At 64.4% G+C, this 444,527-nt stretch carries 435 protein-coding genes and 4 tRNA genes (2 of these 439 only partly in view); 194 read left to right on the top strand and 245 right to left on the bottom strand.

The features are described 5' to 3' along the window. Together X566_RS08675 and hslV are read right to left on the bottom strand one after the other, a co-directional pair. Nucleotides 1-284 carry the 5' portion of a GNAT family N-acetyltransferase gene (locus tag X566_RS08675; protein ID WP_034465272.1) on the bottom strand. 214 nt of this gene lie to the left of the window's left edge, so the window shows 284 of its 498 coding nt (coding positions 1-284); it begins with the start codon at nucleotides 282-284; its stop codon lies off the left edge, out of view. A gap of 3 nt (nucleotides 285-287) precedes the next feature. Next, nucleotides 288-848 (bottom strand): ATP-dependent protease subunit HslV, encoded by a 561-nt coding sequence (hslV, locus tag X566_RS08670; RefSeq protein ID WP_034465271.1) that lies wholly within the window; start codon nucleotides 846-848, stop codon nucleotides 288-290. Nucleotides 849-1,079: 231 nt separating this feature from the next. Between hslV and hisB the strand changes: the two genes are divergently transcribed. From hisB to coaA, 8 genes are all read left to right on the top strand, one after another. Continuing rightward, complete coding sequence (gene hisB / locus X566_RS08665) at nucleotides 1,080-1,673, top strand: imidazoleglycerol-phosphate dehydratase HisB (RefSeq protein ID WP_034465269.1); 594 nt, start codon at nucleotides 1,080-1,082, stop codon at nucleotides 1,671-1,673. Nucleotides 1,674-1,818: 145 nt separating this feature from the next. Continuing rightward, a complete protein-coding gene (locus X566_RS08660; protein WP_034465267.1) occupies nucleotides 1,819-2,316 on the top strand; it encodes a DUF2628 domain-containing protein in 498 nt (165 codons plus the stop codon). After that, on the top strand, nucleotides 2,313-2,963 hold the full coding sequence (gene hisH / locus X566_RS08655; RefSeq protein WP_034465264.1) for an imidazole glycerol phosphate synthase subunit HisH: 651 nt from the start codon (nucleotides 2,313-2,315) through the stop codon (nucleotides 2,961-2,963). Before X566_RS08660 ends, hisH begins: the two co-directional genes overlap by 4 nt. Further along, a complete protein-coding gene (gene hisA / locus X566_RS08650) occupies nucleotides 2,951-3,709 on the top strand; it encodes a 1-(5-phosphoribosyl)-5-[(5-phosphoribosylamino)methylideneamino]imidazole-4-carboxamide isomerase (RefSeq protein WP_173402567.1) in 759 nt (252 codons plus the stop codon). The genes hisH and hisA overlap by 13 nt, the downstream gene beginning before the upstream one ends. Continuing rightward, nucleotides 3,706-3,945: a hypothetical protein gene (locus tag X566_RS08645; protein ID WP_051443963.1), complete on the top strand. Its 240-nt coding sequence runs from the start codon at nucleotides 3,706-3,708 to the stop codon at nucleotides 3,943-3,945. Before hisA ends, X566_RS08645 begins: the two co-directional genes overlap by 4 nt. A gap of 12 nt (nucleotides 3,946-3,957) precedes the next feature. Then, nucleotides 3,958-4,734, top strand: coding sequence for an imidazole glycerol phosphate synthase subunit HisF (gene hisF / locus X566_RS08640; protein ID WP_034465260.1), 777 nt, complete (start codon nucleotides 3,958-3,960; stop codon nucleotides 4,732-4,734). Between the two features lie 64 nt (nucleotides 4,735-4,798). Then, complete coding sequence (locus X566_RS08635; protein WP_034465258.1) at nucleotides 4,799-5,119, top strand: phosphoribosyl-ATP diphosphatase; 321 nt, start codon at nucleotides 4,799-4,801, stop codon at nucleotides 5,117-5,119. Between the two features lie 17 nt (nucleotides 5,120-5,136). Further along, complete coding sequence (gene coaA, locus X566_RS08630) at nucleotides 5,137-6,090, top strand: type I pantothenate kinase (RefSeq protein ID WP_034465257.1); 954 nt, start codon at nucleotides 5,137-5,139, stop codon at nucleotides 6,088-6,090. 10 nt (nucleotides 6,091-6,100) lie between these two features. On the opposite strand, the gene X566_RS08625 is transcribed toward coaA, so the two are convergent. The 10 genes from X566_RS08625 to X566_RS08580 form a co-directional block, all read right to left on the bottom strand. Further along, the gene (locus tag X566_RS08625; protein WP_034465255.1) at nucleotides 6,101-7,063 is read right to left on the bottom strand and encodes a GNAT family N-acetyltransferase; all 963 of its coding nucleotides are present in this window, start codon (nucleotides 7,061-7,063) and stop codon (nucleotides 6,101-6,103) included. 120 nt (nucleotides 7,064-7,183) lie between these two features. After that, entirely contained in the window at nucleotides 7,184-9,406 is a 2,223-nt protein-coding gene (locus X566_RS08620) for a response regulator (RefSeq protein WP_034465253.1), read from the bottom strand. A gap of 142 nt (nucleotides 9,407-9,548) precedes the next feature. Beyond that, the gene (locus X566_RS08615) at nucleotides 9,549-10,016 is read right to left on the bottom strand and encodes a hypothetical protein (RefSeq protein WP_034465252.1); all 468 of its coding nucleotides are present in this window, start codon (nucleotides 10,014-10,016) and stop codon (nucleotides 9,549-9,551) included. Between the two features lie 119 nt (nucleotides 10,017-10,135). Then, nucleotides 10,136-11,674: a YifB family Mg chelatase-like AAA ATPase gene (locus X566_RS08610; protein ID WP_034465251.1), complete on the bottom strand. Its 1,539-nt coding sequence runs from the start codon at nucleotides 11,672-11,674 to the stop codon at nucleotides 10,136-10,138. A gap of 262 nt (nucleotides 11,675-11,936) precedes the next feature. Continuing rightward, a complete protein-coding gene (locus X566_RS08605) occupies nucleotides 11,937-12,239 on the bottom strand; it encodes a hypothetical protein (RefSeq protein ID WP_034465250.1) in 303 nt (100 codons plus the stop codon). Between the two features lie 327 nt (nucleotides 12,240-12,566). Next, the gene (locus tag X566_RS23885) at nucleotides 12,567-13,217 is read right to left on the bottom strand and encodes an NrsF family protein (RefSeq protein WP_051443962.1); all 651 of its coding nucleotides are present in this window, start codon (nucleotides 13,215-13,217) and stop codon (nucleotides 12,567-12,569) included. Then, nucleotides 13,204-13,770 (bottom strand): sigma-70 family RNA polymerase sigma factor, encoded by a 567-nt coding sequence (locus tag X566_RS08595; RefSeq protein ID WP_034468212.1) that lies wholly within the window; start codon nucleotides 13,768-13,770, stop codon nucleotides 13,204-13,206. The genes X566_RS23885 and X566_RS08595 overlap by 14 nt, the downstream gene beginning before the upstream one ends. Nucleotides 13,771-14,030: 260 nt before the next feature. After that, on the bottom strand, nucleotides 14,031-14,297 hold the full coding sequence (locus tag X566_RS08590) for a hypothetical protein (RefSeq protein WP_051443961.1): 267 nt from the start codon (nucleotides 14,295-14,297) through the stop codon (nucleotides 14,031-14,033). Nucleotides 14,298-14,372: 75 nt separating this feature from the next. Further along, nucleotides 14,373-14,846, bottom strand: coding sequence for a hypothetical protein (locus X566_RS08585; protein ID WP_034465249.1), 474 nt, complete (start codon nucleotides 14,844-14,846; stop codon nucleotides 14,373-14,375). Nucleotides 14,847-14,962: 116 nt separating this feature from the next. After that, nucleotides 14,963-15,376 carry a hypothetical protein gene (locus tag X566_RS08580; protein ID WP_051443960.1) on the bottom strand — a complete coding sequence of 138 codons (414 nt, stop codon included), beginning with the start codon at nucleotides 15,374-15,376 and terminating at the stop codon, nucleotides 14,963-14,965. Nucleotides 15,377-15,673: 297 nt separating this feature from the next. Here X566_RS08580 and X566_RS25435 point away from each other — a divergent pair, with 297 nt between their 5' ends. From X566_RS25435 to X566_RS08535, 11 genes are all read left to right on the top strand, one after another. Further along, nucleotides 15,674-15,805: a hypothetical protein gene (locus tag X566_RS25435; protein ID WP_275451016.1), complete on the top strand. Its 132-nt coding sequence runs from the start codon at nucleotides 15,674-15,676 to the stop codon at nucleotides 15,803-15,805. 20 nt (nucleotides 15,806-15,825) lie between these two features. Continuing rightward, nucleotides 15,826-15,915 (top strand): K(+)-transporting ATPase subunit F, encoded by a 90-nt coding sequence (locus X566_RS24635; RefSeq protein ID WP_152539824.1) that lies wholly within the window; start codon nucleotides 15,826-15,828, stop codon nucleotides 15,913-15,915. Nucleotides 15,916-15,926: 11 nt separating this feature from the next. Next, complete coding sequence (kdpA, locus tag X566_RS08575) at nucleotides 15,927-17,639, top strand: potassium-transporting ATPase subunit KdpA (protein WP_034465247.1); 1,713 nt, start codon at nucleotides 15,927-15,929, stop codon at nucleotides 17,637-17,639. 28 nt (nucleotides 17,640-17,667) lie between these two features. After that, nucleotides 17,668-19,776, top strand: a complete 2,109-nt coding sequence (gene kdpB, locus X566_RS08570; RefSeq protein WP_034465245.1) for a potassium-transporting ATPase subunit KdpB — start codon at nucleotides 17,668-17,670, stop codon at nucleotides 19,774-19,776. A gap of 12 nt (nucleotides 19,777-19,788) precedes the next feature. Continuing rightward, nucleotides 19,789-20,391, top strand: a complete 603-nt coding sequence (locus X566_RS08565) for a K(+)-transporting ATPase subunit C (RefSeq protein WP_034465243.1) — start codon at nucleotides 19,789-19,791, stop codon at nucleotides 20,389-20,391. Between the two features lie 25 nt (nucleotides 20,392-20,416). After that, entirely contained in the window at nucleotides 20,417-23,140 is a 2,724-nt protein-coding gene (locus X566_RS08560; protein ID WP_034465242.1) for a sensor histidine kinase KdpD, read from the top strand. Next, on the top strand, nucleotides 23,137-23,823 hold the full coding sequence (locus X566_RS08555; RefSeq protein WP_034465240.1) for a response regulator transcription factor: 687 nt from the start codon (nucleotides 23,137-23,139) through the stop codon (nucleotides 23,821-23,823). Before X566_RS08560 ends, X566_RS08555 begins: the two co-directional genes overlap by 4 nt. A 19-nt stretch (nucleotides 23,824-23,842) precedes the next feature. Next, nucleotides 23,843-24,286, top strand: coding sequence for a PTS sugar transporter subunit IIA (locus X566_RS08550; RefSeq protein WP_034465237.1), 444 nt, complete (start codon nucleotides 23,843-23,845; stop codon nucleotides 24,284-24,286). A 353-nt stretch (nucleotides 24,287-24,639) separates the two neighbouring features. Next, nucleotides 24,640-25,404 carry a LuxR C-terminal-related transcriptional regulator gene (locus tag X566_RS08545; RefSeq protein ID WP_034465236.1) on the top strand — a complete coding sequence of 255 codons (765 nt, stop codon included), beginning with the start codon at nucleotides 24,640-24,642 and terminating at the stop codon, nucleotides 25,402-25,404. Between the two features lie 177 nt (nucleotides 25,405-25,581). After that, nucleotides 25,582-26,745: a thiolase family protein gene (locus tag X566_RS08540; protein ID WP_034465235.1), complete on the top strand. Its 1,164-nt coding sequence runs from the start codon at nucleotides 25,582-25,584 to the stop codon at nucleotides 26,743-26,745. A gap of 11 nt (nucleotides 26,746-26,756) precedes the next feature. Continuing rightward, entirely contained in the window at nucleotides 26,757-27,164 is a 408-nt protein-coding gene (locus X566_RS08535) for a Zn-ribbon domain-containing OB-fold protein (protein ID WP_034465234.1), read from the top strand. 25 nt (nucleotides 27,165-27,189) lie between these two features. Here the strand turns inward: X566_RS08535 and X566_RS08530 are convergent, their stop codons facing one another. Continuing rightward, entirely contained in the window at nucleotides 27,190-28,584 is a 1,395-nt protein-coding gene (locus X566_RS08530; protein WP_244434707.1) for a HAMP domain-containing sensor histidine kinase, read from the bottom strand. Further along, a complete protein-coding gene (locus X566_RS08525) occupies nucleotides 28,581-29,255 on the bottom strand; it encodes a response regulator transcription factor (protein ID WP_034465232.1) in 675 nt (224 codons plus the stop codon). The genes X566_RS08530 and X566_RS08525 overlap by 4 nt, the downstream gene beginning before the upstream one ends. 324 nt (nucleotides 29,256-29,579) lie before the next feature. Here X566_RS08525 and X566_RS08520 point away from each other — a divergent pair, with 324 nt between their 5' ends. Both X566_RS08520 and X566_RS08515 read left to right on the top strand, forming a co-directional pair. After that, nucleotides 29,580-30,161 carry a class I SAM-dependent methyltransferase gene (locus tag X566_RS08520; protein ID WP_034465230.1) on the top strand — a complete coding sequence of 194 codons (582 nt, stop codon included), beginning with the start codon at nucleotides 29,580-29,582 and terminating at the stop codon, nucleotides 30,159-30,161. A gap of 7 nt (nucleotides 30,162-30,168) precedes the next feature. Then, on the top strand, nucleotides 30,169-30,810 hold the full coding sequence (locus X566_RS08515; RefSeq protein WP_034465229.1) for a DedA family protein: 642 nt from the start codon (nucleotides 30,169-30,171) through the stop codon (nucleotides 30,808-30,810). 60 nt (nucleotides 30,811-30,870) lie between these two features. Here X566_RS08515 and X566_RS08510 read toward each other — a convergent pair whose 3' ends face one another. Genes X566_RS08510 through X566_RS08500 form a run of 3 tightly spaced genes read right to left on the bottom strand, consistent with a single transcriptional unit; the run spans nucleotide 30,871 to nucleotide 33,153 of the window. Beyond that, nucleotides 30,871-31,524, bottom strand: coding sequence for a hydrolase (locus X566_RS08510; protein ID WP_034465227.1), 654 nt, complete (start codon nucleotides 31,522-31,524; stop codon nucleotides 30,871-30,873). A gap of 49 nt (nucleotides 31,525-31,573) precedes the next feature. Beyond that, a complete protein-coding gene (locus X566_RS08505; RefSeq protein ID WP_034465225.1) occupies nucleotides 31,574-32,212 on the bottom strand; it encodes an alpha/beta hydrolase in 639 nt (212 codons plus the stop codon). Beyond that, the gene (locus X566_RS08500) at nucleotides 32,212-33,153 is read right to left on the bottom strand and encodes a ring-cleaving dioxygenase (protein WP_034465223.1); all 942 of its coding nucleotides are present in this window, start codon (nucleotides 33,151-33,153) and stop codon (nucleotides 32,212-32,214) included. Before X566_RS08500 ends, X566_RS08505 begins: the two co-directional genes overlap by 1 nt. Nucleotides 33,154-33,325: 172 nt before the next feature. Between X566_RS08500 and X566_RS08495 the strand changes: the two genes are divergently transcribed. Next, the gene (locus X566_RS08495) at nucleotides 33,326-34,222 is read left to right on the top strand and encodes a LysR family transcriptional regulator (protein ID WP_034465221.1); all 897 of its coding nucleotides are present in this window, start codon (nucleotides 33,326-33,328) and stop codon (nucleotides 34,220-34,222) included. Between the two features lie 69 nt (nucleotides 34,223-34,291). Here X566_RS08495 and X566_RS08490 read toward each other — a convergent pair whose 3' ends face one another. The 4 genes from X566_RS08490 to rsmI form a co-directional block, all read right to left on the bottom strand. Continuing rightward, a complete protein-coding gene (locus tag X566_RS08490) occupies nucleotides 34,292-35,128 on the bottom strand; it encodes a hypothetical protein (RefSeq protein WP_034465219.1) in 837 nt (278 codons plus the stop codon). 117 nt (nucleotides 35,129-35,245) lie between these two features. Then, the gene (gshB, locus tag X566_RS08485; RefSeq protein WP_034465218.1) at nucleotides 35,246-36,187 is read right to left on the bottom strand and encodes a glutathione synthase; all 942 of its coding nucleotides are present in this window, start codon (nucleotides 36,185-36,187) and stop codon (nucleotides 35,246-35,248) included. 134 nt (nucleotides 36,188-36,321) lie between these two features. Beyond that, the gene (locus tag X566_RS08480; protein WP_051443959.1) at nucleotides 36,322-36,738 is read right to left on the bottom strand and encodes a YraN family protein; all 417 of its coding nucleotides are present in this window, start codon (nucleotides 36,736-36,738) and stop codon (nucleotides 36,322-36,324) included. Next, a complete protein-coding gene (rsmI, locus tag X566_RS08475; RefSeq protein ID WP_034465217.1) occupies nucleotides 36,728-37,687 on the bottom strand; it encodes a 16S rRNA (cytidine(1402)-2'-O)-methyltransferase in 960 nt (319 codons plus the stop codon). Before rsmI ends, X566_RS08480 begins: the two co-directional genes overlap by 11 nt. Before the next feature lie 238 nt (nucleotides 37,688-37,925). Between rsmI and X566_RS08470 the strand changes: the two genes are divergently transcribed. Beyond that, nucleotides 37,926-39,152 carry a penicillin-binding protein activator gene (locus tag X566_RS08470; protein ID WP_034465215.1) on the top strand — a complete coding sequence of 409 codons (1,227 nt, stop codon included), beginning with the start codon at nucleotides 37,926-37,928 and terminating at the stop codon, nucleotides 39,150-39,152. A 71-nt stretch (nucleotides 39,153-39,223) separates the two neighbouring features. On the opposite strand, the gene hemW is transcribed toward X566_RS08470, so the two are convergent. Genes hemW through rph form a run of 3 tightly spaced genes read right to left on the bottom strand, consistent with a single transcriptional unit; the run spans nucleotide 39,224 to nucleotide 41,748 of the window. Continuing rightward, on the bottom strand, nucleotides 39,224-40,375 hold the full coding sequence (gene hemW / locus X566_RS08465; protein WP_034465214.1) for a radical SAM family heme chaperone HemW: 1,152 nt from the start codon (nucleotides 40,373-40,375) through the stop codon (nucleotides 39,224-39,226). Next, nucleotides 40,368-41,009 carry an RdgB/HAM1 family non-canonical purine NTP pyrophosphatase gene (gene rdgB / locus X566_RS08460; protein ID WP_034465213.1) on the bottom strand — a complete coding sequence of 214 codons (642 nt, stop codon included), beginning with the start codon at nucleotides 41,007-41,009 and terminating at the stop codon, nucleotides 40,368-40,370. The genes hemW and rdgB overlap by 8 nt, the downstream gene beginning before the upstream one ends. 25 nt (nucleotides 41,010-41,034) lie before the next feature. Continuing rightward, nucleotides 41,035-41,748: a ribonuclease PH gene (gene rph / locus X566_RS08455; RefSeq protein ID WP_034468207.1), complete on the bottom strand. Its 714-nt coding sequence runs from the start codon at nucleotides 41,746-41,748 to the stop codon at nucleotides 41,035-41,037. 257 nt (nucleotides 41,749-42,005) lie between these two features. On the opposite strand from rph, the gene hrcA reads away from it, so the two are divergent. Further along, on the top strand, nucleotides 42,006-43,064 hold the full coding sequence (gene hrcA, locus X566_RS08450; RefSeq protein WP_034465211.1) for a heat-inducible transcriptional repressor HrcA: 1,059 nt from the start codon (nucleotides 42,006-42,008) through the stop codon (nucleotides 43,062-43,064). Nucleotides 43,065-43,247: 183 nt separating this feature from the next. After that, complete coding sequence (gene grpE / locus X566_RS08445; RefSeq protein WP_034465209.1) at nucleotides 43,248-43,856, top strand: nucleotide exchange factor GrpE; 609 nt, start codon at nucleotides 43,248-43,250, stop codon at nucleotides 43,854-43,856. 59 nt (nucleotides 43,857-43,915) lie between these two features. Here the strand turns inward: grpE and X566_RS08440 are convergent, their stop codons facing one another. After that, nucleotides 43,916-44,899, bottom strand: coding sequence for a hypothetical protein (locus tag X566_RS08440; RefSeq protein WP_051443958.1), 984 nt, complete (start codon nucleotides 44,897-44,899; stop codon nucleotides 43,916-43,918). 304 nt (nucleotides 44,900-45,203) lie between these two features. Here X566_RS08440 and dnaK point away from each other — a divergent pair, with 304 nt between their 5' ends. The 6 genes from dnaK to X566_RS08410 all read left to right on the top strand — a co-directional run bounded on the left by dnaK (nucleotide 45,204) and on the right by X566_RS08410 (nucleotide 50,814). Then, on the top strand, nucleotides 45,204-47,114 hold the full coding sequence (gene dnaK, locus X566_RS08435; RefSeq protein WP_034465207.1) for a molecular chaperone DnaK: 1,911 nt from the start codon (nucleotides 45,204-45,206) through the stop codon (nucleotides 47,112-47,114). Nucleotides 47,115-47,240: 126 nt separating this feature from the next. Next, the gene (gene dnaJ / locus X566_RS08430; protein WP_034465206.1) at nucleotides 47,241-48,380 is read left to right on the top strand and encodes a molecular chaperone DnaJ; all 1,140 of its coding nucleotides are present in this window, start codon (nucleotides 47,241-47,243) and stop codon (nucleotides 48,378-48,380) included. 72 nt (nucleotides 48,381-48,452) lie between these two features. Beyond that, a complete protein-coding gene (locus tag X566_RS08425) occupies nucleotides 48,453-49,055 on the top strand; it encodes a class I SAM-dependent methyltransferase (protein ID WP_034465203.1) in 603 nt (200 codons plus the stop codon). A gap of 56 nt (nucleotides 49,056-49,111) precedes the next feature. Continuing rightward, on the top strand, nucleotides 49,112-49,699 hold the full coding sequence (locus tag X566_RS08420) for an NADPH-dependent FMN reductase (RefSeq protein WP_034465201.1): 588 nt from the start codon (nucleotides 49,112-49,114) through the stop codon (nucleotides 49,697-49,699). Nucleotides 49,700-49,722: 23 nt separating this feature from the next. Further along, nucleotides 49,723-50,454 (top strand): orotidine-5'-phosphate decarboxylase, encoded by a 732-nt coding sequence (pyrF, locus tag X566_RS08415; protein WP_034468205.1) that lies wholly within the window; start codon nucleotides 49,723-49,725, stop codon nucleotides 50,452-50,454. Nucleotides 50,455-50,511: 57 nt separating this feature from the next. After that, complete coding sequence (locus X566_RS08410; RefSeq protein ID WP_034465199.1) at nucleotides 50,512-50,814, top strand: DUF1330 domain-containing protein; 303 nt, start codon at nucleotides 50,512-50,514, stop codon at nucleotides 50,812-50,814. Nucleotides 50,815-50,969: 155 nt separating this feature from the next. Here X566_RS08410 and X566_RS08405 read toward each other — a convergent pair whose 3' ends face one another. After that, nucleotides 50,970-51,974: a hypothetical protein gene (locus X566_RS08405; protein ID WP_244434705.1), complete on the bottom strand. Its 1,005-nt coding sequence runs from the start codon at nucleotides 51,972-51,974 to the stop codon at nucleotides 50,970-50,972. A 138-nt stretch (nucleotides 51,975-52,112) separates the two neighbouring features. Here X566_RS08405 and dapB point away from each other — a divergent pair, with 138 nt between their 5' ends. Both dapB and X566_RS08395 read left to right on the top strand, forming a co-directional pair. Continuing rightward, nucleotides 52,113-52,928, top strand: coding sequence for a 4-hydroxy-tetrahydrodipicolinate reductase (gene dapB / locus X566_RS08400; protein ID WP_034465195.1), 816 nt, complete (start codon nucleotides 52,113-52,115; stop codon nucleotides 52,926-52,928). 125 nt (nucleotides 52,929-53,053) lie between these two features. Then, on the top strand, nucleotides 53,054-53,677 hold the full coding sequence (locus tag X566_RS08395) for a 2,3-bisphosphoglycerate-dependent phosphoglycerate mutase (RefSeq protein WP_034465188.1): 624 nt from the start codon (nucleotides 53,054-53,056) through the stop codon (nucleotides 53,675-53,677). A 46-nt stretch (nucleotides 53,678-53,723) separates the two neighbouring features. Here the strand turns inward: X566_RS08395 and X566_RS08390 are convergent, their stop codons facing one another. The 3 genes from X566_RS08390 to X566_RS08380 form a co-directional block, all read right to left on the bottom strand. Then, complete coding sequence (locus X566_RS08390; RefSeq protein ID WP_160170457.1) at nucleotides 53,724-54,266, bottom strand: DUF1772 domain-containing protein; 543 nt, start codon at nucleotides 54,264-54,266, stop codon at nucleotides 53,724-53,726. Nucleotides 54,267-54,338: 72 nt separating this feature from the next. Next, nucleotides 54,339-55,262: a bifunctional helix-turn-helix domain-containing protein/methylated-DNA--[protein]-cysteine S-methyltransferase gene (locus X566_RS08385; RefSeq protein WP_034468203.1), complete on the bottom strand. Its 924-nt coding sequence runs from the start codon at nucleotides 55,260-55,262 to the stop codon at nucleotides 54,339-54,341. A gap of 148 nt (nucleotides 55,263-55,410) precedes the next feature. Then, complete coding sequence (locus X566_RS08380) at nucleotides 55,411-55,923, bottom strand: DUF2244 domain-containing protein (RefSeq protein ID WP_034465186.1); 513 nt, start codon at nucleotides 55,921-55,923, stop codon at nucleotides 55,411-55,413. 21 nt (nucleotides 55,924-55,944) lie between these two features. On the opposite strand from X566_RS08380, the gene nth reads away from it, so the two are divergent. Next, nucleotides 55,945-56,778 (top strand): endonuclease III, encoded by an 834-nt coding sequence (nth, locus tag X566_RS08375; RefSeq protein WP_051443956.1) that lies wholly within the window; start codon nucleotides 55,945-55,947, stop codon nucleotides 56,776-56,778. A 51-nt stretch (nucleotides 56,779-56,829) separates the two neighbouring features. Here nth and X566_RS08370 read toward each other — a convergent pair whose 3' ends face one another. Together X566_RS08370 and X566_RS08365 are read right to left on the bottom strand one after the other, a co-directional pair. Then, nucleotides 56,830-57,579: a sulfate transporter family protein gene (locus X566_RS08370; RefSeq protein ID WP_034465182.1), complete on the bottom strand. Its 750-nt coding sequence runs from the start codon at nucleotides 57,577-57,579 to the stop codon at nucleotides 56,830-56,832. Nucleotides 57,580-57,684: 105 nt separating this feature from the next. Beyond that, nucleotides 57,685-58,665: a YiiX/YebB-like N1pC/P60 family cysteine hydrolase gene (locus X566_RS08365; protein ID WP_034465180.1), complete on the bottom strand. Its 981-nt coding sequence runs from the start codon at nucleotides 58,663-58,665 to the stop codon at nucleotides 57,685-57,687. Between the two features lie 230 nt (nucleotides 58,666-58,895). On the opposite strand from X566_RS08365, the gene X566_RS08360 reads away from it, so the two are divergent. Then, nucleotides 58,896-60,305, top strand: a complete 1,410-nt coding sequence (locus X566_RS08360) for an NAD(P)/FAD-dependent oxidoreductase (RefSeq protein ID WP_034465178.1) — start codon at nucleotides 58,896-58,898, stop codon at nucleotides 60,303-60,305. On the opposite strand, the gene X566_RS08355 is transcribed toward X566_RS08360, so the two are convergent. From X566_RS08355 to pheS, 3 genes are read right to left on the bottom strand one after another with little or no spacing between them, the layout of a single operon-like run. Beyond that, nucleotides 60,306-61,076, bottom strand: a complete 771-nt coding sequence (locus X566_RS08355) for a sulfite exporter TauE/SafE family protein (protein ID WP_034465177.1) — start codon at nucleotides 61,074-61,076, stop codon at nucleotides 60,306-60,308. Next, nucleotides 61,073-63,478 (bottom strand): phenylalanine--tRNA ligase subunit beta, encoded by a 2,406-nt coding sequence (gene pheT, locus X566_RS08350; RefSeq protein WP_034465176.1) that lies wholly within the window; start codon nucleotides 63,476-63,478, stop codon nucleotides 61,073-61,075. Before pheT ends, X566_RS08355 begins: the two co-directional genes overlap by 4 nt. 46 nt (nucleotides 63,479-63,524) lie before the next feature. Beyond that, on the bottom strand, nucleotides 63,525-64,607 hold the full coding sequence (gene pheS, locus X566_RS08345; RefSeq protein WP_034465175.1) for a phenylalanine--tRNA ligase subunit alpha: 1,083 nt from the start codon (nucleotides 64,605-64,607) through the stop codon (nucleotides 63,525-63,527). A gap of 151 nt (nucleotides 64,608-64,758) precedes the next feature. Here pheS and X566_RS08340 point away from each other — a divergent pair, with 151 nt between their 5' ends. Next, nucleotides 64,759-65,187 carry a hypothetical protein gene (locus X566_RS08340; RefSeq protein WP_034465173.1) on the top strand — a complete coding sequence of 143 codons (429 nt, stop codon included), beginning with the start codon at nucleotides 64,759-64,761 and terminating at the stop codon, nucleotides 65,185-65,187. 107 nt (nucleotides 65,188-65,294) lie between these two features. Here the strand turns inward: X566_RS08340 and rplT are convergent, their stop codons facing one another. The 3 genes from rplT to infC all read right to left on the bottom strand — a co-directional run bounded on the left by rplT (nucleotide 65,295) and on the right by infC (nucleotide 66,834). Continuing rightward, entirely contained in the window at nucleotides 65,295-65,660 is a 366-nt protein-coding gene (rplT, locus tag X566_RS08335; protein ID WP_034465171.1) for a 50S ribosomal protein L20, read from the bottom strand. Between the two features lie 69 nt (nucleotides 65,661-65,729). Then, nucleotides 65,730-65,930, bottom strand: coding sequence for a 50S ribosomal protein L35 (gene rpmI / locus X566_RS08330; RefSeq protein WP_034465169.1), 201 nt, complete (start codon nucleotides 65,928-65,930; stop codon nucleotides 65,730-65,732). 364 nt (nucleotides 65,931-66,294) lie between these two features. Next, nucleotides 66,295-66,834 (bottom strand): translation initiation factor IF-3, encoded by a 540-nt coding sequence (gene infC, locus X566_RS08325; RefSeq protein ID WP_081740103.1) that lies wholly within the window; start codon nucleotides 66,832-66,834, stop codon nucleotides 66,295-66,297. A gap of 201 nt (nucleotides 66,835-67,035) precedes the next feature. Here infC and X566_RS08320 point away from each other — a divergent pair, with 201 nt between their 5' ends. Beyond that, nucleotides 67,036-67,815 carry a carboxylesterase gene (locus X566_RS08320; protein ID WP_034465165.1) on the top strand — a complete coding sequence of 260 codons (780 nt, stop codon included), beginning with the start codon at nucleotides 67,036-67,038 and terminating at the stop codon, nucleotides 67,813-67,815. 241 nt (nucleotides 67,816-68,056) lie between these two features. Then, nucleotides 68,057-68,281, top strand: a complete 225-nt coding sequence (locus X566_RS24630; protein WP_152539822.1) for a hypothetical protein — start codon at nucleotides 68,057-68,059, stop codon at nucleotides 68,279-68,281. 107 nt (nucleotides 68,282-68,388) lie between these two features. Here the strand turns inward: X566_RS24630 and X566_RS08310 are convergent, their stop codons facing one another. The 3 genes from X566_RS08310 to X566_RS08300 all read right to left on the bottom strand — a co-directional run bounded on the left by X566_RS08310 (nucleotide 68,389) and on the right by X566_RS08300 (nucleotide 71,172). Continuing rightward, nucleotides 68,389-69,207 (bottom strand): acyl-CoA thioesterase domain-containing protein, encoded by an 819-nt coding sequence (locus tag X566_RS08310; RefSeq protein ID WP_051443955.1) that lies wholly within the window; start codon nucleotides 69,205-69,207, stop codon nucleotides 68,389-68,391. An 88-nt stretch (nucleotides 69,208-69,295) separates the two neighbouring features. Continuing rightward, the gene (gene queG / locus X566_RS08305; protein WP_034465160.1) at nucleotides 69,296-70,531 is read right to left on the bottom strand and encodes a tRNA epoxyqueuosine(34) reductase QueG; all 1,236 of its coding nucleotides are present in this window, start codon (nucleotides 70,529-70,531) and stop codon (nucleotides 69,296-69,298) included. Next, on the bottom strand, nucleotides 70,480-71,172 hold the full coding sequence (locus X566_RS08300; protein ID WP_034465158.1) for a glutathione S-transferase family protein: 693 nt from the start codon (nucleotides 71,170-71,172) through the stop codon (nucleotides 70,480-70,482). The genes queG and X566_RS08300 overlap by 52 nt, the downstream gene beginning before the upstream one ends. A 329-nt stretch (nucleotides 71,173-71,501) precedes the next feature. On the opposite strand from X566_RS08300, the gene X566_RS08295 reads away from it, so the two are divergent. Then, entirely contained in the window at nucleotides 71,502-72,308 is an 807-nt protein-coding gene (locus X566_RS08295; protein WP_034465156.1) for an undecaprenyl-diphosphate phosphatase, read from the top strand. A gap of 47 nt (nucleotides 72,309-72,355) precedes the next feature. Here X566_RS08295 and X566_RS08290 read toward each other — a convergent pair whose 3' ends face one another. After that, entirely contained in the window at nucleotides 72,356-73,321 is a 966-nt protein-coding gene (locus X566_RS08290) for a complex I NDUFA9 subunit family protein (protein ID WP_034465154.1), read from the bottom strand. 179 nt (nucleotides 73,322-73,500) lie between these two features. Between X566_RS08290 and X566_RS08285 the strand changes: the two genes are divergently transcribed. The 8 genes from X566_RS08285 to ptsN all read left to right on the top strand — a co-directional run bounded on the left by X566_RS08285 (nucleotide 73,501) and on the right by ptsN (nucleotide 80,546). Beyond that, nucleotides 73,501-73,585 (top strand) — tRNA-Leu (locus X566_RS08285). 247 nt (nucleotides 73,586-73,832) lie between these two features. After that, the gene (locus X566_RS08280) at nucleotides 73,833-74,447 is read left to right on the top strand and encodes a ribonuclease D (protein WP_034465152.1); all 615 of its coding nucleotides are present in this window, start codon (nucleotides 73,833-73,835) and stop codon (nucleotides 74,445-74,447) included. Nucleotides 74,448-74,643: 196 nt separating this feature from the next. After that, nucleotides 74,644-75,318 carry an LPS export ABC transporter periplasmic protein LptC gene (gene lptC, locus X566_RS08275; RefSeq protein WP_034465151.1) on the top strand — a complete coding sequence of 225 codons (675 nt, stop codon included), beginning with the start codon at nucleotides 74,644-74,646 and terminating at the stop codon, nucleotides 75,316-75,318. A gap of 66 nt (nucleotides 75,319-75,384) precedes the next feature. Continuing rightward, nucleotides 75,385-76,101, top strand: a complete 717-nt coding sequence (locus X566_RS08270) for an LptA/OstA family protein (RefSeq protein WP_081740224.1) — start codon at nucleotides 75,385-75,387, stop codon at nucleotides 76,099-76,101. A 219-nt stretch (nucleotides 76,102-76,320) separates the two neighbouring features. Continuing rightward, nucleotides 76,321-77,349: an LPS export ABC transporter ATP-binding protein gene (lptB, locus tag X566_RS08265; RefSeq protein ID WP_034465150.1), complete on the top strand. Its 1,029-nt coding sequence runs from the start codon at nucleotides 76,321-76,323 to the stop codon at nucleotides 77,347-77,349. Between the two features lie 107 nt (nucleotides 77,350-77,456). Next, nucleotides 77,457-79,061 carry an RNA polymerase factor sigma-54 gene (rpoN, locus tag X566_RS08260; protein ID WP_034465148.1) on the top strand — a complete coding sequence of 535 codons (1,605 nt, stop codon included), beginning with the start codon at nucleotides 77,457-77,459 and terminating at the stop codon, nucleotides 79,059-79,061. A 138-nt stretch (nucleotides 79,062-79,199) separates the two neighbouring features. After that, nucleotides 79,200-79,790, top strand: a complete 591-nt coding sequence (hpf, locus tag X566_RS08255) for a ribosome hibernation-promoting factor, HPF/YfiA family (protein WP_034465146.1) — start codon at nucleotides 79,200-79,202, stop codon at nucleotides 79,788-79,790. A gap of 294 nt (nucleotides 79,791-80,084) precedes the next feature. Then, nucleotides 80,085-80,546, top strand: a complete 462-nt coding sequence (ptsN, locus tag X566_RS08250) for a PTS IIA-like nitrogen regulatory protein PtsN (protein WP_034465144.1) — start codon at nucleotides 80,085-80,087, stop codon at nucleotides 80,544-80,546. Nucleotides 80,547-80,571: 25 nt separating this feature from the next. On the opposite strand, the gene X566_RS08245 is transcribed toward ptsN, so the two are convergent. The 9 genes from X566_RS08245 to X566_RS08205 all read right to left on the bottom strand — a co-directional run bounded on the left by X566_RS08245 (nucleotide 80,572) and on the right by X566_RS08205 (nucleotide 88,228). Beyond that, nucleotides 80,572-80,841 (bottom strand): DUF1150 domain-containing protein, encoded by a 270-nt coding sequence (locus tag X566_RS08245; protein WP_034465143.1) that lies wholly within the window; start codon nucleotides 80,839-80,841, stop codon nucleotides 80,572-80,574. Between the two features lie 47 nt (nucleotides 80,842-80,888). After that, nucleotides 80,889-81,314: an Hsp20 family protein gene (locus tag X566_RS08240; protein ID WP_034465140.1), complete on the bottom strand. Its 426-nt coding sequence runs from the start codon at nucleotides 81,312-81,314 to the stop codon at nucleotides 80,889-80,891. A 231-nt stretch (nucleotides 81,315-81,545) separates the two neighbouring features. Continuing rightward, nucleotides 81,546-82,592: a sn-glycerol-3-phosphate import ATP-binding protein UgpC gene (locus X566_RS08235; protein ID WP_034465138.1), complete on the bottom strand. Its 1,047-nt coding sequence runs from the start codon at nucleotides 82,590-82,592 to the stop codon at nucleotides 81,546-81,548. A gap of 12 nt (nucleotides 82,593-82,604) precedes the next feature. After that, a complete protein-coding gene (gene ugpE, locus X566_RS08230; RefSeq protein ID WP_034465136.1) occupies nucleotides 82,605-83,453 on the bottom strand; it encodes a sn-glycerol-3-phosphate ABC transporter permease UgpE in 849 nt (282 codons plus the stop codon). Beyond that, a complete protein-coding gene (ugpA, locus tag X566_RS08225) occupies nucleotides 83,453-84,334 on the bottom strand; it encodes a sn-glycerol-3-phosphate ABC transporter permease UgpA (RefSeq protein WP_034465134.1) in 882 nt (293 codons plus the stop codon). The genes ugpE and ugpA overlap by 1 nt, the downstream gene beginning before the upstream one ends. Before the next feature lie 257 nt (nucleotides 84,335-84,591). After that, the gene (gene ugpB / locus X566_RS08220; RefSeq protein WP_051444180.1) at nucleotides 84,592-85,884 is read right to left on the bottom strand and encodes a sn-glycerol-3-phosphate ABC transporter substrate-binding protein UgpB; all 1,293 of its coding nucleotides are present in this window, start codon (nucleotides 85,882-85,884) and stop codon (nucleotides 84,592-84,594) included. 359 nt (nucleotides 85,885-86,243) lie between these two features. Next, nucleotides 86,244-87,452, bottom strand: coding sequence for a CaiB/BaiF CoA-transferase family protein (locus tag X566_RS08215; RefSeq protein WP_173402583.1), 1,209 nt, complete (start codon nucleotides 87,450-87,452; stop codon nucleotides 86,244-86,246). A 237-nt stretch (nucleotides 87,453-87,689) separates the two neighbouring features. After that, nucleotides 87,690-87,765 (bottom strand) — tRNA-Ala (locus X566_RS08210). A gap of 70 nt (nucleotides 87,766-87,835) precedes the next feature. Then, on the bottom strand, nucleotides 87,836-88,228 hold the full coding sequence (locus X566_RS08205) for a TIGR02300 family protein (RefSeq protein ID WP_034465128.1): 393 nt from the start codon (nucleotides 88,226-88,228) through the stop codon (nucleotides 87,836-87,838). Between the two features lie 351 nt (nucleotides 88,229-88,579). Here X566_RS08205 and aroA point away from each other — a divergent pair, with 351 nt between their 5' ends. From aroA to X566_RS08150, 11 genes are all read left to right on the top strand, one after another. Further along, nucleotides 88,580-89,917: a 3-phosphoshikimate 1-carboxyvinyltransferase gene (gene aroA, locus X566_RS08200; RefSeq protein WP_034465126.1), complete on the top strand. Its 1,338-nt coding sequence runs from the start codon at nucleotides 88,580-88,582 to the stop codon at nucleotides 89,915-89,917. Continuing rightward, nucleotides 89,914-90,543 (top strand): (d)CMP kinase, encoded by a 630-nt coding sequence (cmk, locus tag X566_RS08195; RefSeq protein WP_034465123.1) that lies wholly within the window; start codon nucleotides 89,914-89,916, stop codon nucleotides 90,541-90,543. The genes aroA and cmk overlap by 4 nt, the downstream gene beginning before the upstream one ends. A gap of 248 nt (nucleotides 90,544-90,791) precedes the next feature. Then, a complete protein-coding gene (rpsA, locus tag X566_RS08190; RefSeq protein WP_034465121.1) occupies nucleotides 90,792-92,501 on the top strand; it encodes a 30S ribosomal protein S1 in 1,710 nt (569 codons plus the stop codon). A 251-nt stretch (nucleotides 92,502-92,752) separates the two neighbouring features. Further along, the gene (gene sppA, locus X566_RS08185; RefSeq protein WP_034468200.1) at nucleotides 92,753-93,733 is read left to right on the top strand and encodes a signal peptide peptidase SppA; all 981 of its coding nucleotides are present in this window, start codon (nucleotides 92,753-92,755) and stop codon (nucleotides 93,731-93,733) included. Between the two features lie 170 nt (nucleotides 93,734-93,903). Further along, entirely contained in the window at nucleotides 93,904-94,209 is a 306-nt protein-coding gene (locus tag X566_RS08180) for an integration host factor subunit beta (protein ID WP_034465118.1), read from the top strand. Nucleotides 94,210-94,284: 75 nt separating this feature from the next. Continuing rightward, nucleotides 94,285-94,629, top strand: coding sequence for a lipopolysaccharide assembly protein LapA domain-containing protein (locus tag X566_RS08175; protein WP_081740102.1), 345 nt, complete (start codon nucleotides 94,285-94,287; stop codon nucleotides 94,627-94,629). 86 nt (nucleotides 94,630-94,715) lie between these two features. Next, the gene (locus tag X566_RS08170) at nucleotides 94,716-95,378 is read left to right on the top strand and encodes a phosphoribosylanthranilate isomerase (RefSeq protein WP_034465117.1); all 663 of its coding nucleotides are present in this window, start codon (nucleotides 94,716-94,718) and stop codon (nucleotides 95,376-95,378) included. Next, a complete protein-coding gene (trpB, locus tag X566_RS08165) occupies nucleotides 95,378-96,592 on the top strand; it encodes a tryptophan synthase subunit beta (RefSeq protein ID WP_034465115.1) in 1,215 nt (404 codons plus the stop codon). The genes X566_RS08170 and trpB overlap by 1 nt, the downstream gene beginning before the upstream one ends. After that, on the top strand, nucleotides 96,589-97,425 hold the full coding sequence (trpA, locus tag X566_RS08160; protein ID WP_034465114.1) for a tryptophan synthase subunit alpha: 837 nt from the start codon (nucleotides 96,589-96,591) through the stop codon (nucleotides 97,423-97,425). The genes trpB and trpA overlap by 4 nt, the downstream gene beginning before the upstream one ends. A gap of 189 nt (nucleotides 97,426-97,614) precedes the next feature. Next, nucleotides 97,615-98,544, top strand: coding sequence for an acetyl-CoA carboxylase, carboxyltransferase subunit beta (accD, locus tag X566_RS08155; protein ID WP_034465112.1), 930 nt, complete (start codon nucleotides 97,615-97,617; stop codon nucleotides 98,542-98,544). Nucleotides 98,545-98,597: 53 nt separating this feature from the next. Beyond that, nucleotides 98,598-99,884 carry a folylpolyglutamate synthase/dihydrofolate synthase family protein gene (locus tag X566_RS08150; RefSeq protein WP_051444178.1) on the top strand — a complete coding sequence of 429 codons (1,287 nt, stop codon included), beginning with the start codon at nucleotides 98,598-98,600 and terminating at the stop codon, nucleotides 99,882-99,884. A gap of 96 nt (nucleotides 99,885-99,980) precedes the next feature. Here X566_RS08150 and trxA read toward each other — a convergent pair whose 3' ends face one another. The 12 genes from trxA to ubiE form a co-directional block, all read right to left on the bottom strand. Continuing rightward, nucleotides 99,981-100,301, bottom strand: a complete 321-nt coding sequence (gene trxA / locus X566_RS08145; protein ID WP_034465110.1) for a thioredoxin — start codon at nucleotides 100,299-100,301, stop codon at nucleotides 99,981-99,983. Nucleotides 100,302-100,391: 90 nt separating this feature from the next. Beyond that, nucleotides 100,392-103,871 carry a double-strand break repair helicase AddA gene (addA, locus tag X566_RS08140; protein WP_034465109.1) on the bottom strand — a complete coding sequence of 1,160 codons (3,480 nt, stop codon included), beginning with the start codon at nucleotides 103,869-103,871 and terminating at the stop codon, nucleotides 100,392-100,394. Further along, nucleotides 103,868-107,020, bottom strand: a complete 3,153-nt coding sequence (addB, locus tag X566_RS08135) for a double-strand break repair protein AddB (RefSeq protein ID WP_034465108.1) — start codon at nucleotides 107,018-107,020, stop codon at nucleotides 103,868-103,870. The genes addA and addB overlap by 4 nt, the downstream gene beginning before the upstream one ends. A 281-nt stretch (nucleotides 107,021-107,301) precedes the next feature. Next, a complete protein-coding gene (locus tag X566_RS08130; RefSeq protein WP_034468198.1) occupies nucleotides 107,302-108,024 on the bottom strand; it encodes a nucleotidyltransferase family protein in 723 nt (240 codons plus the stop codon). A gap of 166 nt (nucleotides 108,025-108,190) precedes the next feature. Beyond that, the gene (locus X566_RS08125; protein ID WP_034465107.1) at nucleotides 108,191-108,508 is read right to left on the bottom strand and encodes a hypothetical protein; all 318 of its coding nucleotides are present in this window, start codon (nucleotides 108,506-108,508) and stop codon (nucleotides 108,191-108,193) included. A 140-nt stretch (nucleotides 108,509-108,648) separates the two neighbouring features. Continuing rightward, nucleotides 108,649-110,163 (bottom strand): tRNA (adenosine(37)-N6)-threonylcarbamoyltransferase complex ATPase subunit type 1 TsaE, encoded by a 1,515-nt coding sequence (tsaE, locus tag X566_RS08120; protein WP_034465105.1) that lies wholly within the window; start codon nucleotides 110,161-110,163, stop codon nucleotides 108,649-108,651. Then, the gene (locus X566_RS08115; protein WP_034465103.1) at nucleotides 110,160-112,682 is read right to left on the bottom strand and encodes a PAS-domain containing protein; all 2,523 of its coding nucleotides are present in this window, start codon (nucleotides 112,680-112,682) and stop codon (nucleotides 110,160-110,162) included. The genes tsaE and X566_RS08115 overlap by 4 nt, the downstream gene beginning before the upstream one ends. 283 nt (nucleotides 112,683-112,965) lie before the next feature. Then, a complete protein-coding gene (locus tag X566_RS08110; protein ID WP_034465101.1) occupies nucleotides 112,966-113,388 on the bottom strand; it encodes an Rrf2 family transcriptional regulator in 423 nt (140 codons plus the stop codon). A gap of 96 nt (nucleotides 113,389-113,484) precedes the next feature. Then, nucleotides 113,485-113,943 carry a dUTP diphosphatase gene (dut, locus tag X566_RS08105; RefSeq protein ID WP_034465099.1) on the bottom strand — a complete coding sequence of 153 codons (459 nt, stop codon included), beginning with the start codon at nucleotides 113,941-113,943 and terminating at the stop codon, nucleotides 113,485-113,487. Then, the gene (gene coaBC / locus X566_RS08100) at nucleotides 113,940-115,349 is read right to left on the bottom strand and encodes a bifunctional phosphopantothenoylcysteine decarboxylase/phosphopantothenate--cysteine ligase CoaBC (protein WP_034465097.1); all 1,410 of its coding nucleotides are present in this window, start codon (nucleotides 115,347-115,349) and stop codon (nucleotides 113,940-113,942) included. The genes dut and coaBC overlap by 4 nt, the downstream gene beginning before the upstream one ends. Nucleotides 115,350-115,446: 97 nt before the next feature. Beyond that, nucleotides 115,447-117,018, bottom strand: a complete 1,572-nt coding sequence (gene ubiB, locus X566_RS08095; protein ID WP_034465095.1) for a 2-polyprenylphenol 6-hydroxylase — start codon at nucleotides 117,016-117,018, stop codon at nucleotides 115,447-115,449. Next, nucleotides 117,015-117,779: a bifunctional demethylmenaquinone methyltransferase/2-methoxy-6-polyprenyl-1,4-benzoquinol methylase UbiE gene (ubiE, locus tag X566_RS08090; protein WP_034465093.1), complete on the bottom strand. Its 765-nt coding sequence runs from the start codon at nucleotides 117,777-117,779 to the stop codon at nucleotides 117,015-117,017. The genes ubiB and ubiE overlap by 4 nt, the downstream gene beginning before the upstream one ends. A 134-nt stretch (nucleotides 117,780-117,913) precedes the next feature. Here ubiE and X566_RS08085 point away from each other — a divergent pair, with 134 nt between their 5' ends. Next, nucleotides 117,914-118,294, top strand: coding sequence for a glyoxalase superfamily protein (locus tag X566_RS08085; protein ID WP_034465091.1), 381 nt, complete (start codon nucleotides 117,914-117,916; stop codon nucleotides 118,292-118,294). A gap of 84 nt (nucleotides 118,295-118,378) precedes the next feature. Continuing rightward, entirely contained in the window at nucleotides 118,379-119,260 is an 882-nt protein-coding gene (gene mutM / locus X566_RS08080; protein WP_034465089.1) for a bifunctional DNA-formamidopyrimidine glycosylase/DNA-(apurinic or apyrimidinic site) lyase, read from the top strand. A gap of 9 nt (nucleotides 119,261-119,269) precedes the next feature. Here mutM and X566_RS08075 read toward each other — a convergent pair whose 3' ends face one another. From X566_RS08075 to leuC, 5 genes are all read right to left on the bottom strand, one after another. Then, the gene (locus X566_RS08075) at nucleotides 119,270-120,652 is read right to left on the bottom strand and encodes a serine protease (protein ID WP_034465088.1); all 1,383 of its coding nucleotides are present in this window, start codon (nucleotides 120,650-120,652) and stop codon (nucleotides 119,270-119,272) included. Nucleotides 120,653-120,760: 108 nt separating this feature from the next. After that, nucleotides 120,761-121,069: an ATP-dependent Clp protease adapter ClpS gene (clpS, locus tag X566_RS08070; RefSeq protein WP_034465086.1), complete on the bottom strand. Its 309-nt coding sequence runs from the start codon at nucleotides 121,067-121,069 to the stop codon at nucleotides 120,761-120,763. Nucleotides 121,070-121,157: 88 nt separating this feature from the next. After that, entirely contained in the window at nucleotides 121,158-121,886 is a 729-nt protein-coding gene (locus X566_RS08065; protein ID WP_034465085.1) for a bifunctional 2-polyprenyl-6-hydroxyphenol methylase/3-demethylubiquinol 3-O-methyltransferase UbiG, read from the bottom strand. A gap of 104 nt (nucleotides 121,887-121,990) precedes the next feature. After that, nucleotides 121,991-122,194, bottom strand: coding sequence for a hypothetical protein (locus X566_RS08060; RefSeq protein WP_051444177.1), 204 nt, complete (start codon nucleotides 122,192-122,194; stop codon nucleotides 121,991-121,993). Between the two features lie 176 nt (nucleotides 122,195-122,370). Next, on the bottom strand, nucleotides 122,371-123,777 hold the full coding sequence (gene leuC / locus X566_RS08055) for a 3-isopropylmalate dehydratase large subunit (RefSeq protein ID WP_034465082.1): 1,407 nt from the start codon (nucleotides 123,775-123,777) through the stop codon (nucleotides 122,371-122,373). Here leuC and X566_RS08050 point away from each other — a divergent pair. Further along, a complete protein-coding gene (locus X566_RS08050) occupies nucleotides 123,776-124,018 on the top strand; it encodes a hypothetical protein (protein ID WP_034465080.1) in 243 nt (80 codons plus the stop codon). The two genes, leuC and X566_RS08050, sit on opposite strands and share 2 nt — an antisense overlap. 36 nt (nucleotides 124,019-124,054) lie before the next feature. Here X566_RS08050 and X566_RS24995 read toward each other — a convergent pair whose 3' ends face one another. The 8 genes from X566_RS24995 to ffh form a co-directional block, all read right to left on the bottom strand. Continuing rightward, nucleotides 124,055-124,195, bottom strand: coding sequence for a hypothetical protein (locus tag X566_RS24995; protein WP_160170456.1), 141 nt, complete (start codon nucleotides 124,193-124,195; stop codon nucleotides 124,055-124,057). A gap of 87 nt (nucleotides 124,196-124,282) precedes the next feature. Beyond that, nucleotides 124,283-124,549: a hypothetical protein gene (locus X566_RS08045; RefSeq protein WP_152539821.1), complete on the bottom strand. Its 267-nt coding sequence runs from the start codon at nucleotides 124,547-124,549 to the stop codon at nucleotides 124,283-124,285. A 3-nt stretch (nucleotides 124,550-124,552) separates the two neighbouring features. Further along, on the bottom strand, nucleotides 124,553-124,939 hold the full coding sequence (rplS, locus tag X566_RS08040) for a 50S ribosomal protein L19 (RefSeq protein ID WP_034468197.1): 387 nt from the start codon (nucleotides 124,937-124,939) through the stop codon (nucleotides 124,553-124,555). Nucleotides 124,940-125,152: 213 nt separating this feature from the next. After that, nucleotides 125,153-125,881 carry a tRNA (guanosine(37)-N1)-methyltransferase TrmD gene (gene trmD / locus X566_RS08035; RefSeq protein WP_034465076.1) on the bottom strand — a complete coding sequence of 243 codons (729 nt, stop codon included), beginning with the start codon at nucleotides 125,879-125,881 and terminating at the stop codon, nucleotides 125,153-125,155. Between the two features lie 77 nt (nucleotides 125,882-125,958). Further along, complete coding sequence (rimM, locus tag X566_RS08030; protein ID WP_051443953.1) at nucleotides 125,959-126,525, bottom strand: ribosome maturation factor RimM; 567 nt, start codon at nucleotides 126,523-126,525, stop codon at nucleotides 125,959-125,961. A 6-nt stretch (nucleotides 126,526-126,531) separates the two neighbouring features. Continuing rightward, nucleotides 126,532-126,858, bottom strand: coding sequence for a 30S ribosomal protein S16 (gene rpsP, locus X566_RS08025; protein ID WP_034465074.1), 327 nt, complete (start codon nucleotides 126,856-126,858; stop codon nucleotides 126,532-126,534). A gap of 21 nt (nucleotides 126,859-126,879) precedes the next feature. Then, entirely contained in the window at nucleotides 126,880-127,179 is a 300-nt protein-coding gene (locus tag X566_RS08020; protein WP_034465072.1) for a chorismate mutase, read from the bottom strand. Beyond that, complete coding sequence (gene ffh, locus X566_RS08015) at nucleotides 127,176-128,735, bottom strand: signal recognition particle protein (protein WP_034465070.1); 1,560 nt, start codon at nucleotides 128,733-128,735, stop codon at nucleotides 127,176-127,178. Before ffh ends, X566_RS08020 begins: the two co-directional genes overlap by 4 nt. Before the next feature lie 359 nt (nucleotides 128,736-129,094). Here ffh and X566_RS08010 point away from each other — a divergent pair, with 359 nt between their 5' ends. Continuing rightward, the gene (locus tag X566_RS08010; RefSeq protein ID WP_034465067.1) at nucleotides 129,095-130,150 is read left to right on the top strand and encodes an MBL fold metallo-hydrolase; all 1,056 of its coding nucleotides are present in this window, start codon (nucleotides 129,095-129,097) and stop codon (nucleotides 130,148-130,150) included. Nucleotides 130,151-130,324: 174 nt separating this feature from the next. On the opposite strand, the gene X566_RS08005 is transcribed toward X566_RS08010, so the two are convergent. Next, nucleotides 130,325-131,035 carry an SIMPL domain-containing protein gene (locus X566_RS08005; RefSeq protein ID WP_034465066.1) on the bottom strand — a complete coding sequence of 237 codons (711 nt, stop codon included), beginning with the start codon at nucleotides 131,033-131,035 and terminating at the stop codon, nucleotides 130,325-130,327. An 11-nt stretch (nucleotides 131,036-131,046) separates the two neighbouring features. Further along, complete coding sequence (locus X566_RS24280) at nucleotides 131,047-131,802, bottom strand: GyrI-like domain-containing protein (protein ID WP_244434778.1); 756 nt, start codon at nucleotides 131,800-131,802, stop codon at nucleotides 131,047-131,049. A 354-nt stretch (nucleotides 131,803-132,156) separates the two neighbouring features. On the opposite strand from X566_RS24280, the gene dapF reads away from it, so the two are divergent. Next, complete coding sequence (gene dapF, locus X566_RS07995; protein ID WP_034465061.1) at nucleotides 132,157-133,023, top strand: diaminopimelate epimerase; 867 nt, start codon at nucleotides 132,157-132,159, stop codon at nucleotides 133,021-133,023. Between the two features lie 11 nt (nucleotides 133,024-133,034). Beyond that, a complete protein-coding gene (mtaB, locus tag X566_RS07990; protein WP_034465059.1) occupies nucleotides 133,035-134,303 on the top strand; it encodes a tRNA (N(6)-L-threonylcarbamoyladenosine(37)-C(2))-methylthiotransferase MtaB in 1,269 nt (422 codons plus the stop codon). Here the strand turns inward: mtaB and X566_RS07985 are convergent. Further along, entirely contained in the window at nucleotides 134,295-134,798 is a 504-nt protein-coding gene (locus X566_RS07985; protein WP_034465056.1) for an AAA family ATPase, read from the bottom strand. The two genes, mtaB and X566_RS07985, sit on opposite strands and share 9 nt — an antisense overlap. Beyond that, complete coding sequence (locus X566_RS25225; RefSeq protein WP_034465055.1) at nucleotides 134,798-135,550, bottom strand: RluA family pseudouridine synthase; 753 nt, start codon at nucleotides 135,548-135,550, stop codon at nucleotides 134,798-134,800. The genes X566_RS07985 and X566_RS25225 overlap by 1 nt, the downstream gene beginning before the upstream one ends. A gap of 27 nt (nucleotides 135,551-135,577) precedes the next feature. Between X566_RS25225 and ftsY the strand changes: the two genes are divergently transcribed. Both ftsY and X566_RS07970 read left to right on the top strand, forming a co-directional pair. Next, nucleotides 135,578-136,519, top strand: coding sequence for a signal recognition particle-docking protein FtsY (ftsY, locus tag X566_RS07975; RefSeq protein WP_034465053.1), 942 nt, complete (start codon nucleotides 135,578-135,580; stop codon nucleotides 136,517-136,519). 2 nt (nucleotides 136,520-136,521) lie between these two features. Then, entirely contained in the window at nucleotides 136,522-137,115 is a 594-nt protein-coding gene (locus X566_RS07970; RefSeq protein WP_034465052.1) for a septation protein A, read from the top strand. A gap of 126 nt (nucleotides 137,116-137,241) precedes the next feature. Here the strand turns inward: X566_RS07970 and X566_RS07965 are convergent, their stop codons facing one another. The 6 genes from X566_RS07965 to ccmA form a co-directional block, all read right to left on the bottom strand. Next, the gene (locus tag X566_RS07965) at nucleotides 137,242-137,640 is read right to left on the bottom strand and encodes a helix-hairpin-helix domain-containing protein (protein WP_034468195.1); all 399 of its coding nucleotides are present in this window, start codon (nucleotides 137,638-137,640) and stop codon (nucleotides 137,242-137,244) included. 144 nt (nucleotides 137,641-137,784) lie between these two features. Beyond that, nucleotides 137,785-138,387 (bottom strand): DsbE family thiol:disulfide interchange protein, encoded by a 603-nt coding sequence (locus X566_RS07960; RefSeq protein ID WP_034465049.1) that lies wholly within the window; start codon nucleotides 138,385-138,387, stop codon nucleotides 137,785-137,787. Beyond that, the gene (gene ccmD / locus X566_RS07955; RefSeq protein WP_034465046.1) at nucleotides 138,384-138,563 is read right to left on the bottom strand and encodes a heme exporter protein CcmD; all 180 of its coding nucleotides are present in this window, start codon (nucleotides 138,561-138,563) and stop codon (nucleotides 138,384-138,386) included. Before ccmD ends, X566_RS07960 begins: the two co-directional genes overlap by 4 nt. A gap of 10 nt (nucleotides 138,564-138,573) precedes the next feature. Then, entirely contained in the window at nucleotides 138,574-139,305 is a 732-nt protein-coding gene (locus X566_RS07950; RefSeq protein WP_034468194.1) for a heme ABC transporter permease, read from the bottom strand. Nucleotides 139,306-139,399: 94 nt separating this feature from the next. Further along, on the bottom strand, nucleotides 139,400-140,068 hold the full coding sequence (ccmB, locus tag X566_RS07945; protein ID WP_034465044.1) for a heme exporter protein CcmB: 669 nt from the start codon (nucleotides 140,066-140,068) through the stop codon (nucleotides 139,400-139,402). Next, a complete protein-coding gene (gene ccmA / locus X566_RS07940) occupies nucleotides 140,065-140,682 on the bottom strand; it encodes a heme ABC exporter ATP-binding protein CcmA (protein WP_034465041.1) in 618 nt (205 codons plus the stop codon). Before ccmA ends, ccmB begins: the two co-directional genes overlap by 4 nt. Nucleotides 140,683-141,133: 451 nt before the next feature. Here ccmA and acnA point away from each other — a divergent pair, with 451 nt between their 5' ends. The 3 genes from acnA to X566_RS07925 all read left to right on the top strand — a co-directional run bounded on the left by acnA (nucleotide 141,134) and on the right by X566_RS07925 (nucleotide 145,764). Then, nucleotides 141,134-143,854: an aconitate hydratase AcnA gene (acnA, locus tag X566_RS07935; RefSeq protein WP_034465039.1), complete on the top strand. Its 2,721-nt coding sequence runs from the start codon at nucleotides 141,134-141,136 to the stop codon at nucleotides 143,852-143,854. A gap of 124 nt (nucleotides 143,855-143,978) precedes the next feature. After that, nucleotides 143,979-144,737: a thioredoxin family protein gene (locus tag X566_RS07930; protein ID WP_051443951.1), complete on the top strand. Its 759-nt coding sequence runs from the start codon at nucleotides 143,979-143,981 to the stop codon at nucleotides 144,735-144,737. 658 nt (nucleotides 144,738-145,395) lie between these two features. Then, nucleotides 145,396-145,764 carry a DUF2794 domain-containing protein gene (locus tag X566_RS07925; RefSeq protein ID WP_034468192.1) on the top strand — a complete coding sequence of 123 codons (369 nt, stop codon included), beginning with the start codon at nucleotides 145,396-145,398 and terminating at the stop codon, nucleotides 145,762-145,764. Nucleotides 145,765-145,970: 206 nt separating this feature from the next. Here X566_RS07925 and X566_RS07920 read toward each other — a convergent pair whose 3' ends face one another. The 3 genes from X566_RS07920 to X566_RS07910 all read right to left on the bottom strand — a co-directional run bounded on the left by X566_RS07920 (nucleotide 145,971) and on the right by X566_RS07910 (nucleotide 150,290). Continuing rightward, nucleotides 145,971-146,783, bottom strand: a complete 813-nt coding sequence (locus X566_RS07920; RefSeq protein WP_034468191.1) for a Bax inhibitor-1/YccA family protein — start codon at nucleotides 146,781-146,783, stop codon at nucleotides 145,971-145,973. Between the two features lie 210 nt (nucleotides 146,784-146,993). Further along, nucleotides 146,994-149,582 carry an ABC transporter permease gene (locus tag X566_RS07915; protein ID WP_034465037.1) on the bottom strand — a complete coding sequence of 863 codons (2,589 nt, stop codon included), beginning with the start codon at nucleotides 149,580-149,582 and terminating at the stop codon, nucleotides 146,994-146,996. 3 nt (nucleotides 149,583-149,585) lie between these two features. After that, nucleotides 149,586-150,290 carry an ABC transporter ATP-binding protein gene (locus X566_RS07910; RefSeq protein WP_051443950.1) on the bottom strand — a complete coding sequence of 235 codons (705 nt, stop codon included), beginning with the start codon at nucleotides 150,288-150,290 and terminating at the stop codon, nucleotides 149,586-149,588. Between the two features lie 250 nt (nucleotides 150,291-150,540). On the opposite strand from X566_RS07910, the gene X566_RS07905 reads away from it, so the two are divergent. The 10 genes from X566_RS07905 (at nucleotide 150,541) to X566_RS07860 (ending at nucleotide 163,903) form a co-directional block, all read left to right on the top strand. Next, nucleotides 150,541-151,164: an arylesterase gene (locus X566_RS07905; RefSeq protein ID WP_409337828.1), complete on the top strand. Its 624-nt coding sequence runs from the start codon at nucleotides 150,541-150,543 to the stop codon at nucleotides 151,162-151,164. 106 nt (nucleotides 151,165-151,270) lie between these two features. Beyond that, nucleotides 151,271-151,807 carry an RNA 2',3'-cyclic phosphodiesterase gene (gene thpR, locus X566_RS07900; protein WP_034465032.1) on the top strand — a complete coding sequence of 179 codons (537 nt, stop codon included), beginning with the start codon at nucleotides 151,271-151,273 and terminating at the stop codon, nucleotides 151,805-151,807. Between the two features lie 160 nt (nucleotides 151,808-151,967). Beyond that, nucleotides 151,968-153,161, top strand: coding sequence for a cell division protein ZapE (gene zapE / locus X566_RS07895; protein ID WP_034465030.1), 1,194 nt, complete (start codon nucleotides 151,968-151,970; stop codon nucleotides 153,159-153,161). Between the two features lie 120 nt (nucleotides 153,162-153,281). Further along, on the top strand, nucleotides 153,282-154,250 hold the full coding sequence (mdh, locus tag X566_RS07890; RefSeq protein ID WP_034465022.1) for a malate dehydrogenase: 969 nt from the start codon (nucleotides 153,282-153,284) through the stop codon (nucleotides 154,248-154,250). Nucleotides 154,251-154,337: 87 nt separating this feature from the next. Continuing rightward, nucleotides 154,338-155,537 (top strand): ADP-forming succinate--CoA ligase subunit beta, encoded by a 1,200-nt coding sequence (sucC, locus tag X566_RS07885; RefSeq protein WP_034465021.1) that lies wholly within the window; start codon nucleotides 154,338-154,340, stop codon nucleotides 155,535-155,537. After that, the gene (gene sucD / locus X566_RS07880) at nucleotides 155,537-156,421 is read left to right on the top strand and encodes a succinate--CoA ligase subunit alpha (protein WP_034465019.1); all 885 of its coding nucleotides are present in this window, start codon (nucleotides 155,537-155,539) and stop codon (nucleotides 156,419-156,421) included. The genes sucC and sucD overlap by 1 nt, the downstream gene beginning before the upstream one ends. Nucleotides 156,422-156,553: 132 nt before the next feature. Further along, nucleotides 156,554-159,511: a 2-oxoglutarate dehydrogenase E1 component gene (locus tag X566_RS07875; protein WP_034465017.1), complete on the top strand. Its 2,958-nt coding sequence runs from the start codon at nucleotides 156,554-156,556 to the stop codon at nucleotides 159,509-159,511. 139 nt (nucleotides 159,512-159,650) lie between these two features. After that, nucleotides 159,651-160,898, top strand: coding sequence for a 2-oxoglutarate dehydrogenase complex dihydrolipoyllysine-residue succinyltransferase (odhB, locus tag X566_RS07870; protein WP_034465016.1), 1,248 nt, complete (start codon nucleotides 159,651-159,653; stop codon nucleotides 160,896-160,898). Nucleotides 160,899-161,031: 133 nt separating this feature from the next. Continuing rightward, the gene (gene lpdA / locus X566_RS07865) at nucleotides 161,032-162,432 is read left to right on the top strand and encodes a dihydrolipoyl dehydrogenase (protein WP_034465014.1); all 1,401 of its coding nucleotides are present in this window, start codon (nucleotides 161,032-161,034) and stop codon (nucleotides 162,430-162,432) included. A gap of 82 nt (nucleotides 162,433-162,514) precedes the next feature. Then, nucleotides 162,515-163,903, top strand: a complete 1,389-nt coding sequence (locus tag X566_RS07860) for an FAD-binding oxidoreductase (protein WP_034465013.1) — start codon at nucleotides 162,515-162,517, stop codon at nucleotides 163,901-163,903. A gap of 15 nt (nucleotides 163,904-163,918) precedes the next feature. Here the strand turns inward: X566_RS07860 and X566_RS07855 are convergent, their stop codons facing one another. From X566_RS07855 to X566_RS07845, 3 genes are all read right to left on the bottom strand, one after another. After that, entirely contained in the window at nucleotides 163,919-164,212 is a 294-nt protein-coding gene (locus X566_RS07855) for a hypothetical protein (RefSeq protein ID WP_034465012.1), read from the bottom strand. A gap of 67 nt (nucleotides 164,213-164,279) precedes the next feature. Beyond that, entirely contained in the window at nucleotides 164,280-164,870 is a 591-nt protein-coding gene (locus tag X566_RS07850; protein ID WP_034465011.1) for a DUF4337 domain-containing protein, read from the bottom strand. A 143-nt stretch (nucleotides 164,871-165,013) separates the two neighbouring features. Further along, nucleotides 165,014-166,012 (bottom strand): tyrosine recombinase XerC, encoded by a 999-nt coding sequence (locus X566_RS07845; protein WP_081740098.1) that lies wholly within the window; start codon nucleotides 166,010-166,012, stop codon nucleotides 165,014-165,016. Nucleotides 166,013-166,076: 64 nt separating this feature from the next. Between X566_RS07845 and X566_RS07840 the strand changes: the two genes are divergently transcribed. After that, nucleotides 166,077-168,251, top strand: coding sequence for a primosomal protein N' (locus X566_RS07840; protein ID WP_034465009.1), 2,175 nt, complete (start codon nucleotides 166,077-166,079; stop codon nucleotides 168,249-168,251). A gap of 157 nt (nucleotides 168,252-168,408) precedes the next feature. On the opposite strand, the gene X566_RS07835 is transcribed toward X566_RS07840, so the two are convergent. Further along, nucleotides 168,409-168,783 carry a septal ring lytic transglycosylase RlpA family protein gene (locus X566_RS07835; RefSeq protein ID WP_244434777.1) on the bottom strand — a complete coding sequence of 125 codons (375 nt, stop codon included), beginning with the start codon at nucleotides 168,781-168,783 and terminating at the stop codon, nucleotides 168,409-168,411. A 797-nt stretch (nucleotides 168,784-169,580) separates the two neighbouring features. Between X566_RS07835 and X566_RS07830 the strand changes: the two genes are divergently transcribed. The 6 genes from X566_RS07830 (at nucleotide 169,581) to X566_RS07805 (ending at nucleotide 174,976) form a co-directional block, all read left to right on the top strand. Next, a complete protein-coding gene (locus X566_RS07830) occupies nucleotides 169,581-170,141 on the top strand; it encodes a F0F1 ATP synthase subunit delta (protein WP_034465006.1) in 561 nt (186 codons plus the stop codon). Further along, nucleotides 170,141-171,673: a F0F1 ATP synthase subunit alpha gene (atpA, locus tag X566_RS07825; protein ID WP_034465004.1), complete on the top strand. Its 1,533-nt coding sequence runs from the start codon at nucleotides 170,141-170,143 to the stop codon at nucleotides 171,671-171,673. The genes X566_RS07830 and atpA overlap by 1 nt, the downstream gene beginning before the upstream one ends. 22 nt (nucleotides 171,674-171,695) lie before the next feature. Then, nucleotides 171,696-172,577, top strand: coding sequence for a F0F1 ATP synthase subunit gamma (locus X566_RS07820; protein ID WP_034465002.1), 882 nt, complete (start codon nucleotides 171,696-171,698; stop codon nucleotides 172,575-172,577). A 24-nt stretch (nucleotides 172,578-172,601) separates the two neighbouring features. Next, nucleotides 172,602-173,003 (top strand): organic hydroperoxide resistance protein, encoded by a 402-nt coding sequence (locus X566_RS07815; RefSeq protein WP_034465000.1) that lies wholly within the window; start codon nucleotides 172,602-172,604, stop codon nucleotides 173,001-173,003. Nucleotides 173,004-173,028: 25 nt separating this feature from the next. Beyond that, the gene (gene atpD, locus X566_RS07810; protein ID WP_034464998.1) at nucleotides 173,029-174,459 is read left to right on the top strand and encodes a F0F1 ATP synthase subunit beta; all 1,431 of its coding nucleotides are present in this window, start codon (nucleotides 173,029-173,031) and stop codon (nucleotides 174,457-174,459) included. A 106-nt stretch (nucleotides 174,460-174,565) separates the two neighbouring features. Further along, complete coding sequence (locus X566_RS07805; protein ID WP_034464995.1) at nucleotides 174,566-174,976, top strand: F0F1 ATP synthase subunit epsilon; 411 nt, start codon at nucleotides 174,566-174,568, stop codon at nucleotides 174,974-174,976. 123 nt (nucleotides 174,977-175,099) lie between these two features. On the opposite strand, the gene X566_RS07800 is transcribed toward X566_RS07805, so the two are convergent. The 3 genes from X566_RS07800 to X566_RS07790 all read right to left on the bottom strand — a co-directional run bounded on the left by X566_RS07800 (nucleotide 175,100) and on the right by X566_RS07790 (nucleotide 177,498). Next, on the bottom strand, nucleotides 175,100-175,870 hold the full coding sequence (locus X566_RS07800; protein WP_034464993.1) for a tellurite resistance TerB family protein: 771 nt from the start codon (nucleotides 175,868-175,870) through the stop codon (nucleotides 175,100-175,102). A 151-nt stretch (nucleotides 175,871-176,021) separates the two neighbouring features. Continuing rightward, a complete protein-coding gene (locus X566_RS07795; protein ID WP_034464991.1) occupies nucleotides 176,022-176,522 on the bottom strand; it encodes an RNA pyrophosphohydrolase in 501 nt (166 codons plus the stop codon). 28 nt (nucleotides 176,523-176,550) lie between these two features. Next, a complete protein-coding gene (locus X566_RS07790; RefSeq protein WP_034464989.1) occupies nucleotides 176,551-177,498 on the bottom strand; it encodes a UDP-glucuronic acid decarboxylase family protein in 948 nt (315 codons plus the stop codon). Nucleotides 177,499-177,692: 194 nt separating this feature from the next. Between X566_RS07790 and X566_RS07785 the strand changes: the two genes are divergently transcribed. Then, complete coding sequence (locus tag X566_RS07785; protein WP_034464988.1) at nucleotides 177,693-178,763, top strand: glycosyltransferase; 1,071 nt, start codon at nucleotides 177,693-177,695, stop codon at nucleotides 178,761-178,763. Between the two features lie 66 nt (nucleotides 178,764-178,829). Here X566_RS07785 and X566_RS07780 read toward each other — a convergent pair whose 3' ends face one another. The 9 genes from X566_RS07780 to proB form a co-directional block, all read right to left on the bottom strand. Continuing rightward, nucleotides 178,830-179,324, bottom strand: a complete 495-nt coding sequence (locus X566_RS07780) for an RNA pyrophosphohydrolase (protein WP_034464986.1) — start codon at nucleotides 179,322-179,324, stop codon at nucleotides 178,830-178,832. A gap of 128 nt (nucleotides 179,325-179,452) precedes the next feature. Continuing rightward, entirely contained in the window at nucleotides 179,453-180,688 is a 1,236-nt protein-coding gene (locus tag X566_RS07775) for a divergent polysaccharide deacetylase family protein (protein ID WP_034464983.1), read from the bottom strand. Nucleotides 180,689-181,024: 336 nt separating this feature from the next. Continuing rightward, a complete protein-coding gene (locus tag X566_RS07770; RefSeq protein ID WP_034464981.1) occupies nucleotides 181,025-182,353 on the bottom strand; it encodes a S41 family peptidase in 1,329 nt (442 codons plus the stop codon). After that, nucleotides 182,350-183,819 (bottom strand): murein hydrolase activator EnvC, encoded by a 1,470-nt coding sequence (locus tag X566_RS07765; RefSeq protein WP_244434704.1) that lies wholly within the window; start codon nucleotides 183,817-183,819, stop codon nucleotides 182,350-182,352. Before X566_RS07765 ends, X566_RS07770 begins: the two co-directional genes overlap by 4 nt. A 63-nt stretch (nucleotides 183,820-183,882) precedes the next feature. Further along, nucleotides 183,883-184,365, bottom strand: a complete 483-nt coding sequence (rlmH, locus tag X566_RS07760; RefSeq protein WP_034464979.1) for a 23S rRNA (pseudouridine(1915)-N(3))-methyltransferase RlmH — start codon at nucleotides 184,363-184,365, stop codon at nucleotides 183,883-183,885. A 203-nt stretch (nucleotides 184,366-184,568) separates the two neighbouring features. Next, the gene (rsfS, locus tag X566_RS07755; protein WP_081740097.1) at nucleotides 184,569-184,889 is read right to left on the bottom strand and encodes a ribosome silencing factor; all 321 of its coding nucleotides are present in this window, start codon (nucleotides 184,887-184,889) and stop codon (nucleotides 184,569-184,571) included. 321 nt (nucleotides 184,890-185,210) lie between these two features. Next, nucleotides 185,211-185,828, bottom strand: coding sequence for a nicotinate-nucleotide adenylyltransferase (locus tag X566_RS07750; RefSeq protein WP_034464977.1), 618 nt, complete (start codon nucleotides 185,826-185,828; stop codon nucleotides 185,211-185,213). After that, the gene (locus X566_RS07745) at nucleotides 185,825-187,117 is read right to left on the bottom strand and encodes a glutamate-5-semialdehyde dehydrogenase (protein ID WP_034468186.1); all 1,293 of its coding nucleotides are present in this window, start codon (nucleotides 187,115-187,117) and stop codon (nucleotides 185,825-185,827) included. The genes X566_RS07750 and X566_RS07745 overlap by 4 nt, the downstream gene beginning before the upstream one ends. A 375-nt stretch (nucleotides 187,118-187,492) precedes the next feature. Then, on the bottom strand, nucleotides 187,493-188,626 hold the full coding sequence (gene proB, locus X566_RS07740) for a glutamate 5-kinase (protein WP_034464974.1): 1,134 nt from the start codon (nucleotides 188,624-188,626) through the stop codon (nucleotides 187,493-187,495). Between the two features lie 129 nt (nucleotides 188,627-188,755). Here proB and X566_RS07735 point away from each other — a divergent pair, with 129 nt between their 5' ends. Continuing rightward, nucleotides 188,756-190,147: an adenylate/guanylate cyclase domain-containing protein gene (locus tag X566_RS07735; protein WP_034464971.1), complete on the top strand. Its 1,392-nt coding sequence runs from the start codon at nucleotides 188,756-188,758 to the stop codon at nucleotides 190,145-190,147. Nucleotides 190,148-190,329: 182 nt separating this feature from the next. On the opposite strand, the gene X566_RS07730 is transcribed toward X566_RS07735, so the two are convergent. Beyond that, nucleotides 190,330-191,319: a hydroxyacid dehydrogenase gene (locus tag X566_RS07730; protein WP_034464969.1), complete on the bottom strand. Its 990-nt coding sequence runs from the start codon at nucleotides 191,317-191,319 to the stop codon at nucleotides 190,330-190,332. Nucleotides 191,320-191,521: 202 nt separating this feature from the next. Here X566_RS07730 and X566_RS07725 point away from each other — a divergent pair, with 202 nt between their 5' ends. Further along, nucleotides 191,522-192,241, top strand: coding sequence for an RraA family protein (locus X566_RS07725; RefSeq protein WP_034468185.1), 720 nt, complete (start codon nucleotides 191,522-191,524; stop codon nucleotides 192,239-192,241). A gap of 2,224 nt (nucleotides 192,242-194,465) precedes the next feature. Here the strand turns inward: X566_RS07725 and obgE are convergent. Beyond that, entirely contained in the window at nucleotides 194,466-195,506 is a 1,041-nt protein-coding gene (obgE, locus tag X566_RS07720) for a GTPase ObgE (RefSeq protein ID WP_034464967.1), read from the bottom strand. After that, entirely contained in the window at nucleotides 195,503-196,078 is a 576-nt protein-coding gene (locus X566_RS23880) for a GNAT family N-acetyltransferase (RefSeq protein ID WP_051443948.1), read from the bottom strand. Before X566_RS23880 ends, obgE begins: the two co-directional genes overlap by 4 nt. Before the next feature lie 133 nt (nucleotides 196,079-196,211). On the opposite strand from X566_RS23880, the gene X566_RS07710 reads away from it, so the two are divergent. Further along, complete coding sequence (locus X566_RS07710; RefSeq protein WP_034464965.1) at nucleotides 196,212-197,153, top strand: DMT family transporter; 942 nt, start codon at nucleotides 196,212-196,214, stop codon at nucleotides 197,151-197,153. Here the strand turns inward: X566_RS07710 and X566_RS07705 are convergent. From X566_RS07705 to rplU, 3 genes are all read right to left on the bottom strand, one after another. Continuing rightward, nucleotides 197,150-197,770, bottom strand: a complete 621-nt coding sequence (locus tag X566_RS07705) for a GNAT family N-acetyltransferase (RefSeq protein ID WP_034464962.1) — start codon at nucleotides 197,768-197,770, stop codon at nucleotides 197,150-197,152. The genes X566_RS07710 and X566_RS07705 overlap by 4 nt on opposite strands. Before the next feature lie 178 nt (nucleotides 197,771-197,948). Further along, nucleotides 197,949-198,218 carry a 50S ribosomal protein L27 gene (gene rpmA / locus X566_RS07700; RefSeq protein WP_034464960.1) on the bottom strand — a complete coding sequence of 90 codons (270 nt, stop codon included), beginning with the start codon at nucleotides 198,216-198,218 and terminating at the stop codon, nucleotides 197,949-197,951. 64 nt (nucleotides 198,219-198,282) lie between these two features. After that, nucleotides 198,283-198,774 carry a 50S ribosomal protein L21 gene (rplU, locus tag X566_RS07695; protein WP_034464958.1) on the bottom strand — a complete coding sequence of 164 codons (492 nt, stop codon included), beginning with the start codon at nucleotides 198,772-198,774 and terminating at the stop codon, nucleotides 198,283-198,285. Between the two features lie 337 nt (nucleotides 198,775-199,111). Between rplU and X566_RS07690 the strand changes: the two genes are divergently transcribed. From X566_RS07690 to X566_RS07680, 3 genes are all read left to right on the top strand, one after another. After that, on the top strand, nucleotides 199,112-200,212 hold the full coding sequence (locus X566_RS07690; RefSeq protein WP_034464955.1) for an ROK family protein: 1,101 nt from the start codon (nucleotides 199,112-199,114) through the stop codon (nucleotides 200,210-200,212). Between the two features lie 22 nt (nucleotides 200,213-200,234). Beyond that, nucleotides 200,235-200,576 carry an antibiotic biosynthesis monooxygenase gene (locus X566_RS07685; RefSeq protein ID WP_034464954.1) on the top strand — a complete coding sequence of 114 codons (342 nt, stop codon included), beginning with the start codon at nucleotides 200,235-200,237 and terminating at the stop codon, nucleotides 200,574-200,576. A gap of 209 nt (nucleotides 200,577-200,785) precedes the next feature. Then, nucleotides 200,786-200,875: transfer RNA gene (locus tag X566_RS07680), tRNA-Ser, on the top strand. A 179-nt stretch (nucleotides 200,876-201,054) separates the two neighbouring features. Here X566_RS07680 and X566_RS07675 read toward each other — a convergent pair. The 3 genes from X566_RS07675 to X566_RS07665 all read right to left on the bottom strand — a co-directional run bounded on the left by X566_RS07675 (nucleotide 201,055) and on the right by X566_RS07665 (nucleotide 203,292). Further along, nucleotides 201,055-201,639, bottom strand: coding sequence for a YdeI family protein (locus X566_RS07675; protein ID WP_034464952.1), 585 nt, complete (start codon nucleotides 201,637-201,639; stop codon nucleotides 201,055-201,057). Nucleotides 201,640-201,933: 294 nt separating this feature from the next. Next, nucleotides 201,934-202,467 carry a nuclear transport factor 2 family protein gene (locus X566_RS07670; protein WP_051443947.1) on the bottom strand — a complete coding sequence of 178 codons (534 nt, stop codon included), beginning with the start codon at nucleotides 202,465-202,467 and terminating at the stop codon, nucleotides 201,934-201,936. Between the two features lie 102 nt (nucleotides 202,468-202,569). Continuing rightward, nucleotides 202,570-203,292, bottom strand: coding sequence for an SDR family oxidoreductase (locus tag X566_RS07665; protein WP_034464949.1), 723 nt, complete (start codon nucleotides 203,290-203,292; stop codon nucleotides 202,570-202,572). 97 nt (nucleotides 203,293-203,389) lie between these two features. On the opposite strand from X566_RS07665, the gene X566_RS07660 reads away from it, so the two are divergent. From X566_RS07660 to mnhG, 7 genes are all read left to right on the top strand, one after another. Next, nucleotides 203,390-204,277 (top strand): LysR family transcriptional regulator, encoded by an 888-nt coding sequence (locus X566_RS07660; protein WP_034464947.1) that lies wholly within the window; start codon nucleotides 203,390-203,392, stop codon nucleotides 204,275-204,277. A 512-nt stretch (nucleotides 204,278-204,789) separates the two neighbouring features. Then, nucleotides 204,790-207,705: a monovalent cation/H+ antiporter subunit A gene (locus X566_RS07655; RefSeq protein ID WP_034464946.1), complete on the top strand. Its 2,916-nt coding sequence runs from the start codon at nucleotides 204,790-204,792 to the stop codon at nucleotides 207,703-207,705. Beyond that, entirely contained in the window at nucleotides 207,705-208,040 is a 336-nt protein-coding gene (locus tag X566_RS07650) for a Na+/H+ antiporter subunit C (protein WP_034464944.1), read from the top strand. The genes X566_RS07655 and X566_RS07650 overlap by 1 nt, the downstream gene beginning before the upstream one ends. Then, the gene (locus X566_RS07645; protein ID WP_034464942.1) at nucleotides 208,040-209,662 is read left to right on the top strand and encodes a monovalent cation/H+ antiporter subunit D; all 1,623 of its coding nucleotides are present in this window, start codon (nucleotides 208,040-208,042) and stop codon (nucleotides 209,660-209,662) included. The genes X566_RS07650 and X566_RS07645 overlap by 1 nt, the downstream gene beginning before the upstream one ends. After that, on the top strand, nucleotides 209,659-210,144 hold the full coding sequence (locus X566_RS07640) for a Na+/H+ antiporter subunit E (RefSeq protein WP_034464939.1): 486 nt from the start codon (nucleotides 209,659-209,661) through the stop codon (nucleotides 210,142-210,144). Before X566_RS07645 ends, X566_RS07640 begins: the two co-directional genes overlap by 4 nt. Beyond that, nucleotides 210,141-210,422 (top strand): K+/H+ antiporter subunit F, encoded by a 282-nt coding sequence (locus X566_RS07635; RefSeq protein ID WP_034464935.1) that lies wholly within the window; start codon nucleotides 210,141-210,143, stop codon nucleotides 210,420-210,422. The genes X566_RS07640 and X566_RS07635 overlap by 4 nt, the downstream gene beginning before the upstream one ends. Then, nucleotides 210,419-210,790 carry a monovalent cation/H(+) antiporter subunit G gene (gene mnhG / locus X566_RS07630; RefSeq protein WP_034464933.1) on the top strand — a complete coding sequence of 124 codons (372 nt, stop codon included), beginning with the start codon at nucleotides 210,419-210,421 and terminating at the stop codon, nucleotides 210,788-210,790. Before X566_RS07635 ends, mnhG begins: the two co-directional genes overlap by 4 nt. A 27-nt stretch (nucleotides 210,791-210,817) precedes the next feature. Here mnhG and X566_RS07625 read toward each other — a convergent pair whose 3' ends face one another. Further along, nucleotides 210,818-211,510, bottom strand: coding sequence for a DUF4336 domain-containing protein (locus X566_RS07625; RefSeq protein ID WP_034468182.1), 693 nt, complete (start codon nucleotides 211,508-211,510; stop codon nucleotides 210,818-210,820). Between the two features lie 104 nt (nucleotides 211,511-211,614). After that, entirely contained in the window at nucleotides 211,615-213,231 is a 1,617-nt protein-coding gene (locus X566_RS07620) for an ABC-F family ATP-binding cassette domain-containing protein (RefSeq protein WP_034468181.1), read from the bottom strand. A 189-nt stretch (nucleotides 213,232-213,420) separates the two neighbouring features. On the opposite strand from X566_RS07620, the gene X566_RS07615 reads away from it, so the two are divergent. After that, on the top strand, nucleotides 213,421-215,115 hold the full coding sequence (locus tag X566_RS07615; RefSeq protein ID WP_051443946.1) for an isovaleryl-CoA dehydrogenase: 1,695 nt from the start codon (nucleotides 213,421-213,423) through the stop codon (nucleotides 215,113-215,115). Nucleotides 215,116-215,171: 56 nt separating this feature from the next. Here the strand turns inward: X566_RS07615 and gyrB are convergent, their stop codons facing one another. From gyrB to rpsT, 5 genes are all read right to left on the bottom strand, one after another. Then, entirely contained in the window at nucleotides 215,172-217,616 is a 2,445-nt protein-coding gene (gene gyrB, locus X566_RS07610; protein WP_034464931.1) for a DNA topoisomerase (ATP-hydrolyzing) subunit B, read from the bottom strand. Nucleotides 217,617-217,845: 229 nt separating this feature from the next. Next, entirely contained in the window at nucleotides 217,846-218,985 is a 1,140-nt protein-coding gene (recF, locus tag X566_RS07605) for a DNA replication/repair protein RecF (RefSeq protein ID WP_034464929.1), read from the bottom strand. A 132-nt stretch (nucleotides 218,986-219,117) separates the two neighbouring features. Beyond that, nucleotides 219,118-220,236, bottom strand: a complete 1,119-nt coding sequence (dnaN, locus tag X566_RS07600; protein ID WP_034464926.1) for a DNA polymerase III subunit beta — start codon at nucleotides 220,234-220,236, stop codon at nucleotides 219,118-219,120. A gap of 215 nt (nucleotides 220,237-220,451) precedes the next feature. Then, nucleotides 220,452-221,885 carry a chromosomal replication initiator protein DnaA gene (dnaA, locus tag X566_RS07595; protein WP_034464924.1) on the bottom strand — a complete coding sequence of 478 codons (1,434 nt, stop codon included), beginning with the start codon at nucleotides 221,883-221,885 and terminating at the stop codon, nucleotides 220,452-220,454. A gap of 1,221 nt (nucleotides 221,886-223,106) precedes the next feature. Next, on the bottom strand, nucleotides 223,107-223,373 hold the full coding sequence (gene rpsT, locus X566_RS07590; RefSeq protein WP_034464921.1) for a 30S ribosomal protein S20: 267 nt from the start codon (nucleotides 223,371-223,373) through the stop codon (nucleotides 223,107-223,109). A 307-nt stretch (nucleotides 223,374-223,680) separates the two neighbouring features. Here rpsT and X566_RS07585 point away from each other — a divergent pair, with 307 nt between their 5' ends. From X566_RS07585 to X566_RS07570, 4 genes are all read left to right on the top strand, one after another. Further along, nucleotides 223,681-223,998, top strand: a complete 318-nt coding sequence (locus X566_RS07585) for a hypothetical protein (protein WP_034464919.1) — start codon at nucleotides 223,681-223,683, stop codon at nucleotides 223,996-223,998. Between the two features lie 147 nt (nucleotides 223,999-224,145). Further along, on the top strand, nucleotides 224,146-224,805 hold the full coding sequence (gene msrA / locus X566_RS07580; protein ID WP_034464917.1) for a peptide-methionine (S)-S-oxide reductase MsrA: 660 nt from the start codon (nucleotides 224,146-224,148) through the stop codon (nucleotides 224,803-224,805). 87 nt (nucleotides 224,806-224,892) lie between these two features. Continuing rightward, on the top strand, nucleotides 224,893-225,708 hold the full coding sequence (locus tag X566_RS07575) for a polysaccharide biosynthesis/export family protein (protein WP_034464914.1): 816 nt from the start codon (nucleotides 224,893-224,895) through the stop codon (nucleotides 225,706-225,708). A gap of 345 nt (nucleotides 225,709-226,053) precedes the next feature. Next, entirely contained in the window at nucleotides 226,054-227,052 is a 999-nt protein-coding gene (locus X566_RS07570; protein ID WP_051443945.1) for a tripartite tricarboxylate transporter substrate binding protein, read from the top strand. 59 nt (nucleotides 227,053-227,111) lie between these two features. Here X566_RS07570 and X566_RS07565 read toward each other — a convergent pair whose 3' ends face one another. Next, nucleotides 227,112-227,786 carry a dienelactone hydrolase family protein gene (locus tag X566_RS07565; protein ID WP_034464912.1) on the bottom strand — a complete coding sequence of 225 codons (675 nt, stop codon included), beginning with the start codon at nucleotides 227,784-227,786 and terminating at the stop codon, nucleotides 227,112-227,114. A gap of 210 nt (nucleotides 227,787-227,996) precedes the next feature. On the opposite strand from X566_RS07565, the gene X566_RS07560 reads away from it, so the two are divergent. Continuing rightward, nucleotides 227,997-228,740 (top strand): enoyl-CoA hydratase/isomerase family protein, encoded by a 744-nt coding sequence (locus tag X566_RS07560; RefSeq protein ID WP_034464909.1) that lies wholly within the window; start codon nucleotides 227,997-227,999, stop codon nucleotides 228,738-228,740. 95 nt (nucleotides 228,741-228,835) lie between these two features. Here X566_RS07560 and X566_RS07555 read toward each other — a convergent pair whose 3' ends face one another. The 5 genes from X566_RS07555 to X566_RS07535 form a co-directional block, all read right to left on the bottom strand. Next, nucleotides 228,836-229,168 carry a hypothetical protein gene (locus X566_RS07555; protein WP_034464906.1) on the bottom strand — a complete coding sequence of 111 codons (333 nt, stop codon included), beginning with the start codon at nucleotides 229,166-229,168 and terminating at the stop codon, nucleotides 228,836-228,838. Between the two features lie 197 nt (nucleotides 229,169-229,365). Continuing rightward, a complete protein-coding gene (locus X566_RS07550) occupies nucleotides 229,366-229,935 on the bottom strand; it encodes a methylated-DNA--[protein]-cysteine S-methyltransferase (protein ID WP_051443944.1) in 570 nt (189 codons plus the stop codon). 10 nt (nucleotides 229,936-229,945) lie between these two features. Beyond that, nucleotides 229,946-231,148 carry a bifunctional transcriptional activator/DNA repair enzyme AdaA gene (locus X566_RS25495; RefSeq protein WP_051443943.1) on the bottom strand — a complete coding sequence of 401 codons (1,203 nt, stop codon included), beginning with the start codon at nucleotides 231,146-231,148 and terminating at the stop codon, nucleotides 229,946-229,948. A 105-nt stretch (nucleotides 231,149-231,253) separates the two neighbouring features. Further along, nucleotides 231,254-232,021 carry an alpha/beta fold hydrolase gene (locus X566_RS07540; RefSeq protein ID WP_034468176.1) on the bottom strand — a complete coding sequence of 256 codons (768 nt, stop codon included), beginning with the start codon at nucleotides 232,019-232,021 and terminating at the stop codon, nucleotides 231,254-231,256. A 157-nt stretch (nucleotides 232,022-232,178) separates the two neighbouring features. After that, nucleotides 232,179-233,036 (bottom strand): alpha/beta hydrolase, encoded by an 858-nt coding sequence (locus X566_RS07535; RefSeq protein ID WP_034464903.1) that lies wholly within the window; start codon nucleotides 233,034-233,036, stop codon nucleotides 232,179-232,181. A 234-nt stretch (nucleotides 233,037-233,270) separates the two neighbouring features. Here X566_RS07535 and htpX point away from each other — a divergent pair, with 234 nt between their 5' ends. Beyond that, entirely contained in the window at nucleotides 233,271-234,200 is a 930-nt protein-coding gene (htpX, locus tag X566_RS07530) for a zinc metalloprotease HtpX (protein WP_034464902.1), read from the top strand. A 127-nt stretch (nucleotides 234,201-234,327) separates the two neighbouring features. Here the strand turns inward: htpX and X566_RS07525 are convergent, their stop codons facing one another. Both X566_RS07525 and X566_RS07520 read right to left on the bottom strand, forming a co-directional pair. Then, the gene (locus X566_RS07525; RefSeq protein ID WP_051443942.1) at nucleotides 234,328-235,311 is read right to left on the bottom strand and encodes a tripartite tricarboxylate transporter substrate binding protein; all 984 of its coding nucleotides are present in this window, start codon (nucleotides 235,309-235,311) and stop codon (nucleotides 234,328-234,330) included. A 187-nt stretch (nucleotides 235,312-235,498) separates the two neighbouring features. Continuing rightward, nucleotides 235,499-235,777, bottom strand: a complete 279-nt coding sequence (locus X566_RS07520) for a porin (RefSeq protein WP_034464900.1) — start codon at nucleotides 235,775-235,777, stop codon at nucleotides 235,499-235,501. Nucleotides 235,778-235,974: 197 nt separating this feature from the next. On the opposite strand from X566_RS07520, the gene X566_RS07515 reads away from it, so the two are divergent. After that, nucleotides 235,975-236,988 (top strand): methyltransferase, encoded by a 1,014-nt coding sequence (locus tag X566_RS07515; protein WP_051443940.1) that lies wholly within the window; start codon nucleotides 235,975-235,977, stop codon nucleotides 236,986-236,988. On the opposite strand, the gene X566_RS07510 is transcribed toward X566_RS07515, so the two are convergent. Beyond that, on the bottom strand, nucleotides 236,985-237,572 hold the full coding sequence (locus X566_RS07510; RefSeq protein ID WP_034464899.1) for an HdeD family acid-resistance protein: 588 nt from the start codon (nucleotides 237,570-237,572) through the stop codon (nucleotides 236,985-236,987). The genes X566_RS07515 and X566_RS07510 overlap by 4 nt on opposite strands. Nucleotides 237,573-237,877: 305 nt before the next feature. Here X566_RS07510 and X566_RS07505 point away from each other — a divergent pair, with 305 nt between their 5' ends. Next, nucleotides 237,878-238,273: a VOC family protein gene (locus tag X566_RS07505; RefSeq protein WP_034468173.1), complete on the top strand. Its 396-nt coding sequence runs from the start codon at nucleotides 237,878-237,880 to the stop codon at nucleotides 238,271-238,273. A gap of 106 nt (nucleotides 238,274-238,379) precedes the next feature. Continuing rightward, the gene (locus X566_RS07500; protein ID WP_034464898.1) at nucleotides 238,380-239,153 is read left to right on the top strand and encodes an SDR family NAD(P)-dependent oxidoreductase; all 774 of its coding nucleotides are present in this window, start codon (nucleotides 238,380-238,382) and stop codon (nucleotides 239,151-239,153) included. A 150-nt stretch (nucleotides 239,154-239,303) separates the two neighbouring features. Here X566_RS07500 and X566_RS07495 read toward each other — a convergent pair whose 3' ends face one another. The 4 genes from X566_RS07495 to X566_RS07480 all read right to left on the bottom strand — a co-directional run bounded on the left by X566_RS07495 (nucleotide 239,304) and on the right by X566_RS07480 (nucleotide 243,031). Further along, nucleotides 239,304-240,002, bottom strand: a complete 699-nt coding sequence (locus X566_RS07495) for a DUF2865 domain-containing protein (RefSeq protein ID WP_051443938.1) — start codon at nucleotides 240,000-240,002, stop codon at nucleotides 239,304-239,306. Between the two features lie 230 nt (nucleotides 240,003-240,232). Then, nucleotides 240,233-240,841 (bottom strand): flavin reductase family protein, encoded by a 609-nt coding sequence (locus X566_RS07490; RefSeq protein ID WP_034464896.1) that lies wholly within the window; start codon nucleotides 240,839-240,841, stop codon nucleotides 240,233-240,235. Nucleotides 240,842-240,871: 30 nt separating this feature from the next. After that, complete coding sequence (locus X566_RS07485) at nucleotides 240,872-242,080, bottom strand: CaiB/BaiF CoA-transferase family protein (RefSeq protein ID WP_034464894.1); 1,209 nt, start codon at nucleotides 242,078-242,080, stop codon at nucleotides 240,872-240,874. A 66-nt stretch (nucleotides 242,081-242,146) separates the two neighbouring features. Next, nucleotides 242,147-243,031 (bottom strand): tripartite tricarboxylate transporter substrate binding protein, encoded by an 885-nt coding sequence (locus X566_RS07480; protein WP_160170455.1) that lies wholly within the window; start codon nucleotides 243,029-243,031, stop codon nucleotides 242,147-242,149. A 278-nt stretch (nucleotides 243,032-243,309) separates the two neighbouring features. Between X566_RS07480 and X566_RS07475 the strand changes: the two genes are divergently transcribed. From X566_RS07475 to X566_RS07470, 3 genes are all read left to right on the top strand, one after another. Then, nucleotides 243,310-243,702, top strand: a complete 393-nt coding sequence (locus X566_RS07475; protein ID WP_051443936.1) for a LysR family transcriptional regulator — start codon at nucleotides 243,310-243,312, stop codon at nucleotides 243,700-243,702. Then, nucleotides 243,689-243,865 (top strand): hypothetical protein, encoded by a 177-nt coding sequence (locus X566_RS24990; protein ID WP_160170454.1) that lies wholly within the window; start codon nucleotides 243,689-243,691, stop codon nucleotides 243,863-243,865. The genes X566_RS07475 and X566_RS24990 overlap by 14 nt, the downstream gene beginning before the upstream one ends. Before the next feature lie 652 nt (nucleotides 243,866-244,517). Then, a tRNA-Arg gene (locus X566_RS07470) sits at nucleotides 244,518-244,594 on the top strand. Nucleotides 244,595-244,702: 108 nt separating this feature from the next. Here the strand turns inward: X566_RS07470 and X566_RS07465 are convergent. The 8 genes from X566_RS07465 to X566_RS07435 all read right to left on the bottom strand — a co-directional run bounded on the left by X566_RS07465 (nucleotide 244,703) and on the right by X566_RS07435 (nucleotide 254,603). Next, nucleotides 244,703-245,803 (bottom strand): hypothetical protein, encoded by a 1,101-nt coding sequence (locus tag X566_RS07465; RefSeq protein WP_244434702.1) that lies wholly within the window; start codon nucleotides 245,801-245,803, stop codon nucleotides 244,703-244,705. 245 nt (nucleotides 245,804-246,048) lie between these two features. Next, a complete protein-coding gene (locus tag X566_RS25280; RefSeq protein WP_244434701.1) occupies nucleotides 246,049-246,234 on the bottom strand; it encodes a hypothetical protein in 186 nt (61 codons plus the stop codon). An 8-nt stretch (nucleotides 246,235-246,242) separates the two neighbouring features. Next, nucleotides 246,243-249,341, bottom strand: coding sequence for a DEAD/DEAH box helicase (locus X566_RS07460; protein ID WP_244434700.1), 3,099 nt, complete (start codon nucleotides 249,339-249,341; stop codon nucleotides 246,243-246,245). Nucleotides 249,342-249,480: 139 nt separating this feature from the next. Further along, nucleotides 249,481-250,524 carry a hypothetical protein gene (locus X566_RS07455; RefSeq protein ID WP_051443935.1) on the bottom strand — a complete coding sequence of 348 codons (1,044 nt, stop codon included), beginning with the start codon at nucleotides 250,522-250,524 and terminating at the stop codon, nucleotides 249,481-249,483. 66 nt (nucleotides 250,525-250,590) lie between these two features. Further along, complete coding sequence (locus X566_RS07450; RefSeq protein WP_051444173.1) at nucleotides 250,591-252,156, bottom strand: SAVED domain-containing protein; 1,566 nt, start codon at nucleotides 252,154-252,156, stop codon at nucleotides 250,591-250,593. A gap of 10 nt (nucleotides 252,157-252,166) precedes the next feature. Next, nucleotides 252,167-253,111: an ATP-binding protein gene (locus X566_RS07445; RefSeq protein WP_034464887.1), complete on the bottom strand. Its 945-nt coding sequence runs from the start codon at nucleotides 253,109-253,111 to the stop codon at nucleotides 252,167-252,169. Continuing rightward, entirely contained in the window at nucleotides 253,111-253,626 is a 516-nt protein-coding gene (locus X566_RS07440; RefSeq protein WP_034464884.1) for a hypothetical protein, read from the bottom strand. The genes X566_RS07445 and X566_RS07440 overlap by 1 nt, the downstream gene beginning before the upstream one ends. Nucleotides 253,627-253,634: 8 nt before the next feature. Next, complete coding sequence (locus X566_RS07435) at nucleotides 253,635-254,603, bottom strand: CBASS oligonucleotide cyclase (protein ID WP_244434699.1); 969 nt, start codon at nucleotides 254,601-254,603, stop codon at nucleotides 253,635-253,637. Between the two features lie 154 nt (nucleotides 254,604-254,757). On the opposite strand from X566_RS07435, the gene X566_RS07430 reads away from it, so the two are divergent. The 4 genes from X566_RS07430 to X566_RS07415 all read left to right on the top strand — a co-directional run bounded on the left by X566_RS07430 (nucleotide 254,758) and on the right by X566_RS07415 (nucleotide 257,009). Further along, on the top strand, nucleotides 254,758-254,970 hold the full coding sequence (locus X566_RS07430; RefSeq protein ID WP_034464881.1) for a transcriptional regulator: 213 nt from the start codon (nucleotides 254,758-254,760) through the stop codon (nucleotides 254,968-254,970). Then, nucleotides 254,967-255,587 carry a hypothetical protein gene (locus X566_RS07425; protein WP_034464879.1) on the top strand — a complete coding sequence of 207 codons (621 nt, stop codon included), beginning with the start codon at nucleotides 254,967-254,969 and terminating at the stop codon, nucleotides 255,585-255,587. The genes X566_RS07430 and X566_RS07425 overlap by 4 nt, the downstream gene beginning before the upstream one ends. Next, complete coding sequence (locus X566_RS07420) at nucleotides 255,559-256,092, top strand: helix-turn-helix transcriptional regulator (RefSeq protein WP_244434698.1); 534 nt, start codon at nucleotides 255,559-255,561, stop codon at nucleotides 256,090-256,092. Before X566_RS07425 ends, X566_RS07420 begins: the two co-directional genes overlap by 29 nt. Before the next feature lie 101 nt (nucleotides 256,093-256,193). Next, a complete protein-coding gene (locus X566_RS07415) occupies nucleotides 256,194-257,009 on the top strand; it encodes an ImmA/IrrE family metallo-endopeptidase (RefSeq protein WP_343213046.1) in 816 nt (271 codons plus the stop codon). Nucleotides 257,010-257,040: 31 nt separating this feature from the next. On the opposite strand, the gene X566_RS07410 is transcribed toward X566_RS07415, so the two are convergent. The 4 genes from X566_RS07410 to X566_RS07390 all read right to left on the bottom strand — a co-directional run bounded on the left by X566_RS07410 (nucleotide 257,041) and on the right by X566_RS07390 (nucleotide 261,052). Continuing rightward, nucleotides 257,041-258,300 (bottom strand): DUF2235 domain-containing protein, encoded by a 1,260-nt coding sequence (locus tag X566_RS07410; RefSeq protein ID WP_034464871.1) that lies wholly within the window; start codon nucleotides 258,298-258,300, stop codon nucleotides 257,041-257,043. Nucleotides 258,301-258,460: 160 nt separating this feature from the next. After that, nucleotides 258,461-258,664, bottom strand: a complete 204-nt coding sequence (locus X566_RS24625) for a hypothetical protein (RefSeq protein WP_034464869.1) — start codon at nucleotides 258,662-258,664, stop codon at nucleotides 258,461-258,463. A 102-nt stretch (nucleotides 258,665-258,766) separates the two neighbouring features. Further along, entirely contained in the window at nucleotides 258,767-260,125 is a 1,359-nt protein-coding gene (locus X566_RS07400; RefSeq protein ID WP_034464867.1) for a site-specific integrase, read from the bottom strand. A 285-nt stretch (nucleotides 260,126-260,410) separates the two neighbouring features. Continuing rightward, entirely contained in the window at nucleotides 260,411-261,052 is a 642-nt protein-coding gene (locus X566_RS07390; protein WP_034464865.1) for a TetR/AcrR family transcriptional regulator, read from the bottom strand. A gap of 125 nt (nucleotides 261,053-261,177) precedes the next feature. On the opposite strand from X566_RS07390, the gene X566_RS07385 reads away from it, so the two are divergent. Both X566_RS07385 and X566_RS07380 read left to right on the top strand, forming a co-directional pair. Beyond that, nucleotides 261,178-262,698, top strand: coding sequence for an MFS transporter (locus tag X566_RS07385; RefSeq protein ID WP_034464863.1), 1,521 nt, complete (start codon nucleotides 261,178-261,180; stop codon nucleotides 262,696-262,698). A gap of 24 nt (nucleotides 262,699-262,722) precedes the next feature. Beyond that, nucleotides 262,723-263,091, top strand: a complete 369-nt coding sequence (locus X566_RS07380) for a hypothetical protein (protein ID WP_034464860.1) — start codon at nucleotides 262,723-262,725, stop codon at nucleotides 263,089-263,091. On the opposite strand, the gene X566_RS07375 is transcribed toward X566_RS07380, so the two are convergent. Next, nucleotides 263,088-264,260: an epoxide hydrolase family protein gene (locus X566_RS07375; RefSeq protein WP_160170453.1), complete on the bottom strand. Its 1,173-nt coding sequence runs from the start codon at nucleotides 264,258-264,260 to the stop codon at nucleotides 263,088-263,090. The genes X566_RS07380 and X566_RS07375 overlap by 4 nt on opposite strands. A gap of 64 nt (nucleotides 264,261-264,324) precedes the next feature. Beyond that, a complete protein-coding gene (locus X566_RS07370; protein ID WP_244434697.1) occupies nucleotides 264,325-265,503 on the bottom strand; it encodes an LLM class flavin-dependent oxidoreductase in 1,179 nt (392 codons plus the stop codon). Here X566_RS07370 and X566_RS07365 point away from each other — a divergent pair. Then, nucleotides 265,420-266,433 (top strand): VOC family protein, encoded by a 1,014-nt coding sequence (locus tag X566_RS07365; RefSeq protein ID WP_244434696.1) that lies wholly within the window; start codon nucleotides 265,420-265,422, stop codon nucleotides 266,431-266,433. The genes X566_RS07370 and X566_RS07365 overlap by 84 nt on opposite strands. Nucleotides 266,434-266,495: 62 nt before the next feature. Here X566_RS07365 and X566_RS07360 read toward each other — a convergent pair whose 3' ends face one another. The 4 genes from X566_RS07360 to X566_RS07345 form a co-directional block, all read right to left on the bottom strand. Then, nucleotides 266,496-267,026 carry a hypothetical protein gene (locus tag X566_RS07360; RefSeq protein ID WP_152539817.1) on the bottom strand — a complete coding sequence of 177 codons (531 nt, stop codon included), beginning with the start codon at nucleotides 267,024-267,026 and terminating at the stop codon, nucleotides 266,496-266,498. A 119-nt stretch (nucleotides 267,027-267,145) separates the two neighbouring features. Further along, entirely contained in the window at nucleotides 267,146-268,006 is an 861-nt protein-coding gene (locus X566_RS07355) for an NADPH-dependent oxidoreductase (RefSeq protein WP_051443934.1), read from the bottom strand. 68 nt (nucleotides 268,007-268,074) lie between these two features. Next, on the bottom strand, nucleotides 268,075-268,743 hold the full coding sequence (locus X566_RS07350; RefSeq protein WP_034464850.1) for an MBL fold metallo-hydrolase: 669 nt from the start codon (nucleotides 268,741-268,743) through the stop codon (nucleotides 268,075-268,077). A gap of 160 nt (nucleotides 268,744-268,903) precedes the next feature. Continuing rightward, complete coding sequence (locus X566_RS07345; protein WP_034464848.1) at nucleotides 268,904-270,022, bottom strand: VWA domain-containing protein; 1,119 nt, start codon at nucleotides 270,020-270,022, stop codon at nucleotides 268,904-268,906. Nucleotides 270,023-270,209: 187 nt separating this feature from the next. Here X566_RS07345 and X566_RS07340 point away from each other — a divergent pair, with 187 nt between their 5' ends. Further along, nucleotides 270,210-270,695, top strand: a complete 486-nt coding sequence (locus X566_RS07340; RefSeq protein WP_034464846.1) for an MmcB family DNA repair protein — start codon at nucleotides 270,210-270,212, stop codon at nucleotides 270,693-270,695. 4 nt (nucleotides 270,696-270,699) lie between these two features. Here X566_RS07340 and X566_RS07335 read toward each other — a convergent pair whose 3' ends face one another. Together X566_RS07335 and X566_RS07330 are read right to left on the bottom strand one after the other, a co-directional pair. Then, entirely contained in the window at nucleotides 270,700-271,227 is a 528-nt protein-coding gene (locus X566_RS07335; protein WP_034468166.1) for an ActR/PrrA/RegA family redox response regulator transcription factor, read from the bottom strand. Between the two features lie 226 nt (nucleotides 271,228-271,453). Next, entirely contained in the window at nucleotides 271,454-272,764 is a 1,311-nt protein-coding gene (locus tag X566_RS07330; RefSeq protein WP_034464844.1) for an ActS/PrrB/RegB family redox-sensitive histidine kinase, read from the bottom strand. Nucleotides 272,765-272,865: 101 nt separating this feature from the next. Here X566_RS07330 and X566_RS07325 point away from each other — a divergent pair, with 101 nt between their 5' ends. The 4 genes from X566_RS07325 (at nucleotide 272,866) to X566_RS07310 (ending at nucleotide 276,852) form a co-directional block, all read left to right on the top strand. Further along, nucleotides 272,866-273,630, top strand: coding sequence for an ABC transporter ATP-binding protein (locus X566_RS07325; RefSeq protein WP_034464841.1), 765 nt, complete (start codon nucleotides 272,866-272,868; stop codon nucleotides 273,628-273,630). Then, nucleotides 273,627-274,460, top strand: coding sequence for an ABC transporter permease (locus X566_RS07320; protein ID WP_051443933.1), 834 nt, complete (start codon nucleotides 273,627-273,629; stop codon nucleotides 274,458-274,460). The genes X566_RS07325 and X566_RS07320 overlap by 4 nt, the downstream gene beginning before the upstream one ends. Before the next feature lie 147 nt (nucleotides 274,461-274,607). Continuing rightward, nucleotides 274,608-275,960, top strand: coding sequence for a polyhydroxyalkanoate depolymerase (locus X566_RS07315; protein WP_034464838.1), 1,353 nt, complete (start codon nucleotides 274,608-274,610; stop codon nucleotides 275,958-275,960). A gap of 73 nt (nucleotides 275,961-276,033) precedes the next feature. Then, nucleotides 276,034-276,852, top strand: a complete 819-nt coding sequence (locus X566_RS07310) for a M48 family metallopeptidase (RefSeq protein ID WP_081740093.1) — start codon at nucleotides 276,034-276,036, stop codon at nucleotides 276,850-276,852. Nucleotides 276,853-276,976: 124 nt separating this feature from the next. Here the strand turns inward: X566_RS07310 and X566_RS07305 are convergent, their stop codons facing one another. After that, on the bottom strand, nucleotides 276,977-279,190 hold the full coding sequence (locus tag X566_RS07305) for a transglycosylase domain-containing protein (RefSeq protein WP_034464836.1): 2,214 nt from the start codon (nucleotides 279,188-279,190) through the stop codon (nucleotides 276,977-276,979). A gap of 202 nt (nucleotides 279,191-279,392) precedes the next feature. Between X566_RS07305 and X566_RS07300 the strand changes: the two genes are divergently transcribed. Further along, entirely contained in the window at nucleotides 279,393-279,821 is a 429-nt protein-coding gene (locus X566_RS07300) for a DUF1330 domain-containing protein (RefSeq protein WP_034468163.1), read from the top strand. A 96-nt stretch (nucleotides 279,822-279,917) separates the two neighbouring features. Here X566_RS07300 and X566_RS07295 read toward each other — a convergent pair whose 3' ends face one another. The 5 genes from X566_RS07295 to X566_RS07275 form a co-directional block, all read right to left on the bottom strand. Continuing rightward, nucleotides 279,918-281,138 (bottom strand): ABC transporter substrate-binding protein, encoded by a 1,221-nt coding sequence (locus X566_RS07295; protein WP_034464835.1) that lies wholly within the window; start codon nucleotides 281,136-281,138, stop codon nucleotides 279,918-279,920. A gap of 174 nt (nucleotides 281,139-281,312) precedes the next feature. Beyond that, on the bottom strand, nucleotides 281,313-281,678 hold the full coding sequence (locus tag X566_RS07290) for a DUF1304 domain-containing protein (protein WP_034464832.1): 366 nt from the start codon (nucleotides 281,676-281,678) through the stop codon (nucleotides 281,313-281,315). A 51-nt stretch (nucleotides 281,679-281,729) separates the two neighbouring features. Continuing rightward, entirely contained in the window at nucleotides 281,730-284,522 is a 2,793-nt protein-coding gene (locus tag X566_RS07285) for a [protein-PII] uridylyltransferase (RefSeq protein ID WP_034464831.1), read from the bottom strand. 302 nt (nucleotides 284,523-284,824) lie between these two features. Continuing rightward, nucleotides 284,825-287,629 carry a DNA mismatch repair protein MutS gene (mutS, locus tag X566_RS07280; protein WP_051443932.1) on the bottom strand — a complete coding sequence of 935 codons (2,805 nt, stop codon included), beginning with the start codon at nucleotides 287,627-287,629 and terminating at the stop codon, nucleotides 284,825-284,827. Between the two features lie 292 nt (nucleotides 287,630-287,921). Further along, nucleotides 287,922-288,212, bottom strand: coding sequence for a hypothetical protein (locus X566_RS07275; protein ID WP_051443931.1), 291 nt, complete (start codon nucleotides 288,210-288,212; stop codon nucleotides 287,922-287,924). Between the two features lie 257 nt (nucleotides 288,213-288,469). Here X566_RS07275 and pcaF point away from each other — a divergent pair, with 257 nt between their 5' ends. The 3 genes from pcaF (at nucleotide 288,470) to pcaG (ending at nucleotide 291,094) form a co-directional block, all read left to right on the top strand. Further along, a complete protein-coding gene (gene pcaF, locus X566_RS07270; protein WP_034464830.1) occupies nucleotides 288,470-289,678 on the top strand; it encodes a 3-oxoadipyl-CoA thiolase in 1,209 nt (402 codons plus the stop codon). A gap of 118 nt (nucleotides 289,679-289,796) precedes the next feature. After that, nucleotides 289,797-290,495 carry a protocatechuate 3,4-dioxygenase subunit beta gene (pcaH, locus tag X566_RS07265; protein WP_034464827.1) on the top strand — a complete coding sequence of 233 codons (699 nt, stop codon included), beginning with the start codon at nucleotides 289,797-289,799 and terminating at the stop codon, nucleotides 290,493-290,495. After that, on the top strand, nucleotides 290,495-291,094 hold the full coding sequence (pcaG, locus tag X566_RS07260; protein WP_034464825.1) for a protocatechuate 3,4-dioxygenase subunit alpha: 600 nt from the start codon (nucleotides 290,495-290,497) through the stop codon (nucleotides 291,092-291,094). Before pcaH ends, pcaG begins: the two co-directional genes overlap by 1 nt. Nucleotides 291,095-291,116: 22 nt before the next feature. Here the strand turns inward: pcaG and X566_RS07255 are convergent, their stop codons facing one another. The 4 genes from X566_RS07255 to X566_RS07240 all read right to left on the bottom strand — a co-directional run bounded on the left by X566_RS07255 (nucleotide 291,117) and on the right by X566_RS07240 (nucleotide 295,799). Further along, entirely contained in the window at nucleotides 291,117-292,703 is a 1,587-nt protein-coding gene (locus X566_RS07255) for a DHA2 family efflux MFS transporter permease subunit (RefSeq protein WP_051443930.1), read from the bottom strand. Nucleotides 292,704-292,788: 85 nt separating this feature from the next. Continuing rightward, on the bottom strand, nucleotides 292,789-293,952 hold the full coding sequence (locus X566_RS07250; RefSeq protein WP_034464823.1) for an HlyD family secretion protein: 1,164 nt from the start codon (nucleotides 293,950-293,952) through the stop codon (nucleotides 292,789-292,791). Then, nucleotides 293,945-294,427 (bottom strand): MarR family winged helix-turn-helix transcriptional regulator, encoded by a 483-nt coding sequence (locus X566_RS07245; RefSeq protein ID WP_034468159.1) that lies wholly within the window; start codon nucleotides 294,425-294,427, stop codon nucleotides 293,945-293,947. Before X566_RS07245 ends, X566_RS07250 begins: the two co-directional genes overlap by 8 nt. Before the next feature lie 271 nt (nucleotides 294,428-294,698). Next, the gene (locus X566_RS07240) at nucleotides 294,699-295,799 is read right to left on the bottom strand and encodes a patatin-like phospholipase family protein (RefSeq protein ID WP_034464820.1); all 1,101 of its coding nucleotides are present in this window, start codon (nucleotides 295,797-295,799) and stop codon (nucleotides 294,699-294,701) included. 314 nt (nucleotides 295,800-296,113) lie between these two features. Here X566_RS07240 and X566_RS07235 point away from each other — a divergent pair, with 314 nt between their 5' ends. The 3 genes from X566_RS07235 to ispG all read left to right on the top strand — a co-directional run bounded on the left by X566_RS07235 (nucleotide 296,114) and on the right by ispG (nucleotide 299,172). Continuing rightward, a complete protein-coding gene (locus tag X566_RS07235; RefSeq protein WP_034464818.1) occupies nucleotides 296,114-296,605 on the top strand; it encodes a Fur family transcriptional regulator in 492 nt (163 codons plus the stop codon). A 76-nt stretch (nucleotides 296,606-296,681) separates the two neighbouring features. Beyond that, a complete protein-coding gene (locus tag X566_RS07230; protein ID WP_034464816.1) occupies nucleotides 296,682-297,599 on the top strand; it encodes a DMT family transporter in 918 nt (305 codons plus the stop codon). 295 nt (nucleotides 297,600-297,894) lie between these two features. Then, entirely contained in the window at nucleotides 297,895-299,172 is a 1,278-nt protein-coding gene (gene ispG / locus X566_RS07225) for a flavodoxin-dependent (E)-4-hydroxy-3-methylbut-2-enyl-diphosphate synthase (RefSeq protein ID WP_034464813.1), read from the top strand. 135 nt (nucleotides 299,173-299,307) lie between these two features. Here ispG and X566_RS07220 read toward each other — a convergent pair whose 3' ends face one another. From X566_RS07220 to X566_RS07205, 3 genes are all read right to left on the bottom strand, one after another. Then, nucleotides 299,308-300,912: a Na+/H+ antiporter gene (locus X566_RS07220; RefSeq protein WP_034468157.1), complete on the bottom strand. Its 1,605-nt coding sequence runs from the start codon at nucleotides 300,910-300,912 to the stop codon at nucleotides 299,308-299,310. A gap of 92 nt (nucleotides 300,913-301,004) precedes the next feature. Beyond that, nucleotides 301,005-301,688 carry a DUF1345 domain-containing protein gene (locus tag X566_RS07215; protein ID WP_034464810.1) on the bottom strand — a complete coding sequence of 228 codons (684 nt, stop codon included), beginning with the start codon at nucleotides 301,686-301,688 and terminating at the stop codon, nucleotides 301,005-301,007. Nucleotides 301,689-301,871: 183 nt separating this feature from the next. After that, nucleotides 301,872-302,795 (bottom strand): polyprenyl synthetase family protein, encoded by a 924-nt coding sequence (locus X566_RS07205; RefSeq protein ID WP_034464806.1) that lies wholly within the window; start codon nucleotides 302,793-302,795, stop codon nucleotides 301,872-301,874. Nucleotides 302,796-302,949: 154 nt separating this feature from the next. Between X566_RS07205 and mtgA the strand changes: the two genes are divergently transcribed. From mtgA to X566_RS23875, 3 genes are all read left to right on the top strand, one after another. Further along, nucleotides 302,950-303,678 (top strand): monofunctional biosynthetic peptidoglycan transglycosylase, encoded by a 729-nt coding sequence (gene mtgA, locus X566_RS07200; RefSeq protein ID WP_051443929.1) that lies wholly within the window; start codon nucleotides 302,950-302,952, stop codon nucleotides 303,676-303,678. Nucleotides 303,679-303,875: 197 nt separating this feature from the next. Beyond that, nucleotides 303,876-304,058, top strand: coding sequence for a 50S ribosomal protein L32 (gene rpmF / locus X566_RS07195; protein WP_024509484.1), 183 nt, complete (start codon nucleotides 303,876-303,878; stop codon nucleotides 304,056-304,058). Between the two features lie 207 nt (nucleotides 304,059-304,265). Continuing rightward, a complete protein-coding gene (locus tag X566_RS23875) occupies nucleotides 304,266-304,895 on the top strand; it encodes a hypothetical protein (protein ID WP_051443928.1) in 630 nt (209 codons plus the stop codon). 25 nt (nucleotides 304,896-304,920) lie between these two features. Here the strand turns inward: X566_RS23875 and X566_RS07185 are convergent, their stop codons facing one another. Next, the gene (locus X566_RS07185; RefSeq protein ID WP_152539816.1) at nucleotides 304,921-305,229 is read right to left on the bottom strand and encodes a hypothetical protein; all 309 of its coding nucleotides are present in this window, start codon (nucleotides 305,227-305,229) and stop codon (nucleotides 304,921-304,923) included. A gap of 223 nt (nucleotides 305,230-305,452) precedes the next feature. Here X566_RS07185 and X566_RS07180 point away from each other — a divergent pair, with 223 nt between their 5' ends. Further along, nucleotides 305,453-307,162, top strand: a complete 1,710-nt coding sequence (locus X566_RS07180) for a bifunctional diguanylate cyclase/phosphodiesterase (protein ID WP_051443927.1) — start codon at nucleotides 305,453-305,455, stop codon at nucleotides 307,160-307,162. Nucleotides 307,163-307,262: 100 nt separating this feature from the next. On the opposite strand, the gene phaR is transcribed toward X566_RS07180, so the two are convergent. Next, on the bottom strand, nucleotides 307,263-307,859 hold the full coding sequence (gene phaR / locus X566_RS07175; RefSeq protein ID WP_034464799.1) for a polyhydroxyalkanoate synthesis repressor PhaR: 597 nt from the start codon (nucleotides 307,857-307,859) through the stop codon (nucleotides 307,263-307,265). Nucleotides 307,860-308,240: 381 nt separating this feature from the next. On the opposite strand from phaR, the gene X566_RS07170 reads away from it, so the two are divergent. The 3 genes from X566_RS07170 to X566_RS07155 all read left to right on the top strand — a co-directional run bounded on the left by X566_RS07170 (nucleotide 308,241) and on the right by X566_RS07155 (nucleotide 311,597). Beyond that, nucleotides 308,241-309,416: an acetyl-CoA C-acetyltransferase gene (locus X566_RS07170; protein WP_034464795.1), complete on the top strand. Its 1,176-nt coding sequence runs from the start codon at nucleotides 308,241-308,243 to the stop codon at nucleotides 309,414-309,416. 471 nt (nucleotides 309,417-309,887) lie between these two features. Next, nucleotides 309,888-310,613: an acetoacetyl-CoA reductase gene (gene phbB, locus X566_RS07160; protein ID WP_034464792.1), complete on the top strand. Its 726-nt coding sequence runs from the start codon at nucleotides 309,888-309,890 to the stop codon at nucleotides 310,611-310,613. A 117-nt stretch (nucleotides 310,614-310,730) separates the two neighbouring features. Further along, nucleotides 310,731-311,597 (top strand): DMT family transporter, encoded by an 867-nt coding sequence (locus X566_RS07155; protein ID WP_034464791.1) that lies wholly within the window; start codon nucleotides 310,731-310,733, stop codon nucleotides 311,595-311,597. Between the two features lie 186 nt (nucleotides 311,598-311,783). Here X566_RS07155 and X566_RS07150 read toward each other — a convergent pair whose 3' ends face one another. Continuing rightward, on the bottom strand, nucleotides 311,784-312,221 hold the full coding sequence (locus X566_RS07150) for a cupin domain-containing protein (protein WP_034464790.1): 438 nt from the start codon (nucleotides 312,219-312,221) through the stop codon (nucleotides 311,784-311,786). 2 nt (nucleotides 312,222-312,223) lie between these two features. Next, nucleotides 312,224-312,991 (bottom strand): hydroxyacylglutathione hydrolase, encoded by a 768-nt coding sequence (gloB, locus tag X566_RS07145; RefSeq protein WP_034468149.1) that lies wholly within the window; start codon nucleotides 312,989-312,991, stop codon nucleotides 312,224-312,226. 278 nt (nucleotides 312,992-313,269) lie between these two features. On the opposite strand from gloB, the gene X566_RS07140 reads away from it, so the two are divergent. Then, entirely contained in the window at nucleotides 313,270-314,007 is a 738-nt protein-coding gene (locus tag X566_RS07140) for a class I SAM-dependent methyltransferase (RefSeq protein ID WP_173402582.1), read from the top strand. A 181-nt stretch (nucleotides 314,008-314,188) separates the two neighbouring features. On the opposite strand, the gene X566_RS07135 is transcribed toward X566_RS07140, so the two are convergent. The 5 genes from X566_RS07135 to X566_RS07115 form a co-directional block, all read right to left on the bottom strand. Further along, nucleotides 314,189-314,878, bottom strand: coding sequence for a DUF4167 domain-containing protein (locus X566_RS07135; RefSeq protein ID WP_034464787.1), 690 nt, complete (start codon nucleotides 314,876-314,878; stop codon nucleotides 314,189-314,191). A gap of 463 nt (nucleotides 314,879-315,341) precedes the next feature. Further along, the gene (gene prmC / locus X566_RS07130; RefSeq protein ID WP_034464785.1) at nucleotides 315,342-316,226 is read right to left on the bottom strand and encodes a peptide chain release factor N(5)-glutamine methyltransferase; all 885 of its coding nucleotides are present in this window, start codon (nucleotides 316,224-316,226) and stop codon (nucleotides 315,342-315,344) included. Continuing rightward, nucleotides 316,223-317,302, bottom strand: coding sequence for a peptide chain release factor 1 (gene prfA / locus X566_RS07125; RefSeq protein ID WP_081740092.1), 1,080 nt, complete (start codon nucleotides 317,300-317,302; stop codon nucleotides 316,223-316,225). The genes prmC and prfA overlap by 4 nt, the downstream gene beginning before the upstream one ends. Before the next feature lie 89 nt (nucleotides 317,303-317,391). Continuing rightward, on the bottom strand, nucleotides 317,392-319,659 hold the full coding sequence (gene ptsP, locus X566_RS07120; RefSeq protein ID WP_034464782.1) for a phosphoenolpyruvate--protein phosphotransferase: 2,268 nt from the start codon (nucleotides 319,657-319,659) through the stop codon (nucleotides 317,392-317,394). Nucleotides 319,660-319,981: 322 nt separating this feature from the next. Beyond that, a complete protein-coding gene (locus X566_RS07115; RefSeq protein ID WP_034464781.1) occupies nucleotides 319,982-321,238 on the bottom strand; it encodes an aspartate kinase in 1,257 nt (418 codons plus the stop codon). Nucleotides 321,239-321,516: 278 nt separating this feature from the next. On the opposite strand from X566_RS07115, the gene X566_RS07110 reads away from it, so the two are divergent. From X566_RS07110 to X566_RS07100, 3 genes are all read left to right on the top strand, one after another. Then, nucleotides 321,517-321,984: a PH domain-containing protein gene (locus X566_RS07110; protein WP_034464779.1), complete on the top strand. Its 468-nt coding sequence runs from the start codon at nucleotides 321,517-321,519 to the stop codon at nucleotides 321,982-321,984. Between the two features lie 8 nt (nucleotides 321,985-321,992). Then, nucleotides 321,993-322,745 (top strand): bifunctional 2-polyprenyl-6-hydroxyphenol methylase/3-demethylubiquinol 3-O-methyltransferase UbiG, encoded by a 753-nt coding sequence (ubiG, locus tag X566_RS07105; protein ID WP_034464777.1) that lies wholly within the window; start codon nucleotides 321,993-321,995, stop codon nucleotides 322,743-322,745. A 147-nt stretch (nucleotides 322,746-322,892) separates the two neighbouring features. Continuing rightward, nucleotides 322,893-323,795: an EamA family transporter gene (locus tag X566_RS07100; protein WP_034464775.1), complete on the top strand. Its 903-nt coding sequence runs from the start codon at nucleotides 322,893-322,895 to the stop codon at nucleotides 323,793-323,795. Nucleotides 323,796-323,805: 10 nt separating this feature from the next. On the opposite strand, the gene X566_RS07095 is transcribed toward X566_RS07100, so the two are convergent. The 5 genes from X566_RS07095 to X566_RS07075 are packed head-to-tail and all read right to left on the bottom strand — an operon-like array spanning nucleotide 323,806 to nucleotide 326,984. Continuing rightward, complete coding sequence (locus X566_RS07095) at nucleotides 323,806-324,456, bottom strand: TVP38/TMEM64 family protein (RefSeq protein ID WP_034464773.1); 651 nt, start codon at nucleotides 324,454-324,456, stop codon at nucleotides 323,806-323,808. A 16-nt stretch (nucleotides 324,457-324,472) separates the two neighbouring features. Continuing rightward, nucleotides 324,473-324,991 carry a DUF1178 family protein gene (locus tag X566_RS07090; RefSeq protein ID WP_034464770.1) on the bottom strand — a complete coding sequence of 173 codons (519 nt, stop codon included), beginning with the start codon at nucleotides 324,989-324,991 and terminating at the stop codon, nucleotides 324,473-324,475. Continuing rightward, nucleotides 324,988-325,836 (bottom strand): carbon-nitrogen hydrolase family protein, encoded by an 849-nt coding sequence (locus tag X566_RS07085; RefSeq protein ID WP_034468147.1) that lies wholly within the window; start codon nucleotides 325,834-325,836, stop codon nucleotides 324,988-324,990. The genes X566_RS07090 and X566_RS07085 overlap by 4 nt, the downstream gene beginning before the upstream one ends. 20 nt (nucleotides 325,837-325,856) lie before the next feature. After that, on the bottom strand, nucleotides 325,857-326,132 hold the full coding sequence (gene grxC, locus X566_RS07080; protein WP_034464768.1) for a glutaredoxin 3: 276 nt from the start codon (nucleotides 326,130-326,132) through the stop codon (nucleotides 325,857-325,859). A 48-nt stretch (nucleotides 326,133-326,180) separates the two neighbouring features. Further along, nucleotides 326,181-326,984: a ComF family protein gene (locus X566_RS07075; protein ID WP_034468141.1), complete on the bottom strand. Its 804-nt coding sequence runs from the start codon at nucleotides 326,982-326,984 to the stop codon at nucleotides 326,181-326,183. A gap of 211 nt (nucleotides 326,985-327,195) precedes the next feature. On the opposite strand from X566_RS07075, the gene X566_RS07070 reads away from it, so the two are divergent. Continuing rightward, complete coding sequence (locus X566_RS07070) at nucleotides 327,196-328,035, top strand: methyltransferase domain-containing protein (protein ID WP_051444172.1); 840 nt, start codon at nucleotides 327,196-327,198, stop codon at nucleotides 328,033-328,035. A gap of 162 nt (nucleotides 328,036-328,197) precedes the next feature. Here X566_RS07070 and mutT read toward each other — a convergent pair whose 3' ends face one another. The 3 genes from mutT to X566_RS07055 form a co-directional block, all read right to left on the bottom strand. Next, on the bottom strand, nucleotides 328,198-328,596 hold the full coding sequence (gene mutT, locus X566_RS07065) for an 8-oxo-dGTP diphosphatase MutT (RefSeq protein WP_034464765.1): 399 nt from the start codon (nucleotides 328,594-328,596) through the stop codon (nucleotides 328,198-328,200). Further along, nucleotides 328,593-329,834 carry a bifunctional glutamate N-acetyltransferase/amino-acid acetyltransferase ArgJ gene (argJ, locus tag X566_RS07060; RefSeq protein WP_034468136.1) on the bottom strand — a complete coding sequence of 414 codons (1,242 nt, stop codon included), beginning with the start codon at nucleotides 329,832-329,834 and terminating at the stop codon, nucleotides 328,593-328,595. Before argJ ends, mutT begins: the two co-directional genes overlap by 4 nt. A gap of 205 nt (nucleotides 329,835-330,039) precedes the next feature. After that, nucleotides 330,040-330,972: a peptidylprolyl isomerase gene (locus X566_RS07055; protein WP_034464763.1), complete on the bottom strand. Its 933-nt coding sequence runs from the start codon at nucleotides 330,970-330,972 to the stop codon at nucleotides 330,040-330,042. 306 nt (nucleotides 330,973-331,278) lie between these two features. Here X566_RS07055 and secA point away from each other — a divergent pair, with 306 nt between their 5' ends. Both secA and X566_RS07045 read left to right on the top strand, forming a co-directional pair. Then, nucleotides 331,279-334,116 (top strand): preprotein translocase subunit SecA, encoded by a 2,838-nt coding sequence (secA, locus tag X566_RS07050; protein ID WP_034464761.1) that lies wholly within the window; start codon nucleotides 331,279-331,281, stop codon nucleotides 334,114-334,116. Between the two features lie 222 nt (nucleotides 334,117-334,338). Then, nucleotides 334,339-334,992, top strand: coding sequence for a glutathione S-transferase family protein (locus tag X566_RS07045; RefSeq protein ID WP_034464758.1), 654 nt, complete (start codon nucleotides 334,339-334,341; stop codon nucleotides 334,990-334,992). A gap of 77 nt (nucleotides 334,993-335,069) precedes the next feature. Here the strand turns inward: X566_RS07045 and X566_RS07040 are convergent, their stop codons facing one another. Continuing rightward, complete coding sequence (locus X566_RS07040; RefSeq protein ID WP_034468135.1) at nucleotides 335,070-336,251, bottom strand: MFS transporter; 1,182 nt, start codon at nucleotides 336,249-336,251, stop codon at nucleotides 335,070-335,072. 101 nt (nucleotides 336,252-336,352) lie between these two features. Between X566_RS07040 and X566_RS07035 the strand changes: the two genes are divergently transcribed. Continuing rightward, complete coding sequence (locus X566_RS07035; protein ID WP_034464756.1) at nucleotides 336,353-337,264, top strand: LysR family transcriptional regulator; 912 nt, start codon at nucleotides 336,353-336,355, stop codon at nucleotides 337,262-337,264. 204 nt (nucleotides 337,265-337,468) lie between these two features. Here X566_RS07035 and X566_RS25140 read toward each other — a convergent pair whose 3' ends face one another. Then, nucleotides 337,469-337,810 (bottom strand): hypothetical protein, encoded by a 342-nt coding sequence (locus X566_RS25140; RefSeq protein ID WP_173402559.1) that lies wholly within the window; start codon nucleotides 337,808-337,810, stop codon nucleotides 337,469-337,471. 72 nt (nucleotides 337,811-337,882) lie between these two features. Between X566_RS25140 and X566_RS07030 the strand changes: the two genes are divergently transcribed. Next, nucleotides 337,883-338,686: a class I SAM-dependent methyltransferase gene (locus tag X566_RS07030; RefSeq protein ID WP_244434695.1), complete on the top strand. Its 804-nt coding sequence runs from the start codon at nucleotides 337,883-337,885 to the stop codon at nucleotides 338,684-338,686. A gap of 139 nt (nucleotides 338,687-338,825) precedes the next feature. Here the strand turns inward: X566_RS07030 and X566_RS07025 are convergent, their stop codons facing one another. The 3 genes from X566_RS07025 to X566_RS07010 form a co-directional block, all read right to left on the bottom strand. After that, nucleotides 338,826-340,328, bottom strand: a complete 1,503-nt coding sequence (locus tag X566_RS07025) for a murein L,D-transpeptidase family protein (protein WP_034464754.1) — start codon at nucleotides 340,326-340,328, stop codon at nucleotides 338,826-338,828. A gap of 337 nt (nucleotides 340,329-340,665) precedes the next feature. Further along, entirely contained in the window at nucleotides 340,666-341,616 is a 951-nt protein-coding gene (locus X566_RS07015; RefSeq protein ID WP_034464748.1) for an acetyl-CoA carboxylase carboxyltransferase subunit alpha, read from the bottom strand. A gap of 183 nt (nucleotides 341,617-341,799) precedes the next feature. Then, a complete protein-coding gene (locus tag X566_RS07010) occupies nucleotides 341,800-342,708 on the bottom strand; it encodes a LysR family transcriptional regulator (protein WP_034464745.1) in 909 nt (302 codons plus the stop codon). A gap of 107 nt (nucleotides 342,709-342,815) precedes the next feature. Here X566_RS07010 and X566_RS07005 point away from each other — a divergent pair, with 107 nt between their 5' ends. Further along, on the top strand, nucleotides 342,816-344,048 hold the full coding sequence (locus X566_RS07005; protein WP_034464743.1) for an MFS transporter: 1,233 nt from the start codon (nucleotides 342,816-342,818) through the stop codon (nucleotides 344,046-344,048). Between the two features lie 6 nt (nucleotides 344,049-344,054). On the opposite strand, the gene X566_RS07000 is transcribed toward X566_RS07005, so the two are convergent. Next, nucleotides 344,055-344,999, bottom strand: coding sequence for a site-specific tyrosine recombinase (locus tag X566_RS07000; RefSeq protein ID WP_051444171.1), 945 nt, complete (start codon nucleotides 344,997-344,999; stop codon nucleotides 344,055-344,057). Between the two features lie 102 nt (nucleotides 345,000-345,101). Beyond that, entirely contained in the window at nucleotides 345,102-345,251 is a 150-nt protein-coding gene (locus X566_RS06995) for a hypothetical protein (protein ID WP_034464740.1), read from the bottom strand. Nucleotides 345,252-345,765: 514 nt separating this feature from the next. Here X566_RS06995 and X566_RS06990 point away from each other — a divergent pair. From X566_RS06990 to X566_RS06980, 3 genes are read left to right on the top strand one after another with little or no spacing between them, the layout of a single operon-like run. Beyond that, the gene (locus tag X566_RS06990) at nucleotides 345,766-346,329 is read left to right on the top strand and encodes a shikimate kinase (RefSeq protein WP_051444170.1); all 564 of its coding nucleotides are present in this window, start codon (nucleotides 345,766-345,768) and stop codon (nucleotides 346,327-346,329) included. Continuing rightward, nucleotides 346,326-347,486, top strand: coding sequence for a 3-dehydroquinate synthase (gene aroB / locus X566_RS06985; RefSeq protein WP_051443926.1), 1,161 nt, complete (start codon nucleotides 346,326-346,328; stop codon nucleotides 347,484-347,486). The genes X566_RS06990 and aroB overlap by 4 nt, the downstream gene beginning before the upstream one ends. 42 nt (nucleotides 347,487-347,528) lie before the next feature. Further along, nucleotides 347,529-348,848 (top strand): HlyC/CorC family transporter, encoded by a 1,320-nt coding sequence (locus tag X566_RS06980; protein ID WP_034464738.1) that lies wholly within the window; start codon nucleotides 347,529-347,531, stop codon nucleotides 348,846-348,848. A gap of 161 nt (nucleotides 348,849-349,009) precedes the next feature. Here the strand turns inward: X566_RS06980 and X566_RS06975 are convergent, their stop codons facing one another. Further along, nucleotides 349,010-349,276, bottom strand: coding sequence for a BolA family transcriptional regulator (locus X566_RS06975; RefSeq protein ID WP_034464736.1), 267 nt, complete (start codon nucleotides 349,274-349,276; stop codon nucleotides 349,010-349,012). Nucleotides 349,277-349,527: 251 nt separating this feature from the next. Between X566_RS06975 and X566_RS06970 the strand changes: the two genes are divergently transcribed. Then, a complete protein-coding gene (locus X566_RS06970; protein WP_034464735.1) occupies nucleotides 349,528-350,160 on the top strand; it encodes a J domain-containing protein in 633 nt (210 codons plus the stop codon). A 67-nt stretch (nucleotides 350,161-350,227) separates the two neighbouring features. Here the strand turns inward: X566_RS06970 and X566_RS06965 are convergent, their stop codons facing one another. After that, complete coding sequence (locus tag X566_RS06965; protein WP_034464732.1) at nucleotides 350,228-351,334, bottom strand: citrate synthase/methylcitrate synthase; 1,107 nt, start codon at nucleotides 351,332-351,334, stop codon at nucleotides 350,228-350,230. A gap of 81 nt (nucleotides 351,335-351,415) precedes the next feature. Between X566_RS06965 and X566_RS06960 the strand changes: the two genes are divergently transcribed. Next, the gene (locus tag X566_RS06960) at nucleotides 351,416-352,645 is read left to right on the top strand and encodes a citrate synthase family protein (protein ID WP_034464729.1); all 1,230 of its coding nucleotides are present in this window, start codon (nucleotides 351,416-351,418) and stop codon (nucleotides 352,643-352,645) included. Nucleotides 352,646-352,657: 12 nt separating this feature from the next. Here X566_RS06960 and X566_RS06955 read toward each other — a convergent pair whose 3' ends face one another. Next, nucleotides 352,658-353,278, bottom strand: coding sequence for a DedA family protein (locus tag X566_RS06955; protein WP_034468127.1), 621 nt, complete (start codon nucleotides 353,276-353,278; stop codon nucleotides 352,658-352,660). A gap of 442 nt (nucleotides 353,279-353,720) precedes the next feature. Here X566_RS06955 and cobS point away from each other — a divergent pair, with 442 nt between their 5' ends. From cobS to X566_RS06940, 3 genes are all read left to right on the top strand, one after another. Further along, the gene (gene cobS / locus X566_RS06950; protein ID WP_152539815.1) at nucleotides 353,721-354,713 is read left to right on the top strand and encodes a cobaltochelatase subunit CobS; all 993 of its coding nucleotides are present in this window, start codon (nucleotides 353,721-353,723) and stop codon (nucleotides 354,711-354,713) included. Between the two features lie 175 nt (nucleotides 354,714-354,888). Continuing rightward, the gene (gene cobT / locus X566_RS06945; protein ID WP_034464727.1) at nucleotides 354,889-356,772 is read left to right on the top strand and encodes a cobaltochelatase subunit CobT; all 1,884 of its coding nucleotides are present in this window, start codon (nucleotides 354,889-354,891) and stop codon (nucleotides 356,770-356,772) included. A gap of 195 nt (nucleotides 356,773-356,967) precedes the next feature. After that, a complete protein-coding gene (locus X566_RS06940; RefSeq protein WP_051443925.1) occupies nucleotides 356,968-357,951 on the top strand; it encodes an esterase-like activity of phytase family protein in 984 nt (327 codons plus the stop codon). Nucleotides 357,952-358,012: 61 nt separating this feature from the next. Here X566_RS06940 and X566_RS06935 read toward each other — a convergent pair whose 3' ends face one another. The 4 genes from X566_RS06935 to pobA all read right to left on the bottom strand — a co-directional run bounded on the left by X566_RS06935 (nucleotide 358,013) and on the right by pobA (nucleotide 361,525). Next, entirely contained in the window at nucleotides 358,013-358,735 is a 723-nt protein-coding gene (locus tag X566_RS06935; RefSeq protein ID WP_343213045.1) for an energy transducer TonB, read from the bottom strand. A 71-nt stretch (nucleotides 358,736-358,806) separates the two neighbouring features. Beyond that, nucleotides 358,807-359,241 carry a TonB system transport protein ExbD gene (exbD, locus tag X566_RS06930; protein WP_034464722.1) on the bottom strand — a complete coding sequence of 145 codons (435 nt, stop codon included), beginning with the start codon at nucleotides 359,239-359,241 and terminating at the stop codon, nucleotides 358,807-358,809. 2 nt (nucleotides 359,242-359,243) lie between these two features. Then, complete coding sequence (gene exbB / locus X566_RS06925; RefSeq protein ID WP_409337814.1) at nucleotides 359,244-359,954, bottom strand: tonB-system energizer ExbB; 711 nt, start codon at nucleotides 359,952-359,954, stop codon at nucleotides 359,244-359,246. Nucleotides 359,955-360,352: 398 nt separating this feature from the next. Beyond that, on the bottom strand, nucleotides 360,353-361,525 hold the full coding sequence (gene pobA, locus X566_RS06920; protein WP_034464720.1) for a 4-hydroxybenzoate 3-monooxygenase: 1,173 nt from the start codon (nucleotides 361,523-361,525) through the stop codon (nucleotides 360,353-360,355). A gap of 116 nt (nucleotides 361,526-361,641) precedes the next feature. Between pobA and X566_RS06915 the strand changes: the two genes are divergently transcribed. Beyond that, the gene (locus tag X566_RS06915) at nucleotides 361,642-362,193 is read left to right on the top strand and encodes a DUF3237 domain-containing protein (protein WP_081740089.1); all 552 of its coding nucleotides are present in this window, start codon (nucleotides 361,642-361,644) and stop codon (nucleotides 362,191-362,193) included. Between the two features lie 77 nt (nucleotides 362,194-362,270). Here X566_RS06915 and X566_RS06910 read toward each other — a convergent pair whose 3' ends face one another. The 7 genes from X566_RS06910 to X566_RS06880 all read right to left on the bottom strand — a co-directional run bounded on the left by X566_RS06910 (nucleotide 362,271) and on the right by X566_RS06880 (nucleotide 369,272). Next, a complete protein-coding gene (locus X566_RS06910) occupies nucleotides 362,271-363,554 on the bottom strand; it encodes a glycerate kinase (RefSeq protein ID WP_034464715.1) in 1,284 nt (427 codons plus the stop codon). A 94-nt stretch (nucleotides 363,555-363,648) separates the two neighbouring features. Next, on the bottom strand, nucleotides 363,649-364,878 hold the full coding sequence (locus tag X566_RS06905; protein ID WP_034464714.1) for an ABC transporter substrate-binding protein: 1,230 nt from the start codon (nucleotides 364,876-364,878) through the stop codon (nucleotides 363,649-363,651). 29 nt (nucleotides 364,879-364,907) lie between these two features. Beyond that, nucleotides 364,908-365,921, bottom strand: coding sequence for a branched-chain amino acid ABC transporter permease (locus X566_RS06900; protein WP_034464713.1), 1,014 nt, complete (start codon nucleotides 365,919-365,921; stop codon nucleotides 364,908-364,910). 2 nt (nucleotides 365,922-365,923) lie between these two features. Next, nucleotides 365,924-366,799 carry a branched-chain amino acid ABC transporter permease gene (locus X566_RS06895; protein WP_034464710.1) on the bottom strand — a complete coding sequence of 292 codons (876 nt, stop codon included), beginning with the start codon at nucleotides 366,797-366,799 and terminating at the stop codon, nucleotides 365,924-365,926. An 11-nt stretch (nucleotides 366,800-366,810) separates the two neighbouring features. Next, nucleotides 366,811-367,524, bottom strand: coding sequence for an ABC transporter ATP-binding protein (locus X566_RS06890; protein ID WP_034464707.1), 714 nt, complete (start codon nucleotides 367,522-367,524; stop codon nucleotides 366,811-366,813). Further along, the gene (locus X566_RS06885; protein WP_034464705.1) at nucleotides 367,521-368,312 is read right to left on the bottom strand and encodes an ABC transporter ATP-binding protein; all 792 of its coding nucleotides are present in this window, start codon (nucleotides 368,310-368,312) and stop codon (nucleotides 367,521-367,523) included. The genes X566_RS06890 and X566_RS06885 overlap by 4 nt, the downstream gene beginning before the upstream one ends. 81 nt (nucleotides 368,313-368,393) lie before the next feature. Beyond that, nucleotides 368,394-369,272 carry an IclR family transcriptional regulator gene (locus tag X566_RS06880; protein ID WP_034464702.1) on the bottom strand — a complete coding sequence of 293 codons (879 nt, stop codon included), beginning with the start codon at nucleotides 369,270-369,272 and terminating at the stop codon, nucleotides 368,394-368,396. 106 nt (nucleotides 369,273-369,378) lie between these two features. Here X566_RS06880 and X566_RS06875 point away from each other — a divergent pair, with 106 nt between their 5' ends. The 10 genes from X566_RS06875 (at nucleotide 369,379) to X566_RS06830 (ending at nucleotide 381,922) form a co-directional block, all read left to right on the top strand. Further along, nucleotides 369,379-371,478, top strand: coding sequence for a 3-hydroxyacyl-CoA dehydrogenase NAD-binding domain-containing protein (locus tag X566_RS06875; RefSeq protein WP_034468120.1), 2,100 nt, complete (start codon nucleotides 369,379-369,381; stop codon nucleotides 371,476-371,478). Nucleotides 371,479-371,484: 6 nt separating this feature from the next. Continuing rightward, nucleotides 371,485-373,143 (top strand): dicarboxylate--CoA ligase PimA, encoded by a 1,659-nt coding sequence (gene pimA / locus X566_RS06870; protein WP_034464700.1) that lies wholly within the window; start codon nucleotides 371,485-371,487, stop codon nucleotides 373,141-373,143. Nucleotides 373,144-373,261: 118 nt separating this feature from the next. Next, nucleotides 373,262-374,455, top strand: coding sequence for a pimeloyl-CoA dehydrogenase large subunit (pimC, locus tag X566_RS06865; RefSeq protein ID WP_034464697.1), 1,194 nt, complete (start codon nucleotides 373,262-373,264; stop codon nucleotides 374,453-374,455). Nucleotides 374,456-374,598: 143 nt separating this feature from the next. Further along, on the top strand, nucleotides 374,599-375,747 hold the full coding sequence (gene pimD, locus X566_RS06860; RefSeq protein WP_034464694.1) for a pimeloyl-CoA dehydrogenase small subunit: 1,149 nt from the start codon (nucleotides 374,599-374,601) through the stop codon (nucleotides 375,745-375,747). A gap of 156 nt (nucleotides 375,748-375,903) precedes the next feature. After that, the gene (locus X566_RS06855; protein ID WP_034464692.1) at nucleotides 375,904-376,677 is read left to right on the top strand and encodes an SDR family NAD(P)-dependent oxidoreductase; all 774 of its coding nucleotides are present in this window, start codon (nucleotides 375,904-375,906) and stop codon (nucleotides 376,675-376,677) included. A 36-nt stretch (nucleotides 376,678-376,713) separates the two neighbouring features. Further along, the gene (locus X566_RS06850) at nucleotides 376,714-377,265 is read left to right on the top strand and encodes a DUF924 family protein (RefSeq protein WP_034464688.1); all 552 of its coding nucleotides are present in this window, start codon (nucleotides 376,714-376,716) and stop codon (nucleotides 377,263-377,265) included. 150 nt (nucleotides 377,266-377,415) lie between these two features. Continuing rightward, complete coding sequence (locus X566_RS06845) at nucleotides 377,416-378,402, top strand: tripartite tricarboxylate transporter substrate binding protein (protein WP_034464686.1); 987 nt, start codon at nucleotides 377,416-377,418, stop codon at nucleotides 378,400-378,402. Then, a complete protein-coding gene (locus tag X566_RS06840) occupies nucleotides 378,399-378,896 on the top strand; it encodes a tripartite tricarboxylate transporter TctB family protein (RefSeq protein ID WP_034464684.1) in 498 nt (165 codons plus the stop codon). Before X566_RS06845 ends, X566_RS06840 begins: the two co-directional genes overlap by 4 nt. A gap of 51 nt (nucleotides 378,897-378,947) precedes the next feature. Continuing rightward, on the top strand, nucleotides 378,948-380,447 hold the full coding sequence (locus X566_RS06835; RefSeq protein ID WP_034464682.1) for a tripartite tricarboxylate transporter permease: 1,500 nt from the start codon (nucleotides 378,948-378,950) through the stop codon (nucleotides 380,445-380,447). A 104-nt stretch (nucleotides 380,448-380,551) separates the two neighbouring features. After that, nucleotides 380,552-381,922: a lipopolysaccharide biosynthesis protein gene (locus X566_RS06830; protein WP_034464679.1), complete on the top strand. Its 1,371-nt coding sequence runs from the start codon at nucleotides 380,552-380,554 to the stop codon at nucleotides 381,920-381,922. Nucleotides 381,923-382,018: 96 nt separating this feature from the next. On the opposite strand, the gene X566_RS06825 is transcribed toward X566_RS06830, so the two are convergent. The 3 genes from X566_RS06825 to X566_RS06815 all read right to left on the bottom strand — a co-directional run bounded on the left by X566_RS06825 (nucleotide 382,019) and on the right by X566_RS06815 (nucleotide 384,616). Continuing rightward, on the bottom strand, nucleotides 382,019-382,807 hold the full coding sequence (locus X566_RS06825) for a 3-hydroxybutyrate dehydrogenase (protein WP_034464677.1): 789 nt from the start codon (nucleotides 382,805-382,807) through the stop codon (nucleotides 382,019-382,021). Continuing rightward, a complete protein-coding gene (locus tag X566_RS06820; RefSeq protein ID WP_051444169.1) occupies nucleotides 382,800-383,987 on the bottom strand; it encodes a patatin-like phospholipase family protein in 1,188 nt (395 codons plus the stop codon). The genes X566_RS06825 and X566_RS06820 overlap by 8 nt, the downstream gene beginning before the upstream one ends. Before the next feature lie 116 nt (nucleotides 383,988-384,103). Continuing rightward, entirely contained in the window at nucleotides 384,104-384,616 is a 513-nt protein-coding gene (locus tag X566_RS06815; RefSeq protein ID WP_034464676.1) for a CAP domain-containing protein, read from the bottom strand. 208 nt (nucleotides 384,617-384,824) lie between these two features. Here X566_RS06815 and X566_RS06810 point away from each other — a divergent pair, with 208 nt between their 5' ends. After that, nucleotides 384,825-385,874 (top strand): esterase, encoded by a 1,050-nt coding sequence (locus X566_RS06810; RefSeq protein WP_034464674.1) that lies wholly within the window; start codon nucleotides 384,825-384,827, stop codon nucleotides 385,872-385,874. 89 nt (nucleotides 385,875-385,963) lie between these two features. Here the strand turns inward: X566_RS06810 and X566_RS06805 are convergent, their stop codons facing one another. The 9 genes from X566_RS06805 to cysG all read right to left on the bottom strand — a co-directional run bounded on the left by X566_RS06805 (nucleotide 385,964) and on the right by cysG (nucleotide 394,758). Further along, nucleotides 385,964-387,013 (bottom strand): sulfate/molybdate ABC transporter ATP-binding protein, encoded by a 1,050-nt coding sequence (locus X566_RS06805; RefSeq protein WP_034464671.1) that lies wholly within the window; start codon nucleotides 387,011-387,013, stop codon nucleotides 385,964-385,966. After that, a complete protein-coding gene (cysW, locus tag X566_RS06800) occupies nucleotides 387,003-387,890 on the bottom strand; it encodes a sulfate ABC transporter permease subunit CysW (protein WP_034464669.1) in 888 nt (295 codons plus the stop codon). The genes X566_RS06805 and cysW (X566_RS06800) overlap by 11 nt, the downstream gene beginning before the upstream one ends. Continuing rightward, nucleotides 387,887-388,711 (bottom strand): sulfate ABC transporter permease subunit CysT, encoded by an 825-nt coding sequence (cysT, locus tag X566_RS06795; RefSeq protein WP_152539814.1) that lies wholly within the window; start codon nucleotides 388,709-388,711, stop codon nucleotides 387,887-387,889. The genes cysW (X566_RS06800) and cysT (X566_RS06795) overlap by 4 nt, the downstream gene beginning before the upstream one ends. A gap of 270 nt (nucleotides 388,712-388,981) precedes the next feature. After that, nucleotides 388,982-389,986 carry a sulfate ABC transporter substrate-binding protein gene (locus X566_RS06790; protein ID WP_152539813.1) on the bottom strand — a complete coding sequence of 335 codons (1,005 nt, stop codon included), beginning with the start codon at nucleotides 389,984-389,986 and terminating at the stop codon, nucleotides 388,982-388,984. Nucleotides 389,987-390,090: 104 nt separating this feature from the next. Continuing rightward, nucleotides 390,091-390,828: a phosphoadenylyl-sulfate reductase gene (locus X566_RS06785; RefSeq protein ID WP_081740088.1), complete on the bottom strand. Its 738-nt coding sequence runs from the start codon at nucleotides 390,826-390,828 to the stop codon at nucleotides 390,091-390,093. 5 nt (nucleotides 390,829-390,833) lie between these two features. Continuing rightward, entirely contained in the window at nucleotides 390,834-391,352 is a 519-nt protein-coding gene (locus tag X566_RS06780) for a DUF934 domain-containing protein (RefSeq protein WP_034464662.1), read from the bottom strand. Continuing rightward, nucleotides 391,339-392,994 carry a nitrite/sulfite reductase gene (locus X566_RS06775; protein ID WP_034464659.1) on the bottom strand — a complete coding sequence of 552 codons (1,656 nt, stop codon included), beginning with the start codon at nucleotides 392,992-392,994 and terminating at the stop codon, nucleotides 391,339-391,341. The genes X566_RS06780 and X566_RS06775 overlap by 14 nt, the downstream gene beginning before the upstream one ends. 19 nt (nucleotides 392,995-393,013) lie before the next feature. Further along, nucleotides 393,014-393,328, bottom strand: a complete 315-nt coding sequence (locus tag X566_RS06770) for a DUF2849 domain-containing protein (RefSeq protein WP_034464656.1) — start codon at nucleotides 393,326-393,328, stop codon at nucleotides 393,014-393,016. Then, nucleotides 393,325-394,758 carry a siroheme synthase CysG gene (cysG, locus tag X566_RS06765; protein WP_034464655.1) on the bottom strand — a complete coding sequence of 478 codons (1,434 nt, stop codon included), beginning with the start codon at nucleotides 394,756-394,758 and terminating at the stop codon, nucleotides 393,325-393,327. The genes X566_RS06770 and cysG overlap by 4 nt, the downstream gene beginning before the upstream one ends. A gap of 315 nt (nucleotides 394,759-395,073) precedes the next feature. Between cysG and cysD the strand changes: the two genes are divergently transcribed. The 7 genes from cysD (at nucleotide 395,074) to X566_RS06730 (ending at nucleotide 403,512) form a co-directional block, all read left to right on the top strand. After that, complete coding sequence (cysD, locus tag X566_RS06760; protein ID WP_034464653.1) at nucleotides 395,074-395,868, top strand: sulfate adenylyltransferase subunit CysD; 795 nt, start codon at nucleotides 395,074-395,076, stop codon at nucleotides 395,866-395,868. Nucleotides 395,869-395,882: 14 nt separating this feature from the next. After that, the gene (cysC, locus tag X566_RS06755; RefSeq protein WP_034464650.1) at nucleotides 395,883-397,817 is read left to right on the top strand and encodes an adenylyl-sulfate kinase; all 1,935 of its coding nucleotides are present in this window, start codon (nucleotides 395,883-395,885) and stop codon (nucleotides 397,815-397,817) included. Nucleotides 397,818-397,860: 43 nt separating this feature from the next. Then, nucleotides 397,861-398,877 (top strand): thiosulfate ABC transporter substrate-binding protein CysP, encoded by a 1,017-nt coding sequence (cysP, locus tag X566_RS06750; protein ID WP_034468116.1) that lies wholly within the window; start codon nucleotides 397,861-397,863, stop codon nucleotides 398,875-398,877. Nucleotides 398,878-399,085: 208 nt separating this feature from the next. After that, nucleotides 399,086-399,919 (top strand): sulfate ABC transporter permease subunit CysT, encoded by an 834-nt coding sequence (cysT, locus tag X566_RS06745; RefSeq protein WP_034468115.1) that lies wholly within the window; start codon nucleotides 399,086-399,088, stop codon nucleotides 399,917-399,919. Next, nucleotides 399,919-400,791 carry a sulfate ABC transporter permease subunit CysW gene (gene cysW, locus X566_RS06740; RefSeq protein WP_034464647.1) on the top strand — a complete coding sequence of 291 codons (873 nt, stop codon included), beginning with the start codon at nucleotides 399,919-399,921 and terminating at the stop codon, nucleotides 400,789-400,791. Before cysT (X566_RS06745) ends, cysW (X566_RS06740) begins: the two co-directional genes overlap by 1 nt. Nucleotides 400,792-401,030: 239 nt before the next feature. Then, a complete protein-coding gene (locus X566_RS06735; protein WP_034464645.1) occupies nucleotides 401,031-403,190 on the top strand; it encodes a malate synthase G in 2,160 nt (719 codons plus the stop codon). Between the two features lie 121 nt (nucleotides 403,191-403,311). After that, nucleotides 403,312-403,512 carry a CsbD family protein gene (locus tag X566_RS06730; protein WP_034468114.1) on the top strand — a complete coding sequence of 67 codons (201 nt, stop codon included), beginning with the start codon at nucleotides 403,312-403,314 and terminating at the stop codon, nucleotides 403,510-403,512. A 59-nt stretch (nucleotides 403,513-403,571) separates the two neighbouring features. Here X566_RS06730 and X566_RS24620 read toward each other — a convergent pair whose 3' ends face one another. Beyond that, nucleotides 403,572-403,733: a Thivi_2564 family membrane protein gene (locus X566_RS24620; RefSeq protein WP_152539812.1), complete on the bottom strand. Its 162-nt coding sequence runs from the start codon at nucleotides 403,731-403,733 to the stop codon at nucleotides 403,572-403,574. Nucleotides 403,734-403,882: 149 nt separating this feature from the next. Beyond that, on the bottom strand, nucleotides 403,883-404,542 hold the full coding sequence (locus X566_RS06725; protein ID WP_034468113.1) for a DUF2865 domain-containing protein: 660 nt from the start codon (nucleotides 404,540-404,542) through the stop codon (nucleotides 403,883-403,885). A 174-nt stretch (nucleotides 404,543-404,716) separates the two neighbouring features. Here X566_RS06725 and X566_RS24270 point away from each other — a divergent pair, with 174 nt between their 5' ends. The 3 genes from X566_RS24270 to X566_RS06710 all read left to right on the top strand — a co-directional run bounded on the left by X566_RS24270 (nucleotide 404,717) and on the right by X566_RS06710 (nucleotide 406,064). Next, complete coding sequence (locus X566_RS24270; protein ID WP_034468111.1) at nucleotides 404,717-404,875, top strand: DUF3309 family protein; 159 nt, start codon at nucleotides 404,717-404,719, stop codon at nucleotides 404,873-404,875. 267 nt (nucleotides 404,876-405,142) lie between these two features. Continuing rightward, complete coding sequence (locus X566_RS06715) at nucleotides 405,143-405,511, top strand: YqjD family protein (RefSeq protein WP_034464642.1); 369 nt, start codon at nucleotides 405,143-405,145, stop codon at nucleotides 405,509-405,511. Nucleotides 405,512-405,611: 100 nt separating this feature from the next. Further along, nucleotides 405,612-406,064: a hypothetical protein gene (locus X566_RS06710; protein ID WP_034464639.1), complete on the top strand. Its 453-nt coding sequence runs from the start codon at nucleotides 405,612-405,614 to the stop codon at nucleotides 406,062-406,064. Nucleotides 406,065-406,346: 282 nt separating this feature from the next. Here X566_RS06710 and X566_RS23865 read toward each other — a convergent pair whose 3' ends face one another. After that, nucleotides 406,347-406,793: a hypothetical protein gene (locus tag X566_RS23865; protein WP_051443921.1), complete on the bottom strand. Its 447-nt coding sequence runs from the start codon at nucleotides 406,791-406,793 to the stop codon at nucleotides 406,347-406,349. Nucleotides 406,794-407,175: 382 nt separating this feature from the next. Continuing rightward, nucleotides 407,176-407,982 carry a response regulator gene (locus X566_RS06700; RefSeq protein ID WP_034464637.1) on the bottom strand — a complete coding sequence of 269 codons (807 nt, stop codon included), beginning with the start codon at nucleotides 407,980-407,982 and terminating at the stop codon, nucleotides 407,176-407,178. A 219-nt stretch (nucleotides 407,983-408,201) separates the two neighbouring features. On the opposite strand from X566_RS06700, the gene X566_RS06695 reads away from it, so the two are divergent. Continuing rightward, the gene (locus X566_RS06695; RefSeq protein ID WP_034464634.1) at nucleotides 408,202-408,435 is read left to right on the top strand and encodes a NepR family anti-sigma factor; all 234 of its coding nucleotides are present in this window, start codon (nucleotides 408,202-408,204) and stop codon (nucleotides 408,433-408,435) included. Continuing rightward, nucleotides 408,435-408,983 (top strand): sigma-70 family RNA polymerase sigma factor, encoded by a 549-nt coding sequence (locus tag X566_RS06690; RefSeq protein ID WP_081740087.1) that lies wholly within the window; start codon nucleotides 408,435-408,437, stop codon nucleotides 408,981-408,983. Before X566_RS06695 ends, X566_RS06690 begins: the two co-directional genes overlap by 1 nt. A 397-nt stretch (nucleotides 408,984-409,380) precedes the next feature. Here X566_RS06690 and X566_RS06685 read toward each other — a convergent pair whose 3' ends face one another. From X566_RS06685 to X566_RS06595, 19 genes are all read right to left on the bottom strand, one after another. Next, the gene (locus X566_RS06685; RefSeq protein ID WP_034464631.1) at nucleotides 409,381-411,033 is read right to left on the bottom strand and encodes an HWE histidine kinase domain-containing protein; all 1,653 of its coding nucleotides are present in this window, start codon (nucleotides 411,031-411,033) and stop codon (nucleotides 409,381-409,383) included. 275 nt (nucleotides 411,034-411,308) lie between these two features. Next, nucleotides 411,309-411,518 carry a hypothetical protein gene (locus X566_RS06680; protein WP_034464628.1) on the bottom strand — a complete coding sequence of 70 codons (210 nt, stop codon included), beginning with the start codon at nucleotides 411,516-411,518 and terminating at the stop codon, nucleotides 411,309-411,311. 84 nt (nucleotides 411,519-411,602) lie between these two features. Beyond that, entirely contained in the window at nucleotides 411,603-412,256 is a 654-nt protein-coding gene (ureG, locus tag X566_RS06675) for an urease accessory protein UreG (RefSeq protein ID WP_051443920.1), read from the bottom strand. A gap of 13 nt (nucleotides 412,257-412,269) precedes the next feature. Then, nucleotides 412,270-413,019 carry an urease accessory protein UreF gene (locus X566_RS06670; RefSeq protein WP_034464624.1) on the bottom strand — a complete coding sequence of 250 codons (750 nt, stop codon included), beginning with the start codon at nucleotides 413,017-413,019 and terminating at the stop codon, nucleotides 412,270-412,272. A gap of 6 nt (nucleotides 413,020-413,025) precedes the next feature. Beyond that, complete coding sequence (locus tag X566_RS24265) at nucleotides 413,026-413,733, bottom strand: urease accessory protein UreE (protein WP_081740086.1); 708 nt, start codon at nucleotides 413,731-413,733, stop codon at nucleotides 413,026-413,028. A gap of 11 nt (nucleotides 413,734-413,744) precedes the next feature. Next, entirely contained in the window at nucleotides 413,745-414,044 is a 300-nt protein-coding gene (locus tag X566_RS06660; RefSeq protein ID WP_034464619.1) for a putative quinol monooxygenase, read from the bottom strand. Between the two features lie 170 nt (nucleotides 414,045-414,214). Then, complete coding sequence (locus X566_RS06655) at nucleotides 414,215-415,411, bottom strand: glycosyltransferase family 4 protein (protein ID WP_051443919.1); 1,197 nt, start codon at nucleotides 415,409-415,411, stop codon at nucleotides 414,215-414,217. Next, on the bottom strand, nucleotides 415,408-416,340 hold the full coding sequence (locus X566_RS06650; protein ID WP_034464617.1) for an NAD(P)-dependent oxidoreductase: 933 nt from the start codon (nucleotides 416,338-416,340) through the stop codon (nucleotides 415,408-415,410). Before X566_RS06650 ends, X566_RS06655 begins: the two co-directional genes overlap by 4 nt. Nucleotides 416,341-416,405: 65 nt before the next feature. Continuing rightward, nucleotides 416,406-418,118, bottom strand: coding sequence for an urease subunit alpha (ureC, locus tag X566_RS06645; RefSeq protein WP_034464615.1), 1,713 nt, complete (start codon nucleotides 418,116-418,118; stop codon nucleotides 416,406-416,408). A 43-nt stretch (nucleotides 418,119-418,161) separates the two neighbouring features. Continuing rightward, a complete protein-coding gene (locus tag X566_RS06640) occupies nucleotides 418,162-418,467 on the bottom strand; it encodes an urease subunit beta (RefSeq protein ID WP_034464613.1) in 306 nt (101 codons plus the stop codon). A 7-nt stretch (nucleotides 418,468-418,474) separates the two neighbouring features. Then, nucleotides 418,475-419,044: a HupE/UreJ family protein gene (locus tag X566_RS06635; protein ID WP_034464610.1), complete on the bottom strand. Its 570-nt coding sequence runs from the start codon at nucleotides 419,042-419,044 to the stop codon at nucleotides 418,475-418,477. Nucleotides 419,045-419,092: 48 nt separating this feature from the next. Then, nucleotides 419,093-419,395 (bottom strand): urease subunit gamma, encoded by a 303-nt coding sequence (locus X566_RS06630; protein WP_034464607.1) that lies wholly within the window; start codon nucleotides 419,393-419,395, stop codon nucleotides 419,093-419,095. 40 nt (nucleotides 419,396-419,435) lie between these two features. Beyond that, the gene (locus X566_RS06625; RefSeq protein WP_034464605.1) at nucleotides 419,436-420,278 is read right to left on the bottom strand and encodes an urease accessory protein UreD; all 843 of its coding nucleotides are present in this window, start codon (nucleotides 420,276-420,278) and stop codon (nucleotides 419,436-419,438) included. A gap of 96 nt (nucleotides 420,279-420,374) precedes the next feature. Then, on the bottom strand, nucleotides 420,375-421,070 hold the full coding sequence (urtE, locus tag X566_RS06620) for an urea ABC transporter ATP-binding subunit UrtE (RefSeq protein WP_034464602.1): 696 nt from the start codon (nucleotides 421,068-421,070) through the stop codon (nucleotides 420,375-420,377). 143 nt (nucleotides 421,071-421,213) lie between these two features. Beyond that, nucleotides 421,214-421,966, bottom strand: a complete 753-nt coding sequence (urtD, locus tag X566_RS06615) for an urea ABC transporter ATP-binding protein UrtD (RefSeq protein WP_034464600.1) — start codon at nucleotides 421,964-421,966, stop codon at nucleotides 421,214-421,216. Between the two features lie 5 nt (nucleotides 421,967-421,971). Then, on the bottom strand, nucleotides 421,972-423,129 hold the full coding sequence (urtC, locus tag X566_RS06610; protein WP_051443918.1) for an urea ABC transporter permease subunit UrtC: 1,158 nt from the start codon (nucleotides 423,127-423,129) through the stop codon (nucleotides 421,972-421,974). Nucleotides 423,130-423,295: 166 nt separating this feature from the next. Then, the gene (urtB, locus tag X566_RS06605; protein WP_034468104.1) at nucleotides 423,296-424,867 is read right to left on the bottom strand and encodes an urea ABC transporter permease subunit UrtB; all 1,572 of its coding nucleotides are present in this window, start codon (nucleotides 424,865-424,867) and stop codon (nucleotides 423,296-423,298) included. Between the two features lie 149 nt (nucleotides 424,868-425,016). Beyond that, a complete protein-coding gene (urtA, locus tag X566_RS06600; protein ID WP_034464598.1) occupies nucleotides 425,017-426,336 on the bottom strand; it encodes an urea ABC transporter substrate-binding protein in 1,320 nt (439 codons plus the stop codon). A 258-nt stretch (nucleotides 426,337-426,594) separates the two neighbouring features. Further along, a complete protein-coding gene (locus X566_RS06595; RefSeq protein WP_034464594.1) occupies nucleotides 426,595-426,834 on the bottom strand; it encodes a hypothetical protein in 240 nt (79 codons plus the stop codon). A gap of 315 nt (nucleotides 426,835-427,149) precedes the next feature. Here X566_RS06595 and X566_RS06590 point away from each other — a divergent pair, with 315 nt between their 5' ends. Both X566_RS06590 and infA read left to right on the top strand, forming a co-directional pair. Beyond that, on the top strand, nucleotides 427,150-428,676 hold the full coding sequence (locus X566_RS06590) for a DEAD/DEAH box helicase (RefSeq protein WP_051443917.1): 1,527 nt from the start codon (nucleotides 427,150-427,152) through the stop codon (nucleotides 428,674-428,676). Between the two features lie 25 nt (nucleotides 428,677-428,701). Further along, complete coding sequence (gene infA / locus X566_RS06585; RefSeq protein WP_034464591.1) at nucleotides 428,702-428,986, top strand: translation initiation factor IF-1; 285 nt, start codon at nucleotides 428,702-428,704, stop codon at nucleotides 428,984-428,986. Nucleotides 428,987-429,090: 104 nt separating this feature from the next. Here the strand turns inward: infA and X566_RS06580 are convergent, their stop codons facing one another. From X566_RS06580 to X566_RS06565, 4 genes are all read right to left on the bottom strand, one after another. Further along, a complete protein-coding gene (locus X566_RS06580) occupies nucleotides 429,091-429,603 on the bottom strand; it encodes a TadE/TadG family type IV pilus assembly protein (RefSeq protein ID WP_051443916.1) in 513 nt (170 codons plus the stop codon). Nucleotides 429,604-429,655: 52 nt separating this feature from the next. Further along, nucleotides 429,656-430,180 (bottom strand): TadE/TadG family type IV pilus assembly protein, encoded by a 525-nt coding sequence (locus X566_RS06575; RefSeq protein WP_152539811.1) that lies wholly within the window; start codon nucleotides 430,178-430,180, stop codon nucleotides 429,656-429,658. Between the two features lie 158 nt (nucleotides 430,181-430,338). Further along, nucleotides 430,339-430,839: a pilus assembly protein N-terminal domain-containing protein gene (locus tag X566_RS06570; RefSeq protein WP_081740084.1), complete on the bottom strand. Its 501-nt coding sequence runs from the start codon at nucleotides 430,837-430,839 to the stop codon at nucleotides 430,339-430,341. 102 nt (nucleotides 430,840-430,941) lie between these two features. Then, on the bottom strand, nucleotides 430,942-431,790 hold the full coding sequence (locus X566_RS06565; RefSeq protein ID WP_034468099.1) for a sterol desaturase family protein: 849 nt from the start codon (nucleotides 431,788-431,790) through the stop codon (nucleotides 430,942-430,944). Nucleotides 431,791-432,092: 302 nt separating this feature from the next. On the opposite strand from X566_RS06565, the gene X566_RS24260 reads away from it, so the two are divergent. The 9 genes from X566_RS24260 (at nucleotide 432,093) to X566_RS06525 (ending at nucleotide 440,878) form a co-directional block, all read left to right on the top strand. Then, on the top strand, nucleotides 432,093-432,257 hold the full coding sequence (locus X566_RS24260; protein WP_081740083.1) for a Flp family type IVb pilin: 165 nt from the start codon (nucleotides 432,093-432,095) through the stop codon (nucleotides 432,255-432,257). 201 nt (nucleotides 432,258-432,458) lie between these two features. After that, the gene (locus X566_RS06560) at nucleotides 432,459-432,980 is read left to right on the top strand and encodes a prepilin peptidase (RefSeq protein ID WP_034464583.1); all 522 of its coding nucleotides are present in this window, start codon (nucleotides 432,459-432,461) and stop codon (nucleotides 432,978-432,980) included. A gap of 164 nt (nucleotides 432,981-433,144) precedes the next feature. Beyond that, nucleotides 433,145-433,942 carry a Flp pilus assembly protein CpaB gene (gene cpaB / locus X566_RS06555; RefSeq protein WP_034468097.1) on the top strand — a complete coding sequence of 266 codons (798 nt, stop codon included), beginning with the start codon at nucleotides 433,145-433,147 and terminating at the stop codon, nucleotides 433,940-433,942. Nucleotides 433,943-433,959: 17 nt separating this feature from the next. Beyond that, nucleotides 433,960-435,420, top strand: coding sequence for a type II and III secretion system protein family protein (locus X566_RS06550; protein ID WP_034464580.1), 1,461 nt, complete (start codon nucleotides 433,960-433,962; stop codon nucleotides 435,418-435,420). Nucleotides 435,421-435,437: 17 nt separating this feature from the next. Then, nucleotides 435,438-436,181, top strand: a complete 744-nt coding sequence (locus X566_RS06545) for a CpaD family pilus assembly protein (RefSeq protein ID WP_051443915.1) — start codon at nucleotides 435,438-435,440, stop codon at nucleotides 436,179-436,181. After that, a complete protein-coding gene (locus tag X566_RS06540) occupies nucleotides 436,178-437,446 on the top strand; it encodes an AAA family ATPase (protein ID WP_034464579.1) in 1,269 nt (422 codons plus the stop codon). Before X566_RS06545 ends, X566_RS06540 begins: the two co-directional genes overlap by 4 nt. Nucleotides 437,447-437,467: 21 nt before the next feature. Then, nucleotides 437,468-438,925, top strand: coding sequence for a CpaF family protein (locus X566_RS06535; RefSeq protein WP_034464577.1), 1,458 nt, complete (start codon nucleotides 437,468-437,470; stop codon nucleotides 438,923-438,925). Next, nucleotides 438,922-439,896, top strand: coding sequence for a type II secretion system F family protein (locus X566_RS06530; RefSeq protein WP_034464576.1), 975 nt, complete (start codon nucleotides 438,922-438,924; stop codon nucleotides 439,894-439,896). The genes X566_RS06535 and X566_RS06530 overlap by 4 nt, the downstream gene beginning before the upstream one ends. Nucleotides 439,897-439,903: 7 nt before the next feature. Further along, nucleotides 439,904-440,878: a type II secretion system F family protein gene (locus tag X566_RS06525; protein ID WP_034464574.1), complete on the top strand. Its 975-nt coding sequence runs from the start codon at nucleotides 439,904-439,906 to the stop codon at nucleotides 440,876-440,878. A gap of 30 nt (nucleotides 440,879-440,908) precedes the next feature. Here X566_RS06525 and X566_RS06520 read toward each other — a convergent pair whose 3' ends face one another. Continuing rightward, nucleotides 440,909-441,721, bottom strand: coding sequence for a tetratricopeptide repeat protein (locus X566_RS06520; protein WP_034464572.1), 813 nt, complete (start codon nucleotides 441,719-441,721; stop codon nucleotides 440,909-440,911). A gap of 153 nt (nucleotides 441,722-441,874) precedes the next feature. Here X566_RS06520 and X566_RS06515 point away from each other — a divergent pair, with 153 nt between their 5' ends. Both X566_RS06515 and X566_RS06510 read left to right on the top strand, forming a co-directional pair. Then, the gene (locus X566_RS06515) at nucleotides 441,875-443,257 is read left to right on the top strand and encodes a M17 family metallopeptidase (protein ID WP_034464571.1); all 1,383 of its coding nucleotides are present in this window, start codon (nucleotides 441,875-441,877) and stop codon (nucleotides 443,255-443,257) included. After that, a complete protein-coding gene (locus tag X566_RS06510) occupies nucleotides 443,250-444,155 on the top strand; it encodes an NlpC/P60 family protein (protein WP_034464570.1) in 906 nt (301 codons plus the stop codon). Before X566_RS06515 ends, X566_RS06510 begins: the two co-directional genes overlap by 8 nt. A gap of 2 nt (nucleotides 444,156-444,157) precedes the next feature. On the opposite strand, the gene X566_RS06505 is transcribed toward X566_RS06510, so the two are convergent. Next, a protein-coding gene (locus X566_RS06505; protein WP_034464568.1) for an ABC transporter ATP-binding protein crosses the window boundary here: on the bottom strand, nucleotides 444,158-444,527 show its 3' end. 1,268 nt of this gene lie beyond the right edge of the window; 370 of the gene's 1,638 nt are visible here — the last part of the coding sequence; its start codon lies beyond the right edge, outside the window — the gene reads right to left on this strand; its stop codon occupies nucleotides 444,158-444,160.

The following is a 444,527-nucleotide window of genomic DNA, read 5'->3' as shown; positions in this document are numbered from 1 at the left end:
GGCTCGCCGATGAACTGATCGATGCCGAGCGTGCCTTGCGGTTGGTCGCGGTAGGGATGATCGTCTTCGGCGAAGGGGTCATAGACCTGCTGATAGCCGATCGGCCGCGCGCCGTGCAAAACGATGAAGGGCCACGTGCCGGGCTCGGCCATCGCCTGTGCGATCTCGTCGAGGGCGCCTTCCGCAGGCCACCATGCGTTGACGTGCGGTTGGGTGAACCAGCGCGCGAGCAGGGGAAAGTCATCGCGGCTGACGGGGCGAAAGCTATAGAGCGTCGCCGCCATCGGTCATGCCGCCGTCAGGGTCTCGATGGTCAGGTTGCGATTGGTGTAGACGCAGATGTCGGCGGCGATATCGAGCGCCCGGCGCACGATCGTCTCGGCATCCTTGTCGCTGTCGGCGAGCGCGCGGGCTGCCGCCAGCGCATAGTTGCCGCCGGAGCCGATCGCCATCACTCCGCCTTCCGGCTCGAGCACGTCGCCGGTTCCGGTCAGCACCAGCGATACGTCCTTGTCGGCCACGATCATCATCGCCTCCAGCCGCCGCAGGTAGCGGTCGGTGCGCCAGTCCTTGGCAAGCTCCACGGCGGCGCGGGTGAGCTGACCGGGATACTGTTCCAGCTTGCTTTCCAGCCGTTCGAACAAGGTAAACGCGTCGGCCGTGGCGCCGGCAAAGCCGCCGATCACGTCGCCCTTGCCGAGTTTGCGGACCTTCCTGGCGTTCGACTTGATGACGGTCTGGCCGATCGAGACCTGGCCGTCGCCGCCGATGACGACCTTGCCGCCTTTGCGGACCGTGAGAATGGTGGTGCCGTGCCAGACCGGCGCGGCCGAGTTCGATGCCTGCATGACGAATCCTTATGCGTCCGGGCAATTTAGGGATTACCGCCGCGGTTTCAATCTGGCCGGCGGCCCGCCTCGCCAAACCCGGTCACCATAGCGTCAGAACGGTCGCGAATCGGTCCGTCCGGTGGTGGCGAATTAAGGTTTCGCCTGTTAAAAGACCCCCGTTTTATGAAGGACATGGCGGAAGAAGCGGGCTTCGGCCGGCACCGTGTCCGAAGACGGAGAGCGGTTTTCATGCGCAAGGCGACGATCAAGCGCAAGACGAAAGAGACGGATATCGAGGTCAGCGTGAACCTCGATGGGACCGGCGTGGCCAAGGTCGCGACCGGAATCGGCTTCTTCGACCATATGCTGGATCTGCTCGCCCGCCATTCGCGCATCGACATCACGGTGAAGGCCGACGGCGACCTGCATGTCGATCACCACCACACCACCGAGGACACCGGCATCGCGCTCGGCCAGGCGGTGAAGCAGGCGCTCGGCGACATGCGCGGCATCAACCGCTACGCCACCATGTATATGCCGATGGACGAGACGCTGAGCCGCGTCGTGATCGACATTTCGGGCCGGCCGGTGCTGGTGTTTAAGACCGCATTCACCCGCGACAAGATCGGCGAGTTCGACACCGACCTGGTGCGGGAGTGGTTTCAGGCATTTGCGATGAATGCCGGCATCACCCTGCATGTGGAGACTTTGTACGGCGAGAACGGCCATCACATCGCCGAATCCTGCTTCAAGGGTCTGGCGCGGGCGCTGCGCATGGCGGTCGCGATCGATCCCCAGGCGGCCGGTGAAATCCCATCCACCAAGGGCTCGCTCGGCAATTGATCCCGCAGCCCTCCGCGGGCCGGAGCCTGCGGCGTCGGGGCTTTGGCCGGCCCTGCGCGGCAAGGATGGTTTGACGGACCCCGGCGCGAGGGACTAAAGCGCCGCCAGGCTGCGGCCTGCGACAGCCTCTTCGGAGACCAGAACGATGTCGGTCTACACAGTGCATGCTCCCGCAGCGGCGGGCGAGGAACCGGACAGGTTTACGTTCGTGCGGGACGGATTCCACATCTGGGCCCTGGTGTTCGGGCCGCTTTGGCTGATCTGGCACCGGCTTTGGCTGGTCCTGATCGGCTATCTGGCGGTCAGCTTCGGCCTCGGCGTGATGCTGTCGGTGCTGAATGCCGGCGCCACGGCCCGCTCGTTGGTCTTTTTCCTGCTGGCGCTGCTGATGGGATTGGAGGCGGCGAGCCTTCGGCGCTGGAGCTATTCGCGGGGCGCATGGCGGCAAATCGATTTCGTGGTCGCCGACGACGAGGAGACCGCCGAGCGGCGTTTCTTCGATCGCTGGACGGCTGATCGTGCCGAGACCTCGTCGCCGCACGATGGGTTGCCGCCGTACCCGCAGCATCGGCCAGCATCCGCAGGACCTGCGGCGCCGCAAGGAATCATCGGGCTGTTTCCGGAGCCGGGAGGATCGCGATGACGGTGGCGATCATCGATTACGGCTCGGGCAACCTGCACTCGGCGGCGAAGGCGTTCGAACGCGCCGCGCGCACGCTGGAGCAGCCGGAGCAGGTCGTGGTCACCCGCGATCCGGATCGGGTCTGGCGCGCCGATCGCGTCGTGCTGCCCGGCGTCGGCGCGTTTGCTGATTGCCGCAACGGGCTCGATGCACTGGATGGCATGGTGCAGGCGTTGAACGAAGTGGTGCGCGACAAGGCGCGGCCGTTCTTCGGCATCTGCGTCGGCATGCAGCTGATGGCGGAACGCGGCCGCGAATATGTCGTCACCGACGGGCTCGGCTGGATCGCCGGCGACGTCGAGAAGATCGTGCCGAATGACGAGAGCCTGAAGATCCCGCACATGGGCTGGAATACGCTGGAGCCGGTGCGCGAGCATCCGCTGCTGGAGCGGCTTCCACTCGGCGACAAGGGACGCCACGCCTATTTCGTGCACTCCTATCACCTGAAGGCGGCGAACGAGGCCGATGTCGTCGCCCGCGCCAGCTATGGCGGCCCGGTCACGGCCATCGTTGCCAAGGACACCGCGGTCGGCACCCAGTTTCACCCCGAGAAGAGCCAGCGTTTCGGCCTGGCGCTGATCTCCAATTTCTTGAAGTGGAAGCCGTGATCCTCTTTCCGGCCATCGATCTGAAGAACGGCGAATGCGTCCGCCTCGAACAGGGCGACATGGCGCGCGCGACCGTGTTCAACACCAACCCGGCCGCCCAGGCGCGGACGTTTCAGGACCAGGGCTTCGAGTACCTGCATGTTGTCGATCTCGACGGCGCGTTCGCCGGCAAGCCGGTCAACGCGCAGGCGGTCGAGGCGATGCTGAAGACCGTGACGATGCCGGTGCAACTTGGCGGCGGCATCCGCGACATGAAAACGGTCGAGGGCTGGCTCGAGAAGGGCATTACCCGCGTGATCATCGGCACTGCGGCGGTGCGCGATCCCGCGTTCGTCAAACAGGCGGCGGCGAAATTTCCGGGCAAGGTTGCGGTCGGCCTCGATGCGCGTGACGGCAAGGTCGCCGTCGAGGGCTGGGCGGAAACGTCGGAGGTCACCGCGCTGGAGATCGCCAAGCGGTTCGAGGATGCGGGCGTCGCCGCCATCATCTTTACCGACATCGCCCGTGATGGTCTCTTGAAGGGCCTCAACCTGGACGCGACGATCGCGCTGGCCGATGGCGTCTCCATTCCGGTGATCGCCTCGGGCGGCCTTGCTTCGCTGGACGACGTCAAGGCCATGCTCAGTCCGCGTGCGAGCAAGCTTGCCGGCGCGATCTCGGGCCGGGCGCTTTACGACGGCCGGCTGGATCCGGCGCAGGCGATCGCGCTGATCGCCGCGGCGCGGGCGTCCGGCAACCCATCATGAGATCCAAGCCACCGAAAAGTGTGCTTGGCAAGGTTACGCTGACATTCGAGAAGGCGCTGACGCCGATCTTCGTCTTCGCCCTTCTCAATGCGGTGGTGTGTTGGATCGCGGCATGGGTTTTCCGCGAGACGTTCGAATTCAAGGCGCTGCTACTGGCCCTGGGCTGTATGCCGATCGTGGTCGCGGTGTGTGCCTATATCCTGGTACTGGTCCATAAGGTCGAGCGCGACAGCTAAGAGCGGCAAGCGATGTTCAAGGTTCGTGTCATTCCCTGCCTCGACGTGAAGGACGGCCGCGTCGTCAAAGGCGTCAATTTCGTCGATCTGCGCGACGCCGGCGATCCGGTCGAAGCGGCAATCGCCTACGATGCGGCGGGGGCCGACGAGCTCTGCTTTCTCGATATCAATGCCAGCCACGAGAACCGCGGCACCATGCTCGACGTCGTGCGGCGCACGGCGGAAGCCTGTTTCATGCCGCTGACGGTGGGTGGTGGCGTGCGGACCACCGATGATTTCCGGGCGCTGCTGCGTTCGGGAGCGGACAAGGTGTCGGTCAACACCGCGGCCGTCACCCGCCGCGAGCTGGTGAAGGAGGCGGCCGAAACGTTCGGGGACCAGTGCGTGGTGGTGGCGATCGACGCCAAGCGGATCAAACGGCCCGGCGGTTCCGACCGCTGGGAGATCTTCACCCATGGCGGCCGCAACTCCACCGGCATCGATGCGATCGAATATGCCCAGGAGGTGGTTGCGCTGGGGGCGGGCGAAATCCTGCTCACCTCGATGGATCGCGACGGTACACGCCAGGGTTTTGATATCGCGCTGACGCGCGCCATCGCCGATAGCGTCCCGGTACCGGTGATCGCCTCGGGCGGGGTCGGCAATCTCGACCATCTGGTCGAGGGTATTCGTGACGGCCGTGCCACCGCCGTCCTGGCCGCCTCCATTTTCCATTTCGGCGAGTACACCATTCGCCAGGCCAAGGAACACATGCTGCGTGCCGGGTTGCCGCTGCGGCTCGATCCTTGATTTCTTGATCCTGCCGGGACTTTGCGCTCCCCCCGCCCTCTGCGGAGTGATAGAAGACGATTTCATGACACGCTTTACGATCCACGATCTTGCCGCGACCATCGACGCACGCGCCAGCGCGAGCGGCGACATGTCGTATACGCGCAAGCTGCTCGACAAGGGCCCGGCGCATTGCGCCCGCAAGCTCGGCGAGGAAGCGGTCGAGACCGTCATCGCCGCTGTCGAGGGCGACAAGGATGCGCTCGTCGCTGAAAGCGCGGATCTGCTTTATCACCTGCTCGTCCTGCTGAAGTCACGGGGACTGGCGTTGGCCGATGTCGAAGCGGCATTGGCCCAGCGCACCGGCATGTCGGGCCTTGAAGAGAAAGCCGCGCGCAAGCGCTAACGAGAAGCGACGGACTCATGGATGTGAGAGCCGAACAGGATTTTACGCCCTATCGCCTTTTTTCGCGTGAGGAATGGGCGGCCAAGCGCGACGACACGCCGATGACGCTGGCGGCCAGCGAGGTCGCGGCGCTGCGCTCGCTGCACGATCGGCTCGATATCAAGGAAGTCGAGGAAATCTACCTTCCGGTTTCGCGCCTGCTGTCGCTCTACGTCGAAGCGACGCAGGAGCTGTTCGTCGCGCAGAAGAAGTTTCTGCATTCGGACGAGCCGAAGATGCCCTACATCATCGGCGTGGCGGGCTCGCCCGCGGTCGGCAAGTCGACCACGGCGCGCGTGCTGCAGGCGCTGTTGAAGCGCTGGCCGCCGAAGCCGAAGGTCGATCTCGTCACCACCGACGGCTTCCTGTATCCGACCGCGGTGCTCGAGCGCGAAGGCCTGATGCAGAAGAAGGGCTTTCCGGAAAGCTACGATCTGCCGTCGCTGCTCTCGTTCCTGAGCGACATCAAGGCAGGGCGCCGTCCGGTGCGCGCGCCGATCTACTCGCACATCACCTATGACATCGTGCCGAACGAATGGGTGGAGGTCGATCGGCCCGACATCCTGATCGTCGAGGGCCTGAACGTGCTGCAGGCCGGACACCTGCCGCGCGGCGGCAAGGCGATCCCCTATGTCTCGGACTTCTTCGATTTCTCGGTCTATATCGACGCCGATGAACCTGTGCTGCGCAAGTGGTATGTGGAGCGTTTCCTTTCGCTGCGCGACACCGCGTTCCACGATCCGCGCTCGTATTTCCGCCGCTATGCCAACCTGTCGGACCAGGAGGCGACGGAAGTCGCGCTGTCGATCTGGACGTCGATCAACCTCGTCAACCTGCGCGAGAACATCCTGCCGACCCGGCCGCGCGCAACGCTGATCCTGAAGAAGGGACCGGACCACGTCATCGAGAGCGTTTCGCTGCGGCGGCTCTGAGCCTGATCGGTCAGGCCGCGTGGCGCGTCGCATCGACGCCGAAGTGTTCGATATAGCGCGTGCTGATCGCCGACACCGGCATGATCATCAAGACGTCGGTGGTGCCGAACTGGCGATCGATCACGGCGCCGTCGCCGACGAAGGCGCCGAGCCGCAGGTAGCCCTTGATCAGCGGCGGCAGCTCGCGCAGCGCGGCCTTCGGGTTGATCCGGTCCTTCGGCAAGCGGTTCATCTCGACATGGCGCTGCGGTAGCGCGCTGGCGCGCCAGTCCTCCGGAGCGCGGGCGAAATGGTGCAGGAACGACAGCGGCACCGCCAGCCGGTCGGGATCGGTACCCTCCAGGCTGGCGCAGCCGATCATCACGTCGACGTTGTTCTGCCGGACGTAGCTCCAGATGCCATGCCACAGAAGTTCGACTGTGCGCTTGGTCCGGTATGGCGGCAGCACGCAGGAGCGGCCGAGTTCGAGAAAGCGCAATGCCGGATGTTTCTGCAGCAGGCTGGCGATGTCGAACTCGCTGTCGGTGTAGAAACCGCCGTGCTTGGCGGCGACCTCCTGGGCGAGCAGACGATAGGTGCCGACCACCGGCGGCTTGCGCCGCAGCTTGGCCTGCATTGGATGGATCGCCGCATGATCGATCACCAGCAGGTGCTCGCAGATCTTATCGAACGCATCCTTGTCGCGCCGTGCCATCAGCGTGGCGGCATCGGCGATGGCGTTGCCGTCGCGGTAGAACACATTGTAGCGCAGCCGCTGCGCGCGCTTGATCTCCTTGCGGGTCTCAGCAAGGCGGACTTCCAATGAGCCGATCCGTCCGAGAGGCGCTGCGGCAGCCGGTCGCGGCTGTGGCAGCAAAATGTTGCTCGCCACGTCCCAGGTCGGCTTGAGCCAAAGTGGTGGTTCGGCAAGCGCGAGCGGACGGAAGCGCTCCATCAGACGGAGCGGTGAGCGAACAGGGTCGTGATGCTGCATTGATAACCCCCGCGGCGGCTCATCGCCTAGCGAATCGACGCTGTCCCCGCAAGGGCGCCAATAAGCACGCTCTCCCAACGAAATTGTGACAAGGGAAATCGGCTGCGAGATCAGGGCCGATCAGGCTGCGACATGCGGTGTGCGCATGATCCCGGTCAACGCTTCCTCAAGCCGCTCGCGATCGAGCGGTTTGATCAGATATCCGTTCATGCCGGCCTCGAAACAGGCGTAGCGATCCTCGACCAGTGTGTTGGCGGTGAGCGCCAGGATCGGCGTCCGTCGTCCGCCGCGCCCGGCTTCCTGCGCCCGGATGCGGCGGGTCGCTTCGATGCCGTCGAGATCCGGCATCTGCACGTCCATCAGGATCGCGTCGTAAGGCGTGCCGGCGGTTTCGGCCGCTAGCCAGGATTCGAGCGCCAACGTGCCGGTGGCGGCAATCACCGGACGGTGCCCGAGCCGCGTCAGCAGCGAGCGGATCAACAGCGCGTTGATCTCGTTGTCTTCAGCGACGAGAATCGACAGCACCCGCTCGGGCTTGCGTTGCGGCAGGACCTGCGCGGACGTGTCGTCCGGCACGATCGACAGTCCGTTGTTGTCCGAGGTCAATCGCGCGACCAGCGACGCGGTCCGCAGCGGCTTCACCAGATAATCGCCGAAGCCCGCGACCTTCAGCGCCGCAAGCTCGTTGCGGCGCTCGGGCGCGATCATGACGATGCGCCGGGTGGCATGGTGACGTGCGGCATCCGCCAGCCGCCGGGCGCCGTCGTCCGGCAGATCCTGGTCGGCGATGACGGCCTGCCAGGTGCGTTCGGGCAGCAACGCCAGGGCGGCGTTGGTGTCGGAGATGACGCAGGTCTTCGCGCCCCATTCGCCGAGCCGGCGGGCGATCAACGAGGCTGCGATCGCCTGCGGCGCAACCAGCATGACCGCCTGGCCGCTCAGGTCGGGAGGCGTGAAGGCCGGCGTGCCGGTGGCTGCCGGCAACGGAAGGGTTACGGTGAAGGTCGAGCCGGTGCCGAGCGCGCTGTCGAGCGTGATCTTGCCGCCCATGCGGCGGACGATCCGTTCGCTGATGCTGAGGCCAAGGCCGGTGCCACCGTAACGGCGCGCCGTACGGTCGTCGGCCTGTTCGAACTCGCCGAAGATGCGCTGCTGCGCATCCGGTGCGATGCCGATGCCGGTGTCGCGCACGACGAAGGCGATCTCGTCGGGCCAGATGCCGGGCTCGGCAATCAACGCGACCCCGCCGGTATCTGTGAATTTGATCGCGTTGCCCGCCAGATTGAGCAGCACCTGCCGCAGCCGCGCGGCGTCGCCATTGACCATGGAAGGCAGCCGTTCGTCGATATAGGCGGCGACCTCGAGCTGCTTCTTGTGCGCGCGCGGCGCGAGCAATTCGGTGATCTCCTCGATCAACCCGCTCAAGGCGAACGGACGACTCTCGACATCGATCTTGCCGGCTTCGATCTTCGAGAAGTCGAGGATCTCCTCGATCAATCCAAGCAGCGCGTCACCGGAGGTCTTGATGGCGCGCGCATAGTTGGCTTGCTCGGGCGTGAGATGGGTGTCGAGAAGCAGGCCGCTCATGCCGATGATGCCGTTCAGCGGCGTGCGGATCTCGTGCGAGGCCATAGCCAGGAAGCGCGATTTCGCGAGGTTGGCCGCGTTGGCCTGGTCGCGGGCATCGGCCAGCGCGTGTTCGGCCTCGGTGCGGTCCGTGACGTCGCGGCCGACGCATTGCAGCTCGGCGGGCGTGTTGGCGTCGGTGCGGATGCGCGTTTCGCGCCAGGCAAGCCAGCGCGGGCCGAATTCGCTGGCGATTCGCTGGTCGTGAACGCGGGTTCCGTCCACCTCGCGCGCGAAGGCCCCTTGCTCGATGATCTCGAACTGGAATTGGCTTCCGACGAGCTGCGTCCGGGAGAGGCCCGCCAGCCGGCAGAACGCATCGTTGGCGAAGGTGATGCGGCCGTCGTCATCGCGGCGGACGATCACATCGCCCTGCGCCTCGAACAGTTGCCGGGCGCGATCCTCCGCATCCTTCAGTTCCCAGTTGCGGTCCGACAAGGCCTCGTTGGCGGCGGCCATCTTTCGCACCTGCCGGCGCAGCCAGCGGAAGCGCATGTTCTGAATCGCCAGCGCGGCACATGCGACCGCGAACAGCGCGCTCACGCCGACCGCAAAGACGTGCGGGTTGTAATCCTGCGAGCGGACACCGGATACGAAGCCGAACGCCGTGCTGAACGCCACCATGAAGAAGAACAGGGCGCGGATCGTGCCGGTGATGCGCGGGTGCCTGCGTGTAAAGCGGCGCAGCAGCAGTCTTGCGCGAAGCACCGGGTTCATTGCGTTTCCTTCTCCGGATGGCGTGTTCGCCGTCGCGATCCGCACCGAGGGTGATCCACGCCTGCTGCCGAAATCTGCGACGGCGGGAGATCGATCCGATGCAACGCGAACAGAATTGAGAGAGTCTTAAACCGGTGCGAGCTCACAGCGCCGCGGCCGCAAGCCGCCCATGGCCGCCGCGCGCGCCGACGATCAAGGCCGCCGCATGCTGCAACGATACGGTCTTCGAGACGACGTAGACACGATAGTCGGCGCCGGTCTCGCGTGACAGGTACACGACCGGCTCGCCGGGGACCGGCTGGGCGCTGATCGTCACCAGGCGCGTGATGTTGTCGATGCCGCATGTCTGCGCATCGGCGGTCTTGGCATCATCGACGATGACGAGATCGGCGAGGTCCGGGCTGTCGACGATTTGAACTTTGATGGTCGCGAGCTTCGGGTCGCTGGTGAAGGCAACCGGCCGCGCGGAGGGCGTCGGGGTCGGCGCATAGCGGACGGTCGTCATTCCTGCGGCGATGCAGGGATGGGCGGACGACGCGGTCCAGTCGTGAGGAACGGCGCCCGCAAGGACGAGCGGGATGGCCGACAGGAACACTCCGAAACGCAACATGATACGCCACGACGCTACACACGGGCCCACAACGGCCCGCACTTATGGTTCGCAAAGAGTAAATGAAACTCGTTACCGGATGCTTAGCGTTGGCGCTTGCCGGTTTACCATGAGCGCGATCAGGCGGCCTGCCGCACGCCGTCGGCCAGCGCACGGTAGGACAGAGCCTCGGCGAGATGAGGCCGCTCCACGAGCTCCGCATGGTCGAGATCGGCGAGGGTGCGAGCGACCCGCAGCACCCGGTGATAGCCGCGCGCCGACAGCCGCATGCTTTCGGCCGCGTCGCGCAGCAGCGCGAGTCCGGCGTTGTCGGGTTTAGCCACCTCTTCGAGAATCGCGGCGGGCGCTTCCGCGTTGGTGCGCACCTGTGGCAGGCCGAGCGCGGTGTAACGCTTGGCCTGCAGGTTGCGCGCCGCGGCGACGCGGGCTGCAACCTCCATCGAACCTTCCGCGGGCGGCGGCAGAATGAGATCGGATGCGGTGACGGCTGCGACCTCGATGCGCAGGTCGATCCGGTCGAGCAGTGGACCGGAGATGCGCGCCTGATATTCGGCGGTGCAGCGCTCGTTGCGGCCGCGCTTGCAGGCATAGCCGGGATCATAGGCATGGCCGCAGCGGCACGGATTCATCGCCGCGACCAGCATGAAGCGCGCGGGGTAGGTGACGCGATGGTTTGCCCGTGAAACCGAGACCTCGCCGTTCTCGAGCGGCTGGCGCAACGCATCGATGACGCGAGGATCGAACTCCGGCAGTTCATCGAGGAACAGCACGCCGTTATGCGCGAGCGAGATTTCGCCGGGCTTGGCGCGGATGCCGCCGCCGGTCAGTGCCGCCATGCTGGCAGAATGATGCGGCGCGCGAAACGGGCGGCGGTTGGTCAAGGCGCCGCCATCGAGCTCGCCGGCGACAGAGGCGATCATCGAGATTTCCAGCAGTTCGGCGGGTGCCAGCGGTGGCAGAATCGAGGGCAGCCGGGCCGCGAGCATCGACTTGCCCGCGCCTGGTGCGCCGATCATCAGCAAGTGATGCCCGCCGGCGGCGGCGATCTCGAGTGCGCGCTTGGCGCTTTCCTGCCCCTTGATGTCGCGCAGGTCGAGGGTGGTCGGTGCCAGTTCGCGGACCTGCGGGTTGGGGCGCGAGAGAACCTGCGTGCCCTTGAAATGATTGGCGAGCTGGATCAGCGACGAGGCGGCGATGATTTCGCTGTCGGGGCTGGCCCAGGCCGCCTCCGACCCGCACGCCGCCGGACAGATCAATCCCTCGTCGCGGGCGTTGGCGCCGATGGCCGCAGGCAGCACGCCTGCCACCGGTGCGATTGAGCCGTCGAGTCCGAGTTCGCCCAGAACCGTCATGCCGGCCAGCGCATCCGGCGGAATCGCACCGATCGCCGCCATCAGGCCGAGGGCAATCGGCAGATCGTAGTGGCTGCCTTCCTTCGGCAGATCCGCCGGCGCGAGATTGACCGTGATTCGGCGGGCCGGCAGCGCCAGCCCCGAGGCGATCAGTGCGGCACGCACCCGCTCACGGGCTTCGGACACCGCCTTGTCGGGAAGACCGACGATGGTGAAGGCCGGCAGCCCCGGTGCGACCTGCACCTGGACATCCACCGCCCTGGCTTCGATGCCTTCGAACGCCACTGTCGAGAGGTGCTGGACCATTTCGCCCCCAATGCCGCCAAAGAGGCTAGCGAAGGATTGGGTCCCTGGCAAGAACATTTAGGGAACATGGCGGACGGCGCATGCCGACCGCCGGCGCGAGAACGGTGCGCACCAAGCCGGTGGCTGCTTGGAGCAGCCGCCGGCCTGGTGTGGTCTGGATCAGGTGCGGTCTGGATCAAGTATCGCTTGGATCAGCTGTCGTGCGGACGAAGCTGTGCGATGCGCCCAGACATCATCGCGACATCGAGACGCGGCCGCGTTATCAGCACGGCCTGCTGACGTCGGTGGAGCAGCCGCCATACTGCTCGCCCGACGATTGCTTGAACCAGTTGCGTTCTCCGTCGCTGATGAAGCTCCGCTGCGCGCGGATCATGCGCGGCGCGTCGGGGGCCATCATCGTGCCGAAGGCGCGCTCGGGATGATACTGGTTGATCATCGTGTGATGGGTTTCGTACGCAGCCCGCTCCTCCAGCGAGGCCGTGGATGGCAGGCGATAGGAGGCTGCGGCGGTGCCTGCGGTGGCGAAAGCGGCAACGAAACCGAGCGCGACTGCAGTGAGCTTCATGATGTCCGTGTCCTTGATTGGGTTTCAGGGAAAGCCGTGCTGGCTTCCTGTCTGATAGTTCGCAGAACACGGTCACAGCGTTGCAGTCTGCCGGTCACGATCACGTCACGACCGGCTGATCAGCGCGTGAACGCGGCAGACTGCGCGAACGTGCGACATGCGAGCGAGTGGAGCGGATTTGACATTCGCATCCCACGTAGCCGCGGGTGCGCCATGCGAATGTCAAATCCAAAGCTCCACCAAGCTCTATGTCTGCTAGTGGTTCTTTGATTCCAACATTTGCAAACATCGTTGCAGCAGCGGGATGCAAATGTTGGAATCGAACCACTAGCGCCAGCGCAGCAGCCGTGGTCCGATCCATCCGCCGACCATTGCCATGCCGAGGATGCCGCCCGTGTAGACGGTTGCGCCGAAGGCAACGGTGCCGGCCGGAGCATGCAGGCAAAAGCCCATCGATCCGATCGCACCGGCGAGCAGGCCGACGTAAAATCCCGCGCGCCGCAGATCCGTCGGCGCCAGGCGGCGGATGCCGAACGCCAGGATCGCGAACGGCGGAAGCGCGAGCATCGATGTCTGCCAAAGACAGGTGAGCCACGATGCGCCGTCAGCGTGCGGAACGTCGTGATGCAGGGTTGCTGTGCCCGCTTCATGTGCAGCCACGGCGGCGATCAGCACGAAGGGAACGACAACGGCGCGTGCCGGCAGGCGCGTCGCCTTGCCCGGAATGGCGAGATCGCGGACGATGGCCATCGCCACACTGCCGACGCTGACGACAAAGGCGAGATTGATCAGAAACTCATGCCGTCTGAGCGCGAGGATGTTCTCGATATCACGACCCAGTCCAAGCCAGGCAAAAGCGATGGTCGCGACCGCGAGACAAGAGAGCAGCACTGCGCCAAGCACCGTCCACGTCGGATCGATGAGCCGAAGCGGCGGCGGAGCGGCACCGAGATCGGCAATCAGATCATCGGTCCTCATCGCGGCTCCTGTTCTGCACGCCGCAGACCTTTCCGAGTTCCTTGAGGCCACGATGCACATTGACGCGTACCGTCACCTCGGACGTGCCGGTGCGGCGAGCCGCCTCCGATGCGGACAGCCCCTGAAGCTTCATCAGCTCGATCGGCGCGCGCAGCCGCTCCGGCAACAGTGACAGAATCTTGCGGACCACCAGCCTCGCTTCGGTCTTGTCGCTGTCATCGACGGCGCCAGCCATGGGGTCGGAGGTTTTCAAATCACCGTTGCAGCCCGACGTGCGCAGACTGTCGATCAGCTTGTAGCGGGCGATGGCATAAGCCCAGGCGGTGACGGGTGTCTCGCCGTCGTAGGTGTGACGGCGGTTGTGGATCGCCAGCAGCGTTTCCTGCACGATGTCTTCGACGTCGTGGTCGGTGCGGCGCAGGCGGAACAGGCGGCGGCTGACGAATTGCCGCAGCAACCCGCTTAGCTTCTGAAGGAACAGGCGATAGGCGTCCGGATCGCCGGCAAGGTGATCCATCAGCAATTGTTTCAACTGGGCTTCGGTCGCCTGCATTGTCGTGTTCGATGCGCTGCGCGGGACGGCAGCCACTCCTTTCCGGTTTATAATTCGTCCTGGCGGTCCACATCGTTTCAACACCATCCAAACTTTTCGTGATGAACACGATCACACCGCATCGTCCGAATGCGCATCGCTCGCAAGTGCATGAGGTGCATGAAAGCGTTCGGGGACGGCCCGATGCAGAGGCTCAGTCTGCAAATGGACGCAGCGTCTGCTCGTGTCGCGGAGACGTCGTTCCCTTGGTACGGTGGCGTCTATGCCGCGCGCTGGCGATGGTTGATCATCCGAGGAATGCATGAGACCGCAGGGCCGAAGTCGAGTTCGATCGTGTCTGCGACAATGAAGACGGCTTCGGATCGATGGCCGCTTTCCGATAAAGCGAACTTGAGCGCTGCGGCGCGGCTGACGAACAGACCGCCGCACAAATGATTGGAATCCTGGACAACCCAGCGGCCGCGCCGGTCGCGTCCGATCTGGAAGGTTCGGTCGTTCGCTGCGGGGAGAGGGTCTTCCTTGCGCATGATGATCTCCAGTGTCGAGAACTGAGTCGGGCTTATGAGGAGCGGTTCGCGCAGCCGGCGGTGTGGCGCGGACGATCATCGCGCGAAGTTGTCGCAGCAGATGGAATGTCCATGCGCAGCGCGGACTGCCGGAACGGATCCTGGGCGGTTGCTTGCCGTGACCACGCTCATGCGTTTTGCTTCCAGCAGGGCCGCGATCATCGCCAGCGGCAGCGCTGCGTGGCTCGTCTCGGCGATGTCATCCAGTTCGATCGGCAGGGTCGGCGTGCGGGAGAGCGCGCATAGCCACACGCCATCGTCCCACATCATCCGGCGCATGATCCAGCCCGGCAGTTCGAGGGTGATCAGTGCCAGCGCAACATCGGTCCACGCGCCGGCGGCAAGCGCGCTCTCGAGCGCATCGGCTTGTTTTCGGCGGCGGAGGCTCGTGGCGCGCGGACAGGCGTCGGCGAGGATGCGGGCGACAAGGCTGTGGTTCGGCATACCGGCAGCGCGAATGCGTTGCAACAGCTGCGTGGGTGTATCGCTCTGTTCGGGGATCGGCAGCATGGCGTGCCTCCTTGAAAGCAGGTGCGGCCGGTTCGCGGCAGCGCTTTCAAGGTGGTGCAATCCACATAGGGAAACGAGACGATCCAGCGGGCCATGTTATAGCCGTTGCATAGAGGTCAGGTCAGGCGGTGGCCCGGTCGTTTCGGCAGCCCGCGCCAGAGGTCGTCGCGGTCACGCCAGAGTGCCCGGCGTCGAGGGGGCGTTTGTACGGCGGGATCGTTCAGGCCGACGCTGGCGAGAAAGGCAGCTCGCAGCCGTGGCTCGTCGATGCCGGCGGCGTGGCCGCGGAGAAGCTGTTGGGCCGGGATGTCGTGATTCTGCAGGATTGCATCGCAGAGCCGGCCGCTGGTCCGGACGAAGAAGCTGAACGACGACGGAGTACGCCGAGTCGCCCTATCGAGCGCGGTGGCCGTATCCATCACGGCGGCGCGGTCTCCCGGATCGCGTGTGATTGCAAAGCGCAGCAGCAGAAACAGCCAGTCTCTGACGCGGCGATCGGCATCCTCGAGCGATGGGACCTGCACACTCATCCTGTCCGTCTCTCTGCAATGCAGAGCCGTAGGAAAGCGAGAGCGAACCGGTGGCCACCGTATAGGAATGTTATAGGGGCGGACGCGCTGCGCGGGCGAAACGCTTGAGGTGAGCCTCGGAACGTCGCGCCAGCGCAGGATTTTCAGGCATTGGCTAGCAGATCCGCCGTCGATCTTTATGAGATTCCTATAACGTTGGCTTCGCCCTCATCTCGAAAACCTATGCGCTGAATGGCACCTGATCGCCGATGCGAGGCGGGCCGTCTGTCTCGCGCGATCATTTTGTCGAGCCCGACCATGCGTGGCGCAAAACCGGCACCGGCGGATGCTCAGGAGGGTCATGCCATGCAGGACATCATCATGCTCGCCATCGTCGCCGGCTTCTTCGCGCTGACGGTCGGCTACGCCTTCGCGTGCGAATGGCTCTGATAGCGGCGGGGAGCTTCATCATGGACCTTGATTATGTGCTCGCGGCAATCGTGACGGCAGGCCTGCTTGTCTATCTCACCTATGCTCTGCTGCGCGCCGAGCGCTTCTAGGAGGCGTTGCCATGACACTTGTAGGCTGGGTCCAGATCGCCTTGTTCTGCGCCGTGGTCGTCGCGCTCGTCAAACCGCTCGGGTGGTTCATGACGAAGGTGTTCAACGGCGAACGGACGTTTCTGTCGCCGGTGCTGCGACCGGTCGAGACTGCGTTGTATCGCGTTGGCGGCGTTGACGAGACGCGGGAGCAGCACTGGTTGACCTATACGGCCGCGATGTTGTTGTTCAATATCGGTGGCTTCCTGATCCTTTATGCGCTGCTGCGCTTCCAGCCCTCTCTGCCGTTCAATCCGCAAGGGATGACGGCGGTCGCGCCGGATCTGTCGCTGAATACGGCGGTCAGTTTCGTCACCAACACCAACTGGCAGAACTACGGCGGCGAGAGCACGGTGTCATATCTCGTGCAGATGCTGGGTCTGACGCACCAGAACTTTCTCTCGGCCGCGACCGGCATTGCGCTTGCCATGGCGCTGGTGCGCGGCTTCGCCCGCGCATCCGCAAGGACAGTCGGCAATTTCTGGGTCGATGTCACCCGCGGTACGCTCTACGTGCTGCTGCCGATCTGCGTCGTCTATGCGCTGTTTCTGGTGTGGCAGGGCATGCCGCAAACCTTGGGCCCCTCGATCGAGGCTACCACGCTCGAAGGCGCGAAGCAGACCATCGCGATCGGCCCGGTCGCCTCGCAGGTGGCGATCAAGATGCTCGGCACCAACGGCGGCGGCTTCTTCAACGCCAACGCCGCGCATCCGTTCGAGAACCCGACCGCGCTGTCGAATTTCGTGCAGATGGTGTCGATCTTCGCGATCGGTGCCGCGCTGACCAACGTGTTCGGCCGTATGGTTGGTAACCAGCGCCAGGGTTGGGCGATCCTTGCCATCATGGGTGTGCTGTTCGTTGCCGGCGTCGCTGTCACCTACTGGGCCGAGGCGCGCGGCAATGACGCGTTCACCGCGCTCGGGCTGGCCGGCGGCAACATGGAGGGCAAGGAGCTGCGTTTTGGCATCGTCGCGTCGGCGCTGTTTGCGGTGGTCACGACCGCGGCGTCCTGCGGCGCGGTCAACGCGATGCATGACTCGCTCACTGCGCTGGGCGGGATGATCCCGATGATCAACATGCAGCTCGGCGAGATCATCGTCGGCGGCGTCGGTGCCGGGCTCTACGGCATGTTGCTATTCGTCGTGCTGGCGATGTTCATCGCAGGCCTGATGGTGGGCCGGACGCCGGAATATCTCGGCAAGAAGATCGAGGCGCGCGAGGTGAAGCTGGCGATGCTGGCGATCCTGGTGCTGCCGCTGATGATCCTCGGCTGGACCGCGGTGGCGGTGGTCTATCCGCCGGCGGTGGCGTCGATGGCCAATGCCGGACCACATGGCTTCTCGGAGGTGCTCTACGCCTTCACCTCGCAGACCGCGAACAACGGCTCCGCGTTCGGCGGCCTCACCGGCAACACCATGTTCTACAATCTCGCCGGCGCGATCGCGATGCTGGTCGGCCGCTTCGGCATGATCGTGCCGACGATGGCGATCGCTGGCTCGCTGGCGGCGAAGAAATCGGTGCCGGTCTCGGCCGGCACGTTTCCGACCGATAGCGCGCTGTTCGTCGGTCTCGTGGTCGGCGTGATCGTGATCGTCGGCGGTCTCACATATTTTCCGGCGCTCGCGCTCGGTCCCATCGTCGAGCACTTGGCGATGGCGTCCGGCACATTGTTTTCCGCGAATTGACGGGAGCTGTTCCATGGACATCTCAAGAATGGACACCTCGAAAGCCCGCAACCGCTCGTCGGCCTCGACGTTGCTTGATCCGAAGATCGTGCTCCCCGCGATCGGCGCATCGTTCGCCAAGCTGGATCCGCGCGGCCTGATGAAGAATCCGGTGATGTTCGTGCTGGAGATCGTCACGCTGCTGACGACGGTGATCCTGATCCGCGATATCGCTGCCGGTGGTCCGATCCTGTTCGAGATCCAGATCGTGCTGTGGCTCTGGTTCACCATCCTGTTCGCGAACTTTGCCGAAGCGGTCGCCGAGGGGCGCGGCAAGGCGCAGGCGGAAACGCTGCGCAAGACCCGCACCGACACCAAGGCGAAGCTGCTCGGGGCGGCACGGGACAGCTACGCGCTGGTTCCGAGCACGGACCTGAAAGTCGGCGATGTCGTTCTGGTCGAGGCCGGTGACACGATCCCCTCGGACGGCGAGGTGATCGAAGGCGTCGCCTCGGTGAACGAGGCGGCGATCACCGGCGAGTCGGCGCCGGTGATCCGCGAATCCGGCGGCGACCGCTCCGCCGTCACCGGTGGAACGCAGGTGCTGTCGGACTGGATTCGCGTGCGCATCACCGCCGCGCCGGGCTCGACCTTCCTCGATCGGATGATCGGCCTGGTCGAAGGCGCCGAGCGGCAGAAGACGCCGAATGAGATCGCCCTCAACATTCTGCTGGCGGGGCTGACGATCATCTTCGTGTTCGCGACCGCGACCATTCCGAGCTACGTGGCATATGCCGGCGGCTCGGTTTCGGTGGTGATCCTGGTGGCGCTGTTCGTGACGCTGATCCCCACCACCATCGGCGCGCTGTTGTCGGCGATTGGCATCGCCGGCATGGACCGGCTGATCCGCTTCAACGTGCTGGCGATGTCGGGTCGCGCGGTGGAAGCGGCCGGCGACGTCGATACGCTGCTGTTGGACAAGACCGGCACCATCACCCTGGGCAATCGCCAGGCGACGGCGTTCCGCCCGCTGCGTGGCGTTTCCGAACTGGAGCTGGCCGATGCGGCGCAGCTCGCCTCGCTCGCGGACGAGACGCCGGAGGGCCGCTCCATCGTCGTGCTGGCAAAGGAGAAATACGGTATCCGCGGTCGCGATCTGGCCGACATGCAGGCGACATTCGTTCCGTTCACGGCGCAGAGCCGCATGAGCGGCGTCGAAATCGGTTCGTCCTGGGTTCGCAAGGGTGCGGTCGATTCCGTCGTTGCGTTCCTGACCCCCGCGCCCGCGGCGATCGCGCAGACAGGGGGAGCGCGTATGGTTCAGCCCGGCCTCGGCAGCGAGACGGTACGGGAGGTGAACGCGATCGCGGACGAGATTGCCAGGCAGGGCGGGACGCCGCTGGCGGTGGCGAAGGACGGTCGCCTGCTCGGCGTCGTTCAGCTCAAGGACATCGTCAAGGGCGGCATCCGCGAACGCTTTGCAGAGCTGCGGCGCATGGGCATCCGCACCATCATGATCACCGGCGACAACCCGATGACGGCAGCGGCGATCGCCGCCGAGGCCGGCGTCGACGACTTCCTCGCGCAGGCGACGCCGGAGGACAAGCTGAAGCTGATCCGAAACGAGCAGGCCAAGGGCAAGCTGGTGGCGATGTGCGGCGACGGGACCAACGACGCGCCCGCGCTCGCGCAAGCCGATGTCGGCGTTGCCATGAACACCGGCACGCAGGCGGCGCGTGAAGCCGGCAACATGGTCGACCTGGATTCCAATCCGACCAAGTTGATCGAGATCGTCGAGATCGGCAAGCAGCTCTTGATGACGCGCGGCTCGCTGACGACGTTTTCCATCGCCAACGATGTCGCCAAGTATTTCGCCATCATCCCGGCGATGTTCGTCGCGTTCTATCCGCAGCTTCAGACGCTGAACATCATGAACCTGGCGACGCCGCAGAGCGCGATCCTGTCGGCGATCATCTTCAACGCGCTGATCATCATCGCGCTGATTCCGCTGGCGCTGAAGGGCGTCCGCTACCGGGCGATCGGCGCGGCCGCGCTGCTCCGCCGCAATATCCTGGTTTACGGCATCGGCGGCATCATCATTCCGTTCGCCGGCATCAAGGCGATCGACATGGTGATCACCGCATTGCATCTGGCCTGAAGGAGGTCGGTCATGTTGAAACAACTCCGCCCTGCGCTTGTTCTCGTCGTCGCGCTGACGGTGGTTACCGGCCTCATCTATCCGCTGGCGGTGACTGGGCTTGCCACCACGCTGTTTCCGCAGCAAGCGCAGGGCAGCCTGATCGAGCAGGACGGCAAGGTGATCGGTTCCGCGCTGATCGGCCAGGCGTTCACCGCGGACAAGTATTTCCACGGCCGCCCGTCGGCGACTACGGCGCCGGACCCGTCCGATGCGACCAAGACCGTCGAGGCTCCCTATAATGCGTCCAGCTCGATGGGTTCGAACCTCGGCCCGACCAGCAAGGCGCTGATCGCGCGGGTGTCAGGCGATGTCGAGAAGGCAAGAGCCGAGAATCCCGCCGCGGCGGTGCCGATCGATCTTGTCACCACCTCAGCCAGCGGGCTCGATCCGGACATTTCACCGGAGACGGCCCTCTTCCAGGTGCCGCGGGTGGCAAAGGCCCGTAACTTACCGGAGGATCAGCTCCGCCAGCTCGTGCAGCAGCATGTGGAAGGCCGGCTGTTCGGGGTTCTGGGCGAGCCGCGGGTCAACGTCCTGGCGTTGAACATGGCGCTCGACCGGATAGCGCGGTAGTTTTGGGCGAGGATCGTGATGAGGCATGGCCGACCCGCGACGTGACCCTGATGCCCGACCGTCGCCCGACGCGCTGCTCGATGCGGCGCGGCGTGAGGACAGCCGTGTCGGCAGGCTGAAGATTTTTGTCGGGGCAGCGCCCGGTGTCGGCAAGACCTACGAGATGCTGCAGCAGGCGCATGCCCGCCGGAAGGACGGCTATGATGTTGTCGTCGGCGTCGTGGAGACACATGGCCGCGGAGAAACCGAGGCGCTGCTCGATGGGCTCGAGCTGGTGCCGCGCGTGCGGCTGACCTATCGTGGGCAGGTTCTGGAGGAGCTGGACCTGGATGCAGTCCTCGCTCGGCGGCCGCAGATCGTGCTGGTGGACGAGCTTGCGCATACCAATGCGCCGGGCACCCGCCATCCGAAGCGATACCTCGATGTCGAGGAACTGCTCGCACGCGGGATCGATGTCTACACGACAGTCAACATTCAGCACATCGAGAGCCTGAACGATGTGGTCGCTCAGATCACCCATGTCCGTGTGCGCGAGACCATTCCTGACACGGTGTTCAACCGGGCCGACGCGGTCGAGCTGGTCGATCTCACGCCGGATGACCTGATCCAGCGGCTGAAGGACGGCAAGGTCTATGTGCCAAGGCAGGCCGAGCGGGCGCTGGAACACTTCTTCTCGCCGGCGAACTTGACCGCGCTGCGCGAGCTGGCGCTGCGTCGCACGGCGGACCGCGTTGATGAGCAGCTGCTGATGCAGATGCAGGCCGGCGCCATCCAGGGACCGTGGGCCGCGGGCGAGCGCATCGTCGTCTGTGTAAACGAGGATCCTCGCGCCGCAGGACTGGTGCGCCATGCCAAGCGGCTGTCGGAGCGGCTGCATGCGCCGTTCGTCGCGCTTTGCATCGAGACGCGGCGAACATTGCAGCTTTCGGAGGACGAGAGGAATCGCATCGCCGATACCTTGCGGCTCGCCGAAGCCTTGGGTGGCGAGACGGCGACGATCCCCAGTGCCGGGCGAACGATCGCCGATGATATCGTCAGCTACGCGCAGGCGAACAATGTCACGCAGATCGTCGTCGGCAAATCGGACCGGCCGCGCTGGTTCGAGATGCTGTATGGCTCGGTGGTGCATGATCTCGTTCGCAATGCGGGCAACATCAGCGTCCATGTCATCGCCGGCGATATCCTGCCGAGCCATTCGGCGCCCGGCGCACCCGCGCAGACCGCCATACGGCGCCAGCCGTTTGCGCCCGGACCGTACGTTTTCGCGCTGCTGGCGACGGCGGTGGCTTTGGGATTGGGCCTGCTGATCCGCCCGCTCCTCGGCATCGAGAACGTCGATCTGATGTTCATGATCGCGGTGCTCGCGGTCGCCGTGCGTTACGGGTTGGCGCCGTCGCTGGTGGCGAGCGTAGCGTCGTCGCTCTGCTATAACTTCTTCTTCCTGCCGCCGATCTACACGTTCACGATCGCCGATCCGACCAACGTAGCGGCGTTCGTCTTCTTCGCGGTCATGGCTGTGGTCGTGTCGAATGTCGCCGCGCGGGTCCGCACCCAGGCGATGACTGCGGTGCTGCGGGCGAGAACCACCGAGTCGCTCTATTCGTTCAGCCGCAAGCTGGCAGGTGTCGGCACGTTGGACGATGTGCTGTGGGCCATTGCCTATCAGACCGCGCTGATGCTCAAGGTGCGGGTCGTGCTGCTGCTGCCGGAGGGCGATACCATCGCGGTTCGCGGCGCGTATCCGCCAGAGGATGCGCTGGACGATGCCGATATCGCCGCGGCGAAATGGGCATGGCAGAACGACCGCCCCGCCGGTCGCGGTTCCGACACGCTGCCCGGCGCGAAGCGCCTGTTCCTGCCGATGCGCACCGGGCGCGGCGCCATCGGCGTGGTCGGCATCGACCGCGACAAGCCGGGCCCGCTGCTCACCCCGGACGATCGGCGTCTGCTCGATGCGCTGATCGACCAGAGCGCGTTGGCGATCGAGCGCGTGTTCCTGGTCGAGGACATGGATCGCGTCAAGCGTACGGTCGAGACCGATCGGCTGCGATCCGCATTGCTGACGTCGATCTCGCACGACCTGAAGACGCCGCTTGCCGCGGTGCTGGGATCGGCAAGCACCCTGCGCGACCTGTCGGGCAAATTGCGCGAGCCCGAAAAGGCCGAACTGCTGGCGACCATCATCGATGAATCCGAGCGGCTGAACCGGTTCATCGCCAACCTCTTGGATATGACCAAGCTGGAGTCCGGCGCCATCATGCCCAATGCCGCCTTGCACGACCTGCAGGAGATCGTCGATACCGCGTTGCGCCGGGCCAGCAAGATTCTTTCCGCGCACAAGGTTGCGCTCAGTTTCGCTGCCGATCTGCCGATGGTGCGGGTGGACGCCGTGCTGTTCGAACAGGCGTTGTTCAATGTCCTGGACAACGCCGCCAAATATGCCCCGCCCGGTACCGTCGTCTCGCTGCAGAGCTGGCGGGCGGGTGATCGGGTGGTGCTGCAGATTCTGGATGAAGGCGGAGGTATTCCGCCGGCCGAACTCGAGCATATCTTCGACAAGTTCTATCGCGCGCAGAAGGGCGATCAGGTACGGCCGGGCACCGGGCTCGGACTTGCCATCGCCCGCGGATTCGTCGAAGCCATGCAGGGAACGATGACGGCGGCCAATCGCTCCGACCGGTCGGGCGCTGCTTTCACCATCAGCTTCCCCGTCTCCGCCGACGCACAACCGCTGGAAACCGCCGCATGACCGGTCAGCTCAAGGTTCTGGTGATCGATGACGAGCCGCCGATCCGCAAGCTGCTGCGGATGGGGCTTGCGACGGCAAACTATCACGTCATCGAGGCACCGAACGGCAAGGCAGGACTTTCGTCCTTGTCGGAGCAGCCGGACCTCGTGATTCTCGATCTCGGCCTGCCGGACATTGACGGGCACGAGCTTCTGCGGACGATCCGGGCACGCAACGACAGCGTGCCGATCGTGGTGCTGTCGAGCCGCGGCGATGAGGCAGGCAAGGTGCGCGCGCTGGATTACGGCGCCGACGATTACGTGACGAAGCCGTTCGGCATGGACGAGCTGCTCGCGCGCCTGCGCGCCGCGCTCCGGCATCAGTTGCAGGTGCAGGGCGAGCGTCCGGTGTTCCGGGTCGGCGATCTGTCGGTCGATCTGGTTCGCCGCATCGTCAAGGTCGGAGACAAGGATGTGAAGCTGTCGCCGAAGGAATACGATCTCTTGCGTGTGCTGGTGCAGCATGCGGGCAAGGTGCTGACGCACAGGTTCCTGCTGGCCGAGCTGTGGGACGACCTGACCGATGCGCAGTATCTGCGCGTCTACGTGCGCCAGCTCCGCCAGAAGATCGAAGCCGATCCCGAACGGCCGCATTACATTCAGACCGAAACCGGAATCGGCTATCGGCTGCGCGCGCCTGAGTGAGACGGGTTGAATCGCCATCATGATCATTTCCGAATTCCTCGCCGAGCGCGACGTGCTGCTCGATCTCGCCGTGGCCGATAAGGCCGCGCTGCTGCAGAGGCTCGCCGCCCAGGCGGCTGCGACGCTGGAGGCCCCGTCGGCGGAGATCGCGGCAGCGCTGTTTGCCCGCGAGGCGCTCGGGTCCACTGGCACCGGCAGTGGCGTTGCCGTCCCACACGCGCGCTTGCGCCGGGTCACGCGGCCGCTCGGGGCGTTCGCCCGCATGCGTCAGGCGATCGCCTTCGACGCGATCGATGACGCGCCGGTCGATCTCGTGTTCCTGCTGTTACTGCCGAAGGGAAATGAGGGGCGCCACCTCAGCGCGCTGGCCGCGGTCGCGCGAAAGCTCCGCAATCCGGATATGCAGGCGTCGCTGCGCCGGGCGCGCAGCCAAGCGGAGCTGTACGCGGCGATCTGTCTCTAGCGGCGCAGGCATGCAATCGGCGCAGTGCGTCCCGGCGTCGCCGGCGGCGGTTCTGCAGCGGCATTCGAGGCTGCCGCTAGCATCGTTTCGCTGCAGAGAACGATCGGCTTCCGTTGAAAGCATTATGTTTTTTGTAATGCTGGCCAGAACGGACAAGTCTGCCCCTCCCGTTTTTGGGAGGGGCAGGAGAGGAGTCGCTTTCGGATCGACCATTGAGTAACGTGCCGCCGGTCATGGGCGGCCGGTTGGGCGCTTCGGTGGTCCCGATGACACGGGGGAAAGCGGATAAGGCGTCGGAGCGGCGGCCGGGGGTCGGCGGGCTCCCGCTCGCCGGGCAGACAAGGGAAACACGGATGCGCGGGCAATCAGAGGTTCTGGAACTTTCCGCAAGCCTGGGAAAGATTTCGGATCTCGACGAGGCGATGGATCAGCTCCGGCTGATTGGCCGGGCTATCGGTATTCCCGTCGTTTCCTTCCTTGACGATCTTTCCTCCCAGTCGAGCGAGCCGGTATTTGCGGGCCGTGCCCGCCATGCCCCTTCCCAGACTTTCATCGACTTCCAGCGCATCTGGAATGAGCGGCAGTACCGGTTCAAATCGCCGGTCTATCTCGCTTGCCGGACGGAATACTTGCCATTCATTTGGCAAGTGAATGGGCGCGGGCCGGCGACGATGGGGGTCGAAGCCGCGCAGAAGAACATCGAGTTCGTCCGCGGTTACGGGGTGCTTGGCGGTATTTGCGTGCCGATCCATGCGCCGCGCGGGCGCGTCGGCTGCCTGCATTTCATCGACCACAAGGGCGTCGATCTCGACCAGTGTCTGGAGGCTCACCGCTCCGCGTTGATCATGGCGGGCATCTACCTGATGAACCTGTGCCTGAACCGGCCGGCCAGCCAGGGAGCGGCACAGCCGATCAACTATCTGACCCGCCGCGAGATCGACTGCGTGACATTGGCCGGCCATGGTCTGACCGACGAGGAAATCGCCAAGGAGCTCGGCTTCTGCCCTGGCACCGCGCGCTTCCATATCGACAACGCCATCAGGAAGCTGAATGCGCAGACTCGGGTGCAGGCGGTGGCGAAGGCCGCGCAGCTCGGGTTGATCGGTTCGATCGCCTGAACGCCGCGTGCGTTCCACGATCTGGAATAGGCAGGCCCTGACACGGTGCTGCGCTGTGTGGAGCAGCCGCGCGCGCAGATGGCCTGCGCATGCCGCGAGGTAGCTTTTCCGGACTCCGCTCAATAGTCTTGCGGCATTCGGGCCCAGCCCCAACGTTTCAAGAACAAGGAGTTCAGCGTGACTCTCAAGAACGCCGCCGCCATCACCGGCTACGCGGAGTTTCCACCCACCAAAAATCCGCAAGGGCTTTCGTCGCTGGCGATCATCGGCCGGCTCGCGCGCGAAACGGCGCAGGATGCCGGTTTCGACAAGAGCGAAATCGACGGCTTGCTGACGACGACACCGGTGGATTCCTTCAGCCTGTTCTGGCCGACCGTGGTCGGCGAAAATCTTGGCATGAACCTGCGCTATTTCGATACGGTCGAGCTTGGCGGCGCGTCGGCCGCCGGCATGATCTGGCGCGCGGCTGCGGCGATCGAGGCGGGTCTTTGCCGCAACGTGCTGTGTGTCATCGCGGGCGTCACCTCGGGCGGCGGCTCGCTGCAGGTCGGCGATCTTGCGCCTGCGCATCGCCAGGAGTTCGATGCTCCGTTCGGCATCTCGCAGCCGAATGCGGGTTACGCATTGATCGCCCGCCGCCACATGCACGAGTATGGCACGACCGCGGAGCAGATGGCGAAGATCGCCGTCGATCAGCGCACCAATGCGCTGCGCAATCCGATCGCGCTGTTCGGCAAGGAGCCGCTGACCATCGATAAGGTGCTGAGCTCGCCGATGGTGTTCGATCCGCTGCACCTTCTGGAAATCGTCTCGCGCTGCTCGGGCGGTGCAGCAGTGCTGGTGTCGAGCCGCGATCTCGCGCGCAAGGCGAAGAATTCGCCGGCTTATCTGATCGGTGCGGGGGAGGCGGGCACGCACCTGTCCATCGCCGCGCGCAAGACGATCACCGATTCCTGGGTCAAGGATTCCGCCAGCACCGCATTCGCGATGGCCGGCGTGACGCCGCAGCAGATGGATTTCGTGCAGGTCTACGACTGTTACACCATCACCGTGCTGGTCAGCCTGGAAGACATGGGTTTCTGCAAAAAGGGGCACAGCGGTGCCTTTGCCATGGAGCGCGATTTGACGTTTGCGGGGGACCTGCCGCTCAACACCAACGGCGGCCAGCTCTCGGTCGGCCAGCCCGGTACGGCGGGCGGTATGATCCACATCGTCGAGGCGGCCCGTCAATTGATGGGGCGCGGCGAGGGACGCCAGATCAAGAACGCCAACATCGGTATTGCGCATGGCAATGGCGGAGTGATGGGCGATCAGGTCACTCTGGTCCTGACCAATCAGTGAGAGAGGCGAGCATGAACGCATATACCAAGCCATTGCCGCGTCCGTCGGCGCTCTCGCAGCCCTTCTGGGATGGCGCCAGGCAATCCGAAGTCAGGGTGCAGACGTGCCGCGCCTGTGGCCATGCCGAGCACCCGCCGCGCGTGCAGTGCACCGCGTGCTGGAGCGATGATCTCGAATGGGTCAGTTGGGCGCAGGAGGGCGAAGTCTACTCCTACACGGTCTGTCACTGGCCGACGATGAAGGAGTTCAAGGCCGATGCACCTTACATCATCGCCATCGTCGAGTTGCCCGGCGGCGTTCGGCTGTCGAGCAACGTCGTTGACTGTCCGCTCGACAGGATCGCCGTGGGGCTGAAGGTGAAAGCTGTATTTGAACGCGCCACTGACGATGTGACGTTGATCAAATTCAAGCCGGCATAGCGCCACGCGTTGTCATTACGCATTGTCACGCGGAGGCCGTCGCGGCCTTCGGGAAGACCATGCGCAGGCATGCGCCGCGGGAGGGACCATCGGCGACCTCGGCGTAACCGCCGTGCAGATGCATGATCCGCTGCACCAGATCGAGGCCGAGGCCTGCGCCGCGGCCGCCCTGCTTCAGGCGGTGAAACGGCTCGAACACCTGCTCGCGCTCGTTCGGCGGGATGCCGTCGCCATCATCGCAGACCTCGATCCAGCCCGCGCGTGCCACCCGTACGGTGATGGTGCCGCGCCGGCCGCCATGGTCGATCGCATTCTGCACCAGGTTGGTCAGCGCCCGCTCCAGCGAGGTCTGGTCGCCGCGTGCCATAACGCCGGCGTCCTGCTCGGGCTCGAACGCCATCTCGTAGCCGGCAGCGAACGCCAGCGGCGCGAGATCGAGCACGACACGCCGAGCGACGCCGACGAGATCGATCGGCGCGAGCTGCTCGGGATGTTGGTCGAGCCGCTGCAGGTCGAGCAGCTGACCGGTCAGCACGGTCAGGCGGGTCGCATCTTCCAGCAGCTGAGTCTTCTCCGCGCTGGCGGGAAGCGAGGACAGCCGCGTGGTGAGAATCGCGATCGGCGTGCGCAGTTCGTGCGCAGCGTCGGCGAGGAAGCGTTTGTGGCGCTCGTAACCCTTGTCGAGGCGCTCGAGCGCATCGTTGATGGCCTTGACCAGCGGCGCGATCTCGAGCGGCACATCCTGGGTGGAGAGCTGGACGCCGCGCCGATCGATGTCGATCTGCTCGGCTTGTGCTGCGGCATCGCCGAGCCCCGTCATCGCCCGGCGTATGACAAACGGCGTCGCGGCGAGCGTCGCCAGCGCCATGATTCCGGTGACCGGCAGGATGACGTTCAAAATGACGTTCAGCGCCAGCGGCGGCGCGGCCGCCACCAGCCTGCGGATCGAGATGTTGCCTTGCGTGCCGGTCATGATCTGCACGCGGCCTGCGACGGTGTCGTGCCAGCGGACGAGCCCGGCCGGCAAGGGTGCCTCGCCAAGGCTCCATTCCAGCCGCGCGGAGCTGACGTGGTCGAGCGCGTCGGCGATCGGTTTCAGCTGCGGCGGGACCTCGCCCTGCGACAACCGATGACCGCTCTCGTCGCGGATGACGAACCAGAGGTTGGCGACCTCGGCGCGTAGAGCCGCCAGTTCGGCCGTGTCGTTCAGCACCAGATTGCCCGAGGCGTCACGCGCGACCGAATCGCGCAACGCATCCATTGTGCTGGCCTCGTATTCGGTTCCGAGGACGCCGGTGCGCCAGAGGACGGCGACGCTCAGGACCGTCAGCAGGATCAATCCCGTCAGCACGATGCCCTGCAGCAGCACCAGCCGCCCGACGAGACGCCATCTCAGTGAGCGCGGGCGCAGCAGGCTCACGGTGTCTCACGCAGCAGGTAGCCGACGCCGCGGACGCCGTTGATCGTGACCCCTGCATCCGCGTCAGCGAGCTTGCGGCGGAGACGGGAAATGTGGGTGTCGAGCGCGTTGGGCTGCACCGCATCGTCGAATCCGAAGACCGCCTCCATCAGCGATGCGCGCTGCACCATACGGCCCATCCGCCGCACCAGCGCTTCCAGCACCAGCAGCTCCCGGCGGGGCATCTCCAAAACGGTCCCGCCGATGCTGGCCTCGCGATGGACGAAGTCGAACGCAATCCGACCGACGCGCACCGTGTCGGATTGCACGTTGGCTGGACGGCGCAACAGGGCGCGCAGGCGTGCCAGCAGCTCCTCGAACGCGAACGGCTTTGCCAGGTAGTCGTCGGCCCCCTTGTCGAGGCCGGCGACGCGGTCGCTCAACTCGCCGCGGGCGGTGAGCACCAGCACCGGCACGCGGTTGCCGTTGGCGCGCAGTTTCGGAATCAGCGACAGGCCGTCGCCGTCGGGCAACTGGCGGTCGAGCACGATGGCATCATAGCCGGCGTCGGCGAGGATTGCTTCCGCTTCGCCGAGATTGAGCGCCTGATCCACGACCATGTCGTGTCGCGTCAGCGCTGCGCGCAGCGCGGCCACCATGTCGGGCTGGTCTTCCACCAACAGAATGCGCATGTGCCGCTTTCTCTTGCCTCCGATTCGCGCCCAACCGATCTCTTCTATGAGCGCTGCCTTGCGGCAACCTTGCAAGACATTCCGGCGCCTCCGGGGCGGAGGCGCTGATTTTTTTTAAACGCCGCCTGCCGACGACAGGCTCTCGCAAGCTCCGCATGCGATTGGATAGACGCCGGCCGACGGGTCGATCGATCCGTCACCGGCGAACGTTCCTCATCTCCCGGCGCCGCGCGCGTCGGCGACGTATCCGGATGACCCGCAAAATGACCCTCGAAGCGAATCGATGCGCCACAGCCGGCGCCCGTGTGTGTGCGGAGGCCTCCCATGGCCAGCGCTGATATTCTTCCCTTCTTCGTTGCGTGGCTGCGCAATCCGCTGCGCGTAGCCTCGATCACGCCGTCCAGCGCGACGCTTGCGTCGCTCGTGACGAAGGACATCTCGGCGGATACAGGGCCGGTGATGGAGCTTGGTCCTGGGACCGGGCCCTTTACCTATGCGCTGCTCGAGCGCGGCGTGCGCGAGCAGGATCTCACGCTGGTCGAATACGGCTCAGACTTCGTGCGCCTGCTGCAGGAGCGTTTTCCGCAAGCGCGCGTGCTGTGGATGGATGCGGCGACGCTCGATAAATATCCCTTGTATGAGGGTGCGCCGGTTGGTGCCATCGTCAGCGGTCTTGGCATTCTCGCCATGCCGCCGCAGAAGGTCGCGGCGATCATGAAGGGTGCATTCCGCTATCTGCGGCCCGGCGGCGCATTCTATCAGATCACCTACGGTCCGCGCTGCCCGGTGCCCGACGCCATCCTCGATCAACTCGATCTGCAGGCGCGCTGTATCGGCCAGACCTATCGCAACGTGCCACCCGCATCGGTGTATCGCATCGCCCGACGCGGACAGGTCACCGGGTGAGGCTCGCATGGAGTCGTCTGATATCATCGCGCTCTTGATGAGCTTCGGTATCCTGGGGGCGGGCCTGCTCGCGCTGGCCGAGAAGTTCGTGCCGATTTTCCCCTCCTACGTCATGCTGATGATGCTTGGCATGACGGCGCGCGACGGCGCGGGCCTCGTGACGCTGGTGGCCGTCACCAGCGTCGGTTCGCTGGTGGGCGCGGTCGGTTGGTATGGCCTTGGCCGCAGTCTCGGCGCGCAACGCATCGAAGCCTTCGTGGCGCGGTTCGGACGTTACGTGCTGCTGAAACCCGCGTTGTATGCCCGGCTCGCCGGCGCCTATCGCAGCAATCACTTCTGGGTCACGCTGCTCGGTCAGACTTTGCCGACCGTCCGGATTTACCTGGCGTTGCCCGCGGGCGTGCTTGCACTCGAGCCGAAGGCGTTCGTGCTGGCGACGGCGATCGGCACGTTGATCTGGAACATGCCGTTCTTGACCCTGGGATACGTGCTGCGGGGCAGCGGCCATGATGCCGTTCAGGTCGGCTTTTGGGTGGCCGCAGCGCTCATCGCATCGGAGATTCTGATCGTGCTGGCGCTGCGGATGTGGAAGCGGCGTTCCCCCACCGGTGCTCGCGTGGTTGCGGCTGCACCGGATCGCATCGGATAACGACCGAGGTCCGGCAGCGATCGTCTTCCGGCACTGACCGGAAGACGATCGTGCGCGGCGTTAGCCTTCGTGCGCGTTGAACATCGCCTTGGCATAGCTGATGCCGATGCCATAGGCGCCACCGAACGTCTTGGCGATGCCGGTCGTCAGGTCGTAGGTTTCGCCGCGTGCCCAGTCGCGCTGCAACTCGAGGATGTACTGCAACGCTGTGATCGGCTTGGCGCCGGCCTGGATCATACGCTGCATGGCGCGCTCGTGCGCTTCGGTCGAAACGTCGCCGCAGGCATCCGCGATCACGAACACCTCGAAGCCTTGATCGATCGCGGAGAGCGCGGGTTCGACGATGCAGACGCTGGTCCACAGCCCCGACAGCACGATCCGCGGCTTGCCGATTGCGTTGACCTGCTTGATCACCGCCTCGTCCTCCCAAGTGTTCATCGAGGTGCGGTCGAGCAACGTCTGGCCGGGAAATGCGGCGGTGATTTCATCGAACATCGGTCCCGAAAAGCTCTTCTCGGCGACGGTGGTGAGGATGGTCGGAACCTTGAAGCCGGCGGCAGCGTTCGCCACCAGGGCCGCGTTGTTGCGCAGCGTCACGGCGTCGATCGAGTGGGTCGCAAAGGCCATCTGCGACTGGAAGTCGATCATGATCAGGGTGTGATCGTTCGGCGTCAGCAGCTGCTTTCCGGGTGCCGCCTTGGCGATGATGGGCATGGGTGGTCTCCTTTGTTGGTCGAAGGGTGAAGGATGATTGAGGGTTCGGTCAGGACGCATGCGCGAGCGGCTTGTGGCCGAGCGTGTCGAGCCACTGCCGGGTGACGGTCAGATCGGTTTGCGTGAGCTGATGGCCGAGCGGCAGCGCGTGGAATGCAACCTCCGCCCGGCGCTCCGACAGCAGCGCTTGCAGACGCACTGCATTCTCGCGCGGTACGATGGGATCGCTCTGACCGGACAGCAGCAGCACCGGTTTTCCGGTCAGGTCGGCGTTCGGCGCTTGCGACAGCGGCACCATCGCCCGCAGCAGCGCAGCGCCGGCGAGCACATCGGGCCGCAGCAGCAGCATCGCCGCGGCGATGTTGGCCCCATTCGAGAAACCGACGGCGATCGGCCGCGCGATGCCATAAGCCTTGCGTGCCTCCCCGACGAAATCGGCGAGTTCGTTCGCGCGGTCGCGCAGGTCATCCTCGTCGAACACGCCTTCGGCGTGACGGCGGAAGAAGCGTGGCATGCCGTGCTCCAGCACCTTGCCGCGCGGTGCCAGCAGCGCCGAGCCCGGTGCGATCATCCGGCCGAGCGGCAGGAGATCGTTTTCGTCACCGCCGGTGCCGTGCAACAGCAGCAGCGGAGGGGCTTCGAGCCGGGTGGCCGGCTCGAAGCGATGGATGAAGGACAGGTTGGTCATCAGGCAGCCCTTTCATTCTCAAGCGAGGGCAGAACGCGCTCGATCTCGCTGCGGTGCGCTTCCAGGAATGCCGGCAGCTTGAGCGCCTGCCCGAGGGTTTCGGCCGGTTCGTCGACGGTGAAGCCGGGACTATCGGTGGCGATTTCGAACAGGATGCCGCCCGGTTCACGGAAGTAGACCGAACGGAAGTAGTTGCGATCGCGCTGCTCGGTCGGACGCATGCCGTGGGCTGTGATCAGCTTCTCCACCATCGCCGCCTGCTCGGCGTCATCCGCCGCGCGGAAGGCGATGTGGTGGACGGAGCCGCGGCCCTGCCGTCCGGGCAGGAAGCCCTTCGCCTCGTAGATGTCGACGACAGCGCCCTGGGTCAGGCCGGGCACGCGATAGCGAGTGATCGAGCCTTCCTGGCCTGTGCGGGTGTAGCCGAACACGTCGGTCAGGATCGCGCCGGTTCGTGCCGCATCCTCGATCAGCAGCGTCACGCCATGGAAGCCGCGGATCGCGTGCTCGGTCGGGATCTCGCCGTTGCTCCAGCTGCTCTCGGCGTCGGCTCCCGCCGTGCCGACCAAGGTAAGGCTGGTCCCGTCGGGATCGACGAACGAGAGCACCCACTCGCCAAACCGCTTCTCCGGCGCGTCGTGGGCGACACCCCTCTCGATCAGACGCTGCGTCCAGTAGCCGAGCGAGCCGACCGGCACGCGAAAGGCGGTCTGCTGGGTCTGACCGACGCCGCCGCGCCCTGGCGCCGCTCCCTCCCACGGGAAGAAGGTCAGGATGCTGCCCGGGGTACCGGTCTCATCGCCGTAATAGAAGTGATAGGTGCCGGGATCGTCGAAATTGACCGTCTTCTTGACGAAGCGAAGACCCAGCGTCCGGGTGTAAAACTCGTAGTTGCGGGGACCGTTTCCGGCAATTGCGGTGACGTGGTGAATCCCAGCCATGGTCGCTCTCCGTTGCTCGTTGCGCGTCCATCGCGCTCTGTTGAACGGAATGTGGCTTCGGGATTGTTTGGAGACAATTGGCCGTATAGTGGCATCACTGTCTCTGATTTGATGACAATCTGGCTGTGATCGCCTAGGGTCGAGGGACTGGAAGCACCTCCCGGAGCCTGACATGGACAAGCTCACGAGCCTGCGGGCCTTCGTCAAAGTGGTCGAGACGGCAAGCTTCTCAGAGGCCGGCCGGCGGCTGCGCATGTCGCGCTCGGCGATCAGCAAGCATGTCGCCGAACTGGAGCAGGAGCTCGGTGTCCAGTTGCTCAGCCGGACCACCCGCCGCGTCACGCCAACGGAGAACGGCCAGTCCTATTATGAGCGCGCGGTCACCATCCTCGCCGACCTCGATGCCGCCGATCGGGCGGTGAGCGAACTGCAGGTGAAGCCGCGCGGGCTGTTGCGCGTCAACGCGCCGATGTCGTTCGGGACGATACAGCTTGGCCCTGCCATCGCCGGGTTCATGCAGCTTTACCCCGACCTGCAGATCCAGCTCGTGCTTAGCGACGAACATGTCGATCCAGTGCAGGACGGGCTCGACGTCACGCTACGCATCGCCGAGCTCGAATCCTCGAGTCTGATCGCGCGCAAGCTGATGCCGATCGATCGCGTGATTTGTGCCTCGCCAGGCTATCTGCAGGAACACGGCACACCGGAGCACCCCGCCGATCTGCGCAACCATGTCTGCTTGACCTATGGCTATCTGTCGACCGGAAACCAATGGAAGCTGACCGGTGAGGATGGTGACCACTGGATCAATCCGCGCTGGACGCTGTGCGCGAACAACGCCGAAGTGTTGCGCGATGCGGCCGTTGCCGGACGCGGCATCGCCGTGCTGCCGGTGTTCATCGCCGAGGCGGCGCTCAAGCGCGGTGACCTGCGCAGCATCCTCGTCGCATATAAGACGCCACCACTGACGCTCTATGCGATCTATCCGCCGACGCGGCACCTGGCGGTCAAGGTGCGGCTGTTCATCGATTATCTGGTGCAGCGGTTCGGACAGGCGGCGTTGGCCTGACGGCAGCGCATGCCGATCGGGTAAAGGTCACGCGCAAACAGGCTTCAAGCGCTGCCGTTGTTGACGGGATCAGAACGGGATGCTCTCGACCGGCGCGAGCGCTGGCGCCAGGACGGATTCGCGGGCGCCGGCCCTGTCCTGCCGGTGCAGCCGCAGCACGAACGCGTTGGCGAAGCGGATCACCTCGGCGCCTAGGCCGTGCGCAGGTTTCAGCGTACTTCGCGTGCCGTCGGGCACGGGCGGATGCAGCTTGAAGCCGAACTCGAATCCGGCAAGCATTGCCAGCTGCCTCAACCTGAGATTGCCGATGCCGTCGTGAAAATCCAGAAGCGTTCGGGCCGCGTCATTCATCATGATGACCCAGCCGTCGCGCACATCGCCGACATCGTTGACGATCGGCGATGCGATCAGCATCGGTTCGGGCGCACTCTGGAACAGATGCGCACACACGTCGGAATGCAGGTTGATCTGCTCTGAATACGCGACCAGGAAAACCGTCTCCGGCGCGAGGCGGATCGGCAGGACGAGACCCTGCCAGATCTGTCCGCGTCCCGCCGAGCCGGCGAAGCGTACGAACGACGGCACGCCCGACTGCGCGGTGTGACGGTAGACCTCGAGCAGATCGCGGCCGACTGGAGTTTTCGACGCGGACAAGCGACGGCCGGTGGTGTCGAAGCCGGTGCCTTCCTGCACCGCTTTGCCGACATACATGTAGACAAAGTCGTCGCCGGTCTGCACCAGGCAGGTCAGATTCGCACGCACGGGAAGATCGGATTCTTCCATCAGCCGCTGGAAGGACAGGCTGTTGGTGGCGTTGAGCGTCTTCCACTTGGCCCAGAGGAACTCCATCGTTCCGCTGGACAGTTCGCGGGGGATCGATCCGCCCTGAAAAACTTCGATCGCCATCGTGCGGTCTGGCCGATCTTTCTACGCGGCCGAAACCCGGGACATCCGGACACCGCCTCTGCATCGTAGAGATACTAGGGCTGCACCGTAACCAAGGCGTTAACTAAAACGCAGCAATCAGGCGCGTTTCGCTTCGATGCAGTCCAAGACCTTGGCGGCGATGTCCGGGCCGCCGAGCCGGGCGATCGCGCGGATGCCGGTCGGCGAGGTGACGTTGATCTCGGTCAGGTTGCCGTCGATGACGTCGATGCCGACCAGGATCAGGCCGCGCGCGCGCAGCGTGGGGCCGATGCGCTCGCAGATTTCGCGTTCGCGCGGCGTCAGGTCAGTGGCTTGCGCCGCGCCGCCGCGCACCATGTTGGAGCGCAAGTCGTCGGCAGCGGGTACGCGGTTGACGGCGCCGGCGAACTCGCCGTTCACCAGCATGATGCGCTTGTCGCCGTGCTTCACTTCGGGGAGAAAACGCTGGATCACCCACGGCTCCCGGAACGTGGTCGAGAACATGTCGTAGAGCGAACCGAAGTTGAGATCTTCGCGGGTGATGCGGAATACGGCGCCGCCGCCGTGGCCGTACAGCGGCTTCATCACCACGTCGCCATGCTCGGCGCGGAACGCCTTGATCTCGTCGAGGTCGCGGGAAATCAGCGTCGGCGGCATCAAGTCGGAGAACTCCATCACCAGCACCTTCTCCGGCGCGTTGCGCACTTGGGTCGGGTCGTTGACGACCAGCGTGTTCGGATGGATGCGTTCCAGCATGTGCGTGGTGGTGATGTAGGCCATGTCGAACGGCGGATCCTGCCGCAGCAGGATCACGTCGAACGCGGCGAGGTTCTCGCGCTTGGCTTCGCCGAGCGTGAAGTGATCGCCCTCCGTGTCGCGCACGCTCAAGGGCTGCACGGCGGCGAACACGTCGCGGCCGCGCTGCGCCAGCCGGTCTGGCGTGTAGTAGCTGATCGCGTGTCCGCGCTTCTGCGCCTCCAGCAGCATAGCGAAGGTGGAATCGCCACGGATGTTGATCCGGGCGATAGGGTCCATCTGGACTGCGATCTTCAGGCTCATCGGAAAATTCCACGCTGGGAGAAGGTGATGCGGCAGGGAGGCAATCTGTGCGATCCGGGGCAATCTTTCCAGTCTCTTTTCAGGATGGCTCCGATCCGGAACGGTTGTCCTGCGGGGCTGGAATGACAGCGGAATCAGCGGGGTGTCGCGTCGAAGGCTGCAATCAGATGACGAGGCAGATGGCCTGGCGCGATCAGCATCGCATCGAACCGCAGCTCGTCATTGGCGAATTGCGGATGGGCCGCGAGCCAGACCTCGGCGGCTGCGATAATCCGCAGCTGTTGCTGTGGCGTGATGGCATAGGCGGCATCGTCGAGTTTTGCCCGCGCCTTCACCTCGATGAACGCGGTCACGCCGCGGCGCCGCGCGATGATGTCGATCTCGCCCGCGCGCGACCGAAACCGTCGCGCAAGGATGCGATAGCCCTTGGCGATCAGCCAGGCAGCGCAGCGGCTTTCTGCCGACAAGCCATGTTCGAACGCGGCGATGCGTTCCGGCGCCGGGGCGCGTGCGGCAATCGGCGTGTGTCCTTTCGGCCGGTCAGTCGTCATCGTCGTTCGGCTCCGCAGCCCGTTTCGCCAGTTCGAGCGCGCGCGAATAGACAGCTCGTTTCGGATGCCCCGAGACCTCGACAGCATGCGCGACGGCGTCTTTCATGCTGTGGGTTTCCATCGCCGTCGTCAGGATGCGATCGAGGTCGTCGGAACTGAGCTGCCGGGCATCGGCGGCCGGCGGTGCGATCACCAGCACGAACTCGCCGCGGGTTTCAAGGGTTACGCTGTCGCTCGCAAGCTGCGCCAGCGGCGCACGCACGATCTCTTCGTGCAGCTTGGTCATTTCACGGCAGATCGCTGCTTCGCGGTCAGCCATTGCGGCGGCGAGGTCATGCAGCGTGTCGCCGATGCGCGAGCCGCCCTCGAACAGCACCAGCGTTGCATCGATGCGCGCGAGCTCGGCGATGCGGGTGCGCCGCGCGGCGGATTTCGGCGGCAGGAATCCCTCGAAGTAGAAACGGTCGGTCGGCAACCCGGCGACGCTCAACGCGGCCAGCACAGCGGACGGACCGGGAATCGCCGTCACGCGATGGCCTGCTGCTGCGGCCTCGCGCACCAGCTTGAAACCGGGGTCGGAGATCAGCGGCGTTCCGGCATCGGAAACGAGTGCGATCGCGCCTCCTTGCGCCAGCCGCTCGAGCAGCTTCGGCCGCGCGACTTGCGCGTTGTGCTCATGATAAGGCGTGAGCGGCGTCGCGATCAGAAACCGGTCCAGCAGTTTGCGCGTCACGCGCGAGTCCTCGCAGGCGATTGCGTCGGCACCCGCCAGCGTCTCCAGCGCGCGCAAGGTGATGTCGCCGAGGTTGCCGATTGGCGTCGCCACCAGATAGAGCCCCGCCGGCAGCTGCGGTGCGCTTAAGGGCGTGCCTGCGATGGTATATGTGTGCGACCGTGCCGCGTCTGCGGCGGGGGCTGCTGTCCTGGTGGATGTGGGTTTGTCGCGCATGACGTCAATCTAGAGCATGATCGGTCCGAACGGGACCTAAAAGATCAGGTCGAACAAGGAGATGGTTGGCCGACAGCGGAAGCCCGCGGGATCCGGCAACGCTCGCCTGAGGCTCGCCATAATTTTTCTGGGTTGGTTAACCAATGGACGACACTATGCCGGAATTGATATCCAGATGGTCTTGCTCAAGCATGACCGGGGGATGGGTCGCGAAGCCCGGTCCAGCGAAAGAGCCACGATGGATGGTCCGATAGAGTTGCTTCCCTCGCGTCCGGGCGTCACGCGCCGGTCCGCGCTGAGCTTGATCGTTGCCGCTCCCGCGCTTGCGGGCTGCGCCAATGTGCAGTCAGCCATCTCGAATTTCTCGACCTACCTGCCGGGCCAGGATCCTACCGCGCCTGCGCCGGCCGGGCCGCCTCAGGCATCGACGTCGCTCGGTACGGGATCGATCAAGGCCGGACTGATCCTGCCGCTGTCGGGCGCGGGCAATGCGCCGGCGATCGCGCAGTCGATGCGCAATGCCGCTGAGCTTGCATTGGCCGAATTCCAGAACCCGAACATCCAGCTCCTGGTGAAGGATGACGGCGGCAGCGCCCAGGGTGCGCAACAGGCCGCGCAGCAGGCGATTGACGAAGGTGCGGAGATCATCCTTGGGCCATTGTACGGCGTCGCGGTTCCCGGCGCGGCGCAAGTCGCACGCGGCCGCAACATCTCGGTGATCGCGTTCTCGACCGATTCGAGCGTCGCCGGCCGCGGCGTTTATCTGCTCAGTTTCCTGCCGGAGTCGGACGTCAGCCGGATCGTCGACTATGCCGTGAGCATCGGCAAACGATCATTCGCGGCGATGATCCGCGACAATGCCTACGGCAATGTCGTGGAGGCTGCTTTCAAGCAGGTGGCGGCGCGGCGTGGGGCGCGCATCGTCGTGTCCGAGCGCTATGGTTCCGATCGCAGCCAGTTGCAGAATGCCGCGCGCAACGTGGCGCAGGCGCTGCCGCAGGCGGACGCGCTGTTTCTGCCCGAGGACGGCGAGGCGATCGGCGGCGTGATCGAGGCGCTGACCACCGCCGGCGCCAATCTGCGCGGCGTGCAGTTGTTCGGCACCGGTCTCTGGGATCATCCGCGCGTGTATGCCAACGCAGCCCTGCAGGGTGGGCTCTATGCCGCGCCCGATCCGGCGGGCTATCGCTCGTTTGCGGGCCGCTACCGAACCAAATACGGACAGGAGCCGGTTCGCGCATCGACCCATGCCTACGATGCGGTCGCGCTGGTGGCGGCGCTGGCGAAGACGCAAGGCGGTCAGCGCTTCTCGCCGGACGTGCTGCAGAACGCCTCGGGTTTCGCAGGCATCGATGGTCTGTTCCGCTTCCGCCCCGACGGCACCAATGAACGCGGGCTTGCGGTGATGCGGGTCGGTTCCGGCGGCGGACAGGTTGCGTCTGCTGCGCCGCGCAGCTTCGTCTGATTGGCTGGCGGGACCGTCTCGGCTTCTCAAGCGGCGCGCGTGCGTTCGGTTCGGCGCCCGCGCGACAGCGATCAAGCCGCGAGATCGGCGACCACCGCATCGAGCACGGGAAAGCCATCCTGCGTCACGCGCAGCCGCCCGTCGGTATCGACGCTGATCACGCCCTCGTCGCGCAGTCCGTCGATACGATCCTGTGCCAGGGAACGACCGGCAAGCGCCCGGTAGCGCTGCGGATCGATGCCTTCGCGCAAGCGCAGCCCCATCAGCAGATATTCGTCGGCGCGTTCTTCGCTGGTCAGTTCGTCATCGGTGATGACGCCATGGCCGAGCGTTTCGACCCGCATCATCCAGCTTTCGGGACGCTTCTCGGTCGCGGTCGCGCGGCGTACGCCATCCACGTCGAGCCGGCCGTGCGCGCCGGGGCCGATGCCCGCATACTCGTCGCCGCGCCAGTAGATCAGGTTGTGACGGCATTCGGCGCCGGAGCGGGCGTGGTTGGAGATCTCGTAGGCAGGCAGGCCAAGCGCTGCGCAAACCTCCTGCGTCGTGTCGTACAGGGCCCGCGCATTCGCCTCGTCCGGAATCACCAGCTTGCCCGCAGCATGCAGGCCGGCGAACGGCGTGTCGGGTTCGATGGTGAGCTGATAGAGCGACAGGTGTTCGGCGGCTTCGGAGATCGCGAACCTCAACTCCTCGGTCCAGGCCTGCGTCGTCTGCGCCGGTCGCGCGTAGATCAGGTCGAACGAGTAGCGACCGAACGCCTTGCGGGCGATCGCCACCGCATCGAGCGCTTCGCGGGCCGAATGCAGGCGGCCGAGCGCCTTCAGCGAGGCGTCGTCCAAGGCTTGCACGCCGAGCGAGACGCGGTTGACGCCGGCGGCGCGATAGCCCTGGAAGCGGGTGGCTTCGACGCTGGTCGGATTCGCCTCCAGCGACACCTCGACGTCGCTCGCGACGGACCAGTGCTTGCCGATGGCATCGAGGATGGCGCCGACGGTTTCCGGCTTCATCAGGGATGGCGTGCCGCCGCCGAGGAAGATCGATGATACGGTGCGGCCCGGCGCGCGGGCGGCGGTGGTCGCGATCTCGCGCGCGAAGGCGCGGGCGAAGCGTTCCTCGTCGATGGCCGCGTGACGCACATGGCTGTTGAAATCGCAGTACGGGCACTTCGACAGGCAGAAGGGCCAGTGCACATAGACGCCGAAGGCTGGGCTGTCAGGCACGGGCAAGGCATCTCTCCGCCAGCTTCACGAATGCGCGCGCGCGGTGCGACAGTCCCATGCCGCGCGGAGGCAGTCCATGCTTTTCGTCCGAGGTCATTTCGCCGAACGTGCGAGCGTGACCGTCGGGCAGGAACATCGGATCGTAGCCGAAGCCTGCCGTTCCGCGCGGTGGCCAGACCAGCGTACCATCGACGCGTGCTTCCACCTCTTCGACATGACCGTCCGGCCAGGCGACGCACAGCGCGGAGACGAAGTGCGCGCCGCGATCGGCGGGCTCCCTTGCGCCGCGCTCCTGCAGCAACCGCTCGATCTGCGCCATCGCCGCATTGAAGTCCTTCGCAGGCCCGGCCCAGCGTGCCGAATAGATGCCGGGCTGCCCGCCGAGCGCATCGACCGCAAGGCCAGAGTCGTCCGCGAAGGCGGGAAGCTGCGCGGCCTTTGCTGCGGCCTCCGCCTTGATGCGGGCGTTGGCCTGGAAGCTGTCGCCGGTCTCCTCCGGTTCGCCCAAGCCCAGCTCGCCCGCGGATACTGCGGCGATTCCGTACGGCGCCAGCAGCTCGCGCATCTCGGCGAGCTTGCCGGGATTGTGGGTCGCGATCACGAGCTTGCCTTCGATGCGGCGGGGTGCGGTCATGGTCGGTTACGGCTCTGCGAATCGATCAGGCGACAGCCATCTTCTGCAGGTCGCAGAGTCTGGCAATGCCTTTCTTCGCGAGCGCCATCAGCGCCAGGAACTCGTCCTGGGAAAACGGCGTCTTCTCGGCGGTGCCCTGCACCTCGATGATACGGCCATCGCCGGTCATGACGAAGTTGGCGTCGGTTTCGGCTTCCGAGTCCTCGGCATAGTCGAGATCGAGCACCGGCGTACCGTTATAGATGCCGCAGGAAACCGCGGCGACGTGGTCGCGCAGCACGTCGCCTTTCACCATGTTGCGGGTTTTCATCCAGGCCAGGCAGTCGGCGAGCGCCACCCAGGCGCCGGTGATCGATGCGGTGCGGGTGCCGCCGTCCGCCTGCAGCACGTCGCAATCGACGGTGATCTGCCGCTCGCCAAGCGCGACGAGATCGACGGTGGTGCGCAAAGCGCGGCCGATCAGGCGCTGGATTTCGACCGTGCGGCCGTTCTGTTTGCCGGCACTGGCTTCGCGCCGCGTCCGTTCCAGCGTCGCGCGCGGCAGCATGCCGTATTCCGCGGTCACCCAGCCCCGGCCTTGCCCCTTCAGCCACGGCGGCAGACGATCCTCCAGCGTCGCTGTCACCAGCACATGAGTATCGCCGAACCTCACCAGGCAAGAGCCTTCGGCATATTTGACGACGCCACGTTCGAGGGTGACGGCGCGCAGTTCATCGGGCGCACGACGGCTTGGCCGCATGGAGGTCTCCAAGGGATTCGCGAAGAGATTCGCGAGGAAATTCACGGTTCGCCGGTGCTTTTAGGCGGCGCGCCCTGAGGCGGCAAGGGCGGGGGGCCGAAAAGTGGGGACTGGCTTTCCCGCGTCGTTTCATGCCCGCTGGGCAGACGAGCTCTGCCGCCGACATCGCAACTTGAAACCAGGCCGCAAAGTGGACAATTCTGACGGCGGACGTGGAGGTTACCGTGGTTGGAAGCGATCCGAGGGCACATCTGATCATGCCGCATGCCGGGCTCGCTCAGCTCAATGAGCGTTCGCGCGATATTTTCCGGCAAATTGTCGAGAGTTATCTCGCGACCGGCGAGCCAGTGGGCTCGCGCAACATCTCGCGGCTGATCACCGTGCCGCTGTCGCCGGCCTCGGTTCGCAACGTGATGTCCGATCTCGAGCAGCTCGGGCTGATCTATGCCCCGCATACCTCCGCCGGGCGGTTGCCGACCGAACTCGGCCTCCGTTTCTTCGTCGATGCGCTGATGCAGGTCGGCGACCTGACGGAGGCGGAGCGGCAATCGATCCAGAGCCAGCTGGCCTCGATCGGCCATGCCCAGACGGTCGAGGCGGCGTTGAGCGAAGCGATGTCGCGGCTGTCGGGCTTGACGCGCGCCGCCGCCGTGGTGCTGACGGCGAAGGCCAATGTCCGGCTGAAGCACATCGAATTCGTTCGCCTGGAACCGGAGCGTGCGCTGGTCGTGCTGGTGGCGGAAGACGGACAGGTCGAGAACCGCGTGTTGCCGCTGCCGCCGGGGGTGCCGACCTCGGTGTTGAACGAGGCCTCGAATTTCCTCAATGCGCGGATTCGCGGTCGCACCTTGGAAGAGGCCCGTGCGGAACTCGAGCAGGCGATGGCTGCGAGCCGTTCCGAACTCGATCAGCTCACGCAGAAGGTGATCGCAGCCGGCCTTGCGAGCTGGTCCGGTGGCGACGGCAACGAGCGGCAGCTGATCGTGCGCGGCCACGCCAACCTGCTCGACGACCTGCATGCGATGGAGGACCTCGAGCGCGTGCGGCTGCTGTTCGATGATCTCGAGGCGAAGCGCGGGGTGATCGATCTCCTGGGCCGCGCCGAGCAGGCCGAGGGCGTGCGCATCTTCATCGGCTCGGAGAACAAGCTGTTCTCGCTGTCGGGCTCCTCCACCATCGTCGCGCCCTATCGCGACAATGCCGGCCACATCGTCGGCGTGCTCGGCGTCATCGGCCCGACGCGGTTGAACTACGCCCGGGTGATCCCGACCGTCGATTACGCAGCCCGCATCGTCAGCCAGTTGCTTGGCAGCTGAGCGCGTTCCAGCGCGCCAACGGCCCGCGGCTCTCGCTATAGCCTTGATTTTCCGCGCCAAAGCCATGATATGCGGTATGCGCCGTGCGAGCAGTTTGCGGCAAAAGTTTCAGGCATGATCGCGGTGCAGCCGGCAGCAGCCGGTCCCGATCATGCCGGCCAACAGGGTACAAGGTTGAGTGGAATGACCGATAGCGACACCCAGAAGGATGGATTGGACGTGGCGCAGGACAACGAGCCTAAAGTTTCCAAGCCCTACATCATGCCGGACGATCCGGAGCCGGGTTCCGTCGAAGCGCTGGGCAAGGAGCTCGACGAGGCGCGCGACAAGGTTCTGCGCACGCTGGCCGAGATGGAGAACCTTCGCCGCCGGACGGCGCGGGAAGTGGCCGATGCACGGGCTTACGGCATCACCGGGTTTGCGCGCGACGTGCTCGACATTGCCGACAATCTGCAGCGTGCGCTGGACGCCGTTCCGGCAGAAGCCAAGGCTGCCGCGGATCCCGGCTTGAAGGCGTTGATCGAGGGCGTCGAGCTGACGGAGCGTGCGCTGCTCAATGCGCTGGAGAAGAACGGTGTGAAGAAGTTCGATCCCAACGGCGAGCGCTTCGATCCCAACTTCCAGCAGGCGATGTACGAGGTGCCGGACCCGTCGGTCCCGGCGGGGACTGTGGTTCAGGTGGTGCAGGCCGGCTACATGATCGGTGAGCGCGTGCTGCGGCCCGCGCTGGTCGGCGTCTCGAAGGGTGGAGCAAAGCCCGCGCCGGCGCCTGAAACCAACGACGGCAACTGAACGCCCGTCAATCGAAGCACGTCCCGGATCGGTCCGGGACGGCATTCGCCTGAACCGTATTAGCGAGGATTGATGCCGTCGCGGACGGCGCGGAAGCGGGTGAAGGCCTCCGGCCATGACTCGCGTGCCGAGGCGGCGACGATGCGCAAGGTGGCGCCGCCACCGAACCGCAGCCATTGCACCACCGTCACGGGCTTGTCGTCCTTGACGCTGGTCGCCTCGATCCGGGTCTCGTAGCCGGCGGTGCCGCCGATCCGCATCGGCTCCGAACTCGTGATTCGTCCTTCGCGCAGACCGGGAATCGTATTGGCAAGCTGTCGGGCGATGCGGTCGCGCTCGTTCGGCTGGTCAGCGGAAATCCGGGCGATCGAAATCAGCATATACGGCGAGCCGGCGAGCGCGGCTTCCTCGTCGTCGCTGTCCAGCAGGATCACGGCCTGTCCCGGCACCAGCGTTTTCACGGTCTTGAAGCCGGACAGATCGGACACCTTGAAGGGCAGCAGCGAGAGCTGCTCGGCGGCGGGGATTTCGGTGCGGATCGTGGTGGAGGCCAGCATCTGGCGGATCGCCTGATCCGGATAGGCCTTGGCCGCAGCCTCCGGAATGTCGACGGCGACGTAGCCCGCGATCTTGCCGTCGGAGACCAGGATCGCCACCCGGTTGTTCTTCGGGCCGCTGTTCGGGCCGCCGGCGCGGCTGAGATAGGCCCGTCCTGCTGCGGTCTGGAAGCTCTCGGCGTTTTCCATCGCCGTCGGCACGGATTTGCGCTCCTTGATGGCTGTGTCCACGGCATCGAACGCCGAGGCCGGCAGCTCTCGCAATGTCACCGTCAGGTTGTTGTCCGGATTCTCGAACCCCATGCCGTCCTTCACTGCCACCACCCCCTGCAGGGGAATAAGACCGATCCGCGATCCCGTGGGATAGACGAGCTCGTTGGCGCGGACCGCGCCGGCAAGCAGCGTCAGGGCCAGGAAAGCGAGGGCCAGCGACGCGGCCAGGCGGGAGGACGGGATGGAAGGAACGGCTGTCGGACCAATGCGCATCAGGCTTTCTCGGACAGATTTTGGGCCGTTTGATGTTGCCGCCCCGCGCTGCGGCTGGGCGGTCGGGGCGCGAATCCAGCCTTAACCGGCCTGGTAAAATGATGAAAGTGCGGTCGCGGAATCGTGACCAAATCTCTTGCGGCTGCGGGTGGCTCTCTTATATCTCCCGCGGGCGCTTCAAAAGATTGAGGCGCGATGGTTTTGGGGGCCGGAACGGGGTTCGGCGGGCTGACCGCTCGTTCGATCTCATCGGGTGCCTAATCGAGGGCCCGGCTGGCTCGCCGCAGAGAAAGGGTAAGAGACCATGGGAAAGGTCATTGGTATCGATCTGGGCACCACGAATTCGTGCGTTGCCGTGATGGATGGCAAATCGCCAAAAGTTATTGAGAATGCCGAAGGCATGCGGACCACACCGTCCATCGTCGCGTTCACCGACGACGGCGAGCGGCTTGTCGGCCAGCCGGCCAAGCGCCAGGCAGTCACGAATCCTGAGAAGACGTTCTTCGCGGTGAAGCGCCTGATCGGCCGCCGCTATGACGACCCGATGGTCGAGAAGGACAAGGGCCTCGTCCCTTACAAGATCGTCAAGGCCGGCAACGGCGACGCCTGGGTCGAGGCCGACGGCAAGACCTATTCGCCCTCGCAAGTGTCTGCCTTCATCCTGCAGAAGATGAAGGAGACCGCGGAAGCCCATCTTGGCCAAAAGGTCGATCAGGCCGTCATCACTGTTCCCGCATACTTCAACGACGCGCAGCGCCAGGCGACCAAGGACGCCGGCAAGATCGCGGGTCTTGAGGTGCTGCGCATCATCAACGAGCCGACGGCGGCGGCGCTCGCCTACGGCCTCGACAAGGCGAAGGCCGGCACGATCGCGGTGTACGACCTCGGCGGCGGCACGTTCGACGTGTCGATCCTCGAGATCGGCGACGGCGTGTTCGAAGTGAAGTCCACCAACGGTGACACGTTCCTCGGCGGTGAAGATTTCGACATGCGCCTGGTCGGCTATCTCGCCGATGAATTCCAGAAGGAGCAGGGCATCAACCTGCGCAACGACAAGCTCGCGCTGCAGCGGCTGAAGGAAGCCGCCGAGAAGGCGAAGATCGAGCTGTCGTCGACCACGCAGACCGAGATCAACCTGCCGTTCATCACCGCGGACCAGACCGGTCCGAAGCATCTGACGATGAAGCTCACCCGCGCCAAGTTCGAGGCGCTGGTGCAGGATCTCGTCGACAAGACCATCGAGCCGTGCCGCAAGGCGCTGAAGGATGCCGGCCTGTCGGCTGGTGAGATCACCGAAGTCGTTCTGGTCGGCGGCATGACCCGCATGCCGAAGATCCAGGAGGTGGTGAAGCAATTCTTCGGCAAGGAGCCGCACAAGGGCGTCAACCCGGACGAGGTGGTCGCGATCGGTGCTGCGATCCAGGCGGGCGTGCTGCAGGGCGACGTCAAGGACGTGCTGCTGCTCGACGTGACGCCGCTGTCGCTCGGCATCGAGACGCTGGGCGGCGTGTTCACGCGCATCATCGAGCGCAACACGACGATCCCGACCAAGAAGAGCCAGGTGTTCTCGACTGCCGAGGACAATCAGAATGCCGTCACCATCCGCGTCTTCCAGGGTGAGCGCGAAATGGCTGCCGACAACAAGATCCTCGGCCAGTTCGATCTGATGGGCATTCCGCCGGCACCGCGCGGCATGCCGCAGATCGAGGTGACGTTCGACATCGACGCCAACGGCATCGTCAACGTGTCCGCCAAGGACAAGGCGACCGGCAAGGAGCAGCAGATCCGCATCCAGGCCTCGGGTGGCCTGTCCGAAGCCGACATCGACAAGATGGTCAAGGACGCAGAGGCGCATGCCGCCGACGACAAGAAGCGGAAGGAGGCCGTCGAGGCGAAGAACCACGCCGATGCGCTGGTGCATTCGACCGAGAAGGCGCTCGCCGAGCATGGCTCGAAGGTCGACGAGAGCGACCGCCGCGCGATCGAGGATGCCGTCAGCGACCTGAAGGAGGCGCTGAAGGGCGAGGACGCCGAGGCGATCAAGGCGAAGACCAACACGCTGGCGCAGGTTTCGATGAAGCTCGGCGAAGCGATGTACAAGCAACAGCAGGCCGAGGCCGAAGGTGCCGCCGCGGCTGATGCGAAGAAGGACGACGTTGTCGACGCGGAGTTCACCGAGGTCGACGACGACAAGAACAACAAGAAGTCGGCCTGATCCAAGACGGAGTCACCGATGGCCCCCATCTCGCAGAGCGCCATGCGCGTGTCGAAGGATGGGGGCCCTTTGCTTTTGCGGATTGTTTCCTACCTTCTGTCGAAGCAGGGGTGACGAGATTCGACGATGTCTGCCAAGCGCTGCTACTACGAGACCCTGGAAGTCGAACGCACGGCCGATGAATCCGGCCTGAAGTCCGCGTTCCGCAAGCTCGCGATGAAGTGGCATCCGGATCGCAATCCGGGTGACCAGACGAGCGAGATTCGTTTCAAGGAAATCAACGAAGCCTACGAGGTTCTGAAGGACCCGCAGAAGCGCGCCGCCTACGACCGCTTCGGTCATGCCGCGTTCGAGCACGGCGGCATGGGCAACGGTGCCGCGCACGGCTTCGGCAACGACTTCGGCTCGGCCTTCAGCGATATCTTCGAAGGCATCTTCGGCATGGCGAGCGGGCGTCGCTCCGGTGGCCGCGAGCGTGGAGCCGACCTTCGCTACAACATGGAAATCACGCTCGAGGAGGCATTCTCGGGCAAGACCGCGCAGGTGCATATCCCAGCGTCGGTGACGTGCGAGGCCTGCTCGGGCACCGGCGCCAAGGCCGGCTCGAAGCCGAAGGCCTGCACGACCTGCGGCGGCGCCGGCCGCATCCGCCAGGCGCAGGGCTTCTTCACGGTCGAGCGCACCTGTCCATCCTGCCATGGGCGGGGGCAGACGATCGACGATCCCTGTACATCGTGCTCGGGCTCGGGCCGCGTCACGCGCGAGCGCGTGCTTTCGGTCAACATTCCGGCCGGCGTCGAGGATGGCACCCGCATCCGTCTCGCCGGCGAAGGTGAAGCCGGCGTGCGCGGTGGCCCGCCGGGCGATCTCTACATTTTCCTCTCGCTGGTCCCGCACGACTTCTTCCAGCGTGAGGGTGCGGACCTCCACTGCCGCGTGCCGATCTCCATGGTGACGGCAGCGCTGGGCGGCGAATTCGATGTGCCGACCATCGAGCGCGGCAAGAGCAAGGTAAAAATTCCGGCTGGAACACAGTCCGGCCGTCGATTCCGCATCGCATCAAAGGGTATGCCGGTGCTACGCTCGCGCCAGGTCGGCGACATGTACGTGCAGGTTGTGGTCGAAACGCCGCAAAACCTCACCAAGAAGCAGAAGGATCTGCTCGCGGAATTCGAGAAGCTGTCGTCCGGCGACACCCAGCCGGAAGCGGCAGGTTTTTTCTCCAAGGTCAAGGACTTCTTTGGCGCGCGGTCGGCCGCTAACTGACTCATTTGCTTGACCGATTTGCCGTTGCTCTGTACCTCTATGACGGGTCCGTGACACCCGTCTGGTAGCGAAATGCCTCTGCAGTCCTCCCTGCGCGTTCAGAAGAAACCGCTCCGCCTCGATGACGAGGTTCGTTTTCTTCGTTCATGGATCGAAAAACCTCTGCACATGGGCGCGGTCATGCCGTCCAGCAAGGCGTTGGCGCGCACGATGGCGCAGTTCGTCGATCCCCAGGCGGATGGTCCGGTGATCGAGCTCGGGCCCGGCACCGGCGCGATCACCAATGCGCTGATCGAGCGCGGCGTCGATCCGGCGCGGCTCGTGCTGATCGAATACAACCCCGGTTTCTGCGCGCTGCTGCGCGACCGCTATCCGACGGCGACGGTGGTGCAGGGCGATGCCTATGCGCTGCGGGATTCGCTCTGGCAGACGCTGGCGGAGCCGGCCTCGGCGGTCGTCTCCGGTCTGCCGCTGGTGACCAAGCCGATGCGGCAGCGAATCAGGCTGCTGCGCGAGGCGCAGGCTCTGGCCCAGCCGGGCGCGCCCTTCATTCAGTTCACCTATTCCGTTGCGCCGCCGATTCCGAAGTCGCTGACGGGGGTTACCGCCCAGGCCTCGGAGCGGATCTGGTTGAATATTCCCCCGGCGCGCGTCTGGGTGTATCGCAAGAGCTGAGCCCGTCGTCGGTGTGGCGGCGGGTTGTTTGAAACCGCCGTTGAGTCGATTGACAGATGCCCACCGTCAAAATCCTCGTCATTCCTGGCTCGCTGCGCACCGGCTCGATCAATGCGCGGTTGGCTGCTGCCGTCGCCAAGGAATTCGCGCTCGCTGGTGTCGACGTCACGCGGCTCTCGCTCGCCGACTACCCGCTGCCGATCTATGACGGCGATCTGGAAGCGAAGTCCGGCGTGCCGAAGAACGCGCTCAACCTGAAGCGCATGCTCGGCGCGCACCATGGCGTCGTCTTCGTCACCCCCGAATATAATTCGTCGCTGCCGCCGCTGCTGAAGAACGCGATCGACTGGATCACCCGCGTCGAGGACGGGAACGAAACCCAGGGCCAGGTGTTTCGCGAGCGCGCTTTTGCGATGGCGTCGGCCTCGGAAGGCAAGCTCGGCGGCTCGCGCTGTCTTGCGGCGCTGCGGTTGATCCTGTCGGGTTGCCGCGCCACCGTCATCCCGAACCAGCTTGCGCTCTCGTTCGCCGATCAGGCCTATGACGAGCGCGAGCGGTTGAAGCACAAGGCGGATAGCGACGCGCTCCGGGGGATGGTGACGCAACTGATCGATGTCGCACAGCAAATGACGAGAGGCGCATGACCGCAACGAGCCAGGTACGACGCATGAGCAGCACGCAGGCAAACGACACCGCCATCGATCCGCGCGACCGGCTGATCGTCGCGCTCGATCTGCCCTCGGTTGCCGAGGCGGAGGCGATGGTGGCCCGGCTCGGCGATCACGTGTCCTTCTACAAGATCGGCATGGAGCTCACCTACGCGGGCGGCCTGCCGCTGGCGGAAAGGCTGATCGGCAGCGGCAAGAAGGTGTTCATCGATCTCAAGCTGCACGATATTCCAAACACCGTAGAACGCGCGGCGCGGCAGATCGCCAGGCTCGGCGCGAGCTTCCTCACCGTGCACGCCTATCCGCAGAGCATGAAGGCGGCGCTCGCGGGCGTCGCCGGCTCGAAGCTGAAGCTGCTCGCGGTGACGGTGATGACGTCTTACGACGATGCCGACCTTGCCGCGGCCGGCTATTCCCTCGGCGTCAAGGAGCTGGTGTCGCGCCGCGCCCTGCAGGCACGCGATGCGGGCATCCATGGGTTGATCCTGTCCCCGGAGGAGACCGAGAGCATCCGCGCGCTGGTCGGCCCCGGCATGGCGCTGGTGACGCCGGGCATCCGCCCCGCAGGAACAGCGATCGGCGACCAGAAGCGCATCATGACGCCGGCGCGGGCGATTGCCGGCGGCGCCGATCATCTGGTGGTCGGCCGGCCGGTCACCGAGGCTGCCGATCCGGTGGCGGTGGCGGATGCGATTGTTGCCGACATCGCCGCCGCGCAGGCGCAGCGGTGATAACGCCGCCCGGTTTGCGTTTGCGGATCGTTGTCGGCTCCATCAGGAGGAAGCGTGATGGCCAAGGCCTATTGGATCGCGCGCGTCGACGTCCATAACATGGACGGCTATCGCGCCTATGTCGCCGCCAACGGCGCGGTGTTCAACAAGTACGGGGCGAAATTCCTGGTCCGCGGCGCGCCGTTCGAGAATCCGGAAGGTTCATCGCGCTCGCGCAACGTGGTGCTGGAGTTCAAGGACTACGCCACCGCGCTCGCCTGCTACAACTCGCCGGAGTATCAGCATCTCATCACGGTGCGAGCGCCGCATTCGGAATGCGATCTGGTGATCGTCGAGGGCTACGACGGCCCGCAGCCGTAATCTCACGTCACGCCGTCCGCGCGAACGCGGACCACTCATCCGAGACGTCGAGGCATCGGTGATTGAGCCGAGAGGGGGCGGCGTACTGGATGCCCGCGTGCACGAGCATCACAGTCGTGGCGAGACGGAGCCGGCATAAGCCAATTCCGGAAGCGCTACTTCAGGTTTTCCGGCACGATCAGCGGCACGAAGCCGAACACGCCGGCGCTGTCCGGATCGACGATCACGCGCACCGCGTGGATGTCGTTCTCGCCATAGACCATCAGCTTCAGCATGTTCGGAATCGGCTTGCCGCGGCTGTTGCGCATCGGCTTCAGTTCGATGAAGTGCTCGTCGCCGTTGACGATCAGCACAGGCTTTCCGAACGCCTGCGCGCCCTTCTCCAGCGCATCGAGGACATTGGCGAATCCGGATTGCCGCGGCATCGCGCCGCTCGGAAGCCGGGCCTGATCGAATTCGGCCTGCATGAAGACGACGACGGCATTGGCGTTGGCATTCTGCGCCTTCTTGAAGCTATTCTCGATCCAGGCGACGTTCGCCTTGTCGCGGGCGAAGAATTCGCTCGCCGCTGCCGGGTCCTGCGCCTCGAAGCCGTTGTTGGAGCCGACCACATGCACACTGAAAACCTGCACGCCGTTCCTCTCGAAACGCGCGTTCTCGACGTAAGGCGCGAACTCCGCCATCACCATCGCCTGGCTTTCCAACACCATCGGCGTCTTGCCGAGTGATCTGCCGGGATTGGCGTAGAACAGCGAACGAAGCTTGGTCAGCCGTTCGCGCGGGTCGAACGCGCCTGCCTCGCGGCGATGGCAGTCGGTCCATTCGTTGTCGCCAGGGGTGTAGACCAGCGGTCCTTCGAAGGTCTGCATCTGGTCGAGCGATTGCTGCAGCATGGCATCGCTGCATGGCGTCGAGCTGCCTTTGATGTCGCCGACATGGATGGTGAAGGCGGGCTTCAGCGCGTTGATCGCGGCAATCAGCCGGTCGAACTTGGCGATGTCGTCCGGCAGCCTGTAGGGCATGTCGCCGAGCGCGACGAAGGAGAAAGTCCGCTCGCCACCGATCGTCTCGGCGGCAGGAGCCGGCGGCGGAACCAGCGCGCCGGCGAGCGCGGTGGCCCCGGCCAGGGACTTCAACAGGCGGCGCATGGATCGAGGCATGGCGTGGCTCCGAAAACGGACGAGCGTAGCGGCGGACGGTGACCGGGCTTTGACAGGCGGCGGGCGAGTTGCCGCGGGGGGAAAGCGCAGCTATACCGCAGGCATTGCGAAGGACCAATGTTGCAAGGAACAAGTGGCATGTCCGACATGCGTTTGATCGTGGCTGGTGCCGGCGGCCGGATGGGCCGCGTGCTGGTGCGGACCATCGCACAGGCCAAAGGCGCGGTGCTGACGGGGGCGCTCGAGGCGCCGACCTCGCCGCTGCTGGGGCAGGATTCGGGCGTGCTGGCCGGGCTTCCCGCCAATGGCGTGGCGCTGTCGGCGGACCTGTGGGAGCTTGCGAAGAACGCCGACGGCGTGATCGATTTTACGGTGCCTGCCGCCACCATCGCCAACGTGGCGATCGCGGCGCAGCGGCGCCTGGTGCATGTCATCGGCACCACTGGCCTGTCGGAGTCCGACCAGGCTGTGATCCGCAGCGTCACCGCACAGGCGACGGTTGTGCAGTCCGGCAACATGAGCCTTGGCGTCAATCTGTTGGCCGCGCTGGTGAAGCGTGTTGCCAAGTCGCTGGACGAGGACTTCGACATCGAGGTGCTGGAGATGCATCACAAGATGAAGATCGATGCGCCGTCCGGTACCGCCTTGATGCTCGGGCAGGCGGCCGCCGACGGACGCGGCGTCGAGCTCGGCCAGCGCGCGGTCCGTTCGCGCGATGGCTACACCGGCGAGCGGCGCAACGGTGACATCGGCTTTGCCACCTTGCGCGGCGGCACGGTGGTCGGCGATCACACGGTGATCTTCGCCGGCGCCGACGAGCGGATCGAGCTGTCGCACAAGGCGGGCGATCGGGCGCTGTTCGCCAATGGCGCGGTCAAGGCCGCGCTGTGGGCGCGCGACAAGAAGCCGGGCTTCTATACCATGATGGATGTGCTCGGCCTGAGTGATTTCTAAGGCGCGATCCGGAATGGAGCGATTTTCCGAAGGGTCATGCGCGAACGAGAAACCGCAGCGATGACGTTTCTGCCGAAACGGGTCGCGCGATACAACGATCTGAAGCGTCACGGAGTGAAAAGCGAATGAGCGACCGTCTGCTTGTGCTGGTGCGTCACGGCCAGAGCGAATGGAATCTGAAGAACCTCTTCACCGGCTGGCGTGATGTCGATCTCACCGAGCAGGGGATCAGCGAGGCGCGCGAAGCCGGCCGCAAGCTGAAGGCCCAGGGGCTTGCCTTCGATGTCGCGTTCACCTCGAATCTGAAGCGCGCGCAGCGCACCCTCGGCCTGGTGCTCGAGGAAATGGGTGCGAGCAACATTCCGGTGATGAAGGATCTGGCGCTGAACGAGCGCGACTATGGTGACCTGTCGGGCCTGAACAAGGACGATGCGCGTAAAAAGTGGGGTGAGGAGCAGGTGCATATCTGGCGCCGCTCCTACGACATCGCGCCGCCCGGCGGCGAAAGTCTGCGGGATACGCTGGCGCGCACGCTGCCTTATTATGTGCAGGAGATTTTGCCGCGCGTGCTGCGCGGCGAGCGCGTGCTGGTCGCCGCACACGGCAATTCGCTGCGTGCGCTGGTGATGGTACTGGAGCGACTGTCGCCGGAGGGCATTCTCTCGCGCGAGATCGGCACTGGCGTTCCGATCATCTACCGTCTCAATGCCGACGCGACGGTCGCGTCGAAGCTCGATCTCGCGGCCTGACGCGAGCCGGATAACCAGCCTGTCGCACCGCCAATGGTGAGGCGCGTCAGGCGGTCTGCGTGGTCATGCGCGGTATCTGCCGCGCAGCGGTATAGGGTTGCAGCAGCAGGCTGATGTAGCTCGTGACGAAGGCGGCGAGCGCGAGCACCGACGTCAACATGCGCAGCGTATTCCAGAACGCCCAAGGCTCAAGATAGTCGTTCCAGATGCGGGCTGCGGTTTCCGGTGTGGGTGCGGCACTGGCGAGCGCCTCGTTCAGTGGCATGCTGTAGAGCAGCGTCACCATCAAGACGCCGACGCCGTAGATCAGGGTTCCTATCAGCGCGAAGGCGAGCGGCCGGCCGCCATTGCCGATCAGCAGAATCACTGAAATGCCGCCGAACGCCAGTGTACCGAAGAATGCGAAGGCGAAGGTTCCATTGCGGACGATGGCGTTGATGCCCTGCATTGCGCGAATCGCCGATTCGGGATCCGTGGCGGCGAGGCCCGGCATCACGGAACAGGAGTAGGCGTAGAAAAAGCCGGAGATCAGTGCCGCCGCAAGGATGGAGATCGCAAGGCAGGTCAGCCGCACCGATCGCTTCGTCATGAGTCCATCCATCCATCGCCGCGATCATGCGACGATAGAGACAGGACTCACCTGAGTCATATTACAATCCTGTCATATTGCGCCTTGCATCGGTCCTTGCATCGGGCCTTGCACCTGGCCCGCTTCCCAGCCGAGCATCGCCTGCTTGCGCGTGATGCCCCAGTGATAGCCGGTGAGGGCGCCGCTCTTGCCGAGCACACGATGACAGGGAACCACAAACGATACCGGGTTCCTGCCGACCGCTGCACCGACGGCGCGCGACGCCTTCGGACGCGCGATCGATTGGGCGACGTCGGAGTAGGTCGCCGCGCGGCCCATCGGTATCCGCAGCAGCGTCTCCCAGACCCGCACCTCGAAGTCGGTGCCGATCAAGACGACGCGCAAGGGCTGGTCTTTCTGCCAGAGGCCGGGGTCGAAGATCCGCTGCGCCAGCCGGGCGGTTTCCGCCGCGTCCGCAACATAGGTCGCGTGCGGCCAGCGCCGCCGCATGTCGGCGAACGCGGCCGGCTCGTCGCCCGGATCGGCGAAGGCGAGGCCAGCAAGGCCGCGCTCGGTGGCGATCACGATCGCCGTTCCGAACGGCGAGGGATGGAAGCCGTAGCGCAGCGTCATGCCGGCGCCGCCGGTCTTCCACTCGCCGGGCGACATCGCCTCGTGGGTGACGAAGAGGTCGTGCAGCCGGCCGGGGCCGGACAGGCCGCTGTCGAGCGCCGCGTCGAGCACGCTTGCGGAATCCCGCAGCAGGCTCTTGGCATGGTCGAGCGTCAGCGCCTGCATGAAGGCCTTCGGCGTCAGTCCCGCCCAGCGGCGGAACAGGTGGTGCAGCTCGTCGGGGGTGACGGATGCGGCATCGGCAATGGCCTCGATCTCAGGCTGGCGGCGCCAGTTCTCGGAGATGAAGGCGATCGCGCGCCGCACCGAATCGTAATCGCGCAGCGCCGCGTTCTGTGGGCCCGGTTTGACCGGGTGGTGGTTGGTGAGTGCAAGATTCATCATGGCATCGATGTAGGCCTGACCGCCGCTGTGAACCACCCGATTCCGGATCGCCAGACGAGCGGTTCGATTCCAGCACGGGCATGCCGATGCGGCAAGGGCTTCCGCTCCCGTTGGAGTGGGAGAAACACGCTTAATATCAATGGATTAGTTATGTGATCGGGTTGTAGTCGATGCCGCGTTTGGCGGTGGCCAGCGCCGCAGTCAGCGCTTTGGCGAAACTCTGCTTTTCATCGGGGCCCAGGAAATTGGCGATGCCGAGGCTTTGCCCGCGCGAGACCAGGGCGAGCCTTTCCACGCCGAACTCCTCATGCTTTTCGACGTCGAGCCGGACCCAAAGCGGGTTGAAGGTCCATTCCGACACGGCGCCACGATGGCTGACGCGGCGGACATGCAGCGCCGACGGCGTGACCGAATACTCCTCATAGGCGGTGGCGCGGCGGAAGTTGACGCGAAACGCCCACCAGATCGCCAGCACGTCGAGGCCGAAGAAGCCGAACACCGGCCAGGCGCCCATCGACAGGAAGATCAGCCCGGAGATGAACGAGACGATGCTGACGAAGCTCATCAGGATCAGGAAGCTGGTCCTGTTGAGTGAACGGTGCGGCGTGAGCAGCGCGGAAAACAGCGTCGGCTCGTCGTCAAAGGAGTTGCCTGCGGTCATGGGGCTTATCTATACCGGGACATGGCCAAAAACACGACGTCAGCCGCGCCCCAAGCAGCGACCAGGGCGAAACCCCGCTCTGCAAAAACGATGGTACGCCCGGCCGCAAAGGCCATCAAGGCGAGCACGGTCAAGGTCAAGTCGAAGAGCGCCGCCAAGGCCAGCTCGGCCAAGGCCAAAGTGAAGGTGCCCAAGCTCAAATCGCCTGCCCTCAAGCCTTGGACGCCGGAAGAGGTGACCGAAGCCTTCCGACGTTTCCAGAAGGCTAATCCGGAGCCACGCGGCGAACTCGAGCACCTCAATCCGTACACGTTGCTGGTCGCGGTGGCGCTGTCGGCTCAGGCGACCGACGCGGGCGTGAATAAGGCGACGCGCAATCTGTTTCCGGTCGCCGACACGCCGCAGAAGATGCTCGATCTCGGCGAGGAGAAGCTGCGCGATTACATCAAGACCATTGGCCTGTATCGCAACAAGGCGAAGAACGTCATCGCGCTGTCGGAGAAGCTGATCAACGAATTCGGCGGCGAGGTGCCGCGCTCGCGCGAGGCGCTGGAGTCATTGCCCGGTGTCGGCCGCAAGACCGCCAACGTCGTGCTGAACATGGCCTATGGCGAGCGCACCATGGCGGTCGATACGCATGTCTTTCGCGTCGGCAATCGCACCGGGCTGGCGCCGGGCAAGACGCCGCTGGAGGTGGAGCTTGGCCTCGAGCGGGTGATCCCGCAGGAGTTCATGCTGCATGCGCATCACTGGCTGATCCTGCACGGGCGCTACACCTGCCTCGCGCGCAAGCCACGCTGCGAGGTGTGCATCATCAACGATCTCTGCCGTTGGCCGGAGAAGACCACGGTCTGACGTTCTGGCCCGCGCGCGTCCTCATCGAGGGAGGCGAAAGGACGCTGGCGTTCAAGCCGCTGCCGGCGGCAGCTTCGAAGGCTCGAGCAGCTCCGGGCTTGGACCCGACAGCCTCTTGTACATGTGAACCATGAAGGCCGTGCCGAACAGCGGCGTCGCCAGGTTGACGATCGGAATCGAGACGAACGCGGCGATGACGCAGCCGGCGGTGAACACGGTGGCCGCGTGCTCCTTGCGGAAAGCGCGTGCGTCTTCCGGTGAGCGTGAGCGCATCGCCACCAGCAGGAAGTATTCGCGGCCGAGCAGGTAGGCGGCGACGATGAAGAACACGATCACGCCGAGGCCCGCGACGAAGAAGAACGGCAAGGCGATCAGATACAGGCCCGCTGCCAAGAGAGCCGTCTTGACGCCCTCGTACAAAGCCCGGGTCAGCGGCATAGCCGTGCCCGGCTTGTCGGCGGGATAGTGCACGCGCTCGACCTCGTCGGCGACGTCATCGACGAAGATGCTGGCCACGAGCGCGGTCACGGCCGGCATCAGGAACACGGCGCCGACGACGATGCCGAGCGCGGCCGCGATCGAAACGATCCAGGCGAGGATGTTGAGCGGCGTCTCGAAGCCCGGCCCGAGCATGGTCTCGGCCCACAACTCGCCGGAGGTGGCGAACCAGCTGAGCAGCCGTTGCAGGCCAATCGCGACCACCGCGATCAGGCCGATCGCAAGCGCGATCGAGCGCCACAGGATGCGGCGCATCGGTGGCGACAGGATTTGCGACAGCGCCTTGACGGCTGCGTCGAGCATGGCGTGGACCTCCTCGGGGCAAACCTGCGCAGAGGTAGCCACGCCGGGGATCGCCCGCAAGTGGTTCGGCGTGCCCGGGGGGCGAGAGGCGAAGGGAGGCTGGCCTCAGCCGGCGAGTTGCAGCATCCGGTTGCGTGCCGCCACGCTCTCGGCGCGCCGCGCATGAGCGCGCAGCCGGGCGATCAGCGGAACTGCCGTCAAACCAGTGTTTGCCGGGGCGGTGTCGACTTCTGCAAAAGCGGCTTTCTGCGCCGCCTCGTCAGCCGTCTCAGGGACCAGCGGCGGCGTTTCGTGCGCGGATGGAAACGGATCGGAGGTGCCCGCCACCTCCTCGAGCGGCTTCGGTTTGTCGGCCCAGTGCAGGGCCGTGTAGTCGAATCCTTCCTCGATGGTCGGCTTGACCACCGCGAAATAGGGCGAGATGTCGAAGTCGCGCGGCATGTAGAGCGACGAGTCGCGGATGTGCAGGATCGCGCGGCGGGCCTTGCGGCTGCCGGCGAGCGTCACCTTCGGCAGGATCGGATAGCGCACGGCTTCGAACGCCTGCGCGATCAACGCCGAACAGATGATGCGGGTCGGATCGCCGGAGCCCATGGCGATCATCTGTCGTCGCCACTTCTGCGGAATCGGCAGCGGAATGAGGTAGCGCATCAGATCGACGATGTTCTTGGTATCGTAGCCGAAGCCGACGCGGTTGATCGCGTAGCGGCAGACCGTGTCGCGATCCTCGAACGACAGGCCGACGGGCCGGCAGATCCGGGTGTGATAGCGAAAGTATTTCGACAGCGGCGCGGTGACGACGCCTTCGCCGATGTTGGCCTCGATCATCACATGCGGCTCGCCGTCCGGCTCGAACGCGCCGTCGATCGGTCCGACATAGAGCGCCGCATGCGACCAGGTGGACTGGGTGAGGTATTTGATGACGCCGGAGATGCGGTTGTTGCCCTCGACCAGCAGAACGTCGGCGGGCTGAATGACATGGCGCAGGTGTTCCGGGTCGCTCGGGGTGAACGGTTCGAAGCCGATAGCCTCGTGCTGAAGGTATCGGGCGATCAGTTTTCCGACCGTGTCGAGCATCAAGCCCATGACCGTTTCCCCTTGCGGCTCATCCCGGCCGCATCGTCTCCCTGAGGTTGACCATCGTCGCCAAAAGCATTTTCAATTTGGTTCATGCATGAGGCTGTCCGAATAAGCAAACGTTCACCACAATGCGTTGCCGGTTTCTGTGCGGTAGGACACGTTCGCGCGATGTTCCGCTGCGCGCGTCGGTTTAACCACTTCTTTGGGTTGCTTCGAAAAGTCCCGGAAACCATCAGATGACAATTTCACGCCGTGCGTTTCTGGCTCTGTCGGCGGCGATGGTGGCGCCAGCGGCGTTGCGTCCGGTGCCGGTCCATGCGGCGCCCGTGGCGTTGCCCCGCGAGACGGAGGTGGTGGTCGTCGGGGCAGGCGCAGCCGGCATAGCGGCCGCGCGACGGTTGCAGGCTGCAGGCCGTAAAGTTGTCGTGATCGAAGCCTCCGGCCGGCTCGGCGGCCGCTGCTGGACCGATACTGAAACCTTCGGCGTGCCGTTCGATCGCGGCGCCCGCTGGCTGTTCTCCCAAAGCAGCAATCCGGTGGCGAAGCTGGCGCGCTCGGTCGGAATCGACGTCTATGCGGCCCCGCAGGCGCCGAAGGTCAGGATCGGCCAGCGCAACGCCCGCGCCGGCGAAACCGAGGATTTGCTCGCGACCATGGTGCGCGCCAAACGCGCCATCGCCGATCCCGCCCGCCGGGCGGACGTGGCGGCGCTGGATGCGATGCCGAAGGATCTCGGCGAATGGACCAAGACGCTGGAGTTCACGCTCGGGCCCGCGGTGGTCTCGAAGGATCTGAACGAGGTGTCGGCATTCGATCTGGCGCGGCTGGAGCCGCGCGATGCCGGCGCGTTCTGCCGCCAGGGACTGGGCGTGCTGGTGGCGAAGCTCGGCGACGCCGTGCCGGTGGTGCTGAACGCGCCGGTGACGCGTATCGTCTGGTCCGGCCGTGAGCTCGCCGTGGAGACCGCCTCCGGCCGCGTGACCGCGCGTGCCATCATCGTCACCGCCTCGACCAACGTGCTGAATGCCGGAAAGATTCGCTTCGTGCCCGAGCTGCCGAAGCGCCAGCTCGATGCCCTCGGCAAGCTCGGCCTCGGCAGCTACGATCACATCGTGCTGGAACTGCCGGACAATCCACTCGGACTGCAGCGTGACGACATCGTCGCCGAGAAAAGCGACAGCGGCCAGACCGGCCTACTGTTGGCCAATATCGGCGGTTCATCGCTGTGCTCGGTCGATGTCGCAGGCAGCTTTGGCCGCGATCTCGCGGCCAAAGGCGAGGTGGCGATGGTCGCGTTCGCGGCCGACTGGCTGGGCAAGCTCTACGGCCGCGACATCAAGAACGCGATCAAGCGCGCGACGGTGACGCGTTGGAATGACGAGCCGTTCGTGCTCGGTGCGATGTCGGCGGCAGCGCCCGGCGCGCAGGGTGCGCGGAAGACTTTGGCCGAACCTCTCGGTGGGCTACTCTTTGCGGGTGAAGCCACTCACGAGACGTTGTGGGGCACGGTGGGCGGCGCGTGGGAATCCGGCGAGCGTGCAGCCGAAGCGGCGCTGCGGCGGATCGGTGCGCTGCGGCCGATTGCCGAGGAAAGGCCGCCCGCCCCGCGCCGGCCGAAGCGCAATACGGCGGATGGATTGCAGTGATCAGCGCAGCACCGAATCCAGCGCCGGCAGGCCGGCGACCGCAGCCAATGCGATCAGGCTGTAGCAGGTGCGGCGAAACAGCGTTTCGCTGGCGATGCCGAACAGCTGCGCGCCGATGAACAGCCCGAGCCCGTAGATCGGTCCGGTGAGCAGCGCGAGCTTGATGACGTCTGCGGTCAAGAGCCCGCCCGCGAGATAGCTGCCGACGGAAAAGACATCGGAGATCGCGAAGAACAGCACGATGTTGGCGCGCGCCACGGCGCTCGTGAGCGGCTGGCCGAGCCAATAGGCGACGACCGGCGGTCCGCCGGTTTGCGCCAGTCCGCTGCAGAAGCCGGAGACGGCGCCGACGCTGGTGGTCGCGGCCGGATGCGCCCTGCCATGATAGCGCCAGCCGGTGATGAGGAGAGCCAGCAGCGCGAACACGAAGGCGGCGATGATCCAGCGCGTGGTCACCGGATCGAGCCGCGTCAGCGCGTAGGTACCGAGCGGCACGCCGACCGCGGCACCCGCGGCCATCAGCGCCACGGCATTGCGGTCCGCCTTGCGCCAGGCATTTGGGATCAGCGGTGCGGCGGCAAAGAAATCGATGATCAGCAGCAGCGGTGCCACCACCCGCGGATCGATCACGGCGCTTGCCAGCGGCATGAAGATCAGCGCCGAGCCGAAGCCTGAGAAACCGCGCGCGACGCTGGAGACGAAGCCTACAGCCATCAGGGCAAGCAGCGCCGTCGCGCTGATGCCCGATGGGAGGAGGCTATGCAGGGTCATCCCCGTAACGTGCCGCCGGTCTTCTTGGTGACTTCGGTGACGATCTTGGCGGCGACCGCGTCGATCTCCTGATCGGTCAACGTCTTCTCACGCGGCTGCAAGGTGACCGCGATCGCGATCGACTTCTTGTCCGGATCGATGCCCTTGCCTTCGTAGACATCGAATACGGTGACGCCGGTAATCAGCTTGCGGTCGGCGCTCTGGGCGAAGCGCACGATGTCGGCGGCCTTCACCTTGCGGTCGACGATGAAGGCAAAGTCGCGCGATACCGGCTGGAACGCCGAGAGTTCGAGCAACGGCTTCGCCCGCGTCGGCCGCGCCTTGGCGTCGGGGATGCGATCGAGAATCACCTCGAAGGCCACCAACGGCCCTTCGGCGCCGAGCGCCTCCAGCGTACGCGGATGCAGTTCGCCGAAATAGCCAAGAATGTTCTGCGGCCCCATCTGGATGGTGCCGGAACGACCCGGATGAAGCCACGCAGCACCGCCGGGGACGATCTGCAAGGCCTGCGCGGAGGCGCCGGCAGCCGTCAGCACGGTCAGCGCATCGGCCTTCGCGTCGAATGCGGTGACCTGGGCCGAGCCGGACCAGTACCGTCCGCTGCCGGCCGGCGCGGCGAGGCCGCGCCGCAGGCCGCTCGCTGCGGTGAACTGGTCCTCCGGCTTGTCGCCCTTGAAGATTTGCCCGACCTCGAACAGCGCGATGTCGCTGAAACTGCGATCCGCATTGCGCTGGCTGGCGGCGACCAGCCCTGGAATGAGGCTTGGGCGCATGTCGGACAGATCCGCCGCGATCGGGTTGGCGAGTGACAGCTCGTGCTGGCCGCCGCCGAACAGCTCGGCCTGCGGTTTGGAAACGAACGACCAGGTGATGGTCTCGACCAGGCCGCGCGCGGCGAGCGCGCGCTTGGCGCGGCGGGTGCGCAGCTGGATCGGCGTCAGCACCGGCTTTCGCGGTGCGTCGCCACGCTCGAACGGCGTCAGCGGCACGCGATCGACGCCGACGATGCGGACGATCTCCTCAACGATATCGGCCTTGCCGTGGACGTCGGCGCGCCACGAGGGGACCGCCACCTTCACCGTGCTGCCGTTGCCGGCGACGGCGAAGCCGAGGTGGCCGAGGATGCGGCGGATTTCCACCAGCGGCACCTCGATGCCAGCAAGGCGCTTCACCTCGTCCAGCGGGAAGTCGATGATGCGGTCATCGCCGAAGGTCTTGCCGACGACGACGGATTCGGACGGCGTACCGCCGCAGATCTCCAGCACCAGCTTGGTCGCGAGTTCGAGGCCCGGCACCATGAACGCTGGATCGACGCCGCGCTCGAAGCGATAGCGCGCATCGGAGTTGATGCCGAGCTTGCGGCCGGTGTGGGCGATGTTGATCTCGTTCCAGAGCGCGGATTCGATCAGCACGTCGGTCGTCGTCTCCGAGCAGCCGGATGCTTCGCCGCCCATGATGCCGGCGAGCGACTCGACGCCGTTGTCGTCGGCGATCACGCACATCGTCTCGTCGAGGGTATAGGTCTTGCCGTCCAGCGCCAGCAGCGTCTCGCCGGCGCGCGCGCGGCGCACCACCAGATTGCCCTTTACCTTCGCTGCGTCGAACACATGCAGTGGCCGGCCGCGGTCGAAGGTCATGAAGTTGGTGATGTCCACCAGCGCGTTGATCGAGCGCAGGCCGATCGCGGTGAGGCGCTTCTGCAGCCATTCCGGCGACGGGCCGTTCTTCACCCCGCGGACCAGCCGCAGCGCGAAGCCCGGACACAGCGTGTCGTCCTCGACCTTCACCTGCACAGGCGATGCGAACGCGCCCTTCACCGGCGCGATGGTCGGGTCCTTCAGCGTACCCATATCGGCGGCCGACAGGTCGCGGGCAATGCCGTGGATCGAGGTGCAGTCGGCGCGGTTCGGCGTCAGGTTGATCTCGATCACCGGGTCGCCGAGCTTCGCCCATTCGGTGTATTGCACGCCGACCGGCGCATCCTCCGGCAGCTCGATGATGCCGTCATGGTCATTGGAGAGTTCGAGCTCGGCGGCCGAGCACAGCATGCCGCGGCTCTCGACGCCACGAATGGTGCCGACGCCAAGCGTGATGTTCTTGCCCGGAATGAAGGTGCCAGGTGGCGAGAACACGCTTGTCAGGCCCGCCCGCGCGTTCGGCGCACCGCAGACCACCTGCACCGGCGCGCCCTCACCGGTGTCGACCATGCACACGCGCAGGCGGTCGGCATTCGGATGCTGCTCGGCGGAGATCACCTTGGCGATGGTGAAGGCGGAGAGAGCCTTCGCCTTGTCATCGATGTGTTCGACCTCGAGGCCGATCATCGTCAGCTTCGCGGCGAGCGCCTCCAGCGGCTCATCGGTGTCGAGGTGGTCTTTCAGCCAGGAGAGGGTGAACTTCATGACGCGTATTCCGGAAGCAGGAAGAGCTTGACGAGGGTGCAGGCAATCACGTGCTCAGTCCTCCCGCGAGCGTCGGCACTTCGAGCGGCTTGAAGCCGTAGTGATTGAGCCAGCGCACATCGCCTTCGAACATCTGCCGCAGGTCGGCGATGCCGTATTTCAGCATGGCGATGCGGTCGATGCCCATGCCCCAGGCGAAGCCTTGGTAGACGTCGGGATCGATGCCGCAGTTGCGCAGCACGTTCGGATGCACCATGCCGCAGCCGAGAATCTCCAGCCAGTCCTCGCCTTCGCCGAAGCGGATTTCGCCCTTGTCGCGGCGGCACTGGATGTCGACTTCCAGCGACGGCTCGGTGAACGGGAAGAACGACGGACGGAAGCGCATGGTGACGTTATCGACCTCGAAGAACGCCTTGCAGAATTCCGCCAGAATCCATTTCAGATGACCGAGGTGCGAGCCCTTGTCGATCACCAGACCTTCGACCTGGTGGAATTGCGGCGTGTGTGTCGCATCCGAGTCGATGCGGTAGGTGCGGCCCGGCGCGATGATGCGGATCGGTGGCTTCTGCGACAGCATCGCCCGCACCTGCACCGGTGACGTGTGCGTGCGCAGCAGGGGTCGCGAACCGTCCTGCTTCGGATGGAAGAAGAACGTGTCGTGCATGTCGCGCGCCGGATGGCCTTCCGGGAAGTTCAGCTTGGTGAAGTTGTTGTCATCGGTCTCGATGTCCGGACCTTCGGCGATGGCAAAGCCCATGTCGGCGAAGATCGCGGTGAGTTCGTCCATCACCTGGCTGAGCGGATGAATACGACCCTGCTCGGCCGGGCTTTCACGCACAGGCAGCGTGACGTCGATGGATTCGCTGGCGAGCCGCGCATCGAGAGCGGCCGACTTCAGCACCTCGCGCCGCGCATTCAGCGCCTCGGAGACCTTGTCCTTGACCGCGTTGATCGCCGCACCCTGCGCCTTGCGTTCGTCAGGCGCCATCTTGCCGAGCGTTGCCAGCAGCGCGGAGACCGAGCCCTTCTTGCCGAGCGCGCCGACGCGCACGGTTTCGAGGGCCGCTTCGTCAGCGGCGGCGGCGATAGATGCGAGAATCTCGGCTTCGAGCGTGGCGAGGTCGGACAAGGGGAAAATCCTTAGATTTCAAGGCGGCTGGTTGTCACCGCCCCGGCGCAGCAGGTCAAGGGGGAAACGCCGCCGGCCGAACCGGGGCGGCCATGCCGGCGACACAAGACAGACATTGTCGAGTGTCCCGGACCGGGCCTGGAGCGAAACCATGATGCTGCGCCTCGTGATCGCCCTGTCGTTGCTGACGGCCCTCATGTCCGGGCCGGTGGCGGCGGCAACCCGGCCGGAACGGGCCTGCCCGATCGCGCCGTTTCAGCTCGCGGCGGTCGAAGCGGCGATCAGGCGGACGCGCAGCTGCGATGCCGCCATGGCGATCTTCGATCGTTGCGGGGCGGGGACCAGCGCCGACCTTCATACCGGCGACATCGTGATCCGAAAATGCGAAGCGGCGTTTGCCGGACGGCTGCCGCCGGCGCAGATGCGCGCTTATGCCCGCGCGAAACACGTCTGCGCCGCCAAATACGTCCACGAGTCCGGCACGATGTATCGCTCGTTCGAGGCGTATTGCACGGCGCAGGCCGCCCATCGCATGGCGCGCCAGGCCTTAAAGGCGGCGCGCAGGCCCGCGCGACGATAGCCCCACAAAAGCATCAGGCCGCCCTCGCGGACGGCCTGTCATACCCGGAGCCCGTTCGAAACGGCCCGAAATCGGGCCGTCTGGCGGGCTGCCTCTCGTCTGGCCGGTCAGGCCGCCTTGGGCAGCGATGCCTTGGCCTTCTCGACGATCGCCTGGAATGCGGCAGGCTCGTGGATCGCGAGATCCGAGAGCACCTTGCGGTCCACGGTGATGCCGGACTTGGCGAGGCCGTCGATGAAGCGGCTGTAGGTCAGGCCGAACGGACGCACGGCGGCGTTCAGGCGCTGGATCCAGAGCGCGCGGAAGGTGCGCTTCTTCCGCTTGCGGTCGCGGAAGGCATATTGCTGAGCCTTGTCCACGGCCGCCTTGGCGGCGCGGATGGTGTTCTTGCGGCGGCCGTAGAAGCCCTTGGCGGCCTTGTAGACTTTCTTGTGCTTGGCGTGAGCGGTCACACCGCGTTTAACGCGAGCCATGACTGATCTCCTTCAAATGGTAAGCAATGAGGGGTTGAGACGCCACGCAACGCGTGGCCTTTCCTGCGATCAGTCGTTCGGCAAGAAATACTTCTTGATGTTGTCGCCGTCGGTCTTGAACAGCACATTGGTTCCGCGAAGCTGACGGATCTGCTTCGGCGTGCGCTTGATCATGCCGTGGCGCTTGCCACGCTGGGCGTACTTCACCTTGCCCGAGGCGGTCACTTTGAAGCGCTTTTTGGCGCCGGATTTGGTCTTCAGCTTGGGCATTTGGCTCTCCTATACCGACATGCGGACTCTCCCGCGAGCGGGCGTCCGGCCGGAAAATGCTCGTTAGAGCGTTGAAATTGCTCGATAATCCCTCGTATTCGAGGCTATCGGCGGGTTCGTCGCCACGGCAGCCCTTGATCAGCCGGGCGGCGAAGGTCGGCCTTATGACAGACGATGGGCAAAATGGCAACGCCGGAGCGCGGCAGACGGCCGGCGAAAGCTCAAGGACATGCCCCAAGGACATGTGGCTGCACATCAAGGCGAGGACCGGAATTAGCCGGCCACCGCCTGCGAATGTGAGGTTTCGGTCTGTTCGGCTACCGGACGTTGCGGCAGCATCGGCAGGTGGCGGAATGCCGGCGCGTTATTTCGGCGCCAGCACCATCACGACCTGACGCCCTTCGAAGCGGGCATCCTGTTCCACCTTGGCAAGTTCGGCGACGTCCGCCTTCACGCGGTCGAGCAGGCGCGTGCCGATTTCCTGGTGCGCCATTTCGCGGCCACGGTAACGCAAGGTGATCTTCACCTTGTCGCCTTCCTCGAAGAAGCGCTGCATCGCCTTCATCTTCACATCATAGTCGTGATCGTCGATCATCGGGCGGAGCTTGATCTCCTTGATCTCGACGGTCTTCTGACGCTTGCGCGCTTCGGCGGCTTTCTTCTGCGCGGAATACTTGAATTTCCCGTAGTCGAGAAACTTGCAAACCGGCGGATTGGAATTGGGGGCAATTTCAACGAGGTCGAAACCCGCCTCCGCAGCCATCTGAATAGCGGCCTGCGTCTTGACGGTTCCGAGGTTCGCTCCGTTCTGGTCGATCAACTGAATTTCGAGGTTGCGGATTTCCTCGTTGACGCGCGGCCCATCTTTCTGAACGGGGGTTGGCGCTCTGTTAGGACGACGAATGGGTATGGTCTCCGTATTGTTGAAGAAGGCTCTAGTCTGAAGGATTCAACCGATAACGGCAAGCTCGCAATCGGTCGCGCCATCGAAACACTCAAATGCTTTGAGAGCTTTTGCGTTCCGGTCACATAGAGATAGAACCGCAGTTCCGCAAGCGTCGCGCCATGGCGCGGCCGACACCGACGAGACCCGGATGACAGCACGATGAACGCCGCCAGCGAGCCGGATGTGACTTTTATCGAGGTGGGCCAGGGCATTGGCGCCAGGCGTATTGCCGCGCGCGTCCGCAATGGCCGCGGCCCAGGGGTGTTCTGGCTGTCCGGCTTCAACTCGGACATGAACGGGACCAAGGCGCAGGCGGTCGATGCATGGGCGGAGGCGAAGGGGCGCGCCTGCGTGCGGTTCGATTATTCCGGCCATGGTCTGTCGGAGGGAGCGTTCGCAGACGGCACGATCGGGCGCTGGCTTGAGGAGAGCCTGGCCGTGTTCGATCGCTTCTGCGACGGACCGCAGATCGTGATCGGCTCGTCGATGGGCGGCTGGATCGCATTGCTGCTCGCGCGCGAAATGGTGCGGCGGCAGGGTGCGAAGGCGCCGCTCGCCGGGCTGGTGTTGATCGCGCCGGCGCCGGACTTCACCGAAGAGCTGATGTGGAAGCAGTTCTCGTCGGAGATCCGCGCCGAGATCGAGACCACGGGGCAATGGATGCGGCCGTCGGCCTATGGCGATCCCTATCCGATCACGCGTGCGTTGATCGAAGACGGCCGCAAGCATCTCGTGCTCGACAGTTCGATCGCGGTCGGCTGTCCGGTTCGGATTCTGCAGGGCGCGCAGGATGCGGACGTGCCATGGCAGCATGCGTTTGCGTTGACCTCGCAGCTGCCGAGCGACGACGTGGTGCTGAGTCTGATCCAGGATGGCGATCATCGCCTGTCGCGGCCGCAGGATATCGCCCGGCTGATCGCGGCGGTCGAGGAGTTCTGAAGCCCGATCCGATCGGAGCCAATCGGTCGGGGTGTCCTCACAGAACCTGCCTCGCGTGTGGTTCGGATTGTCCTGCCCAAGATCGGATGGACGATCGTTCACGATCAGTCGTTGAAAGTTGATCGTTCGGACGCTGGTCGCGGGCGCACCGAATGCCGACTTGATCGTTGTGGGCTGCGCCGGGTGCGATTGTGATCGCGATCGCATCCGGCGTGGCATGTCAACGATAAGGAAACCATCGATGAAAACCCTCGCTCTTGCGACGGCTTTTGCCGCCGTTCTTGCCGGTCCTGCTCTCGCCAAATCCGCCGACGTGCAGCACCTCCGTCACCATCATGTGAATGCGACGATGACGGACCCGATCGGCGTCTATGCGAATCCGGCGACGGAAGTCGGACGCGATCCCGATCCGGCCATTCGCGTTGAGCTGCTGAACGAATATTACGATATGAACGCCGGCGGCTGAGGTCGCCTGTTTGCCGGTTGAGTGATCAAGCTGATTGATGAAGAAGCCCGCCGAGGTGACCCGGCGGGCTTCTTCATGCGCGTTGATGGACTCCGGCGAGCCTTGGGTTACTTCGCCATCGCCGGCGTTTTGGCGGCGGACGTGGATTGCGTGGTCGTCATCCGCTGTGCCAGCGCCGTGACGCTCGCATTGCCGATCGCGCCCTTCTCGTCGTGGATGCGGCATTCGGCGATCGCAACGCCATCCGTCGCGCCGTGATCGATCACCTCGTAGCCGATCCACTCGGTCACTGGCATCCGATGCATGTAGACGGTGACGTCGCTGTTGATGTAGCGCAATCCCTGATCGCCGGCATTGGCGAACGGGCTTGCGAAGTCGGCCGAAAGCGCGACGCGCGTGAATGGCGACAGCGGCACGCCGCCGACCACTTCGCGAATGTCGCTCATCCAGAGTTTGCGCGGGCCCAAGGTGCCCATCGCCCCTTCGATCGGCCGCACGCTCCACATGCCGTTCATGCCGGTGCGCGGGTCGGTCGGCGGTGGAATGTCCTTCGGCAGCGGAGCCTGCCATGGCGGCGGCGTCCACACCTGGCCCGGCGGATTTTCGGTCTTCAGCAGCAACTGCGAGGTCGCCCGCGCCATGCTGATGCCGTTGGAGAAGAACTCCGCGTCGATCACCTTGATGCGCTTGCCGTCACGCACGACCCGCGTCTGGACCTCGACCGGCGAGAAGTCCGGCAGTCGGTACATATCGACCGTGAGCCGTGTCGGCATATAGGCGGCGCTGCCGTGGCGGCGTTCGATCTCCTGACCGAGCAGCCCGATAACGATGCGCCCGTGCATCGATTTCGGGTCCCAGGGGCTGCGGCCGGCGGAGGTGGGGATGAAGCGGTCACCGTCTGCGGTGAAGAAGGGTTCGTTGCTCATGGCCGCGGACCTTGCTGGAAGGTCCGCGAAAAATCCAGCGCCGGCAGCGTCAATTCGCCGGCCGGCGCCATGCGCGGAGCGCGGCCCCCTATGACGAAGCTTCTTGCGGCAGGGTCCACTCCTCGCGCACGCTCGCATCCGTCTCGCGGTCGAGATGGACCAAGGCCAATGCTGCAAACGCCTCGTGCGACAGCAGCCGCGACAGGGCCCAGGCCGCGGCGCCGCGCACCAGGGGGCTTTCATCGTCCGCCAGCCGGCGCGCGTCCGCAGCGAGTCGGACATCGCCGGAGTTGCCGATCGCGATCAGCACGTTGCGGATGAAGCGGTTGCGGCCGACACGTTTGACCGGCGATTTCGTGAACAGCGCGCGGAATTGCGCATCATCGAGCCGGGCGAGCTCGGCAAGCGGCGGCGCGCGCAGCGCTTCGCGGGCGGCGAGCTTCGCCTCGCGTCCCTGCGCGGCGAACTTATTCCAGGGGCAAACGGCCAGGCAGTCGTCGCAGCCGTAGATGTGGTTGCCTATCGCTTCACGGAATTCGCGGGCGATCGGGCCTTTGTGCTCGATCGTGAGATAGGAAATGCAGCGCCGGGCGTCGAGCCGGTAGGGCGAGGGGAATGCGGCGGTCGGGCAGGCATCGAGGCAGGCGCGGCACGATCCGCAATGGTCGCGATCCTTCGTGTCGCGCGGCAGCGCGAGGGTGGTGAAGATCGAGCCGAGGAACAGCCATGAGCCGAATGCGCGCGAGACCAGGTTGGTGTGCTTGCCCTGCCAGCCGAGTCCGGCGGCCTGCGCCAGCGGCTTTTCCATCACAGCGGCGGTGTCGATGAACACCTTCACGTCGCCGCCGGCTTTGCTGACGATCCAGCGCGCCAGTGCCTTCAGCCGGCTTTTGATGACGTCATGATAGTCGTCGCCGCGCGCATAGGTCGAGATCGCGCCGCGGTCGCGCTGCTGCAGGATCTGCAGCGGGTCCTCGTCCGGACCGTAGTTGACGCCGAGCATGATGACGGAGCGCACGTCGCTCCAGAGCGTGCGCGGATCGGCGCGCCGTTCGGGGGCGTTGGCGAGCCACGCCATCTCACCATGGGCGCCTTCGCGCAGGAAATCCTGCAGACGCGGCAAGGCTTCGGGAATGGCGTCGGGCGCGACGATGCCGATGGCATCGAAGCCATGGGTGCGTGCTTCGCGCGCGATCGCGTCGCGGAGGGAGTCCGGTTGAAGCGGAGACCGATCGGAACGCCCGTCGTCAGCGTCCCGGCATGTGCTCGCGTTCAGAAGTCGAGATCCACGTAGGTCGGCGATGCCGGCACGCCCGCCAGCCACTCCGCCAGCAGCGGGCGGAACGAGGGGCGCGACTTGATGCGCGCGTACCACGCCTTTGCGGTCTCGTCTTCGCTCCATGGCACATCGCCCAGATAGTCGATCGCTGACAGGTGCGCGGCGGCGGCGAGGTCGGCGTAGGTGAGCCGCTCGCCGGCGAGGAAGTTGCGGGTTCCCACCAGCCAGCCGATGTACTGCAGATGATAGCGGATATTGGTCTTGGCGGCGCGGATCAATTCCATGTTCGGCGGGCCGCCGCCGTCGCTGGCGCTCATGAAACGCTTGTAGATCCGCTCGGTGACCAGGGGGTTGGAAACCTCCTCGTAGAACTTCTCGTTGAACCAGTTCATCAGCCGCCGCACCTCGATGCGGTCGTTGATGTCCTGCATCATCAGGCGGCCATCGCCCATCTCATGGCCGAGCGTCTCGTCCAGGAACTCGACGATGACCGACGCGCCGGGGATCGCCGGTGCGCCATCGGTCACCAGGACAGGCGTGGTTCCCGCCGGGTTCAAGGTCAGGAATTCCTGTCGCCGCAGCCAGACCCGCTCCTCCACCAGTTGAATCTCGACACCGTGTTCGGCGGTGGCGAGGCGGATGAAACGTGAGTGGGGGCAGAAGGAGTGATGAAACAGGGTGAGCATGAGCACCTGATAGAGCCGCGAAGCAGAGATTCCGATGCGTGACGGTTCGGAATTCCTTCGCTTGGCCGCGAATCTCCGAGGAAACGTCCGAACCTGACCACACAAAGGTAAAGATTGTGACCGCCTGGTGTCCTTGATCGAAATTGACGATCGGTCGGCGCGATCCGCGAAGGAACGAGCGTCAGAGTCGTGACGTCGGCGTCGGGCCAACCTACCGATTGGTGCGCCCGTGGCAACCCGCGGCGGCCAGTTTTTCCCGTTGCGGCAGGGGTGCGAATAGGTCACAACGGCGCGCCCCCCTCCTCGTACAGTTCCGGACCCGCGATTCCATGACGTTCGATCTCATCAAGGCATTCGTTCTGGGCGTGGTGGAGGGGCTGACCGAATTCATTCCGGTTTCATCCACCGGGCACCTGCTGCTGATCGAGCGGTTCTTCGGCTTCGACGACGATGCATTCGGCAAGACCTTCGTCGTGCTGATCCAGCTCGGCGCGATCCTTGCGATCCTGTCGGTCTACTTTCTGCGTCTGTGGCGCATCGCGGTCGGCATGTTCTCCGATCCCGCCGCGCGCCGTTTCGTGATCGGCGTGCTGATCGCATTCCTGCCCGCCGCGGTCATCGGCGCCGCGGCCGGCAGCTTCATCAAAGGCACGCTGTTCAATCCGTGGGTGGTCTGCTTCACGCTGATCGTCGGCGGTGCCATCCTGCTGTGGGTCGATCAGCTCGAGCTGAAGCCGCGGTTCCATGATGCCACCGCCTTCCCGTTGTCGATGTATCTCGGCATCGGTATCGCCCAGTGTCTTGCGATGATCCCTGGCGTCTCGCGCTCGGGCGCGACGATCGTCGCGTCGATGCTGTTCGGCTCGGACAAGCGATCGGCTGCGGAGTTCTCGTTCTTTCTCGCCATGCCGACGATGGCCGGCGCGTTCGCCTACGACCTGTACAAGAACTATGCGCTGATGACCTCGGACAACCTGATCGTGGTCACGGTCGGATTCGTCACCGCCTTCTTAGCGGCGCTGATCGTGGTGCGCAGCCTGCTCGACTACGTATCGAGCAAGGGCTTCACCCTGTTCGCCTGGTGGCGGGTGATCGTCGGTACGCTGGGGCTGATCGGGCTCGCGCTCGGCTACTGATCCGATCGCAGCGGATCAGGGATGGGACGCGCTCGCCGCCGTCCTGCTCAGGTCGCGTTGGTGCGGAACTGGCCGGTGCGGCGGAAGCGCCAGAGGTAGGACGGCGCAATGTGCGACAGCGCGTCCGGCGTGATGCCGAGGCCCTGCAGCGTCAGTCCGGCATCCTTGGCGGTTTGCGACACGACGTTGTCGCTGCGCAGCAGCTCGACCTGGTCCGGCGTCAGCTTGAGCGGGCCTGGGGCGAACTGCAGGAACGCGGCCTTCAGCTTCGCCAGCCCGAACGGCACCGGCACCAGCAGGCGTCGGCGCTCGATGATCGTGAGTACGAGTTCCTGCACCTCGCGCATCGTCAGCACGTCCGGGCCGCCGAGTTCATAGGTGGCACCGCTCTGGGCCTTGCCTTCGACAGCATCTGCAAGCGCCTGGGCGACATTACCGACGAACACCGGCTGCAGCTTGGTCTCGCCGCCGATTAGCGGCAGCAGGGGAAGCGCCCGCGCCAGCGCGGCGAAGCGGTTGACGAACTGATCTTCGGGGCCGAACACCACGGACGGGCGGAAAACGGTGGCCGAGGGGACCGCGCTGAACGCGGCCTTCTCGCCGGCAGCCTTGGTTCGCGCATAGCCCGATTCGGAGGTCTCGTCGGCGCCGATCGCCGAGACGTGGACGAGCCGCGCACCCTCGGCGGCTGCGGCCTGCGCGACCACGGCTGCGCCTTCCGCCTGCACGGCGTCGAAGGTCTGGGCCCCGCTTTCCGCCAGGACGCCGACCAGGTTGACCACGATCTTGGCGTCGCGGGTGGCGGCGGCCACGGAGTCCGGATAGCGCAGGTTGGCCTGGACCGGCATGATCTGGCCGACCCGGCCGAGCGGCTGCAGATGGCCTGCGAGGTCCGGCCGGCGCACGCCGACGCGGATCCGGAAATCCCGTTTCGCCAGCGCGCGAATCAGATGCCGCCCGATGAAGCCCGATCCGCCAAAGACCGTGACGAGGGTGTCGATATTGGACGGCATTCTCTCAAAGCTCCCAGTCCAAGCGCCGCGTCGCCGCGGGCCGTTTCTGACTGCCCCGCGATACGCCAAAGGGGGATTTCTGTACAGCGGATTTCGCCGCCCCGGGTGGCCGTTGCCGGCAGTTTGGCGCTCCCGGCGGTTGACAAAGCGAAAGGCGAACCTCTATGTGTCGCCCCGTTGCCCAGGTGGCGGAATTGGTAGACGCGCTGGTTTCAGGTACCAGTGGTGCAAGCCGTGAAGGTTCGAGTCCTTTCCTGGGCACCATCATCCTCAAATCCTTGAGTATGCTGGCTGCTTTCTCGTTATCGTGCCGCAAGGACTGGCGCGGACGCCATGCGTGCGGTTCGGATGCCGTCGAGCCCGGAGGTTTTGCGCGCAAAGCATTCGGACTCGCGCAGGCCTGAGCGCGCCGACGGGTTTTCCCGCCGCAGGACAGCCTCTCGCCTCGTTAAGGATTGGGGGTTAGGTTCGAAACCGATTCGGCCCTGAAGCTTTGAGGATATCGCGGCCCATGACCATTCGCCTGCACCGTGGCGATCTTCCCGATCTCGCGCGCTACACGGATTCGGTGGCGATCGATACCGAGACCATGGGGCTGAACCCGCATCGCGACCGGCTCTGCGTGGTGCAGCTGTCGAACGGCGATGGTTCCGCCGATGTGGTGCAGATTCCTGCAGGCCCCGTCAACGCGCCCAATCTCAAGGCGTTGCTCGGCAATCCGGCGGTCACCAAGATCTTTCACTTCGCGCGGTTCGACCTCGCTGTCCTCTACCATACGCTTGGAGTGATGCCGCAGCCGGTCTACTGCACCAAGATCGCCTCGCGCCTGACGCGCACCTACACCGATCGCCATGGGCTGAAGGATCTCGTGTCCGAGTTGCTCAACGTCAACCTGTCGAAGCAACAGCAGTCGAGCGACTGGGGCGCCGAGACGCTGAGCGAGGCGCAGATCGCCTATGCGGCATCCGACGTGCTGCATCTGCATGCGCTGCGCGCGCAGCTCGACGCGATGCTGGTCCGGGCCGGCCGGACCGAGCTCGCGGCCGCCTGCTTCTCGTTCCTGCCGACGCGGGCGAAGCTCGATCTTGCCGGGTGGAGCGAAGAGGATATCTTCGCCCATTCTTAAGCGGGATGGTCCGGCAGCGATGATTGAGCGCGGTCCACCGCCCTGTTTCGGACACAGTGAATTGGTCCCTAACGAACTACTGGTAAGGGTGCTAAATCTATCGCCCGCAGACGTGGGGTGCGGCAGCGGGATTGGGGCTACGACAGCCCGATTTCGGCTTATAATGATGCTTTATCCTCCTTTCTCGGAGTAACCGGTGCATTCGGTTCAGGATCCGGTCTATCTGGCGGAGCTGGAAGGGCGCTTTGCGGCCGCCGCTAGGCATTCCCGGTTCGTTCGGTTCCTGCGCAAAGCCGTTCCGGCCGCGATCGCCGTCTCGCTGTGTGTGATCGTCGGCATCTCCGTGTTCAACCCGTTCCGCATGCTGGCCAACCTGCCGATCGACGTCGGCAACATCGTCGTCTCCGGCACCAAGATCACGATGCAGGCGCCGCAGATGGCTGGCTTCACGCCGGATCGCCGGCCGTACGAAGTGACTGCGCGAACCGCCGTGCAGGACGTCACCAATCCGAACAACGTCGAACTTGAAACGCTGAAGGCGAAGATCGAAATGGAGGACAAGTCGATCGTATTGATGGACGCGCGCCGCGGCTTCCTCAAGAACCGCGAGCAGCTGCTCGATCTCTATGACGACGTCTTCTTGAAGTCCGCCACCTATGAGGCCCGGCTGACGGAAGCGACGGTGGACATGGGAAAGGGGACTGTGGTGTCGGACAAGCCGGTGGCGGTGAAGATGCTGGAAGGCACGCTCGATGCGCAGCGTCTTGAGATCACCGGCCGCGGCGAGGTGATGACGTTCTATGGCGGCGTGACGATGCATCTGAAGCCGCTCGACAATTCTGCCGGCCAGCAACCCGCGACGAAACGGTAAGCTGAGCCCATGATTCGCCGCACTGCCTTGGCTTCGTTGCGACTGTCGGCTGCCTGTGCGCTCGGCATGGCCGTGGTGCTGGCAGGACTTGTGCTGATAGGACTTGCGCTGGCAGGACTTGCGCCGGCGCACGCCCAGGGTGGGCAACAGGCCAGCGCATCGAAGAGCAGCACATCGACGAGCAGCATCACCGGGCCGCCGAACGCGGTCCAGGGCTTCTCGCAGAATCGCGACAAGCCGATCCAGATCGACGCGGCGCGGCTCGAAGTGCGCGACAAGAGCAAGATCGCGACCTTCTTCGGCGACGCCAAGGGCGACGTGAAGGTGGTGCAAGGCGACACGACGATGCGCTCGAAGACGCTCGAGGTCTATTACGAGCAGGACAACGCGTCGTCGCCGGGCGGCAAGTCGGCAAAGGCGGCGACCCCCGGTCCCGGCGGCAGCTCGCAGATCAAGAAGCTGATCGCGATCGGCAGCGTCATCGTCACGCAGAAGGATCAGACGGTCACCGGCGCCAAGGGCGAGTTCGACATGAAGACCAACACCATCGTCATGACCGGCACCAAGGGTGGCGAGGGTGTGATCATGACTCAGGGCGACAACGTGCTGCGCGGCGAGCGGCTGGTGGTCGATATGACGACCGGCGTTTCGCGGGTCGAGGGTGGCCGGGTGCAGGGCCTGTTCAAGTCGAACTCGCAGCCCTCGGGCGGCAGCGGTTCCGCGCCCCCCGGCGCCGGAAGAGCCCCTGGACTCAATGGCTTAATGGGGGGCGGGTCGCGCTGAGCGCGGCCGGACGCAACGATTTGCAACTTCGCAACGCGGTTGTGCTAGAGCTTGGCGCGGAGACGGGTCCGGCTTTTCAAGAGATCGCGCTCGAGCAGGGTGGGACGACAGGTCGCTCAAAGGCGGCCTGCGACGGGTGATCGGCGGCACAGCACTGCGGCGACATCGCTGCACGGTGTGCCGGTGAGTGGACAAGCGAACGGACCGTTCAGCGCGAGCATGGCAGGTTTTTTTGACATCTTCCGCCGGGGCAAGGCGCAGCAGAAGCGCAAGGGGTTCGCGCGCGAGCAGATCGACATGGCCTCGCTCGGCGGCGGCATCGGCAACCTGCTGAAAATGCCGTCGCGCGACCAGCCGGTGCCACCCGGCGCACCGGGGCCTGCGCCCCATCCTGGCGCGCCTCATCCCAATCCGCGAGCGGCCACGGCACGGACCCCGGGCGCTCGGCCGCCAGTGCCATCACCGGTGGCGCGGCCGTCGACGGTCAAGCCGTTGCGGCTTCCTTCGCACGGCAATGCATCGCGGCCGGGTTTTCTCGCCGCGCATGGCGTGGAGAAGAGTTTCGGCACGCGCAAGGTCGTGCGCGGCGTCAGCATCTATGTGCGCCGGGGCGAAGCGGTCGGACTGCTGGGACCGAACGGCGCCGGCAAGACCACCGTGTTCTACATGATCACCGGGCTGATCAAGGCGGATGCTGGCCGCATCGAGCTCGACGGTCACGACGTCACCAAGCTGCCGATGTATCAGCGTGCGCGGCTCGGCATCGGCTACCTGCCACAGGAAGCGTCGATCTTTCGCGGCCTCACCGTCGAGCAGAACATTCGGGCGGTGCTCGAAGTGGTCGAGCCTGACAGGAAGAAGCGCGAGTACGAACTCGATTCGCTGCTCGACGAATTCAACGTCACCCGCCTGCGCAAGTCGCCGTCGATCGCGCTGTCGGGCGGCGAGCGGCGGCGCGTCGAAATCGCGCGGGCGCTGGCGACACGGCCGAACTACATGCTGCTCGACGAGCCGTTCGCAGGCATTGACCCGATCGCGGTCGGCGACATTCAGGAGTTGGTGCGCCACCTGACCAACCGCGGCATCGGCGTGCTGATCACCGACCACAACGTGCGCGAGACACTGGGGCTGACCGACCGCGCCTATATCGTCTATGCCGGCGAGGTTCTGACCGAAGGCCATCCGGACGATATCGTCAACGACCAGGACGTCCGCCGTCTTTACCTTGGCGAAGAATTCCGCCTATAGTTTGTGCAGCGCAACAAATCAGGCCTGTACAACGGCCCTGAAAGTGGTAAGCAAGAATCGGACCAAAGACGGTCCAAGCAGAGTTCTTGCCCCGTGGTTCCTGCCCGATGGCGCTGACACAACGTCTTGAGTTTCGGCAGACGCAGTCGCTGGTGATGACGCCGCAGCTGATGCAGGCGATCAAGCTGCTGCAGCTGTCCAATCTCGATCTGGCGGTCTTCGTCGAGGAAGAGCTGGAGCGCAACCCGCTGTTGGAGCGCGCCAACGAGGACGGGGCGCCGGCGGAGCGGGCCGAGGCCGGCGGCAGCGACGAGGGAACTTTCGACGACGGCGGCTCGGATTCGTTTGGCGAGGCCACCGACGGCGGCAGTGATTTCGAGCCCGCGGCCGAACAGTGGATGGAGCGCGATCTCGGCAGCCGCGCCGAGATGGAGCAGACCTTCGACAGCGGCCTCGAGAACGTTTTTCCCGAGGAGCCGTCGGAAGCTGCCGCGCGCGCCGCGCAGGATGCGCCGCCGGCGTCGCATGCGGAGTGGGGCGGCGGCGCGTCTGCAGACGGCGATTACAATCTCGAATCCTTCGTCACCGCTGAAACGACCTTGGGCGATCATCTCGCCGAGCAGCTCGCATTGGCGATCGGCGATCCCGTCAAGCGCCTGATCGGACAGTATCTGATCGATCTGGTGGATGAAGCCGGGTACCTGCCTGCCGATCTGATGCAGGTGGCCGAACAGCTCGGTGCGCCGCTTGCAGACGTGGAGAGCGTGCTCGCTACCGTGCAGACGTTCGATCCGCCGGGCATCTGCGCGCGCAGTCTCAGCGAATGTCTTGCGCTGCAGCTGATTGAGCGCGATCGCTACGATCCTGCGATGCGTGCGCTGGTGGAGAATCTCGATCTCCTTGCGCGGCGCGACCTGACAGCACTCAAGAAAATCTGCGGCATCGATGATGAAGATCTTGCCGAGATGATCGCCGAGATTCGTCAGCTCGATCCGAAGCCGGGACTGAAGTTCGGCTCGACGCGTGTGCAGACCGTGGTGCCGGACGTGTTCGTGCGGCCGGGGCCGGACGGCGGCTGGCTGGTGGAGCTCAACAGCGATACCTTGCCGAAGGTGCTCGTCAATCAGAGCTACTACAGCGAGCTCGCGGGCAATCTCCGCAAGGGCGAGGACAAGAGCTATTTCGCCGATTGCTTACAGAACGCGACATGGCTGGTGCGTGCGCTCGATCAGCGCGCGCGGACGATCCTGAAGGTCGCCACCGAGATCGTGCGCCAGCAGGACGGCTTCTTCCAGCATGGCGTGACGCATCTGCGGCCGCTCAACCTGAAGGTCGTTGCGGACGCCATTCAAATGCACGAGTCGACCGTGTCGCGCGTGACCGCCAACAAATACATGGCGACGACGCGCGGCATCGTCGAGCTGAAGTATTTCTTCACGGCGTCGATCGCCTCAGCCGACGGCGGCGATGCGCACTCGGCCGAAGCCGTGCGGCACCGCATCAGACAGATGATCGATGCGGAGAGTCCGAACGAGATTCTCTCCGACGACGCCATCGTCGAAATGCTGAGAGCGGCAGGTATCGACATTGCCCGCCGAACGGTGGCAAAGTATCGCGAAGCCATGCGTATACCGTCGTCCGTCCAGCGGCGCCGCGACAAAAAGTATATGCAAGGGAACGAAGCAACGGCTCCCACCGTTGCCGCTGTCTAGAGCGTTGCGCCGAAGCGCGCGCGCTCGCAACAAAGATAGTGAGGTCATGATCCCGATGTGACCAGCTCCGAGTGTGACCAGCTCCAAGTGCGGCATTCCCTCCGTCCATTCGACAATCACCAAAGGTTGAGGAGCGACATGACAATCCGGGTGTCGGGCAAAGGCATCAGCGTCGGCGAGGCTTTGCGTGAACGGGTCAGCAGCCGTACCGACGAGGTTCTTGGCAAATACTTCGACGGCAACTTCTCCGGACATGTGACGATCGGCAAGGATAGGTCAGGCTTTCGGACCGATTGTCTTTTCCACCTCGATTCCGGAATGACGCTGGAGGCCGAGGCGACCGCAGCGGACGCCTATGCGAGCGCAGACCTCGCGCTGCTGCAGATCGAGAAGCGGCTGCGGCGCTACAAGAGCCGGCTGAAGGATCGCTCCGCGCGCAAGACGGCGGCGGCCAATGCGGCGCTCGCCACCCTCAATGTGCCGAGCTATGTGATCGAGGCGCCCGCGTTCGGCGAGGATGAGGACATCGATGCCTTCAATCCCGTGATCATCGCCGAAGCGACGACCTCGCTGAAGCGACTGTCGGTCAGCGAAGCGGTGATGGAGCTCGATCTCAGCGGAACGTCGGCGATGGTCTTTCTGCACGGCAACAGCGGCCGGGTGAATCTGATCTACCGGCGGTCGGACGGAAATATCGGCTGGGTCGATCCGCCAACGATATCAGGGTAACGCGATCGCTTGAGCCGGCGCGCGGGTCATGCGACATCGACGCCGGTGACGGAACGAAGCCGTTGGTTCTAGTATATTTTCGGCCGGGAACCGATGCCGGAGGATGGGTGGATGAAGACTGAATCTTCTCAACTGTTGCGCCAGTTTCGGCATTGACGCCATGCGGGCAGGTCCCTATGGTCCGGCGCCTTTGAGGCTTGGGGGCCTCGTCCGGTTCGGGCCTGGTGGCCGCCGGTCCCGCTCCCCATATCGCAACCCAACAGGTTCAACCCTTCATTATTCTCGGAACGCTTCATGACGATTACGGATCTCGTCGCGCCCGAGGCGATCATTCCTGCGTTGAAGGTCAACAGCAAGAAGCAGGCGCTGCAGGAACTTGCCGCGCGTGCGGCAGCATTGACCGGACAGAACGAGCGCACGATCTTCGAGGTGCTGCTGCAGCGGGAAAAGCTCGGGACGACGGCCGTCGGCTATGGTGTCGCCATTCCGCACGGCAAGCTGCCGAAGCTCGATAGGATGTTTGGATTGTTTGCGCGGCTGGAGCGTCCGATTGATTTCGACGCAATGGATGGTCAGCAGGTCGATCTAATGCTGTTGCTGCTCGCGCCGGAAGGTGCGGGTGCGGACCACCTGAAAGCGCTGGCGCGGGGTGCGCGATTGCTGCGCGACCAGGACATTGCCAACAAGCTGCGGGCATCGCGCGACGCCGAGTCGCTGTACGCTGTCCTGGCGCTTCCGCCCGCAACGGCGGCGTGAGGCCACCGCGCGGGCGGGTAAACCGTCAGTGAACGCTTACCGTCTGGAGCTCGTTGCTCCACGCGTTCGCAATCGCCGCCTCGAGGCTATCCGTCAGCATGATCGGCGTGCCGTTCGCAGCGTGCAGCGCGAACAGTTTCTGGCCCGGCGACAGTTCGGGGGCGGTCGGAAACAGTCCGGGAACGTCCTCCGAACGGATTTGCTTCACATAGGCGATATGGCCTTCGCCCAAATGAGCCAGCGCTTCCTTGGTGATGGCAGGCGCGGTATTCAGAACAGTGGTGTCTTCGGTCATGGTCCTCGACTCCTACAGTCACAAGCGGTCGAGTCCGCTAGGTTGCATTATTCGTGTTCATTGATGGCTATCGTCTTAACGACCCGTTCAGGCTCCGGCCTGGCGAGATCGATGGACAACAAGCCGTTTCGCAAATCCGCTCCTAATACCTCCATCCCCTCCGCCAGCACGAACGTCCGCTGGAAGTGGCGTGCGGCGATGCCGCGATGGATGTATTGACGGGTCTTGTCGTCCTGCTGCCGGCCGCGAATGACGAGCTGATTTTCCTCAGTCGTCACGTCAAGCTGATCGCGGGTGAATCCGGCGACCGCCAGCGTGATCCGCAGGCGTTCCGGCTGCCCGTTGGTACGGGCAAGACGCTCGATATTGTATGGCGGATAGCCATCGGCGCCTTTGACGACGCGATCGAGCACGCGCTCGATTTCGTCGAAGCCCAGCAGGAAGGGGCTGGATAGCGAAGGAACACGAGTCATCCCAAAGTCCTCTCGAAGCGACTTTGACGGGGCCCGGTATGGCACCCCTGTCTTCCGGCGAGTCAGTCGCCGGACGACGAGAATCATATGGGGAGAGGGAAAGCGCTTTCAAGCACCTTTTGGTGACAAGGAACCTGCTGGGGAGACTGGTGAAATTTGCCGTTTCGGAAGCGCGATCCGATGGCCGATTCGAGGCCGGCTCCGCCAAGATAGCGTGATTCCAGCCCGCCCTCAGAGATCGATCCGCCGGCGGCCATCCGCGGTGAAGACATGCAGCTTCGCGCGCCCTGCGGTGGCGGTCACCGTCGCCCCGAGCGGCGGCGCCGTCTCGCCGGGAACCCGCACCAGGATCTCGCCGGCGTCCACATGCTGTCCATAAATGAAGGTTTCGGCGCCGATCCGTTCGACCGCCTCCACCGTGAGGTCAAGGGCAAGGCCGCCTGCGGCCGGGCCGCCGTCGAAGGACAGGTCCTCCGGACGTACGCCGACGATGCCTGCCTCCGCGGGCAGTGATGTCGCGGCGGCGATGCCTGGCGCGCGGGCGAGCGGGATCAGGTTCATCGGCGGTGCGCCGATGAAGGAGGCGACGAAGGTGGTCTCCGGCCGCCGATAGATTTCGATCGGCTTGCCCGCCTGCTCGATCAGACCGCCGTTCATCACCACCAGGATGTCGGCCAGCGTCATCGCTTCGAGCTGATCATGGGTGACGTAGATCGCGGTGGTGTTGAGCCGCCGTTGCAGTTTGCGAATCTCGACGCGCATGGCGATGCGCAGCTTGGCATCGAGATTCGACAGCGGCTCGTCGAACAGGAACACCTTCGGCTGGCGGACGATGGCGCGACCCATCGCCACCCGCTGGCGCTGGCCGCCGGAGAGTTGCCGCGGCTTGCGATCGAGGAACGGGCCGATCTCGAGAATCTGTGCGGCGGCGTTGACCCGCGTCCTGATCTCGGCTTCGGCCATGCCGCGGTTGCGGAGCCCGTACGCCATGTTGTTGTAGACAGTCATGTGCGGGTAGAGCGCGTAATTCTGGAACACCATGGCGATGTCGCGCTTGGCCGGCTCGATCGCATTGACGATGGTGCCGCCGATATCGATCGTGCCGGCAGTGGTTGTCTCGAGCCCCGCGATCATCCGCAGCAGTGTCGATTTTCCGCAGCCCGACGGGCCGACCAGCACGCAGAACTGGCCATCGCCCACATGCAGGGTGATGCCTTTGATCGCATCGACCGGACCCGCATAGGTCTTCCGGACATCTGTCAGCGTGACATGCGCCATTCCGTTTGCGTCCTACTTTTCCGTTTCCACCAGGCCGCGCACGAACAGCCGCTGCATGATAACGACCACCGCCACCGGCGGCAGCATCGCCAGCACGGCCGTCGCCATCGCGAGCTGCCATTCGGCGAGCGCGTCGGTCGTGGTCAGCATCTTCTTGATGCCGGTGACGATGGTTTGCATCGAGTCCTGGGTCGTGATCAGCAGAGGCCAGAGATACTGATTCCAGCCGTAGATGAACTGGATCACGAATAATGCCGCGATCGTCGTCGTCGACAGCGGCAGCAGCGTATCCTTGAAGAAGCGGAACGGACCCGCGCCGTCGATCCGCGAGGCTTCCAGCAGTTCGTCCGGCACGGTCATGAAGAACTGCCGGAACAGCAGCGTGCCGGTGGCGGAGGCGATCAGCGGCAGGATCAGGCCGGTGTAGGTGTCGAGCAGGTGCAGGTCGGCGACCACCTTGTAGGTCGGATAGATGCGTACCTCGACCGGCAGCATCAGCGTGACGAAGATGATCCAGAACGCGGTCTTGCGGAAGGGAAAGCGGAAATAGACGACCGCGTAAGCAGACAGGATCGAGATCACGATTTTGCCGAGCGCGATGCCCATCGCCGAGACGAATGAATTGAACAGCATCGAGGCGACGGGCTCGCGGATCTGGCGCGCCGCGCCCTGCACGACGATGCGATAATAATTCTCGCTGAGATGTCCGCCGGGCAGCAGCGGCATGTTGCCATTGGCGACCGTGGCCGCGTCGTGGCTCGAGGCGATGAAGGCGAGATAGACCGGGAAGGCGACGATCAGCACGCCGATCGTCAGGATCAGGTAGGCGATGAAGTCGCTGAAGGGGCGGCGCTCGACCATCAGTACTGTACCTTGCGCTCGATGTAGCGGAACTGGATCGCGGTCAGCGCGATGACGATGACCATCAGGATCACCGATTGCGCTGCCGAGCCGCCGAGATCGCCGCCGAGCCGCCCGTCCGCATAGACCTTATAGACCAGGGTGGTGGTCGCGCCCGCCGGGCCGCCCCCGGTCACCGCATCGATGATGCCGAAGGTATCGAAGAACACGTAGACGACATTGACCACCAGCAGGAAGAAGGTGGTCGGCGACAGCAACGGGAATATGATGGTCCAGAAGCGGCGCATCGGGCCTGCACCGTCGATCGCGCTCGCTTCGATCACGCTCTTCGGGATCGATTGCAGGCCAGCGAGGAAGAACAGGAAATTGTAGGAAATCTGCTTCCACACCGCGGCCATCACCACCAGCGCCAGCGCGTGGTTGCCGTTCAGCATCGGATTCCAGTCGAAGCCCATCAGCCGCAGCGGCCGTGCCAGCGTGCCGAGCGAGGGATGGAACATGAAGATCCACAGCACGCCGGCGATCGCGGGCGCCACCGCATAGGGCCAGATCAGCAAGGTCTTGTAGGCGGGTGCCGCCTTCAGGTTCTTGTCCGCCTGGGTCGCGAACAACAGCGCGATGCTGAGCGAAAGCGCCGCCACCAGCGACGAGAAGACGACGGTCGTCACCATCGCCTTGTAGTATTCGGGCTGCGCAAACAGCGCCGCATAATTCTCGAAGCCGACGAATTCCGACGAGAGGCCGAACGCATCCTCGCGCAGGAACGACTGCCACATCGCCTGGCTCGCGGGCCAATAGAAGAAGATGAAGGTGATGGCGAGTTGCGGCGCCAGCAGCAGATAGGGCAGCAGCCTGCCATTGAAGGTGACGCTCTTGTCCATTCAGGCGTCTTGGTTCATGGCCGTGCTTTTGGCGAAAGCGAATGCGTTTGCCGCTGCGGTTCTCGTCTCCCCGCTCGCGGAGAGGAGCTGGCAGCGAAGGATCGATATCCGCGAAGGCCGCGTGGGCGGCGGTCGAACTCCCGTCCGTGCCTCACTCGAACACGTCGCTGGCGTGTTGGCTCCGACCTCTCCCGGCGTGTGGGGAGAGGTCGCGTCGCGTGTCGTGACGCTGAATGATCGAATGGTGCGGAGCAAGCTTACCTCGCGACGGTCCGTTCGAACTGGCGCAGGATCTGATTGCCGCGGGCCACTGCCGCGTCCAGCGCATCCTTCGCCGTCTTGGTGCCGTTCAGCGCGGCTTCGATTTCTTCCGCCCAGACGTCGCGCATCTGCACCATGTTGCCGAAGCGCAGGCCGCGCGAATTCTCGGTCGGCTCCTTGTTGGTGAGCTCCTTCAGCGGCGTCTCCAGGATCGGGTTCTTCTCGTAGAAGCCGTCCGCCTTGGTCTTGGCATAGGCCGCCTTGGTGATCGGCAGGTAGCCGGATTCCTGATGCAGCTTGGCCTGGCGGTTGGTGTCGGACAGGAAGGCGAAGAACTTGGCGACGCCTTTGTATTCCTCCGGCTTCTTGCCGCCCATCACCCACAGCGAGGCGCCGCCGATGATCGAATTCTGCGGTGCGCCGGTGACGTCGGGATAGTAGGGCATCGGCGCCGAGACGAAATCGAATTTCGCCGAGTTCCTGGCGGTGGCGTAGAAGCCCGAGGAGGTCAGGAAGATCGGACACTCGCCGGAGGAGAAGCGGCCTTCGCTGGCGCTGTTGCGGCCGGAATAGTCGTAGGTCTTGTCCTTCTGCAGCTCCACCAGCGTCTGCAGGTGCTTCACATGCAGCGGCGAGTTGAACTTCAGTTCGGTGTCGAAGCCGTCGAGGCCGTTCGCCTTGGTGCCGATCGGCACGTTATGCCAGGCGGAGAACTGCTCGATATGCGCCCAGGTCGCCCAGGCATTGGAGAAGCCGCAGGTGGTATAGCCGGCCGCCTTGAGCTTCTTCGCCGCGTCGAACACCTCGGGCCAGGTCTTCGGAATCTCGGCGATGTTGGCTTTCTTCAGCGCGTCCTTGTTCACCCACATCACCATTGACGACGAGTTGAACGGGAACGACAGCATCTCGCCCTTGGCGGTGGAATAGTAGCCGGTGACTGCCGGCAGGTAGGCTTGCGGATCAAACGGCTCGTTCGCATCCTTCATGAGCTGGTACACCGGCTTGATGGCGCCCTTGGCGCTCATCATCGTCGCCGTGCCGACCTCGAACACCTGAATGATATGCGGTGCGTTGCCGGCGCGGAAGGCTGCGATGCCGGCATTCATCGTGTCGGGATACTGGCCCTTGTAGGTGGGGACGACCTTGTAGTCGCTCTGCGATGTGTTGAACTCGTCGGCGAGGCGGTTGACGATATCGTTGTTGCCGCCGGTCATCGCGTGCCACCACTGGATTTCCACCTGGGCGGATGCGGGTGTCGTCAGGGCTGCAGCGAAGGCGAAGGCCGCCATCAGGCGGATCGGTCGTATCATGAACACCTCCCGGCTCGTCATCGGTTGACCAGGGCGCGGCTTATACGCGCGCGATGACGGTTTGATATCGGCAATGGTAAAGCGCCGATGCCGGGAGTGGGAAGCCCCCAAGAGGCCGACACGAGGCAGACATTGGGCTGATACAGCCCCCGCCATGCTGGACCGGCTCAGCGAGGCCGGGCGAAGCATCCTGTCGGGGACGCTGCGGAGCATCCCCGACGGGTTTGGACGGCGGGTCGCGAAGACGAGCCTTCGGAAAGATGAGAGCCGTGGGAATCGTCTTGGACGATCGGCTTGCACGATCGCCTTGCACGATCGCCTTGGGAGGCCGTGCCGGTTTAGGTGTTCGGACCAGGCTTGGCGGCACTGACCACGCCGGATGCGAGCAACTCGTCGATGTCCGCTGGCTTGAAGCCGGCTTCGGTCAGGATCTCGCTGGCGTGTTGGCTGAAGCCTGGCGGGGCGTGGCGCAGGCTGGCCTTGGTCCGCTCGAAACGGATCGGCGAGGCGACACCCTTGTACCAATCCTTCTGCAGCACGAGGCCGCGATGTTTCGCCTGCGCGCCATCGAGCGCCTTGTCGATCGACTGGATCGGTCCGGCCGGCAGGCCCGCCGCCAGCAAGCGATCGCACAGCGGCTCGCGGTCGAAGTGCTTGAACACGTCTTCGAGTTCGGCCCGCAAGGTGGCGCGGTTTTGAATCCGGGCGCCATTGGTGGCGAAGCGCGGGTCGGTGCCGAGTTCGGGCTTGCCGACCTCCTGGCACAGCTTGCGGAAGGTGCCGTCATTGCCGATGCCGATGAAGATCAGGCCGTCGCGCGTCTGCAGCGATTCGTACGGTGCAAGGCTCGGATGCGGGTTGCCCTGCGGCACCGGTGTCTTGCCGGTGAAGAAGTAGTTGGAAGCATGCGGATGCATCACCGCAAGGCCGGTCTCGTACAACGTCGTTTCCAGGAACTGGCCTTTGCCCGACCGCTGACGCTCGTTCAGCGCCATCAGGATGCCGACCGCGGCATAGAGGCCGGTGGTCAGATCCACCACCGGAATGCCGATCCGGGTCGGGCCGCCTTCCGGCGAACCGTTGGCGGCGATCATGCCGGCCATCGCCTGGACGATGGCATCGTAGCCGGGATTGCCGCCGCGCGGACCATCGGCGCCGAAGCCGGAGATGCGGCAGTGGATCAGCCGCGGGAATGTCTCGCGCAGGAAGGCATTGCCGATGCCCCACTTGTCGAGCGTGCCGGGCTTGAAGTTCTCGATCAGAACGTCGGCGTCCTTCAGGAGCGTCATCAGCACCTCGCGGCCCTTCGGCTTGGTCAGGTCGAGGCCGATCGAGCGCTTGTTGCGGTTGGCGCCGTTGAAGTAGGCCGAGCCTGCATCAGGCGTGACGGGTGCCCATTCGCGGGTTTCGTCGCCTGCGGGCGGTTCGAGCTTGATGATCTCCGCGCCGTGGTCGCCGAGGATTTGCGTGCAGTACGGGCCGCCGAGAACGCGCGTGAGATCGATCACGCGCAGACCGGCCAAGGCGCCAAGGGCTGATTGCGTCATCATGAAGCCTGTCGATGTCTGAGTGGGAGTGGATCAAGCGCGACTGGGAAAGGCGGCTGCCGATCTCTGCCGTCGAATGCTTGGGTGTCGCAAGCCGGGCGATCGCGGCCCGGCTCGTTGGAAGCGGAATGATATGGAGTGGCGCTATCGGAACGAAAGCTGACGAAACGAAAGCTGACAGTTATGCCGGGCTGGTGTCTGGCAAGCTTATGTCTGGCAAGCTGGTGTCTGGCGGGCTGGTGGAGCCAAGGGGAGTCGAACCCCTGACCTCGTGAATGCCATTCACGCGCTCTCCCAACTGAGCTATGGCCCCGTCCAGATGCCGCCGCTCGCGCGGCGCGCCTCTCAAGAACACACTTCGTCGGAGTTCTCAAGAGCCGTTATCAATTCTCTTCATCATCGGACACGTCGCCGATGATGTCGGTCACATCGTCCTCGCCCTCTTCTTCCTCGGCGATGAAGGTCGAATCATCGTCCTCGTCGTCAAGGGTGTCATCCACCTCGATATCGTCTTCGCTCTCCGGCACTTCTTTCATCTTGCCGGTGTTCTCCGCATCGGCCTCTTCCAGCGAGACGGTCTCGAGCTCGGCGGCCTCGGGCGCGGTGTCCTCAGCCGAGGCATTCGCGGCAGCGCCGCGGCCGCGCGCGGCCGCCGGAGCGAGGATCGGCACGACTTCCCCGGTATAGGGCGAGATGACCGGGTTCTTATTCAGGTCGTAAAACTTCTTGCCCGTCGTTGGACAAATACGTTTGGTTCCGAGTTCGGACTTGGCCACGTGCAGAATCCTGGGAATTTCTGAAAAAGCGGTGTCTCACTTGGCTAGTTGAAGGGCCGCTGTCAATAGCGCGTTTGCATGGCCTGACATCTGTTGGTGACTTCGCCCATGCGTGGATGCTAGTGGCTCGATTCCAACATTTGCATCCCAGCGCGGCAAAGCTGTCTGCAAATGCTGGAATCCGAAGAACCGTTAGTAGATATAATGGTTTAGTGGGGCTTTGGATTTGTCATTCGCATGGTGCGCTTGCGGCTGAGTGGGGTGCGAATGTCAAATCCGCTCCACGACGACGCACCCGACGTGTATTTTGGCCCGAGTTGGCGCCGATAGCGGCCTGGAGACTGGCTTCCCTTGACACATTCCGATCGAAAAACGCCGCTTGAGGCCCGCAGGAGCGCTGCCCTGTCCGGACGGGTCCGGGTTCCGGGAGACAAATCGATTTCCCACCGGTCCCTCATTCTGGGAGCCCTGGCCGTGGGCGAAACCCGGATTTCCGGGCTTCTCGAGGGGGAAGACGTTCTCAATACCGCCGCCGCGATGCGTGCGCTGGGCGCTCGGGTCGAGCGGCAAGGGGAGGGCGCGTGGACGGTGCATGGGGTCGGCGTCGCCGGCTTCGTTTCTCCGGCCAAGCCGCTCGATTTCGGCAATTCCGGCACCGGCTGCCGGCTGGCGATGGGGGCGGTGGCCGGCTCGCCCGTCACCGCGGTTTTCGATGGCGATGCCAGCCTGCGCTCGCGGCCGATGCGGCGGATTCTCGATCCGCTCGAGCAGATGGGGGCGCGCAGCAGCGACGGCGCTGATGGCGGCCGTCTGCCGCTGACCCTGCACGGCGCGCGCGACCCGGTTCCGATCGTCTATCGGACGCCGGTGGCTTCCGCGCAGATCAAGTCGGCGGTGCTGCTGGCTGGGCTGTCCGCGCCGGGCGTGACGACCGTGATCGAGAAGGAATGGAGCCGCGACCATACCGAGCTGATGCTCCGTCATTTCGGCGCGGAGGTGTCGTCCGAGCCGGAAGGCCCACATGGCCGCAAGATTTCGCTGAAAGGCCAGCCGGAACTGAAAGGCGCGGCGGTTGTGGTCCCCGCCGATCCGTCCTCGGCCGCATTTCCGATGGTTGCGGCATTGGTGGTGCCCGACTCCGAGATCGTGCTGACGGACGTGATGACCAATCCGCTGCGGACCGGCCTGATCAAGACGCTGCGCGAGATGGGCGGTCAGATCGACGAGCTGAACACCCGTCGTGATGCCGGGGAGCCGATGGCCGAGTTCCGGGTGCGCGCCTCGCGGCTGCGCGGCGTCGAAGTACCGGCGGAGCGGGCGCCGTCGATGATCGATGAATATCTGGTGCTGGCGGTGGCGGCGAGCTTCGCCGAAGGCACCACGATCATGCGCGGCCTGCAGGAGCTGCGGGTCAAGGAGTCGGACCGGCTGGCGGCGACCGCCGACATGCTGCGGGTCAACGGCGTGAAGGTCGAGATCGACGGCGACGACATGATCGTCGAGGGCCGGGGCCATGTGCCTGGTGGCGGGCTGGTCGCCACCCATATGGATCACCGAATCGCCATGTCGGCGTTGATGATGGGGCTTGCTTCCGATCTGCCGGTGAAGGTCGATGACACGGCATTCATCGCCACGAGTTTCCCGGATTTCGTGCCGATGATGCAGAAAATGGGTGCGGAGTTCGCGTGATTATCGCCATTGATGGCCCGGCCGCCTCGGGCAAGGGGACGCTCGGCAAGCGTTTGGCCGCACATTACGGCTATCGCCATCTCGACACCGGATTGATTTACCGCGCGGTCGCCAAGGCGATGCTCGATGCCGGCCATGCGTTGACCGACGAGGCGCGGGCGATCGCGACCGCCACCGCCCTCGATGCGGGGCATCTCGGCGATCCTGCGCTGAAGACCGATGCGATGGGGCAGGCTGCGTCGGTGATTTCCGCCTATCCCGGGGTCCGCGCCGCCTTGTTCGACTTCCAGCGCGACTTCGCCAGCCACCCGCCCGGCGCCGTTCTGGACGGTCGCGATATTGGCACCGTGATCTGCCCCTACGCGGAGGTGAAGATCTTCGTGGTCGCCTCGGCCGAGGTGCGGGCCCGCCGCCGGGCGCTGGAGATCGCCGGCCGCGGCGAGCCGGTCGACGAGGCGGCGGTGCTGGACGACATCAAGAAGCGCGATGAACGGGACCGGAACCGGTCGGCGGCGCCGCTGAAAGCGGCTGATGACGCGCACTTGCTGGATACGTCCGCTTTGGATATAGAAAGCGCTGTCCGGGCCGCCATCGACATTGTCGAGGCCGTTCGAGCGGGCCGGTAGCAGCTTTCAAGCCGCTGCCGCATCTGGAGGATCAGCCCGCTCCCTGTCTCGCGTACAGGCTTCGGACAATGATCATCATCGTAACGACCGTGCCGGCTTTACGCCGGTCCGCACCGCATTCCCCTCAGGCATCGTCATTGTGCCGTCCGGATTGCGGGCGGTCGCGCAGGGTGAGCGGACCCTGTGCCCGGCATGAGCGTTATGCCCTGAATCTCAAGCACTGGCGTTACCGCTTCACTGGAGAACAAATGGCTTCTAGCACTGCGACTTCCTACAACCCCTCCCGCGATGATTTCGCGGCAATGCTCGACGAATCCTTCGCCGGCGGCAACCTGCAGGAAAGCTCTGTCATCAAGGGCAAGGTCGTTGCCATCGAAAAGGATATGGCCGTCATCGACGTCGGCCTGAAGACTGAAGGCCGGGTGGCCCTGCGTGAGTTCTCCGGCCCGGGCCGTGAGAACCAGCTGAAGGTCGGCGACGAGGTCGAAGTGTTCCTCGACCGTATCGAGAATGCGCTCGGCGAGGCCGTGCTGTCGCGCGACAAGGCGCGCCGCGAAGAGAGCTGGGGCAAGCTGGAGAAGGCGTTCCAGAACAACGAAAAGGTCAACGGCGTTATCTTCAATCAGGTCAAGGGCGGCTTCACGGTCGATCTCGACGGCGCCGTGGCGTTCCTGCCGCGCTCGCAGGTGGACATCCGTCCGGTGCGCGACGTTGCGCCGCTGATGAACAACCCGCAGCCGTTCCAAATCCTGAAGATGGATCGCCGCCGCGGCAACATCGTCGTGTCGCGCCGGACCGTGCTCGAAGAGACCCGCGCCGAACAGCGTCAGGAGCTGGTGCAGAACCTCGAAGAGGGTCAGGTCATCGACGGCGTCGTCAAGAACATCACTGATTACGGTGCGTTCGTTGACCTCGGCGGCATCGACGGCCTGTTGCACGTCACCGACATCGCCTGGCGCCGCGTCAATCACCCGAGCGAGGTTCTGTCCATCGGCCAGACCGTCAAGGTGAAGATCATCAAGATCAACCACGAGACGCACCGCATCTCGCTGGGCATGAAGCAGCTGCTGGACGATCCGTGGCAGGGCATCGAGGCGAAGTACCCGCTCGGCGCCAAGATCCTGGGCCGCGTTACCAACATCACCGACTACGGCGCGTTCGTCGAACTGGAGCCGGGCATCGAAGGCCTGATCCACGTCTCGGAGATGTCGTGGACCAAGAAGAACATGCACCCCGGCAAGATCGTCTCCACCTCTCAGGAGGTCGAGGTGCAGGTGCTCGAGGTGGATTCGGTCAAGCGCCGCATCTCGCTCGGCCTCAAGCAGACCATGCGCAATCCTTGGGAGCTGTTCGTCGAGAAGTATCCGGTCGGCGCAGTGGTCGAGGGCGAGGTCAAGAACAAGACCGAGTTCGGTCTGTTCCTGGGTCTCGACGGCGACGTGGACGGCATGGTCCACCTCTCCGATCTCGACTGGAAGCTGCCGGGCGAGCAGGTGATCGACAACTTCAAGAAGGGCGACATGGTCAAGGCCGTGGTGCTCGACGTCGATGTCGAGAAGGAGCGGATCTCGCTCGGCATCAAGCAGCTCGAAGGCGACCCCTTCGCCGAGCCGGGCGACGTCAAGAAGGGTGCTGTCGTGACCTGCGAAGTGCTCGACGTGAAGGAAGGCGGCATCGACGTGAAGATCGCCGGTACCGACTTCACCACCTTCATCAAGCGCTCCGAGCTGGCGCGCGATCGCTCCGAGCAGCGGCCCGAGCGGTTCGCGGTCGGCGAAAAGGTCGACGCCCGCGTCATCCAGTTCGACAAGAAGGCCCGCAAGGTCCAGGTGTCGATCAAGGCCCTGGAAGTGGCCGAGGAGAAGGAAGCCATCGCGCAGTACGGTTCGTCCGATTCGGGCGCGACGCTGGGCGACATTCTCGGCACCGCGCTCAAGCAGCGCAGCGGCGAGAAGTAAGCTCCCGCTAACCATCGCAACGCAGACGACAAAGGCCCCGGTTTCCGGGGCCTTTGCACATGATACCGGTGCCCATGGTACCGGTGCATATGGTCCCAATGCGTAAGGTCCCAATGCGTAAGGTCCTGGCCGGCGCCCGCCTTTCGGTCCGTCCTTGTTTTGCCCATATTGAATTGGGATGAGGGGGCCTTGTTGGGCGCCCGTCATGGGCCGCGGCCGCCGTGCCGCCGCAAAATGCAAAGGAAGATGCGATGCCGTCCGATGCCGACCTGATCGTTGATCGTCGCCGCATGCGCCGGAAGCTGACCTTCTGGCGCGTTGCCGCCGCGCTGTTGGCCGCGGTGGCCATCGTCGGCGGAGCCCTGCTGGCGACGCCGGCCGGACGCCGTGCCATCGGCGGGGAGTCCGCGATCGCCCGGATCAAGATCGAAGGATTGATCCGCAGCGACAGCGATCGCGTGGCTGCGCTGGAGCGGCTCGGCAATTCATCGGCGAAGGCCGTCATCGTCCATATCAATTCGCCGGGCGGCACCACCGCCGGCGCCGAGCAGCTTCACGACTCGCTCGTCCGCCTGAAGGCGAAAAAGCCGATGGTGGTGGTTGTCGACGGCCTCTGCGCATCGGGCGGTTACATCGCCGCGCTCGCGTCTGATCACATCATCTCGCAAGGCACTTCGCTGGTCGGGTCGATCGGCGTGCTGGTGCAGTTTCCGAATTTCGCCGAGCTCATGAAGACCGTCGGCGTGAAGCTGGAGGAGGTGAAGTCCTCGCCGCTCAAGGCGGCTCCGAACGGATTCGAACCGACGAGTCCCGAAGCGCGCGCCGCGATCGACGATCTGGTCAAGGATTCCTATGCCTGGTTCCGCGACCTGGTGAAGAGCCGGCGCAACATGGACGATGCGACGCTCGAGAAGGTTGCCGACGGTCGCGTGTTCACCGGCCGGCAGGCGCTGAACTTGAAGCTCGTGGATCAGCTCGGCGACGAGAAGACCGCGGTCGCCTGGCTGGTCGCACAGAAGAAGATCGATCGCGAGATGCCGGTGCGGGATTTCCGGATGACACCGCGGTTCAGCGACATGAGCTTCATCCGTCTCGCGGCTTCGGTGGCGCTTGATGCGGTAGGTCTTGGGAGCGTCGCGCGCCAGATCGAAGCGGCCGGCGCCGTGCAGGCGGTGGATCAGCTTGGCCTTCAGGGCCTGCTGGCGTTGTGGCGTCCGTCTGTGACGGAATAGCCGCGCGACATCACTCTGCGAAACGCGCAAGCGCACCTGGATGCGGCGGTCAAGCCGTCTCCGGGCGCGGCCCTATCTCTTTTCAGGACAGGCGGTTCGTATTTATCGTCTTGACAGCACAGCATCTTTTCACGGAAATGGGCGCTGTAATCCACAGGCCCCACGTCTCGATGATCAAGTCAGAGCTTGTTCAACGCATCGCAGAGCATAACCCGCATCTCTATCAGCGGGATGTCGAGAACATCGTCAACGCGATTCTGGACGAAATTGTCGCAGCCCTCGCGAGAGGCGATCGGGTGGAATTGCGCGGGTTCGGCGCCTTTTCCGTCAAGCATCGGCCGGCACGATCGGGTCGCAATCCGCGGACCGGCGAGCATGTTCCGGTCGATCAGAAGAGCGTGCCGTTCTTCAAGACCGGCAAGGAAATGCGCGAGCGCCTGAACCGTGCGAATGGCGAAGACACCACGCCATCCTGACCGCGCAGGCGTTGCCGCCGCGTTGTGAGCGGCGTAGCGCGGCCTCTCGCGATTGACGCGCTCAGGAGCCCGACCATGCTGCGGAAGATTGTCAACGCCGTCGTGCTGCTTCCCCTGGCGATCGTGTTCGTCGTGTTTGCCGTCGCCAACCGCCATATGGTGACGGTATCGCTCGATCCGTTCAATACGGCCGATCCGGCCCTGAGTGTGACCATCCCGCTGTTCGTCGTTATCCTGCTGGCCGCGATCGCCGGCGCGCTGGCCGGTGGGGCAGCGACCTGGTTCCGACAGGGGCGCTGGCGTCGCGCGGCCCGCCGCCATCAGGCGGAGGCGCAGGCGGCCCGCAGTCAGCGGGACGGGCCGCGGGCCACCGATGACCCGTCCGCACGGCCAGGCATGCTGCTGCCGCCTTCGGCCTGAGGACGGTTCTTCCTGAGGAACGGGAAGACAACCGGCCTGGGGCGTTGTAGAAGCCGCCCATCGTTTCCACATGTGCTGATGAGCCGATGCCCCTGTCTGTGAAAATCTGCGGTCTGTCCACGCGCGAGACGCTCGACGTCGCGCTGGAATCTGGCGCGGACATGGTCGGGTTCGTGTTCTTTCCGGCCTCCCCCCGATATATCTCGCTGGGCGTTGCCGAGGACCTTGGCCGGCAGGTGCGCGGCCGCGCGCTGAAGGCGGCACTGTCGGTCGATGCCGACGACGCGCTGCTGGAGAACAGCATCGACGCGCTGCGTCCGGACCTGCTGCAGCTGCACGGCAACGAGAGCGTTGCCCGCGTTCGCGACATCAAGGCGAAGTTCGGGCTGCCGGTGATGAAGGTCATCGGGGTCGGGACCAAGGCCGATCTCGCTGGTTTGCCCGGCTACGCCGCGGTTGCCGATCGTATCCTGTTCGATGCCCGCGCACCGAAGGATGCGACCCGCCCCGGCGGTCTCGGCGAGCCGTTTGACTGGCATCTGCTGGAAGGGCTCGCTTTGAACATTCCCTTCATGGTGTCGGGCGGATTGACCGTGGACAATGTCGCCGATGCCGTGCGGATCACCGGCACCGGCGGCGTCGATCTGTCGTCCGGCGTGGAAAGCGCACCCGGCGTGAAGGATCCCGACAAGATTCGTGCATTCATTCGCGCCGTGCGCGCGATCGATACAAAACTGGTGAACGGCTGATGGCAGTGGCGAAACCCAATTCCTTCCGGACCGGGCCTGACGAGCACGGACACTTCGGCATCTTCGGCGGCCGCTTCGTTGCCGAAACGCTGATGCCGCTGATCCTCGATCTCGAAAAGGCCTACGCGGACGCGAAGGCCGATCCCACGTTCCGCGAGGAGATGAACGCGCATCTGAAGGACTATGTCGGCCGGCCGTCGCCGCTCTACTATGCCGAACGGCTGTCGAAAGAGCTCGGTGGCGCCAAGATCTACCTCAAGCGCGAGGAGCTCAACCACACCGGCTCGCACAAGGTGAACAATGTGCTCGGCCAGATCATGCTGGCGCAGCGCATGGGCAAGAAGCGCATCCTCGCGGAGACCGGCGCCGGCCAGCACGGCGTCGCCACTGCAACGTTGTGCGCGCGCTTCGGCCTTGAGTGCATCGTCTATATGGGCGCGGTCGATGTGGCGCGGCAGGCGCCGAACGTATTCCGCATGGAGATGCTGGGTGCGAAGGTGGTCGCCGTGCAGTCCGGCTCGCGCACGCTGAAGGATGCGATGAACGAAGCCCTGCGCGACTGGGTCACCAACGTCCACGATACCTACTATTGCATCGGCACGGTGGCGGGCCCGCATCCCTATCCGGCGATGGTGCGGGACTTCCAGGCCATCATCGGCCGCGAGACGCGCGAGCAGATGATGGCGGTGGAGGGGCGTCTGCCGGATTCGCTGGTCGCCTGCATCGGTGGCGGCTCGAATGCGATGGGCCTGTTCCACCCGTTCCTCGACGATCCCGGAGTCGAGATCTTCGGCGTGGAAGCCGCGGGCCATGGGCTCGACAAGCTGCATGCGGCGTCGCTGTCCGGCGGCCGTCCGGGCGTGCTGCACGGCAATCGCACGTATCTTTTGATGGACGACGATGGCCAGATCCAGGACGCGCATTCGATCTCGGCGGGTCTCGATTATCCGGGCATTGGCCCGGAGCATTCGTGGCTGCATGAATCCGGCCGCGTGACCTACCTGTCGGCGACCGACAAGGAAGCGCTCGACGCCTTCCAGTTGCTGACACGGCTTGAGGGCATCATCCCCGCGCTCGAATCCGCGCATGCGATCGCCAAGGTGGTCGAGCTCGCGCCGAAACGGCGGAAGGAGCATCTGATGGTGGTCAACCTCTCGGGTCGTGGCGACAAGGACATCCCGCAGGTGGCGGAGATCTTGAGAGGCAAGCCGTGACTACGCGTATCGACACCTGCTTCGCCACTCTGAAGCGCGAGGGCCGTGCGGCTTTCGTCACTTTCGTCATGTGCGGCGATCCCGATATTGAAACCTCGCTCGCGATCATCAAGGCATTGCCGAGCGCCGGCGCCGACATCATCGAACTCGGCATGCCGTTCACCGATCCGATGGCGGATGGTCCGTCGATCCAGGCCGCGGGCTTGCGCGCGCTGAAGGCCGGCACCACGCTGAAGAAGACGCTCGACGTGGTGCGCCGCTTCCGCGCTGGCGACAACGCGACGCCGATCGTGCTGATGGGCTACTACAACCCGATCTACATCTACGGCGTCGATCGCTTCTTGAAGGATGCGAAGGAGGCTGGCGTCGATGGTCTGATTCTCGTCGATATGCCGCCGGAGGAGGACGAGGAGCTCTGCATTCCCGCGTTGAAGGCCGGCTTGAACTTCATCCGCCTGGCGACGCCGACTACCGATGACAAGCGCCTGCCCGCCGTGCTCGCCAACACCTCGGGCTTCGTCTACTACGTCTCGATCACCGGCATCACCGGGTCTGCGAGCGCCGACACCGCCAAGGTCTCGGCCGCGGTCGGACGGATCAAGCGGCACACGGCGCTGCCGGTCTGCGTCGGCTTCGGGATTCGCACCCCGGACGCCGCCCGCGCCATTGCGTCGCATGCCGACGGTGTGGTGGTGGGAACGGCGCTGGTCGATGCGATCCGCGGCAGCCTCGATGCGTCCGATGCGGCCACACCGAAGACCGTGGCCGCGGTCGCCGAGCTCGTGGCGGCGCTTGCGGACGGGGTTCGCGGCGCGCGTCAGGCCGCGGAATAACCCGTTCAGGAGCCGGGATTGAGCGCTCCCCGGCATTGCCCCGAGCCGCCGGGGCGTCCATATATCCGCCGGAGTGTTGTTGTTTGGGCATGACCTGATCCGGATCGGATCCGTGGGCCGATGAGCCCGGTGTCATGCCGTGGAGCGCCGGTGGTCCGGCTGTTCTCGAAGCCTTCCTTGGAGTCTTCCATGAATTGGATTTCAAACGTCGTCCGGCCGAAAATCCGCAGCATTCTGCGCCGCGAGGTGCCAGAGAACCTGTGGATCAAGTGTCCGGATACCGGGCAGCTCGTCTTCTTCAAGGATGTGGAAGCCAACCAGTTCGTCATTCCCGGCTCGAACTATCACATGCGCATGGGCGCGACGGCGCGGCTGAAGGCGATGTTCGACAACGAGACCTGGTACGATGTCGGCATTCCGCCGGTCGCGGCCGATCCGCTGAAGTTCCGCGACGAGCGCCGCTACGTGGACCGCATCAAGGACGCGCGAGCGAAGACCGGTATGAACGACTCGATCAAGATCGGGTATGGCAAACTGGAAGGAACGCCGGTGGTGATCGGCGTGCAGGATTTCGACTTCATGGGCGGTTCGCTCGGCATGGCGGCCGGCGAGGCGGTGGTGAAGGGGCTCGAACTCGCGGTCGAGAAGGAATCGCCGTTCATCATGTTTGCCGCCTCCGGCGGCGCGCGCATGCAGGAAGGCGTGCTGTCGCTGATGCAGATGCCGCGCACGACCGTCGCCGTGCAGATGCTGCGCGAGATCAAGAAGCCTTACATCGTGGTGCTGACCAATCCAACCACCGGCGGCGTCACCGCATCCTACGCCATGCTGGGCGACATCCACATCGCCGAGCCCGGCGCGCTGATCGGCTTCGCCGGCGCGCGCGTGATCGAGCAGACGATCCGCGAGAAACTGCCGGAAGGCTTCCAGCGTGCGGAGTATCTGCGCGACCATGGCATGGTGGATATGGTGGTGCATCGCCATGAGATGCGCGCCACGCTGGCGCGGCTCTGCCGTATCCTCACCCGCGCCGACGCGGCGAAGTCCGCCGCATCGGCCGGCGCCGAGCCGGTGCTGCCACCGGACGCGGTGGACGTGCCGACGCAAGCATCGCCGTGACCGCCTCGCCTGCCAAGAAGCTCGCGCCGCTGGATGCGATCCAGGAGCGCTTGATGGCGCTGCATCAGCGCAAGATCGATCTCACGCTCGATCGCATGCTGCGCATCCTGGAATTGCTGGGTCATCCCGAACGGCGTATGGCGCCGGTGATCCATGTCGCCGGCACCAACGGCAAGGGCTCCACGGTTGCCTACCTGCGCGCGATTCTCGAGGCGGCGGGTCTGCGCGTGCATGCCTACACCTCGCCGCATCTCGTCCGCATCAACGAGCGTTTCCGCCTGGGCCGTGAAGGTGGCGGCGTGCTGGTCTCCGACGAAGAATTGTTGGCGGCGCTCGAGCATTGCGAGCGCCTCAATGCGGGCCAGCCGATCACCGTGTTCGAGATGGAGACCGCGGCGGCGTTTCATCTGTTTGCGAAGCACCCGGCGGACGTCGTGCTGCTGGAGGTTGGTCTCGGCGGCCGGGGTGATTCGACCAATGTGATCGAGAAGCCGCTCGCCAGCGTGATCACGCCGGTCTCGATGGACCACATGGAGATGCTCGGCGACACCGTCGCCAAGATCGCGGCGGAGAAGGCCGGGATCATCAAGAAGGGCGTGCCGCTGGTGATGGCCGCGCAGCTTGCCGAGGCCGAAGCGGTGATCGAGCAGCGCGCCAAGGAGCAGCGCGCGCCGCTGCATGCGGCCGGCCAGCATTGGCATGTGAGCATCGAGCGCGGGCGGCTGGTCTATCAGGACGAGCGCGGCCTGCTCGATCTGCCGGCGCCGCGGCTGTTCGGCCGGCATCAGTTCGACAATGCGGCGCTGGCGATCGCCACGTTGCGATCGATCGACAGCCTGAAGGTGCCGGTCAGCGCTTATGAGTCCGGCATCGCCAAGGCCGAATGGCCGGCGCGGATGCAGCGGCTGACAGCGGGCGGGTTGGTGCAGCTCGCGCCGCCGCAGTCGGAAGTCTGGCTCGACGGCGGGCACAATGCCGATTGCGGTCGCGTCGTCGCCGCAGCGCTCGGCGATCTCGAAGAGCGTGTGCCGCGGCAGCTCGTCGTCATCATAGGCATGCTGTCGAATAAGGATGCGGGCGCGTTTCTCGCCAACTTCGCCGGCATGACACGGCACATCATCGCCGTGCCGATCCCGGGCCACGACAACGCCTATACGCCGCAGGCGCTGGCGGATGCAGGCCGCCACCTCGGCATGCGCATCGAGGCCGCAGCCAGTGTCGCCGAAGCGCTTCGCTCGGTCGCGCGGCTCGCTTACGAGGTGCCGCCGCGCATCCTGATCACGGGCTCGCTTTACCTCGCAGGCGAGGTGCTGCGCGAGAACGGAACGTTCCCGCAGTAACCGGCGGCATGAACCGCCGTCCTGGCGCAAAGGGATTTACGCAAAACAAAAGGCCAGCGAAACGCCGGCCTTTCTTCTATGGCGATCGGAGGTCGATCAGACCGCCGCGGTGATCCACTGCTGCAGCTTCTGCTTCGGCGCGGCGCCGACCTGGCGCGAGGCCATCTCGCCGCCCTTGAAGATCATCAGCGTCGGGATCGACATCACGCCGTAGCGGGACGCGGTCTCCGGGTTCTCATCGACGTTGAGTTTGACGATCTTGACCTTGTCGCCCATCGCGCCGGCGATCTCGTCGAGCGCCGGGGCAATCATGCGGCACGGCCCGCACCATTCGGCCCAGAAGTCGACGACGACCGGTCCGTTCGCTTTCAGAACCTCTGCCTCGAAACTGGCGTCCGAAACCTTGCCGACACTCATGGTGGAACCCCTTGTCTGACCGTTGCGCGGGAATCGCGCCGAAAAAGATACAGCGAACCTATGAACGGCACCCTGCCTGGTCAAGCCGCCTCACAGCGAGATGATCCTGGTCATCTCGGCATCGAGGATTTCGGCCGGAATCTCCATGATTTCAGGTGTTTCGGTCCAAATCAGCGCCGCACGCAGGCGCCTTTGCGGATAGAGCCTGGCTAGCACCGCGCGATAGAGCGCCAGCTGCTGGCGGTAGGCGGGCGGCACCTCGGCGAGCTCGCGGGGCGGCGCGTGGCTGGTCTTGTAGTCGGCGATCAGGATGGCATCGGCGCCGATGATCAGGCGATCGATTTGCCCGGAAACGGACAGCGGCGTGCGGCCCGGCCGCTCGATCCGCCCGACGATCGGCACCTCCGCCCGGCTGCCGGTGGCGAACAGCGGCGCCAGGCGCTTGTCCTCGATCAAGCTGAGGGTCTGGATCACCAGCAGGTCGCGATCATGGTCGGACCAGTCGCGGCCGGTGTTGCGGGCGAGGTAATGCGCGGCGGCGTCGCGGCGGCGGTCGGCGGGAAGATCGGGCAGCGATTGCAGGAGCCGATGCACCAGCACGCCGCGTTGCCGCGCACGCTGGCGTTGATCGGCGGTCAGGCTGCGGTCGAAGCGATCGTCCGCATCGTCGGCATCGGACGGGCGGCGGAATTCGAACGCGGGCTTTGCCGCAGCCGAGGGCTGCTGCAACCAGGCGGGTGGCGGCGGTTGCAACGGGAGGCTCGCCTGCGCGGCCGCGCTCCGCAGCGGCGCCAGCATGTCCTCGGGGCGTGCATAGCGGCGGACCGGTCCGTCTCTGGTCTGAAGGGTCTGCTCGACCAGTCCGATGACGTCGGCGTTGCCGAGGCCGTTGGCCACCAGGTCATACCAGGAGCCGCTGCGGACGTCGTTTCGGTTGCCCGGCTTGACGCCGCCGACGATCAATCGCTCGGCCGCGCGTGTCATGGCCACATACAGCAGGCGCCGATACTCGTCTTCCGTATCCTGCAGCATCTGCTGGCGCGCCGTCACCGCCGCAGGTGGATCATCGGCCTTCCTGCCGCCCCAGACGACGCAGCCGTTCGGCAGCTTGATCAGGTTGAGGCGGCGCGTGTCGGTCGGCGACGAGGTGGTGTCCATCAGGAACACCACCGGCGCCTCCAATCCCTTCGCGCCGTGCACGGTCATCACCCGCACTTCGTCGCGCACCATCTCCATGTCGCGCTTGATCTCGGTTTCGGCCGCACGCAGCCAGGCCATGAACCCCTGGAGCGAAGCCGCTGTGCGCCGCTCGTAGTTCAACGCGAGTTCGAGGAATTCGTCGAGCGCGTCACTCGGTTCGTGGTTGAGGCGTTGAAAGATTCTCGCCCGGCCGCCTTCGCTGCCGAGCAGCCAGGCGTAGAAGTCGAATGGCGTGCCGTGGGCGGCGCGCGCCTCGCAGCGCTGCAGAAGAGCGAATGCGTGGGCGAAGGTGGAGTCGGTGCGCGCATGCTTCTCCAGCGCTGCGCGCAGCGTCCCCTCGCGTCGATGCGCCAGGGTGAAGAGCTGCTCCTCGCTCAGGCCAAAAATCGGACTCTTCAACGCCACCGCAAGGGCGAGGTCGTCGGTGGGTAGCAGGATCGCGTCGGCGAGGTTCATCAGGTCGATGATCGCGATGTGCTCGGTCAGCTTCAGTCGGTCGGCGCCTGCGACCGGAATGCCGGCATGTTTCAGCGCCAGGATCACCGAGTCGAACAGTTTCCCGCGCCGCCGCACCAGGATCAGGATGTCGCCGGCGCGCAACGGCCGCTGGGCCCCGCTGCGTCCGGTCGGTTCATGACCGGCGATCAGCGTCTTGATCTCGTTCGCCATCCGCTGCGCCAGTCGCACATCGGGGCTGGTCTCCGCCACCGCATCGAATGGCGCGCGCCAGCCTTCGATCTCTGGCCGTTCCTCCGCTTCCTGCAGCTCCCAGAGATCGACGATGCTCGGCGGGGCGTCGCTGAGCGCCATGTGCGGCGGCATGCCCTGGCTATCGGAGGTGATGCTGCGATAGGTTGTCTGCGCGCTGAACACGCTTTCCACGGACTTCAGCACGCTGACGCCGGAGCGGAACGAGTAGGTGAAGGAGATCGGGTCGAAGCGCAGTTCGGCGGCTTCGAACTTGCGCTGGAAGTCGCGCCGCCGCTCGTCGAACTCGTGGGGTGCCGCGCCCTGAAACGAAAAGATCGACTGTTTCTCGTCACCCACGGCGAAGATCGTGCGCTTGACGCCTTCGCGGGCGCCGCTGCCGGCGGTGAAGTCGGCCACCAGACGGGAGATGATCTCCCACTGCTTTGGGCTCGTGTCCTGCGCCTCGTCGATCAGCACATGATCGACGCCGCGGTCGAGCTTGTAATGCACCCAGCCGGCGCCGGCGTCCGACAGCATGGTCAACGTCTTGTCGATCAGATCGTCGTAGTCGAGCAGGCCGCGCTCCTGCTTCTCGCGGCGATAGTGGTCGGCGACGCTGGCGGCGATCGTCACCAGCGCGGCGGTGCGGTCGCGCATGATGGCGGCGCGGCGCCGGTCGAGCAGTCCGGCCAGGCGGTCCGCTTCGCGCTCGAGTGCAGCGGCGAGGCCGGGCTGTGACTTCGCCAGCGTTGCGGTGAGGATCGATTTGCGGAAGTCGTTGTCGCCGGTCAGGAAGACGGACAGATAGGCGTCGAGACGCACAGCGCCCGAAGCCGCAACGGCTTCGCGCAGGCGGGCGCCCTGCTTGCGGTCGTTTGCCGTTCCTCTTTCGAAAGCGGCTGCAATCGCGGGCCACTCCGCGCTCGGCAGGTGCGGCCCGTCGATGATTTCCTGCTCGATGTCGTCGAGCCGGTCGTCAGGCGCGAGACCCAGCGTCTGCGACAGGCTTGCCAGGGCACGCTCGACACCGCCGGACTGCTCGATCCAGGCCATGAACTGATCGCGGCTGAGGCAGGCTTCGCGCACCACGTCGCGCAGCGTCACGTCGGCGGCGCTGGTCATCGCCATCAGCAGCGCGCGACCTGTGGCGCTGTCGGGATTGGCGGCGGCCTCGAGCAGGATCGCGAGGCTGCCGCGCTCCAGCATTTCCATCTGGTCGCGGTCGTCCAGCACGCTGAAGCGCGCCGGCACGTTGGCCTCGAACGGAAACTGCTGCAGCAGCCGCGTGCAGAGCGCGTGGATGGTTTGCACCTTCAGTCCGCCGGGTGTTTCCAGCGCGCGGGCGAACAGTTTCCGGGCATCGTTGCGGGTTGCCGCGGTCGGGTGGCGGATGCCGGATTCGCGCAAGGCGGCGTTCAGCTTGGTGTCGTCGAGGGTCACCCACTCGCCGAGCTTCTCGAACACGCGCTGCGCCATGTTGGCGGCAGCCGCCTTGGTGAAGGTGATGCAGAGGATGCGCTCCGGCTCGGTGCCCTGCAGCAGCAGGCGGATCACGCGCTGCACCAGCACGTGCGTCTTGCCTGCGCCGGCGTTGGCGGAGACGAACGCGGACACGGCGGGATCGGAGGCGCGGGCTTGCGTCTCGCGGATCGCGTCGGGGATTTGGCGCAGCGCGCTCATGGCTCATCCTCGCGTCCGGACGACCACTCCTTGATGCGCGCGAGATCGTCGTAGGTGCCGTAACGTCGCGACCACATCGATAGCACCAGCGGATGGTAGGGCTGCTCGTCGTTCTCGAACGCCAGGATCAGCGCCTGCAGCTTCTGCCGCGCTTCGTCGGCCGCATGGTCGGGTGGAATCGCATCTTCGGCGCGTCGGGTGTGGCTGAGTTTGAGCGGCGGCACCTCGCCGGCCGGGTTGTTTCCGGAGAGCCGCACATAAAGCAGCTCGGCAACCGAGGCGCCTGCGGCAATGTCGGTGAACCCGCCGTCACGCAGTATCGCAGCCGTCAACGTAAGTTGCGGCGACAGGCCAAGCCGCACCTGCTTGCCGGTGGGTGGTGCGCCGGTCTTGTAATCGAGGATGGCGAAGCGGCCGTCGCGCAGGGTCTCGATGCGATCGGCGCGGGCGGTGAGGCGGAAGCTGCGTCCGTCCGCCGGCAGCACGATCGAGCCGTAGCTCTCGGCCGCGATGGTCGCGAGGTTGTCGCGGCGGGTCGTTTCCCAATCGGCGAACCAGGCGGCGATGCGGAGGTAGCGCGGCCACCACAGCGCGCGCGCCTCCGGCCGTTCCATCAGCGGCGCGAAATGCCTTTCGCCAATCTCGCGCAGCAAGCGTCCGGCGTCGTCAGGCAGCGCGTCTGGAAAGGCTTGCGTGAATTCGCCGAGCGCATTGTGGATCGCCGAGCCGCGGTCGGCGGCGGACAGCGGCATGTCCACCGGGTCGAGCGGGCTGAGCTTGAGGATGTGCCGTGCGTAAATCGTGTAGGGATCGCGCAGCCAGTCTTCGATCTCGGTGACGGAGAGCGCCGTCGGCCGCGCGTCGCGCGGCGGCTTCGGTGCCGGCTGTGCGATCGGCTTCGGCGGCGTACGTGGTCGATCGAGGTCTTCCGCATGGCGCAGATAGACGTCGCCGCGGGCGCGGAGCGCGGCCCATCGGGTAGCGCCCGCAACGGCTTCGAGCCGGTGCAGGAAGCGCGAGGCAACAGCCGGTGCGCCGCCGACTTTGGCCGCGTGGGTCAGGATCACCTCCGGCGCTCCCATCAACTGCACGAAATCGTGCGCGGACAGGCCGATCCGGCGCTCAGGCAGATCGAGGTTGATCTGATAGCGCATGGGCCGCGACAGCCAGGGGTCATTGCGCGGGTCGGGCGGCCACACCGTCTCGGTCAGCCCGCCCAGGATGACGCGATCGCATTGCGTCAGGCGCGCTTCGAGCTGGCCGTAGATGTGCAGCCGGGCGAAGGGCAGTTCGGCGCGGCGGACGATGCGGCTTGAGAACGCGGTCTGCAGCACGTCGGGATATTCGTCGAGCCGTGCGCTGAGCCGCCCATGCGCGCCCGTTGCGGAGGCTTCGTCGAAAGCGGCGAGCAGGGCCGCGCCGTCCGGGCCGGTGAAGACACGCGCGACGTCTTGCGCGTCGCGCGACAGGAGCGCCGCGGTTTCGCGATGGGCGTGGGCGAGGACGGCGATATCGTGGGACTTGCGGTGATCGAGGCTGGCCATGGGAGCGAGCGCGCCCGCCAGATCGTCGATCAGACGGCGCACAGCGTCGATCCGCGCATCGGATACCTGCGCACGAAGCTCGGAGCGATGCAGCAGCGAGGGCTCGCCACGACGCAGCTTGGCGATCTCGCCGCAAACGAGATCGAGGCTGCTCCGCAAGCCGGCAATGCCCGCCAGCGGCCGCGTGCCGCGCAGCAGCAGCAGTTCGAGATCGTCGACGCAAGCTTTCAAGGCGTCGCTGGTGCGGCCGAGCGTCAGCAATGGGTGTTTCAGCAGGGCCAGCAGGTCGGCGGGCGCGAGCTGCTCGGCGATCGCGACAGCGATCAGCCGTGCGAACAGGCCGGCCGGCGTATCGGTCAGCGGGTCGCCGCCGGAATCGTTGCAGACCAGTTTCCAGCGCTCCAACGCGGCGAGGACGCGCCGCGCCAGTGCCCGGTCCGGCGTCACCAGCGCCGTGGTCAGGCCGTCATGGTCGGCCTCGCGCATGGCGATGGCGATGGCCAGCGCCTCCATCTCCGGATTGGCGGCCTCGATCACCGCGACCCGGTCGAGCGCGCGGTCGATCCGGCTCGCGACCTCCGGCGCTGCAAGCCGCGCCTGCCATTGGGCGGTGGAATCCGCCGGCCGCATCACTTCGGACAGCAGCAATTCGCGGCCGTGCTCCGCCGGCGACGCAAGCGCGCGAACCTGACTGCGCGCGATGCCGAACTGCTTGAGCAGCATATGCAGCGCGTATTGCGGATGGCCCTGGGCGGGATGGGCGCTGTAGCCTCCCGTCGCATCCGCGATGCCGCCGATCGATTGCCAGGAGGCTTCGTCGAGATCGGTATCGAGGCCGGGCAGCACCACGGCGCCATTCGGCAGCCGTGCGATCGCGGTGAGAAACGTCGCCGTGGAGGGCATCGATCCGGTCGAGCCCGCTGCGACGACCGGACCGCGATGCTGGGTTTTCAACCGTTCGGCCTCGGCGAGGATCAGCCGGTCGCGCCGCGCGAACGGCTCGATCCGATCGATTTCGGAGAGGTATGCGGGCCAAGCCTGTCGCGCGATCTTGAGGAAATCGAGCGTGAGCTGCCAATAGGTATCGTAGGTGTCGGGGACGAGCGTATCGAGCGCCTCCCAGGAGACGCCGCGCGTCTGCATGTCGTCCATCAGCCGCGCCAGTTCGTCGGCGAGCGCCAGCGCCGATGCCGGTCCGCTCACCACCAGCGGCGTGGTGTGGGGGGCGACCGGCTTCAGCCGTGCGGCCCAGGCGGCGACGAGTTGCGCCAGCGTCAACCGCCGTTCGAAGGCGTCGACGGCGGGCGGCAGCTGCAGCGCGGTTGCCGGTGCATTCGAGGCAGCCTGCGCAAAGATCAGCTCATCCTCGTCGATGTCGCCGAGCGCCACCAGCCGCGGCAGGATCGCCGCGTCGGTCTGCAACACGTCGAGGAATACGTCGCGGGCAAGCCGCATCGCCCGTCGCGTCGGCAGGTAGATCGTCGCCTCCGCCAGCCGCTCCGGATTGCTGCGGGCCTCGAAGCCACGGACGAGCTCGCCGTCGATCAGCGCGGCGATCACCGTACGCAGAAACGGGGCCGAGGCTGGAACAGTGAAAACGTGCATACGCGGTCCGACTCAAAAGGCGGCCGCATCATATGGAAATCAACCGGGGCTGACGAGCTTGCAGCGGGATCGGACAAGCGGCTTCGGAAGCTGCTTTCGCGTTGGTTTCGGCGCGCTGGAGGCAGGTGCCGACACCAGACGGATAAGGTTTGGCTCTCAGCCAATTAGAACCCGAAAAGACTGAAGCGCGAGGAGATTTGGATGAATCATTCTCGCGCTTTGGCTCATTGTTTAAGCATGGTCTCTTCGGAAAACCGCTTCCCGGTTTCCCGGATCATGCTTTAGGCGACGCTTGCGAGCATCGCGCGTTCGGCCGCGCCGATGGCGTCGGGCGTTCCGACATGCATCCAGGTTCCCTCGAGCCGCAGGCCGTACAGGCGGCCGGCGGCCTCGGCCGTGGCGAACAGGTCGGGCAAGCCGAACTCGCCCCTTGGTGCTCCCGCGAACAGCTTCGGCGAAATGATCGCCGCACCGGCGTAAACGAACGGCGCGATCTGGCTTTCCTTGCGCTTGTGCAGCGTGCCGTCGGTCGCCATCGTGTAGTCGCCGCGTCCGTCATAGCCGATGCTCGTGGCCGTCGGCGCCATCAGCATCAGCATGTCCATCCGCGCCGGATCGAAGGTTTCCGCCAGCCGCAGCAGATTCGGCCGCACGCCATCGATCCAGAGCGTATCGGCATTGAGATGGTAGAACGGCGCATCGCCGAGCAGCGGCAGTGCCTTCACCACGCCGCCGCCGGTGCCGAGGATTTCGTCGCGCTCGTCGGAAATCACGATCCGCGGGTGCTTGCGGCCGGCAAGATGGCGGATGATCTGGTCGGGCAGGTAATGGATGTTGACGACCGTCTGCTCGACGCCGGTTTCCGCGACCTTGTCGAGCACATGGTCGAGCAGCGTCTTTCCGGCCACCTGCACCAGCGGCTTCGGAATTTTCGCGGTAATCGGCCGCATGCGCAGTCCAAGACCTGCGGCAAGCACCATGGCGGATGTCGGTTTCGCCGGCATTGAAGGAATCATCTCGATGTTGCGCGAGTGTAGATGAAGTTGCATGGGTCTGCCAGGCGTGGTTCCAACCTCGCCCGGATAATCGCGCATTGTTACACCGCTAAGACAGGCAGGCCGGGGTGATGGCGGATGAGCCGAACGCGAGACGCGGAGTCCGGTACGGGACTCATGCGTCGACGGATTGTCCGTTGGCGCGGCGGTTCTTCTTCTTGTCGGACTGCTTCAAGAATGTGGCGCCGACCTGATCGCCATTGACCCAGGCAAGCTCGCAGCGACGATAGGCGAGTCCGGTGGACGACAGCAACAGGAAGAACTCCTTCAGGTTCAGCCCCTCGACCGAGCCCTCGACCGTCAGCCGTGTTCCGGTTTCGGAGATTTCCTCCATTACGCAGTTGCGCCGCCATGTGCCGTCGATGCCCATCATGTGCGCGCTGATGCCGCGCTCGAAGCTGACGCGCTCGCCCTTGTTGCGTTCTGAGGCCATCTTTTCTTCCCCTCGCCCACGAACCTCTGCGGATCCGGCAGCGGTCCCTGATCTCGGCACGGATGCCCGGCCAGAGTATTCGGCCGGAGGCTAACAAGGGGTAAAGAGGGCCGGCCTCGCGCTGGGGTTGCGGCGGCGGCTCAGTCGGGCGGCGGCACGTTCGCGGCAGTCCATGCGCGAACCTCGGCCAGGGCCGGATGGGCCAGCGCGCGGTTGAGATAACCCCAGATGCGCGGCAGATGACGCAGATATTGCGGCTTGCCGTCGCGACGATTGAGCCGGGCGAACACGCCGAGCAGCCGCGTGTTCCGCTGCGCCGACATCGCCGCATAGGATTGCGCGAAGGCCGCCGCGTCGAATCCAGGATCGTCCTGCCGCCGTCCGCGCACGTAGTGCGAGACGAGGGCAAGCTCCAGCGCTTCGGCGACATCGGCGCGCGTATCCTGCGCCAGCGAGGCGACGTCGTAGGCGTGCGGGCCGAGCACCGCATCCTGGAAGTCGATGATGCCGACGCGGCCGATGCCCTCGCGTGCGCCGAGCCAGAGCAGGTTGGGCGAGTGATAATCGCGGATCACCCAGGTCGCAGGCGCGCGCAGCGCCTGCTGCAGGACCGCGTGCCATAGATCGACGAAGCTCTCGCGTATCGCGCGGGTCACCGCGACGCCACGATGCGGCAGATACCAGTCGAGCAGCAGGCTGACCTCGATCAGCATCGCGTCCACATCGAACGATGGAATGACGTAGTCCGCGCGCCCCTCGACCGGCAGCGCCGTCGGCAGCGGCTGCCGATGCAGCGCCACCAGCGCGTCGATGGCGGCCTGGTAGCGCTCTTCGATCGGCAGCGGCGGTGTGCCGGCGAGGACGCCGTCGGATCCGAGATCCTCGCTGATCAGGAAGCCGGCATCGAGATCGGTGTGCAGGATTTGCGGGGTCGAGAAACCGCGTGCGTGCAGGCCGTTGCCGATCGCGACGAACGGCACGATGTCCTCGGCGAGATGCACCGCGGCGAGATAGGATTTGCCGTTGTAGATCAGATGCGGGTCGGAACGGGCTGGCATGTTCATCAGGATGGTCGAGCGGTCGTCGGCGAGCAGCCGCGCATAGGAGCGGGTCGAGGCGTCGCCTGCCATCGGCTGCCGCGTCGCCGTGATCGCGCCGGAGCGTTCGAGAAAGGCGCGAAGGCGCGCCAGCCGCTCGACGGTCTGCGCCGCTGAACCATATCCGGTGAGCGTCGCGGTTCGTGCCTCGGCGGTGTCGCTATGGCTGAAGGCGATGTCGATCCGATCCTCCGGCAGCAGGTTTGCGGCGCGGTCGGGCCATTCGAGCAGCACCAGCGTCCGGTCCGGGAACGGCACCAGGCCAAGCTCTTCCAATTCGTCGGGATCGTTGACGCGGTAGAGGTCGACGTGAAGAACCGGGATCGACAGCTCGTAGCTCTGAGCGAGCGTGAAGGTCGGGCTCGGCACCTCCAGCATCGGATCGTTCGCAAGATGGCGAATGAGGGCGCGTGCCGCGGTGGTCTTGCCGGCACCAAGGTCGCCGGAGAGCGTGATCGTATCGCGGGCGCCGATCAACAGGCCGAGGTCAGCCATCAGGGCGGCCGTTGCGGCTTCCCCTGCAAGCGCGGTCGTGAAGGAGAACGGCGTCGCGCTCATGGGTCGATGCCGCTGTTCGGCGGTTCGGCAGGGAATTCGCAGGTCACCGTGGTCCCGCGTCCGACGGCCGAATCGATGCTCACGCGTCCGCCATGCATCTCCACGAACGAGCGGACCAGGGCGAGGCCGAGGCCGGCGCCGCGGTGGCGCGACCCGTTGGCGTTGGCCTCGAACCAGTTGAACACCTTGTCCTTGCTCTCGGGTGGAATGCCGGGGCCCTGATCACTGACGGAGAAGATGGTGCGGCCGCCATGCTGGCTGGCGCGCAGCACCACCCGGCCGTCGTGCGGCGAGAAGCCGACGGCGTTGGCGAGCAGGTTGTAAAGCACCTGCACGACGCGACGCTCGTCGGCGATGAAAGGCGCGTCGGCGCCGATGATCTCGACATCGAGGGTGATGCGGTCGGTCTGCAGCCGGTCCTGCACGCCCGCCGAGGCCTGGTCGATCGCCTTGCGCACATCGACCGCTCCGAGATTGAGCGACATCGCACCCGCATCGATGGTGGCGAGATCGAGGATGTTGTTGATGATCGCCAGCAGCGCGTTGGTCGACGCGGTGATGTAGGAGAGATACTCGCTTTGTTTCGGCGTCAGCGGGCCGGTCGCGGGATCGCTGAGGAAGTGCGCGAAGCCGATGATGGTGGTGAGCGGCGAGCGCAGCTCGTAGGAGACGTGATGAACGAAGTTGACCTTCATCCGGTCGGCGGTCTCCAGCGCCTCGTTGCGTTCGCGCAAGGCGCGTTCGACGTTCACGCTGTCGGTGACGTCCTGGAACGTGAGCAGCGTCGCGCCATCGGGCAGCGGCATCGTCATGCAGTTCAGCACGCTGCCGTCCTTGCGCTCGATCTGCATCATCAGCGAATTGCGGTTGTCGATGCCGGTGATGGCGCCGCGCAGCGTCTGCCAGGCGTGCTCGTCGTCGAACAGCGGCTGGCACCACTGCTGCACGGTGGAGATGTGCGGCTGCTGTTCCAGCGCATCCGCCGACAGCTGCCACATCCGGGCGAAGGCGGGATTGAACAGCCGGGCGCGGCCATTGCTCGCGAACACGGCGACCGCTTCGGCGAGGTTGTCCAGGGTCGCCCGCTGTACGCGGATCAGCGCGTCGAACTGCCGTTCGAGATCGAGGCTTTCGGTCGCGTCGTCGAACAGATAGGTGACGCCGCCTTCCGGATTGGGTGTCGAGATCACGCGCAGCGTGCGTCCGTCCGGCAGGTGCCACTCGTCGTTCCTGGCTTCGGTGGAACGGTACGCCTCGTGCAGCCGCGCCTTCCACTGGCGGAAGTCGTGCTGTTCGGGAATCTTCCGCGCTGCGCGCAGCCTGTCGAGGATGGCCGCATCGCTCGGCCCGGTGTTGAGAAAGCCGACGTCGAGGTCCCAGAGCCGGCGGTAAGCTTCGTTGAAGAAGATCAGCCGCTGCTGGCCATCGAACACGGCGACGGCAGAGGAAAGCTGGTCGAGCGTGCGCCGGTGGGCATCCGCCATTCGCGTCAGGCTGGCACGCAGGCTCGAGGCCTCGCTGGCGTCGATGGCGATGCCGGCGGTGCCGGAGCGCAGCGCCACCGCCTGCACGTCGAACATCTTGCGCTCGCCGCGGATGACCACCGGCAGCCGCTTGGCGAAGGCGGCGCGTTCCGACAGCGCGCGGGCCATCTCATGCCGGTCGGGGCTGTCCAGCAGGTGGAGGTCGCGGCTGACCGCGTCGGCGCTGGAGGCGGCTTCGGTGGCAAGGGCGTAGGCCGGGTTGGCGAAGCTCAACGTGCCGTTGGCCCGCCGGACCCAGACCGGCGATGGAATCGCGGTGGCGAAGCCGCGCAGCACCTCGGTCTCCTCCTGCAGCGCGTTGTAGCGGATCGTCATCTCGGCGAGATCGCGACGCAAGCCGCTCAGCTCGCGAAAGCGGAGGATCGCCTGACCGCCGACGATGCGTCCCACCGCCTCGACGGCGCGGCCGGTCAGCGTGGTCAGGTTGAGGGCGAAGCTTTCGGCGTGATTGCGCAGGCCGTCGACGGCCCGTTCGAGCTGCAGCGACGGCTCCGGCGCGAGCCAGGTCCCGAAGGCGAGCAGGCGTTGCGGCGATCCATCCACCAGCAGCAGCGATGGATCGCCGGCGATCTGGGGAAAGTCGTCGCCGGCGCGCCAGGCCACCACCACCTGCGGCTCGCTCAGCAACAGCGCCTTGCTGCGGTCGTTCTCGGCCTGCAAGGTCTGAATTTCCGCGCGCAGGCGCTCCTCGTTCTCCGCCGCGCGCGTCCGGGTCCGCATCAGCAGGATCGCGGAGACGACGGAAAAGCCGAGAATGGCGCAGGCGAGGGCGAGCGCGACGAACTCCTGGCGATCGATGCCGCCGAGCGCCGTCAGCAGGCGATCAAATGCGGCGCTGTCGGTTGCTGCGTTCCCCTGCGCGAGCGCCGGATGGGCGCCGGCCGGCAGGGCCAGCGCGGACGCAAGGAGGACAAGGCTGCGAGGGCTGGCGCAGGACAGAAATGCCCGACGCATCGCATGGATCATGCCCCCCATTGGCTTTGCACCCCAACACCTGCTGCGCCCCGCCACGCCCCCACAGCCTGGCGCGCAAGGCCCTGCGGGTGTGACACGACGCCGAATTCTGGACAGTCCCGGGTGACGCGTGACGGTCCGGGATTCAAGCGCGCTGCGCGCCCTTCGCTTGCTCGCGAATCAATTCAGAATATCCCCAACAGGACTCCATGGGTAAGAGTCCAGATCGTGAACGCAGGGTCGCGCGCCACGCAGGATCGCTGCATGGCGTGCGTGAGGCGCGACGAAGGATGCTCGGGTTCCGTTACTCGCCGGCAACCTTCAGCGCGGCGGCGCGGTTGGCGAGCGCCTCGATGGTGATGCTCTTCAGCGTGTCCGACATCATCCGCTCGGCGAGATCGAGACTCGGCAGGATGACCCGCGCGACCACCGGGTTGCGCTTGAGCGGCGGATACGGGTCGTTGTTGTCGGCGAGCGCGGCTTGCAGGATCTCGGCCACCGTCAGGGACGACGGCGGCCGGCCGAGGCGGTAGCCGCCATGCGGCCCGCGAATCCCTTTGAGGATGCCGACATGCACCAGCATCTGCAGCATCGGTTCGAGGTAACGCGGCGCGAGATTGTAACGGGTCGCAAGTGATTTCGCGGAGAGGGGGCGCTCGGTTGCGTTGAGGGCGATATCGAGCACGGCGAGAATCGCCAGCAAGCCACGGGTAGGAACGAGGGACATTAAACGTACATCGCGGTCATTTTTTGCGGCGGTACCGTATTAAGGCGGTTCCATGCCGTCGAGACCGCGGCGACGTTGTCCAAAGGCGAATATGAATTATCGGCCGGTGGAGCCGAATCCGCCGGTGCTACGAAACGTCTCAGGGAGGACCGTCGTGCTGGAGAGCTGCGCGCGGGACACCGGGGCGATCACCATCTGCGCGATCCGCTCGCCGCGCCGGATCAGGAACGGTTCGTCGCCGAGATTGATCAGGATCACGCGAATCTCGCCGCGATAATCGGCGTCGATCGTGCCCGGCGAATTCAACACTGTCACGCCGTGCTTTAGTGCGAGGCCGGAGCGCGGCCGGACCTGCGCTTCCATGGTCGGCGGCAGCGCGATTGCCAGCCCGGTCGGGATCAGCGCCCGCGCGCCGGGTGCCAGCGTGACGGGCTCGTCTTCGGCGACCGCGGCGAGCAGATCGAGACCGGCGGCCTGTTCGCTCTGGTAGGCGGGAAGCGGCAATCCCTCGCCGTGCGGCAGGCGCTGCACCGGGATAACGATGTCGTTTGTCACGGGGTCTTGTCCGTCATGGCGTTGGCGATCCGGGCGACCAGGCCCTTGGCGACGTCGTCCTTGTCCATCGCCGGCCAGGACTCCACCCCGTCGCGGGTGACGATGTGGACGGTGTTGCGATCGCCCCCCATCACGCCGCCTGCCGGCGATACATCATTGGCAACGATCCAGTCGCAGCCCTTGCGTTCCAGCTTGGCCTGCGCGTTGGCGAGCAGGTTCTCGGTCTCGGCAGCGAAGCCGATGACGAGGCCCGGACGCCGATCGCCGAGCTTGGAGACGGTGGCGAGCAGGTCCGGATTCTCGATCAGCGACAGCGACGGAATCGCGCCGGCTTGCTTCTTGATCTTCTGCGTGCCGGCGTCGGCCACGCGCCAGTCGGCGACGGCGGCGGCGAAGATCGCGCAATCGACCGGCAGCGCCGCCTCGACTTCCTTCAGCATGTCGCGCGCCGATTCCACCCGCGTCACCGCGACGCCCGCCGGCGCCGGCAGGTTGACCGGTCCGGAGATCAGCCGCACGTCAGCCCCGGCGGCGGCCGCCGCCGCCGCAATCGCATAGCCCTGCTTGCCGGAGGAGCGGTTGGCGATATAGCGCACCGGATCGATCGGCTCATGCGTCGGACCGGCGGTGATCAGAATGCTCTTCTTGCGCAACGGGCCGCTGCGTTTGGGATCGAGCAGCCGCGCGGCCGCGGCGGCGATCTCCAAGGGCTCCGCCATCCGGCCAACGCCCGCTTCGCCTGCTTCGGCCATTGCGCCGGCATTCGGCCCGACCAGCAGCGCGCCGCGTTTGGTCAGCCGCGCCACATTGCGGCGGGTGGCCGCGTTCGACCACATCAACGGATTCATCGCAGGGGCCAGCAGGATCGGCCGGTCGGTCGCCAGCAGGATCGCGGTGGCGAGGTCGTCGGCATGGCCGTTCGCGATCTTCGCCATCAGGTCGGCGGTGGCGGGGGCGACCACGATCAGGTCGCAGTCGCGGGCGAGGCGGATATGCCCGGCGTCGAATTCGCTCTGCGGATCGAACAGGTCGGTATAGGAGCGCTCGTTGGCCAACGCGCTGGCCGCCAGCGGGGTGACGAATTGCTGCGCGGCCTGGGTCAGCACACAGCGCACATGCATGCCCCGATCCTTCAAACGGCGGATGAGGTCGAGCGACTTATAGGCGGCGATGCCGCCGCCGATGATCAGCGTCACCTGCCGCAGCCCGCCGGGCAGCCCCGAGCGGTCTGGGGATACGCCGTCATGCGCCAGCGGCATATCCTCTGCGGCGGAGCGGGGGCCGGAGGCCGCGTCCCGCAGGATGAAGCGGACTTCGTCCTCCACCGAGCGGCCGTTCTGAGCGGCGCGCAGGCGGAGCTGCGCCTTCAGCGCCTCGTCGAGCTTGCGGATGGTGAGACTGGCCATAAGACGATGATATCATTGATTGCACTGCAATCAATGATATCAAAATTGTATTCAGGTGCAATCGCCGCGTGGAAGCCTGAGCGAAAGCCTCGAAGGCCTAGCGCAGAATCCAGACCGCCGCGAACAGGGCGATGGCGATCGCCCAGATGCCGGCGGCCAACCAGCGGCTCTGCCGCCTCTCGGCGCGGCCGATCGCCTCGACCGTCTCAGGTGCCAGCAGCAGACCATTGCGGGTGATGGCTTCCGCCCGGTCCAGCAGGGCGACGCTGCGGGCGGCGATCGCCGGCAGGCCGGTGGCGATCTTGCCGAGATCGCTGGCGCCGGTGACGGCCCCCTCGATCTTGCCGATCGGGCCGAGGTTGCGCTCGATCCATTCCCTCACCACCGGCTCCGCCGTACTCCAGATGTCGAGCTTGGGATCGAACCCGCGCGCCACACCCTCGACCACCACCATGGTTTTCTGCAGCAGCAGCAGTTCGGGCCGCGTCTCCATGTCGAAGATGGCCGTGACCTCGAACAGCAGGGTCAACAGCTTGGCCATCGAGATTTCCTGCGCCGTGCGGTTGTGGATCGGTTCGCCGATCGCGCGGATGGCTTGGGCGAAGTTCTCCACCGAGTGATACGGCGGCACGTAGCCGGCCTCGAAATGCACCTCGGCGACGCGCAGGTAGTTGCGGGTGATGAAGCCGTAGAGGATTTCCGCGAGGAAACGCCGCTCGCGCAACCCGAGCCGCCCCATGATGCCGAAGTCCACCGCGACCAGCCGCCCGGTATCGTCGACGAACAGGTTGCCCGGATGCATGTCGGCGTGGAAGAAGCCGTCGCGCAGCGCGTGGCGCAGGAAGCTCTGGATGACCTTGCGCGCAAGGTCCGGCCGGTCGACGTGGGTCGCGTCCAGCTTGGCGTGGTCGTTCAGCGCGATGCCGTCGATCCATTCCATCGTCAGCACCGAATGCGCGGTGCGGTCCCAATCGACTTTCGGCACATGGAAGTCGGGATCGTCGCGGGTGTTCTCCGCCATCTCCGACAGCGCAGCCGCCTCCAGCCGCAGGTCCATCTCCATCGCCACCGACCGGTGCAGCGTTGCGACGATCTCGCCGAGCCGCAGCCGGCGGGCGTCGGCGGATAGCGCCTCCATTTGGCGGGCGGCGTACTTGAAGGCGTCGAGATCGACCTTGAAGCTGTGCGACACGTCCGGCCGCAGCACCTTCACCGCCACCACGTGGCGTTTGCCGTCTTTCTCGATCTCGGCGCGATGCACCTGGGCGATCGAAGCTGCCGCAACCGCAGGCCCGAAGCTCACATAGCTGTCCTGCAGCGGCCGGTCGAACGCAGCGACGATCGTCGCCTCCGCATCGGCTTGCGGAAACGGCGGCATGCGATCCTGCAGGCTTTCCAGATCGCGCGCGAGATTGACGCCGACCACGTCGGGTCGGGTGGCGAGAAACTGACCGAGCTTGACGTAGCTCGGGCCGAGATGGCGCAGCGCCGCCGAGATGCGGCCGATCGACTTGTCGGACTTCGGCGCCTCGATCAGGCGGCCGAGCCTCTGCGCGAAGCGCGCGGCGGGCGGCAGGTCGGCGGGATCGACGATGCCGAACACGCCCGCGCGGGCAAAGACGAAGCCGGCGCGGGTGAGCCTGGCGAGGTGAATCAGCGAAGAGATCACAAACGCCAGCCCGAATGCAGCGCGACGATGCCGCCGCTCATGACGTCCCACTTGGCGCGGGCGAAGCCAGCCTCGCGCATCATCTCGGCGAACGCGTTCGGTCGCGGAAACCGCCGAATCGATTCGACGAGGTAGCGATAGGACTCCGCGTCGCCCGTGACCATGCGTCCGAGCTCGGGGATCACCTTGAACGAATAGAGTTCATACGCCTTGTCGAGACCCGGCATATCGACGTTGGAAAATTCGAGGCAGAGAAAGCGGCCGCCGGGTTTCAGCACGCGATAGATTTCGCGCAGCGCCTGGTCGATGCGCGGCACGTTGCGGATGCCGAAAGCGATGGTGCAGGCGTCGAAGCTCTTGTCGGCAAAGCCGAGCGACTCGGCATTGCCCTCGACAAAGCTCACGCGGTCGTCGTGAAATTTCTTCGCGGCCCGCTCGCGGCCGACGGCCAGCATCTCGGCATTGATGTCGCAGACGGTGGCGTGGAAGCCGTGGCCGGCGATCTCGGCTGCACGAAATGCGATGTCGCCGGTTCCGCCGGCGAGGTCTAGCAGCGCGAAGGGCGCGCCGCCGCGCGGTGGGTTGAGGCTGCCGATCATGGCCGCCTTCCACGCGCGATGCATCCCGCCCGACATCAGGTCGTTCATCAAATCGTAGCGGCGGGCGACGCTGTGGAACACATCGTCCACCATCGCCTGCTTGTCGCCAAGCGGCACGTCGCGGAAGCCGAAATGCGTCGTGCGGTCGCTGTCTTGAACCATTCCATCCTCTCAAGGCTGGCCGGGACCATAGCCTGCCATGCCGCGCCGCGCTACAAGTCGGCGCGGGCGGGCCGGCCGGCCTTTCTTTGCGCCGGGACATGGTTAACCCGCAATCCCTCAATGGGCAGGCAGTCATGGCGATCACATTTACGAACACGGTCCCGGTCTTGCGGATGTTCTCGATCGAGAAGGCTCGCGAGTTCTACATCGGCTATCTCGGTTTCGCCGTCGATTGGGAACACCGGTTCGAGCCGTCGACGCCGCTCTATATGCAGGTCTCCCGGGCCGGCCTGTTGCTCCACTTGAGCGAGCATTACGGCGACTGCGCCCCCGGCGCCAAGGTCTTCGTGGAGATGACGGGCGTGGCCGCGCTGCATGCGGAGCTCACGGCGAAGGCTTACAATTACCTGCGGCCGGGGCTCGAGCGGGAGCCTTGGGGCGCGACCAGCCTAACGGTCATCGATCCGTTCATGAACAGGATCGTTTTCAACGAATCCGATCCGAAGACCGCATGATAGCTGCCAGCTTCTGGCAGCGTTTCTGTGTTAGAGCGGGTTGCGAACGGACTGGCGCCGTTTCGCGTGACGTAGGAATCGTCGATGCCTGAACTGCCCGAGGTCGAAACCGTCCGGCGCGGACTGCAGCCGGTGATGGAAGGGGTCAAGATCGCCCGCGTCGAAGCGCGCCGCGGCGATCTGCGCTTTCCCTTGCAGAAGGATTTCCGGGCGCGGCTCGATGGTCAGGTGGTCACCGGCCTCGGCCGCCGCGCCAAATATATCCTGGCCGATCTCGCCTCCGGTGACGTGTTGCTGATGCATCTCGGCATGTCGGGCTCGTTCCGCGTGGTCGAAGGCGCCAACGGCACGGTGCCGGGAGACTTCCACTATCCGCGCAGCGAGGACCGTACCCACGATCACATCGTATTCCATATGGCCTCCGGTGCGACGATCGCGTTCAACGATCCGCGCCGGTTCGGTTACATGAAGATCGTCAAGCGCTCGGAGATGGAGCAGGAGCCGTTTCTGAAGGCGCTCGGGCCTGAGCCGCTCGGCAACGCGTTCGATGCGGCGATGCTGGCGCGCGCCTGTGCCGGCAAGAAGACCAACCTGAAGGCGGCCCTGCTGGATCAGCGCGTGGTCGCCGGTCTCGGCAACATCTATGTCTGCGAGGCGCTGCATCGGTCGCACCTGTCGCCGAAGCGGGTGGCATCGACCTTGGCGTTGCGCAGCGGCGCGCCGGCGGATCACGCGAAGCGGCTGGTGAGTGCGATCCACAGCGTCCTGAACGATGCCATCAAGGCGGGCGGGTCGTCGTTGCGCGATCACCGCCAGACCTCCGGTGAGCTCGGTTACTTCCAGCACGCCTTTCGCGTCTATGATCGCGAGAACGAGAAATGTCCGACGCCGAAGTGCGGCGGGACGGTCAAGCGCTTCGTGCAGGGCGGCCGCTCCACCTTCTGGTGCCCGACCTGCCAGAAGTGACGCAGCGCGTTACTTCCGCACGCAGATGATCCGCAGGACCGACGCCTTGGCATCGGTCTTGGCATCGGTGTTGGCATCGGTCTTGGTGTCGGCCGTCGGGGTCGTCACGGTGTTGGCCGCCAGAAACGCGCGCAGCTGATCGGCGGACACGAGAGCGGCTTCATTGGCGGGCGCGGTCAGAGCCGTGCCTGCGACCACGACGGGTTTCAACAGCACCATTCCGGCGAACCTGCCCTCGGCGTCGACTGCAGCGGCCCCGGCAAAGCCGAGCCCCGGCGCCGGCGCCAGCGTGGTCGGAGACGTCAGCGTGGTCTTGACCGTGCTCACCGCGCTGCCGCCGCCTTGGCTTTGCGGATCGGCGATGCCGGTGAGCATCAGCGCAGGCTTCGCGGCCGTGCCGGCCATCGCCAGCGGTTTCAAATCGCGGGCGCCGTAGACGCGCAGCAGCGCGATGTCGTGGGTCTTGTCTTCCGCCACGCGGTCGGCGTTGCCATGGCCCGGCACGACGATCGACTGACAGCCATCGACCACCTGGCGATCCGTGACGATGGCGCCGTCGGCGCTGACCACCAGGCCGGTCGCATACTCGACTGTCCTGCGCGGCGGCGGTGCGTCCGGTTGCGCCGTGCCGGTCGGGAACGCGGTGAACGCGCTCGACATGGCGATCACCACCGGCTCCATCGTGCCTTCGGTCGCTTGATCGTAGAGCACGGTCATGCCGCGCACCTCGCTGCCGCGAAGCTGGCCGCGAATGTAGAATTTCTTCAGCCCCTGCAGCCCGGACAGCACGAAGAAGTCCGGCCGCACCACGCTGTAGTCCACCCTGCGGCCCGCGGGCTCTTTCCGCTCGCGATCGGCGATCGCAGCGATGGTGAGATTGCTGTCGCGCCGGCGCCAGGTTTCGATCTGGATCTGTCCTTGCGCGGAGCTCCATTTCGAACCGGTGGTGTCCGCCATCGCGCTCATCTGCGGCACGAGCTTGGTCGGAATGCCGAGGCGGATGCCGTTGATCGGGTCCTGCGCGATCGTCCAGCCGACGTCGTTCTGCAGCTTCTTCGCGGCGGTTGCGAGCGCAGCCCGTTCCTGCGGCGTCAGCAGGCCGGTCGGTTTGCCGCCGAGGTCTTTCTGATAGGCCCTGATCGCCGTCAGCATTCGCTCGGAGACGTCGCCGGTGATGCCGCCATTGTAGAAGCTGACCCACGCCAGGTCGGATTGGATCGCGATCCGCTCCGCCAGCGGCAGGGCCTTGACGGTGTCGATCGGCGTCTGCGGAGCAGCTGGTTTCGCCGGAGGGGAGGAGGCCGCAGGCGGCGCTTTCGGTGCCGGCGTCTGGGCATCGGCCTGCCAGCAGAGTGCGGCGACCAGCAGGGGAGCGAGAGCCAGCGATTTCATGAGTGAGGTCCGCAGTGTGATTCCGAAGTGGACGGAGCTAATCACAGGTGTTGGGTCGGCAGAAGCAGCCAGCGGGTTCAAGCCATGCGGCCGCAGGACATGTCCGGGCTATTCTTCCGGTTCGGTGGTGAACATCAGCGGATAGCCTTTCGAGCGGCCGAGGTCGGTCGCCCGCGTTGCCTTCGTTTCGGCGACGTCGCGGGTGTAGACGGCGACCACGCAGACGCCGCGCCGGTGCGCGGTGATCATCACCTTGTAGGCTTCGTCCTCGGTCATGCGAAACTCGGCCTTCAGCACCATCACGACGAATTCGCGCGGCGTATAATCGTCGTTGATGAGGATGACCTTGTGCAGCCGCGGCCGTTCGACCTTCGGCTTCACAGCGGTTCGGGGTTTGACGATGGTGGTCTGTGCCATCGGGAGGGGCGCTCCGGACGCGAACGACGGCCCAGTGTCTCACGGTTCGCCGCACGGGTCCATTCAACTGGCCGCGCGTTTGTTCCCGTCAGCAATGCGCCGCAATCAGCAGGAACATCGGCCGGTCACGGACTTCGGCCCAGTCGGGATGGGCGGTGATCTCGGCGTCGGTCGGTCCCCACTCCTCGACATGGGCGATGCTGAATCCATGCCGGATGAGCAGGTTCAAGGTGGTGCCGAGGGTGCGGTGCTGCTTGACGATGCCGGAGGTGATCCAGTCGGTGGTGCGCGGGCCCTCGACGAGATACCGGTCGAGCGGCCACACCCTCTGCCCGGTTGGGCTCGCGATCCAGTCGGGACGGCTCGGCGCCATGTAGATCGGGTGCTCGATGGAGACGACAAGGCGGCCGCCCGGTTTCAGCGCGCGATGCACCGCTGCAAGCAATCCGTCGAGGTTGACGACATAATGCAGCGCCAGCGAGCTGTAGGCGAGATCGAACGCCTGCTCCGGCAGGGCGAGCGTCTCGAGGTCGGCGCGGCGATAGGTGATGTGCGCATCGGCGGTCATCGCTTGCGCTTTCGCCAGCATGCGTTCGGAAACATCGAGGCCAAGGATATGGGCTGCGCCATGCTCGCGCGCGAAGCGGCAGAACCAGCCGAAGCCGCAGCCGAGATCGACGATCGACAGTCCCTGCAAATCCGGCAGCAGCGCGCGCATGGACGGCCACTCGGCAGCGCCCTCGAGCCCGTCGATCGAACGCGGAAACTGGCTATAGCCCGCGAAGAAGTCGGGATCGTCGTAAATATTCTGGGTCATCGCCGCCCCCTTTGCGCCTGCGTCTTTTTTCATCGCTGTGCGGGAAGAATGCGGTCGCAGCGAGGCAAGCCCGTCGGGATCGACCGGCGGCAGCCTGCCAGGTGTTAGCGCCTGCGGCCGGGGCCGGTGATGCGCCCCTCGTTCCAGGGCTTTAGCAGGTCGAGCCGCCATTGCGATTGCCGCGGCGGCGGCCAGTGGCTGAGGCGCGGCTTGTCGTCCGTCTCGACCGGAGCTGCGGGCACGGTCCATCGGCGGCGCTGGCGGGTCGCCTCGCGGATGGTATCGATCAGGGTCGGCTTCTCGGCCACGACGCGCCTCCACAGCACGGTCCGGAGACATAGCGTGCGCCTGGCTGGTTAAGAAGGCGTGCAGAAAATCGACAGGCTTTGAGTGAGGGCCGGATGTTGCCGCGCGCGGCCGGAACGACGAAGGGCGCCTTGCGGCGCCCTTCGGTGTTCGTTTGATCGATCGTGACGTGAGGCGCTCAGCGCCACTCGCGGATATCGACGAAGTGGCCGGCGATCGCCGCCGCCGCCGCCATCGCCGGCGAGACCAGGTGGGTGCGGCCCTTGAAGCCCTGGCGGCCTTCGAAGTTGCGGTTCGAGGTCGAAGCGCAGCGCTCCTCCGGCTTCAGCTTGTCCGGGTTCATCGCCAGGCACATCGAGCAGCCCGGCTCACGCCACTCGAAGCCGGCCTTGAGGAAGATCTTGTCGAGGCCTTCCGCTTCCGCCTGCTCCTTCACGAGACCCGAGCCCGGCACGATCATCGCGTTGACATTGCCGTTGACCGTCTTGCCGTTGACGATCTTCGCCACCGCCCGCAGGTCTTCGATGCGGCCGTTGGTGCACGAACCGATGAACACCCGATCGAGCTTGATGTCGGTGATCTTCGTGCCGGCGGTCAGGCCCATATAGGCGAGCGCGCGCTCCTTCGACAGACGCTTGGCCTCATCCTCGATCTTGGCCGGGTCCGGCACCGCGCCGGTGATGGAGATCACGTCCTCGGGCGAGGTGCCCCAGGTGACGATCGGCGGCAGCTTCGCCGCATCGAGGCGATACTCGGTGTCGAAATGCGCGCCGTCGTCGGAGCGCAGCGTGTCCCAGTAGCGGCGGGCCGCGTCCCAGGCCGCGCCCTTCGGCGCCTTCGGGCGATCCTTGAGGAACTCATAGGCCTTCTCGTCCGGCGCGACGAGGCCGGCGCGGGCGCCGCCTTCGATCGACATGTTGCAGACGGTCATGCGGCCTTCCATCGACATGTCGCGGAACACTTGTCCGGCATATTCCAGCACATGGCCGGTGCCGCCCGCAGTGCCGATCTCGCCGATGATGGCCAGGATCACGTCCTTCGCCGTCACGCCCTCCGGCAGCTTGCCGTCGACCGTGAAGCGCATGTTCTTGGCCTTCGACTGGATCAGCGTCTGCGTCGCCAGCACATGCTCGACCTCGGAGGTGCCGATGCCGTGCGCCAGCGCGCCGAACGCGCCATGCGTCGAGGTGTGGCTGTCGCCGCAGACGATGGTGGTGCCGGGCAGGGTGAAGCCCTGCTCGGGGCCGATGATGTGGACGATGCCCTGCCGCTTGTCGAACTCGTTGTAGTACTCGATGCCGAAGTCGCGTGCGTTCTCGGCGAGCGTCTTGATCTGCTCGGCGGATTCCGGATCGGGATTGGGCTTCGTGCGGTCGGTGGTCGGCACGTTGTGATCGACGACGGCGAGGGTCTTCTCCGGCGCGCGCACCTTGCGGCCCGAGGAGCGCAGGCCTTCGAACGCCTGCGGCGACGTCACCTCATGCACGAGGTGGCGATCGATGTAGAGCAGGCAGGTGCCGTCCGGCTGTTCGTCGACCAGGTGGTCGTTCCAGATTTTGTCGTAGAGCGTGGTGGGTGCGGACATGGTGTGCGGTCTCGAGAATGAAAGAGAATTGACTGGCGTGAATTCAAAGGTCGCGCGCGGCGGCAAGCGGCCGCGCCACTCACGCCGTAAGCAGCGCGGTGGTGGTCAGCCGTCCGAAGAAACGCCAGGGCAGGCGGCGGTGGTCATCGAGGATGACACGCACGCGCCGCGGACCGGCGAGGATGGGGCTATCTGGAACCATTCCACTTTCTATCACAGCGGTTGGTTTCCCGACAATTGAGCCAAACGAGGCCCGGCCATTCGGGTTCGGCTGATTTCAGCGATCGGCGTCGGGCCCCAGCACCAGGTCGAGGGGGTGCGTTGCCAGCGCCGCTGCGGTCTGGTGGGCAGCCGCAGCGTTCTCCGCGACGAGAGAGAGGGTCGTGGTGGCCAGCGGTTCGCGGATCACGGTCCGCATCAGGCTCGTGCCGCCGAGCTTCAGTTCGATGGTCTTGCCGACATGTTTGCGCGTAAAGGCCGCAAGCGCCCGGCGGCCCGGGTTCAGTCAGGCGAATCGAGACGATATCGGTATTGCCGGCATCGCATGGGCTTCGGCGACCGCGATACGTTCCCGGAGGATCAGCGGCTCGGCGACAAGGGATTGGGCGACAAGGGGTTGGGCGACAAGGGGCTCGGCAATAAGAGGCGGAGCGATGAGAGGCTGGATCGCCCCGGTCATCGCCAGCCCAACAACGAATGCCAGAACGGCCGCCGGCCCGACGCGGGCCAAGGCGGCGATGCGGCGAGGCCGGAATGGCATCGCCGCAGACATGGCTCAGGCTTCAGCCGCGGCCGGAGCCTGCTTGTCCTGCTTCTCGACGATGCGGGCGGATTTGCCGCGACGGCCGCGCAGGTAATACAGCTTGGCGCGACGGACCTTGCCCTTGCGCACCACCTTGATGCTGTCGATCATCGGCGAATAGATCGGGAAAACACGCTCGACGCCTTCGCCGTACGAGATCTTGCGGACGGTGAAGCTCTCGTTCAGGCCGCCGCCGGAACGGCCGATGCAAACGCCTTCATAGGCCTGCACGCGTGTCCGCTCGCCTTCCTTCACCTTGACGTTGACGATCACGGTGTCGCCCGGGCCGAAGGAAGGGATTTCCTTGCCAGCGGACAGTTTCTCGACCTGCTCTTTTTCGAGCGTCTGAATCAGGTTCATCTGAATCTCCATCGGCGGCGCGCCTTGAGGCTGCGCGAACGTCGTCGTCCTGCTTGCAGAGCACTTTCAGGCGAAGCGAAACCGGCTCCGCGGTCAGAAAATGCTCTTTGTGATATCTGCGCGCATTCCGGGCGCAAACCGGTATCCACTTTTGCTGAATGCGCGCCGAAGCGGATTGGCTGGGCGCTCCTATAAGGGATTGTGGCGCGCTTGTCACCCGTCTGTCGCGTTTTTTGGTCGCTTCGGGGCCCCTTGGGTTAAGCCTTTTTTCGCCCAGAGATCCGGCCTGCGGGCCCGGGTCAGCCGTTCCGCCTCGGCCTGGCGCCAGGCCGCGACCTTGCCGTGGTCGCCGGAGGTCAGGACGTCGGGGATGGCTAGGCCTTCGAACACCTGCGGGCGTGTGTACTGCGGATATTCCAGCAGGCCGTCGGAAAAACTCTCGGAATCCGAGGAGGTTACGTTGCCCATGACGCCTGGCAGCAGCCGCACGCAGGCGTCGATCAGGACCAGCGCGCCGAGTTCCCCGCCTGACAGCACGTAATCGCCGATCGAGACCTCCTCAAGTTGACGGGCGTCGATCACGCGCTGGTCGAGCCCCTCGAACCGGCCGCAGACGATGATCGGTCCCGGTCCGGCGGCGAGTTCGATCACCCGCGCCTGCGTCAGCGGCGTGCCGCGCGGGCTCATCAGCAATCGTGGCCGTCCCGCCAGCGGCGTGACCGCGTCGAAGGCGCGGGCGGTGACGTCGGCGCGCAGCACCATGCCGGCACCGCCTCCGGCCGGCGTGTCATCGACGCTGCGGTGGCGGTCGGTGGCCGAATCGCGAATGTCCCGCGTCTCCAGCGCCCACAGGCCGCCGGCGAGGGCCTTGCCGGCGAGGCTGACGCCGAGGGGGCCGGGAAACATGTCTGGAAACAGGGTGAGGACGGTCGCGGTCCACATGGTCAATCGTCCGCTGGCGTGGTCGGCAACAGGGCTGCTGCGTTGCGGGTCAGAATACGCGCAGTTGCCCGGTCTTGTTAGCCATCCTGGGCGTGATCGTCCGGGGACGAGGCGTGGCCGCGGTCGTCGCCGTCGATTTCGCCCGGCGGGACGACGATCGCGCGACCCGCCTTCACGTCCACCGTCGGCACCACCGCGTTCGAGAACGGCAGCAGCAGCGAGTCGCCCCCCTCGTCGCTGGCGATCTCGATGATGTCGCCGGCGCCGAAATTGTGAACTGCAACGATGCGGCCGAGCCGGATTTCGTCGGCCGTGACGGCCGCAAGCCCGATCAGATCGGCGTGGTAGAACTCGTCGTCCTCGACCGGCGGCAGCTTGTCGCGCGCCACGTAAAGCTCGAGGCCGTTGAGGCGTTCGGCGTCGGTGCGCGTCGTCACGCCTTTGATGCGGGCGACGAGATGGTCCTTCGCCGCACGCGCAGCCTCGATTTCGAAGCGGCGCGTGCCGTCCTGCGATTCAAGCGGACCGTAGGATGTGACGGCGAGCGGCTCTTCCGTGAAGGGCCAGAGCCTGATCTCGCCACGCACGCCGTGGGCGGCGCCGAATTTCGCCACGCAGATGCGTGTGCCCACGGCCTCGCTCATCGATGGTTACGCTGCCGCGCCTTCGGTCTTGCCGCGTTCCTTGCGCGGGATCGCCTTCTGCGGGTTGTTGCGCGGGGTGCGCTTGGCGACGCCGGCGGCATCGAGGAAACGCATCACGCGGTCCGACGGCTGCGCGCCCTTGGCCATCCAGGCTTTCACCTTCTCGAGGTCGAGCCGCAGGCGCAGCTCGTTGTCCTTCGGCAGCAGCGGGTTGAAGAAACCGAGACGCTCGATGAAGCGGCCATCGCGCGGAAAACGCGAGTCGGCGACGACGACGTGGTAGAACGGGCGCTTCTTGGTGCCTGCGCGAGCGAGGCGGATCACAACGGACATTGGACTTCCTTTCTTGAGAGTTCAGCTGGCGTTCTTGCCGATGATTTCGTGGTGACGAATGACTTCCCGCACGATGAATGCGAGGAATTTCTCTGCGAATTCCGGGTCGAGCTGGGCATCCTCCGCGAGCGCGCGCAGCCGCGCGATCTGCTTTGCCTCCCGTGCCGGATCAGCGGGCGGCAGCTTGTGCTTGGCTTTCAGGATGCCGACCTCGCGCGTGCACTTGAAGCGCTCGGCCAGCAGGTGAATCAGCGCGGCATCGATGTTGTCGATGCTGCCGCGCAGGCGCAGCAGTTCGGGAGGCAGGGTCGATGTGGTCATCGCTTCTTCTCAGGTCCCTTCGGCAAGCCGGGAAAGCCGCCAAGACCCGGCAGCTTGTTGCCGAGACCGGGCAGGCCCGGCAGTCCACCCGGCGGCAACGCGCCGCCCGGAAAATCCTTCGGCAGGCCGGGCAATCCGCCGGCGCCTTGCGGTAAGCCGCCGGGCATCTTCTCGGCGAGTTCTTTCATCTGCTCGGGCGAGGGCATGCCGCCGCCGAAGCCCATCATGTTGCCGAGCGCGGCCATCGGCCCGCGCTTGCCCTGACCCATGGCCTTCATCATGTCGGCCATGTTCCGGTGCATCTTCAAGAGCTTGTTGATCTCCTCGACCTTCACGCCGGAGCCGGCGGAAATCCGCTTCTTGCGGCTGTTCTTGAGCAGGTCGGGATTGCGCCGCTCCTCGCGGGTCATCGAATCGATCACCGCGATCTGCCGCTTCAGGATCTTGTCGTCGAGGTTCGCGGAGGCGAGCTGGTTCTTCATCTTGGCGATGCCGGGCAGCATGCCCATCAGTCCGCCAAGTCCGCCCATCTTCTGCATCTGCGTGAGCTGGTCGCGCATGTCGGCCAAGTCGAACTTGCCCTTGCGCATCTTCTCGGCGACGCGCGCGGCCTTCTCCGCATCGATGTTGGCGGCGGCTTTCTCGACCAGCGACACCACGTCGCCCATGCCGAGAATGCGGCCGGCGATCCGGCCCGGATGAAAATCTTCCAGCGCGTCGGTCTTTTCGCCGGTTCCGATCAGCTTGATCGGCTTGCCGGTGACCGAACGCATCGACAGCGCCGCGCCGCCGCGGCCGTCGCCATCGACGCGGGTGAGCACGATGCCGGTGAGGCCGACGCGTTCGTTGAACGAGCGCGCGAGGTTGACGGCGTCCTGACCGGTCAGCGAGTCGGCGACCAGCAGCACTTCATGCGGATTGGCGGCGGCTTTCACCTCCGCCGCTTCCGCCATCATCGCTTCGTCGAGGGTGGTGCGGCCTGCGGTATCGAGCAGCACAACATCGTGACCGCCGAGCTTGGCGGCCTGCAGCGCGCGCAGCGCGATCTGCGGCGGCGTCTGGCCCTGCATGATCGGCAGCGTCTCGACATCGATGTCGCGGCCGAGCACGGCGAGCTGTTCCATCGCCGCCGGGCGGCGGGTGTCGAGGGAGGCCATCAGCACCTTGCGCTTGTCACGATCGGTGAGGCGGCGGGCCAGTTTCGCGGTGGTGGTGGTTTTGCCGGAGCCCTGCAGGCCAACCATCATGATGGCGATCGGCGCAGGCGCATTGAGATCGATGGTCTGGCTGTCGGAGCCGAGCGTCTCCACGAGCTGGTCGTGGACGATCTTGACCACCATCTGGCCCGGCGTCACCGACTTGACGACCGTGGCGCCGATCGCTTGTTCGCGCACCTTCTCGGTGAAGGAGCGCACCACGTCGAGCGCCACGTCCGCTTCCAGCAGCGCCCGGCGCACTTCGCGCATCGCGGCATCGACGTCGGCCTCGGTGAGCGCGCCGCGGCGCGTCAGCCGGTCGAGAATGCCGCCAAGCCTTTCCGACAGATTGTCGAACACGTCCTGCTTCCTGCTGCTTGCGCCCGCGGGTGTCCGCCGGGATCAAGGTGACCAAACCAAACACGTTTGCGCCCGAGGGCGCATCGCGCTGTCGGGCGTTGACCTCCGGCCTCCAGGACCGGTCGGCGGATCAAAAAGGCGAACCTTTTCGAGAAGTGGCAGGACTTAAAGCGGCCGCAGCGGGAAAAGTCAAGGAATTCAGGGTCGCAGACCCGGGGTTCGGGACGGGGTCCGCCGGTGCGGCTGTGCCGCTTTGTCGCTGAAATCTTTGTGAGAATTCATCCGCCGGGGTTTAAATGGACTGGCAGGTTCCCGCCGGGTTCCTACCTTGATCCATCGTCCCTGCATCCGCCCGCCCGATGCCGTTATCCCGCCGCCGCGTTTTCACCGTCCTTGCCGGTTTGGCTGCCGCCACCGGCGCTTCAGCCTTCTGGTCCGCCTCCATGCGCAACTACTCCGGTCCCGTGTCGGACCACTTCGATGGTGCCCGGTTCTTCGATCCGGATGGGGCACCGCCCAAGAACTTCAGCGACCTGTGGCGCTGGCAGCGTGAGGGGGGCCGTGCGGTCTGGCCCGTCTGGGCGCCGTCGCCGTTCTCCGATACGCCGCCGCAACGGGTTTTGAGCGGCATCCGCTTTTCCTTCGTCGGCCATGCCTCCTGGCTGATCCAGGCCGCCGGGCTCAACATCCTGGTCGATCCGGTGTGGTCGGAGCGGGCCTCGCCATTCTCGTTCGCCGGGCCGAAGCGGGTCAACGATCCGGGGATTCCCTTCGGCAAGCTGCCGCCGATCGATGCGGTGCTGGTGTCGCATGGGCACTACGATCATCTCGACGTCGCCACGCTGTCAAAGCTGCGGGCGGCGTTCGGGCCGCGCGTCATCACCCCGCTCGGCAACGATGCCGCGATGACGGCTTACGACGCGGCGATCCGGGCCGAGGCGTTCGACTGGGGCGATCGCGTGGTGCTCAGCGATGCGATGGCGGTGACGCTGGTGCCGACGCGGCACTGGTCGGCGCGCGGTCTTCTCGATCGCAACAAGGCGCTGTGGGCGAGCTTCGTGCTGGAGACGCCTGCGGGGAAAATCTACATCGTCTGCGATTCGGGCTATGGCAGCGGCGTCCACTTCCGCCGCGTGCGCGAGCAGCACGGGCCGTTGCGGGCGGCGATCCTGCCGATCGGCGCTTACGAGCCGCGCTGGTTCATGCGCGACCAGCACATGAATCCCGAAGACGCGGTGCAGGCGCTGGCCGATTGCGGCGCCGAGTTGGCGCTGGCGCATCATCACGGCACGTTCCAGCTCACCAACGAGGCGATCGATGCGCCGGCTGTGGCGCTTGCCGCGGCCCTGAAGGCCGCGAGCGTGCCGAGCGAAAAATTCCTGGTGCTGCAGCCGGGCGAGGTGTTTGCGATTTAGCCAGGTTTGAGGGCCAGCGGTGGCTCCACCAACAACGTCGTCATTCCAGGATGCGCGATTTATCGCGCAGGCCCGGAATCCATACGCCCTGCGGTGGTTATGGATTCCCGGCTCGCTCGCTTTGCTCGCGCCCCGGAATGACAGCTCGCTTTGGGCTACGTGCTATCGAATAACTTACGGCGTGGCGCTCTTCAGCTCGTAGGAGACCTGCACCGTGACGCGCAGGGTTTCTTCGCCGGGTGACACCGGCGCGCCCTGGGCATCGGCCTTGTAGGATGCGCGCATCATCGGCACTGGTCCGCCCGAGCCTTCTTCACTGATGCTGAGCGGCGCTCCGAGCCGCACATTGGCGGCCTTCGCATAGACCTCTGCCTTGCGCCGGGCGTCCTCGATCGCCTTGCCGCGGGCATCGTCGAGCAGTTGCGACTGCTTGGAGACGATGAACGCGATTCCGCCGATGTCGTTCGCGCCGGCGGAGACCAGCGTGTCGATGGTGCTGGCAACCTTCGAGACGTCGCGGATGCGCACGCTGACGCGGTTGCTGGCCTGGTAGCCGACGATCGGCGAACGCACGCCGGGGCGTGGCGGCGCGCTTTGCGGAATCAGCGACAGACGCGAGGTCTGGATGTCGGCGGCGGCGATGCCGGCCGCCTTCAGCGCCGTCATCACCTCATTCATCGCCTTGTTGTTGGCCTCGCTCGCCTCGCGTGCGGTCTTGGCCTCGGAGGTCACGCCCCCCTCGATCTGCGCGAGATCGGGGGCGACCGAGATGGTCGCTTCGCCGGACACCGAAATCGCCGGCGGCGGAAGCTGGCTTTGCTGTGCCAGTGCCGAACTGCTGGCGGCGGCCACGGCGGCGAGGGTCAGGGCAGTGCGATACATCATGCGGGGCAAGCTCACTTCAGGGGCACGTAGACGTTGATGACGAGTTTGTCTTCCGCCGTGGTCAGCGGATCGGTGGTGTACTCCTCGATGAAGGAGTCCTTCGCCTCCAGTCGCTTCTCGTCGAGGTGGTTGGTGATCGCTTCATAGGTGTTGTCCATGTTGTCATACGAGCCACGATGGACGAACTTCAGCGCCTTGCCCTCGGGCGATTTGCCGCTGGTGATGTCCTTGCCGAGCGGCTTGGCGGGCGCTTCGGCGACCGGCAGTTCGGCCTGGAAGACGAAGCCGGTGTCGTCGGTCGAGGTATAGACGACCAGCGCCGGGCCTGCGGCCTTCAGGTTCTGCTTGTCGAGCGCGCCCTGCAGGGCTTTCAGCGTGTTGGTGATGGTTTCGAACGCGTTGTCCCAGGTCGCGTTGCCCTTCATCATGACCACGGTCTTCGCCGTCAGCGTCAGTTCCTCGCCGAACGGGTCGGCGGTCTGCACGGTGGGCTCCGCGGGCGGAGCGGCTTGCGCCGGGGTCTGCGGAGCGGGTGGGGTCTGAGGGTTCGCCGGCGCCTGGCTCGCGGCGGGTGTCTGCGCGGGGGCGGGGGCCTGTGCAGCCGGCGCCGCAGACGGGGACGTTGCCGGGTTCGCGGCGGGCGGGGTGGCTTGCGCAGGTGTCGAAGCCGCTGGCGGCGTTGCCGGTGCCGGATTTGCGGGTGGTGCTGCCGGGGCCGTGCTTGCGGGAGGCGTTGCCGGCGTCTGGGCGAGGCTCGATCCGACCATCGCCGCCGACAGCAGCAGGGCCAAAAGGGGGCTCGAATCGAGCCGGCCGCCATTCCCCAGAAGCCGCGACGGGCGAAGCGCGAGGCGGATCATCAAACTCTCCATAGCTTACAGACCTTACGGCTCAAAGGCCTTATGGTTGAAGGCCTTGCGAACGCAAGATTCGGGTCCCGGCGCTCACGTGTATCACAGCGTTCGCCGCTTGGTCTCACCGCAAATGATTGTCAGCGATCATGGATGTTTGAAGGCGGGATGCGTGCGCGGTGCGCGTGTTCCGTATGCAGGCGGCGGCATGCGAGGCTGGAAATGCGACGGCCTTTCCGCCATATAACCCCGGACGAAAGAGTCCGGATCATGAGCGCCCTCGCGAATCAGAGCTTTGCCAAGATGAACGGCGTCGGCAACGAGATCGTTGTCGTCGATCTGCGCGCGGCGCCGGTCGACATCAGCGCCGGCGAGGCCAGGGCGATCGCCGCGGGGGTGCCGTATGACCAATTGATGGTGCTCTATCCGCCGCGCGTCGATGGCACGGCGGCATTCATCCGCATCCTCAACAATGACGGCTCGGAGTCCGGCGCCTGTGGCAACGGCATGCGCTGTGTCGCACGGCAGATGTTCGCGGCCAGCGGCGAGACGGCCCTGACGTTCGAGACGCGGGCAGGCCTGTTGAATTGCTGGACGGGCGATGCGCCGGAGACCTTCACGGTCGACATGGGCAAGCCGCGGCTCGGCTGGCAGGAGATTCCGCTCGCCGAGGAATTCCGCGACACCCGCGCGATCGAATTGCAGATCGGGCCGATCGATGCGCCGGTGCTGCACACGCCGTCCGTGGTCAACATGGGCAATCCGCACGCGATCTTCTGGGTCGAGGATGTGCATGCCTATGACCTCGGCCGGTTCGGGCCGCTGCTGGAGAACCATCCGATCTTCCCGGAACGGGCCAACATCACGCTGGCGCAGATCGCAAGCCGCGACCGCATCGTCATCCGCACCTGGGAGCGCGGTGCCGGTCTCACCAAGGCCTGCGGCTCGGCCGCCTGCGCGACGGCGGTGGCGGCGGCAAGGCTGCGGCGCGCCGACCGCACGGTCACGATCGCGACGCCCGGCGGCGATCTCGTCATCGCCTGGCGCGAGAGCGACGATCATGTGCTGATGACCGGCCCGGCCGAGCTGGAATACGAGAGCCGTTTCGATCCGGCGCTGTTCGCCAGCGTCGCCTGAGGGCGGCTGCCGTGAGCGTCGATGTCATCACCTTTGGCTGCCGCCTAAATGCCTATGAGTCGGAGATCGTCCGGCGGCAGGCCGAGCGCGCGGGGCTCGGCGAGACCGTCGTCGTCAACACCTGCGCGGTCACCAACGAAGCCGTCGCGCAGGCGCGGCAGTCGATCCGCAAGCTGAAGCGCGAGCGGCCCGGCGCGCGCATCGTCGTCACCGGCTGCGCGGCGCAGACCGAGCCCGACATGTTCGCCGCGATGGCGGAGGTCGATCGCGTGCTCGGCAACGACGAGAAGTTGCGTGCGGAGGCGTGGCGTGATGCGCGGGTGACGTTCGATCGCGCGCCGTTCGGCCTGGCGCAGGAGCAGAAGGTCGCGGTCGCCGATATCATGGCGGTCACCGAAATGGCGCCGCATCTGGTGGAAGGCTTCCAGCGCGGATTGCCGCGCGCCTTCGTGCAGATCCAGAACGGCTGCGACCATCGCTGCACCTTCTGCATCATTCCCTATGGCCGCGGCAATTCGCGCTCGGTGCCGATGGGAGCGGTGGTCAATCAGGTGCGCGCGCTGGTCGAGGGCGGGCATGCGGAGATCGTGCTCACCGGCGTCGATCTGACGAGCTACGGCGCCGATCTTCCGGGCACGCCGAAACTTGGCGCGCTGGTGCGACAGATTCTGCGACATGTACCGGAGCTGCAACGGCTGCGCCTGTCCTCGATCGATTCGGTCGAGGTGGACCGCGACCTGCTCGATGTCATCGCCAGCGACGCGCGGCTGATGCCGCATCTGCACCTGTCGCTGCAGGCGGGCGACGATCTGATCCTCAAGCGCATGAAGCGGCGACACAGCCGCGCCGATGCGATTGAGTTCTGCGAGCTGGTGCGGCGGCTGCGGCCGGATATTGCCTTCGGGGCCGATATCATCGCCGGCTTCCCGACCGAAACGGAGGAGATGTTCGCGCGCTCGCTCGATCTGGTCGAGCAATGCGGGCTGACGTTCCTGCATGTGTTTCCCTATTCGGCGCGGCCCGGCACGCCCGCGGCGCGCATGCCGCAGGTGAAGGGCGAGGTGATCAAACAGCGCGCCCGCCGTTTGCGCGAGGCTGGTGATCGCGCGTTGCGGACGCGTCTGGCGGCTGATGTCGGTGCCGCGCGCGCAGTGCTGATCGAGAGCGCGACTCAGGGGCGCACCGAGCATTTCCTGCCGGTCGCGGTCGAAGGCTTTGCGCCGGGCACGGTGCAGATGTTGACCATGCGCGGCCACGACGGCGCGCGGCTGTCAGCCTGACGCGACCCGAGCGATCGTTCGAAGAATCTCGTCGGCAGTCGTCTCGACAGGTTGGCGCGTGTCGATCTCGTGATCGGCGGATTCACGCAGCAGCGGCTCGACACTGGCGATGAGGCTGACGACCTTCCGGCGTTCCTCCGTCGTCTGACCATAGCCGCTCGAGGATCGGGCTGCGAGCCGTTCCATGATCGTCGCCAAGGGCGCGGACAGCAGGATGATGCGATCGATCAGGGGAAACAGCCGATGCATGTTTTCGGCGCAGCCGCCGATAAACAAGTTTCCGTCCGGCGGCGTGGAAAGGAGCGCGTGGACGCGCTCCTCGCGCCATACCCAGTCCCGTCCTTCGGCAGGGGTCAGGGTGTCGGAAGGATCGGCAACGATCCATTCGGACCATTGCGGCGTATCGAGGTCATGAGCCTGGTGGCCCCGCGCGGCCAGTTCGCTGATCACGGCGGATTTTCCGGTGCCGGACATGCCGGTGATCAACACACGCATCACGGCGCGCCTGGTTCGGACGACGCGATCCAGCCGCAGGCGGTGAGCCGGTCGCGCATATGGGCGGGCACCGGCGCGCAGACCCGGACCGGCGGCTTGTTCTTCGACAGTGGCACGGTGATCTCGCGGGCATGCAGATGCAGCTTGGGTTCGCCGTCGCGCGGGCCGCTGCCATAGATGCTGTCGCCGACGATCGGCCAGCCCATCGCCGCGCAATGCACGCGCAACTGGTGCGTGCGGCCGGTGATCGGTTCCAGGGCCAGCCATGTCAGCGCGACCGTGCCCGCGCTGCGTCCGAGCACGGTCCAGTTCGTCGTCGCGGGCAGGCCGTTCGGGTCCGGCTTCTGCCACCAGCCGCGTTCCTCGCTCAGCCGACCGAGCGGAACGTCGATCACGCCGCTGTCGGCGTCGGGGCCGCCTTCCACCACCGCCCAATAGGTCTTGGAGATCTTGTTGTGCTTGAACAGAAGTCCGAGCGAGGCAGTCGCCTTGCGATGGCGTCCGAGAATGAGGCAACCGGAGGTGTCGCGGTCCAGCCGATGCGCCAGCACCGGCGGGCGCGGCAGGCCGAAGCGCAGCGCATCGAAATAGTCTTCCAGCGCCGCGCCGCTCTTGTCGCGGCTGTTGCGCGGCCCGCGATGCACCGGAATGCCCGACGGCTTGTCGATGATCAGCATCAGCCCGTCGCGGTGGAGCACGCGCGCGACAATATCGAGCGGGCCTGTTCCCGGTTCATTCGCAGCTTTCGTCATGATGCCGAAACGGCTATCACACCCCTCATGAGCAATACAGACGATCAACCGAAACAAAGCTGGTGGCGCAGGCTGTCGAGCGGGCTGAAACGGACCTCGAGTTCGATCGGCCAGGCCGTTGCCGATCTCGTCACCAAGCGCAAGCTCGACCGCGCCATGGTCGAGGACATGGAAGACGTGCTGCTGCGCGCCGATCTCGGCACCGAGGTCGCCGCACGCATCGCCGCCGCCGTCGGTGAAGGCCGCTATGATAAGGCGATCTCGCCGGACGAGGTGAAGGCGGTGGTGGCGTCCGAGGTCGAGACGGTGCTGGCGCCGGTCGCGCAGCCGCTCGTCATAGATCCTGCGCGCAAGCCGTTCGTGATCCTCGTCGTCGGCGTCAACGGTTCGGGCAAGACCACGACGATCGGCAAGCTGGCATCGCGCTTCCGCAGCGAAGGCCGCAAGGTGATGCTGGCCGCGGGCGACACCTTCCGCGCCGCTGCGATCGAGCAATTGAAGATCTGGGGCGAGCGCACCGGCGCGCCGGTGGTGGCGCGGGCGCATGGCGCCGATGCCGCGGGTCTCGCCTTCGACGCGCTGACCGCCGCCAAGGCGGACGGGACCGACGTGCTGCTGGTCGATACCGCGGGGCGGCTGCAGAACAAGGCCGAGCTGATGAACGAGCTGGAGAAGGTCGTCCGCGTCATGAAGAAGGTGGATGCGGACGCGCCGCATGCGGTGCTGCTGGTGCTCGACGCCACCGTCGGCCAGAACGCGTTGTCGCAGGTCGAGGCGTTTCACAAGACCGCGGGCGTCACCGGCCTGGTCATGACCAAGCTGGACGGCACCGCGCGCGGCGGCATCCTGGTGGCGCTGTCGGCGAAGTTCAAGCTGCCGGTGCATTTCATCGGTGTCGGCGAAGGTGTCGACGACCTGGCGCCGTTCACCGCGCGCGACTTCGCCCGTGCGATCGCAGGACTGGAGTAACCATGGACAAGGCCGCGCCGCATCCGCTGTTCAAGCTCGCGACCGAACTCGGGCCGCTGATCGTGTTCTTCGCCGCCAATGCGAAGTTCGATCTGTTCGTGGCGACCGGCGCGTTCATGGTCGCGATTGTCGTGTCGATCATCGTCTCCTACGCCGTCGTGCGGCATGTGCCGCTGATGGCGCTGGTGTCGGCGGCGATCGTGCTGGTGTTCGGCGGCCTCACGCTGTTCCTGCACAACGAGACCTTCATCAAGATGAAGCCGACCATCATCTATGGCCTGTTCGGCCTGGTGCTCGGCGGCGGCCTGTTGTTCGGCAAGTCCTTCATCGCCATCATGTTCGACCAGATGTTCAACCTGACGCCTGCGGGCTGGCGCGCGCTGACGCTGCGCTGGGCGCTGTTCTTCGTCGCGATGGCGGTGTTGAACGAGGCGATCTGGCGGACGCAGTCGACCGACTTCTGGGTGGCGTTCAAGGCGTTCGGCGCAGTGCCGATCACCGCCGTCTTCGCCATGCTGCAGATGCCGCTGATCAACCGCCACAGCATCGCGCCGGCGAGTGCCGAGGCGAGCGACGCCACCCGCGGCGACGTGTGAGCAGCCCGCGTCCGCGTCTCATCAAGCGAGCAAGGTCGACAGTAGAAGTGACAACGCGCCGGTGAGCAAGCACCGGCGCGCTGTGGTTTGACGCGGAACGCGGACGCAAACAGGGATCGGCTGCGATCAGCCCTTCTGATGGGCGACGATCTTGTCCTTGATGTCTTTGTAGACGTTCTCGGGGATGATCTTCTTGCTCACCAGCTCGTCCTTGCCCTTGTAGGGGCGGCCCTTGATGATCGCTTCCGAACGCGCCTTGGCGATGCCCGGCAGCATCGAAAGCTGCTCCTCGGTCGCGTGATTGATGTCGATCAGCTCCTGCTTCGCATGCGCGGCAGGCGATGCCTTGCCGGTGGTCGCAGGGGCCATCTTGTTGCTGGCAGGCGCGGTGGCGGTGGGCGCGGCTGCTGGCGGCGGCGCCATCTTCTGCTGCGTGCTGGTGGCCGGTGCTGGCGTCTGGGCCAGCAGCGGGGTCGCTGCGACGAGGCCGATAGCGGTGAGTGCTGCAAGCGTGAAGTGACGCATGTATTGTCCCTCCAAAAAGACAATCGTTGCTACCGTCACGATGACGGTCATCCCGATGTAAGAAGCGCTTCGTGGCGGACCAATGGCCGGCAAATGAACGGCAGATAAACGCTGGAAATTATTTTTTGACCCGTTCCGGCACGCTCAGGGCGTGCCGCGCAACGCTTTCTCGATTTCGACCTTCAGCACCGTCTCGACATTGGCCGGCGTGATCGGACCGATCAGCTTATAGGATATTTTTCCGTCGCGGCCGACGACGAAGGTTTCCGGCACGCCGTAGACACCCCACTCGATCGAGGCGCGGCCATTGGCGTCGACGCCGACGGCGGTGAACGGATTGCCGTAGCGGCCGAGAAAGCGGCGGGCGTTGTCGGTGGCGTCCTTGTAGTTGATGCCGATGATCTGGAAGCGCTTGTCCGCGCTCAAGGTATGCAGGAGCGGCGCTTCGTCGTGACACGGCACGCACCACGACGCCCAGACGTTGACGACGCTGACCTTGCCCCGCAGCGTTTCGGGGGCGATGCCGGGAATGTCGCGGCCGCCGTCCGCCAGGCCGGCGAGAGCGGGCAACGTCGTTTGCGGCGCGGGCCGGCCGATCAGCGCGGAGGGAATCGTCGCGGGATCGCCGGAGCCGAGCCGTTGATAGAACAGCGCGGCGAGGCCCACGAACACCAGCAGCGGCAGCAGCGTCAGCCAGCGGCGGCGCGTTCCCTTCGGTCCATCGGTGCGGGGTTCGGTGGCGGTCATGCGGCGGGCGGCGTCTGGCGGGCGGAGCGGCGCGTCACGCCCTTGGCTTCGAGGTCGCGCAGCAGCGCCTTCTGCCGCCGGTGGTCGGCCAACACCCAGCCGATCAAGCCCGCCACGACGAGAATCGCGATCGCGTAGGCAGCAACGATGAAGGCGGCGTGAGGACCGAGGGTCATGGGTGTTCCGTCACGCTTGCGTCGAGGCTTGCATCAGCCGCAGCGTTCGCACGCGCCGCCGGAGAATCTCGTTGCGCATGGCCGCCAGGTGCAGGGTCAGGAACAGGAGCGAGAACGCCAGCGCCATGATCAGCAGCGGCACCAGCAGCGAGGGATGGATGGTCGGGCCGCCGATGCGGATCACGGACGCGGGCTGGTGCAGCGTGTTCCACCAGTCGACGGAGAACTTGATGATCGGCAGGTTGAGCGCGCCGACGAGCGTCAGGATCGCCGCTGCCCGTGCCGCGCGCGTCGGATCATCCACCGCGCGCCACAACGCCATGATGCCGAGATACATCAGGAACAGGATCAGCACCGAGGTCAGCCGTGCGTCCCACTCCCAGTAGGTGCCCCACATCGGCCGGCCCCATAACGACCCGGTGACGAGGGCGAGAAAGGTGAAGGCCGCGCCGATCGGCGCTGCGGCCTTGGCGGCGACGTCGGCGAGCGGATGCTTCCACACCAGCGTTCCCAGCGCCGCGACGCTCATCACGCCCCAGACGAACATGGCAAGCCAGGCGCTCGGGACGTGAATGAACATGATCTTCACGGTCGCACCCTGCTGGTAGTCGTCGGGAGCCGCGAACAGCGATTGCTGCAGCCCGATCGCCAGCAGAATGGCCGTCGCGCCCGTAAACCAGGGCAGCAGACGTTCCGCGAAGCGCAGGAAGCGCGTAGGGTTGGCGAGATCGATGAGGCTCATGGCTTCCTGATAGTGGCGCGGCGATGCGCGCGCAATCGGGCGCATTCGCCGTGGAACTCACATTCATGCGACACGGCGTTGCAGGAACGGCGCATCAATCGAGCCCCTGTCGCAGGCTGGCGGCGGCCGCGAACGGCGCGACGGCGAGGCCGAACAGCGAGAGCGCACAGAGCAGCGAGAACGGCGCACCGAAGACGGACTGCCCGTTGGCGGCCGCGTTCGCGGCGATGACGCCGAAGATCAGCGTTGGAATCGACAGCGGCAGCACCAGCACAGGCAGCAGCAGCCCGCCGCGCCGCAGCGTCACCGCGAGCGCCGCGCCGATCATGCCGGTCAGCGTCAGGGCTGGCGTTCCCGCAAGCAAGGTCAGCGCCACCCCCAGCATGGCGTCGCCGTCGAGATTCAGCATCAGCCCGAGCAGCGGCGAGGCGACGATCAGCGGCAGGCCGGAGGCGATCCAGTGGGCCAGCGCTTTGGCCACGCAGGTCAGCTCCAGCGGCGTGCGGCTCATCAGCAGGAGATCGAGCGAGCCGTCCTCATGGTCGGCCGCAAACAGACGGTCGAGGGTCAACAGGCTTGCCAGCAGTGCGCCAAGCCACAGCACGGCAGGGCCGATGCGCTTCAGCAGCGCGATGTCGGGGCCGACGGCGAACGGCATCAGCACGACCACGCTCAGAAAGAACAAGACGCCGATCAGCGCACCGCCGCCGACGCGCCAGGCGATGCGAATGTCGCGCCGGATCAGAGCCGCGAGCGCGGTCATGCGGCGCCTCCGGCCGGATCACCGATGCGCAGTTCGCGTGCTGGAATGCCGAGCGGATCGTGGGTGGCGGCGACGATCAGGCCGCCGGCTTGCAGATGCCGGCTCATCACGCCGGCGAGCAGCGCCTGGCCGTCGCTGTCGAGGGCCGAGGTCGGTTCATCCAGCAGCCAGACCGGCCGGGTCACGCAAACGAGGCGGGCGATGCCGAGCCGCCGCCGCTGACCGGCTGAGAGGTAGGATGCGGGCAGATCGATCAGGTGGGCGATCCCTGCAATCTCCAGGCTCGCCGCGAGCGGCGAAACCGCGGCGCCCCCGAGGTAGTCCTGCCAGAAGGCGAGGTTTTCCAGCACGCTCAGCGAGGGCTTCAGCGCGTCGCGATGCCCCAGCAGGTGGCACTGCTCGGCCAGCGTGCGCTCGCCGTCGCCGCCGTCGAGCCGGATGGTGCCGCGGGGGATTGCCAACAGGCCGGCGATCTGGCGCAGCAGCGACGATTTGCCGGCGCCGTTGCGTCCGGTCACGGCCAGCGCCTCTCCGGCATCGACGGCGAAGCTGAGCGCGGTGAACACCTCGCGCTCGCCGCGGACACATGTCAGATCGCTGCCCGAAAGCCGCATCGCCTCTCCCTGCCTTGCGCGCCTTCTAGAGCGTTTTCGCGCGAAGTGGAAACCGGTTCGCATGAAGAAAACGCGTCAAAACAAGAATCTAGAGCTTTGGGTCTGATTCGATCAGAATCAAAAATGCTCCAGGCAGGTAGATGAAAAGTGGAAACCGGATTTCGGCCTGGCACCGGGATCATGCCAACCGAAAGACGACAGAGAGACAAAACGGGGAGGCCGGTTTCGCGAACCGGCGGGGGCCGGACACAATGCCGCGTGGAGGTCCGAAACAATCTCCAACTGCATTCCAGAAAAGACGTTTGCAGATGTGGCGGCGAGTTTAAAAAGATTATAAACCGGCACCGGATCGCGCCCGCGAATCCGACCGAAATGCTCTCCGACGTCCTGCCTCGCAGGTGTTTAGATACCTTTAACCAAGGCGTCTATCAGGCTCAATTGGGATCCTCACATGACCTCGCTCGACAGTTTCAAGTGCCGCAAAACCCTCAAGGTTGGTGGCAAGACCTACGTTTATTACAGCCTGCCGGCGGCGGAGAAGAACGGTCTGAAGGGCATCTCGAAGCTGCCGTTCTCGATGAAGGTGCTGCTCGAGAATCTGCTGCGCCATGAGGACGGCCGCACGGTCAAGAAGCAGGACATCGTTGCGGTCTCGAAGTGGCTGAAGACCCGCAAGCTGGAGCATGAAGTCGCGTTCCGCCCGGCGCGGGTGCTGATGCAGGACTTCACCGGCGTTCCGGCGGTGGTCGATCTCGCCGCGATGCGCAACGCGATGCAGGCGCTGGGCGGTGACGCCGAGAAGATCAACCCGCTGGTTCCGGTCGATCTCGTCATCGACCACTCGGTGATCGTCAACTTCTTCGGCGACAACGCGGCGTTCAAGAAGAACGTCACCGAGGAATACAAGCAGAACCAGGAGCGCTACGAGTTCCTCAAGTGGGGCCAGCGCGCGTTCTCGAACTTCTCCGTGGTGCCGCCGGGCACCGGCATCTGCCATCAGGTCAACCTCGAATACCTGGCGCAGACGGTCTGGACCAAGAAGGAGAAGATGACGGTCGGCAGGAAGACCGGCACCTTCGAGGTGGCGTATCCGGACACGCTGGTCGGCACCGACTCGCACACCACCATGGTCAACGGCCTCGCCGTGCTCGGCTGGGGTGTCGGCGGCATCGAGGCGGAAGCTGCGATGCTCGGACAGCCGCTGTCGATGCTGCTGCCGGAGGTGATCGGCTTCAAGCTCAAGGGTCAGCTCAAGGAAGGCGTCACCGCCACCGACCTCGTGCTCACCGTCACCCAGATGCTGCGCAAGAAGGGCGTGGTCGGCAAGTTCGTCGAGTTCTTCGGCCCGGGTCTCGATTACCTGTCGGTCGCCGACAAGGCCACCATCGGCAACATGGCGCCTGAATATGGCGCGACCTGCGGCTTTTTCCCGGTCGACAAGGAAACGGTTGATTACCTGAAGACCTCGGGCCGTGCGGCCGCGCGCGTTGCGCTCGTCACCAAATATGCCAAGGCGCAGGGCATGTTCCGCACCTCGGCGACCAAGGACCCGGTGTTCACCGAGACGCTGACGCTCGATCTCGCCGATGTGGTGCCGTCGCTCGCCGGTCCGAAGCGCCCCGAGGGCCGCGTCGCACTGCCGAGCGTGGCGGAGGGCTTCGCCAGCGCGATGGAGACCGAATACAAGAAGGCGATGGAGCAGTCGAAGCGCTTCGCCGTCGAAGGCAAGTCGTATGAGCTCGGCCACGGCAACGTGGTGCTCGCGGCGATCACCTCCTGCACCAACACTTCGAACCCGAGCGTGCTGATCGGCGCGGGCCTGCTCGCCCGCAACGCCGCGGCCAAGGGCCTGAAGGCGAAGCCGTGGGTGAAGACCTCGCTCGCTCCGGGCAGCCAGGTGGTCGCCGAGTATCTCGACAATTCGGGTCTGCAGAAGGATCTCGACAAGGTCGGCTTCAATCTCGTCGGCTTCGGCTGCACCACCTGCATCGGCAACTCCGGCCCGCTGCCGGAAGAGATTTCGAAGTCGATCAACGACAACGGCATCATCGCCGCGGCGGTGCTGTCGGGTAACCGCAACTTCGAAGGCCGCGTCTCGCCGGACGTGCAGGCGAACTATCTCGCCTCGCCGCCGCTGGTCGTCGCCTACGCGCTGGCCGGCAGCGTCACCACCAACCTCGCCAGCGAGCCGCTCGGCACCGGCAAGGACGGCAAGCCGGTGTACCTGAAAGACATCTGGCCGACCTCGAAGGAAATCAACGCCTTCATCAAGAAGTTCGTCACCTCGAAGGTGTTCAAGAAGCGCTATGCCGACGTGTTCAAGGGCGATCCGAACTGGCGTCGGATCAAGACCACCGACAGCGAGACCTATCGCTGGAACATGAGCTCGACCTACGTGCAGAACCCGCCGTACTTCGAGGGCATCAAGAAGGAGCCGGAGCCGGTGACCGACATCGTCGAGGCGCGCATCCTGGCGCTGTTCGGCGACAAGATCACCACCGACCACATCTCGCCCGCGGGCTCGATCAAGCTGACCTCGCCGGCCGGCAAGTATCTGTCGGAGCGGCAGGTGCGGCCCGCCGACTTCAACCAGTACGGCACGCGCCGCGGCAACCACGAAGTGATGATGCGCGGCACCTTCGCCAATATCCGCATCAAGAACTTCATGCTGAAGGGCGCCGACGGCAACATCCCGGAGGGCGGCCTCACCAAGCACTGGCCGGACGGCGAGCAGATGACGATCTACGACGCCGCGATGAAGTATCAGGAAGAGAAGGTGCCGTTGGTCGTGTTCGCCGGCGCCGAGTACGGCAACGGTTCGTCGCGTGACTGGGCCGCCAAGGGCACACGCCTGCTCGGCGTGCGCGCCGTGGTGTGCCAGAGCTTCGAGCGCATCCATCGCTCGAACCTCGTCGGCATGGGCGTGTTGCCGCTGACCTTCGAGGAAGGCACTTCGTGGCAGTCGCTCGGCCTGAAGGGCGACGAGAAGGTGACGATTCGCGGCCTGCAGGGCGACCTGAAGCCGCGGCAGACGCTGTCGGCGGAAATCGTCTCCAGCGACGGCAATCTGAAGCGGGTTCCGCTGCTGTGCCGCATCGACACGCTCGATGAGCTGGAATACTTCCGCAACGGCGGCATTCTGCATTACGTTCTGCGTCAGCTCGCGGCCTGATCGGTTCGTGTCGCGGTACAACCGTCTCACTGCCATGTGAGATGCCAGTGATTAAAAGGCGGCCTATGAGTGAGGCCGCCTTTTCGCTAAATGAATCGGGCGAGACGCCGCGATGTATGGAGCAATGCGAAGCGAATTCCCGCAATACAAAGAACGAACAGGGCTCTCTGTCGCCATTGCCGCAGTAGGTCTGTTTTTTGCGACGCAAGCTTCGGCGCAGACCCGCGCAGTCGTCGAGCTGTTCACCTCGCAAGGATGCTCGTCGTGTCCGGAAGCGGACAGGTTGCTGGGCGAGATCGCGAAGGATCCGACCGTGGTCGCCGTCAGCCTGCCGATCGACTACTGGGATTATCTTGGCTGGAAGGACACGCTGGCCGATCCGAAATTCACCGCGCGGCAGAAAGCGTATTCGAAGGCCCGCGGCGACCGGCAGGTCTATACGCCGCAGATCGTCGTCAACGGCAAGCTGCATGCGCTCGGCAGCGATCGCGCGGGGATCGAGCAGGCGATCAAGGACAGTACCGGTAAGTCCGGTGTGATGTCCGTCCCGGTCAAGGTGGCGGTTGCAAACGGACAGATCGGCATTTCGGTCCCGGATGCGCCGGCGGGCGTTCATCCCGGCGAGGTCTGGATCAGCGCGATCGCCAAGGCGATGCCGGTGTCGATTGCCCGTGGCGAGAACAAGGGCAAGGAAGTCATCTACCACAACGTCGTGCGCAACTGGCTGAAGGTCGGCGACTGGACCGGCAAGTCGGCGAGTTGGACCGTGCCGATCGAGAATCTCTCGGGGCAGGGGGTTGATGGCGCGGTGGTCTATGTGCAGGAAGGCAGCCGCGAGAAGCCGGGTGCCATGCTCGGCGCGAGCTACGCCACCCTGCGCTGAGCCGGACAGCGCTCCTCCATCCAGGCTTTCGATAGTCCTGTTGGTGCGGTCCGTTGTGATGCGGGTCGATTGATCGTCGGAGCTGCCCAAGCGCTTCGGTCTTCACGGTCTCACCACGCGTTTTCGAAAGCCTGTCCCGGACTTGATCCGGAATGGAAACCAATTCGCGTGACGAAAACGCGTCAAAACGAGAATCGAGAGCTTTGGCTCTGATTCGATCAGAACATGCTCGCGCTTTGCGTGATAACAGCGGCTGCGAAGGTCGTGGTGCTACGCGGCGGCCCCGCCAAATCCAAAGCGCCAGCCCCAAAACGGGAAGTCCGAAAGCTCAGGCCAACAAAAAAGGCCAACTTGCGTTGGCCTGTTTGTCTTCGGAGGTTCGTCTCTCTGCGAAACAGGCCCGGTCCTTTCAATCCCGGGGGGCTGGGGGCTGAGGAATCCAGGACCAGAAGAACCGGGCCAACGCAGAGATTGTTGTATCGCAAGCCAGGGCGGCGCGGGGTTGGCCGAAATTTGGCATGATTATGGTTTGGCTAACGTTTCCGTGACGATCTGCATCGATCCGCACAACGATAATTTTCACACGCCTGTCACCTAGCGCTTGCGGATGGTGGTCTGCGGCGCGATCATGCTTGCCGATGAAGCGAGGAGGCGCCGCATGAGCCTGATGCCCGGCGATGGTGAGCCCAGCGAGAGCCGGGGAGCGGAGCGCGTTTCGCCTGCTGCCGCTCCCGGACGGGTCACCTTCAATCGTTTCGAACTCAATCGGATTCTCAACCTTTATGGCCGGCAGGTTGCGGCCGGCGAGTGGCGCGACTACGCGATCGACTTCCTGAAGGACCGCGCGGTGTTCTCGATCTTCCGCCGCTCCTCGGAGATGCCGCTCTACCGGATCGAGAAGAACCCGCGGCTGGCGCGCAAGCAGGGCGCCTACAGCGTCATCTCGGCGACCGGCCATATCCTGCGGCGCGGCCACGAACTGGACCGCGTGCTGCTGGTGATCGACCGCAAGCTGTCTTTGGTCTGATCGCGCTGATCGCGTCGCCCGGATCGCTGCCATGCGAGAACGGCGAAGGCGGAAGGCAGGCGGAAGGCGAGAGGATCTGGCCATCTGCGCCACGGCCGCCCAGCATCCGCACGCCGGCATGACAGGCTGGATGACGGACATCGACCGGCCAGCAAAAACCCCGGCCTCGCGGCCGGGGTTCGGTTGGTCTCGGATCGGCTTGGCGCTTACTCGCGCTGGCCGAGGAGCTGCATCAGCAGCGTGAACAGGTTGATGAAGTTCAGGTACAGCGAGAGCGCACCCATGATCGCCGAACGCTCGGCAACGTCGCCTTCGCCGGCATAGCCGTAGATGTACTCGTTCTTCAGCCGCTGGGTATCCCAGGCGGTCAGGCCCGCGAACACCAGCACGCCCACCACCGACACCACGAACTGCAGCATCGACGAGGCCAGGAAGATGTTGACCAGGCTCGCGATGATGACGCCGAACAGGCCCATGATCAGGAACGAGCCCATGCCGGTCAGGTCACGCTGGGTGGTATAGCCGTACAGGCTGAGCGCACCGAACGAAGCCGCCGTGATGAAGAACACGCGCACGATCGAGGTGTGCGTGTACACCAGGAAGATCGACGACAACGAGATGCCCATCAGCGCCGCGAAGGCCCAGAACAGCATCTGCGCCGTTGCCGGCTTCAGCCGCTGGATGCCGAACGAGATGGCGAACACCATGACCAGCGGGGCCAGGATGAACAGCCACTTCAGCGGGCTGGCGAACATCGCGTAGCCGAACGGGGTCAGGTACTGGCCGCTCTTCAGCGCCAGAGCCGCCCCGGAGGCGTTCTTGACGGCGGAGGCGGCATCACCGGTCACGGCGAACATATAGACGCCGAGCGCGGCGAAGCCGGTGATGGCGAGGCCGATCACCATGTAGTTGTAGATGCGCAGCATGTAGGCCCGCAGACCGGCATCGACGGTCGCGGCATCCGCGCGGGTGGCAGCCCGGCCGAAAGGAGATGCGTAGTTACGGTCCAAGTCCGACATGGTCGAAACCTCGAAGGTTGTCCGGCAGGCCGCGAAGGGCTCGTGCCGCCGGCTCGTCATTATTCCCGGATGCCACCGGTCCGCGAGCCTGTTCGGGCTGCATTTCGAGTGGCCTCCGACCCGAAGAAGATGTGGGAAACTAACACATTCGCTGCAACGGTCTACGCGCGGCTGAATGTCGCTAGAGCCCGATTCCGCTGCTACATTTTGTCATAAATTCCTGAGCACGGGCGCGGGTTTCTGGCCGAGCGCCAGCAGTGTTCCAATCAGGCCGAGGCCGATTGTCACGGCCAGCGCGCCGACGAGCACGGCGGCCGCGCTGGCGCCGTCCCAGGCGAACGAAAGCGTCATCAGCCGGGTCACGATCAGCCAGGCCGCGACCGTGCCGGACAGCAATCCGAACGCCGCCGTGGCAAGCCCGATCAGGAGGTATTCGAAGGCATAGGCGCCGATCAGCCGCCAGCGGGTCGCGCCGAGCGTCTTCAGGATCACGGCATCGTAAACCCGGTGCCGATGGCCTGCGGCCAGCGCGCCGCCCAGCACCAGCATGGCGGCGATCAGGGTGATGGCGCTGGCGCCGCGGATCGCCAGCACCAGATTGGTGACCACGGTTCCCACCGTCTGCAGCGCTTCCCGGACACGAACGCTGGTGACGCTCGGAAACGCCTCGGCGACCGCCTTGATGATCCGCGCGTCATTCTCAGGGCTCGCGTTCGGTTCGGTCAGCGTGGCGATGTGGGTGTGCGGCGCGCCACGGAACGTATTCGGCGAGAACACCAGAACGAAGTTGATGCCGAGGCTCTGCCAGTCGACCGAGCGCATGTTGGCGATCTTCGCCGTCAGGTTGCGGCCGAGGACGTTGACGGTGACGCTGTCGCCGAGCTTCAGGCCGAGGCCGTCGGCGAGCTTCTTCTCGAACGACACCAGCGGTGGCCCATTGTAGTCGGCTCCCCACCAGTCGCCCTCGACGACCTTGGAACCGGACGGGACCTCGCCGGTGTAGCTGAGGCCGCGGTCGCTCTGCAGCACCCATTCGGCGTCCGGCGTCGGCTTCAGCTGCTCCGCCTTCACGCCGCGCGCCTCGACGATACGCCCGCGCAGCATCGGCACCCGCTCGATCTTGCCGTCCGGAACCTGTTTGGCGAGAAACTGGTCGAAGCGCTCGGCGTCGCCCGAGGGGATATCGACGAAGAAGAACGACGGCGCTTTCTCCGGCAGCTGGGCCATGAACTGGCGCTGCAGGTTGCGGTCGATCTGGGTGATGGTGACGAGCACGGTCAGCCCGAGGCCGAGCGACAGCACCACCGATGGCGTCAGCGCGCCGGGCCGGTGAATGTTGGCGATCGCCAGCCGCAGCATCGGCATCCGCAGCCGCGGCGCATGGCGGGCGGCCGCCATCACCAGCACCGCGACCAGCCGCAGCAGGCCGAACACCGCGGCGGCCGTGGCGATGAAGATCAACGCCACGCGCTTGTCGTAGGCGAGGCCGACGGCGACGGCGATCAACAGCGCGACCACCGCGGCCATCATTGCCAGATAGCGTCGCCGCGGCCAGTGCCATTCGTTGCCGTGGGTTTCGCGGAACAGCGTCGCCACCGGCACGTCGTGGACGCGGCCGAGCGGCCACAGCGCGAAGGCGAGCGCGGTGAGCAGGCCATAGATCAGCGACAACAGCAGGTCGCCGATCTGCAGGGCCGGCTGGATCGGCAGCGGCAGCAGTTTGCTGAACGCGCCGACCACGAAGAAGGGCAGCGCGGCGCCGGCGGCGAGGCCGATCAGCGCGCCGATCAGCGCCAGCACGATGATCTGCACGAGATAGATCGTGAACACGCCGTCGCCGGTGGCGCCGAGGGCCTTGAGCGTCGCGATCACGTCGCGTTTGCGATCGAGGTGGCTCTTCACGGCATTGGCGACGCCGACCCCGCCGACCAGCAGCGCGGCGAGGCCGACCAGCGTCAGGAACTGGGTGAAGCGGTTGATGTTGCGTTCGAGCTGCGGCGAGGCGTTGCTGCGGCTGCGAATCTCCCAGCCGGCATCGGGCAGGGCCTTGCGCACCGTCTCGGTGAGGGAGGTCACGGTCGCGTCGCTGGCGGCGGTGTCCGACAGCTTCAGCCGGTAGATCCAGCGCACCAGGCTTCCCGGTTGCAGGAGGCCGGTGGCGCGCAGCGCGTTTTCGCTGATCAGGAAGCGTGGGCCTAGTCCGACGCCGCCGGCGAGCTTGTCGGGTTCGGCGGCGATCACCGAGCGGATCTGAAAGGTCGCGTTGCCGACCGTGACGCTGTCGCCGACCTTGAGACCGAGGCGTGCGAGCAGCACGGCATCGGCGCCCGCGCCGAACGCACCGTCGCGCTCGGCCAGCATCTCGCTCGCGGCTAATGCGGGCTCCGCGGTCAGGGCGCCGAAGGTCGGATAGGCATCGTCCACCGACTTCAGCTCGACCAGCGCGAGCTGCCCGTCACGGGCGCGCACCATCGCCCGCATGGTGGAGACGGTTGAGACCTGCCCGAGCGTGGCAAGATAGGCGCGCTCCTCTGGCTTGGCCTCGCGCTGGATCAGCGAGAAGGCGACATCGCCGCCGAGCAGGGTGCGGCCTTCGCGCTCCAGGCTGCCCGACAGCGACGACGACAGCGCGCCGACGCCGGCGATGGCGAACACGCCGAGCGCGATGCAGGCGATGAAGACGTAGAATCCGCGCAGGCCGCCGCGCAGTTCGCGCATCGCATAGCGCCAGGCCTGCGACGACGCGCGGTCCCGATCGGCGCGATTCGGGCGGGGAAGCTCCGATGTGATCGACGACATCGCTCAGGCCGTGCTCGCGCGGCTGCGTTCGGCGGCCTGCCAGTCGATGCGGCCCGAGCGCAGGCGGATCACCCGATCGCAGCGTTGCGCCAGGCCGTTGTCGTGGGTGACCAGCACCAGCGTCATGCCGCGTTCGGCATGCTTGGCGAACAAGAGATCGACGATCTGCCGGCCGGTGCTTTCGTCCAGGTTGCCGGTCGGCTCGTCGGCGAGCAGCAGGGCGGGATCGGGTGCGAGCGCGCGCGCCAGCGCCACCCGCTGCTGTTCGCCACCGGACAGTTGCGAGGGATAGTGGTGCAGCCGCTCACCGAGTCCGACCGACGCGAGTTCGTGTTCGGCGCGCGTGTGCGCATCGCCGCTGCCTGCAAGCTCGAGCGGCACGGCGACATTCTCGAGTGCGGTCATGGTCGGGATCAGATGAAACGACTGGAAGACGATGCCGACGTTGCGGCCGCGGAAGCGGGCGAGGCCATCTTCGTCCAATCCATTGAAACGCGTGCCATCCACCACCACTTCGCCTTGATCGGGGCGTTCAAGCCCGGCCATGACCATCAGCAAGGTCGATTTGCCGGAGCCGGATGGTCCGATCATGCCGACGGCGCTGCCGGATGCGACCGTCAGGCTGATGTCCTTGAGGATGTGCACGCGGGCTGCGCCGGTGCCGAGCGAGAGGTTGACGTTGGTCAGGGAAATCGCATGGGCGGTCATGAGCAGCCGATCTCAGTGTCGCATTGACGTGCGGCAGGCGTTCTCGCGAACGGTCGAAGCGGGGCCGCTGGTGGTGGGGTCGGGTGTTGCGGAAGGACACGGATCGGACGCATGCGCGCCGCAGGCTGCGCACGCTAAACCCACATCATGAGATCGCGATGAAGGATTGATGAGACTGTTCATGGAAGCGTCATATGGGAAGTCCGGGTTGCTGGTCGAGAGGCTCACGCAAATGTTGTTGGCTGCAATCATGGCGGTAATGGTGCTGGCGGTGCTTCCTTCGGTCGCGCAGGCGGATACGGCCCCGCCGCTCAAGCTGGCGGTGCTCGGCGACTCGCTGACCGCGGGCTACGGCCTGCCGCTGGAGGCGGCTTTCCCCTCCCGCCTGGAGAAGGCACTGCAAGCCAAGGGCCACAAGGTCGAAATTCTCAATGCCGGCGTTTCCGGCGACACCTCGACCGGCGGCCGCGACCGGCTCGACTGGTCGATCCCGGACGGCACCGACGCGGTGATCGTCGAGCTCGGCGCGAACGATGCGTTGCGCGGCCTGGACCCGGCGATCACGCGGGCGGCGCTGGAGGACATCATCAAGCGGCTGCAGGCGCGCAAGATCGCGGTGATGCTGGCCGGCATGTATGCACCGCGCAATTATGGTTCCGAGTATGCGGCGAAGTTCGATGCGATCTATCCGGATCTCGCCAAGGCTTACGGCGTGCCGCTGTATCCGTTCTTCCTCGACGGCGTGGCGGCGGAAGCGAAGCTGAACCAGGCCGACGGCATGCATCCGACGGCGGAGGGCATCGATCAGATCGTGCAGCGCATCCTGCCCGCGGTCGAGGCGTTCCTGACCAATGTTGCGGCTCAGCGGCGCTAAAAAAGCGTCACAAATCTCTGTGCCGCAGCGCTTCGCAGGACGCCCCGGTTTTGTTATCAAAGGTGTACCGGGCGATTCGTCGCTTATCAGCATCGAGGAGTGTGCGATGCCCCGCCTCTTCACCGGTCTCGAAATCCCCGAAAACATCGGTCACTCGTTGGCGTCGCTGCGCGGCGGCCTTCCCGGCGCGCGCTGGATCGATCCTGAGAACTACCACGTCACATTGCGCTTCATCGGCGATATCGACGGCCTCGCCGCCAACGAGATCGCGTCGATGCTGTTCCGCATCCGCCGCAAGCCGTTCGAAGTCAGGCTGCAGGGCCTCTCCTCGTTCGGGGGCAAGAAGCCGCGTGCGGTAGTGGCTTCGGTCGCGCCGTCGCGGCCGCTGATGGAACTGCAGGCGGAGCTCGAACGGCTGCTGCAGCGGGTCGGGCTCGATCCGGAGGGGCGCAAGTTCACGCCCCATGTCACGCTGGCGCGCCTGCGCGACGCGTCCAACCGCGACGTCGCCGATTACCTGTCGGTGCGCGGCTATTTCCCGGCGCAAGTGTTCACGGTGGATCGCTTCGTGCTGTTCTCGTCGCGGGCCTCGGTCGGCGGCGGGCCCTATCTCGTCGAGGATGCCTACACCTTGAGCGCGTGAGGGCGGCCCGATGATCGCTGGCCTGTCCGCCCATCCACCCGCGACCAGACACCCGCAAAAAGGGGAGGCAGGCTTGCGTTTCACCTTTGGGTGATCGGCGCCTCGATTTTTTCGTGGGCGCGCTCTTGCATTTGCAACGATTTTGAGCCGTTAAGGCAGCATGTCCGCTGCGAAGCCCGCCCCGTTCCGTTCCCAATACCAGGCCCTTGTGTCCACCGGCGAAATCGAAGCCGATCGGGCGCAGGCGGCTGCCGTGGAAGCCTATTCGGCACTCGAAGCCGATCTCGCGCATTACCGGCCCGCCGCGCGCAAGGCCGGACTGTTCGGGCGCATTTTCGGCAACGGCAAGCAGGAGAGCCCGGTGAAGGGCCTCTATGTCTACGGCGAGGTCGGTCGCGGCAAGACCATGCTGATGGACTTGTTCTTCCACGCGAGCCCGGTGAAGCATAAGCGGCGCGCGCACTTCCACGAGTTCATGGCCGACGTGCACGAGCGCGTGCATGGTTTCCGCCAGAAGATCGCGCGCGGTGAAATCTCCGATACCGATCCGGTGATCCTCACGGCGAAGACGATCTTCGACGAGGCGTGGCTGCTCTGCTTCGACGAATTCCATGTCACCGACATCGCCGACGCGATGATCCTCGGACGGCTGTTCACGCGGCTGTTCGAGCTTGGCACCGTGGTCGTCGCGACCTCCAACGTCGCGCCGGAGGATCTCTACAAAGGCGGGCTGAATCGCGGCTTGTTCATGCCGTTCATCAAGCTGCTGCAGGGGCGGATGAACGTGCTGCAACTCGATGCGCGCACCGACTTCCGCCTGGAGAAGCTCGCGGGCGTGACAATGTGGCATGTGCCCGCCGACAAGGCCGCCGACGCGGCGCTCGACAAAGCCTGGCAGAAGCTCACCGGCGGCGCGGCCGGCAAGCCGCAGGACGTCGTCGTCAAGGGGCGCAAGCTGCATGTGCCGCGCGCCGCGCATGGCGTCGCCCGCTTCACGTTCAAGCAGCTGTGCGAGACGCCGCTCGGCGCATCGGACTATCTGCGCCTGGCGCATGATTTTCACACGCTGATCATCGATCGCATCCCGGTGATGCAATACGAGCAGCGCAACGCCGCCAAACGGTTCATCACCCTGATCGATACGCTGTACGACAATTGCGTGAAGCTCGTGGCCTCCGCCGATGCTGATCCGATCACCCTCTATCAGGCGACCGAGGGTGTCGAGATGATGGAGTTCAAGCGCACCGCCTCGCGGCTGATCGAGATGGGTTCAGAATCCTATCTGGCGCTGCCTCACGGCAACCGCGAGCAGCAGCTCGCCAGCCACTCCCGCGAGGGATTGGCTGAAACCTGAATCGCCGTCCATTTATTGGGCGAAGGGCGACTTGAACGCGGCCCTCGAAAGAGCTAGTGACCGGACCGGTCAACTCTCCCACCTCCCATTTCCGTTGGGCTCTACGTAAGGACAGCTTCCATGGCGCGTGACAAGATTGCTTTGATTGGTTCAGGTCAGATCGGCGGCACGCTCGCACATCTCGTCGGCCTCAAAGAACTGGGCGACGTGGTGATGTTCGACATCGCCGAGGGTATCCCCCAGGGCAAGGCACTCGATATCGCGCAGTCCTCGCCGGTCGACGGCTTCGACGCCAAGTATTCGGGCGCGAACTCCTATGAGGCGATCGCCGGCGCCAAGGTTTGCATCGTCACCGCCGGCGTGCCGCGCAAGCCGGGCATGAGCCGCGACGACCTGCTGTCGATCAACCTGAAGGTGATGGAGCAGGTGGGTGCCGGCATCAAGAAGTACGCGCCCGACGCGTTCGTCATCTGCATCACCAACCCGCTCGACGCCATGGTCTGGGCGCTGCAGAAGGCCGCCGGCCTGCCGCCGCAGAAGGTGGTCGGCATGGCGGGCGTGCTGGATTCGGCGCGCTTCCGCTACTTCCTGGCCGACGAGTTCAACGTCTCGGTCGAGGACGTCTCCGCCTTCGTGCTCGGCGGCCACGGCGATACGATGGTGCCGCTGACCAAGTATTCGACCGTCGCCGGCATTCCGCTGCCCGACCTCGTGAAGATGGGCTGGACCTCGCAGCAGCGCATCGACGAGATCGTCGATCGCACTCGCAACGGCGGCGCCGAGATCGTCAACCTCTTGAAGACCGGCTCGGCGTTCTATGCGCCGGCGGCGTCGGCGATCGCGATGGCCGAGAGCTACCTGCGTGACAAGAAGCGCGTGCTGCCTTGCGCCGCGTGGCTGAACGGCGAGTACGGCATGAAGGACATCTATGTCGGCGTGCCGGTTGTCATCGGTTCGAAGGGTGTCGAGCGTATCGTCGAGATTGAGCTCGCCGGTGCCGACCGCGCCGCCTTCGACAAGTCGGCCGATGCGGTGAAGGGGCTGATCGACGCCTGTAAGAAGATCGCACCCGATCTGCTCGGCAAGTAAGCCGGCAGTAAAAACGGCGCGGGCCCCATGGCTCGCGCCGAATTTGATTGTGTTAACGCGTGGACCTGAGGTCGGGGGACGATCGAAATGAATATCCACGAATACCAGGCGAAAGCCGTGTTGCGGGAATTCGGAGTGCCGGTGCCGCAGGGCAAGGCGCTGTTGAAGGCCGATGAGGCCGAGGCGGCGGCCAAGGCGCTCGGTGGGCCGCTCTGGGTGGTGAAGAGCCAGATCCATGCGGGCGGCCGCGGCAAGGGCAAGTTCAAGGAAGCCTCGGCCGGCGACAAGGGCGGCGTTCGCCTCTCCAGGTCCATCGATGAGGTGAAGGCCAACGTCCAGCAGATGCTGGGCGCGACGCTGGTGACGGTGCAGACCGGGCCCGAAGGCAAGAAGGTCAACCGCCTCTACGTCGAGGAAGGGTCCGACATCGCCAAGGAGTTCTACCTGTCGGCGCTGGTCGATCGCGAAACCTCGCGGGTATCGTTCGTCGTCTCCACCGAAGGCGGCATGGACATCGAAGAGGTGGCGCACAAGACGCCGGAGAAGATCGTCACCTTCTCGGTCGATCCCGCCACCGGCATCATGGGCCATCACGGCCGCGTGGTGGCGCAGGCGCTGGGGCTCACCGGCGATCTCGCCAAGCAGGCCGAAGACCTGGTGACCAAGCTCTATACCGCGTTCGTCGCCAAGGACATGGCGATGCTGGAAATCAACCCGCTGATCGTCACCAAGCAGGGCAAGCTGGTCTGCCTCGACGCCAAGGTGTCGTTCGACAGCAACGCGCTCTACCGCCACCCGGATATCGTCAAGCTGCGCGACGAGACCGAGGAAGACCCGAAGGAGATCGAGGCGTCGAAGTACGATCTGAACTATGTGGCGCTCGACGGCTCGATCGGCTGCATGGTCAACGGCGCCGGCCTCGCGATGGCGACGATGGACATCATCAAGCTCTACGGCATGGCGCCGGCGAACTTCCTCGATGTCGGCGGCAGCGCCACCAAGGAGAAGGTGACCGCGGCGTTCAAGATCATCTCCTCCGATCCGGCGGTGAAGGGCATCCTGGTCAACATCTTCGGCGGCATCATGAAGTGCGACGTCATCGCCGAAGGCGTGGTGGCGGCGGTGAACGAAGCGGGGCTGAAGATCCCGCTGGTGGTGCGGCTCGAAGGCACCAATGTCGAGCTCGGCAAGAAGATCATCAAGGAGTCGGGGCTGAACGTCGTGCCCGCCGACAACCTCGATGATGCCGCGCAGAAGATCGTCAACGCTGTGAAGGGCGCCGCCTGATGTCCATCCTGATCGACAAGAATACCAAGGTCATCTGCCAGGGCTTCACCGGCAAGAACGGCACCTTCCATTCGGAAGCGGCGATCGCCTACGGCACCAAGATGGTCGGCGGCACCTCGCCGGGCAAAGGCGGTTCCACCCATCTCGGCCTGCCGGTGTTCGACACCGTGCGCGAGGCGCGGGAGAAGACCGGTGCGGACGCGAGCGTGATCTACGTTCCGCCGGCGGGCGCCGCGGACGCGATCTGCGAGGCGATCGACGCGGAAATCCCGCTGATCGTCACCATCACCGAGGGCATCCCGGTGCTCGACATGCAGCGGGTGAAGCGCTCGCTGTCCGGCTCCAAGTCGCGCCTGATCGGCCCGAACTGTCCGGGTGTGATGACCGCCGGCGCGTGCAAGATCGGCATCATGCCGGGTAACATCTTCCGGCCGGGCAATGTCGGCATCGTCTCCCGGTCCGGTACGCTGACCTACGAGGCGGTCTACCAGACCTCCCAGGAGGGCCTGGGCCAGACCACCGCGGTCGGCATCGGCGGCGACCCGATCAAGGGAACCGAGTTCATCGAGGTTCTTGAGATGTTCTTGGCGGACCCCGCCACTCAATCGATTGTGATGATCGGCGAGATCGGCGGTTCCGGCGAGGAAGATGCCGCCCAGTTCTTGAAGGACGAGGCCAAGCGCGGCCGCAAGAAGCCGATGGTCGGGTTCATTGCCGGACGCACCGCCCCTCCGGGACGGCGCATGGGCCACGCTGGCGCAATCATTTCCGGCGGCAAGGGCGACGCTGAATCCAAGATCGCAGCTATGGAAGAGGCCGGAATTCGCGTCTCTCCGTCGCCCGCGCGGCTTGGGAAGACCCTTGTCGAAGTTTTGAAGTCATGATTCAAATCTTGTGTCGTTTCGTCACCCACCCGTCCTCGAAATAGGGTAAAGAGGTGGGACGGACCCGGATCATCATCCCGCTTTCGCGGGAGCACGGGTTCCGCGACACAAGTTTCAACTCAGGACGTCGTCATGTCTCGCCAGGACGCGAACGCTGCTTTCGCCCTCTCTTCGTTCCTCTACGGTGCCAACGCCCCCTACATCGAGGAGATGTATGCGCGGTTCGAGCAGAACCCCGGCTCGGTCGATGCCGAGTGGCAGGAATTCTTCAAAAGCCTGAAGGACCAGCCCGCGGACGTAAAGCGCAACGCCGAGGGGCCGTCCTGGGAGAAGCGGAATTGGCCGGTGGTGCAGCGCGACGACCTGGTGTCGGCGTTGGACGGCAACTGGGTCTCGATCGAAAAGGCGGTCGGCGACAAGCTCTCCGCCAAGGCGCAGGCCAAGGGTGTCGAGCTGTCGGCGGCCGACATCCAGCAGGCGACGCGCGATTCGATTCGCGCGCTGATGCTGATCCGCGCCTACCGCATGCGCGGCCACTTCCACGCCAACCTCGATCCGCTGGGGCTGGAAGCGCCGAAGGATCACGAGGAGCTCGATCCGCGCTCCTATGGCTTCACCGACGCCGACCTCGACCGCAAGATCTTCCTCGACCATGTGCTCGGCCTCGATTTCGGCACGCTGCGCGAGATCGTCGCGATCTGCCAGCGCACCTACTGCCAGACGCTCGGCGTCGAGTTCATGCACATCTCCAATCCGCAGCAGAAGGCGTGGATCCAGGAGCGCATCGAGGGACCGGACAAGGAGATCTCGTTCACGCCGGAGGGCAAGCGCGCGATCCTGCAGAAGCTGATCGAGGCGGAAGGCTTCGAGAAGTTCTGCGACGTCAAGTTCACCGGCACCAAGCGGTTCGGCCTCGACGGCGGTGAATCGCTGATCCCGGCGCTCGAGCAGATCATCAAGCGTGGCGGCAACCTCGGCGTGAAGGAAATCGTCATCGGCATGCCGCATCGCGGCCGCCTGAACGTGCTGACCCAGGTGATGGGCAAGCCGCACCGCGCGCTGTTTCACGAGTTCAAGGGCGGCTCCTCGACGCCGGACGAGATCGAAGGCTCGGGTGACGTGAAGTATCACCTCGGCGCGTCGTCGGACCGCGACTTCGACGGCAACAAGGTTCACCTGTCGCTGACGGCCAACCCGTCGCACCTGGAGATCGTCGATCCGGTGGTGCTCGGCAAGGTGCGCGCGAAGCAGGACCAGTACGGCGATCCGGCCGACCAGCGCATTTCGGCGATGCCGCTCCTGCTGCATGGCGATGCCGCGTTCGCGGGGCAGGGCGTGGTGGCGGAATGCTTCGGCCTGTCCGACCTGAAGGGCTACCGCACCGGCGGCTCGATCCACTTCATCGTCAACAACCAGATCGGCTTCACCACCTATCCGCGCTACTCGCGCTCGTCGCCGTATCCGTCCGACGTCGCGAAGATGATCGACGCGCCGATCTTCCATGTGAACGGCGATGATCCGGAAGCGGTGGTGTTCGCAGCCAAGGTGGCGACGGAATTCCGGCAGAAGTTCCACAAGCCGGTCGTCATCGACATGTTCTGCTATCGCCGCTTCGGTCACAACGAGGGCGACGAGCCGGGCTTCACCCAGCCCCTGATGTACAAGAAGATCAGGTCGCATCCCTCGACGCTCGACATCTATTCGAAGAAGCTGATCGCCGAGGGCGTCGTCAGCGAGGGCGAGGTCGCCAAGGCGAAGGCCGACTGGCGCGCCAAGCTCGATTCGGAGTTCGAGCTCGGCACCGGCTACAAGCCGAACAAGGCCGACTGGCTCGACGGCCGCTGGTCCGGCCTGAAGGCGGCCGACCTGCTGGAGGATCCGCGCCGCGGCAACACCGGTGTCGATCTCGCCAAGCTGAAGGAGATCGGCCAGCGGATCACCGAGGTTCCGGAAGGCTTCCGCGTTCACCGCACGATCCAGCGTTTCCTCGAAAACCGCCGCAAGGCGATCGAGACCGGCAACGACATCGACTGGGCGACCGCCGAGGCGCTGGCGTTCTGCACGCTGCTGAAGGAAGGCAATCGCGTCCGCCTGTCGGGACAGGATTCCGAGCGCGGCACCTTCACCCAGCGCCATTCGGTGCTGTTCGATCAGGAAGACGAAAGCCGCTACACCCCGTTCAACCATCTGGGCGGCACCCAGGCCCACTACGAAGTGCTGAATTCGAGCCTGTCGGAAGAGGCGGTGCTCGGCTTCGAGTATGGCTATTCGCTGGCCGAGCCGAACGCGTTGACGATCTGGGAGGCGCAGTTCGGCGACTTCGCCAACGGCGCGCAGGTCGTGTTCGACCAGTTCATCTCGTCCGGCGAGCGCAAGTGGCTGCGCATGTCGGGTCTCGTCTGCATGCTGCCGCACGGCTATGAGGGCCAGGGTCCGGAGCATTCCTCGGCACGGCTCGAGCGCTTCCTACAGATGGCGGCGGAAGACAACATGCAGGTCGCCAACTGCACCACGCCGGCGAACCTGTTCCACATCCTGCGCCGCCAGCTCAACCGCGAGATTCGCAAGCCGCTGATCATGATGACGCCGAAGTCGCTGCTGCGGCATAAGCGGGCCGTGTCGCGGCTGGAGGAGCTCGGCTCCGGCACCTCGTTCCATCGCATCCTCTACGATGACGCGGAGATGCTGAAGAACGAGAAGATCCGCCTGGTGGCCGATGACAAGATCCGCCGGGTGATCATCTGCTCGGGCAAGGTCTATTACGACCTGTACGAGGAGCGTGAGAAGCGCGGCATCAACGACATCTATCTGCTGCGTCTGGAGCAGCTCTATCCGGTGCCGATGAAGGCCTTGGTGCAGGACCTCGGCCGCTTCAAGCAGGCGGAGATGGTCTGGTGTCAGGAGGAGCCGCGCAATATGGGGGCGTGGCACTTCATCGAGCCGTACCTGGAATGGGTGCTGAACCAGATCAATGCGACGCACAAGCGTCCGCGCTATGTCGGTCGTCCGGCGTCGGCGGCAACCGCGACGGGCTTGATGTCGAAGCACCTGGCGCAGCTCAAGGCGTTCCTCGAGGAGGCGTTGGGCTAAGCGGCTTGCTCCGCGCAACGTCTCGCCTCAGCAAGCGCGCCCTCGCCCCGACCGCAGGAAGCGCGCTGAGACCAACAAGGTCGAATCGCGATCCGCAACGGATCGCGATCCCGAAAGTTTATTTTCAAGGAAAACGATCATGACCGAAATCCGCGTTCCCACTCTCGGCGAATCCGTCACCGAAGCCACCATCGGCCGCTGGTTCAAGAAGCCCGGGGACCCGGTGGCAGTCGATGAGCCGTTGGTGGAACTGGAAACCGACAAGGTGACGATCGAGGTGCCGGCACCCGCCGCGGGCGTCTTGGGTGACATCGTCGCCAAGGACGGCGAGACGGTTGCGGTCGGCGCATTGCTCGGCCAGATCACGGATGGCGCCGCAGGCGCCGCCGCAAAGCCCGCCGCAGCACCCGCCCCAGCCAAGCCTGCCGCACCTGCCGCCGCGCCAGCGGCGGCGCCTGCCGCACAGGCAGCCAAGGCGCCTGCCGATGCGCCGCTCGCGCCGTCGGTGCGCAAGCTCTCGACCGAGAGCGGCGTCGATGCCGCAACCGTACCGGGCTCCGGCAAGGATGGCCGCGTCACCAAGGGCGACATGCTGGCGGCGATCGAGCGGGCAGCGTCAGCGCCGACGCCGGTCAACCAGCCGGCCGCAGCCGTCCAGGTGCGGGCGCCGTCGGCGCCGGACGATGCCTCGCGGGAAGAGCGGGTGCGGATGACGCGGCTGCGCCAGACCATCGCCCGCCGCCTGAAGGACGTGCAGAACACCGCGGCGATGCTGACGACCTTCAACGAGGTCGACATGAGCCAGCTGATGGCGCTGCGCGCGCACTACAAGGATCTGTTCGAGAAGAAGAACGGCGCGAAGCTCGGCTTCATGGGCTTCTTCGTGCGCGCCTGCGTTCAGGCGCTGAAGGACATCCCCGCCGTCAACGCGGAGATGGACGGCACCGACCTGATCTACAAGAACTACTACCACATCGGCGTTGCGGTCGGCACCGACAAGGGCCTGGTGGTGCCGGTGGTGCGCGACTGCGATCGCAAGTCGATCGCCCAGATCGAGAAGGACATCGCCGATTTCGGCCGCCGCGCGCGCGACGGCCAGCTCAAGCTCGACGAACTGCAGGGCGGCACCTTCACCATCTCCAATGGCGGCGTCTACGGCTCGCTGATGTCGACGCCGATCCTGAACGCGCCGCAGTCCGGTATCCTCGGCATGCACAAGATCCAGGAGCGCCCGGTGGTGATCGGCGGCAAGATCGAAATCCGGCCGATGATGTACCTCGCGCTGTCCTACGATCATCGCGTGATCGACGGCAAGGAAGCGGTCACCTTCCTTGTTCGCGTGAAGGAGAGCCTGGAGGATCCGGCGCGTCTGGTGCTGGATCTGTAAAGGGATCGATCCATGCGAACCCGTTCGCATCGGACGTTGGCCCGGCGCACGCGTTCAACCGCGTGCGCCTGCTGTTTGACTTGAATCGGGCGCGCTGCGTCCCTGACGACACCCCCGTTTGCGAGAGCTTCCCATGTCCTACGATCTGATCGTTATCGGCACCGGCCCCGGCGGCTATGTCTGCGCCATCCGCGCCGCCCAGCTCGGCATGAAGGTCGCCGTGGTCGAGAAGTGGCCGACCTTCGGCGGCACCTGCCTCAATGTCGGCTGCATCCCCTCCAAGGCGCTGCTGTTCGCGTCCGAGCGCTTCGAGGAGGCCGGGCATTCCTTCGCCAAGATGGGCATCAAGGTCGGCAAGCCGGAGCTCGATGTCGCCACCATGCTGGGCTTCAAGGACCAGGCGGTGGACGGCAACGTCAAGGGCGTCAGCTTCCTGTTCAAGAAGAACAAGATCGAGTCGTTCCAGGGCATCGGACGCATCCTCGGGGCCGGCAAGGTCGAGGTGAAGGGCGTCGACGGGTCGACCCAGACGCTGGAGACCAAATCCATCGTCATCGCCACCGGCTCGGACGTCGCCAAGCTGAAGGGCGTCGAGATCGACGAGAAGCGCATCGTCTCCTCTACAGGCGCGCTGACCCTCGACAAGGTGCCGCAGAAGCTGCTGGTGATCGGCGCCGGCGTGATCGGCCTCGAGCTCGGCTCGGTCTGGCGGCGGCTCGGCGCGCAGGTCACCGTGGTTGAATTCCTCGATCGCATCCTGCCCGGCATGGACGGCGAAGTGGCGCGCCAGTTCCAGCGCATGCTGGAGAAGCAGGGCATGGCGTTCAAGCTCGGCACCAAGGTCACCGGCGTCGATACCTCCGGCAAGACGCTGAAGGCGACGGTCGAGCCGGCAGCGGGCGGCGCGGCCGAGACCCTCGACGCCGATGTGGTGCTGGTCGCGATCGGCCGCACGCCCTACACCGAAGGTCTTGGATTGGCCGAGGCGGGTGTCGCGCTCGACCAGCGCGGCCGCGTCCAGGTCGACAAGCATTTCGCCACCAGCGTCGCCGGCGTCTATGCGATCGGCGACGTGATCGCCGGCCAGATGCTCGCGCACAAGGCCGAAGACGAAGGCATTGCAGTTGCGGAAATCCTCGCGGGTCAGGCCGGCCATGTGAACTACGATGCGATTCCGGCGGTGGTCTACACGTTCCCGGAGGTCGCTTCCGTCGGCAAGACCGAGGAGGAGCTGAAGCAGGCCGGCGTCGCCTACAACGTCGGCAAGTTTCCGTTCACGGCGAACGGCCGCGCCAAGTCGAACCAGCAGACCGATGGCTTCGTGAAATTCCTGGCCGATGCCAAGACCGATCGCGTGCTCGGCGTGCACATCGTCGGCGCCGAAGCCGGCGAGATGATTCACGAATGCACGGTGCTGATCGAGTTCGGCGGTTCGGCGGAAGATCTGGCGCGCACCTGCCACGCCCATCCGACCCGGTCGGAGGCGGTGAAGGAAGCGGCGATGAACGTCGCCAAGCGCGCGATTCACATGTAAGGGTGTCTCCCTTTGGTTTAACGGGAAGGTGCTCGGCCTTCCCGGCCAAGCGAACTCCAAGGAAATATGGAGGGAGGGGGACATGTCCGACCGGTTCATCGACGACTTGCGCGGCGCGCTGCCGCAGGGCGCGGTTCTCACCGGAGCCGATATCGACGCGCGCTATCATCACGACATGTCCGGCAATCCGGTGCCGAAGCCGCGTGCCGTGGTGCGGCCGAAGACGACCGAGCAGGTGTCGGCGCTGTTGCGCCTCTGCCATCGCGAGAAGGTGCCGGTCACGACCCAGGGCGGCATGACCGGGCTGGTGCGCGGCGCGTTGCCGAACGCGGACGAGATCGTGCTCTCGATGGAGCTGATGAATGCGATCGAGGAGGTGGATATCTCGACCGGTGTCGTCATTGCTCAGGCCGGCGCGGTGTTGCAGAAGCTGCAGGAGCGCGTGGAGCAGGACGGGTTCATGTTTCCGCTCGACCTCGGCGCGCGGGGAAGCTGCACCATCGGCGGCAACATCTCCACCAATGCCGGCGGCAACCGCGTCATCCGCTACGGCATGACCCGCGAACTGGTGCTGGGGCTGGAGGTGGTGAAGGCCGACGGCACCGTGCTGCACGGCCTGCGCAAGTACATCAAGAACAACACCGGCGTCGATCTGAAGCATCTGTTCATCGGCAGCGAAGGCATCCTTGGCGTGGTGACGCGCGCCGCATTGCGCATCTTCCCGGCGCCGGCCGAACGGCAGGTGGCGCTGTGTGCGTTGCCGTCGTTTCCGCATGTGGCGGCGCTGCTGCGATTGGCGCGGAAGCATCTCGGCGGCGCGCTGACGGCGTTCGAGGTGATGTGGAATGAGTACTATCGTCTCACCATCGAACGGGTGAAGGGCGTGACCGGGCCGCTGCCGACCCATCACCCGTTCTACGTGCTGTTCGAGGCATCCGGCGGCGACGCTGAGCGCATCCAGGCGGATATCGAGCGGCTGCTCGAATTGGCGATGGGCGAGGGGCTGATCCTCGATGCGACGATCTCGACCTCACACGCCTCGGCCGCCGCGCTCTGGCGGATTCGCGATTCCAGTGTCGAGCTCGGCCGCACGCTGGCGCCGCGTGCGGGCTTCGACGTCAGCCTCGCGATCGACCGCATGGAGGCGTATGCGCTCGCCCTCGACAAGGCGCTGAAGCAGGTGGATGGCGCGTCATTCGCGGTGGTGTTCGGCCATGCGGGCGACGGCAACCTGCATGTCACGGTGCGTTACACCGATGGTCCGGATCGCCACCATCAGGTCGAGGAGCTGGTCTACGGCATCACCGGCCAGTTCGGCGGTTCGGTCTCCGCCGAGCATGGCATCGGCATCCTCAAGCGGCCGTATCTGAAGATGAGCCGCACCGAGGACGAGATCGAGACCATGCGGGCGCTGAAGCGGGCGCTGGACCCGCATCGGATTCTCAATCCGGGCCGCATCTTCACGATGTGAGGCGGGAGGTACGCCTCAGCCCGCGCTCTCCACATGGGCGCGGATCGCGCCGTTCTCGATCCAGCCCTTCGACTGGGCATAAGCCGCCATCTTGTCGAAACCCTCGCGCCAGGCGGGACCTTCCGCCTTGCCCTGCTCGATCAGCCAGTTCTGGGAAATCCAGGCATGCGATCCGTCGTAGCGCCCGGCGGCGGCCAGGGCCTTGGTCAGGAACGCCGCATCATTGTTTGCCGTCGTCACCTTGAAGCCTTTGAAATCACTGGCTTCTTTCAGGCTTACGGTGCCGGCGGCGTCGATGGCGATGATCATGGCTTGCTCCCGAATGGTTGGTCCGGGGCGTTATAGCGCATTTTTCCCGCGGGCGATTTCGCGCGCATCAGAACAGATGCACCGCATGCGGCGCGAAGATGCCGATGGCGGTGAAGCCGATGCCGATCACCGCGAGCGCGACCGCGCCGAACGACAGTGCCACCATGCCGGTGATGATGGTGGCCGACGCCAGCACGATGCCGATCTGGAACGCGGCCGAGGCCACCTCGAAGTGGTGGTACTTGGCGAGCGAGGTATCGCGCTTGTCTTCCGCGATCTTGGCCCGGGCGATCAGCTGCTTGCGGCCTTCATTGGTTTCCGGCTCGTCGTCATAGCGCTGCGCGATCTTCTGCCAACCGTCGATGCGCTTGTCGGCCAGCGCCTTGAACGCCGGATCACCGTCCTTCTCGGCCTGGGTCTGCAGGCCCTCGGCGGCGGTGCGCACCGTGGTCATGCGGATCGTCTTCGCCTGGAAGAACGCCCACAGGTTCGAGGCCTCGATGTTACGGCTCAGCGCTTCGGTCTGCGCGCCCTTGCCGAGCGTCTCCGACAGCGCCAGGAACAGCGCGATCACCGCGATCAGCAGCGCGATCTTGCGGTTCTGGCCCGAGGCGTGCTCGGCATGTTCGGCGTGCTCCATGCTTTCATGCGCACCCATATGGTCTTCTCCTGCCCTAAAACCGCCCGGCGTGTGCGAGCGGGTCCGCTGTTCCCATTGTCCGAAAGCGAACGAATGGCCGAAGCGCAGGCGCAACGCAAGGGGCCGGCGGTTGTACTCCGGCAGAAGACGTTGGGATGACGTCAGGCGCGCGGATGCGCCGTCTTGTAGACGTCGAGCAGCCGCTCGGTATCGACCGCGGTATAGATCTGCGTCGTCGAGAGCGAGGCGTGGCCGAGCAGCTCCTGGATCGCGCGCAGGTCGCCGCCGCGCCCGAGCAGGTGGGTGGCGAACGAGTGACGCAGCGCGTGCGGCGTGGCGCTGTCCGGCAGGCCGAGCGCGCCGCGCAGCCGCGCCATCGCCAGCTGGATGATGCGCGGGCTGAGCGGTCCGCCGCGCGCGCCGAGGAAGATCGGCTTGTCCGGCGCGAGGGCATAGGGGCACATCGACACGTATTCGGCGATCAGCGCCAGCACGGTCTGCAGCACCGGCACCATCCGTGTCTTGTTGCCTTTGCCGGTCACCACCAGCACGTCGCCTGCGCCCGGCGCGGGCACATCGCGGCGCTTCAGCCCGAGCGCTTCGGAGATGCGCAGGCCGGAGCCGTACAGCAGCGCCATCACCGCGGCGTCGCGGGCCAGCACCCACGGCTCGCGCTCCTCGTCGGCGCGGATGTCGGCGTCGGCCATGCGGCGGGCGTTTTCGACGGTGAGCGGTTTCGGCAGGGTCTTGCCGACCTTCGGTGCGCGAACGGCGGCGAGCGCGCCGAGCCTGCCCTTGCCCTCGCGCTCCAGGAACTTGGCAAACGAGCGCAGCCCCGCCAGCGCCCGCATCAGCGAGCGGCCGGCGATCGCGTCGGCGCGGCGCATCGCCATGAAGGCGCGGATGTCGGCGGTGGCGAGATTGCCGAATTGCTTGAGCGAAACGCGGCCGCCCCAGTGTCCGCTGAGAAAGATCAGGAACTGCCGCACATCCCGTTCATAGGCTTCCAGCGTCTTTGCGGCCAGGCGCCGCTCGCTGCGCAGATAGCCGAGCCAGCGGCCGATCTCCTGGGCGAGGTCGGTTCCGATGCAGGCGAGTTCAGCCGCCGCCGCTTCGGTATCGGCGGTGTCCGCTGCCGGGCGGGATCGGGCGCTTGACATGACGCGCTTTATCGCACCCCTTCCTTGCGCCTCTCTTAATCAGCCAGTCATCAGCCGGGATCGTATGCCCACGCGCTTCGTCGATGTTCTTGCGCCGGTCGCACTCGATCGCACTTACTCCTACCGTGTGCCGGATGGTCTCGACCTGAAGGCGGGCGATATTGTGTCGGTGCCGCTCGGCGCGCGCACCATCACCGGTGTCGTCTGGGCCGACAATGCATCGCCCGAGCCCCGCCTGCACAACCGGCTGAAGGATGTGAGCGAGAAGCTCGACCTGCCGCCGTTGCAGGCGGAGCTGCGCGGCTTCGTCGACTGGGTTGCCGACTACACGCTGTCGTCGCGCGGCATGGTGCTGCGGATGACGTTGCGCATGGGCGAGGAGCTGGGGCCCGAGCGGGTGCGGCTCGGCGTACGGCTGGTGGGTCCCGCGCCGCAGCGGCTGACGCCTGCGCGGCGGCGGCTGATCGCGCTGCTCTCGGACGGGTTCCTGCGCGCGAAGTCGGAGGCGGCAAGCGAGGCCGGCGTCAGCACCAGCGTCATCGACGGGCTGGTGGATGAAGGCACGCTCGAAGTGATGCCGCTGCCGAAGCCGCCGCCGGAGCCCGCGCCCGATCCCGAATTCGCGGTGCCGGAGTTCTCGCCCACGCAGCAGGGCCCCGCCGAGGCGATGCGGACGTTTGCTGCGCGTGAGGGGTTTGGCGTCGCGCTGCTCGATGGCGTTACCGGCTCGGGCAAGACCGAGGTTTATTTCGAGGCGGTCGCGGAGGTGCTGCGCAAGGGCAAGCAGGCGTTGCTGCTGATGCCGGAGATCGCACTCACCGGCCAGTTCCTCGATCGCTTCGCGGCCCGCTTCGGCGTGCGGCCGCATGAGTGGCATTCGGAGCTGACGCCGCGCCGCCGTGCCCGCACCTGGGCGGCGGTGGCGTCGGGTGAGGCGCATGTCGTCGTCGGCGCGCGCTCGGCGCTGTTTCTGCCCTACGCGGATCTCGGCCTGATCGTCGTCGATGAGGAGCACGACCAGGCCTACAAGCAGGACGAGGGCACGCATTATCATGCGCGCGACATGGCGGTGGTGCGCGGCCATATCGCGAAAATCCCGGTGGTGCTGTCGTCGGCGACGCCGTCGGTGGAAACCGAGGTCAATGCGCGCAAGGGCCGCTACCAGCGCATCGCGTTGCCGTCGCGCTTCGGCGGCCAGCACATGCCGCATATCGCGCCGATCGATCTGCGCAGCGAGGCGCCGCCGCGCGGCCGCTTCATTTCGCCGGCGCTGGCGGGGGCGGTGCGCGATGCGATCGAACGGCGCGAGCAGGCGCTCTTGTTTCTCAACCGGCGCGGCTATGCGCCGCTGACGCTGTGCCGCGCCTGTGGTCATCGCTTCGCGTGCAACATCTGCGATGCGTGGCTGGTCGATCACCGCTTTCGCCAGCGCCTCGTCTGTCATCATTGCGGGTTCTCGATGCCGCGGCCGCACGTCTGCCCGCAATGTCAGGCGGAGGAGTCGCTTGCCGCCATCGGTCCGGGTGTCGAGCGGTTGCAGGAGGAAGTCGCAGCGCTGTTTCCGGAAGCACGGACCATGGTGCTGTCGAGCGATCTGATCACCTCGATCGAAACCATGCGCGCGGAGCTGAACGAGATCGCCGAAGGCCGCGTCGACATCATCATCGGCACGCAACTCGTCGCCAAGGGCCACCACTTTCCACGGCTGAATCTGGTTGGCGTCGTCGATGCGGATCTCGGCCTCGGCAATGGCGACCCGCGCGCCGCCGAACGTACCTTCCAACTGCTGAACCAGGTGATCGGCCGCGCCGGCCGCGAGGCCGGGCAGGGGGTCGGCTATTTGCAGACGCATCAGCCGCAGCATCCGGTGATGCGGGCGCTGGTCACCTGCGATCGCGAGGCGTTCTACGCGAGCGAGATCGAGGCGCGGGAGCGCACCGGCTATCCGCCGTTCGGGCGGCTGGCGAGCCTGGTCGTCTCGGCGGGCGAGCGGGCAATGGCGGAGGGATTTGCGCGGCAGCTCGCCGCGTGCGCGCCGCTGGATGACGCGGTGAAGGTGCTGGGGCCTGCGGAGGCGCCGCTGGCCGTGGTGCGCGGGCGTTACCGCTACCGCCTGCTGGTCAAGTCTCAGCGCGGCTACGACCTGTCCGGCTATTTGCGCGACTGGCTGGCGGCGGCCCCGAAGCCGAAGGGAACCCTCAAGCTCGAGGTGGATGTCGATCCGCAGAGCTTCCTGTGAGGTCCGCCGGCGGGCTGCCCGCGTGCGGCGCGGGCTGCAGAAACGTTCTCGTCCCGCCATCGGGACCCGATGACGGGACGAGAAAGCGCGGGGACGTTCAAGTCTGGCCTGACGCCCGCACCGAATGTTCGGGAGCAGAACGGTATCGGTTGAAAGGTTACTGAACTTCGGCGACGACGTGGCCGACGCCGCGGCCGGTCAGGCCGATGGCCTGTGCTGCGCCCTTGGACAGGTCGAGCACGCGTCCGCGGATGAACGGACCCCGGTCATTGACCGTCACGACCACGCTGCGGCCGGCGTGGGTAACCTTGAGCCGGGTGCCGAATGGCAGGGTCCGGTGGGCGGCGGTCAGGCCCATGGGGTTGAAGCGGGCGCCGGAGGCCGTGCGTTTGCCGGACTCGAAGCCGTAATACGAGGCTGTTCCTGCGAAGGAGCCGCTGCTGATGGAAGCGTTGGCATTGCGCCAGCTTTTGCGGGCTTTGGCTTCGCCGGCCGTTGCCCCGGTAATGATGAGCGCTGTTGCGGCGGCCATGGTGAGCATTGAGCGAGTTGCAAGCTTGCGCGCTGTCGCGCGAGTAGTCTTTGTACGCATTCACCTGTCCCTTGAACGTATTTACGTTCGTTTTGTTGAATAGAATTGCCCCTGTCCCGAAGCGGGGCGCGAGTTCACCTCAGAATTGGGCGTAAAAGTGACGGGTCAGGCGAGGCTTAAAATCTTCATAGTTGTGACCAAGATTGCCTAAAAAACTGCTTTGCTTGAAAATGACTTGTCATTAACAACTTATTAACGCTGAACGGTCGGTCTATACTGTGAAACGAAGAATTCGAGCCGCTGCCACAAGAAGATGAACGAATCGTTGCGGCATGCGTGTCGCGCGGGGCTGCCTGAGCTGAGCGGGCAGCAGCGTACCGTGAAGCCGGGCGCGCCGGCTCAGGCTCGGCGTCAGAATGTCAGGCGAAACCCGCCCCGACCGCGCGATCGCGCCGCACAGCAGTTCAGGCCGGTTTCACGCTGCGATGCCCGCCATCGGGCGAACGGTGCTCGGCTCCGAAGCTGGAAGTCCGTTCAGCGCGGGTGCCGCAAACGGCGTCTTCACTGCGTCCAGATTTTCCGCGCGACCAAGTGTCCTCCGCGCCACAAACAGGCGCGTGTGCGTCATGGCCGTGTTGCGCGCCTTCGTGGCCCATGTTAGCAAACCGGCGATTTTCTGCGGCTCGGGGGGTTCGGGGCCTGCGAAGAATCGAAGTTCCGATTGAATTCCAAGGGCTTGGCGTCGCCTCCCAGCGAAGTTTTTCCTTGCGAGTTCGACAGCTTTAAAGAGCGCTTTCGTGGCAGATGACAATCCGAACGTCTCGGGCGTAGCCGGCCGTTATGCGACGGCCTTGTTTGAACTGGCGCGCGACGAAAAATCCGTCGATGCCGTCAAGGCCGATCTCGACAAGTTTGACGCGATGATCGCCGACAGTGCCGATCTCGCCCGGCTGGTGCGCAGCCCGGTGTTCACCGCCGACGCTCAGGGCAAGGCGCTGACCGCGGTGCTGGACAAGGCCGGCATCGGCGGCATCTCGGCGAAGTTCCTGAAAGTGCTGACCGCCAACCGCCGCCTGTTCGCGGTGCGGGACGTGATCCGCGCCTACCGCACGCTGGTCGCCCGCTTCAAGGGCGAGGCTTCGGCGGAAGTGACCGTCGCCGAGCAGCTCAGCGACAAGAATCTCGAGGCGCTCAAGAGCGCCCTGAAATCCGTGACGGGGAAGGATGTCGACCTCAAGGTGAAGGTCGATCCGGCAATCATCGGCGGGCTGGTCGTCAAGCTCGGCAGCCGGATGGTTGATTCCTCGGTCCGTACCAAACTCAATTCGATCAAGAACGCGATGAAAGAGGCAGGCTGATGGATATCCGCGCCGCGGAAATTTCCGCAATCCTCAAGGACCAGATCAAGAATTTCGGTCAGGAGGCTGAGGTTACCGAAGTCGGACAGGTGCTGTCCGTTGGTGACGGCATCGCCCGCGTCTACGGTCTCGACAACGTCCAGGCGGGCGAAATGGTCGAGTTCGAAAACGGCGTGCGCGGCATGGCGCTGAACCTCGAAACCGACAACGTCGGCGTCGTGATCTTCGGCAACGACCGCGAGATCAAGGAAGGCCAGACGGTCAAGCGCACCCGCGCCATCGTCGATACGCCGGTCGGCAAGGGGCTGCTCGGCCGCGTCGTTGACGCGCTCGGCAACCCGATCGACGGCAAGGGCCCGATCCAGGCGACCGAGCGTCGCCGCGTCGACGTCAAGGCGCCGGGCATCATTCCGCGCAAGTCGGTGCACGAGCCGATGGCCACCGGCCTCAAGGCGATCGACGCGCTGATCCCGATCGGCCGCGGCCAGCGCGAGCTGATCATCGGCGACCGTCAGACCGGCAAGACCGCGATCGCCCTCGACACCATCCTCAACCAGAAGCCGCTCAACGTGGCCGGTTCGCCGGAGAGCCAGAAGCTCTACTGCGTCTACGTCGCCGTCGGCCAGAAGCGCTCCACCGTCGCTCAGTTCGTGAAGGTGCTGGAAGAGCAGGGCGCGCTGGAATACTCGATCGTCGTTGCCGCCACCGCGTCCGATCCGGCGCCGATGCAGTATCTCGCGCCGTTCACCGGCTGCACCATGGGTGAGTACTTCCGCGACAACGGCATGCACGCCGTGATCATTTATGACGACCTGTCGAAGCAGGCCGTCGCCTACCGCCAGATGTCGCTGCTGCTGCGCCGCCCGCCGGGCCGCGAGGCTTATCCGGGTGACGTGTTCTATCTGCACTCCCGCCTGCTCGAGCGCGCGGCGAAGATGAACGACAGCCTCGGCGCCGGTTCGCTCACCGCGCTGCCGGTGATCGAGACCCAGGCGAACGACGTGTCGGCCTACATTCCGACCAACGTCATCTCGATCACCGATGGTCAGATCTTCCTCGAAACCGACCTGTTCTATCAGGGCATTCGCCCGGCGGTGAACGTCGGTCTGTCGGTGTCGCGCGTCGGCTCGTCGGCGCAGACCAAGGCGATGAAGAAGGTTGCGGGCAAGATCAAGGGCGAGCTTGCGCAGTACCGCGAAATGGCGGCGTTCGCGCAGTTCGGCTCCGATCTCGACGCCTCGACCCAGCGCCTGCTGAACCGCGGTTCGCGTCTGACCGAGCTGTTGAAGCAGCCGCAGTTCTCGCCGCTGAAGATGGAAGAGCAGGTGATCGTGATCTATGCCGGCGTGAACGGCTATCTCGACCCGATCCCGCTGAACCGCGTGCGCGCGTTCGAGGACGGTCTGCTCTCGCTGCTGCGCGGCAAGCACGTCGACATCCTCAACACGATCCGCGACTCGCGCGATCTGGATGATGCGACCGCCGCCAAGCTGAAGGACGTTGTCGACAGCTTCGCGAAGTCGTTCGCGTAAAGTCAGGAGCGCTGCTTAAGTCATGGCCAGCCTCAAGGACATGCGCGTCCGCATCGCCTCCACCAAGGCGACGCAGAAGATCACCAAGGCCATGCAGATGGTGGCCGCCTCCAAGCTGCGCCGTGCCCAGACGGCGGCGGAAGCCGCGCGTCCGTATGCGGAGCGGATGGAGACCGTGATCGGCAACATCGCCGGCGCGGTGGCTGCCACCGGCAACGCCAGCCCGCTGCTCGCCGGCACCGGCAACGACAAGGTCCACCTGCTGCTGGTCTGCACCGGCGAGCGCGGCCTGTCGGGCGCTTTCAACTCGTCGATCGTGCGTCTCGCGCGCGAGCGGGCGCTGCGGCTGATGAGCGAAGGCAAGGATGTGAAGTTCTTCTGCGTCGGCCGTAAAGGCTACGAGCAGCTTCGCCGCCAGTTCGACAAGCAGATCGTCGAGCACATGGATCTGCGCGGCGTTCGCCAGCTTGCTTTCGGCAACGCCGAGGAGATCGCGCAGAAGGTGCTGGCCCGCTTCAACGCCGGCGAGTTCGACGTCTGCACGCTGTTCTTTGCCCGCTTCAAGTCGGTGATCGCACAGCTGCCGACCGCCCAGCAGATCATTCCGCTGGTGCTCGAAGAGAAGAAGGCTGCCGCCGGCGAGCCGGCCGCTGCCTACGACTACGAGCCGGAGGAAGACCAGATCCTCAATGACCTGCTGCCGCGCAACATCGCGGTGCAGATCTTCCGCGCGCTGCTCGAGAACAACGCATCGTTCTACGGCGCGCAGATGAGCGCCATGGACAACGCCACCCGCAACGCGGGCGAGATGATCCGCAAGCAGACGCTCACCTACAACCGTACACGCCAGGCGATGATCACGAAGGAACTGATCGAAATCATCTCCGGCGCCGAGGCCGTTTAACGCGTACAACCGAAGAGGTGTGTCATGGCCTATGTGACGAAAGCGACGACGAAGGGTGGCCGCAACGGACGTGCGATGCTCGACGACGGCGGTCTCGCACTGGCGATGGCGCTGCCGAAGGAGCTCGGCGGCGCAGGCGACGGGCATAATCCCGAGCAGCTGTTCGCGCTCGGTTACTCCTCCTGCTTCGGCCAGGCGCTGCTGGTGCTCGGCAAGAAGCACGGCATCGACGCGCAGGTCGCGAAGGTGACCTGCGAAGTCACGTTGAACACCGACGGCGGGTTCTCGCTGTCGGCCGAGCTGAAAGTCTCGGTGCCGGGCGCCGACAAGGCCAAGGTTCAGGCCCTCGTCGAGGAAGCCCACACCGTTTGTCCCTATTCCAAGGCGACGAAGGGCAATATGCCCGTCAAGCTGACCGTCGTCTAAGACCGCATTCGAAGGAGAAATATCTATGGCCNCCCCCGCCAATCAGGTTGGACGCGTCACGCAGGTCGTCGGCGCCGTCGTGGACGTGCAGTTCGAAGGCCACCTGCCGGCGATTCTGAACTCGCTGGAGACGAAGAACGGCGACAACCGCCTCGTGCTCGAAGTCGCCCAGCATCTCGGCGAATCGACCGTCCGCGCGATCGCGATGGACACCACCGAAGGTCTGGTGCGTGGTCAGGAAGTCACCGACACCGGCGAGCCGATCGCGGTGCCGGTGGGTCTCGGTACCCTCGGCCGCATCATCAACGTGGTCGGCGATCCGATCGACGAGTGCGGCCCGGTCGCTTCGGAAGGCCAGCGCGCCATTCACCAGCCCGCGCCGTCCTACACCGACCAGTCGACCGAAGCGGAAATCCTCGTCACCGGCATCAAGGTGGTGGACCTGCTCGCACCGTATGCCAAGGGCGGTAAGATCGGCCTGTTCGGCGGCGCCGGCGTCGGCAAGACCGTGCTCATTCAGGAGCTGATCAACAACGTCGCCAAGGCGCACGGCGGTTACTCGGTGTTCGCCGGCGTCGGCGAGCGGACCCGCGAAGGCAACGATCTCTATCACGAGTTCATCGAGTCGGGCGTGAACAAGAAGGGCGGCGGCGAAGGCTCCAAGTGCGCCCTCGTGTTCGGCCAGATGAACGAGCCGCCGGGCGCCCGCGCCCGCGTCGGCCTCACCGGTCTGACCATCGCCGAACACTTCCGCGATCAGGGCCAGGACGTGCTGTTCTTCGTCGACAACATCTTCCGCTTCACCCAGGCGGGCTCGGAAGTGTCGGCGCTGCTCGGCCGCATTCCGTCGGCGGTGGGCTATCAGCCGACGCTCGCCACCGACATGGGCGCGCTGCAGGAGCGCATCACCACCACGACCAAGGGCTCGATTACGTCGGTGCAGGCGATTTACGTGCCGGCCGACGACTTGACCGACCCGGCGCCGGCCACCTCGTTCGCCCACTTGGATGCGACCACGGTGTTGAACCGCGCGATCTCGGAAAAGGGCATCTATCCGGCGGTGGACCCGCTCGACTCCACCTCGCGCATGCTGTCGCCGATGATCGTCGGCGAGGAGCACTACGCGACCGCCCGCATGGTTCAGCAGATTCTCCAGCGCTATAAGGCGCTGCAGGACATCATCGCCATTCTCGGCATGGACGAGCTGTCGGAAGAGGACAAGATCACGGTCGCGCGCGCCCGCAAGATCGAGCGCTTCCTGTCGCAGCCGTTCCACGTCGCCGAAGTGTTCACCGGCTCGCCGGGCAAGTTCGTCGAACTCACCGACACCATCAAGGGCTTCAAGGGCCTTTGCGAAGGCAAGTACGATCACCTGCCGGAGGCGGCCTTCTACATGGTCGGCACCATCGAAGAGGCGGTCGAGAAGGGCAAGAAGCTCGCTGCCGAGGCGGCGTAAGCTTGGCATTCGCCGGCGTCGGGCCTGGCCCGGCGCCGCGTCAAGGCGTTGAGCGACAGACCCGCGGGACCTGCCCGCGGGTGGCAACTTTTAAGAGAACGGTTCGATGGCCACCTTTCATTTCGATCTCGTGTCCCCTGAGAAGCTGGTGTTTTCCGGCGAGGTCGAGCAGGTCGATATTCCCGGCAGCGAGGGCGATTTCGGCGTCATGGCGGGGCACGCGCCGCTGGTCGCCACCGTTCGTCCTGGAATCATGACCGTGACCGCCGGCGGCAAGCAGGAAAAGATCGTGGTGCTCGGCGGGCTTGCCGAGATCTCCGCCAAGGGCCTCACGGTGCTCGCCGACGTGGCGACCTCCGTCGCCGATATCGATCGTGTTCAGTTCGCGAAGACGGTCGCGCAGATGGAAGCCGATATCGCCAAGGCGGCGCAGGGCAGCCAGCTCGATCGCGAGATCGAGCGTCTGGATCACTTCAAGACCGTGCTGCAGCACCTCGAAGGCACGGCGATGCACTGAGCGGGTTCGGAGAAGCGCAAGGGCTTCTTCCGAAGCGATCACGTTTCGAACGCAAAGAGAGCGCGACAGCCTGCCGGCTTCGCGCTCTCTTCATGTGACGATCAAGCGATAGCGTGCTGAGCGTCAGCCGGTGGTGGCGGGCACCTTGTCGGTCGCGCCTTCCACCGTCGCATGCAGATGCGCGACCAGCTTTGGATCGAGCTTCAGCCGTGCCGCGAGCATGTCGAGATAGGCACGCTCGGCAGCATTGTCGACATCGATCGCGAGCAGCGAGGCCACATAGATCTCGGCGGCCTCTTCCGGGGTGCGTGCTGCCCGCGCCACCGAATCGATGTCGAGCGGCTTGCGCAATTCGTCGATCACGAAAGCCTTGTCGTCCGCATCGAGCGGCATCTTGTCCATCTCGGCGAAGATGTTGGTCTGCTCGGTCGCGTCCACATGGCCATCGGCCTTGGCCGCGGCGATCATCGCCCGCAGCAGATTGCGGCTCAGCGATTGCTGCTCGGTTTCGCCGGCCGGGTTGAACGGCGTGTCGTGCGGTGGCGGCAGCATCGGCACGGAGGCCTGCGCCGGTGCCTGCGGCGCCTGGCCCGCCTGCCAGTTCCGATAGGCCTGATAGGCGAGCGCACCCACCACGGCCATTCCGCCGAGCGTCAGCGCGTTGCCGGCGAGCTTGCGGCCCTTCTTTGAGCCGAGCAGCACGGAGGCGAGGCCTCCGGCGAGCGCGCCGCCGCCAAAGCCGCCGAGCACGCCGCCGAGATTGCCGCCGCCGCGGTTCAGCATGTCGCCCGCGCCGCGCGCGAGATCGCTCCATGGCGATGCGCCCTGATGCGGGTGACGTGGATCGCCCTGGCCGCCGAGGAACTGGTCAAGCAAACGCTTTGCATCGAACATGGGTGGAAGAGCCTCGCAGGTTGATATTTTTCAAAAGCAGGTTGGTCGTCAGACCGCCGGGCTTAGATCGCGACTAAAAATGGCGCCGCAATGCCGCACCTGTGCGGCCGAATGTCCGGCGAGCGCTGCGATTTGCCGCAGCGGAACCGCGTCAGCGGGATGCGAAGCGGGCGAAGGCCTGGGCGACGGCGCGATACACATCGCCGCGGAACGGCACCACGAGATCGGCGACCCGATCCAGCCGCTCCCAGCGCCAGGCATCGAACTCCGGCGGCATGCCGTTGCGCGGCGTCAGCGGATCGATCTCGCCGTCTTGTCCGGTGAAGCGCAGCGCGAACCACTTCTGCCGCTGGCCGCGGAACTTGGAGAGCCGGTGCTCGGGACCGAGATAGGGCGGAAATTCGTAGGTGAGCCAGTCGGTCTCGTCGAGATAGTCGGCGCTGGTGACGCCGGTTTCCTCCCACAGTTCGCGGAAGGCCGCCTTGCGCGGGTCCTCCTCTGGATCGATGCCGCCTTGCGGCATCTGCCATTCGAGACCCGGCTGAATGATTTCGGGGCCATCGTCCTTGAAGCGATGGGCGATCAGCACGCGGCCGTCACGGTTGAACAAGGCGATGCCGACATTGGCACGGTATGGTTTATCCTCGTTCATCGGCCGTCATTCCCTCGCCCCAAGGCGCTCACTGCGCGAGCAGATGGCGGAAGTAGCTGATGGTTTCCTTCAGGCCGTCCTCGACAGTCACCTTCGGCTCCCAGCCGAGCTTTTCGCGCGCGAGCGTGATATCCGGCTGGCGCTGCCGCGGATCATCCGCGGGCAGCGGCAGAAACACGAGCTTCGATCGCGAGCCGGTGAGCTGCAGGATCATCTCGGCGAGCTCGCGGATGGTGGATTCGCGCGGGTTGCCGAGGTTGACCGGGCCGATGAAATCCTCGCCCGCCGCCATCAGCCGCTGGAAGCCGTCGAGCAGGTCGCTGACGTAGCAGAACGATCGCGTCTGGTTGCCGTCGCCATAGAGCGTGATGTCGTGGCCGGAGAGCGCCTGCACGATGAAGTTCGATACCACGCGGCCGTCGTTCGGGTGCATGCGCGGGCCGTAGGTGTTGAAGATGCGCGCGACCTTGATCCGCACCTTGTGCTGGCGGTGGTAGTCGAAGAACAGCGTCTCCGCCGCGCGCTTGCCCTCGTCGTAACAGGCGCGCACGCCGAGCGGATTGACGTGCCCCCAATAGTGCTCCGGCTGCGGATGCACGGTCGGGTCGCCATACACCTCGCTGGTAGAGGCCTGGAAGATCCGCGCGCGGGTGCGCTTGGCGAGCCCCAGCATGTTGATCGCACCGTGCACGCTGGTCTTCAGGGTCTGCACCGGATCGTACTGATAGTGGATCGGCGAGGCCGGGCAGGCGAGATTGTAGATGTCGTCGACCTCCACATAGAGCGGGAAGGTCACGTCATGGCGCATCACCTCGAACCGCGGCTTGTCGAGCAGGTGCTCGATATTGCGGCGGCGGCCGGTGAAGTAGTTGTCCACGCACAGCACGTCGTGGCCGGCGGCGATCAACAGGTCGCACAAATGCGAGCCGATGAAGCCCGCGCCGCCGCTGACCAGAATCCGGTTTGATGCTTGCATGGGTGTCCGTGTGGCGCCTGGAAGGCGGGGAATCCGCCTCACGGTTGAATGGCAAGAAACCGCGGTCTCCGCAAGCGCCGGACCACCGCCAGAGGCCATGATCCGCGTAAAATAATTCAATTCTATCAATGGGTTTGATAACGCGCGGCGAAGTGATAGGAAGAGGGCCTCGTTTGTTCAACCAGCCCCGTGCAATGCCAAGCCCCGTCGATATTTCCCGCGCCCGCATCCTGGAGATCGGCGGCAGTTTTTTCAAACTGGAGTACCCGGAGCGCACCACCTCGCTGTGGTCGACGCCGCGGCTGCCGCAGGAAGGCGAGCCGATCGACGGCTTCTCGACGCCGGATCGCGTGTTGCGTGCGCTGCGCGATGCCAGGCGCGGGCTCTACGACGTGATCATCGTCAACACGCTGCGCTATTCGCCGTGGCATCCGCGCTACTGGGCGCGCGGGCCGTTCTATACCCCACGGCAGCCATGGGCGTCGGTGTCGCGGCCGTTCGGCATCAGCATGCTGCGCTGGGTGAAGGTGCCGGTGCCGCTGATCGCCATCGACATGGACGACGCGTTCGGCATCGGCAAGAGTTCGGTGTTCCTGCTCGACAAGGCGAAGATCTTCTTCAAGCGCGAGCTGCCGGTCGACAAGTGGCAGGTGCTGTATGGTTCGGCGCATCCGCATCTGCCGACGCTGCGCTATCGCAACAGCGATGCCTGGCGGCGGCGCATGGAGGTGCTGCGGCCGATCTCGCTGCCGCAGTTTCGCTATGACGCGAGCTGGCGCGATCGGCCGTTTCCGGAGAAGACCCACGACATCTTCTTCTCCGGCGGCATCCGCGGCAACTCCACCGTGCGCAGCGCGGGCCTGCCGGAGCTCGAACGCTTGAAGGCGCTGGGCTACAAGATCGATCAGCCGACGGAGCGGCTGCCCTACGACGCGTTCCTGGAACGGATGTCGCGCTCCTGGCTCGCCTGGTCGCCGGAAGGCATGGGCTGGGACTGCAACCGGCACTACGAGGCCGGCATCGCGCAGGCGGTGCCGGTGATGAATCATCCGACCATCATCCGCCATCAGCCGCTGCGCGAAGGCGTGCACGGCATCTACTACGACGTGGAGCCGGGCGGGTTGGAGCGTGCGGTGGTGGCGGCGCTCGCCGACAAGGCGCGCTTGAAGCAGATGGCGATCGCCGCACGCGAGCACGTCTTCGCCCATCACATCCGCAGCGCCTATTGCGAGCATATCCTGCGCGCCGCGTTCGATCAGGAGTGAAGCGGGATCGGGTTCGGCGGTGCGCCGGCCGCAACGGCCGCGAACCGGCGCCCGCATGCAAACGCGCTAGCCGAAGCGTGCGAATTCCTTCACGACGCGCTCATAGACCGGCCGTTTGAACGGCACGATCAACTCGGGAAGATTCTGCATCGGCTCCCAGCGCCAGTCGATGAACTCCTGCTTGTGTCCGGCCGGGCTGACCACGTTGATCTCCGCGTCGTGGCCCGCGAAGCGCATCGCGTACCACTTCTGCTTCTGCCCGCGATAGCGGCCCTTCCAGGTGCGGCCGGCGACGGTGCGCGGAATATCGTAGGTCAGCCAGTCCGAGATTTCGGCAAGCTTCTCCACCGAGCGTACGCCGGTTTCTTCCATCAGCTCGCGTTTGGCGGCGGTCCACGTGTCTTCGCCGGGATCGACGCCGCCTTGCGGCATCTGCCAGACATGCGTGCTGTCGACGTGCTCGATGCCGCCGGCGCGGCGGCCGATGAACACGCGCCCATCCTTGTTGATCAGCATCACGCCGACGCAGGCGCGATAGGGCAGGTCCTCGTAACGTGTCATGTCCGGCGGCCTTCTGCGCTTCGGAGGTGGCCGGGCGGCCGCCAGGATCGAGATCCAAAGCGCGATGACGTCGTTTTCGTCATCCTGCTCACCTCCTCAAGTTGAGCACGACCCTATGCCGATCATGCCTAGCTCGATTTTGGTTTTTGCATCGCTGTTGTCAACGGCACAAGCAGGATGCCCCGGCCCTCGAGCAGCTTCGTCCACGCGCCGATCCGCTCGATCGAAACCGGCAGAGCCGAGGCGGTTCCGATCGCCGTGCCGCGCTGCCGCGCCAGCGTCTCGAGCTGTGCCAGCGCGCGATCGATCTCGCTCGTCGTCGGCACGGTGTCGATGGTCAGATCGGCTTTTGCAAACGGCACATTCAACCCTTGCGCGAGCGCGCCGGCAACGCTGCGCGTGGCTGTGCCATCGTCGAAGTAGGCAAGCCCGCGTTTGGCGGCCTCGCGCAGCATCGGCTGCATGGCCGCATCGGTTGCGGCGAACTTCGCGCCCATGAAGTTGGCGAGACCGGCATAGCCCTGGAAGCGGCTGAGATGCCAAGCCAGATGGTCGAGGTTTTGTTCGGCGGTGGCGGTCGCGAGCAGCGTGCGCGGCCCGGGATCGTTGTCGGGGTAGTCGAACGGCTCCATCGGCACCTGCAGCAGCACCTCATGTCCCTGGCTGCGGGCGCGCTCGACCAGGCGCGCCGGATCCGAGCCGTAGGGGGTGAAGGCGAGCGTCACCGCGCCGGGCAGCTTCATGATGGCGTCGTTGGTCTTGGCGGCACCGACGCCGAGACCGCCGATGACGATGGCGATCGACGGCATGGTGGCGGCCCGCGCGCGCAACGCATCGGTGCCCGCGGCATAGACCGAGGACGACCTCAGCCCGTCCGCGACGGCCGGGATCATGCCGTAGCGGGAGGATTCCAGCAGCCGCGGATTGATGCCGGTCATCGTTGGCGCAGTCGTAGTGGGCGCAGTCATCGCGCCGCCGCCCTGCTCTGCCGCCAGCGGCTCCTGGCTGGTTCCGGGCACCTTGAAGTCTTTCCGTGCCCCGCTGGTGCCGTCGATGATGGTGACAGTCCGTTGCTCTGCGGGCGCGGGCGGCTGCCGGACGATCACCGGATCGGCCGCGGTTTGCGTCGCCGGCGATTGCGATGGGGCCGCCGCCTGCGGGGCAGCGGGCGCGGTATCGAGGGCGACGCGCGCCATCGGCTCGCCGCCGAGCGGATTGTCGTTGAAGAGCGCCACGCCGACGAAGCCGAGCAGGAATGCCGCCAGCAGCCCGGACAGGGCCTGGGTCGCACTGAAGGGCAGCCGGAAGCGCCGCTTGCGGACGAAGGTCCTGCCGAGGGGAGTGTTCAGATCGTCGGTCGTCAAGGCGTGCAAAATCCCCGCGAACCAGTCCCGCGAATCAATCTGCGGAACAATATCACGGGCGGATGGCGCCGGTGAGCAGCGACCGCTGCCGGACCGGGCTCGCGGCGGGCGGTACGATGCAGCCGGCCCCCGAGCCCTAAAGCGCGATGCGATCGGGATGAATCATCCTCGCGCTTTAGCTTCTTGTTTAAGCGTGATCTTTTCGGAAAACCGCTTCGCACTTGTCCGGATCATGCTCTAGCGCAGTTCTGACGCCAAGGATCGGATGAGACCGATCAAAACGAAAGGGGCGGCCTTGAGCCGCCCCCTTGGAACATGTCTTGCCGAATGGCTGGGTCAGTTGGCCGCCTTCTCGACCGGGGTCGGCGAGGCCGCATTGACCTTGACCCCGTGCAGCAGGTCGACCGCCATCTTCAGCGCCTTGTCGTCCTTGGCTTCCGGCGGCACGTAGGACTGCGATCCGGTCTGCTCATCGCCCTCGGCCTTGAGGTGGCCGCGCAGCGACGCTTCGCCCTTGGTGTCGGTGCGGGCCTTCAGCTCCTCCGGCACGTCCTGCAGCACCTCGACATCCGGGATGATGCCCTTGGCTTGGATCGACTTGCCCGACGGGGTGTAGTAGCGCGCGGTGGTCAGCCGCAGCGCGCCATTGCCCTGGCCAAGCGGGATGATCGTCTGCACCGAGCCCTTGCCGAACGAGCGCGTGCCGATCACGGTCGCCCGCTTGTGGTCCTGCAGCGCGCCCGCGACGATTTCCGAAGCCGAGGCCGAGCCGCCGTTGACCAGCACCATGATCGGCTTGCCCTTGGTGAGGTCGCCGGCCTTGGCGCTGCGCCGCTGGGTCTCCTCGGCATTGCGGCCGCGGGTGGAAACGATCTCGCCGCGCTCCAGGAACGAGTCGGAGACGGTCACCGCCTCTTCCAGGAGGCCGCCGGGATTGTTGCGCAGGTCGACGATGTAACCCTTGAGCTTGTCGCCGATCTGGTTCTGCAGGTTGGCGATCTCCTTCTTCAGGCCTTCGGTGGTCTGCTCGTTGAAGGAGGTGATGCGGATATAGGCGATGTCGTCCTGCTCGACGCGTGCGCGCACCGGACGGACGCGGATGTTCTCGCGCGTCAGCGTGATCTCAAGCGGCTTGTCCTGGCCCTTGCGGACGACCTTCAGCTTGATCTTGGTATTGACCGGGCCGCGCATCTTCTCGACCGCCTGGTTGAGCGTCAGGCCCTGCACGTTCTCGTCGTCGAGGGAGACGATCAGGTCGTTGGCAAGGATGCCGGCCTTCGAGGCCGGTGTATCGTCGATCGGCGAGACCACCTTCACCAGGCCGTCTTCCATGGTGACCTCGATGCCGAGGCCGCCGAATTCACCGCGCGTCTGCACGGTCATGTCTCGGAAGCTCTTCGCATCCATGTAGCTCGAATGCGGGTCGAGCCCGGTCAGCATGCCGCTGATCGCGCTCTCGACCAGCTTGCTGTCGTTGGGCTTCTCGACGTAGTCGGTGCGGACGCGTTCGAACACGTCGCCGAACAGGTTGAGCTGGCGGTAGGTATCGGAAGCTGCGGCGCGCGCCGATGAGCCGATCAGGGTGACGCGCGGCTGCGTCACGAGCAACGTGACCGCGGCACCGGCGGCAGCACTGAGGAGAACCAGGGAAGTCTTGCGCATCATCCGCGAACCTTTTCGCCTTCACTTGCGGTCCACCATGGACCTGGATCGATAGGAGTGTTGTCCTTGCGAAACTCGATATATAAGACCGGCTGACTGGGAGCCGCAGCCAAAATCGAAGCAACCTGAGAGGCCGTCCCCATCGTCCCCACCGGTTCTCCTGTCAGGACGAACTGGCCGATGTTAACCGAAATTCGCTCCATCCCGGCAAGCAAGACATGATACCCGCCACCGGCATTGAGGATCAAGAGTTGACCGTAGCTGCGGAACGGACCTGAATAGACAACCCAGCCATCGCACGGAGTTGTGACCTGCACCCCTGGGCGTGTTGCCACCGAAATGCCTCTTTCGGTGCCGCCCGTTCCATCGGAACTGCCGAATCCGCGTAATTTGACGCCGTTGACCGGCATCGGCAGCAGGCCCTTCGCCGAGGCGAAGGCGATGGCGGGGCTCAGCCGTCCGGGATCCTTCAGGGCGCCCATGTTCTTGCCGAGCGCCTTCGGCGTTCCGTGGCTGTTGGCGGCCGCGGCGGCCTTGGCGGCGCTCTTCAGATCCTGCTCCATCTTCGCGATCAGGTCGCGCAGGTTGTCGGCCTGCTTCGACAGCTCGGCCGCGCGCACCCGCTCGGCCTCCATGTCTTTCTCCACCGCGTTCTGCTTGCGCTGCCGCTCCTCGATCAGTGCGGCGAGCCGCCGCTGGTCGGTGTTGAGCGCGTCGCGATCGGCGATCAGCTTCTCGCGCTGCTCGGTGTTTTCCTTGCGAATGCTGACCAGATTGCCGAGGTCGCCGATCAGCCGCTCGGCGCGGGCGCGCATTTCCGGCACCACGGCACCGAGCAGCATCGCCGTGCGCAGCGATTGCAGCGCGTCTTCGGGGCGCACCATCAGCGCAGGCGGTGCGCGTCGTCCGGCGCGCTGCAGCGCGGCCAAGACTTCGGTGGTCTCCGCGCGCCGCGCATCGAGCGAGTTGCGGATCATCACCTCACGCTGATCGAGCATGCGCAACCGGTCCTCGGTTTCGGCAATGCGCTCCTCGATCGAGCGGACCCGCGCGGCGGTGTCGATCAGCTGCCGGTTGAGCTTGTTGCGGTCCTGGCCGATCTCGGCGATCTCGGCCTTCAGCTTGTTCTCGGCGTCGATCGCATCGCGTTGCCTGTTGCGGGCCTGTTCGAGTTCCTGCTCGTGCTTCTTGATGACGTCTTCGATCGCGGCGGTCGGCGGCTTCTTGTCGGTATCCGCCGCGGGCGCGGTTTCGGGTGGCGTTGCCGTGGCCACCGGGGGCGGCGGCGCGTCGGCGCCCTGCGCCAGTGCCGGGCGTGTGGCGTCGGTGGCGAGCAGGCCCACCGCGACGATGGTGACGCCGACAAGCGTGGGGGGCAGCCGAAAGCGGTTGCGGAGGGGCAGGTGCGCCAGGCGTCCGGCAGTCTTTGTGGTGATGGTGGACATCCGGTTCTTCGGAATCCGGCTCATGGCAATCCGCGTGTCGCCGCTCGTTCGGTTCAGTCTGAATCCGCTGCAAACGGCGGATCGGTCTCAGGCGCGATGGTAAGGATGGCCGGCCAGGATCGTTGCCGCCCGGTAAAGCTGCTCCATCAGCATGATCCGCACCAATTGATGCGGCCATGTTGCCGAGCCGAACGCGAACGATGCTTTCACCCTGCGCCGCAATTCAGGCGAAAGTCCGTCCGCTCCGCCGATGATGAATACAACGGTCCCGCTTGATTCGTCTCGCCAGCGGCCGAGCTGAGCGGCGAAGGTGGCGCTGTCGATCGCCTTGCCGCGTTCGTCCATGGCCACAGCGATGGCGCCTTCGGGAATGAGAGCCGTGATCGCGGCGGCCTCTTCGCTCATGCGGGTGGATGTATCGCGGGCGCGGCTCTCGGTGATTTCGTGTACCTCCAGGCCGCGGAAGCCGAGCTTGCGCGAGAGGTCGGCGAACCGCTCGCGATAGCGATCGACGAGTTCCCTTTCCGGTCCGGCTTTCAGCCGGCCGACAGCAATCACGATCAGGCGCATGGTCGCCCCTCGGCAGGACAGATCAGCGCAGGTCTAGGGCGAAGGGCTCGATTGCGACATTGGCATCCTCTGGCGGCAAACGTGCCTGCAAATGTTGAAATCAAAGGACCACTCACACGCACAATACAAAGTGGAGGCTTGGATTTGGCAGCCGCCTTCGTCAGTCCCGCAGCCAGCGGGACGCGGACGTCAAACCTGCTCCACTAACTCGCCTTCGGGACCGGCCGCACGGGCGTCCACATTTTCTCGAGGCTGTAGAACGTGCGAACCTCGGGTCGGAAGACATGGACGATCACGTCGCCCGTATCGATCAGAACCCAGTCGCAGTTCGGCAGGCCTTCGACGTGAATGCCTTTCAAACCGGCCTCGCCAAGATCCTTCATCACGTTCTCAGCGATCGCGCCGACGTGCCGGTTGGCCCGGCCGCTGGTGACGATCATGTAGTCTGCGATGCTGGATTTGCCGCGGAGGTCGATGGTGACGGTGTCCTCTGCCTTCATGTCGTCGAGGCGGGCGAGGATCATCTTCAGGGCCTGTTCGGCGTCGGGCCGGGCCTTGGTGGCTGCGGCGGACGCGGAGGTTTGGTTGGCCCGGGTGACTGCGGGTTTAGCCGAGGCTGAAGAAGCAACAGGAGATGTTGTCAGGACCTTTCCTTTCACTGCGTCGTGTCACTACGTCACTACAAAACGAGACTGCGTCACTCCGAAACCGGAGGCACGCGCCGCATGTGTGGTTCTCTCTCCCGCGAAGCGCGCCAGGGTCACTTCATCGTGGGCGCCGAATCCGCCAGCGGCCCACACCCATCCTATCCATGTAAGGTTAATGGTTTCAATGTCCAGATGATGTCAGACCGATTGCTTTATCTGACTTCTGATGTGCGTCGATGACAGCGGTGACTTCATGCCACGCAGGAACACCCATGCCGGCGGGCGGAAATCCGCCAACTGTGCCGCCCGGCTCTCGGTGTGACGAAACTTTGACAGAGCCTGTGCGGCAGGTGATGCGAGCGCGCGCAGGCTGTCGGACGGCCGGTCGATCACGGCGATCGGCAGAGCGGCCGCGATGCCCTGCCAGTTCCGCCAGCGGTGAAACTGGGCGAGGTTGTCGGCGCCCATCAGCCAGACGAAACGGAGGGTCGGGAACTTGCGGCGAAGCGCTATGACGGTATCGATGGTGTAGCGGGTGCTGATCAGCGCCTCGAGCCCGGTGACGTCGATGCGCGGATGGTTGGCGACGGCGCGGGCCGCGGCGATCCGCTCACCAAGCGGCGGCAGCGCCCGGGTGTCCTTCAGCGGGTTGCCGGGCGAGACCAGCCACCATACCCGATCGAGCTGCAGACGTTTCAGCGCGAACAGGCTCAGCGCACGATGCGCCGCGTGCGGCGGATTGAACGATCCGCCGAGCAGGCCGATGCGCAGGCCATCGGTGGTGAGGGGAAAGGCGATCCGCTCGGCGACGGTCACGGACGGGTCTGGCCGGTGCCCAGCACGCGATACTTGAAGCTCGTCAGCTGTTCGGCGCCCACCGGGCCGCGTGCATGAAACTTGCCGGTGGCGATGCCGATCTCGCCGCCGAAGCCGAACTCGCCGCCATCGGCGAACTGGGTCGAGGCATTGTGCAGCACGATCGCCGAGTCGATCTCGTCCAGGAAGCGCTGCGCGGTGGCGCCGTCGTCGGTGACGATCGAGTCGGTGTGGTGCGAGCCGTACTTTTCGATGTGGGCGATCGCGTCGTCGACGCCATCGACGATTTTCACCGCGATCACCGCGTCGAGATATTCGGTGCTCCAGTCCTCGTCGGTCGCGGGCTTGACGCGCGGGTCCGCGGCCTGCACGGCGGCGTCGCCGCGCACTTCGCAACCCGCCTCGATCAAGGCGTCGATCAGCGGCTTCAGATGCGTCGGTGCAGCGGCCTTGTCGACCAACAGCGTTTCGGCGGCGCCGCAGACGCCGGTGCGGCGCATCTTGGCGTTGATGACGATCGACTTGGCCATCGCCAGATCGGCGGCGCCATCGATGTAGACGTGGCACAGGCCTTCGAGATGGGCGAACACTGGCACGCGCGCTTCGGCCTGCACGCGGGCGACCAGGCTCTTGCCGCCGCGCGGCACGATCACGTCGATCGATCCGTCGAGGCCGGCGAGCATCATGCCGACGGCGGCGCGGTCGCGGGTCGGCACGAGCACGATCGCGTCTTCCGGCAGCTTCGCTTCGCGCAAGCCGGCGATCATGCAGTCGTGCAGCGCGCGGCAGGAGCGGAAGCTTTCCGAGCCGCCGCGCAGGATCACCGCGTTGCCGGCCTTCAGGCACAGCGCGCCGGCATCGGCCGCGACGTTGGGGCGGCTCTCGAAGATCACGCCGATGACTCCAAGCGGCACGCGCATCCGCTCGATTGTCATGCCGTTCGGGCGGGTCCAGGTCTCGGTGACGACACCGACGGGATCGGAAATCTTGCGGATGTCATCGATCGCCTGGGCGATACCCTCGACCCGCTTGGGGTCCAGCGTCAGTCGGTCGATGAAGGAGCCGGTGGTCCCGTTCGCGCGCGCGTCGGCTACGTCCTCGGCGTTGGCGGCGAGGATCGTTGCCGCATTGGCGCGGATCGCACGGGCGATCGCCTCGAGCGCGCGGTTCTTCCGATCCGGCGGCGTCAGCGCGAGCACGCGGGCGGCAGCGCGGGCGCGGCGGCCGAGGTCGTGCATCAGCGTGGCGAGGTCGTCGGGAGCGTCGATGGCTTTCAGCGAGGCGGTCATGGTTGAAGCTTTTTCCGGGCGCATGGCTTGCGGCCGCATCATTGCCGCCGGACCATGCTTAAGGCCATGTCCTAGCACGCAAATTCGCGGCTCGCCACCGCTGCCGCCGCATTGCTGATGGTGCATTGGCCCGCTCAGCAGCCGCATATGGGGAGCCGGCAGGGGGCAGGACAAGATGGTGCAAAGGCCCGCAAACCCGCCGAAAGCCGTTAACATCTGCCGGGTGGCGCTCGCGAGCCGCGCAAGGTCGGTCAATGGCCGACCTGGTCCGGGACAGCCGAGCTGGGGCAGAGCCGGTTCCAGCCGGTCGTTTCGCGAGCTTTTCAGGTCTTTCGGATATGCCGGTCCAGACCTTGCTCAGGTCTCGGGCCTTGCTCAGGTCTTGGGCCTGGGGCCGATCACCAGGTCGTCGCGGTGGATCATTTCGGCACGGCCGCCGATCTCGAGGATGGTCAGGATATCCCCCGACGAACGACCCTTGATCCGCTCCGCATCGTCCGCGTCGTAGGCGACCAGGCCGCGGCCGATCTCGTGGCCGTCAGGGCCGCGCACCACCACTGCGTCACCGCGGGCGAAACGCCCCTCGATCCGGATCACGCCTGCGGGCAACAGGCTCTTGCCGGCGCGCAACGCCGACACCGCGCCGGCGTCGATCGTCAGCGTCCCCTTGGCTTCCAGCGTGCCGGCGATCCAGCGCTTGCGCGAGGTCACCGGGTTGGCCGCGGTCATGAACCAGGTGCAGCGGCGGCCCTTGGCGATCGCCTGCAGCGGGTGGTCGATCTTGCCCGAGGCGATGATCATGTGCGCCCCGGCGCCGACGGCGATCTTCGCCGCCTCGATCTTGGTGCGCATGCCGCCGCGCGACAGCTCCGATCCGGCCGCACCGGCCATCGCCTCGATCTCGGCAGTGATCGCATCGACACGCGGAATCAGCTTCGCATTGTTGTCGGCGGTCGGCGGCGCGTCATAGAGGCCGTCGATGTCCGACAGCAGGATCAGCAGGTCGGCGCTGGCCATGCTGGCGACGCGTGCGGCGAGACGGTCGTTGTCGCCGTAGCGGATTTCGCTGGTGGCGATGGTGTCGTTCTCGTTGATCACCGGGACCGCGCGCCAGTCGAGCAGCTTGCCGATGGTCGAGCGTGCGTTGAGGTAGCGGCGCCGTTCTTCGGTGTCGTTCAGGGTCAGCAGGATCTGTCCCGCCTCGATCCCGTGCTGGCCGAGCACCTCCGACCAGATTCGCGCCAGGGCGATCTGGCCGACCGCCGCCGCTCCCTGGCTCTCCTCGAGCTTCAGCGCGCCGCGCGGCAGCTTCAGCCGGCTGCGGCCGAGCGCGATCGAGCCGGACGAGACCACCAGCACATCGCGGCCCTGGCCGTGCAGCTTGGCGATGTCCTCGGCGAGCGCCACCAGCCAGGATCGCTTGACGCGCCCCGCCGCCGAATCGACCAGCAGGGACGATCCGACCTTGATGACGATGCGTTTGAAATCCTTGAGGGCAGGCAGCGGCATAGGAACAAGCGATGACAGGGGTTCTGGCCGCGGCGCGGCCTGTCCTTCCCCTGTCACAGGACGCCTGCTTTGGCAATCGGCGCGTCGTCCGTGATAAGCAGCGGCCAGGCGCGATCGGGGGAAGTGGTGATGGCCATGCCGACCAGAGCGATGCAACAGGTGCCGGCCGGCGCGGGACAGGCCGGCCGGGCCCTCAGCCAGCGCGAGACCGAACGCTACGCCGAGGCGGCGCTGGTCAACGCCAAGCGCGAAGGACTGCTGCTTGCGGTGCGCGCCCGCTGGACCGCGCTTGCCGTGATCGCGGTGATGTCGGTGGTGGTCAATCCGTACTGGGACGTCCTTTACTACGAAGCCATGCTCTTGGTGTTCGCGCTGATCGGCTGGGCGCAGCTCAAGGTCGGCCGCGTCGGCCGGTCGGGCACGGAAATCCTGCTGATCTTTTGCGATCTCGCGGTGCTCACCTTCATCATCGTCGTGCCGAATCCGTGGCGGACGATCGAGTGGCCCGCGCCTGCGGCGCTGCACTTCAACAATTTCCTCTACTTCTTCGTGCTGCTCGCCAGCGCGCCACTCGCCTATTCCTGGCGGACGCTGGTGGCGATGGGCGTCTGGGCATCGGCGCTCTGGTGCGTCGGCGTGTTCTGGCTCTGGCTGCAGCCGGTCGATCCGGCGCTGACCGAGCGGTTGCGCGCAGCGCTCGGCGGCGACGAGCGGCTGTTGCGCGTGGTCGATCCGAACTCTCTCTATCTGCAGGGGCGATTCCAGGAAATCGTGACGCTGATGATCGTCGCGGCGACGCTGGCCGTCGCAGTGCGGCGCTCGCACAATCTGTTGCTCAACCACGCTTCGGTGGAGCGCGAGCGAACGAATCTCGCGCGCTATTTCTCGCCGACGGTGGTGCAGGAACTGTCGAAGAATGACGAGCCGCTGAAGCAGGTCCGCACCCAGAACGTCGCGGTGTTGTTCGTCGATATCATCGGCTTTACGGCATTTGCCGACGGCAAGCAGCCGGAGGAGATCATCGGCACGCTGCGGGAGTTTCACGGCCTGATGGAGCACGAGGTGTTTCAGCATGGCGGCACCCTCGACAAGTATCTCGGCGACGGACTGATGGCGACCTTCGGCACGCCGTTCGCGGGCGTCAGCGATGCGTGGAACGCGCTGCGTTGCGCGCAGGCGATGATCGCCACGGTGGCGGCGTTCAATCATCGACGCGAAGCGCGCGGTCAGCCGCCGATCCACGCCGGCTTCGGCCTGCATTACGGGCCGGTGGTGCTTGGCGACATCGGTGCGCACCGGCTGGAGTTCGCGGTGATCGGCAGCACGGTGAATGCGGCGAGCCGGCTCGAGGCGCTGACGCGGCAGCTCGGCTGCGTGCTGGTGGCGAGCGATGCGCTGGTTGCCAAGGTGCGCAGCGAGGCGGACGATACGGAGATCGAGCGGATGCGGCTCGTGGCGCATCCGGCGCAGGTCGTCCGGGGCCTCGAACAGCCGATCGGCATCTGGATCAGGACGGCGTGAGGCCAAGGGCCGTCGGGTTGCCGCGTGGGCTTACCTCTCCCCGCCAGCGGGGAGAGGCCGGATTGCGATAGCAATCCGGGTGAGGGGTCTGAGAAACGGCCCCTCATCCCGACCTTCTCTGCGCAAACGGGGAGAAGGAGTAGACTGCGCGACGCCCTGGAATGACGCCCACGTCTGTCGCGTTAGCCGAGCACGTCCTTGTTGACCACATTGTCACGGATCGGATTGCCGTCGAACGCGGAGAGGATGTTCTTCGCGGTTTGCAGGCTCATCCGGTCCTGCGCCTCGCGCGTCACGCCGGCCAGGTGCGGCGCGGTGATGACATTGTTCAGCTTGAACAGCGGATTGTCCGCCGGAGGCGGCTCCTGTGCGAACACGTCGAGGCCGGCGCCGGCGAGCTTGCCGGTGGTGAGCGCGGCGTGCAGCGCCGCCTCGTCGACGATACCGCCGCGGGCGGTGTTGATCAGGAACGCCGTCGGCTTCATCTTGGCAAGGCGCGTGGCATTGAACAGGCCGACGGTCTCCGGCGATTTCGGGCAGTGGATGCTGACGAAATCGGCGCGTGGCAGCGCGGCGTCGAGATCGCTCACCGGCTCGGCGCCTGCGGCGGAGATCTCCGCTGCGCTCTTGAACGGGTCATAGACCAGCACGTTCATTTCCATGGCGAGGCAGCGCTTCACCGTGCGGGTGCCGATGCGGCCGAAGCCGACCACCAGCACGGTCTTGCCGAGGACGTCGGCGGGAATGGTGTTGATGCGGTCGCGCCAGCGGTTTTCCTTCACCAGCGCATCGAGCTCCGCGGCGCGCTTGGCCAGCGCCAGCATCATGAACAGCGCCGCCTCCGCCACCGAGGGCGAGTTGGCGATGCCGGTGGTCATCAACGGAATCTTGCGCTTGTTCAGCGCCGGAATATCGACCGCGTCGAAGCCGACGCCGATCCGGGTGACGACGCGCATGTCGCCGGAGGAGTTGAGCTCGTTCTCGCCGAACGGCGTGCCGCCGAGCGCGACCGCGTGCACCGGCGCATGCTGCTGCAGCAAGGTGTTGAAATCGGGAGAGGAGATGGCGTTGGGAAAAGTGATGGTCTCGATGTCGCTGCGCTCCTTCAGCACGGCCATGCCGCTCGCCGAAAAGGTCTCAGTGACAAGCACTTTCTTCTTGTTCGTCGCCATCGCGTTTCCTCGCAGGTGTTTTGGCCGCTCCCTTCGCCGTATCGCAAAGCCGCGCCTTCGGCAACTCGATGTCGCAGGGCGGGCAGGGCCCTTGCCGCTCGGCGGCCGAGAGGGCAGTCTTGCGCGCCGCGACTGTTTCGCATTCCGGCATGCGGGGAGCAAAGTCCTCGCTGCCGAGACGACCCTGAAGGAGGACCGCCCCGTGACCAACCCGGCCAACGAACCCTTGCCTGCCTCGGTGCTGGAAGCGCTGAAGCGCTTCGATACGCCGACGATCTGCAACGCGATGGAGGTGGTCGCGCCGGATCGGCGGCTGACGGGGTATACGGTGAAACCGCTGGTGTGTCCGTTTCCCGATCTGCCGCCGATCGTCGGCTATGCCCGCACGGCGACGATCCGCGCCGCATCGCTGCCGCGGCTGCAGGGCGCCGCGGCGCGTGATCAGCGCGCAGCCTATTATGAGTATGTCGGCAGTGGCTCCGGGCCGCGCATCAGCGTGATCCAGGATCTCGATGGCGCCAATGTCGGCTATGGCGCATTCTGGGGCGAAGTGAACAGCGCGGTGCATAAGGCGCTCGGTTGTCTCGGCGTCGTTACCGACGGGTCGATCCGCGACATCCCGCAATGGGCGCCGGAGTTTCAGGCGCTGGCGGGCTCGATCGGCCCCTCGCATGCGCATGTGCATCTCGCAGGCTTCGGCGAGGACGTCAATGTGGCAGGCATGGCGGTGCGGTCCGGCGATCTGATCCACGCCGATCGCCATGGCGCGATCGTCATTCCGTTCGACATCGCAGCGAAGCTGCCGGCCGCCGCCGAACTGCTGGCGCGGCGCGAGGAGGTGATTCTGGAGATCGCACGCAGCCCGTCGTTCACCATCGAGACGCTGAAGGCGGCGATGGCGAAGTCGGCGGAGATACACTGACGGCGCGCTTCTTTGCCCTCCTTGCGGGGAGGGTAGCGAGTATCGCTGGCAAGTTGACGCAGCCAGCGTAAACTTGGCGGCGTGCGGACCGGGGGAGGGTGCGAGCGTATCCACGCCCTCCGCCGTCATTCTGTGGCGCGAGCGCATCCACACCCTCCGCCGTCATTCCGGGGCGCGCCACTTGGCGCGAACCCGGAATCCATAGCCCCTGTGTGCATGAGTGTGGCGCAACGCCGATGATCTTGATGCCTCATGGTGAGGAGCGCGGCATGCGCGTCTCGAACCATGAGGCCTCAGAAGATACCAAAGAGATTCCGGGCAACCTTGGCCTCATCCTTCGAGACGCTTGCTTCGCAAGCTCCTCAGGATGAGGATCAGCGCCAAGCAGCGCGCGATGGGCTTCACTGGCCAGGCCACTTCCCTTGCAAGGCCATCAGCGCTGTGCATCCTCACTTGTACCGGGCGTATGGGTTCCGGGTTCATCGCTTGGCGATGCCCCGGAACGACGCCGCAAGTTTGCGCGCGCTCCTTGAGCGATGGCGGCGCCGCCGCTTGACAATATTCCTATCATGCTTATAGTCCTAATTGTCCTGCCCCGATGCGAGGGGCGTTCGCGATCGTCACGACCGCGGGGCGGGATGCGGTGGCCGCAGGGCGCCGCTCGATCCGGATCGGGCGTTCTGCTTTCGGCGGAGCGGTCGGCCGGTGACGGCGGCGGCGTCTTGCGGACGGCCCAAGTCGCGTGATCCCGGCGCATCGCCTTGCGCCATGGTGCGGCGCGTAAGCGCTCGCTCTCTCCCCTCGCAAGACAGGAGAGGCAGCCTGCGCCAAAACTGGAGTGGTGGTGAACCAGGATCGGTCACCGGGGGTCAACGCGGAGCGAGCCGTTCCAACCATCGCGTGCGGAACGCCGGCTGCTGTCCGGCGTGACCGTGGTGGCTAACTCGTGTGCTTGTTTTCATTTGCACGCGAGGCTGCGGACGCGCTGAAGCGTCCGGCGTTCCGCGCGCCCTCGTCATCGGGGGCGGAGCGTTGCCATGCCGGGAGCCGGGTAAACCGGAGCTCGGCGCCGCAACCCTCGGGCATTCCGTGCCGCGAGAATGCGAACGTGTGTTTGCAATCCTGAAAGGACGCGCGCCTTCCAAATGAGACGATCGCTGTTGGAACGTTGGCTGTTTGACAATCCGGGGACTCTCCTCATGGAGGAGCGCGGCACGCATCATCCCGAAAAGTGGGAGCCGGTTTTCGGATGGGATGATGCGCAAATCAGCATCGCGTCTCGAACCATGAGGCCACAGGTGGCACGGCTCTACGGACTTATCGTCACGGCTTCTTCACGCGTTGCATTTCCAATGCGAGCAACACCCGCAAGTTCGAAACAACGGCAGAAAGCTGGGTGGGCGCATCAACCCATTTGGCGTCATTCCGGGGCGCGAGCACAGCTCGCGAGCCCGGAATCCATAACCCCTGTGCTGATCAGTCTGCCGCGACGGCCATGATCTTGGATCATATGAAACAGCGCGTGCGATGTTTTCACTTACAAGGGCACTGGCGCCGCGTGCCATCACGCACACCGGGCGTATGGGTTCCGGGCCCGCGCCAAGAGGCGCGTCCCGGAACGACGGCAGGGAGTGGAGCGGCGCTGTTCTTTGACCTCTCACCGTTTGCGGGAAGAGAAGCGCAGGCATCAACTCCGCCGTCATTTCGGGGCGCGAGCAACACCCGCAAGTTCGAAAGAACGCAGAAGGCTGGGTGGGCGCAGCTGGGTAGACGCATCACCCCCATTTGGTGTCATTCCGGGGCGCGAGCACCGCTCGCGAGCCCGGAATCCATAGCCCCTGTGCTGATCAGTCTGCCGTTACGGCCATGATCTTGGATCATATGAAACAGCGCGCCCGATGGGCTTTCCTAACAAGGTCACCGGCGCCATGCGCCGTCACACCCGCCGGGCGTCTTGGGTTCCGGGTTCGCGCGAAATCGCGCGTCCCGGAACGACGGCTCAAGAGGGGAGCGAATGCATCAATACTGGCCGCCGTTCAGTCCAGAGGGGAGCGCATCAACACGCTCATGCCGCTCATGGGCGTTCACCCAGAGCATCGCCGTATCTCTCCGCGCGCGGGAGATGCCGCGTGCAAGCGCGCCACGCGAGGGGTTCGGCATGACGCGCGCCGCCCTCCAGAGGTTTTCGCAGTACAGCCCGGCATTGATCGCGCCGGGAGCGCCATCACGGCGACCAAGGCGCGGCTTCGGCCGCGTTCTTTGCTTTCGGCGTGCGCGAGGCATCGCCAACAACCCCGAGCAGCGCGCGCAATGCCGCTTCCACGCCTTCGCCGGTGGCGGCCGAGAGGACCAGCGGCGTCTTCTTCGCCGCCCGTTTCAGCCGCGCAAGCTGCTGCTTCAGCTCCTCCGGCGTCAGCGCGTCGGCCTTGTTCAGCGCGACGATCTCGGTCTTCTCGGCGAGGCCCTGATCGTAGGCTTCGAGCTCGGCGCGCACGGTCTTGTAGGTCTTGCCCGCGTGCTCGCTGGTGCCGTCGACCAGGTGCAGCAGGGCGCGGCAGCGCTCCACATGGCCGAGGAAACGGTCGCCGAGGCCCGCGCCCTCATGCGCGCCTTCGATCAGGCCGGGGATGTCGGCAAGCACGAATTCGCGGCCGTCGATCCGCACCACGCCGAGTTGCGGGTGCAGCGTGGTAAATGGATAGTCGGCGATCTTCGGCTTCGCCGCGCTGCTTGCGGCCAGGAAGGTGGATTTGCCGGCATTCGGCAGGCCGATCAGGCCCGCATCCGCGATCAGCTTCAGCCGCAGCCAGATCCAGCGCTCTTCGCCCGGCTGGCCGGGGTTGGCGTGGCGGGGCGCGCGGTTGGTGGAGGATTTGAAGTGCGCGTTGCCGAAGCCGCCATTGCCGCCCTCGGCGATGGTGAAGGTCTGGCCGAGATCGGTGAAGTCGAACAGCATGGTCTCGCGGTCTTCGTCGAACACCTGGGTTCCGACCGGAACCTTGAGGATGATGTTCTTGCCGTTGGCGCCATGGCGATCCTTGCCCATGCCGTGCACGCCCTTCTGCGCCTTGAAGTGCTGCTGGTAGCGGTAGTCGATCAACGTGTTCAGGCCATCGACGGATTCGATGATCACATCGCCGCCCTTGCCACCGTTGCCGCCGTTGGGGCCGCCGAATTCGATAAACTTCTCGCGGCGGAACGCCACGCAGCCGTTGCCGCCGTCGCCGGAGCGAATATAGACCTTGGCTTCGTCGAGGAACTTCATGGCGTCTGCTGCTGTTCGAATCGGGTGCGCGTCAACACCGTATTGACGTGCGGGAAGTCGCCGCCGCGCGGCTTCGCGTAAAGGGTCGTGTCGCCGTCGCGGACGAACCCCACCTTCTCCTGAACCCGTAGCGAAGCCACATTCTCGGCGAAGGCACCAGAATAGATAGCATCCGCATCGCTCGACTTGAAGATATGTTGAACGAAAGCGCGGACGGTTTCGGTCATAAACCCCCGTCCCCAGTAAGGTTCTCCGATCCAGTAGCCGATATTGGGGCCGGCGCCGCGCTGGAGGCTCCCGGCCTCGCGCTGGCGGACGCCGATCACCCCGATCAGCGCGTCGCTATGGGTGATGGCGCGGACCTCCTCGGCCAGCTCCGGATCGTGGGTCGTCGCCGCGGCCACGAACCATTCGGCGTCGGCCAGCCTGTAAGGCCACGGCGGCGACGACAGGTAGCGGATCACGGGCCAGCTGTTGAACAGCGCGAACAGCGGCGCAGCGTCAGGATGCCGCAAGGGGCGCAGCAGCAGACGTTGCGTCGGGATGGTGAGGGTGTCGTCGAGCAGGGGCATGGCGGCTCGCTATTCAGTCGGCAGGTGTTTCGTATGCGCGTTGTCGGCTTGCGGCGCGCGGGCATTGTCCGTAGCGTCGCAACAAAGGCCGGCGGAACGAGATCGGCCAGAACCGGGAAGCGCCCAAGTCATCATGACGATTCTTCCGTCGCAGGGTTCGCGCGTCGGCCGCCTGCAATCGGCAGCTCTGCCATCGACGGTCACGGCCGGCATTCTCCTGATGCTGGCGAGCATCACACTGTACTCCTGTCTCGATGCGCTGGCGAAGTGGACGGTCACCGTCTACGCCGCCGCGCAGTTTCTGCTGATCCGCAGCACCACCTCGATCGCGGTGCTGCTGCCGTTCGTCGCGCGCAACAACTTCGCCGCGCTTCGCAACGTGCCGCGGCCGGGCCTGCAGGTAGCGCGCGTGGCGCTGTCGATTACCGAGGTGATGCTGTTCTTCACCGCGGTCTACTATCTGCCGCTCGCCGAGACGATCACCTGCTACCTGTCGTCGCCGATCATCGTCGTCGCGCTTTCGGCGCTGTTCCTCGGCGAGAAAGTCGGCTGGCGGCGCTGGCTTGCGGTGCTGGCCGGCTTCATCGGCGTCGTCATTGCGATGCGACCGGAGGCGGCATCGATCTCGTTCGGGGCGCTGATCGCGCTGGCAGGCGCGTTCTGCTCGGCCGTGCTGATGATCGTCACCCGGCAGCTCCGGGGAACGTCGCAGACGTTCCTCGCCTTCAGCCAGATCAGCGGCACGTTGCTGTTCGGCGCCGTCGTTGCGCCGTTCCAGTGGGTGACGCCGCAGTGGCCGCATGTCGGCATCTTCCTCGTCGCGGGCATCGTCAGCGTCGTGGCGCTGCTGTGCGTCAACCGCGCCCTGATGCTGGCACCGGCCAGCGTGCTGGCGCCGTTCAAGTTCACGGCGATCCTGTGGGCGGCCCTGTTCGGCTATCTCGCCTTTGGCGACGTCCCGCGGCTGACGACGATCGTCGGTGCCGCGATCATCGTCAGCGCGGGGCTGTACATCTTCATGCGCGAGCGCAAGCTTGCGCGCGAGGAGCCGGTGGTGACGCCGCAGCCCGCCTAAGCGCGCTGCTCCGCGCCCGAGCACGATCGTCGCCGGTATGCATCGCGCCAGCTCTTCAGCGACGACCAGACGCCGCGGTCGAGGCGGAAGCGATCCACCGGCGTCGAGGAGCCAAGCGAGACGATCTTGCGCAGTTCGACGCCGGTCCACTGGAAGCCGCACTTCTCCAGCACCCGGCGCGAGGCGGGGTTGACGACGCGGGCGCCGGCGCGCAACTCGCCGTGGCCGAAGGCCTCGAACGCATAGTCGATCATCGCGCGCGCGGCTTCGGTGGCATAGCCCTGTCCCCAATAGGGGACGCCGAGCCAGTAGCCCAGTTCGGGACAGCCGCCGCGTCCGATATCGATCGCTGCGACGCCGAGCGGATCGCCGAGTCGGGTGATCAAAAAGGTGGTATCGCGCGGTTGCGCTGCGACGGAATGAACGAAGCGTTCCGCGTCGGTCTGCGAATAGGGAAACGGAATTCGTGCCGTATTCTGTGCAACGCGGCGATCGTTCGCGAGGCGCGCGATTGCTTTTACGTCCGCGAGCGTCGGCCTGCGCAATTCAAGCCGCTCGGTCTCGAGGACGACGCGACACGTCTCATCGAAGATGGGGGATGGTCTCTCCAGCAACATGGTCAGGCTCCCTAGATCAGGTTTGGCGCATGATGCCGGCGTCGGCATCCTGCGCGGATTGGCGTCCCCCGACCGCCAAAATCAAAAGGGGGAGCCGGTTTCCCGTCTCCCCCTTTGAGAGCCTTGATGGGCTCCGCCGGTTCAACAGGACCCGGCGGAACGCAATGTCTCCACCGTTTTACTCTGCCGCCTCAACCATCGGAATGACCGATACGTAGGTACGGCCCTTGCCTTTGGTACGGAACACGACATGACCTTCTGCTTTCGCAAAAAGGGTATGATCGGTGCCCATGCCGACGTTGACGCCGGGATGCCACTGGGTGCCGCGCTGGCGCGCGATGATGTTGCCCGGAACGACGTGTTCGCCGCCGAACGTCTTGATGCCGAGGCGCTTGCCGGCTGAATCGCGCCCGTTGCGCGACGAACCGCCTGCCTTTTTATGAGCCATTGCTCGTCTCCGAATTCGTCCTAGCTTGTAACCCGATTCCTTGACGGAATCATTTCAAATCTCGTTACGCTTCCTGCTCTTTTGAGGGCTTCTTGGCGGCGGCCTTCTTGGCCGGTGCCTTCGCCTTCGTCTCGCCGGAAGCCTTCTTGGCTGGCGCCTTCTTCGCAGGCGTGTCGCCATCAGCGGTCTTCGCCTCGACCGGAGCCTTTTCCTTCTTCGGGCGCGGGCCCACCGAAGGCGCCTTGCCGTCGGTCAGGATCTCGGTGACGCGGATCACCGTGATCTCGTCGCGGTAGCCGCGCTTGCGGCGCGAATTCTTGCGGCGGCGCTTCTTGAACGCGATCACCTTGGCGCCGCGCTTGTGGTCCAGCACTTCCGCTGCCACCGACGCGCCGGCTACGGTCGGTGCACCGAGCACCGGCGTATCGCCGCCCACGACGAGAACTTCACCCAGCTGCACGATCGTACCGACATCGCCGGCGATCTTGCCAATCTCAAGCACATCATCCGGCACGACGCGGTACTGGCGGCCGCCGGTTTTGATGACTGCGAACATCGTTCTAATCCTTCGTGTTCATGTCTCCGTCGCTCGGATCGTGATCCGGCGCGGCTTTTTGTCAGTCGGTTATGGTGGTGTCCGGCAGCCCTCTTCTTGAAAGAACCGGGGCGTGCCAAAACAAACGGCGCAAGAAGCCCCGCGCCGGGTTGGCGGACTTATAGCCGCTGACGGATTAGAGTCAAGGAAAGCTCAGCCAAAATCGCCCTGAAATGAAAGATTTAGCCCGATTTCGGCGCGCCGAGGGGCGTATGAGGGCGATCGTCTCTATCCCTTTGAAACCAAACTGGTTCCTCCGCGGTTGATGCTGCAGCACGGACTGACAGGAGGGGGCAGCATGGCTGACGAACCATCAACCGCCGGAATCGGCAAGCACGGAGCCGACCGGCTGCCCTCGGTGGACATCGACAGCTACAATATCGAGCTGCGGGACGATGAGGGTTTCGTCGGCGACCGTGCCAGCAAGGGCGCTTTCCACGCCATCGTCGAGAACTGGCGCAAGCCGTTGCGCAAGGCGGGCGATGATCCGTTTGGCAACAAATCCTCCGAGGAACTCAGCAAAAGCGAACTCGACGAGATCCTGGCCGGCGACGACGCCGAGGCGACGGCGGTCGTGCTTGGCGCCGTCGAGGAGTTTGCCCAGGAACTCGCCCATGTCACGCGGCGGTTTCTGAAGACCAAAGCCTGGAAAGGCACGGAGGCGATCGTGGTCGGCGGCGGCTTCCGCCTCAGCCGGATCGGCGAGATCGCCATTGCCCGGGCCGGCCTGATCCTGAAAGCCGACGGCGAAAAAGTGGTGCTGGTTCCGATCCGTCATCATCCCGACGAAGCCGGGCTGATCGGCTGCCTGCATCTCGGGCCGTCATGGATTTTCGAGGCCTACGACACGATTCTGGCGGTCGACATCGGCGGCACCAACATTCGTTGCGGCGTTGTTGAATCGCGGCAGGACAAGGCCCCGGACCTGTCGAAGGCGCGGGTGTGGAAGTCGCAGCTCTGGCGCCATGCGGACGATGAGCCGACGCGGGGAAACGCGGTGAAGAAGTTGGCGAAAATGCTCAAGGAACTGATCAAGCAGGCTGAAGATGAGACGTTCAAGCTCGCACCATTCATCGGCGTGTCGTGTCCGGGCGTGATCAATGTGGACGGTTCGATCGAAAAGGGCGCGCAGAACCTTCCCGGCAACTGGGAGAGCAGCAAGTTCAACCTGCCGGCGGCCCTGGTTGAGGCGATCCCTGAGATCGGCGGCCATGATACGACAGTGCTGATGCACAATGACGGCGTGGTGCAGGGGTTGAGCGAAGTGCCGTTCATGCAGACGTTCAAGCGCTGGGGCGTGCTCACGATCGGCACCGGTCTCGGCAATGCGCGCTTCACCATGCGCAAGATCAAGGCCAAGGAAAAGGGCAAGGACGAGCGCGAGAAGGAAAAGGCCTGAGAACTCAGACGTGGAGGATGGCATGAATCCGGAACGGAGCGGTGCGCAGCCGAAGATCGCACGCATCTGGCGCGGACGGACCACCGCAGCGCGCGCCGACGCCTACGCGGCTTATCTCTATGAGCACGGCATCAAGCCGCTGGAGCAGAAGGCGCTTGGCGTCCAGATGCTGCGGGAGGACCGCGAGGGCGAGAGCGAGTTCGTCACCATCTCCTACTGGGAGAGCGTCGAGGCAATGTCGCGGTTCGCAGGCAGCGATCCCCGCCGCATTCATCATCTTGATCGCGATGCGGAGTTCCTGATCGCCCTGCCTGAGGCGGTGCAGATCCTCAAGATCGCCGCAAGCTCCGGCCGGACCGGCTGAGCGACGCGCGGGCCGGAATTTCTGCGGATTTCCCGAACGATCGGGCCGAAAAGCGCGGCCGAGGCGCGGCCAAGATGTCGCCTGGCGTTGTCCTGATGCGGGCTTTTGGGCTGCGAGGCGAAAAACCGTCACCAAGCGCCTTGTCCGACGCGCAAACCTCGCTTAGAACGGCCCCGCAACCGGGCGGCTAGACCGCCTGCTTCGCCGCTGGAGAGGTGGCTGAGTGGTTGAAAGCACCGCACTCGAAATGCGGCATACGGGCAACTGTATCGGGGGTTCGAATCCCTCCCTCTCCGCCAAACATGCCGATTGCCCTCTACAGCGCGATATTGCCGCCGATCACCGCATTCCACCAATCGGCATGCAAAACCGCCGATTCTACGCTACAGCCCGATAAAACTCGAGAGCCAGCGAACGGCAGTTTGCGCCCCCATGTCGGCCACCGGAACCAGAGAGGGCGACGCCGAAAGCGGTCGTTTCAGCCGTGAACGGTTTCTCCGCGTTCTAGCATACCTACGAAGTCCCTAATTTTTCGGGCTCTGGTCTCAGCCTTCTTCACCGCACCAATCCGATACAAGATCGCATATCGGTTAGCGCCAGTGAGCGTAGCGAAGAAAGCTGCGGCCTTCGGGTTCGCATCGAGCGCGGTCTGCAAATCCGGTGGAACCTCAGCTTTGCTCGCTGGTGCATACGCTGCTTCCCATCTGCCATCTGCCATCGCTTTATCAATTTCCAACTGTCCAGACGCCTGCATGCGCCCCGCTGAGATCAGTTCCAGCGCGCGTTTCCGATTTTCATCCGACCACTTGCTGCGCGGTCGGCGCGGGGTAAAGCGAACCAACCAGCTATCAGCGTCGTACTTGTCGAGTTGGCCGTCGATCCAGCCATAGCAAAGGGCACTGTCGATCGCCTGAGCTTTGGTGACGCTTGCGACGCTCGAACCCTTCTTACGAAATCTAATCCAAGCACCGCTGGAATCGCTCGGTTGCTCCGCCAACCAGCTCTCCAGTGCAATTTGATCCGCAAATGAAACTATCGGAAGGCCAGAACGCAATTCAGTCATTCTCTACCCTTAGCGCGGCTTGTGGGTTCGAAAGGTCCGCTTCTGTTAACCCGGGTCTAATAGCTGTCGATCTAGAAACTACCCCATTGTAGCTCCTCGTGCGTATCTCAATTTTAGAGGGCTATAGCGTAGGTGTAGTTCTCCGTTTCGTCGCTCTCGGCCCGCCACTGCATTTTGTTTCCGCCGACGATAACGAGTTCAGACGGCCCCACGGCACGGTCGAGCTCCTCGCTTCATATCGCGTTGCGCAGGCGGCCGCTGTGCGGCCGCCCCGGCGAGAGTGCTGAAGACGGCCTACCGCTTGCGCGGTTGGTTGTCGTCGATGACCTTCTGATAGGCGGCGAGGTCGAGGAAGGCTTCAGCCTCGACGACCGAGCCATCTTCCATCCGAAAGATCCAGACGAACTGGTTGCGGTAGGGCGCTCCCGATGTCGTGGTGGCTGAAGCGTCGAAGCGGATGATGACCCTGTCACCTGCGGCCCAGATATGATGCACGTCCGGCCTCAGTGGACTTGCGAGGCGGCTGACGAGGGGGGCCGAAGCGCGCTGCACGAAATCCTCGACGCCGACGTAGGTGCCGGCGACCGGGCCGGAGCCATGAATCGTCCAGCGGGCATTAGGGGAAAGAAGGTCGAAGACGTTGCCCCGGCCGGCACCCCAGCCTTCGAAAGCCTGTCGAACGATGGCTTCGTTCTGCGCCTCGATTTCGGCAGTCGGCACAGCTGCGGTCCTGGCGTGCGCTGGCGTGACGGCGACGATGAACGCCAAAGCGATGAGCAGATCGCGGGCGACGGCCGTTGCATTTCCGATCGGCAGGAGAAAGGTCATGGGATCACTCCATTCTTTTGAGGTTGCTGGTGTGTTCGGGGCCGCCATTGCAGCCCCGAACGGAGCTGCGTGCGAAGCCGCGACGCATCGGCCCGTTCGGCTTCAATGGCGCGATGCGGTCGGTCGGATGGTGATCTCGCTGGTATCGACGCCGGCAGGAGCTTCGATCACCTGCCGGACGGCGCGTGCGATATCGGCAGGCTGGAGCGCAACCGCGCGGTAGGCGTCCATCACCGCCATCGTCTCTTGATGCGTGATGGTCGAGGCAAGCTCGCTTTCCACGACGCCGGGATTGACGCAGGTGACGCGGATGTTCGTGCTTTCCTGCCGTAACCCGTCCGAGATCGCGCGGACCGCAAACTTGGTCGCGCAATAGACGGCGGCAGTCGGCACCACCGACAGCGCTCCAATGGAGCCGATATTGATGATCTGACCGCCGCCCTGTGCTTCCATGACCGGCAGGACCGCACCGATCCCCCAGAGCACGCCCTTGATGTTGACGTCGACCATGCGCTCCCATTCATCGAGCTTGCCGGCGGCGAGCGGCGACAGCGGCATCACGCCGGCATTATTGATCAGGACGTCGATGCGGCCCCACATGTCCACGGCGGCTTCGGCGAAGGCGGCCATGGACTGGCGCTCGCTGACATCCAGCATTCGGGCCTCGGCGACTCCGCCTGCCTCGCGGATTTCCGCCGCCACGGCTTCGACGCGCTTCAGGCGTCGGGCGCCGAGCAACATCGTCGCGCCGGCCCCACCAAGCTCCCTGGCAATACCTTCGCCGATACCGCTGGACGCCCCGGTAATCAGGATAATCTTGTCCATGCTGTGCTCCCTGCATGCGTTCAGGGGGACGATGGACGCTCGCGACTGACGCTGGTATCCGTCATATGCTGGACTGGTTGGTTAGCGGTGCTGGACAATGAAGATCGACCTCAACCTCCTGCCGTTGTTTCTCGCCGTGGCGGAAGAGCACAATTTCCGCGCCGCCGCCGATCGCCTCGGCGTGACTCGCTCGGCCGTCAGTCAGGGGATACGGCGGTTGGAGGATGCCTTTGACACCGCCCTTGTGATGCGCACGACACGTTCCGTGCGACTGACGGAAGCGGGCGAGCATCTGGTTGATGCGCTGTCGCGACCTCTTTCCGACATCGGTGCGGCACTCGAAGGCGTGGCCGCCGAGAGCGCGCCACGCGGTCTGCTCAGGATCGCCGCAACTTCGATTGCAGAGAAGTTTCTATCAGGGCCGCTCATCGCCTCGTTCGCAGCCGCCCACCCCGGGGTGACCATCGACGTCACGGTCACGGACGAGGAATTCGATATCGTCGCCGCCGGCTTTGACGCCGGCGTTAGGCTAGGCGAGGTCATCGAGCAGGACATGATCGCCATTCCCATAACCGGCGATCAGCGAGAAATGGTGGTCGCAGCCCCGGTCTATCTCGCCACCCACGGCGCACCGGCACACCCGCGCGAGCTTGTCGATCATCGCTGCATCGGCTGGCGCCCGGCACCGAACGTTGCGCCATATCGCTGGGAGTTCGAGGAGAATGGTGTGCCCTTCGACGTCGCGGTCGAACCACAGATCACCACCAATGATCTGCGCCTGATGATCCGCACCGCGCTCGCCGGAGGCGGCATCACCTTTGCGTTGGAAGAGACCTTCCGACCGTTTGTGGAAGCCGGGAAACTCGTGCCGCTGCTTGAAGATTTCCTGCCGCCCTTTCCCGGCATTTTTCTGTACTTTCCCCAACGTCGCAATATGGCGCCCAAGATGCGCGCCTTGATCGAACATGTACGAGGCTGGCGATAACGCGCGGGTCTAACAGAAAGGTTAGAGAGCTATAGCGTAGACGTCGTTCTCCGAATTCATCGCTCATGCGATCGCCGATGCAACCATGCTGCGGGCCCTGCGGCGTTTCCTCGGAGAAGGGCCGTGATCCGTCGCAATACGCGATGCTGATGCGCCGTGCCGCTGGGGCATCCAAAGAATGCCGCTTTCAGCCGCACCCTTCGACATCGTTCCGGTTCGGTTTCGCCCCAAATCGATCAGCGGCGCACTGTTGCGAACAGAGGTCGCTCAGGCCGTTTGATCTCGGATCGACCGCCCACGACGTGCAGAGCGCTTCCTCAAGGCGCCGGAATTCATTGCGTGACAGATGTGGCCACGCCGCGTGCGCGTGCATGACTTGCGCGTGACGTATTGGTGTGGCGCCGCGCGACGGGCTGTCACAGCTGGCGACTATCGCTCCCCCAGCGCACTTGCTATAGGGGTATGGATTCACAAACATTGTGGGGTTGCCAACGGGGGTTTGCGGCGGAACAATGCAAGATTACGTATTGCTGGCAATTCTGATTCTGCTGCCGTTCGCCGGGAGCGTACTTGCCGCAACGTTTCGCTCCAATGCACGCAACTCCGAGGCATGGCTTGCCGGAGGCGTCGCCTTTGGCTGCTTGGTGCTGACCGCCGCTGCCTATCCCACCATTGTCGCCCGCGGTGCGATCCGCAGCAGCTTCGACTGGATTCCGGAGCTGGGTCTCAGTTTTTCGCTGCGGATGGACGGGTTCGCCTGGATCTTCGCGATGCTCGTCAGCGGGATCGGCTTTCTGGTCGTGCTCTACGCCCGCTATTACATGTCGCCCGAGGATCCGGTTCCGCGCTTCTTCTCCTTCTTCCTCGCCTTCATGGGGGCGATGCTCGGAATCGTGCTGTCCGGCAACTTGATTCTTCTCGTCTTCTTTTGGGAATTGACGAGCATCTTCTCCTTCCTGCTGATCGGCTACTGGCATAACAACGCCGGTGCTCGCGACGGCGCCCGCATGGCGCTGACGGTGACGGGAATCGGCGGCCTCGCCTTGCTCGTCGGTGTCGTACTGATCGGACATATCGTCGGCAGCTACGACCTCGATCGCGTGCTGTCGTCCGGTGACACCATCCGCGGGCATGCTCTCTACGTGCCGGCGCTCGTGCTCATTCTGCTCGGCGCGCTGACCAAGAGTGCGCAGTTTCCCTTTCACTTCTGGTTGCCCAATGCGATGGCCGCGCCGACGCCGGTCTCGGCCTATCTGCATTCGGCGACGATGGTGAAGGCGGGGGTGTTTCTGCTGGCGCGTTTGTGGCCGGTGCTGTCCGGAACGCCGGAATGGTTCTGGCTCGTCGGCTTGGCCGGAATGGCGTCGCTGCTGGTGGGCGCCTTCTTCGCAATGTTTCAGCATGATCTGAAAGGGCTGCTCGCCTATTCGACCATCAGCCATCTCGGGCTGATCACGATGCTGCTCAGCCTCGGCAGTCCGCTCGGCGCGGTCGCGGCCATTTTCCATATGATGAACCATGCGACGTTCAAGGCATCGCTGTTCATGGCGGCAGGCATCGTCGATCACGCAACCGGCACGCGGGACATGCGAAGGCTCGGTGGCCTCTTTCGCTTCATGCCGATCACCGCGACGCTGGCGATGGTCGCAAGCGCGTCGATGGCCGGCGTGCCGCTGTTGAACGGCTTCCTCTCGAAGGAGATGTTCTTCGCCGAAGCGATCGAAACCCATGTCCGGTCAGTCCTCGATACGGCGCAGCCCTATGTCGCGGTGGTCGCCAGCACCTTCGCGGTGACGTATTCGATCCGCTTCATCCACTCGGTGTTCTTTGGGCAAAAGCCTACGGACCTGCCGCATGAACCACATGAACCGCCGTTCTGGATGCGGTTTCCGATCCTGTTTCTCGTTCTCGCCTGTCTGATCGTCGGCATTGCGCCGTCGCTCACGATCGGTCCGTTCCTGGAGACGGCGGTCGTTGCCGTGCTGGGGCCGCAGACGCCGGCGTATAGCCTTGCCGTGTGGCATGGGCTCAATCTGCCGCTGATCATGAGTGCGGTCGCTCTGGTCATCGGCTGCCTGCTTTACGTCGCCATGAGGAATTATCTGCATCGCTCGGAAGAGGGGCCGCCGTTGCTGCGCGAACTCAACGGCCAGCGCATTTTCGAGCGGATCCTGGTCACGGTATCGTGGAAGTGGGCCCGCTCGATCGAGAGCATCGTTGGCACGCAACGTTTGCAGCCGCAGTTGCGGCTGCTGGTCGGGGCTGCGATCCTCGCCGCTTTGCTGCCGCTATACCGCGGTGGATTTGGCGGGGCCATGCCGACCTGGAGCGGGGCCGATCCCGTCCTGATGCTGGTCTGGATCATCGGGGCTTGCTGTGCCATCGGCGCCGCCTACCAGGCGAAGTATCACCGGCTGGTCGCGCTTATTCTGCTGGGCGGTGCCGGGCTTACGACCTGCATCACCTTCGTCTGGTTCTCCGCTCCGGACCTCGCATTGACTCAGTTGATGGTGGAGGTCGTGACCACCGTCTTGATCTTGCTCGGCCTGCGCTGGCTGCCGAAGCGTCAGGAAACGAGCGATGGCCAACCTGTGACGTGGAGAATGCGCGTGCGCCGGCATCGCGATCTTGCCATCGCGATCGCGGCCGGCGGCGGGCTTGGGCTGGTTGCCTTTGCCGTGATGACGCGCTCGTTGCCCGACACCATCGCCAGCTACTTCCTCGAGCACGCCTATACCGGCGGCGGCGGCCGCAATGTCGTGAACGTGATCCTGGTCGACTTCCGCGGCTTCGACACCATGGGCGAAATCACCGTGCTTGCGGTGGTGGCGCTCAGCGTTTTCGCGCTGCTGCGCCGTTTCCGGCCGGCTGCGGACAGCGTGGGTTCGCCCGAGCAGCAGCGTCGGCAGAACGCGTTCGACGAAGCGGCGCCGGATCGCAAGCCCGGCGATACGGTCAGCGATTATCTGCTCGTTCCCGCCGCATCCATGCAATGGCTGTTTCCCGTCATCGTCGTCCTCGCGGTGTATTTGTTCCTGCGCGGCCACGATCTTCCCGGCGGCGGCTTCTCTGCGGGCATCGCCATCGCGGCAGCCTTCATCCTGCAGTACATGGCGGCGGACGCTAAATGGGTGGAAGAAAGGCTGCGTGTGCTGCCGGTGAGCTGGATCGGATTGGGACTGCTGCTGGCGGCCGCGACCGGGCTTGGTTCGCTGCTGTTCGGCTATCCGTTCCTCACCTCGTATGCGCAGTACACGAACTTGCCGCTGATCGGCGCGGTGCCGACCGCGACCGCGCTCTTCTTCGATCTCGGCGTTCTCGGTCTCGTGGTGGGGGCGACAGTGCTGATGTTGATCGCGCTGGCGCACCAGTCGATCCGCAAGGGTCGCTCCGATCGGGTGCGCGAGGCGGCCGAGGAGGACGCGTAATGGAGCTCCTGCTGGCGACTGTGATCGGCATTCTGGCCGGGTCGGGGGTGTGGCTGCTGCTCAGGCCACGGACCTACCAGGTGATCATCGGCCTGTCGTTGATCTCCTATGCCGTCAATCTCTTTATCTTCAGCATGGGGCGGCTGCGCTCCGGCGCATCGCCGATCCTGACGGATAAGACCGGCAGCCTGGCGGACTTTGCCGATCCGCTGCCGCAGGCGCTGGTCCTCACCGCCATCGTCATCGGCTTTGCGACGACAGCGCTGTTCCTCGTCATGTTGCTTGCGTCGCGCGGCCTGACGGGAACCGATCATGTCGACGGGCAGGAGCGCTGATGGGCGGTTGGCTCAACCATCTGATCGTCGCGCCGATCGTCGTGCCGCTCATCTCGGGCGCGCTGCTGATGATGTATGACGAGCGGCGGCCCTTGCTGAAGGGCGCCATCAATCTCATCGCCACGCTGACGACGCTGTATGTCGCCGTGACGCTGCTGCGGTTTGCCGATACGTCGGCAACCGGCGTCTATCTGCTCGGCAACTGGCCCGCACCGTTTGGTATCGTCCTCGTTCTCGATCGCCTGTCGGCGCTGATGCTGGTGCTGACGGCGCTGCTCGCATCCGCGGCTTTGACCTTTTCGCTGGCGAAATGGCACAAGGCCGGTTCGCACTTCCACAGTCTGTTTCAGTTCCTCCTGATGGGCGTCAACGGCGTCTGTCTGGCGGGCGACCTCTTCAATCTGTTCGTCTTTGTCGAGGTGATGCTGGCGGCCTCATATGGCCTCGTGCTGCACGGCTCAGGACCGCAGCGGGTTCGCGCGGGCCTGCACTACATCGCCATCAATCTCGCGACGTCATTCCTGTTCCTGATCGGCGTCAGCCTGATCTATGGTGTGACTGGAACGTTGAACATGGCCGATCTGGCGGTTCGCATTCCGAACGTTGCCGCGAGCGACCGCGCGCTCTTGGAGGCGGGTGCCGCGGTGCTCGGCACGGCCTTCCTGGTGAAGGCCGGCATGTGGCCGCTCTGCTTCTGGCTGCTGCGAGCCTATCCGGCCGCGGCGGCGCCGGTCGCGGCGGTCTTCGCCATCCTGAGCAAGGCCGGCATCTACATCCTACTGCGGCTGTCGCCGCTGCTGTTCGGCACTCAGGCCGGCGCGTCGTCCGGCTTCGGCCGCGAGGTGCTGTTGATCGGCGGCATGGCCACCATGGTTTACGGTATGATCGGCATCCTCGCCTCGCAGGCGTTGAGCCGCTTGGCCAGCTATTGCGTGCTGGTATCGACCGGAACGCTGCTCACGGCGATCGGCTTGTCCAACGCAAGCGTGACCGGGGGCGCTCTTTTCTATCTCGTCAGCTCGACCCTGACGATCGGCGCCTTCTTTCTGCTGATCGAGCTGGTCGAGCGGGGCCAAAGCCCGGTGGCCGATCTCCTCGCCGTGACCGCGGAGGCGTATGGCGATGAGGACGACGACGTGCAGGACGACGAGGTCGGTAGTCCTTTCCCCGGCACGCTGGCCATTCTCGGCATCTGCTTTGCGGGGTGTGCCCTCTTGTTGGCCGGCTTGCCGCCGCTGTCCGGCTTCGTCGCCAAGCTTGCCATGATGGTGGCGTTGTTTGCGCCTGCGGATGCAGGAGCGGCGACGACTATTCCGGCTGCGAGCTGGGTGTTTACTGCGCTGTTGATCCTCTCGGGCCTTGCGGCGCTGCTGGCCTTGGTGCGTGTCGGAATTCGCATCTTCTGGGCACCCATCGATGCGACTGTCCCACGCGTCCTCATTGTTGAGATCGTGCCGACCGTCGTTCTGCTGCTCCTGACGCTGGCCCTGACCGTTCAGGGCGGTCCCGTTATGCGATACATGGAACAGACCGCGCGTTCGATTCATGCGCCCGAGCAGTATATCGGCGACGTGCTGTCGGCGCGGCGTGTCTCGTCCTCGCGTGTGGAGGCCGGTCAATGAGTCGCGCGCTTCCCCATCCTGTGCTGGCCGCGTCGCTGTTGGTGATGTGGATTCTGCTCAACGGATTTTCGTTGGGGCATGTCATGCTCGGCAGCGTGATTGCGATCGCCGCATCCAACGTCATGGTGCGCCTGCAGCCGGCCAAGCCGAGCTTGCGCCGCTGGTATCTGATTCCCAAGCTCGTGCTGATCGTGCTGGTCGATATCTGGCGATCCAACGTCGCCGTTGCGGGGGTAATTCTCGGGCCGGATCGAGGCCAAAGGACTTCCGGCTTCATCACCATCCCGCTCACGCTTCGTCATCGCACCGGACTGGCCGTGCTCGCGTGTATCCTGACCAGCACGCCAGGGACAGCGTGGGTAGAATACAATGCGTCGCAGAGCACGCTCTTGCTGCATGTCCTCGATCTCGTCGATGAGGAGCACTGGATCAGCCTGATCAAGAATCGCTACGAGCGCTTGCTGCTGGAGATCTTCGAATGAGCGCGGTCGTCCTGTTCTGGTCGCTTCTGATCGCCCAATTCATGCTTGGCATCGCCATGGCGATTGCGGCCTTTCGCATCATTCGCGGGCCCAGGGCGCAGGATCGCATCCTAGCGCTGGATGCGCTGTATGTGAATGCGATGCTGCTGTTGTTGCTGTACGGCATGAGAACCGGAAGCACGCTTTACTTTGAAGCCGCGTTGGTCATTTCGCTGCTCGGCTTCGTGTCGACGGTCGCGCTGGCCAAATTCCTCATGCGCGGAGAGGTGATCGAATGACTGCCGCATCTGATCTGCCGGTTTGGGCCGCGTTGCTGACGAGTTTCCTCTTGCTGCTGGGAGCGGGGTTGACGCTGACGGGCGCCATTGGGTTGCTGCGTCTGAAGACGTTCTACGAGCGCGTTCACGCGCCGACGCTGGGCGCGACATGGGGTGCTGCCGGCATCCTGCTCGCCTCGATGATCTATTTCACCGTTCTGCAGGCGCGTCCGGTTCTGCATGAGGTGCTCGTCGCGATCTTCGTCACGGTGACCACGCCGGTCACGCTGATGCTGCTGGCCCGCGCGGCGATCTATCGCGATCGTGCGGAGGGAAGCAGCCTGGTTCCTCCGCAAACCGTATCGGAAACGGGTGACCGCGCCGAGTGACTGCCGAAAACAGGCACGCCATGATCATCAGGTGGTGAGCCAGCCAAAGGCTCGGCGCAAGACGGCCTGGCCATTGGTGTCGACGGGCGTTCCGTGGGCCATCAGCACCTTCTCGACTGGCCAGGCGAGAATGCGATCAACCGCGGCACGCGCGGCGTTCCGATCGGTGAACGCCAGCCGGAATTTCCGCGGCACTGACGGCTCAGCCGCAACCATCAAATCCCATCGGGCTATGAAGCCGCGCCAGCCGGAGAACCAGCCGGCGGGGAGCTGCTGCAACAGTTCGGTGAACAGCGCGGTGCCGCTCTCCTTGTGAAAGAACACCGTTTCGCGCGTGATAACGTTCCCAGCCACGACGACCTGATCGATCTGTCCGGCCCAGTCCGGTGCTGGCATCTCGCCAAGATCGTGGTCGAAAGCGATATCCTTGCGCTTCGCCCGCAACCCCGGCGCGGCGTGGAGCTGAGCGTCCGGATAGGCGCGCTTCCAGTCGGCGATGAAGAGGTGGTGCAGGGAATTGGGCGCAATCAGATGGCGAACGGCGCCGAGCTTATCGATCTCGCCACGCAGGCGGTCTGTCGGCGCGGTCGGCGACCAGACGAAGAGCGCGCCATCGGACAAGCGGATGACCGCCATGCGGGTCGGATAGAGGAATCCCAGCGCTCCGGTGACGGTGGTTCCGTCCGCCATCCAGATGTCGGGCCCAAACGGTTTCAACATAACGTTGCACGATTCCACGCGTCCGGAGCCGGGCGCCTGCATTCGTTCTAGCACAGCAATGGCAACACCTTGCATCGGCATTGCCGATAGCAGGGCGACGGAGATTACGGAGCCTGATCGGTGAAGGCGGTCGTGACTCCTGTTGGCAAGGCCAGACGGCGGGTAATCCCAAGCGCGGCTAGAAAGGCTTCGTCGTGGCTGACGACCACTAGCGCGCCGTCAAATGCCTGCAATCCGGCTTCGATTGCTTCGAGAGAATCAATGTCGAGATGGTTGGTCGGCTCGTCCAGGATCAGCAGCGGCGGCGGTGTCGGACCGCCGAGCACGCAGGCTAGTCCGGCGCGTAGCAGCTGCCCGCCGCTGAGATGCGATACGATCTGCAGGGCGGCATCGGCTCTGAACATGAAGCGTGCGAGCGCCGCGCGGCAGTCGTTCTCGTTCGCCTGCGGATGGATGCGGCGGAAATTGTCTCTGATCGAAGCTGATGGATCGAGCGCGCGGACCTGCTGGTCGAGCATGGCAAATCGGGTTGCGACGCGTACGGTGCCGCGCGATGGCTGTAGGCCCCCGGTGAGGAGCGCGAGCAGCGTCGTCTTGCCGGAGCCGTTCGGGCCGGTGATGGCAACACGTTCGGGACCCGTGATGCTGAACGAGAGATCGCGGATGACGGGCCGCCCGGGTGCGTAGCCGGCCGAGACGGCATTGGCCTGCAGCACGATCTTGTTCGCGGGCAGGTGTGTCGAGGGCAGGGACACGGACAAGGATTGCAGGATCTCGATCCGCTCGCGCTTGTCCGCAATGGCTTTTGCAGCGTCCGCCTGTCTGGCCTCGGCAAGGCGGGCGCCGGCGCCGCTGGTGTTCTCGCTGCGCTCCTTCAATCCGCCGAGGGCGATGCGCGGAGTGCCGCCCCTGGCGTTGCTCTTGCGGCCAGCGCCGTCTTTGCGCGCCTTGCGTTCGGCGGCGATCTGCGCCTTGCGCGCCAAGTCGGCGGCGTGACGCTCCGCGTCCGCGAGATCACGCTGCGCCGCCGCCAGCTCCTGCGTCTTGCGTTCGCGATAGGCGTTCCAGTTGCCGCCATAGCGCCTCGCAGCGAGAGGGGTGAGCTCGACGATGCCATCCATGCTGTTGAGCAGCGCCCGGTCATGGCTGACGATGATGGCACCCGCCCGCCATCCGGCCAGCAGGTCGTACAGCGCGTGACGGCCCTCCCGGTCGAGATTGTTCGTCGGTTCGTCGAGCAAGAGGAAGTCAGGTTTCGCGAACACCAGCGCGGCGAGGCCCGCGCGGGTGCGCTGTCCGCCGGAGAGCGCGCTCAAGCGGGTTTCGGCCGCTGCGTCGAGACCGACGTGAACCAGCGCTGCTGCCAGGCGCGTCTCCAGTGTCCAGTCAGCGGCCGCAAGCTCGTCGGTCGTGGCCTCGCCCCGTTCGGCGCGATGCAAGATGGCCAAGGCCTGCCTGGCACCGAACAGGTCGGCGATCATCTCGTGCGGCGCCACCTGAACCGTCTGGCGAAAGACACCAACGGTTCCGCGGATGGACACCGTACCGGCAGCAGGCAGCCGCTCTCCCGCCATCACCGCAAGCAGCGTCGTCTTGCCGACGCCATTGCGGCCGACGAGGCCGACCCGTTCGGGGCCGAAACTCAGATCAATGTTGGAGACGAGTGTCCGGCCGTCAGGCGCAGACAGGCTTAGATGGGAGAGGACGATGGAGGCCGGCATGAACATGGATTCCCCTGGAGGCAAGGCAGTGCGGCATTGCAGTCCGGGTGAAATCCATTGTGGCAGACGTCCTGTTCGTGTTGACGCGTAAATGATTTAGGCTTGGAAGGCCCGGGATGCAAGATCGAACGACCTGTTTAGCGGGTGTGCGGACGGGGCGCGCCGAACATAGTATGACGGGAGAACGACATGCCCAACGATGCTGCAACAGACGCGTTCGCCAAGGATCACGCGATGGATCGGTACGGCGCTGTCACCCACGAGGTCGTCAACCAGCCGTTCGCGCTCGCTGATTACAATCTCTTCAGCGCCGATGCCGCACTGACGGAGGCGGTCGCCCGCGAAGGCGCTGGCTGGGCGACCAACGATCTTGCAAATTTCGGCGCGCGCATCGGCACGGCGGATTACCTGGAACTCGGCGCGCTCGCGAACCGGCACGCGCCTGAATTCGACACCCATGACCGTTATGGCCGCCGGATCGATCTGGTCCGTTTCCATCCCGCCTACCATGAGCTCATGGCCACGGCGATCGAAGAGGGGCTGCATTCGTCGCCCTGGACCGATCCACGGCCGGGAGCGCATGTCGCGCGCGCCGCACGCTTCTATTTGCACAGCCAGGTCGAGGCGGGACACGGTTGTCCGGTCACCATGACATTCGCTTCCGTTCCATGCTTGCGGCAGCAGCCGGATATCGCCGAGGCGTGGCTGCCGAAGATTCTCACGCGCGTCTACGATCCGCGCAACATTCCAACCGATCAGAAGGCCGGCCTGACGATCGGCATGGCCATGACCGAGAAGCAGGGTGGATCGGATGTGCGCGCGAATACGACGCGCGCTGTGCCGGTCGGCGCCGGAGGGCCGGGGCAAGCCTACGAACTGATTGGTCACAAGTTCTTCGTCTCGGCGCCGATGTGCGATGCGTTCCTGGTGCTTGCGCAAGCCGCGGGCGGGCTCTCCTGCTTCCTCGTGCCGCGCTGGCGTCCGGATGGAACGAAGAACCCGCTGCAGGTGATCCGCCTGAAGCGGAAGATGGGCAACGTTTCGAATGCATCCAGTGAGACCGAGTTGCGCGGTGCGCTCGGCTGGATGATCGGCGACGAAGGGCGCGGTGTTCCGACCATCATCGAAATGGTGGCGATGACACGGTTCGACTGCATGGCGGGCTCGTCCGCGGGCATCCGGATGGCGACCAGCCAGGCGATCGATCATTGCTGCCAGCGGGCTGCTTTCGGCAAGTTGCTGATCGATCAGCCGATCATGCGCAACGTGTTGGCCGACCTCGCGCTCGAAGCGGAGGCTGCCGTGGCGCTGACGATGCGTATCGCGCGGGCGCTCGATAGCAGTGCAAAGCCGCACGAGGCTCAGCTCGTTCGGCTCGGCACGGCGCTTGGCAAGTATTGGATTTGCAAGCGGACACCGGGACATGCGTATGAGGCGATGGAGTGCATTGGCGGCTCAGGCGTCATGGAGGACAGTCCGATGCCGCGGCTATTCCGCGAATCGCCGGTGAATGCGATTTGGGAAGGCTCAGGCAACGTGCAGTGCCTGGATGTGCTGCGCGTGATGCAGCGTTCGCCGGAGGCGCTGGAAGCTTATTTCGTCGAGGTCGATGCCGCGCGCGGGACCAACGCGATCTTCGATCGCCATATCGATGCATTGAAGGCAGATATGCGTGATGCCGCCGATTTCGAGCAGCGGGCGCGCGATATCGTCGATCGTCTCGCGGTCGGCTTGCAAGCGAGCATTCTGCTGCAGCACGCACCCGCTGCGGTGTCGGACGCGTTCTGTGCTTCGCGGCTCGCCGCCTGCGGCGCGCATCAGTATGGCGCGCTGCCGCGAGGCGTGGATTTCACCGCCATCATTGCGCGGGCGAGGCCGCGATGAGGCGTGTGGGATGGCCGAGCCGCCTTGCAACAGTCGCCTGATGCGGCGCTTAGCTTTTAGACGTCGACGCTCGCGCTGAGCGCGTTGTCCTGGATGAACTCACGGCGCGGCTCCACCACGTCGCCCATCAGCTTGGTGAAGATATCGTCGGCCTCGTCGACCTCCTTGACCTTCACCTGCAGCAACGAGCGGACGTTGGTGTCGAGCGTGGTTTCCCAGAGCTGCTCCGGGTTCATCTCGCCGAGACCTTTGTAGCGCTGCATCGAGATGCCCTTGCGGCCGGCATCCGTGACGGCTTCGAACAGGCTCACCGGCCCGTGAATCGGCGTTTCCGTGTCCTTGCGGCGCAAGGTTCCGATCCGCGGATAGGTTTCCTGCAGCATGGCGGCATACTCATCGAGCTTGCGCGCGTCGGCCGAGCCAAGCAGCGCCTCGTCGATCATCGTGTATTCCTTGACGCCGCGCACGGTGCGCTCGAAGGCAAAGCCTTCGCCTTCGACATAATGGCCGATCCAGCCGCGTTCGACCTCGTCGGCGAGGGCATCGAGGCGTTTGGCGATGTAGTCGGCGGCCTGATTGGCGGTCGCAAGGTCGGAGATGACCGACGGGTTCAGAACGCCGGCGATGGCTGCCTGCTCGACCACGCCGCGGTTGTAGCGTGAGTGCAGCCCGTTCAACACGCCGCGGATGGTGCGAGCATCATCCACCAGCGCGCGCAAATCGCGGCCCGCGCGTTCTGCGCCATTGGGCAGCTTCAGCACCGAGTCTTCGAGACCGGTATCGATCAGATAATCTTCCAGCGCCCGCTCGTCCTTCAGGTACTGCTCGGATTTGCCGCGCGAGACTTTGTAGAGCGGCGGTTGGGCGATGTAGAGGTGGCCTGCCTCGATCAGCTGCGGCATCTGGCGGAAGAAGAACGTCAGCAGCAGCGTGCGGATGTGCGCGCCGTCGACGTCGGCGTCGGTCATGACGATGATCTTATGATAGCGCAGCTTGCCGAGGTCGAAGTCCTCACGGCCGATGCCGGTGCCGAGCGCGGTGATCAGCGTGCCGATCTGCTCCGACGACAGCATCTTGTCGAAACGGGCGCGCTCGACGTTGAGGATCTTGCCGCGCAGCGGCAGCACCGCCTGGAATTCGCGGTTGCGGCCCTGCTTGGCGGAACCGCCTGCGGAGTCACCCTCGACGATGAACAGTTCGGACTTTGCCGGATCGCGTTCCTGGCAGTCGGCGAGCTTGCCGGGCAGCGAGGTGACGCCGAGCGGATTCTTGCGGGTGAGCTCGCGCGCCTTGCGCGCAGCCTCGCGCGCGGCAGCGGCCTGAATCACCTTGCCGACGACGGTTTTGGCCTCTCCTGGATGTTCCTCGAACCAGGTCTGCAACGCTTCGTTGACGACGCTTTCGACCACCGGACGGACTTCGGACGAGACCAGCTTGTCCTTGGTCTGCGAGGAGAATTTCGGGTCCGGCACTTTCACCGATAGGACGGCGGTCAGACCTTCGCGGCAGTCGTCGCCGGTGAGCGAGATCTTCTCCTTCTTGGAGATGCCGCTGGTCTCCGCATAGCCCGTGACCTGGCGCGTCAGCGCGCCGCGGAAGCCCGCCAGGTGCGTGCCGCCGTCGCGTTGCGGAATGTTGTTGGTGAAGCAGAGCACATTCTCGTGGTAGGTGTCGTTCCACCACAGCGCGCACTCGACGCCGATGCCGTTGTGCTCGGCGCGCAGCGTGATCGGGGTCGGCATGATCGCAGCCTTGTTGCGATCGAGATATTTCACGAACGCCTCGATGCCGCCGTCGTAACGCATTTCCTCGCGCTTCTCGACTGCATGGCGCATGTCCGAAAGGATAATGCTGACGCCGGAGTTCAGGAACGCGAGCTCGCGCAGGCGATGCTCCAGCGTCGCGAAATCGAACTCGACCATGGTGAAGGTTTCGGGCGAGGGCAGGAACGTGACCTCGGTGCCGCGGTTATCGCCGGCGTCGCCGACAACCGCGAGCGGCGCAATGGCCTCGCCATGCGCGAACTCCATGAAGTGTTCCTTGCCGTCGCGCCAGATGCGCAACTGCAGCTTGGTCGAGAGTGCGTTGACGACGGAAACGCCGACGCCGTGCAGACCGCCGGAGACCTTGTAGGAATTCTGGTCGAACTTACCGCCGGCGTGGAGCTGGGTCATGATGACCTCGGCCGCCGAGACGCCTTCGCCCGGATGGATGCCGGTCGGAATGCCGCGGCCGTCGTCGCGCACGGTGACAGAGCCGTCGGGATTGAGCATCACCTGAACGGACGTGGCGTGACCGGCGAGCGCTTCGTCGATGGCGTTGTCGACGACCTCGTACACCATGTGGTGCAGGCCGGAGCCGTCATCGGTGTCGCCGATATACATGCCGGGCCGCTTGCGAACCGCATCGAGGCCTTTCAGCACCTTGATCGATTCGGCGCCGTATTCGGGCGTCGGAGAATGCGCAGTTTCGGCGGTCGTCTGCCGGGCGGGTTCGGTCATACAGGGGCCTTCGGAAAACCGCGCCGAATCAGTGTCCTATCCGGCGCGCGAAAGATGATTTTCTGCCATGAAAGCGAAGTGCCGTACAGGGGCTTATCTCGCCTTTTAAGCTATTGAATAAATGATATTTTTTGGCGCTTTTTCAAGGCCGGTTCTGGCCTTCGCCAAGGCCTTTGAAAACACCAGTAAACAAGGCCCGCGCCGGTGCGATTCGCGTTCCCAAAAGGGTTCATTGGCTGCGTCCGATGCGGCCGGTTTCGACATGGAAAATGTCGGCGCGATCGGTCACGGCGGCGAACGCCGCCGGATCGGCGCCGGTCATCCAGACCTGCGTGCCGAGCCGCTCCAGTTCATCGAACAGCGCGGCGCGGCGACCAGGGTCAAGGTGCGCGACGACTTCGTCGAGCAGCAGCAGCGGTGCGATGCCGGTCATTTCCGCGACGAGGCCCGCATGGGCGAGAACAAGGCCGATCAGCAGCGCCTTCTGTTCGCCGGTGGATGCGTCCTTCGCCGGCATGGTCTTCGGTGCGTAGACGACGTTGAGATCGGTCAGGTGGGCGCCATCGAGGGTGCGACCTGCGGCGGCGTCGCGGGCGCGGGACTCGCGCAGGATGGCGCGGTAGCGGTCCTCCACGGCCAGCGCGGGTTCCGTCAGCAACTCGATTTCCATCCAGCCGTCGAGGGTCAGGGTCGCGGTCGGAAACGCCGAGGCCGCCGCGCGCGCGGAGAGCGCCGCCTGCAGCCGCGTGACGGTTTCGCTGCGCATCGCAGCCACCGCCACCGCAAGCTGGGCGGTCTCGTGCTCGATCGCATCGAGCCAGTGGGCGTCGGGACGGGGATTCTCCAACAGACGATTGCGGGAGCGCAGCGAGCGCTCCAGTGCAGAGACGCGGCTCGAATGGTTGGAATCGATCGCGAGCACGAGACGGTCCAGAAAGCGTCGCCGCTCGGCCGCGGCGCCGATGAACAAGCCGTCCATAGCGGGCGTCAGCCAGACCATACGAAGGTGGTCGCCGAACGCTGCGGCGGACGAAACCGGCTCGCGGTCGATGCGGCAGCGGCGTGTGGTGCTGGTTTCGCCCACAATAGGCGTGTCGATGCCAGTGCCGAGGGTTGCCAGGCCGAAGGCGCCCTCGACCTCGGCAGAGACGGCCCAGGAGCCGTCGCCTTGGTTGTCGGCGAGATCGTCGAGAGTGGCGCGCCGCAGGCCGCGGCCTGGCGACAGAAACGAGATCGCTTCGAGGCAGTTGGTCTTGCCGGCACCGTTCGGCCCCGCCAGCACCACGAGATCACGGCTCACGCTGACACTGGCCGCGCGATAGTTGCGGAAGTGCGTCAGGCTGAGGCGCTGGATGCGGGACACAGTCATGCGGCGGCGGACGATAAAGACAGCATGGAGCCGTCATACGCGCGTTGCGCGCGCGTATCCATGCGTTTCACAGGAAAATGGCCGATTCCTGGTCGCCACAGTCGCCGCGAATGTTGCGCGAAACTGCGCCGCTTACACGCGCATCGGCATCAGGACGTAGAGCGCGCCCTTGGAATCCTTGTCATGGATCAGGGTCGGGGAGCCAGGATCGGCGAGCTTCAACACCGCGACTTCGCCTTCGATCTGCGCCGCGATATCCAGCAGGTAGCGCGAGTTGAAGCCGATATCCAGCGCATCGGCGGCATACTCGACCTCGAGCTCTTCGGTGGCGCTGCCCGAATCCGGATTGGTCACCGACAACACCAGCTTGCCGCTCGCGAGCGCCAGTTTCACGGCGCGGCCGCGTTCCGAGGAGATAGTCGAGACGCGATCGACGGCGGCTTCGAAGTCGCGCTTGTCGACGATCAGCTCCTTATCGTTGTTTTGCGGGATGACGCGGCCGTAATCGGGAAAGGTGCCGTCGATCAGCTTCGAGGTCAGCACCACGTCGCCGATGGTCAGGCGGATCTTGCCTTGCGACAGTTCGATGGTGACCGAAGCCTCGTTGTCCTCGATTAGCCGTTGCACCTCGCCCACAGTCTTGCGCGGAACGATCACGCCCGGCATGCCGCCGGCGCCGTTCGGCAGCGGCAGGTCGATCTGCGCCAACCGATGGCCGTCGGTGGCGACCGCGCGCAACGTCGCGCTCTTCGCCGTGCCGGCATTGTGCAGATAGATACCGTTCAGGTAGTAGCGCGTTTCCTCGGTGGAGATCGCGAACTGCGTGCGGTCGATCAGCCGCTTGACGTCGGCAGCACCGAGGGTGAAGGAATGGGTCATCTCGCCGGCGGCGAGGTCGGGGAAGTCACTCTCCGGCAAGGTCTGCAGCGTGAAGCGCGAACGGCCCGCGCGGATGCTGAGGATGGCGCGATCGCCGGTCGCCTCCAGCACGATCTGCGATCCCTCAGGCAACTTCCGCACGATGTCGTACAGCATATGCGCCGGGACGGTGGTCGATCCGCCGGTGGCAACCTCTGCCGCCAGCGTCTCCGTGACCTCTAGATCGAGGTCGGTTGCCTTCAAGCTGAGCCGGGCATTCTCGGCCCGCAGCAGCACGTTGCCGAGGATGGGGATCGTGTTGCGGCGTTCGACGACGCGATGGACATGGCCCAGCGACTTGAGGAGTTGCGCGCGCTCGACGGTGACCTTCATTTACCCAAACCCGCCCGATCGATTGAGGAGCCGCAATCCCCGGAAGGAGGCCGTGCGGCAGCTAGCTGGCAGGACCGGGAAGGCCCCGCCGAGGGGTTCGCAGGGTGGCGCGGATGCGCGTCGAGCGCAAGGCTTCCGCCCCGCGCGCGACGTATTTTCACAACGATTTCCTGAGCTTTCTTGCCTCAGGCAAGTCCTAGGTCTCGTCCGTTGGCCTAATCCTGGAGCAGCCGCTTCAGGAGTTCGACCTCCTCCGCCAGGGTCGTATCCTTGTTGACCAAGGCTTCGATCTTGCGGACCGCGTGCAGCACCGTCGTATGGTCCCGGCCACCGAACCGGCGGCCGATTTCCGGCAGCGAGCGGAGCGTGAGGGTCTTCGACAGGTACATCGCGACCTGGCGTGGCCGCACCACGTTCGCGGTCCGCCGCGACGACAGCAAGTCGGATCGGCTGACGTTATATTGCCGGGCCACGACCCGCTGGATATCCTCGATCTTGACCCGCTTCGGTTCCTGCGGCCGGATCAGGTCGCGGACCTCACGCTCGGCCATCTCGAGCGTGACTGCATGGCCGCTCAAGGTGTTGTGCGCGAGCAGGCGGTTGATGGCGCCTTCCAAGTCGCGGCCGTTGTGGGTGATCGAGCGGGCGAGATATTCCAGCACCGGCAGCGGCACGTCGAAGCCCGCATGATGGGTGCGGACGGTCGCGACCCGCGATTTCAGGATCTCCAGCCGCAGCTCTTCGCCGAGCGAGCCCATCTCCACCACGAGGCCGCCCGCGAGGCGGGAGCGAACGCGATCGTCGAGGCTTTCGAGATCGGATGGCGGACGGTCGGCGGCGATCACCACCTGACGGCCGGAATCGATCAGCGCGTTCAGCGTGTGGCAGAATTCGGCCTGGGTCGATTTGCCCTGCAGGAACTGCAGGTCGTCGATCACCAGCACGTCGATGCCGCGCAGCGTTTCCTTGAACGCAAGTGCGGTCTGGTTCTTCAACGCCTGGACGAAGCCGTACATGAACTTCTCGGCGGTGAGATAGAGCACCTTGCGCTGGCCGCCGGCATTGCCGGCGAACGTCACCGCCTGCAGCAGGTGCGTTTTGCCGAGGCCGACGCCAGCATGCACGTAGAGCGGATTGAACATCACTGGCTCGCCGCGGCGCCCTTCGGCGACCTGCTTGGCGGCGGCATGGGCAAGCGTGTTCGAACGTCCGACGACGAACGTGTCGAAGGTCAGGCGCGGATCGAGCGGGGAGGAGCCGAGCGCGTCGGAGCTGTCGGCAGCCGGAGTGGCGGTTCCATTGATGCGCAGGCCGTTGATCGCTTTGCCGACGTTGCGGTCGCTACGCAGGTCGTCGGCGGTCTTGGCATCCTTGTTGACCGCAGCGGCAGGGCGCATCGGCGTGCGCACAGTGAGATCAATGCGCTGCAGAGTTGGTCGTTCCGCCTGCCAGCATGACAGAACGCGATCGGCATAATGGGCCTGAATCCAGCTCTTCAGAAAGCGCGTGGGAACCGACATGTGAGCCGCATCGTCGCTGATGCTTTCGAGGTCCATACGCGCGAACCAGCTCGAGAAGACGTCTTCGCCGACAGTGGAACGCAAACGTCCTTTTACGCGGGACCAGCAGTCGTTTTCTTCATTCGCCATTTGCGAGGATCTTTTCAGTTCAAGCCGTGGAAATAAGTAAACCTTTAACGGTTTTGTTGGATGCTTGCTGCAGAAGGGGGAATAGCTGCTGCAGCGACCCCGCATGACAACGGCGTGTTGCTATCGACGCTGAGAGAGCCTGCTGGCGCGCTCGCCAGCAGGGTCGGGTGTATCGATAGGGAGCCGTTCTCAGCTAGGTCAGCATCGACTCGGCGGCTTGAACACCGAGGAGCAGGCAGACGTCCGGACCGCACCTTGCATGTGCTCCGTCGTCACGGAGCCACAATCGATCGACTGGCGAACAGTTCGGATCATTGTAGTTGGCACCGTCAAACTCTGCCTGCTTTGCATAATAAACCCCCGCCCCGTCGCGAATGATCGCGACAAGCTTTCCAAGATCGTCAGTTGTTCAGATTCAGTTTGCGGTATTGCAGCGGTTGGTCGCTCGGACCAACGTACAGCACCGGTTACGCCGCGTACTCTAACTTCACCACTTCAACTTCAACCGCACGTCTCATTCTGTACGCAACCGACACACTCACGAGCGGCAAAGCACGACCATTCTCATAAACGCATGAGTGCCAACTCATCGTCTTGGGGATCGTCGCTCAACGCGCTCGCTACAGACTGCACGCTCACCTACGATCAAGAACCGTACTGGCTCAGAGATTGTCGGCGCCGCGAACAAACTTAAAAAAACATAAGCCCACAGCACTCGCAACGCATTTAATTTCGTTGGTTCGTGCGCGTGACTGTTGACTCCGACACACGCTTTGCGAAGCGGTTGTTATCAGTAGAAGCAAGAGATTGAATCTTCGCGCTGATTCGAAGTGTGACAGTCCGAGTCGGCGAAGATGTCACGGCAAAATATATTTCTTAAAAGCGTCATCGCGATCGGAGCGATTGCGCTTGATTTCCAAGTACTGCATTCAGCTATCTGTCTAAGTGGTTCTCAGTTCGCATATTTTTGTGAGCAATCATTTCATCCAACCTTGCCGATGAAGATGCAGATGCAAGAGGATTCACGAAGCGGTATGTGCATGCGTGTGAGCGAGGCATATGGTGGATCGTGCAACAGCAACTGCATTGTTGTCGTGCATCGCAATGAGACACGCCGCGTTCGTCGTTGCTGTTTTGAATGATAAAAAACAAAAGGCATCATAAAACAAAAAGCCCGGCGAAGCCGGGCTTTCGAAAACAGATGTATCGCAGCGCGGCGAATTACTTCGCGAGCTTGCTGATCTGATGCGTCAGACGAGACACCTTCCGGCTCGCGTTGTTGCGATGGACGATGTTCTTCTGCGCAGCCCGCATCAGCTCGGGCTCGGCGATCGCCATCGCCTTGAGGGCCGCCTCGCGGTCGCCGTTGTTGACTGCCTCTTCGACTGCGCGCACCGAGTTACGCATGCGCGTGCGGCGCGCCTTGTTGATGGCGGTGCGCCGGGCAATCTTGCGGGTCGCCTTGCGGGCGGAAGTGGTATTCGCCATTCTCTCGCTATCCTTCGGACCGCGCCTCTGCGCTGACAGTTGCCGTCTGCGCTCGTGTGACGCCGGGTGTTGTTAGGGCCTGGTGCTCAAAACCGGGTGTTCAAGCTGCTCTGAAAGAACATCGGCGGCGGGATCGCGCCCACCGCCATTCCCGCGCCTTATAAGCGGCTGCCCGGATATCGTCAACGCCGGAAGCCCTTGGTTTTGCGGCAAACGGACCCCATTGGCCTCGGAAACCGGCTGTTCCGGTTGAATTTACGACGGTCGGCGGCTATTTCCGGGCCGGGCGGCCAATCTGGGTGGGAGCATGATCCGGGGTCTATTCCGATTTATCGGCCTGTTGCTGCTGGCGGCAGGCTTCGTTTTCCTGATCTATGACGGCCAGCGCTCGATCGCCGATCAGACCCTTCGCCTGACCCGCCTCGGCGAATTCTGGAACGATATCCATCAGACGAGTCAGCAGGCGTTGCGGGGTGCGGTCGAAACCAATGCCCCATGGCTTTGGCATGCCATCAGCAACTTCCTGCTGGATCAGCCGGCTTGGGCGGTGCTCGGCGTGTTGGGGATCCTGCTGATGGTGCTCTTCCGGCCGAAGAAGAAGCTGATCGGCTACGCGCGCGATTGATCCAGGCCCCGGATTTGATCGCCCGCTCCCATCGACGGCCACAGCCATTATATAGTGTGGCGTCAGATGAGATGTGCCGTAGAGTGCTTCCCGTCCCCCTGATGGGCCGGCAGTGACTCCGGCGGCAACCACGCAAGGAGGCGACCGATGTGGTTCACGCGCAAGTCCCTGGAAATGCCGACGGCTGCTGAGGCGCTGCCTGGGCGTCCGACGCCAATCCCGACCGCCAAGCGTCACTTCGTCAACGGCCATCCGTTGCAGCCGCCGTTTCCGCAAGGCCTGCAGCAGGCGGTGTTCGCGATGGGGTGCTTCTGGGGTGCCGAGCGCAAGTTTTGGGAGCTCGGCGATGGCGTCTTCACCACCGCCGTTGGCTATGCCGGCGGCTTCACGCCGAACCCGACCTATGAAGAGGTCTGTTCGGGCCAGACCGGGCATACGGAAGTCGTGCTGGTCGTGTTCGACCCGGCGCAGATTTCCTACGAGCAACTCTTGAAGACGTTTTGGGAAAATCACGATCCCACCCAAGGCATGCGCCAGGGTAACGACATCGGCACTCAGTACCGTTCTGCGATTTATACGTTCGGCGAAGCCCAGCAGAAGGCGGCGAATGAGTCGAAGGTCGCCTTTGGCAAGGCGCTTGCGGCCAAGGGCTATGGCGTGATCACCACGGAGATTGCTCCCGTGGGCCCGTTCTATTTTGCCGAAGACTATCACCAGCAATACCTCGCCAAGAATCCGGCGGGCTATTGCGGCCTCGGCGGGACCGGCGTGTCCTGCCCGATCGGGGTGGGTGTGACCGCCGCATGATTTTTTAACCATAAGGCTGCGGTTCAAACGCTTTCTTAACCATAACCAGCGCTAATCGGACCTGTCTCTTTTGGGGATTTGAGTCCGGTGCAAGCGTCGCGCGTTCTTCGAGGGTCACTGGTCGCTGGTTTGGCGGCTCTGGCATTGTCAGGGTGCATGCAGCGCCGCGGGCCGGTGGCCGCCGTGCCGCAACCCAAGGCAGCATCCAGCCTTGATGCGATGGCTTATAGCCCGGCCGCCTATGGCCGGACCCCGCCGGTCACTGGACCTCGCGTTGCTGCAGCAGCCGGCCCGGTCGCTGCGTCGCCGCCGCCGGTCGTCATGGCGCAGGCGGTCGCGCCAACGCGGCCCGGCTTGCTGAACAGTCTCGGGATCGACCGTCGTAGCAGACGCGCTGCACCGATGCCGGCCGTCATGCCTGCTGCCATCCCGTTGCACGATCCGGCCTATCATCTCGATGCAGGCGACCGGTTGCGCATCGTCGTCTACGGTCAGGAAGGATTGAGCAACTCCTATTCCGTCGATGCAGCCGGTGCGATTACCATGCCGCTGATCGGAACGGTGCCGGCGCGCGGTGCGACGCCGGCTCAGCTTGCGCGCGCCATCACCTCCCGCCTGCAGAACGGCTTCATCCGCGAGCCGTATGTCGCAGTGGAGATTGAGGCCTATCGTCCGTTCTTCATTCTTGGCGAGGTGGCCGCACCCGGTCAGTATCCGTACGTGCCGAACATGACGGCAGAAAGCGCCGTCGCCATCGCCGGCGGGTTCACGCCGCGCGCCAAGCGCGGTACGGTGGAGATCACCCGGACCGATCCGATGATGGGGCCAGGCCGGATCGTCGCTCCGCCGAACATGCCGCTGCAGCCAGGCGACACCATCGTCGTCGGCGAGCGCTGGTTCTGAGGTTCGCGCGCGACCGGCGAGGCCGCGTCGGCGAAGCGGATGCCGCAGCCTTGCGAAATGACGCGTCTGCGGATGCGATCCAACGCTCGTGCGTAAGCAGCAACAAGCGTGCCCGAGCATTCTCCGACATGTGCATCCGACTTTTGCGCGTCGCGCACGCGGGTGTTTCCGCGTAGTGGATCCTGTCCGCGTCAGCTGGTGGTTGCCTTGGTCGCGCAACGCCTCGCGGCCAAATGCCCCTCCTGAAAACGACAGGGTTCGCGAAAATCCCAAGAGTCCCTCGTTCAATCATGTAAGATTGCGAACGACAGCCGGACTTAGGCTGCAGCAAGGAGGGAATGATTGATGCGTGTTCTGTTTTCGGCCCGGAGCGCGGCGCGAATCGCGTCCGCGGTTGCGCTGGTGGGGCTCGGCGCCGTGATGGCGTCGGGGGCTGCGGCGCAGACCTATCCGGATCGCCGGATTACTTTCGTCGTGCCTTATCCCGCAGGCGGTGCGACCGACGTGGCCGCCCGGCTGCTGGCCACCAAGCTTCAGGAGTCCTGGAAGCAGACCGTGGTCGTGGAGAACAAGTCGGGCGGCGGCGGCATCGTCGGCAACGACTACGCGGCTAAGGCACCGGCGGATGGCTATACGGTGCTGGTTGGCATCACCCATGTCATTCAGGCGCCGACGCTGGGCATCAGCCTGCCGTACGATCCATTCAAGGATCTCGCGCCGGTGACACAGGTGGCGATCTCGCCAATCGTCTTCGTGGTGCCCGAGCAGCGTCCCGAGAAATCGATGAAGGAGTTCATCGCCGCGGTGAAGGCGAGCCCGAAAGGCTTTCCCTACGGCTCGTTCGGCAATGCCACCACATCGCATCTTTACGGCGAACTGCTGAAGAAGGTCGCGGGCATCGAGATGACCCATGTGCCGTACCGGGGCGCGGCCCCGCTCGCCAATGACCTGATCGGCGGGCAGGTGAATGGCGGCTTCATCGATCTGACCACCGGCGGTCCGCAACTGCGTGCGAACAAGCTCCGTGCGCTCGCCGTAGGCGGGGAGCGGCGCAAGGATGCTCTGCCGGAGGTGCCGACGCTGGCGGAGCTTGGCTATCCGGGGTTCGAAGCGGAGGGCTGGGTCGGCGTGTTCGTGCCGGCCGGGACGCCGAAGGATATCGTCAAGAAATTGTCGGACGAACTCGCCCGGATCATCAAGTCGCCGGACGGGGCGGAGCGGCTGAAGGGCGTCGGTCTTGACCCCGTCGGCAACGAGCCTGAAGCGTTCGCAGCCGTTCTGCGCAAGGACTTCGAGCGCTGGAAGGTCGTCTCCGATACGGCAGGCGTGAAGGCCGAGCAGTAAGCCCGGCCTCGCGCGTATCGCATCGGCATCACCTCAAGGCGGTTACGCCTTGAGGTGATTTATGCCCTGAGGTGCTTGGCAAAGAAATCCAGCGTGCGCGGCCAGGCGAGGTCGGCGCTCTTCTTGTCGTAGCTGGCGCGCTCGTCGCAGTGGAAACCGTGCTGCGCGCCCTCGTAGACGAAGATCTCCGCCTGCGGCTGCTTCTTGCGGATGGTTTCGACGTCGGTCAGCGGGATGCCGGCGTCCTTCTCGCCAAAATGCAGCATCAGCGGCACCTGCGGCTTCTTGTCGGCGTCCTGGGCGATGCGGCCGCCATAGTAGCCGACCGCGGCCTTCAAGCCGTTCAGTTGCGTGGCAGCGAGGAAAGCCATCGAACCGCCGAGGCAGAAGCCGACGATGCCGACGCCGCCCGCGCTCTTGACCGCGTCGATCGCGGCCTGGGTGTCGCGCAGCATCGCGGCGAAATCGGCGCCGCCGACCATCTTGCGCGCAGCGGCGATCTCGTCGGGGGTGTAGCCGGTCTGGAAGTTGGGCGACATGCGATCGAAAATCGCCGGGGCAATGGCGACATAACCCTCATCGGCGAAGCGGTCGGTCACGGCGCGGATATGATGATTGACCCCGAAAATCTCCTGGATCACCACGACGGCGCCTTTCGGCGTACCCTTCGGGTCAGCGCGATAGGCACCGAGCTTGAAGCCGTCCGAGGCCGTGAGCGTTACATCCTGTCCCATGCGATATCCTTTTTGATTGTTCAGACCGGGGGGCCTGCGAGAGCGGGATAGCGAAAGCTGCTTCGCCGGAATGGCCGATCCAGCTTTCATGAACCTGTACAGCCCTAGCATAGGCCACTAGAAGGTTTTTTGAAGAGCATTTCATCCCGCTGGAGCGGCTGAAAAGGCAACGGTTCACGCTTCAAACCCAAGGAACAAGGAAAAAAGCAAATGCAGAAGGTTCTGGTCGAGAACAATGCCGACGGCACAACGCTGATCACCATCAACCGCCCGGAGAAGCGCAACGCGATCTGCGCGGAAACCGCGCTGCTGCTGCAGAAAGCGTTCCAGGAGTTCGAGGCCTCGCACACCCAGAAATGCGCGGTCATTACCGGCGCCGGCAACGATGCGTTCTCGGGCGGAGCCGACACCGGAAATTTCCCGGAACTGTGGCGCTGCATTCCGACCGTGGGGTTCAAGACCGAGAAGCCGATCATCTCTGCCGTCGGTGGCTGGTGCGTCGGCGGGGCGCTGGTGCTGTCGATGATGTGCGATCTGACGGTCTCGGCGGAGAACGGCAAGTTCTCCTATCCGGAAGCGAAGATGGGCTTCACGGGCGGCTTGATTGCCGGTCTTGCCGCGCGCATTCCGCACAAGCTGGCGATGGAGATGGTGCTCCTGTGCCGCATGTTCGATGCGCAGCGCGCCTACAATGTCGGTCTGATCAATCAGGTCGTGCCGGTCGGCCAGCAGGTGCCGACGGCGTTGGCGATGGCGCGCGAGATGACCGAGATGTCGCCGCTGGTGCTGAAGACGCTGAAGCGCTTCGTCACCGAGACGGTGCTGGCGCAAGGTCCGTCGGAGCAGTCCGGTCGCGCCCAGCGTTCGCTGGTGGCGGTGAAGGAAGATCCGGATGCCGCCGAGGCGATCGCTGCCGTGAAGGAGAAGCGGAAGCCCAAATACAATTCTTGGTAAGCGGCTATTCCCGGTAAGACGCCTTCCAATCTGGCGAAGACCTTATCGACGTTCCGACGCTATCGGCCTGATCCGATCCCTCGGATCAGGCTCTTTCATTTCCACATCCAATTCCGCTCCCAGTCGCCTTTCCATCCGGTCAGGCGGCCGTGGCGGAATTGCAGGAACAGTTTCGCATCGACCGCAAAATTGACGGCACTGGGCCGCTCGGCGGCCAGAAGCTCGTTGCCCGGCTTGCCGCGGATGTAGGTGAGAGGCACGCCGAGCGCCGCTGAGGCTTCCGCAATGTTCATGCCAAAAGCGAGCGGCCGATTGTTGGACAGACGGTCGGTGAACGGACCGCGGTGCCAGGGCTCGGCCGTTGCTGTCGTCGCTGGCGCAACCGCCGCAAGCACGATAAGCGTTGCGAAAAGCTCTCTCGCCTTCATCGGACCGATCCTTTGGACGTGCGCAGAACGTTTGCGCGGACAGTAGACAAAACCGGTGGCGTCCGAAAGCGGCGAGACGATGGAGGGCAGCGATTCAGGCGGTGCAGAATTTCGTCTGCTTTGACGCCTGGCGGGAAGCGACGGCGATGCCTCGCTCGCGCTGGAGCATCCGCATGGCGTGGCCGTCGTTCCGGTGCCTAAGGACGGAGCGGGCCGCGGATGGATGATCCCTTGAAAGCCGCGCCTTCATGGGTCAGCAGCCAGTGTTTGCGTTCGATGCCGCCGCCATAGCCGGTCAGGCCGCCGTCGGCGCCGATCAGGCGATGACACGGCACGACGATGCTGACCGGATTCGCGCCGTTGGCTGCGCCGACGGCGCGCACGGCAGCCGGCCGGCCGATCCGTTGAGCCAGTGTCGCGTAGGTTTCCGTGCGGCCCGGCGTGATCTCGCGGAGCGCCGTCCAGACACGGCGTTGGAAGTCGGTGCCGCCGGTCTTCACCTTGATGCGTGTGAGAGCAGCGAGGTCGCCGTTGAAATAAGCATCGACATGGTCGCGGATGATGGCGGCGACGGGCGCCTTGCGCAGCGTGCGGCCGCCCTCCGCTGCATAGTGCTGCCGCAACAGGCGCAGCATGCGCGGCTCGTAATCGTGGAAGTCGGCGGCGCAAAGGGAGCCGTCCTCGTCGGCGACAAGCAGCATCGTGCCGATCGGCGTGCGGATACGATCGATCAGAAGGGTGATGGTGGTCTCGGCGGTGGCGCGCATAGCGTGGGTTCTATGCAGCGACATCGGCCGGGCCGCCGGCCTCGCCCAGCGGATCATGCGCGCCGGCCAGCAGGTGGGCAGCCGCATAGGCGCGCCACGGACGCCAATGCTCGGCGTGGCGCGCCAACGCTTGCGACGACATCATGCCGGTGCCGGTCAGGCGGCTGATCGCGGCACGCAACCGCCCGCTCGCCGGATCGAATGCATCGTGGGGAGCCGCGCCGTCGGTGCTCGATGCATCGCTGGCGGCGTCTTCATCCCAGCGTCCCGCGATGCGCAGGCCGGGCCGCCGCTGCACCAGCGGCGCAAGCAGAGCGTCCTCGGACAGTTGCTGGCCGATGGCGATTGGATCGGCGGCGAGGTCGAATACCCGGCGAATGCGCTGCACGATGCCGGGCAGCGCGGTGACGATCGGGAAGCGGATGATCGCCTGCAATGCATTCGGCTGCTGGCGGGCCAGATGCACCTGGATCGTCCCGGTCGCTCCGTCGAGTTGGATATCGCGGCGCCAGCCGTCATGATCAACGATCTCGCCGCCAGCGCAGCGCGCAGCAAGCGACGCGAGCATTCCGCCCCAGTCGTAAGGCGGGGCGAACGGCAAAGTCAGGGTGATGGTCGAGGTCATATCCTCGCCGGCGGCACTCTGTGTCCGCGCATGCCGGAATGCGCCGGGCGGCTTGCCGTACAGCTTCTGAAATACGGTGTTGAAGCGCCGCACGCTGCCGAATCCGGAGGCCAACGCCACTTGCGCCAGCGGCATCGGCGTTTCCGCCAGAAGCTGCTTGGCAAACAGCACGCGCCGGGTCTGCGCCACGGTGATGGGCGACGCGCCGATGTGCTGCTGAAACAGCCGCCGCAACTGCCGCTCGCCGATGCCAAGCCGCATCGCCAGTTGCTCGACGCCGGCGTGTTCGCCATCGAGAGCGCCGTCGGCGATCAGGGCGAGGCCGCGCGTCACGGTGTTGGATGTGCCGCGCCAGATTGCGAGATCGGGCGAGCATTCGGGGCGGCAGCGCAGGCATGAGCGGAACCCGGCCTCCTGCGCAGCCGCTGCCGTCGCGAAGAAGACAACGTTCTCCCGTTTCGGCGTGCGTGCGGGACAGATCGGCCGGCAATAGATGCCGGTGGTCTTCACGCCGGTATAGAGCCGTCCGTCAAACCGGGCATCCCTGGCGGAGATGGCGCGGTAGCAGGCATCGTGGTCCAGGATCATGACGCCATTCTGCCAGACATCCGACGTGGAATCTCGCCGCTTTCGGACATGACAGGATGTTGGCAACTAGGCCGCCGGCATCCTGTCTTGGGTTTGGTGGCCAGTTCAGGCCGCCGGCAGTTTCTCCACATAGGAGACGATCGCCGCGTTGAACGCCTGCGGCTGATCGATGTTGGAGGCGTGGCCGGCATCGTCGATTACGACCTTCTGGGCGCCGGGAATCTTCGCTGCCATGTAATCGGAGGCTGCGATGAACGGCGTATCCTTGGAGCCGACCACGACGAGGGACGGCACCTTGATATCGCCAAGCTTGTTGATCACATCGGCATTGCGCTGGGTCAGCATGCCGCGCGCGGCCTTGGCAAGGCCGATCGCGTCGCGGTGGACGGCGTAGGCGCGCTCGGCGCTGCCGCTTTTCAAGGTCGCAAGGCCGTCCTTCTCCAGCGAGTCGGCTCGCGAGCGTGCGTTCTGGTTCCAGGCTTCGCGCGCCTCGTCCTTCTTGAACCCTGGGCCGGTGTCGATGATCAGCAGCGAGCGAACGCGTTCGGGATGCTTGTTGTAGAAGGCGAGCGACATGTAGCCCCCGAGCGAGAGGCCGCCGACGATGGCTTTCTTTGCGCCGACCTGATCCAGCAGGGCCGCCATGTCGGCGACCGTGTGCGCCTCACTGTAGGCGGATTGGTCCGCCGGGTAGTCGCTCTGACCATGCCCGCGCATGTCCCATAGGATCAACGTGTGCTTCTTCGACAGCGGTTCGATCTGACCCTGCCACATCTGCGCCGTAGCAGAGTAGCCGTGCGTCAACAAAAGCGCGGGGCCGGAACCATGTACCTCGTAGTAGATGTTGACCCCGTCGCGGTTCAGCTTGGGCATCGTGTTCGCTCCCAGTTCGGTTTGTTCTGTCGTTTTGAGGACGTCGATCTTAGCGGCTTCCGTGACGGAGAAAACCGCTGAGGCGTTGCGAGCCGGTCTGCCAGCAATGCAGCGGTGCCGCCCATGCATCGGTCCAGATCGGGGGAGGTGAGTTATGTCAGGCCAGATGCTGATTGAACCAGTCGACGGCGGCTCGATAAGTCTGTTCGAAATGTTCGCGATAGACGCCGTAATGCTCGCTGTTCTTGATGACGACCAGCTTCTTCGGTTCGCCGGCTTCAGCGAACGCCTTGAGTTGCAGGTCGGTTGGCGTTGTGGTGTCGTTGTCCGGCACGATCATCAGCAGCGGCGTCGGTGCGATGCGCGAAACGAACGCGCCAGGTACGTAGCCCATGTGCAGGTCGCGGCTACGCAACGTCACCTTGTTCGGATAGAGCTTGCCGGCGTCTCCCTGGTGCAGATGCTCGTAGCTGACCGTGCCTGGTTCGGTCACGGCGACATACTGAGGCGGCTCGCCACGGAACCGGGCTTCGTAATCGGCGTCGATCTTGCGCCGCATCTCGGCATAGCCTTCGTCGCCGAGCCGCCGGCGCAACGCCACATAGCCATCGACAGTGAAGGCCTGCGCGACCACGCACTTCACCCGTCGGTCCATTGCCGCCACGACCAGCACATGGCCACCGGAATAGCTCGTGCCCCACAGGCCGATCTTCTCCGGATCCACTTCCTTGCGGCTGCGCATGAAGCTGATGGCGTGCCGCATGTCGAGGATCTGCCGCCAGGGGTCGATCTCCTGGCGCGGCTCGCCGTCGCTGGAGCCAAGATTGCGATGGTCGTACAGCAACACCACGAACCCCGCATCGGCGAACGGTTTGGCGTGCAGGTCCTGTTCCTTGATGGCGGAGAAGCCGTGGCTGACGATGATCGCCGCGCGTGGCTCTTTCAGGTCGTCGGGAACGAACAGCCAGCCGCGCAGTGTGACGCCATCGGCATCGAACGAAACATCCAGGCGCATGTGCTGTCTCCCCTTTGTTGCGCCTCAGCGTCTGACTGCGCTGAATTAAACTTCCTTAACAAACGCCGGTCGCGATCCGAAGCCGTGCAAATGCGCGAGCGACCGGCTCTTGCTGCATTCCTAGAATACTGGCGCGACGCCGCGCCGCATCGGTTCGTCCCTTGAGGAACCACAATCGGAACAATTAGCTAGTAGGACGGTGCGGACATCGGTCTGCACCTGAGGAGGAGGACAATGAGTTATTTTCGGACTGCCATCCTGCTGGCCGGCCTGACGGGCCTGTTCATGGGTGTTGGCTATCTGATCGGCGGTGCGGGCGGCGCGACGGTCGCGCTTGTCCTCGCAGCCGGCATGAACCTTTTCGCGTACTGGAATTCGGACCGCATGGTGCTGTCGATGCACGGCGCCCAGGAGGTCGACGCGCGCTCCGCGCCGGAGCTGGTGCAGATGGTGGCGGAGCTGGCGCGGAACGCCGAGCTGCCGATGCCGCGCGTCTTCATCATGCATGAGGATCAGCCGAACGCGTTCGCGACCGGCCGCAATCCGCAGAATGCCGCGGTCGCGGTGACGACTGGTTTGATGAATCACCTCAGCCGCGAAGAACTTGCCGGTGTGGTCGCGCATGAACTCGCGCACATCAAGCATCACGACACGCTGCTGATGACCATCACCGCGACCATCGCCGGTGCGATCTCGATGCTGGCGCAGTTCGGTATGTTCTTCCGCGGCAACAACAACAACGGACCGGGCCTGATCGGCTCGCTGGCGATGATGATCCTCGCGCCGATGGCGGCGATGCTGGTGCAGATGGCGATCAGCCGGACGCGCGAATATGCCGCCGATGACATGGGCGCGCGCATCTGCGGTCAGCCGATGTGGCTGGCCTCCGCGCTGGCGAAGATCTCCAATGCCGCGCACCAGATTCCGAACCCCGAGGCTGAGCGCAATCCGGCCACCGCGCACATGTTCATCATCAACCCGCTGTCGGGGCAGGGCATGGACAACCTGTTCGCGACCCATCCATCGACGGAGAACCGCATCGCCGCGCTGCAGCAGCTCGCAACGCAGTTTGGCGGCCGCGGTGGCTTCGCACCGGCTGCGCCGACGTCCGCCCCTCCGGGCGGTCCGTGGGGTGCTGGCACACGGCGTGGCCCTTGGGGCTGACTGCCGCGTATGTCGTGAGGTTTCGAGCCTCACCAATGAGGATCAGGTGACGTATTCGGATCGTTTTTGAAACAAGAAGGGCCGGCGATCGCCGGCCCTTCGTCGTTTTGCCGAATGACGCTGCCGCTCATTCTGCGGTGATGTTGGCGTCCTTGATCACCTTGGTCCAGAGCCCGACGTCCTTGGCGATGATCGCCTCGAACTCTTTCATGGGTGCGGGCTTCGGTTCGCAGCCGGCGGTATCAAGCTTCTTTTGCACGTCGTCGTTCGCAAGCGCCGTATCGAGTGCCTTGCTGATCTTTTCGACGATCGGCTGCGGCGTCTTTGCCGGCAGCACGATGCCGAACCAGGGCATCACCTGGGCTTCGCTGAAGCCCTGTTCGGCCAGCGTCGGCGCGTCGGGGAAGTATTTCGAACGGCCACCGTCGTTGATCGCGCCGATGATGCGGATCGCGCCGGACTGCACCTGAGCCAGCGTCTGGTTCGCCGACAGGAAGGTCGAATTGATCAGTCCGTTGGCGATGTCGGGCACCATCTGCGGGAAGCCGCGATAGCCGATGCCGGTCACCTCGATGCCGGCGAGGCGCTTGAATAGTTCGAAGCCGAGATGCGTGGTCGAGCCCTTGCCCGGATGGGCGTAATTCAGCGTTCCGGGTTTCTCCTTCGCCAGTTTGACGAATTCGGCCACCGTGTTGGCTTTCATTGAGACCGGCACGACGAAGAAGTTCGGTGCCTTGCAGATTTGGCCGACAGCGGCGAAGTCCTTCACCGGATCCCAACGCAGATTGGGATAGAGGCCGGGGCTCGCGGTAAAGAAGGTGGTGGCCAAGAGCCACGTATAGCCGTCGGGGTCGGCGCGGGCCACTTCCTCGGCGGCGATGGTGCCGTTGGCGCCGGATTTGGATTCGACGACGATGGTGCCGTTCAGAGCCGGAGCCATCTTGTCGCCGACGATGCGGGCGAAGACATCGGTGACGCTGCCAGGCGCATAAGGAATGACGATGCGGATCGGCCGGTTCGGATAATTGCTTTGCGCCAGGGCTGCGGGGGCGCCGCAGCTCAAGGTCACTGCGATTGCCAACGCGGTGATCCGGCCTGGTGTCATGGTCATGGCGATGAAGATCCTCTCTCACAGGCGCTGTTCTCCGGCAGCGCTTCTTTGTTCTGTTGTGCGGAACGATGGCCCGCTAAGCAGAACGCGATATCACACTGGATGGTTCGCGCGGCGAGAGCAAGCCCGACGCCCGAATGGGCCAATGCAGGTGAAGAGGTTGGTTAGGGTGAAACGGCCGTGCGGTTTAGCGCCAGGTGCTCGCGCCGCCGACATCGATGCCGATGCCGCCGCCGATCCGTACGCAGGTATCGGAGCCTTCGAGCTTGTAGAAACCGGCGCCATATTCAGGACATGGCTTCATGCCGCTCGGTCGCTCGGCGGGCCGCGCGGTACGTGTTTCTACCGGTTTGCGTACGGCGCGCTCCTTGGTCTGCTGCGCTTGCGCCGCTGCGGGCGGGATCAGCATGGCGGCGAGGGATAGCAACAGGCCGGTACGTCGGCTTGGGGTTAAGGTGAATGTCATCGCATGTCCTGTGAGCGATCCGGCTCGTCTCATGGTCCGTCTTGTCTAGCCACCCGTCTTGGCTGTTCGTTGCGAGTCTATCCGACATCGTGTCGGCAATGAGGTTCGCCAGATGCGGTCGGCGCTGCGGGCGCGTCGATACCATATCCGATCCTATGATAGGCTGTATCCATCCTGGCATTGAATGGAGCGGGACGATGCAGCGCATGGCCGGCTTCTCCGAAATGCGGCAACTGATTTGCGGGTTCTCGGTATCGGCGGCCACGTCAGCCATAGCCGAGCTTGGTGTCGCCGACCTTCTGTCGGCGGGACCGCGTAGCGTCGCCGAATTGGCTCAGGCGAGCGGAGCCGACTTGAGCGTCTTGCGGCGGGTGATGCGCTTTCTGGCGAGCGAAGGTGTCTTCGAGCAACACGAGGGGGACGTGTTCGCCCTCAACGAGCGCTCGCAATGGCTGAAGGCCGACATCCCCGGATCGCTGCGGCCGCGCGCGAGCTTTGTCGGCAGCGCGCTGAACTGGACTGCCTGGAGCGGCTTTCTCGACAGCGTGCGGACCGGACGGTCGGCGTTGCAGGCGGCTTCGGGCAGGACGCTGTTCGATGTCGTCAAGAGCGATCCAGGCGCTGCGGCCACATTCAACCGCTTCATGGCCGATCAGACCGCGACTTCGGTCGAAGCCATCCTTTCAGCCATCAGCTTCGCTGACGTTCGCGCGTTCGTCGATGTCGGCGGTGGGCGCGGTGCCCTGGTCGCAGGCGTATTGCGGGCCAATGCGTCGCTTCGCGGCACGCTGTTCGATCTGCCGGAGGTCATCGTCAGCGCCGGTTCGCTGCTGGACCAGGCAGGCGTTGCCGATCGGTGTCGGATGGTCGGTGGTGACTTCTTCGAGGCTGTGCCGTCGGACGGCGATCTCTACGCGCTCAAATTCGTGCTGCATGATTGGCCGGATGCCGAGTGCATCCGTATTCTGCAGAACTGTGCGCGGGCGATGGCCGCTGACGGACGCGTGCTGGTGATCGAGCACGTTGTACCCGAACATGGCGGATCGCACTTTGCTCGCTTCATGGATATGAACATGCTTGCATTGACGGCCGGTGGTCGCGAGCGGACGCAGGCCGAGTTCGCGCAGTTGTTCGCTGCCGCGGGCCTAAAGCTCCGGCGCGCGTTCCCCACCCCGATCGACATCGTCGCGTTGGAGTGCGTGTCGGTCTAGGCTGTCTTCGGTTGCTGTCGCCGCAGGCCGAGCCCCAATCCAATCCAGCCGGCGCCGGCGAAGATCAGATCGATGCCGAGAAACATGCCAAGGATGTAGATGCTGGAGATCGGCCATCGCAACAGGATCAGCACACCCAGCAGCAGTGTGATAATGCCGGACAGCAGAATCCATCCCCACGCGGCTTCGCCCTTGACGCTGAACGCGAGCACGATCCGCATCACGCCGGAAGCGACCAGCGTCGCGCCTAGGATCAGCGTCAACAGTACGGCGGCGAGGATCGGGTTCTGAAACGTGACGAAGCCGCCGACGATGTAGAGAAGCCCGATCAGAACCCAAAGCAGGAATCGACCCCAGGTTTTGATCTGGAAAGCGTTGAACACCTCAGCGACGCCGGCAACGATCATCATGATGCCGACGACGAATACGCTGGCGAGTGTTGCCGTCGCGACGCTTCCCAGCGCGATCAAGCCAGCGATCGCGTAGACGATGCCGAGTGCGACGATCCAGCCCCATTTGCTGCGCAGGGGCGTCAGGTCAGTGCTGGCGGGAGGAGCGATCGACGTGTCAGGCGCGCTGGTCATGGCGGCTGCTCCGTTGCAATGGCTGTTGGGAGCGTAATCCTCGTTCCGCCACGAGGCAAGCGAACAGTGCGGCACGCAAACCTGACGCGCCGGCTCGATGGTTAACGGAGACGGCGCGGCGCTGTTCAAAACGGAGATGACAAGACCGATACGCGTCTATCGTCGCGGCTGTTCGCTCACCAATACATGTGCGGTTTGCGTGGACCTTGCATGCAGCGTTGACGTTGCAGACGGTGCTTTCGGCGATTGTCGCGATGCCGGTCCGCTTGCTACGGTCGATCAACCAGAACAAGGGGAGGAGACACATGTTCAAAGGCGTCGATCATATCGTGGTAGCCGTCAAGGATCTGGACGCAGCCGTGGATCGCTACAAGACCATCTACGGCATGGATGTCAGCGAGCGCCGCGACAACGAGGCCGCGGGGATGAAAATGGCGTTCTTCCGTTTCCCCGATTCCTACATGGAACTGGTCTCGAACCTGGGTGACAAAGGGCCGATCGCCAAGCGGTTGAACGACCTCGGCGAAGGTGTGCACCTGATCGCCATGAAGGTCGACGATCTTGAGAAGACCATTGCCGAATTGCGCGAAAAGGGCATTCGCCTGGTCGGCGATCCCGGGCCCGGCAACCCGGTCAAGGGACAGGTCTTCGTGCATCCGTCGATGACCGGCGGTGTGTTGACCCAACTGGTCCAGCGCTGACATTTTCACGCTGCTGCGGCAACGGTGGGGAGCGCCCCGCGCGTTGCCGCATGCGCTCATGACTGCACTTCCGGTATCTCAACAAACAGCACCAGGCTTCTTCGTCATGTCATTTCCGCTGCCGAACTTCTCGATCGATCTCAAGGGTCAGACCGCCCTCGTCACCGGAGCGTCCGCCGGACTGGGACGGCGCTTTGCCAAGACCTTGGCGAAGGCGGGCGCCAAGGTCGCGATCACCGCGCGGCGGCTCGAGAAGCTGGAGGAGCTGGCGGCGGAGATCAAGGCAGAGGGCGGCGAGGCCCTGCCGGTGCAGCTCGATGTCACCGATGCGGATCAGTTGATCGGTGTGGTCGGTCAGGTCGAGCAGAGGCTCGGCACTGTTACGATCCTGGTCAACAACGCCGGCATTCCGGATGCGCAGCGCGCCACCAAGATGTCGGTCGATCTCATCGACCGCGTACTCGATACCAATCTGCGCGGACCGTACATCCTGTCGTGCGAGGTCGCGCGGCGCCTGATGGCTGCCAAGCTTCCCGGCCGCATGGTCAATATCGCCTCGTCCGCCGCCTACAACTACAGCGGCAATGGCGCCGCGCTCTATTCGATCAGCAAGGCGGCGATCGTGCGCATGACCGAGGCGCTTGCGGTCGAGTGGGCACAGTTCAACATCAACGTCAACGCGATCGCGCCGGGCGCTTTCATGTCGGAGATGATGGATGGCATGCTCCAGCGCAAGGGCGATATCACCAAGGCTTTTCCCCGCCCCCGCATCGGCGATCCGGCGCAGCTCGACAGCACGCTGTTGTTTCTGGTCTCGCCCTCGTCGGACTTCGTGTCCGGAACCTGTGTTCGCGTTGACGACGTGCAACGTGGGCGCTGAGGACGCTTCATGACGGCGTAGTGGGCAGAGTTGGCTTTAATTTTGCGGGACCGGACTTAGCTGGGCGCGCGGATCAGGCGTGACGCACCGTTCGAACGGGTTCGGCCGCAGGGCCAATCCGAACGTCGATTGTCGGGGGCGCGCGCTCAGCTAATGCGCAACCGGCACGGCGGTCGCGGATGTCTCGCTCGCGAAGGTGGCAGAAGACGACGTCCCCGCCTCGCTGTTGAGGACGACCGGGACGGCCGACACGGCCGGCAGGCGCTCGGCCTTGATCCGCGATCTGGAGATCGGGCGGAATGTGATGCGGCTCCGTCGCGCCTTGCTTGCGACCATCAGGCCGTTGGCGTTGGCGACGATATCGCCACTGCGGATGGTGGGATCGTTATCGATGTTGACATAGGACAGGCCGGTCGTGCTCGATGCCAGGCACGAGCATTGCGGCACCATTTCGTTACGGAAGCGAAGGGCATTTGGCAGTCTTGCATAGGACCTGCCGTCCTTGTTCACCGCCGTTTCGATGCTGGAGCCTTTGAAGACCGATGTCTCGGCGTTCGGACAGATGCTTTGGCAGGTCGCTTCGCCGCCGGCAGCGATCGGATAATAGCGGCCGTCGCAGGTGCGAACGCAAAACAGCCGGCTTGCCTTCGCGACTTTCGCAGGCGCGGGCCGGGGCTTTTTCCGGAACGATTTGGTCACCCTAAGGTGGGTCGGCGGTGGAGCAGCCTGCTGGATCGGATCGTTGCTGGATGACCCGAACAGGTCGAAGAGGTCTTGAGCAAAGGCAGATGGCGCGCTGATACAGGCGCCAATGAAAACGACGGCAGCGAGATACGCAGACGTACGCATTTCCGACCCGTTACGATGATCCGCTTATCGGGTTGTATGTATTGACTGATTTTCTATCAGAGGTTGAGACTATTTTCCAGAGCATTATCGCTGCCCAGGATGACAGGGTTACGACGCGGTTGGCAGCCAGTGGCCTGTTGGGCTAAAATTTGAAGCGGTTTTAAGAGGTTAGCCGGAAAAGGGGCTCCGGCGCGGCACCTTGTCGAAGGCGCGGTCGGTTTGAGGCTCTATCAGTCGCTTCGGTAGCCCTGCGGCGGCGGCAGATGGATCAGCTCGCCAAGCCGTGCGTAGGTCGGCCCGCCGACCCGTGCGACGGGCCGCAGCTGCGCCTGGTCGATGCGGCCGTCGCGATAGAGACGATCGGCGACATAGAAATGGACGATCTGACCGATGATGACCGTGTGCGGCTCGTTGCCGACATCGAACATCTGCACCTGTTTGCACTCGAAGCAGATCGGTGATGCCTTGATCCTTGGCGGTGTGACGGTGGTGCTCGGGCTCAAGGCGATGCCGAAAGTCGCGGGTTCGCTCACATCCGGCGGCAGGCTCGCCGAACACTGATGCATCTGCACGAGCAGGTCTTCGTTAGCCACGTTGACGACGAACTCGCCGGTGGCGCGGATGTTGCGCGCCGAATCCTTGTCGCCGTTTCGGCGCGAGCTGTGGAACACGAGCAGCGGCGGGTCGGGCGAAATCAGCGTGTAGGCGCTGTAGGGCGCCGCGTTGACGACGCCCTCCGCCGACTGCGTGGTGACCCAGGCCACGGGCCGGGGAACGATCGCGCCGGTCATCAGCTTGTAGGCCGTCGCGCGATTGAGGGTGGCTGCATCGATTTCCATGGCGCTCAAGCTCACCCAGGCTGGAGAGCTTTAAATGACATTATTCTTGCGTAGCGTGTCGCGCGCGTCTGCCGTGTAACCTGCTGCGGCCAACACCTCGTCGTTATGTTCGCCAAGCCGCGGTGCCGGACGATCGATGGCGCCGCCGCCATGCGCAAGCTTGAAGCCTAAGCCCGCCAGCCGCGCCGGACCGTTCGAGGTCGGCACCTCGTGGATCGCCTGCCGCGCGGCAATTTGCGGATGGCCGAGGATCTCCTGCAGCGTCCAGATGCTGGCGCATGGTGCGCCTGCCTCGTTGAGGATTGTTTCCCATTCGCGCGCGCTCTTGGCTGCGAGTGCGGTTTCGATGATCTCGCGCAAGGCCGTTTCATTGCGGCCGCGCGCGATCTCATCGGCGAAGCGCGGGTCGTCGAGGACGTCGGCGCGGCCGAGTCCCTGCATCAGCGCGCGGACCTGCCGTTCGAAAGTCACCGCGAGCAGGATGTAGCCGTCGCCGGTCGCGAACAGATCGGCGGTCGGTGCAAGGCTGACGGCCCGATTTCCCATCAGCGCGGGCGTAACGCCGGTCATCGTGAAATCCGCCACCTCGCTCGACAGGAAAGCGATCGCTGCCTCCAGCATGGAGACGTCGATGAGCTGCCCTTTGCCGGTCTGGCTCCGATGATAGAGCGCGCTGGCGATGGCAAACGCCGCCGTCGAGCCGGCGATAACGTCGCAAACCGCAAAGCCTGCGCGGGTCGGGCCGGTGCTCGCGTGGCCGGTCATCGCCATCAGCCCGGACATCGCCTGGATCTTGCCGTCGTAGCCGGCGCCGAGGCGATCCGGACCGGTCTGGCCGAAGGCGCTGATCGAGCAATAGATCAAGCGCGGATTGAGCGCGGAGAGAGCCGCGTAGCCGATCCCGAGCCGATCCATCACGCCCGGCCGGAAATTTTCCGCCACCACGTCGGCCTCCGCGGCCAGTTGCTTGACGATGGCGATGGCCTCCGGCTTCTGCAGGTCGAGGGTCAGGCTGCGCTTGCCCGCGTTCACTGCCTGCCAGCGCGGCATCAATCCCTGCTCGCGAAGCGCGTTGCTGAGTGGTGTGCGGCGCATGTCCATGTAGCGGAGGTCCTCGCCTTCGCGCCGCTCGACCTTGACGACATCGGCACCCATCAGGGCGAACTGGAAGGTGGCATAAGGGCCTGCCAGAACCTGGGTGAAATCCAGGATCCGCACTCCGTCGAAGGGTCTGGTCATGCGAAACGTCTCCGCAATTGCACGAAATGTCTAAGCTGCATTCGCAGGCTTGCGGCCGGTCGCCGGTTACTCGCGCTTGAGCCCGGTGAGCTCGATCACGCGTTTGCGCGTCTCGGTGTCGCGGGCCACGTAATCGACGGCGGTCTTTGCGTCGCCTGAAAACGGCGTCAGGCCAAGCGCTTCCAGTTTCTTGCGGACGTCGGGCTTGGCGAGCGTCTTGTTGACTGCGGCGTTGACCGTGTCGATCACCGTCTGCGGCGTTCCGGCAGGCGCCATCAACGCGTTCCAGGAGTTGGCGATGTAGCCGGTCAATCCGGTCTGCTCTGCGACCGACGCAAGGTCGGGCCAGGCGGATGATCGTCCAGGTCCGCCGAAGGCGAGAGCCTTCAGCTTGCCCGCCGCCACCAGCGGCGACGAGGCCGATGCGCTGATCAATCCGACATTGACGTCGCCGCTGAGGATGCCGTTGATTGCCGGAACGTCGCCGGAGAAGGCGACGTGCAGCGCTTTGATCTGCGATAGGTTCCAGAGATTTTCCATGTCGAGGTGTGCCGGCGTGCCGACCCCGGCGGTGGAGTAGGTCAACTCACCCGGCTTGGTGCGCGCGAAGGCGACAAGCTCGTTCATATGGTTGAGCGGATAGTCGGCGCGGGCGACGATCAACAGGTCGAGCGTGCTCAGCATGGCGACGGCCGTGAGATCGCGGCTCGGATTGTAAGACAGCTTCGGATCGAGAAACGGAATGATGGTGATCGAGCCGGTGCCGGTCACGCCGAGTGTGTAGCCGTCCGGCTTCGCCTTGGCGACGAGATCGGTGCCGATGGCGCCACCTGCGCCGGGACGGTTCTCGACCACGAATGGTTGTTTCAGCTCCTCGCTCAACCCCTCGGCAACAACCCGGGCGACGACATCGGTTGGACCCCCGGCGGCGAACGGAACGATGACCTTCACGGCCCGGTCGGGATACCGCGCGGCCGCTGGGCCTGCGATGATGCTTGCCGCCGCAAAGGCCGCGATTGCCAATTGAAGACATCGAATCCGGACCATTGCGAGCCTCCCCGCTCCTTATCGTTATTCCTTGCAGGTCGTTATCCGCCTCGGCGGAGACCTTAGTGGAGCCTGCGGCTGCTGCAATTCGGTGCGTTCGCATTCATATAGGGAAATCGCGCTGGGCCATTTGACGCTGGCGTTCGTCGGCGTCTCAGTCGCAGGCAGGCTAGACTTCGGCCATGGAACTGCGCCATGTCCGCTCCTTCATTGCCGTCGCGGAAGAGGGCCGCGCAGCACGGGGGCTCGGCCTGTCGCAGCCGCCGCTCAGCAAACAAATACAGGCGTTAGAGGCTGCGCTCGGCGTCGTTCTGTTCGAACGTGACAAACGTGGCGTACGTCTGACCAAGGGCGGCGAGGCGGCGCTGCCGGAAGCGTACCGGCTGATCGAACAATGCGATCGGCTGCAGCAGGCCGCGCGGCGCGCCGAGGCCGGCGAAAACCGGCCGTCTCACCGTGGGTTGCCATCGGCGTTCTACGAAATCCTTCTGCGGCTGTTGGATCGGTCTCGCATGCGATGCCCGGACATTCGGATTTCGCTGAAGGAGTTCGATACCGCAGGTGCGGTGCTTTGAGGATACGGAGCATCGTGCGCTGAATGTATCGCCGGACACGATCCAGCGCGCGCATGTGGGGGCTGCATTCCTGAGCTTCGTCGGCGAGGTTCTCGATGGCGCACAGCATGCGTTGTTGATGACCGATCGGCGGCTCATCGCGGTGCTCGCCCGGATGACGTGACGAATCGGCCGGCGGCCGTTTCATGCGGGTGGATGTGTGTCATCGCGCGAGACGGAGGCGTATCATTGGACATATCTCTCGGCCCGCGCCTCCGATGCTGTCTCCGGATGTGATTTCTCGGATATGAGTTTTAGATAAGGCTTCGGATATGGGCGTAGGCGCATGTCGAGATCCCCATCCTTCGATTAGCCTTCAATGGGCGTCGCGTCTTTCACCGGCTGCGCCACGCCATTTTGGATCGGCCGCTCCAAGGCCGCGGGCTGCGGCCGCCCGCTTCCGGATGTTCGATCCGGGACCAGCCGGTTTCCCGTTGCCCAGGGGCGGCCAATCGGCTAGATCAGCCCTCAGGCACCCGTAGCTCAGCTGGATAGAGCGTTGCCCTCCGAAGGCTGATGTCAAGGGTGCTTGCGTTTGAGGTTGATTAGAAAGATCGCATAAATACAGGAGTTTAGAGGCAGCACCGACGATCCCGACGTAAGCAGAATTCTCGCGTAAGCATCGCGTAAGCAAGCTAGAGGGAAAAATCGGATGGTTTCGGATATGATGGCGAGCGTGGCAGCGGACGCTGCGAGGTTGATCCGAGACATGAGTTTTGATGACAACCGAATCCATTGACCCTTCGAGGTCGCTCGGGCTAGGCACGACGGCATAGGCACCCATAGCTCAGCTGGATAGAGCGCCACCCTCCGAAGGTGGAGGTCTCAGGTTCGAATCCTGATGGGTGCGCCATTGCACCGTGAATGATTCAAAACTTGTCGGTCTGCGCAAACAGCGCGTCCGCAACAATGTGCTGTAAAATTGGGGGCCTGGCGCTCACCTCGGGATTACGCCCTTCGCTCATGACCATTGCGAAACCTTCGAAATCGTATCGAACATCCCTGCTGCGCCCCGACGGAGCGGATCGAGCGCCTCGGCCCGTTCTTTTGCCCATGCGATCCAATCGCTCAAGGCGCTGTCTCCGATTATGATGTCGCCTTCGTCGAAGGCGCGCTTCTCCACTTCGGCTAGAAACATAAGGAACCTATCGCGCTGTTCCCAATTCGCTGCAAACTCGCAGAGCTTATTCCAGCGTTTGTCGTCGATTTCCTTGAGACGCCTGGCCTCGTAGCGCCGCGCCTCTTCCTCGCGATGCCGTTTCTGCCATTCCTCTTGCTCGCGCTTCTGCTGTTCCAGGATCGGTCCCGCCTCCATGATGGTGCCGACGATCTCAGGTAGCATCTCGCCAATCTTTGTCTTCTGACTTTCGATCCATTGGGGATGCCGACCATCCAGGTACGTAGTGATCGACACGCGCAGGAAGCCTGACGAGTCGAGGCCGGATTGATGGTGGTCGGGATAGGCTGTCCACCTCCGTGTTTCGTCGCGCTGCTTGAGCGACTTCACTAACTTCTCTACGATCGAGCATTCAACGGCGTGGTTGGCAATCTCGAAGGTCACCCTTCCTGTCATCGGCGACTTCTCAATTTTGCCGCCCGCTTTCTCGACGCCCGTAAAAATCGCGCTCGTGACCCGGAAACGATATAGGTCACGTTCGGTCAGATCGGGCAGCAAACGAGGCGTCCACCAGGTTTCGTGCCTTCGCCGTTTGCTCTCTTGTTCGCGTTCTCTCTGCTGCTTCTTATGCTCCACAATCCACGCTTTCACGCGTGGATGAAGGTCTTCCAGGCCATCCGGCACGGCAATGGCTTCTACCTTCGCGGCGGCAACCGTCGCGGACCTCTCGGCTTCCGGCAACGGCGCTGGCTTGGGGGGCGTGGGGTAGATATCCGATACCTGCGGAATGCCGTCCCTGCGAGGTGGTAGCTTGAATACAACTACAGGCTTGCCCGCCTCCCTTTTTGCCCAATAGCCGCGTGGTGGATATGGCACGTCCATCCTGTCGCATATCTTGGCAAGTCCATTACCGCTGATTCCGAACTCTTCCGCGAGACGGCTCATCGGTCTCTGCCAGACTAGCGTGTACAGTTCCTCGCGGCTCACATGCCGCGCTTTTTGGTGCACTGGTAAGTTTGCCATAGCTATCCCGCTTCAGTACTTGTCCTCTGGCCAGCCATTCGTCCGAAATACACATACAAACTTCGGACAGACTCGCGAGCCGCGCTCTCGTCGCGAAGATCATCACGAAGGCGAGCGGGACCTATGCGGGTTGAATATCGGACAGCCTCTCCGCCTAGGGAACGGTTCTAAGGCGAGACAACGACCCTGAAGCTCGCCTCGGTCGTTTTGACGAGGTAGAGCTCGGTAGTCGCAAGCAGCCGTAGCCCGTCCTCACTGACATCGCTGGCCGAGATTCCCGGCTGCACCACGATTACCTCGAACTCAAACCTTGCCCGCCGCGCCTTCTCCTTAAAGTACGAAAGAGCCTTCATGTCGCCTTTCAGGAAGCGAGATGCGCCCTCGGCGAGCCACGCATCCTGGCGGCGCCGCAGATCATGATAGACCTTTTGCAGCCCCTTGTGCTTGGCGGTAATGTTCTTCTGAGCTTGGCCACAAACGACGTAAAATTCCGGATGTCCTGCGAGATCTTTCCCCCATGAGCGCCTTTGCAGTGGACGAGACATAGCCGGATCACCCCGTCGTCGACTTCCTTGAGGCACAGAAGGTCAGCGACCTCGCCGCTTCCGTCATCGTTGAAGATGACATCGTAGTCGTCCTGAAGCCGCTCGAAGGTGCGATACTGAATCGTCGCTTTGTCCCGTACTTTATGCATGGATTCCTTATTTAACGGTACGCCGGTCCAATCCCAGGCCTCCAGGCGGCCCTTGTCGAAGACGCCGCCGACGAGGTTCGTGGCGATGTGGTAGCAATTGTAGGAATATGTCCCGTCGGCGTAGCGAACGATCAAAGGGTCCTTGCGGAGGTACTCTTCCAATGCGATGGCCTCATCCCGCGCTTTCCTGAAGCGAACGGCTGGGCCATCGACCAGTTCGTGGCCGTAGCCACCAGGCAGGTCGCTGGAGATGGTCAAGCGATAGGCGGAGGAAAGCCCGCCGGCGCTCAGTCGTATTGTGATCGCACCATCGTCGGTCACGTCCGCGACGTCCAAATCGACCATGATCAATGGGACTTCCGTGGTACCGAACAGGATCGCTTGCCGATCGCTTTGCCGCATTTGGGCCTGCTCACCCCATTGGACGGCGATGGGATAGGACGGGTGGGGGCCGTCCATCCTTTGCGGGCGCAAAAAGTCGCGGGTGATATTGGTGCCCAGTTCATCCTCGGACGTGACCTTGCCCCAGGTCCTCGACGTCCACAGCATCCACTCGGAGACCGTCCCGGTCTTGGCTTGCCAAATCTTCCCTCGGCGCTGCGTGCCTCCCCAGAGCACGCGCTCGCCCTCCTCGTAGCCAAGGCAGGCGATGTTATTCAGCTCAGACTCGGCCTTCTCAATGTTGGCCAGGCCCTCAGTGACGTTGGGCCCGAAGTAGGAGGTGAAACTGATCGCGCCGACCCGTGAAGACCCCAAGCTCTTCACAAGTGGCAGCTCGACATTGTTGAGGATGTTGAAGATCGGCGTGCCTGACACAAGCTTGGTGTTCTCGTCCGTTACGGCGGTCGCCAACCGCTCCGAGCGCAGCGCATTGTAGTCGCTGGCATATAGCGAGAGCACACCTGCCTCTTTGTCCCAGCGCAGGATCAGAAGGTCGTAGATGGTGTCCAGAACGTTCTGGTAGTTGCCCCAGTTCACCATTGCGGCTCGGCACACCACCGCAACGAGGACCCTCTCGGCCTCATTATAGGCATACCAACTCTCCGCTTCGGCGGGCAGAACCGACCGGAACTCCAGCGGCGACCAGTCTTCGCAGATCGTGCGGAAGAACTGCGCCGACAGCGCTGGCCGCAGATTCCAAAGCGAGAGTTGCGAGGCAAGATCTCCCGACTCCTTGAGTCCAAAGACCACCTCCTGAAGCCGAAGCTCGGTGGAGATTCGCTCCTCGCTCAGGCGCCGGATCAGCTGATCCCAGTCCGCGCCTTCGGCATAAAGATTGGCGAGTTTGGCTTCAGCGCGCGGGTCGGCGACATTGGCTACAACCGTGGCCTCGCCGATCTCGCCGTCGCCGCCCTTACGAGTGAAGCGGCCGATGAACTGGAGGGTGATGGCGAGCGATTTGTGAGTGTCGTGAAGCGCCGCGACCTTGAGGTTGGGAAGGTCGAACCCCTCCCCAAGCATGTCAACGCAAACCACGATCCGGGATCCCTGATCTCCCCGATCGAGGATAGCCGCGAGCGCCTCCTTGTTCACCGTGCCACGCCCCGTCCCGGAATAGACTAAGACGGGCTTCATTTCGGGGGCGAGCTCGCGATAGATCGCCGCTACGGCCTCGGCGCGTGCCTTGCTCCAGGTGCGGGCCATAAGCAGATGGTCCAACCCCAACTCATTCCGGTCCCGCCGAAGTGCTTCGAGTCCCGCCGCGGCGATCGCACGGTCGCGGGCGTCGTCGTCGCCGTATTCCTCGACGGTCTTGAGGTTGATACGGCGATAGTAGCCTGCGGCTTGAGCGTCGCCGAGCTTGTAGTTGAAGATGATCTTGCCATCGATCCGTTCCCGGTCGCGCCGGAACGGCGTCGCCGTAAACTGGAGGATGCGCTTCTTCTTGAACCGATCCCGCACTGCCTTCCAGGTCTCGGCCACCACGTGGTGGGCCTCGTCCACGATCAAGTCGCTGCAACCGTCGACAAGCACGTCCACCGCCTCGGGATCAGAGGTCTCGAGTACATTCGGCAGGGCGACGATTACGTTGGCCCCGGCCAGTATTTCACGAGCATCAGCAGCCGAGCGGATGCCTCCCGAGATCACCGCCACGTGGGGGCGGGGGATCTCCCCGCGCACAACTGCGCAGGCTGGCAGCACACCTAGGCTCGCGAATTTAGTACTGATTTGGGTGCGAAGGGCGTCGCTGGGCACGAGCACGAGAGCGCGGCGAAGGCGCCGGTAGACCATCGTGGCCAGCATGGTTTCAGTCTTGCCGGTACCCGTCGGCAGCACCACCGTGGCGGGCTCAAATTCCTCACCAACGGCAAAGTGGGCCGAGATGGCGTGGAGCGCGCCGATCTGCGGCCTTCTCAGACCCGCCGCCCCTGTTCCTTCATCCTCCTCACGGAAGGCGAACTCATTGACCCAGGCGTCGAGGACCTTGTCTGGCGTATCGCAATAGGTCTCGAGTCGTCCAAGGCCATCCCAGGCGACATTGATGTCGTTCGGCCAGTCCTTCACCTCGCCCGTGAGCGCGCAGGTCACGACCGGAGCGGGATCGGTGCGGCGGCGAGCACCCTTCCGCCGAAGCAGAATCTCCCGATAGGGCGCAGTAAGGTCGGTTCGGATCAGGTCATGCCCAGGGACATCACCATCGAAGATTTCAGCGTTGCACGATATTCCAAGGAAAAGGCTTTGTGTGACGAGGTTGCCACCGACCCGCCTCCTTCGGACGGGTGTGGCAGGCAAAGTGATGATCCCGCGCCACTTCGCGAAGAGCAAATCTATCCCCTAAAAGCCGAGTAGACCCCAGTATTCTAAGGTCGTTTCCCCCACTGAAAGCGACTATGTGGAAATGCGTCTAATCGCGCAACTATGAAGAGTATTTGGAGTTCGACCGACTCAGAGATTCTCGCCCTCATCACCATGCACCCGGCATTGTCTGGGGGGTGAACGGAATGTCGACATGGAAGGAGCCATCGTCCCGATGATCGGAGATCGTCATCCCTCCGTCTTCGACGATGTCGTCGGCCAGATCGCCGAGGGCTTCGAACGCGCTGCGGTCTGTCCACTCACCGTATTGCGCGGCGATATCCCCGCAAGTCTGTTTTAGTTGGTCGAAGAACGGCGCGAACCAGTGGCCGTTTAGGGCAGCAATTGTCTTCGGCACGTCTTCGAGGGTGAGACCGAGGCCGGCCAAGTTGCCGAGGTGATAGCAGGCGAATTTCATGAGCTCTCCGTAGGCACCGTAGACCTCGGCAATGACCTCTTCGAGATTGCCGTGAAGGCGATAGGCTCTTATCCGGGCATTCGCCTGCGGTCGCGTCTGTTCCAGCGCCGTAATGAAGGTTTCCTCGTAGCCGTCGGTCGGACGCTGCCCGAAAGGCGCGCAGATCTGGGTGACGGCGTATTCGTCCCAGCACGCCTTGATGATCTCCGACCGACAATGTGCGTGGAGATTCGGCGATTTGCTCTGCAGCAGAACGCCGGGGAATGCGGCGTTGTAGCGCTCCGTCACCTCGACGTGCGCGCACTCATGGGCGAGCGTGTGGAGTGCTTGTTCAAAGAATTCATTCTTGTCGTCTTCGAGCGAAAGCAGGACGCCGGCGTTGAAGAGGATGTGGCTCTTGACCTTGCCGTCACGGATGACAGCGGGCGTCATGGCCACGCCCATTGCGATTCCGTCCGATGGTGTAAGCTTGTGGTCGGTATCGTAGCCTCGATCGAGTTCGAGGAGCGCCTGGGTGTAGTCGAAGGCGATGGTAATGCCGTCGAGGGCGGACATGTCGATGTAACGGCTCAACGCGCGGACATAGGTCGCGACTAGGTTACCAAACGTTCGGGCGTGCTCCTCGGTGTCGAAGCCCCGCAAGCTGACCGAAATGTTCTCGGGCGCGGTTGGCAGTGGCGGCTCAGTATCCGGTGTGGCTCCTGATTCCGTGTCAGCCGGCGCGGTGTCGGTCATCGGAAGCCGTCGAACATTTGCGGTCGGTTGAGAGGCGCTGGGAGAAGTTTGAGAGTAGACATAGCGCTATGGTTTCGCTGGAGCAGACACGCTGCCGTTTCCATCGCCGGCTGAGGCGCCGAGAGGCAGGGTGAGCGCCGGCGCGTAGGATCGTCCACGAGCACCATCGAAGTCGTACTCGTAAAGACGAACGGGCCCGAGAGCAGTCCGACGCTGTCCGAGGAAAAACGTGAATGCGTTGGGAGCTGCCACAAACAGGTGTGTGATTCCCGAAGAGTCAGGCCGCGCCGTGCGGATCGCGCTGGACGCCGCGTCGGCGAGGTCGAAGGCGTGGCGCCCGCAGGCCACCGACTGTGCGCCGGGGCCGGTGCTCGGCTTCAATATGAGCAATCGACCGACAGCGGGAAGCGTGGTTTCGCAGTAGCGCCGCACGTCCGCCAACACATCATGGGTCAAACCGATCGCGACAGCGACGTCGGGTTCATCGGGACGGAGTTGCACAGTCTCGGCTGTGAGCGTAGGCCACTGAGGATCGCGATCCATATCGTCGGGCGACCAGATTCTGCATCCCGTGCCACGCTGGTCCAACTCGACCGTGCGACCTGATTTGATGTTGATGATCGAGCCCGCTGCGAACGCCAAGGTGACATGTGCGTCGAGGGCGAGCCGGAGGCGAACGTGGTCCTTGGCCGCTGCCTCCAGGAACCGGCGAAGGGCGGGATAGAGCCTCGCCTCCCAGTCCTCGTCACTGCGGATGTAGCGCTCGTCAAACGCAGGGATCAGATCGAGCACTGCATGACACCGCTCATCGAGCCGATCGAACGCGTGTTCGAATGACTTGACGCCGTAGACGCGCGCGCCGCCTTGGGCGGGCCCGAGCACTCCCTCGCGGGCGCAGATTGATTTGAACCCCGATCGATCGAACTCGAGCCGTCCCTGCGCCATCCATTGAAAGACGAGATCGTCGTAGGGAAATGCGCTCTGGTTGGCGGGGATTCGGCGCAGCCCCACCAAGCCGAACAGGATGTCGAGATTATCGCGCAGGGCGTCGAGTGTGTCGTTGGCTTCCCCAAAAGCAAGCGTGCGAGCCAGCAGCCGCAGTTCGTCCTCGTCGATGCCGAGGTGCTCCCGCCAGGCCTTTCGGACAGCACCCGCCTTGCTGTTGTCAGTCAGCGATCCGTAAAGCCGGTCGAGCCGGACTGCGCCGGACCGGTTGCCGACCATCTCGCGAAGCGGATCGCCGCGATCGAGTCGCCAATTCGTCACGAGCTTGAACCGGACGCCGACACCCGATCGTGCGAAGGCGAGTTGGGCGTCGCGCGCCCGCTGTAGTAGCGAGCGGGCGTTGGCGTTGATGAACTCCGGATCGACCAGGTGCGAGTAGCCGTAGCTGTCAGGAGTCACATGCCACTTACACTGCATGTGTTCGCGCAGCAGCGGTTCGCCATAATGGTCTAGCGCGCTACGTGCGGGGTCGTATTCGACCCAGATGTCATCGAAGCTCTTCGGCCCGGTCTCGAAGGCAACGCGCGTGATCGGGCTTTCTGGGTCGAGCAGGCGCGCCGCGTGCCACCAGAACAGGCGAGCCTGGAAGGTGTCGCCATCGCGTCGGACGGTTACGGCTTGCGTCATGGCGCTCTCCTCATGCGGCGCCGCCATCCCTGAATGGCGGCGTCGGGGCCATCGCGCGGGCAATCTGGACCGCCCGCGCGCCGTCGATGGCTTTCGAGGGATAGGCGTCGAGAACGATTCCGGGCAGGAGCCTCTGGGTCAGGTCCGAGAAGGTGAAACCGAAGTCGCGGCCGCCGCGCTGGGCGCCGGTGGCTGCGACCAGGGCATCCACGTGCTGCGGGCTGAGGCCGATTGGTTCCAGGCGGCTCGACAAGACGAAGCGGCGTTGTTCATCGCTCGGTCGGGCGAAGCTCAAGACGTCGGCCGCGCGCCGCCGGATCGCTGGGTCCAGCGCGCTGAGACGGTTCGTGCACATAAGGACGGCGGCCGGCAGCTTAGAGTTGGAGATGCGGTCGATGCCTCGGATGAAGGCGTTCACGCCGGCTCTGTCCTCGTGGTGCATCTGCGCCACCTCGCGCGATTGCGCGAGCGCGTCCGCCTCGTCAACGAGGAGGATGACCGCGCCCCGCGCCTTGCCACTAGGGGATTTCAACCTCGTGGCCTCGGCCACGGTGTAGTCGAATGCGGCGGACAGAAGCTGCGTCATCTCGCCGACCCGACCTTGGCCGCGAGTTGACAGGCTGAGCGGCAGGAGGGTGATGTCGATCTTCTCCTGCCGAGCCACGGCGTCCCCAATCGTCTCTGCGAGCTCGGTCTTTCCGGAGCCGACGTCGCCGGCCAGCACCACCAGAGGCGGACGGCGCAAGACGGTATCAAGCAGGGACTCGGCGCCCGGATGGTGGCGCTGCGCCCACGCGGCGAGACCGCTGGGATTGACGAGGAGGCCGAGAATTTTGGCGAGACGGCTCTTCTGGTCGTCCAGGCCCACGAGGCGCGCGAGCCGCGCTTGCGGCTCGAAGTCGGGATAGGTGACGCGGCGCTCGAAAAGCTCGTCGAGGGTAGGCTTGGCGTTCATCAGAAGCTCCGAACGGTGGCACGATCGAGGGCGCGGCCGCCCGCGGAATAGGTGCGGTCATTGGACAGGTAACCCGTGATGCCGGGCTCCGGCGCGCCACTGCGCGAGAAGGGAAGGCTCCGTTCGAATGTGGCGCGTCCATTCTCGCCGAGCTGAAACCAAGCCGACGTGTAGGTCATGTAGCTGTAGAACGACGCCCCGCTGACGTCCGCGCCCGGTCGGACACGGCCGGGGTCGTCGTCGTTGGCGGCGGTGCCGGCGAGCTCGCGTGCGGTGTACCGCAACGTCGGCTCGATCCAGTTGCCGTCCCGCTTGAAGCCGTAGGTAACGGTCTCGAGGTAACCTGCCTTGAGCATCTCCGCCGCCTCGGCTTCGAACTCCGCGATCTTGGTGTCCGATGGGCTGCCGTAGAAGCGCTGCATTCGCTTCAGGTCGGTGGCGACCTTAGCGGCCATGTGCTTGGCGTGCGTGACCGTGAAAGTCGAACTCTCGGTGTAGCTGTAGCTATACGACATCGCTGACCTCAGGCCTGGAAGGAGGAGCCGAAGACCTTCTGCCAATAGGCGACGGTCAGCTGCTTGTTGGGGGCGGCGAGCGCGGCGTCGATGGCGTCGCCGGCTTCGAGAGCGGCGTCGACGATCGCATCGGCGTTCGCCGCGGTGTAGAGGCGGGCCACGTTGTTGGCCGCGTTCACCGGATCGATGATCTGCACCGTTTCGGTGCACGCGGGGACCGACGACGCTGGGTAGTAGTCGGTGAACACGATGCGCTGCCGGAAGTCGGTGCGCGCGATATAGGTGAAGAAGTGCTGCAGCGCCTCAGGATAGTCGGAGAAGTCCAACCCGTCGTCGCACAGTTTGGCGAGCACCATCTCGATCATGAATGATTTGAAGCGGAAGCCATCTCGCTCCTGCTTCATGCGCCTCGCCCAGAACTTCGCGAGGCGCACGACCTGCGCGAAGTGCTTCTCCTGCGCGCGCTTGCGCTTGCCCGCGAACTCCAGATGGAGCGGAATGCTCGTCTTCAGGAACGACCCGTCGTCCTGGCTGACGAGGTTGCCATACCATTGCGCATCGCCGTCGTAGAGGATCGGCACCACATCGACGTCGAGCCCGGTCCCGCGAAACGAAACGGTGACCGAGTAGGTCTGCGGCTGCACCTGGTCGGGACTAAAGTTCGGGAAAGCCTTGCGAAGCCGCTCGGCCAGGTAATCGAGCAGCACCCTCACGTCCTTGGGCGCGTCCGCGCCGCTCACGTAGCAGGCGACGTCGATGTCGTTGAGGGAGCGAAGCGCGGTGCCCTTCGCGAGGCTGCCCGAGAGCATCATCTTCTTCAGCGTGAAGTCGGGGTGTTCGCCGAGGTAGCCTTCGAGCTTCTCGCGCAGCCGTCGCGCTTGCGCCCGGTATTCGTCCGCCTTGTCCTTCGGCAGGTTCACCTTGTCCTGCGCGAATGCGGCGATCTCGCTTTGACCGACGTGCTGCCGTCCCATCATCCCGCTCCTCTGTGGCCGGCGGCCCCGAGGCTGCGGCGTTGAAGATCAGGATATAATAGCCATTTTTTGGCTATTCAAGGGCATGTACGGTAGCTATTTCATATTGACAAAATACCCCTGATTCTCTATATGCTGACCAACGACGGAGGACGAGATGACAGCGAAAAAGACGATGACGCTGAACCTCACCGACGCCGAGATGCGCGTGCTGGACGATCTGTCGGCACGCAAGGACCTGACAAAAACCGCGGTGATTCGGCAGGCTTTGCGCCTTTATCAAACCGTCGAGGCGAGGCTCGAAAAAGGAGAGAAGCTCCTGTTCGAGAACGATGCGACGAAAGAAAAGGCGGAGCTAATGCTCCTATGACGGACGTCTCGACCATCTACCTGCTGGACGCAGCGAGCGGGGATGACGTCGAGGCAGAGTTGCGCGATGCCATCGAGGAAGCGCAGCTCGCTGACTGGCAAACACAGTGGCAACCGGCGCTCATCAAGGTACTTCAGGAACTGCGTCGTCAAGGTGTGCCGATCGCGCAATGGCCGCAAAGCTGGCATTGGGATTGGCGAGAAAAGACGACAAGGGTCCAAGGGTTTCTGGCGTTTCCCGGCTTCAGCGTGGTTTGCAATGGAGTGACCCAGGGTCTGATGTTGCTTGATTTGCGACGGGTTGCGCGAGAGGCGTCGCAAGCAGGCAAGCCGTTGGTCTACGTGGATTATCTCGAGGTCGCGCCGTGGAATCGGCCCGACCTTGGTCAACGCCCGCGACTGAAAGGCGTCGGCACCGCTCTCTTGACGGCTGCCGTCGCGCTTAGTGAGCAGGAAGGATATCGCGGCCGGATCGGCCTTCATTCCCTGCCGCAGTCCGAGGTCTTTTATCGTGAACGGTGTCGTATGTCGGACCTTGGTCTCGACGACGCCTATCAAAATCTCAGATATTTCGAGATGACTGTGGAGAATGCCCGGTCTTTTCTCGATGAGGAGTGACGCCATGAGAATAGAGCGAAGCAAGCAGTGGTGGCTTGATCGCGCCGCGCGCGAGGGCGCCGATGTGATCGGCGCGGGCGTCGTCGCGCGTGATCCTGTCTCGGACAGCCGTTCTGTCGCCGGCGCGCCGGCTCCGCGTGAGGAAGCCCGCATTGCGTTCGGCCGGTTTATCAATTTGATGCGCCGCCAACGTGGGTTTTCGATGGAGCGGCTGGCCGAGGAGGCCGAACTCGACGCCAGTGAGCTGCTGGTGATCGAAAGTGACGTCCATTATATTCCGGAGCCGCGCACGGTCTATCGCTTGGCGCGGACGTTCAGCGTTTCGCAGCAGCGCTTGATGCAGCTTGCTGGCCTGTCGGCGGCGAATGACAGCGGCCTAAGCCAAGAAGCGGTCAAGTTTGCGGCTCGATCCGAGTCGATGCAAAAACTTAGCCGGGAAGAGAATGCCGCACTCGATGCATTTGTTGCTGTGCTGAGTCGACAGGATCCAAAGCAGGGCAAGTGAAGAATATTCAACTTGGCACGCGCACGATCGCCGACATCGACGCACAGGTCGTCAAGGTTCTCCGAGGCCTTGGCAATCCTGAGCCGCCGATCGATCTCGCCATGGTGCGCGACCTGCTTCGGCTCGATCGCCAGTATTACAGCACGACCGACGACGGCCTCCTGCGTGAGACCGTCAGTCGGCTGAAGGTGGCGGGATCGCAAATCCTGCTGCGGCCGACCCTGCTCAAGGAAGCCGTCCAAAACCTGAGCCTGAAGGCCCTTTATCTGCCTGACCAGAAGCGGATCCTCATCGACAAGGATCTGCCGAAGCTGAAGCACCGGTGGAACGAGGCGCATGAGGTCGGACACGACATCATCCCTTGGCACGAAGGCATGATGCTTGGTGACACGGAGCAGACGCTCACGCCGACGTGCCACGCGATCATGGAGGCCGAGGCAAATTACGCTGCCGGTCAGCTGCTCTTTCTGGCGGAACGATTTCGCACCGACGCCTGTGATTCTGAACCGTCCCTGCAACATGTCCGCCAGCTCAGTGAGCGCTTCGGCAACACCATGACGTCGACCCTGTGGCGCTTCATCGAGCAGGGACACAGCGGTCGGCCGATGGTAGCGCTCGTGACAGGGCATCCGCACCCGGCCAAGCGGAAACCGGACTTCGATCCAAGCAATCCCTGTCGTTACTGTGTGCAGTCTCCGGCCTTCGCACTCCGCTTCGGCGGGCTCGGCGAGGTCGACTTGTTCCGGGTCGTAACCGGCTATGCCGGCGCGCAACGCGGCGGAAGCCTCGGCGCGAGGGACGTCATTCTATCCGACGCTGCCAGCGAGCGGCACCTGTTCAGGTTTGAAACGTTCTTTAATGGACACGAGGCTCTGACGCTTGGCCACTGGCTTCGAAGCACTCCGAAGTCAGTGTGAGGCGAGCATCCATTCTCTGACGCTGCTGCGGTTATCGCTGAGCCGAAGAAACAACCTGGTGACGAGACGGAAGATTGATTGGCGTATACGCCGGGACAGCCTTCATGCGCGCGAAGACAGACTCGTGAATATAAGCGCCCTCGGGAATCGCACGCGGCTCTGCAGCCGGCATATACCGGCCGAACCGTGAAGTGCGATCCTTCCACTCTTTGTAATCATCTGCCTTGGGGATCCACTCCAGGGCCCACCAGGCCAACGTCATCGAGTCATGCGGGTCACGCATGATGTCGGGGGCGACGTAACTGAACGGGCTGCCCTGCCGTTGGATGCCCCAGGCGAGTTGGTTGACGGTCTGCGTGCTGACGGTCAGGCCACATTTGGTCGCTTCGTGGATCATCCACAGCAGCGGAAACTTGGACAGACCGCTTTCGCTTTCAGGGTAGCCTCCGCCGATATCGGCATGAACGCCAGCGAACCAGACCTGTAGCGCGTCCTGCGGTTCAGCGTTATTGGTCGAGCTGAAACGGTTGCGCATGAAGGTTTGCGGTTCCTTCCAGGGCTCGAGACGAAACATCCGACGTCTCTCATCGATCGCGATGGCTTGGCGAAATACCTTCACACTCGGATTGCTCTGCGTGAAAGCCAGCTTTTGGAGGCTGAAGGCATAAAAGCGATCCGCACGCGGCACGATGATGCTCGCCACGGTGTCCCACACGCCGAGAAACTTGATGGTAGGCCATCGGCTCGAAACAATGCGCGCGAATTGTGATGCGGAGTCGTCCCGAGAGGCAGGTGGCGCTTCGCACTCGCCGTCTTCATCGATCGGCGCAGCGTCGAGCGCATCTCCCGGCTCTTGCTCGACCATCGCCGAGCTCGCCTGCTTGTAGGCCGTGAGCGCAGCACCGGCCAAGTTGCGTTGCTGAGGAGAGAGCAAACCGACCTTGTGAATCAAACCTGCCAAGACACGGGCGGTATATGCACCACGGCTGAAGCCGAACAGGAAAATATCGTCGCCTTCTTCGTAATTGTCGATCAGGAAATGATAGGCCCTGAGCACATTATCATCGAGGCCATAGCCTGTGGCGAGACCCAGTACCGTGACGGTGTTCTGCTTGAAGCGCGTCCAAGGGTTTGGCCGTGCCAGAGTCCCCACGCCGGGGTCGTAAAACACGATCTGTCGCGGGACGGTCTTCTCGGTTTTCCGGAGTACGCGATAGAGCTTGAGGACATTCGAAATGTTCTCACCGATCTCATTTCCCGTGCCGTCGCAACAGACGACTAGGTTTCTCATTTTGTCTCCCATACGGTGAGAAAGTAAAGGATCGCCATTCCCGTTGGGAACGAGGCATGGGCTCGGACCGAGTCTAGAGCTTGGCTGCCATTCGTAAATATCCCAATGCGTCTTCTGCTATAAGCTTCCCACCATCACGCGGTATGATTTCTTGCGTTGGCTAAAGCTTGACGTCCCCTTCGATCTCGGCGTCGAGTTCGACCTCCATGCCTTGCGTCAGCATCGCCGCCCGATCCAATAAGGCAGCGGGCACGGTGACGATGGACCGCTCGGGGCGTTGGGCAAAGTCCTCATCAAGGCGTGCGCGAACCCCGATCCTCGAACGAAAAGGGTCCGGCAGGCGTCCTATCTCGGGTCTGCTCAAGCGCCTCGACGTCCTCGTTGGTCAGGCCGATGCGGCGGCCCTGTTCGGCCAGTATGCTGCCAAGGCGCAGGCTTGTTTCGGAGCGAGAGTGTCGATTCTGAGTCATGCCGCCAAATCCTCCTCGGGGACCAGACCATCGCTTGGTGCGCCGCTCATCTTCTCTAGGAAACGAGCCAAAGTGGCCTTCCTCGCACCACGGTCGAGCGCATAGGACGTCTGCTTAAATTCCACGCCGTCAAGAAGTCCTTCGATATAGCCAGAGATCGTATCAGCCGCCATGATCAATGCCGCGTCCAGCGTATGGATATATTTGCTCGTGACGGTGCCCCGAGAGTGCCCGATCAACGCTGCGATCGTTGTCTCCGTAAAGCCCAGGTCATTAGCCACGCTCGCAAAACTATGACGAAGGACATGCGGCGTGACGTCCGCCAGGGTCGTATTTCGGAAAATCTTCTCCCAATGATTGGGAAAGCTGCCGAAAGGGTTGTCCTCCACGCCGCCGGGAAAAACGTACGTCTTTGAGGACTTCGATCTACGCTCTTCAAGGTATTCCATCACGGACAAACCAATCGGTCGGACCGATGCTCCTTCCTTGCTGTCGGCCAAGCGCAAACAGCTTGCTTCAATGTCGACGTCTTCCCAGCGAAGCGCCACCATCTCAGATCGACGGCATCCAGTGAGCGCGAGTTGCCGAATGATATCTACGGTCATCCGGTACTTGTCGTTCTTGCTTGCAGCTTGGAGGATAGAGCCGAGCTCTCGATACTCGGCGTCATCGAGGCGTCGGATTCGGACGTTATCTTTTGGCCGTCGAACCCCGTGCGCGGGATTGGCTTCTATTATTCCCGCCTCGATGGCGTAAGTCAGTATACCGCTGAGAAGTCCAACAGTACGCGAGGCTGCCCCCGCGCCGCCTCGCACGATGGATTTGCCGCGCAATTTTCCCGTCTTGAAGCTGCAATTGGTTTTACCGGCTATCACATCTTTCAAGACCTTATTGACATCCGCCTTGGTGACGTCCTTCACCCGCCGCGACCCGACCAGTGGGATGATATGCCGGCGGATTCGGCCGACATCACTGACAATGGTTGTCGGCTTCTTTGGCCGTCCGCTTTTGCCCATGATCAAGCCGGCGTGCAGATCTTCAAGATAGAGTTCGCACAGCTCCTTGACCGTGATGGCCTTGTGATTGAGCTGCCTCTGTTCCGACGGATCTTCACCACTTGCAATCTTGCCGAAGAGGACCCTCGCCTCCTGTCGCGCAAGCTCGGGCGTCCAGAATCCGTGTAGTCCAATCGTGAATCGGCGAGAGCGGCCGGCGAACCTGTAGTGAATGACATAACTACGCTTGCCTGAGGTATACACCCGAAGCCCCAGGCCAGGCTGTTCATTGTCCCAAATGAAGTAGTCCTTCTCCCGCGCCTTGGCGGAATCCGCGGTACGTTTCGTGAGTTTTGGCATGTGTTGTGATCGGCTTTTTCCTTGGCGAACGCGCCAAGGAAGCGCCGGGAACGAGGAACGACAAAGAGCAACTCGCTGGTCTGGCCTATCTGGCGGGATTCGTTTTTAATTTCAGCGTTTTACACCGGACAGCGCGATTGTGCTGCCCCCGTGTCGCTGACCATATCCCTCCGAAGGCAAAGGTCACACGTTCGAATCGTGTCGGGTGCGCCATATCGGCGCCATTTGAACGAAGCTATCACCGGCGCGACGAGGTTGGCTCATTAGCCCCCGCGTTCTCTGGCGTCACCCGCTGTCCTGCTGTGATGACGGCGACAGCATCCGCGTGAACATATCCACCAGCGGCCCGCAAAGCGGTTCAGGATCGCGCAGGCCTGCGGCGATGGCGTCGTCGACGACCCCGTGCATGCCGTCGAAAATGATGGTCGCGGCAGCGCGTGCATGCGGAAAGCGCCATGCGCCGTCTCGCTCGCCGGCCATGAGCAGGGCTTCCAGTTGAGCGATCACGATGCTCTTCTCCCGCGAACGGCGCTGGCTGTGGGTGAAGTCGTGGAAGACGACGTCGTGAAGCTGATAATTATGAAGATAGGTCTCCACCGCGCCGCGAATCCAGGCCGTCAAGCGCGCAGGATGATCGGTTGCCGCACAGGGCTCGATCACTGATGCGACGCGTTCGACGAAGTCTTGCGCGAACCGTTCACGCAATGCGGCGATCACATCCGACTTTGTCTTGAAATAGTGATAGAAGGTGCCCTTGGCGACGCCGGCTTTGGCGACGATGTCATCGACGGTGGTCGCCTCCACGCCGCGGGCGATGAACAGGTCTGCTGCCGCTGCCATCAGATCGTCGATGCGAACCTCAGCCGGCAGAATCCGCCGCCGCGATTCCGGTCGCTTTGATGACGCCGGCCGTGCTGTCGCTGCCATCCAAGCCCTCCGATCACATGTTCGACCCAAGGTCGATCTATCGCATATTTAGAATTATTCTCATAGGCTTATATTATTGACTGACGGTCAGTCAGTTGCTAGCAGAATGGCGCCAGGAGCGCCCCATGCCCCAATCCCGGAAGACTTTGGCGGTCGTCGCCGTCTATCTCGGCACCTTCATGACGACGCTCGCCGTCAGCATTGTCTCGGTGGCCCTGCCGGCGATCCAGAGGAGCCTCGCCATTGATCTATCCGGCCTGCAATGGGTGGTCGGCACGTATCCGCTCTGTCTCTCCGCCCTCATGCTTTCGGCAGGGCCGGTCGGCGATCGGTATGGGCGGAAGCGGGCCTGGCTGATTGGCGTTGCTGTGTTCATGCTCGGATCGGCGGTGTGTGCGGGCGCGCCGTCGCTCGGCGTGCTGATCGCCGGAGCGGCGCTGCAAGGTGTTGCGGGAGCGCTCGTGATCCCGGGCGCGTGGTCGATCCTGACCCAGGCGTTTCCCGATCCGCGTGAACGCGCCCACGTCATCGGCGGGNTGTCGTCGTTCAGTGCGATCTCGCTGGTGCTTGGACCGATGCTGGGCGGCGTGCTTGTGGATACGGTCGGTTGGCCCAGTATCTTCCTAATCAATCTGCCGGTTGGAGCGGCGACGCTGGTTCTGGGTGCGCGCGGCATTGCCGAGAGCGCGGACCCCGACCATGCCGCACTCGATCCGACCGGACAGGGGCTGAGCATCGTGTTCCTCGGCGCATTGACCTACGCGCTGATCGCGGCCGGCGGCGCAGGATGGGCCGCCCAGGCGGTGCTGGTTTCGTTTGGCGTCGCCGCCATCGCCTTCGTGCTGTTCGTCGTCGTCGAGCAGCGCGTGGCCCGCCCGGTGCTGCCGGTCGATCTGTTTCGCGATGGGATTTTTGCCTCCGTCAATTTTGCGTCCTTTCTGTTGGGCTTCGCCGGTTACAGCAGCCTGTTCCTGTTTTCGCTGTTTCTGCAGCAGGTGCAGGGTTGGTCGGCGTCCCAGGCAGGATGGCGTATGGCGCCCGTGTTTGCAGCGATGGCAGCAATGGCCTCGCTGTTCGGCCGGATGACCGTGCGCCACGGCACGCAACGGCTGATGATCCTCGGCCATCTGCTGATCGCTGCGTCCATGCTCGGCATGGTCGTGCTGTCTCCGGCGACGCCCTATGCGCTCGTTGCGCCGCTGTTCGTACTGCTCGGCATTGGCCTGGGTCTCGCAGTTCCTTCGACCGGCGCCGCAGTGATGGAATCGGCGCCGCGCGAGCGGAGTGGCGCCACGTCGGCGACGATGAATGCATTGCGCCAGAGCGGCATGACCATCGGCATTGCCCTGCTCGGCACGGTGATGAGCGCGCGGGCCATCGCTGTGATGGCTGCCGGCTTGGCGGATCGCGGCGGGGCTGCCGCCGTTCTCGCGCGCGATGCGGTGCAGCGGCATGCGATGCCGCCCGCTCTCAATATGACGGCAGATACGTTTTCCAAGTTGCTGGCGGGCGCGCTGTCGCAGGGATTTGCAGCGGCGGTGATCGTCGCCGGATTGTCCGCTCTGGTTGCTGTTGTCGTGCTCGTCGTCGCGATGCAGCGCGCGGGCGGGCGCCGCCGCGCGATGGCCGGCGCCGAAAAGATATGATCCCCAGGCGAAGACGAGGATGCCATGCAGTTCTTCCATGAAATCGAGCCGGACATCTACATCGCCACCGGCAAGCTCGAGACCGAGCAGGACGGACAACGCTGGACGACCGAATATGATGCGCTGCTGGCGCGCGGCCGCCCGCTGATCGTGATCGTGAATGCGCAGGACCAGCCGCTTCCTGCCGCAGGCCGACCGATGGTGTTGTGGTTGAAGGCGCGCCGGGCGGAACTCGCGCGCCTCGTTCGCGTCACATTCTATGTCGCTGAAGATGAGGCTGAGCGTGCGGACATGGAACGGCTGTTGCCGGGCCGCTCCAAAGCGTCGCCGTATCCTATGGCGATTGCGGCCAGCGAGGCCGAGGCGTTGCAAAAGGCTCGAGCGCGGCTCTAGCGATAGCTGCGGAAGAACGCGCGCATGTCGTCGACCAGCATCTCGCCGTTCTCCATGGCCGGGAAGTGTCCGCCGCGCGCACTGACGTTCCGCCGGACCAGGTTGTAACTGCGTTTCATCCAGCTTTCCGGCGCAGGCGGGAAGAGATCGTTCGGAAACAGCAACACGCCGGTCGGCACCTGCACGAACTCGTTCGCTTTCAGCCCGCCGGACGTGCCCTCGACGATCGAGACATAGATCCAGTTGGCAGCGTTGATGCCGCCGACCCAGTACAGCATGATGTTGGTGAGGAGCTGATCGATATCGAACGGCGGCGGCGCGTCCTCGCCCGGATTGGTCCAGCCGTGGAATTTCTCCAGGATCCAGGCAGCGAGGCCGGCCGGCGAGTCGGTCAGGCCATAGGCGAGCGTCTGCGGCTTGGTGCCCTGGATCTGCTGATAGGCGGAAATGCCGGGACGGATCGCCTGCACCTTATCCAGCCAGGCTTTCTCCTCCGCGCTGAGCGGCGGTGCGTCGCCGCCGAGCGGAGGACGCAGGCCGAGCATGTTCAGGTGGATCGCCGCAAGGCTTTTCGGATGATCAAGAGCGAGCCATGAGGTGACAATCGAACCCCAATCGCCGCCCTGCGCGACATAGCGCTCGCAGCCAAGCACGTCGGTCATCAACGTGCTCCAGAGCGGGGCGATCGCGCGCGGTCCTATCGGCGCATCGGGCGGATCGGAGAAGCCATAGCCGGGCAGGCTCGGCGCGACCACGGTGAACGCATCGCGCACATCGCCGCCGAAGCGTTCGGGATGAGCGAGCCGCTCGATGATCATGAGGAATTCGACGAACGATCCCGGCCAGCCGTGGGTGATCAGAAGCGGTAGCGGATTGTCGCCGGAACCACGCTCGACGATGAAGTGGACTTTCTTGCCCGCGATTGGCGTCGTGTAATGCGAGAAGGCGTTGATGCGTGCCTCCCACTTGCGCCAGTCGTAGCGGTTGAGCCAGTGATCGACCACCTCGCGCATGTAGGCGAGCTTCGTGCCGTAGCGCCAAGGCTCCGCCTTCGGTTCGTTTGCGGGAAAGCGGGTGCGCGCGAGGCGGTCCTTCAGGTCGGTGAGGACGCTGTCGGGCACCTGCAGCGTGAAGGGCTCGATCGGACGGTCCTTGAATGATGCGCGCACCAGTGCCTCCCGGTTTTTCGGGCGAGCCTGGTGCACAAGCTCACCCTCGATCGGCGTCGCCGGATCAGGCCTTCTTCGCTTCGGATTTCTCCAGGTTCGGTGCGTTGCTGCCCGATACCGCGAAGCGATTGGTGCGCGTCACGGCCAGAGCCGCGGCAGCCCTCTCGTTCTCCATGATCTTCGCCATCACCGCCTGGCCCGCACGCTCGAATGACTCGCGGTTCTCGATCACATGCTTCTGCGAGCGGCGCAGGCCGTCGATATAGCCATTGATCTCCGGCACGACATAACGGGCGACCATGTCCCAGCTCCGGAACGTGTTCTCGATGTTGGCCCAGTCATGCGCAAAGCCGACGATCGTGCCGAGCCCGCCCGACATGTCGATCACGCCCTTGATCGTCTTGACGAGATCATCCGGTGTGCCGATCGTCGCGGCGGAGCCAGGACCTGAGGCTGTCTTGTCGAGCGCCTCGTCGATCGATTTGAACGGCTTGGCACCTGGCCGTTGCAGCGTGCCGACGATGTATTCGTTGTGATGGCGCATCAGCCCCTTGCCGGCCTCCTCACGCGCCTTCTCGCGCGTCTCGGCGATGTGCCAGCTCAGCACCACGCGCCAGTCCTTGCGGTTGACGGTCTTGCCGTATTTCTTGGCGGCGTCCTCGGCGAAGCTCCACTGCGTCGGCAGCGCGGTCAGCCCTTCGGTTGACATCGATCCGATCGAAATCACGCCGATGCCATGCTTGCCGGCCAGCGTCATGCCCGACGGCGAGATCTGCGAGGCCACCGCGAACGGCATCTCCTCCTGCAGCGGCAGGATCTGCAGCGCCGCATCGCGCAGCGTGAACCATTCGCTCTGTGCCGTGACGCGCTCGCCTGCAAGCAGGCGTTTGATGATGCCGATCGCCTCGTCCTGGCGATCGCGCTGGACCATCGGATCGATGCCGAGCGCGTGGGCGTCCGACGACAGCGCACCGGGACCGGAACCGAAGATGGCGCGGCCGCCCGTCATGTGATCGAGCTGCACCATGCGCTGAGCGACGTTGAACGGATGGTGATAGGGCAGCGAGACGACGCCGGTGCCGAGCTTGATGCGCTTGGTTCGCTCGCCGGCGGCGGCGAGAAACATCTCCGGCGAGGCGATCATCTCCCAGCCGGACGAGTGGTGCTCGCCGCACCAGAATTCGTCGAAGCCGAGCTTGTCGAGATGTTCCGCCAGATCGAGGTCGCGGCGGAACTGCAGCATCGGGTGTTCGCCGATGGGGTGATGCGGGGCCAGAAATGCACCAAAGCCGATGCGCGGCATGAAGTCTCTCCCGAAGAAATTTATGGTTATATCGTCGGGCGGCAGGTTACGTGGCCGGGGCGTTTTGCGCAACGTGCGGTGCGCCGTCACATGTCACCTATACGGAATGCTGTGTCGGCGGAGTCCATTGTCGCACAGCGAAACACGCCGCAGTTTTTGGAGGACCGATTGATGAGACTGGCCAAACCCCGCATCGATATTGGCTTTCCCACCAATGATGTGCAGCCGCTGCTGGCTTTCTGGCAAGGCCAGATCGGTCTGCCGTTCGATCACCTGCTGCCGATCCGCAAGGGCCAGAAGCAGCATCGCCACGACCTGCTCGGCTCGGTGCTGAAGATCAACGAACTGGTGGAGCCGATTCCGGATCGCCCGCGCTCCGGCTATCGCGAGTTGCTGATCGCGCGTGAGGGGTTGCCGTCCTCGCAGACCATGACGGACCCGGAGGGCAATCGCGTGACGCTCGTGCCAAAGGGCACTTTCGGCATCGCGCGGATCGGCATTCGTCTTGCTGTGCGTGATCTCGCCGCGCATCGGAGGTTCTACATCGAGGCGCTCGGATTGCCGGAAGGGCCGCGCGCGGGAGAGGCGGCAACCTTCCTCGCTGGCGACACGGTCTTGCTGGTCGAGCAGGCGGCGGACGCACCGTCGGACGCTGGGATGGAAGGCAAGGGCTGGCGCTACATCACGTTCCAGGTGTTCGAGGTCGATCGCGAGCACGCGCATGTCCTGCAGCACGGCGGACGGGAAGCGCGGGCGCCGGTAACGCTGGGCACTACGGCGCGCATTTCGATGGTGCGCGATCCCGACGGAAACTGGATCGAGCTGTCGCAGCGCGCCTCGATCACCGGTTCGCTCGCGGTCAAGACCTGAGCGCGGAGCGATAGCTTAGGCCACTCCGCAGGCCTACGGCGGCACAGCCGCGTCGGTGGCGGTCAGCGCAAATCGATACCCGGCAAGCCGGTCACAAGCCGCACCCGCTGCAGCAGGTCCGGAATGTTGCTGATACTCGCGGGGCGCACCCAGATGACATCGTAACCGATCCGCCATTGTATGCCGTTGCGCAGCTGCAAGCCTGCGATCAGCATCCGGCCGCTGCCGATGAAGCCTTCGCGGGCGCTGAGTTCGGTGACCTCTTCGAACGGCACCGGCCCGTGCCGCCGTGAGAAAAGTCCGGTCTTGGTCAGGACAATCTTGCGGGCGATGAGGTCGAAGTCGGTGCGGCAGTCGGCTTCAAGCAGTGTTGTGACGGCGTTGAATCCGGCCAATGCCGCGCCCGCGATGAACAAGGCGACCAGCGCCAGCGCGCTGGTGTTCGGCATGACGACCAGAACGCGGACCGCGAGGTAGAGCAGCAATGCGCCGAGCGCCGCCATGCCGAAGCCGTACAGCGTGCCCGAGAGGCGCTGCCAGTCGGTGCGTTCAAAGATCAACGTCAGTGTGCGGTCAGTCTGCTGTAAAATCACGGCGCCTCCCCGATACGGTGCCGTGCATGAGTATCGGCAGCTTGGCCCGCCGTTCAAGGTAGCTTAGCCCGGCGGCTTTCGGATCGAGCAAAGGCCGCCAGGCTGCCAGCTTGAAAGGTTCAGCTCAGCTTGAAGCCCAGCGCGATCAGCGCAGCACGAATCCGGTCGCGGCCGTTGATCGACTTGGCGTCGCGCCAGCGCGATTTCATCGCCTTGGTCCAGCCGACTTCGGTGAGGTTTTCGCGGCGCTGGAAGGCGGCGAGCGTGGTGTCGTAGCTGTCGAGGGCTTCCTGCGGCAGACTCTGGTCATAGTGCTCGCGATGCAGGACCACCCGTTGCGGCAGTCGCGGCTTCACATTGTAGGGCCGTGCCGGATCGGGGTAGCCGACACACATGCCGAACACGGCGACCGCGCTCGGCGGCAGCTTGAGGATGCGCGCGACCTCCTCCGGATTGTTGCGCAGCGCGCCGATATAGACCATGCCGAGGCCGAAGGACTCCAGCGCGACGGTGGCATTCTGCGCAGCCAAGGCTGCATCGATCACCGAGACGACGAAGCTTTCCAGGAATGCCGTCGCGTCTGTCGGGTAGTCGTGGCGGCGGCCCATCGCCTCGGTGCGCGAAAGGTCGGCGATCCAGACCAGCAGCAGCGGGCATTCCTCGATGTGCTTCTGATTGCCGGCGATCTTCGCAAGCGCCGCCTTGGTCTCCGGATTCTGCACCGCGATCACGGTCCAGGCCTGCACGTTCGAGGACGACGAAGCCGATTGCGCGGCGGCGATCAAGGCTTCCAGCGTGCCGTTCGGTAGTGGATCGCGCAGGAAGCCGCGCACCGAGCGATGGCTCAGCAAGAGCTCGATGGTTTCGTTCCAGGCGAGCGGCACGTTCGATTCGGCTTCGCCATAGCGCGCGGCGATTGCCGATGTGATGTCGCAGCTCACCGGCGTTGCCGTCTGCGGCGTCTTGAGGGTCTCGTTCATGGTTTTCAGCCCTTGTTGTTGTTGCGTTCCGGCCTGCGGCAATCGATGGGATGCGTATCGATGATCCGCTAGGCGCCGGCGATGAACGGGTTGCTCAGCCGCTCCTGGCCGATGCTCGATCCCGGTCCGTGACCGCAGATGAAGCCGACGTCGTCGCCGAGCGGCAGCAGCTTGGTGGCGATGGAGTTGATGAGGGTGGCGTGATCGCCGCCCGGCAGGTCGGTGCGGCCGACCGATCCGTTAAACAGCACGTCGCCGACGTGGGCGAAGCGCATTTCCTGGTTGAAGAACACGACGCTGCCGGGCGAGTGGCCCGGACAATGCAGAATATCGAAGGTCAGATTGCCAATCGTGACCTGATCGCCCTCGTCGAGCCAGCGATCGGGAGTGACGTTGCGCATGCCGGTGAAGCCGAAGCGCTTCGCGCTCTCCTCGACGTTGTCGAGCTGGTACTTGTCAGCGAGATGCGGCCCCTCGATAGGCACGCCGCCAAGCCGCTCCTTCAGTTCGGCGGCGCCGCCGGCATGATCGAGATGGCCGTGCGTCAGCCAGATTTTTTCGACCGTCACGCCGGTCTTGGCGATCGCGTCCATGATTCTGTCGACGTCGCCGCCGGGATCGATGACCACGCCGCGGTTGGTCGCATCGCACCAGATCAAGGTGCAATTCTGCTCGAAAGCGGTGACGGGAATGATCGCGGCCCGTGCCTTGGGGGAGGATGTTGTCTGATCTGCCATGGCCCCACATTGCCGATTTTTTCGCCGGGGAAAAGAGCAATTGGCGGGCAATCGCGCGCTGCGGCCTGGTGCGCGGACATCTCGAAGTTTCAAGCGTCGGTGATGGCCCGGCAAGCGGAACAGCTCACCGGGAGAGATGAATTTTTCGCAGCGTTGACCGTCAGCGCTTGATTTGTGCTTTCAGGGTTGCCTCGACGGCCTGATCGAACGAATTCGCAGGTTTTTGCACCGTCCTGCGCTTCTCGGCGACGAACGCATCGCGCTGGGCCACGAGCCGGCTGAGCCTTTCGTTGAGCGATGTGCGTTCGGTCATCTGCGCATCGAGTTTCGCCTGGCGTTCCGTCGGCGAGAGCTTGCGGAAGTCGTCGGGCAGATCGTTTTCGGCAATGGCATCGAGCGTCTTGCGGCCCGACCGGACATCGCTGACGAGGTCGCCGTCGCCGGTGACGGCGTTGCCGGACTGGCGCGCCTGCTTGTTGATGAAGCTCGCCATGTCGGAGGCGGATGCCGGCGCCGCGGCTGCGACCGTGGCCACTTGCCGGGCCTTGTTCTCGGCTTTGCGCTGCATCGGCGCCGGTCCGTAAGGGATCACGGTGCGGCCGATTTTTTCCTGTAGGATGATGATCTCCTCGTCATAGGGCGTCTCGATCACCACCACATCGCCGCCATCCTGCGGGATCGGAATGAAGCGGCCGCCGCCGATCTGCGCCACCTCGCGCCAGACCCGCTCGGTGTCGCGCGCACCGCCGGCAAGCACGGCGTTGACGAGGATGTCCCTCTGCTTCGCGACTTTCAGCGTCTGCGGATATTTCGTGTCCTGGGCGTAGTCCATGTGCGGGGGTGCATCGCCCACCAGGAAAATGATGCGGCGAACGTCGTCGCCGCTGCTCCAGGCGAGCTTGTTGACCGCCACGTCCAGCGCTTCATTGACGCTTTCCGCCCAGTCGCCGCCGCCCTTTGCGCGCAGCTCCAGCAGGTTGGCATACAGATCCTGGATGTCGGTGGTGAGTTCGAAGGTCTGGGTCACGTAATCGTCGCCGATATCGCGATAGGCGACGAGGCCCATGCGGATCGTCGCATCGGGACTGGTGTCGAGGATCGCGGTGGCGATCGACCAGATCTTGCGTTTGGCGCCCTCGATCAGCGGCCCCATCGAGCCGGTGGTGTCGAGCACGAAGGCAACTTCAACCGTCGGCCGGGCTTCCGCCCTGGTGATGATGGCCGTCGACGACATCAGTGCAGCCGCGAGCATCAGGGCTCGCCAATTTCGGCGCGTCATTCTCCCCTCCAGATGGCGCGCCCCCAGCGCAGCGAGGTTCCCCCGGCATCACGACCGCGTGAGGCCGAAATTGCGGCAAGGACGGAACAAATTTGCGGCTTCGCCCGCGCGCGGCCGCCTGGGGCACCGAATGCCGCCGCGGTCGCCTACACTCCCGCGCGCGCAGGCGATGAGTTAAGGTTGATCCATGACCTTGTCGTTGATTCCCAGGATCGAGAGCGCTCCCGTCGACGGGCGCCAATCGGAGACCGCGCTTGCGATCGCGCGCGGCACCTCGCGCTTGTTGCGCGCGCTCGGCTTTTCGACATTGACGGAGCTGCCGTTGCCGTCGGGCCGGCGCGCGGACATCGTCGCGCTGAACGAGCGTGGCGACATCTGGATCGTGGAGATCAAATCATCGCTGGCGGATCTGCGCGCCGACAGCAAGTGGGAGGACTATCGGTTGCACTGCGACCGGCTGTTCTTCGCCTTCACCCGCGATCTGCCGTGCGACATCTTTCCGCAGGGAACGGGGCTGATCGTCGCCGACGCCTATGGTGCCCACATGCATTGCGAGGCGCCGGAGCATCGTCTGCCGGCGGCGACTCGCAAGGCGGTCTTGTTGCGCTTTGCCTCGGCCGCCGCTGCGCGTCTCGGGCGGCTGGCCGATCCTGACGGTTTTCTGGATCTCTGAACGGTCAGCGCGGGGCGCGCTTCGCCAGAATCCGCTGCAGCGTGCGGCGGTGCATGTTCAGCCGGCGCGCGGTCTCGGACACATTCCTGTTGCACATCTCGTAAATGCGCTGGATGTGCTCCCAGCGAACGCGATCGGCCGACATCGGATTCTGCGGCGGCTCGATCTTGGCGGAGCCGGTGGCGAGCAGGGCGTTGACGATGTCATCCGCATCCGCAGGTTTCGCCAGATAATCGACGGCACCGAGCTTCACGGCGGTCACCGCGGTCGCGATGTTGCCGTAGCCGGTGAGCACGATAGTCCGCGCGTCGGGACGCTGCGCTTTCAGCGCCTGCACGACGTCAAGCCCGTTGCCGTCGCCGAGCCGCAGGTCAATCACCGCAAACGCCGGAGCGGAGCGCTGAATTTGCGTCAGCCCGTCGGCCACGGAATCGCTGGTACGAACGATAAAGCCGCGGGCTTCCATCGCACGCGCAAGGCGTTCGAGAAACGCCTTGTCGTCCTCGACGATCAACAGGCTTCGGTCCGGCATGGCGAGCACGGCGGGAGAGGCGGCAACGGCAGGGGTGTCCAGGCTGGTCAAGGGGCAAACGCTCCGGTGTTGTCTGTCGTCAATGTGCAACATATGGCGTGTTGGCGCGGCGATGCCAAGGTGTGAAACGCGCGTATCGCTCAAAGCTGCGCGAGCTCCTTCACAAAAATCGTCAGGTTCTTGTAAGGGTTCCAGGTGTCGCGGCGCCGGCGAATCTATCCAAACGTTAATCTTGCGGAGCAAGCGTCGTTTCGCTGCCTTCGAACGCGTCGCGCGGCCAGACGATATGGACGATCGCGCCATGCGCGGGGAAGATGCGATTGCGAAACGAGACCTTGGCTCCGCTGCGTTCGAGCAGGGTGCGAGCGATGAAGATGCCAAGACCGAGGCCGCCGGAGCCGCTTTCGGCGGGCCGACGCGAGAGGTAGGGCTCGCCGATCTTGCGCAGCATGTCCGGCGCGATGCCGGGGCCGTCGTCGGCGATGACGATCTCGACCTGCCGCGTGTCCCACCACCCATCCACCTCGACCGTCTCGCGCGCAAAGTCGACGGCGTTCTCCAGAATGTTGCCGATGCCGTAAAGCACTGCGGGATTGCGGACGGCCACCGGCTCGTCCGTGTCCGCGGCGAGGCGGATCTTGATGGCGATGCCAAAGTCCCGGTGCGGGGCAACGGCCTCCTCCACCAGCGCCGACAGGCGCATGTGGTCGAAGGGCGCACCCGCGGGCGAGAGCTGGGTCAGCTTGGCGAGGATGTCGCGGCAGCGTTGGGTTTGCTCGCGCAGGGTCCGGATATCGGCCGCGATCGGCGTCGCTGGGTCGAGCGTCTTCTCCAGTTCGCGGACGATCAGCGTGATGGTCGACAACGGTGTGCCGAGTTCGTGGGCGGCCGCGGCGGCGAGCCCGTCGATCTGGGTGAGGTGCTGCTCGCGCGCGAGCACGAGCTCGGCCGCCGCCAGCGCGTCCGACAGCTTGCGAGCCTGCTCGGCGGCCTGAAACGCATAAAGACTTGTCACGCCGATGGCGATGATCGTCGAAAGCCAGGTCGCGACGCGATAGGTGAGCGGCAGGATCGGCGGGTCCTCCGCCGTCCATGGCAATGGCAGATACCAGAATGCCAGGATGGTTGCGGTGGCTGCGGCGAACGCAGCCAGCGAAAGCGTCAGCCGGGGCGGCAGCGAGGTGGCGGCGATCAGGGTCGGCGCCAGCACCAGGATCGAAAACGGATTCTCGATGCCGCCGGTCAGAAACAGAAGCGCCGCCAACTCGGCAATCATCAGTGCGAGCAGCGAGGCCGCGTGCTTCGGCTCCAGCCGCAACATCGGATTGAATGCGATCTGCAGGCCGACATTGACCGCCACTGAGAATGCGATCACCGAGAGGCATCCGAGCAGCGGCACGTCGAATTCCAGGCCCTGCTCGACCACGAAGATGGTGGCGAGTTGCCCCAGAACCGCAAGCCATCGCAGTCGGAGAATCGTGTCGAGACGGATGTAGGGGCGCGGTTCGCGGATATCGGTGGCCAGCGTATCGGACATGGCGGCAATTCTAGCGGCAGTGCCCAGCCTCCACAAATCGCCGCTGCGCTGCAGAATGTCGCTGCATTGCCGGTTGCGTGGCGCGCACCTATAAGCAGGGAATGTTCGACCCAACGGCAAAAGCGCCGATGCCGGCGATCCAGGCTGAGCACCTGGTCAAGGTCTACAAGAAAGCCCGGGCCGTTGACGATATCTCGTTCGATATCGCGAAAGGCTCGGTGACGGCGTTATTGGGCGGCAACGGCGCCGGCAAGACCACCACGATCGGCATGATCATGGGGCTCGTCAGCCCGACCGCGGGAGCGATCCGCGTGCTCGGCCACCCGATGCCGCAGGAGAGTGCCGCGGTGCTCGGCCGCATGAATTTCGAAAGTCCGTATGTCGATATGCCGATGCGGCTCACCGTGCGGCAGAACCTCACCGTCTTCGGCAAGCTGTACGCAGTGGCGAACTTGCGGGCGCGGATCGCGCAGCTTGCCGCCGATCTCGACCTGACCGACTTCATGGAACGGCCGAGCGGCAACCTCTCTGCGGGGCAGAAGACGCGGGTCTCGCTTGCCAAGGCGCTGATCAACGATCCCGAATTGCTGCTGCTCGATGAGCCGACGGCGTCGCTCGATCCGGATGCCGCCGACTGGATCCGGGGACATCTGGAGCGTTACCGCAAGAGTCGCGGCGCGACGATCCTGCTAGCATCGCATAACATGCTGGAGGTCGAGCGCTTGTGCGACCGGGTGATCATTCTCAAGCGCGGCCGCATCGAGGACGACGACACGCCCTCCGGCATTCGCGCGCGCTATAACCGCGCGACGCTCGAGGAGGTGTTTCTCGATGTGGCGCGCGGTCGGGCGCAGGGGCAGTCATGAGTGTTGTGCTGGAGCAACCGTCGCCGGTTCGGCGCGGCATCGGCTGGCATCGGATCGGCGCGATGCTGCTGCGGCATTGGTATCTGCTGACGTCGAGCTGGCCGCGCCTGCTGGAGCTGGTCTATTGGCCGGCGCTGACGCTGATTTCCTGGGGTTTCCTGCAAAACTATGTCAGCGGCAACGCCAGCTTCTTCGCGAAAGCCGGCGGCACGTTCATCGGCGCGATCATCCTGTGGGACATCCTGTTTCGCGGTCAGCTCGGATTCTCGATCTCGTTTCTCGAGGAGATGTGGTCGCGCAATCTCGGCAACCTGATGATGTCGCCGCTGACACCGTTCGAGTTCCTGCTGTCGCTGATGATCATGAGCATCATCCGGCTCGCTGTCGGCGTGGTGCCGATGGCGGCGATGGCCTCGGCGTTCTTCGATTTCAACCTGTTCGGTCTCGGCCTCGCGCTGGTGGCGTTCTTCTGCAACCTGATCTTCACGAGCTGGGCCGTCGGCATCATCGTGTCGGGCCTCGTGGTGCGCAACGGCATGGGTGCGGAAAGCCTCGCCTGGACGCTGGTCTTCATCCTGCTGCCGTTGGCCTGCGTCTACTATCCGGTCTCGGTGCTTCCGGTCTGGTTGCAATGGGTGGCTTGGCTGCTGCCACCGACTTATGTGTTCGAAGGGATGCGGGCGCTGATGATCGACAAGGTGTTCCGCACCGACCTGATGATCGAGGCGCTCGCCATCAATGCGGTGCTGTTCGCGGCCGCCATCGTCGCGTTCGTTGCGCTGCTGAACAGCGCCCGCAAGCATGGCAAGCTGATCCAGTCCGGCGAATGAACAGCCCTTATTAACGCATCGCAGCTCTGCGCGTGACTGCCGAAACTTTCGGCTAACCACGCCAAATAAAACGCCGCCCGTCATTGACGGGCCTGCAAGCTGTCTTCATTATGCTGCGCTGCAAAAGGGGATAATTAGGACGGAACAATGCCAATTGGTGAATTTGGCGGCGCGCCTCCCGAGGCGACCGAAGCCGCACCGGTGCTGACGACGCCGCTCTACTGGATGTACGAGATGGGCCAGGCCTCGCTCAATCCGCTGCGCGCGATGTCGGATGCGACCAAGCTCTTGTTCCAGAATCCGCTGAATCCGCTCGCGCATACCGATGTCGGCAAATCGATCGCGGCGAGTTGCGAACTGTTCGAGCGCACCACGCGCCGTTACGGCAAGCCCGAATGGGGCATCAAGGATGTCGAGGTTGCCGGCATGCGCGTGCCGGTGACGATCCAGACGATCTGGGAGCGTCCGTTCTGTAAGCTCTTGCATTTCGAGCGGATGGTCGCGCGCCCGCCGCGGACGCCACAGCCGCGCGTGCTGCTGGTGGCGCCGATGTCCGGCCACTATGCGACACTGCTGCGCGGCACGGTGGAAGCCTTCCTGCCGAACCACGAGGTCTACATCACCGATTGGGCCGACGCGCGCATGGTGCCGCTATCTGCCGGTCGCTTCGATCTCGACGATTACATCGACTACGTGATCGAGATGCTGCAATTCCTCGGCGACAACGTGCATGTGGTCGCGGTGTGCCAGCCGTCGGTGCCGGTGCTCGCCGCCGCGGCGCTGATGGAAACGTCGCGCGATCCGCATGTGCCGCTGTCGATGACGCTGATGGGGGGGCCGATCGATACCCGCCGCAACCCGACGGCCGTGAACAATCTCGCACAGGAGCGCGGCATCGATTGGTTCCGCAACACGGTCATTACCCGCGTGCCGTTCCCGCATCCGGGTTTCATGCGCGATGTCTATCCGGGTTTCCTGCAGCTGAACGGCTTCGTCAGCATGAATCTCGATCGCCATATCGACGCGCACAAGAACCTGTTCCGGCATCTGGTCGAAGGTGACGGCGATTCGGCGCAGAAGCATCGCGAATTCTACGACGAATATCTCGCGGTGATGGACCTGACCGCCGAATACTATCTGCAGACGGTCGATACCGTGTTCGTCAAGCATGCGCTGCCGAAGGGTGAGATGACCCATCGTGGTAAGCCGATCGATCTCTCCCAGATCGTGCGGATCGCGCTGATGACGGTGGAAGGCGAGAAGGACGATATCTCCGGTCTCGGCCAGACCGAAGCCGCTCACGCGCTTTGCTCGTCGCTCAGCGCCGACAAGAAGGTGCACTACGTACAGAAGGGCGTCGGTCACTACGGCGTGTTCAACGGCTCGCGCTTCCGCTCCGAGATCGTGCCGCGAATTTCCGATTTCATGCAGAACGCCGCGCAAGGGCGGAAGCTGCATGTCGTCAGCCGGCGGCCGAATGCGCGTTCCGCCGTCGATTGACCCCTGAGGCGTCGGGCGGGACGTCTGTCACGTCTCGCCTGCACCGAATCGCTGTCTGCGCTATAGTCGCAGCATGTCGTCCGATGCACGTCATGGATTGAGCTGGCTGCCGTTCCTGCGGCGGCCGGATGCGCTACGCAAGCGCGTTCGCGCGGTCGAGCCGCGCACTCCCGCACCGCAGGCGATTGCGGTCGAGCAGGACGGCGTGATCTATCCGGTCAAGGTGAAGCGCGTCCGGCAAGCCCGCCGGTACACCCTGCGCATCCACGCAACCCAGCGCGAGGCGATCCTGTCGATGCCGCTCCGCGGCAGCCTCGCCGATGCGAAGGTGTTCGCACAGAGGCACGGCGCCTGGCTCGCGGAGCGGCTGAAGCGGCTGCCTGACGGTACGCCGTTCGCGGATGGCGCCGTGGTGCCGCTGCGCGGCGAACCGCATCGCATCATCCATCGTCCGCAGATGCGCGGCACGGTCTGGGTCGAGACGGCTGCGGACGGCACGTTCCTGTTGTGCGTCGCCGGCGATGCTGCGCACATGGCGCGGCGAGTAAGGGACTATCTGAAGCGCGAGGCGCGCCGCGATCTCGCCGCCGCGGCGCGGCTTCATGCGGAAGCGCTGGGCGTCAAGATCCTGCGTCTCGGCGTGCGTGATCAATCGAGCCGCTGGGGCTCGTGCAATTCGGACGGGGCGCTGTCGTTCTCGTGGCGGTTGATCCTGGCGCCGCCGTTCGTGCTGGATTATCTCGCCGCCCATGAGGTCGCGCACCTGGTCGAGATGAACCATTCGCATCGGTTCTGGCGCGTTGTCGCCGGCATCTGTCCAGAGATGGAGCGCGCCAAGGCCTGGCTTACTCAGCATGGCAACGACCTGCACCGCTATGGAGCGAGTGAGTAGGGATGGCCTGGCACGGTTTCTAAGCGTGTCTCAAGCGCGTGGGAGTTCGCCGGAAACGGCGTGCGCGACGAATCTGCATCGTGCGCAAATCGAGGGGACGTCTGGCTTGCGGAGCCGGATGTTTTTAGGGGCGGCCGAGCAGCCGGTCCATCAGCCAGCCGTCGATGCCGAGTTCGGCGACCGGGCGCTGCGAGCCTTGCGTCGATGCGGTGCGGGCGCCGCCATTGCCTGAGGCCATCGGCGGCGGGGGCGACATCGGCACCGCGGTTTGGACAGGTAGCTGCTGTTGCTGTGACGGCGGTGGCGCGGCCGGAGCTGCTGTGAACCAGCCGCCGCCGGTGTTGCTCGCCGGCAGCGCAGCGACCGGCACGCCTTGATGGGCGGCGCGCATGAAGCGGGTCCAGACCTCCACCGGCAGGCCGCCGCCGGTCGCTTTCTTGGTCGGCGAGTTGTCGTCGTTGCCGAGCCAGACGCCGGTTACGAGGTTGGCGGTGTAGCCGATGAACCAGGCGTCGCGGAAATCCTGCGATGTGCCGGTCTTGCCTGCTGCCTGCCAGCCCGGAATTTCGCCCTTGCGGGCGGTGCCGGACAGCAGGGTTTCCTGCATCATCGCGTTCATCATGCCGACCGCGCGCGTATCGACCACCTGGCCGAACAACTCGGCAGGACGCTTATAGAGCGTTTTACCCTCGGCGGTGCGAATCCGCTCCACCACATGCGGCGTTGCGCTGAGGCCGCCATTGGCGAACGGCGCGTAAGCGCCGACCAGTTCGAGCAGCGTCACCTCGGAGGTGCCGAGCGCAAGCGATGCGTTTGGCTCGAGCTTCGAGGCGACGCCCAGCCGATGTGCGGTGCGTACAACGTTTTTCGCGCCGACTTCGAGGCCGAGGCGCACCGCCACCGTGTTGAGCGACATCGCCAACGCCTGGGTCAGCGTCACCGGGCCGAAATATTCCTTGGTGTAGTTTTCCGGTGTCCAGCCCTTGACGTTGATCGGCGCATCCTGCCGCAGCGTGTCCGGCGTCAATCCGTTCTCGATCGCAGTCAGGTACACGAACGGCTTAAAGGCGGAGCCCGGCTGGCGTTTGGCCGTGACCGCACGGTTGAACTGGCTGTCGGCGTAGTTGCGGCCGCCCACCAGTGCGCGCACCGCGCCGCGCGGCGTCATCGCCACCAGCGCGCCCTGGGTGACTTTGAACTTCACGCTCTTGGCAGCGAGTTCATCGATGATCGCAGCCTCGGCGACGCTCTGCAGTTTCGGATCGATCGACGTCTCGACCACGATGTTCTGCTCGACCTGTCCGACCAGGTCATCGAGCACGTCGACGATCCAGTCGGCGACGTAGTTGATGGTGCCGGCTCCGGCCGGTTTCATCGCATAGGCGGGATTGGCGATGGTTGCTTTCGCCTGCGCCTCGGTGATGAAACCTGCCTCCGCCATCGCGCGCAGTACGGTGCGGGCGCGGCGCTCGGCGCCTTCGGGATTGCGGTTCGGGGCCAGCCGCGACGGCGATTTGACGAGGCCGGCGAGCATCGCCGATTCCGCTAGTGTCACGGCGCGCGCTGATTTGCCGAAGTACTTCTGCGCCGCCGCTTCGACGCCGTAGGCGCCCGAGCCGAAATAGACGCGGTTGAGGTAGAGCTCGAGGATTTCCGCCTTGGAGTATTTATGCTCCAGCCACAGGGCGAGTTCCGCCTCCTGCAGCTTGCGCATCATCGTGCGCTCCTGCGTGAGGAACAGGTTCTTGGCGAGCTGCTGCGTCAGCGTCGAACCGCCTTGCGAGACGCCACGATGCATCACGTTCGCGGCCACCGCGCGGGCGATGCCCATCGGGTCGATGCCCATATGTGAGTAGAAGCGACGGTCTTCGATGGCGATGAACGCCTTCGGCAGATGGGCAGGCAGGTCCTTCAGTGCGATGTTGGTGCCGGCCATCTCGCCGCGTGTCGCGAGAATGGTGCCGTCCATGCCGGCGATCTGAATCGTCGGCGGTCGTTTCGGCACCTCCAGCGATTGGATCGGCGGCAGGTGCGCACCCACCCAGACGATCACGCCGACGATCGCGATCGCGACCCAGAGGCCGAGCACCGCAGTCCAATAGATCATATTGCCGAACAGGCCACGACCACTGCGCGAACGCTTCTTCTTGTGGGTTGCGCTGGGCTTTGGTTTCGGCTTTCCGCTGCTGGCGCTCTTGCGCTTGCTCACCGGCACCTCGTCGTCGCTGGGTGCAGCCGCCACGCGGTCCTCGCGCGTGAGGCGGAGATCCGACAGCGAGCCGGTGACGCCAAATCGCGGTTCCTGCCGCGGCGCTTTGTTTCGCCGTCCCCAGACCATACGCAAACGAACCCAGACCCGTGCACCATCTCCCGCACGCTAGCCGCCGGGGTTTAAAGGCGCGTAAAGCAGAGGTTAACGGCGGCTTAGGCCTTTTTGGAGGCGATCGTCCATCATCTTGATGGCGCGAGATTTTCTGAGCGGCGGTGGCGGCGTACGGCGGTCCTGTCTTAAGCTTCATGGTAAAATGGAGGACCAGCGCATGAGCGGTTACATCGATCCGACGAAGGAGACCTTTGCCAAATTCCGAACCAGCGATCGTCCGGGACCGATCCATATGCTCAATCTGGTCCGGCTGCGCACCAAAGCGAACTATCCGGACGGACGCGACGCCACGGGTGCGGAAGCTTATGCCGCGTATGGCCGCGAGAGCGGGCCGGTCTTCATGCGGGTCGGCGGCAGCATCGTCTGGCAGGGCCGGTTCGAACTGATGCTGACCGGACCTGCGGACGAATCCTGGGATCACTGCTTCATTGCGCAGTACCCGAGCGTTGCGGCTTTCGTGGAGATGATCCGCGATCCAATCTATCGCGAGGCGGTCAAGCACCGGCAGGCGGCGGTCGCGGATTCGCGGCTGGTGCGCCTCGCGCCGCTTCCGGTCGGCAAGACGTTTGGCGAGATTCCCGGTTGAACCCTTGCGGCCCCGCCATTGGCTCCGATGGGCGAGCCCGGAGCAGGCTCCGGGCTCGTGTCATCGTCGCGGCAGGCGTTCGGAGAGCGATCGCGGTCAGCTCCCGCCCGCGCCGATGATCGGCCCGAAGCCTTCCCAGCGCTCGCCGTTGAAGCGCATCATCTGCAGTTGCTTGTTGACGCGATAGTCCGTGGGTGAGGTGTTCACGGTGATGCCCGGCAGCAGCAGATCGAGCTGGACGTTTTGAAGGCTGGTGGCCTGCTTCATCAGGTTCTCACGGGTCAGATCGTCGCCACACATCTTCAGCGTGTGCACCAGCAGTTCGCTGGTCATGTAGCCATAGGCGTTGAAGTTCGAGGTCCGGTCGCCTTCCGGATAGTACTTCTCCATGAAGGCCATGAACCTCTTCATGCCGGCATCGTCCTTCCAGGTCGGATCGAGCGGGTCCTTGATATAATTGACGCTGATCACGCCTTTCGAATTCTCGCCGCCCGCCGGCAGCATCACCGCGCCGACCGATGTGGCGTTGATGTCGAGAATATGCACGGCCTTCCAGTTCAGCTCGGCCGCCTTCTTGATCGCTTGGGCTGCAAACTTCGGCGTCGACATGTCGTAGAGCAGATCGGCGCCGAGCGCTTTCAGGCGGATGATCTGCGGATCGACGGTCGGGTCGGTGGTCTCGTACGAGGCCTCGCCGACGATCATCGACGCGGCCTTGTCGCCGAGCGCTTCCTTCAAGCCGGCGACGTAATCCTTACCGAGATCGTCGTTCTGATAGAGGATGCCGATCTTCGCGTTCGGATGGTTGGCCAGAATATACTGGCCGTAGATGTGGCCCTCGGTCTGGTAACTCGGGTTGAAACCCATGGTCCAGCGGGCGTTCTTCGGGTCCGTGAAGCGCGCCGCACCGGTGCCGGCGAACAGCTGCGGCACGCCCTTCTGGTTCAGGTAGCGTTGCACGGCGGCGTTAGAGGGCGTTCCAACGAGCTGGAAGGTGGAGAGCACCTCGTCGCTCTCGACCAGCTTGCGCACCTGCTCCACCGTCTTCGGCGGGCTGTAGGCGTCGTCGTACTGGATCAGGTTGATCTTGCGGCCGTTCACGCCGCCCTGGTCGTTGATCATCCGCATGTAGGCGGCCTGCACCTTGGCGATGGTGGCGTAGGCGGAGGCCGGGCCCGAGAATGGCGCGGTCTGGCCGATCTTGATCTCGGTGTCGCTCGCACCGCTGTCATATTTCTTTTGCGCGTAAGCGGCCGGGCCGCCGAGCGCAATTGCAAGCGCTGATGTCAATGCCAGGTGAAGCAGGCGAGCCTTCATGCGGACGTCTCCCGTTGATCTGTTGCATTGTTCTTGTTGTTGGGGCGGATGGCATGGCGCGCATCGCTGACCCATGCCGCCGATATTGAGCGTGTGGTTGCGGCGGCGCAAGGCCCCTCGAGGCCGCGCACGGGAACGTGCAAGCCCGGTGAGGTCCGGTCGGCGAGGCGAGCGTTAGCGCGCGATCCAGAGCAGCGCGAGCGCGACGATGGCCGGTAGTGCCTGGACGAAGAAGATTCGCTTGCTGACCGAATAGGCGCCGTAGACGCCGGCGATGATAATGCAGCCGAGAAAGAAGGTTTTGATGTGCAGGGCGGAGAGCGGCCACTGATAGGCCAGCGCCCAGATCAACCCGGCTGCGAGAAAGCCGTTATAGAGCCCCTGATTGGCGGCGAGCACGGCGGTCGCTTCGGCCCGCTCGGGCGTGTTGCGAAAGGTCTTCAGGCCAATCGGCCTGGTCCAGAGGATCATCTCCAGCACCAGGAAATAGATGTGCAGCAACGCAACAAGCAGCACCAACAGGTCCGCGACCAACGCCATTCTTGCTTCCCCCGCCGTCTCAGGTGACCGTCTCAGGACGCGCCCATGGCGTCAAGCCGCCGGCCGTCCCGCCTCGCCACCCTCGGTGAGGAGGTGCACCAGCGCTCGCTTGATCGCCGCCTGGCGTGTCGGCGCGGTGATCTGCGCGCCGAGCAGATCGGTGACATAGAACACGTCGCGTGCCCGCTCGCCGAAGGTCGCCACATGCGCCGAGGCGATGTTCAGGTTGAGCTTCGAGATCGCGGTGGTGAGTTGATATAGCAGGCCGGGGCGGTCGAGGCCCGACACCTCGATCACCGTGTAGCGCTCCGACCACTGGTTGTTGATCGTGACGTCCGGTTCGACGGTGAAGGGCTTGGTCCGGGTGCGGGTGTTGGCGCGCCGTGCCAACACTTCCGGCAGCCGCACGCGGCCTTCCAGTGCCTGCTCGATGGTTTCGCCGATGCGGGTGGCGCGGCGGCCCTCGTCCTCGTCGCGATCGTACTCGCGCGAGATCGAAATGGTGTCGAGAGCGAGCCCGTCGGTGGTGGTGTAGATCTGCGCGTCGACGATGTTGGCGCCGGCCGATGCACAGGCCCCGGCGACGATCGACAGCAGCCAGGGATGATCGGGGGCGAGGATCGTCAGCTCGGTGACACCGCGCGCCTCGTCATAACCGACATTCACCGCCAGCTTGTGGCCGGCTTCCTCGCTGGCGCGGATGAAGCGGGCATGGCGAATCTTCTGGGCCAGGTCGACCTTGAGCCAGTATGCGGGATAGTGGCGGGCGACATAGGCGTTGACCTCGGCCTCCGGCCACTCCTTGAACGCTTCGCGAAATTCGGTCTGGGCGACGGCGATCCGCTGCGAGCGGTTAACCTCGGAGAAGCCGCCGGTCAGCACCGGCTCGGTCTCGTAGTAGAGCGTGCGCAACAGCTGCGCCTTCCACCCATTCCAGACGCCGGGACCGACGCCGCGGATGTCGGCGGTGGTCAGGATGGTCAAGAGCTTCAACTGCTCGAGCGACTGCACCACGGCGGAGAAGTTTTCAATGGTGCGGCGGTCCGACAGGTCGCGCGACTGCGCTACCGTGGACATCGTCAGATGCTCCTCGATCAGCCAGGCCACCAGCTCGGTGTCGGCCGGGCTCAGACCGAGTCGCGGGCAGAGCCGCCGCGCCACCTTGGCGCCAGCAGTCGAGTGATCCTCGGGGCGGCCCTTGGCGATGTCGTGCAGGAAGGTGGCGACGTAGAGCGCGACGCGATGCTCCGGCTGCATCTTGCGCATCAGGTCGCTCGCCAGCGCGAACTCCTCGTTGCCGCCGCGCTCGATGTCCTGAAGGATGCCGATGCAGCGCAGCAGGTGCTCGTCGACCGTGTAGTGGTGATACATGTTGAACTGCATCATCGAGACGATGCGGCCGAAGGTGCGGATGAACTTGCCGAGCACGCCGGTTTCGTTCATCCGCCGCAGCACGATCTCGGCGTCGTTCGAGGTCAGGATCTCGATGAACAGCGCATTGGCTTCCTTGTTCTCGCGCAGGTCCTGATCGATCAGGCTGAGCGAGCGCTTTGCGGCGCGCATGGCGTCGGGGTGGAAAGCCAGATTGTTCTTCTGCGCCAGGCGGAAGATGCGGATCAGGTTGACCGGATCCTGCTGGAAGACATCCGGCGCGGCGAGATTGATGCGGTTGTAGTCGACGACGAAATCGTCGCTATCGCGCAGCCGCCGCTTCGGCGAGGGGCGCAGCTTCGCCATCATCCGGCTCAACACCGGCGCGGGCTTGGCCTGCTGATCCTCCAGTTTGGCGCACAGGATCGCGGTCAGGTCGCCGACGTCCTTTGCCATCAGGAAGTAGTGTTTCATGAAGCGCTCGACGTCGCGCATCCCCGGATGCGAGGTGTAGCCAAGGCGCAGCGCGATCTCGCGCTGGATATCGAACGACAGCCGCTCCTCCGCGCGCTTGGCATGGAAGTGCATGTTGCACCGGACCGACCAGAGGAAGTCCTCACAGCGGCGGAACGTGCGGTACTCCTGCGCATCGAACACGCCGCGATCGACCAGTTCGCTGGTGTCGCGGACGCGGTAAACATATTTCGAGATCCAGAACAGCGTATGCAGGTCGCGCAGGCCGCCCTTGCCATCCTTCACGTTCGGCTCGACCAGATAGCGGGACTGGCCGGCGCGGCGGTGCCGTTCCTCGCGCTCGGCGAGCTTGGCGGCGACGAATTCGGCCGCCGTGCCTTGCACCACCTGCTTGTCGAAGCGGGTCACCAGCTCGTCGTAGAGCTGCTGATCGCCGACCAGAAAGCGGGTCTCGAGGACGGCCGTGCGGATCGTCATGTCGGCGCGGGCCTGACGGATCGATTCGTCGATTGAGCGGGTGGCGTGGCCGACCTTCAGGCCCATGTCCCAGAGGCAGTAGAGGATCGCCTCGGCCACGGATTCGCCCCACGCGGTCTGCTTGTAGGGGAGCAGGAACAGCAGATCGATATCGGACTCCGGCGCCATCAGGCCGCGGCCGTAGCCGCCGGTGGCGATGATCGCCATCCGCTCGGAATCCGACGGCAGCAGGCTCTTATAGAGGTGCTTGGTCGCCGCGTCGTAGAGCAGGCCGATGATGCTGTCGTGGAGGAAGCAGAGCCGCTCGGCGCAGCGCCGGCCGTGCCGGTCCTTCAGCAGTTGTTCCTGAGCGGCCGCACGGCCATTGGCCAGCTCGGCCTTGAGCAATTGGGTGATGGCCGTGCGAAAGTCGTCGTCGCGGCCTGCGTGTGTCTCCGCGAGCGCGTCGATGTCGGCACCGATCCGCACCGGGTCGAAGCCGTCGTCGCCCGCAGGTGCATTTTTTGTCGCGGCCATGTCCATCCGTATCGGATATCGGACACGCCGCGCGGTGTCATTAGGCTTTCTTGGCGAGGCCATGGCTCGATCGCAAAATTGAGGCGCGCGGTCCTGCTCGGCGCCGATTCTCGCAAGTTTTGCGGGCGGGTGTGTTGGCCGTGTGGCGGCAGGCCGCGTGCTCGCTATGGGAAGTTGGCTAAGGAATTGAAAGAGCTTGGTTATTCCTAGTGTCCAGCGGATGCCGATTTGTTGATGGCCTTGCTCGTCCTTGGACTTGCTTTGCTCGCGCACCGGCTCTGCCGGCGGGCATCGTCCCGTCGGCGCGGCTACTGGCCTGCGCTTCCGCTCGCTTGGAGCGCGGCCTTCAGCCGGTAGAGCGTGTCCAGCGCCTCGCGTGGCGACATATCGTCGGGATGGACGGCTTCGAACGCTTTGAACAGGCGATCGGCAGGCGTTTCCGGTTTTTCGTCCGGTGCTTCTCGCGCGGAGATCGCGAACAGCGGCAGGTCTTCGGCAAGGGCGCGGGTCGTGGAGGAGCGGTCCTGCGCCTCCAGCTTGGCGAGGATGGTCTTGGCGCGGGCGATGACCCCGGCAGGCAGGCCCGCGAGCTTGGCGACCTGGATGCCATAGGAGCGGTCGGCGGCGCCGGGCATCACCTCATGCAGGAACACGACGTCGCCCTGCCACTCCTTGACGCGAACCGTGGCGTTGAACAGCCGTGGCAGCTTGGCACCAAGCGCGGTCAGCTCGTGGTAGTGGGTGGCAAACAAGGCGCGGCAGCGGTTGCTCTCGTGCAGATGCTCGATCGACGCCCAGGCGATCGACAGGCCGTCGAAGGTGGCGGTGCCGCGGCCGATCTCGTCGAGGATGACGAGGGCGCGCTGTCCGGCCTGATTGAGGATCGCTGCCGTCTCCACCATTTCGACCATGAAAGTGGAACGGCCTCGCGCGAGATCGTCGGCGGCGCCGACCCGCGAGAACAGGCGATCGACAATCCCGATGCGCGCCCGCTTCGCCGGCACGAAGCTGCCGATCTGCGCCATCAGCGCGATCAACGCGTTCTGACGCAGGAAGGTGGACTTACCGGCCATGTTCGGGCCGGTGACGATCCAGATCTGTCCGGATTGCTCGGCTGCGCGCGGCGACAGATCGCAGGTGTTGGCGATGAACGGCTCGCCATTCCGCTTCAGCGCCTGCTCGACCACCGGATGGCGGCCGCCCTCGATGGCGAAATCAAGCGAGTCGTCGATCTCGGGCCGCACATAGCCCTGATCGGCGGCGAGTTTGGCGAGCGCGGTGGCGACGTCGAGCGTGGCGAACGCCTGCGCAGCCGCGTGCAGATCGTCGGATGCGGCGATCGCCATCGCCGAGAGCTTCTCGAAGGTCTCCAGTTCGAGGCCGAGCGCGCGGTCGGCGGCATTGGCGATCTTCGCCTCGGTCTCACCGAGTTCGGCAGTGGTGAAGCGCACCTGTCCGGCGAGCGTCTGGCGATGTATGAAGGTTGCGTTCAGCGGCGGCGATATCAGTTTGTCGCCATGTTGGGCGGTCACTTCGACGAAATAGCCGAGCACATTGTTGTGCCGGATCTTCAGCGCCTTCACCCCGGTCTCGTCGGCATAGCGCGCCTGCATCGCCGCCACCACGCGGCGGGATTCGTCGCGCAGCGAGCGCGCTTCGTCGAGGGCGGGTTCATAGCCGCCGCGTACGAAGCCGCCGTCGCGTTTCAGCAGCGGCAGTTCGTCGGCAAGTGCACGGGTGAACTCCTGCGCCAGTTCGCGCGGCGGTTTCCTGAGCGATGCGCAGGCCACGGTGATCTCACGCGGCGGCGCGGACATGCGTGCGAGCCGTGCCAGCACGGCATCGGCGGCGGCAATGCCGTCGCGAAGCGCGGCAAGGTCGCGTGGTCCGCCGCGACCGACCGAAAGCCGCGCCAGCGCCCGCGCCATATCGGGCGCCGCATTGAGGATGGCGCGTAGATCGTCGCGGCTGGCGGCGTCGTCGACGAAAGCCGTCACCGCATCGAGCCGGTGCGCGATCGCGCGCGCGTCCGTCAGCGGCGCTGCGAGGCGTTGCGCCAGCAGGCGGGAGCCGGCCGCGGTCACGGTGCAGTCGAGGGCGGCAAGCAGCGAGCCGCGCCGTTCGCCGGACAGCGTCCGCGTCAATTCGAGATTGGCGCGGGTCGCAGGATCGATCGCCATCGTCGTGCCGACGGCCTCGCGCGAGGGAGGCGACAGCGGCAGCCGTTTGCCGACCTGGGTGCGCTCGATGTAGGTGACGCAGGCGGCCGCCGCGGTGGCTTCCATGCGCGTCAACGTGCCGAACGCATCCATGGTGGCGACGGCAAAGTAATCGCACAGCCTGCGCTCGGCAGTAGCGCTGTCGAACACGTCGCGGGTGAGCGGCGTCACCGATGGCAGCTCGCGCAGTAGCGGCCCGAGCGTTTCGTCGCTGTAGAGCGCGTCGTTGACGATCACCTCGTTCGGATTGATGCGCGCGAGCGTCGCGTTCAATTCTGCATACGAGCACTCGGTGGCCACGAATTCGGAGGTGGAGATGTCGATCCAGGCCAGGCCGATGCGCTCACCGCCGGCGCTGGAAGAGCGGGAGCGTACCAGTGCCAGCAGGTAATTGTTGGCACGGGCATCGAGCAGGCTGTCCTCGGTCAGCGTGCCCGGCGTGACGAGGCGCACCACGTCGCGCTTCACCACGCTCTTGGCACCGCGCTTCTTGGCCTCCGCCGGGTCTTCCATCTGCTCGCAGACGGCGACGCGATGGCCCTTCGCGATCAGCCGGTGCAGATAGTCGTCGGCGCGCTCCACCGGAACGCCGCACATCGGAATGTCTTCGCCGGCATGCTTGCCGCGCTTGGTGAGCTGGATGCCCAGCGCACGCGAGGCGACCTCGGCATCCTGGAAGAACAGTTCGTAGAAGTCGCCCATCCGATAGAACAGCAGCAGCCCCGGATTGGCTGCCTTGATCTCCAGATACTGTTCCATCATCGGCGTGACGCGCGCCGCGCCGTCCGCAGTCGATTTCTCGGCCGTCTTGGCGGCGCGTGCGGGCGCTCCCGGCTCCGGTTCCTGGAGCGGTTCGGACGCGATCGGCTGAAGGTTGGGCCGCGGGGCGTTCATGGTGCGACAGACCTAGTGTCCCGAACCCGAAGTTCGCTGTCCTTTGCAGCACGCGCAGAGCGAACTTCGGATTCGATGAGGACACTAGCAACTTCATGATTCTAGTGTCGTTTCTGGATCAGAAATCCACACGATGGACTCGCGGAAACGATGATGCGAATTTCTGATCCACGACATTAGCAAAGTTCTCCGGGTGTTCCTACGCGAACGAGCCGGGCGACGGGGCGTTGTCCCCATCGTCACCAGCCGGCAGCTCGGCAGCGATGAACGATCCGCGCCCGGTCCGACGGGGTCACTTCGCCTGGGTCGAGGTCTTGGTCTGCTTCTTGACGTGGCTCTTGGTCTGGCCGCCTGCCGGCGTATCGCTCGCCCGCATGTTGCCCCAAGGATCGAGCGGTTTTGCGTCCGGAATCTGCTTCATCGTCCGCTTGTAGGCATCTTCCGTGGCCCGGCGCTTTTCCTGTTCCTCGGGCGAGACCTGTTTGCCGCCAGGATTGAGCGGGATGCCGGTCGCGCCCTCGAGCTGCGCGAATGCCGGAGCGGCGGTGATGATCAGCATGATGGCAAGTAGCAAGATACGCATGATGGTCCCCGAAACGTCTGGCTGGATCACGCCAGCAAGCGGCGGAAAAGGCAAGCCGGAGCGGCGCCATTAGGCGCGCACCTTGGCGGATGCATGGCTGATCTGGAGAAAATGGCTGATCCGGAGAAACTGACCGGCCGCACGCATGGCCCAAGATTTGACATTTGACCTGGCCTTGCCCCCTCCATAAAACCGTTCGACAACCTTGAATGCCCCACAACAGCAACGCGCCGACAAAGGCGGGAGGAGCAGCCACCATGCGTGATGTCTTTATTTGTGACGCGGTTCGGACGCCGATCGGTCGGTTTGGCGGCTCGCTGGCGAAGGTCCGTACCGACGATCTCGGCGCGATCCCGCTGAAGGCGCTGAAGGAGCGCAATCCGAGCCTCGATCTGGCCGGCATCGACGAAGTCGTGTTCGGTTGCGCCAACCAGGCGGGCGAGGACAATCGCAACGTCGCCCGCATGGCGGTGCTGCTGGCCGGCTATCCCGATTCGGTTCCGGCGCAGACGGTGAACCGGCTCTGCGCGTCGGGTCTCGATGCGGTCGGCAGCGTCGCGCGCGGCATTCGCGCAGGCGAGATCGATCTCGGCATTGCCGGCGGCGTGGAATCGATGACCCGTGCCCCGTTCGTGATGGGCAAGGCGTCGGAGGCGTTCTCGCGGTCGGCGGAAATCTACGACACCACCATCGGCTGGCGTTTCGTCAATCCGCTGATGAAGCAGCAGTACGGCGTCGATGCCATGGGAGAGACCGGCGAGAACGTCGCCGAGGAGTTCCAGGTCTCGCGCGCCGATCAGGATGCGTTCGCGATCCGCTCGCAGCAGCGAGCCGGCCAGGCGATCGCCTCCGGTTATTTCGCCGAAGAGATCGTTCCGGTCACCATTCCGGGCGGCAAGGCAGGTCCGGTCACCGTCGACAAGGACGAGCATCCACGCCCCGAGACCACGCTGGAAGGTCTCGCCAAGCTGCGGCCCGCTTTCCGCAATCCGGGCACGGTGACGGCCGGCAACTCGTCGGGCGTCAATGATGGCGCGGCGGCGATGATCCTCGCCTCGGCGGCAGCGGTCGAGAAGTATGGCTTGAAGCCGCGTGGCAAGATTCTTGGCCTTGCCTCCGGCGCGGTGCCGCCGCGGGTGATGGGCATCGGTCCGGTTCCGGCCGCCCGCAAGCTGATGGAGCGCCTCGGCCTGAAGATCAGCGATTTCGATCTGATCGAGCTCAATGAGGCCTTCGCCTCGCAGGGCATTGCGGTGCTGCGTCAGCTCGGCGTCAAGGAAGATGCCGACTTCGTCAATCCGCATGGCGGCGCGATTGCGCTCGGTCACCCGCTCGGCATGAGCGGCACCCGCATCGCGATGACTGCGCTGCACGGCATGGAGAAGCGTGGCGGCAAGCTCGCGCTCGCGACCATGTGCGTCGGCGTCGGCCAGGGCGTCGCCGTGGCGATCGAGAAGCTGAATTGAGCTGAGGCTCGATTGAGGCTGTTTCGGGGTGTGTGCTAGGCTCACCCCGGAGCGGCGCGGCTGTTGTCCGCCGCGATAAAAATGCGCCGGGAGACGCAGGCAAGGGAGACGTAAGCGTATGAGCATCGTCTATCCGCTGGACAGCAAGAAGGCCCATCCGCCGCTTCTCTATCCCGATTACAAGAGCACGGTCCGCCGCGCGCCGGTGAAGCCGCTCGTCATCATTCCGCACACGCTTTCGGAGCTGACCGGGCCGGTCTATGGCCACGACGCCGTGGGTGAGACCGATCACGATCTGACGCGGCAGCACGCGGACGAACCGCTCGGCGAGCGCATCATCGTGCATGGCCGCGTGGTCGATGAGGATGGCCGCGGCGTGCCCGACACGCTGATCGAGATCTGGCAGGCCAATGCCTGCGGCCGTTACACCCATGCCAACGATCAGCATCCTGCGCCGCTCGATCCGAACTTCACCGGCTCCGGCCGCGTGGTGACAGATAGCGAGGGCCGCTACAAGTTCATCACCATCAAGCCGGGTGCCTACCCGTGGGCCAATCACCACAACGCCTGGCGGCCTGCACACATCCATCTGTCGCTGTTTGGTTCCGCCTTCACCTCCCGTCTTGTGACGCAGATGTACTTTCCGGGCGATCCGCTGTTTGCGTTCGATCCGATCTCGCAGTCGATTCCGCTCGCGGCGCGCCAGCGGCTGATCTCGGCGTTCGATCTTGAGAACACCGTGCCGGACTGGGCACTGGCCTATCGCTTCGATGTCGTGCTGCGCGGACGCAATGCAACGCCCGAGGATCCGGATTGATGAGCGGAATCACGCCGTCGCAGACGATCGGGCCGTTCGCTGCGCCCGCGCTGACGCCGAACGAGGTCGGCAAGACCAATTACGATTGGAAGCAGCTTGTCGGCAACGATCTGGTGACGCCGGATGCGGTCGGCGAGCGTATCCGCATCGAAGGCCGCATGGTCGATGGCGACGGTGCGCCGATCGACGGCATTCTGTTCGAGATATGGCAGGCGGACGGGCAGGGACGCTACGCGCACCCACGCGATCCGAACCGGACCAATTCCTCCTTCAAGGGGTTCGGCCGGGTTGAGAGCGACATGGCCGGCCGGTTCGCGTTCGACACCGTCAAGCCCGGCCGAGTGCCTGGGCCGAACGGTGCGCTGCAGGCGCCGCACATCGTCGTCGCCGTGCATATGCGCGGCATCCTCAGCCATCTGTTCACGCGCATCTATTTCTCGGACGAAGCGGCAAATGCCGACGATCCGATCCTGAAACTGGTGCCAGCCGAGCGGCGGGGGACGCTGATCGCGCAGCGCGATGCGGCTGCCAAGGATGCCGTCTATCGCATCGATTTTCGCATCCAGGGCGATCGCGAGACGGTGTTCTTCGATATCTGACCGGTAAATGGCCGAGCCGGCGCTACTCCGCCGGTTCGCCCTGCGGTTCGGGTGGACGCCGTTGCAGCTCCACGGGCACGCGCGTCTTCTCGCGGAAGGTTTCCTTCGTCTTGCCGATGATCAGCGCCACCGGCAGTGCGCACAACGCGAAGATCGTCAGCAGGCGGAAATCGTTGGCATAAGCAATGATCAGCGCCTGCATGCTCAGCATCTGCTCGGCGAGGGCGCGGCCGCTGTCGGTGGTGATGTCCATGATGCGGGTGACGTCGGGCATCTTCAGCGCATCGTTGAACGGATTGACGAAGTCACCAAGCTCGGCCCGCGAGCGACGCGCGCCCTCGGTCAGCTGGGAGATCACGACCGAAATGCCAAAGGATGAGGAGATGTTGCGCACCAGCGTCTGGAATGAGGAGCCGTAGGTGCGCAGGTGGTCCGGCAGGGTGAGAAACGCGACTGTGTTGACGGAGACGAACACCATGCCGAAGGCAAAGCCTTGGATCGCGCCGACCATGAAGATGGTCTTCGCCGTGGTGTCGTTGGTGAAGCCCGACATCAGGTAGAGGGTGAAGGCGGTGAGCGCGAGGCCGGCCATCATCGTCGTGCGCGCCTCGATGTAGCGCATCGAGGAGCGGATGGTCATCATCGCGAAGAAGGTGCCGACGCCGCGCGACGACAGGATCAAGCCCGCCGACAGCACCGGATGGCCGCCGACGTTCTGCAGGAACGGTGATACCAGTGCCATGGTGGAAAACAGCACCACCGCCATCACCCCCATGAACACGGTGGCGGAGGCATAGTTGCGGTCCTTGAACAGATCGAAGCGGATGAACGGCTCCGGCGTCGTCAGCGAGTGGGCGAGGAAATAGTAGATGCCGGCGGCCGACACGATCGCGTAGGCGATAATCTCGCTGGACTCGAACCAGCCGACCTGCTCGCCGCGGTCGAGCGCGAGCTGCAGCGCGCCGATGCCGATCGCCAGTGCGACGAAGCCGAACCAGTCGAACTTCAGTCGCGGGTCCGGCGGCGTTTCCTCCATGAACAGCAGCAGGCCACAGGTGGCGATCAGGCCGAACGGCACGTTGACCAGAAAGACCCAGTGCCAGGAATAGGCGTCGGTCAGCCAGGCACCCAGCGTCGGACCCATGATCGGCCCGAGCATGATCCCCATGCCGAAGATCGATTGCGCCTTGGGGCGCTCGTGGGCGGGATAGAGGTCGATCACCAGCGATTGCGACAGCGGGATCAGCGCCGCACCGGCGGCGCCCTGCAGCAGACGGAAGATCACGAGCTGGGTCAGATCCTGCGACAAGCCGCACAGCACCGACGCGACGGTGAAGGTCGCGGTGCAGGTGACGAACAGCCGCTTGCGGCCGAAGCGGGCGGCGAGCCAGCCGACCGGCGCCGTCATGATGGCGGCGGCGACGATGTAGGAGGTCAGCACCCAGTTGATCTGGTCGAGCGAGGCCGACAGCGAGCCCTGCATGAACGGCAGCGCCACGTTGGCGATGGTCGAGTCCAGTGTCTGCATCACCGAGCCTGCCATCGCGCAGGTGGTGACGATCACCCGCCGCGGGCCGGGAGCATTCGCAGGCGTGGCGAGCAGGTTCATGGGAGCAGGGTCATTGGCGCTGAGTCATCGGAGCTGAATCATGGATCCTGGATCATGCTCGTGGCCCTGAGTCATGGGTTTGAGATCATCGGCTGGTTGCGGCGGCCGCGCTCTTCGCGGCCTCCTGCGCCGGCGCGGCCAAGCCGAGCAACGCCAGCAGTGAGCGGCTCCGGCCGGTATCGACTGAGACATACGCACTCATGCCGGCGCGCAGCTTAGCTGTGCTCTCGTCCGGATCGAAGGTGATGCGGATAGGCACCCGCTGCACCACTTTCACCCAGTTGCCGCTGGCATTCTGCGGCGGCAGGATCGCGAATTGCGCGCCGGTGCCCGGACTCAGCGAACTGATGCGGCCGGTGAAGGTGTGGTTCGGAAATGCATCGACAACCACCGTGACCTTCTGGCCGACCGAGACATAGGTGAAGTCGGTTTCCTTCGGATTGGCATCGACCCACGGGTTGGCGTCGTCGATGATGCTCAGCACCGGCGTCCCGGCGTTGACGTAGCGGCCGAGCTGAATGTTGTCGACCTGGGTAGCATTGCCGGCGAGCGGCGCGCGCACGATCGTATGGTTCAGGTCGCGCTGAGCCTGATCGAGTTGGGCCTTCGCCTGCATGTAGGGCGGGAACTGCTCCAGCGGCAGGTCGGGATTGTTGAGCAACTGATTACGGATGCCGGCCTGCTGCTGGCTCAATTGCTCGACTTGCGTTTGCGCGATCACCAGTTGCCCGTTCGATGCATCGAGGTCGAACTGCGATCCGGAGCGGTTGGCCATCAGCGTCGATTTCCGCTCAACGTCCAGCCGTTTCAGTTCGGCGGTCTTCTGGGCGAGCTCTATCATGCGGCCCAGCGCGCGATCGTTGGTCTGCAGGTTGGCGTGATCGGTGCGAGTGGTGGCGATGCGAGCCTCCGCCTGCAGCAAGGCGAGGCGGAACGGCTCGGCATCGATCTCGAACAGCACGTCGCCGACCTGCACCCGCTGCCCTTCGCGCACGACCACCTTGGCGATCTTGCCGGAGATGTCCGGCGTCACCAGCACTTTCTGCGCGCCGACATACGCGTTGTCGGTGGTCATGTAGCGGCCGCCGGAGAGATAAAAGGCGAGGCCCGCCACGGCCACCACCAGCGGGATCACCACCAGCAGGATCAGTCGGCGCATCTTGTTGGAGCGGCCTGCCAGCAGCCGGTTGCCAGTGCCGGCGGCGGCCGCCGGCTGTTCGTTGGGGAATTTCAGGACGGGATCAGCCATGGCGGCGCTCCTTGCGCTTCTTCGCCTGGCATTGGCTGCGATAGGCGGCGCGGACGTTGGCCTTGATCTGCTCGAGCTGGGCGATCAGGCGATCCGCCTCGGCAGGTTTTAAGTGCGACAGCGCGGTCTGGTTGATTTCATCGCGCAGCGTGCGCAGCTTCGCCATCAACGGACGTGCCGTGGGCGTGAGATAGAGACGATTGACGCGGCGATCGCTCGCGTCAGGGCGACGCTCCACCAGGCCGCTGCTGCAGAGCCTGTCCACCAGCCGGGTCAACGTGATCGGCTGGATGTCGAGCAGCTTTGCAAGCTTCGCCTGTTGCAGCCCCTCTTCCCGATACACCTTCACCAGCACTGCCCATTGCGCACGTGTCAGCCCATAACGTGCCGCCTGCTGGTCCGCATAGGCGCGCACGGCGCGCTGCAGATCGGCTAGCGCGAAGATGAAATGATGATCGGGATTCCTCGCTAGCATGCTTGTCGTTTCCGTGGCCGATTCCGTCGGCATTCTGGAAACGATAAGCTAGCTCATGAAATTGAATATGAGAATTATTGCGCACCGTGCCTGCAATTCGCGCATGCATGTTGCGCCGCGAGATCGGGCCTTTTCGGCATGTCGTGGTGCGTTGCAGCGCGGCCGGGCAAACAACGTCGAGGACAAGGCCGCTAGCCAGCGGCGCCAGCCTTGAGCCAAGCTAAGGTGTTGCCGGCGGTGTGTGTGGGCAGGCGGTGCGACGCGTCTCGCCTCACGCCCACTCGACGCTGGATTCGGCGGCGACATCCACGCTGGAGCGTACGCCGATGGTATCGAAATGCTGATCGAGGAAGCGGCGCGCGGCGCGCTGGCCGGCCCGCCGCAACAGGTCGAAGAACTGGAAATCGGTTTTGAGCTTGCTCGATCCGTTCAGCCGCGTGCCGAGCCCGCCGAGATGGATGCGGTGGATGTTGAGGCGGCGATAGCGGTTGTCCTCCGGGGTGAGCTGACCGTCGTCGATCAGCCGGTTAACGAAGTCCATCGTCCGCATCTCGGCGATCAGTGCCGAGTTGAAAGTGATCTCGTTCAGCCGGTTGACGATCTCGCCCGAGGTGCGCGGTGTCGTCTCGCGCTGCACTGGATTGATCTGTACGACGATGATGTCGTCGGCCTCGGTGGTGCGCAGGAACGGAAACATCGGCGGGTTGCTCATGTAGCCACCGTCCCAATACGGCACCCCCTCGATCTCCACGGCGCGAAACAGGAACGGCAGCGCGGCGGACGCCATCACCACGTCGGCATCCACCTTGTCGCGCGGGAAGATTCGCATGCGGCCGGTGTGGACATTGGTGGTGGAGACGAAGAGTTCAATGTCGCTGCTGCGAACCGCGCCGAAATCGACATAGCGTTCGATCAGGCCGCGCAATGGATTGATGTTGAGCGGGTTGAGGTCGTAAGGCGAGAAATAGCGCGCCATGGTTTCAAACCAGCCCTGGACGGGGGTGGCCGCAAACGGCAGCAGCGAGAATAGCCGATCCGCCACCACGCGCTGGACAGGGGGCAGGTCACCGCCCGCGCTCGCCGCGCGCCAGAAGGCCGCAAGCCGTTTCCGCGCTTCCTCGGGCCCGCCGCGTGCGAGCCCGTCGACGATCATTACGGCGTTGATGGCGCCTGCGGATGCGCCGGAGATGCCGGCGATCTCCAACCGGCCGTCGGCAAGCAGGTGATCGACGACGCCCCAGGTGAAGGCGCCATGGGCGCCGCCGCCCTGCAGGGCAAGGTTCACTTTCTTGCGGCCATCGCCGGTCTTCTCGCGTCTGCCGTCCAGGCGCAGACTGGTCAGGCCTTCAAGGTAGGATTTGAGACTTACCACCGGAGATCCTCGACGCTGTTGGGTCTATGACGCGCGGAAACGGAAGTCAGATGCTCGAAAACCGATCATGCCCGCTCAGGCGGGCATGCTGCGAGTCCGGATCAGCGCGGACAGCCGTTCCGGATTTGGCGTCTACAGGCGAGATAAGACGAGAATATTGCGGTGCAATATGTGATATTGCATAGCACAACATTTGCGCAGCGCGCGCTGCGCAGACACTATGCACATTGTCGTGAGGTCGCCGATTCGGTCCTTGCGCGGAACCGCGGCCGCTGCGAGGTGCGGCCGCTCACTCAAGTCCCTAGATAAGTGTCATGTCCGAGGCTGCACCGATCTTTCACGAACCGGGTCACGACCATGGCCGCTGCGCAGCCGATGCGCTTGCGCATGCGGAGTCCATTTGCCAGCAGCGCGGTCAGCGCTTTACGCCGATCCGCCGGCAGGTGCTGGAAGCGCTGTTGTCGAGCCACCGCCCGCTCGGCGCCTATGACGTGATCGAACAGCTTGCAGCTCGCGTTGCACGCCCGGCTCCCATCACCGTCTATCGCGCGCTCGATTTCCTGATGGAAAACGGTCTCGTGCATCGCATCGAGAGCCGCAACGCGTTTCTGGCTTGCGCGCATAATCACGAATCGTCGGCGACGGTCGCTTTCCTGATCTGCGAGCGCTGCGGCGCGGTCGGTGAAGTGCCGGCGTCCAGCATCACCCAGCCACTGATCGAAGGCGCGCGTGCAACCGGTTTTTCGCCGAAGATGACGGTGGTCGAGATCACCGGCGTCTGCGCCAACTGCAGCAAGGCCGCCTGATCGACCGAGAAAGAAACAAGACACGACGGTCCAGCGCATCAGCGGCGCGAACGGTCCAACCCGGGGCATTCACATCATGGCGCAGTCAACAGAGGCGGCACTGCCGCCCGCGCGTCCGCTCGATTTCTTCGCCGTCAGCATCATGCTTCTGCTCTGCCTGAGCTGGGGCATCAATAATGTCATGGTGAAACTCGCGCTGCCGGAGGTGCCTCCGCTGATGCAGGCGACGGTTCGCTCGATCGGCGGTTTCGTAGTGATCGTCGTCGCATCCTGGTTTCGCGGCATTCCGTTGTTCCGCCGCGATGGTACGCTGAAGGCGGGGTTGTTGATGGGCGCGGTGTTCGCCACCGAGTTCGTGCTGATCTTCTTCGGCCTGATCTACACCACGGCCAGCCGCGCGGTGATCTTCCTCTACACGGCGCCGCTGTTCGTCGCCTTCGGCGCGGTCAACCTGCTCGGCGAGACGCTGCGTCCGGCGCAATGGGGCGGGCTCGGGCTCGCTTTCCTCGGTATCGTCGTCGCCATCGGCGTGCCACAGGCGGATGTCGATTCGACGGTGCTGTTCGGAGACATGCTGCTGCTGCTCGGCGCGCTGGGCTGGGGCGGCACGACGCTGATCTTCAAGGCGAGCAATCTGTCGAAGGCGCCTGCTGAAAAGACGCTGGTCTACCAGACCGGGGTCTCCGCGCCGCTGCTGGGGCTCGGCTCGCTCGCGCTCGGCGAGACCATGACGGCGATGCCGGGGCCGGTGGCGCTGGGCTCGCTGGTGTACCAGACGGTCTGGGTGGTCGGGATCACGTTCCTTCTCTGGTACGTGCTGATGAAGCACTATTCAGCCAGCAAGCTGACGGCGTTCACCTTCATCACCCCACTGTTCGGCGTCGCCGCGGGCCATCTGATCCTGAACGAGCCGGTCACGCCGGCGTTCGCGGCGGCGGTGGCGCTGGTGATCGCGGGCCTGTTTCTGGTCAACAAGCCGGGGCGGCGGAGCTGAATCCCAGGTCGCAACGTGGGGCCGATTTTAACGTTTCGGTGACATTCCGCCGAGGTCGGGTGCCGGAACCTGTTTCCGGAGCCGATTACCCGCAAAATCAACCAAAACGGCGGATTTAGCCCGCTGATCGGCCGCCTTGCGCCCGCTTCGGGCCTGTTTTGAACCATTGGCGGTTGAACGGCGTCATAGAGACCTGATATTCAGGCGCAGCGCCGCGTGATGGGCAGCACGGTCATGCCTGCCCGGATCATGTTCGGTCACGCGATGCGCAACCGTTAGCCCCCAGGAATTGACGATGAACAAGATCGCGAACGTAGCCGCCGACGTTGATATTGCCGGCCCGAGTCCCCGCCGTATCAGCGTTCCGGTGACCGTCGGCGGCGTGAAAGTCGGCGGCGGAGCGCCGATCGTCGTGCAATCGATGACCAATACCGACACGGCCGACGTGCAGGGCACGATCGCGCAGGTGGCGGCGCTCGCCCGCGCCGGCTCCGAGCTCGTGCGCATCACCGTCGATCGCGACGAAGCCGCTGCCGCTGTCCCGCACATCCGCGAGGGCCTGGACAAGCGCGGCATCAAGGTGCCGCTGATCGGCGACTTCCACTACATCGGCCACAAGCTGCTCGCCGATCATCCGGCCTGCGCCGAGGCGCTGGCGAAGTACCGCATCAACCCCGGCAATGTCGGCTTCAAGGACAAGCGCGACACCCAGTTCTCGACCATCGTCGAGATGGCGATCAAGTACGGCAAGACCGTGCGCATCGGCGCCAACTGGGGCTCGCTCGACCAGGAGCTGCTGGCGAAGATGATGGACGAAAACGCAGCATCGGCTAACCCGAAGGATGCCCGCGCGGTGATGCGCGAGGCGATGGTGCAGTCGGCATTGCTGTCGGCCGCGCGGGCGGAAGAGATTGGTCTCGCGCGCGATCGCATCATTCTGTCGGCGAAGGTTTCGGCGGTGCAGGATCTGATCGCGGTCTATCGCGAGCTTGCGCGCCGGTCCGACTACACGATTCACCTCGGCCTCACCGAAGCCGGCATGGGCTCGAAGGGCATCGTCGCGTCATCGGCAGCGCTCGGCGTGCTGCTGCAGGAAGGCATCGGCGATACCATCCGCGTGTCACTGACGCCGGAGCCTGGCGGCGATCGCACCCTCGAAGTCCAGGTTGGTCAGGAAATCCTGCAGACCATGGGTTTCCGTACCTTCGTGCCGTTGGTTGCGGCCTGCCCCGGCTGCGGCCGCACCACCTCCACCGTGTTCCAGGAGCTCGCCGGTGAGATCCAGGCCTTCATCCGCGATGAGATGCCGACTTGGAAGACGAAATATCCCGGCGTCGAGAGTCTCAACGTCGCGGTGATGGGCTGCATCGTCAACGGTCCCGGCGAATCCAAGCATGCCGATATCGGCATCTCGCTGCCCGGCACCGGCGAAAGCCCCGCGGCGCCGGTGTTCGTCGACGGCAAGAAGTTCCGCACGCTGCGCGGACCGACCATCGCCGCCGATTTCAAGGAGATGGTGATCCAGTATATCGATCACCGCTTTGGCGCCGGCGGGCGCACGGCCGCCGAGTAAGGCGCGACGCCTATCCTCAAGTGAAGAAAATTCCTGCTGCGGTTGCTGCAGCGGGATTTTTGTTGGGTGACTGCGAGCGAAGCGGAAATCGTTTCGCCTGAACTCCGACATTCATGTGACGGCAGGCGCCGTGCATTACAGCGGGTCGGTATGCTCGCGGTTGCCGATGCTCGCTTCCTCCAGATCGAGGTCGCGCTCGATTCGCCGCCGGGTCTCGTCGGTGATCTGGCCGTCGCGCAGCATCTTGTGCAGGAAACGACGCTCCTCGGCGATCAGCTCGCGATGCATCTTGCCGCTCAGCGTGAAGATGTCCGCCGCCATCTCCTTGTCCGGATCGGGAAGCTGGCTCGCGCGATGCGCGTGGCGGGTGTTGAGCTGGGCAACGATTTCGTCGGCCACCTCGCGATTGTCGGTGATCTCGGTTAGCGTTCGGCGGACATCTTCGAGCGCTTCCCGCCGCGCCTTGATCTCGGCGATCCGCTCGCGACGGTATTCGTCGTTGCCGAAATGGCTGATGCCGAGCATTTTCACCACCAGCGGCAGGCATAGCCCGAGCCCGACCAAGGTGAACAGGATCACGCCGAAGGCCACGAACAGGATCAGGTCGCGATAGGGGAAGCTGTCGCCGCTTGGCAGCGCCAGCGGCAGTGCGAGGGCGGCCGCCAGCGAGACCGCGCCGCGAACGCCGGTGAAGGCGACGACGAAAACTGAGCGCCAGGGCATCTTCGCCTCTTCGAGCGACAGCCGCCCGCGCAACAGTTGGGCGAGATAGGCGCCGGGGAAGATCCAGGCAAAGCGCGCAACGATGACGACGGCGGTGACGAGGCCGATGGCGATCAGAATGTCATTGAGCGGAAACGCCTTCGACTTCTCGATCAGCGATCGCATCTGGAAGCCGGTCAAAAGGAACAGCGATCCCTCGGTCAGGTAGATCACGAGGTCCCAGAAGAAGATGCCTTGCAGACGTGTTGCCGAGGAGATCAGCAGCGGCCCGTTCCAGCTGATGTAGAGGCCGCAGGCGACGGTGGCGAGCACGCCGGAGCCGCCGAAGTGCTCGGGAATCCAGAACGAGAGATAGGGCGTGATGAGGGAGAAGATGATCTCGACTTTCGGGTCATTGGCCCATCGGCGCAGGCGCAGCGACAGCCAGCCGATCGCCAGCCCGAACACCACCTCGCCGATGACGATGGCGACGAAGGTGGCGCTGGCCCGCGTCAGCGAGAACGAGCCGGTCGTGATCGCGATTACTGCGAAGCGATAGAGGATCAGTGCGGTGGCGTCGTTCGCCAGCCCTTCGCCTTCGAGCACGATCAGGATACGCCGGGGCAGGCGCAGGCGGCGGGCGATCGCCAGCGGCGCGACAACGTCCGGCGGTGCGACGATGGCGCCGAGCAGGAAGCCGACGCTCCAGGGCAGGCCCAGCAGGAGATGGGTCGCGGTCGCGACCGCGCAGGCGGTGAAGATCACGCAGCCAATGGCGAGCAGGGCGATCGGCCGGATGTTGGCCTTGAAGTCGCGCCAGCTCATGGCGACGCTCGCCGAATAGATCAGCGGCGGCAGGATCAGCAGCAACACGAGATCCGGCGGCAGTTCGAGCCGCGGCACGCCGGGAACGAAGGCGATGCCGCTGCCGGTGACGAGCAGCAGGATGGCTGGCGCCATGTCGAGGCGCCGTGCGAGGAGGGCCACAGTGGCAAGCACCGCAAGCAGAACCAGGAAGATTTGAAAACTCGCTTCCACGACGGTCTCCTCGGGGACTGTCATTGGCGCGTGCCGCCGCGGCGGTCAATACGGTCCGGTACCGGATGTGGCGATATTCGGCCTGGACGCCTTCAACTGATCGCGCTGGCGGCGATGTTGACCATCAGCGCGAGCAGCGCGGTGTTGAAGATGAACGAGACGATGCCGTGGGCGACCGCCGTCCGGCGGATCGTGCGGTCGGTGATCGCAACGTCCGAGGTCTGCGCCGTCATGCCGATCACGAAGGCGAAGTAGGCGAAGTCCCAGTAGTCCGGCTTGTCGTCGCCGGGAAAGCTGAGGCCGCTGCCCGCCTCCTGCTTGCGATAGTATTCATGCGCGTAATGCAGCGCGAAAATCGTGTGCACCATCACCCAGGACAGCACGACGGTCGTGATCGCGAAGGCGATTTGCAGCGGCGTGCGCCCGGCCGCGCCGAACTCCGCCATGATCGCGCCGAGGCTTGCGAGGGCGGCTGCCGCTGTGAAGATCAGGATGACGAACCGGCCGTCATCCTGGATCAAGGCATGCCTCCGGATGATCGAGGGTTTGGTCTTCCAGACCATCGTATAAGCCAGGGTCAGGTAAAGTGCAGCGATCACGTCCCAGGCGATCAGCACGCGGCTCGGCAGCCGCCAGTCAGCAGGCAATGCCAGCAGGGTGATGATGCCGGCGGCGATCGAAACCCACAGCCGCATGCGCGACCGAAAGAAGCGCATCGGCCGCGACATCGAACGAAAGCGATCCAGCATTTGCGCATGATGATCGATTTCGTTCATGGCGGGCGGGCCTCAACGATGCGGCGGGGCGTTTGCTGCGCGGATCGCCGCACTGGATGCCAATGCCGGAAGGTCTGCGCGCATCCGGTTTTGCTTGAGGTTTGCCGAAGCTGACGGGCCGCGCCGCGCTGGATTCGGCATGGTCATGTCCGAAACCGGTTTCCGCAGCTCGGCCGCCATGCCCTAGTTCTGCCGTTCGGCGACGAAGCGCGCGGTGGCGCGCAGCACGTCGGCGCGGTCGCCGAAGCCCGCGAGCGCCTCGTCGGCTTTGCTGACGAGATTTTTCAGCCGCTGTCTGGCGCCATCGACGCCGAGCAGGGTGACGAAAGTGGTCTTGCCGAGCGCATCGTCCTGCCCGGCCGGCTTGCCGAGCGTCGCCGCGTCGCTTTCCAGATCGAGCAGGTCGTCGGCGATCTGGAAGGCTTCACCGAGCGCCTTGCCATAGATGTCGAGTGCGGCGTAGTCCTTGACCGAAGCCTCACCGAGCAGGCCGCCGGCGATGCAGCCGAAATGCAGCAAAGCGCCCGTCTTCATCTGCTGCAGCTTCTCCACGTCCGGCGGGGTCTTGTCGCCGAAGCGGCCTTCGCCGGCGAGATCCATCATCTGCCCGCCGGCCATGCCGCCGATGCCGGATGCGCGTGCCAGGGCCCGCGTCAGCTTCAGCCTCACCTCGGCCTTGGGGTGGATCTCGTCGCGGGTGATGATGTCGAAGGCAATGGTCAACAGCGCGTCGCCTGCGAGGATTGCGGTCGCCTCGTCGAACTGCTTGTGGGCGGTCGGCTTGCCGCGCCGCAGATCGCTGTTGTCCATCGACGGCAGGTCGTCATGGATCAGCGAATAGCAGTGGATGCTCTCAAGCGCGGCGCCGGCGAGCAGCGCGGCGCTGTGCGGCACGTCGAACAATGCGGCGCTTTCGACGACGAGGAATGGTCGCAGCCGCTTGCCGCCATTGAGGCTGCCATATCGCATGGCCTCGAGTAGCCGCTGCGGGCGAATGATCTCGTTTTCGAGCGGCTTATCCGCGAGGAGTTCGAGCAGCAGCGCTTCGGTGGCAGAGGCGGTGGCTTCGAGGCGCTGGGTGAAAGGTTTTCCGGAAGTCGCGTTCATATCAAACCGTTGTGAGGGGGCCATTCGGGCCGACATTCAATCAAGACGCGGAACTCGTCAATCCGTGCCAGACTTGACATTCGACGACACAGGCCTTTCCGATCAAAGGGTTAACCGGATAATGCAGCGTTGAAAGGGGCGGGTTGCCGACGTCATGGCCTATCGATCGCGCAATCCCGTCCTGCGGCTGTTCCGAACGCTGGTCATCCTCGTCATTCTGTTGCTGGCGCTGCCTTATGCGCTGGTTCCGCTCTACGGCGTCGGTCATCCGGTTTCGACGCTGATGCTCGCCCGGTGGTTCACTGGGCAGACTGTCACGCGGGAGTGGGTAGACCTCGCCGATATGGCGCCGGTACTGCCGTTGACGGTGATCTCGAGCGAGGATGCGAAATTCTGCAGTCATAACGGCATCGACTGGGACGCGGTGCAGGAGGTGCTCGACGATGCCCAGGATGGCGATTTTGCACGCGGCGGCTCCACCATCACCCAGCAGGTCGCCAAGAACCTGTTCCTGTGGGGCGGGCGCAGCATCATCCGCAAAGGGCTGGAATTCCCCCTCGCGCTCTGGATCGATCTGATCCTGCCGAAGCGGCGGGTGCTGGAAATCTACCTGAACATCGCCGAGTGGGGACCGGATGGCCAGTTTGGGGCGGAGGCGGGGGCTCGACATGCGTTCGGCCGCTCCGCCCGCTCCCTGTCGCCGCACGAGGCGGCGCTGATGGCTGCCGTCCTGCCCAATCCGGTGACCCGCAGCGCCCGCAATCCGGGGCCTGGCGTTCGTCGGATCGCCGCACGCTATGTGGCGCGCGCCCGCGGTGCGCCGGAAATCGCTGCCTGTCTCAGGCCTGGTTTTAGGCCCGGTTCCGGCAAATCCGGCCGCTAAGCCTGATTTTAAGCGGAATCAGCCATCATAAGAGCTGTTCCGGGACTGGAATTGGCCGCAGCCATCCTTTATAAGCGCGGCTCATTCACGAGCATGATCCGGAAAGGTGGATCGCCGGTTTTCCGGAAAGATCACGCTGTGATCGGTGGTTTCCATGCGCGCGGCGCGCGCGAACATGAGTTCAAGGACACTTTGTTATGGCCGTTCCGAGACGCAAAACCTCGCCTTCCCGCCGCGGCATGCGCCGTTCGGCAGACGCCCTCAAGAAGCCGACCTATGTCGAGGACAAGGATTCGGGTGAGCTGCGCCGCCCGCACCATCTCGACCTCAAGACCGGCATGTACAAGGGTCGCCAGGTTTTGAAGAAGAAGGAATCCTGATCGCGCATCATGCGCATCGGGTGCGCCGCTCGTGACGAGGACGGGCGGCGCCTTTTGGCGGGCGACGGGGCTCCGAGATTTACAGAGCTTCGAGACAACATGCGGCGGCCGGGAGTTTCGGCTCTCAGACCTGCAGGTTTCGAGGCTTGCACACGGGACGGTTGACCCCGATCCTTTGATTCTTGATTCGCTCAGGAAGGCCCGCCGATGTCGATGATCGGTTTCCCGCTGCTGCTGATTCCGCTCGCGATCGTCAACATCGTCGCGTTTCTCATGCCCGACGTGGATCTAACCACGCCGGTCTATACGCTCGTCCTGCCCTCGCAGACCGCCTGGACCTTCACCTTCGGCGACGTGCTGATCGCGCTCGGCATGCTGCTCCTGTATTTCGAAGTGACGAAGGCGGCGCGGCCGGGGGCGAAGTATTTCACCGATCATCTGCTGTCGTTCATCGTGTTCGCGGCCGCCGCCGCCGAGTTCGCGATGCTGCCGCAGAAGCAGTTCGGCAATTCGACCTTCTTCCTGCTGACGCTGTTGGCGTTCGTGGATGTTATCGCCGGCATCACCATCCGCGCCGTGCGGCCGAAAGCTGCGCGCGTGGCGCCGGCTCCCGCGCCGGTCGAGGTGGAGCGTCCTGCCGCCCCGCCGGTTGTCGCCCCCGCGCCGGTGCAGGCCGAGCCGACGCCGGCTCCGCCGCCCGCATCCCAGGCTGCACCTGATGTGATCATTCCGCCGCCGCCCAAGCCACCGGTGGAGGAGACTGGCCATCGCGAGACGTCGATGACGTCAGATCAGGACGCCCAGTCACCTGAACCGACGGTCGTTCCGCGCCGCTGAAGCGGCGAAGCTGCCGGTGATCGGATCACGCCATCCGCGAGAGCGCTTGTCCAGAAACCATATCCGCTGCGATTTGGCGGATTACGAAACCCTTGTAGGCCCTCGCGCCGGTGCCCGAGCAGGCGCGGCGCAACGGTCGCGTCTGCGGCGCGTGGGCAGCGGTTGCGATCAACTGGACGACAAAGGATGCGTCCGGGCGCGGATTGCGGTGGACCAGCTCGGCGGAGGCGGCCGCTTCGGTTAACGGCACCAGTGCGCGGCCTGCCGCTGCCGGGACATCGGCGCCCGGTTCTGACGCTTTGAATTCGCTTGCTGCCGCGTCTGCCATTGCCATCCTGTCCTGAACTGGGACAATCTCTCCTTGCCAGATTCGGACTCGCAAGCGGCATGCCGCCGCGGTCTTTCGGAAAATCTTTCGTTAACTCCTGTGTCACAATACCGCGCGTTTTCCAAAATCTTCAGGAGTTCGGCGTATCGTTTATCGAAAATCGGCAATCATGCTCCGGCCTGCTTGCCCTTGTGCGTGCCGGAATGACGCGAGCTGCATGTTCTGACCGATGATCGAAACAGACCAGATTCTGACGTCACTCGATCAAGCCAGTTTTGTCTGGGATATCGCCGCCGACACCATGACCTGGGGCGGCGGCGTTAAGGGCCTGCTGCCGCATTTTCCTGCGGATGTCCTTGCATCCGCCAGCGCGTTCGCCAGACGGATCGAGCCGGTGCGATCCGCGCGCAATGATGCGATGGCCGATACTTCGACGCAGGATGCGGGCACGGGTGTGCCCTATCAGGTCGAATACGGGCTGCGGCTGGCGAGTTCGGCGCCGCTGATTTGGATCGAGGAAACCGGCCGCTGGTTCGCTGATGCTTCCGGCCGGCCCGTGCGCGCATACGGCGTGATGCGGGCCATCAACGAGCGCCATGCCCGCGAGGAGCAGTTGCTGCGGCTGTCGCAGCAGGATCCGCTGACCGGCGAATTGAACCGGACCCAGTTGATCGCAGCCCTCGCCGAAGCGATCGAGGAGGCGAATCGCTTCCGCGCCTCGTTCTCGTTCCTGGTGGTGGCGATTGATCATCTCGCCCGGATCAACGATGCGTTCGGCTTCGATGTCGCCGACGAGGTGATCCGCGAGGTTGCGGTGCGGATCCGCCTGCGGCTGCGAGGCGGCGATGCGCTCGGCCGCTTCTCGGGCAACAAGCTGGGGCTGATCCTGAAGAACTGCTCGACTGACGACATGAAGGTCGCGGCGGAGCGCTTCCTGGCCTGCATCCGCGACGAGGTGGTGCCGACCAAATTGGGGCCGGTCTCCGTCACCATTTCGATCGGCGGCGTAAATGTGCCGCGCTATGCCAGGCTGACCGACGACGTCATTAGCCGGGCCCAGGAGGCGCTGGAGATGGCCAAGACCCGCCGCGCGGGCTCGTTCGCCTCTTGGCTGCCGAATGTCGAGCGCGATGCGCAACGGCGGGTGAACATCCGCGTCACCGACGAGATCGTCACTGCGCTCAACGATCGCCGCCTCGTGGTCGCGTTCGAGCCGGTGGTGCGGGCCGACACCCACGAGCCGGCGTTCTACGAATCGCTGGTCCGTGTGCAACATGACGAAGGGCTGGTGCTCGCGCCCGACATCGTCCCGGTGGCGGAAAAGCTCGGCCTGATCCGCCTGGTCGATCACCGCGTGCTCGAATTGGTGTTGGCCGAGCTTGCGGCGTCGCCCTTGGTGCAGCTCAGCCTCAACATCTCGCCGGAGACGACCACCGATCCGGACTGGTGGAGCAGCATTGAGGCGTGCTTGCGGGCGAACCCCTCGATCACCCAGCGCCTGATCGTCGAAATCACCGAGACGGTGGCGATCCGCCATCTCGACGATGTCCGCCACTTCGTGACGCGGCTGAAGAACCACGGCTGCCGGATCGCGATCGATGATTTCGGTGCGGGCTATACGTCGTTCCGCAATCTGCGGCGGCTCGGCGTGGACATCGTCAAGATCGACGGTGCATTCGTGCAGAATGTCGTGCACTCCCACGACGATCGCGCCTTCGTGCAGACGCTGATCGATCTCGCGCGGCGGCTCGGCCTGCAGACCGTCGCCGAATGGGTGCAGGATGCGGAGGCCGCGGCGCTGTTGCGTGGCTGGGGATGTGATTACATCCAGGGACGATTCATCGGCCTCGCGTCGGATGAAAAGCCGTGGGTCGCCGCTGCCGGTGCGGTCCGGTCGTCTGCGGCCACGCCAAGAACGGTTCTGGGCGGCTCGCTCTGACGTCAGGAACGCCGTCAGGAATTTTAAGGCCTAAGGCGCTGCACCGGTTAATGCCGGTGCGGATACGCGCATGGTCTGCTTGGGCCTGAAGCCGTGCGGATCAGCCCTTGTCGGGCTCCTTCGACATCTTCTCGAGCTTTTCCTGCATTTCCTTCATCTGGCGACGCAGCGTCTCGATATCGTCCGCGGTCTTGGCGGTGTCTTCCGCCGGCTTCTCGGTGGCAGGCTCGCTGCGGCGGGGGGCGGTGAACGGCTTGAACATCGAGAATGTCCGCTCGAACATCTCCATGTTGCGGCGAACCTGCTCTTCCAGCGGCCCGAAGGCGCCCATGCCGCCGAAAGCCTGTTTCATCTGATCGCGATACTTCTCCTGCTCGCGCGTGAGATTATCGATCGATTGTTCGAGAAAGCGCGGCACCAGCATCTGCATGCTATCGCCGTAGAAGCGGATCAGTTGGCGTAAGAACGTGGTCGGCAGCAGGTTCTGTCCCGCCTTGTTCTCCTGCTCGAAGATGATCTGCGCGAGCACCGAGCGCGTGATGTCGTCGCCGGTCTTGGCATCGTAGACCAGGAAATCCTCGCCGTTCTTGACCATGGTGGCGAGGTCTTCCAGCGTCACGTAGGTACTCGTCCCCGTGTTGTAGAGCCGCCGGTTCGCGTATTTCTTGATGGTGATGGGTTCTTCCGATTTCGCCATGGACACTCGCTAAAACAACAAGGGGCGGGAACCCGTCCGGAAGCGGCCCGGGCCGCGCTGATTGGCGCGTCGCAGCAAGGTAAGCATTTTCAGCAGGCTTCGGCTACCGTTTTGTGCGGGTCGGGTTAATCTGCGCCGGGAGCGCTCCGAGGCTGGTGCGTTGCGGGCCAGGCTATTATATCGCGTAAGGCGATTGACACGCTTTCGCGGGCTTCACAGGATGCGGGCGATCTGGTTCGTCCGCGTAGCGCGCTGTCAGTTGCCCGTGTACCGGACGAGCGACGTCCGCACAAAGACGATCTCGAGACGCCGACAGACCTCAAGCCACAGATTTCAAGCGACCGACTTCAAGTCCCCGACCTCAAGCCAAGGAGTTTCCCCATGAAAGACGATGTCGTCATCGTCAGCGCCGCTCGCACCGCCGTCGGCAGTTTCAACGGCGCGTTTGCCAGCACCCCGGCACACGACCTTGGCGCGGTGGTCATCAAGGCTGCGCTGGAGCGCGCGGGTGTCGAGGGCGAACGCGTGTCCGAGGTGATCCTCGGTCAGATTCTCACCGCCGCCCAAGGCCAAAACCCGGCCCGGCAGGCCTCTATCAATGCAGGGGTGCCAATCGGTGCGCCGGCGTGGATCGTGAACCAAGTGTGCGGCTCGGGCCTGCGTTCGGTCGCACTCGGTTACCAGGCGCTGATGAACGGCGATTCCGACATCGTCGTCGCTGGCGGCCAGGAATCGATGACCCTGTCGCCCCATGCGCAGTACCTGCGCGGCGGCCATAAGATGGGCAGCCTCGAATTCGTCGATACGATGATCAAGGACGGCCTGTGGGATGCCTTCAACGGCTATCACATGGGCACCACTGCCGAGAACGTCGCCAAGCAGTGGCAGATCACCCGCCAGCAGCAGGACGAGTTCGCCGCCGCCTCCCAGCAGAAGGCCGAGGCCGCGCAGAAGGCCGGCAAGTTCAAGGATGAAATCGTTCCGGTCACCCTCAAGACCCGCAAGGGCGACGTGGTCGTCGATAAAGACGAGTACATCAAGCCCGGCGTGACGGTCGACAGCATCGCCGGCCTGCGTCCTGCGTTTCAGAAGGACGGCACCGTCACCGCAGCCAATGCTTCGGGCATCAATGACGGCGCTGCGGCCGTCGTGCTGATGCGGGCGAGCCAGGCTGCGAAGGAAGGCAAGACGCCGCTGGCGCGCATCGCCTCCTGGGCGCAGGCTGGCGTCGATCCGGCGATCATGGGCACCGGGCCGATCCCGGCCTCGCGCAGCGCCTTGAAGAAGGCTGGCTGGAATGCCGCCGATCTCGATCTGATCGAGGCCAACGAGGCGTTCGCAGCCCAGGCTTGTGCCGTTAACAAGGACCTCGGCTGGGATACCTCGAAGGTCAACGTCAACGGCGGCGCGATCGCCATCGGGCATCCGATCGGGGCGTCCGGGACGCGGGTGCTGGTGACGCTGCTGCACGAGATGCAGAAGCGCGACGCCAAGAAAGGATTGGCCACGTTGTGCATCGGCGGCGGCATGGGCATCGCCATGTGTGTGGAGCGCTAAACGCAACCACACCGTTACAAGCGAATGAAGATGCCCGGCCTTGCGCCGGGCATTTTTTTACGCCAGCATTTGTCACGACGCAGTTCTGATTGCCGCGGAGCATTTCTCCCGTCGATGGCGTTTGATTTGGCGTGCATCCGTTCTGCTGGCGATGGACCCGCCGGATCGCAACTTGCCATCATTCCATTCGTTTTCCGCTCACAACGTGTATGCGTTCGCCGTCTGCAAGCATGGGCCCCTTGCGGATGCTGCTCTGCGCAAAGAGTCGCGCGACGTTTCGCGTGTGCGCGAGTGCCGAACGAGCCGCACAAACGTCATCGTCATGAATGAGTGATCGGTTTGCGATAGTTCACGAACGATGCAGTCGGTGAACACTCTTCAGGCTTGTCGGCTGCACCGGCATCACTAATGTAGTCGAAATTAGGCAGCGATTGCAGCATGTTGCAACGCAAATAATGACGGGAGCGAAACATGGCACGAGTTGCGCTTGTCACAGGCGGAACGCGCGGCATCGGCGAAGCGATCAGCAAGGCGCTCAAAGCGGCGGGTTGCAAAGTCGCGGCTACCTACGCCGGCAACGATGCCGCGGCCACGAAGTTTAAGGAGTCATCCGGCATTCCCGTCTACAAGTGGGACGTCGGCTCGTTCGATGCCTGCGGTGAAGGCATCAAGAAGGTCGAAGCCGATCTCGGTCCTGTCGACATCCTCGTCAACAATGCGGGCATTACGCGCGACACGCCGTTCCACAAGATGACGGTGGAGCAGTGGAATGCGGTGATGAACACCAATCTCGGCTCGCTGTTCAACATGACGCGCCATGTGATTGAGGGCATGCGCGCGCGCCGATTCGGCCGGATCATCAACATCTCGTCGATCAATGGACAGAAGGGCCAGTTCGGTCAGGTGAACTATTCGGCGGCAAAGGCCGGCGACATCGGCTTCACCAAGGCGCTGGCGCTTGAGACCGCCCGTGCAGGCATCACCGTCAACGTGATCTGTCCGGGCTATATCAACACCGAGATGGTGCAGGCGGTGCCGAAAGAGGTGCTCGACAAGAGCGTCCTGCCGCTGATCCCGACCAACCGACTTGGCGAGCCGGAGGAGATCGCCCGCGCAGTGGTGTTCCTCGCGGCAGACGAGTCGGGCTTCATCACCGGTTCGACGATGACGGTGAATGGTGGTCAGTACCTGACCTGATTCTGCCGTCTGCGTCGTGGCGCAACGCGGCGTGCAGTTTCGCGCGCCGCGTTCTGCTATGATGCGTCCGATTCCTCGCAGCTTCCCGCTGCGACCCGATGCCGGATTTCCACGTCCATGCGCGCGACTGCAGTTGGTCTAACGGCGATCCTGATGTGGTCGCTGCTCGCGGTGCTGACGGTGGCGACCGGGCAGATCCCGCCGTTCCAGCTCGCGGCGATGACGTTCGCGATCGGCGCCTGTGTCGGTCCGTTGACGTGGCTGGTGCGAGGAAAGGGCGTAGGATCGTTGCGGCAGCCGCCGATCGCCTGGGCAGTCGGCGTCGGTGGCTTGTTCGGCTATCACGCGCTCTATTTTCTGTCGCTGCGGCACGCGCCTCCGGCGGAAGCCGGGCTGGTGAATTATCTGTGGCCGCTTCTGATCGTCGTGTTCTCGGCGTTCCTGCCGGGCGAACGGCTGGCGCCGCATCACGTTGTCGGTGCGCTGCTCGGTCTCGTCGGGACGGTCGTTCTCTTCCTCGGCAGAGGTCTGTCCGGATTTGCGTGGGAGCATGCGCCGGGCTTTCTCGCAGCCTTCATCGCCGCTTTCTTGTGGGCGATCTATTCGGTGCTGTCGCGGCGGCTCAAGCATGTGCCGACCGACGCGGTCGCAGGGTTCTGCGCGGCCACGGCGCTGCTGGCCGCGATCGTGCATCTGCTGCTGGAGCGGACGGTCTGGCCGGAAACGGCAAGCCAATGGCTGGCGCTGCTCGCGCTTGGAGTCGGTCCGGTGGGAGCGGCGTTCTATGCCTGGGACAACGGCATGAAACAGGGCGACATTCGTGTCCTGGGGGCGGCGTCCTATGCGACGCCGTTGCTCTCGACCGGCTTTCTCATCGCGGCAGGCTTCGCAGAGCCCACCGCGACGCTTGCGATCGCGGCGCTGCTGATCGCAGGCGGCGGGCTGATTGCCGCGAAGGATTTGTTCGCTCGGAGCAAGGCGTAACGCGGTCGGCAGACCTGCCGCAGGCAAGGCAGGATCGCTAAAGCATGATCCGGAAAAGTGTAAGGCAGTTTTTTCGAAAAGATCATGCTTAGACAATGAGCTAAAGCGCGAGAATGATTCATCCAAATCTCATCGCGCTTTAGTTGAGCGCGCGCGGCCGATGGCGAGAGGCCGCTGCGGGCGCGCTTATGGTTTGAAGTCGGGCGGGGCGAGCTCGAAACCGGCGAAGTCGAATCCCGGCGCGACGGTGCAGCCGACCAGGGTCCAGTCGCCGGTGCTCCGTGCGGCTTGCCACGCCCGTACCGGTACGATCGCTTGCGGTGTCTCGCCGTTCACGATGTCCGGCCCGAGGCGAACGGTTCGCAATGCATCGTCGGCGATCGTCAGTTCGAGCGCAGCACCGGCGTAATAATGCCAGACCTCGACCGCGTCGATCCGGTGCCAGTGCGAGCGTTCGCCATGCGCCAGCAGGAACAGGATCGCGGTCGAAGCGGCGCGGCCAGCCGCATCGCAGCGGCGGTCGCGAAACGTCTCGCGATAGTGGCCGCCTTCCGGGTGCGGTTGCAGGCCGAGCCTGGTGATGATGTCGGCCGCCTGTGCGGGCAGAGCCTCCTTCGCAGGCATGCTCAGGACTTGTTCTTGCGCTCGCGAATTTCGCCGAACACATCGGCGGCGCCTTTCCCGCTCATGCCGAGGTGAGCTGCGACCGAAGGCACGTCGGCGCGCAGGAACACGTTGGCCTTCTTCTCCTCGCCGAGCAGCGTCGGAATTGTCGGCTGGTTGGCGGCGCGCTGACGTGCCACCTCGTCGGCGCGGGCCTTCAGCGCCGCATTGTCCGGCTCGATGGTGAGTGCGAACTTGACGTTCGCGGCAGTGTATTCATGGCCGCAATAGACCCGGGTGTCCTCCGGCAGCGCGCGCAGTTTCAGGAGCGACTCCCACATCATCGGATAGGTGCCCTCGAACACGCGGCCGCAGCCGATCGAGAACAGGGTGTCGGCGGCAAACAGCGCACGTTCGGAATCGAACATGTAGGAGATGTGGTCCAGGGTATGGCCGGGCGTCTCGAACACGCGGGCGGTCAGCGATCCGACCTTCACCGTGTCGCCTTCCTTCACCCGCAGATCAACGTTTTCGATCGGCTTCGCCTTGTCCTGCGGCGCCACCACGCGGCACTTGTATTTCTGCTTCAGCTCGGCGACGCCGCCGACATGGTCGCCATGATGATGGGTGATCAGGATATCGGTCAGCGTCCAGCCTTCCTTCTCCAGTGCTGCGATGACGGGAGCGGCTTCCGGCGCATCGACCGAGGCGGTGGCCTTCGTTGCCGGATCGTGAATGAGATAGCCGTAATTGTCGGTGAGGCAGGAAAAGATGCGGATTTCTGCGGCCATGAAACGTTCCATGTCTTGATGTTGATGAATGCTAGTGTCCCGAATCCGAAGTTCGCTTCCCTTTCAGCACGCTCAGAGCGAACTTCGGATTCGATAAGGACACTCGCAATTCATGTTCTCGTGTCGCTTCTTCGCATGATGGACTCGCGGAAACGATGCTGCGAATTTCTGACCCACGACACTAGCACAGCGGGCTGCATGCGTGAAATGCGGCGTTAACGCCGCTGTCGTGCAGGCTCCTGCACGGTTGCCGAACGTGATAATGTGGCTGCATGACGATGGATGTGATCGATCTCCGCAACTTCTATTCGCAAGGGCTCGGCATCGTCGCCCGGCGCTTGATCAATCGCGGCATCCGCGCGCGCTGGCCGAACGCGACCGGCCTGCGGGTGGTCGGCGTCGGATATCCGACACCGTATCTCGGTCTGTTCCGCGAGGACGCCGAGCGCTGCGTCGCCTTCATGCCGGCGGCGCAAGGGGTGATGAAGTGGCCGACCGAGAGACCTGCGCTGGTGGCGCTGGTCGATGAATTCGAGCTGCCGCTGCCGGATGCCTCGGTTGACCGGCTGCTGCTCGTGCATGCGCTGGAAGTGTCAGACGATCCGGTGGAGTTGCTGCGCGAAATGTGGCGCGTGCTGACGCCGAGCGGGCGCATGATCGTCGTACTGCCGAACAGGCGTGGTCCCTGGGCGCGGGCCGACACCACGCCATTCGGTTACGGCCGTCCCTATTCGCGGGCGCAGGTCACGCAGATCCTGCGCGAGACCTGGTTCACGCCCAGCGCCTGGAGCGAGGCGCTGCACATGCCGCCGATTCGTTATGGCTGGTTTTTGCGCTCGGCGATCGCATGGGAGCGGTTCGGCTCGGCGATCGCATCGCCGTTCGCCGGCGTGCATATCGTCGAGGCGACCAAGCAGGTGTATCGGCCGATCACGGCGCGGCGCGAACGGCGCAAATTGATCCCGTCGATGGAGCCGGTACTGGTGCCGTCGGCATCGCCGCGAGACAGAGTTTAATCAGGTCTGAACGTCAGACTGCGAATGCAGCCGCGCGCGTTGCGCGGTAACGGCGCTGTCGGAGCATGACGCCGAAACGGTCATGCTCCGACAATCGCGAAGACACGCAATCGGTAAGTCCCGAAGGGCAGAGGGCGCGGGCGATAAGAGGTGCCGCGATTGTCCGAATCGCGCGGCGCTATCAGTCGCCGGCCTGTGCAGGGCCTTCGTTCTGCAGCGGAAGTGCTGCGGTGCCGTCGGGGCGCGGCCCATGGCGACGGCGGCGGCGGTGCTGGAAGCGTTCGCCGCGCTCCGCGCGCTGCTCGCCATTGTTGCGCTCGCCGTTCTCGTAGTTCGCATTCGGCTGCGGCTGTCCGCCGGTGATGAAGGATGGCAGCCGGTCGATGTCGCCATCATTGGCCTGCGCTGTCGGCTGCGGCTGCTGCCGGTTCTCGCGATACTGCGGATCGCGTTGATAAGGCTGCGGCTCGCGGGCCGGATAGGGTTGCGGTGCGAACCCTGGCTCGGCGCCGAACGAGGAGAATTCATTGTCGCCGTCGTCGCCAGCGTCGTCGCGCACATCATTGTCGATGCGCTGCTGATGCTGTTGCGGCTGATTCTGCCGGAACTGTTCCTGCGCCGCGGCGATGATGCGGAAATAGTGCTCGGCGTGCTGGTAGTAGTTTTCGGCGGCGACCGGATCGCCGGAGCCCTGCGCGTCGCGGGCGAGCTGGACGTACTTTTCGGCGAGGTGGGAAGCGGTGCCGCGGATCTTGATCTCCGGACCGTTTGATTCGTAGACGCGGGTCAGCGGGTTCTGCCCACGGCGGTTATTATTGTTGTTGTGATTGTTGTTGCGGTTCCGCATCCGCTTGTTCTGGCCGTTTCTCATATCGCGCTTCTCACCAACCCCAGAGTGTTAACCGTATTTGTCTCGAATTCGCAGCAGCGGACACACGTCCGCCTTCAACAGTTTCACGCGTTCAATCGATATCCGTCTCGCAGCCGCATCAGTTGCAACCATGATGGCGCGCCACCCGCACCGCACACGCCGCTGCGCGCGCCGTGTCGTTCGTGAGCGTCAAAACGTCGTCGTGGGTTCTCGCCGCAATATCAGGCTTTCGTTCGTTCCGATCTCTCAGCCGCGCAGCGCTTTCAGCCACCGCATCCGAGTATGACCTGCCCTTGGAGCCGCTTGATCGGGGGGCGCTCCGTTGAGCACCCAGTTCCTGAGCGTTGCATCCGCCCAATCCCCACAGCGTCTGCGGGGCCAACTACCCGGAACCGATCGTTGAGCGGAAGCTAATCGCTCTCGCGGGATAATCCAAGGGGTAATTTCGGGTTTTTTGTGGGCTCTAACTGACCGGTTTCCGGCCCCAGACCACGCGTGGAATTCCGCTCAGATCGTGGCGATGCGGCCGAATCGTATGCAGTCCCATGCTTTGCATCAAATCCGCCACCTCGTCGGCCTGGCCCTGGCCGACCTCGATCGCGAACGCGCCGCCTGGCTCGAGCAGGCGTGCGATCTCCGGGGCTATCGCACGATAGGCGACGAGGCCATCGCTGCCGCCATCAAGCGCACGGCGGGGATCGTGCTCGCGTACCTCCGCCGCCAGGTGAGCGATCTCCCCGCGCTTGATATAGGGCGGATTCGAAACGATCAGGTCGAACGGCCCTTCGAGCTTATCGGTGTAGTCGCAGGGGATGAAGCGTGCCCGCGCAGCGAGAGCGAGCTTCTCGGCGTTCGCCTGCGCCGTCTTCAACGCACCGGCCGAGATGTCGGTGCCGATGCCGGTCGCGTCAGGCAGTTCGCTCAACAGGGCCAGCAGGATCGCGCCGGATCCGGTGCCGATATCGGCGATGCGTGGCGGATCGATCGGTCCTGCGGAGCGGATCAACTCGAGCGCAGCTTCGACCACGGTCTCGGTGTCCGCCCGCGGTACCAGCGTTTCCGCCGACAGCGTCAACGACAGTCCCCAGAACTCCTTCTCACCAAGAATGCGTGCCACCGGCTCGTGCGCGTGGCGCCGGTCTGCGAAGGCTGCGAGGCGTACGGCTTCGTCGGCCTGCAGCGTGCGGGTGGCGGCGGTGGCGAGGCCGGTGAGATCAAGCCCGGTCGCGGCACCGACCAGCAGGCGGGCGTCGAGTTCGGGGCTGTCGAGACCCGCATCTCTGAACTGGCGGGCGAGTTCGCGCCGTGCGGCGTCGAGGGTCAGGGCGGCAAGGGTGGAGGCGCTCACGCCGCCGCGCCTTCGGCCGCAAGCAGTGCAGCCTGATGCTCGGTGGTGAGCGCGTCGGTCAGTTCGTGCAGCGCCACGCCGGAGATGACGTCCGGCAGCTTGTAGAGCGTCAGGTTGATACGGTGATCGGTGACGCGGCCCTGTGGAAAATTGTAAGTGCGGATGCGCTCGGAGCGATCGCCGGAGCCGACCTGGCCGCGCCGTTCGGCGGAGCGCGCGGCATTCATACGCTGGCGCTCGGCATCATAGATTCGCGACCGCAGGATGTTCATCGCCGACGCCCTGTTCTTGTGCTGCGAACGGCTGTCCTGCATCGTCACCACGATGCCGGTCGGGATATGGGTGATGCGGATCGCCGACTCGGTCTTGTTGACGTGCTGGCCGCCAGCGCCGCCCGCTCGCATCGTCTCGATCCTCAAATCGGCGTCCTTGATCGCTACATCGACATCTTCAGCCTCGGGCAGCACGGCTACCGTCGCCGCGGAGGTATGGATCCGGCCCTGCGTCTCGGTGTCGGGCACGCGTTGCACGCGATGCACGCCGGATTCGAACTTCAGCTTGGCGTAGGCGCCGCGGCCTTCGATCTCAGCGATGATTTCCTTGAAGCCGCCGACGGTGCCTTCGCTGGCCGAGATCACCTCCGTCTTCCAGCCCTGCAGCGCCGCGAAGCGCTCGTACATGCGGAACAAGTCGCCGGCGAACAGCGAGGCTTCGTCGCCGCCAGTGCCGGCACGGATTTCGAGCACGACGTTGCGATCGTCCATCGCATCCTTCGGCAGCAGTGCGATGCGGATCTGCTGTTCGAGCGCGCCGCTCTTTTCTTCGAGCGCGGGCCGCTCGCTTTCGGCGAGCTGACGCATCTCGCGGTCGGTCGTGGGATCGGCGATCAGCGCGTCGATGTCCTTGATCTCCGCCTGCGCCGCCCGATAGGCCTTCACGGCATCGACCACCGGCGTCAGTTCGGCCAACTCGCGCGTCGCCCGCACATAGGTCTCGGCGCCGACCTGCCCGAGCAGTTCAGCCTCGAGCGTCGCATGGCGCGCCAGCAGGATGTCGAGTTTTTGGTCGGGAAGCATGGCACTCATCTAGGATATGTCGCCGCAAACGCAAAGTGGTCTCGGCCGGAAGGCTCCGCGGCCGCACCGGAGGGCTGTTCCGGGGCAGGTCAGAGTGGAAGGCCTTCCTTCTCGGCGAAATCTTTCAGCTTCTCCTTGATGGAGACGCTGCCGGACGGGGCCTGCAGCAGCTCCGCCATCAGGCTTTCGGCCTTGCCGATGTCGAGTTCGAGGATCATCGCCTTGACCGGGCCGTGTGCGGTGGCCGAGAGCGACAGCGAGCGATAGCCCATCGACAGCAGCGCCAGCGCGCCGAGCGGTTGCGAGGCCATCTCGCCGCACAGCGAGATCGGCACCTTGGCGGCGTTCGCCTTCGCGGCGATGTCGCGAAGCGCGCGCAGGATCGGTGCCGAATGGGTGTCGAAACGATCGGAGACCTTGCTGTTGCCGCGGTCGACCGCGAACATGAACTGAAACAGGTCGTTGGAGCCGACCGACAGGAAATCCACCCGCTCCAGCAACTCGTCGAGCTGATAGAGCAGCGCGGGCACTTCGACCATAGTGCCGACATCCACCCGCTCGGGCAGGCTATGGCCGTGCTGGCGCAGATAGGTGAGTTCGCGCTCGACCACCAGCTTTGCCTGGTCGAATTCGGTGACCTCGCTGATCATCGGGAACATGATTTTCACGGCACGGCCGCCCGCAGCGCGCAGCAGCGCGCGTATCTGGCTGCGCAGCAGGCCAGGCCGGTCGAGCCCGAGCCGGATCGCGCGCCAGCCGAGCGCGGGGTTTTCCTCCGCAATCGTCTCCATATAGGGCAGGGCCTTGTCGCCGCCGATGTCGAGGGTGCGGAAAGTGACCGGCTTGTCGCCTGCGGCGTCAAGCACGCTGCGATAGAGCGCGAGCTGCTCATTGGAGCGCGGCAGGCTCTGTCCCACCATGAACTGCAGTTCGGTGCGGAACAGGCCGATGCCGCTGCAGCCGGTGTCCTCGATGTGCGGCAGGTCGATGGCGAGGCCGGCATTCAGCAGCAGTTCGATCTTCTGCCCGTCCTTGCTGACGCACGGCTTGTCGCGCAGCGCGAGATATTGCGCCTGTCGCCGCGCGCGGAAGCGCACGCGCTCGGCATAGGCGGCTTCGATCTCCGCCGTCGGGCGGATGTAGATCGAGCCCGAGGTTCCGTCGACGATGATCGCGTCGCCGGGATCGGCGATGCCGACGGCGTTCTCGACCTCGCCGATCGCCGGGATGCCAAGCGCCCGGGCGACGATCGCGACATGCGAGTTGGCGGTGCCTTCCTCCAGCACCAGGCCGCGCAGGCGCTTGCGATCATAGTCGAGCAGCGCCGCCGGGCCCATCGAGCGTGCGATCAGGATCGCATTGTCGGGCAGTTGCTCGCGTGAGGGCGCGTGGTCGTGGCCCATCAGCTGGCGCATCAGCCGATGGCCGAGGTCTTCCAGGTCGTGCAGCCGCTCGCGCAGATATGGGTCGGTGGAGCGCAGCATGCGCGCGCGAGTGTCGGACTGCACGCGCTCGACGGCCGCTTCCGCAGTGATGCCCGTCGCCACCGCATCCGACAGGCGTCGTGACCAGCCATGGTCGTTAGCGAACATGCGGTAGGCTTCGAGCACGTCGCGGTGCTCGCCGCCGTCGGCGACATCGCCTCGCTCCAGCATGCGGTCGAGATCGGCGCGCAGCTTGGCCAGCGCCGTGTCGAGCCGCTTCAACTCCTTCGGCACATCCTCGGCGATGTAATTGGTGATGACGACGCGCGGCTCATGCAGCACCACATGGCCGAGCGCGATGCCATCAGAGAGGATCGATCCTTCGAGGTGGATGCCATGCCGGGCCGCGGGCTCCGCGCCGGGCTTCGCCAGGGCAGACAGTTCACCCGAGGCGATCATCTCCGCCAGCACCATGGCGGTGGTCTGCAGCGCCTCCACCTCCTCCTCGACATAGGTGCGGTGGGCGCGATTCTGCACCACCAGCACGCCGAGGGTGGTGCCCGCGCGCAGGATCGGCACGCCAAGGAACGAGTGGTAGATTTCTTCGCCGGTCTCTGGCCGATAGGAGAAGGCCGGATGGCTTTGCGCATCGGACAGGTTGAGCGCGTTCGCGTCGCTCGCGACCAGGCCGACCAGGCCTTCATCGGCGTTTAGCACGGTCTGGTGGACGGCTTCCCGGTTCAGACCTTCGGTGGCATAGAGCTCCAACGTACCGTCGTGGCGCAGGACATAGGTGGAGCACACCTCGGCCACCATGTTCGCGGCGATCAGCACGACGATCTTGTCCAGCCGATCCTGCGCCGAGACCTTCTCCGCCATGACTTCGCGGAGACGTCGTAGCAAGACGCGTGGTCCTCCCGAAGCGCTCCGCATGTGTTGGCCCCTGCGCTGCAGGCCGTAAACCACCGATTCCGGACCGGGAGCCGGGACGGCAGCCTACGCTGCTGGAAACATTCGACTTTTTAACCATGTTGGCGGCCGTTCGGCGCGCCACAACCCATGCCTAAAGGATTTGCCCCTGCTTTGCCAAGCAAAAGGCTGGCCAGTCTTTAGGCATGACAAATCTCCCGGCAGCCTTGGCGCCTGCGTCCGGATGTCGCTGCCGATGTGGCGCATAACGCGCGGGCGGTTCGACCCCGAATCTCGCGTCCGGGCAGGACACTCGTCCGGGCCGGATGGAGCTCCGACAGGCGGCTCAGGCCTGGTCGAGCCCGTAAAGAGTGTGCAGAGTACGGACCGCAAGCTCGGTGTAGGCGGTGTCGATCAGCAGCGAGAATTTGATCTCGGACGTGGTGATGGCGCGGATGTTGATATTGCGGTCCGACAGGGCCTTGAAGGCCTGGGCCGCGACGCCGGCATGGCTGCGCATGCCGATGCCGATCACCGACACCTTGGCGACATCCGTGGCGCTGTCGAGCCGCGCATAGCCGATCGCGTCCTTGGCCTTGGTGATGGTCTCCTTGGCGCGGTTGTAGTCGGCGGCGGGAACCGTGAAGGTCAGGTCGGTGAACTTGCCGTCCTCGGAGACGTTCTGCACGATCATGTCGACGTTGATGCTGGCCTCCGCCAGCGGCCCGAAGATCGCCGCCGCGACGCCCGGCTTGTCCTGCACGTGACGCACGGAAATCTGCGCTTCGTCCTTGGAGAAGGCGATGCCGGTGACGACTTGTTGTTCCACGATTTCCTCCTCGCTGCAGATCAGCGTGCCGGGCGGATGACTTGAATGGGGATCGATATCTTCGGGCTTGTCGAAGCTGGAGCGCACGAAGACGCGCACATTATGCACCATGCCGAGTTCGACCGAGCGCACCTGCAGCACCTTGGCGCCCTGCGAGGCCAGCTCGAGCATCTCCTCGAACGCGACCTTGTCCAGCCGTCTGGCCTTCGGCACGACGCGCGGATCGGTGGTGTAGACGCCATCGACGTCGGTGTAGATGTCGCAGCGGTCGGCCTGAATCGCGGCTGCGATCGCCACCGCGGACGTATCGGAACCCCCGCGGCCGAGGGTGGTGATGCGGCCGGTCTCGGCATTGATGCCCTGGAAGCCCGCGATCACCGCGACCTCCTTGCGCGCCTTGAACCGCTTGATCAGCTCCGAGCCGTCGATATCGAGGATGCGGGCGGAGCCGTGCGCGTCGCTGGTCCGGATCGGGATCTGCCAGCCCTGCCAGGAGCGCGCCTGGACGCCGAGCGATTGCAGCGCGATCGCCAGCAGGCCGGAGGTGACCTGCTCGCCGGAGGCGACGATGGCGTCGTATTCGCGGGCGTCGTGCAAGGCCGACGTTTCCGTCGCCCAGCCGACCAGCTCGTTGGTCTTGCCGGACATCGCCGAGACCACCACCGCGACCTCATGGCCGGCGTCGACCTCGCGCTTGACGTGCTGCGCAACATTGCGGATGCGCTCGATATTGGCGACGGACGTTCCGCCGAATTTCATGACGAGTCGGCTCATAGCGTGCGCCGTAATCCCCGCTAGATCGCCTTGAGCCCGGATCGCCTCGATCCGGGGTGTCAGCGCGATCGATTTCCATGGATGGAGCCTGATGATTGGGCATCATGCTCCGGATTCGATGTCGTGCGCGCGGTGCAAAAACCGCAGCACCGGTGCAAAAAGGCGCGTATACATACCGACGGGGGTGGCCGACCGCAACCGGGGTCTACCTCTGCTTTCGGGGTGCCGGACCGTGTTTTTGCGACGGACTCGAGGAGATTTTGCGACGTGAGGGCCTGATGGGGCGTTATATCGACGATATCCTGCAGCCCGGCGAGAAGGTGCTCTACTCCACCACCATCCACTGGATCGTCTACCTGCCGGCGCTGCTGGCCTGGGTGGTTGCGGTCGTCTTTTTCGCGCTTCAGCGCGGGGCGGTGACGGACGGGCTGAACATCCTCTGGCTTGCGCTGTCGCTGGTCTCGATGCTGATCGCGCTGTATTGGACCGTTCGGGCCTGGTTCCGGCGCTGGACCACCGAGACCGACGTCACCAATTTCCGGGTGGTGCACAAGGAGGGATTCATCCAGCGCCGCACCTTCGAGATGAATCTCGACAAGGTGGAGAGCGTGGACGTGACCCAGAGCATTCCGGGGCGGCTGTTAAATTACGGCGACGTACTGATCCGCGGCGTCGGTGAGGGCGACAAGGATATCCGTATGATCGGTTCACCCCTGCAGTTCCGCAACCACATCACGGTGCGATAGAAGAGGTTATGGCACCCGAATCAGATTTCCGAGGCACCACGGTCGATCCGGCGGAGGTTGCGCGCTTCTCCAAGCTGTCGGAGGAGTGGTGGGACCCGAACGGCAAGATGGCGCCGCTGCACAAGATCAATCCGCTGCGGCTCGGCTGGATTCGTGACACCGCCTGCCGCAAGTTCGACCGCAACCCGCGCAGCCTCACCTCGCTCGACGGCCTGCGCATTCTCGACATCGGCTGCGGTGCCGGTCTCTTGTCGGAACCGCTGGCGCGGCTCGGGGCCCAGGTGATCGGCATCGATCCGTCGGAGACCAACATTGCCGCTGCCAAGTTGCACGCTGACCGGTCGGGCGTGCTGGTGGACTATCGCGCCACCACGGTTGAGGCGATGAACCCGTTGGAGCGCTTCGATATCGTGCTGGCCATGGAGGTGGTGGAGCACGTCACTGATGTCGGGGTGTTCCTGGAGCGTTGTGCCGGGCTGATGAAGCCCTCCGGCATGATGGTGGTCTCCACCCTCAATCGAACGCTGAAGAGCTTCGCGCTGGCCATCGTCGGCGCTGAATATGTGTTGCGCTGGCTGCCGCGCGGCACTCATCAGTGGAGCAAGTTCGTCACACCCGCCGAACTCGCGCGGCATCTGCACCGGAGCAAACTGGAAATCGCAGAGCAGACCGGCGTTATCTACACGCCGCTTTCCGACCGCTGGTCGCTGTCGTCCGACATGGACGTAAACTATATGGTGTCGGCGGAAGCCTATTCGTAATGCTGGGTTGCTGACGGGCTGCCGAGAGGCAGCCAGGCGCTGCGCCGCCCTGGACGCGCGGCTGACATGAGCCTGCGTCGCTTGACCGCATGCAGACATGATGGTCTGCCTGAGGCCCCATCATCGCCACGTTACGTCTTCTCGTCGATGTTCAGCCTCGCAACGCTCTGGATTCCTTTCGTCGTGCTCGCTTCGCTGGGGCAGGTCGCGCGCAACGCGATGCAGCGCGAGCTGACGGCGTCGCTCGGCACGGTCGGTGCGACCCACGTGCGGTTTCTGTTCGGCTTTCCGTTTGCAGTCCTATTCGTCGCCGCGGTGATCTTCGTCACCGGCGATATCGTGTCATGGCCCAATCTCACGTTCTGGCTCTGGCTCGCCATGGGGGCGATGACGCAGATTCTCGCCACCGGGCTGATGCTGGCGGCGATGAACGAGCGCTCCTTTGTCGTCACCACCGCCTACATCAAGACCGAGCCGATCCAGGCCGCGCTGTTCGGCTTCATTTTCCTTGCCGATCATCTGACGTGGTTGAAGGTGCTGGCGATTCTGATCGCGACCGCGGGCGTCGTCATCACGGCGATTCGTCCTGGCGGTGAGAAGAGCTTCGGCGACCTGCGTCCGACCGTGCTCGGTCTGGCGGCGGCTGCCGGTTTTGCGCTCTCGGCGGTCGGCTTCCGTGGCGCGATCCTCAATGTCGGCGGCGTCTCGTTCGTCACCGCCGCGAGCTTTACGCTGGTGCTCGGCCTGTTCATGCAGACGGTGGTGCTCAGCGCCTATCTGCTGCTGCGTGATCGCAAGACGCTTGTTGCGCTGTTCCAGATGTGGCGACCGTCCATGTTCGCCGGATTCATGGGAGCCGCCGCCTCGCAGTTCTGGTTCCTGGCTTTCGCACTGACCAGCGTTGCCAACGTCCGTACGCTGGCGCTGATCGAGGTGTTGTTCGCGCAAGGCATCTCGTACTACTCGTTCAAGCAGCCGATCGCACTGCGCGAGGCCGGTGGGATCGTGCTGATCGTCATCGGCGTCGCGGTGTTGATCGCGGTGCAGTAGTTCGGCGCCGTCAGGCCGTCGTCTCAGTATTGCCGGACGCCGGCGGGGCAGGAGTCGCGGGGTGTTCGTCACTGAGGTCGCCGATCGCCGAGCGCGCGCGCTTGGTGACGAGCAGGATGATCGATGCGCTGGTGATCAGTCCGAGCACGATCAGCGCCTGGGCGAGGACGGACGTTCGATCGTCGAGCAGCGCCGCCCGTCCGGCCGCGCCGAGGCAGACGAACAGGATGGCTTGCGGGATGCAGAACAGGAACGTGGCCCAGGTGAACGACCACCATGGGATATTGGTCAAACCGAACAGGTAGTTGGTGACAGCGCCCGGGACCGGCGCGCCGAGCCGCATCAGTGCGACGATGCGCCAGCCTTCCTGATCGACCGCGTCCGATATCCTTCGCAACAATCGCCTGCGCCCGAGCAGCCGCTGTACCAAGCGGCCGCCGAACAGGCGTGCGGCGAGGAAGGCAATCAGGGCGCCGAGCGTCGAGCTCGGAACGATGATCGGCAGCGCGATCAGGCCGAAGGCTGCGCCCGCGAGCACGCACAACAGCGCGCGCGGCAGCAACACCAGTCCCGAAGCGATGCAGGCGAGGACCAGAACGCCGAACGACAGCAGCGTCAGCTGATGGCTCGTGCTCAGGAAGGCGGCGATTTGGTCGATCACGCGTGCCGCCGCGCGCTCAGTTCCGGTCTTCCGGCAGCGCCGGCAGCGGGATCACGTCGACGCCTTCTTCAATCAGCGCCTTGGCCTCGGTCGGCGACGCCTCGCCATAGATTGGACGATGCTCGATCTCGCCATAGTGCATCTTGCGCGCTTCTTCCGGGAACTGCTGGCCGACATCGTCGGCGTTGGCCTTTATGTGGTCGCGCAACTCCCGCAGCTTGCCGAGCAACTCGCTCTGTTGCGACATCAGCATCGGTTCGGCAGGGACAGCCGTGGATGCTGGCGCCGGCACCGACGTGTCCGTGCTCTTGCGGCGGGAGCGGGCCTTGGCCGATTTCTCCTCGACGATGCGCTGTTCGGTGGTACGGCCTTTGCGCGGAATCTGCGGGGCCATGATCGATTTCTCGACCTTGGTGGAGTTGCAGGCCGGACAGCTCACCAGCCCGCGCTTCGCCTGCCTGTCGTATGACGCGGAATCTTGGAACCAACTTTCGAACGCGTGGCCGCGTTCGCACTGCAACGAATAACGGATCATGGATTTTCCCGCACCAGATGCAGATGGCCTGTCGGCGTATTGGCATCCGAAATGCTGAAGCGGCGGCCGTGCTGCAGCGACGGAATCTTGCCGCGAGCATCAATGACCTTGGCCGGGTCGATCTTCGCCAGGATGACACCCGGATCGACGCCGCCTTCGGCAAGAATCTCGCCCCAGGGATCGACGATCAGCGAGTGGCCGTAAGTGAGCCGTTTGCTCTCGTGCGTGCCGCCTTGCGCCGCGGCGAACACGAATGCGCCGTTTTCGATCGCCCGCGCCCGCAACAGCACATGCCAGTGCGCTTCGCCGGTCGGTTTGGTGAAGGCCGACGGCATGGTGAGGAAGGAGGCGCCGCTCTCGGCGAGCGCGCGATACAGCGAGGGAAAGCGCATGTCGTAGCAGATCGTCAGCCCGATGCGGCCCCAGGGCAGATCGACGATCGCGGCCGCTTCGCCAGGCTGATAGTTGGCGGATTCGCGATAGCTTTCACCGTTCGCGAGGTTCACGTCGAACATGTGGATCTTGTCGTAGCGGGCGAGGATGCGCCCCTTCGGATCGATCAGGAAGCCGCGATTGGCGGCGCGGTCTTGCGTGGCGCGGATCGCCATCGAGCCGATATGCAGGAAGATGCGCAGCTCCTTCGCCAGTTCGCGATAGGCGGCGAGCGACGCGTCGCTGTCCTCATCGGCAATCGTCTTGAACAACTGCTCGCGGTTGGCAGCGAGCAGGTTTGTCATCTCGGGGGTTTGCACATAGTCAGCCCCCTTCGCTGCCGCCTCGCGGATCAGCGCGCTGACGTCCTTGAGATTCTCCTCGGGCGAAAGTTTGGCCCGGGTCTGCACCATCGCGGCGGTAAAGGTCTCGGTCACGGCGTCACCGTTTGTCCAGCGAGCAGCGCGTCAAGGCCGCCCGCATCGTTGAGCTCATAGAGATCATCGCAGCCGCCGACATGGGTGCCGCCGATGAAGATCTGCGGCACGGTGGTCCGCCCTCCGGCACGCGCCACCATCGCCTGCCGCAGCGCGGCGTCGGCCGAGACGTCGATCTCGTGGAACGCGACGTTCTTGCGGGTCAGCAGTTGCTTCGCCATCCGGCAGTAGCCACAGGTGGGCGTGGTGTAGATTTCAACCTGAGCGGTCATGGGTCCGATCCATCGATGCAGCCGCGCGCCGCACCATCTTTGTGACAATTATATAGGGTTTTGCGCGCCCTCCACAACTCGTGCAAAGACGAGGACATCGACGTTCGCCGCTTTCGCCCGCAACAGCGCGCGGGCGCATGCATCGACGGTGGCGCCGGAGGTCAGCACGTCGTCGATCAACACGATCCGCCGTCCCTGAACGTCTGCTCTGCGCTCGGTGGCGACCGAGAATGCGCCCTGGACATTGCGGGCCCGCTCGGTTCGGGACAATCCGACCTGCTGCTGCGTCGAACGGACGCGCTTCAGCGCCTGGCCGTTGACCGGAACACGGCTCAGCCGGCCGACGACTGTCGCCAGCGCGCCGGATTGGTTGTAACGGCGACTCCAGCCGCGTCGCCAGTGCAGTGGCACCGGCACGATCAGGTCGGCGCCGTCGAGAATGTCTTTCCCTGCGCGGGCCATCCAACGCCCCAAAGGTGGCGCGAGATCGGTGCGGTCCTGGTATTTCAGTCCATGCACCAGGCTGCGCGCCACGTCGTCATAGCGGACCGCCGCGCGGGCGCGGTGATAGGCCGGCGGGTCGGCAATTGCCGCCATCGACAGGATGCCGGGTCCCGGATCGTAGACGAACGGAATGCCAAGCCGCTCACAGAACGGCGGGGCGATGAACGACAGTTTCGCCCAGCACGCGGCGCAGACGCCTTCGCCTGCGACCGGCGCACGGCAGGAGACGCACAACGTCGGCAGCGCGATATCGAGCGTCCACCGCGCGACACCAGCCATCACCGCGCCACAGGCGCCAAACGCAGCACGCATGCGCCGAGCGACCGTCGGAGCTGTTTGATCGGGCATGAAGGCGTCCATCCCACGTAGGTTAGAGCAGCATACCCGCGTCTGGGAACCCGGTTTCCGTCAACATCTGGTTCCGGGCGACGGCTTGCGGGGAGCGACTGGGCCCGGAAACGACTTGTCCAGGATCGGCTTGTCCAAGAACAACTTGGTGGAGCAGGCCTTGCCGGCCGGCGATGAATGGCTGAAGAAGCGGGCGAGACTGGACCTGATCATGACTGACCCCGCCGTCCCACGCCTGATCGACCGCCACGCCCTGCGCACGCACTTGTCGCGCGCCGAGCGGCAGGGATCCGCACCGTTTCTGCTCGATCGGGTGGTGGAGGATTTCGGCGAGCGGCTGGCGGCGGTGCTGCGTACGTTCAACAGTGCGGCCGATGTCGGCACGCCCGGTCCGCAGTTGCGGGAGGTGTTGTCGCAGCGCGTGGCGGCGATCACGCGCATCGATCTGTTGCGCCAGGAGGACGACCGGCTTGGCCTCGCGCCGGAATCGCTCGATCTCGCGGTGTCGGCGCTGGCCCTGCAGGCGATCGACGATCTGCCGGGCGTGCTGGCGCAGGTGCGCCGCGCGCTGAAGCCGGATGGCCTGCTGCTGGTCGCGCTGTTCGGCGGCGACACGCTGACCGAACTGCGGCAGGCGTTTGCCGCGGCCGAAAGCGAGGTCGAGGGCGGGCTTTCGCCGCGCGTGCTGCCGTTCGGCGATCTGCGCGAGCTTGGTGCGCTGCTGCAGCGCGCGGGCTTCGCCTTGCCGGTGGCGGATGTGGATCGGGTCGTGGTGCGTTACGACACCGCCTTCGCGCTGATGCAGGACTTGCGGCGGATGGGCGCTACCAATCCGCTGGCCGAGCGACGGCGCGTGCCGCTGCGGCGGACCACCCTGCTGAGAATGGCGCAAATCTACAGCGAACGCTTCGCCGATCCTGATGGGCGCGTCCGCGCCACCTTCGATGTGGTCTGGCTGTCCGGCTGGGCGCCGCATGAGAGCCAGCAGAAGCCGCTCAAGCCGGGTTCTGCGAAGGCGAGCCTCGAGGCTGCTGTGAAGCGGAAGGGGTAATTGCTGTCATGTCCTGCGGACGCTGCGTTGCTCCTTATCGTGAGGAGCGTAGCACCGCTGCGCGTCTCGAACCCTGGGCGCAAATCATCCGCAAAAATCATCCTTCGAAACGTGCCCTTTGGGTGTTCCTCCGGATGGGGACTTGCGGCGGGCCGCGAGCAGTCAGAGCAAGTCGATCAGATGCGGGATCAGTGGTAGGTCCGCCGGCGGCATCGGATACTCAGAGAGCTTGGTCGCGCGCACCCAGGCGAGCTTCTGTCCCTCCCGCGCAGTGACCTCGCCCTCCCAGCGCCGGCAGATGTAAAGCGGCATCAGCAGATGGAAGTCGTCATAGCCGTGGCTTGCGAATGTCAAAGGCGCAAGGCAGGCCTCGCGCACAGTGATGCCGAGCTCTTCGTGCAATTCGCGGATCAGCGCCTGCTCGGGTCGTTCGCCTGCATCGAGCTTGCCGCCTGGAAACTCCCAGAGACCGGCGAGCGCTTTGCCCTCCGGCCGCTGCGCGATCAGCACGCGGTTGTCGGCATCGACCAGCGCGCAGGCGACGACGAGGGTGAGTTTCACGACCGGTAATCGCCGTTGATGGCGACGTATTCCTTGGTCAGGTCGCAGGTCAGCACGCGGTCGCGCCCCTTGCCGAGGCCGAGCGAGATTTTGATCTGTACGGTGTCCTTCTTCATCGTCGCCGACACCTTGTCTTCGTCATAAGAGGGATCGCGCGCGCCCTTGGTGGCGACGCGGATGCCGTTGAAGGCGATGGAAATCTTGTCGCGGTTGGCGGGCTCGCCAGCCTTGCCGATCGCCATCACCACGCGGCCCCAGTTGGCGTCCTCGCCGGCGACTGCCGTCTTCACCAGCGGCGAGTTGGCCACCGACATGGCAATGGTGCGGGCGGATTTCTTCGAGACTGCGCCGTCGACGATGATCTCGATCAACTTGCGTGCGCCTTCGCCGTCCCGGGCCACCTGCTCGGAGAGATCGGCCAGGATCGCGTTGAACGCCTTGGTGAAGGCTTTCAGCCGCGGATCGGACGCGCGCGCGATCTTCGGCGCGCCGTGCTCGGCCGCGGCGCCGGTCGCGAATGCCAGCAGCGTGTCCGAGGTGGAGGTGTCGCTGTCGATGGTGATGGCGTTGAAGGTGTCCTCGACGCCGCCTTTCAGCAGCGCCTGCAGTACGCCCGCCGACAGCGGCGCGTCGGTGAAGATGAACGACAGCATCGTCGCCATGTCGGGAGCGATCATGCCGGCCCCCTTGGCGATGCCATTGATGGTGACCTTGGCCTTGCCGAGCTTGACGGTGGCCGTCGCGACTTTCGGGAAGGTGTCGGTGGTCATGATTGCCTTCGCGGCATCGATCCAGCGGTCGCCGTCGGCCTCCTCCGCGAGCCGTTCCAGCACGCCGTCGAACTTGGTCGCATCGAGCGGCTCGCCGATCACGCCGGTCGACGCGAGGAAAACCTCGTTCGCCTTGCAGGCGGCCGCCTTCGCGGCGATCGCCGCAGTCAACGTGGTGGAGGCGCGGCCGGTCTTGCCGGTGAAGGCGTTGGCGTTGCCGGAGTTGACGACCAGGGCGCGCGCCTGGCCGCCCTTCATGTTGGTCTTGCACCATTCCACCGGCGCGCTGGCGCATTTCGACTTGGTGAACACGCCGGCGATCGTGGTGCCGGGATCGAGCAGCGCCAGCAGCACATCGGTCCGGTTCTTGTAGCGGATGCCTGCCTCTGCCGTCGCAAGGCGCACGCCGGCGATCGCGGGCGCATGCGGGGTGGTCTTCGGGGCGAGGGGGGAGACGGAGCTGGACATGCGATCTGCCTTGAGCCTGGCGTTGAACGTCACGGGAAAACGTTGCCGGAAGGTCCGGCCGTCCGCGCCTTGCGGCTAGGTCTGACGCAAAAAGTCTGACGCAGAAAACGAGGCTCAAGACGCGGATGCCCGGGCGAGAGCCCGGGCACCTGGTCAAATTACTGAAGTTCGCTGCAGAAGTCGAACGACTTCTTCGCCGCCGTGATTACTTCTTCGCGGGCGCCATCGCGCCGCCCTTGGCCGCCGGCGCGTCCTTCGCATCCTTCGCTGCGTCCTTGGCCGGTTCGTCTTTCTTGTCGAAGCGTTCGATCTTGGCGGTCTCGCGCAGCTTGCTGACCAGGTCGGCCTGGGCCTTCCGCGTCACATAAGTTTCAATCTGCGGCTTCACCTGATCGAATTCCGGCGGCTTGCGCTTGCGCTTGTCCTCGACCTTGATGATGTGCCAGCCGAACTGGCTCTTGATCGGGTCGGAGATCTTACCGGGCTCGAGCGCGAACGCGGCGGTGGAGAACTCGGGCACCATCTGTTCCTTGGTGAAGTAGCCGAGGTCGCCGCCGTCCGATGCGCCGGGATCCTTCGACTTCTTCTTCGCGAGCTCGGCGAAGTCGGCTCCCTTCTTTAATTCCTCGGCGATCTGCTTGGCTTCGCCTTCGGTCTCGACCAGGATGTGGCGGGCACGCACCTCCTCCTCGCCGCCCATCTGCTTGGCGGCTTCGTCATAGACCTTGCGCATCGCCTCGTCGGTGGTGGCGGCCTTGGCCTCGCTGGTGAGCAGCTTGTCCATCAAAAGCCGCTCGCGGGCGAAGGCGAGGCTCTTCTTGAAGTCGTCGGTCTCGCCGATTTTCTTGTCCTCGGCGGCCTTGGCGACGATCTTCAGGTCGATGACGTAGGACAGCAGGTTGTCGCGCTTGGTCGCCGGGTCCATCTGGGCGAGCTGGGCGGCGCCCAACTCTTCCTCGGCCATGTTCAAGTCGCTCTGGCGGATTTCGACGCCATTGACCTTGGCGAGAACCGGATTGGCATCCTGGGCGCGAACCTGACCGGCGCTTGCAAAGACAACTGTTGCGCAGCCGGCAAGCGCGATCGCGGCCAGTGCGGTGCGGAAAGCCCGCGGCGAGCGCGGAAGGAAGTCGGTCATGAAAAATCCTTGGGTGTCGACCTGGTGGTTTTGACCTTGGTGTCGGTGCTCGAAGCGGCGGACAGTCGCGCAATCGGCGGGCGTTAGCAATGCGCAAAGTCAGGCGAAATCATGAATTTCCTGAGAGGTTTTGCGCCGTTGACAAGGCTTTGACCGGCTCATATCTCTGCCCAGCCGGACGGAACGGGTCGCGGCGCGATTTCGGCTGCTTTCCCAATATCGCTCTCGTGTCCCGGTTTCGAAGGCCGCCAGCCATTTGAACGGCTGATTGCGGCCCAAAACGCTCCTCTGAAGGACGAACTTTCCATGATCGGTGCGCTCGCACGCAAGCTTTTCGGTTCCGCCAACGACCGGCGCATCAAATCCTACCAGCCACGGGTCAACGCCATTAACGCCCTCGAGCCGGAGCTCGTGAAGCTCTCCGACGAGGCGTTGCGCGCCCGCACCGCCGAATTCAAGCAGCAGCTCGCCGATGGCAAGACCCTCGACGACATCCTCGTTCCCGCCTTCGCCACGGTCCGCGAAGCCGCCAAACGCACCCTCGGCCAGCGGCATTTCGACGTCCAGCTGATCGGCGGCATGGTGCTGCACGAGGGCGACATCGCCGAAATGAAGACCGGCGAAGGCAAGACCTTGGTGGCGACGCTGGCGGTGTATCTCAACGCGCTCGCCGGCAAGGGCGTGCACGTCGTCACGGTGAACGACTACCTCGCCAAGCGCGACGCCGAATGGATGGGCCAGATCTACGGCTTCCTCGGCCTCACCACCGGCGTCATCGTGCATGGCCTGGACGACGAGCAGCGCAAGGCGGCCTACGCCTGCGACATCACCTATGGCACCAACAACGAGTACGGCTTCGACTATCTGCGCGATAATATGAAGTACCGGCTGGAGGACATGGTCCAGCGGCCGCACTACTTCGCCATCGTCGACGAGGTGGACTCGATCCTGATCGACGAGGCGCGCACGCCGCTGATCATCTCCGGTCCGCTCGACGACCGCTCCGAATTCTACAACACCATCGACGCCTATATCCCGAAGCTGGACAAGAGCGACTACGAGGTCGACGAAAAGCAGCGCACGGTGACCATGACCGAAGCGGGCATGGAGAAGATGGAGCAGATGATCCGCGAGGCGGGTCTGCTCAAGGGCGATTCGCTCTACGACATCGAGAACGTCTCCACCGTTCATCACATCAACCAGGGCCTACGCGCCCACACCCTGTTCACCCGCGACAAGGACTACATCGTCCGCGACGGCGAGGTGGTGATCATCGACGAGTTCACCGGCCGCATGATGCCTGGCCGCCGCTATTCGGAAGGCCTGCATCAGGCGCTGGAAGCGAAGGAGCACCAGCCGATCCAGCCGGAAAACCAGACGCTGGCCTCGATCACCTTCCAGAACTACTTCCGCATGTACGAGAAGCTCGGCGGCATGACCGGTACGGCGGCGACCGAGGCGGACGAATTCTTCGACATCTACAAGCTGGAAGTGCGGGAGATCCCGACCAACGTTCCGGTCGCGCGGCTCGACGAGGATGACGAGGTCTACCGCACTGCCAACGAGAAGTACGCGGCGATTCTGGCGGAGATCGAGCGGGCGAATGCGCGGCTGCAGCCGGTGCTGGTCGGTACCGCCTCGATCGAGAAGTCCGAGACGCTCGCCGAATACCTGAAGAAGAACGGCTACAAGCAGATCGACTTCGGCAACCAGAAGGCGCTCGACAAGCTCTATGCCGCCGCCCGCACCGGCAAGCCGGCGAAGATGTTCGCCGTGCTGAACGCGCGCTTCCACGAGCAGGAAGCCTACATCGTCGCCGAAGCCGGCATTCCGGGCGCGATCACGATCGCGACCAACATGGCCGGCCGCGGGACCGACATCAAGCTTGGTGGTTCGCTCGAAATGCGTATTGCGCAGGAGACCGCGGGCATCGAGGACGAGGCCGAGAAGCAGGCGCGCATCGCGCAGATCAAGGCGGACATCGAGAAGTTCCGCGAGATCGTGCTGAAGGCGGAAGAGACGATCGAGATCGAACCGGCCAAGGGCGGCAAGCCGGCCAAGACCATCACCAAGCCCGGTGGTCTCTACATCATTGGCTCCGAGCGCCACGAATCGCGGCGCATCGACAACCAGCTGCGCGGCCGCTCCGGTCGTCAGGGCGATCCCGGCCGTTCGAAGTTCTTCCTGTCGCTGGAAGACGATCTGATGCGCATCTTCGGTTCGGACCGGCTGGACTCGATGCTGCAGCGGCTCGGCCTGAAGGAAGGCGAGGCGATCATCCACCCGTGGATCAACAAGGCTCTAGAGAAGGCACAGCAGAAGGTCGAAGCGCGCAACTTCGACATCCGCAAGAACCTGCTCAAGTTCGACAACGTTCAGAACGATCAGCGCAAGGTGATCTTCGACCAGCGCATCGATTTGATGCGTGATGAGGACGTGGCCGAAACCGTCGCCGACATGCGTCATGCGCTGGTGAGCGACATGGTGGCCAAGCATGTGCCGGAAGGGGTCTATCCGGAGCAGTGGGATGTCGCCGGCCTGAAGGAAGAGCTCAATCGCGTGCTGGCGCTCGACCTGCCGGTGGATGAGTGGGCCAAAGAAGAAGGCATCGCCGACGAGGAGATCTCCGAGCGCATCGAGAAGCGCGTCGACGAGCACATGGCGGCGAAGGTTGCCCAATGGGGCCCGGACGTCATGCGCTATGTCGAGAAGACAGTGCTGCTGCAAACGCTGGACCATCTCTGGCGCGAGCATCTGATCATGCTCGATCACCTGCGCCAGGTGGTCGGCCTGCGCGGTTATGGTCAGCGCGATCCGCTCAACGAATACAAGGCGGAAGCCTTCAATCTGTTCGAGACCATGATCGCACACCTGCGCGAGGCGGTGACGGCACAGCTCATGCGGGTCGAGATCGTCCCGCCGGAGCAGCAGCAGCCGGAGCTGCCGATGATGGAAGCACACAAGCTTAATCCGGATACGGGTGAAGACGAGGTGCCGCTCGCGACCATGGCGTTCTCACCGCCGACCGCGCCGGCCGATCGTGACCCCAACAATCCGGCGACCTGGGGCAAGGTTGGCCGCAACGAGAACTGTCCCTGCGGTTCGGGCAAGAAGTTCAAACACTGCCACGGCCGGTTCGCCTGATCCTCCGATGGCCGGGGTTTATCCTCCGCTCTGATCTTTCGCGCTCATTCCGGAGCGCGCGTGAAACGCGCGAGCTCGGATCGCGAGATGATGCGGTCTGCATGTCTGCAAGCTCGGGATTCCGGATCGCTGCGCGTGGCGCAGCGTCCGGAATGACCGCGCTGTTGTTCTCCGAATAGGCTATAAAACGGTCGGATTATTCCAGGGGAAGGCCGATCCATCATGCTGACGATCTACGGTGTCTACCGCTCGCGCGCCTCGCGCAATTACTGGCTTGCAGACGAGCTGAACATTCCCTTCCAGAGCGTGCCGGTGATCCAGGCCTATCGTCTGTCTGATCCCGGCGCGGCCGATGCGCCGCTGCACACGCGCTCCAAACAGTTTCTGAAAATCAATCCGAACGGGCATATTCCGTCGATGGCGGACGATGGCCTCGCGCTGCACGAGTCGCTGGCGATCAACCTCTATCTGGCGAAGAAGCATGGCGGCCCGCTTGCGCCGGCCGATTTGGCCGAGGACGGGCTGATGAGCATGTGGTCGCTATGGGCTGCGAACGAAGTCGAGCAGCATGCCTTGCAGATCCTGACGCATCGCGCAGGCAAGCCGGAATTGCGCGGCCCAAAGCTCGCGCAGGCGGGCGTCGATGCGTTGCGCGGACCCTTCGCGGTGCTCGACCAGGCGCTGGCGGAGAGCGGTCATCTGGTCGGCGGGCGCTTTACGGTCGCCGATCTCAATGTGGCGGAGGTGGTGCGCTACGCGATGGGCGCGCCGGAGCTATTTGCGGAAGCGCCGCGGGTGAAGGCCTGGCTCGCGGCGTGCCATGCGCGGCCGGCTTTCAAGGCGATGATGGCAAAACGCGACGCCGAGCCGGCGTAGGACTGGATGGCGCTTTGCGGCCGCGCTTCGCAGGTTCGAGCGCGGCCGCTTGTCGCCTTTAAAAAAGGTCTCCGTAATCAGGCGGCGGACGATTCGCAGGCCTTGGCGGGGGCGGTTCGTTCCGCGCGTAGCGCGATCAACGTCACGGCAATGGCCGCGAGCGGAAACAGCGCGGCCACGAATGGCACCGAGCCCAATCCAGGCCCGTGGTCGATCACTGTGCCGCCCGCCCAGGCGCCGATCGCGTTGCCGAGATTGAACGCGGCGATGTTGAACGAAGAGGCGAGGCTCTGGCCGGCGCCGTGCGCCTTTTCCATCACCCAGAGTTGCAGCGGCGCCACGGTGGCGAAGCCTGTGGCGCCCATGAGGCCGACGAACAGCACCGCAGCGGTTTTGCTGTGCAGCGCGAATGTCATCAGCGCCAGTACGATGCCGAGTGCGGCCAGCGTGCCGAGCAGGGACGGCACGAGGCTGCGGTCGGCGAGCTTGCCGCCCAGGAGATTGCCGACGATCAATCCGCCGCCGAACACCAGCAGGATCGGCGACACGGCCGCGTCGGAGAAACCGGTGATGCGGGTCAGCGCCGGCGCGATGTAGGTGAATACGGCGAATACGCCGGCAAAACCCAGCACCGTGCTGGTGAAGCCGAGCAGCACCGGCTTGCGGGCGATGGCGCGCAGGTCGGCGCGCCAGTCCGCGGTTTCTGCGTCGCCCTTATCCTTCGGCAGCAGCAGGGCGAGCACCAGGATCGCAACGACGCCAACCAGCGCCACCGCCCAGAAGGTCGCGCGCCAGCCGAATTGCTGGCCGAGCCAGGTGCCGAACGGCACGCCGAGGATGTTGGCGACGGTCAGTCCGGTGAACATCACGGCGATCGCGGACGCGCGCTTGTCTTGGGCGACGAGGCCGGTGGCGACCACCGAGCCGACGCCGAAGAAGGTGCCGTGCGCGAGCGCCGTCAGAACTCGTGCGGCCATGAGGAAGCCGTAGCTCGGCGCCAGCGCGCAGGCGATGTTGCCGACGGTGAAGATCATCATCAGCGCGATCAGCACCGTCTTGCGCGGCCATCCGCCGGTCAGCACCGTCAACACTGGTGCGCCGGCGACCACGCCCAATGCATAACCGGAAATCAGGAGCCCGGCGGAGGCGATCGAGACGTGGAATGTGTCGCTGACCTCGATCAGCAGGCCCATGATGACGAATTCGGTGACGCCGATGCCGAAGGCTCCGGCCGTCAGGGCATAGAGTGCCAGCGGCATGATCAACCTCGTGGGAGTGTGTTTCTGCCGTGGGATATGGATGCACTGCAAAAAATGATATAGAAGGCAGGCGGGAACATTATCTATGAATTAAATTCACAATGGCGCGCGGCGAGGTCAACCGGTCCGGAGAGATGGAAGTGTTCGTCCGCGTGGTTGAGCACGGCGGCTTTTCCGCGGCCGCGCGGGCTTGCCGGATGACGCCCTCGGCGGTCAGCAAGCTGATCGGCCGGCTGGAGGCGCGGCTCGGGGCGCGATTGGTCAACCGCTCCACTCGCCGCCTGCAGCTCACGCCCGAGGGCTCGGCCTTCTATGAGCGAACGACCCGCATCCTTGCCGATCTCGATGAAGCCGAACGCAGCGCCGCGGCCGGCGAGCAACCAAGCGGACTGATCCGCTTCAACACCAGTGCCTCCTACGGCACCCACATTCTCGCGCCGGTCTTGTCGGAATTTCTCACGCGCTATCCCGCGGTGACGCTGGATATCGTGCAGACCGATCTGGTGATCGACCTGATCGCGGAACGCACGGATGTCGCGGTCCGTGCCGGGCCGCTGAAGAGTTCGAGCCTGATCGCGCGCAAGCTTGGCGATGTGGGAAAGCTGATCGTCGCGTCGCCGGCTTACCTGCAACGTTACGGTGAGCCGAAGAGCATCGCCGATCTCGACGCGCACAATCGTCTTGGCTTCGGCTATGCGCGGGCGATCCAGGGCTGGCCGTTGAGGGCGCATGACGGCAGCGAGGTGGTGGTGCCAACGATGGGTCGCGTGCAGGCAAGCGATGGGGAGACGCTGCGCCAACTCGCGCTCGGCGGTGCGGGTCTTGCGCGGTTGGCGACGTTTACGGTGCGTGGTGATCTTGCTGCCGGTCGCCTCGTGCCGGTGTTGCAGGAGTTCAATCCCGGCGATCGCGAGAGTTTTCACGCGGTCTATCTCGGCCAAGGTGGCTTATTGCCGTCACGCATTCGCGTGCTGCTCGATTTCCTCGCCGAGCGCGGCAAGGTTGGCGATTGAGCGTACGATCGCGTGATGGCCATCAGCGTGCAAGTGTCGTGTCATTACAAGTGTCTTGTCGTTTGGCGATGCCGGATCGGACGCGTCTTCATGCCGGCGCGTGTGATCTCGCGTCGTTGGCCGCGCCCCGCGCGAGAGACATTCGACGCAACGCGTCACCACCTGTGACCGCTGCAAGTTATCACTGTGATATGGCTTTCTTCGCTACACGCCGTCGTTGGTGAACGTGCGTATCAAACGATGCGGTTGTATCGAGCCGTAAGGCTGCACACGCACTTGTTGCGCACGTGATGCGCGCGTGTGTTGTGAATCGCGCGTTACAGGGCACGTTAGAATGTCGCAGGTTGCGCATACATGCGGAACGGCGAGTTTCGTGAAAAGTTGATCCGCCGACAATCGACGTTGCTCGAATTGCTGGAATGCCGGACGCAAAGCGGCGAGCCGGCAGCGCAGCACGGATTCATCATGCAGGGAATTGAATTCTTGTTGGACGTAAAAGCGTTGCTCTGTTGTCCGCGCTGCCGCTCGGCGCTCGATCTCGACCACGATCCGATTCGATGTACCAACACAGACTGCCATTACACACGCGCGGGTTTTCCGCGCGCGTCAGGGCAGCCCGTGCTGATCGATTTCGACCGCAGCATCTTTGATCGCGCCGCCTATGCGGACGATCGCGGCTCGGTGATGAAGCGCGACGACACCGGCCGCGGGATGGCCGTCCGCTTGCGGCGCATGCTGACGGGCGCGAATCCGGTGACGCCGGAGAAGTCGCGCGAGATGGTCATCCGTCTATTGCAGCAGGCGCCCAATCCGCTGGTATTGGTCATTGGCGGTGGTGCCATCGGCGCAGGCGCCGATCCACTCTATGCGACCGGAAACATCCGCGTCATCGGCACCGACGTCTATGCGTCTGCGAACACCGACGTCGTCGCCGACGGCCACTTCCTGCCGTTCCAGGATGCAGTGTTCGATGGCGTCTGGATCCAGGCGGTGCTCGAACATGTGCTCGATCCATCGACGGTGGTCGCGGAAATCCACCGCGTGTTGAAACCCGGTGGCGTGGTCTATGCCGACACGCCGTTTATCCAGCAGGTGCACGAACAGGCTTATGACTTCACCCGCTTCACCTTGAGCGGCCATCGTTGGCTGTTTCGTCACTTCGAGGAGATCGATTCCGGCGCGGTCGGCGGTGCGGGTAAGGCGCTGGTCTGGTCGATCCGCTACGTCGCCTTGTCGCTCGGGCTCAGCACGCGTCTGGCGACGCTGGTGGCGTTACCGTTCTTCTGGGTGCGGTTCATCGATCGCTTTGCAAGACCAGGCCCGAAATCGGATGCCGCAAGCGGAGTCTATTTCTTCGGCCGGCGTTCGGATCGCACGCTGCAGGCGAAGGATATGCTGCGCTACTACGAGATGAAACGGTGAGGGAGTGGCACGTCCAGATTGCGCCGGGGCGCGATCGAGCGCGTCAAAGCATGATCCGGAAGAGCGATCATGTCATCGAAGACATCGCGCGCACCAAGAGCCAAGGCGCAATGCGCTTGCGCTCAAGGTCATTGCGGGGTCAGCGCATCGACCAGCGGCTATCGAATGCGTTCGAGGGGACGACCGGCTGCGCACCGGCAATCGCCGTGTTGCGCTCCTTCTTCTCGGTCGGAGGCGCCGTAGGCTTCGGAGCGGCTGCAGTCCGAGTTTCGGTTGGCTTCGTCTCGTGAGCCTTCGGTTCGTGCCGGATCGCGGCAGGCGGCTTCGGTGCTGATGCCTGCGTCGGCTTCTGCGCTTTCGGAGGCTGCTTCGGCGCCGGTGCGCTCGACGTCGTTTTCGGCGCTGCTTCGCCATCAGCGCCGATGCCGATCTTCCGGGCAAGACTCGAGAAGAACCCGCCGCTGTCGGAGGAGTTCGATGCGGGAGCCGTGGCGACGCGCACCGTGGGCTTTGCGGCTTCGGTGGTGGCCGGCGCGGAGGTCGAGAGGAAGTCTCCGCCAGAGCTTGCGGGCGATGCGAGCGCGAGCGTCGGTTCGTCAGCCGAGCGTGGCGGATTGACCGTCGGCGGCACGGACGGGACGGCGGCGTAGGAGGAGAACGTCGTGCTCTTGGTGTCGGACAGACCGGTCGAGCCGTTCGGGGTCTTCGCCGCGAACAGCGCGTGCATGCCGCCGTCGATGCCCTTGCGCGCAACCACGCTCGGCGTGCCGCGGCTGATGAGCTGGGCGGTCTCGTATTCGTCCTTGCGCTGCTTCTCCGCCACCGCCTGCGCGATGTCATCGGCCACCTGATAGGTCGGGCACTTACCGGTCGGGTTGAAGCTCGGCGCTCGGTTGGAGAGCGGATCCTTGTCGGCGTTGAAGACGTAGCGCTGCTCGCAGACATCCACCTTCGGCTCGAGATGCGTCACCTCGAAGTGATCGTTGCCCTGCTTCAGCATCTTCCAGAACGGCATGTTCGGATTGTTGCGGTGCTTGGCGAAGTTCTGCGGCGTCATCCGGAACGGATAGGCCTGCACCTGGAACGAGCGCTGTCCGCCGAAGAACGATTCCCGACCGAGCGCATAGATTTCCGAGATCTGCTCGTCGGTCATCGCGTAGCATCCGCGCGAGGAGCAGTCGCCGTGCACCATGAGCTGCGAGCCGGTGCGGCCGAGCGAACGGTCGAACGCGTTCGGATAGCCCATGTTGAACGACAGGTAGTACGCCGACTCCGGATTCATCTGCGCCGGCGTGATGTTGTAGAAGCCCTCAGGCGCCTGACGGTCGCCTTCCCGGATCTTCGGGCCAAGGTCGCCGGACCAGCGGCAGATCGGATAAGTCTTCAGCAGCGCGAAGCGGCCGGTCTTGTCCTGCTTCCAGACTTCCAGCTCGGCTTCCTGCTTGAACAGGCGGACCAGGATCGGCGACTGCGGATCCATCTCCTTCGCCTGGATGTCTTGCGCCAGCTTTTCGGGGATCGGCTTGTTGGCCTTGGCGTTGGTGACGAAGGCCGCCTGCTCGGCATTGCATCCGGCCAGCGCGACGCAGGCTGCCACCGCAGCTGCTGCCACAAATCCGCGGACCGTATTGTCAGAAATCAAGTGAAGCTCCCCAAAGCAACCACAACCCCCACCGGAACGCCCCGAACCGTCCGATTACGTGCAACCTGCTTGAAGCCGTTGAGCAATCGTTATCCCTAAGCGCCCAGGCTCGCAAGCCGATTCACCGTGACCGCGCAGCCGCGTCCGCGCGATAGTGAATGGCCTGTAAATAGCTGATGAATTTGGCGAACTTGATGACGCCGGCTGCCTCGAAAAAGCCACGATGCGAGCCTTGTCGGGTCCGCTCACGTTCCGTCGCGGTGTCGAATCGCGCCGTGCCGGCTCGAGCGATCGACGGCCGTGCGAACGATCTGCGCAAATCAACCGCGGGTCCGGTTCAGCCGAGCTTGCGGCCGATATCGAGGAACTTCTGTCGCCGTTGCTTGCGAATGCTGTCGTGATCGAGGTTGCGCAGCTCGTCGAAGGCGTGGGCGATGGCCTCGCCGGCCGCCGCGATCACCCCTTGTGGATCACGATGCGCGCCGCCGATCGGTTCCTTGACGATCTCGTCGATGACCCCGAAGCGCAGCAGATCCTGCGCTGTGATCTTCATGTTGGTGGCGGCTTCCTGAGCCTTGGTGGCGTCGCGCCACAGGATCGATGCCGCACCTTCCGGCGAGATCACACTGTAGACCGAGTGCTCGAGCATCAAAACGCGGTTGGCGGTGGCGATCGCCACGGCGCCCCCGGAGCCGCCTTCGCCGATCACCAGTGAGACGTTCGGCACGCCGAGCTGCAGGCAGGCGTCGGTGGAGCGGGCGATGGCTTCCGCCTGGCCGCGTTCCTCTGCACCGATACCGGGATAGGCGCCGGCGGTGTCCACCAGTGTCAGCACCGGAATGTTGAAGCGGTCCGCCATCTCCATCAGCCGCACCGCCTTGCGGTAACCTTCCGGCTTGGCCATGCCGAAATTGTGCTTGAGACGGCTTTCGGTGGTCGAGCCCTTCTCCTGACCGATCACGCAGATGCTTTCGCCACGAAAGCGTCCGAAGCCTCCGATCAGCGCATCGTCGTCGCCGAACTTGCGGTCACCGGCGAGCGGGGTGAACTCGGTGACCAGCGTGTTGACGTAGTCGAGAAAGTGCGGCCGCTGCGCATGTCGCGCCACCTGCGTCTTCTGCCACGGCGTCAGATTCGCGTAGAGGTCGGCCAGCGTCTGCGATGCGCGCTCCTCGACCCGGGCGATTTCGTCGCCGATGTCGCTGCCGCTAGCGGCCAGCGCGCGCAGCTCGTCGAGCTTCGCCTCCAGTTCGGCGACGGACTTTTCGAAATCGAGATAGCTTCGCATTCTGTGACGGTGATCCGGTGACGGAACGGGTACGGGTCGTAAGTGCGGCCATGTCTGACGGCAGCCGACCTGCAAGTCAACCAGCCAGGGTGGCCCAAGCAACAGCGTTTTTCAGGCTAAGTGGCGAATTTTTCGGCCGAAATCGCATCCTTTGCGATCCCTTTCGGCTAGCTGACGCGATGGTTAAGAGATGAAGGGGGCGGGGAGCCTCAGCCCATCGATCAAAGCATCGCGGAAGGCGGCGATCGGCCGGCTCAGCCGTCCCGCCGGTGGCCGATGCAGTAGCCAGGCGCGCACCTGCGGTCTGAAGCTGTCGGCTTCGATGACCTGCACCGCGTCGTGCCACGGACTGCCGGCGAAGGCCGCGGGCGTGACGATGCCGATGCCATGGCCGCGGGCGACCAGCGACATGCGCAGGTCGGCGCTCATCGCCTCGACGCCGACCTGGAACGGCAAACGCTCGCTTTCGAAATGGTTGCGGATGAAGGCGCGAAAGCCGCATCCGTTCTCGTTCATGACCCAGGGAAACCGCGACAGCTCCGCAAGCGTCGGCTGCTTCGGCACGCCCAGCGATGGTGCGGCGATCAGCAGCACCGCCTGTGCGCCAAGGTCGTCGCAGGCGAGGTTGTCGGGAGGAGGCATGCCGTCGGCGAGGCACAACGCGGCGGCATCGAGCTCGCTGCGCTGAATCTGCTCGATCAGCCGTGGCGACCAGCCGGAGGTGATGCGCAGGGTGAGTTGCGGGAATTCGCTGCGCAGCCGGTCGAGCGGGAGCGCCAATGCTGCATCCGACAGGTACGGCATGATGCCGAGGCGAAATTCGCCGCGCACGTCGGCATCGGGCGAAACCCCCGCCCGCAGGTCTTCCAGCGAACGCAGCACCCGTCGGCCGTGCTCGTAGGCTTCGCGGCCGTCATGGGTGGGCTTCAGCGGTTTCGACTGCCGATCGAGCAGGGTGGTGCCGAGCCGCTCCTCCAAATTCTGAATTCGCCGGGTGACACCGGGCTGGGTCAGGTTCAGCCGGGCCGAGGCACCGACGATCGATCCAGTCTCGACCACGGCGATGAAGGCTTCGAGGTCGTGAATGTTCATGCGTAATGCTCATAATCATCATCGATTCAATTGAATTGTATCATCTTTCTGACTGGAAATAAAGTTGTCAGGCAAAATGCGAATTTCTCAAGTCGAGGCCTGTATTCATGACCGTCGTCAACGATGCCGCCCCTGGCCGCGGCGATCTCAGCCCGTCTTCGCCGGAGATCACCGCCCGCCTCACCCTGCTGTTTGCCGCCGCCGTCGGCATCATCGTCATCAATCTGTTCGTGCCGCAGACCCTGGTCGGGTTGATCGGTCCCTCTCTCGGGCTTGGTGCGTCGGCCGCCAGTCTCGTGGCAATGGCGACGCTGCTGGGTTACGCCTGCGGTTTGTTGCTCCTGGTGCCGCTTGCGGACCTGATCGAAAATCGCAGGCTGACGGTTCGCCTGCTGACGTGTGCGGTGATTGCGGCCGCCGTCGCTGCGGTGGCGCCGACGGCCCTCACCTTGCTGCTGACGTTGTTCGCACTCGGCGCCGCATGCTCGGCCATTCAGATCATCGTGCCGATCGCCGCCGCGATGGCGCCGCCTGAGCGGCGCGGCCAGGTAATCGGCGACGTGATGAGCGGGTTGATGATCGGCATCCTCCTATCGCGGCCGTTCGCTAGCCTTGTCGCGGACCTGTTTGGCTGGCGCGCATTCTATGGCGTGAGCGCGATGCTGATGGTGCTGCTGACGCTGGCGCTCCGACCGCGCCTGCCGCAACGCCAGCCGCAGGCGGAGCTGACGTATCCGGCCCTGATCGCCTCGCTGTGGCAGCTGCTGCGCAGTGAGGCGGTCTTGCGGCAGAAGGCGTTGTCGGCCGCCCTCGGCATGGCGGCATTCAGCCTGTTCTGGACCGCGATCGCATTGCGGCTGGTGCTGCCGCCGTTCGATCTCGGTCAGCGCGGCATCGCGCTGTTCGCCTTGGCCGGCGCGGTGGGCGCAGTGCTGACGCCGCTGTTCGGGCGTGCGGGCGATCGTGGCTGGACCCGACCGGTGACGATCGTGTCGCACCTCGTTCTGATCGCAGGTGCGGCGCTTGCGGCCTGGGCGGGTTCGTCGTCCGTCGCGGCGCCTGTGGTGCCATTGGTCTTGATGGCCGTGGCCGCTTTCATGCTGGATGTCGGTGTGGTCGGCGCGCAGACACTCGGCCGCCGCGCGGTCAACCTGCTGCAGGCGGAGGCGCGCGGCCGCATCAACGGCATCTTCGTCGGCGTGTTTTTCCTCGGCGCGTCGCTTGGCTCGGCGATCGCGGGCCTCGCCTGGACCAGCGGAGGTTGGCCGCTCGTCTGTGCAGGCATTGCCCTGTTTGGCGGGCTGGCGCTGTGGGTGGACAGCGTCGGAAAAGCCGCGTGACGGAGCTCAGGCGCCGGCGAGCGGATGCAGGTCGCGCACCAGGCTTTTCAGCCGCTCCTCGATGACATGGGTATAGATCTGCGTCGTCGAGATATCGGTATGGCCGAGCAGCGTCTGCACGATGCGCAGGTCGGCGCCGTTGTGCAGCAGGTGGCTGGCGAATGCGTGTCGCAACACATGCGGGCTGATGAGACGCGGCGGAATGCCGGCAGCCGCCGCGAGCTCCTTCAGGTCGCGTGCGAAATGTTGCCGGGTTAGATGGCCGCTTTCGCCGAACGACGGAAACAGCCATTTTGTCGCTTTGGGAGAACCTTTACTCGCTGCGCCTTTGACAATTTTGCCATCGGCCTTCGGCGTCGCTTGCACGGCCTCCAGGGCTGCGAGGTAGTCGGCCATCGCCTGTTTGGCGGACTCGTTCAAGGGCACGAAGCGTTCCTTGCCGCCCTTGCCGCGCACGACGATCATCCGCGCGTCGCGCCGCGCGGCGGCAAGCGGCAGCGTCACCAGTTCGGTAACGCGCAGCCCGGTCGCGTACAGCACCTCGAGCAGGCACGACAGGCGCAAGCCCCGCATCCGTTGCGCTGGCGTAATCCCGGCTTGCTCGGCGGTCTGCTTTGCCCGAGCGAGCAAAGTATCGACGTCGGTGATCGACAGCACCTTCGGCAGCGGTCGGCCGCGTTTCGGGCCGGCGAGAATTGCCGCCGGGTCGTCGTCGCGCAGGCCTTCACCGAGCAGGAAGCGATACAGGTGCCGTAACGCCGACAAGCGTCGCGCCACGCTGGACGACTTGAAGCCGCGCGTGTCGAGATCGGCGAGGTAGGCGCGCAGATCGTCGGTGGAGGCTTTCACGAGCGCCGACCGGCTTTGACCGAGGAATGCGGACAAGTCCTCCAGATCGCGGCGGTAGGCATCGACGGTGTTGTTGCCTGCGCCCTGTTCGGCGGTGAGCATGTCGAGGAACAGCGCGACCAGCTTGGCGTCGCCTGCGGTCGCAGAACTGGTCCCGGCTGCAGGGGTGTCATGTGTCTTGCGGCGAGCCACCGACGCCTCCGTTCATTGCCGCTTGAGGAACCGATCCTGCGGAACCGTAACAGTGATTTCCCGCGGCTTCGGATCGAACAGCGTGGACAGCGCGAACAAGCCGCCATAGATCAGTCCGCCGATCACCGCGATGATGGTCAGGAAGCGGAACAGGGTCGGCATGTCAGTCTGGGCTCCTCGCGCTGCTGGCCAGGCCGAAAGCCGGGCGAACGGGCCTCGCGGATGGTGTTAACGATCATGTTCGCCGCGGCCTGGCAAGCTTTCTGCGCCGGACGCTCGGTGTGAGTCTCACAGTCTAGCGTTTGCGTATGGGGTTCGTGGCGGGCCTCGGCAGCGGGGGCCGCTCCGGCACTGCCGATCATCTTTTGCGTAATGCGCGGCAGGTAGTATAGGTGGCCTTTCCTTGCCGGGCGGTTGTCCGGTTTCTTCGCGGGCCGGACGTTTCGATGTGACATCGAAGCCATTGGCCAATCGGTTGACGCAAGATTGTTTGATGCAAGAGTTGATGCGAGACGCAGTGCAAGAATCGGCACAGAGCCCGGCGCAGGATCCGGCGCCCGCCGGCGCGCGCGCCGCGGACAATCAAGCGCCGTCTCCGGATGGGCAGGATACCGGACACGATGCCGGGGCTGATCCTGCGCCGGATACCGCTCAGGCATCCGCGAGGCAGGCGGCGATTGCCGCCCATCTTGACGGCCGGACGATCGTCCTCGTCGGCATGATGGGGGCCGGCAAATCGACGGTGGGCCGCAGGCTCGCTGCGCGGCTGGGGTTGGCCTTCATCGATGCAGACATCGAGATCGAGGCGGCCGCCGGCATGACGATCCCCGAGATCTTCGCCGCCCATGGCGAACAGTATTTCCGCGACGGCGAGGCGCGGGTGATCGCACGGCTGCTCGATGGCGGACCGTGCGTGCTGGCGACCGGCGGCGGCGCTTTCATGCGCGCCGAAACGCGTGAACGCATCCGTGCCCGCGGCATTTCGCTTTGGCTGAAGGCTGACGCGGACGTGCTGCTGCGCCGGGTCAAGCGCCGCAGCGACCGGCCGCTGCTGCAGACCGCCGATCCGGCAGCCACCATCGAAAAGCTGATCGCCGAGCGTTATCCGGTCTATGCCGAGGCGGATCTCACCGTGCTGTCGCGGGACGTGCCGCATGATCGCATCGTCGAGGAATGTATCGCGGCGCTCGCCGGCCATCTGTCGCCGGCCGCCCCATCCGCAAGCTTAGGGACGCCATGACTGCTTCGACTTCCGCCTCGCCGCGTAACCCGGCTCCCACGCCGACCATCGTTCATGTCGGACTTGGCGAGCGCGCCTATGACATCGTCATCGGCCATGACGTCCTGGCCGAGCTCGGGGCGCGCATTGCCGCGCTGCGGCCTGGTGCGCGGACCGCGATCGTCACCGATCAAAGCGTCGCCAAGCACTGGCTGGAGCCTGCGGAAGCCGCGCTGGCGGCCGCGGGTGTCGCCACCACGCGCATCGTCACCGGCGAGGGTGAGGCGGTCAAAAGCTACGCCGGGCTGGAGCAGGTCAGCGAGGCGCTGATCGCCGCGAAGATCGAGCGCAATGATCTGGTCATCGCGTTGGGGGGCGGTGTGATCGGCGACCTGACCGGCTTCGCGGCGTCAATCGTGCGCCGCGGCGTCGATTTCGTACAGGTGCCGACCACGCTGCTGGCGCAGGTGGATTCGTCGGTCGGCGGCAAGACCGGCATCAACTCGCCGCATGGCAAGAACCTGCTCGGCGCGTTTCATCAACCGGTGCTGGTGATCGCCGATACCCAGGTGCTGGATACGCTGTCGCCACGCCAGTTCCGCGCGGGCTATGCGGAGGTGGTTAAGTATGGCGTGCTCGGCGACGCCAAGTTCTTCGCCTGGCTCGAGGCCAACCGCGCCGAAATCGTCAACGGCGGTGCCGCGCGCGAGCATGCGATTGCCGAGAGCTGCCGCGCCAAGGCCGCAATCGTCGCGCGCGACGAGCGCGAGACTGGCGACCGCGCACTGCTCAATCTGGGGCATACCTTCGGCCACGCGCTGGAGGCGGCGACCGGCTTTTCCGATCGCCTGTTCCATGGCGAAGGCGTTTCCATCGGCATGGTGCTGGCGTCGGAACTTTCGGCGGAATTGGGCATGATTCCTGCGAGCGATGCGGCGCGGGTGGCGAAGCATCTCGCAGACTCCGGTCTGCCGACGCGGCTGCAGGAGATCGCGGGGTTTTCGCAGGAGGGCCTTGCCGATGCCGACGCGCTGATGGCGTTGATGGCGCAGGACAAGAAGGTGAAGCGCGGGCGGCTGACCTTCATTTTGCTGAAGGCACTTGGGCAGGCAGTCATCGTCAACGACGTGCAGCCGCAGCTGGTGCGGGACTTCCTGGCGCGCAAACTCAAGGCATGATCACCGGCCCCGGTCATGCGCAGATAAGTTGGTGAACCCGCCATGGAATGGATCGCCTTCGGCCTCGTCGTTGGTTGTCTGGTCATCTCGGCGTTCTTTTCAGCGAGCGAGACCGCCCTGATCGGCTCCTCGCGCGCCAGCATGCTGCGGCTGGAGAAGCAGGGCCGTGTTCAGGCCGGTATCGTCAATCGCCTGCTCGCCGCGCGCGAGCGCGTGATCGGCGCGCTCTTGATCGGCAACAATCTCGCCAACATCACCGCGTCGGCGCTGGCGACCGCCGTGTTCACCGCATGGTTCGGCGATGTCGGCGTCGTCTACGCGACCGCGGCGATGACGGTGCTGGTGGTGATCTTCGCCGAGGTGTTGCCGAAGACCGTAGCGATCAATGCGCCGGACCGGGTGTCGCTCGCGGTGGCGCGGCCGATGCGGCTGATCGTGGCGGTGCTCGGGCCGCTCCTCACGGTGGTCGACGTGATCGTCCGCACGCTCCTGCGCCTCGCGGGCAAGCCGATCGGCGCCCACCAGCCGATCCTCTCGCCGACCGAGCGGTTGCGCGGTGCAGTCGATCTGATCCATCGCGAAGGCGGCGTGGAGAAGATCGACCGGGACATGCTCGGCGGCCTGCTCGACCTGCGCGAGCTCCATATCTCGGACGTGATGGTTCATCGCACCGAGATGGTGAAAATCAACGCCGACCTCACCACCGAAGAGATCGTGCGCGAGGTGCTGGCCACCGAATACACCCGGATTCCGCTCTGGCGCGAGAAGCCGGAGAACATCGTCGGCGTGCTGCATGCGAAGGATTTGCTGCGCGCGCTGCGCACGTCCGACGGCGATCTGTCGCGGATCGACATTAACGCGATCATGCTGCCGCCGTGGTTCGTGCCGGAGATGCGGCCGCTGTCGGAGCAGCTCAAGGCGTTTCGCCGCCGCAAGACCCACTTTGCCCTCGTCGTCGACGAGTATGGCGAGGTCGAGGGCATGGTGACGCTGGAAGATATCCTGGAGGAGATCGTCGGCGACATCTCCGACGAGCACGATGTGGTGGTAGCCGGCGTACGCACCCAGCCGGACGGTTCGGTAATCGTCGATGGTTCGGTGCCGATCCGCGATCTCAACCGGGCGATGGACTGGCAGTTGCCGGACGACGAGGCGACCACCATCGCGGGCCTCGTCATCCACGAATCGCGGTCGATTCCCGATCGGGGCCAAGCGTTCACCTTCCACGGCTTCCGTTTTCGCGTCCTGCGGCGCGAGCGCAACCGCATCACCTCGTTGCACATCCAGGTGGTGCCGCGTGTCGAGCCGGCGACCGGGCCCTTGCGCGCGCGGCAGGCGGGAACATCATTCTCGTTGTTTTAGGGACGAGGCGCCCAGAGACGAGGTGCGGCGCGTCGGACTAATCCGCTGCTGCCATGGCAGCGATGGCCGCGAAGTCGCAACTTTCAGGCGTGTCCTTCCGGATCATCTTCGTGACGGCGCGCAGGGGTGCGGCCAGCGTCTTCCAGGCGCCCTCGGTGAGGTTACTCGCCGGGAGCGGAGGCGTGGATCGCCAGCGCGTGCACGCCACCCGCGAGTTCGTCCGTCAGCGCGGCATTGATCATGCGATGGCGCTCGATCCGGCTCTTGCCGATGAAGGCCTTCGACACGATATAAACTCTGAAATGCGTCTGGCCGCCGGGTCGATGCCCTGCATGGCCCTCATGCTGGTGCGACTCGTCCTTGACCTCGATGCTTTCCGGAGCGAAAGCATCCTGCAACTTCTGTGTGATGATATCTTTCACGAGCATGGATGGGGCTTAGCCGCGGCCGTAGGCTGTCGTCAACGGCAACGTGGCGAGCAGGGCCCGGCAGTCAAGCCGGCTTGTCCGCGGGACAGTTTGTCTCTGGTGCCATGTTCCATATGAGACGGTCACATGATCGGCCGGTTTTTCGGCCGTCTGTGATAGAACGATGAAGACAAGGGAAAATAACGGTCGGTGATCTGCTTTCGTCTGTGTCAAGACTTGAAGCGTGACGCTCCTGATCGGCATAATTGCGCATGAGTTTCGATTCAAAACTGTTCGACAAGATCCGTATCGCGCCGCGCGGGCCGAAGCAGGCACCGGTGCGTGCGGATGTTGCAACCTGCGAGTGGCAGGGGTGCACCCATCCGGGCACGCACCGCGCGCCGAAGGGGCGCTCGCGTGAGCGTGAATATTGGCGTTTCTGCATCGAGCATGTGCGCGAGTACAATCAGAACTACAATTATTTCTCCGGCATGAGCGACGACGCGGTGGCGCGCTATCAGAAGGATGCGCTGACCGGTCACCGCCCCACCTGGAAGATGGGTGCCAACTCCGGCACCAAGGGCCGCGTCGGTGCTGAGGATGCTCTCGGCGGTTCGAGCGACCCGTTCAGCATGTTCAGCGAGCTGAATGGCCGTGGCCACTGGCGTCCGGGGCCGGAGGCCAAGGCCGCGTCCGAAGCGCGCAAGGTGATGAACGCCGAGCGCAAGGCGCTGCAGGTGCTGGGGCTGGAGGATGCGGCGACCACCGCGGAGATCAAGGTGCGGTTCAAGGCGCTGGTGAAGCAGCATCACCCGGATGCGAATGGCGGCGACCGCTCAACCGAAGACCGGCTGATCGAGATCATCAAGGCCTACAATTATCTGAAGTCGATTGCGCGCGGCTGACGTCCATCGTGGCCGTGATGCCCAGCGCGAGGCTGGGCATCACGACTGAAATAAGTGCAGCGCTCCTTCACGCCGGCATCGCGCCGACGTAAAGCGAGCTTGGCCGGATCAGCCGTCCAAGGCGCTGCTGCTCGCGCGCATGCGCGGTCCACCCCGCCGCGCGGGCAGTCGCGAAGATCGGCGTGAACGCCTGGCGTGGGATCTTCAGTGCGTCGAGCAGGATCGCGGTGAAGAACTCGACATTGGTATCGAGCGGCCGGTCCGGATTCTTCTGCTTCAGCGCTGTGCGGATGTAGGCTTCCACCTCGCCGGCGAACGGCAGACCCTCGGCGCCGAGTTCGAGCCGCTCGATCGCGTCCTTCAGCACGTCCGCGCGCGGATCGCGCACGCGATAGACGCGATGGCCGAAACCCATCAGCCGCTCGCGTCGCGCCAACGCACTGTCCACCCACGGCTTGATTCGCTCGCGGGTGCCGATCGCATCCAGCATCTCCAGCACCGGCTCGGGGGCGCCGCCATGCAGCGGTCCGGTCAGCGCGCAGTAGCCGGCGGTGACGGCGGCAAACAGGTCCGCATGCGTCGAAGCGACGACGCGGGTGGTGAAGGTTGAGGCGTTCATGCCATGGTCGCAGACGGTGACGAAATAGGCGTCGAGCGCCTTGGCCTCGCGCGGCGTCGGTCTCTTGCCAAGCAGCATGCGCAGGGTGTCGGCGGCGTGGCTCGCGGTCGGTTCAGGCGCCAGCGAGGCTTCGCCCTTCGCTCGCCGCACCAGCGCGCCGACGATCACCGGAAGCGCGCCGACGATGGTGGCGTCATGGCTGAGACCGTTCTCGGCTCGCAACCCGGCGACACCAGCGCGGAAACCGTCGACGATCGACAGCCCGTCGCTTGCCGCCAGGATGACCGGCAGCCGGGCAAAGGCGCGGGTGCGGGCCTCGCCGAGCGCGGCGCGGACCTCCGCCTCGCTGAGCTGGGTGCCTGTCGCGGCGGACCAGAGCCGGGCGGTTACACCCTCGAAGGAGGAGGTGGCAGCCAGGTGCCCGACGCGTTCTCCGGCGATGATGAGTTCGCCGCGCTCGCCGTCCACATGGCTGAGAACGGTTTCGGCAGCCTGCACGCCGTCGAGGCCGATGGCGGGCTTCGCGGCTGCGGTTTTTGGCAGATGGATCGTCATAAGAAGCTCCTCGTGCTGGATCGTTCCCGACGATCGTGGTGTGCGTTGCATCATTGATCAATCTTGATTACATTAATCAATATGAAAAAATCCGACGGCCTTTACCTCTCAGCTCAGGAAGCTGCGGCCGAACTCGCGATCTCGCCGGCGACGCTCTACGCCTATGTCAGTCGCGGCATGATCCGCTCCGAGCCGTCGGACGACTCGCGGGCCCGCCGTTATGCGGCGGAGGATGTCCGCGCCCTCAAGAATCGCCGCACGCCGTCGTCGGAGCCGCGCGCATTCCGGAATTTCGATGCTGACCTGCCGGTGTTCGATTCGGCGGTGTCCACCATCACCGAGGACGGGCCGATTTATCGCGGCGTCGATTGCGTGGCGTTATCGGAGACGGCGAGCCTCGAACAGGCGGCGACGCTGCTGTGGGACGCGGCTGCGATCGATCCATTCGCGAAGGGCAACCTGCCGGTCGTCTCCGAGGCGATGCAGACGGTTGCGCAGGCGACGCAAGACTCTTCACCGATCGAGCGCGCCATTGCTGTGCTGGCGCTGGCCGCGTCCGCCGATCCGCGTGCTTTCGTTCGGGCGGCGGAGGGGCGAGCGATGATCGGCGGCCGCATCATGCGGCTGATGATGGCGACGATGCTCAATAGCGAACCGTCCGCAGCGCCCCTGCACAAGCAGCTCGCGCAGGCGTGGGCGCCGGATTTCAAGGGTGCCGACGAGTTGTTCCGTCGTGCGCTGGTGCTGCTCGCCGATCATGAGCTGAATGCGTCGACGTTCACGGTGCGCTGCGCAGTGTCCACCGGCCTCAACCTTTACGATGCGGTGATCGCAGGTCTCGTCGCACTCAAAGGTCCGCGCCATGGCGGCGCGGGCATGCTGGCCTCGCAACTGGTGTACGCGCTGGAGCAGGGCGATATCACCGCGATCATTCGCGAGCGCGTGGAGCTTGGCGAGCGGTTCGCAGGCTTTGGGCACGGCGTCTACCGCCGCGGCGATCCGCGCGCTCTGTCGTTGCTTGCGGCCCTGACGCGGGCCGGGGCGTACAAGCGTTTCACGCAGGAGATTCCGGCGCGGATCGCGGAGGCGACCGGCGAGTTCGCCAACATCGATTACGCGCTGGCGGTGCTGATGCGGACGCTCAAGCTGCCGATCGGCCACGAACTCGTGCTGTTCGCCATGGCGCGCACCGCAGGCTGGATCGCACATGCCAGCGAGCAGTTGCGGCATGGCGGTCTCATCCGGCCGCGTGCGCGTTATGTCGGGCCGAAGCTCGCGCGCGGCGCGGCGCATCACAAGAAGCCTGCATAGGCAGTTCGCCGGTTACTCCGCGGCGAGATGCTTGCGCCGGCGGAGCAGCCATATCGCCACCCAGAGCAGCAGCCCGATCACGAGCAGCGGCAGCGCGATGTGTTCGACCTCGCGTCCATACTGCTTCCAGAGCGATCCGGCGAGCGCTGCGGGCAGAATGTGCGCGCACGCCCACAGTGCGATCGCTGGAATGTTGACGCTGAAGAAGCGCGCCGGCGGCATGCCGAAGGCGCCGGCGATCACCGGCACGAACGCGCGCACCGGCGGAACGAACCGCGCCAGCAGCACCGCCAGCGCGCCGCGCCGCGCAAAGAACGCCTCGCTCCGGGCGATAACGGCCGGATAGGACGCCAGCGGCCAGATGCCGAGAATCTTGCGCTGGTAGATGTGCCCGGCGAGATAGGATGCGCCGTCGCCGAGGGCCGCGCCTGCCACCGCCGCCGCAATCACCTCGGCAAGGCGCAATTCGCCGGCTGCGACCAAGGCGCTGAGGGCGATGATCAGCGTCGATCCGGGAACGAAGGCGCCGAACACCGGCACCGCCTCCAGCGCGGCGGCGGCGAAGACCGTCGCATAGGCAAGCCAGACGTGCGCCGAGACGAACTGGATGATCTGGTCGAGCAAGGAGGACACCGTGTCTTTCTGCCGCCGCTCGCCGCGGGCGTCCAGCAGAACCCACAGGAACCCGGCTGGCGCTTCTACCCGGCTGGGAGATGACCGGTGGTTCGCCGAGCGTTGCGGCTTAATCGCAAGGCAGCCCTTCAAATCCCGATGCGAGGGCTTATCTCTTTGGCAGAAAACAGGAACTTTCGTCGCCGCCCGGGCTTCTGCCCGCCGTTCCCGTCTGCTAAGTTGACGCCATTGCAGCCTGTGTGGCGGCTAGGCGTTCTCGATCTGTCGCAAGCATTTGGAGAACTGCCGAACCTGAACCGCACGGAATCTTGGTTCTGGTGCCCTTGTCGATCCGGCGTTCGCGTACGGTTTAAGGCCGGTTGAGGCGAATCTCGAATGGGGATGCTGGACCGCAGCCAACACACGTCTGGTTTCGGGTAACGCGCCCCGACGCCACGGAGGGATGATGACCGCCGCCGCTACAAATGACATGACCGCAATGCCCGACATGAAAGTTTCGGTCCGGCAGGTGTTCGGCATCGATTCCGACATGGAGGTTCCGGCCTATTCGGCCACTGACCCGCATGTTCCGGACACCGATCCCGATTACCGCTTCGACCGCGCGACCACGCTCGCGATTCTCGCGGGCTTCGCCAAGAACCGTCGTGTCATGGTCACCGGCTTCCACGGCACCGGCAAATCCACCCATATCGAGCAGGTGGCCGCGCGGCTGAACTGGCCCTGCGTGCGCGTCAATCTCGACAGCCACATCAGCCGTATCGATCTGGTCGGCAAGGACTCGATCGTGATCAAGGACGGCAAGCAGGTCACGGAATTCCGCGATGGCATCCTGCCGTGGGCGCTGCAGCACAACGTCGCGCTGGTGTTCGACGAATATGACGCCGGCCGTCCGGACGTGATGTTCGTGATCCAGCGCGTGCTGGAGGTGTCTGGCCGGCTGACGCTGCTCGATCAGAACAAGGTGATCAAGCCACACCCGGCGTTCCGTTTGTTCTCGACCGCCAACACAGTCGGTCTCGGTGACACCACCGGCCTCTATCACGGCACCCAGCAGATCAATCAGGGTCAGATGGACCGGTGGTCGATCGTCACCACGCTGAACTATTTGCCGCATGACAACGAGGTCGAGATCGTGCTGGCCAAGGCGCGCCACTACCGCACGCCGGAAGGCCGCGACATCGTCAACAAGATGGTGCGGCTCGCCGATCTGACCCGCAACGCGTTCGCCAATGGCGATCTGTCAACGGTGATGAGCCCGCGTACGGTGATTACCTGGGCGGAGAATGCCGACATCTTCGGTGACATCGGCTTCGCCTTCCGTGTCACCTTCCTGAACAAGTGCGACGAGCTGGAGCGCCCGCTGGTGGCGGAGTTCTATCAGCGCTGCTTCAATGCGGAGCTGCCGGAGTCGTCCGTCAACGTGGCGCTGAGCTGAGCTCGGCGAGGCGTCGCGCGGGAGCGTGGATCGATCAAGAAGTGTCTCTCTCCCCGCTGGCGGGAGAGGGCAGCAAGCGAGGCGAGCCGGGTGAGGGGTCCTTCGCGCAACGGAATGTCGTTCTCTCCCTCACCGCGACCCTCTCCCTGCGATGCGGGGCGAGGGGGAGGAACGGATGACCACCAACACCAAGTTCAGGGCAAGCCCGAAGGAAGCGCCGACCGAGCCGTTCAAGCGCGCGGTGACGTCGTGCCTGCGCGCGATCGCCAAGCAGCCCGAACTCGAGGTTTCGTTTGCCGCTGAACGGCCGGGGCTTGCGCCCGGCAAGGCGCGGTTGCCCGAACCGCCGCGCAAGCTGTCGAAGAAGGATGCGGCGGTCGTGCGCGGCCATGCGGATTCGATCGCGTTGCGGATCGCGTGCCACGATCCGGCGGTGCATCGCAAGCAGATGCCCGGCAACATGCAGGCGCGTGGCGTGTTCGACGCGGTCGAGCAGGCGCGGGTGGAAGCGATCGGTGCCCGCCGCATGTCCGGCGTCGCCAAGAACCTGACCGCGATGCTCGATGATCATTTCCACCGCGGCAAATATGACGAGATTACCGACCGCGCCGATGCACCGCTGGCCGATGCGCTGGCGATGATGGTTCGCGAGCGGCTCACCGGGCTTGCGCCCCCGGCGGCGGCGAAGAAGCTGGTGGACCTGTGGCGGCCGATCATCGAGGACAAGGCCGGCGCACGGCTCGATCGGCTGGAGGGCGTGATCGAGGATCAGCGTCGCTTTGCCGATGCACTGCATGACCTGCTCGACGCGCTGGAACTCGGCGACCGCCAGGATGCGGATCAGGACGACGAGGATCAGGACGAGAATCAGGACGGCGATCAGGATCAGTCCGGCGCGGAAGGCCAGCAGGAAGGCGAGGCGCAGCAGGACATGAACATGGAGCAGGCGGAAGCCTCCTCCGAAGAGGCCGCCGAAAGCGCCGAAGCGGCACAATCCTCCTCCAGCGATACGTTCGAAGACAGCGAGCTTGGCGAGGACGAGACGCCGGGGGATACCACGCGTCCGCCGATGCATGGCCGCAACGAGCCGCGCGGCCCGGAGTATCATGCGTTCGCGCCGAAGTTCGACGAAGTCGTCAACGCCGAGGATCTGTGCGATCCGGAGGAGCTGGAGCGGCTGCGCGCCTATCTCGACAAGCAGCTCGCGCATCTGCAGGGCGTGGTCGCGCGGCTTGCCAACCGCCTGCAGCGCCGTCTGATGGCGCAGCAGAACCGTGCCTGGGATTTCGATCTGGAGGAAGGCATCCTCGATCCGGCGCGCCTGTCGCGCGTCGTCACCGATCCGATGCATCCGCTGTCGTTCATGCACGAGAAGGAGGCGACCTTCCGCGACACGGTGGTCACGCTTCTGCTCGATAATTCCGGCTCGATGCGCGGCCGGCCGATCACCGTAGCCGCCACCTGCGCCGACATTCTCGCGCGCACCTTGGAGCGCTGCGGCGTCAAGGTGGAGATTCTCGGCTTCACCACGCGGGCGTGGAAGGGCGGGCAGTCGCGCGAAGCCTGGCTTGCCGCCGGCAAGCCGCAGGGACCGGGCCGGCTCAACGATTTGCGCCACATCGTCTACAAGTCGGCCGATGCGCCCTGGCGGCGCGCGCGCAAGAACCTTGGCCTGATGATGCGCGAGGGGCTCTTGAAGGAGAACATCGACGGCGAAGCGCTGGACTGGGCCCACAAGCGCCTATTGGCTCGGCCCGAACAACGCCGCATCCTGATGATGATTTCCGACGGTGCGCCGGTCGACGACTCAACGCTGTCGGTCAATCCGGGCAATTATCTGGAGCGGCACTTGCGCCACATCATCGAAGAGATCGAGACGCGCAGCCCGGTGCAACTGATTGCCATCGGCATCGGCCACGACGTCACGCGCTATTACCGTCGCGCAGTGACGATCGTCGATGCGGAAGAGCTGGGCGGCGCGATCACCGAGAAGCTCGCCGAGCTGTTCAGCGAAACGGCTGAGGCTCCTTCGCATACGGGCCGCCGCCGTCTGCATTGAAGGTGATGCCGGCCAGAGTCATCGCGCTTGAAGATGGGTCAGCGAGGGGGAATGTCTTGCCTCTCCCATGGGGAGGGGTGCGACGTGCGAAAGGCGTCCGGTGACGGGCGATCGGAAGGGGTGCGCAGGCTCGCTTCTGTTCTCTCTGCGCTGAGGCAAGGCGGAGCGTTCGCGGCGGGCTCTTTCCTCGCGGCGATGCTGGTTGCTGTCGATCCTGTAGGCCCAGCGCAAGCGCAAGCACCCGCCGTCACAAGTCCCGTCTCGGTCCAGGTCACAGCGCGGCCGCTCGAGGCATTCGATCTGCGTGACCGCACACGCCGGCGCTTCGGTCAGCTCGAATATCGCTCCGGCCTGGTGCTCACCTCGTCGTTCGGCCCGTTCGGGGGCTTGTCGGCCTTCCGGATCGATGCTGACGGCGAGACCTTCGTTGCCATGAGCGACAAGGGCGACTGGTTCACCGGCCGTCTGACCTACCGGGGCAAAACGCTGACCGGTCTTGCCGACGTGCAATCGGCGCCGATGCTCGGCATCGACGGATTGCCGATCACATCGAAGAAGATGTTCGATACCGAGTCGCTCGCCGTCGACGGGCAGACGCTATACGTCGGCATCGAGCGCACCCATCGCATCCTGCGGTTTGATTTCCGCAACGGCGGCATTGCGGCGCGCGGCGAAGAGGTGGCGGTGCCGCCGGCGGTGCGGCGTCTGCCCTTCAACAAAGGGCTGGAAGGCATGGTGTTCGTGCCGAAGGGCTTACCGCTCGAAGGTACACTGATCGCCCTGTCCGAGCGCGGCCTCGATGCGGCTGGCAATCTGCTCGCGTTCCTGATCGGCGGGCCAAGACCTGGACAGTTCACGATCCGTCGCAGCGACGGTTTCGATATCAGCGATGCGGCGCTGCTGCCGTCCGGTGAATTGCTCGTGCTCGAACGCAAGTTCTCGTTGCTCAACGGCGTCGGCATTCGCATCCGCAGATTGTCCTTGCAGGAGGTCGCCCCCGGTGCGCTGGTGGACGGCCCCTCGATCTTCGAGGCGGATCTCGGCTACGAAATCGACAACATGGAAGGCCTCGACGTGCATCGCACCGCCGATGGCGAGACCGTGCTGACCATGATCTCCGATGACAACTTCTCGATGCTGCAACGGACGCTGCTGCTGCAATTCACGCTGGTCGAATGACGGCGTGTCGCTGCGCCGCTTGACGCGCATCGGGCGAGCGAGCCGGCGTTTCCGCCGTCGCTCAGCGGATGGTGAAGCTGAACGGTACGGTGAAGTTGATGGAGGACTCGCGCATTTCCGGCGGGAAGGCGGGCAGCGGCTGGGCGCGGTGGATCAAGGCCAGCGTTTCCTGATCGAGCGCGGCCGAGCCGGAGGAGCGCACGAGCCTGCTCGATGTGACGCGGCCGTTGCGGGTCACTGTGAAATTCAGCGCCGTGGTGCCTTGCTCGCGGTTGGCGCGGGCGCTGCTCGGATACTGCTTGAAGCGCTGCAGGTGCGACGCCAGGATCGAACGATAGGATGCGGCGGCGGCCGCGGCGGCCGCGCCGGAGGAGGCCGACGGTGCTTGAGGGGCGATCCGTTCAGCCTTCGGTGCCGCGGTCGTGCGCGGTGCCGGCGGCTTCTTGGCCGGCGGCTTCTTCACCTGCTGCTGCACCGGCTTCGGCTTGACCGGTTCCGGTTGTGGCTTGGGCTCGACCTTCGGTGGCGCGGCGACCACCGGCTCGGGCTGCGGTGGGGTTGGTGGCAGCTGCTCCTCGACGACCTCCTGCTTCGGCGGCTCGGGAGGCGGTGCTTCGGCCTCCTGCATCTCCGGACCCGGCGCGAGATCCTGCGTCTGGATCTGCTCGGCGGCGGGAGCCGGCGGCGCGAGATCAACCATGATCGCGGGAATGCTCACGCCCTCGGAGGCAGGCCGCTGATACCAGAACAGCGCACCGGCAACAGCCGCAACGTGCAGGAGCACGATGATCGTCGCGGCGAGAGCATACCGTCTCGTCTCCCATCCATCGGGATGATGATGGAGCGCGAGTACACTCATGGCTTGGCGGCGGGTGTTTCCAGGCCGACCAGCGCGATCTTCAGATAACCGGAATCGCGCAGCGCGTTCATCACCTCCATCAGCTCCCCATAGCTGACGGCCTTGTCCGCGCGCAGGAAGATCCGCTCGTCCTTGTTTCCGTTGGTGGCGGCATCGATCGCCCCGGCGAGGCCTTCGCGTGGCGTCGCGGTCTCGCCGACGGCAACGCTGAGGTCGGGCTTCACAGTCACGAACACCGGCTTGTCGGGACGCGGCTGCATCTGCGCCGAGCTTGCCGGCAAATCGACGCCGATATCGACCGTCGCAAGCGGTGCGGCGACCATGAAGATGATCAGCAGCACCAGCATCACATCGATAAACGGCGTGACGTTGATCTCATGCTGCTCGACGAGATCGTCGTCGGCGAGGCTGGAACCGAGCTTTGCCCCCATGGCTATTCTGCCGCCCGCGACAGTCGCATCGACCGGCGACCCTGGTCGCGGCTGATCAGCAGCATGACCTGCGCGCCTGCATCGCCGAGCAGTCCGCGATAGCCGGAGATCGAGCGGGCGAGATGGTTGTAGATCACCACCGCCGGAATCGCGGCGACGAGGCCGAGTGCGGTGGCGAGCAGTGCCTCGGCGATGCCCGGCGCCACCACCGCAAGGCTGGTGGTCTTGGTTTCGGAGATGCTGATGAACGAATTCATGATGCCCCACACGGTGCCGAACAGACCGACGAAGGGGGCGGTAGAGCCGATCGTCGCCAGGACGCCGGTGCCGCGCGCGATCCGTCGCGCCATCGCGTGTTGCACGCGCTCGATGCGCAGTTCGGTGCGCTCGCGGAAGCCGTCGCTGTGGTAGTCGTCGCCGGACAGCTGGGCCTCGCGCTCGGCCGACTGAATGATTTGCGCCACCGCGTCCTTGCTGTTGCTGCAGGCGCGGGCAGCTTCGGCCAGGCTCGGACCGCTTTCCAGCATTTTGACGCGCTTGCGGGCCTTGGCGGTTTCGCGTGCGAGTTCGATCGTTTTCGCAAGCCAGATCGTCCAGGTCACGAGCGAGGCGAAGGCAAGGCCGATCATCACCGCCTTCACGATGATGTCGGCGCTCATGAACATGCCCCAAGGGGACAGATTCTGCGGCAGCGAACCTGGGACGTTGGCCATGGCGCTCTCGGATGTCATCGCGGCGAGGATGAATGCGAACGATAACGTTATAATGTTACATCTGTTCTGCCGCATGCAAGTCACTTCCTCGCGCGTCCGTCATTCCGACGGCAACATGTCTGGTCGGCGGCATCACTACACCCATTTCCGCCGGATGGTTTTTGAAGGTGTCTAAGGTCCTTCCGCCATATCCAAGCTTCTTAAGCGATTGTCGGGATGGCTTCTCGCTTTATTTGCAAATGCAAATTAGAATTAATATAATAAGCTTCGTAGCTTCCGTGACTTGAGCACCAATCCGGTTGGGGTGGGAAAGGGCCGGGCTAACGCCCGAAAACGATTGTGCCGGCGGCGTTTCTCCGGGAGCGGGAGAGGCGCGCGACCGCGGTCGGCAGCGTCCCTCACAATGGCAGCCCGACGTAATTCTCCGCCAGGGCGGCGATCGCCGCCTGCGAGCCGACGAGGTAGTCGAGCTCGGCCTGCTGAATGCGTTCCGAAAAGACATCGGTGTCGGGAAAGCGATGCAGGATCGACGTCATCCACCAGGAGAAGCGTTCCGCCTTCCACACCCGAGCCAGCGCCCGTTCGGAATAGGTGGCAAGGCCCGCATCGGATCGCTCCGCATAGAACTCGCGGAATGCCTCGGCGAGGTAGTGAACGTCGCTGGCGGCCAGATTGAGACCCTTCGCGCCGGTCGGCGGCACGATATGGGCAGCGTCGCCGGCCAGGAACAGGCGCCCGAACCGGAGCGGTTCGGCGACGAACGAGCGCAGCGGCGCAATGCTCTTTTCGATCGACGGGCCAGTGACGAGGCGGCTGGCCGCGTCCGTGTCGAGGCGTCGCTTCAGTTCATCCCAGAACCGATCATCGGGCCAGTGATCGACATGATCGTCGAGGGCGCATTGCAGGTAATAGCGGCTGCGTCTGCGCGAGCGCATCGAGCACAACGCGAAGCCGCGCGGATGATTGACATAGATGAGCTCGTCGGAGACCGGCGTCGTGTCCGACAGCACGCCGAGCCATCCGAACGGATACTCGCGTTCGAAGCTGCGGACCGCCGCGGCCGGCACGCTCGCCCGGCTGACCCCATGAAAGCCATCGCAGCCGGCGATGACGTCGCATCTGATCTCGCGTGCGACGCCCTGTACCTTGAAGCGGACCTTTGGCGCATGGGTATCGAAGTCGTGTAGGCTGACGTCGTCGGCGTCGTAGATCGTCGTCAGTCCACAGGCATCGCGGGCGTCGATCAGGTCGCGGGTGACTTCGGTCTGGCCATAGATGGTGACACTCTTGCCGCCGGTGGCCGTTTTCAGATCGATGCGGTGGCGTACACCGCCGAACAGAATCTCGAGGCCGTCATGGATCAGGGCTTCGCGATGCAGACGATCGCTGGCACCGATCGAATCGAGCAGATCGACGGTGCCCTGCTCGAGCACGCCGGCGCGAACGCGCGCCAGCACATAGGCGCGATCCTTGCGTTCGAGAATGATGGATTCGATGCCATACGCGTGCAGCAATTGACCGAGCAGCAGCCCGGCAGGCCCGGCGCCGACGATGACCACCTGCGTACGCAAGCGTCCTCCCGTTGCCCGCCTCCCGGCCGTTTTCTGCGGCGATTGCTGAGGCGAATGGCTCGCGAGCCGAAGAGCGGCTCCCACGTTTTAGCCTTCTTGCTTTAATACAAATTGCCGTGACGGTGAAGGGCAGGGGCCTCACCGTGCTCGCATTCGCGGGCTACGGCGTTTCAGCACAAAGGTTTTTCCCGGCGATGACGGCTATGCAGCCCTCCGCTCTCGCGGCCGAGTATGCGTTCACGTTCGAGGTCGAGATCGGCGAGGCGATCGATGCGGGCGATGTCGGCTACGGTAGGCGGCGGCTGGTCGCGATCACCGGCGGCACGCTGCAGGGCCCCGGTATCAGCGGCACGATTTTGCCAGGGGGCGCGGATTCGATGCTGATCCGCCGGGACGGAATGGTCGAGATCGATGTGCGCTCGGCCGTGCGAATGGACGACGGCAGTAACGTCTATGTCGAAAACAGGGGTATCCGCGTCGGCCCAAACGACGAGGCCGAGCGGATCAGGCGGGGCGAAACGGTCGGGCCCGGCGAGATCTACTTCCGGATGGTGTTGCGCTTCGAGACCGCGTCGGAAACATACCGCTGGCTCACGCGCGCGATCTTCATCGGCCAGGTGCGCCGGCGCGCGGGCGGTCTGACCATTGCTGTCTACCGCGTGCCTTAGGCATGATCCGGGCTGGAACGCTGCGTCTGCGCAAGCGGTAGAGCGGTTCTCTGATGGATCGTGATTCGGACGCGTGATCAAGCGGGATCGATCAGAATGATGCGGACATCGTTGACGTTGGTCAGCGTTGGTCCGGTCATCAAGAGGTCGCCGGTTTTCTCGAAGAAGCCGGTCGCGTCGTTGTCGTCGAGATAGGCTTGCGGATCGAGGCCGAGCTTCGTCGCTGCCGCCACCGTCGCCGCGTCGAAATATGCGCCGGCGGGATCGCTGGCCGAGCCGCCGCCGCCATCGGCGCCGTCAGTATCGCCGGCGAGGGCCGCGATGCCATGCAGGTCGCGCATCGCGGCAAACAGCGCCAGCACGTATTCCTGATTGGGGCCGCCGCGGCCCTGGCCGCGAACCGTGACGGTGAGTTCGCCGCCGGAAAGGATTGCGGTTCTGCGGCGCACGGCGTGGGCCGTCCGCGCCAGTGCGGCGTGCTGAACGGCGACGTCACGCGCCTCACCCTCCAGTTCGCCAAGATCGACCACATCGAAGCCGGCCATCTTGGCGACGGTGATAGCGGCATCGAGCGAGTCGCGCGGCCGTGCGATCAGCGTGAAGCGCGTGCGGGCGAACAGCGGATCGTCCGGCTTGCAGCTTTCGTTCGCCGGGTCCTGGAGCGCGCGGGCGATCGCATCGTCCGGTGTGATGCCGAACTGTTGCAGGATCGCGCGGGCGTCAGTGAGCGTGGTCGGGTCGGCGACCGTCGGGCCGGAGGCGATGGTGGCCGGGTCGTCGTTCGGCACGTCGGAGATCGCCAGCGTCACGACCGGGGCGGGTGCTGCGGCCCGTGCGAGCCGGCCGCCCTTGACGCGCGACAGATGTTTACGGACGGTATTGATCGCACCGATCGGCGCACCGGAACGCAGCAGCGCGCGGTTCATCGCCTGCTTTTGCGCGAGCGAGATGCCATCGGCAGGGGCGATCCAGTTCGCGGAGCCGCCGCCCGACAAAAGCACCAGCACCAGGTCGTCTGCGGTTGCCATCTGCGCCATCTGCAGCGTGCGCTCGGCCGCTTGCTGGCTCGCCGCATCGGGAACCGGATGTCCGGCCTCGATCACGGCGATGCGCCGTGTCGGCGCGCCATGGCCATGCCGCGTGGTGGCGAGCCCCGTCAGGCGCTCCGGCGCGAGCCCGCGTGCATCGAGGTAATGCCGCTCGGCCGCGGCCGTCATCGCCGCGCCCCCTTTCCCGGCGGCGAGGCAGATGATGCGTCCCGCAGGCGGGCTGGGGAGATGCTGCGCCAGGACACGATCCGGATGGGCGCGGGCGACGGCCGCGTCGAAGATGGCACGCAGAAGAGGGCGGTGGTCGGTCATGGCCTCTCGTTATGCCCCGGCGGCCGTCCAAAAGAAAACACCCCCGCAAAGCTTTGCGGGGGTGCCGATGCCCGGAGCCGTCGGGCCATCTCGATCAGTTGGTGACGTCGGCCGACAGGATGTCGCCGAACCGTTCCCAGGTCTGGCCCTTGAGGCGGATCAGCTGCAGCGACGACAGCGGCGCAAAGTCGGTCGGGCTGGTGTTGATCTTGATGCCTGGCAGCAGGCCGTCCAGCTCAAGATCCTTGAGGTTGGCGGCTTCCTTCATGACGTTCTCGCGGGTGAGATTGTCCTTCGCCTGCTTCAGCACCTGCACCAGCGTCTGACTGACGTTGTAGCCGAACACCACGAAGGCATCGCTGCGGTTCGCATCGGGATAGTACTTCGTCAGAAACTCGTCGAAGCGCTTCATGCCCGGATCGTCCTTCCACTGCGGATCGGTGGGGTCCTTGGCATAGGAGGCCGAGATGATGCCCTGCGCGTTGTCGAAGCCCGCCGGCTGGATCACGCTGCCGATCGACGACGATACGTTGTTGAGGAAGTGCAGCGGCTTCCAGTCCAGTTCGGCAGCGCGCTTAATGGCCTGCGCGGCGAACTTCGGCGTGGCGATGTTGAAGAACACGTCGGCGCCGGAGGCCTTCAGCTTGACGATGTGCGAGTCGATGGTCGGTTCGGTGGTTTCATACGCGCTCTCGGCGACGATCAGGTTCGTCTTGTTGCCGAGACCATCCTTGAAGCCCTTCAGGTAGTCTTTGCCGTAATCGTCGTTCTGGTAGAGGATGGCGATCTTGGCGTTCGGCTTCTCTTTCAGGATGTACTTGGCGTAGATCTGCCCTTCGGTCTGGTAGCTCGGCTGCCAGCCCATCGTCCACGGGAAGTTCTTCGGATCGTTCCACTTGGTCGCGCCGGTGGCAACGAACAGCTGCGGCACCTTCTTGCTGTTCATGTATTTCTGGATCGCGGTGTTGGACGGCGTTCCGAGCGGATCGAACACCAGCAGCACCTCGTCGCTCTCGACCAGTTTGCGCACCTGCTCGACGGCCTTCGGCGGGCTGTAGGCGTCGTCGTAGGAAATGAAGGTGATCTTGCGGCCGTTGATGCCGCCTTCGGCGTTGACCTTCTTGAAGTATGCGTCGATCGTCTTGCCGATCACGCCGTAGGCGGACGCCGGGCCGCTGTACGGCATGATGTTGCCGATCTTGATCTCAGTATCGGTCGCGCCGGTGTCGTACTTCTTCTGCGCCAGCGCCGTGCCGCTCATCATCGACAACGCGAGCGTCGCCGCGGACAACGCCGCAAGGGGGGTAGAAAGCTTGATGCTCATCGGGGTCCTCTCCTTGAAAGTCTCTTGGTTCACTTGATCAGCTTGTTGAGCTGGTCTCGCAGGTAGTAGGCCAACTGCCGAGCCCCGTTCGGCAACAGGAAGATCACGGCAATGATGAAGACGCCGAACACGGCGCCCGAAAGCCCTTTGGAAATGCCTTCTGCAATATTCGGCACGTAGACAATGAAAGCTGCGCCCGCGAGCGACCCTGGCAGCCAGCCGACGCCGCCGATGACCATGCCAAGAAACAGGGCGATCGCGAAGTTGAATGTGTAGGCGTCGGGCGCGACAAACGCGACCGTGATCGCACCGAGGGCGCCGGCGATCCCGGTCAGCCCGGCGCTGATGCCGAACGCCAGCGTCTTGTAGAGCGCGAGATTGATGCCCATCGAGGACGCGGCGATCTCGTTGTCGCGGATCGCCATGAAGGCGCGGCCCGAACGCGAGTTCAACAGGTTGACCGAGAGTAGATAAATGACCAGCGTGATCGCCAGCGTCACGTAGTACATCCAACGGTCCTGGCTGATCGGCAGACCGAAGGCCGGATCGGGCTTCGTCACCAGCAGGCCCTGTACGCCGCCGGTCCAGTGTTCGAAGGTCCCGAGCTTCAGGAGTGGCGGTGCTGCGACCGCCAGCGCAAAGGTCGCGAGCGCGAGGTAAACCCCCTTCAGCCGCAGGGCCGGCAAGCCGAATAGGAAGCCGATGGCGAAGCAGATGACGCCTGCCGCGAGGATCGCCAGCGGATACGGGACGTTCGCATGCTCCATCAGGATGCCTGCGCCATAAGCGCCGGCGGCGAAGAAGGCGCTGTGTCCCAGCGACACCTGGCCGCTGACGCCGGTCAGGATGTTCAGCGACAGGATCGCGATCGCGTAGATCAGGATCATCGTGAACTGGAACACGACGAAGTTCTTGACGAAGATCGGTGCGATCAGCAGTACGGCCAGCAACAGCAGATTGCCGATCATCGGCACGGTCAGGGTGCGTTTGGCCGCGGGTTCGGTCACGACGATCTGGGTCGCAGTCTCTTGAGCCGTGCTCATGGTCACACCCGCTGCACTTGGACGCGGCCGAACAGGCCGTTCGGTTTCAGGACGAGCACCGCGACGATCAGCGCCAGCGCGATCGGCAGCTTCAGCTCGTTGCCGACACCGGGGATGTAGGTGCCGGCGAGGTTCTCGATCACGCCGACCATGAAGCCGCCGGCGACGGCGCCGGCCGGGCTGCTCAGGCCGCCGAGGACGGCGCCGACGAAGCCGTATAGGAGAACGCCGCCCATCATGTTTGGTTCGAGGAAGATCACCGGCGCGATCATGATGCCGGCGATGGCGCCGATCGCGGCGGCAAGGCCCCAGCCGAGCGCGATCATCCAGCCGACATTGATGCCGACCAGCTTCGCCGATTCCGGTAACGTCGCGGCCGCGCGCATGGCGAGGCCGATGCGGGTGAAGCGGAAGAAGACGTAGAGCATCGCCAGCAGGATCAGCGTGACGACGATCATGCCGGCCTGGTGCGAGGAGATCATGCCGCCGAGCAGCGGAGCGGAGCCGAACGGCGAGGGAAACGGCTTGATGGTGAAGTCCCAAATCAGGCCGGCGACGCTGTTGATGATGGCGAACAGGGCGATGAAGCCTGCGATGTGCACAAGAATCGAGGCGTGGCCGAGCGGCCGGAACAGCAGACGCTCGATCGCGATGCCGGCGAACAGCGACAGCACCACCGAGATCACGAAGGCGCCCCAATATGGGATGCCCCACTGCATGCACTGCCAGGCGATGAAGGTCGAGAACATCGCCATTTCGCCCTGGGCGAAGTTGAGGTGATCGATTGCCTCGTAGATCATGACCACGGCGAGCGCCATGCAAGCATAGATTGCGCCCGTGGCGATGCCGGCGAGAACCTGGTTGAGAAACAGTTCCATGAGGGCCGCTTTCAGTAGCCGAGATATGATTTGCGGATGTCTTCGTTGTTGGCGATGTCCGCGGCGGGGCCGGATTTGACGATCTCGCCGGTCTCGATGACGTAGGCCTGATCGGCAAGTTCGAGCGCGAGCTGTGCGTTCTGCTCGACCACCAGGATCGTCACCTTGTCGCGGCGGTTGATCTCGCCCAGCACCTTGAACACGTCGCGCACCACCAGCGGGGCGAGGCCGAACGAGGGCTCATCCAGCAGCAGCATGCGCGGCCGCAGCATCAATGCGCGGGCGACCGCGAGCATCTGCTGCTCGCCGCCCGACAGCAGGCCGGCCTGCTGTGTGCGCCGCTGCTTCAGCACCGGAAATTGCTCGTACATCCGCTCGATGTCGGAGGCGATGCCGGCCTTGTCGCCGCGGGTGATGGCGCCGAGCTGCAGGTTCTCCTCGACATTCATGCGGGTGAAGGTGCCGCGGCCTTGCGGCACCTGGGCGATGCCAAGCTTGACGATGTTCTCCGTCGACATGGTGTTGATCGGTTTGCCGTCGAACTCGATCCGGCCGGTGGTGCGCACCATGTTGCAGATCGCGCGCAACGTGGTGGTCTTGCCCGCGCCGTTGGCGCCGAGCAGCGTGGTGACGCTGCCCTCCTCGAGCGTGAATGAGATGCCATGCAGCGCCTGCACCTGGCCGTAATAGGCGCGCAGATCCTTGACCTCCAATCGCGCGCTCATTGGTCCTTGCTCCCGAGATAGGCTTTGATGACATCGGGGTTGGCCTGCACCTCGGCGGGTGTGCCCTCCGCGAGCTTGCTGCCGAAGTTCAGCGCGACCACGTGATTGGCGATCGACATCACGAGGCCCATGTGGTGCTCGACCAGGAGCACCGTGATTCCGTGATCGTCGCGGATGCGCTTGATCAGGTCACCGAGGACGTAGACCTCCTCGTGGTTCAGTCCGCCGGCCGGCTCGTCCAACAGCAGGATCTTCGGTTCGGCGGCGAGCGCGCGGGCGAGCTCGACGCGCTTCTGGGTGCCGAACGGCAGGCCGGACACCAGGCTGTCGCGGTCGTCGTGCAGGTCGAGATAGTCGACGATGGCATCGACGCGCTGGTTCAGCATGCGTTCCTGGCGGCGGGTCCAGGGCAGATGCAATGCATCGCTGAGAATGTCGCCCTTGGTGTGGGCGTGGGCGCCGATGCGGATGTTGTCGAGGACGGAGAGGTTCGGGAACAGGGCGACATTTTGAAACGTGCGGCCAATTCCCGCATCGCAGATCCTGTGTGCCGGTCGCTTCAGGATGCTCTCGCCATCGACCAGGATGTCACCCTTGCTGGGCTGGTAGAGGCGGCTGAGGCAGTTGAACAGGGTGGTCTTGCCGGCTCCGTTCGGTCCGATCAGGCCGAGGATTTGCCCCTTGCGCATGTCGAACGACACGCTGTTCAGAGCCACGATTCCACCGAACACGACGCTGACGTCGCGCACGGCCAGCAGGGGCTGCCCCTGCGATGCTTGCGCACTCATGCGCAACGCGGCCCACCAAGCGGCTTGATGCCGCCGGACTGCCGGGTGTGATCAGCCCTGGTGCGATCAGCCCTGGTGTGATCAGCCCTGGCGAACTCCCTCGATCTCACGTGGCGCTCTCCCTCTCGTGCTCATTTTCTTGTTCTCCTGATTCTTGTTTTTGGGCGCCGCGAGGGCGCCGTCGAGTATTGCTTCTATGTCCCTTACCATCGCCACGAGGCGCGGTCCAACTTCATGGATCAGTTTATCTTCATTGAAGCGGAACGAGGGGGCGCCACAATTGAAGGCATAAGGACCGGTTCCGTCGTTCATGCGCAGGGCGACGCCGACCCCGTGGACATCGTCGAGCCATTCGCCGGCGGAAATCGTAAACCCGTACTTGGCCATGGTTTCGCCGGCGCGTTGGATGCCTGCATAAATGGCAGGCCATTTGTCGCCGGTACGATCGCGGATGATCTCGAGCAGCTCGGCGCGCTTGTCTTCGGGCAGCGAATAAAGGTAGGCGCGGCCCATCGCCGTGGTCGAGATCGGAATGCGCGAGCCGGTGTCGAGGCCTGCGCTCCACGATGATGCACCGCGGCATTGCGCGAAGTACATCATGCTCAACCGGTCGCGCGCACCGACAGCGACGTCGCCGCCGGTATCCTCGGCGAGCCTTCGCATATGCATTTCGGCGATGCCGCGAATCCCGAGATTGGAAAGCGCGGCATAGCCGATCGCCATCGCCGGTGGTGCAAGCTGGTATTTATCGAAGCGCGACACCTGCGCAAGGTAACCGAGCTTCGTCAGCGTATAGGTGAGTCGGGAGACCGTTGGCTTCGGCAGCTTGGTGCGCGCTGCGATCTCCTGGTTGCCGAGCAGACCGTCCCGCGGATGGAAGGCACGCAGAACGTCGAGACCTCTGGAAAGCGCGACGACGAATTTACGATCGGTCGCAGCCTTCTTCTTGACGCGTTTCATCCCACTACCGAACTCAAGTCGTTGACAATCGACGCTCCCCAAATTACCCCACGATGTCAAGATGCGAAATGGAATTCCGCAACGCGAAACAGTCGGGAGAGTGCGCGTGAGTGAACAACTCAGTCAAACAGTCAGTGCAGATAATCGGGACGGGATTCTGGTTCTGACCATCGATAACCCGCCGGTGAATGCGCTCAGTCAGTCGGTGCGCGCGGGTCTCCTCGCTGGTTTCACGAAGGCGAAAGACGATGCGAGCGTGAAGGCTGTCGTGCTCGCATGCGCCGGCCGTGCCTTCATCTCGGGCGCCGACATTCGCGAGTTCGGCAAGCCGCCGCAGGCGCCGGGTCTCGGCGACGTTCTGGCGCTGATGGAGAATTCGTCGAAGCCGGTGGTGGCCGCGATTCATGGCAACGCGCTGGGCGGTGGCCTCGAAGTGACGCTTTGCTGCCACTTCCGCATTGCGACGCCGACCACGCGTCTCGGCCTTCCCGAAGTGAAGCTCGGCCTGTTGCCGGGTGCCGGCGGAACCCAGCGTCTGCCGCGGGTGGTCGGTCCGGAACTGGCGGTGAAGATGATCGTCACCGGCGAGCCGATCACCGGAACGGAAGCGCTGAAGGTCGGCCTGATCTCGGAGACGTTCGAGGGCGACCCGGCCAAGGCCGGCGAGGCGTTCGCGCGCAAGGTGCTGGCAGAGAAGCGTCCGCTGGTGCGTGTGCGTGACGACGATTCCAAGCTCGCGGCCGCCAAGGCCGACCGCAAGCTGTTCACCGACGCCGCCGCTGCCGCCAACAAGCGCAATCGCGGCCTGATCGCGCCGCTCGCCTGCGCCGAATGCGTCAGCTACACCCTCGACTATCCGTTCGATAAGGGCCTCGAGCTCGAGCGCGCCAAATTCCTCGAGCTGATGAACGGCGATCAGTCGAAGGCGCAGCGTTATGCCTTCTTCGCCGAGCGCGAGGCGGCCAAGGTCGCAGGCGTTCCCGCCGACACCAAGCCGCGCGATGTGAAGAGCGTGGCGATCATCGGCGCCGGCACCATGGGCGGCGGCATTGCCATGTCATTCGCCAATGCGGGTATCCCCGTCACCATCATCGAGATGGGCGACGAGCAGCTCAATCGCGGCCTCGGCATCATGAAGAAGAATTATGATGCGACCGCCGCGCGCGGTGGGATAACCGCCGAAGATGCGACCAAGCGCATGGGGCTGATCAACGGCAAGATCGGCCTCGAGGCCGCCAAGGATGCCGACCTCATCATCGAGGCGGTGTTCGAGACCATGGCGGTGAAGAAGGAGGTTTTCACCAAGCTCGACGCCATCGCCAAGCCGGGCGCCGTGCTCGCCAGCAACACGTCGTATCTGTCGATCGACGAGATCGCCTCCGTCACCAAGCGGCCGCAGGACGTGCTCGGGATGCACTTCTTCAGCCCGGCCAACGTGATGCGGCTGTGCGAGATCGTCCGCGGCGCCAAGACTGCGCCGGATGTGCTGGTCACGGCCGTCGCGGTTGCCCGCAAGATCGGCAAGGTGCCGGCGGTGGTCGGCAACTGCGATGGCTTCGTCGGCAACCGGATGCTCGCCAAGCGCGGCAAGCAGTCGGACCTGCTGCTGTACGAGGGCGCGCTGCCGCAGCAGATCGACGCGGTGGTCACCAAGTTCGGCATGCCGATGGGGCCGTTCGCGATGAGCGATCTCGCTGGTCTCGACATCGGCTGGCGCTCGCGCAAGGACCGCGGCATTAAGTCGGAGATCCCGGACGCGCTGTGCGAGGCGGGACGCTTCGGCCAGAAGACCGGCAAGGGCTACTACAAGTACGAAGCCGGCTCGCGCGCGCCGATTCCGGACCCGGAGGTCGAGGCGCTGATCGACCAGACGCTGCAGAAGATGGGCAAGAAGCGCCGCGCCGTCTCCGATGACGAGATCCTGGAGCGGATGGTCTATCCGATGGTCAACGAGGGTGCGCGGATTCTCGAGGAGAAGATCGCTGCGCGTCCGAGCGACATCGATGTGGTCTGGCTGTACGGCTATGGCTGGCCGATCTACCGCGGCGGCCCGATGCACTATGCCGACAGCGTCGGTCTGAAGCAGGTGGCGGATCGTCTGTCCTACTATGCCAAGCAGACCAACGATCCGTCGTTGGAGCCGGCGCCGCTGCTGAAGAAGCTGGCCGACGAAGGGAAGACGTTCGCGTCGCTCGCGGCAGGCTAAGCCGCCATGCCCCGCCCGTGGGAAAAGCATTACCCGAAGGGCATCCGGTGGGATTCTGAGATTCCCGCCGGAACCCTGCCGGGTTTGCTGTCCCGCGCGGCGAGAGACTACGGCTCGCGGACGGTCATCGATTTCCGCGATCGCGAGATGACCTTCAACGATCTGGCGGCGCGCGTCGACATCGCCGCCGCCGCTTTTTTGCGCGCCGGTTATGGCAAAGACACCTCGGTCGCACTGTTTCTCGGCAACACGCCGGATCACCCGGTCAATTTTTTCGGCGCCACCAAGGCCGGCGCCCGCATCGTCCACCTGTCGCCGCTCGATGGCAGCCGGACGTTGGCACACAAGCTTGCAGACAGCAGCGCGCGCATCATCGTCACCAGCAATCTGACAGCGCTTTTGCCGGTGGCGCTGTCGTTTCTGGATCAAGGATTGGTCGATCGCGTGATCGTCTGCGAGGACGAACGATGGGGCGACAGCGCCAATGCGCTGCTCCCGGTTCCTGATCGGCCTGAGGTGGCGAGCTTCGGCCAGTTCATCGACGGCGTGATGCTGCCGGACAAATGGCCCGCCGTTGCGCCCACCGACGTCGCTGCGTTGCAATATACCGGCGGCACGACCGGGCTGCCGAAGGGAGCGATGCTGACCCACGGCAACCTGCTGGCCGGCAACGCGATCTACGATATCTGGGGATCGGTGTCACGGGCCGAGCGGGGCAACCCGATCGACAAAGTCATCTGCGTGCTGCCGCTGTTTCACATCTTCGCGCTGATCACGATCCTGCTGCGGCAAATCGATCGCGGCAACGTGATCCTGATGCATCAGCGTTTCGACGTGGAGGCGGTGCTGCGCGACATCGAGGTCAAGCGGGCGACATCCTTTCCAGGCGTGCCGACGATGTGGATCGCCATCGCCAATCATCCTGGCATCGAAAAGCGCGACTTCTCGTCGCTGCAGTTCATCGGCTCGGGCGGTGCGCCGCTGCCGGTGGAGATCGCAAAGATCCTGGCGGAGAAGACCGGACTGTCGCTGCGCGGCGGCTGGGGCATGACGGAAACCTGCTCCGCCGGCACCGCGCATCCGAAGGATGGACCGGACAAGCCGGCCTCGATCGGTCTGCCGCTGCCCGGAATTGAACTCGACATCGTCTCGCTCGACGATCCGGCGCAGGTGCTCGGTCCCGGCGAGATCGGCGAAATCCGCATCAAGGGGCCGAACGTTACGGCAGGCTACTGGAAACGCCCGGACGAGAGCGCTGCGTCGTATGTCGATGGCCGCTTTCTCACCGGCGACGTCGGCTACATGGATGAGGACGGCTATTTCTTCATCGTCGATCGCAAGAAGGACATGATCATCTCCGGCGGCTTCAACGTCTATCCGCAGATGATCGAGCAGGCGATCTACGAGCATCCCGCGGTGCAGGAGGTGATCGTCATCGGCATTCCCGATGCCTATCGCGGCGAGGCGGCCAAGGCGTTTGTCAAATTGCGCGCCGGTGCAGAGCCGTTTAGTCTGGAGGCGTTGCGCGACTTCCTATCGGGCCGGGTCGGCAAGCACGAGCTGCCTACAGCGCTCGACTTTAAGGACGAGTTGCCGCGGACCACCGTCGGCAAGCTTTCGAGACATGAACTGCGCGTGCAGCAGTCTGCAGGTTCGGCGGGCTAGAAGGGCTGGAAAGAGCAGCATGGCTGACGTAGCAATCGTTCGGAATTCGTGACGTCACGCGCAGCGCCGCAGGCATCGGCGTTGCTTGGAGTTGGTATTTTGCCGGGAGGATAATGCGATGGATCTCAGCTACAGCAAGGAAGAGGTGATATTTCGCCAGGAGGTCCGGGACTTCTTCCAGACCGCCGTTCCGAAGGAGACCAAGCGGAAGCTGTTGGAAGGCCGCCATATCGGCAAGGAAGATATGGTCACCTGGCAACGCATCCTGAACAAGAAGGGCTGGGCAGTCACACACTGGCCGAAGGAGTGGGGCGGTACCGGCTGGACGCCGGTTCAGCACTACATCTTCAACGAAGAGCTGCAGATGGCGCCGGCGCCGCAGCCGTTGGCGTTCAACGTCAGCATGCTCGGTCCGGTGCTCTACAATGTCGCCAACGAAGAGCAGAAGAAATATTACCTGCCGCGTATCGCCAATCTCGACGACTGGTGGTGCCAAGGCTTCTCGGAGCCGGGCGCGGGTTCCGATCTCGCATCGCTGAAGACCAAGGCCGAGCGCAAGGGCGACGTCTACGTCGTCAACGGCCAGAAGATCTGGACGACGCTCGCCCAATACGCGGACATGATCTTCTGCCTGGTGCGTACCGATCCTAACGCGAAGAACCGCCAGTCGGGCATCTCCTTCCTGCTGATCGACATGAAGTCGCCCGGCATCACCGTGCGTCCGATCGTCACCATCGACGGCGGCCGCGAGGTCAACGAGGTGTTCTTCGACAACGTGCAGGTGCCGGTCGCCAATTTGGTCGGTGAGGAGAACAAAGGCTGGGACTACGCCAAGTTCCTGCTCGGCAACGAGCGCACCGGCATCGCCCGCATCGGCGCGTCGAAGGAGCGGCTGCGCCGCATCCGCGAACTCGCTGCGAAGGTCGAGGCCGGCGGCCGGCCGATCATCGAGGACCCACGCTTCCTGGAGAAGCTGACGGCGGTCGAGATCGAGCTGAAGGCGCTGGAAATGAACCAGATGCGCGTCGTCGCGGCCGAAGCCCATCGCGAGAAGGGCAAGCCCGATCCGGCATCGTCGATCCTGAAGATCAAGGGGTCGGAGCTGCAGCAGGCGACCACCGAGTTGATGATGGATGTGATCGGTCCGTTCGCAGCACCTTACGATCCGGGCGAGCACAACGGCTCCAACGAACTGGACGATTGGACCACGATGATCGCGCCGGTCTACTTCAACTACCGCAAGGTTTCGATCTACGGCGGTTCGAACGAAATCCAGCGCAACATCATCGCCAAGGCGGTGCTGGGTCTCTGAGTATGATCACCGAAAGGCGGGTGCCGGTTTTCGAGCAAACATCATGCGCAAGGGCCGAACCCGCTTGAATCACCCTCGGGCGCGCCGGTGTCGGCCGCGCCCGGTTCTGCCAAACGACAGTTCAGTTTCTTGAGGAAGTAGAGATGGATTTCGATTTGTCCGAGGAGCAGCGGCTTCTCAAGGATAGCGTGGAAGGCCTGCTGGCCGATGCTTATGATTTCGAACAGCGCAAGAAGCATGCCTCGTCGAAGAAAGGCTGGAGCGACGAGATCTGGAAGAAGTTCGCCGAGCAGGGCCTGCTGGGCCTGCCGTTCGCGGAGGCCGACGGCGGCTTCGGCGGTGGCGCGATCGAGACCATGATCGTCATGGAAGCGATGGGCAAGGCGCTAGTCGTCGAGCCTTACTTCGCGACGGTGGTGCTCGGCGGCGGTTTCCTGCGTCATGGCGGCTCGGAAGAGCAGCGCAAGGCGCATGTGCCGGGGATCGTCGACGGCTCGAAGACGTTCGCGTTCGCGCAGCTCGAAAAGAACTCGCGGTACGATCTCGCCGATGTCAGCACGACAGCGAAGAAGAAGGGCGCGGGCTGGGTAATCGACGGCGAGAAGTTCGTCGTCGCCAATGGCGATTCCGCCGACATGCTGGTGGTGACCGCGCGGACCAAGGGCGGTCAGCGCGATCGTGCAGGCATCGGCGTGTTCCTGGTCCCGGCGAACGCAAACGGCGTGCGCGTCAAGGGCTATCCGACCCAGGATGGCTTGCGTGCGGCCAACATCACGTTCGAGGGCGTCGAGGTCGGCGCGGATGCCGTGCTTGGCGATCCGGAGAATGGGTTGGCGCTGGTCGAGCGCGTGGTCGATGAAGCGCGGGCGGCGCTCTGTTCGGAGGCTGTCGGCGCGATGGATGAATCGCTGAAAACGACGATCGAGTACCTGAAGACCCGTCAGCAGTTCGGCGTCAATATCGGTAAGTTCCAGGCGCTGCAGCACCGTGGTTCGGACATGTTCGTGGCGCTCGAACAGGCGCGCGGCATCGCGATGTACGGCACCATGGCGGTGAATTACGACGATGCGCAGGAGCGCTCGACCGCGATCGCGGCGGCGAAGGTGCAGGTCGGCCGCTCCGCCAAGTATATCGGCCAGCAGGCGATCCAGCTGCATGGCGGCGTCGGCATGACTCAGGAGTACAAGATCGGCCATTACTTCAAGCGGCTGACCATGATCGAGTCGACCTTCGGCGATGCCGACTATCACCTGAAGAAGATCGCCGAGCGCGGTGGTCTCTTCAAGGACTGATCGATCCGGTGCAATCGGAGCCCGGCGGCTGGGAGCAGCCGCCGGGTTTTTGGTCTCTCAGAACGGTTGCGATCTCATGCCCTGTTCAAAGTGCCAGGGATACCTCAGGGATGATCGCGATCCAGAACAACACGCAAGGATGAGGAAGGAAGAGCGATGCCGAAGTCGCCATTCGATTTGACCGGCAAGGTTGCCGTTATCACCGGCTCGAGCCGCGGCATCGGCCGCGCATCGGCTGAATTGCTTGCCCAGCTCGGCGCCAAGGTGGTGGTGTCCAGCCGCAAGGCCGAGGCCTGCGAGGAGGTCGCCAAGGGCATTCGCGCCAATGGCGGCGATGCGCATGTGATCCCCTGCAACATCGGCCGCCGCGAGGAAGTGGAGCGGCTGATCAAGGAAGCCAACGCGCATTACGGCAAGATCGACATCCTGGTCTGCAATGCCGCGGTCAATCCGCACTACGGCCCGATCCAGAACCTGACCGACGAGGCGTTCGACAAGATCATGGGCTCGAACGTGAAGAGCAACATCTGGCTCTGCAATCTGGTGATGCCGGACATGGCGGCGCGCGGCGGCGGCTCGGTGATCATCATCTCGTCGATCGGCGGCCTGCGTGGCTCGACCACCATCGGCATGTACGGCGTGTCGAAGGCAGCGGATTTCGCGCTGGCGCGCACGCTGGCCGGCGAGTGGGGCCCGAAGAAGGTGCGCATCAACTGCATTGCGCCGGGTCTGGTGAAGACGGATTTCGCCCGCGCGCTGTGGGAGGATCAGGAGATGCTGACGCGGCGCACGGCGACCACGCCGCTGCGGCGGATCGGCGAGCCGCACGAGATCGCTGGTGCCGTCGCCTATCTCGGCTCTGACGCCTCGACCTTCATGACCGGGCAGACCATCGTGATTGACGGCGGCGTCACCACTGCTGCCGTTTGAGCCTTTTGACAGGCAGTCCATTTGATCGGGAAGTCTATGGCCGACAAATCCGTCTCTCCCACTGATGTGCTGTCGTTCTGGCGCCAAGCGGGGGAGGCGCGGTGGTGGACCAAGGACGACGCCTTCGACGACGAAATCCGATCACGATTTCTCGATGTCTGGCAGGCTGCGAGGGCGGGCAAGCTGGATGCTTGGCAAGAAACTGCCGACGGAACGCTCGCGCTGGTCATCGTGCTCGATCAGTTTCCGCGCAACATGTTCCGCAATGACAGCCGGGCTTTCGCGACCGATGCGCTCGCCTGCGCGATCGCGCATCGGGCGCTGGCCGCGGGGTTGGATGAGCAACTTCCTGCCGATCTGCGCGCGTTTCTGTACATGCCGCTGATGCATTCCGAGCAACTCCACGATCAGGAGCGTTGCGTTGCCCTGTTCGAACGGCTTGGCAATGCCGAAAACACCACGTATGCGATCATCCACGCGGACATCATCCGTCGGTTTGGCCGCTTCCCGCATCGCAACCGTGTGCTGGGTCGCGTCACCAGCCAAGAAGAACAAGCCTTTCTGGACAGCGGCGGATTTTCCGGCTGATATAGCGACACCTTGTCGCTCTTGCTGATCCTGAAATGGGGGCCGGCCTTCCAAAAGGTCACGCTGGAACAATGAGTTGAGTGCGCGGCGCCCGGCGTCGCGAGGTTTTGACGCGCGGCCGCCACAAGGGCCGCGAGAAGGAGGAACGCCATGAATTCCGCTCGAAGCGCCACCCGTAGACACGTCCTGGCCGCTATCGGCGTGGTCTGGGCCGGCGTGCTTGCCGGTGCAGCGCAAGCCCAGCAGCCGCTCGAACTGAAGATCATGGCGCCCGCCAATCCGGGCGGCGGCTGGGATCAGACGGCTCGCTCGATGCAGCAGGCGCTGATCGCCGCCGGCATCGCCCGCAGCGCGCAGGTGACCAATGTCGGCGGTGCAGGCGGTTCGGTCGGCATCGCCCAGTTCGTCAACTCGGCGAAGGGGGACGGCACCCAGCTGATGGTGAACGGCTTCGTCATGGTCGGTGCGCTGGCCATGAACAAATCGCCGGTGACGCTCGAGCAGGTGACGCCGATTGCCCGCTTGACCGAGGAATACCAGGTGATGGTCGTACCGGCCAATTCGCCGATCAAGGATGTGAAGGATCTGGCGGCGGCGCTGAAGGCGGATATCGCCAAGGTCACCTTTGCGGGCGGCTCGGCCGGTGGTATCGATCACATCATGGCCGCGCTGTTTGCTGGCGCCGTCGGCGCCGATGCGACCAAGGTGAACTACGTTCCGTTCTCCGGCGGCGGCGAGTCGCTTGCGGCCATCCTCGGCGGCAAGGTGACCGCCGGCATTTCCGGCTATGGCGAATACGAAGGCCAAATCAAGTCCGGCAAGCTGCGGGCGATCGGCATCACCTCGCCGGAGCGCAGGCCGGGTCTCGACATTCCGACCTTCAAGGAGCAGGGCGTCGATCTGGTGCTGACGAACTGGCGATCGGTGGTCGCGGCGCCAGGCATCACGCCTGAACAGAAGAAGGTACTCTCCGATGCCATCGACCGGCTGGTGAAGTCGCCGGCCTGGAAGGAGGTGCTGGCCCAGAAGGGCTGGGACGACGCCTACCTCTCCGGCGATGCCTTCGCTGACTTCCTGAAGAAGGAGACGGCGCGCGTGAATGACGTTCTGAAGTCGATCGGCCTCGTGAAATCATGACGACCGGAAGTGACGCGCAGGAAGGCGGGGCCGCGCGGCGCGGGATCGATTGGGCCGGCGTCGTCATTGCGATAGCCTTGGCGCTGCTTGCCGCCGTCATCGCCGTGGATGCGTTCCGCATCCAGGCCAACGTGACTTATGGCATGGGCCCGCAAGCTATGCCGCTGGTCATCGCCTGCGGCCTTGGCGTGCTAGCGCTCGGCAATCTGGTCAACGCGTTGCGCGGTGATTTCCCAGAGCGCGAGGACATGGACTTCCGCCCGGTCGCGATCGTGCTGTTGGGGCTGGTCGCGATGATTGCGATCATCGGCTTCGATGGCGGCTTCATCCCGGCGATGACGGTGCTGTTCGCGGCAACGTCCTGGGCGTTCGGACGGCGCGCGCTGATCGCCGACATCGTCATCGGCTTCGTGATCGGCGCGCTGGTGTATTTCGTCTTCAACCATCTTCTCACCCTCAGCCTTCCCGCTGGTCCCATTGAACGTCTGTTCTGACGGCCGCCCAAGGATCGTTTGATAAGCATCGTTTGATAAGGATCGTTTGGCATGGATACATTCGCCGCGTTGGCTCATGGCATGGCAGTGGCCGTGCAGCCGATGAACCTGCTGTTCGCGCTGATCGGCGTCTTTCTCGGCACGGCGGTCGGCGTGCTGCCGGGCATCGGACCGGCGCTGACCGTCGCGCTGCTGCTGCCGGTCACCTACAAGCTCGATCCGGGCGGCTCGCTGATCATGTTCGCGGGCATCTACTACGGCGGCATGTATGGCGGCTCGACCACCGCGATCCTGATCAACACGCCGGGCGAAAGCGCCTCGATGGCGACGGCGTTGGAAGGCAACAAGATGGCCAAGGCCGGCCGCGGCGGTCCGGCGCTGGCCACTGCAGCCATCGGTTCGTTCGTGGCCGGAACGCTGGCGACGATCGGACTGGCTTTCGTCGCGCCGTATCTTGTCGATATCGCCGTCAAGTTCGGACCTGAGGATTACTTCGCGCTGATGGTGGTGGCGTTCGTCACCGTCTCGGCGACGTTCGGCGATTCGCCCGTGCGCGGACTGACGAGCCTGTTCATCGGTCTCGTGCTCGGGCTTGTCGGGATCGACAAGCTGACGGGACAGCCGCGCCTGTCGTTCGGCGTGCCGGAACTGCTGGACGGCGTCGAGGTGACGACGCTGGCGGTGGGGCTGTTCGCGGTCGGCGAGGCGCTCTATGTGGTGTCGCGCCGTCACAAGGTCGACGAGAAGCTCGAGCCGGTGCGCGGCTCGCTCTGGATGACCAAGGAAGACTGGAAGCGTTCCTGGAAGCCATGGCTGCGCGGCTTCGGTTTCGGCTTCCCGATCGGTGCGCTGCCGGCGGGCGGCGCGGAGATCCCGACCTTCCTGTCATATTCCACCGAGCGGCGGTTGACCAAGTATCCGGAAGACTTCGGCAAGGGCGCGATCGAGGGCGTTGCCGGACCCGAAGCCGCGAACAATGCGTCCGCCGCGGGAACGCTGGTGCCGCTGCTGACGCTAGGACTGCCGACCTCGGCAACGGCGGCGATGATGCTGGCGGGTTTTCAGCAATACGGGCTCAATCCCGGTCCGTTGCTGTTCGCTGAGAAGCCGGATCTCGTCTGGGGGCTGATCGCAAGCCTGTTTATCGCCAACACCATGCTGCTCGTGCTCAACCTGCCGCTGGTCGGCCTGTGGGTGCGGCTGCTGGCGATCCCGCAGCCTTGGCTCTATGCGGGCATTCTGGTGTTCGCGACCATGGGCACCATCGCCGCGAAGCCGTCGATCGTCGAGCTGACGATGCTGGCCGGATTCGGCGTGCTCGGCTTCCTGATGCGCCGGTACGATTTTCCGATCGCTCCGGTGGTGGTCGGTTTAATCCTGGGGCCGTTGGCCGAGAGCCAGTTGCGGCGGGCGCTGTCGATCAGTCTTGGTGATCCGATGACGCTGGTGCAGAGCCCGATCTCGGCGACGCTGCTGGGTGTCGCGTTCCTCGCGCTGGTGCTGCCCTTCGTCCTGAAGGGCATGAGCCGCTTCAAGGCGACCGAGGACTGATGCGAGCCTCCGGGCGTGTCCGACCAGTCTTGTCCAACCAAATGTTAACGGATCGTTGCTAGTCGTCGGACCTCGCCGTGGATGCGGCGCGAGGATCAGAGGCAGTGGCGATCACCGATGGCGAGCAGGCTCCGGAACGCGGCGGCGTGCTCGCGTGGGTGCGTTCGTTGCTGGGCGGTTCGAGCGATGCCTCGCTGACCAAGCGTCTCGCCGGCACCATCTTCATCATTCGCGTGGTGAGCGCGGCGCTCGCTTACGTCTCGCAGGTGCTGCTCGCACGCTGGATGGGCAGCTCCGAATACGGAATTTACGTCTATGCCTGGACCTGGGTGCTGCTGCTCGGCAGCATGATGGACTTCGGCATTGCCGTCACGGCGCAAAAACTGATCCCCGAATACCGCGGCAGGAACCAGCTCAATCTGCTGCGCGGCTTTCTGTTCGGCAGCCGCTGGATGACGTTCGGCGTGTCGATCGTGACGGCATGCCTGCTGGCTGGTCTCGTCTCGCTGCTGTCGCCCTGGATCGAGAAAGATACAGTCGCTGCGCTCCATGCCGGCTGCACGATCCTGCCGGCGCTGGTGCTTGCGAACACCCAGGATGGCATCGCACGATCCTACGACTGGATGCGGCTGGCACTGACCCCGCAATTCGTCGTGCGCCAATCGTTGATCATCGGCTTCACCGCCGGCGTGGCAGCGATGGGGGCCAAGCTCGACGCGATGATGGCGATGGCGGTGTCGTCCGCCGCAGTCTGGATCGCCATGATCGCGCAGATGATCTTCCTCAACCGTCGTCTTGCGGTGGAAGTGACGCCGGGGCCCCGTCATTACAATTATTCAGGCTGGCTCGCGACCTCGCTGCCGATCCTGCTGGTCGAAGGTTTTTACCTGCTGCTGAGCTATGTCGACATCCTGGTGCTGCAGGCGTTCCGTCCCTCCGAGGAGGTCGGCATCTACCATGCAGTGGTGAAAACGCTGGCGCTAGTCTCGTTCATTCACTACGCGATGTCGGCGGTCACGGCCCATCGCTTCAGCGAATATCACGTCGCCGGCGATCGCGAGCGGCTGTCGGACTATCTCATGCATGCGATCAAATGGACGTTCTGGCCGTCGCTGGCGGCGACCGCATTGCTGCTGCTGCTCGGCAAACCGCTGCTCTGGCTGTTCGGTACGCAGTTCACCTCCGGCTATGGCGTGATGTTCGTCGCCGCGATTGGCTTGATCGCGCGCTCGGCGATCGGCCCGGTCGAGAAGCTGTTGAACATGCTCGGCCAGCAGAACGTTTGCGCATTGGTCTATGCGCTGGCTTTCGCGATGAACCTTGTCCTGTGCCTGCTGCTGGTGCCGCGCTACGGTGTTTATGGTGCTGCGGCCTCGACCTCCCTCGCGCTGGTGTTCGAGACCGTGCTGTTGTGCTGGATCACCCGGCGGCGGCTCGGCTTCCATGTCCTTGCGTTCGGCAAGGGCAAGGCATGATCCCGGAAAAGGCATGATCGAAAGGCGGGAGCCGGTTTTCGGATCAGATCAAAGCCGGAGCGGAGCGGAGCCTTATCACGATCGCAGGGGTGTGCGTCATGCGGCGGTCCAGCCGCCGTCCATCGACAGGTTGGCACCGGTGATCTGGCTGGCGTCGTCGCCGCAGAGATAGAGCGCAAGCGCTGCGACCTGATCGGCGGTGACGAATTCCTTGGTCGGCTGTGCCTCCAGCAGCACGTCGTTGATGACCTGTTCCTTGGTCATGTTGCGCGCCTTCATCGTATCGGGAATCTGCTTCTCCACCAGCGGCGTCCAGACGTAGCCGGGCGAGATGCAATTACAGGTGACCTTGTAGGTCGCAAGTTCCAGCGCCACCGTCTTGGTCAGGCCGGCGATACCATGTTTGGCGGAGACGTAGGCGGCCTTGAAGGGCGAAGCGACCAGCGAATGCGCGGACGCCGTGTTGATGATGCGGCCCCACTTGCGCTTCTTCATGCCGGGGACTGCGGCGCGGATGCCATGGAAGGCGGAGGACAGATTGATCGCGATGATCGCATCCCATTTTTCGATCGGGAAATCCTCCACCGGCGAGACGAACTGGATGCCCGCGTTGTTGACCAGCACGTCGACAGAGCCGAAGGTCTTTTCGCCGAGCGCGACCATGCCGGCGATCTCGGCAGGTTTGGTCATGTCGGCGGGCGAATAGACTGCCTTCACCTTGAATTCGCTCTCGATGCCGGCGCGCTCCTTTTCGATCGCAGTCGCCTCGCCGAAACCATTGATGACGACGTTGGCGCCGGCACCGGCCATCTTGCGCGCAATGGCGAGCCCGATGCCGCTCGTCGAGCCGGTCACCACTGCGGTTTTGCCTTTCAGATCAGCCATTAGACGCTCCTGTCGGGGTTTGTTCGAGGCGCTGGTTTCGGCCATCGCCGGTGAGATCGTAAGTCACCATGGTTTCGCCGAGTTGCGGATTTGTGAAACATTCCGGATGCTGCATGGTGATTTGGACATCCTGCATGCCAGACTTCCAGTGTTCGACCATGCCGACCCGGGAGAAGTCGTAATCCTTCGAGCTGGATTCGAAATTCTTCGATTTGTAGATCAGATGAACCACCGTGACGGTGTTTTCCTTGGCCGCCTCCGACAAGGTCGCCACGAGCGGGTCGTTTTTGAGGTCGGGCGGCAGCCGCGCGATCAATTCCCTGAGAGCCTTGCGTGCGGTGTGCAGTCGCTTGTTGGCGTCGGTGATCTGGCGCGTGCGGCTGGAGTAGCGGATGTCCTTTTCCCGCTCGGCAGCTTCGAGGACCGTATCCGGCAGAGCCCCTCGGGCGCTGAACAGATCGACCTGGAAGATCAGCAGATCGTCCTGCTTCTCCTGTTCGAGCACGTAATCGAGCGGCGTATTCGAGACGAGGCCGCCGTCCCAATAGTGCTCACCGTCGATTTCAACCGGAGGGAATCCTGGCGGCAGTGCGCCGGAGGCCATGATGTGCTCCGGGCCAATCGGCTGCTTGGTGTTGTCGAAATACGCGAAGTTGCCGGTTTTCACATTGACTGCACCGACGCTGAGGCGGACCTGCTTGGCGTTGATCAGATCGAAGTCCACGAGCCGCAGCAGCGTGTCGCGCAGCGGAGCCGTATCGTAGTAGCTGATCGCCTGCGGTGCTCCGCGCGGCCAGAACGGCGCCGGCGGAACGCGCGGCTGGAAGAACCCTGGTACGCCGAAGGTGGCGACCCAGGCGGCGCTCGCCTCATTGAAGGCGAAACGGGAGTGATCGCCCTTGCCGAGCGGACGCCACAGCACCGGGGAGGAGACCAGCTCCCAGAACTCCTTCAGCCGTTCGACGCGTTTCTCGCGCGGGTTACCAGCGATGATCGCCGCGTTGATTGCGCCGATCGAAATGCCGGCGACCCAGACGGGGTCGAACTGATGCTGGTAGAGCGCCTCGAAGGCGCCGGCCTGATACGAGCCGAGCGCGCCGCCGCCCTGCAGGACGAGCACGCGTCGGGCATTTGCAGGGCAGGAGGCCAGCGCCGGTGTCGTCGCGACCGCGTCAGTCATGCACATATCCTCGAACGAGCGACCGCCGGTTGTCCACCGGCAGCTATCCCGTCTTGCCGCAAGGGAACTGCCTGGCCGCGAGCCATGCCCAAAGATCGTGCAGGGCGGCTGGCGTGTCAGCTCGGCTTGTCCGGAGCGGCAAGGATCAGGGCCCAGAACACCTTGTACTTGCTACCCGGTGCGTAGACCGCTGCAATTCCCATTCGCGTGACCCCGCGCTTCAGCATGTTGTCCCGATGCGAGGGCGAATCGCGCCATCCGGAGAAGGCCTCGGCGAGGGTATGATAGCCGGCGGAGATGTTCTCAACGGCGATGGCGGCATCAAAGCCGGAGGTCTTCATCCGCTTGCCGAGATTGCCGATGACGTCGTGATCGAGCTTGTTGCGCTTGGCCATAGCCTCGGCCTGTGCCTGGGCGGCCTGCGTCAGCAGCGGATCGACGGTGACGGCGCCAAGGCCGTTGTTCTGCCGGTAGCCGGAGATCATCGAGGCAGCCATGCCGCTGTCGAGCCGGGCATTGGCGGTGGCCATGCTCTCATAGAAGGCCGGTTGGCCGGGCGGCGGATCGCGATCCCCCGCGCATCCTGCCAACGGCAACAGACACAAAAGCGCAAATCCAAATCGCTGCATCAGCCCCCCAGAATCGTCGTCGTCCGTTGTTGCACACCGACCGTGGCTGAATGGTGAACACGGCGCACAAACCCGGCACGTCATGAGGACTCAACAAAAATGGAAGCCTAAGAATGAATTGCCATTCATAGGTGATCGAGAGGGGTTTGCCCTGTGGTGAAGCCGCCGGTTAGACTGGGCCACAACAAACCTACCCGAGGAAGCGTTCATGCCGTTGCTCCAGCGAGCTGCTTTGACCGCACTTCTCGCACTGGCGGTGCCGCTGATCGCCTTTGCGCAAGACCAAGAGCCGATTGCATTGCGCGGCATGGGCTCTTTCCATATCGGCGGCCGCCTGGTCGAGATTTCCGGCAAGCCTGTCAAGGAAGTCACCTTCACCGCAGGCGGCGTGCCGGCGAAAGTCGATCCGAACGGCACCTATCAAGTGGAGCAGATGTACGTGCAGTATTTCCTACCGGCGAAGGAGCGCGGCACCGTGCCGCTGCTGATGTGGCATGGCGGCGGATTGACTGGCGTCACGTACGAAACCACGCCGGATGGCCGCGAGGGCTGGCTCACCATGTTCCTGCGCAAGGGATGGGCGGTCTACAATTCGGATGCGGTCGAACGCGGCCGCTCGGGCTGGGCGCAGTATCCGGACATCTTCAAGGGCGAGCCGGTCTTCCTGACGACAGCGAATCCGTTCGAACGGTTTCGCATCGGCGCGGGTCCAGGCTCGTATGATCCGGATCCGGCGAAACGCAAACTGCTACCCGGAAACCAGTTTCCAAACGAAGGATACGAGAACTTCGTCAAGCAGAACGTGCCGCGCTGGACCACGACTGACGATGCGATCCTCGCAGCATATCTGGCCGAGATCGACAAGGTTTGCCCGTGCGTAATCCTGTTCCATAGCCAGGCCGGTACTTTCGGCTTCAAGGCGGCGCAGGCGCGCCCCGACAAGATCAAGGCGCTGGTCGCGGTCGAGCCCGCCGGTGTCGGCGATATCGCCAAAGCCGATGTGCTGAAGGCCATCCCGACGTTGATGATCTACGGTGATTACATCGAGCAGGATTCACGCTGGCCGACCATTCGTGCGACCGGTGTCAAGTTTGCCGAGGCGATCAAGGCGGCGGGCGGTACGGCAGAGGTGGTGGATTTGCCCAAGGTCGGCATCAAGGGCAATTCGCACATGCTGATGATGGACAAGAACAATGCCGAGGTCGCCGGGCTGATCCAGACGTGGCTGGAGGGCAAGGGCCTGACGCGCCAGCCGTGACGGGGTTTGGGACATGCTGGATGGCCCAACCTAAAGACTGACGGATTGCTGGTCAGGCCTTTGTCGCATTGAACAGATGCAAGGTTGGATCAGGCTCCGGCCGCAAAGATACGATAGCGCTTCGGCTTCAGGCCGATGATCTCGCCGATCTTGAGCTCTCGGTCGCGCGGCGCGTCGATTTCGATCATTGTTTCGCCGCCGTCCGTCTGCAGCGCGATGTCCGCCCGCTGAATCGGGCCGAATGCACGCACGCGCCGTACGGCCCCTTCGAGGTCGCCGCTGCCTGGCGCCTCGAGCGAGACGTCGTGACGGCGAATGAACAGTTGCGACGGCCCCGATGCTGCGCCATTCGGTTCGATACCGAGCACCTTATCCCCGAGCTGCACGCGGCCGGCCTCGACATGGACCGGCAGCACGATCGACTCGCCGATGAAGGCGTGGACGAATGCGGTCTGCGGTCGGTCGTAGACCTCCTCCGGCGTTCCGATCTGCTCGATCTTGCCCTTGTCCATCACCACGACGCGGTTGGCGACCTCCAGAGCCTCTTCCTGGTCGTGGGTGACGAAGATCGAGGTGACGTGAATCTCCTCGTGTAAGGCGCGCAGCCATTGCCTCAGCTCCTTCCGGACCTTGGCATCGAGGGCGCCGAACGGCTCGTCGAGCAGCAGGATGCGGGGTTCGATGGCGAGCGCGCGGGCGAGTGCGATGCGCTGGCGCTGGCCGCCGGAGAGCTGGCTCGGATAACGGTTGGCGAGCCATCCGAGCTGCACCAGATCGAGCAGGTCGCCGACCCGCTTCTTGATGCCAGCCTCATTCATGCGGATTGCGCGCGGCTGCACGCGCAACCCGAAGGCGACGTTCTCGAACACGCTCATGTGGCGGAACAGCGCATAGTGCTGGAACACGAAACCGACATTGCGTTCGCCCGCGCCGCGCGCCAGCGCGTCTTCGCCGTCGAAGCTGATGGTCCCGGAGTCGGGCCACTCAAGACCGGCAATGATGCGCAGCAGCGTCGTCTTGCCGGAACCCGACGGCCCCAACAGCGCAAGCAGTTCGCCGCTCTCGACCCGGAGGTCGACGTGATCCAGCGCTGCGAAATCCCCGAAACGCTTGACGATATTCCTGACTTCAATGGTCACTGTGCTGCTGCCTTTCCAGCCGGCCCTCGAGAACGATCTTGATCACCAGCGTCACCAGCGCGAGCATCGCCAGGAGCGAAGCGATCGCGAACGCGGCGACGAACTGATATTCATTATACAGGATCTCCACCAGCAGCGGCATGGTGTTGGTTTCGCCGCGGATGTGTCCCGATACCACGGAAACCGCGCCGAATTCACCCATAGCGCGGGCGTTGCAGAGCAGGACGCCGTAGAGCAAGCCCCACTTCACGTTGGGCAGCGTGACGCGCCGGAAGGTGCGCCATCCCGATGCACCGAGCGAGAGCGCGGCTTCCTCTTCCGAGGTGCCTTGCTCCTGCATCAACGGGATCATTTCCCGCGCCACGAACGGGAATGTCACGAACGTCGTCGCCAGCACGATGCCCGGCAGAGCGAAGATGATCGGGATATCGTGCGCCTGCAGCCACGGCCCGAGCCACCCTTGCGCGCCGAACAGCAGGACGAAGACCAGTCCGGAGATGACCGGCGAGACCGAGAACGGCAGGTCAATCAGCGTATTCAGCAGAGTCTTGCCAGGAAACTCGAACTTCGCGATCGCCCACGCTGCCGCGACGCCGAAAATCAGATTGAGCAGCACGGAGATGACCGCGACCGTCAGCGTCAAACGGATGGCGGCGAGTGCTTCCTCATCGATCAACGCATTGAAATAGGCATCAAAACCGCGCGATAACGCCGAGGTGAACACGAGCAGCAGCGGTAGCACCACGAAGACGGTGAGGAACGTCACCGCGAGCGCAATGATCACCCAGCGGATCACAACAGGCTCGGTGCGAGCGCTCTCGCGGGCGCGGGCGAGCTTTTGCGGCGGTTTTGCGAATGTCGCTGATGTGACGGTCATTCGGTGATCGCCCGCGATTGCGCCCAGCGTTGCAGGCGGTTGATGACGAAGATGATGGCGAAGGCGACCACCAGCATGACCACCGCGATTGCGGTGGCATCCGCGTAGCGGAATTCCGAAAGGCGGATCACGATCAGAAGCGGAGCGATCTCCGAAACGTTCGGCAGATTGCCAGCAATGAAGATCACAGAGCCATATTCGCCGACCGCGCGGGCGAAGGCGAGCGCGAAGCCGGTCAGCATCGCCGGCAGCAGGCCAGGCAGGATCACCTTCGAGACGGTGTGCCAGCGGCTGGCGCCGAGGCTTGCCGCGGCTTCCTCGATCTCGGGATCGAGGTCGATCAGCACCGGTTGCACGGTGCGGATCACGAACGGGATGCCGATGAAGATCATCGCGAGAAAAATGCCCAGCGGCGTGAATGCGACCTTGATCCCGAGTTCCGCAAGCGGCGCGCCAAGCCAACCCTTTTGCGAGAACAGTGCGGTCAGCGCGACGCCGGCAACGGCGGTGGGCAGCGCAAACGGAATATCGACGATGGCATCGAAGATGCGACGGCCGGGGAAGCGATAGCGGACAAGCGCCCAGACGACGATCATGCCCATGATCAGATTGACCACCGCGGCGGCGAAGGCCAACCCGAACGACAGCTTCAATGCATGCAGCGTGCGGGCGCTGGTCACGATCGCCCAGAACTGCGCCGGAGACAATTCGGTGGTCTTCAGGAATAAGCCGGCCAGCGGGATCAACACGATGATCGACAGCAGCGTCAACGTCAGGCCCATGGTCAGGCCGAAGCCCGGCAACGTCCTGCGCCGTGTCATGACCCTGCTCACCCCGCTTCGCGCGACCGCTGGTGCAGCACCACGATCCTGGCTCGGGACGTGCTGTCCGGCGATCGGATCATCGATCTTACGATATTGATAGAGGGAGTTCCCGATTTTTGTGTGACGGCCGGGCGGCTGGTCTAGCTCTGCGGTGTTGGACACGTCACTCGTCTCGTCATCGGTGCAAAGGGATCAAGGAAACAAGTTCCCGCTCCGGAGGGCGATCCGGGGCGGGATGCCTTGGCAGATATCGTGGGGCGGGCGCGGTCAGTTCTTGTAGATCTGGTCGAAGATGCCGCCTTCGCCGAAGTGCTCCTTCTGGGCCTTGGTCCAGCCGCCGAACAGGTCGTCGATCGTGAACAAGCTCACTTTTGCGAAAGAGTTTTCATACTTTTTAGCGACCTCGGCATCGCGTGGGCGATACGAGTTCTTCGCGGCGATCTCCTGCCCCTCCTTGGTGTACCAGTAGCGCAGGTAGGCATCGGCGACGTCGCGCGTGCCCTTCTTCTCGACGACTTTATCGACGATGGTGACCGGCGGCTCGGCGAGGATCGACAGTGGTGGCACGACGATCTCGAACTTGTCGGCACCGAACTCCTTCAGCGCAAGGAACGCTTCGTTCTCCCAGGCGAGCAGCACGTCGCCGACGCCGCGTTCGACGAAGGTGACGGTGGAGCCGCGCGCGCCGGTATCGAGCACGGGCACGTTCTTATAGAGGCTCGCGACGAAGGCCTTCGCTTCATCCGCGCTCTTGCCCTGCTTCAGCGCGTAACCCCAGGCGGCGAGATAATTCCAGCGCGCGCCGCCGGAGGTCTTCGGATTTGGCGTGATGACGGCGACGCCGGGCTTGACGAGGTCGTTCCAGTCCTTGATCGCTTTCGGATTGCCCTTGCGCACCAGAAAGACGATGGTCGAGGTGTACGGCGCCGAATTCTGCGGCAGTCGCGCTTGCCAGTCCTTGGCGATCAGGCCTTTCTCGGCGATCGCGTCGATGTCGTAGGCAAGAGCGAGCGTGACGACGTCGGCCTGCAGCCCATCGATGACGCCGCGCGCCTGCGAGCCCGAGCCGCCGTGCGACTGCTTGATCTCAACCTTCTTGCCGGTCTCCTTGCTGTAGGCAGCGGCGAAGGCCTTGTTGAATTCGACATAGAGTTCGCGCGTTGGGTCGTACGAGACATTCAAGAGCGATGTGGTCTGCGCTGAGGCAGCGCCCGTCAAGGCAAGAACGACAGCAGCAGCGAGGGCAAGACGAGCGCGCATTCCGATCTCCATATGGTCAGCGATGATGCCGCTGAAGTCGCGTTAAATTCGGAAGAGCCGGTGCAACTGTCAATGAAATGCGATTTTGTATTTTCTCCAGCGAAGGGCGCAACCTGCTATGAAACGCTGGCGGTGTGAATGCCGCATTCTGTCTTGCCGCGGTCGCGCCAGCGGCCCGCACGCGGATCTTCGCCGGGCTTGGTTCGCGTCGTGCATGGCATGCAGCCGATCGACGTGAAGCCTGATGCCAGCAACGGATGCGGCGGAATGTTCGCTGCATCATACAGCGCCTTGATGTCGGCGGCGGTCACATTTGCGAGCGGATTGAATTTCAGTCGCGTGCCATCCGCTTCGACGACGGGGATGTCGGCGCGGTCGCCGCCCTGAAAGCGCTTGCGGCCGTTGAACCATCCGGTGAAGGGTTCCAGCGCGCGGGTGAGCGGCTCGACCTTGCGGATGCGGCAGCACGCATCGGCATCGGAGAACCAGAGGCCGCGCTCCGCATCCAGCCGCATCAGGTCTTCGTCCCGCGGTTTGATGGTGCGGACGTCGCGCAGGCCGAGCTGTCGCGTCAGCGTATCGCGATAATCCAGGGTTTCCTGGAACAGCCAGCCGGTGTCGAGGAAGATCACAGGAACCGCAGGATCGACGTCGGCGACCACCTTGAGCAGGGCGGCGGATTCGGTGCCGAACGAGGAGACGACCGCGAGCTTCTCGCGGCCCGTGATGCGCAAAGCGGTGGCGACGATCTCAGCCGGCGAGGCTTGCGCGAGTTCACGATCGAGCGCAGCCGCGGTCGCGACGACCGACGGGGAGGCTTGGGCCTGCGCTGAATCGAGAAACGCCATCGTCATCTCCGTCAGTTGGAGCTGGCCGTGATAAGCTGATGGTTCAGCAGCCGCTTGCGAAAGGCGGTGATGCGCCCGTCGCCGGTCGGCTGATAGAACACGCTATAGCGCTTGATCACCGTGGCGAAGGCCTCGGCGTCGCTGTCCTTCTTCACTTCGAGCGAGTCGAACCCGGCGCGAAGCATGAAGACGAATTGGTCGCGCAGGACTTGTCCCGTCGCACGCAACTCCCTCTGGTAGCGATACTGCTCCCGCAGGATGCGGGCCTGGCTATAAGCCCGGCCATCCTTGAAATTCGGAAACTCGAGAGCCACCACGGTCAGTTTATCGAGATAGGGCGCCAGTTCGTCGATGTCGCGGCTGTTCGGCCAGATCACGCCGGTCTCGGCGTTGCGCGCGGTCAGTTCGTCCGCATCGGCGAGGAAGCGCGCGGCCGGAACCAGCACAGGGCCGTCGACGGGGACGGGCGTATCATCGAGAATACGGATGTAACGGTCGGCGACGACCTCGCCGCCTTTAACGAGTGGCATAGACGCGCTCCTTGAAGGGCTCTACGCCCAGACGCTTGACGGTATCGATGAACAATTCGTCCGGCCGCAGCCGCAGCGCGAGATAGGTCTCGACGATATCTTCCACGACGTTTGCGACCTGATTGTAAGGCACGGCGGGGCCGATCAGGGTGCCGACCACCGCCCCTTCGTCAGCGCGGCCGCCGATCGTCACCTGATAGAATTCCTCGCCGTTCTTCTCCACGCCGAGGATACCGATGTGGCCGACATGGTGGTGGCCGCAGGCATTGATGCAGCCGGAGATGTTGATGTGCAGCTTGCCGATCAGGCCCGCAGTCTCGTGGTTGGCGAAGCGGCGGGTGATCTCCTGGGCGACCGGGATCGAACGGGCATTCGCGAGCGAGCAGTAGTCGAGCCCGGGGCAGGCAATGATGTCCGACACCAGGTTCACATTTGGCGTCGCGACGCCGATCCGGTCGAGCTCGCGCCAGAGGGCGGGCAGGTCGCGTTTGGCGACGCTCGGGAAGCAGAGGTTCTGCTCGTGTCCGACGCGAATTTCGCCGAAGCCATAGCGTTCCGCGAGATCGGCGATCGCGTCCATCTGGTCGGCGGTTGCATCGCCCGGCGGCCCACCGATCGGCTTCAGCGACAGCGTGACGATGGCATAGCCCGGTACGCGGTGCGGCGCGGTGGAATTGCGATACCAGGTGCGGAATGCGGGATCGGTCAGCCCCTGCTTTAGCTCGTCGGGATTGTCCGTCAGCCGTTCATAGGCCGGGTAGCGGAAGCGCGAGCGGATATCGGCGACGATCGCCTCATCGAGGGCGAGCGAGCCGTCCTTGATCTTCAGCCATTCGTCCTCGACCTCGCGGGCAAACTGCTCGACACCAAGCTCGTGCACGAGAATCTTGATGCGCGCCTTGTAGATGTTATCGCGGCGGCCGTACTGGTTGTACACGCGCAGGATTGCTTCGATGTAGGTGAGGATATCGCGGCGGGTGACAAACGGCTTGATGGTCTTGGCGATGAAAGGGGTGCGGCCGAGGCCGCCGCCGACCAACACCTCGAAGCCGGTTTCGCCGGCGCCGTTGCGATGCAGGCGCAGCCCGATATCGTGGATCTTGATCGCCGCGCGATCGTGGTCGGATGCCGTCACTGCGATCTTGAACTTGCGCGGCAGGAACGAGAATTCCGGATGCAGCGTCGAATACTGGCGCAGCAGTTCGGCCCAAATCCGCGGATCGTCGATTTCGCCCGGCGTCACGCCGGCCCACTGGTCGGTGGTGACGTTGCGGATGCAGTTGCCACTGGTCTGGATCGCATGAACGCCGACGGAAGCGAGGTCGGCCATCGCATCCGGCAACTCGGACAGCTTGATCCAGTTGAACTGGATATTTTGCCGGGTGGTGAAGTGGCCGTAGCCGCGATCATATTTGCGCGCGACATGCGCGAGCATCCGCAGTTGGTTCGCTGATAGCGTCCCATAAGGAATCGCGATGCGGAACATGTAGGCGTGCAGCTGAAGATAGACGCCGTTCATCAGCCGGAGCGACTTGAACTCATCCTCGGTCAGTTCGCCGGAGAGACGACGCTTGATCTGGTCCCGGAATTCGCTGACGCGCTCTTGGATGAAGATGCGGTCGAGTTCGTCGTAGGTGTACATGGAAGCTGGCTCGTAACGATCAGGCGCTGGCGGGCAGAGCGATGGTGGTTCCGCGCAGGCGGATCGTCTCGCGGAAGTTTCCGGGCTGAACAGTGCCGGTGCCGTCGATGACGACCGGAGCGATATAGGAGCCGACCGCGCCGATGTCGTCGGCGATCGCCTCGGCCCACAAGCGCTTGGCCTCGTCGACCGTGCGAACGATGGCTGCGTCGGCGAGCTCCGTGGACCAGCTCTTGCCGGCGGTGCGGTAGATCACCACGCCGTCACCCGTGCGGTTGGCGGTGACGATCGACGGACCGGTGATCTTCAGTTTCTGCTGCAGGGGAGATGTCATTCGGCTGCTATCTGGAACGTTGAGAGGATTTGCTGGAGTTGGGCGTCGCGCCATGGGGCGGAGTGCGCCACCACGTCGCCGATGATGAGAATCGCGGGGCCGCCATCGACCTGCGCCGCAAGCTCTGGAAGCTGGTCGAGCGTGCCGACCACGGATTTGGCATCGGTGCGGGTCGCGCGGGCGAACACGCCGACCGGCGTCGTTGCAGGCCGGCCGGCCGCCAGCAGGCCGCCGCGGATCGTCGCCGCCGCAGTCATGCCCATGTAGACGACGACGGTCATCTTCTGATCGGTCAACGCCGACCAGTCGACGGCTTCGGCATCCTTCGCCTTGTGGGCGGTGAGCAGGGTGATGCGCAGCGCTTCGTGGCGGAAAGTCAGCGGCACTTCGGAGGCAGCCGCAGCGCCGATGCCGGCGGTGATGCCGGGCACGACCGCGTAAGCGACGCCCGCTGCGCGCAGCGCTTCGATCTCTTCACCGCCGCGGCCGAAGATGAACGGATCGCCACCCTTCAGCCGCACGGCGCGTTTGCCGTCATTCGCCGCTTCGATCAGCAGGCGATGGATCTCGTCCTGGCCGATGCCGGGCTTGCCGACGCGGCGGCCGACCGGCATGCGTGCGGCATCACGGCGGATGCGATCGAGAATCTCCGGCGAAACCAGCTCGTCATAGAAGACGATGTCAGCGTCCTGCAGCGCGCGCAGCGCCTTGATGGTGAGCAGGTCCGGATCGCCGGGCCCGGCGCCGACCAGTGTCACGAAGCCTTTGCGGTCAGCCACCGCATAGGCGGATGGATCGTCGATCGCATTTAGGGCCGCTTCCGCTTCCCGGGGCTTGCCTGCGAGCACCAGGTTGCCGATCGGGCCGTCGATCACGCGTTCCCAGAAGCGGCGGCGCAGCGGGAAGTCGCCGATGCGAGCATGAAACGCCTTGCGTCGCTGGCCAATGAAGCTTGCCAGTTCGCCGATGCGTCCCGGCAGCGCTGCTTCGATGCGTTCGCGCAGGCGGCGGGCGACCACCGGCGAGGTGCCGCTGGTGCCGATGGCGACGACGACGTCACCGCGATCAACGATCGCTGGTGAAATGAAGGTGGAATGCGCGAGGTCATCCATCACGTTGACGGGCAGGCCCGCATGGCGCGCGCGTTCGGCGACGGCGGGGCCGCGTTCACCGGCACCGGCGCAGAGCACGGCAATCGCGCCCTGCCAGTCATCGTGCAGCGGATCGGCGTCGGTGAGATCGATCTGAGACAGGGCTGCCTCGCCGAGGGGTGCCATGTCCCGCAGCGCCGCATCGCGGTCGAAGGCATACCAGCGAATACGCGCACCGGCCGCCAGCAGCACGCGCAGCTTGGCGAGGGCGAGCTCGCCCTGCCCCACGAGGACGAGGGGGCCTGCGCGCAGATCGAGAAACACCGGCAAGAACCGCATGAACACTCCACTGCCCCGCGAAGGGGTTGACTGGAATTATTTTCTATATATGTCTTGCACTTGCCGCGTAAAGAGAAAATTATTTCTTCTATGCGGCAAGGAAAACATAGAATTTTTCCCCACAAATCCGAAGCGCCAGAGATGCATCTTTCCAGCGACGGTTTTCGGTTTGGTCGTGGCGGCGTTGCCGCTGCCGTCAACCGCTTCCAGAGAAGCAAGTTGCGAGCCGTTTGGCCTGGCTTTTCTGGCTCCGACCGGCCGTTGGAACAGGCATCGGCGGCTCACCCCCTCCTGGCGCCCCGGAGGGCGTGACCGATGGATCACCTCGACCAGCTCGAAGCCCAGAGCATCTACATTTTTCGTGAAGCGTTCGCGCGGCTGAAGAAGCTGGCGCTGCTGTGGTCGCTCGGCAAAGACTCCAATGTGATGATCTGGCTGGCGCGGAAAGCCTTCTTCGGCCGCGTGCCGTTTCCGGCGTTGCATGTCGATACCGGCAAGAAGTTTCCGGAGATGTACGCCTTTCGCGATCGCTACGCGAACGAATGGGGCCTCGATCTAAGAATTGAGCCGTGCCCGCCCATCGATGCCGTCGATCCGACCCTGCCGCCTGCCGCACGCTCCGCCGCGCGCAAGACCGAGGGATTGAAGATGGCGCTCGCCAAGCATGGCTTCGACGGGCTGATCGCAGGTATCCGCCGCGACGAGGAGGCCACGCGCGCGAAGGAGCGTGTGTTCTCGCCACGCGGCACCGAGGGCGGATGGGACGTGCGCGATCAGCCGCCGGAATTCTGGGATCAGTTCAACGCGTCGCCGCCGCCGGGTGCGCACCTGCGCATTCATCCGATCCTGCATTGGACCGAAGCCGACATCTGGGCCTACACCCAGCGCGAGAACATTCCGATCATTCCGCTATATCTGTCGAAGAACGGCAAGCGCTATCGCTCGCTCGGCGATCAGGACATCACCTTCCCGGTCGCATCGCTCGCCGCCAGCATCGAAGACATCCTGATCGAACTTGAACAGACCAAGGTGCCGGAACGCGCCGGTCGCGCGCTCGATCATGAGACCGAAGATGCGTTCGAGCGTCTGCGGGTCTCTGGCTATCTGTAAGCGGAGTTTGCGTGATGAACATTCAACTCGCCACAGCCGCAGCCGCGCGTGATGTCGCGCAGGCCCCGGCGCCCGCGATCTCCCGTCCGCAGGTGCGCATCGTCATCGTCGGCCATGTCGATCACGGCAAATCAACCCTGGTGGGTCGTCTGCTGCATGAGACCGGCAGCCTGCCGGATGGCAAGCTCGAGATGCTGAAGGCGGTCAGCGCGCGGCGCGGCATGCCGTTCGAGTGGTCGTTCCTGCTCGATGCGCTGCAGACCGAGCGCGACCAGGGCATCACCATTGATACAACGCAAATCCGCTTCCGTACCCATGCCCGCGAGGTGGTGCTGATCGACGCGCCGGGCCATGCGGAGTTCCTGCGCAACATGATCACCGGCGCGTCGCAGGCCGATGCGGCAGTGCTGATCATCGACGCTGCCGAAGGCGTGCGCGACCAGACCCGCCGACACGGTTATCTGCTGCACCTGTTGGGCATACGCCAGGTCGCGATCGTCATCAACAAGATGGATCGCGTCGGCTTCAGCCGCGAGCGCTACCAGGAGATCAGCGACGAAATCTCGGCACATCTGAAGGGACTTGGCGTGCAGCCGACGGCGGTGATCCCGATCTCCGCGCGCGATGGCGATGGTGTCGCCGCGCGTACGCCGGCGATTGCCTGGTATGGTGGCCCGACGGTGGTTGAGGCGCTGGATCAGCTTACGCCGGCGAAGCCGATGGATGCGATCGCGCTGCGGCTGCCGATCCAGGCGATCTACAAGTTCGACGATCGGCGCATTGTTGCTGGCCGGATCGAGTCCGGCTCGCTGAAGAGTGGCGACGAGATCGTCATCATGCCCGCGGGCAAGATCGCCAAGGTCAAGACCGTTGAAAGCTGGCCGGTGACGCCGATCGCGGCGCCGCAAGGGGCCGGACGCTCGGTCGGCATCACCCTCGATCGTGAGTTGTTCCTGGAGCGCGGCGACGTGATCGCTCATGCGCCGGCCTCGGTGCGCGACACCAAGCGCCTGCGCGCGCGCATTTTCTGGCTGCACGATACGCCCTTGACGGTGGGTGCCACCATGCTGGTCCGGATCGGCACCATGGAAACCCGCGCCAGCGTCGTGGCGATCGAGAATGCGGTCGATCCGGGCGAGCTGTCGAGCGTCGGCACGCAGTCGATCGGCCGCAACCATGTCGGCGAGATCGACCTTGCGCTGGCGCGGCCGGTAGCCGCCGACACCCATGCGGACAACCCGCGCACTGGACGTCTGGTGATCGAGGTCAATGGCCGGATTGCCGGCGGCGGATTGGTGCTGAGCGTCGATGCCGGTACCCGCGGTGTGCCGGTCGATATCGTTCCGGTGGAATCGGCGCTGCGCAGCGACGAGCGTTCGGCGCGCTATCGTCATAACGGCGCGGTCGTCTGGCTCACCGGGTTGCCTGCGTCCGGCAAGTCGACGCTGGCGCGGGCGCTGGAGCGCCGCCTGTTCAGCCGTGGCGGCTCGCCGATCCTGCTCGACGGCGATACCCTGCGCGCGGGGCTCAATGGCGACCTCGGTTTCTCGCCGAAGGATCGTGCCGAGAACATCCGCCGCCTCGCCGAAGTGGCGGCGCATCTCGCCCGCAACGGGCATATCGCCATTGTCGCCGCCGTCTCGCCGTCACGCGACGATCGGGCTGAGGCGAGGCGCATCGCCGATGGCTTCTTCCACGAGATCCACGTCGCGGCTTCCGCCGACGTTTGCGAGGCGCGCGATCCGAAGGGGCATTACCAGAAGGCCCGCGCCGGCCAACTCGCCGGGTTCACGGGCACCGATGGTGGCTATCAACCACCACTCAATCCGGAGCTTGCACTCGATACCGGCATGACATCCGTCACCGAGGCTGCCGACGAAGTCGAACGCCTGCTACGACGCAGCGGCGTCCTGTTCGAAGACCTCGCCGATCTTGCCGCCAACATCTGATCCATCAACCAGAATCGACAACGAAATATCGAGATAGATGGCCATGAACCGCCGTTTGACATTCTCCGCCGCCGCTTTGGCCCTCGTGCTGAGCCTCGGGCCATCGAGCCTCGCTCACGCGCAGGGGGCGAACACGCTGCTCAACGTCTCCTACGACATCGCGCGTGAGCTCTATGCCGAGATCAACGTTGCCTTCGTCAAGCAGTACAAGGCCAAGACCGGTCAGGACGTGACCATCAACCAGTCGCACAACGGTTCGTCGCGGCAGGCGCGCTCGATCCTGGAAGGGCTCGAGGCCGATGTCGTCACCTTCAACCAGGTGACCGACGTGCAGGTGCTGCACGACAAAGGCAAGCTGATCCCGGCCGACTGGGCCAAGCGGCTGCCGAACAATTCGTCGCCTTATTATTCGCTGCCAGCCTTCCTCGTTCGCGCCGGCAATCCAAAGAACATCAAGGATTGGGATGATCTCGTCCGCTCCGACGTGAAGGTGATTTTCCCGAATCCGAAGACCTCGGGCAACGCCCGCTACACCTATCTCGCGGCCTATGCTTACGCGAAGGCGAAGTACGGCGAGGGCGCGAAGACCGATGACTTCATCAAGCAGCTCTTCAACAACGTGCCGGTGTTCGACACCGGCGGGCGCGCTGCGACCACGACCTTCGTCGAGCGTCAGACCGGCGACGTGCTGATCACCTTCGAGGCCGAGACCAATGCGATCCGCGATCTGGCGGGCAAGGACAAGTACGAGGTGGTGGTGCCGTCGGTGAGCGTGCTGGCCGAGTTCCCGGTCACGGTGGTCGACAAATATGCCGACAAGCATGGCACGCGCGCGCTGGCGACGGCCTATCTCGAATATCTCTATTCCGACGAGGGGCAGACCATTCTCGCCAAGCAGTACAATCGCGTGAACAATCCGAAGATCGCCGAGCAGTTCAAGGCGCAGTTTCCTGCCGTGAAGCTCGTCAAGGTCGAGGATGAGTTCGGCGGCTGGGACAAGGTCAACAAGGACCATCTCAACCCGGACGCGAAGCTCGATCAGCTGTTCGGCGCGCGGTAGTCGTGGTTCGCTTCCAACATTTGCATCCCATTGCGGCAACAACGTTTGCAAATGTTGGAATCTAAGAACCAAGCATACAATTTAGTGGAGCTTTGGATTTGACGTTCGCATTGCGAGCCCGCGGCTGGGTGGGATGCGAATGTCAAATCCGCTCCACTAGCCGCGTACACCCAGCTTTGCGGCTTGCGTGAAAGGCGCGCTTTCGATCATGTCCGCGCGCCGGAAAAGCGTGATCCCCGGCTTCGGCCTTGCCCTCGGTACGACCGTGCTCTATCTCGGCGTGATCGTGCTGCTGCCGTTGTGCGCGCTGATCATCAAGGCAACCGATGTCGGCGTGGCGCAGTTCTGGATGATCCTGACGGCGCCGCGCACGTTGGCAGCGATTCGCGTTACCGCGACAATGGCGCTGGCGGCGACCGCATTCAACGCAGTTTATGGCCTGTTGCTGGCGTGGGTGCTGGCGCGGTATCGCTTTCCTGGCAAGCGGTTGCTCGACGCGTTGGTCGATATCCCGTTTGCGTTGCCGACGGCCGTCGCCGGTCTCGCCTTGACGGCATTGTTCGCCAAGAATGGCTGGTTCGGCGCGCCGCTCGATGCGTTCGGCATGTCCGTCGCCTATACGCCGCTGGGCATCGCCATCGCGATGGCGTTCACCAGCATCCCATTCGTGGTCCGCACCGTGCAGCCGGTGATCGAGGATCTTGGGACTGATGTCGAGGAGGCGAGCCGGTCGCTCGGCGCAAGCGACTGGCAGATCGTGCGCAAGGTGATCTTCCCGTCGATTTTCCCGGCCTTCCTGGCGGGATGTTCGCTGGCCTTTGCGCGTTGTCTCGGTGAGTTCGGCGCGGTGATCTTCATCGCCGGCAACCAGCCGATGCGCACCGAAATCGTTGCGCTGCTCGCCTTCATCCGGCTTGAGGAATACAACTACGGCGCAGCGGCGGCGATCGCGTGCGTGATGCTGGCGATGGCGTTCGCGATGCTGATCGTCACCAACCTGATCCAGGTCTGGCATCTGCGTTATCTCGGACGAGGCGACTGATGGCCGGCAAGCAATCGCAAGCTCAGCGCATGCTGACGCCGGTCGGCGGAGATCCCCTCACGCGACGGATCCTGCTCGCGGTCGTGCTGGTCGTCTCTGCATTCTTTCTCTTGGCGCCGCTCGTGTTGATCTTTGCGTCGGCGCTGTCGCAGGGGCTCGATGTCTTCCTGAAGAACCTGACCGAGCCTGCGACGGTTTATGCGATCTGGTTGACGCTGCTCACGGCGCTGGTTGTCGTTCCGATCAATATCCTGTTCGGGCTGGCTGCCGCGTGGACCGTGACGAAGTTCGATTTTCCGGGGCGGACGCTGCTGATTGCACTGATCGAGCTGCCGTATTCGATCTCGCCGATCGTCGCCGGCGTCGCCTATCTGTTCGTCTACGGCACGCAAGGGCTATTAGGCCCGGTGATCGAGCAGCTCGGCATCAAGATCATGTTTGCGCTGCCTGCGATCTTTCTCGCCAGTCTGTTCGTGACCGCGCCGTTCGTGGCCCGCGAGTTGATCCCGCTGATGCAAGTGCAGGGCACTGACGAAGAGGAAGCCGCCGTCACACTCGGAGCATCAGGGCTCGCCACCTTTATCCGGGTGACGCTGCCGAATGTGAAATGGGCGGTGGTCTATGGCGCAATCCTGTGCAATGCGCGGGTGATGGGCGAGTTCGGTGCGGTCTCGGTGGTCTCTGGCAACATTCGCGGCGTGACGACGACGCTGCCGTTGCAGATCGAGCTGTTGTTCCATGACTACAACGTGGTCGGCGCGTTCACGGCCTCGACGGTGCTGGCCGGGGTGGCGCTGCTGACGATCCTGCTGAAGGTCGTGCTGGAGCGATTTGGCGGCGACGAGGTCGGTTCAGGCCCGCGGTTGCATTAACGCACGATCAGACGCGGCTCCGCCTGACCGGGCGCCGGGAACGCAAACCGGCAAAATCGCCGTTGAATTTCGCTCTGCGGCGCCTGACCCATGAAATTCGCAAGGGTTTTCAAGCCATTGCCGGGGCTTCTCATCGGCGGTCCTTTGGCGTTACAAGTGCGTCCGTCATGCCCCTGGGCCCCTGCGGTCCGGGTGTGGCGCCCATTCGATTGACCCTAGCCTTTGTGAGATCCCCGATCATGAACCGAGTTGACGCCAGCGGATTGAAGGTTGCCGCTTCGCTGTTTGATTTTGTCGCGAAGGAAGCGGCTCCCGGAACGGGCGTTGCTCCGGATGCGTTCTGGGCAGGCCTTGCTGGCATCATCAAGGATCTGGCGCCGAAAAATCGCGAGCTGCTGCAGACCCGCGACGCGCTGCAGGCGAAGATCGATCAATGGCACCTTGCCAACAAGGGCAAGGCGGTCGATCCGGCCGCCTATCACAAGATGCTGCAGGAAATCGGCTACCTGTTGCCGGAACCTGCGGCCAAGAGCGTGGCCACGGCGAAGGTCGATGACGAGATCGGCAAGATCTGCGGCCCGCAGCTGGTCGTGCCGCTGACCAATGCCCGGTATGCCCTGAACGCGGCGAACGCACGCTGGGGCAGCCTTTATGACGCGCTTTATGGCACCGATGCGATCCCACACGCGCCGGAGGATGCTGCGGTCAAGGGGTACAACAAGGCGCGCGGCGACAAGGTGATCGCCAAGGCTAAGGCGATCCTGGACCAGGCGGCGCCGCTGCAGACCGGCAGCCACGCCGATGTCACCGCCTACACGATCGAGAGCGGCGCGCTGGTGGCGGCGCTGAAGCAGGGGCGCACCGGGCTGAAGCGCGCGGAGCAGTTCGCGGGCTATCAGGGCGACGCGAAGGCCCCAAGCGCCGTGCTGCTGGTCAACAACGGCCTGCACGTCGAGATTCGCATTGATCGCAGCAATCCGGTGGGCAAGGACGATCCTGCGGGCGTGGCCGACGTCGTGCTGGAATCGGCGGTCAGCACCATCCTCGACATGGAGGACAGCGTTGCGGCAGTCGACGCCGACGACAAGGTTCTCGTCTATCGCAACGCGCTCGGCCTGATGAAGGGAGATCTCGCCGCCGATTTCGAGAAGGGCGGCAAGACACTCAAACGCTCGCTGAATAAGGATCGCGTCTACACCGCGCCGAATGGCAAGTCGCTGACCCTGCATGGCCGTTCGCTGCTGCTGATGCGCAACGTCGGCCATCACATGTACACCGATGCGGTGCTGGACAGCTCCGGCCAGGAGATTCCGGAAGGCATGCTGGACGCGGCGATCAGCGGCCTGATCGCCATTCACGACCTCAAGGCCAAGGGCGACATTCGCAACAGCCGCACCGGTTCGGTCTATATCGTCAAGCCAAAGATGCACGGCCCTGCGGAGGTCGCACACACCTGCGAGATCTTCACCCGCGTCGAGCAGATGCTTTCGCTGGCCAAGAGCCAGCTCAAGGTCGGCATCATGGACGAGGAGCGCCGGACGACGGTGAACCTGCAGGCCTGTATCCAGGCGGCCGCTGACCGCATCGTCTTCATCAACACCGGCTTCCTCGACCGCACCGGCGATGAAATCCACACCTCCATGGAAGCGGGGCCGATGATCCGCAAGAACGACATGAAGGCCACGCCGTGGATCAAGTCGTACGAGGACTGGAACGTCGACAAGGGGCTCGCCAACGGACTTCCAGGCCATGCGCAGATCGGCAAGGGCATGTGGGCTGCGCCGGACAAGATGGCGGACATGCTGGCGCAAAAGATCGCGCATCCGCAGGCCGGCGCTTCCACCGCCTGGGTGCCGTCACCGACCGCGGCCACGCTGCACGCTTTGCATTATCATCAGGTCGATGTGCTGGCGCGGCAGCGCGAGCTCGACGGTCATCCGCGCGCCAAGCTCGATGACATCCTGACCATCCCGGTCTCGCAGTCGAACTGGGCGCCGGACGACGTGAAGCAGGAGATCGACAACAACTGCCAGGGCATCCTCGGCTATGTCGTGCGCTGGATCGATCAGGGTGTCGGCTGCTCGAAGGTGCCGGACATTCACGATGTCGGCCTGATGGAAGACCGTGCGACGCTGCGCATTTCCAGTCAGCATCTCGCCAACTGGCTGCACCATGGCGTGGTCAGCAAGGACCAGGTGATGGAGGCGTTGAAGCGCATGGCGGTGGTGGTCGATCGGCAGAACGCGGGTGATCCGCTCTACAAGCCGATGGCGCCGTCGTTCGATGGCATCGCGTTCAAGGCCGCTTGCGACCTGATCTTCAAGGGCCGCGAGCAGCCGAACGGCTACACCGAATGGATTCTGCACGCGCGTCGCCGCGAAGCGAAGGCCGCCGGCTGATCCATCGCTTCCCATTGTCAGCCAAGCCCGGTCCAGCTCTGCTGGATCGGGCTTTTCTTTGTAGGAACGATCGCGATTGCCGACCGTTGTCCGCTCTCTGATGTCCGATGGAGGATTGAAGATGGATTGGAACCGCGTCGAAGGAAACTGGAAGCAGTTCAGGGGCAATGTGAAGGAGAAGTGGGGCAAGCTCACGGACGATGATTTGAACGTCATCGAAGGCAAACGCGAGCAGCTCGAGGGCAAGATCCAGCAGCGCTATGGATACGCAAAGGACCAGGCGCGCAAGGAAGTCGATACCTGGTTCAGCTCGTTGAAATAAGTCGCTGGATCGCATGCAAAAGCCCCGGCCGGTGCCGGGGCTTTGTTTTGCCGCGTGCGTCAGAACACCGCGAGATATTTCAGCAGCGAAAGGATGCCGATGATGACGACGATCGCTTGCGCGATCTGTTTGGCCCGGCCGTCCAACGGCAACATGTTAATCAGATACAGAACCAGGATAACGACGAGAAACGTGATGAGAATACCGATCAGTATCGACATTCAGCGGCCCCTTTCCTTGGCGTGACGCGAGCCGTGCAGCTCGGCGCAATCTCGATGCAGGCATCTCGGCCTGCATCTATGTTGGCAACGCACGCGGTAGGGCTGGAGTTCCCGGCCGATGGCCGGACGGTCGGTGCCGGCCGTGTGGCCTAATCGATCGCGGCGACAGGTGTGCGTGCGAACTTCGCGCGGATGCGTTCGGGTGCCGGGCTGAAGTTGGCGACGGAGCGATGCTTGCTGGCGCTCTGGTTGGCAACGACGAGGCCACCTTCGCCCGCAACGATGTCACCCTTGCGGATCGTCTTGTCGTCCGCGATGGCGATCGAAGCGAGGCCGACCGAGTCCTTGCCATTGCAGGTACAGCCGGCGATGAGCTGCTCGCGATATTTGAAGGCATTGGGAAGCGACGAATACGACTTGCCGCCGTCGGTCGTGGCAGTGTCGATCGTGCTGCCGTAGAATACCTTCGTTTCGCTGGCCGGGCACAGGTTGTTGCAGGTCGCGGCCCGGCTCTGGTCGCCATTGGCGGTGACAGGGAAATAGCGGCCGTCACACGTCCTGACGCAATAGGCGGTGGAAACGCTGCGGCTGCGGGTGCGAATGGTGGCGGTTGGTCTGGGTGGGAATGGCATGCTGTCTTCGCGGCCGTAGCCGAGGGGCCGTTGAAACGGTGATGGCGGCGGCGATGAATCTCCGCCGAAGAAGGCCTCGAAGAGATCGAACGCCCGGACAGGCGAAGGCGCTGCGGCAAGGCCGGCTGCGATCATCGTGGCGGTGAGGGCGAGGCCGATCCGGCGAGACATTTTCATCGACAGATGCATGACACCCTCAAGACTTGGTTCTGCTCAATACTTAGTTCTACTTACAACACGCCGACCGGGCTGAAGTTGCAGCGGTTGCGGGGGCCGATCATCTCTCTGGTCGCGGAACTCTTCCGCTCAAACGGACTTTGCTTGATCAGGGTTCGGGATGAGGACTGGATCATGTCGCTAGGCACTATTCTGATTATCGTTCTGATCTTGCTGCTGCTCGGTGTCTTCCCGAGTTGGAGGCACAGTGCCAACTGGGGCTATGGCCCCTCCGGAATCGTCGGCACAATCTTGATCGTGGTCCTCATCCTTCTGCTTCTTGGTCGCATCTAGAACGTCCGGGCAGCCGGCGTGGGCAAGCCGCGCATGGCCCCTGCTCAGTTTGACGTCATCGAACTTTTGACGGTGTCGATTGCGCCGAGAAAGGTTTGCCGCGCGCTGTCGCAAATGTCCTTGAGACTTGGTCGGCCGAGGGCGGCGATTGGTTCAACCCAGCCGCATGCGAAAGTGAGCACCGCCGGCATCCATGGCGCGCGCGGGCGGGATGGAACCTTCAAGTCGGGCCTACGTTGACTTCATACCGTTGATAAGGAGCGTTCGATGTCGAGTGATGACGAGGGAGCCGTGAAAAACGTGATGGATAAAGCGACCTATGAACGCCTGCAGAAGGATGTCGAAAGCGTCAAGGGCGAGATATCGGCCCTGACAGCCCAGTTATCCGATGCGCTGAACACGTTCACAGGCTCGGCGCAGAAGCAGGCCCGCAAAACTTACAAGCAGGCCCGTGCCAGCGTGGATTCCGTCGTCGATGATGCCACGAAGAAAGGTTCGGCCGCGTTCGAGGCCGCTCAGGATGCGGCGGCGACGATCGAGGACACGCTCGAGGATGCGATCGTCCAGCGCCCCATTGCGGCGATTGGTCTGGCGATCGGGCTCGGCTTTCTGATCGGCGTCACCTGGCGCAGGTGATCTTGGCCCAGTGGATCTGACGTAAGTGATCGTGAAACGCACGGACTTCGGGAGAGCAGGCTCGTGCCTTCTCTCCCTGGACCGGAAGGGGCTTTGAGGAATGCTTCAGCGGCTGGTTGACGATGTGAAATCGAGCGCAGGCAGCGCCGCACGTCTGGCGTGTCTGGGGATCGTAATGGCGGTCTCCTTTTTTGTTGTCGTTGGCTTTCTGGCGGCGGCGGCGTTCATGTATGTGTTGGCGCGGGAAGGGGCCGTTGCGGCGTGCTTCGCAGGCGGCGGTGTTTTCTTTCTGCTCGCGCTGATTGCCGCGACGATCTATTCCATCATCCAACAGCAGCAGCAAAGACGAATGGAAGCGGCCAGGGCGCAGGCAGCGAAATCGCCGGTCTCGACATTCCTGTCCGATCCGGCCGCGATTGCGATCGGCCTGCAACTGGTCCGAACCGTCGGGTTACGGCGGATGATTCCGCTGCTGGCGATCGGCGGCGTGGCGCTGGGGCTGTTCGCCGGCCAGCGTCGTGAGCCGACCGAATCGACCGACGACGCCGAGTGAGGCGTCGTCTCTTGGCTATCGCCATCGCGGCAACAAGCGTGACCCAAGTCTCGCGACCTCAAGCATGATCCGGAAAAGTGTGAAGCGGTTTTCCGAAAAGATCATGCTCAAATAATGAGCTAAAGCGCGAGACGATTCGTCCAAATCTCCTCGCGCTTTAGAGCGTTTTCAGACGAAAGCCTGTCCCGGACTCGATCCGGATGGAATCAGTTCGCGTCAAGAAAATGCGTCGAAACAAGTGCGTCGAGACTTTGGTTCTGATTCGATCAGAACCAAAGCTCTCTAGGTCACGCATCGGCCTGGTTGGAGGTGCTTCGCAACCTCGGTCAGCGCGCTGACCACGCCCTCGCAAGCGACGATGCGGCGGGGTGGCTTCTCTCCAGAGAGAAAGCGGCTGCCGGCGGACGGGGTGGGCGGGTTCGCCGCTCCCGCTCCAGCGGTTTCTCCAACCCTTATGGCGATGGTGGTCGCGGGAAGGTTGGGAAGCTGAAACGTGATCGTGCGCTCGTTACCCGAACCAACGGTAGCGATCTGGCTGCGGTCGGCTTTCTCCGTCCGATTGATGTTTGAGACGGCGAGCGTGGTGCCGCTCTGGATACGAGCATCGTCGGGAGAGAGGGTATCGAGATTGCGGCCGGCGGCGTCTTCGAAGTGAAGGCCGCCGAATACGGCTATTGCTGCTGTCGCGGCCACCAGGCCGGTGAGATGGTACGCAGAACGGTATGTCATTGACGCCTCGGCGATTGAGCGATCGCTCGTACGTGAACCCTGTTGCGAACTAAACGTCGTCCAGGGCCCGCCGGTTCCCGGAGGCCCGACCGGCGCGCAAAGGCGGCAAGAAAATATTTTGTGATCGGAGGTGGGATTTGCAGGAACGAATTCGCGGCTGGCGCGTCGTCCTGACAGCCGGCTATTCCCCCTGCCCCTAGTTAGCCGGCAATTATGGGGCGCAGTCGTGGTGATGCCGGCTGCGCCCTCGTTTTTGTCTTGAGCCCTGCTGGGCCACGAGCTTCTTCTGACTCAACGCAAACGCTTAGTTCGCTGGACGGCACCGAGGTCATGACGCGCAGGAGGGCGCCGGGTTTTTTCCGGCGCCCTACTGGCGAGATCGTTACGAAGCCGCGACGCGCGGCGGACGGCTCCGGGAATTGCGCTTGAAGAACAGCGCCTGGCTGGCAACGGCGGAGACCATCGCCGGCTGGAACGGCTTGGAGATCAGGAACGCGGGCTCCGGGCGTTCGCCGGTCAGGAAGCGCTCCGGATAGGCGGTAATGAACACCACCGGCACTTCGAATTCACGCAGCATTTCGTTGACGGCATCAAGACCCGAGCTGCCATCCGCGAGCTGAATGTCCGCCAGGATCAGGCCCGGCGTCTTCTTGCGCGCGATCTCGACGGCATCGCTGTGGGTGCGCGCGACTCCGATCACGTTGTGACCGAGATTCTTGACGAGGCTTTCCAGGTCCATCGCGATGAACGTCTCATCCTCGATGATAAGGACGTCGGTCGCGATTTCCGCCGCAAGCTCGCGGCCGGCGGCCTCGGAATACTGCCGCACGTCCTTCGGGTCGCAATCGAGAATGAAAGCGACTTCCTCCTCGGAGAAGCCTTCCAGCGAGAACAGCAGGAAGACTTGTCGCGGCAGCGGCGTGATATTGGAAAGCCGCTGCTCGGGGCGCGCGTGCAGTGGCACGACGTCGACATTCTCGTTGATGGAGACGGAGTTCCAGATTTTGGTGAACATGCGGAACAATCCGGGACGCATGCCTTTACTCTCATCGAGCAGGTTCGGATCCTGCAGCAGAGCTTCCAGCATGGCGGCCACGTAAGCGTCCCCAGACGCTTGGCTGCCGGTCAGGGCGCGAGCGTAGCGCCGCAGCAGCGGCAGTTGTTCGGCAACCAGTTGAGATCGAGACATTCCGCCTCCGTAGAATTGTCAATTGGCGGGGCGGAGAGTTCCGCTCCCGCGGCGCTCTAATCTACGCACATCCTTGTCAAAAGTTCCCAAAAAGTCCGGAACTTTTACCGTTCGAACGAGTTAGGCACCTAATCGAACGGCGGCAAGGGCTTCTAAAGTCTAGAAAAAACGCCCCGGGAGCACAGAAACTATTCTCGAGGTCATTTACGGATCGGGGTCATGAAAGAATTAAAACCTCTAGGAGTGCCGCAAGACGCCGCTGGAAACTCGACACGGGACAAGCGTCCTGGTGGCTTGAACAGCGAAATCCAAGCGCGGATCGGTCATCAATTGCGCGCGATGTATGATGACGTCGTGCGTCAGGGCGTGCCGGAGCGGTTCGCCGAACTCATCCGGAAACTCGATGATCCCAGTGCCGAAACGCCCGCAACAAAAGCGGAGGGGTCTGACTAATGCCTCTCACTGACACTCTGCGTGACGACATCCTGGCGGCAGTTCCCAATCTGCGCGCCTTCGCAATCTCGCTCAGCGGCAACGCCGATCGGGCAGATGACCTGGTGCAGGAGACGCTGTTGCGCGCGATCGCCAACATCGACTCGTTCCAGCCCGGGTCGAATCTGCCGGCATGGCTGTTTACGATTCTTCGCAACCTGTTCCGCTCCGACTATCGCAAGCGTCGGCGCGAGGTCGAGGATGCGGATGGCAGCTATGCCAACACGCTGAAGACCCAGCCGGGTCAGAACGTGCATATCGAGTTTCAGGAGTTCCGCGAGGCGCTCGACAAGCTTCCGCAGGATCAACGCGAGGCGCTGATTCTGGTCGGCGCGTCCGGCTTCTCCTACGAAGATGCCGCGGCGATCTGCGGCTGTGCGGTCGGCACGATCAAGAGCCGTGTGAATCGCGCCCGCTCGAAGCTCAGCAATCTTCTTTATGTGGATGGGGCTGATGACTTCGGTCCGGACAACACGGTCCGCGCGGTGATCGGCGGCAGCAGCGGCTAAAGCACGATCCGGAAAAGTGTGAAGCAGTCTTCCGAAACGGTCATGCTTACACAATGAGCTAAAGCGCGAAGACGATTCATCCAAATCTCATCGCGCTTTGGCGCATTTGCCGGTTCTGATGAATCAGGACCGGCAAATGCTTTCCGTGCATGGCTACTACTGTCCGTGCATGGCTACGTTCCTTGCTTTGCGCGACCGGTCTCGCTTCGCGCGAAAGCTCTCGTCACGTAAAGGCCTCGTCACATAAGACCTGGCACAAACGCGTCCCCTCATCCGTCTGTCGCGATCGAGCAGACTCCGCCCATCGGCGTGTGGCTCGCGCTTGCGTGAGGGCTGGGAGAGGGGTGATTTGTGTTCCGACAGTGCGGTGAATTCCGCGCTGGCGTGCCGGCTGGTCTTACTTGCGCGGCAGCAGTCCCGACAGGCGGCCGGTGCGATCCATCTCGGTCTTGTCGACCACGGTGCGCATCGGGGCGGAGATTTCGAAGACGTAGCTGGTTTCGGTGAAGTAGCGGCGTGACGTGCCGCCAAGCGCTTCCGGCGCGACACGGTCGAGCAGGATCGCGCCGAAATCGTTGTCTTCGTGCCGCGTTTCGGCAGTGACGTTGAACTCCTCCCACTTCATCGCGAACAGTTCGTTCGGTCCCTTGCCGGTGACCTGCCACTTCACGGCGACTTCGACGCCTGCCCGGTCGCGGGCGCTTGCGGCGGCCTGCGAGGCGAGCTCGAAGAAAAGCAGGCAGAGGCTTTGCGCAGCGCGCGAGCTGACGATGATGTCGGGCCCCGTCGCTGCGATCCGTTCGGCATAAGGGATCGCCCGCGAGGTCAGCAGGCTCTTCAGGTGTACGCCCTGCCAGTGGGTATCGCTCAGCAGCGAGACCACATGCGACATCGCATGGATGCGGCCGATCAAGAGCTCGCGGGCCGTATCGACATCCGCGCCAGGCCGCATCGTCCTGGTGACGATGGATTGGATCACCGCCAGGATGTTCTTCACCCGATGGTTCAGCTCGGCGATGACGGCCCCGAGCCGGGCTTCGAAGCTGATGCGTGCTTCGATCTCACGACTCAGGCGCAGGTTGTTGTAGGCGACATATCCAAACAGGCCGCAGAGAATACTCGTGAGGGCGACGCCGACGATCATCACGATCGCTGCGAGGGATTGAGCCCGCACCGTCGGATCCACCTTCGCATAGTAGGACAGAACGAAGTCGCGGCCGCCGAACGTCACGCCTTGAGATACGGCGGCGCTGGCGCGTTCGGGAGCGATCTGAGAGGGGCCGACATGGCTGCGGCTGTCTGCGGTGAACTCCTTCAGATCGTCGCGGGGATCGCGCAAAGCCACCGTGAACGGGGATGGCTCATCATTGCCCAGCATCAGCGGGCCCAGCAGATAGGAGAAGGTGATGAAGCCGATCGGTACCCCGCTGCCGTCGGCAAAGACCGGAGCGGCGAGAACCACGCCGGTATTCTCATCCGAGCGCGGGAGAGTTGCGGGCTCCGACGCGGCTGGCGCGCGGCGTGCGAGCGCCGCCGACAGGATCGGTCCGAACGTCGGTGCCCGATCGAGGACCCGCCCCGGCAGGGCGATAGTCTCGGGTGTGCGCGGATCGATGTCCATCAGCACGTTGAGAGCGCCGGATGGAGGCGGCGAAGGAAGCGGGGAATCGTCCACCTGCCGTACGGTAGGTCGCGAATACCCCGATTCTGCGAGGATTTGTTCCGCCTTCGGAATTTCGCCGGCACCGATATGAGCGATCCAGGTGGCGAGGACGAAATCGGTTCGGAAGGCGTAGATCGAAGCCCGCAGCGGCTCCAGCGCGTTGATATGCAGCGCCTGGTTCGATCGGATCAGTCCGACGGCGACCCGCGCCAGCAACTCGCGCTCGGCGAGACGTTCTTGAACGAGGCGGGCATGAGATTCGATACCGCGCGCGAGGGCGGCCTGCTCGATCGCGATCTCCTGTTCGTAGACGCGGAGAGCAACCAGCCCCGACACCAGCAGGCCGATCAGGGCAACAAGGGCAACGATGAATCCCAGCCGAACCAAGCGACGACTCTAAACACAACGAAGCTGTGGGGAGTTATTTCCGGAGAGATGCGAATTGCACGATTGGTTTACGACAATCCACCTCACGCGGAATAATGACAACACGATCATCGCTGCACAAGTCTCGCCCGGAGCTGCAGACCGTCAGCCGCAAGCAGGTTGAAATTCGGCTAAGTCAACGCGTTATCAGCATTTTGGTTCCATGGCTGCGGTGGCTTGCGTGCAGGCGGACGGAAACGATGCTGAATTAACCTTAAGAGCAGCAAGACGAAGGATTAGCGCCCAAGCAACGGCGCGACGGCGCTGTCGTCGCCAGAGGGGCGTGGTGAGGGTGCGGATTGAGCCTTTGTTTGCGTGGTTTGCATGTTGTCGGCCAAAAGAGGTTGCTGCCCGTCGCTCGGTCGGACGATCAGACCCAGTCCGGCCACCAGCATCACCACTCCCACCAAGATCAGGCTCAGAAAGGCGCTGCCATAATCCTTCATGCGGAATCTCCGGCTAGCTAACCCGGGGATTCCGGCGATGTTCCTGAAAATACGAGAAAAATATGAAAAGAGGCGTCCGGATTGCTAACGCAGGCCGCCTTTGGTCTCGATGAAACGCATGATCTGGTCGAGCCCTTCGCCGGTCTTGAGATTGCTCATGACGAAGGGCCGCTCGCCGCGCATGCGCAGCGTGTCGGTGCGCATCTTGTCGAGCGAAGCGCCGACATGCGGCGCGAGATCGATCTTGTTGATCACCAGCAGGTCCGAGCGCGTGATGCCCGGTCCGCCTTTGGACGGGATCTTGTCGCCCGCGGCAACGTCGATGACGTAGATCGTCAGGTCGGCCAGCTCCGGCGAGAAGGTTGCAGCCAGGTTGTCGCCACCGGACTCGATCAGTACGAGGTCGAGCGTCGGAAACTTGGCGCGCATGTCGGCGACCGCCGCCAGGTTCATGGAGGCGTCCTCACGGATCGCGGTGTGCGGACAGCCGCCGGTCTCGACGCCAGCAATGCGGTCGGCGGTGAGCGAACCGGCGCGCACGAGGTATTCCGCGTCCCATTTGGTGTAGATGTCGTTTGTGATCGCCGCGATGTCGTAGCTCTCGCGCAAGCTCTTGCAGAGCAGGTCCATCAGTGCGGTCTTGCCGGATCCGACCGGCCCGCCGATGCCGACGCGCAACGGCCCATGCGGGCTTGGCGTCCGCGAGCGGGACGGTGAGGTTGCGGTTGTCGTTCCCATCGGGCTCTCGTCTCTATGATCTGAACAGTCTCGTATACTGGGCTTCGTGGCGCATGCTCGCAAGATCGGCGCGAAACGTCGCGCTGCCGAGGTCGTCGAGTGTCGCCGTCAGCGCTCGCTCCGCGGTTGCTGCCACCGTCGGCTCCAGTGCCGCCAACACGCGTTGGCTGTGGGTCTGGCCGAGTGGGACCAGCCGCACGCCCGCGGAGATCCAGTTGGAAACCTGCGCATGCAGAAAGGCCTGCAGCGTCCAGTCGAGCCGGATGCTATGGCCCGCGCTGACGACGCCGACGGCCGCCGGGTAGGCGATCGGACCGTCCCAACTCTGCCTCAGCCGGGCCAGGCTCTCGCAGGGCCAAGCAGCCTCGGTGATATCAGCGAAGGCACGTCCCTGGGCGGTCGTTTCCAGATGCCGCTCCCGCGACGGAGCAAGGGCCGCGGCCAGCTCGGCGACATCGGCCAGCAGGCGGTCGTCGCGAGCGGATGCCGCCCGCCAGGCATGGCTGAGGAGAACGCCGTCGCAGAAGCCCGCGCCGTCGGCCAGCATCGCAGCCAGCCACTGCCGGAGGGTGTCCGCGTCGGCGATGTCGCCTGTCTCGACCGCCCATTCGATGCCGCTCGAATACGAGAAGGCGCCGACGGGGAACGCGGGGGACAGCCAGGTCATCAGGCGGAACAGGGCCGCGTGGTCGGCCTGCCTGTCGTCGCCGGAGACGGTGGCGGCCTCGATCTCGGGAGCAGACGCGCCTTTGCGACGGCTCATGGCAGATCAGGCTTTGTGCCCATGGGTGTGAGAATGGCCATGATGATGGGCATGATCATGGTGGTGGTCGGGATGATCGCACGCCTCGCCAGGCGCATGATGATGGTGATGCCCCTGGCCGTGACCGTGCGTGTGAGGGCCATGATCATGCTTGTGATCATCACCATGATGATCATGGTGGTCATCGCCATGGTGCGCATGATGATGCCCGTGACCGTGCTTGTGGTCGTGGTGATGACCATGACTGTGGGCATGATCGTTGTGCGCGAGTTCAGAAGGGGATGCCATGAGATAGGCTCCGCCTTCAGGATCGAACGGTGCTTCGATCTCCATGACGCGCGCGCCAAGCCCGCGCACCATCTCCTCGATCACATGATCGCGGCGGATGCGGAGCGCTTTCGGCAGAAGCTGGGTCGGCAGGTGACGATTGCCGAGATGCCAGGCAACGCGCACCAGATCGGCTGCATCTTTGCCACGAATTTCGACCAGCGGTTCCGGAGCGGCGACCACCTCGATCAGGCGGCCGTCCTCCAGCACCAGGGCGTCGCCGCTGCGCAGAGCGATCACGTCCGGCAGATCGAGCAGGAATTCCAGCCCACGCGTGCCGGCCATGGTCATGCGCCGCCGATGCCGGTCGTCGAATTCGAGCACGACCGTATCGGCGGGAGTGTCGCGCCACGTCTTTGCGGCTTTGACGGAAGTGGCGCGCAGCATGATTGTGCCTCTTAACGCTTGATGACGTCGGCGGGGTTGATGATTTCGATTTGGGTCGGGGATGCCTTGAATGGCGCCGACAGGTCACGCCACACCTTCATGTGCGGCGCGCGGCTATGCGCGTCCAGCGCTTCGCGCGATTCCCAGCGCTCCACAACCACAAACAGGTTGGGATTGTTCACGCTGACATGGCTGTCGTAATAGATGCAGCCCGCTTCCTTCTGAGTTGCGGCGACGCAATCCTTCGCGCCTTTGATGTAGGCGTCACGGTGCTCGGGCTTTACCTCAGTGGTGGCGACGACGTAGATCATTCAGGTCTCCCGGATGTTCTTGTTGCAAGCTTGTTGTTGAACCGGCGCACAGTAGAGCATGACGTCAGAGCTGGAAATCGGTTTTCCGGGCATGCGGATGGGCAGGATTGCGACGGTCGTCTCGCTTACGGCCATGCCTTGGTAACGATGATGCATTGTCACGTACAGGCTCATGGTTTCGGTGCGGACAATCCCGCCTCCGCCGCCTGCGCGGCGCGTCGCCAGTCCTCGTCATTGCCTCCGGCCTCGATCAGGTTGCAGGCATGTTCGATGCCGGAATAGAGCCTGGGATTGGCGCAGTAAGTGATTGCATGGCGTGACCAGGTCTCCCGCGGGGCGTTCGCAGCATGGGTGAGGGCGGTTTCGAACACCCGTTGCTCGAATGGCACCGGAACAACGAGGCCCGCATTGGCGGCGTCCACATGGGGAGCAAAGCCGCAATTCGCCGTGGTCACGACCGGCAGGCCATTGGCCATCGCTTCCAGGATCACGGTAGCAGTGACGTCGAGCCGCGCCGGATGCACGAGGAAATCCGCGGCGGCGAATGCGGCCTTGAGCTGTGTATCCGAGGCCATGCCGACGACGCGGATGCGGCTCCCGGAGCCCGCGCGCTCGGCCGCCGCCAGCAGGGAAGCGGTTTTGCGGTTGGTCCGGTCGGTGCCGCAGATGAGGAGCATCGCCTCCGGATGCTTGGCCAAGGCCTCCAGCGTCCGGTCGAGGCCCTTCACCATCGGCTGCAAGCCGATCCAAAGCCAGACGACGGCGCGTTCCGGCAGATCGAAGTGATGGCGTGCGGCGGCCCGCTTGGCCGCATCGGTCGGCTCGGTGGCGCGATGTGCGGGATCGATGGTTGGCGGCAGCACCACCGTCCGGTCGGCCTGGGTGCCGTGGGCGCGGACGTAGGCAGCGAGCTGCGGCGCAGAGAGGGTGATGATCTTGGTTTTCGACGACGGGTCGAAGCAGGCGCGTTCGAGTCGGGTCAGCGTGCGATAGCGCGGCAGCAGCGGCGCCCATTTCGGATGGTCGCGATCGAGGTAGCACCAGTCGGCGCAGAACAACACGTCGAGGCCCGGCAGCCGCTGGAAGCCGATCCGCAGCTCCGCATCTGTCCCGACCTCCGCAAATCGTTGGCCGAACGCGTCCATCGATCCATGATTGGTTCGTCCGTCGTTCGGCAGCAATGATAGCTTGACGCCTGTGGGCGCGCTGTCGGTGCCTTGCGTGGTGTACAGCGTGACGTCGTGGCCGCGCTCCGCCAGGACACCGGCGATGCGTAACGCATGCCGTTCGAGACCGCCTGCCGGCTGCAGGCGGAAAATGCCGAGCGCCAATCGCAGCGCTCGTTGTTTGGCGCGGTCGCTCGTCATGACTGCTCGCGGGCGATCATGGCGCTATCCCACATGGCGCGCAGGGTCGTATCGAGATCGGGCGAGGGCGTGAACCCCAGCAGGTGCTGGCCCTTGTCGGGATCGCCGATGGAGATCGAAGGCTGGCCGGCCGCAGCATGCTGGCTGTCGATCTCGAAGATCACCTTGGCGCCGCCGAGTGCGGCCATCCGGGTCAGCAGCCAGTCGAGCGTGCGGCCCTGGCCGGTGCAGACATTGATGATCTCGCCGGACAGCTCACGCGCGACGGTCCTTTCGATCGCCGTCATCAGATCATCCACCGCCACAAAATCGCGGACGGCATCGCGAACCCCCATCGTTACGAGATAGGCGCCGTCGCGCATCCGTGGCTCCCGGATCTGACGCAGGAACGAGGCGGCGGCCAGCGTCGCCGATATCCCGGGGCCGATCACGTTGAACGGACGCAGCACCGTCGCGCGCAGGCGGCCCGAGCGGGTGCGCGCCAAGGCTTCGTCGGTGATCATCAGCTTGGTTTGGCCGTAAACGGTTCCAGGGCGGCATTCGGCTGTTTCTGCAACGCGCGTGTTCCCGGTCTCGCCATATTCGGCGGCACTGCCGAACAGGATGATGCGGGTATCGGGAGCCGCCGCACCAAGAACGTCGAACAGTGCTTGCGTCATGCGCAGGTTGTTCCACTCGTTCTCGTCGGTCCGGCCGCGGCCTCCCGCAGCATGGATCACGACCGCAGGCTGGGTGCGGCGGATCAGATCGGCGATCTGAGCAGAATCGTCGAGGTCGGCCTGTACGCGGATGGACTCTGGGGCTGCCGTCGCGGGCTCCTGTGGCCGTCGTGAGACCGCCACCAGCCTGTGGCTGCCGTGCACAGCCAGATGCCGGACGACGTGCGCGCCGATGAACCCGTCTGCGCCGGTAACGAGGATCGTGGTCATACCGCTCCAAAGTGCAACGCCATCAGCGACTTGGCTGTCCCCGGCAGCAGATGGCTCAGGCTGCTTTAGAACAGAAAGTAGCGCTGCGCCATGGGCAGGACTTCGGCGGGCGGGCAGGTAAGCAACTCGCCATCGGCGCGGACCTCGTAGGTCTCCGGATCGACCTCGATCTTGGGCGTCGCATCGTTGTGGATCATGCTCTTCTTGGAGATGCCACCGCGGGTGTTCTTGACCGCGTAGAGGTCCTTCTCGAGGCCGAGCTTGCGCTTTAGGCCGCTCGCAACGGCGGCCTTCGAGGTGAACACGACCGAGGAGGCGGTGCGCGCGCGGCCAAGCGTTCCGAACATCGGCCGGTAATGCACCGGTTGCGGCGTCGGGATCGATGCGTTCGGATCGCCCATGGGAGCCGCGACGATCGTGCCGCCCTTGACGACGCAGTCGGGCTTCACGCCGAAGAAGGCGGGCGACCACAGCACGAGGTCGGCGAGCTTGCCCTTCTCCACCGAGCCGATCAGCTTTGAGACGCCGTGGGCGATCGCCGGATTGATCGTGTACTTGGCGATGTAGCGCTTGACGCGGAAGTTGTCGTTGCCGGCCTTGTCCTGAGGCAGTGCGCCGCGCTGTTTCTTCATCTTGTCGGCGGTCTGCCAGGTGCGGATGATCACCTCGCCGAGCCGGCCCATCGCCTGGCTGTCGGACGACATCATCGACAGCGCGCCGAGATCGTGCAGGATGTCCTCGGCGGCAATGGTTTCCTTTCGGATGCGGCTTTCGGCGAAGGCGAGATCTTCGGCGATCGACGGATCGAGATGGTGGCACACCATCAGCATGTCGAGATGCTCGTCGATGGTGTTCCTGGTGAAGGGGCGTGTCGGGTTGGTCGATGACGGCAGCACGTTCTTCAGGCTTGCCACCTTGATGATGTCCGGCGCGTGGCCGCCGCCCGCGCCCTCCGTATGGAAAGCGTGAATGGTGCGGCCCTTGAAAGCCTTCACGGTGTCTTCGACGAAGCCGGATTCGTTCAGCGTGTCGGTGTGGATCATCACCTGGATATCGTGATCATCGGCGACGCTGAGGCAGGTGTCGATCGCGGCGGGCGTGGTGCCCCAGTCTTCATGCAGCTTGAGCGCGCAGGCGCCGGCCTTGATCATCTCGATCAGCGCCGCGGGCCGAGACGCATTGCCCTTGCCGGAGATGCCGAGATTGACGGGAAAGGCATCGAACGACTGGATCATCCGGCCGATGTGCCATGGACCGGGTGTGCAGGTGGTCGCGAACGTGCCATGCGAGGGGCCGGTGCCGCCGCCGAGCAGCGAGGTGACGCCCGACATCAGCGCATGCTCGATCTGCTGTGGACAGATCAAGTGGATGTGGCTGTCGAAGCCGCCGGCGGTGAGGATCTTGCCTTCGCCAGCGATGACGTCGGTGCCGGGGCCGACGACGATGGTCACCTTCGGCTGGATGTCGGGATTGCCGGCCTTGCCGATTGCGTGGACCTTGCCGTCCTTGATGCCGACGTCGGCTTTGACGATGCCCCAGGTGTCGACGATCAGCGCATTGGTGATGACGGTATCGACCGCGCCCTGGCGGTTGGTGATCTGGCTTTGGCCCATGCCGTCGCGGATCACTTTTCCGCCGCCGAACTTCACCTCTTCGCCATAGACGGTGAAGTCCTTCTCCACCTCGATGATCAGGTCGGTGTCGGCGAGCCGCACACGGTCGCCGGTGGTGGGGCCGAACATATCGGCATAGACGCTGCGTGACATCCTCGCGCTCATGCCGCGGGCCCCATCGTTGCGAAATTTGGAAGAGCGGCGCGCGTCACAACTTTCCCATGACGTCGCCGCGGAAGCCGTAGATCATGCGCTTGCCGGCGATGGCGACCAGCGTCACCTCGCGGGTTTGCCCCGGCTCGAAGCGGACGGCGGTGCCGGCGGCAATGTTCAGCCGCATGCCGCGCGCCTTCTTGCGATCGAACTTCAGTGCCGGATTGGTTTCGAAGAAATGGTAGTGCGAGCCGACTTGGATGGGACGGTCGCCGGTGTTGGCGACCGTCAGCGTGGCCGTCCGGCGGCCCTCGTTCAGAACGATGTCGCCGTCCTTGATGAAGAGCTCGCCGGGAATCATGGCTATCTCATACGGCGCCGAAGGCGAGACCGACGCCGATCAGTGCGCACGCTGCACCGGCGACGCGAACCACCGGCTGCAGGTGCGCCGAGCGCAGGCCGAGTACCGCGCCGATGCCGACGAGATGCAGCGCCGTGGTGCTGAGCGTGAAGCCTGCCATGTATTCGAGGCCCCCATGGTTGGCCGCTTCGATGCCGTGGGCATGGCCGTGGAACAATGCGGCGATGCCGACGATGGCGGCGCCGAGCGCCACCGGTAGGTCGATCGCGAACGCCACCAGCAGGCCGAGCACGACCACCGAGGCGAGGATCGCCGGTTCGACCAGCGGCAGTTGCACCTGCGCCATACCGAGTGCACCGCCGACCAGCATCACGCCGATGAACGACAAGGGCCAGATCCAGAGCGCGCGACCGCCCTTCAATGCGGCCAGCAGACCGACCGCGATCATGACGGTCATATGGTCGAGGCCGGATAGCGGGTGTTGCAGACCTGCCATGAAGCTGGTCGTCTCACCATGGCCGGGGTGCGCGAAGGCTGCCGTCGGCAGCAGCGTCAGCACGAGAGCCAGTCTCAGCATGAAAGAATCTCCTGTTTCAGTCTTGTTCTTGCTTGCGGCGAGGCGAGCTTAGCGGATCGGGTCGTGCACGGTCACGAGTTTTGTGCCGTCCGGAAAGGTCGCCTCGACCTGGATGTCATGGATCATCTCGGGAATGCCGTCCATCACCTGCGCGCGGGTCAGAACCTGCGCGCCAGCCTGCATCAGGTCGGCGACGCTGCGTCCGTCGCGTGCGCCTTCGAGGATGAAGTCGGAGATCAAAGCGATCGCCTCAGGGTGATTGAGTTTGACACCGCGATCGAGTCGGCGCCTGGCCACCATGGCGGCCATGGAGATGAGCAGCTTGTCCTTTTCGCGGGGGGTCAGATTCATCGGTCGGTCCAGTTCGCCAGCCCTGTCGGTTTCATCTGCCTCAGCTCAACCAGAGTCTTGGCAGAGCCTTCGCATCGATATGCGCCAGCACGGTCACCACGTCGGCTCGCAGCGCCGCCGCATCCTTAGCGCAAAAGCGGGCGAGCGCAAAACCGTTCCACGCCGAAACGCCGACTTCGCCTGCAAAGGTTGGCGATGCCGTTCGTATGCGCTCCACGATGGCCTCGGTGCCCGGCACGATCAGCACGGTGGCGATGGCATTGCCGCCGTCGGCGATCGCCCGTTGCGCGAGCCTGTCACCGACGGCTCCGTCGAGCTGCAGCGTCTCCGCGAAGATCAGCCGGCCATCGCGGCGAACCCGCCAGCGGTCGGTATAGGCGCCGCGTGTCACTCGTTCGTTCATGGCGGCGCGGCCGAAAACAACGATCTCGGCCAGCAGCAGCGATGCGTTGTCAGCGAGATCGATATCAAAGCGCCGCGCGAGTTTGGCCCGGTCGAACAGGATCGTCTCCTGCGGCAACCAGGCAAGGTGGGCTTCGGCTTGCACCCGCAGCTTCACATCGATGGCCGCCGCATCGCCCTCGGAGCGATAGATCTTTTCCGCCGCTGCGGTAGTGAGGGTGACGGCGGTGCCTTCACCGGCTTCGATGGCGACGGAAAACCGGTCGCCGCCGGCGACGCCGCCGGCGGTGTTGACCAGGACCGACGACAGCGCATGCGTCTCCGGCGAGGGAAAGCGCACGCGCAGCGAGCCTTGTTCGCGCACGTCACGGCGTCGGGTGATGCCGTTGACCAGCGCGGTGTCGAACGCCACCGTGCCCACGGCACGGTTGGCGGCGAAGACATCGATTGCATTCGGTCGGTTGCCTGATGCCTGCTTCATCGCTCCTCTCGCATCGAATGACGATGGCATGAGCCGCGTCGCTTCGCCAATCCCGCCCAAGTTCGCTGGGGCGTCATGGTCTGGGATGCGGTATCCTTAAAGCGCCATGGCGCGGCTGATCGCGCTCGGATCCAGATCCGCGCGGTCGCAGGTGAAGGTCACCGCGCCACGGTCCATCACCGCGAACTTGTCGCCGAGTTCGCAGGCAAAGTCGAGATATTGCTCCACAAGCACGATGGCGATGTTGCCGAGGCTGCGCAGATAGGCGATGGCGCGTCCGATGTCCTTGATGATCGACGGCTGAATGCCTTCGGTGGGTTCGTCGAGCAGCAGCAGCTTGGGGCGCATCACCAGGGCGCGTCCGATCGCGAGCTGCTGCTGCTGGCCGCCCGAGAGGTCGCCGCCACGCCGACCGAGCATCGATTGCAGCACTGGAAACAGCGAGAAGACGTCGTCCGGAATGCTACGGTCGTTGCGCTTGAGCGGCGCGAAGCCGGTGCGCAGGTTCTCCTCGACCGTCAGCAGCGGGAAGATTTCGCGGCCCTGCGGCACGAAGCCGATGCCGCGCCGCGCCCGTTCGTAGGGCTTGAGCGCGCTGATGTCCTGGCCGTCGAATGCGATGGTGCCGCCGGAAATCGGCTGCTGACCGACCAGCGCGCGCAGGAGGCTGGTCTTGCCGACGCCGTTGCGGCCGAGGACGCAGGTCACCTGGCCGGGTTCGGCGGTGAGGGATACGCCGCGCAGCGCTTGCGCTGCTCCATAAGAGAGGCTGATGTTGGTGACGTCGAGCATAAATCCACCTTTCGTTCGCCTCACCCTTCGAGACGGCCCTGCCGGCCTCTCAGAGTGAGGTGAACTCTTCCTCAGTTGTGAAAGTCATCCTCAAGGTGAGGAGCGCGATCAGCGTCTCGAACCATGAGGCCCTGTCTTGCGTTTCATCGTCCCAGATACACTTCGATGACGCGTTCGTTCGACGACACCTGATCGATCGAACCTTCGGCCAGCACCGAGCCCTCGTGCAGACACGTCACCTTCACGCCGAGCTCGCGCACGAACGTCATGTCGTGTTCGACCACGATCACGCTCTTGTCCCTGTTGATCTCTTTCAAGAGCTCGGCGGTCTGATGGGTTTCCACGTCGGTCATGCCGGCGACCGGTTCGTCCACCAGCAGCAGCTTCGGATCCTGGGCCAGCAGCATGCCGATCTCGAGCCACTGCTTCTGGCCGTGCGACAGGCTGCCGGCGAGACGATCGCGTGCATCCTTCAGGCGGATGGTCTCGAGCACGCGCTCGATCCGCTCGGTCTCCGCCCTGCTCTCGCGCCAGAACAACGTTTTGCGCACGCGATGATCGACATTCAAGGCGAGCAGCAGGTTGTCCTCGACGCTCTGGCTCTCGAACACGGTCGGCTTCTGGAACTTCCGGCCGATGCCGAGCTCGGCGATCTGCGTTTCGTCCAACCGGGTGAGGTCGACGGTGCCGTCGAAGAACACCTCGCCGTCGTCGGGGCGGGTCTTGCCGGTAATGATGTCCATCATCGTCGTCTTACCGGCACCGTTCGGGCCGATGATGGCGCGCATCTCGCCAGGCTCGATCGCAAGCGACAGGTTCTTGATGGCTCGGAAGCCGTCGAAAGCGACATGCACACCGTTGAGATAGAGCAGGGCGCTGGTGGTGCGTTCGGTCATGAGGCTCACTCCGCCGGATGGGTTTGCGCCGACGTGGCGTCGGGCCCGCGCCTGAGCGGAATGTGCTGGGCGCGCCATGGTGCCCACCACTGCTGCAGCGTGCCGATGATGCCGCGCGGCATCAGCAGCGTCACCAGCACGAACAGCGCCCCGAGCATGAACAGCCAATAAGGGGCGAGCACGCCAGAGGTGAACACGGTCTTGGCGTAGTTGACGAGCACCGCGCCGAGCACCGCGCCGGTGAGTGTGCCACGGCCGCCGACCGCCACCCAGATGACGGCCTCGATCGAGTTGGCCGGCGCGAACTCGCTCGGATTGATGATGCCCACTTGCGGCACATACAGCGCGCCCGCGACACCGGCCATGCAGGCTGACAGCGTGAATACGAACAGCTTATAGGATTCGACGCGGTAGCCGAGAAAGCGTGTGCGTGGTTCCGCATCGCGGATCGCGATCAGTACCTTGCCGAGCTTGGAGGTGACGATCGTGCGACAGATGACGAAGCCTGCGATCAGCGCCAGGGCGCTCAGCATGAACAGCGCCGCGCGGGTGCCTTGCGCCTGCACGCTGAAGCCGAGGATGTCCTTGAAATCAGTCAGGCCGTTGTTGCCGCCGAAGCCGAAGTCGTTGCGAAAGAAGGCGAGCAGCAGCGCATAGGTCATCGCCTGGGTGATGATCGACAGATACACGCCGGTGACGCGCGAGCGGAAGGCGAGCCAGCCGAAGGCGAAGGCGAGCAGACCCGGTACGGCAAGAATCATCAGCGCGGCAAACCAGAAGTGGTCGAAGCCATGCCAGTACCAGGGCAGCTCCTTCCAGTTCAGGAACACCATGAAGTCGGGCAAGGTCGGGTTGCCGTAAACGCCTCGGTTACCGATCTGCCGCATCAGGTACATGCCCATCGCATAGCCGCCGAGTGCGAAAAAGGCGCCGTGGCCGAGCGAAAGGATGCCGCAATAGCCCCAGATCAGGTCGATCGAGAGCGCCAGCAGCGCATAGCAGAGATACTTGCCGAACAGCGCCACGATATAGGTCGGGACGTGGAAGGCGGACGTCGGCGGGACCAGCAGGTTGAGTAGCGGAACGACGATGCCGATGGCGGCGACGACCAAGAGGAAGATCGTGGCGCTGCGGTCAAGCGAGCGGATCAGGATATGGGTCATGCTGCGCAGGCCTTGCTGATTGTTCGCATCCTTCGAGACGCGGCCGGAGGCCGCTCCTCAGGATGAGGGCCTCGCTTGTGGGAATGGCTCGTATTCCTCATGGTGAGGAGCGCTACGGAGCGGCGCGTCTCGGACCATGAGGCCATCAGGCGCGGCTGTGGGTTCATCATGCTTCCACCGCCCGTCCCTTGAGTGCGAACAGGCCGCGTGGCCGCTTCTGGATGAACAGGATGATCAGCACCAGGATCGCGATCTTGCCGAGGACGGCGCCTGCGATCGGCTCCAGGAATTTGTTGGCGATGCCGAGGGTGAAGGCGCCGACCAGCGTGCCCCACAGATTGCCGACGCCGCCGAACACCACCACCATGAAGCTGTCGATGATGTAGCTCTGGCCGAGGTTGGGGCTGACGTTGTCGATCTGCGACAGCGCCACGCCGGCGATCCCGGCGATGCCCGAGCCGAGGCCGAAGGTGAGCGCATCGACGCGGGAGGTGGCGATGCCCATCGAGGCTGCCATGCGCCGATTCTGCGTCACCGCGCGCATCTCCAGCCCAAGGCTGGTGTAGCGCAGCATCAACAGCAGGATCGCGAACACCGCCAGCGTGAAGGCGACGATCCAGAGGCGGTTGTAGGTGATGGTGATCTGGCCGAGTTCGAATGCGCCGCTCATCCACGAAGGGTTGCCCACCTCGCGGTTGGTCGGGCCGAACGCGGTGCGCACCGCCTGTTGCAGGATCAGCGAGATGCCCCAGGTGGCCAGCAGCGTTTCCAGCGGGCGCCCGTAAAGGAAGCGAATGATGCCGCGCTCCATGGCGACGCCGATCGCGCCTGCCACCAGGAAGGCGAGCGGCACGGCGATCAGCAGCGAGTAGTCGAACAGGCCGGGATAGGAGGAGCGGATGATGTCCTGCACGACAAAGGTGGTGTAGGCGCCGATCATCACCATCTCGCCATGCGCCATGTTGATGACGCCCATCACGCCGAAGGTGATGGCAAGGCCGATGGCGGCGAGCAGCAGCACGGAGCCGAGCGAAATGCCGTACCAGGCGTTCTGCGCCGCCGACCACATCGCAAGCGAACTCTGGATTGACGAGATCGCCGACTGCGCGGTTTGCGCCACCAGCTTGGAGGGATCGTTGGCGACGCTGGTCAGCAGGGCCAGCGCGTCCTGATCACCGCGATCGCGAATGGTGGCGATGGCTTCGATGCGGCTCGCCTCGGGCGCATCGGCCTTGGCGAGCAGGATTGCCGCGCGGGCTTCGGTGAAGGCGCGCTTGACGTTGGCGTTGGTTTCCTTCGGCAGCGCGCCCTCGATGGTCGCGAGCGCATTGGCGTCACGCGACTTGAACACGGACTGGGCCGCCTGCAGCCGCCGTGCCGGATCGGCGGACAGCAGCGTCAAGCCGCCGAGCGCGGCCTCCACGCTGCGGCGCAGGCGATTGTTGAGGCGAACGGCGCTGAGACTGGCAGGCACCGAGGCGACTGCTGCGCCGGTGATAGCGTCGACGATCCTGTCGTCGCGCTCCTTGATGTAGGCTTTCTTGGTGGCCGGATCTGCGAGCAGCCGGCCTTCCTGCAGCGCCGTGATGATCGGGAGTGCGCGGGCATCGCCGCTTGCGGCAATGGCGCTGACGGCGGATTCAGTGTCGGAGAAGGAGTCGCTGGCGAATTTCGCGGTTGCATCCTCGAGAGGGCTTGCGGATGCGGGAGCGATGAGGGCACCGGCAAGCAGGCACATGATGGCCGCCGCGCAAGCGCGTCGAAAGATCTGATGAAACACGTGAACCACCCCGGCAGAGGTTACTTTTGGAGAAGGGCGGCGGATGCCGCCACCCTTCATTGCTCGTGAACAAGCTCGCGAAGGAGGAGGGATGCTTTCGGTCTCTCCTATGATCCCTGGCCGCCGCACTTGTTGGTCTTGGTGTTCCAGTTGCCGCACTTCTTTCCGACCCAGTCGCCGACCAGATCCTTCGAGCCTTCCAGCTCCTTTGACCATGCATCGCCGGCCACCAGACCCGGCGTCTTCCACACCACGTCGAACTGGCCGTCCGGCTTGATCTCGCCGATGAACACCGGCTTGGTGATGTGGTGGTTCGGCAGCATCTCGGATTCGCCGCCGGTCAGGTTCTTGGCCTTGATGCCCGGCAATGCGTCGATCACCTTGTCAGGATCGGTGGACTTCACCTTCTCGACCGCCTTTACCCACATGTCGAAGCCGATCACATGCGCCTCCATCGGATCGTTGGTGACGCGCTTCGGGTTCTTGGTGAAGGCCTGCCATTTCTTGATGAACTCCTCGTTCGCCGGGTCCTTGATCGACTGGAAGTAATTCCAGGCGGCGAGGTGGCCGACCAATGGCTTGGTGTCGATGCCAGCCAGCTCTTCTTCGCCGACCGAGAAGGCGACGACCGGAATGTCGGTGGCCTTGATACCCTGGTTGCCGAGCTCCTTGTAGAACGGCACGTTGGCGTCGCCATTGATGGTGGAGACCACGGCCGTCTTCTTGCCTGCCGAGCCGAACTTCTTGATGTCGGCGACGATCGTCTGCCAATCGGAGTGGCCGAACGGCGTGTAGTTGATCATGATGTCGTCCTGCTTGACGCCCTTGGACTTCAAGTAGGCTTCCAGGATCTTGTTCGTGGTGCGCGGATAGACGTAGTCGGTGCCGGCGAGCACCCAGCGTTCCACCTTCTCTTCCTTCATCAGGTAATCGACCGCCGGGATCGCTTGCTGGTTCGGCGCAGCGCCGGTGTAGAACACGTTGCGCTCGGATTCCTCACCCTCGTATTGCACGGGGTAGAACAGGATCGAGTTCAGCTCCTTGAACACCGGCAGCACCGACTTGCGCGAGACCGAGGTCCAGCAGCCGAACACGACCGCGACCTTGTCCTTGGTGATCAGCTCGCGGGCCTTCTCGGCAAACAGCGGCCAGTTCGAAGCCGGGTCGACCACCACCGCCTCGAGCTTCTTGCCCAGCACGCCACCCTTCTTGTTCTGCTCGTCGATCAGAAACAGGATGGTGTCCTTCAGCGTGGTTTCGCTGATCGCCATGGTGCCCGACAGTGAATGCAGGACGCCGACCTTGATCGTGTCCTGGGCGTGTGCGGCGTTGCCGAACGCCAGGCCGAGCGCGAGGCCCGCGGCGGTCGCCAGCATCCTGCGGCGGCCGAGCGGCCGGGCAAGGGCTGTGGTCAATTGAGTCAACATGCGATGGTCTCTCCCTGACGCAGACTGAAAGTCGCTGCGAAACGGCCCCGCGGCCGCTAGCGTCAAAGGAATCGCAAGAACTGTGCCATCGTTGTGCACTGGAATAACTTATTGATTTTGCTGCACAAATTAACGCAATACCGCTTCGTGGCAGGATTTGTCTGCTCATACCGTGAGCAATGCGGCTGCGGTGGAAACGAGCTTTCTGATCAAAAAATAGGCAAAATTCTGAGTTTGTATAATTTTAGTGCAGGAGCGCTAGCGGGCATCCTTCCAAGGGTCTTTGTCCTGTTTCGCGTCGGGAATGCTCTTGAGGGCGTTCTTGTAGGCGTCTTCTCGTTCCTTGCTCGCTTTCTGAGTATTTTCGGTCTTGTCCGCGTTTGCCGCCCGCCGTTGACCCCGTCCACCACCACCAAAAGCATCGGCCGGGGCGGCCATCAGCGCCGACAGGGCCAGGACGGCGCACAAGGAGACCGCTTTCGAGATCGCTTTTGCCATGGAGGCCTCTGTGGATTGCCAAGAGCGTGGATGGTCCGCCGGCACAATGTCCGGATTGGGACGGTTCCAATTTTTCGCGTCATTCGCCTTGAAAGGAACGCATCCGTGGCGCATATGATGGTTCGACCGCGATTTGATCCGGTCGCCGTGGGCTGCGTGTTCTGATCCGTTGATGCCGTCATCTGGCTCCGCTGGTGTCTGGCCCGCCTTTTAGCTAACAAGCAGATGCTCCAAACACGCGAGCATCATCGATGCTTCGCTCGCGCCGGCCGCAAACCGCGACGGCGCCCGTGTTGACTCATAGAAAGAACCCTTTTGACTTCCTTTTCGGATTTCGGCCTTGCCGATCCCATTTCTCTGGCCCTTCGGGAAGAGAACTACGTCACTCCAACACCCATCCAGGCTCAAACCATTCCGATCGCGCTGACCGGACGCGATGTCGTCGGCATCGCCCAGACCGGCACGGGCAAGACGGCCTCGTTCGCGCTGCCGATCCTGCATCGGCTGATCCATCCGCGGAAGCAGACCGCACCGAAGAGCTGCCGCGTGCTGGTGCTCTCGCCGACGCGCGAACTGTCGGGCCAGATCCTCGACAGCTTCCAGGCTTACGGACGCCATCTCCGCCTGAATTCGACGCTCGCCATCGGCGGCGTGCCGATGGGCCGCCAGGTTCGTGCGGTGATGCCCGGCGTCGATATCCTGGTGGCGACACCGGGGCGCCTGCTCGATCTCGTGCGCGGCAATGCGTTGAAGCTCAACCAGGTGGAATTCCTGGTGCTCGACGAAGCTGACCGCATGCTCGATATGGGTTTCATCAACGACATCCGTAAAATCGTCGCCAAGCTGCCGGTCGAGCGGCAGACGCTGTTCTTCTCGGCAACGATGCCGAAGGCGATTGCCGAACTCGCCCAGGATATGCTGCGCGATCCGGCGCGCGTTGCCGTGACACCGGTGTCCTCGACCGCCGAGCGCGTCGCTCAGCGGATCATCCAGGTCGATCGGGGCGCCAAGCCGACGCTGCTGGCGAAGCTCCTGAAGGCCGAGCCGGTGGATCGCGCGCTGGTGTTCACCCGCACCAAGCATGGTGCCGACAAGGTGGTGAAGAGCCTCGCCAAGGTGGACATCGCGGCACAGGCGATCCACGGCAACAAGTCGCAGAACCATCGCGAGCGGACGCTTGCGGCATTCCGCTCGGGCGAAATCCGGACCCTGGTGGCGACTGATATCGCCGCCCGCGGCATCGATGTCGACGGCGTCAGCCATGTGGTGAACTTCGACCTGCCGAACGTGCCGGAAACCTACGTCCATCGCATCGGCCGCACCGCGCGCGCCGGCGCCGACGGCGTCGCGATCTCGCTGGTCGATGCCGACGAGATGGCCTACCTGCGCGATATCGAACGGCTGATCAAGCAATCGCTGCCGCGCGAGGATCAGCGCACCGGCGACACCCGCACCCATGCGGAGCGTACCGGCGATACCCGCGATCATCGCGGGCGGCGGGCGCAGCAGGGCCGGCCGCAGACGGTGCATGGTCAAGAGGCCAATGGTCCTGTGAGCTACGGTCGTTCCGGCAACGGTCCGGCAGCCGGAGGGCGCCCCAACGGCCAGCCTGCGGGTCATCATTCCGCCAATGGCAATGGCCCGACAGGCGCCAAGGGTCGTCGTCGCCGCCGCAAGCCCGTGCAACGCCCTCATGCCGAGGCGGCTGCGGTCGTCCAGAGCGGAATGGGCGGCATCGCCTTCATGACGCGGGACAGCCGTCCTGCGCGGCCGCAGGAGCAGCGGCAGTCACCCAAATCGGTGCAGGGACGTCATCGCGACTCCCGGCGTCCGCAGCGTTAAAGTACAAATCGATTCGGAGACAACGATGGCCAAGGAAGAACTGATCCAATTCGAAGGACTCGTTACCGAGATCCTTCCTGATGCCCGCTACCGTGTCCAGCTCGATGCTGGGCACGAGATCGTCGCCTATACGGCCGGCAAGATGAAGAAGAACCGCATCAAGACGCTGGCCGGCGATCGGGTGACGGTCGAGATGTCGCCTTACGATCTCGAGAAGGGGCGGTTGATCTTCCGCCACAAGGATGAGCGGAGCTCCGCACCGCGCCCGCCGGGGCCGCCGCGGGGCAATCAGCAGTTCCGCCGCCGCTGAGCGGCTGCTCCGTCCGGGCTGGAGAAGAGGTTCGGCGTCTGGGTGCTTGCAACGAGAAACGCGATCCGGTGATCCGGATCGCGTTTTTTATGGCGATTAATCGCTCAGCATGAATTCCAACAGACGGTGGTCGACTGGCGTGGTCGGGCAAAGAACTGGTCCGACAGCTTCAGCGGTCCAGTCACGACGTAAGCCACCGGGGGCGTGTAGTCATAGGCGATCTCGCTCCAGATCAACTGCGAGTTCGGCATGGCGAGCGCAGTTGGAAGCGTCACGGTGGAGCCGACAGTGCGGGCCGTGTCGTTGGAGGCCTGGCTCCAGCCTACCTTCGCAACCCCGTTGGCATCGATGTTGATCGCGGACACCTTGATGCGAAGCGGCGTCGTCGAATAGGGCGTCATGATCGCCGATGCGGCATTGAAGATGTTGGTCATGTCCGCGTCGTTGATCACCATCGACTGCGCGACCAGATCTGATAGCGAGCGCGCCGTCTGCACGACCTTGCGGTCGATCGAGACCGCGGTTGAGACTTCCGCCGTGCCGAAGACGAGCGTCAGCATGAGCGGCGCGATGATCGCGAATTCGACGGCGGCTGCGCCGCGATCGTCGCGGGCCATCCGAGGCAACGGTGAAGCCCGGAAACGCCAGAGGAGTGCTCTTGAGATCATCTTAGAACGGTCCGGGCTCGTTGCGGAACGCCGCGGTCGCGACGAGAAGACGTTTGGTGTTTCCATCGACATCGCCGAGGCTGAAGCCGAGCCCGGTCACAAACAGCGGCCAACGATAGGTGGCGCGCACGACAACGATGTTGCCGGCGCTGCCTGGTTCGAAGCGCGACTGCTGGATGTAGTTGCCGGATGAATCGACAGGACGATTGACATCGACCGCCGCGAATGTCGGGTAACTTTTGACGTCGATATCGACGGCGTCGCAATTGAACAACGTTGCGACACGCTGGCACATGTCACTTTTGAACTGTGCCGCGCTCTTGCCCGCCATCTGAACCTGCCCCGTCATGATCTGCCGGGCGGAGTCCTGGACCGCAGTTTCCAGAGCCTGGTTCGCGAAGAACGCCAATGCAATCTCAAAGATCGCAAACAGCGTCATCAGGAATGGAATTCCGATCAGTGCGAACTGAACGGCGGCGGAGCCGTCGCGATCTTTGCGGATGCGTCGCAGCGCACACGCAAGCATAAGGGTCGGGGAGACGCGGGAGCGCACTGGGCAGGTCCTGAAGGCAGGAGAACGTTACCGCCCACAGTACATGGGAGACATTGTTGAATTCTTGCGCCGGATTCCAACAATCCTGCCCGCCGCGTTAACCGGCTGGTAACGCTATTCCAGCCTGCGCGCTATTCCCTTTTCTCGGCGGCGGCAAGCCCCGCGGCTTGATTGGCGAGCGAGCCGCTTTGTCCAATGGTTGCGTTGAAGTAGGTGGGCGAGTCGCCGAGCATGACGCGTCTCTGGCAGGTGGGCGTGCAGCTATAGGACTCGCGCTCGACGCCGCGATAGACCGTCACCAGCTTGTCGTTAGGGGCTTCGACCTGGATGGTCCGGTCTACGAGAACGTCGCCGCGTCGGTCGAGCACCATCACGTTGGTCGAGCCGTAGCCTTTGCCCGTCACCACCATCATGCCGCCAGGTTGCAGGGAAACGTCAGCGATCAGCGGGTTTCCGACGACGATGGTAGCCACCTTCTCCGGCAGCTTGATCAGCTTGGCCTGGTCGACGGCGACGGCAATCGCTTCCAGTGCCGAGGCGTGTGACGAACTCAGAATAACGGCGAGGCCGAAGGCGGCCGCTCTTGCAATATCGATGATGCGCAACGCGCTGCGCGGAAACGACGCCAACATACTCTTACTCCGGGACGCGTAACATGCCGGCTCTGGAAACGCGGTGCCGGCGCCCGTGTGCTGAATCTGCCGTTAATTGATGAATGAACTGCAAATGGGGGTCTATTCGGCAGGCTCGAATCGCTGTTGGCGCAGGGGGTGTACGAGCTGGCCCGAGAAGCTGGAAGGCATGGTCGGATCGTCGGCGCCATATGCTGCAGGCAGCTTGCCTACCGGCATATAGAACGTGCCGAATATGATGTCCCAGATCGGGAAGGTCGAAGCGAAGTTGGTGTTGCCACCTTCCTGCAGACCCGTGTGATGCCAGCGGTGGAAAACGGGTGTGGCGACGACGTATTTGAGCGGACCGAGCGTCCAGTTCAGGTTGGCGTGAACGAACGCGGAGTAGAAGATATTGAACGGACCGAGCCAGATCATCACGTTCGGCGAGATGCCGGCCAGCAGCAACACGACGTCGACCAGTACGGTGCCGAGCAGCAGGTTCACGGGATGAAAGCGCGCGGCCGAGATCCAGTCGACGTCTTCCGAGGAGTGATGAATGGCATGATAGCGCCAGAGCGTCGTGTCGTGGAAGGTCCGGTGAATCCAGTAAAGTGCGAAGTCCGACACCACCAGGAACAGGACGGCCTGCAACCACAATGGCAGTTTCGAAAGCGGCCCGAAGCCATTTTCGAAGAAGGCGATGATCTGCTCTTCGCCGTGGACGTTGAAGATCAGTCCGGCGCCGATCACCAGCGAGCCGATGCGTACCATCCGGCCAAGCGTCGGAATGAAGAACCAGTAGACGATGTCGGTGACGAGTTCGCGCTTGCGCCACCATGGTAGGCCGGGATTGCAGGCCCAAAAGTGGTTAAGAACGGTGAAAACGATGGCGAGCACAATCGTAGACGGGATGACCTTCAATAAGGTCTCCCCGATCACTTGGACAAGGCCGAGAATCGTCTCGATCATTTTGGTCTCCGCTGCCAATGGATTCATACGGGCTTAATATTTAAGGCCCTCCTAAATGCGCGGGCCTTCGGTTGCCGAATAGCGATTATGGGTAGCGGCGGGATGCCGGCACTTTTATGGATTTCGCTAACGCTTCGCTAACCCTCGTCGCGAAGGTCGCGGCGACCCGAACTTTCTGCAATCGAATTAACTGCGCTGCAAGTCTCGAACAGTAGGGTTGCGTCATGGCCGGGTCGCCGGGGGACACTCCGGGTGAGGTCAAACAAGAATTCGACAGCCCCAGTGTTCAGATGGAGTTACCCATGAAGAATCTTCTCGCTCGGTTCGCGAAGGATGAGTCCGGTGCGACTGCGATCGAGTACGCGCTGATCGCCGCCGGCATCGGCATCGCGATCATCACCGCGGTCAACACGCTCGGCACCGCGATCTCCAACAAGTTCACGAGCATCACTACATCGCTCCGCTAAGCGGCAAAGTGCTTCGGGGCCTCCGTGAGAATATCCGGAGGCCTTTCTTCTTTTCGTGAGGCGCGATACGCGTTTGGCGGCTGCAGCGCGCCTGTGGCTGATGATTTTACGATTATTCACAAATCGCAGCTAAGCTGCCCTTTAAGAGTTGCCGGTCAATGCTGCCCGCTGAGGCCGCGATCTTCTCTCTGGTGAACAGCCATGACCCTCGATATCGTCCGGCTGATGCTCTTTCCCGCGTTGATGGTGTTTGCCGCGGTCAGTGACCTGTTCACGATGACGATCTCGAACAGAATTTCGCTGCTTCTGGTGGCGGGCTTCGCGTTGCTTGCGATCTTCGGCGGGATGAGCCTCGAAACGGTGGCGATGCACCTCGCCGCGGGCGGGCTCGTGCTGGTCGTGGCCTTCATCTGTTTCGCGTTCGGCTGGATCGGCGGAGGCGATGCGAAGCTGGCGGCTGCCACCGCGCTCTGGTTCGGCTTCGACTATCTGATGGTCTATCTCGCCTATGCGGCGGTCGCAGGCGGTGTGCTGACGCTGCTGATCCTGCAATTCCGAACCTGGCCACTGCCCAAGCCCCTGCTGTCGCAGGCATGGGCGCATCGCCTGCACGACCGCACGAGCGGCGTGCCTTATGGAATCGCGCTCGCGGCCGGCGCGCTGCTAATCTACCCGGAAACCGAGTGGATCAAGGCGATCGATATCAGCCACTTCATCGGTTAGGGCCCAGGATCCGCCGGGGATTCAACGGGTTCCGCGGCCTTGGAATCTGCCGGAAGGTTTCGTTAACGCGATTTAGATACGCCTCATTAACCATGCTTTGACCTTTAGCTGGTCAAATCCCATGACGGCGGATGCGCCGCAGCGTCATGTGGAAAGTGAAGCGTATGAATGCCGCCCGTGTCACAGTTCTGGCCATCGCGATCGGTGCGGGTGGTATCGCCGCGTACCTCGCCAGCGGCTCTGATCCAAAACCTGTGCTGCAGGCACCTGTCGCCAAGCTCGACACGATTGATGTGCTGGTGGCGCGATCAGACATTCCGCTTGGACAGGCCGTAAAACCTGACGACCTGCAGTGGCAGAGCTGGCCGGCGGGCACCATCAGCCCGAGCTTTATCCGGCGCGATCAACAAGGAAACGCCATCACCGATCTCACCGGGTCGATCGCGCGCTCGCCGTTCTTCGCAGGTGAACCCATTCGCGAGGTCAAGCTGGTCAAGGGCAACGGTTCGGGTTTCATGGCGGCGATCCTGCCGTCGGGGATGCGGGCGATCTCCACGGAGATTTCGCCGGAAACTGGAGCCGGCGGCTTCATCCTGCCCAATGATCGCGTCGACGTGATTCTGTCGCGCCGCGAGCGCAATCCCGACCGGACCTCCGGCGCCGCCGAGGTGGTCAACTCGGAGATCATCCTGAGCAACGTTCGCGTTCTCGCCATCGACCAGACGGTCGAGGAAAAGAACGGACAGAAGGTTGTGGTCGGGCGCACGGCGACGCTCGAACTGGCGCCGCAACAGGCGGAAGCGCTGGCGCGCGCCCGGCAAAGCGGAACACTGTCGCTGGCGCTGCGCAGCCTGGTCGATGCCAATGCACCGTCGGCAAACGTGGAAGAGCGTAGCAGCCGGCGCGACACGATTAACATTGTCCGGTTCGGCGTCTCGACAACAACGACGAGCCAGAAGTGATCGAGGGGATGGGTGGGATGACTCGGCGGTTGACGCTCCGCTCGCAACTGGCGCAGGCGGTCTGCGCGTTGTCGTTCATGGCCATGGCGGTCGTGGCGCTGACACCGGCCAATTCCCCGGCGATCGCCAGCGATTACCGGGCCGGTTCGCCGGCGCCGATCCAGGGCGCCACGCGCTTCCTGCCGCTCGGCATCGGCAAATCGGTGGTGATCGACCTGCCGCGCGAGATCAAAGACGTTCTGGTCGCCGATCCGAAGATCGCCAACGCCGTGGTCCGCTCGGCGCAACGCGCCTATATCATCGGTGCCGCGGTCGGTCAGACCAACATCTTCTTCTTCGATAGTGAGGGGCAGCAGATCGCCGCCTACGACATCGCCGTGACGCGCGACCTGAACGGCGTTCGCGCGGCGTTGAAGCAGGCTATGCCGAACGCGGACATTAGCATCGAAGGCGTCGGCGACGGCGTGGTGCTGTCCGGCGTCGTGAACAGCCCGGTCGATGCGCAGCAGGCTGCCGACCTTGCCGGACGACTGGTGGGCGATCCAGCCAAGGTCGTCAACGGTATCGTCGTGCGCGGCCGCGATCAGGTGATGCTGAAGGTGACGGTTGCGGAAGTGCAACGCGACGTCATCAAGCAGCTCGGCATCGATCTCAGCGGCTCGCTGAACATCGGAACGTCGGTGGTGAACTTCAACAATGCGAACCCGTTCTCGGTGAACGGCAAGGCATTGGTCGATTCGAATGCGATCACCGGCCAGTTCAAGTCCGTCAATGCGACGGTCCGGGCGATGGAGCGTGCCGGCGTGGTGCGAACCCTGGCCGAACCGAATCTCACGGCCATTTCCGGCGAGGCCGCAGCATTCGTCGCAGGCGGCGAGTTTCCGATCCCGAAAGGCTATACCTGCGATCCGGTGACGCGCAGCTGTTCGACCCAGGTCGATTTCAAGAAGTTCGGCATCACGTTGAATTTCACGCCGGTCGTGCTGACCGAAGGGCGGATCAGCCTGCGGGTGATGACGGAAGTGTCGGAGCTCTCCTCCGACAATTCCCTGCAACTCGCCCAGGCCGTCAGCCAGACGACGACGAACACGCTGACGATTCCCTCGATCCGGACCCGTCGCGCCGATACGACGGTGGAGATTCCGTCCGGTGGCTCGCTTGCCATGGCAGGCTTGATCCAGGAGCAGACCCGGGTCGCGCTGAACGGCTTGCCCGGCCTGATGCAGCTGCCGGTGCTCGGTACGCTGTTCAAGAGCCGCGACTACGTCAACCGTCAGACCGAACTGATGGTGCTGGTGACGCCTTACGTGGTGCGCGCCGTCGCGCAGAAGGATCTTTCGCGGCCGGATGATGGATTCGTCGACTCGTCCGATCCATCGTCGGTCATGACCGGTGCGATCAATCGGATCTATGGCGTGCCGGCGCATGTCGATCCGGTGAGGCAGCGCCGGAACGTCTTTGGTTTCATCACGGATTAGGCGGCAAGGGCACGCGCATGATACGTTTCACATTTGTCCCGGCCGTTGCGGTCCATGGCGGGCGATGGCTGCCGGCTCTGCTTCTGGCAGTGGCGCTCGGCGCCTGCACGCACACGAAGGAAGAGGTGGTGACCGGTGGCATTCCGACCGACTATCGCCAGCGGCATCCGATCGTCGTGCAGGAGGCGGATCGTACGATCGAGGTATTCGTCGGCACCGGCCGTGGCGGGTTGACCGCGCCGCAGCGGACCGACGTCATGGCCTATGCCCAGGCGTGGATGCAGGAGGGCACCGGCCCGCTGGTGGTCGAGGTGCCAACGGCGACGCCGAATGCCCGGGCGGCGCAGCAGTCGCTGCACGACATCCAGTCCATCGTCGCCTCGGCGGGAATTCCATCGCGTGGCGTCAGCGTGCGCCGTTATACGCCGGCTGATCCGCGGCAGTTTGCGACCATCAAGCTCAGCTATCCGCGCGTCACCGCCGATGCCGGCCCGTGCGGGCTCTGGCCGGAAGATCTCGGGCCTTCGTTCAAGAACGATATCTATCAGAACAACCGGCCATACTGGAATCTCGGTTGCGCGTCCCAGCGCAACCTGGCGGCGATGGTCGCCAATCCGGCCGATCTCGTGCAACCACGCCCCGAATCGCCGGGCTACACCGCGCGGCGGACCACCGTGCTCGGCAAGTACGCGAAGGGCGATTCGACAACCACGCAGTATCCTGATGTGGAACGCGGCAAGATCAGTGACGTCGGCAAATGATTAATTACGCGCGACAAACCAACGAGGCGGATGGCACCGGAACAACGGCGGCTGGCGAGGAGCATATCGCGCCGTCGCCGCGCGTGTCCGTGCAGGCCTTTTGCGAGACGGTTGAGACGGCTGCGTCGGTCCAGTCGGCCGGTGAGGATCGGCGGCTGGCGAAAGCGCATCTGAAGATCCAGATGGGCGGCATGACGGCGGCGATCGAAGCCTATCGCAACGCTCCGACGCCGAATGTGATCATTCTGGAGACGGAAGGCCGCGGGGATATCCTTGCAGGCCTCGATCAACTGGCTACGGTTTGCGACGCCGGCACCCGCGTCATCGTCGTCGGACGCATGAATGATGTCATGCTTTACCGTGAGTTGGTTCGCCGCGGGGTCAGCGATTATGTGATCGCTCCGGTGGCGCCGATCGATCTCGTTCGCGCCATATGCGGCCTGTTCTCGACGCCTGAGGCCAAGCCGGTGGGCCGACTGATCGCGGTGACCGGCGCCAAGGGCGGCGTCGGCGCATCGACGATCGCCCACAACATCGCTTGGGCCATCGCTCGCGACCTGTCGCTCGATTCCGTGGTGGTCGATCTGGATCTCGCGTTCGGCACCGCAGGGCTCGACTACAATCAAGACCCGGTGCAGGGCATCGCCGATGCGGTGTTCTCGCCGGACCGGATCGACACGGCGTTCATCGACCGCCTGCTTTCGAAATGCACCGATCATCTCAGTTTGCTGGCGGCCCCGGCGACGCTCGACCGCGTCTACGACTTCGGGGCCGAGGCGTTCGACTCCGTGTTCGATACCCTGCGCTCATCGGTGCCGTGCATCGTGCTCGATGTGCCGCACCAGTGGTCCGGCTGGACCAAGCGCGCGCTGGTGGCCGCCGATGACATCCTGATCGTCGCGGCGCCGGACCTGGCGAACCTGCGCAACACCAAGAACCTGTTCGATCTGCTCAAGGCGGCGCGGCCGAACGACCGCGCGCCGCTGTATTGCGTCAACCAAGTCGGCGTGCCGAAGCGGCCGGAGATCAAGATCGGAGAATTCTCGAGAGCGATCGAGAGCGAACCGGTGGCGATCATTCCGTTCGAGCCGCAGCTGTTCGGTCTCGCCTCGAACAACGGCCAGATGATCGAAGAGATCGCATCGAAGCACAAGGTGACCGAGCTGTTCCTGCAGATCGCCCAGCGCTTGACCGGCCGTGCCGAGGCGAAGAAGCCGCGCAACTCTCTGCTGTCGCCATTCTTTGGGAAGTTGCTCGCCAGATAGTCTTTCGCGTGGAGTATCGTCGTGTTCGGTAAGCGTAGCGCATCGGAAACGGAAACCAGGCTGCTCAAGCCGGTCGCCAGCGAGCCTGCGCCCGCGCGCCTGCCGACCGAGCCGATTGCGGCGCCACCGATCGCGCCTGTCCGGTCCGCTCCGCCGCCCCAGCGCGAGGTGCGCCGCTCCGAGAACTACTACCAGATTAAGGGAACGGTCTTCGGCGCGCTGATCGAGGCGATCGATCTCGCTCAGCTCGCGAAGCTCGACGGCGAGTCCGCGCGGGAGGAAATCCGCGATATCGTCAACGAGATCATCGCGATCAAGAACATCGTCATGTCGATCGCCGAGCAGGAAGAGCTGCTCGACGATATCTGCAATGACGTTCTCGGCTATGGCCCGCTCGAACCGCTGCTGTCGCGCGACGATATCGCCGACATCATGGTCAACGGGGCCGACACCGTCTACATCGAGGTCGCTGGCAAGATCCAGCGGACAGGCATCCGCTTCCGCGACAACCAGCAGCTGTTGAACATCTGCCAGCGGATTGTCAGCCAAGTCGGCCGGCGTGTCGATGAATCCTCGCCGATCTGCGACGCGCGGCTGGCGGATGGTTCGCGTGTCAATGCGATCGTGCCGCCGTTGGCGCTCGACGGGCCGGTGCTGACGATCCGCAAGTTCAAACGTGACAAGCTGACCCTCGATCAACTCGTCAGGTTCGGCGCCATCAGCAACGAGGGCGCCGAGATCCTCAAGATCATCGGCCGGGTCCGCTGCAATGTTCTGATCTCCGGCGGCACCGGCTCGGGAAAGACCACGCTGCTGAACTGCCTCACGAACTACATCGATGAGGACGAGCGCATCATCACCTGCGAGGACGCGGCGGAACTGCAGTTGCAGCAACCGCATACGGTGCGCCTGGAAACGCGGCCACCGAATCTCGAGGGCGAAGGCCAGATCACCATGCGCGATCTGGTGAAGAACTGTCTGCGCATGCGCCCTGAACGGATCATCGTCGGCGAAGTGCGCGGACCGGAGGCATTTGACCTGCTGCAGGCCATGAACACCGGTCACGACGGTTCGATGGGCACGCTGCACGCCAATAGCCCGCGCGAGGCGCTGTCGCGATGCGAATCGATGATCACGATGGGTGGCTATTCGCTGCCGTCGCGGACCATTCGGGAGATGATCTGTGCCTCCGTCGACGTGGTGATCCAGGTTTCACGCCTGCGCGATGGCTCACGCCGCATCACCCACATCACCGAAGTCATGGGGATGGAAGGCGATACGATCGTGACGCAGGATCTGTTCGTGTACGACCTGCTCGGCGAAGACACGAGCGGCAAGATCCTGGGACGACATCGCTCGAACGGCATCGGCCGGCCCCGGTTTTGGGAGCGGGCGCGTTACTACGGCGAGGAGAAGCGGCTCGCGGCCGCGCTCGACGCCGGTGAGCTTCCCGCCAGCGAGCGCGTGGGCCTGCGATGACGATGCAAGCGTTCTCGGTGGCCTTCATGGCGGCGGTCGCGATCGGCGGCCTGGCCTGGGTGTTCCTGTATCCGATCCTGTCCGGCGAGCGGCAGGCCGAGCAGCGGCGCGCGGCCTTCGCGAAGTCCGAGCCGGTCGCCCGTCGCGCTGACCGCGTGCAGCGATCGCGCCGGCAGCAGGTCGAAGAGTCACTCAAGGAGGTCGAGGAGCGGCACAAGCAGTCGAAGAACATTCCGATCGCCACGCGTATCGCGCAGGCCGGGCTGAGCTGGAGTAAGCAGCAGTTCGTCATCGGGTCGGTGGTCTTCGGGGTGTCGATGCTGCTGTTGGCGCTCTTGCTCGGCGCTGGATTTCTGCCGGCTCTTGGTTTCGGATTTGCCGCGGGTTTCGGGCTTCCGCGCTGGTTGCTTGGTTACCTGAAGAATCGCCGCGAGCGGCTGTTCCTCGAAGGGCTGCCCGACGCAGTCGATATCATCGTGCGCGGCATCAAGGCTGGCCTGCCGCTGTTCGATTCCATCAAGGTCGTTGCCGCGGACGCGCGGGAGCCGGTTCGCAGCGAATTCGCAGCCATCGTCGAGACGCAGGCGATCGGCATGCCGATCGGCGAGGCCTGCAGCCGTCTCTACGAACGGATGCCGGTCCCGGAGGCAAACTTCTTCGGCATCGTCGTATCGATCCAGCAGAAGGCCGGCGGCAATCTATCCGAGGCGCTTGGCAATCTGTCGAAGGTGCTGCGCGATCGCAAGAAGATGCGGGCTAAGATCAAGGCGATGTCGATGGAGGCGAAGGCGTCGGCCGCCATCATCGGCTCGATGCCGCCAGCCATTATGGGCATCGTCTACATCACCAATCCGTCATACATCGAGCTCCTTTGGACGACGTCGCCCGGCCGCCTGATGCTGGCCGCGAGTGCCGTGTGGATGACGATCGGCGTCCTCGTCATGAAGAAAATGATCAACTTCGATTTCTGAGCTGCCGATGATCGATGCTCTGATAGACACGCTGCATGATACGCGTCTGATGACGATGTTCTTCGCTGCCATTGCAGTGGGGGCGACCGTCTTTACGCTGATCTCGCCGCTGTTCGTCACCGATGGCCTCAGCAAGCGCATGCGTGCGGTGGCCGACGAGCGGGAGCGGCTCCGCCAGCGCGAGCGGGATCGCCTGAACCGCACTGAGAAGGTCTCGTTGCGGCAGACGCCGAAGCAGGTCGTGCAGAAGGTCGTCGAGGACTTCAATCTCGGCAAATGGCTGGCGCAGGAGGCGGCGCGGGAAAAGCTGCTGCAGGCCGGCTTTCGCGGACAAGCTCCCTACGTCACGTTCCTGTTCTTTCGCCTGGTGACGCCGATCGTCGCCCTGCTGGCGACGGTCATCTACGTCTTCCTGATCGCGAATATGACTCAGGGACTGGGCGTCAAGCTGCTGATCTGCATCGTCGCGGCCTATCTCGGCATGCAGGCGCCGATGATCTATCTGAAGAATGCGATCAAGAAGCGCCAGCTCTCGATCAAGCGTGCGTTCCCCGATGCGCTCGATCTGTTGCTGATCTGCGTGGAATCCGGCATGTCGGTGGAGCTTGCCTTCCGCAAGGTGGCGAGCGAGATCGGCACGCAATCGGTTCCGCTCGCCGAGGAGTTCACCCTGACGACGGCCGAGCTGTCGTATCTGTCGGACCGCAAGATCGCTTACGAGAACCTGCAGATGCGCACCGGCCTCGACGGCGTGAAATCCGTCTGCATGGCGCTGGCGCAGTCCGAGCGATATGGCACGCCGCTTGGGGCGACGTTGCGCGTCATGGCGCAGGAAAATCGCGATGCGCGCATGACGGAGGCGGAGAAGAAGGCCGCCGCATTGCCGCCGATGCTGACGGTGCCGATGGTGCTGTTCTTCCTGCCGGTGCTCTTCGTCGTGATCCTCGGACCGACCGGCATTCGCATCGCCAACACCTGGTAAGGCGCTTGGCGGCGCCGATGATAACGCCCGTCAGGTGCGGGAGGCGGGCCCGGCCTCGGCTCTGCGGCTGCGCGGCTGCTCCGGGCTGCCGCGCAGCATTTCTTTCAGAGAGCTGACGCTTTCGGCGGCTTCGTCAGGAGGCAGGCCGGCGGTGATGATGGTTTCCGCTTCGGCCATACGCCCTTGCAGGCCGACGACCAGCGCCAGGTTCTGCCGGACGCGCGCGTCGCCCTTGGCGACGGTCTGCGCCCGGCGAAGCGCGTCTTCCGCCTGCGGCAGCTGCTTCGAGAGCACATAGGACATGCCGAGATTCGACAACACCGACGGCTCATCCGGCTTGATCTTCAGAGCATTTGCGTAATAGCGCCGAGCGTCTTCATGGCGGCCGAGCCGGTCCAGCGCAGTTCCCTGCACCGAGAGAATGTGCCAATCGGGATTGTCGGGCGTATGCGCGCGGGTCAGCGTGTCGAAGCCCTGCTGGTAGCTGCCGTTGTCAACCAAGGCGCGGCCATATGCGGCCAGCAGCGCGCGGTTCTCGGAATGGGTGATCGCGGCCTGTTCCAGGACGGCGACGGACTGCGCGCGCTGTCCGGTCGCGCGCAGCGCAAGACCATACTGCAAGGCGACGTTCGGATCCTTCGGGTTGGCGCGGTGACGCTCGCCATAGATCTCGACCGCCCTGCGCCAGTCGGCGTCCGACTGCGGAGCGGGCGCCGATGCCGTCGCGCTGGTCGAGCCGGTGATGTCCTTGAGGGCCAGGCTGGAGCAGCCGGCGGCGCTCAGGCCAGCCATCGCCAGAACGCTTGCGGTGGCAACGAAGCGGATAGGGGATCGACCGCGCATGGGGCGTTGACTCATCTGCGTCCGCGGACACAGGCGGACGGTGAGAGCAATAGACTGTTAACCCTAATGTCTGGTTAACTGCTTGGTATCCCGCCGCGGGTACTCTGTTCCCCGCTCTAGGCGCAAACCCCTCTGGTCTCGTATAGAAACAGCATGCATCCGATCTTCGATGTCTCTTCGGCAGCCCAGGCGACGCCGATCACCTTTGTCACCAAATCGACGCTTGATGACGTCGTCGGCGGACTGAACGCTTCGGCGCGAACCTTCGTCAGATCGAGTGGCTTCGCCGCCAAGCCCGGACAGTGTTTGCTGATGCCGTCGTCCACGGGCGACATCGAGGGCGTGCTGTTCGGCCTGGAAGATGCAGCGAGTCGTTGGAAAGATCCTTTTCGCCCCGGTCAATTGCCAGGCTTGCTGCCGCGCGGCACCTATCGCTTTGCGAACGCGCCGCACGATACGCGTCTCGCCGTGCTCGCCTTCGCGCTCGGTAGCTATCGCTTCGCGCGGTACCGCAAGGCGGATAAGCCGGAGGTGACGCTCGCGCTGTCGAATGACGTCGACGGCGCAGAGCTGTCGCGGGTGGTGGAGGCGGCAACGCTGGCGCGCGATCTCATCAACACGCCGGCCAACGATATGGGTCCGGAGGAACTCGAGGCGGCAGCGCGGGCGATCGCGGATCGCTATGGCGCGGCCTTCTCCAGCATCGTCGGCGACGATCTGCTGAAGCAGAATTTCCCGCTCGTGCATGCGGTTGGCAAGGCTTCGACGCGTGCGCCGCGGCTGATCGACTTCACCTGGGGAGATGCGAAGCATCCGAAGGTGACGCTGGTCGGCAAGGGTGTCTGCTTCGACACCGGCGGGGTCGATCTGAAGCCGTCGAGCGGCATGCTGATCATGAAGAAGGACATGGGCGGCGCCGCCAACGTGCTGGCGCTGGGGCAGATGATCATGGACGCGAAGCTGAAGCTGCGCTTGCGCGTGCTGATCCCGGCGGTTGAAAATTCGGTCGCCGGCAATGCGTTCCGGCCGCTCGACGTCTATCCCTCGCGCAAGGGGCAGACGGTCGAGATCGGCAACACCGACGCCGAAGGCCGTCTCGTGCTGGCGGATGCACTGGCGCTCGCCGATGAAGAGAAGCCCGATATGTTGATCGATCTCGGCACGCTGACGGGGGCGGCGCGCGTGGCGCTGGGGCCGGAACTGCCGCCATTTTATACCCGTGACGATGCGCTGGCGGCCGATGTCGCCCGCTGTGCGCAGTCGGAGCACGATCCGCTATGGCGGCTGCCGCTGTGGGCGCCTTACGATGCATGGCTCGATTCCAAGGTCGCCGATATCAACAACGCGCCATCCGGTGGTTTTGCCGGCTCGATCACCTGCGCCCTGTTCCTCGGCCGTTTCGTCGAGCCGACGACGCCGTGGCTGCATGTCGACATCTATGGCTGGACGCCGTCGGCGAAGCCGGGACGGCCGGAGGGCGGTGAATGCCAGGCGGCGCGTGCGATTTTCAAGCTTCTGGACGAGCGCTATGGCTGAGGCGAGAACGGCTGATGTGAAACCCGATCCGCGCCTGACGCCTGCGCGTGGCGACATCGCAGCCAGCCACCTTCGCGGTCAGGTCGCGGCCGGACGTTTTGTCGACGGCGAAACGTTCGAGGTGATCGATCCGGTCGCGCCTATGCGGCGCGCGCCGTCGCATGATGCCGCGCTGGATACGGAGTTGCTCAAGGGCGAGCGGGTAACGATCTACGATCGCAACGAAGAGGGCTGGTCGTGGGGACAGGCGGACGGTGACGGCTATGTCGGCTGGCTGCCGGATGCCGCGCTGGTGCGCCCGCGCAGCACGCCGACTCACCGTGTCTCGGCGCTGCGGACGTTCGCGTTTCCCGGTCCATCGATCAAGCTGCCGCCGGCGGAGCAGCTTCCGCTCGGGGCCGCGGTCCAGATCGTCGGCGACGATGGGACGTTTGCGATCACCAATCAGCGGCATTACCTGCCGCGGCAGCACGTCGAGACGTTGCCGACGTTCGAGCGCGATTTCGTCGGCGTCGCCGAGCGTTTCGTCGGTACGCCCTATCTCTGGGGCGGCAAGACCAGCTTCGGCATCGATTGCTCGGGATTGGTGCAGATATCGCTCGCCGCCTGCGGAGTCGCGGCACCGCGCGACAGCGACATGCAGCAGCGTCAGGCGGGTGAACCACTGGCGGCGGCGGACGCCGAGAATCTGCGTCGGGGTGACTTGATCTTCTGGAAGGGCCATGTGGCGATCGTGCGCGATCCAGCGACGATCGTACACGCCAACGCCTTTCACATGAGCGTGGCGATCGAGCCGATCGCCGTGGCGCGCGCGCGTATTCTTGCGGCGACGGGCGCCGATATCGTTGCGATCCGACGGCTTGTGCAGCCGCCGGTGGATCAAGCCCTCAGCAACTAAGGCTATTGCGAGACGATGTCGACTGGCGCCGTCTCCATGCGGAAGGCGGCGGCGAACAGCGCGCGGGTGTAGTCGTCCTTCGGGTTGCTGAAGATGTCGGCGGCGGGGCCTTCCTCGACCACCTTGCCGTGACGCATCACAATCAGGTGGCTTGCGAGCGATGCCACCACGCGCAGGTCATGCGAGATGAAGACGTAGGTCAGGTCGTTCTTGCGCTGCAAGTCGCGCAACAGATCGACCATCTGCGCCTGGAACAGCATGTCGAGGGCGCTGGTTGGCTCGTCGAGCACGATGAAATTCGGCTCCAGCACCACGGCACGGGCAATGCTGATGCGCTGGCGTTGGCCGCCGGAGAATTCGTGCGGGTAGCGG

This window comes from Afipia sp. P52-10 (assembly GCF_000516555.1).
In the GTDB taxonomy this organism is placed as follows: domain Bacteria; phylum Pseudomonadota; class Alphaproteobacteria; order Rhizobiales; family Xanthobacteraceae; genus P52-10.
This window is presented reverse-complemented; position numbering and strand designations above follow the sequence as displayed.

What these genes read in the sequence shown, in the direction of transcription:
- hslV (WP_034465271.1), bottom strand. Translation starts at nt 848, where the DNA reads ATGCAGGCATCGAACTCGGCCGCGCCGGTCTGGCACGGCACCACCATT.
- hisB (WP_034465269.1), top strand. Translation starts at nt 1,080, where the DNA reads ATGCGCAAGGCGACGATCAAGCGCAAGACGAAAGAGACGGATATCGAG.
- X566_RS08660 (WP_034465267.1), top strand. Translation starts at nt 1,819, where the DNA reads ATGTCGGTCTACACAGTGCATGCTCCCGCAGCGGCGGGCGAGGAACCG.
- hisH (WP_034465264.1), top strand. Translation starts at nt 2,313, where the DNA reads ATGACGGTGGCGATCATCGATTACGGCTCGGGCAACCTGCACTCGGCG.
- X566_RS08645 (WP_051443963.1), top strand. Translation starts at nt 3,706, where the DNA reads ATGAGATCCAAGCCACCGAAAAGTGTGCTTGGCAAGGTTACGCTGACA.
- hisF (WP_034465260.1), top strand. Translation starts at nt 3,958, where the DNA reads ATGTTCAAGGTTCGTGTCATTCCCTGCCTCGACGTGAAGGACGGCCGC.
- X566_RS08635 (WP_034465258.1), top strand. Translation starts at nt 4,799, where the DNA reads ATGACACGCTTTACGATCCACGATCTTGCCGCGACCATCGACGCACGC.
- coaA (WP_034465257.1), top strand. Translation starts at nt 5,137, where the DNA reads ATGGATGTGAGAGCCGAACAGGATTTTACGCCCTATCGCCTTTTTTCG.
- X566_RS08625 (WP_034465255.1), bottom strand. Translation starts at nt 7,063, where the DNA reads ATGCAGCATCACGACCCTGTTCGCTCACCGCTCCGTCTGATGGAGCGC.
- X566_RS08620 (WP_034465253.1), bottom strand. Translation starts at nt 9,406, where the DNA reads ATGAACCCGGTGCTTCGCGCAAGACTGCTGCTGCGCCGCTTTACACGC.
- X566_RS08615 (WP_034465252.1), bottom strand. Translation starts at nt 10,016, where the DNA reads ATGTTGCGTTTCGGAGTGTTCCTGTCGGCCATCCCGCTCGTCCTTGCG.
- X566_RS08610 (WP_034465251.1), bottom strand. Translation starts at nt 11,674, where the DNA reads ATGGTCCAGCACCTCTCGACAGTGGCGTTCGAAGGCATCGAAGCCAGG.
- X566_RS08605 (WP_034465250.1), bottom strand. Translation starts at nt 12,239, where the DNA reads ATGAAGCTCACTGCAGTCGCGCTCGGTTTCGTTGCCGCTTTCGCCACC.
- X566_RS23885 (WP_051443962.1), bottom strand. Translation starts at nt 13,217, where the DNA reads ATGAGGACCGATGATCTGATTGCCGATCTCGGTGCCGCTCCGCCGCCG.
- X566_RS08595 (WP_034468212.1), bottom strand. Translation starts at nt 13,770, where the DNA reads ATGCAGGCGACCGAAGCCCAGTTGAAACAATTGCTGATGGATCACCTT.
- X566_RS08590 (WP_051443961.1), bottom strand. Translation starts at nt 14,297, where the DNA reads ATGCGCAAGGAAGACCCTCTCCCCGCAGCGAACGACCGAACCTTCCAG.
- X566_RS08585 (WP_034465249.1), bottom strand. Translation starts at nt 14,846, where the DNA reads ATGCTGCCGATCCCCGAACAGAGCGATACACCCACGCAGCTGTTGCAA.
- X566_RS08580 (WP_051443960.1), bottom strand. Translation starts at nt 15,376, where the DNA reads ATGAGTGTGCAGGTCCCATCGCTCGAGGATGCCGATCGCCGCGTCAGA.
- X566_RS25435 (WP_275451016.1), top strand. Translation starts at nt 15,674, where the DNA reads ATGCGTGGCGCAAAACCGGCACCGGCGGATGCTCAGGAGGGTCATGCC.
- X566_RS24635 (WP_152539824.1), top strand. Translation starts at nt 15,826, where the DNA reads ATGGACCTTGATTATGTGCTCGCGGCAATCGTGACGGCAGGCCTGCTT.
- kdpA (WP_034465247.1), top strand. Translation starts at nt 15,927, where the DNA reads ATGACACTTGTAGGCTGGGTCCAGATCGCCTTGTTCTGCGCCGTGGTC.
- kdpB (WP_034465245.1), top strand. Translation starts at nt 17,668, where the DNA reads ATGGACACCTCGAAAGCCCGCAACCGCTCGTCGGCCTCGACGTTGCTT.
- X566_RS08565 (WP_034465243.1), top strand. Translation starts at nt 19,789, where the DNA reads ATGTTGAAACAACTCCGCCCTGCGCTTGTTCTCGTCGTCGCGCTGACG.
- X566_RS08560 (WP_034465242.1), top strand. Translation starts at nt 20,417, where the DNA reads ATGGCCGACCCGCGACGTGACCCTGATGCCCGACCGTCGCCCGACGCG.
- X566_RS08555 (WP_034465240.1), top strand. Translation starts at nt 23,137, where the DNA reads ATGACCGGTCAGCTCAAGGTTCTGGTGATCGATGACGAGCCGCCGATC.
- X566_RS08550 (WP_034465237.1), top strand. Translation starts at nt 23,843, where the DNA reads ATGATCATTTCCGAATTCCTCGCCGAGCGCGACGTGCTGCTCGATCTC.
- X566_RS08545 (WP_034465236.1), top strand. Translation starts at nt 24,640, where the DNA reads ATGCGCGGGCAATCAGAGGTTCTGGAACTTTCCGCAAGCCTGGGAAAG.
- X566_RS08535 (WP_034465234.1), top strand. Translation starts at nt 26,757, where the DNA reads ATGAACGCATATACCAAGCCATTGCCGCGTCCGTCGGCGCTCTCGCAG.
- X566_RS08525 (WP_034465232.1), bottom strand. Translation starts at nt 29,255, where the DNA reads ATGCGCATTCTGTTGGTGGAAGACCAGCCCGACATGGTGGCCGCGCTG.
- X566_RS08520 (WP_034465230.1), top strand. Translation starts at nt 29,580, where the DNA reads ATGGCCAGCGCTGATATTCTTCCCTTCTTCGTTGCGTGGCTGCGCAAT.
- X566_RS08515 (WP_034465229.1), top strand. Translation starts at nt 30,169, where the DNA reads ATGGAGTCGTCTGATATCATCGCGCTCTTGATGAGCTTCGGTATCCTG.
- X566_RS08510 (WP_034465227.1), bottom strand. Translation starts at nt 31,524, where the DNA reads ATGCCCATCATCGCCAAGGCGGCACCCGGAAAGCAGCTGCTGACGCCG.
- X566_RS08505 (WP_034465225.1), bottom strand. Translation starts at nt 32,212, where the DNA reads ATGACCAACCTGTCCTTCATCCATCGCTTCGAGCCGGCCACCCGGCTC.
- X566_RS08500 (WP_034465223.1), bottom strand. Translation starts at nt 33,153, where the DNA reads ATGGCTGGGATTCACCACGTCACCGCAATTGCCGGAAACGGTCCCCGC.
- X566_RS08495 (WP_034465221.1), top strand. Translation starts at nt 33,326, where the DNA reads ATGGACAAGCTCACGAGCCTGCGGGCCTTCGTCAAAGTGGTCGAGACG.
- X566_RS08490 (WP_034465219.1), bottom strand. Translation starts at nt 35,128, where the DNA reads ATGGCGATCGAAGTTTTTCAGGGCGGATCGATCCCCCGCGAACTGTCC.
- gshB (WP_034465218.1), bottom strand. Translation starts at nt 36,187, where the DNA reads ATGAGCCTGAAGATCGCAGTCCAGATGGACCCTATCGCCCGGATCAAC.
- X566_RS08480 (WP_051443959.1), bottom strand. Translation starts at nt 36,738, where the DNA reads ATGACGACTGACCGGCCGAAAGGACACACGCCGATTGCCGCACGCGCC.
- rsmI (WP_034465217.1), bottom strand. Translation starts at nt 37,687, where the DNA reads ATGCGCGACAAACCCACATCCACCAGGACAGCAGCCCCCGCCGCAGAC.
- X566_RS08470 (WP_034465215.1), top strand. Translation starts at nt 37,926, where the DNA reads ATGGATGGTCCGATAGAGTTGCTTCCCTCGCGTCCGGGCGTCACGCGC.
- rdgB (WP_034465213.1), bottom strand. Translation starts at nt 41,009, where the DNA reads ATGACCGCACCCCGCCGCATCGAAGGCAAGCTCGTGATCGCGACCCAC.
- rph (WP_034468207.1), bottom strand. Translation starts at nt 41,748, where the DNA reads ATGCGGCCAAGCCGTCGTGCGCCCGATGAACTGCGCGCCGTCACCCTC.
- hrcA (WP_034465211.1), top strand. Translation starts at nt 42,006, where the DNA reads ATGCCGCATGCCGGGCTCGCTCAGCTCAATGAGCGTTCGCGCGATATT.
- grpE (WP_034465209.1), top strand. Translation starts at nt 43,248, where the DNA reads ATGACCGATAGCGACACCCAGAAGGATGGATTGGACGTGGCGCAGGAC.
- X566_RS08440 (WP_051443958.1), bottom strand. Translation starts at nt 44,899, where the DNA reads ATGCGCATTGGTCCGACAGCCGTTCCTTCCATCCCGTCCTCCCGCCTG.
- dnaK (WP_034465207.1), top strand. Translation starts at nt 45,204, where the DNA reads ATGGGAAAGGTCATTGGTATCGATCTGGGCACCACGAATTCGTGCGTT.
- dnaJ (WP_034465206.1), top strand. Translation starts at nt 47,241, where the DNA reads ATGTCTGCCAAGCGCTGCTACTACGAGACCCTGGAAGTCGAACGCACG.
- X566_RS08425 (WP_034465203.1), top strand. Translation starts at nt 48,453, where the DNA reads ATGCCTCTGCAGTCCTCCCTGCGCGTTCAGAAGAAACCGCTCCGCCTC.
- X566_RS08420 (WP_034465201.1), top strand. Translation starts at nt 49,112, where the DNA reads ATGCCCACCGTCAAAATCCTCGTCATTCCTGGCTCGCTGCGCACCGGC.
- pyrF (WP_034468205.1), top strand. Translation starts at nt 49,723, where the DNA reads ATGAGCAGCACGCAGGCAAACGACACCGCCATCGATCCGCGCGACCGG.
- X566_RS08410 (WP_034465199.1), top strand. Translation starts at nt 50,512, where the DNA reads ATGGCCAAGGCCTATTGGATCGCGCGCGTCGACGTCCATAACATGGAC.
- X566_RS08405 (WP_244434705.1), bottom strand. Translation starts at nt 51,974, where the DNA reads ATGCCTCGATCCATGCGCCGCCTGTTGAAGTCCCTGGCCGGGGCCACC.
- dapB (WP_034465195.1), top strand. Translation starts at nt 52,113, where the DNA reads ATGTCCGACATGCGTTTGATCGTGGCTGGTGCCGGCGGCCGGATGGGC.
- X566_RS08395 (WP_034465188.1), top strand. Translation starts at nt 53,054, where the DNA reads ATGAGCGACCGTCTGCTTGTGCTGGTGCGTCACGGCCAGAGCGAATGG.
- X566_RS08390 (WP_160170457.1), bottom strand. Translation starts at nt 54,266, where the DNA reads ATGACGAAGCGATCGGTGCGGCTGACCTGCCTTGCGATCTCCATCCTT.
- X566_RS08385 (WP_034468203.1), bottom strand. Translation starts at nt 55,262, where the DNA reads ATGATGAATCTTGCACTCACCAACCACCACCCGGTCAAACCGGGCCCA.
- X566_RS08380 (WP_034465186.1), bottom strand. Translation starts at nt 55,923, where the DNA reads ATGACCGCAGGCAACTCCTTTGACGACGAGCCGACGCTGTTTTCCGCG.
- nth (WP_051443956.1), top strand. Translation starts at nt 55,945, where the DNA reads ATGGCCAAAAACACGACGTCAGCCGCGCCCCAAGCAGCGACCAGGGCG.
- X566_RS08370 (WP_034465182.1), bottom strand. Translation starts at nt 57,579, where the DNA reads ATGCTCGACGCAGCCGTCAAGGCGCTGTCGCAAATCCTGTCGCCACCG.
- X566_RS08365 (WP_034465180.1), bottom strand. Translation starts at nt 58,665, where the DNA reads ATGGGCTTGATGCTCGACACGGTCGGAAAACTGATCGCCCGATACCTT.
- X566_RS08360 (WP_034465178.1), top strand. Translation starts at nt 58,896, where the DNA reads ATGACAATTTCACGCCGTGCGTTTCTGGCTCTGTCGGCGGCGATGGTG.
- X566_RS08355 (WP_034465177.1), bottom strand. Translation starts at nt 61,076, where the DNA reads ATGACCCTGCATAGCCTCCTCCCATCGGGCATCAGCGCGACGGCGCTG.
- pheT (WP_034465176.1), bottom strand. Translation starts at nt 63,478, where the DNA reads ATGAAGTTCACCCTCTCCTGGCTGAAAGACCACCTCGACACCGATGAG.
- X566_RS08340 (WP_034465173.1), top strand. Translation starts at nt 64,759, where the DNA reads ATGATGCTGCGCCTCGTGATCGCCCTGTCGTTGCTGACGGCCCTCATG.
- rplT (WP_034465171.1), bottom strand. Translation starts at nt 65,660, where the DNA reads ATGGCTCGCGTTAAACGCGGTGTGACCGCTCACGCCAAGCACAAGAAA.
- rpmI (WP_034465169.1), bottom strand. Translation starts at nt 65,930, where the DNA reads ATGCCCAAGCTGAAGACCAAATCCGGCGCCAAAAAGCGCTTCAAAGTG.
- X566_RS08320 (WP_034465165.1), top strand. Translation starts at nt 67,036, where the DNA reads ATGAACGCCGCCAGCGAGCCGGATGTGACTTTTATCGAGGTGGGCCAG.
- X566_RS24630 (WP_152539822.1), top strand. Translation starts at nt 68,057, where the DNA reads ATGAAAACCCTCGCTCTTGCGACGGCTTTTGCCGCCGTTCTTGCCGGT.
- X566_RS08310 (WP_051443955.1), bottom strand. Translation starts at nt 69,207, where the DNA reads ATGAGCAACGAACCCTTCTTCACCGCAGACGGTGACCGCTTCATCCCC.
- X566_RS08300 (WP_034465158.1), bottom strand. Translation starts at nt 71,172, where the DNA reads ATGCTCACCCTGTTTCATCACTCCTTCTGCCCCCACTCACGTTTCATC.
- X566_RS08295 (WP_034465156.1), top strand. Translation starts at nt 71,502, where the DNA reads ATGACGTTCGATCTCATCAAGGCATTCGTTCTGGGCGTGGTGGAGGGG.
- X566_RS08290 (WP_034465154.1), bottom strand. Translation starts at nt 73,321, where the DNA reads ATGCCGTCCAATATCGACACCCTCGTCACGGTCTTTGGCGGATCGGGC.
- X566_RS08280 (WP_034465152.1), top strand. Translation starts at nt 73,833, where the DNA reads ATGACCATTCGCCTGCACCGTGGCGATCTTCCCGATCTCGCGCGCTAC.
- X566_RS08270 (WP_081740224.1), top strand. Translation starts at nt 75,385, where the DNA reads ATGGCCGTGGTGCTGGCAGGACTTGTGCTGATAGGACTTGCGCTGGCA.
- lptB (WP_034465150.1), top strand. Translation starts at nt 76,321, where the DNA reads ATGGCAGGTTTTTTTGACATCTTCCGCCGGGGCAAGGCGCAGCAGAAG.
- rpoN (WP_034465148.1), top strand. Translation starts at nt 77,457, where the DNA reads ATGGCGCTGACACAACGTCTTGAGTTTCGGCAGACGCAGTCGCTGGTG.
- hpf (WP_034465146.1), top strand. Translation starts at nt 79,200, where the DNA reads ATGACAATCCGGGTGTCGGGCAAAGGCATCAGCGTCGGCGAGGCTTTG.
- ptsN (WP_034465144.1), top strand. Translation starts at nt 80,085, where the DNA reads ATGACGATTACGGATCTCGTCGCGCCCGAGGCGATCATTCCTGCGTTG.
- X566_RS08245 (WP_034465143.1), bottom strand. Translation starts at nt 80,841, where the DNA reads ATGACCGAAGACACCACTGTTCTGAATACCGCGCCTGCCATCACCAAG.
- X566_RS08240 (WP_034465140.1), bottom strand. Translation starts at nt 81,314, where the DNA reads ATGACTCGTGTTCCTTCGCTATCCAGCCCCTTCCTGCTGGGCTTCGAC.
- X566_RS08235 (WP_034465138.1), bottom strand. Translation starts at nt 82,592, where the DNA reads ATGGCGCATGTCACGCTGACAGATGTCCGGAAGACCTATGCGGGTCCG.
- ugpE (WP_034465136.1), bottom strand. Translation starts at nt 83,453, where the DNA reads ATGGTCGAGCGCCGCCCCTTCAGCGACTTCATCGCCTACCTGATCCTG.
- ugpA (WP_034465134.1), bottom strand. Translation starts at nt 84,334, where the DNA reads ATGGACAAGAGCGTCACCTTCAATGGCAGGCTGCTGCCCTATCTGCTG.
- ugpB (WP_051444180.1), bottom strand. Translation starts at nt 85,884, where the DNA reads ATGGCGGCCTTCGCCTTCGCTGCAGCCCTGACGACACCCGCATCCGCC.
- X566_RS08215 (WP_173402583.1), bottom strand. Translation starts at nt 87,452, where the DNA reads ATGACGCAATCAGCCCTTGGCGCCTTGGCCGGTCTGCGCGTGATCGAT.
- rpsA (WP_034465121.1), top strand. Translation starts at nt 90,792, where the DNA reads ATGGCTTCTAGCACTGCGACTTCCTACAACCCCTCCCGCGATGATTTC.
- sppA (WP_034468200.1), top strand. Translation starts at nt 92,753, where the DNA reads ATGCCGTCCGATGCCGACCTGATCGTTGATCGTCGCCGCATGCGCCGG.
- X566_RS08180 (WP_034465118.1), top strand. Translation starts at nt 93,904, where the DNA reads ATGATCAAGTCAGAGCTTGTTCAACGCATCGCAGAGCATAACCCGCAT.
- X566_RS08175 (WP_081740102.1), top strand. Translation starts at nt 94,285, where the DNA reads ATGCTGCGGAAGATTGTCAACGCCGTCGTGCTGCTTCCCCTGGCGATC.
- X566_RS08170 (WP_034465117.1), top strand. Translation starts at nt 94,716, where the DNA reads ATGCCCCTGTCTGTGAAAATCTGCGGTCTGTCCACGCGCGAGACGCTC.
- trpB (WP_034465115.1), top strand. Translation starts at nt 95,378, where the DNA reads ATGGCAGTGGCGAAACCCAATTCCTTCCGGACCGGGCCTGACGAGCAC.
- accD (WP_034465112.1), top strand. Translation starts at nt 97,615, where the DNA reads ATGAATTGGATTTCAAACGTCGTCCGGCCGAAAATCCGCAGCATTCTG.
- X566_RS08150 (WP_051444178.1), top strand. Translation starts at nt 98,598, where the DNA reads ATGGCGCTGCATCAGCGCAAGATCGATCTCACGCTCGATCGCATGCTG.
- trxA (WP_034465110.1), bottom strand. Translation starts at nt 100,301, where the DNA reads ATGAGTGTCGGCAAGGTTTCGGACGCCAGTTTCGAGGCAGAGGTTCTG.
- addA (WP_034465109.1), bottom strand. Translation starts at nt 103,871, where the DNA reads ATGAGCGCGCTGCGCCAAATCCCCGACGCGATCCGCGAGACGCAAGCC.
- addB (WP_034465108.1), bottom strand. Translation starts at nt 107,020, where the DNA reads ATGCACGTTTTCACTGTTCCAGCCTCGGCCCCGTTTCTGCGTACGGTG.
- X566_RS08130 (WP_034468198.1), bottom strand. Translation starts at nt 108,024, where the DNA reads ATGCCGGCGAAACCGACATCCGCCATGGTGCTTGCCGCAGGTCTTGGA.
- X566_RS08125 (WP_034465107.1), bottom strand. Translation starts at nt 108,508, where the DNA reads ATGGCCTCAGAACGCAACAAGGGCGAGCGCGTCAGCTTCGAGCGCGGC.
- tsaE (WP_034465105.1), bottom strand. Translation starts at nt 110,163, where the DNA reads ATGAGCGCGACGCCGTTCTCCTTCACGACCGCGCTTGCAGGGGAAGCC.
- X566_RS08115 (WP_034465103.1), bottom strand. Translation starts at nt 112,682, where the DNA reads ATGGGGGGCATGATCCATGCGATGCGTCGGGCATTTCTGTCCTGCGCC.
- X566_RS08110 (WP_034465101.1), bottom strand. Translation starts at nt 113,388, where the DNA reads ATGTCCCTCGTTCCTACCCGTGGCTTGCTGGCGATTCTCGCCGTGCTC.
- coaBC (WP_034465097.1), bottom strand. Translation starts at nt 115,349, where the DNA reads ATGGCCAGTCTCACCATCCGCAAGCTCGACGAGGCGCTGAAGGCGCAG.
- ubiE (WP_034465093.1), bottom strand. Translation starts at nt 117,779, where the DNA reads ATGGTTCAAGACAGCGACCGCACGACGCATTTCGGCTTCCGCGACGTG.
- X566_RS08085 (WP_034465091.1), top strand. Translation starts at nt 117,914, where the DNA reads ATGGCGATCACATTTACGAACACGGTCCCGGTCTTGCGGATGTTCTCG.
- mutM (WP_034465089.1), top strand. Translation starts at nt 118,379, where the DNA reads ATGCCTGAACTGCCCGAGGTCGAAACCGTCCGGCGCGGACTGCAGCCG.
- X566_RS08075 (WP_034465088.1), bottom strand. Translation starts at nt 120,652, where the DNA reads ATGAAATCGCTGGCTCTCGCTCCCCTGCTGGTCGCCGCACTCTGCTGG.
- clpS (WP_034465086.1), bottom strand. Translation starts at nt 121,069, where the DNA reads ATGGCACAGACCACCATCGTCAAACCCCGAACCGCTGTGAAGCCGAAG.
- X566_RS08065 (WP_034465085.1), bottom strand. Translation starts at nt 121,886, where the DNA reads ATGACCCAGAATATTTACGACGATCCCGACTTCTTCGCGGGCTATAGC.
- X566_RS08050 (WP_034465080.1), top strand. Translation starts at nt 123,776, where the DNA reads ATGGTGTGCGGTCTCGAGAATGAAAGAGAATTGACTGGCGTGAATTCA.
- leuC (WP_034465082.1), bottom strand. Translation starts at nt 123,777, where the DNA reads ATGTCCGCACCCACCACGCTCTACGACAAAATCTGGAACGACCACCTG.
- X566_RS24995 (WP_160170456.1), bottom strand. Translation starts at nt 124,195, where the DNA reads ATGCGGACCGTGATCCGCGAACCGCTGGCCACCACGACCCTCTCTCTC.
- X566_RS08045 (WP_152539821.1), bottom strand. Translation starts at nt 124,549, where the DNA reads ATGTCTGCGGCGATGCCATTCCGGCCTCGCCGCATCGCCGCCTTGGCC.
- rplS (WP_034468197.1), bottom strand. Translation starts at nt 124,939, where the DNA reads ATGAACCTGATTCAGACGCTCGAAAAAGAGCAGGTCGAGAAACTGTCC.
- trmD (WP_034465076.1), bottom strand. Translation starts at nt 125,881, where the DNA reads ATGTGGACCGCGACCGTCCTCACCCTGTTTCCAGACATGTTTCCCGGC.
- rimM (WP_051443953.1), bottom strand. Translation starts at nt 126,525, where the DNA reads ATGAGCGAGGCCGTGGGCACACGCATCTGCGTGGCGAAATTCGGCGCC.
- rpsP (WP_034465074.1), bottom strand. Translation starts at nt 126,858, where the DNA reads ATGTCCGTTGTGATCCGCCTCGCTCGCGCAGGCACCAAGAAGCGCCCG.
- X566_RS08020 (WP_034465072.1), bottom strand. Translation starts at nt 127,179, where the DNA reads ATGACCACATCGACCCTGCCTCCCGAACTGCTGCGCCTGCGCGGCAGC.
- X566_RS08010 (WP_034465067.1), top strand. Translation starts at nt 129,095, where the DNA reads ATGCCGTTATCCCGCCGCCGCGTTTTCACCGTCCTTGCCGGTTTGGCT.
- X566_RS08005 (WP_034465066.1), bottom strand. Translation starts at nt 131,035, where the DNA reads ATGATGTATCGCACTGCCCTGACCCTCGCCGCCGTGGCCGCCGCCAGC.
- X566_RS24280 (WP_244434778.1), bottom strand. Translation starts at nt 131,802, where the DNA reads ATGGTCGGATCGAGCCTCGCCCAGACGCCGGCAACGCCTCCCGCAAGC.
- dapF (WP_034465061.1), top strand. Translation starts at nt 132,157, where the DNA reads ATGAGCGCCCTCGCGAATCAGAGCTTTGCCAAGATGAACGGCGTCGGC.
- X566_RS07985 (WP_034465056.1), bottom strand. Translation starts at nt 134,798, where the DNA reads ATGCGTGTGTTGATCACCGGCATGTCCGGCACCGGAAAATCCGCCGTG.
- X566_RS25225 (WP_034465055.1), bottom strand. Translation starts at nt 135,550, where the DNA reads ATGACGAAAGCTGCGAATGAACCGGGAACAGGCCCGCTCGATATTGTC.
- ftsY (WP_034465053.1), top strand. Translation starts at nt 135,578, where the DNA reads ATGAGCAATACAGACGATCAACCGAAACAAAGCTGGTGGCGCAGGCTG.
- X566_RS07970 (WP_034465052.1), top strand. Translation starts at nt 136,522, where the DNA reads ATGGACAAGGCCGCGCCGCATCCGCTGTTCAAGCTCGCGACCGAACTC.
- X566_RS07965 (WP_034468195.1), bottom strand. Translation starts at nt 137,640, where the DNA reads ATGCGTCACTTCACGCTTGCAGCACTCACCGCTATCGGCCTCGTCGCA.
- X566_RS07960 (WP_034465049.1), bottom strand. Translation starts at nt 138,387, where the DNA reads ATGACCGCCACCGAACCCCGCACCGATGGACCGAAGGGAACGCGCCGC.
- ccmD (WP_034465046.1), bottom strand. Translation starts at nt 138,563, where the DNA reads ATGACCCTCGGTCCTCACGCCGCCTTCATCGTTGCTGCCTACGCGATC.
- X566_RS07950 (WP_034468194.1), bottom strand. Translation starts at nt 139,305, where the DNA reads ATGAGCCTCATCGATCTCGCCAACCCTACGCGCTTCCTGCGCTTCGCG.
- ccmB (WP_034465044.1), bottom strand. Translation starts at nt 140,068, where the DNA reads ATGACCGCGCTCGCGGCTCTGATCCGGCGCGACATTCGCATCGCCTGG.
- ccmA (WP_034465041.1), bottom strand. Translation starts at nt 140,682, where the DNA reads ATGCGGCTTTCGGGCAGCGATCTGACATGTGTCCGCGGCGAGCGCGAG.
- acnA (WP_034465039.1), top strand. Translation starts at nt 141,134, where the DNA reads ATGACCTCGCTCGACAGTTTCAAGTGCCGCAAAACCCTCAAGGTTGGT.
- X566_RS07930 (WP_051443951.1), top strand. Translation starts at nt 143,979, where the DNA reads ATGCGAAGCGAATTCCCGCAATACAAAGAACGAACAGGGCTCTCTGTC.
- X566_RS07925 (WP_034468192.1), top strand. Translation starts at nt 145,396, where the DNA reads ATGAGCCTGATGCCCGGCGATGGTGAGCCCAGCGAGAGCCGGGGAGCG.
- X566_RS07920 (WP_034468191.1), bottom strand. Translation starts at nt 146,783, where the DNA reads ATGTCGGACTTGGACCGTAACTACGCATCTCCTTTCGGCCGGGCTGCC.
- X566_RS07915 (WP_034465037.1), bottom strand. Translation starts at nt 149,582, where the DNA reads ATGTCGTCGATCACATCGGAGCTTCCCCGCCCGAATCGCGCCGATCGG.
- X566_RS07910 (WP_051443950.1), bottom strand. Translation starts at nt 150,290, where the DNA reads ATGACCGCCCATGCGATTTCCCTGACCAACGTCAACCTCTCGCTCGGC.
- X566_RS07905 (WP_409337828.1), top strand. Translation starts at nt 150,541, where the DNA reads ATGGCGGTAATGGTGCTGGCGGTGCTTCCTTCGGTCGCGCAGGCGGAT.
- thpR (WP_034465032.1), top strand. Translation starts at nt 151,271, where the DNA reads ATGCCCCGCCTCTTCACCGGTCTCGAAATCCCCGAAAACATCGGTCAC.
- zapE (WP_034465030.1), top strand. Translation starts at nt 151,968, where the DNA reads ATGTCCGCTGCGAAGCCCGCCCCGTTCCGTTCCCAATACCAGGCCCTT.
- mdh (WP_034465022.1), top strand. Translation starts at nt 153,282, where the DNA reads ATGGCGCGTGACAAGATTGCTTTGATTGGTTCAGGTCAGATCGGCGGC.
- sucC (WP_034465021.1), top strand. Translation starts at nt 154,338, where the DNA reads ATGAATATCCACGAATACCAGGCGAAAGCCGTGTTGCGGGAATTCGGA.
- sucD (WP_034465019.1), top strand. Translation starts at nt 155,537, where the DNA reads ATGTCCATCCTGATCGACAAGAATACCAAGGTCATCTGCCAGGGCTTC.
- X566_RS07875 (WP_034465017.1), top strand. Translation starts at nt 156,554, where the DNA reads ATGTCTCGCCAGGACGCGAACGCTGCTTTCGCCCTCTCTTCGTTCCTC.
- odhB (WP_034465016.1), top strand. Translation starts at nt 159,651, where the DNA reads ATGACCGAAATCCGCGTTCCCACTCTCGGCGAATCCGTCACCGAAGCC.
- lpdA (WP_034465014.1), top strand. Translation starts at nt 161,032, where the DNA reads ATGTCCTACGATCTGATCGTTATCGGCACCGGCCCCGGCGGCTATGTC.
- X566_RS07860 (WP_034465013.1), top strand. Translation starts at nt 162,515, where the DNA reads ATGTCCGACCGGTTCATCGACGACTTGCGCGGCGCGCTGCCGCAGGGC.
- X566_RS07855 (WP_034465012.1), bottom strand. Translation starts at nt 164,212, where the DNA reads ATGATCATCGCCATCGACGCCGCCGGCACCGTAAGCCTGAAAGAAGCC.
- X566_RS07850 (WP_034465011.1), bottom strand. Translation starts at nt 164,870, where the DNA reads ATGGGTGCGCATGAAAGCATGGAGCACGCCGAACATGCCGAGCACGCC.
- X566_RS07845 (WP_081740098.1), bottom strand. Translation starts at nt 166,012, where the DNA reads ATGTCAAGCGCCCGATCCCGCCCGGCAGCGGACACCGCCGATACCGAA.
- X566_RS07840 (WP_034465009.1), top strand. Translation starts at nt 166,077, where the DNA reads ATGCCCACGCGCTTCGTCGATGTTCTTGCGCCGGTCGCACTCGATCGC.
- X566_RS07835 (WP_244434777.1), bottom strand. Translation starts at nt 168,783, where the DNA reads ATGGCCGCCGCAACAGCGCTCATCATTACCGGGGCAACGGCCGGCGAA.
- atpA (WP_034465004.1), top strand. Translation starts at nt 170,141, where the DNA reads ATGGATATCCGCGCCGCGGAAATTTCCGCAATCCTCAAGGACCAGATC.
- X566_RS07820 (WP_034465002.1), top strand. Translation starts at nt 171,696, where the DNA reads ATGGCCAGCCTCAAGGACATGCGCGTCCGCATCGCCTCCACCAAGGCG.
- X566_RS07815 (WP_034465000.1), top strand. Translation starts at nt 172,602, where the DNA reads ATGGCCTATGTGACGAAAGCGACGACGAAGGGTGGCCGCAACGGACGT.
- X566_RS07805 (WP_034464995.1), top strand. Translation starts at nt 174,566, where the DNA reads ATGGCCACCTTTCATTTCGATCTCGTGTCCCCTGAGAAGCTGGTGTTT.
- X566_RS07800 (WP_034464993.1), bottom strand. Translation starts at nt 175,870, where the DNA reads ATGTTCGATGCAAAGCGTTTGCTTGACCAGTTCCTCGGCGGCCAGGGC.
- X566_RS07795 (WP_034464991.1), bottom strand. Translation starts at nt 176,522, where the DNA reads ATGAACGAGGATAAACCATACCGTGCCAATGTCGGCATCGCCTTGTTC.
- X566_RS07790 (WP_034464989.1), bottom strand. Translation starts at nt 177,498, where the DNA reads ATGCAAGCATCAAACCGGATTCTGGTCAGCGGCGGCGCGGGCTTCATC.
- X566_RS07785 (WP_034464988.1), top strand. Translation starts at nt 177,693, where the DNA reads ATGCCAAGCCCCGTCGATATTTCCCGCGCCCGCATCCTGGAGATCGGC.
- X566_RS07780 (WP_034464986.1), bottom strand. Translation starts at nt 179,324, where the DNA reads ATGACACGTTACGAGGACCTGCCCTATCGCGCCTGCGTCGGCGTGATG.
- X566_RS07770 (WP_034464981.1), bottom strand. Translation starts at nt 182,353, where the DNA reads ATGATGCGCAAGACTTCCCTGGTTCTCCTCAGTGCTGCCGCCGGTGCC.
- X566_RS07765 (WP_244434704.1), bottom strand. Translation starts at nt 183,819, where the DNA reads ATGAGCCGGATTCCGAAGAACCGGATGTCCACCATCACCACAAAGACT.
- rlmH (WP_034464979.1), bottom strand. Translation starts at nt 184,365, where the DNA reads ATGCGCCTGATCGTGATTGCTGTCGGCCGGCTGAAAGCCGGACCGGAA.
- rsfS (WP_081740097.1), bottom strand. Translation starts at nt 184,889, where the DNA reads ATGATCCTCGCCCGCCTCGACGACATGAAGGCAGAGGACACCGTCACC.
- X566_RS07745 (WP_034468186.1), bottom strand. Translation starts at nt 187,117, where the DNA reads ATGACCGCCTCGCTGAAAGCCATCGACGCTCCCGACGACCTCGCCACG.
- proB (WP_034464974.1), bottom strand. Translation starts at nt 188,626, where the DNA reads ATGCCGCTGCCTGCCCTCAAGGATTTCAAACGCATCGTCATCAAGGTC.
- X566_RS07735 (WP_034464971.1), top strand. Translation starts at nt 188,756, where the DNA reads ATGGCCATGCCGACCAGAGCGATGCAACAGGTGCCGGCCGGCGCGGGA.
- X566_RS07730 (WP_034464969.1), bottom strand. Translation starts at nt 191,319, where the DNA reads ATGGCGACGAACAAGAAGAAAGTGCTTGTCACTGAGACCTTTTCGGCG.
- obgE (WP_034464967.1), bottom strand. Translation starts at nt 195,506, where the DNA reads ATGAAGTTCCTCGACGAAGCCAAGGTCTATATTCGCTCCGGCGACGGC.
- X566_RS23880 (WP_051443948.1), bottom strand. Translation starts at nt 196,078, where the DNA reads ATGCCCCTGCTCGACGACACCCTCACCATCCCGACGCAACGTCTGCTG.
- X566_RS07710 (WP_034464965.1), top strand. Translation starts at nt 196,212, where the DNA reads ATGACGATTCTTCCGTCGCAGGGTTCGCGCGTCGGCCGCCTGCAATCG.
- X566_RS07705 (WP_034464962.1), bottom strand. Translation starts at nt 197,770, where the DNA reads ATGTTGCTGGAGAGACCATCCCCCATCTTCGATGAGACGTGTCGCGTC.
- rpmA (WP_034464960.1), bottom strand. Translation starts at nt 198,218, where the DNA reads ATGGCTCATAAAAAGGCAGGCGGTTCGTCGCGCAACGGGCGCGATTCA.
- rplU (WP_034464958.1), bottom strand. Translation starts at nt 198,774, where the DNA reads ATGTTCGCAGTCATCAAAACCGGCGGCCGCCAGTACCGCGTCGTGCCG.
- X566_RS07690 (WP_034464955.1), top strand. Translation starts at nt 199,112, where the DNA reads ATGGCTGACGAACCATCAACCGCCGGAATCGGCAAGCACGGAGCCGAC.
- X566_RS07685 (WP_034464954.1), top strand. Translation starts at nt 200,235, where the DNA reads ATGAATCCGGAACGGAGCGGTGCGCAGCCGAAGATCGCACGCATCTGG.
- X566_RS07675 (WP_034464952.1), bottom strand. Translation starts at nt 201,639, where the DNA reads ATGACTGAATTGCGTTCTGGCCTTCCGATAGTTTCATTTGCGGATCAA.
- X566_RS07670 (WP_051443947.1), bottom strand. Translation starts at nt 202,467, where the DNA reads ATGACCTTTCTCCTGCCGATCGGAAATGCAACGGCCGTCGCCCGCGAT.
- X566_RS07665 (WP_034464949.1), bottom strand. Translation starts at nt 203,292, where the DNA reads ATGGACAAGATTATCCTGATTACCGGGGCGTCCAGCGGTATCGGCGAA.
- X566_RS07660 (WP_034464947.1), top strand. Translation starts at nt 203,390, where the DNA reads ATGAAGATCGACCTCAACCTCCTGCCGTTGTTTCTCGCCGTGGCGGAA.
- X566_RS07655 (WP_034464946.1), top strand. Translation starts at nt 204,790, where the DNA reads ATGCAAGATTACGTATTGCTGGCAATTCTGATTCTGCTGCCGTTCGCC.
- X566_RS07650 (WP_034464944.1), top strand. Translation starts at nt 207,705, where the DNA reads ATGGAGCTCCTGCTGGCGACTGTGATCGGCATTCTGGCCGGGTCGGGG.
- X566_RS07645 (WP_034464942.1), top strand. Translation starts at nt 208,040, where the DNA reads ATGGGCGGTTGGCTCAACCATCTGATCGTCGCGCCGATCGTCGTGCCG.
- X566_RS07640 (WP_034464939.1), top strand. Translation starts at nt 209,659, where the DNA reads ATGAGTCGCGCGCTTCCCCATCCTGTGCTGGCCGCGTCGCTGTTGGTG.
- X566_RS07635 (WP_034464935.1), top strand. Translation starts at nt 210,141, where the DNA reads ATGAGCGCGGTCGTCCTGTTCTGGTCGCTTCTGATCGCCCAATTCATG.
- mnhG (WP_034464933.1), top strand. Translation starts at nt 210,419, where the DNA reads ATGACTGCCGCATCTGATCTGCCGGTTTGGGCCGCGTTGCTGACGAGT.
- X566_RS07625 (WP_034468182.1), bottom strand. Translation starts at nt 211,510, where the DNA reads ATGTTGAAACCGTTTGGGCCCGACATCTGGATGGCGGACGGAACCACC.
- X566_RS07620 (WP_034468181.1), bottom strand. Translation starts at nt 213,231, where the DNA reads ATGCCGGCCTCCATCGTCCTCTCCCATCTAAGCCTGTCTGCGCCTGAC.
- X566_RS07615 (WP_051443946.1), top strand. Translation starts at nt 213,421, where the DNA reads ATGCCCAACGATGCTGCAACAGACGCGTTCGCCAAGGATCACGCGATG.
- gyrB (WP_034464931.1), bottom strand. Translation starts at nt 217,616, where the DNA reads ATGACCGAACCCGCCCGGCAGACGACCGCCGAAACTGCGCATTCTCCG.
- recF (WP_034464929.1), bottom strand. Translation starts at nt 218,985, where the DNA reads ATGACTGTGTCCCGCATCCAGCGCCTCAGCCTGACGCACTTCCGCAAC.
- dnaN (WP_034464926.1), bottom strand. Translation starts at nt 220,236, where the DNA reads ATGAAGGTCACCGTCGAGCGCGCGCAACTCCTCAAGTCGCTGGGCCAT.
- dnaA (WP_034464924.1), bottom strand. Translation starts at nt 221,885, where the DNA reads ATGGCGAATGAAGAAAACGACTGCTGGTCCCGCGTAAAAGGACGTTTG.
- rpsT (WP_034464921.1), bottom strand. Translation starts at nt 223,373, where the DNA reads ATGGCGAATACCACTTCCGCCCGCAAGGCGACCCGCAAGATTGCCCGG.
- X566_RS07585 (WP_034464919.1), top strand. Translation starts at nt 223,681, where the DNA reads ATGATCCGGGGTCTATTCCGATTTATCGGCCTGTTGCTGCTGGCGGCA.
- msrA (WP_034464917.1), top strand. Translation starts at nt 224,146, where the DNA reads ATGTGGTTCACGCGCAAGTCCCTGGAAATGCCGACGGCTGCTGAGGCG.
- X566_RS07570 (WP_051443945.1), top strand. Translation starts at nt 226,054, where the DNA reads ATGCGTGTTCTGTTTTCGGCCCGGAGCGCGGCGCGAATCGCGTCCGCG.
- X566_RS07565 (WP_034464912.1), bottom strand. Translation starts at nt 227,786, where the DNA reads ATGGGACAGGATGTAACGCTCACGGCCTCGGACGGCTTCAAGCTCGGT.
- X566_RS07560 (WP_034464909.1), top strand. Translation starts at nt 227,997, where the DNA reads ATGCAGAAGGTTCTGGTCGAGAACAATGCCGACGGCACAACGCTGATC.
- X566_RS07555 (WP_034464906.1), bottom strand. Translation starts at nt 229,168, where the DNA reads ATGAAGGCGAGAGAGCTTTTCGCAACGCTTATCGTGCTTGCGGCGGTT.
- X566_RS07550 (WP_051443944.1), bottom strand. Translation starts at nt 229,935, where the DNA reads ATGCGCGCCACCGCCGAGACCACCATCACCCTTCTGATCGATCGTATC.
- X566_RS25495 (WP_051443943.1), bottom strand. Translation starts at nt 231,148, where the DNA reads ATGATCCTGGACCACGATGCCTGCTACCGCGCCATCTCCGCCAGGGAT.
- X566_RS07540 (WP_034468176.1), bottom strand. Translation starts at nt 232,021, where the DNA reads ATGCCCAAGCTGAACCGCGACGGGGTCAACATCTACTACGAGGTACAT.
- X566_RS07535 (WP_034464903.1), bottom strand. Translation starts at nt 233,036, where the DNA reads ATGCGCCTGGATGTTTCGTTCGATGCCGATGGCGTCACACTGCGCGGC.
- htpX (WP_034464902.1), top strand. Translation starts at nt 233,271, where the DNA reads ATGAGTTATTTTCGGACTGCCATCCTGCTGGCCGGCCTGACGGGCCTG.
- X566_RS07525 (WP_051443942.1), bottom strand. Translation starts at nt 235,311, where the DNA reads ATGACCATGACACCAGGCCGGATCACCGCGTTGGCAATCGCAGTGACC.
- X566_RS07520 (WP_034464900.1), bottom strand. Translation starts at nt 235,777, where the DNA reads ATGACATTCACCTTAACCCCAAGCCGACGTACCGGCCTGTTGCTATCC.
- X566_RS07515 (WP_051443940.1), top strand. Translation starts at nt 235,975, where the DNA reads ATGCAGCGCATGGCCGGCTTCTCCGAAATGCGGCAACTGATTTGCGGG.
- X566_RS07510 (WP_034464899.1), bottom strand. Translation starts at nt 237,572, where the DNA reads ATGACCAGCGCGCCTGACACGTCGATCGCTCCTCCCGCCAGCACTGAC.
- X566_RS07505 (WP_034468173.1), top strand. Translation starts at nt 237,878, where the DNA reads ATGTTCAAAGGCGTCGATCATATCGTGGTAGCCGTCAAGGATCTGGAC.
- X566_RS07500 (WP_034464898.1), top strand. Translation starts at nt 238,380, where the DNA reads ATGTCATTTCCGCTGCCGAACTTCTCGATCGATCTCAAGGGTCAGACC.
- X566_RS07495 (WP_051443938.1), bottom strand. Translation starts at nt 240,002, where the DNA reads ATGCGTACGTCTGCGTATCTCGCTGCCGTCGTTTTCATTGGCGCCTGT.
- X566_RS07490 (WP_034464896.1), bottom strand. Translation starts at nt 240,841, where the DNA reads ATGGAAATCGATGCAGCCACCCTCAATCGCGCGACGGCCTACAAGCTG.
- X566_RS07485 (WP_034464894.1), bottom strand. Translation starts at nt 242,080, where the DNA reads ATGACCAGACCCTTCGACGGAGTGCGGATCCTGGATTTCACCCAGGTT.
- X566_RS07475 (WP_051443936.1), top strand. Translation starts at nt 243,310, where the DNA reads ATGGAACTGCGCCATGTCCGCTCCTTCATTGCCGTCGCGGAAGAGGGC.
- X566_RS07465 (WP_244434702.1), bottom strand. Translation starts at nt 245,803, where the DNA reads ATGAGCCGTCTCGCGGAAGAGTTCGGAATCAGCGGTAATGGACTTGCC.
- X566_RS25280 (WP_244434701.1), bottom strand. Translation starts at nt 246,234, where the DNA reads ATGAAGGCTCTTTCGTACTTTAAGGAGAAGGCGCGGCGGGCAAGGTTT.
- X566_RS07455 (WP_051443935.1), bottom strand. Translation starts at nt 250,524, where the DNA reads ATGACCGACACCGCGCCGGCTGACACGGAATCAGGAGCCACACCGGAT.
- X566_RS07450 (WP_051444173.1), bottom strand. Translation starts at nt 252,156, where the DNA reads ATGACGCAAGCCGTAACCGTCCGACGCGATGGCGACACCTTCCAGGCT.
- X566_RS07445 (WP_034464887.1), bottom strand. Translation starts at nt 253,111, where the DNA reads ATGAACGCCAAGCCTACCCTCGACGAGCTTTTCGAGCGCCGCGTCACC.
- X566_RS07440 (WP_034464884.1), bottom strand. Translation starts at nt 253,626, where the DNA reads ATGTCGTATAGCTACAGCTACACCGAGAGTTCGACTTTCACGGTCACG.
- X566_RS07435 (WP_244434699.1), bottom strand. Translation starts at nt 254,603, where the DNA reads ATGATGGGACGGCAGCACGTCGGTCAAAGCGAGATCGCCGCATTCGCG.
- X566_RS07430 (WP_034464881.1), top strand. Translation starts at nt 254,758, where the DNA reads ATGACAGCGAAAAAGACGATGACGCTGAACCTCACCGACGCCGAGATG.
- X566_RS07425 (WP_034464879.1), top strand. Translation starts at nt 254,967, where the DNA reads ATGACGGACGTCTCGACCATCTACCTGCTGGACGCAGCGAGCGGGGAT.
- X566_RS07420 (WP_244434698.1), top strand. Translation starts at nt 255,559, where the DNA reads ATGCCCGGTCTTTTCTCGATGAGGAGTGACGCCATGAGAATAGAGCGA.
- X566_RS07415 (WP_343213046.1), top strand. Translation starts at nt 256,194, where the DNA reads ATGGTGCGCGACCTGCTTCGGCTCGATCGCCAGTATTACAGCACGACC.
- X566_RS07410 (WP_034464871.1), bottom strand. Translation starts at nt 258,300, where the DNA reads ATGAGAAACCTAGTCGTCTGTTGCGACGGCACGGGAAATGAGATCGGT.
- X566_RS07400 (WP_034464867.1), bottom strand. Translation starts at nt 260,125, where the DNA reads ATGCCAAAACTCACGAAACGTACCGCGGATTCCGCCAAGGCGCGGGAG.
- X566_RS07390 (WP_034464865.1), bottom strand. Translation starts at nt 261,052, where the DNA reads ATGGCAGCGACAGCACGGCCGGCGTCATCAAAGCGACCGGAATCGCGG.
- X566_RS07380 (WP_034464860.1), top strand. Translation starts at nt 262,723, where the DNA reads ATGCAGTTCTTCCATGAAATCGAGCCGGACATCTACATCGCCACCGGC.
- X566_RS07370 (WP_244434697.1), bottom strand. Translation starts at nt 265,503, where the DNA reads ATGCTGCAGTTCCGCCGCGACCTCGATCTGGCGGAACATCTCGACAAG.
- X566_RS07355 (WP_051443934.1), bottom strand. Translation starts at nt 268,006, where the DNA reads ATGAACGAGACCCTCAAGACGCCGCAGACGGCAACGCCGGTGAGCTGC.
- X566_RS07350 (WP_034464850.1), bottom strand. Translation starts at nt 268,743, where the DNA reads ATGGCAGATCAGACAACATCCTCCCCCAAGGCACGGGCCGCGATCATT.
- X566_RS07345 (WP_034464848.1), bottom strand. Translation starts at nt 270,022, where the DNA reads ATGACGCGCCGAAATTGGCGAGCCCTGATGCTCGCGGCTGCACTGATG.
- X566_RS07340 (WP_034464846.1), top strand. Translation starts at nt 270,210, where the DNA reads ATGACCTTGTCGTTGATTCCCAGGATCGAGAGCGCTCCCGTCGACGGG.
- X566_RS07335 (WP_034468166.1), bottom strand. Translation starts at nt 271,227, where the DNA reads ATGCCGGACCGAAGCCTGTTGATCGTCGAGGACGACAAGGCGTTTCTC.
- X566_RS07330 (WP_034464844.1), bottom strand. Translation starts at nt 272,764, where the DNA reads ATGTCCGATACGCTGGCCACCGATATCCGCGAACCGCGCCCCTACATC.
- X566_RS07325 (WP_034464841.1), top strand. Translation starts at nt 272,866, where the DNA reads ATGTTCGACCCAACGGCAAAAGCGCCGATGCCGGCGATCCAGGCTGAG.
- X566_RS07320 (WP_051443933.1), top strand. Translation starts at nt 273,627, where the DNA reads ATGAGTGTTGTGCTGGAGCAACCGTCGCCGGTTCGGCGCGGCATCGGC.
- X566_RS07315 (WP_034464838.1), top strand. Translation starts at nt 274,608, where the DNA reads ATGCCAATTGGTGAATTTGGCGGCGCGCCTCCCGAGGCGACCGAAGCC.
- X566_RS07310 (WP_081740093.1), top strand. Translation starts at nt 276,034, where the DNA reads ATGTCGTCCGATGCACGTCATGGATTGAGCTGGCTGCCGTTCCTGCGG.
- X566_RS07305 (WP_034464836.1), bottom strand. Translation starts at nt 279,190, where the DNA reads ATGGTCTGGGGACGGCGAAACAAAGCGCCGCGGCAGGAACCGCGATTT.
- X566_RS07300 (WP_034468163.1), top strand. Translation starts at nt 279,393, where the DNA reads ATGAGCGGTTACATCGATCCGACGAAGGAGACCTTTGCCAAATTCCGA.
- X566_RS07295 (WP_034464835.1), bottom strand. Translation starts at nt 281,138, where the DNA reads ATGAAGGCTCGCCTGCTTCACCTGGCATTGACATCAGCGCTTGCAATT.
- X566_RS07290 (WP_034464832.1), bottom strand. Translation starts at nt 281,678, where the DNA reads ATGGCGTTGGTCGCGGACCTGTTGGTGCTGCTTGTTGCGTTGCTGCAC.
- X566_RS07285 (WP_034464831.1), bottom strand. Translation starts at nt 284,522, where the DNA reads ATGGACATGGCCGCGACAAAAAATGCACCTGCGGGCGACGACGGCTTC.
- mutS (WP_051443932.1), bottom strand. Translation starts at nt 287,629, where the DNA reads ATGAACGCCCCGCGGCCCAACCTTCAGCCGATCGCGTCCGAACCGCTC.
- X566_RS07275 (WP_051443931.1), bottom strand. Translation starts at nt 288,212, where the DNA reads ATGCGTATCTTGCTACTTGCCATCATGCTGATCATCACCGCCGCTCCG.
- pcaF (WP_034464830.1), top strand. Translation starts at nt 288,470, where the DNA reads ATGCGTGATGTCTTTATTTGTGACGCGGTTCGGACGCCGATCGGTCGG.
- pcaH (WP_034464827.1), top strand. Translation starts at nt 289,797, where the DNA reads ATGAGCATCGTCTATCCGCTGGACAGCAAGAAGGCCCATCCGCCGCTT.
- pcaG (WP_034464825.1), top strand. Translation starts at nt 290,495, where the DNA reads ATGAGCGGAATCACGCCGTCGCAGACGATCGGGCCGTTCGCTGCGCCC.
- X566_RS07255 (WP_051443930.1), bottom strand. Translation starts at nt 292,703, where the DNA reads ATGAACCTGCTCGCCACGCCTGCGAATGCTCCCGGCCCGCGGCGGGTG.
- X566_RS07250 (WP_034464823.1), bottom strand. Translation starts at nt 293,952, where the DNA reads ATGGCTGATCCCGTCCTGAAATTCCCCAACGAACAGCCGGCGGCCGCC.
- X566_RS07245 (WP_034468159.1), bottom strand. Translation starts at nt 294,427, where the DNA reads ATGCTAGCGAGGAATCCCGATCATCATTTCATCTTCGCGCTAGCCGAT.
- X566_RS07235 (WP_034464818.1), top strand. Translation starts at nt 296,114, where the DNA reads ATGTCCGAGGCTGCACCGATCTTTCACGAACCGGGTCACGACCATGGC.
- X566_RS07230 (WP_034464816.1), top strand. Translation starts at nt 296,682, where the DNA reads ATGGCGCAGTCAACAGAGGCGGCACTGCCGCCCGCGCGTCCGCTCGAT.
- ispG (WP_034464813.1), top strand. Translation starts at nt 297,895, where the DNA reads ATGAACAAGATCGCGAACGTAGCCGCCGACGTTGATATTGCCGGCCCG.
- X566_RS07215 (WP_034464810.1), bottom strand. Translation starts at nt 301,688, where the DNA reads ATGAACGAAATCGATCATCATGCGCAAATGCTGGATCGCTTTCGTTCG.
- X566_RS07205 (WP_034464806.1), bottom strand. Translation starts at nt 302,795, where the DNA reads ATGAACGCGACTTCCGGAAAACCTTTCACCCAGCGCCTCGAAGCCACC.
- mtgA (WP_051443929.1), top strand. Translation starts at nt 302,950, where the DNA reads ATGGCCTATCGATCGCGCAATCCCGTCCTGCGGCTGTTCCGAACGCTG.
- rpmF (WP_024509484.1), top strand. Translation starts at nt 303,876, where the DNA reads ATGGCCGTTCCGAGACGCAAAACCTCGCCTTCCCGCCGCGGCATGCGC.
- X566_RS23875 (WP_051443928.1), top strand. Translation starts at nt 304,266, where the DNA reads ATGTCGATGATCGGTTTCCCGCTGCTGCTGATTCCGCTCGCGATCGTC.
- X566_RS07185 (WP_152539816.1), bottom strand. Translation starts at nt 305,229, where the DNA reads ATGGCAATGGCAGACGCGGCAGCAAGCGAATTCAAAGCGTCAGAACCG.
- X566_RS07180 (WP_051443927.1), top strand. Translation starts at nt 305,453, where the DNA reads ATGATCGAAACAGACCAGATTCTGACGTCACTCGATCAAGCCAGTTTT.
- phaR (WP_034464799.1), bottom strand. Translation starts at nt 307,859, where the DNA reads ATGGCGAAATCGGAAGAACCCATCACCATCAAGAAATACGCGAACCGG.
- X566_RS07170 (WP_034464795.1), top strand. Translation starts at nt 308,241, where the DNA reads ATGAAAGACGATGTCGTCATCGTCAGCGCCGCTCGCACCGCCGTCGGC.
- phbB (WP_034464792.1), top strand. Translation starts at nt 309,888, where the DNA reads ATGGCACGAGTTGCGCTTGTCACAGGCGGAACGCGCGGCATCGGCGAA.
- X566_RS07155 (WP_034464791.1), top strand. Translation starts at nt 310,731, where the DNA reads ATGCGCGCGACTGCAGTTGGTCTAACGGCGATCCTGATGTGGTCGCTG.
- X566_RS07150 (WP_034464790.1), bottom strand. Translation starts at nt 312,221, where the DNA reads ATGCCTGCGAAGGAGGCTCTGCCCGCACAGGCGGCCGACATCATCACC.
- gloB (WP_034468149.1), bottom strand. Translation starts at nt 312,991, where the DNA reads ATGGCCGCAGAAATCCGCATCTTTTCCTGCCTCACCGACAATTACGGC.
- X566_RS07140 (WP_173402582.1), top strand. Translation starts at nt 313,270, where the DNA reads ATGGATGTGATCGATCTCCGCAACTTCTATTCGCAAGGGCTCGGCATC.
- X566_RS07135 (WP_034464787.1), bottom strand. Translation starts at nt 314,878, where the DNA reads ATGAGAAACGGCCAGAACAAGCGGATGCGGAACCGCAACAACAATCAC.
- prfA (WP_081740092.1), bottom strand. Translation starts at nt 317,302, where the DNA reads ATGCTTCCCGACCAAAAACTCGACATCCTGCTGGCGCGCCATGCGACG.
- ptsP (WP_034464782.1), bottom strand. Translation starts at nt 319,659, where the DNA reads ATGCGGAGCGCTTCGGGAGGACCACGCGTCTTGCTACGACGTCTCCGC.
- X566_RS07115 (WP_034464781.1), bottom strand. Translation starts at nt 321,238, where the DNA reads ATGAGCCGACTCGTCATGAAATTCGGCGGAACGTCCGTCGCCAATATC.
- X566_RS07110 (WP_034464779.1), top strand. Translation starts at nt 321,517, where the DNA reads ATGGGGCGTTATATCGACGATATCCTGCAGCCCGGCGAGAAGGTGCTC.
- ubiG (WP_034464777.1), top strand. Translation starts at nt 321,993, where the DNA reads ATGGCACCCGAATCAGATTTCCGAGGCACCACGGTCGATCCGGCGGAG.
- X566_RS07100 (WP_034464775.1), top strand. Translation starts at nt 322,893, where the DNA reads ATGTTCAGCCTCGCAACGCTCTGGATTCCTTTCGTCGTGCTCGCTTCG.
- X566_RS07090 (WP_034464770.1), bottom strand. Translation starts at nt 324,991, where the DNA reads ATGATCCGTTATTCGTTGCAGTGCGAACGCGGCCACGCGTTCGAAAGT.
- X566_RS07085 (WP_034468147.1), bottom strand. Translation starts at nt 325,836, where the DNA reads ATGGTGCAGACCCGGGCCAAACTTTCGCCCGAGGAGAATCTCAAGGAC.
- grxC (WP_034464768.1), bottom strand. Translation starts at nt 326,132, where the DNA reads ATGACCGCTCAGGTTGAAATCTACACCACGCCCACCTGTGGCTACTGC.
- X566_RS07075 (WP_034468141.1), bottom strand. Translation starts at nt 326,984, where the DNA reads ATGCCCGATCAAACAGCTCCGACGGTCGCTCGGCGCATGCGTGCTGCG.
- X566_RS07070 (WP_051444172.1), top strand. Translation starts at nt 327,196, where the DNA reads ATGACTGACCCCGCCGTCCCACGCCTGATCGACCGCCACGCCCTGCGC.
- argJ (WP_034468136.1), bottom strand. Translation starts at nt 329,834, where the DNA reads ATGTCCAGCTCCGTCTCCCCCCTCGCCCCGAAGACCACCCCGCATGCG.
- X566_RS07055 (WP_034464763.1), bottom strand. Translation starts at nt 330,972, where the DNA reads ATGACCGACTTCCTTCCGCGCTCGCCGCGGGCTTTCCGCACCGCACTG.
- secA (WP_034464761.1), top strand. Translation starts at nt 331,279, where the DNA reads ATGATCGGTGCGCTCGCACGCAAGCTTTTCGGTTCCGCCAACGACCGG.
- X566_RS07045 (WP_034464758.1), top strand. Translation starts at nt 334,339, where the DNA reads ATGCTGACGATCTACGGTGTCTACCGCTCGCGCGCCTCGCGCAATTAC.
- X566_RS07040 (WP_034468135.1), bottom strand. Translation starts at nt 336,251, where the DNA reads ATGCCGCTGGCACTCTATGCCCTGACGGCCGGAGCCTTCGGCATCGGC.
- X566_RS07035 (WP_034464756.1), top strand. Translation starts at nt 336,353, where the DNA reads ATGGCGCGCGGCGAGGTCAACCGGTCCGGAGAGATGGAAGTGTTCGTC.
- X566_RS07015 (WP_034464748.1), bottom strand. Translation starts at nt 341,616, where the DNA reads ATGCGAAGCTATCTCGATTTCGAAAAGTCCGTCGCCGAACTGGAGGCG.
- X566_RS07010 (WP_034464745.1), bottom strand. Translation starts at nt 342,708, where the DNA reads ATGAACATTCACGACCTCGAAGCCTTCATCGCCGTGGTCGAGACTGGA.
- X566_RS07005 (WP_034464743.1), top strand. Translation starts at nt 342,816, where the DNA reads ATGACCGTCGTCAACGATGCCGCCCCTGGCCGCGGCGATCTCAGCCCG.
- X566_RS07000 (WP_051444171.1), bottom strand. Translation starts at nt 344,999, where the DNA reads ATGCTCACCGCCGAACAGGGCGCAGGCAACAACACCGTCGATGCCTAC.
- X566_RS06995 (WP_034464740.1), bottom strand. Translation starts at nt 345,251, where the DNA reads ATGCCGACCCTGTTCCGCTTCCTGACCATCATCGCGGTGATCGGCGGA.
- aroB (WP_051443926.1), top strand. Translation starts at nt 346,326, where the DNA reads ATGACTGCTTCGACTTCCGCCTCGCCGCGTAACCCGGCTCCCACGCCG.
- X566_RS06980 (WP_034464738.1), top strand. Translation starts at nt 347,529, where the DNA reads ATGGAATGGATCGCCTTCGGCCTCGTCGTTGGTTGTCTGGTCATCTCG.
- X566_RS06975 (WP_034464736.1), bottom strand. Translation starts at nt 349,276, where the DNA reads ATGCTCGTGAAAGATATCATCACACAGAAGTTGCAGGATGCTTTCGCT.
- X566_RS06970 (WP_034464735.1), top strand. Translation starts at nt 349,528, where the DNA reads ATGAGTTTCGATTCAAAACTGTTCGACAAGATCCGTATCGCGCCGCGC.
- X566_RS06965 (WP_034464732.1), bottom strand. Translation starts at nt 351,334, where the DNA reads ATGACGATCCATCTGCCAAAAACCGCAGCCGCGAAGCCCGCCATCGGC.
- X566_RS06960 (WP_034464729.1), top strand. Translation starts at nt 351,416, where the DNA reads ATGAAAAAATCCGACGGCCTTTACCTCTCAGCTCAGGAAGCTGCGGCC.
- cobS (WP_152539815.1), top strand. Translation starts at nt 353,721, where the DNA reads ATGATGACCGCCGCCGCTACAAATGACATGACCGCAATGCCCGACATG.
- cobT (WP_034464727.1), top strand. Translation starts at nt 354,889, where the DNA reads ATGACCACCAACACCAAGTTCAGGGCAAGCCCGAAGGAAGCGCCGACC.
- X566_RS06940 (WP_051443925.1), top strand. Translation starts at nt 356,968, where the DNA reads ATGCTGGTTGCTGTCGATCCTGTAGGCCCAGCGCAAGCGCAAGCACCC.
- exbD (WP_034464722.1), bottom strand. Translation starts at nt 359,241, where the DNA reads ATGGGGGCAAAGCTCGGTTCCAGCCTCGCCGACGACGATCTCGTCGAG.
- exbB (WP_409337814.1), bottom strand. Translation starts at nt 359,954, where the DNA reads ATGGCCAACGTCCCAGGTTCGCTGCCGCAGAATCTGTCCCCTTGGGGC.
- X566_RS06910 (WP_034464715.1), bottom strand. Translation starts at nt 363,554, where the DNA reads ATGACCGACCACCGCCCTCTTCTGCGTGCCATCTTCGACGCGGCCGTC.
- X566_RS06905 (WP_034464714.1), bottom strand. Translation starts at nt 364,878, where the DNA reads ATGAGCATCAAGCTTTCTACCCCCCTTGCGGCGTTGTCCGCGGCGACG.
- X566_RS06900 (WP_034464713.1), bottom strand. Translation starts at nt 365,921, where the DNA reads ATGAGCACGGCTCAAGAGACTGCGACCCAGATCGTCGTGACCGAACCC.
- X566_RS06895 (WP_034464710.1), bottom strand. Translation starts at nt 366,799, where the DNA reads ATGGAACTGTTTCTCAACCAGGTTCTCGCCGGCATCGCCACGGGCGCA.
- X566_RS06890 (WP_034464707.1), bottom strand. Translation starts at nt 367,524, where the DNA reads ATGAGCGCGCGATTGGAGGTCAAGGATCTGCGCGCCTATTACGGCCAG.
- X566_RS06885 (WP_034464705.1), bottom strand. Translation starts at nt 368,312, where the DNA reads ATGAGTGCGCAAGCATCGCAGGGGCAGCCCCTGCTGGCCGTGCGCGAC.
- X566_RS06880 (WP_034464702.1), bottom strand. Translation starts at nt 369,272, where the DNA reads ATGAAACGCGTCAAGAAGAAGGCTGCGACCGATCGTAAATTCGTCGTC.
- pimA (WP_034464700.1), top strand. Translation starts at nt 371,485, where the DNA reads ATGCCCCGCCCGTGGGAAAAGCATTACCCGAAGGGCATCCGGTGGGAT.
- pimC (WP_034464697.1), top strand. Translation starts at nt 373,262, where the DNA reads ATGGATCTCAGCTACAGCAAGGAAGAGGTGATATTTCGCCAGGAGGTC.
- pimD (WP_034464694.1), top strand. Translation starts at nt 374,599, where the DNA reads ATGGATTTCGATTTGTCCGAGGAGCAGCGGCTTCTCAAGGATAGCGTG.
- X566_RS06855 (WP_034464692.1), top strand. Translation starts at nt 375,904, where the DNA reads ATGCCGAAGTCGCCATTCGATTTGACCGGCAAGGTTGCCGTTATCACC.
- X566_RS06850 (WP_034464688.1), top strand. Translation starts at nt 376,714, where the DNA reads ATGGCCGACAAATCCGTCTCTCCCACTGATGTGCTGTCGTTCTGGCGC.
- X566_RS06845 (WP_034464686.1), top strand. Translation starts at nt 377,416, where the DNA reads ATGAATTCCGCTCGAAGCGCCACCCGTAGACACGTCCTGGCCGCTATC.
- X566_RS06840 (WP_034464684.1), top strand. Translation starts at nt 378,399, where the DNA reads ATGACGACCGGAAGTGACGCGCAGGAAGGCGGGGCCGCGCGGCGCGGG.
- X566_RS06835 (WP_034464682.1), top strand. Translation starts at nt 378,948, where the DNA reads ATGGATACATTCGCCGCGTTGGCTCATGGCATGGCAGTGGCCGTGCAG.
- X566_RS06825 (WP_034464677.1), bottom strand. Translation starts at nt 382,807, where the DNA reads ATGGCTGATCTGAAAGGCAAAACCGCAGTGGTGACCGGCTCGACGAGC.
- X566_RS06820 (WP_051444169.1), bottom strand. Translation starts at nt 383,987, where the DNA reads ATGACTGACGCGGTCGCGACGACACCGGCGCTGGCCTCCTGCCCTGCA.
- X566_RS06815 (WP_034464676.1), bottom strand. Translation starts at nt 384,616, where the DNA reads ATGCAGCGATTTGGATTTGCGCTTTTGTGTCTGTTGCCGTTGGCAGGA.
- X566_RS06810 (WP_034464674.1), top strand. Translation starts at nt 384,825, where the DNA reads ATGCCGTTGCTCCAGCGAGCTGCTTTGACCGCACTTCTCGCACTGGCG.
- cysW (WP_034464669.1), bottom strand. Translation starts at nt 387,890, where the DNA reads ATGACCGTCACATCAGCGACATTCGCAAAACCGCCGCAAAAGCTCGCC.
- cysT (WP_152539814.1), bottom strand. Translation starts at nt 388,711, where the DNA reads ATGACACGGCGCAGGACGTTGCCGGGCTTCGGCCTGACCATGGGCCTG.
- X566_RS06790 (WP_152539813.1), bottom strand. Translation starts at nt 389,986, where the DNA reads ATGGAGATCGGAATGCGCGCTCGTCTTGCCCTCGCTGCTGCTGTCGTT.
- X566_RS06785 (WP_081740088.1), bottom strand. Translation starts at nt 390,828, where the DNA reads ATGACGATGGCGTTTCTCGATTCAGCGCAGGCCCAAGCCTCCCCGTCG.
- X566_RS06780 (WP_034464662.1), bottom strand. Translation starts at nt 391,352, where the DNA reads ATGCCACTCGTTAAAGGCGGCGAGGTCGTCGCCGACCGTTACATCCGT.
- X566_RS06775 (WP_034464659.1), bottom strand. Translation starts at nt 392,994, where the DNA reads ATGTACACCTACGACGAACTCGACCGCATCTTCATCCAAGAGCGCGTC.
- X566_RS06770 (WP_034464656.1), bottom strand. Translation starts at nt 393,328, where the DNA reads ATGACATCTCCCCTGCAGCAGAAACTGAAGATCACCGGTCCGTCGATC.
- cysG (WP_034464655.1), bottom strand. Translation starts at nt 394,758, where the DNA reads ATGCGGTTCTTGCCGGTGTTTCTCGATCTGCGCGCAGGCCCCCTCGTC.
- cysD (WP_034464653.1), top strand. Translation starts at nt 395,074, where the DNA reads ATGGATCACCTCGACCAGCTCGAAGCCCAGAGCATCTACATTTTTCGT.
- cysC (WP_034464650.1), top strand. Translation starts at nt 395,883, where the DNA reads ATGAACATTCAACTCGCCACAGCCGCAGCCGCGCGTGATGTCGCGCAG.
- cysP (WP_034468116.1), top strand. Translation starts at nt 397,861, where the DNA reads ATGAACCGCCGTTTGACATTCTCCGCCGCCGCTTTGGCCCTCGTGCTG.
- cysT (WP_034468115.1), top strand. Translation starts at nt 399,086, where the DNA reads ATGTCCGCGCGCCGGAAAAGCGTGATCCCCGGCTTCGGCCTTGCCCTC.
- cysW (WP_034464647.1), top strand. Translation starts at nt 399,919, where the DNA reads ATGGCCGGCAAGCAATCGCAAGCTCAGCGCATGCTGACGCCGGTCGGC.
- X566_RS06735 (WP_034464645.1), top strand. Translation starts at nt 401,031, where the DNA reads ATGAACCGAGTTGACGCCAGCGGATTGAAGGTTGCCGCTTCGCTGTTT.
- X566_RS06730 (WP_034468114.1), top strand. Translation starts at nt 403,312, where the DNA reads ATGGATTGGAACCGCGTCGAAGGAAACTGGAAGCAGTTCAGGGGCAAT.
- X566_RS24620 (WP_152539812.1), bottom strand. Translation starts at nt 403,733, where the DNA reads ATGTCGATACTGATCGGTATTCTCATCACGTTTCTCGTCGTTATCCTG.
- X566_RS06725 (WP_034468113.1), bottom strand. Translation starts at nt 404,542, where the DNA reads ATGAAAATGTCTCGCCGGATCGGCCTCGCCCTCACCGCCACGATGATC.
- X566_RS24270 (WP_034468111.1), top strand. Translation starts at nt 404,717, where the DNA reads ATGTCGCTAGGCACTATTCTGATTATCGTTCTGATCTTGCTGCTGCTC.
- X566_RS06715 (WP_034464642.1), top strand. Translation starts at nt 405,143, where the DNA reads ATGTCGAGTGATGACGAGGGAGCCGTGAAAAACGTGATGGATAAAGCG.
- X566_RS06710 (WP_034464639.1), top strand. Translation starts at nt 405,612, where the DNA reads ATGCTTCAGCGGCTGGTTGACGATGTGAAATCGAGCGCAGGCAGCGCC.
- X566_RS23865 (WP_051443921.1), bottom strand. Translation starts at nt 406,793, where the DNA reads ATGACATACCGTTCTGCGTACCATCTCACCGGCCTGGTGGCCGCGACA.
- X566_RS06700 (WP_034464637.1), bottom strand. Translation starts at nt 407,982, where the DNA reads ATGTCTCGATCTCAACTGGTTGCCGAACAACTGCCGCTGCTGCGGCGC.
- X566_RS06695 (WP_034464634.1), top strand. Translation starts at nt 408,202, where the DNA reads ATGAAAGAATTAAAACCTCTAGGAGTGCCGCAAGACGCCGCTGGAAAC.
- X566_RS06690 (WP_081740087.1), top strand. Translation starts at nt 408,435, where the DNA reads ATGCCTCTCACTGACACTCTGCGTGACGACATCCTGGCGGCAGTTCCC.
- X566_RS06680 (WP_034464628.1), bottom strand. Translation starts at nt 411,518, where the DNA reads ATGAAGGATTATGGCAGCGCCTTTCTGAGCCTGATCTTGGTGGGAGTG.
- ureG (WP_051443920.1), bottom strand. Translation starts at nt 412,256, where the DNA reads ATGGGAACGACAACCGCAACCTCACCGTCCCGCTCGCGGACGCCAAGC.
- X566_RS06670 (WP_034464624.1), bottom strand. Translation starts at nt 413,019, where the DNA reads ATGAGCCGTCGCAAAGGCGCGTCTGCTCCCGAGATCGAGGCCGCCACC.
- X566_RS24265 (WP_081740086.1), bottom strand. Translation starts at nt 413,733, where the DNA reads ATGCTGCGCGCCACTTCCGTCAAAGCCGCAAAGACGTGGCGCGACACT.
- X566_RS06660 (WP_034464619.1), bottom strand. Translation starts at nt 414,044, where the DNA reads ATGATCTACGTCGTCGCCACCACTGAGGTAAAGCCCGAGCACCGTGAC.
- X566_RS06655 (WP_051443919.1), bottom strand. Translation starts at nt 415,411, where the DNA reads ATGACGAGCGACCGCGCCAAACAACGAGCGCTGCGATTGGCGCTCGGC.
- X566_RS06650 (WP_034464617.1), bottom strand. Translation starts at nt 416,340, where the DNA reads ATGACCACGATCCTCGTTACCGGCGCAGACGGGTTCATCGGCGCGCAC.
- ureC (WP_034464615.1), bottom strand. Translation starts at nt 418,118, where the DNA reads ATGAGCGCGAGGATGTCACGCAGCGTCTATGCCGATATGTTCGGCCCC.
- X566_RS06640 (WP_034464613.1), bottom strand. Translation starts at nt 418,467, where the DNA reads ATGATTCCCGGCGAGCTCTTCATCAAGGACGGCGACATCGTTCTGAAC.
- X566_RS06635 (WP_034464610.1), bottom strand. Translation starts at nt 419,044, where the DNA reads ATGCTGAGACTGGCTCTCGTGCTGACGCTGCTGCCGACGGCAGCCTTC.
- X566_RS06630 (WP_034464607.1), bottom strand. Translation starts at nt 419,395, where the DNA reads ATGAATCTGACCCCCCGCGAAAAGGACAAGCTGCTCATCTCCATGGCC.
- X566_RS06625 (WP_034464605.1), bottom strand. Translation starts at nt 420,278, where the DNA reads ATGAAGCAGGCATCAGGCAACCGACCGAATGCAATCGATGTCTTCGCC.
- urtE (WP_034464602.1), bottom strand. Translation starts at nt 421,070, where the DNA reads ATGCTCGACGTCACCAACATCAGCCTCTCTTATGGAGCAGCGCAAGCG.
- urtD (WP_034464600.1), bottom strand. Translation starts at nt 421,966, where the DNA reads ATGACCGAACGCACCACCAGCGCCCTGCTCTATCTCAACGGTGTGCAT.
- urtC (WP_051443918.1), bottom strand. Translation starts at nt 423,129, where the DNA reads ATGACCCATATCCTGATCCGCTCGCTTGACCGCAGCGCCACGATCTTC.
- urtB (WP_034468104.1), bottom strand. Translation starts at nt 424,867, where the DNA reads ATGTGCCTGCTTGCCGGTGCCCTCATCGCTCCCGCATCCGCAAGCCCT.
- urtA (WP_034464598.1), bottom strand. Translation starts at nt 426,336, where the DNA reads ATGTTGACTCAATTGACCACAGCCCTTGCCCGGCCGCTCGGCCGCCGC.
- X566_RS06595 (WP_034464594.1), bottom strand. Translation starts at nt 426,834, where the DNA reads ATGGCAAAAGCGATCTCGAAAGCGGTCTCCTTGTGCGCCGTCCTGGCC.
- infA (WP_034464591.1), top strand. Translation starts at nt 428,702, where the DNA reads ATGGCCAAGGAAGAACTGATCCAATTCGAAGGACTCGTTACCGAGATC.
- X566_RS06580 (WP_051443916.1), bottom strand. Translation starts at nt 429,603, where the DNA reads ATGGCCCGCGACGATCGCGGCGCAGCCGCCGTCGAATTCGCGATCATC.
- X566_RS06575 (WP_152539811.1), bottom strand. Translation starts at nt 430,180, where the DNA reads ATGCTTGCGTGTGCGCTGCGACGCATCCGCAAAGATCGCGACGGCTCC.
- X566_RS06570 (WP_081740084.1), bottom strand. Translation starts at nt 430,839, where the DNA reads ATGTTGGCGTCGTTTCCGCGCAGCGCGTTGCGCATCATCGATATTGCA.
- X566_RS06565 (WP_034468099.1), bottom strand. Translation starts at nt 431,790, where the DNA reads ATGATCGAGACGATTCTCGGCCTTGTCCAAGTGATCGGGGAGACCTTA.
- X566_RS24260 (WP_081740083.1), top strand. Translation starts at nt 432,093, where the DNA reads ATGAAGAATCTTCTCGCTCGGTTCGCGAAGGATGAGTCCGGTGCGACT.
- X566_RS06560 (WP_034464583.1), top strand. Translation starts at nt 432,459, where the DNA reads ATGACCCTCGATATCGTCCGGCTGATGCTCTTTCCCGCGTTGATGGTG.
- cpaB (WP_034468097.1), top strand. Translation starts at nt 433,145, where the DNA reads ATGAATGCCGCCCGTGTCACAGTTCTGGCCATCGCGATCGGTGCGGGT.
- X566_RS06550 (WP_034464580.1), top strand. Translation starts at nt 433,960, where the DNA reads ATGACTCGGCGGTTGACGCTCCGCTCGCAACTGGCGCAGGCGGTCTGC.
- X566_RS06545 (WP_051443915.1), top strand. Translation starts at nt 435,438, where the DNA reads ATGATACGTTTCACATTTGTCCCGGCCGTTGCGGTCCATGGCGGGCGA.
- X566_RS06540 (WP_034464579.1), top strand. Translation starts at nt 436,178, where the DNA reads ATGATTAATTACGCGCGACAAACCAACGAGGCGGATGGCACCGGAACA.
- X566_RS06530 (WP_034464576.1), top strand. Translation starts at nt 438,922, where the DNA reads ATGACGATGCAAGCGTTCTCGGTGGCCTTCATGGCGGCGGTCGCGATC.
- X566_RS06525 (WP_034464574.1), top strand. Translation starts at nt 439,904, where the DNA reads ATGATCGATGCTCTGATAGACACGCTGCATGATACGCGTCTGATGACG.
- X566_RS06520 (WP_034464572.1), bottom strand. Translation starts at nt 441,721, where the DNA reads ATGCGCGGTCGATCCCCTATCCGCTTCGTTGCCACCGCAAGCGTTCTG.
- X566_RS06515 (WP_034464571.1), top strand. Translation starts at nt 441,875, where the DNA reads ATGCATCCGATCTTCGATGTCTCTTCGGCAGCCCAGGCGACGCCGATC.
- X566_RS06510 (WP_034464570.1), top strand. Translation starts at nt 443,250, where the DNA reads ATGGCTGAGGCGAGAACGGCTGATGTGAAACCCGATCCGCGCCTGACG.